395 protein-coding genes, 1 tRNA gene, 1 other RNA gene, 3 pseudogenes and 4 riboswitches (1 of these 404 running past the window's edge) are annotated in these 461373 nt (G+C 56.2%); of the genes and pseudogenes, 211 read left to right on the forward strand and 189 right to left on the reverse strand.

What is annotated here, in order from left to right:
* Positions 1-313 precede the first annotated feature (313 nt).
* The 12 genes from ACHZBS_RS13170 to ACHZBS_RS13225 form a co-directional block, all read right to left on the reverse strand.
* A complete protein-coding gene (locus tag ACHZBS_RS13170; RefSeq protein WP_319406978.1) occupies positions 314-655 on the reverse strand; it encodes a YnfA family protein in 342 nt (113 codons plus the stop codon).
* Between the two features lie 34 nt (positions 656-689).
* On the reverse strand, positions 690-1190 hold the full coding sequence (locus ACHZBS_RS13175; protein WP_319406979.1) for a hypothetical protein: 501 nt from the start codon (positions 1188-1190) through the stop codon (positions 690-692).
* A gap of 48 nt (positions 1191-1238) precedes the next feature.
* The gene (locus ACHZBS_RS13180) at positions 1239-1976 is read right to left on the reverse strand and encodes an ABC transporter permease (protein WP_319406980.1); all 738 of its coding nucleotides are present in this window, start codon (positions 1974-1976) and stop codon (positions 1239-1241) included.
* Entirely contained in the window at positions 1973-2947 is a 975-nt protein-coding gene (locus tag ACHZBS_RS13185) for an ABC transporter ATP-binding protein (RefSeq protein ID WP_319406981.1), read from the reverse strand. The genes ACHZBS_RS13180 and ACHZBS_RS13185 overlap by 4 nt, the downstream gene beginning before the upstream one ends.
* Positions 2948-3227: 280 nt before the next feature.
* Positions 3228-3572: a hypothetical protein gene (locus ACHZBS_RS13190; protein WP_319406982.1), complete on the reverse strand. Its 345-nt coding sequence runs from the start codon at positions 3570-3572 to the stop codon at positions 3228-3230.
* A gap of 14 nt (positions 3573-3586) precedes the next feature.
* Positions 3587-4885, reverse strand: a complete 1299-nt coding sequence (locus ACHZBS_RS13195) for a hypothetical protein (protein ID WP_319406983.1) — start codon at positions 4883-4885, stop codon at positions 3587-3589.
* A 3-nt stretch (positions 4886-4888) separates the two neighbouring features.
* A complete protein-coding gene (locus ACHZBS_RS13200; protein WP_319406984.1) occupies positions 4889-5632 on the reverse strand; it encodes an outer membrane lipoprotein-sorting protein in 744 nt (247 codons plus the stop codon).
* Between the two features lie 22 nt (positions 5633-5654).
* Positions 5655-6905 carry an ABC transporter permease gene (locus ACHZBS_RS13205; protein ID WP_319406985.1) on the reverse strand — a complete coding sequence of 417 codons (1251 nt, stop codon included), beginning with the start codon at positions 6903-6905 and terminating at the stop codon, positions 5655-5657.
* Positions 6898-7605 carry an ABC transporter ATP-binding protein gene (locus ACHZBS_RS13210; RefSeq protein WP_319406986.1) on the reverse strand — a complete coding sequence of 236 codons (708 nt, stop codon included), beginning with the start codon at positions 7603-7605 and terminating at the stop codon, positions 6898-6900. The genes ACHZBS_RS13205 and ACHZBS_RS13210 overlap by 8 nt, the downstream gene beginning before the upstream one ends.
* Positions 7606-7622: 17 nt before the next feature.
* Positions 7623-8384, reverse strand: coding sequence for a sulfite exporter TauE/SafE family protein (locus ACHZBS_RS13215; RefSeq protein ID WP_319406987.1), 762 nt, complete (start codon positions 8382-8384; stop codon positions 7623-7625).
* Positions 8385-8559: 175 nt separating this feature from the next.
* The gene (locus tag ACHZBS_RS13220; RefSeq protein WP_394707987.1) at positions 8560-8880 is read right to left on the reverse strand and encodes an ArsR/SmtB family transcription factor; all 321 of its coding nucleotides are present in this window, start codon (positions 8878-8880) and stop codon (positions 8560-8562) included.
* Positions 8881-8987: 107 nt separating this feature from the next.
* Positions 8988-10223 carry a putative sulfate/molybdate transporter gene (locus tag ACHZBS_RS13225; RefSeq protein ID WP_319406989.1) on the reverse strand — a complete coding sequence of 412 codons (1236 nt, stop codon included), beginning with the start codon at positions 10221-10223 and terminating at the stop codon, positions 8988-8990.
* Positions 10224-10401: 178 nt separating this feature from the next.
* Here ACHZBS_RS13225 and ACHZBS_RS13230 point away from each other — a divergent pair, with 178 nt between their 5' ends.
* The 7 genes and pseudogenes from ACHZBS_RS13230 to ACHZBS_RS13260 form a co-directional block, all read left to right on the forward strand.
* On the forward strand, positions 10402-11511 hold the full coding sequence (locus tag ACHZBS_RS13230) for a TOBE domain-containing protein (protein WP_319406990.1): 1110 nt from the start codon (positions 10402-10404) through the stop codon (positions 11509-11511).
* A gap of 591 nt (positions 11512-12102) precedes the next feature.
* Positions 12103-12489, forward strand: a complete 387-nt coding sequence (locus tag ACHZBS_RS13235) for a hypothetical protein (RefSeq protein ID WP_319406991.1) — start codon at positions 12103-12105, stop codon at positions 12487-12489.
* Positions 12490-12559: 70 nt separating this feature from the next.
* Complete coding sequence (locus ACHZBS_RS13240) at positions 12560-13144, forward strand: TetR family transcriptional regulator C-terminal domain-containing protein (RefSeq protein WP_319406992.1); 585 nt, start codon at positions 12560-12562, stop codon at positions 13142-13144.
* A gap of 254 nt (positions 13145-13398) precedes the next feature.
* Positions 13399-13926 carry a YeeE/YedE thiosulfate transporter family protein gene (locus ACHZBS_RS13245; RefSeq protein ID WP_319406993.1) on the forward strand — a complete coding sequence of 176 codons (528 nt, stop codon included), beginning with the start codon at positions 13399-13401 and terminating at the stop codon, positions 13924-13926.
* A 2-nt stretch (positions 13927-13928) separates the two neighbouring features.
* Positions 13929-14453, forward strand: a complete 525-nt coding sequence (locus ACHZBS_RS13250) for a DUF6691 family protein (protein ID WP_319406994.1) — start codon at positions 13929-13931, stop codon at positions 14451-14453.
* Positions 14454-14536: 83 nt separating this feature from the next.
* A complete protein-coding gene (prxU, locus tag ACHZBS_RS13255) occupies positions 14537-15256 on the forward strand; it encodes a thioredoxin-dependent peroxiredoxin (protein ID WP_319406995.1) in 720 nt (239 codons plus the stop codon).
* Positions 15257-15363: 107 nt separating this feature from the next.
* Positions 15364-15582 (forward strand): annotated as a pseudogene (locus ACHZBS_RS13260) (rhodanese-like domain-containing protein); the annotation flags it as partial.
* Between the two features lie 111 nt (positions 15583-15693).
* Here the strand turns inward: ACHZBS_RS13260 and ACHZBS_RS13265 are convergent.
* A complete protein-coding gene (locus tag ACHZBS_RS13265; RefSeq protein ID WP_319406996.1) occupies positions 15694-16692 on the reverse strand; it encodes a metal ABC transporter solute-binding protein, Zn/Mn family in 999 nt (332 codons plus the stop codon).
* Between the two features lie 209 nt (positions 16693-16901).
* On the opposite strand from ACHZBS_RS13265, the gene ACHZBS_RS13270 reads away from it, so the two are divergent.
* From ACHZBS_RS13270 to ACHZBS_RS13325, 12 genes and pseudogenes are all read left to right on the forward strand, one after another.
* Entirely contained in the window at positions 16902-17738 is an 837-nt protein-coding gene (locus tag ACHZBS_RS13270) for a hydantoinase/oxoprolinase N-terminal domain-containing protein (protein WP_324292404.1), read from the forward strand.
* A gap of 12 nt (positions 17739-17750) precedes the next feature.
* The gene (locus tag ACHZBS_RS13275) at positions 17751-18563 is read left to right on the forward strand and encodes a hypothetical protein (RefSeq protein WP_324292405.1); all 813 of its coding nucleotides are present in this window, start codon (positions 17751-17753) and stop codon (positions 18561-18563) included.
* Positions 18560-18919 carry a hypothetical protein gene (locus ACHZBS_RS13280; protein ID WP_319406997.1) on the forward strand — a complete coding sequence of 120 codons (360 nt, stop codon included), beginning with the start codon at positions 18560-18562 and terminating at the stop codon, positions 18917-18919. The genes ACHZBS_RS13275 and ACHZBS_RS13280 overlap by 4 nt, the downstream gene beginning before the upstream one ends.
* Before the next feature lie 719 nt (positions 18920-19638).
* Entirely contained in the window at positions 19639-21030 is a 1392-nt protein-coding gene (gene tnpC, locus ACHZBS_RS13285; protein WP_319406998.1) for an IS66 family transposase, read from the forward strand.
* A gap of 18 nt (positions 21031-21048) precedes the next feature.
* Positions 21049-21456 carry a hypothetical protein gene (locus tag ACHZBS_RS13290; RefSeq protein WP_319406999.1) on the forward strand — a complete coding sequence of 136 codons (408 nt, stop codon included), beginning with the start codon at positions 21049-21051 and terminating at the stop codon, positions 21454-21456.
* A 71-nt stretch (positions 21457-21527) separates the two neighbouring features.
* Positions 21528-22502: pseudogene (locus tag ACHZBS_RS13295) on the forward strand (IS1595 family transposase).
* A 394-nt stretch (positions 22503-22896) separates the two neighbouring features.
* On the forward strand, positions 22897-24114 hold the full coding sequence (locus tag ACHZBS_RS13300; protein WP_319405756.1) for an ISL3 family transposase: 1218 nt from the start codon (positions 22897-22899) through the stop codon (positions 24112-24114).
* Positions 24115-24129: 15 nt separating this feature from the next.
* Positions 24130-24465, forward strand: a complete 336-nt coding sequence (locus tag ACHZBS_RS13305) for a Rid family hydrolase (protein WP_319409083.1) — start codon at positions 24130-24132, stop codon at positions 24463-24465.
* 9 nt (positions 24466-24474) lie between these two features.
* Positions 24475-25314, forward strand: coding sequence for a PhzF family phenazine biosynthesis protein (locus ACHZBS_RS13310; protein ID WP_319407000.1), 840 nt, complete (start codon positions 24475-24477; stop codon positions 25312-25314).
* A 150-nt stretch (positions 25315-25464) separates the two neighbouring features.
* On the forward strand, positions 25465-25866 hold the full coding sequence (locus tag ACHZBS_RS13315) for a YbhB/YbcL family Raf kinase inhibitor-like protein (RefSeq protein ID WP_319407001.1): 402 nt from the start codon (positions 25465-25467) through the stop codon (positions 25864-25866).
* A gap of 279 nt (positions 25867-26145) precedes the next feature.
* The gene (locus ACHZBS_RS13320; RefSeq protein WP_319409084.1) at positions 26146-26613 is read left to right on the forward strand and encodes an isoprenylcysteine carboxylmethyltransferase family protein; all 468 of its coding nucleotides are present in this window, start codon (positions 26146-26148) and stop codon (positions 26611-26613) included.
* A 76-nt stretch (positions 26614-26689) separates the two neighbouring features.
* Entirely contained in the window at positions 26690-27058 is a 369-nt protein-coding gene (locus ACHZBS_RS13325; protein ID WP_319407002.1) for a PAS domain-containing protein, read from the forward strand.
* 320 nt (positions 27059-27378) lie between these two features.
* On the opposite strand, the gene ssrA is transcribed toward ACHZBS_RS13325, so the two are convergent.
* From ssrA to ACHZBS_RS13390, 13 genes are all read right to left on the reverse strand, one after another.
* Positions 27379-27731: a transfer-messenger RNA gene (gene ssrA, locus ACHZBS_RS13330) on the reverse strand.
* A 136-nt stretch (positions 27732-27867) separates the two neighbouring features.
* Positions 27868-28590 (reverse strand): ABC transporter ATP-binding protein, encoded by a 723-nt coding sequence (locus ACHZBS_RS13335; RefSeq protein WP_319407003.1) that lies wholly within the window; start codon positions 28588-28590, stop codon positions 27868-27870.
* Complete coding sequence (gene livM / locus ACHZBS_RS13340; protein WP_319407004.1) at positions 28591-29817, reverse strand: high-affinity branched-chain amino acid ABC transporter permease LivM; 1227 nt, start codon at positions 29815-29817, stop codon at positions 28591-28593.
* The gene (locus ACHZBS_RS13345; protein WP_319407005.1) at positions 29801-30712 is read right to left on the reverse strand and encodes a branched-chain amino acid ABC transporter permease; all 912 of its coding nucleotides are present in this window, start codon (positions 30710-30712) and stop codon (positions 29801-29803) included. The genes livM and ACHZBS_RS13345 overlap by 17 nt, the downstream gene beginning before the upstream one ends.
* Before the next feature lie 92 nt (positions 30713-30804).
* Positions 30805-31941: a branched-chain amino acid ABC transporter substrate-binding protein gene (locus ACHZBS_RS13350; protein WP_319407006.1), complete on the reverse strand. Its 1137-nt coding sequence runs from the start codon at positions 31939-31941 to the stop codon at positions 30805-30807.
* Between the two features lie 19 nt (positions 31942-31960).
* Positions 31961-32734 (reverse strand): ABC transporter ATP-binding protein, encoded by a 774-nt coding sequence (locus tag ACHZBS_RS13355; protein WP_319407007.1) that lies wholly within the window; start codon positions 32732-32734, stop codon positions 31961-31963.
* A 58-nt stretch (positions 32735-32792) separates the two neighbouring features.
* A complete protein-coding gene (locus tag ACHZBS_RS13360; RefSeq protein WP_319407008.1) occupies positions 32793-33527 on the reverse strand; it encodes an FCD domain-containing protein in 735 nt (244 codons plus the stop codon).
* 709 nt (positions 33528-34236) lie between these two features.
* Positions 34237-35355 (reverse strand): alanine dehydrogenase, encoded by a 1119-nt coding sequence (ald, locus tag ACHZBS_RS13365; RefSeq protein WP_319407009.1) that lies wholly within the window; start codon positions 35353-35355, stop codon positions 34237-34239.
* Between the two features lie 461 nt (positions 35356-35816).
* The gene (locus ACHZBS_RS13370; protein WP_319407010.1) at positions 35817-36758 is read right to left on the reverse strand and encodes an NAD-dependent epimerase/dehydratase family protein; all 942 of its coding nucleotides are present in this window, start codon (positions 36756-36758) and stop codon (positions 35817-35819) included.
* A gap of 100 nt (positions 36759-36858) precedes the next feature.
* The gene (locus ACHZBS_RS13375; protein WP_319407011.1) at positions 36859-37422 is read right to left on the reverse strand and encodes an SDR family NAD(P)-dependent oxidoreductase; all 564 of its coding nucleotides are present in this window, start codon (positions 37420-37422) and stop codon (positions 36859-36861) included.
* Positions 37374-37547: an SDR family NAD(P)-dependent oxidoreductase gene (locus ACHZBS_RS13380; RefSeq protein WP_319407012.1), complete on the reverse strand. Its 174-nt coding sequence runs from the start codon at positions 37545-37547 to the stop codon at positions 37374-37376. Before ACHZBS_RS13380 ends, ACHZBS_RS13375 begins: the two co-directional genes overlap by 49 nt.
* A 1-nt stretch (position 37548) precedes the next feature.
* Positions 37549-38199 (reverse strand): thiolase family protein, encoded by a 651-nt coding sequence (locus tag ACHZBS_RS13385; protein ID WP_319407013.1) that lies wholly within the window; start codon positions 38197-38199, stop codon positions 37549-37551.
* Positions 38190-38543, reverse strand: coding sequence for a substrate-binding domain-containing protein (locus tag ACHZBS_RS13390; RefSeq protein WP_324292406.1), 354 nt, complete (start codon positions 38541-38543; stop codon positions 38190-38192). The genes ACHZBS_RS13385 and ACHZBS_RS13390 overlap by 10 nt, the downstream gene beginning before the upstream one ends.
* A 133-nt stretch (positions 38544-38676) precedes the next feature.
* Here ACHZBS_RS13390 and ACHZBS_RS13395 point away from each other — a divergent pair, with 133 nt between their 5' ends.
* Positions 38677-39801 carry a DUF362 domain-containing protein gene (locus ACHZBS_RS13395; protein WP_319407015.1) on the forward strand — a complete coding sequence of 375 codons (1125 nt, stop codon included), beginning with the start codon at positions 38677-38679 and terminating at the stop codon, positions 39799-39801.
* 157 nt (positions 39802-39958) lie between these two features.
* Positions 39959-40285, forward strand: coding sequence for a DUF6122 family protein (locus ACHZBS_RS13400; protein WP_319407016.1), 327 nt, complete (start codon positions 39959-39961; stop codon positions 40283-40285).
* 58 nt (positions 40286-40343) lie between these two features.
* On the opposite strand, the gene ACHZBS_RS13405 is transcribed toward ACHZBS_RS13400, so the two are convergent.
* The 5 genes from ACHZBS_RS13405 to ACHZBS_RS13425 all read right to left on the reverse strand — a co-directional run bounded on the left by ACHZBS_RS13405 (position 40344) and on the right by ACHZBS_RS13425 (position 45166).
* The gene (locus ACHZBS_RS13405) at positions 40344-40832 is read right to left on the reverse strand and encodes a cyclic nucleotide-binding domain-containing protein (RefSeq protein WP_319407017.1); all 489 of its coding nucleotides are present in this window, start codon (positions 40830-40832) and stop codon (positions 40344-40346) included.
* A 172-nt stretch (positions 40833-41004) separates the two neighbouring features.
* A complete protein-coding gene (locus ACHZBS_RS13410) occupies positions 41005-42075 on the reverse strand; it encodes an AI-2E family transporter (protein WP_319407018.1) in 1071 nt (356 codons plus the stop codon).
* Positions 42076-42141: 66 nt separating this feature from the next.
* A complete protein-coding gene (locus tag ACHZBS_RS13415; protein WP_319407019.1) occupies positions 42142-42729 on the reverse strand; it encodes an acyloxyacyl hydrolase in 588 nt (195 codons plus the stop codon).
* Positions 42726-43703: a thioredoxin-disulfide reductase gene (gene trxB, locus ACHZBS_RS13420; RefSeq protein WP_319407020.1), complete on the reverse strand. Its 978-nt coding sequence runs from the start codon at positions 43701-43703 to the stop codon at positions 42726-42728. Before trxB ends, ACHZBS_RS13415 begins: the two co-directional genes overlap by 4 nt.
* Positions 43704-43705: 2 nt before the next feature.
* Positions 43706-45166, reverse strand: coding sequence for a 30S ribosomal protein S1 (locus ACHZBS_RS13425; RefSeq protein ID WP_319407021.1), 1461 nt, complete (start codon positions 45164-45166; stop codon positions 43706-43708).
* A gap of 323 nt (positions 45167-45489) precedes the next feature.
* On the opposite strand from ACHZBS_RS13425, the gene ACHZBS_RS13430 reads away from it, so the two are divergent.
* On the forward strand, positions 45490-45939 hold the full coding sequence (locus ACHZBS_RS13430) for an Hsp20/alpha crystallin family protein (RefSeq protein WP_319407022.1): 450 nt from the start codon (positions 45490-45492) through the stop codon (positions 45937-45939).
* Positions 45940-45944: 5 nt separating this feature from the next.
* Here the strand turns inward: ACHZBS_RS13430 and ACHZBS_RS13435 are convergent, their stop codons facing one another.
* Positions 45945-46268 carry a hypothetical protein gene (locus ACHZBS_RS13435; RefSeq protein ID WP_319407023.1) on the reverse strand — a complete coding sequence of 108 codons (324 nt, stop codon included), beginning with the start codon at positions 46266-46268 and terminating at the stop codon, positions 45945-45947.
* Positions 46269-46631: 363 nt separating this feature from the next.
* Entirely contained in the window at positions 46632-46832 is a 201-nt protein-coding gene (locus ACHZBS_RS13440; protein WP_319407024.1) for a hypothetical protein, read from the reverse strand.
* Positions 46833-47029: 197 nt separating this feature from the next.
* Here ACHZBS_RS13440 and ACHZBS_RS13445 point away from each other — a divergent pair, with 197 nt between their 5' ends.
* A complete protein-coding gene (locus tag ACHZBS_RS13445) occupies positions 47030-48019 on the forward strand; it encodes a class I SAM-dependent methyltransferase (protein WP_319407025.1) in 990 nt (329 codons plus the stop codon).
* 139 nt (positions 48020-48158) lie between these two features.
* On the opposite strand, the gene ACHZBS_RS13450 is transcribed toward ACHZBS_RS13445, so the two are convergent.
* Positions 48159-49457: an MFS transporter gene (locus ACHZBS_RS13450; protein ID WP_319407026.1), complete on the reverse strand. Its 1299-nt coding sequence runs from the start codon at positions 49455-49457 to the stop codon at positions 48159-48161.
* A complete protein-coding gene (locus ACHZBS_RS13455) occupies positions 49450-50532 on the reverse strand; it encodes a uroporphyrinogen decarboxylase family protein (RefSeq protein ID WP_319407027.1) in 1083 nt (360 codons plus the stop codon). The genes ACHZBS_RS13450 and ACHZBS_RS13455 overlap by 8 nt, the downstream gene beginning before the upstream one ends.
* A 516-nt stretch (positions 50533-51048) precedes the next feature.
* On the opposite strand from ACHZBS_RS13455, the gene ACHZBS_RS13460 reads away from it, so the two are divergent.
* From ACHZBS_RS13460 to ACHZBS_RS13480, 5 genes are all read left to right on the forward strand, one after another.
* The gene (locus ACHZBS_RS13460; protein ID WP_319407028.1) at positions 51049-52074 is read left to right on the forward strand and encodes a radical SAM protein; all 1026 of its coding nucleotides are present in this window, start codon (positions 51049-51051) and stop codon (positions 52072-52074) included.
* A gap of 2 nt (positions 52075-52076) precedes the next feature.
* Positions 52077-53030, forward strand: a complete 954-nt coding sequence (locus ACHZBS_RS13465; protein ID WP_319407029.1) for an ABC transporter substrate-binding protein — start codon at positions 52077-52079, stop codon at positions 53028-53030.
* Positions 53027-53830 carry an ABC transporter permease gene (locus tag ACHZBS_RS13470; protein ID WP_319407030.1) on the forward strand — a complete coding sequence of 268 codons (804 nt, stop codon included), beginning with the start codon at positions 53027-53029 and terminating at the stop codon, positions 53828-53830. Before ACHZBS_RS13465 ends, ACHZBS_RS13470 begins: the two co-directional genes overlap by 4 nt.
* Complete coding sequence (locus ACHZBS_RS13475; RefSeq protein WP_319407031.1) at positions 53827-54621, forward strand: ABC transporter ATP-binding protein; 795 nt, start codon at positions 53827-53829, stop codon at positions 54619-54621. The genes ACHZBS_RS13470 and ACHZBS_RS13475 overlap by 4 nt, the downstream gene beginning before the upstream one ends.
* 217 nt (positions 54622-54838) lie before the next feature.
* Positions 54839-55945, forward strand: a complete 1107-nt coding sequence (locus ACHZBS_RS13480) for a hypothetical protein (RefSeq protein ID WP_319407032.1) — start codon at positions 54839-54841, stop codon at positions 55943-55945.
* Here ACHZBS_RS13480 and ACHZBS_RS13485 read toward each other — a convergent pair.
* Genes ACHZBS_RS13485 through ACHZBS_RS13505 form a run of 5 tightly spaced genes read right to left on the reverse strand, consistent with a single transcriptional unit; the run spans position 55847 to position 59644 of the window.
* The gene (locus ACHZBS_RS13485; RefSeq protein ID WP_319407033.1) at positions 55847-56167 is read right to left on the reverse strand and encodes a rhodanese-like domain-containing protein; all 321 of its coding nucleotides are present in this window, start codon (positions 56165-56167) and stop codon (positions 55847-55849) included. The two genes, ACHZBS_RS13480 and ACHZBS_RS13485, sit on opposite strands and share 99 nt — an antisense overlap.
* 26 nt (positions 56168-56193) lie before the next feature.
* Positions 56194-57510 carry a chromate efflux transporter gene (gene chrA, locus ACHZBS_RS13490; RefSeq protein WP_319407034.1) on the reverse strand — a complete coding sequence of 439 codons (1317 nt, stop codon included), beginning with the start codon at positions 57508-57510 and terminating at the stop codon, positions 56194-56196.
* Between the two features lie 42 nt (positions 57511-57552).
* Positions 57553-58161 carry a hypothetical protein gene (locus ACHZBS_RS13495; RefSeq protein WP_319407035.1) on the reverse strand — a complete coding sequence of 203 codons (609 nt, stop codon included), beginning with the start codon at positions 58159-58161 and terminating at the stop codon, positions 57553-57555.
* Positions 58148-58612 (reverse strand): chromate resistance protein ChrB domain-containing protein, encoded by a 465-nt coding sequence (locus ACHZBS_RS13500; RefSeq protein ID WP_319407036.1) that lies wholly within the window; start codon positions 58610-58612, stop codon positions 58148-58150. The genes ACHZBS_RS13495 and ACHZBS_RS13500 overlap by 14 nt, the downstream gene beginning before the upstream one ends.
* Before the next feature lie 48 nt (positions 58613-58660).
* On the reverse strand, positions 58661-59644 hold the full coding sequence (locus tag ACHZBS_RS13505; protein ID WP_319407037.1) for a chromate resistance protein ChrB domain-containing protein: 984 nt from the start codon (positions 59642-59644) through the stop codon (positions 58661-58663).
* 205 nt (positions 59645-59849) lie between these two features.
* On the opposite strand from ACHZBS_RS13505, the gene ACHZBS_RS13510 reads away from it, so the two are divergent.
* The 11 genes from ACHZBS_RS13510 (at position 59850) to hgcB (ending at position 72328) form a co-directional block, all read left to right on the forward strand.
* The gene (locus tag ACHZBS_RS13510) at positions 59850-60497 is read left to right on the forward strand and encodes a TetR/AcrR family transcriptional regulator (RefSeq protein WP_319407038.1); all 648 of its coding nucleotides are present in this window, start codon (positions 59850-59852) and stop codon (positions 60495-60497) included.
* A gap of 160 nt (positions 60498-60657) precedes the next feature.
* A complete protein-coding gene (locus ACHZBS_RS13515; RefSeq protein WP_319407039.1) occupies positions 60658-61812 on the forward strand; it encodes an acyl-CoA dehydrogenase family protein in 1155 nt (384 codons plus the stop codon).
* A 371-nt stretch (positions 61813-62183) separates the two neighbouring features.
* Positions 62184-65471 (forward strand): fused isobutyryl-CoA mutase/GTPase IcmF, encoded by a 3288-nt coding sequence (gene icmF / locus ACHZBS_RS13520; RefSeq protein ID WP_319407040.1) that lies wholly within the window; start codon positions 62184-62186, stop codon positions 65469-65471.
* Between the two features lie 122 nt (positions 65472-65593).
* Entirely contained in the window at positions 65594-66769 is a 1176-nt protein-coding gene (locus ACHZBS_RS13525; protein WP_319407041.1) for an acetyl-CoA C-acetyltransferase, read from the forward strand.
* A 149-nt stretch (positions 66770-66918) separates the two neighbouring features.
* Positions 66919-67767: a 3-hydroxybutyryl-CoA dehydrogenase gene (locus ACHZBS_RS13530; RefSeq protein ID WP_319407042.1), complete on the forward strand. Its 849-nt coding sequence runs from the start codon at positions 66919-66921 to the stop codon at positions 67765-67767.
* A gap of 141 nt (positions 67768-67908) precedes the next feature.
* Positions 67909-68460 carry a cupin domain-containing protein gene (locus ACHZBS_RS13535; protein WP_319407043.1) on the forward strand — a complete coding sequence of 184 codons (552 nt, stop codon included), beginning with the start codon at positions 67909-67911 and terminating at the stop codon, positions 68458-68460.
* A 142-nt stretch (positions 68461-68602) separates the two neighbouring features.
* Positions 68603-69757 (forward strand): acyl-CoA dehydrogenase family protein, encoded by a 1155-nt coding sequence (locus ACHZBS_RS13540; protein WP_319409085.1) that lies wholly within the window; start codon positions 68603-68605, stop codon positions 69755-69757.
* A 74-nt stretch (positions 69758-69831) separates the two neighbouring features.
* Positions 69832-70335 carry an amino acid-binding protein gene (locus ACHZBS_RS13545; RefSeq protein ID WP_319407044.1) on the forward strand — a complete coding sequence of 168 codons (504 nt, stop codon included), beginning with the start codon at positions 69832-69834 and terminating at the stop codon, positions 70333-70335.
* Between the two features lie 134 nt (positions 70336-70469).
* Positions 70470-70682, forward strand: a complete 213-nt coding sequence (locus ACHZBS_RS13550) for a hypothetical protein (protein ID WP_319407045.1) — start codon at positions 70470-70472, stop codon at positions 70680-70682.
* Positions 70683-70755: 73 nt separating this feature from the next.
* Positions 70756-71967: a mercury methylation corrinoid protein HgcA gene (gene hgcA / locus ACHZBS_RS13555; RefSeq protein WP_319407046.1), complete on the forward strand. Its 1212-nt coding sequence runs from the start codon at positions 70756-70758 to the stop codon at positions 71965-71967.
* A gap of 67 nt (positions 71968-72034) precedes the next feature.
* Positions 72035-72328 carry a mercury methylation ferredoxin HgcB gene (gene hgcB, locus ACHZBS_RS13560; RefSeq protein ID WP_319407047.1) on the forward strand — a complete coding sequence of 98 codons (294 nt, stop codon included), beginning with the start codon at positions 72035-72037 and terminating at the stop codon, positions 72326-72328.
* Here the strand turns inward: hgcB and ACHZBS_RS13565 are convergent.
* Together ACHZBS_RS13565 and ACHZBS_RS13570 are read right to left on the reverse strand one after the other, a co-directional pair.
* Positions 72325-72528, reverse strand: a complete 204-nt coding sequence (locus ACHZBS_RS13565; protein ID WP_319407048.1) for a DUF6485 family protein — start codon at positions 72526-72528, stop codon at positions 72325-72327. The genes hgcB and ACHZBS_RS13565 overlap by 4 nt on opposite strands.
* A 1-nt stretch (position 72529) precedes the next feature.
* Complete coding sequence (locus ACHZBS_RS13570; RefSeq protein WP_319407049.1) at positions 72530-73108, reverse strand: HD domain-containing protein; 579 nt, start codon at positions 73106-73108, stop codon at positions 72530-72532.
* Positions 73109-73315: 207 nt separating this feature from the next.
* Between ACHZBS_RS13570 and ACHZBS_RS13575 the strand changes: the two genes are divergently transcribed.
* The 4 genes from ACHZBS_RS13575 to ACHZBS_RS13590 all read left to right on the forward strand — a co-directional run bounded on the left by ACHZBS_RS13575 (position 73316) and on the right by ACHZBS_RS13590 (position 77575).
* Entirely contained in the window at positions 73316-74821 is a 1506-nt protein-coding gene (locus ACHZBS_RS13575; protein ID WP_319407050.1) for a hypothetical protein, read from the forward strand.
* A gap of 160 nt (positions 74822-74981) precedes the next feature.
* Positions 74982-75665, forward strand: a complete 684-nt coding sequence (gene surE / locus ACHZBS_RS13580; RefSeq protein WP_319407051.1) for a 5'/3'-nucleotidase SurE — start codon at positions 74982-74984, stop codon at positions 75663-75665.
* Positions 75666-75669: 4 nt separating this feature from the next.
* The gene (locus ACHZBS_RS13585) at positions 75670-76218 is read left to right on the forward strand and encodes an NUDIX hydrolase (protein ID WP_319407052.1); all 549 of its coding nucleotides are present in this window, start codon (positions 75670-75672) and stop codon (positions 76216-76218) included.
* A 259-nt stretch (positions 76219-76477) separates the two neighbouring features.
* Entirely contained in the window at positions 76478-77575 is a 1098-nt protein-coding gene (locus tag ACHZBS_RS13590; protein WP_319407053.1) for an alkene reductase, read from the forward strand.
* A gap of 133 nt (positions 77576-77708) precedes the next feature.
* On the opposite strand, the gene ACHZBS_RS13595 is transcribed toward ACHZBS_RS13590, so the two are convergent.
* The 3 genes from ACHZBS_RS13595 to ACHZBS_RS13605 form a co-directional block, all read right to left on the reverse strand.
* Entirely contained in the window at positions 77709-80150 is a 2442-nt protein-coding gene (locus ACHZBS_RS13595) for an SLC13 family permease (RefSeq protein WP_319407054.1), read from the reverse strand.
* Positions 80151-80219: 69 nt separating this feature from the next.
* Positions 80220-81077 (reverse strand): ribonuclease H-like domain-containing protein, encoded by an 858-nt coding sequence (locus ACHZBS_RS13600; protein WP_319407055.1) that lies wholly within the window; start codon positions 81075-81077, stop codon positions 80220-80222.
* Positions 81078-81215: 138 nt separating this feature from the next.
* On the reverse strand, positions 81216-81329 hold the full coding sequence (locus ACHZBS_RS13605) for a type IV pilin protein (protein WP_394707988.1): 114 nt from the start codon (positions 81327-81329) through the stop codon (positions 81216-81218).
* Between the two features lie 564 nt (positions 81330-81893).
* On the opposite strand from ACHZBS_RS13605, the gene ACHZBS_RS13610 reads away from it, so the two are divergent.
* The 5 genes from ACHZBS_RS13610 to ACHZBS_RS13630 all read left to right on the forward strand — a co-directional run bounded on the left by ACHZBS_RS13610 (position 81894) and on the right by ACHZBS_RS13630 (position 86201).
* Complete coding sequence (locus ACHZBS_RS13610) at positions 81894-82160, forward strand: DksA/TraR family C4-type zinc finger protein (protein ID WP_319407057.1); 267 nt, start codon at positions 81894-81896, stop codon at positions 82158-82160.
* Positions 82161-82512: 352 nt separating this feature from the next.
* Positions 82513-82752 carry a hypothetical protein gene (locus ACHZBS_RS13615; protein ID WP_319407058.1) on the forward strand — a complete coding sequence of 80 codons (240 nt, stop codon included), beginning with the start codon at positions 82513-82515 and terminating at the stop codon, positions 82750-82752.
* 108 nt (positions 82753-82860) lie between these two features.
* Complete coding sequence (locus ACHZBS_RS13620) at positions 82861-83697, forward strand: sulfide/dihydroorotate dehydrogenase-like FAD/NAD-binding protein (protein WP_319407059.1); 837 nt, start codon at positions 82861-82863, stop codon at positions 83695-83697.
* 110 nt (positions 83698-83807) lie between these two features.
* Positions 83808-85220 carry an NADPH-dependent glutamate synthase gene (gene gltA / locus ACHZBS_RS13625; RefSeq protein ID WP_319407060.1) on the forward strand — a complete coding sequence of 471 codons (1413 nt, stop codon included), beginning with the start codon at positions 83808-83810 and terminating at the stop codon, positions 85218-85220.
* A 90-nt stretch (positions 85221-85310) separates the two neighbouring features.
* Positions 85311-86201, forward strand: coding sequence for a phosphatase PAP2 family protein (locus ACHZBS_RS13630; protein ID WP_319407061.1), 891 nt, complete (start codon positions 85311-85313; stop codon positions 86199-86201).
* Between the two features lie 53 nt (positions 86202-86254).
* On the opposite strand, the gene ACHZBS_RS13635 is transcribed toward ACHZBS_RS13630, so the two are convergent.
* Together ACHZBS_RS13635 and ACHZBS_RS13640 are read right to left on the reverse strand one after the other, a co-directional pair.
* The gene (locus ACHZBS_RS13635; RefSeq protein WP_319407062.1) at positions 86255-86581 is read right to left on the reverse strand and encodes a hypothetical protein; all 327 of its coding nucleotides are present in this window, start codon (positions 86579-86581) and stop codon (positions 86255-86257) included.
* Between the two features lie 162 nt (positions 86582-86743).
* Positions 86744-87511, reverse strand: a complete 768-nt coding sequence (locus tag ACHZBS_RS13640; protein ID WP_319407063.1) for a hypothetical protein — start codon at positions 87509-87511, stop codon at positions 86744-86746.
* 248 nt (positions 87512-87759) lie between these two features.
* Between ACHZBS_RS13640 and ACHZBS_RS13645 the strand changes: the two genes are divergently transcribed.
* Positions 87760-88437 (forward strand): zinc ribbon domain-containing protein, encoded by a 678-nt coding sequence (locus ACHZBS_RS13645; protein ID WP_319407064.1) that lies wholly within the window; start codon positions 87760-87762, stop codon positions 88435-88437.
* Between the two features lie 139 nt (positions 88438-88576).
* Positions 88577-89137 (forward strand): hypothetical protein, encoded by a 561-nt coding sequence (locus ACHZBS_RS13650; protein WP_319407065.1) that lies wholly within the window; start codon positions 88577-88579, stop codon positions 89135-89137.
* 14 nt (positions 89138-89151) lie between these two features.
* Here ACHZBS_RS13650 and ACHZBS_RS13655 read toward each other — a convergent pair whose 3' ends face one another.
* The gene (locus ACHZBS_RS13655) at positions 89152-89691 is read right to left on the reverse strand and encodes a type I restriction enzyme HsdR N-terminal domain-containing protein (protein WP_319407066.1); all 540 of its coding nucleotides are present in this window, start codon (positions 89689-89691) and stop codon (positions 89152-89154) included.
* Between the two features lie 64 nt (positions 89692-89755).
* A complete protein-coding gene (locus ACHZBS_RS13660; protein ID WP_319407067.1) occupies positions 89756-90616 on the reverse strand; it encodes an EamA family transporter in 861 nt (286 codons plus the stop codon).
* On the opposite strand from ACHZBS_RS13660, the gene ACHZBS_RS13665 reads away from it, so the two are divergent.
* From ACHZBS_RS13665 to ahcY, 10 genes are all read left to right on the forward strand, one after another.
* On the forward strand, positions 90578-90967 hold the full coding sequence (locus ACHZBS_RS13665) for a hypothetical protein (protein WP_319407068.1): 390 nt from the start codon (positions 90578-90580) through the stop codon (positions 90965-90967). The two genes, ACHZBS_RS13660 and ACHZBS_RS13665, sit on opposite strands and share 39 nt — an antisense overlap.
* 494 nt (positions 90968-91461) lie before the next feature.
* Complete coding sequence (locus tag ACHZBS_RS13670; protein ID WP_319407069.1) at positions 91462-93027, forward strand: sodium:proton antiporter; 1566 nt, start codon at positions 91462-91464, stop codon at positions 93025-93027.
* A gap of 16 nt (positions 93028-93043) precedes the next feature.
* Positions 93044-93931, forward strand: a complete 888-nt coding sequence (locus ACHZBS_RS13675) for a universal stress protein (RefSeq protein WP_319407070.1) — start codon at positions 93044-93046, stop codon at positions 93929-93931.
* A 34-nt stretch (positions 93932-93965) separates the two neighbouring features.
* Positions 93966-98750, forward strand: coding sequence for a PAS domain S-box protein (locus tag ACHZBS_RS13680; RefSeq protein WP_319407071.1), 4785 nt, complete (start codon positions 93966-93968; stop codon positions 98748-98750).
* Positions 98751-98908: 158 nt separating this feature from the next.
* A complete protein-coding gene (locus ACHZBS_RS13685; RefSeq protein ID WP_319407072.1) occupies positions 98909-99301 on the forward strand; it encodes a response regulator in 393 nt (130 codons plus the stop codon).
* 55 nt (positions 99302-99356) lie between these two features.
* Positions 99357-100235, forward strand: a complete 879-nt coding sequence (locus ACHZBS_RS13690) for a universal stress protein (RefSeq protein WP_319407073.1) — start codon at positions 99357-99359, stop codon at positions 100233-100235.
* A gap of 58 nt (positions 100236-100293) precedes the next feature.
* Positions 100294-100926, forward strand: coding sequence for a cytidylate kinase-like family protein (locus tag ACHZBS_RS13695; protein ID WP_319407074.1), 633 nt, complete (start codon positions 100294-100296; stop codon positions 100924-100926).
* A 267-nt stretch (positions 100927-101193) separates the two neighbouring features.
* Positions 101194-102033 (forward strand): pantoate--beta-alanine ligase, encoded by an 840-nt coding sequence (panC, locus tag ACHZBS_RS13700; RefSeq protein WP_319409086.1) that lies wholly within the window; start codon positions 101194-101196, stop codon positions 102031-102033.
* Positions 102034-102073: 40 nt separating this feature from the next.
* A complete protein-coding gene (gene metK, locus ACHZBS_RS13705; RefSeq protein WP_319407075.1) occupies positions 102074-103240 on the forward strand; it encodes a methionine adenosyltransferase in 1167 nt (388 codons plus the stop codon).
* Between the two features lie 77 nt (positions 103241-103317).
* Positions 103318-104772: an adenosylhomocysteinase gene (gene ahcY, locus ACHZBS_RS13710; protein WP_319407076.1), complete on the forward strand. Its 1455-nt coding sequence runs from the start codon at positions 103318-103320 to the stop codon at positions 104770-104772.
* A 69-nt stretch (positions 104773-104841) separates the two neighbouring features.
* Here ahcY and ACHZBS_RS13715 read toward each other — a convergent pair whose 3' ends face one another.
* Entirely contained in the window at positions 104842-105213 is a 372-nt protein-coding gene (locus ACHZBS_RS13715) for a hypothetical protein (protein ID WP_319407077.1), read from the reverse strand.
* 52 nt (positions 105214-105265) lie between these two features.
* Positions 105266-106087 (reverse strand): hypothetical protein, encoded by an 822-nt coding sequence (locus ACHZBS_RS13720; protein ID WP_319407078.1) that lies wholly within the window; start codon positions 106085-106087, stop codon positions 105266-105268.
* A 196-nt stretch (positions 106088-106283) separates the two neighbouring features.
* Here ACHZBS_RS13720 and ACHZBS_RS13725 point away from each other — a divergent pair, with 196 nt between their 5' ends.
* Genes ACHZBS_RS13725 through ACHZBS_RS13735 form a run of 3 tightly spaced genes read left to right on the forward strand, consistent with a single transcriptional unit; the run spans position 106284 to position 108824 of the window.
* On the forward strand, positions 106284-107060 hold the full coding sequence (locus ACHZBS_RS13725) for an ABC transporter permease (RefSeq protein ID WP_319407079.1): 777 nt from the start codon (positions 106284-106286) through the stop codon (positions 107058-107060).
* Positions 107061-107744, forward strand: coding sequence for an ATP-binding cassette domain-containing protein (locus tag ACHZBS_RS13730; RefSeq protein WP_319407080.1), 684 nt, complete (start codon positions 107061-107063; stop codon positions 107742-107744).
* Positions 107745-107783: 39 nt separating this feature from the next.
* A complete protein-coding gene (locus ACHZBS_RS13735; RefSeq protein WP_319407081.1) occupies positions 107784-108824 on the forward strand; it encodes an MlaD family protein in 1041 nt (346 codons plus the stop codon).
* A 163-nt stretch (positions 108825-108987) separates the two neighbouring features.
* Here ACHZBS_RS13735 and ACHZBS_RS13740 read toward each other — a convergent pair whose 3' ends face one another.
* On the reverse strand, positions 108988-109890 hold the full coding sequence (locus tag ACHZBS_RS13740; RefSeq protein WP_319407082.1) for an ADP-ribosylglycohydrolase family protein: 903 nt from the start codon (positions 109888-109890) through the stop codon (positions 108988-108990).
* Positions 109891-110118: 228 nt separating this feature from the next.
* On the opposite strand from ACHZBS_RS13740, the gene ACHZBS_RS13745 reads away from it, so the two are divergent.
* Genes ACHZBS_RS13745 through ACHZBS_RS13755 form a run of 3 tightly spaced genes read left to right on the forward strand, consistent with a single transcriptional unit; the run spans position 110119 to position 114410 of the window.
* Entirely contained in the window at positions 110119-111348 is a 1230-nt protein-coding gene (locus tag ACHZBS_RS13745; protein ID WP_319407083.1) for an HDOD domain-containing protein, read from the forward strand.
* A gap of 1 nt (position 111349) precedes the next feature.
* The gene (locus ACHZBS_RS13750) at positions 111350-114034 is read left to right on the forward strand and encodes a response regulator (protein WP_319407084.1); all 2685 of its coding nucleotides are present in this window, start codon (positions 111350-111352) and stop codon (positions 114032-114034) included.
* Positions 114012-114410: a response regulator gene (locus ACHZBS_RS13755; RefSeq protein ID WP_319407085.1), complete on the forward strand. Its 399-nt coding sequence runs from the start codon at positions 114012-114014 to the stop codon at positions 114408-114410. The genes ACHZBS_RS13750 and ACHZBS_RS13755 overlap by 23 nt, the downstream gene beginning before the upstream one ends.
* A gap of 23 nt (positions 114411-114433) precedes the next feature.
* On the opposite strand, the gene ACHZBS_RS13760 is transcribed toward ACHZBS_RS13755, so the two are convergent.
* The 6 genes from ACHZBS_RS13760 to ACHZBS_RS13785 all read right to left on the reverse strand — a co-directional run bounded on the left by ACHZBS_RS13760 (position 114434) and on the right by ACHZBS_RS13785 (position 122819).
* Complete coding sequence (locus ACHZBS_RS13760; RefSeq protein ID WP_319407086.1) at positions 114434-115327, reverse strand: TIM barrel protein; 894 nt, start codon at positions 115325-115327, stop codon at positions 114434-114436.
* Positions 115328-115359: 32 nt separating this feature from the next.
* Positions 115360-117489, reverse strand: a complete 2130-nt coding sequence (locus ACHZBS_RS13765; protein WP_319407087.1) for an ABC transporter ATP-binding protein — start codon at positions 117487-117489, stop codon at positions 115360-115362.
* 121 nt (positions 117490-117610) lie between these two features.
* Positions 117611-118543: an ABC transporter permease gene (locus ACHZBS_RS13770; protein WP_319407088.1), complete on the reverse strand. Its 933-nt coding sequence runs from the start codon at positions 118541-118543 to the stop codon at positions 117611-117613.
* A 10-nt stretch (positions 118544-118553) separates the two neighbouring features.
* The gene (locus ACHZBS_RS13775; protein WP_319407089.1) at positions 118554-119987 is read right to left on the reverse strand and encodes an ABC transporter permease; all 1434 of its coding nucleotides are present in this window, start codon (positions 119985-119987) and stop codon (positions 118554-118556) included.
* A 168-nt stretch (positions 119988-120155) separates the two neighbouring features.
* On the reverse strand, positions 120156-121796 hold the full coding sequence (locus ACHZBS_RS13780) for an ABC transporter substrate-binding protein (RefSeq protein WP_319407090.1): 1641 nt from the start codon (positions 121794-121796) through the stop codon (positions 120156-120158).
* Between the two features lie 321 nt (positions 121797-122117).
* Positions 122118-122819: a GntR family transcriptional regulator gene (locus ACHZBS_RS13785; protein ID WP_319407091.1), complete on the reverse strand. Its 702-nt coding sequence runs from the start codon at positions 122817-122819 to the stop codon at positions 122118-122120.
* 239 nt (positions 122820-123058) lie between these two features.
* Between ACHZBS_RS13785 and ACHZBS_RS13790 the strand changes: the two genes are divergently transcribed.
* The 9 genes from ACHZBS_RS13790 (at position 123059) to ACHZBS_RS13830 (ending at position 135223) form a co-directional block, all read left to right on the forward strand.
* Positions 123059-124930: an aldehyde ferredoxin oxidoreductase family protein gene (locus ACHZBS_RS13790; RefSeq protein WP_319407092.1), complete on the forward strand. Its 1872-nt coding sequence runs from the start codon at positions 123059-123061 to the stop codon at positions 124928-124930.
* 50 nt (positions 124931-124980) lie between these two features.
* A complete protein-coding gene (locus ACHZBS_RS13795; RefSeq protein WP_319407093.1) occupies positions 124981-126417 on the forward strand; it encodes a trimethylamine methyltransferase family protein in 1437 nt (478 codons plus the stop codon).
* A gap of 68 nt (positions 126418-126485) precedes the next feature.
* Positions 126486-127955, forward strand: coding sequence for a trimethylamine methyltransferase family protein (locus ACHZBS_RS13800; RefSeq protein WP_319407094.1), 1470 nt, complete (start codon positions 126486-126488; stop codon positions 127953-127955).
* 476 nt (positions 127956-128431) lie between these two features.
* The gene (locus tag ACHZBS_RS13805; RefSeq protein ID WP_319407095.1) at positions 128432-129553 is read left to right on the forward strand and encodes a glycoside hydrolase family 5 protein; all 1122 of its coding nucleotides are present in this window, start codon (positions 128432-128434) and stop codon (positions 129551-129553) included.
* Between the two features lie 88 nt (positions 129554-129641).
* Positions 129642-131057: an extracellular solute-binding protein gene (locus ACHZBS_RS13810; protein WP_319407096.1), complete on the forward strand. Its 1416-nt coding sequence runs from the start codon at positions 129642-129644 to the stop codon at positions 131055-131057.
* A gap of 2 nt (positions 131058-131059) precedes the next feature.
* Positions 131060-131947, forward strand: coding sequence for a sugar ABC transporter permease (locus ACHZBS_RS13815; protein ID WP_319407097.1), 888 nt, complete (start codon positions 131060-131062; stop codon positions 131945-131947).
* A 1-nt stretch (position 131948) separates the two neighbouring features.
* Positions 131949-132758, forward strand: a complete 810-nt coding sequence (locus ACHZBS_RS13820) for a carbohydrate ABC transporter permease (RefSeq protein WP_319407098.1) — start codon at positions 131949-131951, stop codon at positions 132756-132758.
* 3 nt (positions 132759-132761) lie between these two features.
* Positions 132762-133871, forward strand: coding sequence for a sn-glycerol-3-phosphate ABC transporter ATP-binding protein UgpC (locus ACHZBS_RS13825; protein ID WP_319407099.1), 1110 nt, complete (start codon positions 132762-132764; stop codon positions 133869-133871).
* A 17-nt stretch (positions 133872-133888) separates the two neighbouring features.
* Entirely contained in the window at positions 133889-135223 is a 1335-nt protein-coding gene (locus ACHZBS_RS13830) for a glycoside hydrolase family 30 protein (RefSeq protein WP_319407100.1), read from the forward strand.
* 231 nt (positions 135224-135454) lie between these two features.
* Here the strand turns inward: ACHZBS_RS13830 and ACHZBS_RS13835 are convergent, their stop codons facing one another.
* Together ACHZBS_RS13835 and ACHZBS_RS13840 are read right to left on the reverse strand one after the other, a co-directional pair.
* Complete coding sequence (locus tag ACHZBS_RS13835; protein ID WP_319407101.1) at positions 135455-136243, reverse strand: hypothetical protein; 789 nt, start codon at positions 136241-136243, stop codon at positions 135455-135457.
* Positions 136240-136932 (reverse strand): GntR family transcriptional regulator, encoded by a 693-nt coding sequence (locus ACHZBS_RS13840; RefSeq protein WP_319407102.1) that lies wholly within the window; start codon positions 136930-136932, stop codon positions 136240-136242. The genes ACHZBS_RS13835 and ACHZBS_RS13840 overlap by 4 nt, the downstream gene beginning before the upstream one ends.
* A 159-nt stretch (positions 136933-137091) precedes the next feature.
* Here ACHZBS_RS13840 and ACHZBS_RS13845 point away from each other — a divergent pair, with 159 nt between their 5' ends.
* The 11 genes from ACHZBS_RS13845 (at position 137092) to ACHZBS_RS13895 (ending at position 148477) form a co-directional block, all read left to right on the forward strand.
* A complete protein-coding gene (locus ACHZBS_RS13845; RefSeq protein ID WP_319407103.1) occupies positions 137092-138543 on the forward strand; it encodes a trimethylamine methyltransferase family protein in 1452 nt (483 codons plus the stop codon).
* A gap of 171 nt (positions 138544-138714) precedes the next feature.
* On the forward strand, positions 138715-139959 hold the full coding sequence (locus tag ACHZBS_RS13850; RefSeq protein WP_319407104.1) for an aminotransferase class I/II-fold pyridoxal phosphate-dependent enzyme: 1245 nt from the start codon (positions 138715-138717) through the stop codon (positions 139957-139959).
* 232 nt (positions 139960-140191) lie between these two features.
* Positions 140192-141415, forward strand: coding sequence for an ABC transporter substrate-binding protein (locus ACHZBS_RS13855; protein WP_319407105.1), 1224 nt, complete (start codon positions 140192-140194; stop codon positions 141413-141415).
* Between the two features lie 87 nt (positions 141416-141502).
* Positions 141503-142393: a branched-chain amino acid ABC transporter permease gene (locus ACHZBS_RS13860; RefSeq protein WP_319407106.1), complete on the forward strand. Its 891-nt coding sequence runs from the start codon at positions 141503-141505 to the stop codon at positions 142391-142393.
* A 12-nt stretch (positions 142394-142405) separates the two neighbouring features.
* Entirely contained in the window at positions 142406-143353 is a 948-nt protein-coding gene (locus ACHZBS_RS13865; protein ID WP_319407107.1) for a branched-chain amino acid ABC transporter permease, read from the forward strand.
* A complete protein-coding gene (locus ACHZBS_RS13870) occupies positions 143354-144103 on the forward strand; it encodes an ABC transporter ATP-binding protein (protein WP_319407108.1) in 750 nt (249 codons plus the stop codon).
* The gene (locus ACHZBS_RS13875; protein WP_319407109.1) at positions 144091-144786 is read left to right on the forward strand and encodes an ABC transporter ATP-binding protein; all 696 of its coding nucleotides are present in this window, start codon (positions 144091-144093) and stop codon (positions 144784-144786) included. Before ACHZBS_RS13870 ends, ACHZBS_RS13875 begins: the two co-directional genes overlap by 13 nt.
* A 12-nt stretch (positions 144787-144798) precedes the next feature.
* Entirely contained in the window at positions 144799-145515 is a 717-nt protein-coding gene (locus tag ACHZBS_RS13880; protein ID WP_319407110.1) for a (Fe-S)-binding protein, read from the forward strand.
* Between the two features lie 83 nt (positions 145516-145598).
* Positions 145599-147035 carry a LutB/LldF family L-lactate oxidation iron-sulfur protein gene (locus ACHZBS_RS13885; protein ID WP_319407111.1) on the forward strand — a complete coding sequence of 479 codons (1437 nt, stop codon included), beginning with the start codon at positions 145599-145601 and terminating at the stop codon, positions 147033-147035.
* The gene (locus tag ACHZBS_RS13890; RefSeq protein ID WP_319407112.1) at positions 147032-147793 is read left to right on the forward strand and encodes a lactate utilization protein; all 762 of its coding nucleotides are present in this window, start codon (positions 147032-147034) and stop codon (positions 147791-147793) included. The genes ACHZBS_RS13885 and ACHZBS_RS13890 overlap by 4 nt, the downstream gene beginning before the upstream one ends.
* A gap of 342 nt (positions 147794-148135) precedes the next feature.
* Entirely contained in the window at positions 148136-148477 is a 342-nt protein-coding gene (locus ACHZBS_RS13895) for a YkgJ family cysteine cluster protein (RefSeq protein WP_319407113.1), read from the forward strand.
* A 28-nt stretch (positions 148478-148505) separates the two neighbouring features.
* On the opposite strand, the gene ACHZBS_RS13900 is transcribed toward ACHZBS_RS13895, so the two are convergent.
* Complete coding sequence (locus ACHZBS_RS13900; RefSeq protein ID WP_319407114.1) at positions 148506-149399, reverse strand: MurR/RpiR family transcriptional regulator; 894 nt, start codon at positions 149397-149399, stop codon at positions 148506-148508.
* 419 nt (positions 149400-149818) lie between these two features.
* Between ACHZBS_RS13900 and ACHZBS_RS13905 the strand changes: the two genes are divergently transcribed.
* From ACHZBS_RS13905 to ACHZBS_RS13940, 8 genes are all read left to right on the forward strand, one after another.
* Complete coding sequence (locus ACHZBS_RS13905; protein WP_394707989.1) at positions 149819-150043, forward strand: hypothetical protein; 225 nt, start codon at positions 149819-149821, stop codon at positions 150041-150043.
* Complete coding sequence (locus ACHZBS_RS13910; RefSeq protein ID WP_319407116.1) at positions 150040-151491, forward strand: trimethylamine methyltransferase family protein; 1452 nt, start codon at positions 150040-150042, stop codon at positions 151489-151491. The genes ACHZBS_RS13905 and ACHZBS_RS13910 overlap by 4 nt, the downstream gene beginning before the upstream one ends.
* A 133-nt stretch (positions 151492-151624) precedes the next feature.
* On the forward strand, positions 151625-152959 hold the full coding sequence (locus ACHZBS_RS13915) for an MmgE/PrpD family protein (RefSeq protein ID WP_319407117.1): 1335 nt from the start codon (positions 151625-151627) through the stop codon (positions 152957-152959).
* Between the two features lie 54 nt (positions 152960-153013).
* On the forward strand, positions 153014-153928 hold the full coding sequence (locus tag ACHZBS_RS13920) for a nitrilase-related carbon-nitrogen hydrolase (RefSeq protein WP_319407118.1): 915 nt from the start codon (positions 153014-153016) through the stop codon (positions 153926-153928).
* A 161-nt stretch (positions 153929-154089) separates the two neighbouring features.
* On the forward strand, positions 154090-155157 hold the full coding sequence (locus ACHZBS_RS13925; RefSeq protein ID WP_319407119.1) for a DUF362 domain-containing protein: 1068 nt from the start codon (positions 154090-154092) through the stop codon (positions 155155-155157).
* A 24-nt stretch (positions 155158-155181) separates the two neighbouring features.
* Entirely contained in the window at positions 155182-156021 is an 840-nt protein-coding gene (locus ACHZBS_RS13930) for an EFR1 family ferrodoxin (protein WP_319407120.1), read from the forward strand.
* Positions 156022-156569: 548 nt separating this feature from the next.
* Positions 156570-157007, forward strand: a complete 438-nt coding sequence (locus tag ACHZBS_RS13935) for an Rrf2 family transcriptional regulator (protein WP_319407121.1) — start codon at positions 156570-156572, stop codon at positions 157005-157007.
* Positions 157008-157724: 717 nt separating this feature from the next.
* Positions 157725-159632 carry a propionyl-CoA synthetase gene (locus ACHZBS_RS13940; protein WP_319407122.1) on the forward strand — a complete coding sequence of 636 codons (1908 nt, stop codon included), beginning with the start codon at positions 157725-157727 and terminating at the stop codon, positions 159630-159632.
* Positions 159633-159787: 155 nt separating this feature from the next.
* Here ACHZBS_RS13940 and ACHZBS_RS13945 read toward each other — a convergent pair whose 3' ends face one another.
* The 3 genes from ACHZBS_RS13945 to glnE form a co-directional block, all read right to left on the reverse strand.
* Entirely contained in the window at positions 159788-161440 is a 1653-nt protein-coding gene (locus ACHZBS_RS13945) for a diguanylate cyclase (RefSeq protein WP_319407123.1), read from the reverse strand.
* Positions 161441-161473: 33 nt separating this feature from the next.
* A complete protein-coding gene (locus ACHZBS_RS13950; RefSeq protein WP_319407124.1) occupies positions 161474-165187 on the reverse strand; it encodes a response regulator in 3714 nt (1237 codons plus the stop codon).
* 135 nt (positions 165188-165322) lie between these two features.
* Positions 165323-168232 carry a bifunctional [glutamate--ammonia ligase]-adenylyl-L-tyrosine phosphorylase/[glutamate--ammonia-ligase] adenylyltransferase gene (gene glnE / locus ACHZBS_RS13955; protein WP_319407125.1) on the reverse strand — a complete coding sequence of 970 codons (2910 nt, stop codon included), beginning with the start codon at positions 168230-168232 and terminating at the stop codon, positions 165323-165325.
* A gap of 394 nt (positions 168233-168626) precedes the next feature.
* On the opposite strand from glnE, the gene ACHZBS_RS13960 reads away from it, so the two are divergent.
* From ACHZBS_RS13960 to ACHZBS_RS13995, 8 genes are all read left to right on the forward strand, one after another.
* A complete protein-coding gene (locus ACHZBS_RS13960) occupies positions 168627-169757 on the forward strand; it encodes a glutamate synthase (protein ID WP_319407126.1) in 1131 nt (376 codons plus the stop codon).
* On the forward strand, positions 169721-171355 hold the full coding sequence (locus tag ACHZBS_RS13965) for a glutamate synthase-related protein (protein ID WP_319407127.1): 1635 nt from the start codon (positions 169721-169723) through the stop codon (positions 171353-171355). The genes ACHZBS_RS13960 and ACHZBS_RS13965 overlap by 37 nt, the downstream gene beginning before the upstream one ends.
* A gap of 127 nt (positions 171356-171482) precedes the next feature.
* A complete protein-coding gene (locus tag ACHZBS_RS13970; RefSeq protein WP_319407128.1) occupies positions 171483-173816 on the forward strand; it encodes an FAD-dependent oxidoreductase in 2334 nt (777 codons plus the stop codon).
* Between the two features lie 145 nt (positions 173817-173961).
* Positions 173962-175098 carry a glutamine-hydrolyzing carbamoyl-phosphate synthase small subunit gene (gene carA, locus ACHZBS_RS13975; protein WP_319407129.1) on the forward strand — a complete coding sequence of 379 codons (1137 nt, stop codon included), beginning with the start codon at positions 173962-173964 and terminating at the stop codon, positions 175096-175098.
* Between the two features lie 54 nt (positions 175099-175152).
* Positions 175153-178419, forward strand: coding sequence for a carbamoyl-phosphate synthase large subunit (gene carB / locus ACHZBS_RS13980; RefSeq protein ID WP_319407130.1), 3267 nt, complete (start codon positions 175153-175155; stop codon positions 178417-178419).
* 52 nt (positions 178420-178471) lie between these two features.
* Positions 178472-179911, forward strand: a complete 1440-nt coding sequence (gene purF, locus ACHZBS_RS13985) for an amidophosphoribosyltransferase (protein WP_319407131.1) — start codon at positions 178472-178474, stop codon at positions 179909-179911.
* A 164-nt stretch (positions 179912-180075) separates the two neighbouring features.
* Positions 180076-180642 carry a cyclic nucleotide-binding domain-containing protein gene (locus ACHZBS_RS13990; RefSeq protein ID WP_319407132.1) on the forward strand — a complete coding sequence of 189 codons (567 nt, stop codon included), beginning with the start codon at positions 180076-180078 and terminating at the stop codon, positions 180640-180642.
* Between the two features lie 15 nt (positions 180643-180657).
* On the forward strand, positions 180658-181662 hold the full coding sequence (locus ACHZBS_RS13995) for a radical SAM protein (RefSeq protein ID WP_319407133.1): 1005 nt from the start codon (positions 180658-180660) through the stop codon (positions 181660-181662).
* Between the two features lie 144 nt (positions 181663-181806).
* On the opposite strand, the gene ACHZBS_RS14000 is transcribed toward ACHZBS_RS13995, so the two are convergent.
* Positions 181807-182319: a hypothetical protein gene (locus ACHZBS_RS14000; RefSeq protein WP_319407134.1), complete on the reverse strand. Its 513-nt coding sequence runs from the start codon at positions 182317-182319 to the stop codon at positions 181807-181809.
* 129 nt (positions 182320-182448) lie between these two features.
* On the opposite strand from ACHZBS_RS14000, the gene ACHZBS_RS14005 reads away from it, so the two are divergent.
* From ACHZBS_RS14005 to acd, 6 genes are all read left to right on the forward strand, one after another.
* On the forward strand, positions 182449-183483 hold the full coding sequence (locus ACHZBS_RS14005) for a DUF933 domain-containing protein (protein ID WP_319407135.1): 1035 nt from the start codon (positions 182449-182451) through the stop codon (positions 183481-183483).
* A 120-nt stretch (positions 183484-183603) separates the two neighbouring features.
* Positions 183604-183738, forward strand: a complete 135-nt coding sequence (locus tag ACHZBS_RS14010) for a hypothetical protein (protein ID WP_319407136.1) — start codon at positions 183604-183606, stop codon at positions 183736-183738.
* Between the two features lie 3 nt (positions 183739-183741).
* The gene (locus ACHZBS_RS14015) at positions 183742-184965 is read left to right on the forward strand and encodes an NAD(P)/FAD-dependent oxidoreductase (protein ID WP_394707990.1); all 1224 of its coding nucleotides are present in this window, start codon (positions 183742-183744) and stop codon (positions 184963-184965) included.
* Positions 184966-185380: 415 nt separating this feature from the next.
* Positions 185381-186493, forward strand: coding sequence for a pyruvate flavodoxin/ferredoxin oxidoreductase (locus tag ACHZBS_RS14020; protein ID WP_319407138.1), 1113 nt, complete (start codon positions 185381-185383; stop codon positions 186491-186493).
* Entirely contained in the window at positions 186494-187786 is a 1293-nt protein-coding gene (locus ACHZBS_RS14025; protein ID WP_319407139.1) for a thiamine pyrophosphate-dependent enzyme, read from the forward strand.
* A 182-nt stretch (positions 187787-187968) separates the two neighbouring features.
* Positions 187969-189132 (forward strand): glutaryl-CoA dehydrogenase Acd, encoded by a 1164-nt coding sequence (gene acd / locus ACHZBS_RS14030; protein ID WP_319407140.1) that lies wholly within the window; start codon positions 187969-187971, stop codon positions 189130-189132.
* Between the two features lie 126 nt (positions 189133-189258).
* Here the strand turns inward: acd and ACHZBS_RS14035 are convergent, their stop codons facing one another.
* Together ACHZBS_RS14035 and ACHZBS_RS14040 are read right to left on the reverse strand one after the other, a co-directional pair.
* Complete coding sequence (locus ACHZBS_RS14035; protein WP_319407141.1) at positions 189259-189459, reverse strand: cold shock domain-containing protein; 201 nt, start codon at positions 189457-189459, stop codon at positions 189259-189261.
* A gap of 45 nt (positions 189460-189504) precedes the next feature.
* Positions 189505-189840, reverse strand: a complete 336-nt coding sequence (locus tag ACHZBS_RS14040; RefSeq protein ID WP_319407142.1) for a hypothetical protein — start codon at positions 189838-189840, stop codon at positions 189505-189507.
* Between the two features lie 334 nt (positions 189841-190174).
* On the opposite strand from ACHZBS_RS14040, the gene ACHZBS_RS14045 reads away from it, so the two are divergent.
* Together ACHZBS_RS14045 and ACHZBS_RS14050 are read left to right on the forward strand one after the other, a co-directional pair.
* Entirely contained in the window at positions 190175-192058 is a 1884-nt protein-coding gene (locus tag ACHZBS_RS14045) for a GNAT family N-acetyltransferase (protein ID WP_319407143.1), read from the forward strand.
* Positions 192037-192708, forward strand: a complete 672-nt coding sequence (locus ACHZBS_RS14050; protein WP_319407144.1) for a CBS domain-containing protein — start codon at positions 192037-192039, stop codon at positions 192706-192708. Before ACHZBS_RS14045 ends, ACHZBS_RS14050 begins: the two co-directional genes overlap by 22 nt.
* A gap of 223 nt (positions 192709-192931) precedes the next feature.
* On the opposite strand, the gene ACHZBS_RS14055 is transcribed toward ACHZBS_RS14050, so the two are convergent.
* The 8 genes from ACHZBS_RS14055 to ACHZBS_RS14090 all read right to left on the reverse strand — a co-directional run bounded on the left by ACHZBS_RS14055 (position 192932) and on the right by ACHZBS_RS14090 (position 201027).
* The gene (locus tag ACHZBS_RS14055) at positions 192932-193132 is read right to left on the reverse strand and encodes a hypothetical protein (RefSeq protein ID WP_319407145.1); all 201 of its coding nucleotides are present in this window, start codon (positions 193130-193132) and stop codon (positions 192932-192934) included.
* Between the two features lie 77 nt (positions 193133-193209).
* Positions 193210-195384, reverse strand: coding sequence for a catalase/peroxidase HPI (katG, locus tag ACHZBS_RS14060; protein WP_319407146.1), 2175 nt, complete (start codon positions 195382-195384; stop codon positions 193210-193212).
* 846 nt (positions 195385-196230) lie between these two features.
* Positions 196231-196971, reverse strand: a complete 741-nt coding sequence (locus ACHZBS_RS14065) for an SDR family oxidoreductase (RefSeq protein ID WP_319407147.1) — start codon at positions 196969-196971, stop codon at positions 196231-196233.
* An 82-nt stretch (positions 196972-197053) separates the two neighbouring features.
* Entirely contained in the window at positions 197054-197206 is a 153-nt protein-coding gene (locus tag ACHZBS_RS14070; protein ID WP_319407148.1) for a hypothetical protein, read from the reverse strand.
* Between the two features lie 176 nt (positions 197207-197382).
* Positions 197383-198333, reverse strand: coding sequence for a DUF523 and DUF1722 domain-containing protein (locus ACHZBS_RS14075; RefSeq protein WP_319407149.1), 951 nt, complete (start codon positions 198331-198333; stop codon positions 197383-197385).
* 82 nt (positions 198334-198415) lie between these two features.
* The gene (locus tag ACHZBS_RS14080; protein ID WP_319407150.1) at positions 198416-198802 is read right to left on the reverse strand and encodes a pyridoxamine 5'-phosphate oxidase family protein; all 387 of its coding nucleotides are present in this window, start codon (positions 198800-198802) and stop codon (positions 198416-198418) included.
* Entirely contained in the window at positions 198799-199992 is a 1194-nt protein-coding gene (locus ACHZBS_RS14085; protein ID WP_319407151.1) for a methyltransferase domain-containing protein, read from the reverse strand. Before ACHZBS_RS14085 ends, ACHZBS_RS14080 begins: the two co-directional genes overlap by 4 nt.
* Positions 199993-200121: 129 nt before the next feature.
* A complete protein-coding gene (locus ACHZBS_RS14090) occupies positions 200122-201027 on the reverse strand; it encodes a LuxR C-terminal-related transcriptional regulator (protein ID WP_319407152.1) in 906 nt (301 codons plus the stop codon).
* A 305-nt stretch (positions 201028-201332) separates the two neighbouring features.
* On the opposite strand from ACHZBS_RS14090, the gene ACHZBS_RS14095 reads away from it, so the two are divergent.
* Entirely contained in the window at positions 201333-202208 is an 876-nt protein-coding gene (locus ACHZBS_RS14095; RefSeq protein WP_319407153.1) for an FmdE family protein, read from the forward strand.
* Between the two features lie 5 nt (positions 202209-202213).
* Here the strand turns inward: ACHZBS_RS14095 and ACHZBS_RS14100 are convergent, their stop codons facing one another.
* Positions 202214-203044, reverse strand: a complete 831-nt coding sequence (locus ACHZBS_RS14100; protein WP_319407154.1) for a uridine kinase — start codon at positions 203042-203044, stop codon at positions 202214-202216.
* 10 nt (positions 203045-203054) lie between these two features.
* Positions 203055-203267 (reverse strand): hypothetical protein, encoded by a 213-nt coding sequence (locus ACHZBS_RS14105; RefSeq protein ID WP_319407155.1) that lies wholly within the window; start codon positions 203265-203267, stop codon positions 203055-203057.
* 481 nt (positions 203268-203748) lie between these two features.
* On the opposite strand from ACHZBS_RS14105, the gene ACHZBS_RS14110 reads away from it, so the two are divergent.
* From ACHZBS_RS14110 to cooS, 3 genes are read left to right on the forward strand one after another with little or no spacing between them, the layout of a single operon-like run.
* Positions 203749-204978: an FAD-dependent oxidoreductase gene (locus tag ACHZBS_RS14110; RefSeq protein WP_319407156.1), complete on the forward strand. Its 1230-nt coding sequence runs from the start codon at positions 203749-203751 to the stop codon at positions 204976-204978.
* Between the two features lie 14 nt (positions 204979-204992).
* The gene (locus ACHZBS_RS14115; protein WP_319407157.1) at positions 204993-205592 is read left to right on the forward strand and encodes a 4Fe-4S dicluster domain-containing protein; all 600 of its coding nucleotides are present in this window, start codon (positions 204993-204995) and stop codon (positions 205590-205592) included.
* Positions 205593-205613: 21 nt separating this feature from the next.
* The gene (gene cooS, locus ACHZBS_RS14120) at positions 205614-207497 is read left to right on the forward strand and encodes an anaerobic carbon-monoxide dehydrogenase catalytic subunit (RefSeq protein ID WP_319407158.1); all 1884 of its coding nucleotides are present in this window, start codon (positions 205614-205616) and stop codon (positions 207495-207497) included.
* Positions 207498-207632: 135 nt separating this feature from the next.
* Here cooS and ACHZBS_RS14125 read toward each other — a convergent pair whose 3' ends face one another.
* Positions 207633-208874 (reverse strand): hypothetical protein, encoded by a 1242-nt coding sequence (locus ACHZBS_RS14125; RefSeq protein ID WP_319407159.1) that lies wholly within the window; start codon positions 208872-208874, stop codon positions 207633-207635.
* Positions 208868-209038 carry a phage integrase N-terminal SAM-like domain-containing protein gene (locus ACHZBS_RS14130; RefSeq protein ID WP_394707991.1) on the reverse strand — a complete coding sequence of 57 codons (171 nt, stop codon included), beginning with the start codon at positions 209036-209038 and terminating at the stop codon, positions 208868-208870. The genes ACHZBS_RS14125 and ACHZBS_RS14130 overlap by 7 nt, the downstream gene beginning before the upstream one ends.
* A 414-nt stretch (positions 209039-209452) precedes the next feature.
* Here ACHZBS_RS14130 and ACHZBS_RS14135 point away from each other — a divergent pair, with 414 nt between their 5' ends.
* Positions 209453-209869: a hypothetical protein gene (locus ACHZBS_RS14135; protein ID WP_319407160.1), complete on the forward strand. Its 417-nt coding sequence runs from the start codon at positions 209453-209455 to the stop codon at positions 209867-209869.
* Positions 209870-209973: 104 nt separating this feature from the next.
* Entirely contained in the window at positions 209974-210786 is an 813-nt protein-coding gene (locus tag ACHZBS_RS14140) for a class III extradiol ring-cleavage dioxygenase (RefSeq protein ID WP_319407161.1), read from the forward strand.
* A 39-nt stretch (positions 210787-210825) separates the two neighbouring features.
* Here ACHZBS_RS14140 and ACHZBS_RS14145 read toward each other — a convergent pair whose 3' ends face one another.
* On the reverse strand, positions 210826-211971 hold the full coding sequence (locus ACHZBS_RS14145; protein ID WP_319407162.1) for a hypothetical protein: 1146 nt from the start codon (positions 211969-211971) through the stop codon (positions 210826-210828).
* 155 nt (positions 211972-212126) lie between these two features.
* Between ACHZBS_RS14145 and ACHZBS_RS14150 the strand changes: the two genes are divergently transcribed.
* The 7 genes from ACHZBS_RS14150 to ACHZBS_RS14180 all read left to right on the forward strand — a co-directional run bounded on the left by ACHZBS_RS14150 (position 212127) and on the right by ACHZBS_RS14180 (position 218113).
* Positions 212127-212561 carry a hypothetical protein gene (locus ACHZBS_RS14150; protein WP_319407163.1) on the forward strand — a complete coding sequence of 145 codons (435 nt, stop codon included), beginning with the start codon at positions 212127-212129 and terminating at the stop codon, positions 212559-212561.
* Between the two features lie 26 nt (positions 212562-212587).
* On the forward strand, positions 212588-213286 hold the full coding sequence (locus tag ACHZBS_RS14155; RefSeq protein ID WP_319407164.1) for an aspartate/glutamate racemase family protein: 699 nt from the start codon (positions 212588-212590) through the stop codon (positions 213284-213286).
* Positions 213287-213313: 27 nt separating this feature from the next.
* Positions 213314-214165 (forward strand): thymidylate synthase, encoded by an 852-nt coding sequence (locus ACHZBS_RS14160; protein WP_319409087.1) that lies wholly within the window; start codon positions 213314-213316, stop codon positions 214163-214165.
* A gap of 180 nt (positions 214166-214345) precedes the next feature.
* Positions 214346-214951, forward strand: coding sequence for a flavin reductase family protein (locus ACHZBS_RS14165; protein WP_319407165.1), 606 nt, complete (start codon positions 214346-214348; stop codon positions 214949-214951).
* Between the two features lie 93 nt (positions 214952-215044).
* Complete coding sequence (locus ACHZBS_RS14170) at positions 215045-215410, forward strand: carboxymuconolactone decarboxylase family protein (protein ID WP_319407166.1); 366 nt, start codon at positions 215045-215047, stop codon at positions 215408-215410.
* A gap of 98 nt (positions 215411-215508) precedes the next feature.
* Positions 215509-216441, forward strand: coding sequence for a glutaminase (locus ACHZBS_RS14175; RefSeq protein WP_319407167.1), 933 nt, complete (start codon positions 215509-215511; stop codon positions 216439-216441).
* Positions 216442-216526: 85 nt separating this feature from the next.
* A complete protein-coding gene (locus tag ACHZBS_RS14180) occupies positions 216527-218113 on the forward strand; it encodes a GMC family oxidoreductase (protein WP_319407168.1) in 1587 nt (528 codons plus the stop codon).
* A gap of 329 nt (positions 218114-218442) precedes the next feature.
* Here ACHZBS_RS14180 and pbpC read toward each other — a convergent pair whose 3' ends face one another.
* Together pbpC and ACHZBS_RS14190 are read right to left on the reverse strand one after the other, a co-directional pair.
* On the reverse strand, positions 218443-220773 hold the full coding sequence (pbpC, locus tag ACHZBS_RS14185; RefSeq protein WP_319407169.1) for a penicillin-binding protein 1C: 2331 nt from the start codon (positions 220771-220773) through the stop codon (positions 218443-218445).
* The gene (locus tag ACHZBS_RS14190) at positions 220770-226499 is read right to left on the reverse strand and encodes an alpha-2-macroglobulin (RefSeq protein WP_319407170.1); all 5730 of its coding nucleotides are present in this window, start codon (positions 226497-226499) and stop codon (positions 220770-220772) included. Before ACHZBS_RS14190 ends, pbpC begins: the two co-directional genes overlap by 4 nt.
* Before the next feature lie 187 nt (positions 226500-226686).
* Here ACHZBS_RS14190 and ACHZBS_RS14195 point away from each other — a divergent pair, with 187 nt between their 5' ends.
* The 4 genes from ACHZBS_RS14195 (at position 226687) to ACHZBS_RS14210 (ending at position 230784) form a co-directional block, all read left to right on the forward strand.
* Positions 226687-227241 carry a LemA family protein gene (locus tag ACHZBS_RS14195; RefSeq protein ID WP_319407171.1) on the forward strand — a complete coding sequence of 185 codons (555 nt, stop codon included), beginning with the start codon at positions 226687-226689 and terminating at the stop codon, positions 227239-227241.
* A gap of 127 nt (positions 227242-227368) precedes the next feature.
* Positions 227369-227704 (forward strand): endonuclease domain-containing protein, encoded by a 336-nt coding sequence (locus tag ACHZBS_RS14200; protein WP_319407172.1) that lies wholly within the window; start codon positions 227369-227371, stop codon positions 227702-227704.
* Positions 227705-227824: 120 nt separating this feature from the next.
* Complete coding sequence (locus tag ACHZBS_RS14205; RefSeq protein WP_319407173.1) at positions 227825-229717, forward strand: DUF2207 domain-containing protein; 1893 nt, start codon at positions 227825-227827, stop codon at positions 229715-229717.
* 134 nt (positions 229718-229851) lie between these two features.
* Positions 229852-230784: a universal stress protein gene (locus tag ACHZBS_RS14210; RefSeq protein ID WP_319407174.1), complete on the forward strand. Its 933-nt coding sequence runs from the start codon at positions 229852-229854 to the stop codon at positions 230782-230784.
* A 99-nt stretch (positions 230785-230883) separates the two neighbouring features.
* Here ACHZBS_RS14210 and ACHZBS_RS14215 read toward each other — a convergent pair whose 3' ends face one another.
* The 19 genes from ACHZBS_RS14215 to ACHZBS_RS14305 all read right to left on the reverse strand — a co-directional run bounded on the left by ACHZBS_RS14215 (position 230884) and on the right by ACHZBS_RS14305 (position 251822).
* The gene (locus tag ACHZBS_RS14215) at positions 230884-231414 is read right to left on the reverse strand and encodes a YeeE/YedE thiosulfate transporter family protein (protein WP_319407175.1); all 531 of its coding nucleotides are present in this window, start codon (positions 231412-231414) and stop codon (positions 230884-230886) included.
* Complete coding sequence (locus ACHZBS_RS14220) at positions 231411-231953, reverse strand: YeeE/YedE thiosulfate transporter family protein (RefSeq protein WP_319407176.1); 543 nt, start codon at positions 231951-231953, stop codon at positions 231411-231413. Before ACHZBS_RS14220 ends, ACHZBS_RS14215 begins: the two co-directional genes overlap by 4 nt.
* A 62-nt stretch (positions 231954-232015) precedes the next feature.
* Entirely contained in the window at positions 232016-232384 is a 369-nt protein-coding gene (gene mnhG / locus ACHZBS_RS14225; RefSeq protein ID WP_319407177.1) for a monovalent cation/H(+) antiporter subunit G, read from the reverse strand.
* Positions 232378-232701, reverse strand: coding sequence for a cation:proton antiporter (locus tag ACHZBS_RS14230; protein WP_319407178.1), 324 nt, complete (start codon positions 232699-232701; stop codon positions 232378-232380). The genes mnhG and ACHZBS_RS14230 overlap by 7 nt, the downstream gene beginning before the upstream one ends.
* A complete protein-coding gene (locus tag ACHZBS_RS14235; protein WP_319407179.1) occupies positions 232698-233171 on the reverse strand; it encodes a Na+/H+ antiporter subunit E in 474 nt (157 codons plus the stop codon). Before ACHZBS_RS14235 ends, ACHZBS_RS14230 begins: the two co-directional genes overlap by 4 nt.
* Positions 233168-234658, reverse strand: coding sequence for a Na+/H+ antiporter subunit D (locus tag ACHZBS_RS14240; RefSeq protein WP_319407180.1), 1491 nt, complete (start codon positions 234656-234658; stop codon positions 233168-233170). Before ACHZBS_RS14240 ends, ACHZBS_RS14235 begins: the two co-directional genes overlap by 4 nt.
* On the reverse strand, positions 234655-235041 hold the full coding sequence (locus ACHZBS_RS14245) for an NADH-quinone oxidoreductase subunit K (RefSeq protein WP_319407181.1): 387 nt from the start codon (positions 235039-235041) through the stop codon (positions 234655-234657). Before ACHZBS_RS14245 ends, ACHZBS_RS14240 begins: the two co-directional genes overlap by 4 nt.
* Position 235042: 1 nt before the next feature.
* The gene (locus tag ACHZBS_RS14250; protein ID WP_319407182.1) at positions 235043-235453 is read right to left on the reverse strand and encodes a Na+/H+ antiporter subunit B; all 411 of its coding nucleotides are present in this window, start codon (positions 235451-235453) and stop codon (positions 235043-235045) included.
* Positions 235454-235461: 8 nt separating this feature from the next.
* A complete protein-coding gene (gene mbhE, locus ACHZBS_RS14255; protein WP_319407183.1) occupies positions 235462-237708 on the reverse strand; it encodes a hydrogen gas-evolving membrane-bound hydrogenase subunit E in 2247 nt (748 codons plus the stop codon).
* A gap of 82 nt (positions 237709-237790) precedes the next feature.
* Positions 237791-238618 (reverse strand): universal stress protein, encoded by an 828-nt coding sequence (locus ACHZBS_RS14260; protein ID WP_319407184.1) that lies wholly within the window; start codon positions 238616-238618, stop codon positions 237791-237793.
* A 14-nt stretch (positions 238619-238632) separates the two neighbouring features.
* Positions 238633-241353, reverse strand: a complete 2721-nt coding sequence (locus ACHZBS_RS14265; RefSeq protein WP_319407185.1) for a UPF0182 family protein — start codon at positions 241351-241353, stop codon at positions 238633-238635.
* Between the two features lie 57 nt (positions 241354-241410).
* Positions 241411-241845 (reverse strand): phosphate-starvation-inducible PsiE family protein, encoded by a 435-nt coding sequence (locus ACHZBS_RS14270; protein ID WP_319407186.1) that lies wholly within the window; start codon positions 241843-241845, stop codon positions 241411-241413.
* A gap of 325 nt (positions 241846-242170) precedes the next feature.
* On the reverse strand, positions 242171-243964 hold the full coding sequence (locus ACHZBS_RS14275; RefSeq protein ID WP_319407187.1) for a long-chain fatty acid--CoA ligase: 1794 nt from the start codon (positions 243962-243964) through the stop codon (positions 242171-242173).
* 147 nt (positions 243965-244111) lie between these two features.
* A complete protein-coding gene (locus ACHZBS_RS14280) occupies positions 244112-244540 on the reverse strand; it encodes a cell envelope biogenesis protein OmpA (RefSeq protein WP_319407188.1) in 429 nt (142 codons plus the stop codon).
* A gap of 15 nt (positions 244541-244555) precedes the next feature.
* A complete protein-coding gene (locus ACHZBS_RS14285; RefSeq protein WP_319407189.1) occupies positions 244556-246355 on the reverse strand; it encodes a putative Na+/H+ antiporter in 1800 nt (599 codons plus the stop codon).
* A gap of 6 nt (positions 246356-246361) precedes the next feature.
* Positions 246362-248920, reverse strand: coding sequence for a hypothetical protein (locus tag ACHZBS_RS14290; protein ID WP_319407190.1), 2559 nt, complete (start codon positions 248918-248920; stop codon positions 246362-246364).
* Positions 248921-248927: 7 nt separating this feature from the next.
* A complete protein-coding gene (locus ACHZBS_RS14295) occupies positions 248928-249836 on the reverse strand; it encodes a serine/threonine-protein kinase (protein ID WP_319407191.1) in 909 nt (302 codons plus the stop codon).
* Between the two features lie 8 nt (positions 249837-249844).
* Complete coding sequence (amrS, locus tag ACHZBS_RS14300; protein WP_319407192.1) at positions 249845-250858, reverse strand: AmmeMemoRadiSam system radical SAM enzyme; 1014 nt, start codon at positions 250856-250858, stop codon at positions 249845-249847.
* 163 nt (positions 250859-251021) lie between these two features.
* On the reverse strand, positions 251022-251822 hold the full coding sequence (locus ACHZBS_RS14305; RefSeq protein WP_319407193.1) for a methyltransferase domain-containing protein: 801 nt from the start codon (positions 251820-251822) through the stop codon (positions 251022-251024).
* Between the two features lie 186 nt (positions 251823-252008).
* On the opposite strand from ACHZBS_RS14305, the gene tsaA (ACHZBS_RS14310) reads away from it, so the two are divergent.
* The 4 genes from tsaA (ACHZBS_RS14310) (at position 252009) to ACHZBS_RS14325 (ending at position 257732) form a co-directional block, all read left to right on the forward strand.
* Complete coding sequence (tsaA, locus tag ACHZBS_RS14310; protein ID WP_319407194.1) at positions 252009-252431, forward strand: tRNA (N6-threonylcarbamoyladenosine(37)-N6)-methyltransferase TrmO; 423 nt, start codon at positions 252009-252011, stop codon at positions 252429-252431.
* Positions 252432-252642: 211 nt separating this feature from the next.
* Positions 252643-255144: an AAA family ATPase gene (locus ACHZBS_RS14315; protein ID WP_319407195.1), complete on the forward strand. Its 2502-nt coding sequence runs from the start codon at positions 252643-252645 to the stop codon at positions 255142-255144.
* Between the two features lie 222 nt (positions 255145-255366).
* Positions 255367-256719 carry an adenylosuccinate lyase gene (purB, locus tag ACHZBS_RS14320; protein WP_319407196.1) on the forward strand — a complete coding sequence of 451 codons (1353 nt, stop codon included), beginning with the start codon at positions 255367-255369 and terminating at the stop codon, positions 256717-256719.
* Between the two features lie 2 nt (positions 256720-256721).
* Positions 256722-257732: a GNAT family N-acetyltransferase gene (locus tag ACHZBS_RS14325; RefSeq protein WP_319407197.1), complete on the forward strand. Its 1011-nt coding sequence runs from the start codon at positions 256722-256724 to the stop codon at positions 257730-257732.
* 69 nt (positions 257733-257801) lie between these two features.
* On the opposite strand, the gene ACHZBS_RS14330 is transcribed toward ACHZBS_RS14325, so the two are convergent.
* Together ACHZBS_RS14330 and ACHZBS_RS14335 are read right to left on the reverse strand one after the other, a co-directional pair.
* The gene (locus tag ACHZBS_RS14330) at positions 257802-258098 is read right to left on the reverse strand and encodes a hypothetical protein (RefSeq protein WP_319407198.1); all 297 of its coding nucleotides are present in this window, start codon (positions 258096-258098) and stop codon (positions 257802-257804) included.
* 404 nt (positions 258099-258502) lie between these two features.
* Positions 258503-258973: a hypothetical protein gene (locus ACHZBS_RS14335; protein WP_319407199.1), complete on the reverse strand. Its 471-nt coding sequence runs from the start codon at positions 258971-258973 to the stop codon at positions 258503-258505.
* Positions 258974-259254: 281 nt separating this feature from the next.
* Here ACHZBS_RS14335 and yeiP point away from each other — a divergent pair, with 281 nt between their 5' ends.
* Positions 259255-259827 carry an elongation factor P-like protein YeiP gene (yeiP, locus tag ACHZBS_RS14340; protein ID WP_319407200.1) on the forward strand — a complete coding sequence of 191 codons (573 nt, stop codon included), beginning with the start codon at positions 259255-259257 and terminating at the stop codon, positions 259825-259827.
* A gap of 13 nt (positions 259828-259840) precedes the next feature.
* Positions 259841-260746 (forward strand): HD domain-containing phosphohydrolase, encoded by a 906-nt coding sequence (locus ACHZBS_RS14345; protein ID WP_319407201.1) that lies wholly within the window; start codon positions 259841-259843, stop codon positions 260744-260746.
* 78 nt (positions 260747-260824) lie between these two features.
* On the opposite strand, the gene ACHZBS_RS14350 is transcribed toward ACHZBS_RS14345, so the two are convergent.
* Complete coding sequence (locus ACHZBS_RS14350; protein ID WP_319407202.1) at positions 260825-262009, reverse strand: NAD(P)/FAD-dependent oxidoreductase; 1185 nt, start codon at positions 262007-262009, stop codon at positions 260825-260827.
* A gap of 279 nt (positions 262010-262288) precedes the next feature.
* Between ACHZBS_RS14350 and ACHZBS_RS14355 the strand changes: the two genes are divergently transcribed.
* A complete protein-coding gene (locus ACHZBS_RS14355) occupies positions 262289-263623 on the forward strand; it encodes an IS5 family transposase (RefSeq protein ID WP_319407203.1) in 1335 nt (444 codons plus the stop codon).
* A gap of 15 nt (positions 263624-263638) precedes the next feature.
* Here ACHZBS_RS14355 and ACHZBS_RS14360 read toward each other — a convergent pair whose 3' ends face one another.
* Positions 263639-264859: a beta-ketoacyl-[acyl-carrier-protein] synthase family protein gene (locus ACHZBS_RS14360; protein WP_319407204.1), complete on the reverse strand. Its 1221-nt coding sequence runs from the start codon at positions 264857-264859 to the stop codon at positions 263639-263641.
* Positions 264856-266100 carry a beta-ketoacyl-[acyl-carrier-protein] synthase family protein gene (locus tag ACHZBS_RS14365; RefSeq protein ID WP_319407205.1) on the reverse strand — a complete coding sequence of 415 codons (1245 nt, stop codon included), beginning with the start codon at positions 266098-266100 and terminating at the stop codon, positions 264856-264858. The genes ACHZBS_RS14360 and ACHZBS_RS14365 overlap by 4 nt, the downstream gene beginning before the upstream one ends.
* Before the next feature lie 216 nt (positions 266101-266316).
* Between ACHZBS_RS14365 and ACHZBS_RS14370 the strand changes: the two genes are divergently transcribed.
* Entirely contained in the window at positions 266317-267084 is a 768-nt protein-coding gene (locus ACHZBS_RS14370; RefSeq protein ID WP_319407206.1) for a TSUP family transporter, read from the forward strand.
* A gap of 7 nt (positions 267085-267091) precedes the next feature.
* Here the strand turns inward: ACHZBS_RS14370 and ACHZBS_RS14375 are convergent, their stop codons facing one another.
* Entirely contained in the window at positions 267092-268114 is a 1023-nt protein-coding gene (locus ACHZBS_RS14375; RefSeq protein WP_319407207.1) for a tRNA-dihydrouridine synthase family protein, read from the reverse strand.
* 15 nt (positions 268115-268129) lie between these two features.
* Positions 268130-268933, reverse strand: coding sequence for a formate dehydrogenase accessory sulfurtransferase FdhD (gene fdhD, locus ACHZBS_RS14380; protein WP_319407208.1), 804 nt, complete (start codon positions 268931-268933; stop codon positions 268130-268132).
* Between the two features lie 220 nt (positions 268934-269153).
* On the opposite strand from fdhD, the gene rplU reads away from it, so the two are divergent.
* The 9 genes from rplU to ACHZBS_RS14425 all read left to right on the forward strand — a co-directional run bounded on the left by rplU (position 269154) and on the right by ACHZBS_RS14425 (position 276451).
* Positions 269154-269465, forward strand: a complete 312-nt coding sequence (gene rplU, locus ACHZBS_RS14385) for a 50S ribosomal protein L21 (RefSeq protein WP_319407209.1) — start codon at positions 269154-269156, stop codon at positions 269463-269465.
* Positions 269466-269546: 81 nt separating this feature from the next.
* A complete protein-coding gene (rpmA, locus tag ACHZBS_RS14390; protein ID WP_319407210.1) occupies positions 269547-269801 on the forward strand; it encodes a 50S ribosomal protein L27 in 255 nt (84 codons plus the stop codon).
* A complete protein-coding gene (gene obgE / locus ACHZBS_RS14395) occupies positions 269798-270820 on the forward strand; it encodes a GTPase ObgE (RefSeq protein WP_319407211.1) in 1023 nt (340 codons plus the stop codon). Before rpmA ends, obgE begins: the two co-directional genes overlap by 4 nt.
* On the forward strand, positions 270792-271937 hold the full coding sequence (gene proB, locus ACHZBS_RS14400) for a glutamate 5-kinase (RefSeq protein WP_319407212.1): 1146 nt from the start codon (positions 270792-270794) through the stop codon (positions 271935-271937). Before obgE ends, proB begins: the two co-directional genes overlap by 29 nt.
* 10 nt (positions 271938-271947) lie before the next feature.
* Positions 271948-273222, forward strand: coding sequence for a glutamate-5-semialdehyde dehydrogenase (locus ACHZBS_RS14405; protein WP_319409088.1), 1275 nt, complete (start codon positions 271948-271950; stop codon positions 273220-273222).
* Positions 273223-273263: 41 nt separating this feature from the next.
* Complete coding sequence (gene nadD, locus ACHZBS_RS14410) at positions 273264-273929, forward strand: nicotinate (nicotinamide) nucleotide adenylyltransferase (protein ID WP_319407213.1); 666 nt, start codon at positions 273264-273266, stop codon at positions 273927-273929.
* Positions 273926-274339, forward strand: a complete 414-nt coding sequence (rsfS, locus tag ACHZBS_RS14415; RefSeq protein ID WP_319407214.1) for a ribosome silencing factor — start codon at positions 273926-273928, stop codon at positions 274337-274339. Before nadD ends, rsfS begins: the two co-directional genes overlap by 4 nt.
* A gap of 52 nt (positions 274340-274391) precedes the next feature.
* Positions 274392-275933 carry a 2,3-bisphosphoglycerate-independent phosphoglycerate mutase gene (gpmI, locus tag ACHZBS_RS14420; protein WP_319407215.1) on the forward strand — a complete coding sequence of 514 codons (1542 nt, stop codon included), beginning with the start codon at positions 274392-274394 and terminating at the stop codon, positions 275931-275933.
* A gap of 23 nt (positions 275934-275956) precedes the next feature.
* Positions 275957-276451, forward strand: a complete 495-nt coding sequence (locus ACHZBS_RS14425) for a regulatory protein RecX (RefSeq protein ID WP_319407216.1) — start codon at positions 275957-275959, stop codon at positions 276449-276451.
* A 10-nt stretch (positions 276452-276461) separates the two neighbouring features.
* Here ACHZBS_RS14425 and ACHZBS_RS14430 read toward each other — a convergent pair whose 3' ends face one another.
* From ACHZBS_RS14430 to ACHZBS_RS14450, 5 genes are all read right to left on the reverse strand, one after another.
* Positions 276462-277313 (reverse strand): hypothetical protein, encoded by an 852-nt coding sequence (locus tag ACHZBS_RS14430; protein ID WP_319407217.1) that lies wholly within the window; start codon positions 277311-277313, stop codon positions 276462-276464.
* An 85-nt stretch (positions 277314-277398) separates the two neighbouring features.
* Positions 277399-278031 (reverse strand): DsbA family oxidoreductase, encoded by a 633-nt coding sequence (locus tag ACHZBS_RS14435; protein WP_319407218.1) that lies wholly within the window; start codon positions 278029-278031, stop codon positions 277399-277401.
* 61 nt (positions 278032-278092) lie between these two features.
* The gene (locus ACHZBS_RS14440; RefSeq protein WP_319407219.1) at positions 278093-278527 is read right to left on the reverse strand and encodes a methylglyoxal synthase; all 435 of its coding nucleotides are present in this window, start codon (positions 278525-278527) and stop codon (positions 278093-278095) included.
* Between the two features lie 105 nt (positions 278528-278632).
* Positions 278633-279544: a proline dehydrogenase family protein gene (locus ACHZBS_RS14445; protein ID WP_319407220.1), complete on the reverse strand. Its 912-nt coding sequence runs from the start codon at positions 279542-279544 to the stop codon at positions 278633-278635.
* A complete protein-coding gene (locus ACHZBS_RS14450; protein ID WP_319407221.1) occupies positions 279541-280818 on the reverse strand; it encodes an HD domain-containing phosphohydrolase in 1278 nt (425 codons plus the stop codon). The genes ACHZBS_RS14445 and ACHZBS_RS14450 overlap by 4 nt, the downstream gene beginning before the upstream one ends.
* 272 nt (positions 280819-281090) lie before the next feature.
* Between ACHZBS_RS14450 and ACHZBS_RS14455 the strand changes: the two genes are divergently transcribed.
* From ACHZBS_RS14455 to ACHZBS_RS14480, 6 genes are all read left to right on the forward strand, one after another.
* A complete protein-coding gene (locus ACHZBS_RS14455) occupies positions 281091-282029 on the forward strand; it encodes a helix-turn-helix transcriptional regulator (RefSeq protein WP_319407222.1) in 939 nt (312 codons plus the stop codon).
* A gap of 162 nt (positions 282030-282191) precedes the next feature.
* Positions 282192-283028 carry a substrate-binding domain-containing protein gene (locus tag ACHZBS_RS14460; RefSeq protein ID WP_319407223.1) on the forward strand — a complete coding sequence of 279 codons (837 nt, stop codon included), beginning with the start codon at positions 282192-282194 and terminating at the stop codon, positions 283026-283028.
* A 204-nt stretch (positions 283029-283232) separates the two neighbouring features.
* Positions 283233-283919, forward strand: a complete 687-nt coding sequence (locus ACHZBS_RS14465; protein ID WP_319407224.1) for an ABC transporter permease — start codon at positions 283233-283235, stop codon at positions 283917-283919.
* A gap of 16 nt (positions 283920-283935) precedes the next feature.
* Positions 283936-284961 (forward strand): ABC transporter ATP-binding protein, encoded by a 1026-nt coding sequence (locus ACHZBS_RS14470; RefSeq protein ID WP_319407225.1) that lies wholly within the window; start codon positions 283936-283938, stop codon positions 284959-284961.
* Between the two features lies 1 nt (position 284962).
* Positions 284963-285880, forward strand: a complete 918-nt coding sequence (locus ACHZBS_RS14475; RefSeq protein ID WP_319407226.1) for a DMT family transporter — start codon at positions 284963-284965, stop codon at positions 285878-285880.
* A 92-nt stretch (positions 285881-285972) separates the two neighbouring features.
* Positions 285973-286812, forward strand: a complete 840-nt coding sequence (locus ACHZBS_RS14480; protein WP_319407227.1) for an SH3 domain-containing protein — start codon at positions 285973-285975, stop codon at positions 286810-286812.
* Here ACHZBS_RS14480 and ACHZBS_RS14485 read toward each other — a convergent pair.
* Positions 286799-288481 (reverse strand): diguanylate cyclase, encoded by a 1683-nt coding sequence (locus ACHZBS_RS14485; RefSeq protein ID WP_319407228.1) that lies wholly within the window; start codon positions 288479-288481, stop codon positions 286799-286801. The genes ACHZBS_RS14480 and ACHZBS_RS14485 overlap by 14 nt on opposite strands.
* 404 nt (positions 288482-288885) lie before the next feature.
* On the opposite strand from ACHZBS_RS14485, the gene ACHZBS_RS14490 reads away from it, so the two are divergent.
* On the forward strand, positions 288886-289329 hold the full coding sequence (locus tag ACHZBS_RS14490) for a MerR family transcriptional regulator (RefSeq protein ID WP_319407229.1): 444 nt from the start codon (positions 288886-288888) through the stop codon (positions 289327-289329).
* A gap of 49 nt (positions 289330-289378) precedes the next feature.
* Here the strand turns inward: ACHZBS_RS14490 and bamA are convergent, their stop codons facing one another.
* From bamA to gdhA, 4 genes are all read right to left on the reverse strand, one after another.
* On the reverse strand, positions 289379-292198 hold the full coding sequence (bamA, locus tag ACHZBS_RS14495; protein WP_319407230.1) for an outer membrane protein assembly factor BamA: 2820 nt from the start codon (positions 292196-292198) through the stop codon (positions 289379-289381).
* Positions 292199-292206: 8 nt separating this feature from the next.
* Positions 292207-296424, reverse strand: a complete 4218-nt coding sequence (locus ACHZBS_RS14500) for a translocation/assembly module TamB domain-containing protein (protein ID WP_319407231.1) — start codon at positions 296422-296424, stop codon at positions 292207-292209.
* A gap of 154 nt (positions 296425-296578) precedes the next feature.
* Positions 296579-297127: a ferritin gene (locus ACHZBS_RS14505; RefSeq protein ID WP_319407232.1), complete on the reverse strand. Its 549-nt coding sequence runs from the start codon at positions 297125-297127 to the stop codon at positions 296579-296581.
* 373 nt (positions 297128-297500) lie between these two features.
* The gene (gene gdhA, locus ACHZBS_RS14510) at positions 297501-298850 is read right to left on the reverse strand and encodes an NADP-specific glutamate dehydrogenase (RefSeq protein ID WP_319407233.1); all 1350 of its coding nucleotides are present in this window, start codon (positions 298848-298850) and stop codon (positions 297501-297503) included.
* A 254-nt stretch (positions 298851-299104) separates the two neighbouring features.
* Here gdhA and flgM point away from each other — a divergent pair, with 254 nt between their 5' ends.
* Positions 299105-299422, forward strand: coding sequence for a flagellar biosynthesis anti-sigma factor FlgM (flgM, locus tag ACHZBS_RS14515; RefSeq protein WP_319407234.1), 318 nt, complete (start codon positions 299105-299107; stop codon positions 299420-299422).
* A 127-nt stretch (positions 299423-299549) separates the two neighbouring features.
* Here flgM and ACHZBS_RS14520 read toward each other — a convergent pair whose 3' ends face one another.
* The 5 genes from ACHZBS_RS14520 to ACHZBS_RS14540 form a co-directional block, all read right to left on the reverse strand.
* On the reverse strand, positions 299550-300107 hold the full coding sequence (locus ACHZBS_RS14520; protein ID WP_319407235.1) for a DUF4124 domain-containing protein: 558 nt from the start codon (positions 300105-300107) through the stop codon (positions 299550-299552).
* Positions 300104-300583 carry a DUF1499 domain-containing protein gene (locus ACHZBS_RS14525; RefSeq protein ID WP_319407236.1) on the reverse strand — a complete coding sequence of 160 codons (480 nt, stop codon included), beginning with the start codon at positions 300581-300583 and terminating at the stop codon, positions 300104-300106. Before ACHZBS_RS14525 ends, ACHZBS_RS14520 begins: the two co-directional genes overlap by 4 nt.
* A 133-nt stretch (positions 300584-300716) precedes the next feature.
* Positions 300717-303677, reverse strand: coding sequence for a response regulator (locus tag ACHZBS_RS14530; protein ID WP_319407237.1), 2961 nt, complete (start codon positions 303675-303677; stop codon positions 300717-300719).
* A 166-nt stretch (positions 303678-303843) separates the two neighbouring features.
* A complete protein-coding gene (locus ACHZBS_RS14535) occupies positions 303844-306819 on the reverse strand; it encodes an insulinase family protein (protein WP_319407238.1) in 2976 nt (991 codons plus the stop codon).
* Between the two features lie 52 nt (positions 306820-306871).
* On the reverse strand, positions 306872-307240 hold the full coding sequence (locus ACHZBS_RS14540) for a hypothetical protein (protein WP_319407239.1): 369 nt from the start codon (positions 307238-307240) through the stop codon (positions 306872-306874).
* Between the two features lie 478 nt (positions 307241-307718).
* Here ACHZBS_RS14540 and ACHZBS_RS14545 point away from each other — a divergent pair, with 478 nt between their 5' ends.
* The 6 genes from ACHZBS_RS14545 to ACHZBS_RS14570 all read left to right on the forward strand — a co-directional run bounded on the left by ACHZBS_RS14545 (position 307719) and on the right by ACHZBS_RS14570 (position 317001).
* On the forward strand, positions 307719-308504 hold the full coding sequence (locus tag ACHZBS_RS14545; RefSeq protein ID WP_319407240.1) for a glycyl-radical enzyme activating protein: 786 nt from the start codon (positions 307719-307721) through the stop codon (positions 308502-308504).
* A gap of 2 nt (positions 308505-308506) precedes the next feature.
* A complete protein-coding gene (hypD, locus tag ACHZBS_RS14550; protein WP_319407241.1) occupies positions 308507-310870 on the forward strand; it encodes a trans-4-hydroxy-L-proline dehydratase in 2364 nt (787 codons plus the stop codon).
* Between the two features lie 40 nt (positions 310871-310910).
* Entirely contained in the window at positions 310911-311615 is a 705-nt protein-coding gene (locus ACHZBS_RS14555; protein ID WP_319407242.1) for a FadR/GntR family transcriptional regulator, read from the forward strand.
* 15 nt (positions 311616-311630) lie between these two features.
* Positions 311631-312593 carry a hypothetical protein gene (locus tag ACHZBS_RS14560; protein WP_319407243.1) on the forward strand — a complete coding sequence of 321 codons (963 nt, stop codon included), beginning with the start codon at positions 311631-311633 and terminating at the stop codon, positions 312591-312593.
* Between the two features lie 215 nt (positions 312594-312808).
* Complete coding sequence (locus ACHZBS_RS14565; protein ID WP_319407244.1) at positions 312809-313846, forward strand: proline racemase family protein; 1038 nt, start codon at positions 312809-312811, stop codon at positions 313844-313846.
* Between the two features lie 71 nt (positions 313847-313917).
* Positions 313918-317001 carry an aminotransferase class III-fold pyridoxal phosphate-dependent enzyme gene (locus tag ACHZBS_RS14570; RefSeq protein ID WP_319407245.1) on the forward strand — a complete coding sequence of 1028 codons (3084 nt, stop codon included), beginning with the start codon at positions 313918-313920 and terminating at the stop codon, positions 316999-317001.
* Between the two features lie 6 nt (positions 317002-317007).
* Here ACHZBS_RS14570 and ACHZBS_RS14575 read toward each other — a convergent pair whose 3' ends face one another.
* From ACHZBS_RS14575 to ACHZBS_RS14585, 3 genes are all read right to left on the reverse strand, one after another.
* Positions 317008-319140, reverse strand: coding sequence for an ATP-binding protein (locus ACHZBS_RS14575; RefSeq protein ID WP_319407246.1), 2133 nt, complete (start codon positions 319138-319140; stop codon positions 317008-317010).
* Positions 319141-319288: 148 nt separating this feature from the next.
* Complete coding sequence (locus tag ACHZBS_RS14580; RefSeq protein WP_319407247.1) at positions 319289-319855, reverse strand: class I SAM-dependent methyltransferase; 567 nt, start codon at positions 319853-319855, stop codon at positions 319289-319291.
* Positions 319856-319977: 122 nt separating this feature from the next.
* Entirely contained in the window at positions 319978-320391 is a 414-nt protein-coding gene (locus ACHZBS_RS14585; protein WP_319407248.1) for a DUF6951 family protein, read from the reverse strand.
* A gap of 450 nt (positions 320392-320841) precedes the next feature.
* Between ACHZBS_RS14585 and wtpA the strand changes: the two genes are divergently transcribed.
* Genes wtpA through ACHZBS_RS14600 form a run of 3 tightly spaced genes read left to right on the forward strand, consistent with a single transcriptional unit; the run spans position 320842 to position 323688 of the window.
* Positions 320842-321828, forward strand: a complete 987-nt coding sequence (wtpA, locus tag ACHZBS_RS14590; RefSeq protein WP_319407249.1) for a tungstate ABC transporter substrate-binding protein WtpA — start codon at positions 320842-320844, stop codon at positions 321826-321828.
* Positions 321821-322657 carry an ABC transporter permease gene (locus ACHZBS_RS14595; RefSeq protein WP_319407250.1) on the forward strand — a complete coding sequence of 279 codons (837 nt, stop codon included), beginning with the start codon at positions 321821-321823 and terminating at the stop codon, positions 322655-322657. Before wtpA ends, ACHZBS_RS14595 begins: the two co-directional genes overlap by 8 nt.
* On the forward strand, positions 322654-323688 hold the full coding sequence (locus ACHZBS_RS14600) for an ABC transporter ATP-binding protein (RefSeq protein WP_319407251.1): 1035 nt from the start codon (positions 322654-322656) through the stop codon (positions 323686-323688). Before ACHZBS_RS14595 ends, ACHZBS_RS14600 begins: the two co-directional genes overlap by 4 nt.
* A 167-nt stretch (positions 323689-323855) precedes the next feature.
* On the opposite strand, the gene ACHZBS_RS14605 is transcribed toward ACHZBS_RS14600, so the two are convergent.
* Positions 323856-324320, reverse strand: coding sequence for a hypothetical protein (locus ACHZBS_RS14605; protein ID WP_319407252.1), 465 nt, complete (start codon positions 324318-324320; stop codon positions 323856-323858).
* 62 nt (positions 324321-324382) lie between these two features.
* Here ACHZBS_RS14605 and ACHZBS_RS14610 point away from each other — a divergent pair, with 62 nt between their 5' ends.
* From ACHZBS_RS14610 to ACHZBS_RS14640, 7 genes are all read left to right on the forward strand, one after another.
* Positions 324383-324961, forward strand: coding sequence for a GNAT family N-acetyltransferase (locus ACHZBS_RS14610; protein WP_319407253.1), 579 nt, complete (start codon positions 324383-324385; stop codon positions 324959-324961).
* 74 nt (positions 324962-325035) lie between these two features.
* Positions 325036-325377 (forward strand): cupin domain-containing protein, encoded by a 342-nt coding sequence (locus ACHZBS_RS14615; protein ID WP_319407254.1) that lies wholly within the window; start codon positions 325036-325038, stop codon positions 325375-325377.
* Between the two features lie 27 nt (positions 325378-325404).
* A complete protein-coding gene (locus ACHZBS_RS14620) occupies positions 325405-325893 on the forward strand; it encodes a YbaK/EbsC family protein (protein ID WP_319407255.1) in 489 nt (162 codons plus the stop codon).
* Positions 325894-325967: 74 nt separating this feature from the next.
* A complete protein-coding gene (locus ACHZBS_RS14625) occupies positions 325968-327284 on the forward strand; it encodes a hypothetical protein (protein ID WP_319407256.1) in 1317 nt (438 codons plus the stop codon).
* 156 nt (positions 327285-327440) lie between these two features.
* Entirely contained in the window at positions 327441-327896 is a 456-nt protein-coding gene (locus ACHZBS_RS14630; RefSeq protein ID WP_319407257.1) for a hypothetical protein, read from the forward strand.
* Between the two features lie 186 nt (positions 327897-328082).
* Positions 328083-328544: a DUF3465 domain-containing protein gene (locus ACHZBS_RS14635; RefSeq protein ID WP_319407258.1), complete on the forward strand. Its 462-nt coding sequence runs from the start codon at positions 328083-328085 to the stop codon at positions 328542-328544.
* 85 nt (positions 328545-328629) lie between these two features.
* A complete protein-coding gene (locus ACHZBS_RS14640) occupies positions 328630-329118 on the forward strand; it encodes an N-acetyltransferase (protein ID WP_319409089.1) in 489 nt (162 codons plus the stop codon).
* A 56-nt stretch (positions 329119-329174) separates the two neighbouring features.
* Here ACHZBS_RS14640 and ACHZBS_RS14645 read toward each other — a convergent pair whose 3' ends face one another.
* From ACHZBS_RS14645 to ACHZBS_RS14680, 8 genes are all read right to left on the reverse strand, one after another.
* A complete protein-coding gene (locus ACHZBS_RS14645) occupies positions 329175-330356 on the reverse strand; it encodes an amidohydrolase (protein WP_319407259.1) in 1182 nt (393 codons plus the stop codon).
* Between the two features lie 28 nt (positions 330357-330384).
* Positions 330385-331692: a nucleoside recognition domain-containing protein gene (locus tag ACHZBS_RS14650; protein ID WP_319407260.1), complete on the reverse strand. Its 1308-nt coding sequence runs from the start codon at positions 331690-331692 to the stop codon at positions 330385-330387.
* Positions 331689-333857: an acetate--CoA ligase family protein gene (locus ACHZBS_RS14655; RefSeq protein WP_319407261.1), complete on the reverse strand. Its 2169-nt coding sequence runs from the start codon at positions 333855-333857 to the stop codon at positions 331689-331691. The genes ACHZBS_RS14650 and ACHZBS_RS14655 overlap by 4 nt, the downstream gene beginning before the upstream one ends.
* Before the next feature lie 14 nt (positions 333858-333871).
* Positions 333872-334636, reverse strand: a complete 765-nt coding sequence (locus ACHZBS_RS14660) for an enoyl-CoA hydratase/isomerase family protein (protein WP_319407262.1) — start codon at positions 334634-334636, stop codon at positions 333872-333874.
* Between the two features lie 94 nt (positions 334637-334730).
* Entirely contained in the window at positions 334731-335957 is a 1227-nt protein-coding gene (locus ACHZBS_RS14665) for an aldo/keto reductase (protein ID WP_319407263.1), read from the reverse strand.
* 244 nt (positions 335958-336201) lie between these two features.
* Complete coding sequence (locus ACHZBS_RS14670; RefSeq protein WP_319407264.1) at positions 336202-338139, reverse strand: 4Fe-4S binding protein; 1938 nt, start codon at positions 338137-338139, stop codon at positions 336202-336204.
* A complete protein-coding gene (locus ACHZBS_RS14675) occupies positions 338136-339131 on the reverse strand; it encodes a DUF362 domain-containing protein (RefSeq protein WP_319407265.1) in 996 nt (331 codons plus the stop codon). Before ACHZBS_RS14675 ends, ACHZBS_RS14670 begins: the two co-directional genes overlap by 4 nt.
* 123 nt (positions 339132-339254) lie before the next feature.
* A complete protein-coding gene (locus ACHZBS_RS14680) occupies positions 339255-340262 on the reverse strand; it encodes a DUF6599 family protein (RefSeq protein ID WP_319407266.1) in 1008 nt (335 codons plus the stop codon).
* A gap of 587 nt (positions 340263-340849) precedes the next feature.
* Here ACHZBS_RS14680 and ACHZBS_RS14685 point away from each other — a divergent pair.
* From ACHZBS_RS14685 to ACHZBS_RS14695, 3 genes are all read left to right on the forward strand, one after another.
* On the forward strand, positions 340850-341431 hold the full coding sequence (locus tag ACHZBS_RS14685) for an ankyrin repeat domain-containing protein (protein WP_319407267.1): 582 nt from the start codon (positions 340850-340852) through the stop codon (positions 341429-341431).
* A gap of 13 nt (positions 341432-341444) precedes the next feature.
* Positions 341445-342266: a fumarylacetoacetate hydrolase family protein gene (locus ACHZBS_RS14690; RefSeq protein ID WP_319407268.1), complete on the forward strand. Its 822-nt coding sequence runs from the start codon at positions 341445-341447 to the stop codon at positions 342264-342266.
* Positions 342267-342906: 640 nt separating this feature from the next.
* Positions 342907-345666 (forward strand): PAS domain S-box protein, encoded by a 2760-nt coding sequence (locus tag ACHZBS_RS14695; protein WP_319407269.1) that lies wholly within the window; start codon positions 342907-342909, stop codon positions 345664-345666.
* 246 nt (positions 345667-345912) lie between these two features.
* Here ACHZBS_RS14695 and ACHZBS_RS14700 read toward each other — a convergent pair whose 3' ends face one another.
* Positions 345913-347784 carry a GNAT family N-acetyltransferase gene (locus ACHZBS_RS14700; protein WP_319407270.1) on the reverse strand — a complete coding sequence of 624 codons (1872 nt, stop codon included), beginning with the start codon at positions 347782-347784 and terminating at the stop codon, positions 345913-345915.
* 152 nt (positions 347785-347936) lie between these two features.
* On the opposite strand from ACHZBS_RS14700, the gene ACHZBS_RS14705 reads away from it, so the two are divergent.
* On the forward strand, positions 347937-349148 hold the full coding sequence (locus ACHZBS_RS14705; RefSeq protein WP_319407271.1) for a MalY/PatB family protein: 1212 nt from the start codon (positions 347937-347939) through the stop codon (positions 349146-349148).
* On the opposite strand, the gene ACHZBS_RS14710 is transcribed toward ACHZBS_RS14705, so the two are convergent.
* Positions 349138-350025, reverse strand: coding sequence for a DMT family transporter (locus ACHZBS_RS14710; protein WP_319407272.1), 888 nt, complete (start codon positions 350023-350025; stop codon positions 349138-349140). The two genes, ACHZBS_RS14705 and ACHZBS_RS14710, sit on opposite strands and share 11 nt — an antisense overlap.
* 305 nt (positions 350026-350330) lie before the next feature.
* Between ACHZBS_RS14710 and ACHZBS_RS14715 the strand changes: the two genes are divergently transcribed.
* From ACHZBS_RS14715 to ACHZBS_RS14725, 3 genes are all read left to right on the forward strand, one after another.
* On the forward strand, positions 350331-350576 hold the full coding sequence (locus ACHZBS_RS14715) for a hypothetical protein (RefSeq protein ID WP_319407273.1): 246 nt from the start codon (positions 350331-350333) through the stop codon (positions 350574-350576).
* A 55-nt stretch (positions 350577-350631) separates the two neighbouring features.
* The gene (locus ACHZBS_RS14720; RefSeq protein WP_319407274.1) at positions 350632-352317 is read left to right on the forward strand and encodes an AarF/ABC1/UbiB kinase family protein; all 1686 of its coding nucleotides are present in this window, start codon (positions 350632-350634) and stop codon (positions 352315-352317) included.
* Between the two features lie 118 nt (positions 352318-352435).
* Positions 352436-352819, forward strand: a complete 384-nt coding sequence (locus ACHZBS_RS14725) for a response regulator transcription factor (protein WP_319407275.1) — start codon at positions 352436-352438, stop codon at positions 352817-352819.
* A 66-nt stretch (positions 352820-352885) separates the two neighbouring features.
* Here the strand turns inward: ACHZBS_RS14725 and ACHZBS_RS14730 are convergent, their stop codons facing one another.
* From ACHZBS_RS14730 to uvrA, 9 genes are all read right to left on the reverse strand, one after another.
* On the reverse strand, positions 352886-353050 hold the full coding sequence (locus ACHZBS_RS14730) for a hypothetical protein (RefSeq protein WP_319407276.1): 165 nt from the start codon (positions 353048-353050) through the stop codon (positions 352886-352888).
* A 57-nt stretch (positions 353051-353107) separates the two neighbouring features.
* Positions 353108-354112 (reverse strand): PilZ domain-containing protein, encoded by a 1005-nt coding sequence (locus tag ACHZBS_RS14735; RefSeq protein WP_319407277.1) that lies wholly within the window; start codon positions 354110-354112, stop codon positions 353108-353110.
* 80 nt (positions 354113-354192) lie between these two features.
* Positions 354193-354903, reverse strand: a complete 711-nt coding sequence (locus ACHZBS_RS14740) for a hypothetical protein (protein WP_319407278.1) — start codon at positions 354901-354903, stop codon at positions 354193-354195.
* A gap of 401 nt (positions 354904-355304) precedes the next feature.
* The gene (locus tag ACHZBS_RS14745; protein WP_319407279.1) at positions 355305-355841 is read right to left on the reverse strand and encodes a bacterioferritin; all 537 of its coding nucleotides are present in this window, start codon (positions 355839-355841) and stop codon (positions 355305-355307) included.
* A gap of 45 nt (positions 355842-355886) precedes the next feature.
* The gene (locus tag ACHZBS_RS14750) at positions 355887-356690 is read right to left on the reverse strand and encodes a methylenetetrahydrofolate reductase (RefSeq protein WP_319407280.1); all 804 of its coding nucleotides are present in this window, start codon (positions 356688-356690) and stop codon (positions 355887-355889) included.
* Between the two features lie 68 nt (positions 356691-356758).
* The gene (locus ACHZBS_RS14755) at positions 356759-357238 is read right to left on the reverse strand and encodes an LEA type 2 family protein (protein WP_319407281.1); all 480 of its coding nucleotides are present in this window, start codon (positions 357236-357238) and stop codon (positions 356759-356761) included.
* Positions 357239-357276: 38 nt separating this feature from the next.
* Positions 357277-357540, reverse strand: coding sequence for a hypothetical protein (locus tag ACHZBS_RS14760; protein WP_319407282.1), 264 nt, complete (start codon positions 357538-357540; stop codon positions 357277-357279).
* 138 nt (positions 357541-357678) lie between these two features.
* A complete protein-coding gene (hrpB, locus tag ACHZBS_RS14765; RefSeq protein ID WP_319407283.1) occupies positions 357679-360225 on the reverse strand; it encodes an ATP-dependent helicase HrpB in 2547 nt (848 codons plus the stop codon).
* Positions 360226-360841: 616 nt separating this feature from the next.
* The gene (uvrA, locus tag ACHZBS_RS14770; RefSeq protein ID WP_319407284.1) at positions 360842-363754 is read right to left on the reverse strand and encodes an excinuclease ABC subunit UvrA; all 2913 of its coding nucleotides are present in this window, start codon (positions 363752-363754) and stop codon (positions 360842-360844) included.
* 205 nt (positions 363755-363959) lie between these two features.
* On the opposite strand from uvrA, the gene ACHZBS_RS14775 reads away from it, so the two are divergent.
* The 3 genes from ACHZBS_RS14775 (at position 363960) to ACHZBS_RS14785 (ending at position 366931) form a co-directional block, all read left to right on the forward strand.
* On the forward strand, positions 363960-364583 hold the full coding sequence (locus ACHZBS_RS14775) for a DUF3786 domain-containing protein (protein ID WP_319407285.1): 624 nt from the start codon (positions 363960-363962) through the stop codon (positions 364581-364583).
* Positions 364584-364724: 141 nt separating this feature from the next.
* Positions 364725-366149, forward strand: a complete 1425-nt coding sequence (gene pyk / locus ACHZBS_RS14780; protein ID WP_319407286.1) for a pyruvate kinase — start codon at positions 364725-364727, stop codon at positions 366147-366149.
* Positions 366150-366265: 116 nt separating this feature from the next.
* Positions 366266-366931 carry a hypothetical protein gene (locus tag ACHZBS_RS14785; RefSeq protein ID WP_319407287.1) on the forward strand — a complete coding sequence of 222 codons (666 nt, stop codon included), beginning with the start codon at positions 366266-366268 and terminating at the stop codon, positions 366929-366931.
* Between the two features lie 35 nt (positions 366932-366966).
* On the opposite strand, the gene ACHZBS_RS14790 is transcribed toward ACHZBS_RS14785, so the two are convergent.
* A complete protein-coding gene (locus ACHZBS_RS14790) occupies positions 366967-367467 on the reverse strand; it encodes a hypothetical protein (RefSeq protein ID WP_319407288.1) in 501 nt (166 codons plus the stop codon).
* A 267-nt stretch (positions 367468-367734) separates the two neighbouring features.
* On the opposite strand from ACHZBS_RS14790, the gene ACHZBS_RS14795 reads away from it, so the two are divergent.
* Entirely contained in the window at positions 367735-369459 is a 1725-nt protein-coding gene (locus tag ACHZBS_RS14795) for an FAD-binding oxidoreductase (protein ID WP_319407289.1), read from the forward strand.
* A gap of 78 nt (positions 369460-369537) precedes the next feature.
* Here the strand turns inward: ACHZBS_RS14795 and rbr are convergent, their stop codons facing one another.
* The 3 genes from rbr to ACHZBS_RS14810 all read right to left on the reverse strand — a co-directional run bounded on the left by rbr (position 369538) and on the right by ACHZBS_RS14810 (position 371642).
* The gene (rbr, locus tag ACHZBS_RS14800) at positions 369538-370113 is read right to left on the reverse strand and encodes a rubrerythrin (RefSeq protein WP_319407290.1); all 576 of its coding nucleotides are present in this window, start codon (positions 370111-370113) and stop codon (positions 369538-369540) included.
* A gap of 143 nt (positions 370114-370256) precedes the next feature.
* A complete protein-coding gene (locus ACHZBS_RS14805; RefSeq protein ID WP_319407291.1) occupies positions 370257-370451 on the reverse strand; it encodes a ferredoxin in 195 nt (64 codons plus the stop codon).
* A gap of 174 nt (positions 370452-370625) precedes the next feature.
* Complete coding sequence (locus ACHZBS_RS14810) at positions 370626-371642, reverse strand: adenylate/guanylate cyclase domain-containing protein (RefSeq protein ID WP_319407292.1); 1017 nt, start codon at positions 371640-371642, stop codon at positions 370626-370628.
* Between the two features lie 263 nt (positions 371643-371905).
* Positions 371906-371999: riboswitch (cyclic di-GMP riboswitch) on the forward strand.
* A gap of 244 nt (positions 372000-372243) precedes the next feature.
* Here ACHZBS_RS14810 and ACHZBS_RS14815 point away from each other — a divergent pair.
* Positions 372244-372615: a hypothetical protein gene (locus tag ACHZBS_RS14815; protein ID WP_319407293.1), complete on the forward strand. Its 372-nt coding sequence runs from the start codon at positions 372244-372246 to the stop codon at positions 372613-372615.
* A gap of 94 nt (positions 372616-372709) precedes the next feature.
* On the opposite strand, the gene ACHZBS_RS14820 is transcribed toward ACHZBS_RS14815, so the two are convergent.
* The 4 genes from ACHZBS_RS14820 to ACHZBS_RS14835 all read right to left on the reverse strand — a co-directional run bounded on the left by ACHZBS_RS14820 (position 372710) and on the right by ACHZBS_RS14835 (position 378169).
* Positions 372710-373960, reverse strand: coding sequence for an acetyl-CoA C-acyltransferase (locus ACHZBS_RS14820; RefSeq protein WP_319407294.1), 1251 nt, complete (start codon positions 373958-373960; stop codon positions 372710-372712).
* Positions 373961-374046: 86 nt separating this feature from the next.
* Entirely contained in the window at positions 374047-375903 is a 1857-nt protein-coding gene (locus ACHZBS_RS14825) for an acyl-CoA dehydrogenase (protein WP_319407295.1), read from the reverse strand.
* Between the two features lie 306 nt (positions 375904-376209).
* Positions 376210-377709 (reverse strand): SDR family oxidoreductase, encoded by a 1500-nt coding sequence (locus ACHZBS_RS14830; protein WP_319407296.1) that lies wholly within the window; start codon positions 377707-377709, stop codon positions 376210-376212.
* 1 nt (position 377710) lies between these two features.
* Positions 377711-378169, reverse strand: a complete 459-nt coding sequence (locus ACHZBS_RS14835; protein ID WP_319407297.1) for a MarR family transcriptional regulator — start codon at positions 378167-378169, stop codon at positions 377711-377713.
* 430 nt (positions 378170-378599) lie between these two features.
* Between ACHZBS_RS14835 and ACHZBS_RS14840 the strand changes: the two genes are divergently transcribed.
* The 10 genes from ACHZBS_RS14840 (at position 378600) to ACHZBS_RS14885 (ending at position 392121) form a co-directional block, all read left to right on the forward strand.
* Positions 378600-379742 carry an acyl-CoA dehydrogenase family protein gene (locus ACHZBS_RS14840; RefSeq protein ID WP_319407298.1) on the forward strand — a complete coding sequence of 381 codons (1143 nt, stop codon included), beginning with the start codon at positions 378600-378602 and terminating at the stop codon, positions 379740-379742.
* 67 nt (positions 379743-379809) lie between these two features.
* Positions 379810-380946, forward strand: coding sequence for an acyl-CoA dehydrogenase (locus ACHZBS_RS14845; RefSeq protein WP_319407299.1), 1137 nt, complete (start codon positions 379810-379812; stop codon positions 380944-380946).
* 130 nt (positions 380947-381076) lie between these two features.
* Complete coding sequence (locus ACHZBS_RS14850; RefSeq protein WP_319407300.1) at positions 381077-381742, forward strand: TetR/AcrR family transcriptional regulator; 666 nt, start codon at positions 381077-381079, stop codon at positions 381740-381742.
* 5 nt (positions 381743-381747) lie between these two features.
* Positions 381748-382299 carry a hypothetical protein gene (locus tag ACHZBS_RS14855; RefSeq protein ID WP_319407301.1) on the forward strand — a complete coding sequence of 184 codons (552 nt, stop codon included), beginning with the start codon at positions 381748-381750 and terminating at the stop codon, positions 382297-382299.
* 225 nt (positions 382300-382524) lie between these two features.
* Positions 382525-383673, forward strand: coding sequence for a hypothetical protein (locus ACHZBS_RS14860; RefSeq protein ID WP_319407302.1), 1149 nt, complete (start codon positions 382525-382527; stop codon positions 383671-383673).
* A gap of 12 nt (positions 383674-383685) precedes the next feature.
* Positions 383686-384867: a thiolase family protein gene (locus tag ACHZBS_RS14865; RefSeq protein WP_319407303.1), complete on the forward strand. Its 1182-nt coding sequence runs from the start codon at positions 383686-383688 to the stop codon at positions 384865-384867.
* Positions 384868-384962: 95 nt separating this feature from the next.
* Positions 384963-387647 carry a long-chain-fatty-acid--CoA ligase gene (locus ACHZBS_RS14870; RefSeq protein WP_319407304.1) on the forward strand — a complete coding sequence of 895 codons (2685 nt, stop codon included), beginning with the start codon at positions 384963-384965 and terminating at the stop codon, positions 387645-387647.
* 179 nt (positions 387648-387826) lie between these two features.
* Positions 387827-388714, forward strand: a complete 888-nt coding sequence (locus ACHZBS_RS14875; protein WP_319407305.1) for a MaoC/PaaZ C-terminal domain-containing protein — start codon at positions 387827-387829, stop codon at positions 388712-388714.
* A 163-nt stretch (positions 388715-388877) separates the two neighbouring features.
* Positions 388878-390038, forward strand: coding sequence for an acyl-CoA dehydrogenase family protein (locus ACHZBS_RS14880; RefSeq protein ID WP_319407306.1), 1161 nt, complete (start codon positions 388878-388880; stop codon positions 390036-390038).
* A 229-nt stretch (positions 390039-390267) separates the two neighbouring features.
* Complete coding sequence (locus tag ACHZBS_RS14885) at positions 390268-392121, forward strand: acyl-CoA dehydrogenase (protein WP_319407307.1); 1854 nt, start codon at positions 390268-390270, stop codon at positions 392119-392121.
* 152 nt (positions 392122-392273) lie between these two features.
* Here the strand turns inward: ACHZBS_RS14885 and ACHZBS_RS14890 are convergent, their stop codons facing one another.
* The 6 genes from ACHZBS_RS14890 to ACHZBS_RS14915 form a co-directional block, all read right to left on the reverse strand.
* A complete protein-coding gene (locus tag ACHZBS_RS14890) occupies positions 392274-393806 on the reverse strand; it encodes an AMP-binding protein (protein WP_319407308.1) in 1533 nt (510 codons plus the stop codon).
* Positions 393807-393934: 128 nt separating this feature from the next.
* Complete coding sequence (locus tag ACHZBS_RS14895) at positions 393935-394129, reverse strand: hypothetical protein (RefSeq protein WP_319407309.1); 195 nt, start codon at positions 394127-394129, stop codon at positions 393935-393937.
* Positions 394130-394296: 167 nt separating this feature from the next.
* Positions 394297-394797: a shikimate kinase gene (locus ACHZBS_RS14900; RefSeq protein ID WP_319407310.1), complete on the reverse strand. Its 501-nt coding sequence runs from the start codon at positions 394795-394797 to the stop codon at positions 394297-394299.
* 81 nt (positions 394798-394878) lie between these two features.
* Positions 394879-397050 carry a penicillin acylase family protein gene (locus ACHZBS_RS14905; RefSeq protein ID WP_319407311.1) on the reverse strand — a complete coding sequence of 724 codons (2172 nt, stop codon included), beginning with the start codon at positions 397048-397050 and terminating at the stop codon, positions 394879-394881.
* Positions 397051-397262: 212 nt separating this feature from the next.
* Positions 397263-399059, reverse strand: a complete 1797-nt coding sequence (locus ACHZBS_RS14910; protein ID WP_319407312.1) for a type II CAAX prenyl endopeptidase Rce1 family protein — start codon at positions 399057-399059, stop codon at positions 397263-397265.
* Positions 399060-399350: 291 nt separating this feature from the next.
* Positions 399351-401423, reverse strand: a complete 2073-nt coding sequence (locus ACHZBS_RS14915) for an FHA domain-containing protein (protein WP_319407313.1) — start codon at positions 401421-401423, stop codon at positions 399351-399353.
* A gap of 645 nt (positions 401424-402068) precedes the next feature.
* Here ACHZBS_RS14915 and ACHZBS_RS14920 point away from each other — a divergent pair.
* From ACHZBS_RS14920 to ACHZBS_RS14930, 3 genes are all read left to right on the forward strand, one after another.
* Positions 402069-403025 (forward strand): serine protease, encoded by a 957-nt coding sequence (locus ACHZBS_RS14920; RefSeq protein ID WP_319407314.1) that lies wholly within the window; start codon positions 402069-402071, stop codon positions 403023-403025.
* 120 nt (positions 403026-403145) lie between these two features.
* Positions 403146-405089 (forward strand): redoxin domain-containing protein, encoded by a 1944-nt coding sequence (locus ACHZBS_RS14925; RefSeq protein ID WP_319407315.1) that lies wholly within the window; start codon positions 403146-403148, stop codon positions 405087-405089.
* Positions 405090-405156: 67 nt separating this feature from the next.
* Positions 405157-405612 carry a CsgG/HfaB family protein gene (locus tag ACHZBS_RS14930; protein ID WP_394707992.1) on the forward strand — a complete coding sequence of 152 codons (456 nt, stop codon included), beginning with the start codon at positions 405157-405159 and terminating at the stop codon, positions 405610-405612.
* Positions 405613-405657: 45 nt separating this feature from the next.
* Here ACHZBS_RS14930 and ACHZBS_RS14935 read toward each other — a convergent pair whose 3' ends face one another.
* The 5 genes from ACHZBS_RS14935 to ACHZBS_RS14955 form a co-directional block, all read right to left on the reverse strand.
* A complete protein-coding gene (locus tag ACHZBS_RS14935; RefSeq protein WP_319407317.1) occupies positions 405658-406779 on the reverse strand; it encodes a hypothetical protein in 1122 nt (373 codons plus the stop codon).
* A 90-nt stretch (positions 406780-406869) separates the two neighbouring features.
* Entirely contained in the window at positions 406870-407979 is a 1110-nt protein-coding gene (locus ACHZBS_RS14940; protein ID WP_319407318.1) for a CsgG/HfaB family protein, read from the reverse strand.
* A 227-nt stretch (positions 407980-408206) separates the two neighbouring features.
* Complete coding sequence (locus ACHZBS_RS14945) at positions 408207-408617, reverse strand: DUF2177 family protein (protein WP_319407319.1); 411 nt, start codon at positions 408615-408617, stop codon at positions 408207-408209.
* Positions 408618-408700: 83 nt separating this feature from the next.
* The gene (gene hutH / locus ACHZBS_RS14950; protein WP_319407320.1) at positions 408701-410254 is read right to left on the reverse strand and encodes a histidine ammonia-lyase; all 1554 of its coding nucleotides are present in this window, start codon (positions 410252-410254) and stop codon (positions 408701-408703) included.
* On the reverse strand, positions 410251-412293 hold the full coding sequence (locus ACHZBS_RS14955; RefSeq protein WP_319407321.1) for a urocanate hydratase: 2043 nt from the start codon (positions 412291-412293) through the stop codon (positions 410251-410253). Before ACHZBS_RS14955 ends, hutH begins: the two co-directional genes overlap by 4 nt.
* A 216-nt stretch (positions 412294-412509) precedes the next feature.
* On the opposite strand from ACHZBS_RS14955, the gene ACHZBS_RS14960 reads away from it, so the two are divergent.
* Together ACHZBS_RS14960 and ACHZBS_RS14965 are read left to right on the forward strand one after the other, a co-directional pair.
* Positions 412510-413253, forward strand: coding sequence for a GntR family transcriptional regulator (locus ACHZBS_RS14960; RefSeq protein WP_319407322.1), 744 nt, complete (start codon positions 412510-412512; stop codon positions 413251-413253).
* An 82-nt stretch (positions 413254-413335) separates the two neighbouring features.
* Complete coding sequence (locus tag ACHZBS_RS14965; RefSeq protein WP_319407323.1) at positions 413336-413635, forward strand: hypothetical protein; 300 nt, start codon at positions 413336-413338, stop codon at positions 413633-413635.
* Here ACHZBS_RS14965 and ACHZBS_RS14970 read toward each other — a convergent pair.
* The 3 genes from ACHZBS_RS14970 to ACHZBS_RS14980 all read right to left on the reverse strand — a co-directional run bounded on the left by ACHZBS_RS14970 (position 413610) and on the right by ACHZBS_RS14980 (position 416112).
* A complete protein-coding gene (locus tag ACHZBS_RS14970; protein ID WP_319407324.1) occupies positions 413610-414074 on the reverse strand; it encodes a GNAT family N-acetyltransferase in 465 nt (154 codons plus the stop codon). The two genes, ACHZBS_RS14965 and ACHZBS_RS14970, sit on opposite strands and share 26 nt — an antisense overlap.
* 167 nt (positions 414075-414241) lie before the next feature.
* Positions 414242-415180, reverse strand: coding sequence for a DMT family transporter (locus ACHZBS_RS14975; RefSeq protein WP_319407325.1), 939 nt, complete (start codon positions 415178-415180; stop codon positions 414242-414244).
* Between the two features lie 98 nt (positions 415181-415278).
* Entirely contained in the window at positions 415279-416112 is an 834-nt protein-coding gene (locus tag ACHZBS_RS14980) for an AraC family transcriptional regulator (RefSeq protein ID WP_319407326.1), read from the reverse strand.
* Between the two features lie 498 nt (positions 416113-416610).
* Between ACHZBS_RS14980 and cysQ the strand changes: the two genes are divergently transcribed.
* The 3 genes from cysQ to ACHZBS_RS14995 all read left to right on the forward strand — a co-directional run bounded on the left by cysQ (position 416611) and on the right by ACHZBS_RS14995 (position 420230).
* Complete coding sequence (gene cysQ / locus ACHZBS_RS14985; RefSeq protein WP_319407327.1) at positions 416611-417450, forward strand: 3'(2'),5'-bisphosphate nucleotidase CysQ; 840 nt, start codon at positions 416611-416613, stop codon at positions 417448-417450.
* 93 nt (positions 417451-417543) lie between these two features.
* Positions 417544-417618: transfer RNA gene (locus ACHZBS_RS14990), tRNA-Val, on the forward strand.
* A 797-nt stretch (positions 417619-418415) separates the two neighbouring features.
* Positions 418416-420230, forward strand: coding sequence for an alpha-amylase family glycosyl hydrolase (locus tag ACHZBS_RS14995; RefSeq protein WP_319407328.1), 1815 nt, complete (start codon positions 418416-418418; stop codon positions 420228-420230).
* A 446-nt stretch (positions 420231-420676) separates the two neighbouring features.
* Here ACHZBS_RS14995 and ACHZBS_RS15000 read toward each other — a convergent pair whose 3' ends face one another.
* Entirely contained in the window at positions 420677-421108 is a 432-nt protein-coding gene (locus ACHZBS_RS15000) for a hypothetical protein (protein ID WP_319407329.1), read from the reverse strand.
* Between the two features lie 717 nt (positions 421109-421825).
* Between ACHZBS_RS15000 and ACHZBS_RS15005 the strand changes: the two genes are divergently transcribed.
* From ACHZBS_RS15005 to ACHZBS_RS15015, 3 genes and pseudogenes are all read left to right on the forward strand, one after another.
* Positions 421826-424183, forward strand: coding sequence for a PAS domain S-box protein (locus ACHZBS_RS15005; protein WP_319407330.1), 2358 nt, complete (start codon positions 421826-421828; stop codon positions 424181-424183).
* 33 nt (positions 424184-424216) lie between these two features.
* Positions 424217-424585 carry a response regulator gene (locus ACHZBS_RS15010; protein WP_319407331.1) on the forward strand — a complete coding sequence of 123 codons (369 nt, stop codon included), beginning with the start codon at positions 424217-424219 and terminating at the stop codon, positions 424583-424585.
* Between the two features lie 33 nt (positions 424586-424618).
* Positions 424619-424732, forward strand: a pseudogene (locus ACHZBS_RS15015) (winged helix-turn-helix domain-containing protein); the annotation flags it as partial.
* A gap of 151 nt (positions 424733-424883) precedes the next feature.
* Here ACHZBS_RS15015 and ACHZBS_RS15020 read toward each other — a convergent pair.
* The 6 genes from ACHZBS_RS15020 to ACHZBS_RS15045 all read right to left on the reverse strand — a co-directional run bounded on the left by ACHZBS_RS15020 (position 424884) and on the right by ACHZBS_RS15045 (position 434440).
* The gene (locus ACHZBS_RS15020) at positions 424884-425954 is read right to left on the reverse strand and encodes a molybdopterin-binding protein (RefSeq protein WP_319407332.1); all 1071 of its coding nucleotides are present in this window, start codon (positions 425952-425954) and stop codon (positions 424884-424886) included.
* 30 nt (positions 425955-425984) lie between these two features.
* Positions 425985-426596, reverse strand: coding sequence for an FmdE family protein (locus tag ACHZBS_RS15025; RefSeq protein ID WP_319407333.1), 612 nt, complete (start codon positions 426594-426596; stop codon positions 425985-425987).
* 160 nt (positions 426597-426756) lie between these two features.
* Entirely contained in the window at positions 426757-427695 is a 939-nt protein-coding gene (locus tag ACHZBS_RS15030; protein ID WP_319407334.1) for a formate dehydrogenase accessory protein FdhE, read from the reverse strand.
* A 117-nt stretch (positions 427696-427812) separates the two neighbouring features.
* A complete protein-coding gene (locus ACHZBS_RS15035; protein WP_319407335.1) occupies positions 427813-428553 on the reverse strand; it encodes a 4Fe-4S dicluster domain-containing protein in 741 nt (246 codons plus the stop codon).
* Positions 428554-428604: 51 nt separating this feature from the next.
* A complete protein-coding gene (gene fdnG / locus ACHZBS_RS15040; RefSeq protein ID WP_319407336.1) occupies positions 428605-431646 on the reverse strand; it encodes a formate dehydrogenase-N subunit alpha in 3042 nt (1013 codons plus the stop codon).
* A gap of 499 nt (positions 431647-432145) precedes the next feature.
* Positions 432146-434440 carry a PAS domain S-box protein gene (locus ACHZBS_RS15045; RefSeq protein ID WP_319407337.1) on the reverse strand — a complete coding sequence of 765 codons (2295 nt, stop codon included), beginning with the start codon at positions 434438-434440 and terminating at the stop codon, positions 432146-432148.
* 295 nt (positions 434441-434735) lie between these two features.
* Positions 434736-434922: riboswitch (cobalamin riboswitch) on the forward strand.
* Positions 434923-435092: 170 nt separating this feature from the next.
* Between ACHZBS_RS15045 and ACHZBS_RS15050 the strand changes: the two genes are divergently transcribed.
* The 8 genes from ACHZBS_RS15050 to ACHZBS_RS15085 all read left to right on the forward strand — a co-directional run bounded on the left by ACHZBS_RS15050 (position 435093) and on the right by ACHZBS_RS15085 (position 441373).
* Positions 435093-436010 (forward strand): cobalamin-binding protein, encoded by a 918-nt coding sequence (locus ACHZBS_RS15050; protein ID WP_319407338.1) that lies wholly within the window; start codon positions 435093-435095, stop codon positions 436008-436010.
* Complete coding sequence (locus ACHZBS_RS15055) at positions 436007-437017, forward strand: iron ABC transporter permease (RefSeq protein WP_319407339.1); 1011 nt, start codon at positions 436007-436009, stop codon at positions 437015-437017. Before ACHZBS_RS15050 ends, ACHZBS_RS15055 begins: the two co-directional genes overlap by 4 nt.
* Positions 437014-437820 (forward strand): ABC transporter ATP-binding protein, encoded by an 807-nt coding sequence (locus ACHZBS_RS15060; RefSeq protein ID WP_319407340.1) that lies wholly within the window; start codon positions 437014-437016, stop codon positions 437818-437820. Before ACHZBS_RS15055 ends, ACHZBS_RS15060 begins: the two co-directional genes overlap by 4 nt.
* Before the next feature lie 15 nt (positions 437821-437835).
* Positions 437836-438471 carry a MotA/TolQ/ExbB proton channel family protein gene (locus ACHZBS_RS15065; RefSeq protein WP_319407341.1) on the forward strand — a complete coding sequence of 212 codons (636 nt, stop codon included), beginning with the start codon at positions 437836-437838 and terminating at the stop codon, positions 438469-438471.
* Positions 438461-438865, forward strand: coding sequence for a biopolymer transporter ExbD (locus ACHZBS_RS15070; protein ID WP_319407342.1), 405 nt, complete (start codon positions 438461-438463; stop codon positions 438863-438865). Before ACHZBS_RS15065 ends, ACHZBS_RS15070 begins: the two co-directional genes overlap by 11 nt.
* Before the next feature lie 173 nt (positions 438866-439038).
* Complete coding sequence (locus ACHZBS_RS15075) at positions 439039-439791, forward strand: TonB family protein (protein ID WP_319407343.1); 753 nt, start codon at positions 439039-439041, stop codon at positions 439789-439791.
* Positions 439792-439853: 62 nt separating this feature from the next.
* Positions 439854-440036: riboswitch (cobalamin riboswitch) on the forward strand.
* A gap of 334 nt (positions 440037-440370) precedes the next feature.
* On the forward strand, positions 440371-440937 hold the full coding sequence (locus tag ACHZBS_RS15080; protein ID WP_319407344.1) for a cob(I)yrinic acid a,c-diamide adenosyltransferase: 567 nt from the start codon (positions 440371-440373) through the stop codon (positions 440935-440937).
* A gap of 175 nt (positions 440938-441112) precedes the next feature.
* Positions 441113-441373 (forward strand): hypothetical protein, encoded by a 261-nt coding sequence (locus tag ACHZBS_RS15085; protein ID WP_319407345.1) that lies wholly within the window; start codon positions 441113-441115, stop codon positions 441371-441373.
* Positions 441374-441509: 136 nt separating this feature from the next.
* On the opposite strand, the gene ACHZBS_RS15090 is transcribed toward ACHZBS_RS15085, so the two are convergent.
* The 11 genes from ACHZBS_RS15090 to ACHZBS_RS15140 all read right to left on the reverse strand — a co-directional run bounded on the left by ACHZBS_RS15090 (position 441510) and on the right by ACHZBS_RS15140 (position 456156).
* Positions 441510-442283, reverse strand: a complete 774-nt coding sequence (locus tag ACHZBS_RS15090) for a sirohydrochlorin cobaltochelatase (protein ID WP_319407346.1) — start codon at positions 442281-442283, stop codon at positions 441510-441512.
* 136 nt (positions 442284-442419) lie between these two features.
* Positions 442420-444288, reverse strand: a complete 1869-nt coding sequence (locus ACHZBS_RS15095) for a TonB-dependent receptor (protein ID WP_319407347.1) — start codon at positions 444286-444288, stop codon at positions 442420-442422.
* Positions 444289-444445: 157 nt separating this feature from the next.
* On the reverse strand, positions 444446-446476 hold the full coding sequence (locus ACHZBS_RS15100) for an adenosylcobinamide amidohydrolase (RefSeq protein WP_319407348.1): 2031 nt from the start codon (positions 446474-446476) through the stop codon (positions 444446-444448).
* 29 nt (positions 446477-446505) lie between these two features.
* Entirely contained in the window at positions 446506-446880 is a 375-nt protein-coding gene (locus tag ACHZBS_RS15105) for a DUF2149 domain-containing protein (protein WP_319407349.1), read from the reverse strand.
* Positions 446849-447490, reverse strand: coding sequence for a MotA/TolQ/ExbB proton channel family protein (locus ACHZBS_RS15110; RefSeq protein WP_319407350.1), 642 nt, complete (start codon positions 447488-447490; stop codon positions 446849-446851). Before ACHZBS_RS15110 ends, ACHZBS_RS15105 begins: the two co-directional genes overlap by 32 nt.
* The gene (locus tag ACHZBS_RS15115; RefSeq protein WP_319407351.1) at positions 447487-448233 is read right to left on the reverse strand and encodes a DUF2162 domain-containing protein; all 747 of its coding nucleotides are present in this window, start codon (positions 448231-448233) and stop codon (positions 447487-447489) included. The genes ACHZBS_RS15110 and ACHZBS_RS15115 overlap by 4 nt, the downstream gene beginning before the upstream one ends.
* A gap of 2 nt (positions 448234-448235) precedes the next feature.
* Positions 448236-452168: a cobaltochelatase subunit CobN gene (locus ACHZBS_RS15120; protein WP_319407352.1), complete on the reverse strand. Its 3933-nt coding sequence runs from the start codon at positions 452166-452168 to the stop codon at positions 448236-448238.
* Between the two features lie 189 nt (positions 452169-452357).
* Positions 452358-454328 carry a TonB-dependent receptor gene (locus ACHZBS_RS15125; protein ID WP_319407353.1) on the reverse strand — a complete coding sequence of 657 codons (1971 nt, stop codon included), beginning with the start codon at positions 454326-454328 and terminating at the stop codon, positions 452358-452360.
* A 139-nt stretch (positions 454329-454467) separates the two neighbouring features.
* Positions 454468-454658: riboswitch (cobalamin riboswitch) on the reverse strand.
* A 45-nt stretch (positions 454659-454703) separates the two neighbouring features.
* Positions 454704-455306: an FmdE family protein gene (locus ACHZBS_RS15130; RefSeq protein ID WP_319407354.1), complete on the reverse strand. Its 603-nt coding sequence runs from the start codon at positions 455304-455306 to the stop codon at positions 454704-454706.
* A 99-nt stretch (positions 455307-455405) separates the two neighbouring features.
* Positions 455406-455939, reverse strand: coding sequence for a tRNA (N6-threonylcarbamoyladenosine(37)-N6)-methyltransferase TrmO (gene tsaA, locus ACHZBS_RS15135; protein ID WP_319407355.1), 534 nt, complete (start codon positions 455937-455939; stop codon positions 455406-455408).
* A 16-nt stretch (positions 455940-455955) separates the two neighbouring features.
* Positions 455956-456156: a hypothetical protein gene (locus tag ACHZBS_RS15140; RefSeq protein WP_319407356.1), complete on the reverse strand. Its 201-nt coding sequence runs from the start codon at positions 456154-456156 to the stop codon at positions 455956-455958.
* 306 nt (positions 456157-456462) lie between these two features.
* Here ACHZBS_RS15140 and ACHZBS_RS15145 point away from each other — a divergent pair, with 306 nt between their 5' ends.
* Complete coding sequence (locus ACHZBS_RS15145) at positions 456463-456786, forward strand: DUF2845 domain-containing protein (protein WP_319407357.1); 324 nt, start codon at positions 456463-456465, stop codon at positions 456784-456786.
* A 209-nt stretch (positions 456787-456995) separates the two neighbouring features.
* Positions 456996-458459 (forward strand): HDOD domain-containing protein, encoded by a 1464-nt coding sequence (locus tag ACHZBS_RS15150; protein ID WP_319407358.1) that lies wholly within the window; start codon positions 456996-456998, stop codon positions 458457-458459.
* Positions 458460-458552: 93 nt separating this feature from the next.
* Here the strand turns inward: ACHZBS_RS15150 and ACHZBS_RS15155 are convergent, their stop codons facing one another.
* From ACHZBS_RS15155 to ACHZBS_RS15165, 3 genes are all read right to left on the reverse strand, one after another.
* Entirely contained in the window at positions 458553-458990 is a 438-nt protein-coding gene (locus tag ACHZBS_RS15155) for a heterodisulfide reductase-related iron-sulfur binding cluster (protein ID WP_319407359.1), read from the reverse strand.
* Between the two features lie 78 nt (positions 458991-459068).
* Complete coding sequence (locus ACHZBS_RS15160) at positions 459069-459773, reverse strand: 4Fe-4S dicluster domain-containing protein (protein ID WP_319407360.1); 705 nt, start codon at positions 459771-459773, stop codon at positions 459069-459071.
* An 88-nt stretch (positions 459774-459861) separates the two neighbouring features.
* Positions 459862-461373: the 3' portion of a hydrogenase iron-sulfur subunit gene (locus tag ACHZBS_RS15165; protein ID WP_319407361.1), read on the reverse strand. It continues 96 nt past the right edge of the window; the window shows 1512 of its 1608 coding nt (coding positions 97-1608); the start codon falls outside the window, past its right edge; its stop codon occupies positions 459862-459864.

Below are 461373 nucleotides of genomic sequence, written 5' to 3' on the forward strand. Positions count from 1 at the left end.
ATTTGGAGGCCAGCCAGAATAAAACTATGCTATGTAATCACAGCTTTTACTTGCTCTGGGCCGACCACAATATCTTGGGGTTCCTCAAGATTTCCAATTGATATAGACATCGCAACATAATGGCAAGAAAGCACAAGGAACGGTAGGGTTCCTTTTTGTGAGATAGCCATAGCGTACTGTCTGGTTAATAAAAATAGTTGGTTCAACTTGTCGCAAAGCCAGTTTTTCCTGCGGCCCATCGAACAGAATCGCGTCCTGAATCCTTTTTCAGCATATTGTGAAAGCAGGCCAGCTATTGCATGATGGACTCACATCAATTCGGTCTGGGCCAGTACATGATGATTCCAACGCCGGCCAGAGCCACAATGCCACCTATGATGTCAAAGGCGTCCGGTGCGATGTTGTCGATTTTCCATCCCCATAAAATCGAGATAACGATGAAGACCCCGCCATAAGCGGCATAGACCCTGCCAAAATGGGCGGGCTGCAAAGTAGGAACGATGCCGTAAAGTACGAGCACGACCCCGCCGATAACGGCATACCACAACGGTTTGCCCTCGCGCAGCCACAGCCAGACAAGGTAGCCGCCCCCGATTTCAAACAGGCCGGCGAGAAGGAAATAAAAGATCGATTTGGTGGTGGTGATTAAATCCATTCATCTGCTCAAATGTGCTGGCTCGCTAAAAGTCTCACTCTGAAACGGCGTCGGCACCGTGCTCGGAAAGCTGCGCACCGAACCATCGATGCACCGCTGTGATGAGGTGGATGTCTGACGTTTCGAATCGGATCGCGCCACCGGCGGGCACATCCGTATAGAAAATGCTGATACGGTGCGCTCCGCCTTGAAGCTCGCGAAGACCAGGCATACCGGCCCCATGAAGTTTTGCTGGATCTGAAAAGTCGCCGCGTTGGAAATTCTCCGCTTCCTGCTTAAGATGCCGTCGAATAAGACTTATCTGATCGTTTTCACTGGGGTCCTTCGCCACCACACGCTGTATGCCGCCCGACGCCGTCATTTTAAAGATGTGTACGGCCTTGGAAATATCGAAGGGCATCACCATATGCGCGTTGTGATGCACATGCTCCTGCCGGGTCTGTGAAAACCCTGTGCCGCAGAAGATGCATGCCGCGAAAGCGAGGATCGCAGCACCTCCTATAGATTTGGTGAGTACGCGAAGATATGGTTTCATGGGTAGTCCTTTCAGTTTTCTGAATATTTGCATCCACATCGGATACGGTCACAAGATCCACCGGCGCTTGATGTTCCAGAGGCTGGCGGCGAACAGAAAAACGCAGAAAGCGCCAAGCAGGGTCAGGTCCAGGACAAACGGCATGGTATGTCCGCCGTGCACGGCCCCGTGGAGGACGTCGGCTCCGTAAGTCAAGGGGAAGACATAAGACAAGGGTTTGAGAAAAACAGGCAGCTTCTCGATGGGGAAGAAGAGCCCGCAGAGAAAGATCATGGGGAAGCGGAAAAAGTTGGAAAAGGTTTGTGCCTCGAACACCTCGCTCACCGCCACGGCGATGAACAGGCCCAGAAAGGTGGAGGCTATTGCGATCATTACAACGGCAGGCACGAAAACGCGCCAGGCCACCGCAGACAGATCGGCCAGAAATGCCGCCATGACTACCGGCACGAAGGCGTTGGCAACGCCAAACAGGATGGCCCCGCTGGTCTTGGCCAGCATCAGCAGCTCAAAGGGTATGGGCGCAAGCAACAGGCGTTCGAAGGAGCGGTTCTTTTTTTCGAAGGTTACCGTCACCGCCAACATCGATGTGGTTCCAAACAGAATGGAGATGGCCACAACGCCCGGCAGAAGCCCCATGATGCTGTCCAGTCCGCTGCCGGACTTGATGAAGAACATGCCCGTCCACGCCAGGGGGAAAATCAGCCCCCAACTGACGTTCGGCGGCTTCAGGTAATAGGTCCGCATGTCCTTGACCAGAATGTTCCAGAAGGCGATCCAGCGTTTCATCGGCCGCCCCCTTTCTTCTCCTTTTCCTTGCACATGGCGCCCGCCTCGATGCCGGTGATGGATACAAAGATGTCCTCGAGGGACGGTCGCACGCGCCGTGCTTCGCTGACCTCGGCGCCGTTGTCTTCGAGAAAGCGGACCAGAGGGCCGACCTGGACGGGATCTCCAGATTCCACCTTTATGAAGCCGCCGTTCGATACCGTAAATGTAAGTACCGGAAACGCCTCGGCGAGTTTGTTGTGAATGCCGCTGGGTATGTTGACGCAGGCAATCCGCATCACATGTTTTTCCCTGATCGGTTGAACCAGTTGCGCCACCGTGTCGATTTGAACGATGCGCCCTGACACGATGAACGCGATGCGATCGCAGAGGCGCTCGGCTTCTTCGATGTAATGGGTGGTAAGAAAAATGGTGGTCCCTTCCTGGTGCAGATTTGCGATCATCTGCCGCAATTGCCGGGCGCTGGCCACGTCGATACCCGTGGTCGGCTCGTCTAAAAACAGGATCGACGGCCTGTGGATGATGCCGGCGGCGATGGTGAGCTTGCGCTTCATGCCTTTTGAATAGCCGGCGAACTTCCGGTCCGCTGCCTTGGCCAGATCGAAAATATCCAGCAGCTCACGGGCCCTGGTTTGTCTTTCAGTTTTTCCAATTCCGTAAAGCGCCGCGCAGAAACACAGATTGTCGTAGCCGGTGAGTTCCGGGTACAAGTTGCTTTCGTCCGGCACCACGCCGACCAGATGCTGGGCCGCCTTGGGGTTGACCTTGCAGTCGAGTCCGCCGATTCGGATCGCTCCCGAATCCGGGCGCGCCAAACCTGTCAGCATGTTGATAGTGGTCGTCTTGCCGGCGCCGTTCGGACCGAGAAAACCGAACAGTTCGCCTTGTTGCACGCTGAAGGAAATGCCATTAACCGCTTCGACATTTTCGAAACGCTTGGTCAAATTCTGGACATAAATCGACTCGCTCATGTTGGACGATACCCTTGGCCTTCGTAGTGCCGACACTCCATTTACCTGTGAATGGACCTGATGATGTTCTTAATTTCTATTCGGAAACGCTCGCGACAACTGCAATCATGTACATTGTCGTCTTCGGTTTCTCTTGATTCGGGGCACTCATTGCATGGAACGGCTTCCTTTAAAAGCAACCGCATCTGTTGGGTGTCCCCGCAATGTCGAAGTTGCTTGAGAACAGTATCGATGTCGTCTCTTGTACACATAGCACCTCCAGGCTTGATACGGCTTTAAATTACGCAGTAACGATATACGTCTCCAGATCCGACCGCCACTTGCGCTGAATCAACCCCTTTGATTCCATGGCTTGCATGACTCTGGCGATATCTTCGAGATCCCCAGGCAACGAATCGATGACCTCGCGTTGCGTCATCGGCCCTCCATGTTGACGCAGCATCGCGAGAATTTCGCGATTCGGATATTCCAGTTCTTTTCTCTCTATCGGTGTCAAACCGTCTGATGCCACCCTTTTTCTATGGATCAGCCAAATGACGCCGGCGATCACGATAACGAAAACAAGGATAATCACGCCCGTCATCCAGGCATCGCCGGCTATCAACGCAATATGGCCGTGTCCCATGATTTCCTTCTCTCCTAAAAGTAATATCGTACCCAAACCTCCGGGCGCAGGACGTCCGGCTTTTCGCCAAACTCGGTTTGCGGCGGACCCACGGGAATACCTACCCGCAAATTGAGTTCCAGGTTGGTCACGGGTGTCCAGGTCATACCGGGCTGAAGATTGAAGCTGAAATCCTGAAGGTTGACGACTGACGCCACCCAGGGGTTGAAATACAGGATATCGAAAGGTTCCTTCTGCGAAATTTTGAGATAAAAATAATCCTCACCGTAATTGCGCTGCTGATAATAGGGCCGCGTGCTTTGATTGGCACGCTGCATCACTGAAGCATTGCCGGTGGCCTGCCATTGATCGCTGACCGATTCCTGGTAGGTGTAAAAGTCATCCAGTTCGTTTTGGCTGTATCCCGCGCCATTGTGGTAGTATTCGGCGATAAAGGTGGTATCGAACGCATTCAGGTAGCGTATCCCCAAAAGGTAGCTGAGCTGATCCTCCCGCGTTTGCTCGACGGTGCCGTCTTCATCGATAACGAGGTGCAGTGCGTCCAGCCGATAAGCCAGTTCCCCGTGCACCTCGAAATTTTCGACCAGGTTTTTTGCAAAGTCGAACCCGACGCTGCGGGGCTGATCCGGCCCGTCAAAATAGATGAAATCGAAATCGGTGTCATACCAGAGCAGGTAGAGCTTGAGGGCGGCGTACAGATCGCCTTCTTCCCCCAAATCTTGGTTACCCCAGTCGTCAATGACCGGCAGCAAAAGAGCCGTCAATCCGATGTTGGCCAGGTGACCGGCGGTATAGCTTCGGATCAGATCCAGCCCCAGCAGGGGGCGTCCCTCCAGGTTCAGGGCAGGGTCGTCCGGGTCCTTGGGCCGGTTTATAAAGCCGGCTGGGTTCCAGGCGTAGCCCTTTCCCCACAAGACCAACTTCTTGCCTGCATCCAAGGTGAGCTGAGGAGATGGCGCCAACGAAACATAGCCCTCATAGATCTTGTTGTCCCACGCTTCCTCTAAGTAACCATCGACATACTCAAAGTGGGCCAGTAGATTAACCTGAAAAATGCCCTGCCGGTAACTGCCGGAAAGCTCCGCCAGCGTGCGCCATTCATGGGTGTCCGCGCCGGGATCGTCCTGGTAATAAATAAGCCTGTATCGGTCCGAATCCTCATCCAGCCAGTGATAGATATAGCGAAATTCCATTCGGCCGCCCAGCTCATAGGGCTTTTTATCCGCCTCGGGGATGGTGAAGTCATACTCTCCCGCACCAACGGTGGTGCAGAAAAATATCAGGATTGTCCCAAGACAAGCCCCCAGGCGCATGGTTTACCGCAAGTCCTTTACCCTGGGCAGATAGTTCAGCGTGAAGACTTCATCCGTCAGGCTGCGTTTTTTGAGGTTGGCTGAAATCATGACCGATCGATAGCCTTTGTAAAGGGGGCTGTCGGTTTCCATCACCGCCGGACGCACGACACCGTCACCGATATCCTTGATCTCCTTGAAATGGAGCGTCTTGATAAGCATTCCCGTGGCGGCGAAACAATCGATCCGGGTGGGCACGAGTTCTTTTTTAAGCACCCACATCTTGAGCAGGTCATAGGCCACGGCCCCGCTTTTGGCCTTGAGCTCTAAAAGATACTGGCCCTGGTCTTCCAACAGGGCGGTCACATCGTATTCTACGCTGTAATCCAGGCGCATGATGTCGGCATTGTTGAAAACGCCGCCGACCACCGATTGCATGCTGGTGATACGGATCGGCTTGCCCACGTTGGGAATATAGAGCCACATGTTGTCGCCCAGCCGCAGGGTCGCACGTCCCGCCTCGCTGGCCGGTGACACGAACAGGGTAACGATTTTGTCCAGGTCTTTTTTAAGGAACCAGAGCACGAATTCCTTGCGGCTGCCGTCCGGTTCAATGTTGATGATTTTACGGTACATCTCCAGATCGTTGGGCTGTAGGTTGCGGTCCACCTGGGAAAGAATTTGGGTACCGCTCAACGCCTCCCCCCAAACGTTCGGGGGTAGCATGCAGAGTATCAGGACGACGGCTGTTAAAGCGAAGTGCTTCATCTTCGACTCCGATTGATAAGGATCAGACATGGCGCAGGGCGTCCACCGGGGCCAGTCTGGAGGCCTTGGCGGCCGGTTGCAGACTGGCCAGGATCGATACGGCCAGGACAATCAGGCAGGCCGAGACCAGTTCTCCGGGAGAAACGCTGGGCGCCAGGGTGAAGACCTGGTTGGCGCCGCCGAAGGTGACGCTCACCCCCTTCAGGTTCAGACTCCACAGGATGGCAAGACCGATGCTCGCGCCGGCCAGGGCACTGAAGAGGCCCAGGCAGAAGCCCTCGGCCACGAACAGGCCCAGAATCCGCCTCGGCGGAGTGCCCATGGCGGCCAGGGTGCCGATCTCACGCACCCGCTCGTAGACGCTCATCATCATCACGTTGAGCACGCTGATCAGCACCACGGCGATCAGGATCACCCGCACGCCCATGGTCATCATGTCGATCATGCGCACCACATTGTAAAACGGCGTCAGCTGGGACCACGTGTGCAGTTCGAACATCGGTTTGTTCTGCTGGTTGGTCATGGGGTCCAAGATGCCGTGCAAGGACGTGGCGACGTCATCGATCCGGTCAAAATCGCTCACCCGTACGGCGATCTCGCTGACTTCACGCGTTTCCATACGCAGCAGGGCCGCGGCATCGTCAATGTGCAGGTACCCGTCCCGGCCGCCCGGCCCCATGAGATTTTCGACCAGGCCGGCCACCTTGAAGGTCATCCCGTTGACCGAGCCGTCCTTGTTGTTGGCCACCAGCACCACGGTATCGCCGGTGCCGACACCCATGCCTCTGGCCAGCGCCTCGGGCAACAGCACCTCGCTGGGGGCCACCAGAAGGTCCTTATGGGCCGCGTCGCGGATTCGCGAAATCAGCAGCGGCGCGGTGGCCTGCTCTTTTTGCGGATCGATGCCGTTGAGCCGGACATTGGTGGTCTGGGCGTAATTACTCAGCATGGCGCCGAACTTGATCCGCGGAGAGAACGCCTCTACCCCTGGCGTCTCCGTCAGGATATCGGAGAGTCTGGCATAGGCCTTGGCCGGAAGCATGCGGTCCAGCGGGAGATTGTCGACACTGGACATGTATCCCTTGCGGTGCACCTGTAGATGGCTCAGCATGGAATCGGTAATCTGGCCCACGATGGCCTTCTTGAAGGAACCGCTCAGTCCGGCGAACACGATCACGGCCACGATACCCACGACGATCAGCATGCCGGTGAGCAGGGTTCGGCGCTTGTGACGCAGCAGGTTTTTGAGTGCCAGGCGTAGGATTTTATGCATGGCGATCCTCTCCGTAAGCCGTCGGTGCGTCCAGAAGCCGCCCGTCTTCCAGATAAAATGTTGCCTCCGCCTGATCCATGATTCTTGGGTCGTGAGTCGAAAAGACGAACGTGGTGCCGAAAACGTCGCGCATGCGTTTCATGAGGGACATCACCCGCTGCGCCGTAGCACCGTCCAGGTTGGCTGTGGGTTCGTCCGCCAGTACCAACTCCGGGTTGCCCACCAGCGCTCGGGCGATGGCCGCCCGCTGCTTCTGGCCGCCGGAAAGCTGTGCCGGATATTTACCCGCCTGATCGGTCATGCCGACTGCCTCCAACACCCGTTCGACTGCCGGTCGGCGTTCGCCCCTGGGCATATCGCGTATCATCAACAGGGGATACTCTACATTCTCGAATACCGTGAGCACCGGCAGGAGATTGAAGTCCTGAAACACGAATCCCAATTTCTCTCCCCGAAATTGCGCTCCGCGACGACGGTCCAGTCGGCTGACCGGTTGGCCGGCAACGATCACCTCGCCGGCGGTTGGGCTGTCCAGACAGCCGATCAGGTTCAACGCGGTGGTTTTGCCGCTGCCCGAAGGCCCTACCAGCGCCGCAAAGCCGCCTTTGGAAATCCCGAAACTAACCTGGCTCAGGGCGGTCACGTCCACTTCGCCTATGCGATAAGTTTTGGAAACGTTTTCAAAGGATACGATGTTCATTGGGTCAGATTGTCTCCTTACTGGATTAGCCATGCCTGGTGGAACAGTTTGATGCACAAGGCGAAGAGAATCAAACTGAATATCATCCGAATGGTTTTGCCTTTCAATCGTGCGCTCATGATCCGGGCACCGGCCTGGCCACCGGCAAATGACGCCACGGCAGCGGGAAGGATGAATCCCCAGTTGATCGCTTCCATGGATGCATATCCCAGAAAACCGGTCAGGGATGAAAAACAGACGATGAAGGTCGATGAGGCGGCGGCGATCTTGGTGGGGGTTTTAAGGATGTAAATCAAAAGGGGCACGACGAACACACCGCCGCCGATGCCCAGCATCCCGCCCAGGAAGCCGATACACGCGCCGATGCCTATGCCGCCGGCGATCTTCCGGGAAGGCGTCATACCGACACCGGCAACTTCATCCGGTGTCGACATTAGCATGCGAACACCTGCCAGGGCCAGCACGATGGCCATTAGGATCAGGAAAGGCTCCAGGTCGAGGCGTCGGTTGACCATTGCACCAGCGGGAGCGCCCAGGCTCGACGAGACGATCAGGGGGACGGCGAGGGTAAAATCCACCATCTTCTTGCGTGAATAGGCGTAGGCCGCCGACGCTGCAGCGACGAGGTTCAGAAACAGCGACGTCGAGGCTGCCACAGCCTTGGAGTATCCGAGAAGCACGAACAGGGGAGAAAAGATCAGACCCCCGCCGAGACCGACCATGGTCAGCACTAGGGAGATGAGAAAAATCCCGGCAATCAGGAACGCAGAGATGGGCATGGCCTGGAAAATGCCTTTTTCTATTTGGGTTCAGGATCGTTTTTTTCCTTCATGCAAGGATGGCCTTGAACATCACCGTGGCATTTACGGATCTGTTCAGGGGTGCAGTTTTCCGGCTTGTCCTGCAACTTGGTGGGTTGCTGGCAACAGGTTTGACACATATCGACCTCCTCAGTTATTTTTTAGTTTTGAAGGTATCGTCAATCCGCCAACATATGGCGTTGTTGCTTTTCTTTGTCGCAGCCAGTTCGCTGATTTGCGAAGCCACCTGGTTCAAGGCCTCGCGTTCGACGATATAGTGGGTCCAGTAGCCGCGTTTTTCTCCTTTGACCAAACCTGCCTTGCGCAATATTTGAAGATGTTGGGATACGGCTGGCTTGGATATGCTGAGATGCTTGGCCAATGCACCGACACACAAATCGTTGGTAGTGAGCAATTGTAGGATTTTCAATCGGCGCTCATCCGCCAGAGCTTTTATGACCTTGATTAAAAGCATTCGCTTTTCCAATTAAGTGAATGATGAAATAATTAAAATAATAGTTTATTAGATTTGTCAATCAAAAATAATAGCACCGTCCGTTATCTCAATAGTCCGCATATTCTTCACACGTTGAGTTTTTCCGATTTCAACACATAAGCGACGACGATGCCCACCAGGAAACCGGCCGCCAGGTTCGAGGCCAGAGTGATGCCGACGATCAGAATTGATACGAATAAATCTTTGCGGGTATTGATATCCAACAGGGTAAGGCTCAGCTGCGCCCCGGCGAATATCAGCAGAATGCCCAGGGCGGACATGGGAAGCAAATAAATTATGCCCATGAGATGGTCGCCCAGAAGCAAGGCCAAGAGAATGAATAGGCCGCCGATCATCAGGTTGGACCCTCCGGTACGGGCACCAAAGCGATAGCGTGAGGCAAGCCCGCCGGCACCGGTGCACATGGGCATGCCTCCCAGGAAGAAACTCCCCAGGTTGGCCAGCGCCATGCTGATGCAAAGCGCCCGGTAGGTAACGCGCCGGCCGTCTTCCGGAAAATACTGGATCGACAGGTCGGCATTGGAAATGACGGCATTGCCCAGTGTCATTGGTACCTGCGGAATCACCAGCACCAGCAGGGCGAAAGTGAAATCAGCGGCCGAAGGAAGTCCATAAGGCAACCAATCAGGCGGGTATAACCCCAGTTGAATCTGCTGAAAGCCTTCGCGCGTTCCCCAAAAAAGGCCGATCAGTATGCCCACGCCAACGACGACAATGGCTGCCGGCAGTCGTTTGTTGTCCAACAGGACAAGCGTCAGTAGCCCCAAAACGCCGCCGATGACCAACCCCAGAGGAATAGGCCCAAGGGCCTGAACACTGAGGTAGGGCTCCGCCGCCTGTTTCAGTGCCTGGAATTTGGATGTGCCCAGCATCAATTTTACCCCCTGGGACACCAGCAGCACCCCAGTGGACAACTGCACGCCCCGGATTACGGGCTTAGGAATGTAACGGCCAATGACCGTAATAATGCCGGTCCCGCCGATGATGATCAGAAAGAGAAACAGCCAGAGGCTCGAGGCCTGGATCTGGCTGGCGCTGATGCCGGTGGCGATGGCATAGGCGCTGATGACCTTCATTGGCTCTACCGGACTGGTTACCTTGAAATAGAGACCGGAAAGGACATAATACAGCCCCACCATGAGAAACAAACCCATTGGGCTCAATCCGTTGATCAGGATCATACCGATGGCCAGGGGCAATATGGTTCCCAAATCGCCCAGGCTGCCTGCCAATTCCATACGATTGAACCGTAGCGCCAAATTCATGCCGGTTCGATGATGGGCCATACGGGTGTCATCCATGCCGTTCTCCTCAGTCTTTCGCTGGATCTATATCAAGAAGATCACTTGACATATAATCACGTTTTTTATTATATTCGTGATATTAACTGCCTGCTGAATTGATGTCAAGCATGATGTTAAATGTCAGGGTCACGCATTCCATATGTAGTTGAATTTACAAGCATTGAGGACAACGATAATGAAACTGAAAACCCGAAGAACGGGCAGTCAAGCATCTCAATCGGTTGCACTTACGGGAGAGGGGCGTCAAAGACCCATTTTTGCCACCCCGGCAAAAGGAAAATACCTCGATGCGACCCAACTCCACCGGTTGGAACAATCCTATCGCGAATGGGTCGGGGCGACACCGCGATCTGATGTGCGCATCGCTCGTCAGCGTATTTTACTCATTTTCTTGATCATTCGGCACACGGGTGTGAAGCTGAATGAAGTGTTAACCCTCGATCCAATCCAGGATATTGATTTTGATCTTAAAATTCTAAAGATCGTCGACTCACAGGATGACACGGACCATCCTCGACGCACGGTCCAGTTATCGGAAGAATTGTGCAAGGAAATGCACGCGATGATTTCCGGTACATTGAAAGGTGATGCTGCGAAAAGTCTGTTTCGTGTGGATCCTGGATTTGTCAGGAAAAAGTTCTACGAACGTGCGGAAGCCTGCGGGTTTGCCAAACAACTTGGTGCACCCGAAAGCTTACGCAAGTCACGCGGCGTCGAATTGATTCAAAACAATATGCCCCTTCCAGCCGTTCAGATGATGCTGGGGCATTCCACGCCGAACCTGACCTCCTCCTACGTATCATTTTCCCAAGATGATATTCAGCAGACGATCAGGCTGTTCATTGAAAAAGAATCGGATCGTAAAACCAGTGCACGGAATACTTTCTTCGGCAAAGTCGAAGCCATCAAACAAGGCGATATTCAGACCCAAGTTACTTTGATGACTTTGGGAGGCTATCGACTGACGACAGTGATCACCAATGATAGCTTGCACCGCCTTGGTTTGAGCGTAGGCAAGGTAGTCACTGCCGAAATCAAAGCACCTTGGGTCATATTGCAGCAATCTGGAAAGGACGTATCAACCAGTTCGGAGAATATTTTAAGCGGTGTGGTTGAAAGGATCCACCAAGGGAAAATAAATACCGAATATCAAGTCCGATTACCAGATGGAACAGCGGTTTGTTCCATCGTATCAACTGAAAGCGCTAAACGACTCGCACTCGTAAAGGGGGATCAAATTTATGCGATGTTTAACGCATATTCAGTGGTACTGCTGTCTGGCTGAAAACAATTAATAGCCATCACAAAGCCCTATAGTACGAGTTGTTCAGATACCTGCTATGTAGGAAATAAAAATACATTTCAGCATGATAGGCCACCTCATACAAGATCTTGTGGCCTGCTTTTTCCGAAAAAATCAACGCTTCGTTCCGCGTATCTTTATTGGCAAGTAAGAAGGGGGTGAAACCGAAACCGGCATCACCCCCTTTCATTTTCACTCAATAGCCTCAGCCCTGTCAGCATGGATCCCGAATTCACCCATGATATCCAATTGATAAATGAAAATTATTTGTTTTCTTTGATACTTATGGAGGCTGGCAATTAATGCCAAGTTCTGGTGGTGTCCATTTTTATGGGATAGCCAGAACGTATTTGCGTGGCCATGGAGATTCTTGCGACTAATATGAAGCATATCTATCCTAACATTTGGCAATGATGCGATTCGAAAGCTTATCTCAAAATTTGGAATCAAGCCAAGCCTGATAGCTACCAGATCGCCCGAATCCTGGACTTGACATACCCAGGATTCATTACCACCTTGAAAAACAGACCGACCGGTCTATTCATAGTCACCAACTCAAACAGGAGACGAAAAATGAAGATATCCAAAGACGCAGTTACAGTTCAATTGGAGATCCCGGGCGCCGTGATCCGTCAGCAGAAGGGCTTCGGCCAGGCCGGCGACTTCGGTACCATCAGCGGCGAGTACTTCACGCTCGCGTCGGGGGTCGATACCACTCCTCTATTCAAGGGGTTGGATGGTGATAGCTGCCAGTGCCCCCACTGGGGCTTCGTGCTGAGCGGCCACATCACCACCACCGATGCGTCTGGCCAGCAGGAGTCGGTCGCCGCGAACGATTTGTTCTACTGGCCGCCCGGGCACAACGTGAAGGTCGAAGCCGACGCGGAGATCATCATGTTCAGCCCCCAGCGGGAGCACAGCCACGTCATTGAGCACATGGCCGAGAAGCTGAACGGATAGCCGAGGCCCAGGGGGCGGCGCGGACGGCCAATGCCGCCCCCTCCCTTCCTTACCGGCCGAAGGAGGTGTAATGAGTTCAGAGTCGTCAACGCGCGAGCGCCTGATCGCCACCGGCCTGCCCATGCTCTTGGAACGAGGATACAACGGCCTCGGCCTGCAGGCCCTGTTGTCGGCGGCAGGCGTCCCGAAAGGGTCCTTTTACCACCATTTCCGTGACAAGGAGGACTTCGCGCTCCAGGTCGTCGACGCCTATATGCGAGAGGTGCATGCAGGCCTCGACGCCTGCCTCGGCGACCCTTCAGTCATCCCGCTCGACCGGGTGCGCCGTTTCTTCACGGCGACGCAGCAGATCTACCGCCAGCAGGGATACATGGGCTGCCTGCTGGGAGGGCTCGGCCAGGAGCTTTCGGGGGTAAGCGATGCCTTCCGGCGGAAGATCGAAGAGTGTTTCACTGAGATCTCCACCCGCCTGGCCATCTGCCTTGAGGAGGCACGGGAGCGTGGCGACCTCCCGGCCACCTCCGATCCGCAGCGGTTGGCAACCCTGCTGGTCGACTGCTGGGAGGGCGCGGCGCTGCGAAGCCGACTGCAGCGTGATCATGCCCCCCTGGAGGCGATGCTCGAATTCTATTTCCGGTCAGCGGGCAAATCCTGACACAGGAAGGAGAGTCCGAGTTCTCGCACAGGGCCGAAGTCGGCGAAGTGGGCTACCCGATTCAATGGTCGTGAAATTAACTCCTGCCTTTTATCCGCCATTATAGAAAAATATAATCATTTTCGATGATCATATTAAAATTTCAAATTTCCGAATTGACTTTATGAGCAAATGCTTTTAAACTTTTAGAATCATTTTTAAAAATCAACCCCTTAAAAGATATTGATTATTCACGATTTAAGAAAGGAGAGCTGATGTTAAGACAACCTTGGAGCCCGTATGTTGCTGGCGGCTTGACGGGTGTGCTGCTCATATTATCGGTGTGGGTCGGCGGCAATTTTTTCGGAGCTTCAACCACCTTTTCCCGTAGCGCGTCGGCTATCGAGGAAGCCGTCGGCATCGATACCTCGAATATTGAGTATTTTACAACCAGCAAGGGGAAATACGGTCCAGGCTCGTTGCCGAATTGGCAATTGATGTTTCTGGTCGGCATTATTATCGGCGGATTCGTAGCATCAAAATTGTCTGGGGACTTTCGCATTCAAGCGATTCCTGACATGTGGCAGGAACGCTTCGGACCCAACCCGGTGAAGCGGGCCGTGGTTGCCATTATCGGTGGTACAATTGCGTTGTTCGGCGCCAGGCTTGCCGGTGGCTGACCCAGCGGTCACGGACTGAGCGGTCTGGCTCAGCTTTCGGTCAGTGGATTTGTCGCATTGGCAGCCTTTTTTATCGGAGGCCTGATTTCTGCCAACCTGATGTACGGTACACAAAGGAAATAAACATGAGTCTGATTTATGGCATTGTGACAGGCATTCTCTTTGGCTTTTTACTGCAGAAAGGACATGTTCTGAGGTACGATAAACAGGTTGGGGCTTTACGATTGATGGATATGACAATTTTCAAATTCATGCTGAGCGCTATCATGGTGGCGGCAATCGGCATCTATCTTCTTAAAGATCTTGGCCTGATTCAACTGAGTATGAAATCAACGTCCATCGGAGCCCAAGTCATCGGAGGGATGCTTTTTGGCATCGGATGGGGCCTGTTGGGTTACTGTCCGGGAACAGCTGCTGGAGCTCTCGGCGAAGGCCGCATCGATGGCTTGTGCGGCATACTTGGTATGTTATTGGGAGGGGCGATATATGCGTCGGCTTTTCCATTTATGAAAGCATACATTATTCCCATGGGAAATTTTGGAAAAATCAGCCTTCCACAAATCATCGGTATCAATCATTGGATCGTGATTCTTATTTTCGCGGCACTTTTGGTCTTGTTGTTCCGTTTTTTCGAAAAGAAAAACCTATAAGCGGTCTTTCGTAACAATCCTGTAAATTGATTTCCAACGAGTTCTTGTGGATCAATTGCGGGAACAACAGAAAGGAGGCATTGATGCCTGAAGAGATGGAGGTCGGCTGCGCAAGACCGACCGGAGGGCCTGTTGGAGAACCGGTCGAAGAGACTGTGGTTGAAGAAAACAAACCCATTCAAAAGGAGATATCAATGATTCACGTGGGAGAAAAAGTGCCCGATTTTGTTGCCCCAGGATATCAGAAGGGCAAATTCATTAATGTCAAACTGTCCGATTATCTAGGCAAATGGACCCTGCTATGTTTTTATCCGGGCGATTTCACTTTCGTCTGAGCCACTGAAATTTCGGCGGTCGCCGAAAAATATCAGGATTTCCAGAAGCTGGGCGTCGAAGTGCTTTCCATGAGCATTGACAGCATGTTTGTTCACAAGATGTGGGATGACCACGAATTGTCCAAGATGGTCGACGGGGGCGTGTCTTTCCCCATGCTCTCAGATGCTGGTGGAAAAATCGGCCGTTTATACGGTATTTACAATGAAGCTGCCGGTGTGGAAAACCGCGGTCGTTTCATCATCGATCCGGATGGCGTGTGCCAAGGGTTTGAAGTCCTGACACCACCAGTGGGCCGTAACATTCAGGAGACCTTCCGCCAGGTACAAGCTTTCCAGCTCATTCGTGAAACCAAGGGCGCGGAAGCCACGCCATCCGGGTGGCGTCCGGGCAAAAAGACACTCAAACCCGGGCCTAATCTGGTCGGCAACGTCTGGAAGGAATGGAAAACCAGTATGGCATTTGACTGATCGAAAATTCGTTTCCCTGACCCAGAAAAAAAATGAATCCAGGCTGGAATGTCATTTCATGTTTCCGATATTCCAGCCTTTTTTAAATACACTGAAAGGAGGATACGATGCGCTGGAAACAATTCTTCACTCCGACAAAATCGATTTCTGCCGAGGAAGCCAAAACGTTAATGGCAGAAAAATCTCAGGATGAATTCAATTTGATCGATGTCCGCCAGCCCAAGGAGTATGAAGCCAGCCATATTCCAGGTTCCAAACTGATCCCCATTGCCGATCTGGATAAACGGCTTGACGAGATCGACCCGTCAAAGCCAACCCTGGTCTACTGAGCCGTCGGCGGGAGGAGCCGTGTAGCGGCTCAAATGCTGTTAGGCAAACGAAATTCCAGTATACTCCCAATCCCTATTGCATAGGATACTATAAGTTCATTCATAGAACTATTTCAATGCACTTTGAAACTTATTTGCAACCTCGCGCAAATTGGCCATCCAGTCTCCAGCTAAAGGATCGGCAAAAACTACCTGGCCGCCAATCTCCTGGGAAATGAGTTGGGCGCTTTTGGTTGAGAACTGAGGCTGGACGAAAACCACCTTGATACCGTTTTCCCTCGCATGCTCGATCAGCTCTTTTAGCTGAGCTGGTTTGGGATCCTTGCCTTCAATCTCGATGGGCACCTGTTTCAACCCATAGGCATGCGCAAAATAGCCCCAGGCCGGGTGGAATACCAGGAATTGAAGACCTTTTTTCCCTGCGAAGGTCGTTTTCAAATCGGCGTCCAGTTGGTCGATCTGCGCTGTAAATTCATGGAAGTTGACTTCATAGTCCTTCTGATGCGCCGGGTCTGCCTCCTGCAGCGCGGCCTGGATGGTGCGGGCCTGGATTTTTACAAGCGGCGGCGACAGCCAGGTATGCGGGTCAAGGCCGGTATGTTCGTGATGGCCTTCATCATGCTCCGTCTCCCCATGATGTTCACCTTTTTCATGGGCATGCTCCGCTTCAGCATGGTGCTCATCCTTCCCTTCCTCATGGTGTTCACCTTTATCATGATGTTCCTTTTCATGGCCGTCATGATGATCGTGGTGAGCCGCCATGGCAATCTTTTCGATACCATTGTCCGTATGGATTACCTTAAGATTAGGATTGGTTGCCGTTATTTTGCCTAAGTTCGCCTCTTCAAACTCGATCCCCACAGCGAAGTATATTTTGGCTTTGGAAATGGCAACCATCTGCTGCGGTTTGGGTTCATACGTATGTGGATCGGCGCCAGGTTCAACCATAACCTGGACATCAACCAAATCCCTGCCAATTTGTTGCACAAAAAATTTTTGGGGTGCGATAGTGACAAATACGGGGAGCCTACCAGCTGCGAAACAATTTCCCAGCAAAACAAATAGAATAGAGATAGCAAGAATTAACATTGTAAACTTTCGGTTCATTTTGACCCCCTTCCATACGGACATGGTTTTGGTGATAAATTCATCATATGCAAATATGTTTCGCACAATTTTACTCTTTTTTTTGTTAATAATTATAATATCACTTTGTTTATATTGATAAAAACAATATACAAGAAAAATATTGTCTATGCAACAATATTGCATTAGTTTTTGAAATGAAATATTGACCTCGTCCATGAGGTGAAAAAATGGTAACAAAATCCAGTAAGCCGATCTACGGTATCGGTATCGACACCGGCGGCACCTATACAGACGCGGTTCTCTTTGATCTGCGAGAACGTCAAGTCATCTGCGTCAGCAAGCGACCGACCATTCACCACCGCCTTGAACGGAGCATTGTTCAGGCACTTGACGATATTTTTCCTGTCGGTAACGCCAAATCCTTGCGGAAGATCGCCTTTTCCACGACATTGGCCACCAATGCCATTACCGAGGGTCGCATGAGCAGGGTCGGCCTGATCGTCATCGGCCAGGTAAAACCGTTCGATGCCCCGGTGGTGCTGGTCCGGTATGTGGAGGGCGGCCACGACCACCTTGGCAAAGAGGTCTTGCCCTTAAATGTTGAACAGATTGTCGATGCGGTGAACAGCTTCAAGGGGTATGTGGACGCTTATGCCATCGCGGCATCGGGCAGCATCGAAAACCCGACGCATGAGCAAGTGGCGGCCAAGGCAATCGAACTGGTGGATCGCAAACCGGTTGTCTGTTCCTGTGATGTCAGCTCCAAATCAGGCATCCGTAAAAGGGCGACCACCGCCGTCCTCCATGCCAGCTTGATGCCCGTCATCCAAAGATTTGTTTCGCAAGTAAACCAATTACAAAAGGATCGGCTCCTTACCGCTGATATGCGGATCATTCGAGGCGACGCCACGGCTGACGATCTGACGAAGGCAGTCGCGCTTGCAGCCAGTACCGTGGCCAGCGGTCCGGCCGCCACGGCCTATTTCGGGGCCAAGTCCACTGCTGCCAAGCTGGCAATGGTTGTTGACATCGGCGGAACGACTACGGATATCACGTTCATTTAAAATGGAAAGCCGGTGATTTCGAATGAAGGCAGCCTGATCGACCGCAGGCAGACACAAATTGATGCCGTCGATATGCACACCGTCGGCATTGGTGGCGACAGCCTTGTTCGGTTAAGCCGTTCAGGTCAACTGAGCGTCGGCCCTTTGCGGATTCAGCCTCTGGCGATGGCCCAAGGCATTCCCGATCCGGCAAGTTGGATCGGAGAAGAAAATCGCAGCCGATGGATCATCAACGTCAATTCGAATGAACGAGACCAATCTGCTGCTTTGGATCCTGTAGTTGCTCACCTTCTGCGCGAGAAAGGGGCAACCCCGGCTGACATGATCGCACGATTAGGCATGTCCGACTTTGGCCTGGATCGTCGATTGGAAGAACTGGCTTTCAACAATAAAATTTCCGCTGTGGGTTTTACGCCCACCGATGCCCTTCATGTGCTCGGCAAGTCTCAACTGGGGGATGCGGCGGCATCCATTGCAGGCGCTCGAATACTGGCAGATTTACGGGGCGAAACGATTGAGGCTTTTTGCAGCGCGGTTCTTGAAGCAACGCATCGAAAGATCGCCGACGCCATTTTGGCATATACATTTTCCAAACAGACCGGCAAATCGATAAAAGCCTTCTCAACTGATGACCAAGGTATTCTGCTTTTTTCATGCAACTTCAAGCTCGACGTCCCCATCGTCGGCGTCGGCGCAGCAGCCCGGCATCTGCTGCCTAAAGTGGCCAACAGGCTGCACACGGAGGCGATTTTTCCATCCCACTTCGAGGTCGGCAATGCACTGGGCGCCATTATGATTGCATTGAACGATGAAAGGCAAAAATGAAAACACTCTCTCCCAGACAGATGCATGCCGGCAGCTGTTTTGAAGCCACATTGGAGGTTGCCAGCGAAACCAGGGATGCCGTTGTCATTCATGGCTGGCTTCACAACCAGGAAGGCTGGATCCTGCATGCCTGGTGCGAAGTCGATGAATGGGTCATCGACCTTACCGAAACCCGGGAACCCATAGATAAATCCACCTACTATCGGATCATGGACGTCACGACCGAAAGATCCATCCGCTATAATCGACAGGAGTTTTTTGTCTTGGCGGCAGAGCATGGGCATTTTGGACCCTTCGACAAGGTCTTTTTCTTTGCTGAGCAATCCGCTGTCGATCCCATCAAAAAAATTCCCTGAGGATAATTATCAATAGAACCTGACTTATTCGGAGAGAATCTTGCAATGCTACAAATGCTGATAATCGGTGGCGGGATGGTGTTCAAGGAGTTCCGGATTAAACCGGTTAGTTTGAAATATACGGTGTCCAAGGGAAAGCAGACGACAGGCAGGGAGCTGTTGATTACAAATTATTAATTGCCGATAAATTGAATGCACTTGTGGGACGCCAAATAGCCCATGAATCTCTGAATGATCTTTACCATGACGCTGTATTGAAAAATTATCCGTAAATACGGATAAGCACCAAAATCGGCATAATATCCGTCTGTTTTAAATTTAATGGTCATTGTCAAAAAAAAGTCAGCAAAAAAGAGAAGGACTCAATTTTCTTGATTTATCAAATGGCTATGGTAGGGAAAAGAGGTCTGTGTTCCAAAAACCAGCGTTTTTCAAACCGACATGCGCAAACTTGATTTTAACCAAACCGTTTATTCATCGTATTGCGATGAATAAACTATGTTATAGCTATTAGGAATAACCCTTATTGAAGTTTTTATATTTTTTGCTCTCTTCATACTATTTTCTATTCAATTCTTGTAAGCATTCACGGGGTACTTTGAGGATCCAACTGGTCTCGCAACCCCCCGAAATCAAAGCACAAAAAATAGATCATAACTAACCGAAATAATACAAAATAAATCTAGATTTTTCTTTTTGACTATGGTAGAGTGCTTTTCATGGCACTCAAAAGACCCTTTTCGGAACTCGATTGGCAACTGACACCAGAGCCGGTGCGACAGTATATCATGGCTCTGGAACGGATGCTTTTCGATATGGAACAGCGGATTGTAGCCCACGAAAAGCGGCTGGAGAAGCTTGAGGTTCGGTCCAGCAAAAATTCTCATAACTCCAGTAAGCCGCCGTCATCCGATCCGCCCTTTAGCAGGCAAAAGAGAAAACAGAAAAAGAGTACACGTGCAAAAGGCGGTCAGAAAGGCCACAAGCCGCATCAGCGGCAGATGCTGGATCCGACCGAGAGCCATTGGTTGATGCCGACGCGCTGCGCATGCGGGCATGCGCAGTTCGATCCGCAAAAGATGCAGCCGTTTTATGCGCATCAGCATATCGAGCTACCCGAAATCGAAATGCAAATCAGCCACTATATTCTCCAGCAATGTGACTGTCCCAACTGCGGCAGGACGGTCAAGGCCGCGCTACCTTCTGACGTATCCACCGGTTATGGGCCGCGCTTTACCGCGCTTATCGGAGAATTGAGTGGGATCAAGGCCATGAGCCGCAACGACGTCAAGCAGTTGTGTGAGTCGGTTCTGGGCATCGGGATTGCCACCGGAACCATCCAGAAGCTTGTCGACCGCACGTCAAATGCGCTATTGCCGGCCTACGAACGCATCGGCCGGGTCGCCCGACGCTTTTGGTGCAACTACATCGACGAAACTTCCTGGTTTAAGGAAAACGACCTGCACTGGTTGTGGGCCATGGCCAACGAACGGGTGGCGTTTTATCGCATCGACCCGCATCGCTCCAAGGAAGCTTTCGAAAAACTGGTCCGGGATTGGGACGGGATTCTGGCCAGCGATGGTTACGGCCTATATCGAAAATGGGTTAACCGCCAAACCTGCCTGGCCCATCTGATCCGCAAAGCCGATGCCCTGGCGGAACGAAAGAAAACCGATCTTTGCCGCTTCGGAGAAATCGTCGCCGCCTGGCTGAGGCAACTGGTATCGTTTGCCAAAGAACCTCCCGACCCGGAAATGTGGTCGGATTTTTATACGTTCTTTTTGTTTACCGTCTCCGTTTGGGAGAAGGACAAGACCGACGCCGGAAAACTCGCCCGGCAGATTGTTCGCGAAATGGACAGTCTGTGGACCTTTCTCGATCACCATGGCATTGAACCGACCAACAACCGTGCCGAACGGGCACTGCGCTTTGGGGTGCTATGGCGAAAGCGCAGCCTGGGCACCCAAAGCGAAAAGGGAAACCGGTGGGTCGAAAGGATATTATCCCTGAAAGAAACCTGCCGTCTAAATGCAAAACCGACGTTCCCGTTCCTCGTGGAATGTATTACTTCCTATTTTCGAAGGTCGACGCCCAATCTCTCCTGGATTTAATTCAAACTGGAATATCCCGTGAACGCGTACCAATTCTTTATTAAGATTCGATTGAGAGAATTGGAAACAAAATATGGTGGAAAGGTTCGCTGGCATCCCGTAGGACCAGATTTTACATCAGATGAAATTGAACTTAGTCTCTATTTTGGACGATCTGGAAGCAGCACAACTGTAAATGTAAAACAACAACCAAAAAAACACGTCTGGTTGGAATTAAAACCCTTAAATTCTTTATATTTAAATCAGAAATCAAACCACAATAGCTTTGATGAACTTTATTCTTGTATAGTTCATGTCCCCAAAGATTTTGAAATTTTAACTCAGGAAATAAAAGCTTTTATAGCAGAAACTTCTATGGGCTATCTGTCTTTACACATTAATCAATATGAATTCTTTTTTACGGTTCTCTATGAAGCTCCAGTTTGATTGGTTGTGACCGTATCTGTCACAGCCCCGCGGTAATGTGGCCTCATAACCCAAAACAGGAGGCCGCCACCATGACCGATTTTACCATTGCCGAGGATTTCCCGAAATCCGAAATCGAATTCGATCAACGTTTTTCACAACCGGATGCCTGTTTCGATTATCTGTTCCAACAAAAATGGCCCGATGGCTTTGTGTGCAAAAAATGTGGCCACACACGGTACTGGTTGAGTTCAAGAAACCTGTATATTTGCACCCAATGCGAACATCAACATTCGTTGACGGCCGGAACGATCATGGACAGTTCCAAAAAACCGATCACCTACTGGTTTAAAGCCATGTGGTGGTTCACGACTCGCAAATCCGGCATCAATGCGGTGAACCTGAAGGAACTGCTGGGCTTTGGCAGTTATCAAACCGCCTGGACCTGGCTTCAAAAGCTTCGTCGCTGTACCATTCGCCACGAGCGCGAAAAGCTTTCCGGCCGCGTCGAGGTCGATGAGTTTTTCATCGGGGGGCAAAGCCCAGGCAAACGGGGCCGGGGGGCTGAAGGCAAATCCATTGTTGCGATTGCCGTGGAACGGTGAGACATCGAAAAACGAATGGGTCGCATTCGTTTGCATGTCGCCCTGGATTGCTCAGGATATTCATTGGAAACCTTCATCCTCGACAATATCGAGCCCGGTTCGACCATCGCTACGGACGATTGGCAAAGCTATAATATCATTGATAAAGATCAGTATCGACGCGAGATAACGAACCAAAGCAAAAGCAAGGATTACGAAAAACTATATGGTGTCCATTTGGTAACGACCTTGATCAAACGACTGATCAGAGGAACCTACCAGGGACGATTCGAACCGAAATACCTCCAAAACTATCTTGACGAGTATGTGTTTCGCTTCAATCGCCGCAAATCGAAGAGCATTGGCAAAAAGTTCATGCGTATCGTTCAACAGGTGCTGAAGACGCCCCGGATATCCTGGCCAGAGATTCCGTGGGATGTGGACCCCATCTCTGAGTATTTCCTGACAACTGGAGCTTCATAGAGAACCGTATTCTTTTTAAGAACGACAAGCATTAGAATAAGAGATATAGAAAACTGCCTTCAGCTGCTTATAATGGTAAAAAATAGAATCAAAGAATACGAGTCTAACACTTAAAAGTGTTATAACAATCTGCTGCTCCAGACGCTCGTTCCTCGCGCCGGAGAGCAGCACGTTGGGCTCATCTATTAGCTCGAAATCTATGATAAAAGATGCGGGAGCATCTTTTCAGGAGATCTAAAAATGAAGACAAAAAAAGTAAACGTATCTGGTCTTGGTCGGCTCCCTGCATTTTGTCATGCAGCGATTGCTGGGGATTTCATTTATGGGTTCCTCGCTGTTTCGTATGGGTAGATAGTTGATTGACTTACCGCACTAGTGATAATCGCTAAGCACTATGAAAGATACAGAACTCCTTCAAATGGCTCTTGGTCTGAAACCGCCCTGGCAGGTTTCGACAGCGGATTTCAACCCCGATGAAAAGCGTCTGGATATCCGCCTTGATTTTCCCAAAGGGAGCACCTTCACTTGCCCGAAATGTGGGCTATCGGGAGTCAAGGCCCACGATACCGTCGAGAAAACATGGCGGCATCTGAACTTCTTCCAGCACGAAGCGTATCTGACCGCCAGGGTTGCCAGAATCGACTGCAAAAAATGCGGCATCCGTCTGGTTGATGTGCCCTGGGCCAGACCCGGCAGCGGCTTCACGCTGTTGTTTGAAGCGATGATTATGATACTGGCCAAGGCTATGCCGGTGAAAACCGTCGCCGAGTTTGTCCGTGAGCACGATACCCGGTTATGGCGTATCTTGCATCACTATGTGGGCGAAGCGCGTAAGGCCGCCGACCACAGTCAGGTCAAGCATGTCGGCATGGACGAAACCTCAAGACGCCGCGGCCACAACTATGTCAGCCTGTTTGTCGATCTTGACGAAACCCGGGTTCTGTTCGCCACCGGCGGCAAGGATGCATCAACCGTTGATCGATTCAAAAGAGATCTCACCGACCATGGCGGCAATCCCGGCGCTATCGAGGAGATGTGCTGCGACATGTCTCCGGCGTTCATCAGCGGTGTCGAAAAACATTTTCCCGAAGCCCATATCACCTTCGATAAGTTCCATGTGCTGAAAGTCCTCAACGAAGCGGTGGACCAGGTTCGCCGGGAAGAATCCAAAGGCCGGCCGGTGCTAAAGGGCAGCCGCTATCTTTGGCTGAAGAACCCATCCAACCTCAAGGCGTCCCAGGCCGAACAGCTTGAACAATTGACGATCAAAAAGCTCAACCTCAAAACCAGCCGGGCGTACCACATCAAACTCAACTTTCAGGAATTCTACAATCAGACCGCCCGGACCGCCGAAACCTTTTTGAAGAAATGGTATTTCTGGGCAACCCACAGCCGCCTGGAGCCCATGAAAAAAGCCGCATACACCATCAAGAACCACTGGGACGGCGTCCTGCGTTGGTTTACCTCCAGGATCAATAACGGAATCCTAGAAGGGATAAACAGTCTGATTCAAGCTGCCAAAGCCAGAGCCCGAGGGTATCGAACTGAGCGAACACTTATCACCATGATTTATCTTATTGCAGGCAAACTGAAGTTCGATTTACCCACATGAAACAGCGAGGAACCCATTTATGTTTCAGGTACATTGGGGACAAAATCAGACTCAATGGAGCTTGTAGAGGGAGGAACCGGAGCGGAAACCGCTCAGGCTCTTCAGAATATTGGCCTCATTCTAAAGGCATGCGGTGCCTCTTTTTCCGATCTTGTAAAAGTTAGTGTTTTTCTTGCTGATATAAAGACTTTCCCGGAAATGAATGATGCCTACCTTGAAGTGATGGGCAGTGATCCTCCCGCACGTATCACGGTCGGTGGCGCTGAACTAGCACGTGGAGCTGCAGTCGAGATTGATGCGGTTGCATACAAGCCACACGCGATATCGGACGGGATTAGCGAAACTCGATAAGGAAACATAATGAATGCGGGAACACTTTATCGGAGGTCAGCTTTTACGGACAACCCCAAAGGTGGTAATCCCGCCGGAGTTTGGGTTGGTGAGACATTGCCATCTGTAGATGTTATGCAGCGAATTGCGGCCGAAGTCGGTTACTCCGAAACTGCGTTTGTGGCGCCGACTATCGGACAGAACCGAACGATTCGTTATTACAGTCCTGAGATGGAGGTGCCGTTTTGTGGTCACGCTACCATTGCGACAGGTGTAGTGCTCGGCGAGACTGAAGGTGACGGTACATATCGATTAGCAACTGCTGTGGGAGAGGTCTCTATCACGGTTCATTCCCAAGGTGGAATACGAGAAGCCTCGCTGACTTCAGTGGAGCCCAAGAACAAAGGTGCTTCCGATTTACTTGTCAATGAAGCTCTCTCAGCGCTTGGCTGGCAATTCAGTGATATAGATGGCTCAATTCCTCCAGCCAGAGTTTATGCTGGGGCATGGCATTTGTTATTGGCCATCAATGATCCGCATAGACTGGCCCAGTTAAATTATGACTTTGAGAGACTGAAGGCTCTTATGCTTCAAGAAGGACTTACTACGCTACAATTGGTATGGCGAGAGAGTACCAATGTATTTCACTCCCGCAATCCATTTCCAGTAGGTGGGGTTGTAGAAGACCCCGCCACGGGTGCGGCAGCAGCAGCGCTTGGGGGGTATCTCCGGGAAGCTGAACTCATTGCTGTGCCCGCCACCATTTTCATCCGTCAAGGGGAGGCGATGGGCCGTCCGAGTCGACTGACAGTCGAAATACCTGCTACAGGGGGAATCGTGGTAAGAGGTACTGCGGTTCCGATTGAGTGAGGCTGAGTAATGTCGAATGAGGGTTGTGTAATCGAGTGCGGTTTCAATCCGTCACACCCGCCCAACAAATCGCTTCACTGGATTTTCACTCCGCTGGGCTTCGTGAAAACCAGTGAGTTCAACCGTTATATGGGCTGAAAGGGGAAAAATATGAGGTTAAATAGTATTATTTGGATTCTATTTATCATCCTTTTTGGCTGCTCTGATGATTATTCGAATTTGCCGCAAATGTCTGTTGATTTTAATTGGCCGAAAGACCAGAAGTGTTTTGATGAAAGATCGCCAAGAATTACTCTTGAAAATGTCCCCAATTCTACCAAATCATTTCAGATTAATTTGTATGACTTGGACAGTAGGTATGATCACGGTGGTGGAACCGTCACCTTTGAGGGTTTAGAGATTTTGGCAGAGGGATCGCTAAAAGAGTATAAAGGACCTTGCCCAGGCTATGGCTCGCCACGATATCAATTGACTGTTAAAGCAATAGATGGGAATGGAAAAGTAATCGCCATTGGAAAACAGACTAAAAAATTTCCTCCTGAGCCTGAATGATAGAAATCATATAACAACACCATGCACTGGATTCGCAGGGACGGTCTACTGTGGCACAAGCACAGTTTGGTATTAACGTGCTACTATCGAAGTCCTCATTCCCTGCTCCCCAGTGATGGTGAACGTTAGCACGCTCATCTCGGCACCAACGTCGGGCAGTGTCCTACGGTAACCAGGCTTGAAAATACTTTGCATGACTATCCAAAGATCCATTCGGAGCCCAAGAGGTAGCCAATGCCTTCCGGAGAAAAAATCGGAAACCGGTTTAAAACACTGGCAATGGTTGTAGTTTTCGGGATTTTTGTCTTCTATGTACCCCTGCGGTTGGCTGCTTCGGATAATCACACCAGGTTGTCGATGCTTAAACCGTTCCGGCTCCTCGGCCCCATACTGATTGTCCTGGGGGTCATCGGCTACATCATGAGCATCTGGAGGTTCATTGCGGAGGCAGCAGCATCGCCAATGATGGGCGATTCCGGCAAGATTATCACCACGGGGATCTATCGCTACACGAGAAACCCCATCTACATCTTCGTCTGGATGGTCCTCTTTGGGGAATCCCTATTTTTCACCTCACTGGACCTGCTGTACTACCTGATTTTCTGGATCGTCATTTTCAACCTGTTGGTACGTTTCGCAGAGGAACCCTACATGCGCGCCCAATTCGGCGAGGAATACGACCAATACTGCCGCAAAGTACCCCGGTGGTTTCCGGCGCTGCCGAGGCGAAGGAGAAGAAACGGCTAACAATTTTTTGCACCCGGCAGGCGTTCCGCTGCCGCTCCACACCTGCCGGTGAAAAACACGTTCTACGAGGAAAGAAATGAAGAGGGAAATATACGAAGCTTTGCTCGATACTGTTCGCAGCCCGATTGTGTTTGTAGACAACGACCACATTATCCGGTTTCTGAACAAGCCGGCTAAAGACCGATACTATGGGAAGCTAAGGTATTCTGACCTTATTGGGAAATCCTTGTTCGACTGCCACAATAAAGAGTCCGAAAAGCTGACCAAGCATATCCACGCCAGGCTTATGGCCGGTGAGGACGAGGTGTTCTTGAAGTTGAGCGACGATAATTACAGGATCACTGTTGTTGCTGTTCGAGAGCGTAGCGGGAATCTGATAGGTTACTATGAGCACTTTGAGGAACTCGCAGAACCAGTAAATTCAACGGAACCAAAGGGCCGCTGATTAATCCGTTTTTTCCAAAGGCAAATAGACGACTGGAAGAGAGTTGCTGATCAGCAAATTTTAAGGAGGCGATGAGCTAAAAAAATCAACCTGCCGATTCTGTCGAATTGCTATATGCGATTCGGACAAGTTTTTTGCGTTCTCATGATCCCGCCCGAAACTTTTCTGAGATAGTGTGCAAACTTTTCTGAGATAGTGTGCAAGTTTATAACGAGATGGCGCTTCTGGTTAAGAATCGGGGGAAGGTTTTACCCAAAACGTTCCCAAAACAAACAAAGGCCCATGAAAAATCATAAGCCATTGAAAATACTCCTAAAAATTGGTGGAGGCGGCGGGAGTCGAACCCGCGTCCGAAAACATTCCACACTGATATCTACATGCTTGTCCTGATCTCTAAGTTTCGCCTTTGGCAGTCTCCATCAGGCAGGGTACTTCAAAGGCTATCCTGCTAAAATTTCGCCGTTACTGTAACAGGCATTCAGATTCGGCTATCCCACTAGTCGACGTTCTATCCAGGTCCGCGGGAGAAACCCGGTAGAACGGTAGCATTAAGCTGCTACGGCGTAGTTATAATCGTCTGCGATTATGTTTATTTCCCACCGGTTTTACGAGATGGTAGGAACTCGGCATGCAATCGGTGCTTCTTTATCCCCGTCGAAGCCGTTTCGCCCCCAATTTGTTAAAGAACAGTCTTGACGGTATACTAACGCTCGGGTCTGCCGATGTCAAGCAGCTGCGGAAATATTAAACGCCCCGGAAACCCTTTTCAATCAAGGGATCAGGGGCGTCAGGTGTTGGGCATATTCAGGCTATTCGCCCAGATAGGCCTTGCGTATATCCGGGTTGTCGAGCAATTTTTTGGCATTATCCTCCAGGGTGATGTTGCCGGTTTCCAGCACGTAGCCCCGGGAGGCAGCCTGGAGGGCCAGATTGGCATTCTGCTCCACCAGTAAAATGGTGGTGCCTTCCCTTTTGTTGACATCTTTGATGATATCGAAAATCTGTTGGACGATCAGCGGAGCCAGTCCCAGGGAGGGTTCGTCCAGCAAAAGGACCTTGGGCCGGCCCATCAGTGCCCGGGCGATGGCCAGCATCTGCTGCTCTCCGCCGGACAGGGTACCGCCATGCTGTTTATGGCGATCCTTGAGGATGGGAAACAGCTTGTAGACATGCTGCCGGTCTGATTCGATGGCTGCATTATCCTTGCGAAAGAAAGCGCCCAGAGTCAGGTTCTCGTCCACGGTCAGGCGGGGAAAGATCCGCCTTCCTTCCGGGACCTGACACAGGCCGGCTTCGGGCAGGATCTCCGCCGCTTTCCCGTGGATGGGATTTCCGTCGTACCAGATCTCTCCCTTGTCGATGGGGATCACGCAGCAGGTGGTCATCAGCGTCGTTGACTTGCCGGCACCGTTGGCGCCGATGATGGCCACAATTTCCCCCGGGTATACTTTGAGGGAAATTCCCTTGAGGGCCTTGATGCTGCCGTAGCTGGAATAGACGTCTTTCAGTTCGAGAATCGGTTGATCAGCCATCTATCCCTCCTTCTCTTCGCCCCGGGAGCCCATGCGTTTGGCCGGGATGAGGCCGGCAGGCCGGAACAGCATCATTACCACCATGGACATACCGAATACCAGCATACGGTAGGTTTCAAATTCGCGGAAGACCTCCGGCAGCACGATCAGGGCGGCTGCGCCCAGGATGATGCCGGGGATGGAGGCCATGCCGCCTAAAACGACCATGCTCAGCACCATGGCCGATTCGAGGAAGGTGAAACTTTCCGGACTGACAAAGCGCATGCGGGCACAGAAAAACGCCCCGGCCAGCCCGGCGAAGAGCGCACCCATGGCGTAGGCCAGCAGTTTAAGTTTGAAGGTATTGACCCCCATCAGTTCGGCGGCTGTTTCATCTTCACGGATGGATTCCCAGGCCCTGCCGATCCTGGAATAGTTCAGATGCCTGACCGAGATGATGGTGACGATGGCCAGGAACAGGGCAACATAATAGAGGTAGTGCAGCTTCTTCAGGTACAGAACCTCCAGGCTGAACCCGTTTTCGAAACTGGGGATATAAATGCTGGGCGGGTTGATGCCGAGAATGCCGTTGGGGCCGTTGGTCAGCGACATCCAGTTGTTGAGCAGGATGCGTACAATCTCTCCGAAACCCAGGGTCACGATGGCCAGGTAGTCGCCACGCATGCGCAGGGTAGGATAACCGATGAGGCATCCGGCAGTTAACGCCAGTGTTGCCGCAATGGGCAGGCAGATCCAGAACGACATGCCGAAATGGATGTTTAAAAGGGCGTAGGTGTATGCACCGACGCCGTAAAAGGCAATGTAGCCCAGATCCAGCATCCCTGCCAGCCCCACGACTATGTTGAGCCCCAGCCCCAGACAGACATAGATCAGCACGTTGGTGGCCACGTCCTGGGCATAGCGTCCGGTGAAGAAGGGATAGCAAAAGGCGGCCGCCAGCAGTATGATGATCCAGACCCAGGTGGGCACCTTGCCCGAGGCCCGCCCGACGGTGTCCCGCAGCCCGGCGAGTGGCCGGCTGACGGCATTCAGAATGCCGCTTTTGTTCATGACATAAAGCAGCAGGCAGATTGTGGTACCGATGGTGATATAGCCCCAGGCGGTAAAGGTCTTATCGAAGGATAGGGTGCCGTCCGGGTGAATGCCCAGCATGGGCCACAGCAGCCCCAGCAGCCATAGAAGGCCGATGGTGTAAGGTTTCCAGATTTTTTTAAACTCTTGTATCATCGATATTCTCGCCCATGATTCCAGTCGGTTTGAAGTAAAGCACGGAGATCAGGATAATGAAGGCAAACACGTCCTTGTATTGCCCGGATATGTATCCCGCACCGAAAATTTCCACCATGCCGATGATCAATCCGCCCAGCATGGCGCCGGTGATGTTGCCGATACCGCCCAGCACGGCGGCGGCAAAGGCCTTGATGCCGGGCAAAAAGCCCATGTCATAGCGCACCGAGCCGTAGTAAAGGCCCACCATGATGCCGGCGGCGGCGGCCAGCCCGGCCCCGATGGCGAAGGTCAGGGAGATGATCCGGTTGCTGCTGATGGAGACCAGACTGCTCATGACCTTGTCCTGGGCCGTGGCCCGCATGGCCATGCCGATCTTGGTCTTAAACACCAGGAGATTGAGTCCGAACAGCAGGAAGATAGTCATCCCCACGATCGTCATTTGCAGATAGCCGATAGTGATATTTCCCAAATTGACACCGCCCTGGAACAGCTCGCCGGGATAGGCTTTGTCATAGACGCCCTGGGTCAGCATCATTCCGTTGGACAGGAAGATGGACATACCCAGGGCGGAGAGCAGGGCAGCCAGGCGCGACTGGCGTCGCAGGGGCTTGTAGGCCACTTTTTCGACGCCTACGGCCAGAAAGGCGCAATAGCCCATGGATAGGACAAAGGCGGCTGCCAGACAGAGTATGGGGTGGGTGTCCATGTATCCCAGTCCGGTAAAAAAACTGAGCAGGATAACACCCATATAGCCTCCGGCCGCAAAAAATTCACCGTGGGCGAAGTTGATCAGCTGAATTACACCATAGACCATGGTGTAGCCCAGCGCGATCAGGGCGTACAGGCCGCCCAAAGTAATGCCGTTTATCAACTGCTGAATAAAAAATTCCATAGCAATCGCTTTTCAGATGTTGTGCTTGCAGTGAACCCGATAAGGGTGACCGCCCTGTCAACTTGCCAAGGCGGTCACGTCACATTACCGACTTATTTGAGTAGTCCCTTCTCGGGAGACCAGTAGGGCACGAACTCGCCTTTAACAACCTTGAAGGCGATGTAGGACGATCCGGAGTCTCCGTTGGCCTTGAACTTGATCCGTTTGGCCACGCCGTCGAAATCCATCTTCATGATTTCGGCCTTGATTTTGGCCGGGTCGGTGGAGCCGGCCGTCTTGATGGCCTGGAGCAGGACGGTGGCTGCATCATAGGCGTAGGTGGCATAAGCGGCGATGGCGCCGTATTTGGGCACGTAGATTTTTTCGAAGGCTTTGTACTCGGGGGTGGTGGTATCGGTGAATCCGTAGGTCAGGTAAACACCTTCGGCCGCATCCTTGGCCACTTCCATGAACTTGGGCTGGAACATGGCGTCCTGGGTGACAATCTGGGACGTCATACCCAAACGTTTGGCCTGCAGCGCCATCAGTGCGCCGGGAGAGTATCCCTGCAGCGACATGTAGAAAATATCGGCATTGGCGGCTTTGGCCTTGGTCAGCACGGCGGCGAAGTCCTTGTCACCCTGGTTGACGTGATCATGCTCGACGACCTCGATGCCGAGTTCCTTGCAGGCTTTGCTGACGCCGTCGGCCAACCCCTGGGAGTAGGTGGTCTTGTCGTCGACGATGAAGACGGTTTTGGCCTTCAGGGACTCTTTCAGGAATTTGGCGGCGGCCGGCGCCTGGTCATCGTCACGGCCGCACAGGCGGAACATGTAGGGCAGACCGCGGTCGGTGACTTTTTCGTTGGTGGAGGCCGGGGTCAGCATGGGGATGTCTTCTTCGGCCAGGGTCTCGGAGGCCGGGATGGTGGAAGACGAGCAGTAAGCGCCGACAACACCGACCACTTCCAGGTTGATAAGCTTGTTGGCGGCGGCCACGGCCTGTTTCGGATCACAGGCGGTGTCCTGGGCAAACAGCTCGATCTTGTCATAACCGGGAATCCCGCCGGCTTCTTCGAAAACCTGAATTGCGGTCAGCACACCGTTTTTAATGTCGGTTCCATCTGAGGCGTAGGGGCCGGTCAGCGGACTCATGGAGCCGATATTCAGGGTTTTTGCGGTCGCCGTTCCCATGATGAAGGGGACGACCATCAGGCCAAGTACCAGTGCGACGAACAGTTTTTTCCTCATTTGAAGCTCCTCCTGTTGATTAATGATTTTTACTTGCCGGTTGACCCAGGTATGCCTCGATTACCTGGGGACTGGACTGAATCTCTTCCGGCGTCCCTTCGGCGATCTTCACCCCGTGATCAACACATACAATACGATGACACACGCCCATGACCACTTTCATATCGTGCTCTACCAGGAGCACGTCGATCCCGAGTTCACAAATCCGGGAGATATCCTTCATCAGCGCCGAACTTTCCGACGGGTTCATGCCGGCGGCCGGTTCGTCCAGTAAAATCACCTTGGGCTGGGACGCCATTGCACGGGCGATCTCGAGCCGCCGCTGCAGACCGTAAGGCAGGTTCGAGGCTACCGTGTCCGCATACTTGTCTACACCCATGAATTTGAGAGCTTCAAGTGCTTTGCCGCGAATCTGCCGCTCTTCCCTTCGCTGGGAAAGGGTGCGGAAAATAGCGCCCACCACCCCTTTTCTGGACCGGCAGTGCCGGGCCACCATGGCGTTTTCAACCGCCGTCATGGCCGAAAAGAGTCTGATGTTCTGAAAGGTCCGGGCCACCCCCTTTGCAAAAATCTCATGGGGGCGTTTGCCCAGAATATTTTTACCCTCGAAGCGCACCTTACCGGAGCTGGCCTTGTAAACGCCGGTGAGCACATTGAACACCGTGGTTTTGCCTGCGCCGTTGGGACCGATGAGGCCCACGATCTCACCTGAATTGATCGAAAAGCTCAGTTGTGACAGGGCCACCAGCCCGCCGAATCTTACCGTGATGTTGTCCAATTCTAAATGTGCCATAACACCCAACCGTTAATTCTGTTGACGTATTGAGCCGCACCCACGGGCGGCTTCCAAATCATGTTCTACGCTGCCGCTCCCGCATTTCCATGTAGCCGTTGAATCGCCTCACGTGGGTTCGAACGATCTCGCCGGCTTTTTCCGCATTCCCGCTTTCCATGGCCGCCACCACATCCTCGAGATCCTGAAGGTTTTCATTCATTTCCGGTTCCTCCATCACCAGAAATTCGTCATAATAACGGCGAAGGTTCTCATGAATGGTCTTGAGGATCGATATATAGATGGGATTGCCCGTAATTTTGGCAAAATACAGGTGAATTTTTTTGTCTGCGGCGAGAAAATCGGAAACGGCTTCAACACCTCGATCCGCATATTTTCGGGCTTCATTCAACAGCGTCTTGAGAATACGCCGATGCGATGCTTTCATTCTCGATGTGGCCAGGACTACTACATCGCCTTCCACCCGTTCACGGAATTCGGCAATGTGCCGCAGGGATACCTGATGGGAGCGAATCAACAGATCCAGACTCTCGGTTACGAGATCCGAGGAGACCGTTTTGACGACGGCACCGCCGCCCATTCCCAGCTTGATCTCGATGAGCCCCTTTTGTTCCAGTACGCGCAGGGCTTCGCGAAGGGTGCTCCGGCTGGTCTGAAGCATCTCTTTGAGGTCGCGCTCGGCGGGAAGCCGATCCCCCACTTTCAGTTGGCCGTCGATAATGGCTTCCTGGATCTGTTCGACCACATCCTGGAAAATCCGGTTTTGTCTGGCAGCGCGAAACAAATGGGTCATCGATCAGCAGCTCGATCCTGGGTGAACATGAAAACCTAAAGGCGTAAAAGATAACGTGAAACAGCCACTCCGGGGGAGCGATGAATTTATTTTCAGAATGGTCTGACCATTTATAATATTTGCTTTAAACTGTCAAGATGATTTTTTTTCAAAATGCCATTTATTTTATGCATCCCGATAAGTTGGGAAAAAAAGTCTGACCGATGCCATATGCCGTTTCAAAGCCGTCGGTAAGCCCTATTGTATGGCCGGCGTCCAATTCCATGCTTTCGACATACTGACGCATTCCTGCGGGTTGAAACGCAGACCCACCGAGATTTGGTGTCGCGAAAACGGGTGCGTTTCCTGCGGCTTGCCACGGAGAGGTTTTAACCCTCATGCTCATTAATGAGAATGCATATAAATCAAATGCCGTGCCAGGGATGAGAAGAAACTGTATAGGTTGTGGAGTCAACAGGTTAATGCGAAGCGTGGCAGGATTAGAGGGGGTTTTTGTATTTCATTTTTGTTACTATGCCAGCATAAATATGCCGTTATTGTCAGTATCCGGGCAGATACGAAAAAAGGCCTTTCCATTATGGCGGAAAGGCCTTTTTTCAGTTGCAGGATAATTTGCCGATTATTTTTCCGGTTTTAAGCGGCCGGATGCTATGGATCACGCCTTGTTGGTATACCGTTCGAATCAAAAAAAATAACGCCGTGATGTCGCTTAATCGTTGATCAGCGACTCCACGGGCGCATATTCCAGTGCGAAGGCCTCGGCGACGGCCTGGTAGGTCACCTTGCCGTCGATCACGTTGGCCCCCCGCTTGATCTCTTCGTTTTCCTGCATGGCTTTTTTCCAGCCCTTGTTGGCGATCTGCAGCGCATAGGGCAAGGTGGCGTTGGTCAGCGCCAGGGTCGACGTCTTGGCCACCGCACCGGGCATGTTGGCCACGCAGTAGTGCACCACTCCGTCCACCACGTAGGTGGGCTTGCCGTGGGTGGTGGCTTTGGAGGTCTCGAAACATCCCCCCTGGTCGATGGCCACGTCCACCAGCACCGAGCCCTTCTTCATGGTCCCCAGCATGTCCCGGGTCACCAACCGCGGCGCCCTGGCCCCGGGGATCAACACGGCGCCCACCACCACGTCGGCCTCTTTGACCAGCTTGCGGATCGTTGCCGGGCTGGACATCAAGGTAAAGCAGTTGGCCGGCATCACATCGCTCAGGTAGCGCAGCCGGTCCAGGTTCATGTCCAGCAGGTACACCTTGGCCCCCAAGCCGCAGGCCATTTTGGCCGCGTTGACGCCCACTACCCCTCCGCCGATCACCACCACCGTCCCCGGGTCTACCCCTGGGACGCCGCCCAGCAGCACCCCATGTCCGCCCTGGGCCATCTCCAAATACTTGGCTCCCTGCTGGATGGCCATGCGTCCGGCTACTTCGCTCATGGGCGTCAGCAGCGGCAGGCTGCCGTCGGCCTTCTGGATCGTTTCGTAGGCAATGCTCACCGACCGGCTCTTGATCAGGGCTCGGGTCTGGGTCTCGTCGGCGGCCAGGTGCAGGTAGGTGAAGACGATCTGCCCTTCCCGGATCAAATCATACTCCGGCGGCAAGGGTTCTTTCACATGCATGACCATGTCGGCCGCCGCGAAGATCTCTTTGGGGGCATCGATTATCTTCGCCCCTGCCTTGGCGTAGGATTCGTCCGCAAAGCCGCTGCCGGCACCGGCGTTTTTCTCCACCAGCACCGTGTGGCCGCTGTGGATCATCACTTCGACACCCGCTGGGGTCATGCACACGCGGTTCTCTTCCGTCTTGATCTCTTTTAAAATGCCGACGATCATGGTTCCTCCTTATCAGGTTCAAAGAATTGAGTGGCGATGGAATAATAACTATGGAAAAAAGTAATTTGGTTCCACGCAAAATGTTTGCCAAAAGAATACGGTGGACCAAGGATCTGGGTGAAAATTAAAGGATAGATTAAACTCAGAACCGCAAACTACAAAATTAATTTTTTATTTAAACAGGTTAGGGTTATTTTAAAATCGGCTGATCCCTGTTGCCAATCGCGGGGAGCGGGTATTAAAAAGGTGAGCGATGTTTATTCAGTGGAAATATAAATTGCCAATAATTTGATTAAATCACGGTTAACTTATTTGTATATTGTCGTTTATTAAAAAATGGCAAATAATATTGCCAGTGGACATTTTTCATTCCATGGGAGGCGCTAGGGTTGGATCACCGGAAGAATTTTTTTCAGGTGCCGCTTCGGAATTTGTGGATCTGTCGCCGGTATTGGATGCAATCAACGCCCGGCAAACCGGGCGAAATCCTCAAAGGCCGTGCGGCTGTCGAATTCATAAGAAAATCCGGTTTTTTCGATAAACCATTTCGGGGACACCACCCACAAATAGCGAAATAACCCCAAAGCGGCACTGGGAAACCGGGTGAAAAAATGCAGCCGCAGGGCCCAGGCGATCCGATTCAACGGATAGAGGAACCGGCTGGGCACCCATACCGGACGATTGCCCATCAGGCGGACCATATCGGCCACGGTGATGGTTCCTGCTCCGGCAATGTTGAACGTCCCCGATATATCGTTTTTCAGGCAGTGCAGGATGGCCCGCATCAGATCCGTTTCATGGACCAACTGGAGGGGAGAAGTCTCTTTGGGAAGCACCACCAGACATTTTTTCAGGTGGTTGGAGAGCGGGTTGTCCATTGTGGGTCCCACGACGAAGCAGGGCCCCAGCACGCTGACCGCAATGTCCGGATGCCTTTTGGCAAACGGTGCGATGATGGCTTTGATCTCCCGCTTGTTCTTGGCATAGGTAAAATCTTTATTTCCCCGCAGCGAATCGGTTTCGGTCAGGGGTACGGGGTTATCCGGATGAAACCCATAGGCGGTGGCGGAACTGGTGACCAGCAGGCGCCGGACGGCGGCCCGGGCGGACGATTCCAGGACATTGCGGGTACCCTCCACATTGATGCTCTCCATCAGGTCGGTATCGTGAAGGGGCGGCAGGACATAGGCGGCGTGGACCACCGTGTCGACGCCGTGCCGTGTCATCAGATCGGTCATCGGTTGACGTACGTCGTGTTCGAAGAACTTTATTTTTTCAGGAGCGGCAGCCGGTCTGCGGATGTCGATACCCAACACGGTTTCGATGGTTTCATCGGCACAGAGCGCCCCGGCAAGAGTGCTTCCGATATACCCGGAAACCCCGGTGATAAGCACATTTTTCATTCACCGTCCCCTATCGTTGCGGCTTTGGAAAACGCCAGCATCTTGACCAGCGGCCGCTGGAAAAACGGAAAAGCCAGGGTTGAAAAGCGCAGCAGACGCATCATCTAGCCCACCTGCCAGTGGCGCCACCGGCCGTGGGCGGCCCGCCAGACCACCCCGGCCACCTGCCGGGGGTGATGTGTACACCCAGCCGCGACACGCTGGCCGCTGCTACCGGCGAGGAGGTGATCATGGGGGTGCGCACGTAGAGTGCCATGACATCACACACGTGGATGCCCAGGGGCTCGAACTCGATGTTGAGCGCGTCAGTCAGGGCGCCCACGGCCGCCTTTTTGGCGGAATATACAGCCAGTTCCGGGGTTCCATAAAGGGCCGACGCCGAAGATATGTTGATGATGGTTGCGCCGGGGGTGGCCTTCAACAGATCGAAACAGGCATCGATACCGTTGAGGATCCCGATGAGATTGACGTCCACCGTTCGTTTTTTCAGTTCCAGAGAGATGGTCTCGTGGTGGCCCATGTAAAGCACGCCGGCATTGTTGAATAGTACATCAAGTTGTCCGCCTGTCCAGCGGGCCAGATGGTCGGCAGCCGCCCGGACACTGTCCGGCCGGGTCACATCCACGATTCGAAAGCAGCCGTTTTCAGGCCGATCCGGTTCCACAATTCCTCCAGGGCCGGTTCGTTTACATCAAAAAGCCCCACGAACCAGCCCTTTTCGGCGAAGACCAGGGCGGTTTCCCGGCCGATGCCCGACGCGGCACCGGTGATGGAAATGCTCTTTTTCACGCTACCCCTTTTCCAGAATATGGATGCACATGGCCGTCTCTTCGACTCCGATGTTACCGCCGCCGTTTTCCGCCAAACCCAATCGGGCTCCGTCTACCTGGCGGTTGCCGGCGTCGCCCCGAAGCTGGATGCCGATCTCATAGATCTGGGCCAGCCCCGAGGCCCCGATGGGATGGCCGCGGCACTCCAGCCCGCCGCTGGTATTCACCGGCTGCTTGCCCCCCAGTCTGGTGGCGCCGGTTTCCGCCCAGGGCCCCCCTTCGCCCATAGGACAGAACCCCATGGCCTCGGTTTGGTGCAGTTCTCCGTATGCCGTGGCGTCGTGAAGCTCGGCCAGGCTGATGTCGGCAGGCCCGACGCCGGCCATCTCATAGGCCTGCTTGGCCAGTCGTTCGCCAATGTCCTGCCCATCCAGGTCGCGGTCCGTGCCTGTTCCCAGCACCGAAGCACGAATTTTCAAGGGGCGGGCATTGGACAGTTTTTTCAGATAGGCTTCGGAGCAGACGATGGCATTGGCAACCACCAGATCGAGGATGCCCAATCCGAAAAAACCGATTTCGATAATGGCTGGCAATACGCCATGGAGCTTTTTGCGGCTCACCGTTTCTCGGGAGACCATTTCCCGGCACATGGGCGTCTGGGTTAGCCGCAACCTCCTGGTTCCCGGGATTTAAAGGCGTCGAACCGAAGATCCGTGGTGCCGCTCAGGCGCTTTTCGCCTTCCACGATGACGGTCTGGCGAGGGCTGGCCGAGGTCAATGAACTGGCGCATCCGGCAGCCAGCAGGGCCAGGCGCTGAAAATTTTCAAAGGCTGCCGTATCTTTTCCCGGCACGATCACCGTTATGGGCATGTCCGTTCCACAGATCGGTTTCCAGTTTTCAACTTCGCCGTTGAATATTTGGCGCACCTGATCGCTGGTGAGTGAGCTGGCCGGGCTAAGATCTTGACAATGTCTGGAGGGGCCGGTAGATGTAGGCGTCTGTTGCCTTTGCACCGGCCGAAATGCCCATCAGCCATTTGAAAAACGATTGTGCCGGGTTAATCCGCGTTAACCCCTTCCGCTCCGTATGCGAATTGCAGGCAAAAGCGATCGGCTTGACTTTTAATCGTTACCCATGGAGGACGCCATGACCAGCCCAGTCTATTTCATCGATATGCGGGCCACCATCAAAGAGAATTTTATCGTAAAAATCGGACGGCTCATGGAAACTGCCGGTATATCGACAGTTCTCGAAAAGCGCGATCTGACTGCGGTCAAAATCCATTTTGGAGAGATGGGCAATGCGGCGTTCATCCGCCCGGTGTACATCCGCAAGGTGGTGGAAATGGTCAAGCAGGCCGGTGGAACGCCTTTTCTCACCGATGCCAATACCCTATACGCCGGAACCCGCAGCGACGCTCCCCATCACCTGACCACTGCCATCGCCAACGGATTCGCCTACGCCGTGGTTGAAGCGCCGCTGATAATCGCCGACGGCCTGCGGGGCAAAAATGAAACGAGGATTACGATCAATCAGAAACGCTTCGAGTCGGTGTACATCGGTACGGATATTGTGGAAGCCGATGCCCTGGTCTCCGTGGCTCATTTCAAAGGCCACGAATTGGCCGGCTTCGGCGGCACCATCAAGAACCTGGGTATGGGCTGTGCTTCCCGAAAAGGCAAGCTGGCCCAGCACTCGGGCTTGTCTCCCAAAATCTCGGCCGAACAATGCATCGGCTGCGGCGAGTGCCAGGAACACTGCTCCCAGCATGCCATCTCAATGACGGGGGAGGCGGACCCAAAGGCTCAGATCGACACTGAGGCCTGCATCGGCTGCGGCGAGTGTATCCTTATCTGCCCCAACGAAGCCATTGCTGTCCAATGGAGCCAGTCCATCCCGGTCTTCCTGGAAAACATGGTGGAATATACCCTGGGGGTTCTTAAGGGGAAGGAGAACAAAGCCCTTTTTATCAATTTCATCACTGATGTATCCCCCGCATGCGACTGCTACCCGTCCAACGATGCCCCCATTGTGAAAAATATCGGCGTCGTGGCGTCCACCGACCCTGTAGCCATCGACCAGGCCTCGGTGGATCTGGTGAATGCGGAACCGGCCCTGGCCGGCACCCGGCTGTCCACGAACACCGCTGCCGGTGAAGACAAGTTCAAGGGCATCTATCCCAAGGTGGACTGGGAGATTCAGCTGGACTACGCTGAACGACTGGGCCTGGGTACGCGGGCGTATGAGCTGGTAAAATTGACGGATTCGTAAAAACCCCGAGATCTGCGTTACGCTTCACCCTTCGTCACTGCGGCGTACGCTCAGTACGCCTCACTCCTCAGGATTCGCAAGCCTTGATCTCGGGGTTTTTACGAATCCGTCGGGGCGTGAATATTTTCGAGTTCATCAAGATAGTAGAAAGACAACCATGCTGCGCACCGCTGTTCACATGGCCCTGCACGTTGTGGTGCCGGCCGTCGTTGCCCGACTGGCATTCCCCGATCGCTGGAAAGGGGCCTGGATCGTAATGGTCTCCACCATGGCTGTTGATCTGGACCATCTGGTGGCCACACCGGTCTTTGATCCCAACCGCTGCAGTATCGGCTTTCATCCCTTGCACACCTGGCCTGCCATGGTGGTGGTTCTGGGGCTGACCGCTGTCCCCAAAACCCGTCTGGTGGGATTGGGCCTGGCCATTCACATGGCTCTGGATGGACTCGATTGCCTGTGGATGGGGTGGGCTGGAGGGGTGTGAACAGGAGCAACCGAAAGAGGATGACAACCGAGGCATTGAATTTTTTTTACCCGTGGTGTTACCAGATCTTGATGCTCCGGCCCTTCAACTCCAAGAGTTCTTCCGTGGTAACTCTGAGCCGGTTGGCCAACACCCCTGAAAAGACACGATAGATTACGTATCCGAATGCCAGTTTGTCCGTTCCGGTCAGTTGTTCGATGTAGTAGATGTCCGTGGCCAGGCAGACCGTTTCCCCGACGGCTACAGCCGAAGCGCTGCGGGGGGCACACTCGATTGCCCCCATTTCACCGAAAACATCGCCCCTGCGCTGAAGCAGGGCCACCGGCTTGTTATCCTTCATCAACCGGACTTTTCCATAGACCAGAAAATAGAGCCATGTATCGGAACTGCCCTGCTCGAGAATAGTTTCGCCCGGGTTGTACTTTCTGATTTTGCTCATGGACATTAGATGGTGGAGTTCTTCGTCCTGAAAGGGTTCGAAGATTTCGAATTTCTTGATGTCGTTCAGGACTCTCTGGTTTCCTTTTAAGAAATCGGTCTCCTGCATGGCGCTCCCCTTTGGCCCGGCCGTCCTGCGATACCTATGAAACGGCGGATCCTGTTAAAAAGACAGATGGGTTTTTCTAATCATAGTATACGTGCGCCTGGAGGCAAGACGTTTTTTCAGTTTGCCGGCTAAACAGGCAAAAGAAAAATAAACGTCAGGGTCAGGGCAGCCGCTATGGATTGTCAGGCCGTTGTTCCACCCTCATGAACCAAGCTTTGATGACGGCGTTGGCCAGAGTGGCCAGGGGAATGGCGAAGAAAAGCCCCCAGAGCCCCCACAATCCGCCGAAAAGGAGTACAGCCACGACAATGGCCACCGGGTGAAGGTTCACCACCCCGGAGAGCAGCAGCGGCGCTAGTAGATTGCCGTCCAGTATCTGGATGACCGCATAGGCGACCATGGCCGAGGCAAATTCGCTGCTCCACCCCCACTGGACGTAAGCAGCCAGCGCCATGACAAATCCCATGACGGTCACGCCGATATAGGGAATGATGACGGACAGCCCGACGAAAAGGGAGATCAATAGGGAAAACTGCAGTCCCAGAGCCTTGAACACGGCATAGCTGACCCCCCAGATAATCAACAGTTCCCATCCTTTACCCCTGATGTAGTTGGTCACCTGGATGTTGGCCTCCTGCCACACGGACTCGGTAAGGTCCATGTTGTCGGGAAGAAAACGCCGGCTCCAGCCCAGGATCTTCTCCTTGTCTTTCAACAGAAAGAAGACCATGAAAGGTACCAGCACCAGATATACCACCAGGTGAAGCAGCCCCACGACCGAGGCCAATGACAGGGTCAGGACCCGTTTGCCCAGGGTGGATATGCCAGCGTTGAGAAAATCGATGATCTGCCTGACCTGGACTTCGGAGATCACTTCCGGGTAGCTGGTGGGCAGTTGAAGCAGGCGGTATTGAACCGTGGTCAACATGCCTGGCAGTTGCTGGACCAGCTGGCTGATCTGCTTGACGGTCAGGGGGATCAGCCACAGGATGATGACGATCATGCCGACCATAAAAAACGTAAAGACAATGGATACGGCGGCCAGGCGGGGAATACGGGAACGGTGAAGCAAGCCGATCATGCCCTCGAGCAGATAGGCGATGATGATGCTGATAAAGACAGGCGTCAGTAGACTGCCCAGAAAATAGACCATGCCCGCGCCGGCCAGCAGCATGACGCCGAGAATCACCCGCTGGGGATCGGAAAAATGCCGTTCTTTCCACGTTCTGAACAGCTCAAACATGGGTCGATGATCCTGTTTCCTTTTTAAAAAAAACCGTCCGGTGGCTTACATTGTCCATCCACTCCGTTAGAAACGGTATCCGTATACCAACCCCAGGGTATCCATGCCTTCGTTGGGCGATGCCAGATAGGCATTGGACATGTGGTCGAAAACAAGGATTATCCGGTGACGCCGGTTGAGGGCATAGCCGATTTCGATGGGGATCCTGAACAGCACCCGCGATCCCAGTGATTTCCGGTCGGCCGAATCCGTATCCAGCCTGCCATCGTGCAGGGCCAGACCTAAACCCGTCGAAAAAAAGAATGCCGACGCCGGTTCCCACTGAAGCAGAAAGCCTCCATATACCTTGCTGGTATCGTTACGGGTGTTAAGACTGGCTCCCACGTTGGGGTATGCCGCGGCGGAAAGCAGGTGAAACAGCGGCCGGCTGAAGATTACCTCCGCGCATAGGTCAGGCCCCTTCTCCCTGGATTCTCCGCTCCACAGCCCGTCAACATCGTGGGCCGCCAGCCCGACACGGAACGCTCTGACGGGACCGGCCGGTGAAGATGGGTCAACGGCGTATCCGGCATGGGCCATCGTCAAAACAAGTGCCAGTGTCCAAAATCCTGAACGAAGGAGGGACCACCGGTGGGCCGTATCCGGAACTATCATTCAGGGGCTTCCGGAGGAAGCTCACAGGTGTCCGCCCGCATCGGTTTTTTTGCCTCCACAAAATGAGCGGCGGCCAGGGCGGCCGTGCAGCCGTCGGCTGCCGAGAGGACGATCTGACGGGCGAATTTTTCCCGCAGATCCCCGATTACGAAGATACCGGGAGAATTGGTCTCACACTTTTCGTCGGTCATCACCATGCCATCGGCGTTCATCCGGGTGCCGGCGGGAACCAGCTCGTTATTGGGGTTGAAGCCGATGAAGATGAACACCCCGTCCACTTCCAGTTCCCGGGTGCCCGCCGTGATGGTGTCTTTCAGGCCCACGCGGTTCACGCCACCGCTGCCGGCCCTGATATCCGTGACCACGGTGTTCCAGAGCACCTCGATGTTGCAGTCATCGAAAATTCGCTGCTGGAGGATTTTGCTGGCCCGCAATTCATCCCGGCGATGGGCGATGTATACTTTCTTGCATAACTTGGCCAGATAAAGGGCCTCTTCTGCGGCACTGTCGCCCCCGCCGATGACCACCACGGTTTTTCCCCTGAAAAAAAATCCGTCACAGGTGGCACAGTAGGAAACGCCTTTGCCATAAAATTCCCGTTCTCCAGGTACATCAAGCTTTTTGGGGCTGCCACCGGTGGCCAGTATCACCGCATGGGCTTTCAGCGATTCGCCATTGGCCAGCTTCACCGTATGGTAGTTCAACCCCGGGTCCAGCGCCGTCACTTCCTGAGAGATCATTTCCAAGTCATAGGACTGGGCGTGCTGGGTGAACTTCATGGAAAGCTCGGCCCCGCTGATGTGGATGAAGCCTGGGTAATTCTCCACCTCGTCACTCATGGTTACCTGGCCACCGGTGACACCCTTTTCTACTATTACCGTTTTCATTGCCGCGCGCATGGCATATATGGCGGCGGACAACCCGCCGGGACCGCCGCCGATGATTATAAGGTCATAAAAATTGCAATGTGCCATCGTCAACCTCCCTTTTTCTTTTGAGACAGGGCTTTCTTCAGTTGGTCTCCAAGTGAACCCAGTGTGTCAGCGGTGCCGCCGGCAAATTCCTGCCATCCCTGGTCATCGGCGGCATCACCGGTGCCTAAAGAGATTTTCCGTTCCCTGGCATTGACTCCGTCGATGGTCACGGTGATGGCGGCCCCTGGCTTGAGGGCATCAATCTGGGCCGCTTTTTCAGAGGCGGCCATCTTGGATTTGGGAAGCAGGCCGTTGATGCCCGGTGCCAGGTTGACGAAGATACCGAAGCCCTCCTTTTTTTCCACCCGCCCCTGTACGGTTTTACCCGGCTTGAATTTCTCTTCGATGTCCGCCCAGGGATCGCCTTCGGCATCCTTGATGCTCAGTGAAATTCGTTTGCGGTCAAGGTTGAACTCCTTGACCATCACCATGATCTCGTCACCGGGAACGACTACCTCTTCCGGGCGCATCACCCGGCGCGTATAGCTCATTTCGCTGATGTGAACCAGCCCCTCGATGCCTGGAAAAAGCTCGACGAAAGCACCGAAGTTGGCGCATCGGGTCACCTTGCCCATCAATTTATCACCTACGCGGACCCGGTTGGTGGCATCGACCCAGGGATCACCCATGGCCTGCTTGACGGAAAGAGCGATCTTTTTGGTTCCCGGCTTGTCGCCGTCTTTGATGCTCAGGACTTTTACCTGGAGTCGATCCCCCACCTTGACGGCCTGTTCGGGGGTGTCCAGCCGGGACCAGCTCAGCTCACTGATATGCACCAGCCCTTCCACCCCGGGCGCCAGGGCCACAAAGGCACCGAAGGGCATGATGCGGACCACCGTCCCCTCGAAGACTGCATCCGCGTTCACCCGTTCCATGAACGCGTTGCGGCTCGCTTCCATCTCCTTTTGAAGAATCTCACGCCGCGAGATGACAATGTTGCGGCCTCGTTCTTCGAACCGCTTGATAACAAAGGGAAATGTTTGCCCTACGTAGACTTCCGGATCTTCCACATAGGTCAGGTCCATCTGGCTGATGGGACAGAAGGCACGCTGCTTGATCACCTCCACCTGGAACCCGCCTTTGATGGCGGCCACCACCTTTCCCTCCACCGGAATACGCTGCTCCCAGGCATCCCTGAGCATATTCACTCCGCCCATACCGGAAATAGCCTTGGACAGGCGGATTTCACTTTCGTCGGCAGAGACGACGTAGAGGTCCAGTTCGTCTCCTTCAACCAGCTGCAGCTGGCCATCCTCATCCAGCAATTCGGACTTTTCCACCACACCATCCGCTTTGGTACCCGTGTCCACAAACACGCTGCTGGTGCCGATGGAGATGATTCTTCCCCGGATCTTGTCGCCCACCTGGAGATTGTCATTCATGCCGGCGCTATACGATTCAAACAGGTCGGCAAAGCTCTCTTCCCCTTCAGGGGGGGGCTCATTTTCAAAATCGTCGTTCATGGTTGTTCTCCCGGTCGATTAAAAGGTGCGGCAACTTCACCAGAAAATGATGCCTTTTGCAAGCCAATTGTCGGTTTCGGGCCAATTGAACCTCCCCGCGGCAAGCCGCGGGAAATCTTTACCGTAAGGATAAAAAAATCGATTTTCAGTTCGCTCGCCAACCCCGCGGCAAGCGGCGGGGGATGCGCTCGCTGTCGCGGTTCATGGATCGCGGGCCAGTGCTTGTTTCACCGGCAGGGGCACCGGCTTGAAAAAGCCGCGGCCGGGGTTGACAACGATCCGGAGATGGATAAGCTTAGTCCAACCCATAAGGAGGACATGCCATGGCTATGATCAAGTGGGATCCGCTGGGAAACATTGCCACCCTGCAGGACCGCATCAACAAACTCTTCGATGACTCGTTTCCCCATCAGGCGCATGACAACGAAGAGGTTCCCCTGTGTGCCTGGACGCCTAGTGTAGACATCTATGAGACCGACAGAGGCGTCATCCTTGCCGCCGATCTGCCCGGCGTAAACAAGGAAGATGTGGTGGTGGAGGTCAAGGACAACGTGATGACCATCAGCGGCGAGCGATCCGCCGACCCTGACCTCCAGGCGACAAACTATTATCGCCGGGAACGCATCTGCGGAAAATTCCACCGATCCTTTACCCTTCATGCGATGGTTTTGCCGGAACAGATCAAGGCAAAATTCAAAAATGGCGTGTTGACGGTGGAAATTCCCAAACCCGAGGAGGATAAACCCAGACAGATCTCCGTGGAAATTGACTGATCCCGTCAGCCGTTGTTGAGGTGTTTGTCGAAATTGGAGATGTGGTAGAAAAGCATATCCCTGAAGGTGCTCAAAAAATCATCTTTTTCCAAATCGGCCCGGTCTACCTGCTTTTCGATGCGGGCAAGCCTGGCTTTGAGTTGAATGTGCTCTTCGAGATGGTCGGGAGTCATATTCAGGCCGTCTTCCCTGCATATCTTTTCCTCGCTGTCCAGATGATTGGCAAGGGCCGAAATCAAGATCCGGGCCGTAGGCATCCATTCATTTTCTTGGTTCCGGCACAGATAAATCATACAGTCGATATTGGCATGTTCGCTGTCAATTCTCACACTCCCGGTCGAAAAGTAAGAATAATACATCAGCGGCCCGATTGGTTGAAGACGGTTGTATTGACGCATAGAAGCGGTTGACGATAGCAAACCCCATGACCGATCGTCAATTCGTATTTTTTCTCCGCTGAGAGTCAAGATAGAACCGGAACCAATTGCATGGGCTTCCCGTGTGGCTGCCAGTCGTTATTTTCCAACCATTAGGAAATTCTTTTTTTGCGGTATGCACAGGCGGTCAATCCTGATTATTTTCTTTGCCTGCCTGCCTGCCTGCCTGCCTGCCTGCCTGCCTGCCTGTCAGATGCCGGCAACACCATGGATTTCATAACGGTTTCAAAATGGACCCGGTTTTTTTCAGTTAGTTTATTCGTCGAAACCGGCATCGGATCCGCCTGCCTTGTAAGAGCGTATCTGCTGAATCAGGGTTTCGTATTCATCTTCCAGAGCCAACAGGTCCATCATCACCGGCGGCTTGACCGAGTGGGCGGGAAGGCGCGCCTCGGTCTCATTGATGGCCGCTTCCAGTTCCTTCAGCCGGGCTTCCATTTGGGTCAGCGATTTCATGGTGTTTCCTCAACGTGATCAATATTGACACGAATATCAATATCCGATTCCTGCCGCCATGGCAAGGTCCGCAGGGGTGCAGTGAAAGGGGGGCACCGCGTATACCATGAGGAGGGAGGAGCACCGGCATCGCTGCCATTGCCGATTGACATTTCCGGCAGATCGGCCATACTGCCGAGCAAACCCATTTAATACCCATGAAAAAGATGGAACGTGACTCCATGAACGATGTCGATATTCCCAGACACTTCCAAAAACAGGGAGAGATGCTCGCCAACCGGGTAAAAAAACGATATAAGCACCTGCGCCATCGCTTCAATCGAGAGAATATCGAGGTCTTCCGGCTCTATGACTGGGACATCCCTGAGATCCGCGCCGTGGTGGACTGGTACGGTGGCCATCTGGTGATCGGCGAGTACATGCGACGCCAGTCGGAACCCGAATGGCTGGCCCTGATGGGCCAGGCCGTGGCCAAAGCCCTGGACGTGCCAGCGGACAAGGTCCACCTGAAACAGCGCTGGGCCGGCAAGCAGGATGGCAAGCGCTACGAACGCATCGACCAGACCGATAAAAAAATCGTCCTCTCCGAACGGGATTTAAGATTCCTGGTCAACCCCTACGATTATGTGGATACGGGCCTGTTTGCCGACCATCGGGATACCCGGCAGATGGTCCGGGGGCTGGCGGCCGGAAAAGATTTTCTCAACCTGTACTGCTACACGGCCTCTTTTTCCTGTTACGTCGCCAAAGGCGGGGCCCGCTCCACCGTTTCCGTGGACCGCTCGGAAAACGTGATCCAATGGGCCAGGGAGAACATGGTTCTCAACGGCATCGATCCGGCGGCCAACCGGCTGGTCCAGGCCCACACTTTCGATTTCCTGAAAAAGGCCGCCAGAGAAAAACAGCGCTTCGATCTGGCCGTGGTCGATCCGCCCTCCTTTTCCACCACCAAGACCCGCAACGTGGCCTTCGACATCACCAGGGACCATCCCCGGCTTCTGGCAGCGGTGATTGAACTGCTTCGACCGGGTGCCACGCTGTTTTTCTCCACCAACCATCAGAATTTCGATCCCTGTATGGACAGGCTCAAGGCGGCCGAAGTGACGGAGATTACGGCCAGCACCATTCCCGAAGATTACGTGAACAAGCGCAAAACCATCCATCGCTGCTGGCGCATCACCACCTAGCGGATCAATCATCAGGCCGGCCAATGAACCCCACGCCTTGAAGGCGGTCACCTCATTCAAGATGGTGCTGACCATGATCCGGCCTTAATCCGGTCCCCGCGAGCGGCGGGAATGATTTGCCCGGATTCGACTCCTTGCATCAGGCGGTTGATGAAAAAAGGCTCTGGATTTCTTCGGCGCGCTGACTGTCCCTTGCATGAAAAAATGAACCGATAAAGAAAAGAATCCCCGCCAGCAGGGCCGCCAGGGGCAGGAACGCCATGGCGGTCGCCAGACCGAACCGGTCGGAAAGGGCCCCGATGACAGGCGGGCCCAGTGCGCTGCCCAGAATGTGCTGAACGATGACGCACAGGCTCAGCGACACGGCCCGCAGGCCCGGATGAACCACGTCCTGGGTCACCGCCGCGGCGGCGGGTACGAAAGCTACCGCGCTGATCCCGGCACCCATCAGCAGAGCATACTGGACCGGTCCGGCGAAGCAATTAAAGGCCGCCAGCAGGATCACGGCGGTGGTCGTCGAAGAGATGGCGGGAAACAAAAGCCTGGCGTTTTGCCGGCGTTTCATCCAGCGGTCCGTCAGATATCCTCCCAGCGGCGCCCCGACGATGGCCAGCATCATCACCACGCCCCCCTTGGCGGCGGCCCGGCTCATGGAGAGGTCCTCCATCCGCTGAAAATAGCTGGGCAGCCAGGTCATCAGGGCCGTGGTCACGAAGGTATTGGCGGCAAAGGCCAGATTGTTGAATACCAAGGTCCGGTTCTTCAAGAAGTGCCCGGCGATATCACCCCACCTCATCCGGATGCTTGCATGCCCCGGGCTGCCTCCTGGCTTCACCAGGGCAATCGTGCGGTAGTCGCGAACAAAAAAGAACAGCACGGCCACGATGACGCCGGGTAAAGCCACGATGCCGAATGCGTGGCGCCAGCCAACATGCTCGGCGATAATGCCGCCGAGTATGATTCCCATGGCACTGCCCAAGGGGATGGAGGCATTCCAGACGCCCAGGACCCGTGCCCGCATTGCTTTGGGAAACATGGCGGCAATCAAGGCGGTCCCGCCGGGGGCGTATCCCGCCTCTCCCAGCCCGATGGCGGTTCTGGCGCTAAAGAGCTGCGTGAAATTCTGCGTAAAGGCGCAGGCCAATGTCGCCGCGCTCCACAAAAGGGCCATCAGGCCGATGCTTTTCTTGCGGCTCCAGCGGTCGATAAGCACCGATACGGGAAGGGTGAAGATGAGGATGGACCAGTAAACGGCGGAAACCAGCAGGCCGCACTGGGTGTCCGAAATGCCCCAGTCTTGTTTCAAAAAGGGGAACAGGGAGACGACCACCAGCCGGTCGATGTAATCGAACATGTAGAGCAAAAACAGCAGTGAGAAGACAACGCGTGGAGAAGATAACCGGGCGCCTATACCGGGATCGACTGAGTTGTTATTCATAACGGCCGTATGTTTTCGCCGCCTGGAACATGGCGATGCAATTTTCGGGATTCACGCCGGGATGCAGGGAATTGGACGAGCATAGGATGTATCCGCCCCCCGCCGCCGCTGCATCGATGGCCTGCCGGACCGCCGCATCCACCTCGGCCGGCGTCCCTTCAGGAAGCAGGTGCATGCAATCAATGTTGCCCAGCAGGCAGATTCTGTCTCCGCAGGCATCTTTGACTTTCCCCAGGTCCATGCCGGCCTGGGGTTCCAGAGGATTGAGGCCGTCGTAACCCGAAGCGATGAGGGTGTCCAGGATGGGCCACAGGTTGCCGTCGCTGTGGCGGACGACCCTTACCCCCAGGGCGTGGGCCCGGTCAACCAGCCTGCGGTTGTATGGATTGACGTAACGCCTGAAATGCGCGGGCGAGATCAGCAGGGCCTTGGTGTTGGCGATGTCGTCTTCCACCACCAGGACATCCAGCCCGGCATCGGCCAGCATGTCCAGCTGCTTGAGGTTGTACCGGGTGACCATCTCCGCCACCCGCTCGACCAGCAGCGGATCCTGGTAGAGCTTGATCATGTAGTTTTCCATGCCCATGAGCCGCCAGCTCCTTACAAACACCCCCCGCATCAGCCAGAACAGCGCCGCGTTGCCTTTGAACCGGTCTCTGGCCAGATCCAGCAGCAGCAGGTGGGCGCGGTCGGGTTCCGGTGCCGCGTAGCGATCCAGGTCGGCGGCGTCCTTTACCGGATGGCCCTTGGCCACCGGCAGTCCGTGGGGGCTGCGCCGGTAGGTGATACCCCAGTCGTCCATGACATGTTTGTCATCCAGTTCGCTTTCGTGACCGATCTCAAACGTCGTGATGCCGTCCACACCGAAGGCTTCGTGGATCAGGAACAGGGTGTCCACCAGCTTCATCTTTTCCCCATCGGTCATTTCATGAAACTGCCGGGGTGCCGGCAGGCCGTCGGTGAGGTGCCGGCCGATGCCGATGATGGGTGCCTCATTGATGCCGTGAATATAAAGCGGCACCCGGTCGGGCTGCTGGATGGCCAGCGCCTTGAGAATTCGCTCTTTTCCATTCATATGGCCGCTGTCCTAATTAAAATTGCCCTTTCAGAGTCATACCGATAAACGGGGCCGTATCCTAGTCGGTGCCGCCCTGTTCATTGCCGTTTTCATCCTTTTCTGGTGAAAAATGACAGCGGGTGGCAAAACCTGAGATATTTCTCTCTACACCGATACCTTGACGTTCGTCGAGGACTTTCAAATAAACCAAAACGCGGCGTTGGGCCGCAAGATGATTTTGATGGATGGGCTCGAGCTAAAAAGGGTATGGAATTTTCCGCGCAAAGCGCATTCGAACCGCCTGCCTGCCACCTGTACCGTTGGCCGGTTAAGTTCACCCGATAGCGCGCAACAAGAGATCAAGCGCGGATGGCCCGCAAAACGAATGCGGCCAGCAGGGAGGGGCAACATGCTGAATACGTACTATTTGAAGCTAGACTGAAAAATGGGCATTCATCAATATGAATTGACATTTTGTGATCGTTTGGCGAATTTGTAGAACATCTAACCCCGCAGTGATTGAAACGGAAGAAAATGAACTCGAAAATTGATAGACGAATTACTGAAATCCTGAATAAAGCCGAGGATAGGGTGCCTGTCAGCCGGGAAGAAGCAATGACCCTGATGGGGGTGCAATTGCACACGCGGGCGTGCTACGCCATCATGGAGGCGGCCAACCGGTTGTCTCGTGCCCAGTTCGGCAATAAAGGCGAGAACCATTACCACATCGGGCTGAATGTCGAGCCGTGTCCGATGGACTGCCTTTTCTGCAGCCTTACGCGCAAGGCCGGAATTTTCAAAGAGAAGATCGAATTTCCCTTGGATCAGGTTGTCGCCTGGGCCAAGCAGGCGGAACAGCATGGTGCCGACGGCCTGAACCTGATGACCACAGGAACCTATCCGTTCGCACGGCTGCTGGAAGTCGGCCGTTTGCTCAAAACGGAGACCGCGGTCCCCCTTGTGGCCAACACCAGGGATATCAATCACCGCGAAGGAGAAGCGCTGCTCGAGGCCGGTTTCGTGGGGGCCTACCACGCGGTCCGTCTGGGTGAGGGCCGCGATACGCCCTTTGACCGTGAAAAACGCATTCGGACCATACAGGTGTTCCGTGACGTCGGATTGCTCTGGATGAACTGCGTCGAGCCGGTTGGACCGGAGCACGCGGACGATGAGATTGTGGATTTGATGCTGCTGGCCCGCGATTTTGGTGCGGTTTACAGCGGAGTCATGCGGCGAATCAATTTTCCAGGATCGCCCATGGAACGATTCGGCATGATCAGCGAGCTTGAAATGGCCCGTCTGGTCGCCATCAGCCGTCTGGTCATGGGTGATGTGCCCAAGGCCCACTGCACCCATGAACCCCATACGGCTTCCCTTATGGCCGGCGCCAACCTGTTTTTCCCCGAGGTGGGCTCCAGTCCCCGGGACGGCCATGCCGATACCGAAAAGGGCCGGGGCACCGGCATAGAGACCTGCCAGCACATGCAGCGGGAAATGGAATGGGAACCATCGCTGCCGTCAAACTGCTTTGGTGATTCTGCGCCAAGGAAAACGGAGTAAGCATGTTTTCAAAACAAAGCTGGATTCTTACGATTATGGTCTTTCTCATGTCGCTGCTGCCCTTGTCGGCTTCGGCTGTCGATCCGCTTCGTATCGGCACATGGAAAACACCGCAGACCATCCAACCGTTTTTCTATGACCGTTTTCTGCCTCCATCGATAAAGAGCCAAATCCTGCCGTTTACCAATCCGGCCGATCAGAAGACGGCGCTTCTGGCCGGCAGCCTCGACATGTGCGGAACGACGCTGGCGCATGCCATTTATTCCGCGTCCGTTGATCAGCCGGTGGTCGTCGTGGCGGCGCTGTGCAACAAATGCTCAGCTCTGGTGGTTAAAAAAGACGGACCGATTCATTCCGAGAAGGATCTCGCCGGCAAGACCATCGGCTATGTTCCGGGGACCATGCATGAAATCCTGCTGCGGGAAACGCTGACCCGGAACCATCTTTCACCGGCAACCGATGTGACCTTGATTCGGGTTGACTTTTTCGATATGGGGACGGCCCTTGCCGGGGGCAGCATCGATGCCTTTCTTTCCGGAGAACCGTTTCCTACCTTGGCTGCCAAACAGGGATACGGTCGAATCCTTGCCTACCCTTACTTCCCGGATTCGATCGGGACGATCAACGCCGGGATGCTGGTCCGGCGATCCAGCATTGAAAACGAACCGCAAAAGGTGTTCCAGTTGGTTCTGGCCCACGCCCGGGCCACCCGATTTTTGGAGACCCACCATGATACGTGGCTGGGCAGGGCATCCGGTTTCGGGACCCCGATGGCGGTGTTGACGGCCGCTGAACCCAATATGGAACTCGCCTGGGAGATGGACGACGCTTTTGTGCAGCGTGCCAGGGCTTTGGGGGATCGTATGCAGGCCCTGGGCATCATCCACCGTCAACCGGATTACGATCGGCTGTTTGACCTGTCATTTGTCAAACGGGCCAAGGAAAACCTTCCATGAAGCGCAGCGTTTCCCATACCGGCTTCCCGGCTCAGCTGCTTCCCTGGCTGCTGCCAGCCATCCTGCTTCTGTTATGGATTGCCGCCTGCGAAACGGGAAGGGTGCCCGCGTATCTGCTGCCCCACCCCAGGGAGATTTTCGCCACTGCAACGGCGTACATCTTCGGTGCTGCCGGCCAGGAAACCTATGCGGGTCGCTTCTGGGGCGACCTCATCGCCAGCAGCGTGCGGGTCATGTGGGGTTTCGGCCTGGCGGCAGTGGCGGGCATCCCCCTTGGCATCCTTTCCGGCAGAATCGTCTCCGTCAACCGGTTGCTATCCATGACCGTCAATGCCCTGCGCGCCGTTCCCGGGATCAGCTGGCTGCCACTGGCGATGGTCTGGTTCGGCATCGGTCTGAAAACCACCGTTTTTTTAGTGGCCCTGGCTGCCTTTTTCCCCATTTACCTCAACGCCGAGGCCGGTGCCCGTCAGGTCAACCCGATCCTGCTGCAGGCCGGGGCAATGATGGGCGTTCATCGCCTGCGGGGGACGTTTGCGATTCTCATACCGGCGGCCATGCCGCAGATCATCACCGGACTGCGCCTGGGGATGGGCATCTCCTGGGCTTATCTGGTGCTGGGTGAGCTTACCGGCGTGCCCAACGGGTTGGGTGCCGTCATCATGGATGCACGCATGCTTGGACGCATCGACGTCATTATCGTTGGCATCCTGATGATCGCCTTGATTGGCCGGATATGTGACCTGGGCCTTAACCAACTGCTGCGGCTGAGTTTTAAAAGCGCGAGGAGACTGCCGTGACGGCGCGTTTGCACCTTGTCGATCAACGAACGGAAGCGATGCCGGTTATCCTTGAGGTTTCCGCCCTGAGCAAGCGGTTCAGCACCAACGGGATCGCTCCCGTTGGCGTTTTGCAGGATATCTGTTTTTCTGTCCGGCGGGGGGAGATGATCTGCTTCCTGGGAAGAAGCGGGTGCGGCAAGTCTACCCTGCTGAAAATCCTGGCCGGCTTTATACGGTCCAGCAGTGGTGCGGTTCAATTGAACGGCCGGCCGGTCGGGCGGCCCGGTCCGGATCGGTGCGTGGTGTTTCAGGAAGACGCACTGTTCCCCTGGCTGACAGTCAAAGAGAACATCGCCTTCGGATTGAAAGGCCGTAAGCTGAGCCGCAGAGTGCGGGACCGGGAAGTGGATCGGTTTATCGGCCTGGTCGGCCTGGATGGCTTTGCCGACTATTTGCCCCAGGCGATCTCCGGCGGGATGAAGCAGCGCGTCTCCCTGGCCCGTGTGCTGATTCTGCAACCGGAAGTCCTGCTTATGGATGAACCGTTTGCGGCACTGGATGCACAAACGCGCGAGGAGATGCAGAATTTGCTGCTGGATCTGTGGAAGAAGTTTTCGTACACTGTTTTATTTGTGACCCACGACGTCAATGAAGCCGTATTGCTGGCCGACCGGATCATTCTCATGGACAAGAATCCCGGCCGCATCCGCGAAGATATTTCTATCGACCTGCCCCGGCCGAGGCACAAGGGCTCAGAGCGCTATTTCGAGCGCTGCCGGGCGATGATGACCAAAGTCAACCAGGTTTGATCGCACCAGGTCAGCTTGCTGCAGGAGCATCACGCGTTCGGAAAAACCATGGCGACCGGGTGTCTGTTGCATCTCAAATTGACCGCGGAACGAACCCGTGTGTTTGCTTTCCGGCGTTTAGCCCGGTGGATCGGAAAATGCGCCGGCGTAACAGGAGCAGCCAGGCAAACAATTGCTTTGGGTCAATGCTGGCGTCCTGGAGCTGTGGAACAGTTAAATGAATAACAAAATGCCAGGCAACCTGCTGACGACCGCCATGGCAGTAATGCCCCATACGGATGTGAAATGTGCCCTTGAAACAGCCCTGTCCATGGACGTGCCTTTCTGGCCCCAGCTGCCCAACTTCAGCTACACCGAAGACATGTATGTGCAGGCCGCCGAACATTTCCCGGGAATTGTGCTGGACATGGAGAAGCGAACGCTAAGCTTTTCCATGAATAAGTTCGCCGAGGAGTTGGAAGAGACGCTGCTGCGTTTTGACGATCCAACCTATTTTGACGTCAGCGAGACCTATTCGGCGGTGTATCACCGTTTTCTATCGTTGGACCTGGCGGACCGGCCCGCCATCCGGGGGCAACTGGAAGGGCCCATCAGTTTCGGGTTCAATATCATCGATCAGGACGACCGGCCCATTATCTTCGACGACACCGTTCGGCCGTTCATGCTGGACTTTATGGCCAAACGGATCAATGTGCAATTGGCGCAACTTAAACGACGCAACGGCAATGCCTTCATGTTTGTGGATGAACCCGGTCTGCAATTCCTGTTTTCCGCCATGGCCGGATACAGCGACCTGAAAGCCAAGGGCGACCTGGATCAATTCTTCGCCCAGGTTGACCGGCCTCGGGGCATCCACTTGTGCGGCAACCCAGATTGGGATTTTCTGCTCAATCTTGATCTCGACGTACTTTCCTTAGACGTTTACACCAATGCGGAAATCTTCTCATCCTATGCCGCTTCGGTTCGAAAATTTTTAGACCGCGGCGGCGTGATGGTTTGGGGTATTGTGCCGACAGGGTTCGAGGCTTTTGCGCAGGAGGAGATTCCCTCACTGATCCAACGGCTCGAAAACGTCTGGAAGATCCTGTGGTCCAAGGGCGTCGACCGGGATCAGATGATCGCCCGCAGCATGCTGCCTGGTCAACCCGGACAGGGAGCGCACCGTGGAGCGCGCCTTTGCAGCCGTCAACCGGATGGCCGACCGGTTGAAGGACAAATATATACCCTAATTGATGATGGGTTGACCGCTTTCAATCCAGGCCTTGAGCCCGCCTTCCACCCACACTGCATCATGACCCTCTTTGTGCAGCCGGTTAACCACTGACTGACTGACCGAGCCGCCCTTGACGCAATACACCACGATGGGGCGGCCCGCAGGAAGGGCTTTGGACCAGGTGTCGATGCTTTCGGGATCCCACCACCGGGCGCCTTCAATTATTTGCGGCATTGCCGCGTAGTCCGCCTTGCGGCGCACATCCAGCAGTAAAGGCGCATCGCCGGCAGCGAGCAATTGATTCAATGTATTGATGTCGATGGAATTCGGCATGGATTTTTCTCCTGTTGGTCAGATGGTTAAACAACCATTTTCCAGACAACACCTGCCGCCGCTCCGATGGGCACCAGGTACTGGATGGGGAAATGAAATTTCTGCAGCAGCACCAGCGAGACCCCTGCTGCAATCAGGGCAAACCTGTCGACCCCGGCATCGGGCAGGATCACCTTGGTGCCGAACCAGACCGCCAGGTTCAGGATCACGCCCACCACGGCGGCGGTGACGCCGGTGAGTGCCGCCTGGATGCGCTGGTTGCCGGCCATGGCCTCGATGAAGGGGGCGCCGGCAAAGATGAAGAAAAAACAGGGCAGAAAGGTGACATAGGTGGTGATCAGGGCGCCGAGAATGCCGGCGGTCAAAGGGGCAAGATCCCCGGGCAGGTTCCAGGCTCCCACGAACCCCACGTACTGGGTCACCATGATCAGCGGGCCGGGGGTTGATTCGGCCAGGCCGAGGCCGATCAACATCTGCCCGGTAGTGAGCCAGCCGTTGCCCACGGCGAAATCGGTGATATAGGCCAGTACGGCATAGGCACCACCGAAGGTGACAAAGGCGGCTTTGGTGAAAAAAAAGGCGATGCGGGTCAAGGTGTCCTCAAGTCCGCGCAATCCCCACAAGCTGCCTACTACCAGCGCCCACAGTGCAAAGCAGATGCAAAACACCCGCACGACATATACGAAAGAGGGTGCGACAATCTTCCGCCCGTTAACGGTTTCATCTTCGATACGGCATTCCCGGGTCCGGGCATCAAAGACACCTTTGCAGAAGATCTGCGGCAAAACGCGATGCATGAGCAGTCCGCCTGCGGCCGCACCGGCCACAATCAGGGGAAAAGGGACTTTTAAGAAAAAAATGGCGATGAAGGCCAAGGCGGCAAAGACATAGAGTACGCGATGCATGAGCGCCTTTTTGCCGATGCGCAGCACCGCCTCGATCACCACCGCCACCACCACCGGCTGGATGCCGTAGAATGCGGCGGCCACCGCCGGTATGTCGATGTGGGCCACGGCTAGGTAGCTTAACAGCAGCATGACGAAAATCGAAGGAATCACGAAAAGCGATCCGGCCGCAATGCCGCCCCATGTGCCATGCAGCCGCCAGCCGATATAGGTTGCCAGCTGCTGGGCCTCGGGTCCGGGCAGCAGCATGCAGAAATTGAGCGCCCGCAGAAACTGGTTCTCGCCGATCCATATGCGCCGCTCCACCACTTCCTGGTGCATGATAGCAATCTGGCCGGCCGGTCCGCCGAAGCTGATAAAGCCCAGCTTGGTCCAGAATTTCAAAGCTTCCCTGAAAGAAGCCGTCCGGGAAGGTTCGGAAATCGATTGCGTTGTCATGCATTCTCCTTGGTGTCGGCCGATTTTGGATATTTATTCATTTCAGGACGCCTTCCAATCTTCAGGCACCCGGTTATCACGGTCGAAAATCGCAAATCCCACGGTGCCGACGATCCCGAAAACGAATGCGGTAACCCGGTTCGTCTGCGGGCTGATTTGCCATAAAAACGCCCCGCCCAGAGCGGCCAAGGCGACGAAAACATCCCGGATCAGATAGTAGAGCTCGAACATGCCGGCCTTGCAGCTGTCCGGGAAAAGATCGATGATCAGGGACTTGCGTGTGGGTTCGACGAATTCCTTGAGTCCGCGCAGGATAAACGCCGCGAGGGGCCATTCGAAAGAGCGGCTGAGAATAAGCACCAGGGGAAACAGGGTGAAAAAGACGAACGTGATGAGCAAAAAGGGCTTTTTGGTGCTGAGGTCGACCAGGTAGGCTATCGGGATGTACACCAGAACCGCCGTAGCCATTTCGATGGTCGTCAGCACGCCGCTTTCCATGCCCAGCATGTAAATGGGCAGAAAGCGTTCGGCCATACACTCGCCCATGGCCAGCAATACCACCATGGCCAGCACGGCGACGGTGCTGCGTTGCAGGTCCAGAAAACCGGAGATCCGGTTAGTGCCGCTATTTATGCGTTCACGAATAGCCATGCCGGGTTGCCTCTACGAATCGTTTTTCGCCACATCCAGCCGGCACCAGGCATACAGCGCATCGTAGACCTCGAACTGCCCTTCGATTCTTCTGCAGGTCATCGGGAAAGCGCAGGCTTGTAGCCCACGGCGATGGCTTTAAGACCGGCATCCAGCGGGTCGGCATCCAGACGGTTGGTGTTGGCGGCATTGATGGCCGGGCCATGCGTAACGGCGCCTTGTCAGTCAATTCGTAATTCTCGATGATGGCATCGAAGGTACACAACGCATCGCGATGATGCAGTTCGGCGCCGGGCGTCTCGAAGGGAATCGCCCCGGTTTTTTCGGCGATTTCCATCACCTTGTGCTTGGGTACGAACAGAAACTCGGCATCCGAATCGACAAACCGGGTGATCAGCCAGGGACAGGCCACGTGATCGACGTGGACATGGGAGCGGGTTATCCATTTCAATGGAATATCTCCTTTGCGTATACAGTGATAGCTTGCTGCGTCTTCGCTTCAGGATGCCAGTTTCCCCTTTTGTCTCTGGAAATAGGCATACAAGTTGTCGATGAGCTGCATTCCTTCGTCCATGCGCTGGTCATCGTCCGGCCGGGACGCCACCAGGCCGCTTAGCAAGGCGTTCAAACCATTCGTTTCGGCATGATCGTACTTGCCGTCTTTCAAGTCGATGTCGTGGATTACTTCGGCCAGGAGGACAAGTCCGCGGTGCCGGAGCCCGAAGCGCTGGACCATCACCTCAAAGGTGCATCGATCTCCCTCGTGGGTGTACTCGCCGTCGAACATGTCGAAGCGGATCTGGTCGGGTTCGGGGGTATGCGTATCTGCATCAACGAATTTGAAAACAGCCGACTTGTCTACAAAACGCCGGATCAGCCAACCGCAGGCGATGCGGTCCACAAAAAGGTTTTTACGGGTCACCCAGATCTTACCGTTGAGGCCGTCGAGCGTGTGCATGCCGGCATTTTCACTGGACGACTGCCCGGACAGGCGTGCAGCCAGGTCCTGGATTAATATTTCAGCAGTGCCCCGCTCCGGGGCCTGGAAAAAATCGATGGTGGCAACCTCCTCAAAGCGACGTTGCAGCTTCGATACTTGAGCCGCTCCTTTGACCGCCGGGTCCTGGGGATCGAGCGTTCCGGCCGACCAGTCGGTGAGCAGGGTGTTCGCCTCCTGGATGATCTTTTGATAATCCGACTTGCGGGCCGTTTGAAAAAGGGCAATGACCTGTTCGTCGGTCAGCCCTTCCACAAAGCGCACAACGCCGATGGATCCGTCTCCCCCGCCGGAAACGATTTGTTTGAGCGTCCAGCTTAAATCCTCCTGAGATTGCTCGGAAAGGGGCATGACGTATACCGACTGTTTGATGGCCACTGCCCCGACCTGCTGCAACCGCCGCCAGATTTTGACCCTTAGGGCGTTGGGTTGGGGGGGCAGCTGGTGAATCAGGAGCAACCACTTTCGACCTTCCGGAGATGTCATCCTTGCCTCCATATCAACTGTTACAAAAACAATGTATCAGCTGTTACAACTTGTCAAGTACGCCGGCTCCTTTTTCAGCTAAACACCTGCGAATATTTTGTTGACAAAGCCGACCGGCCTGATTTAAAAACACAAATATGACTGAGCGTTCGCTCGGAAATTTATCGAAAAACTCAATATTGGCTGATTTTCCAGAATGTTGAACATGGTTCATAAAAAAACCGAGAATAGGGGAATTCCCACCCAGGTTAAAAACCAGGCATTGGTCACACAACGCCGGCGGCAGATCGTGGATGCGGCGGTGAACCTGTTTATCGATAACGGATTCCACAAGACCACCACCCGCCAGATTGCCCAGGCGGCGGGCATCTCCATCGGTTCGCTCTATGAATACATTGCTACCAAAGAGGATGTGCTTTACCTGGTGTGCGATGCCATTCATGCGGAGATCGAGCGCGGGGTTGCTGAAGCGCTCAACCGGGCCAAAAATGGTAAAAATCCCCTGGCCGAAGTGATCCGCGAATACTTTATGGTCTGCCACCGTATGAACGACCATATTTTGCTGATTTATCAGGAAACCCAATCCCTGCCTGACAAATGGCGACGGGTGGTGCTGGAAAACGAAATCAGGATTACCGGCATTTTTACCGGTGTGCTGGCCCGGCTTATGGCGTCGGGGGATCTGCCCCGCATTTCCGCCCGGCAACTGGACCTGGTGGCCCATAATATTTCAGTGCTGGGACACATGTGGACCTTCCGGCGCTGGTTTCTGGCCAACCATTACGGCATCGACGAGTACATCGATTTTCAGACTCGCAGCATCCTGGGTATGTGCCGCGAAAATGCGGCTTGATGAAAAGGATTCAAGGGGTCGAGGAGTCAAGGATTCAAGGGGAAAAAAAGAGCGGCATGATACTGCGTCGCGGTAAGGGATGAATTCGAATCCTTGAGTCCTTTCAATTACGGATACAGAATGGACGGATACCATTACTTACAAATGCAGGAGGGATAGAATGGAATTTGAGCTAAACAAAACCCAGAAGGACATTCAAAAAGCGGTCAGAGACTTCGTCAAAGGCGAATTTGACAAGGAGTTGGCCCTGGAGCTGGAAAAAAAGCATGAATTTCCCCGCAAAATCTGGAAAAAGGCCTGTGACCTGGGGCTTATCGGCGTTCACTTTCCTGAAAAATATTCGGGCCAGGGGCTCGGCTCTCTGGAAGATATTCTCGTTGTCGAAGAACTGTGCCGCGGTGATTCCACCATCGGCAGCGCCATTGCCCTGGCTGCGTTCGCTTCGGAAATCATCATGCACTACGGCTCCGATGAACAGAAGGAAAAATATCTGCCTGCCGTGGCCGAAGGCGAGATGCTCTCCGCCGGGGCTTTCACCGAACCGGACCACGGCTCGGACATCACTTACATGAATACCACCGCTGTGAAGGACGGCGATGAATGGGTGATCAACGGCGGCAAGACCTTCATTACCAATGGTGGATTGGCCGGCTTTTACAATGTGCTCTGCCAGACCGATCCGGACGCCAAACCGGGATACCGCGGCCAGAGCCTGATCCTGGTGGAAGCGGACCGGCAAGGGCTCTCCACCGCCGACGTGGGCGCCAAGATGGGCATCCGCATGATGGCCACCGCCGAAGTGACCTTCAAGGATGTGCGCGTTCCCCTGAATAACCTTATCGGCGAGGAAAACAAGGGCTTTTACCATGTGCTGCACTTTTTCGATGAAAGCCGCATCCAGATTGCCGCCCAGGCGCTGGGTACCGCCCAGGGCGCCTTTGACCGCGCCCTGGCATACGTGAAGCAGCGTGAGCAGTTCGGCAAGAAAATCGCCCAGTTTCAGGTCACCCAGCACAAATTGGCTGACATGGCTACCAAGATCGAGCTGGCCCGACTGATCACCTACAAGGCCGCATGGAACTTCGACCAGGGCCGTATCGATCCCAAGCTCACCTCCATGGCCAAAATGTATGCGGCCCGCACTGCCGTGGAAGTGGCCGACGAGGCCATCCAGCTGCTGGGCGGCTACGGTTACATGACCGAATACGAGGTGGAGCGCTTCTACCGCGATGCCAAGATTACCGAAATCTACGAGGGCACCAAGGAAATCCAGAAGAACACCATCGCCAGTGCATTGATCGGCAAGCTGAAATAGCAGGTGACTCTGGCCGTCGAAGAACACAGAGACGGCTAAATGGCGGCTTGACCCATCCATGGATAAGAATGTCAAAGGCCAAATGAAAAATGTCAAATGAAGGTATCCTATCGATTCTATCGTAAGACAGGTCAACCTCCTTCATTTGACATTTGGATTTTGATATTTGGCATTCCTTCCTAAAATTCCGTCAGGCCTTGAAAGAAAAATTCAGTCTCCATCATTTGTTCGATGCTGCAACCTGAACCTATCGACCGCCACCACAGCATCTTTCCATGGATGTCCGACAGGCACCAATCGGTCTGTTCCGGACAGGGGAAAGCCACCCGCTCGGCGGTGCGTGACGATCAGGACCAGCCACAGGAGGACGCATGAACGATGACATCCAGGTGTACCGGCCCAGGAACAACGTCCGGGTCGTCACGGCAACATCTCTTTTCGACGGCCACGACGCTTCCATCAATATTTTCAGGCGCATTTTGCAGAGCACCGGGGTTGAAGTGATCCATCTGGGCCATAACCGGTCGGTGAAGGAGATCGTGGATGCCGCCATCGAAGAGGACGTCCAGGGAATCGCCATTTCAAGCTATCAGGGAGGGCATCTGGAGTTTTTTAAATACATGGTGGATCTGCTTAAAGCGGGCGGAGCCGATCACATCAAGGTGTTCGGCGGCGGTGGCGGGGTCATCGTTCCCGAAGAGATCAAGGAACTGGAAGCCTACGGTGTGGCTAAAATTTACACGCCGGAGGACGGTACTCGGATGGGACTTCAGGGGATCATCAACCACATGGTTCAACTGATGGATTACTCCCGCTCGGATGCCGCAGACCTGGATCTGTCCGGCCTGACTCCGGACAACAAACTGCTCACGGCCAACCTGATCACCGCGCTGGAGCAGGCCAAAGCCAAAGAGAACGGTCACCTGGCCAAATTCCGGCAGGAACTCAAATCCAGGATCGGCGACCACAAAATCCCGGTGATCGGCATTACCGGCACCGGCGGCGCCGGAAAGTCCTCCCTCACCGACGAGCTGGTCCTGCGGATGCTTCACGACCTGAAAGCGATCCGCATCGCCATTATCAGTGCCGACCCGTCCCGTCGAAAGACCGGCGGCGCCCTTTTGGGCGATCGCATCCGCATGAATGCCATCAACAGCCCCCGGATCTATATGCGCTCCATCGCCACGCGGCGTTCCCATACGGAGATCCCCGATGCCCTGGAAGAGGTGCTGGATGTGGTCAAGGCCGCCGGATATGATCTGATCATCGCCGAAACCGCCGGCATCGGCCAGGGAGATTCCCACATCATCGATCTGGTTGACCTGTCCATGTACGTCATGACCAGCGATTTTGGCGCCGCTTCCCAGCTGGAGAAGATCGACATGCTGGATTTTGCGGATATCGTCGTGGTCAACAAGTTTGAAAAGCGCGGCGGTGAGGATGCGGTGCGCGACGTGCGCAAGCAGGTTCAGCGCAACCGCATGATCTTCGATCGCCCCCCGGAAGACATGCCGGTGTTCGGCACGATTGCCTCCAAATTCAATGATGACGGCGTCACCGCCCTTTACCATGCCCTGCTGGACGGCATCAAAGAGAAGACTGGCGTCGCCTTCGAATCCAGCCTGCCGCGGCCGGACACCAAGCAATCCACCTCCAAGACTATCATCATCCCGCCGGAACGTACCCGCTACCTGGCGGAAATTGCCGAAACGATCCGGAACTACCACCGGGAGACCGACCGTCAGGCCGACGCCATGCGGCGGGTGTGGCACCTGGAAGAGACGGCTGCATCACTGACCAGTGAAGGCATGGAGGGAGACTCCGCTATCCTGCTGGAAAGGCTTAAGGGAGAAATCGTCAAGGCCCGTGACGCCCTGGATGACGAAACGGAAAAGCTGGTCAGGGGGTGGGAAAAGATCCGCGCCGACTATTCCGGCGACGAACTGGTATACACGGTGCGTGGCCGGGAGATCTGCGTGCCCCTTCACAGCGAATCCCTCTCCCACCAGAAAATTCCCAAGATATCCCTGCCGCGCTTCAAGGATCCCGGTGAAATCTTCACTTGGCTGAGGCGGGAGAACCTGCCCGGCTACTTTCCTTTCACCGCCGGCGTGTTCCCCATGAAGCGGATGGGCGAGGATCCCACGCGCATGTTCGCGGGGGAAGGCGACCCGGCCCGCACCAACCGAAGGTTTAAACTGTTGTCGTCCAACAGCGAGGCCAAACGCCTGTCCACCGCCTTCGACTCGGTGACCCTTTACGGCTACGACCCGGACCGCCGTCCCGACATCTACGGCAAAGTGGGCAATGCCGGGGTGAGCGTCTGCACGCTGGATGACGTCAAGGTGCTCTACGGCGGGTTTGAACTGTGCGCTCCCACCACCTCGGTCTCCATGACCATCAACGGTCCGGCGCCGATCATGCTGGCCATGTTCCTCAATACGGCCATCGACCAGCAACTGGACAAATATGCTGCTGAAAAAGGCTGCCAACCGTCTGCCCAAGAGACCAATAAGATTAAGGCTATGGTGCTGGAGAACGTACGCGGCACTGTGCAGGCGGACATCCTCAAGGAGGACCAGGGGCAGAACACCTGCATCTTCTCCATCGATTTCGCCCTGAAGATGATGGGAGACATCCAGCAGTATTTTATCGACAATAACGTGCGCAATTTTTACTCGGTCTCCATTTCCGGATACCACATCGCCGAGGCTGGGGCCAACCCCATCAGCCAGCTGGCCTTCACCCTGGCCAACGGATTCACCTACCTGGAGTATTACCTGTCCCGCGGCATGCCCCTGGACAGCTTCGCACCCAACCTCTCATTCTTCTTTTCCAACGGCATGGATCCCGAGTATACGGTCATCGGCCGGGTGGCCCGCCGCATCTGGGCCGTGGCCCTGCGGGAGAAGTACGGGGCATCGGTGCGCAGCCAGATGCTCAAGTACCACATCCAGACTTCCGGTCGGAGCCTGCACAGCCAGGACATTCAACTCAATGACATCCGTACCACCCTGCAGGCTCTGTGCGCCATTTACGACAACTGCCAGAGCCTGCATACCAACGCCTTCGACGAGGCCATTACCACTCCCACGGAAGAGTCGGTGCGTCGCGCCCTGGCTATCCAGCTGATCATCAACCGGGAGTGGGGGCTGGCCAAAAACGAGAATCCCTATCAGGGCAGCTTTATCGTAGACGACCTGACCGATCTGGTCGAAGAGGCGGTGCTCATGGAGTACGACAAGATCACCGCTCGCGGCGGGGTGCTGGGGGCCATGGAAACCGGATACCAACGCAGCAAGATCCAGGATGAGTCCATGTACTACGAGATGCTCAAACACACCGGCGAATATCCCATTGTGGGCGTCAACACCTTCAGGGACCCCCATGCCGACGGCGCCGATCTGCTCGAAGGGGCCTCCTGCATCGATCTGGCCCGGGCCACCACCGAGGAGAAGGAATCCCAGCTCAACCGGCTGAAAGACTTCCAGACCCGCAACGCCGACCAGGCCTCCGACGCCCTGGCGCGGCTTCAACAGGTGGCCCTTTCCGGTGACAACATCTTTGCCGAACTGATGGAAACGGTGAAATGCTGCAGTCTGGGTCAGATCACCGGCGCATTGTATGACGTGGGGGGGCAGTACCGGAGAAATATGTAAACGAAGGATCCAGGGGGTCGAAGGGTCAAGGGCTCAAGACGGCAGGCCTATTGCGAACCATTTTTTCACTTGAACCCTCGACCCCTTGACTCCTTGAACCCTTAATCTGTTGGAGAATTGATATGAACGAACCTGTAATTGTCAGCGCCGTACGAACCCCATTGGGCAGTTTCAACGGATCCCTGGCCGGCATGGGCGCCACAGATCTGGGTGCCATCGTGATCCAGGAAGCCATCAAACGGGCCGGCATCGAGAAAACCGAGGTGAATGAGGTTCTCATGGGCCTGGTGCTGCCCTGCGGCTACGGTCAGAATCCGGCCAAGCAGGCGGCGGTCAAGGCCGGCCTCCCCTGGGAAGTCGAGGCGATAACCGTCAACAAGGTCTGCGGTTCCGCCCTGAAAACCGTCATGCTGGCGGCCCAAGCCATTCAGGCCGGTGATGCCGAGGTGGTGGTGGCCGGCGGCATGGAGAATATGAGCATGGCCCCCTATTACCTGGAAAAGGCGCGCTTCGGCTACCGCATGGGACCGGGCCAACTCCAGGACTCCATGATCCACGACGGCCTGTGGGACATCGTCAACGATTTTCACATGGGCATGTCCAACGAGCTTTGCTCCCAGCGATACCAGGTCAGCCGGGAAGCCCAGGACCGCTATGCTGCCGAATCCTATCGCCGGGCCATAGAAGCCATCAACAGCGGTCGTTTCGATGCCGAAATCGTGCCCGTCTCCATCCCCCAGCGCAAGGGGGAACCCAAAATCTTCGCAAGGGATGAATGCGCCCGGGATACCTCCTACGACGCCCTGTCCAGAATGAAGCCGGCCTTTAAGAAAGACGGATTCGGCACGGCGGGCAATGCGTCCATCATCAGCGACGGCGCCGCGGCCGTGGTGGTCATGTCCCGGGAAAAGGCCGATGCGTTGGGGTGCACGATCATGGCTACCATCGGTGCCCAGGCCTCCTACGGCATCGACATGAAATACGTGCTGGTGGCGCCTATCTGGGCCATTCCCAAATGCCTGAAGAAGGAGGGCCTCGGCATCGATGATGTGGACCTGTTCGAGGTCAACGAGGCCTTTTCCGGATCCACTGTTTCGGTCATGAACGAACTGGGGCTGTCCGTTGAAACAACTAATGTCAACGGCGGCGCTGTGGCCCTGGGCCACCCCATCGGTGCCAGCGGCTGTCGGGTATTGGTGACCCTGCTGTACGAGATGATCCGTCGGGACAAAAAGACCGGCTTGGCTTCGCTTTGCCTGGGGGGCGGGGAGGCGGTGGCGATGGTGGTAAATAGATGATCGCCGTTAGCGATTATTGCTGATCGCTCATGGCTGATAGCTGATAGCGAGATGGATTTACCTTCGGCTCAGCCGTTTGAACTAAAGCGCTCATATTTATTTCAGGGCTAATAGCCTTAAGTATAGACATCCAAGAGAGGAGTGAGAAAATGGAAATCAACACCTTCGGCGTCATTGGCGCCGGTCAGATGGGCAACGGCATCGCCCAGGTGGCGGCCACCGCCGGTCTCAATGTCATCATGAGCGACATCAAGATTGACTATGCGGAAAAAGGTCTGGCCAACATTACCAAGATCCTTGGCAAGAACGTGGACAAAGGTAAAATCTCGGCTGACGACAAGGATGCGATCCTGGGCCGCATTAAGATCACCGCCGACCTCAAGCATATGGCCGACGCGGATTTCGTGGTGGAGGCGGCCACGGAAAACGAGACCCTCAAGTTCAAGATTTTCAAGGATCTGGACGCGATCTGCAGGCCTGGGGTGATTCTTTCCACCAATACTTCCTCCATTCCCATCGGCCGGATCGCCGCCCAGACTGGACGCCCGGACAAGGTCATCGGCATGCATTTCATGAACCCGGTGCCGGTGATGAAACTGGTAGAGGTGATCCGCGGCCTGGCCACCTCCGATGAAACCTACCAGACCACCTGGGACCTGTCGCTGCAATTCGGCAAGACCCCGGCCCTGGCCAACGACTTTCCCGGCTTCATCGCCAACCGCATCCTGCTGCCCATGATCAACGAGGCGGTATTTGCCCTGTATCACTCGGTGGGCACCCGCGAAGACATCGATACGGTCATGCGCCTGGGTATGAACCATCCCATGGGGCCGCTGGCCCTGGCGGATCTCATCGGTCTGGACACCTGCCTGGCCATCATGGAGACCCTGTACAACGGATTCAAGGACTCCAAATACCGGCCCTGCCCGCTGCTGAGAAAATACGTGGAAGCCGGCTGGCTCGGCAGAAAGACCGGCCGAGGGTTTTACGAGTATTAACAGCAGGGTTCAAGGGGCCAAGGATTCAAGGATTCGAGTGAACCCATTGGATTAAACAGCAGCATAATGAGACGCGGGTGCGCTATAAAAAAACGGCTGTATTCACTTGACCCCTCGAACCCTTTTTTACAAGGAGGTACCATGCCCCCCAGAAAAACCACCCGTCTGACCCCCGTGGGCAAGAAGATCAAGAAGGCCCGGATCGACAAGAAAATGTCCTACGACACCCTGGCCAACGAGACCGGCTTTTCCATCGAGTTTCTCAAGAAGGTGGAAGCCGGCAAGGTCACGCCGCCGGTGGGCTCCCTGCTGCAGATTTCCCGGGCCCTTGAAATCGACTCCGGGGACCTGCTCAAGGAGGATGAAGACCGCATGCAGGACCGCATCAAGGCCTACACCAAGCGGACCTCGAGCTATGCTTACACCACCCTGACGCCGGGTGCCGAGAACAAACATCTCAAGGCGTTCCGGGTGAAGATCGATGCCATGAAAACGCACGAAGGCGTCAGTTACAACCACGAGGGGGAAGAGTTCGTATATGTGCTCGACGGGTCTATCGAGGTGGTGGTCGGTGAACACGTGAACGCTCTCGGTGCCGGCGACTCCCTGCATTTCAATTCCGGCATTCAGCACCGCTTGAAAAACACCGGAGATACCGATGCCGAACTGATTGTCGTGATTTACAACCCCTAACGACCGCTTTCAACAAGGCGGCTCCGCTGGGGCTGTGGACGCAGAGTCCATGCCGCAACGGTTGGCCGGTGCATGTCGGTTTTGCCGCAACCATGCCGCTGTCGTTGCCGCCCGTCCGAACCATCAGGAAAGGGACCACACCATGTCATTCAAGCTGACCGATGAACAACTGATGATTCAGTCCATGGTTCGCGAATTCTCCCGCAAAGTGGTGGCTGAAACTGCAGCGGAGAGGGACAAGACCAAGGCGTTCCCCGCTAAAAACCTCAAGAAAATGGCCGAACTGGGGCTTTTGGGGATGATGGTCCCCTTCGACTACGAAGGGTCAGATTCGGATACAGTGGGATACGTCCTGGCCCTTTCCGAAATAGCTTACTCCTGTGCCTCAACGGCGGTGGTCATGTCGGTGCACAACTCCATTGTTTGTGAAAGCATCCTGAATTTCGGTACCGAAGAGCAGAAGCAGCATTATCTCAAAGACCTGGCCATGGGCAAGTATATCGGCGCTTTCGCGCTTACCGAACCCGAAGCCGGCTCCGATCCGGTGAGCCAGCAGACCACCGCCGTCCGGGACGGTGGCCACTACATCATCAACGGCACCAAGCGGTTCATCACCACCGGCAAAAACTGCGGTCTGGTCATCGTCACCGCCAAGACCGATCCGGATGCCCGCCACAAGGGCATCAGCACGTTCATCGTCACCAAGGACAACCCCGGACTCGTCGTGGGCAACGTGGAAGACAAGATGGGGCTGCGCGCCTCGGACACCACCGACCTGCATTTCGAGGAGTGCCGGGTGCCGGTGTCGGACCGGCTGGGAAAAGCGGGGGAAGGGTTCAAGATCGTCATGAAGGGGCTCGACGGCGGGCGCATCGGCATTGCCGCCCAGAGTCTGGGCGTGGCCCAGGCGGCCTTCGACGCGGCCGTGAAGTACGCCAAGCAGCGGGACCAGTTCGGCCAGAAAATATCTAAATTCCAGGGGCTGCGGTTTATCATCGCCGACATGGCCACCGAAATCGAAGCCGCCCGGCAGCTCACCCTTTCCGCCGCAGCCATGAAGGACCGCAAGGAACGCTTTACCATCCAGGCCTCCATGGCCAAGCTGTACGCCTCCGAGATGGTCAACCGGGTCACGGCCAGGGCCCTGCAGATGCACGGCGGATACGGGTTTACCACCGATTATCCCGTAGAACGGTTTTACCGGGATGCCCGGGTGTTCACCATCTACGAAGGCACCTCGGAAATCCAGCGGGTGGTGATCTCCAACAATATACTAAAGGACAAACGAACGCCCTGATAATATCCAGAAACGGCATCTTTCCCTTTCTGAATACAATCCGTACCTAAACAATGGCTTAAAGGAGGACCATCATGGTCAGAACGGAAATCTCCCTGTTCCTGAAAAACGAGCCCGGAGAACTGGGCCGGTTGGCTACGCTCATGGGCGAAGCCGGCATCAATATCGATGCGCTGACCATCCAGGATGCGTCGGCCTATGTACTGGAACTTTTCAAGGCTAGGGGTAAATCACTCAAACGGATCGCTTCGGCTGCCAGCTACAACTCCATGCGCAAGGATTCCGCCCAGTTTGCCCTGATTCGCCTGCTGGCCGAAGACGGCAAAACCAACGCCGCCATCGACCTGCTTTCGCAGCACGATTACACCTTCGACATCATGCCGGTCATCGCCGTCCAGTTGGACAACAAACCCGGCGAACTGGCCCGGCTATCCTCCCAATTCGGAAAAGAGGGCATCAATATCAACTATGTCTACGGTTCCGTGGCCGGCCCGGATGCCAAATGCCTGTTTGTCTTCTGCCCCGAGGACATCGATCTGGCATCCAAGATTTTTACCCAAGGAAAAACAGAAAAATAGATGAAGGTCCTGCCGGCCCGAAAACATCTGCAACCCGGCCATTGATATTTCCGCTATCGTTGTAATCTTTTGTCTGTGAAAAATCTGAATCGAATCAGATACCGCCATAAAAACAAACCTGTTGGAGGTTCGATATGAACAGACAAGATTGTGTAAGTGAAAAATGGTCGAGCCGGACTATTGGGCTGATCGTTCTGCCCCTGGCGCTGGCGCTGGGTTTTCTGGGATTTCTGATCCTTCCGGTGGTGGGGCTTTTCTTTGCGGTTCCGCTGTTTATCCTTTCATTTTTCTTTATCGCGGCGCCGGAAAGCAGGGTGTGCCGTATGATTTTGCGCAAAGAAACCTGACCAGCCGCAAAATGAGCACCGGGTGCGGCCAAGGCTGTCGGCTTTGCCGCACCACCGGTTTGCGAGGCAAACGATGGCATCATGCTGCCCGGAAGCAAAAGATTCCCGCCATTCATCCCCATATTCCTGCCAGGAATCGTCCGCCGCCGGCCTGACACCGGACTTTCCTGTGGTCAGCGGTAACGCGGCATCCTGCTGCGGCATCCAGCCGTCGGAGCCCCATGCGTCGGTTGAAAACCCCGGTTTCCGCCGGTGGGGCTTTGTGGAAGACTTTATGGAGACGCCGGCAGGTCCGGTTCCCCGGGTGCGCACCCGCCTGATCCGTGAGGATCGTCTGGGAACCGTTTCCGCTCGCCTGGGCATCGGTCGGGACAGGTACAGCATTGCTCCCGGGATTTACGGCGTGGGATCGCCGGACAAAGAATCACCGGTGATGGTTACCGCCAACTACAAACTCTCCTTCGATGCCCTGCGCTGCTCGCTTGCGGGCATCAGCGCCTGGATTCTGGTGTTGGACACCCGAAGCATCAATGTCTGGTGTGCAGCCGGAAAGGGGACTTTCTCCACCCGGGAGGTGGCCGAACGCGTCAAGGCGACAGGACTCGATAAAATCGTCACCCACCGGTGCCTGATTCTCCCCCAGCTTTCAGCCACCGGGGTCGCTGCACGCCAGGTGAAAACCCTGTGCGGGTTTGAGGTGATCTGGGGGCCGGTGCACACCAGGCATATCAACACCTTTCTGGAGAATGGAATGAAGGCCACCCCGGCTATGCGCAAGGTCACCTTTTCCTTCTGGGAGCGGGTGGAATTGATACCCGTGGAACTCAACCACTTGGGCAGACCGACGCTTTACCTGATACCGGCGCTGTTCCTGCTTTCCGGGTTGGGGCAGGGCTTCTTTTCGGTCAGCGCCGCTTTTTCCCGGGGCCTGTGGGCCACCCTGGCATACCTTCTGGCCGTGGCTGCCGGCGCCGTTCTGGCACCGGTCGTACTGCCCTGGCTGCCCGGCCGGGCCTTTGCCCTCAAGGGCGCCGGACTGGGCGCCTCCGCCGGCGCCATGATGTCGGCTGCCTTTGCCCGCCAGCTGGTCTGGTCCGAAATGCTGGCTCTGACGCTCTTCATTATGGTCGTCAGTTCTTATCTGGCTATGAATTTTACCGGGTCGACACCGTTCACTTCCCCCACCGGTGTAGAAAAGGAGATGCGCCGGGCCATCCCTGCCCAGGCAGCCGGTGCCCTTGCGGCTGTGATCTTTTGGGTGGGGGCTGGATTCATGGGGGGATAGTGCATGGCACTGACGATGCTGCAAATGATCAGCAAACAAGGAGCACGGATTCATTAAGGAGAACGCCATGGAAAAATTCAGATACCTGCCCGGCGTGTCCACGCTCAAGTACGAGGAGGATCTGTGTGTGGGCTGCGGGTCCTGCGAGATCGTTTGCCCCCACGGGGTGTTTGCCATGAACGGGAAAAAGGTGCGGCTGGTGGATAAGGATGGTTGCATGGAATGCGGCGCCTGCGCCCTGAACTGCCCCACGGCGGCCATCCGGGTCACCCCGGGGGTGGGTTGCGCAGCCTACATCATTTCCGGCTGGATCCATGGCAAGGAGAATGCCAGCTGTGGGGGGGAGGTTGGATGCTGCTAAACCCGCCCATCTTTTACCAGTTTTGCAAAATTCTCGAAGCTGCGGTCGTAGGTGCGTTCGGCATCGTTGGGGAAGACGCAGGCCGGCAGCTGGCGCATGGGCAGGTGGTATTTGAGGCACTCGCAGCAGACAGCCTTGCGCGAACAGGGTTCGTATGAACAGTTGCAGCGTTCCAGGTTCCGGTCTTTGTTGCATTCCAATTTATGCTTCTCCCTTCAGTCCGATCGCATCGGCCACGTCCCGCATGCCCATGATGGTGTCGGTGATCAGGTCGCCCAACTCCACTCCCAGCATATCAGCTCCCTTTTGAATGATGGACCGGTCCACACCGGCGGCAAATCGTTTGTCCTTCCATTTTTTTTTAACCGATTTGGCCTTCATGTCCATGACGCTTTTGGTCGGCCGAACCAGGGCGGAGGTGGCCACCAGGCCGGTCAGTTCGTCGATGGCGAAAAGGACTTTTTCCATGTTGGTTACCGGTTCCACATCACTGCAGATACCCCAACCGTGGCTGACCACGGCACGGATCAGGTCCTCAGGCCAGTTGTTTTCTTTGAGGATCGCTTCTGTTTTTTTGCAGTGCTGATCCGGGAACTGTTCGAAATCCAGGTCGTGAATCAGCCCGACGACGCCCCAGACGTCCTCGTCCTCCCCATATTTTCTGGCCATATGGCGCATCACGCCCTCGACGGCAAAGGCATGCTTGATGAGGCTTTCACTCTGGTTGTAGGTTCTGAGAAGGGCTAGGGCGTCTTCCCGGGTGGGTGTCGGACAGCTCATAATCGTCTCCAAAAAAAGGATAAGCGTTGTCGGTGAACATTGCGTGTCTTATTTTTAACAAATATATAATTTAGCACATGCCTGGGCGGGCAACAAGTCTATTGGCTGAAAATGCAAGGGCAGTCACATCGGTCAACGGTTGCTGAGAAGAGCCTTCGTGAAGTGATTTCATTTTATCTTGACTATCGCCCTGATGGAGATATTTCGATGACCCGCAAGCGATCCCGAAATGAAGTGAACCGGCTGACATCGGCCCTTCAGACGCTCAATACCCGCTTGGCCAGACAGGCCCTGTCCCTTTGGCAGGGCCGAGCGCCCGCTGGTTCACCGGACCAGATATACGACGGATTCGAAGACATCCTGACCCCGGAAACCATTGCCGGAGTATCGGGTGTCCCGGACAAACAGGCCCGGATCCGCATCCGCCACGGACTGATCGATCACTACCTCCAGCGCAGGCTGATGCCCCACGAAACCGAAATGCAGGCCTGGAGCCGCGGCGCAGCCGCCCATGTGGACGGCGAAAAGATTTACTTTCCGGAAGTCATTCCCTGGTGCCAGAAATCCAGCACTCTGCTCAAGCGCCAGCGACTCCAGCAGGAGACCGGACCGCTGTGTAAACTGCTCAAACCCTTTGCCGTCAACTACTGGAACATCGTGCTGGAGACCCTGACCGATGAATTGGGGTTTGACAGCTACATCGACTACTGCAGCCGCAAAAAGGGCCTTGACTACCACCGGCTTTACCGCGAAATGAAAGCCCTGGTTGCGCGGACGGACGATCATTATTTTGCCGCCATGGAAGCGTGGAGCCGCCGGCGCTTCAATCGCCCCCTTAAGGAACTATCCCGGTTCGACGCCATTTACCTGCTCAGCCTCGGCCAATGGGATCGGCTGTGTCCGGTGGACAATCCCGAACCCACCTTGAGCTTTTTCAGCCGTTGGGGACTGGACCCGGCCCACCATCCCGGCCTTTACCTGGAAATCCAGCCGGCGGCGGGCAAAAGCGCCCAGGCCATCTCCGTCATGGTCCGGATACCCCAGGAGGTCCACATTCTCATGCGGCCCGAAGGCGGGTGGATCGATTTGGAAACACTCTGGCACGAGCTGGGGCACGGGCTGTCGGCCGTTACCACCGACCCGGCGCTGCCGGTGGTGGATCGCGAACTGGCCACGGCTTTCAACCTCTCCGAAGTTTACGCCTTCCTGTTGCAGCGAATAGCCCTGTCCCGACCGGTGCTGGAATCGGTGATGGGCCTGCCCGAGAAAACCGTCTCTACGATGATCTTCTATAAAGACCTGAAGGATCTTTCCGTCTTTCGCCGCTACGCTGCCAAGTTCATCAGCGAATATGAGATGTTCTCCGGGAGTGACCTGTCCGACGGAAGGCTCTATGCCGACACCATGGCCCGGATTACCGGTTTTTACCATCAGCCGGAAAGCCACCTCTTCGACCTCGTGCCCGAGCTGTACTGCGCGGACTACCTGCTGGGATGGATGGGAGAGGCCGTTCTGCACAACCATCTGCAATGCAATCTGGGCTGCAATTGGAGTCAGTCTCCCGAAGCCGGAAAAATGCTCAAGGGGTTGTGGCGTCAGGGAAACAGCCTGGACATTTTCTCTTTTTTCGAAGCGAACGGCATCGGAGAGCTCTCCCCCGCTCCCTTGCTGGAGCGTTGGGGCCGACTTGCTGATCGCCCCTGCCCGGATTGATCGCAGCCCAGGTTTCCGACCCTCCTGCCGGGGTAAGCGAAAGACTTATCAATAAAAAAGGGAATATTGCGGAAAAGACCGCATGGGGTTGCATTCTGATCGTTGGCTGGTATGATCCTGCCGTTGTTTTACCCAATCAGAAAAACCTGCGGAGCACCAATTGAAAATCGTCGTTACCAATGATGATGGCTTCGACCAGCCTGGACTGGCAGCCCTTGTCGAAGCTCTGAAACCGCTGGGAAAGGTAACGGTTGTCGCACCGGCGACGCCCCAGTCCAACGTGGGTCACCGGGTGACCATGAAGGCGTCTATCCGGGTGGACCGGCTGGACGAAGATACCTATGTGGTTCACGCGACACCGGCCGACTGCACCCGCCTGGCCGTCAAAGCGTTGGTGCCTGATGTCGATTGGATCATCGCCGGCATCAACCCCGGGGCCAACCTGGGCAGCGATGTTTACCAGTCGGGCACCGTTGCGGCTTCACGGGAAGCCGCCATTCTGGGCGTTCGGGCCGTGGCCGTGTCCCAATACATTGCGCCGGACTGGTCCGTGGACTGGACGGCTGCACGGGTGCAGGCCTCCCGTTTTCTGCCGGGAGTTTTAAACGAACCGCTGGCAGCGGGACAATTCTGGAACATTAACCTGCCCAGTCCCATCGATGCCGATTCGGACCTGTGCCGTCAGCACTGCCCCCTGGACAAACATCCCCACCGTTATCGATATGTCGAAGATGTAAAGGGGTTCCGTTATCATGGCATCATTCACGACCGTCCCCGGTCAACGGGAAGCGATGTGGACGTCTGCTTCGGCGGGATGATATCCATCACCCTAATGGAGATATGAGCGGATGAATTTCTGTTCCCAGTGCGGCGGACCGGTCGCACTCAAAGTTCCCGTCGATGATGACCGGCCTCGCCACGTTTGCGCCTCCTGCGGTGCGATCCATTACCAGAACCCCAAGCTCGTGGTGGGATGCATCCCCGTCTGGAAGGATCGTATCCTCATGTGCCGCAGGAACATCGACCCGCGCAAAGGCTGCTGGACCCTTCCTGCCGGTTTTCTGGAAAACGACGAAACCGCAGCAGCCGGTGCCCGGCGGGAGACTCTCGAGGAGACCGGTGCAACGGTTGCCGACCTGAGGCCTTATCTGATGGTCGATATCGTCCACATTCACCAGATATACCTGATGTTCTGCTGCCGCCTCGCGGCACCGGACTTTCACCCCACCCGGGAAAGTTCCGAGGTGAAGTTGTTCCGGGAAGCGGACATTCCCTGGGATGACATCGCCTTCAAGGTGATTGAGAAAACCTTGCACAGCTACCTGCAGGACCGGCCATCGGGCCGCTTTCCTTTCCGGACCGACAAAATCGAAAAACGGGATTTGATCGGACACTGAACCCGGTATGGATTTGAAAATTAGGTGCGGAGGCCTGATGGCCGCGGTCGGAATTCCGAATTGAGGCATTGGGGACCCAATGTATTGCGGGAAGGCCTTTCAGCCGTGCCCGGCTTCGTCTAATTCCGGATATATTTGCGCACAGGTCGGCTCCAGTTTCACGGTCCACTGCAAAACCTGCGAGCAAGCGTATGGGCCGGCTTGACATCAAGATGACCGGTCATAATTTGAACCATCGCCGAAATGAAAGGAAAAAAGCATGACGAATACACTGTTTACTGCATATACCCTGGGCTCCCTGAACCTGCCCAACCGCATGGTCATGGCGCCCATGACCCGCAACCGGGCCGATGAAAACGGGGTTCCCAAGCCCATGACTGCCACCCATTATGTCCAGCGCGCCACGGCTGGTCTGCTGATCACCGAGGCCACCCAGGTTTCCGAAAAAGCCAACGGATATATGTATACTCCAGGCATCTACACCGAAGACCAGGTCCGCGGATGGCAGGCCGTCACCGACGCGGTTCACCACAAAGGCGGCCGTATTTTCAGCCAGCTGTGGCACACCGGCCGGGTATCCCACACCCTGCTTCAACCGGACGGCGGGGACCCGGTCGCACCATCGGCCGTTAAGGCGGAGACCATGGTGTTCACACCCAACGGTTTCGAACCGCCCACCATGCCTCGGGCGCTGGCCATCGAAGAGATCCCGGCCCTTGTGGACCAGTTTGCGAAGGCGGCAGGGTTGGCAAAAAAGGCCGGTTTCGATGGCGTGGAAGTGCACGGCGCCAACGGCTATCTGATCGAGCAGTTTCTGAAAGACGGATCAAACCGACGCAACGATGCCTACGGCGGCGATATAACCAATCGGATACGCTTTGCCCTGGAGGTTGTGGGGGCAGCGGTGGAGGTGTGGGGGCCGCCGGGCCGGGTCGGGTTGCGCATCTCGCCGCGCGGGGTCTTCAACGGCATGCACGACTCCGATCCTCAGGCCCTTTACAGCCAACTGGCGGCGGCGCTGAACGACATTCCCCTGGCCTACCTGCATGTTATCGAACCGCTTCCCGGCCACCCCTCGTTCAAGAGCCAGGAGGAGTTCCCGCCGGTGGCGCCTGAGCTTCGAAAGATCTATAAGGGCACGATGATTATTAACGGTGGCTACGGGAGGGAAACCGGCGAAAAGGCCCTGTCCGAAAACGCAGCGGACCTGGTGGCCTTCGGTGTTCCCTTCCTGGCTAATCCGGATCTGGTGGAGCGATTTCGACGCAACGCCCCGCTGAACGAACCGGATCAGGACACCTTCTACGGCGGAGATGAAAAGGGGTACAACGACTACCCGTTTCTGGACAGACAGTAGCAAATCCGGGCATCCGCCCCCCAATCAACCCACGCCGAGCCCATGGTTCGGCGTTTTTTTTCGATCCGGATCTGCGGCCTGATAAATTTGTGCCGGATCATCCTGTATGAGTGCACACCTTCGGGGTGTTGAACTACATGTAAAAGGCATAAGTCATCGCCACCAGAATGGAAATATAGATGATCGCCAGCAGACTCCCGACTTTTATATAGTCCCTGGTCCGGTATGCCCCGGGGCCCATGTACAGCGCATTAACCTGGTGAGTCGGGAGGATAAAGGAGTTGGAAACTCCCAGGCCCACGACAATGGCCGCCACGCGCGGGTCCACGCCGATCTGGGTGGCTATGGAAATGCCCAGGGGAACGAGCAGCGTGCAGGCGCCTACATTCGAAATGACCATGGTAAACCCACAACTCAGCGTGGCCAGGACAATCAAGAACAGCAACGGAGACATGAGCGAACCGAGCCCGAGGACGATGCCTCTGGCGATCCATGCCGCCGTGCCTGTCTGATCCATGGCCATCCCCAGGGGTATAAGCCCTCCCAGCAAAAAGACGGTGCGCCAATCTACCGCTCGGTAGGCTTCATTGATGGTTACGACCCGGGTCATGATCATGCCGACGGCACCCAGCATGAGACAGACCGACAGCGGAATCGGATTATACGGTCGGTTTTGAAAATAGAAACTCGACAGAATCATCAAAAAAAGCGCCGCCAAAAAACAGGTCAGCGCCCAGCCTGATTTTTCAGGCTTGTGGAACTCTTTTTCAAAGGGCGTAATAATGATCAGGTTATGGTGAAGGTCTTCCAGGGCGTGCAATTGCTCCCAGGTTCCGTGTACGAGGACTGCATCGCCGGCCTGCAGGGGGCGATCCGCCAAGAGCCGGTAGTAGGTTTTGCCGGATTGATGGATAGCCAGGGGTGTCAGTCCGAATGTCTCACGGAAGCGAATTTCCCTGATCGTTCGGCCGATGAGGCTGGAGCGGGGGGAAACCACCCCCTCGACCATCCCTGCCAGTGACGGGTTGAACATATTATCTTTGAATATTTCAGGTTCCGCTTTCAGGACCAGGCCGAAATCCCTTACGAATCGTGCGACGGCTTTCACCGGACCGTAAACACACAGGATGTGGCCCGGTTCGATCGCACTCTCTGGAATCGGGGCGATGTCGGTTGTACCGTCGGATTTGGCCGAGGCTACGATGTTCACCAGAAAACGCCGGCGAATCTGCCTTACCGACTGCGGCCGAAAGGCCGGTTGGAAATTTTCCGGCACCGCGATCTCGAACGGTCCCTTGATCAACGGGTAGGAGCCGAGGATCCCCGTTTCATCACAGCCGGTTTCGTTGGGGCGGCATCCGGACGCGTGCTCGGAATGTCCCGCCAGCACACGCATGCCAACCGTGGACAGATAGGCAATGCCTCCCACAACCAAGGCGAGACCGATGGGCGTCAATTCCAGAAAACTGAATTTGGGCATTCCCGGCGGCAGGATATCGTTGAGCAGGATCAGGGGGCTTGTACCGATCATCGTCAGGGTGCCGCCTAATATCGCAGCCATGCCAATGGGCATGAGCACGCGGGAAATAGGAATTTTAAGCCTATAGGAGGCGACCAACCGGATGGCGGGTAAAAAGAGCACGGCCGCACCGGTATTTTGCATCACACTCGATATGACCGCGATCAAACTTGAAAAAATCACGGTGAGTCGACGAGAACTCGTGCCGACGGTTTTCAGCAGCGGTTGGATCATTCGATTGACCAGGCCGGCCCGGTTTAAGCCGTAGCTGATGATCATCACCCCGATGATGGCGACCACGGCGTTGCTGCTGAGGCCTTTAAATGTATCCTTGGCATTCAGCAACCCCAGTTCGGGAAGCAAGACCATCATGGCCATGGCGACGACGTCCACACGCACCCATTCCACGATAAAGAAAAAGATGGCGGCTGCGATGACCGCCAGCATCAACAGTTTCGTTCTGAGATGGGTATCGACTTCAAACGGTAAACGGGTATTGCCCATGTCCTGGACCTTGTTTCCGTCCGGGGTAGTCAGTTCCGCGTAAATGTCCATCCAAAACGTGTGCTTGCCTGAAATGGTTCTCGGGTTGACGCGATATTCAACCACCGCTGTCAGGGGCTGCGAATCGGGGTCGGCGGGCAGCGCAAATTTCACCAAAATATGCTGATGGGGTCTGTCCGGGTGCTGCCTGTCGATAAATGCAATGCCACTGTTGTCCGGAGAAGCGATCCAGATGGCCAGCGGCGTGGTAACGCTGCGGTCCCAAAGGGGAACGTTTCCAAAGGAACCTTCCGGTGCATTTAGGCGGGCCTCGAGTTCAAAACTGCCCGTTTCACCGGCAATCAATGTCTTCAGCTTTTTTTTCATCTGAACGGAAACAAAACGAGGCGAACGCGAAGGGGCGTGCGAGCCGGAAGTGTCCAGCTGCTGTGCAAATGACAGCGGAAGTGCAAACGCTTCATCAAAAGGGTGGTTGGCAATGAAAGGATTGACGACAATAACCGTAGGAACGGCCAGACAGACAACAACAATGAGCCATCTTAAGGTTCGCATGTTTAATTTCCTATCACGAACACGATGGAATTTCAAAAAAAATAGACGGCCTTTAAAGCTATAAATGGTCTACCATTGCGGTTGCAGGGAGCGGATAAAGGCCACCTCGTTGCGGTAGCGTGCGATGGTGCGCCGGTGGGCGGGAATTGGATTCGGGGGTATTTGCGGCACGGGCAGCCGGGATCGTAGATCAAAGGGGGTTTGGCGAACTTTCAGGTTATAGGCGGTGACCATCAGCGACTCCAGGTTGATGGCATCTTGCAGGTTGTAGGCGAGCAGGGTCTCCAGGGCCTGCTCGTCGCGGTTGCGCAGATAGGCCTTCCAAAGCACCACCGCGAACAGCCCGTCAATGTCCTCGAGATCGCCGCGGTGCATGTCCAGTTGCGCCTCGCAGCGCTTGAGCCCGCCTTTTAACCCCAGGCTGGCCAACACGTAGCGCAGGTCGATGTGGGCGTGATCCAGCGGTTGGCCAAAAAACCTTTCGATTACCGGGACATCGAAGCATTTGCCGTTGTAGGTCACCAGAAGTTTATAGCGGCGGATGTCCTCGATGAAGTCGTCCAGGTTTTGCCCATTTACGTAGGTGACCATCGCCGATCCGTCATACACGGCGATGGTGGAAATGGTGCAGTCTTCCTCCAGCCCCGTGGTTTCAATGTCCAAGTAGGCCGTCTGGTCGCGGAATTCGCTGAACAGCCGCCATTGATGGCTGGCGGGGATACGCCGGGCGAAGTACCCCGGATTCCGTCTATCCAGTTGATGCCGGGATTCGGTCAGTGCCTCGGCGATGGTTTTTCTTTTCGACGCTGGCAGCTTCAGCGCAGCATCGTCGAAAAAGGCATCCCACCCATCCACACCCGCTGCCCAGAAGCGCTGTTCGGTTTTCGGTCCGATGCCCGGAATATGGATAAAGGTCTGTCGAAGCATGGGGTGTCTCTTACCTGATTTAACCGACAATTGAAATGGTTATCGGTAGGATGGCAATCCCGGCACCTGCAGTTGATACCGGCGAAAAACAATGGCCGGTTAATGGGTTGCACCCGTTTCCACAACAGGGGAGAAGGTCTAATTGCAAAAGGCGATGAAGCTGGGGATGGCGATGGCCGCTAGGATACCGATGACAGCGATAACGATCATCAATCCGGTAAGTGTAAAACCTGTATTATCCATCTTTCTCATTTTCCCGGCATCTAAAGCTTCTTCGGATCACACACAATCTACTTTTTCAGTGGCTGATTTTGCCTTTCAGTGCGCTAAAGTCTTTGGATTTTATTGCGGCCTTGTTTTGTATCACCATCGCCCCCGCAAAATTTGGGTTGAATAAACAATGGCTGAACTGAAAACACCTTTTAATAGTTTTAAGCTAATCGGAATGAGTTTTTGAGAATTATTTGCAATTTCATTGCCATAACAATATATTTAAATATTTCTATAAGTTGGGGAACATGTCGGAGAATTAGGCGCGTGGAAAGGAAAAAAAGATGCAGGTTTTTGACAATTATTGTGAAATTGATTTCGCAGTTTGTCATGAAGCAGCCCTTGACGCGGCATGGGCTGCACGGCTTCTTTTTGGGTTGACTGCCAGATCCAATTTAGCGAAAATCTGAGGCGGATATAGAAAACGGCGGAGGAATCTTAGCATTTAATCTTGCCTGAAGCCTGGTGAGAAGTGTTGGCAGTGTTCGCATGCGCCCAAAATTATTTCAATTCAATAAGCGGAATCATTTCGAGTAGGAGCAAATTATGGCTGGTGGTTGGTCCCGGGATGGGGCGGTGCAGGATCAGATAGACGCCAGTGTGGAAGACGCAGTCAAACTGGCCAGGAGCCGGTTGCCTGATGGCGAGGGCCTGTCTCATTGTGAGGAATGCGAGACGGCTATCCCAGACGCTCGTCGCAGAGCAATCCCTGGTGTCCGTCTATGCGTCAGCTGCCAGTCAGCACTCGAAAAACAACAGGCGCCGCTCACGGACTTCAACCGACGCGGCAGCAAAGATAGTCAATTGAAGTAACCCGTTGATTTTGAATTATTAATTTCTATATCCATACTCCAAAAACAGATGAATTGGCTACAATGGGGATATGTCCCCCATTTTAAAAAAATGGGCGGTGGGGGCGTCTATATAAAGAAGAATCAGAATGCCTTGTAACCAATCTCGCATAACGGGATCTGTAATATCAGTGGAAATGCCATCAACCTCCGTTCCACTCTCACTCCTCAGAAGCCCCGGCAGATCATACCTCTGCTGGGGCTTTCTTCATGACAAGCGACCTTAACGACCCTGGCAATAATTCTCTTAACCCGCTGTCGATGCCATGGAAAATATGACAGAACTTGAATCCAAAGGAAATCGTTAACTGAAAATGTCTTTCGAGGAGCATCTTCAGGCATTTTCAGGAGTAACTATCCATCCGGCGGGTGAAACAGTTACGCATCCAGATCAAAAACGAGTTGCGCTGCTGGCCAATGGGTGCCTAGAACCAAAAAATGGGAAAAGAATAAAACTTGTAAAATGTAACTGCAAAAACTTAACTGGAATTATTTTAATATATATAGATGGTTATATAAATACCGGACAAATATTTGTTAGTCACGTGTTTTGAGCTTGATTTCAAAACCCGGGCATGTATATTAGCCAAGTTCAGCTTATTAATATAGGTAGGTTTTGCGGCAAGATGGCTGCAACGAAAACAAAGACGTGGAGGACGCACATGTTCAAAATCGTAAAACGGGAGGAGATGGCCGAAGGGACCGTGATTTTAAATGAGATCGAGGCCCCTTTGATTGCACGGAAAGCAAAGCCAGGACAATTTGTGATTTTGAAGGCCAATGAAGACGGGGAGCGGATCCCGTTGACCATGGCCGATACGGATCCGGACAAAGGCACCCTTACCATCATCTATATGGTCGTGGGTAAATCGACAGCCCTGTTCAAGACCCTCCAGGTGGGAGATGCCTTTCAGGACGTCATCGGACCGCTGGGCAAGCCCACCCATCTGGAAAAACTGGGCAAGGTGGTATGCGTGGGCGGCGGTACCGGCGTGGCCGTGCTGCACCCCATCACCCGCGCCCTGAAACAGATCGGCAACGACGTCACCTGCATTATCGGTGCGCGGACCAAAGATCTGCTGATTCTCGAATCGCAGATGAAGTCGGCGTCCCACGACCTGCGGGTCTGCACCGACGACGGGACATACGGGCACCACGGTTTTGTGACCGACGTCCTCAAGGAACAACTGGAGGGCGGAGACGTTAAACTGGTGGTAGGCATTGGGCCGGTTCCCATGATGCGGGCCGTGGCCAACCTCACTCGACCTTTTGATGTTAAAACCATGGTGAGCCTGAATCCCATCATGATCGACGGTACCGGCATGTGTGGGGGCTGCCGCGTATCCGTGGGTGGTGAAACCAAATTTGCCTGCGTAGATGGCCCGGAATTCGATGGCCACCTGGTCAATTTCGATGAGTTGATGCTGCGCCTGCAGGCTTATTGCGAGGAAGAGAAGGCCTGCTACGAGGATTTCTGCAACCTTCGGGATGCTACCTGAGCTGCGATCCGAATAAAATGGGATATTAATCCATATTGAGAAAGTTAACCTTGGGGTGAAAGACCGGTGAGCCGAGCAGCGCCCGGCAATTGTTGAGACGGAGGAAAAAAATGAAGGAAACAGCGGGTAAGAAAGAGAAGGCATCCCGTGTGGCGATGCCCGAGCAAAAACCAGAAATCAGAAGGCGGAATTTCGAAGAGGTTCCTTTAGGATATACCGTGGCCATGGCCCAGGAAGAGGCGGCCCGATGCCTCCAGTGCAAAAAGCCGGGTTGTGTGGAAGGATGTCCGGTGAGTGTAGACATCCCCGGATTTATCAACCTGATCACCCAGGGCGATTTCACCGGTGCCATCCGGCACGTCTGGACCAAAAATGCGCTTCCCGCCGTATGCGGCCGGGTGTGTCCCCAGGAGATCCAGTGTGAGGGAAAGTGCATCGTGGGCAAAAAGGGCGAACCCGTGGCCATCGGCAACCTGGAGCGGTTCGTGGCCGACTGGGAGCGGGAAAACGGCACCGGCGCCCTGCCTCCCCAAGCGCCCTCCACCGGTAAAAAAGTGGCCGTGGTGGGGTCCGGTCCCTCCGGCCTGACCGTGGCCGGCGACCTGATTCAAAAAGGATACGACGTTACCGTTTTAGAGGCCTTTCACAAACCTGGGGGCGTGCTGGTCTACGGTATTCCCGAATTCCGTTTGCCCAAAGCCATTGTCGCCCAGGAGATCAATTTCCTGGAACGTCAGGGCGCCAAGGTGGAAGTGAATTCCGTGGTGGGTCGTACCGTCAGCCTGGATGAACTGTTTGAAGATGGCTTCGAGGCTGTTTATTTGGGCGTGGGGGCGGGCCTTCCCCGCTTCATGAACCTTCCCGGTGAGAATCTGATTGGCATCCTGTCGGCCAACGAATACCTCACCCGGGCCAATCTCATGAAAGCCTACCGTTATCCGGACGTGGACACCCCGATTCCAAAGGGCAAGAATGTGGTGGTCCTGGGAGCCGGCAATGTCGCTATGGACTCGGCCCGCACCGCCATGCGTCTGGGAGCGGACAGCGTTAAGATCGTCTATCGCCGGTCCCGGGATGAAATGCCGGCCAGAGCCGCCGAGATCCACCATGCCGAGGAAGAGGGCATTGAATTCTTCCTGCTCACCAACCCAACCCAGTTCAAGGGGGACGAAAAGGGTCGGCTAACCGGCATGGAATGCCTGAAAATGGAACTTGGTGAGCCCGACGATTCCGGCCGCCGTCGCCCCATTGCCATCCCGGGTTCGGAATTTCACATGGACACCGACCTGGTCATCGTGGCCGTGGGATCCGGGGCCAACCCCCTGCTGACCCAGTCCACACCAGACATGCAATTGAACAAGTGGGGCTACATTATTGCCGATCCGGAAACGGGAAAAACCACCAAGAAGGGTGTCTGGGCGGGCGGCGACATCGTTACCGGCGCAGCTACGGTGATTCTGGCCATGGGAGCCGGCCGTAAAGCCGCCGACTCCATCCACCAGTACCTGACCTGGGGGTGGTAACCCCTTGATCCTTGATTGACCTTAAAGCCGGGCGGGGATTTGAATCCCGTCCGGCTTTCTTCTATGACGGCATAAAACAGGTCAGATAAAATGGCGGCCTTTTTATTTGACACCTCGTTGATCGTGTGGCTGCAGCAGTTCAGCCCGACGCTCGACCTGCCGTTTAAATTCATCACCTCCCTCGGCAACGAGCCATTTTTTTTCCTGTTCCTTCCTCTCGTCTACTGGTGCATCCATCGGCGTATCGGTGCCGGACTGGCCATTCTTTTTCTCATTTCCGCATCGGTAAACGCCATTGCCAAAGCCGCATTCGGCATGCCGCGACCCTTTATGGTTGACTCGTCGGTATTGCAGCTGGCAGCGGCCGGCGGCAACGGATTTCCCAGTGGCCATACCCAAGGGGCCATGGTGGTCTGGAGCTACCTGGCCGTCCGATTCCAGAAAATCTGGCTGTGGTGGCTGGCCGGTGCATTGATCCTTCTAATCCCGCTTTCGCGGCTCTACCTCGGCGTTCATTTTCCTGCGGACCTGGCCGGCGGGTACGTTATTGGCGGTCTGCTGGTACTATGCTTTTACAAAACCGAGCGACCGGTCGCCGAGATGATCGGAAGGTATTCACCGGGGATATGGATCTTGGTTCATTCTGCAGCCACCGTTGTGGCCGTTTTTGGGGTGAAGGATCAAGGGCCGTACGTGATCAGTCCGGTTGCCGCCTTGATGGGAACCAGCCTGGGTATTTTCCTGGAGCACCGCTGGATCGGGTTTCAAATCAATGCCGGCCTGGCAAGACGTTCAGCCCGCTACCTGGCGGGCGTCGGCGGCCTGTTGGTGTTCTATATCGGTTTGAAGACCGTCTTTTCCGGGATGGAACCTGCATGGCTGTTTCGATTTGTCCGCTATTACCTGGTGGGATTGTGGATTGCTGCCGGTGCCCCGCTGGTATTTAATCGGTTCATTACACAGCAAAAGCCGATTCAATGATTTGAATCGGCTTTTTGTCAGCATCGGTGTCCGCTGAGTTTGTGCGGCTGTTATCAGGAAAACAGGTCAACCGCCTTCTGCATCGCCTGATTGGAAATGGAGGCCTGGGTCTGCGACAGCTTCTCGGAAGCTTGCCGGGCCACCTGGACGGCTTCTTCCTCGGAAAGATCCGTTTTTTCCGAATCCTGGCCGGATGCCTGAGCGCTGGTCAGTTCGGCGACGGCTTTTTTAGACGCATCGGACAGGCTGATCCGATAATCCGGGCTTTCTTCGGTCTGGGACGCCTGCCGGCCCGGCGCTTCTTCTTTCTCCCGCTTGACTTCGCTGACTTTTTGCGCGGCTCCCAGTCCCTGGACCTGATTGTTGGTGTTGATTTCCATGATGCCTCTCCTTTTTGCTCATGCCCGATGATATTTCATGCGTTTATTTTTCGGGCGGTTCTTTTTGGTTGACGAACGTCTGCCAGCACAGCCGGAAGGTTCGTAAAAGACCCGTCATGTGTATCGGCACCTGGAAGAGATAACTTTAGCTTTTTTTCTTAATTATTTTTCCCGGAGCAGGCGTCCAATGGTTTTCGGCTGGACCGGAATGGGTATGCTTTTCCCCCCGGGTGTTGCGGCTGCCAGCGCAGCGTCCAATGCTTCCCGGTATAAAAAGGCATCCATCAGCGCATAACCGTCCGCTGGATGCATCGGAACATCCGCTTTTTCAAACCGGCTGACCCATTCCTTCAGCCGATGATCCATTTCGGCGATCAGGGGCCTCAATTGGTTCACGCAGGCGTGCCGGTCCAACACCGCCAACGCATAAAAGGTGGCCGCTGGTGTCTCCTCTATGAAAACATCAGCAACCCGCCCATGGGAAATCGCTTCCTGGAGTGCATGGTTTCCGCATTTCGCAGCAAGTTTGTGCGTTTTCCGATCCAGCGATGCGGGAAACGTCCCCATGGCTTCAATCTGCATCTTTGTGCGACCGGAAATACTAAAAGCCAAGGGCTTTTCGAGTTCGGTCAGCGATCGCTGCTCTGCTGTATTCCGATCCGACGCCATCCCAAGGCCGGTGAGAAACCGATTCGGCGGGTAGGTTATTAAGGCATTTTCCACCCATCCCAGCCGATCACCGGTTTTCACGGAGATCGGTATTCGCTTTTTCATACCGATGCCCTTTGATGGCACCGCCGGTATGGCTTCAGGCGACGTCTGTGTGGGCGGTTTTCGGTCGGGAGTGATGACTGCCTGCCGGGTGCATCCCTGGCCCCCGACCATCAAAAGCAGAAGGATTATTACCATCTGAACGAAACGGTTTCGCACATTTTTTCCAATGCTGTTATAAACATAATCGGAAGTTTTACCGGCACTCCCCTTAATATCTATATCTCCAGTTGATTCGACATGCAATTTAAAACCCAATGGGATCGTGGTCAGCATGGCTTAACAGATGACATTCGTTTCAGTTGACAATACCCAACCAGGCCTTAATTTAGTCGCTAATGTTTGGTGCAAGGCATTTAATGAATCCTCAGATTGAATCGGCCAACCCACATCATGGAGGCGTGCAGATGGCTTTTGAAACCAAAGAAGAAGTTTTTGAAAAAATTTTGGGTATGGAAAAGCCTGCCTGCCCTCACTGCAATGCGAAGATGAGCATCTGGGAGGTGCCGTCCATCAACGTCGGCGACGGTCTGGGCTGGGGAACACCTTACCTGTTCATGTGCTTTAACGACGAGTGTCCCCTTTACACCCAGGGATGGGATAACATGATGGAAAACTACGCTCATCACGCCTCTTACCGCTGCATGAACTATCCCGGGACCGACCAGTTCGAACTGATGCCCGTTTTCAGCCCGGTTGGGGCAACCGGTCAGGTAATCGATGATCAGGCGCGTGCCGAGGAAGAGGTCCTGAAACAAAACATCAAAAAAGGATTTTCGATTCTGGCTGACTGCTATGTGAACCATGACGGTGTAACGATCCTGAGGCTGCTCATGGATTCGGCTGAGCCGGTGCGGGTTCGCCTGAAGGCGGCGGAAATGATCGGCGATATCGGCGAACTGGAGGCTATCGAACCCGTCCGCAATCTCAAATTCGGCAACCAGCGCCTTCAGGAACAGGTAGATGCCGCCGTGAAAAAAATACATGAACGGTTTTACAGTCGCGAATGCCCTTTCTGCGCAGAAATAATCAAAAAGCGCGCCAAGGTCTGCAAACATTGTGGCAAAGAGGTGGCCGGCCTGTAACGTTTAATCCGATGCGCCGTTTCCAATGCCTTTGCCTTTCTGGTAAACGGCGCAGTCTTGCCTTTCCCAGTTTTCCCCGCTACACTCATCCCATTCGGTCATTTGAAAGTCTCAAACGTCTTCCCTACTGCGAGGCACGGTGGAAAACGAACATCATCTGACACCAATGCTGTCCGCCATTGAGCGGATTAAAGCGGATTTGATAGATTACCACCCCAAGGCGCTGCTGTTGTTCGGTTCGCTGGCCCGATGCCTGGCCGGTAATCCGGGAGACCATCTTCCCAACGACGTGGACCTGCTGGTGGTCACGAACAACACTCCTTTTCTGGTCATGAAAACGGACTACGGGTGCGCGGTGGAGCTTCACAGCTTTCCGGTGAACCGGATCGTAGGTATTGCCAGGAGCCTGCGTTATGACAGTCGTCCGGTTGCCCTTTCCAAGCTTTACAGCCGGGTGCTGGTTAAGGAGCATGCCATTGATGTGATCGCCGCCGCCATGATGCTGGGCTCCGCTTACGGGGATTTCGGCATCGAGCAGATTGAGATCAACGGTATCACCGACACCCGTGATTATTCAATAAAAAGGGTGTTGATGGGTGAAGCATGGTGGCAGCGTCTTTGCCACTATGCGTCCGAGCGACGCGGACCACTGATGCGGTTTACCGACAAGATCGTGCGCAATTATGATTTTGAGGGATGAACCGAGAACTTATCTCAATTGCCCCGTCTTCTTACATTCACGTTCATGGAATCATAAGACCGAAATACCAGCTTTTCTCTATCCAGCCGGTCGGGCGCTACCGGGGGTAATGGATCCGCCTCGGCAAGGTTGACGGCCTCGTTTCTGGTCGGGATAGCTGCAAGCCCGTTGCCTATTTTCTTTCCGGTTGCCACATCCAGTACTATGGCGCCGGATCCGTCGGACACCACCGCCAGGGGAAGCGGAGAGGCGCCATAAAGCCGTGCCGCCGATACGATTTCCCTCTCTCTCGACCCCAGTGAACCGGCCGCACATTTTACGGCGATTAACGGTCTGCTCCCGATTTGAACCACCAGATCCACCACCGACCGATATACCTCATCATTGATCTTTACATCAATCGGGGCATCCACCATCACCTCTTCACGACGGAAACCGTTGATTTCTATCAGGTATCGTTCCACCCGCTGACGGTTGGCTTCGGCCCCTATATTGGGCACCGGTTTTCCGGAAATAAAATCGACGATGACATCCGGATTGGGTTCTTCTTTCATAATTCGCTCCCAAAGGCTTTGAATCGTTAAATGGGTTGGTGCATGCCACAATTACTTGCCGATATCAAACGGCCACCCTCCGGACCATGGCCACGAGGGTGGTCATTAAAATTACAGCGCCTCCGACAAGGGTGTGGAGGGACGGTATTTCATGAAGCAGAAAATAGGCAAAGACAATCCCATATACGGGTTCGAGGCAGGTGATCACGGAGGCCAGCTGGGCGCGGACAAAAGTAAGCCCGCGAATGAACAAGGCGTGGGACAGGGCCGTGCAGACAACTCCCAAAAAGGCCAGCATTCCCCATTGACCGGCATCGATGTGTACATTGACCCCTGCCATCATCGGCAGCAGCAGCAGGGTCACCCCGGCATTCTGGTAGAAGGCGATGACCACCGGCGGGTATTGCCTTACCCATTTCCGGTTTAACAGGGAAAGAACAGCAAATGTAAACCCAGAGATCATTCCCCAAAAAACACCGGAAAAAAGATGTCCACCAAAAGATGACGGATAGACCATGATGCACAGCCCCAAAACGACCAGCAGTGCTGTGACCATATCCATCGGGCGACGTTTTTCCTTAAACCACCAAGGTTCGATGCATGTAATGAACACCGGGAAGGTGGAAAAGGCCAGCAAGCCCACAGCCACGCTGGAAACCTGGATGGCATGAAAAAAAGTGATCCAATGAACGGCCAAGATCAGCCCCAGCAGGCCAAACAACCCCATGGTCTTAGCATCTTTGGGCGGGCTGTTTCTTTTGGTGAGCCAGAGAATTACCCCTAAAACGATCGTGGCGAAACCAGTCCGGCCCAGTACAATGCACCATGCGGGCAGCGCCAGAAATTTCCCGAACAATCCCGCAAGACCAAAAAGCAATACGGCCACATGGATATCAACCAGCCCGGAAGTTTGAATCTTGTTCAATTTCAGCCTTTTCTGGAAAGCAAGGGTAGCTTTGTTCTGTACACTGAACCGCGCGAGTTGATCAACGCTTTAATGGTTTTTTCAAATTGTCCCCGCCGTCGTGGGATCCCCGCATGGGATGAACAAAATAACCGCTCCCTTGATGAAAAAAACATGCAAAGCAGCCTCAAAGCGACGATTTTCAACAGTCTGACCACTATCTATTTTCTTTTCCTCAGCCGCCCGGGTCATCGACCGTATCTATCAAGATGGCATTGGGTGCATTCGATGCCATACGACCCCCTTGTTTACAACTTTCGCCAGCGGCTCGAACGGCCCTTCGTGCCGCGACGGTCCGGCCAAACCAGTTGACAATAAAATGAAAACCGTAGTATGCAAGACTTACATTCCATTTCATATCTAATGGTTAGACGATATCCTGAAAGCGTGGCAAACCTGATTTTCCATTGGATTTAGACGCTGAGCGGAGCGATAGGGATAGAAAAAATTACAAGACAGACATCGGAATGAACATTAGGGAAAGCCTTTTCCACCTGAGGATGGCACTCCCTGAAGATAACTGGCAGATCTGAGCAGTGGTTTTACTAGTGCCCATCCATAAATGGTTATTTTTCCAGATCTTTGCGTTGCGCGAAAAATTTTATCCTCGGAATATCATCTATATGCCTCCGGTAAAATTGTTCGCTCGCCTTGATCTCGACCAAAATCCCTCATTTCTGGACGGACACTAACTGACTGACCATGCCGGGGGATACCCTATCGGTTCAGTCGGCGATCTCCTTTTTCATCGACATGGGTCAATCGTTGAATTGGCCCTGTTTCTCAACAGGGAGGCCAGACAGCCCATGAGCATAGCCCGCAGACCTTTGATGATCATGCGTGCCCTGTGGTCCGTCGCCTTTTTGCTTGCTCTGGCCGTCTATGCGCCGATGTTATCAGCGTCCGAACCGCAGGACACACTTGCCGAACATCACGAAGGCAATACTTCAACGGCGGGAACCTCGCCGACTGAACGAAACACGCAAGAGGGACTCAGCGCGACAGACCCGGGGCTTCATCAGAGTCATGAAGACCTGGGCCCTGTCCTGCCGCTGTGGAGCTGCATACCCTTCGCCTGCATGCTGCTTTCCATCGCCTTGTTTCCGCTTCTGGCACCGGAGTTCTGGCACCACCATTTCGGGAAGGTGTCAGCCTTCTGGGCAGCGGCCATGGCCGCTCCGTTCCTTTTCGTCTACAAAGGCACCGCTTTTTATGAAATTGTTCATATTATCCTGGCGGACTATGTGCCCTTCATTATTCTGCTGTGGTCCCTGTATACCGTTTCCGGCGGCATTCTTTTAAAGGGGTCGCTTCGGGGAACGCCGGTGGTCAACGTGATCATTCTGACATTGGGCACCCTGTTGGCTTCCTGGATGGGTACCACCGGAGCCGCCATGCTCCTGATCCGGCCCTTTTTGCGGGCCAACAACTACCGTAAAAACCGCACCTTCATGGTGGTTTTTTTCATCTTTCTGGTGGCCAACATCGGCGGGTCATTGACACCGCTGGGAGATCCGCCGCTATTTCTGGGTTTTTTGCATGGGGTCTCCTTTTTCTGGACGTTCAAAATTATACCCCAGATGGCAACCGTTTCCGGATTGCTGCTGGTGATCTATTTTTTTCTGGATTTATACTACTTCCGAAAGGAAACCGGTCGCGTCCCGGCGGACGAAGCCGAAAAGACGCCGCTGAAGCTGGTTGGGATCCACAATTTCATCTTCCTGGCCGGCATCATCGGCGCCGTGCTGATGAGCGGCATGGTCGACTGGGGCCACGTTAATGTGCTGGGCGTCCACCGGGGGATCCAGGACTGGGCTAGGGACAGCTTCCTGATTGTCATGGGCCTTCTCTCCATGGCTACTACCGCCCTGGAAATCCGGGAAGACAACGACTTTACCTGGTTTCCCATCATCGAGGTGGCCTACCTGTTCGTGGGCATCTTTATTACCATGATCCCCTGCCTGCTGATTTTAAAGGCCGGCGCGCATGGCCAACTGGCCTTTCTGATCAATGCCGTGAATGAGCCGGTACACTACTTCTGGGTCACCGGGGCCCTGTCCGGTTTTCTGGACAATGCTCCTACTTATCTGACCTTTTTCAACACGGCGCTGGGCAGTCACTACCCGGGAATGGCCGAGGCCCAGGCGGTCCCGCTGCTGATGACGGACAAGGCCCTGTACCTGAAGGCCATCTCCGCCGGGGCCGTTTTTTTCGGCGCCTGCAGCTATATCGGCAACGCCCCCAACTTCATGGTCCGTTCCATATCCGAGGAAGCCGGTACGCCCATGCCCAGTTTTTTCGGGTATATTCTGAAATATACGGTGGTATTTTTACTGCCGTCATTTGCGGTGGTGAGCCTTATATTCTTTTAGGAACGGGAGACCGACAATGACTTTCAAAACCATGCTTTTTCATACGCGTTTCCGGGAATTGGCCTTTAACTCGTTAAAGAGCCTCCTCGAATTGAAGGCGGCCGGACTCAAAAAAGTGGTTCTGGCTAATGTGATTCTGCGGGAAGATGTGGCATTTGTCCCCTATGGCGGCACGTTAAAAGAAGACGAGAAACGCATGCGCGAGGAAGCCCGCATAAAATTCGATGACTGGATACAGACCATCGGCGACCCGCAACTGGAATTTCACCAGCGGGTCGAAGTGGGGGCGACCAATGCCGCAATCCTGGAAATGGCAAAAGAGGAAGACGCCGACCTGATTGTCGTAGGCCGCAAGAAACGTACCACGCTGGAAAAGGTGTACGTCGGAACCCACATCCTTGACATTCTGCGCCGGAGCACCATTCCGGTGCTCATGAGCAAATACATGGTACAATATGAATGGCAGGGAGAGTCACTGATGCGAACCAACGAACAGATCTGGAAGCGGCCGCTGCTGGCGTCGGACTGGTCGGAACCCTCCCGGCGTGCCCTCGACGCAACGCTGGCATTGAAAGGACTGGTGGAAAAACTCATCGTCACCCATGTACTGGGTGCCCGGCGAATCAAGAATCTAGAGCCGCCGGCGGTCAAACGCCTCGAAGACGAAAGTGTAAAACGGCTCCAGTCCTATTGCCGGGAGGTTGATGATGCCGGCATACCGAGCGAATATCATCTGACAATGGGTCGTACGGTGGAAGAAATCATCAAGATGTCCAGAGATTTCGGCGCCACCATGATCGTTATGGGGCGAACCGGAAAAGATTGGTTCCAAGAGTACTGGCTGGGGGGCGTATCCCACCAGATCGCCGAACTGAGTGAACTGCCGGTGCTGCTGATTCCATAACCTAAAAAATAAAAGTGGTAAGACAACAGGTTCCATGATCCGTCAAATCGAAAATGCCAAAATTGCCATTGTCGGGGGAGGCAGGTTTTGCGATAAACTGCTCAGACACCTGTTAGGCGACCATTTCAAGGATAGGCATCCGGAAGTTCTGGGCGTCGCCGATCTCGACGACAAGGCAGTGGGTATCACTTACGCCCGCTCGCTGGGGATTTATACCTGCGGGGACTACCGCGAGATTTGTAGTCTGGAAGGGTTGGAAACCATCATCGAGGTCACCTGGGACCTTGACCTGGCCCGTACCATCTCGCGCATAAAGCCGGCCGAGGTGGAACTGATCGACCATCAGGATTCGCGGTTTCTCTGGGACTTGCTGCAGTTGGAGACCATTCGCAGAGAAGCCCTGGATTCACTGACCACCGAGACACTCACCCTTGAAACGGTCCAAGACCGGATTCATCAATGCTTTCGTAAAACCGCTGACATCCTGATGCAGCGCAACCGCCGGTTCAAGCAGATCGAAACCGAACTTTACGAAAATGAAAAATCACTTTCCCAGATCATCCAGGGTAGTACCATCCCTACCTTCGTCATCAATCGTGACCACGTGGTCACCCACTGGAACCATGCGCTGGAAGTCCTCACCGGCCACGGTGCTGACAGGATGGTGGGCACCCGGAATCACTGGAAGCCCTTCCGCAGGCAAGAACGGCCGATTATGGCCGACGTGATTCTCGATCAGTTGGAAACGGGTGAGATCGACCATTACTACGGATCCAAATGGCAACCCTCCACGCTGGTGGAAGGCGGCTTCGAGGCGGAAGAATACTTCGACCACCTGGGTGACGGCGGCTGCTGGCTCTTTTTTACCGCCGCTCCGATCAAGGCATCAGACGGCACGATCATCGGCGCGATCGAAACCCTCTGGGACAATACCGAAAACCGGCGGGCCGAGGTCGAACGCCGCAAATACACCCGCCGCATCGAAGAGAGCGAGCGAACCCTTTCCCAGATCATTCAAGGCAGCACCATCCCCACATTCGTGCTGAACCGCGACCATGTGATTACCCATTGGAATCAGGCCCTCGAAAAACTGACCGGTTATCCAGCCGCCAGGATGGTCGGTACCCGGCACCAGTGGGAGCCATTCTGGGAAAGTGAACGGCCCTGTATGGCCGATGTGCTCATGGAACAGCAAAGTGAAGCGGAACTTAGCATGCTTTACGGAGAGCATTGGCGAAAATCCACCCTCATTGAAGACGGATATGAGGCCGAGGTCTTTTTCCCCAGGCTGGGCAAACGGGGACGATGGTGCTGGTTTACCGCCACGCCCTTGAAAACATCCGATGGCACCGTCGTCGGAGCCATGGAGACATTTTGGGATACCACGGAAAACAAACGGGCGGAAACGGAAAGCCGCCGGTACGTCAAGGAACTGGAGGAAACCGAGCAGGCCCTGTCCCAGATCATTCAGGGTAGCACTGCGCCCACCTTCGTGATCAACCGGAACCACATTGTGACCCATTGGAATCAGGCCCTGGAAGAGCTCACCGGTTTTGCCGCCAACGAAATCGTGGGGACCAACCATCACTGGAAGCCGTTTCGTAAAAAAGCCCGTCCCATCATGGCTGACGTGATTCTCGATCAGCTGGAGTCCGGTGAAATCAGCCAATACTACGGGGCCAAATGGCGACCCTCTGCATTGGTAGAAGATGCCTATGAAGCCGAAGAGTTTTTCGAGCATTTGGGGGAAAAAGGGCGGTGGCTCCTATTTACCGCTGCTCCCATAAAAGCTTCGGACGGCACCCTGATGGGGGCCATCGAAACCTTGTGGGACACCACGGAGAAAAAGCGGATCGAAGGCGAACACCGCCGGGATATCATCCGCATTGAAGAGAGTGAGAACCGGCTTACCCAGATCATCCAGGGCAGCACCATCCCCACATTTATCTTGAATGGGGACCATGTCATCACAAACTGGAACCATGCTCTGGAACGGTTAAGCGGCTTCTCATCCATGAAGATGGTGGGCACCCGCCACCAGTGGGTTCCCTTCTGGGACAAAGAACGGCCCACCATGGCCGACGTCATTCTGGATCAACGCAGCGAACAGGAAATTTGGGACTTATACGGCGGCAAGTGGAAAAAATCGGAGTTGATCGAAGGGGCTTACGAAGCGGAGGTCTTTTTTCACAAGCTGGGCAAAGGGGGCAAGTGGCTTTTTTTTACCGCCGCTCCCATCCGGGCCACGGACGGCAGTGTCATCGGTGCCATTGAAACCTTCTGGGACACCACGGAGAAAAAAGAGGCCGAGACCCAGCGCGCACGATACACCCGTGAGGTGGAAGAGAGCCGCCGGTCGCTGTCCCAGATCATTCAGGGCAGCACCATCCCCACCTTCGTTCTCAACCAGGAACATGTGATTACCCATTGGAACCGGGCTTTGGAACAGCTGACCGGTTATCCGGCGTCTCAGATGGTTGGCACCAACAATCAATGGGTGCCCTTCTGGGACAGCGAGCGTTCGACCATGGCCGATGTCATCCTGGACCAGAAGAGCGATCAGGACGTTTGGGACCTATACGGCGGCAAATGGAAAAAATCAGAATTGATCGACGGTGCATACGAAGCCGAGGTCTTCTTTCCCAAGTTGGGTAATGACGGCAAGTGGTGCTGGTTCACCGCCGCTCCGATCAAGGCTGCCGACGGCAGCGTTATCGGCGCTATTGAAACCCTGTGGGACAATACGCCCAAAAAACGTGCCGATGCCGACCGTAGGCAATACACCCGCAAGCTGGAGGAGAACCAGCGTGCCCTGTCTCAGATCATTCAGGGCAGCACCATCCCCACCTTCGTTTTAAACCGGGATCACACCATTACCCATTGGAACCAGGCCATGGAAAAGCTTACCGGCCACCCTTCATCGGAGATGGTGGGAACCAACCGCCAGTGGGCTCCCTTCTGGAGCCGCGAGCGCCCGGCCATGGCCGACCTCATTTTGGACCAGAAGAGCGACCAGGAGATCTGGGACCTTTACGGCGCTAAGTGGAAAAAATCCGCCCTGATCGACGGCGGATACGAGGCCGAGGTCTTTTTCCCCCGGTTGGGCGTCAGCGGCAGGTGGTGCTGGTTCACCGCCGCCCCGATCAAGGCTGCCGACGGTACCGTGGTGGGAGCCATCGAAACCCTCTGGGACACCACTGCGGCCAAACAGGCCGAAGAGGAACAGCGGCGGCGCAACCGGGAACTGAGCACCTTGTGCTCCATATACACAGCCCTCAACGCGCCGCTGACCCTGCAGAAGCGCATCGAAGGTGCGGTGTTGGAGATCCGCGATTTCATGAAGGCGGAGAGCGTTTGTTTATACATGGCAGAAGACGGGGGGCGGTTCGACCTTCGTTATTTCAATACGTGCTATGCGGATCCGGGATACGGTCAGGCCGGCCCCGACTCGCAAGCGGAGATTATCCGCAAGGTGTTTCGCACCGACAAACCGATCATTTACAACGAGGGGGATCACCGGGGGCGGTTTTTAAATGACGAAGAGACCGCGGGTCCGACCTTCGCCTACGTTCCCATCAGCGCCAAAGAGACCAAGGGCCTCGGTGTCATGCGCATCGAAAGGGAGACCGAGCGGTTTTCATCCGAAGAATTGAACCTGTTGGATCTGATCGGCAACCGCATCGGCGCCACTATTGAAAATGCCCTGTTGCATGAAGAACTTATGCGCAAGTCCAACTTCCAGGCCAAGTTGATCAAAAGCGCCAATGACGGCATCATTGCCACAGATGATCAATGGAAAACCGTCATTTTCAACCCGGCCGCCGAGCGGATTTTTGGCTATTCGGCTGCCGATGTCGTCTCCACCAAAGATGCCAGGGCTTTTCTGCCCCAATGGGTTCAGGAGACCCTCACCCGAACGGGTTTGGGGGAGGATGCCAACGAAACCTCGCCTTGGGTGGAAAACGATATCCGTGCCAGCACCGGCGAACCCATTCCAGTTCGATTTTCCGGCACCGTCCTGCGGGAAAAGAAAAAAATGATGGGAACCGTGGCCTTCTTCCAGGATCTGCGTGAAATCAAGCGGCTGGAACGGGATCTGGTCAACAGCGAACGGCTGGCTGCCGTGGGCCAGACCGTTGCCGGAATGGCCCATTGCATCAAAAACATCCTCCACGGGTTCAAAGGCGGCAGCTATCTGATGGACGTGGGGCTGGAGCGGGACAACACCGAAAAATTGAGAAGCGGCTGGGAGATGATCCAGCGCAACATCACCCGCACCTCAGACCTGGTGATGGACCTGCTCTCTTATTCCAAGGAACGGGAGCCTGAGTATGAAACCTGCAATCCCAACGATATTGCCGGAGATGTTTGTGAACTGCTCGATGGGGTGGCCAGGGATCACGAGGTGACAATGGTCAAACAACTGTCCGACCGGATGACACCGGTGATCATGGATCCGCGCACCGTACACCGCTGTTTGATGAATCTGGTGACAAATGCCATCGATGCATGTATCTTTGATCCAGATGTCGAAAAGGACCATCAGGTGACGGTCACCACCGAAAAGGAGGAGACCGGGACCATTCGCTTTGACGTGAGCGACAACGGCTGCGGCATGTCAGAAGAAGTCAGATCAAAGCTCTTCTCCTCCTTTTTCAGCACCAAAGGGGTGAAGGGGACCGGACTCGGCTTGCTGGTGACGGCCAAGCTGGTGGAAGAACACAAGGGAACCATCGACGTTGCATCCACCGAGGGGGAGGGAACCACCTTCAGCATACGATTTCCGGCCCAGGTGCCGGATGCCGTCAGCCTGAACTGAAAATGGCTTTATGATAATTAATTTGGATTGCGTTATCGGCCGTCGATATATTGCCATGCGGCTTCCTCTCTCTGGGATTGTCAAAATAGTTATCTTAACGTCTATCGATGCGCATTTTAATTTCAGCTATCGGCGTTAACCTTTAAGGAGGTCTCGAGATGAGTAAAAAAGTATTGATCGTGGACGACGATCCGGATGTAAGGTTGTTCAATACCACTGTTGTGGAAGAGAGCGGCTATACGCCCATCGAAGCAGCCAACGGAGAAGAGGGGCTGGAGATTATCAAAAAGGATCGGCCGGACCTGGTGGTTCTGGATGTGCTGATGCCCAAACAAAGCGGCATCCGCCTCTATCGTGAATTGAAGACGGACAAGTCGCTGGTCGGTATTCCCGTGATCATCCTTTCCGGGGTGGCCAAACGTACCTTTCTGCGCTCCCAGAAGGCGCTCACGGAATTCGGGGACAAACCGGTGCCCGAACCGGAAAACTATCTGGAAAAGCCCGTTGAACCCGATGAGCTTGCCCGGGAGATTAAAAAATTTTTGGGATAGCGGTCCGGAAGTTGGGATACGGTATGGTCGGCAAGGCTGGCAAGGATGAGATAAAATGGAGATAAAAAAGCTGTTATTTGTCACCCGTTTTGACAACCTCCGGTTCGATGCGTTGCAGTCCCTGATGGACCTGAAGAAAGCCGCCCTCAGCCATGTGGTGTTCCTGAATGTCATCGAGCGTGACAAGGTAGCCATGCGACGGGGCAAGGGTTACGAAAAAGGAGCTGAAATCCGGCTTCGGGAAAAGGCCAACATCCGGTTTATCGACTGGGCGGAAACGCTTTTCGAACAGGGCATGGAAGTGGGGGTTTATATCGTCGTCGGCAGTTTTGCCGGCCAGGTGATCCAGGCGGCCGAGAAGGAATCGGTGGACCTGATCGTCCTGAGTCCTGAGCGAAAGGGGCGCCTTGAGCAGCTCTATTCCGGGTCTGACATCACCGAAATTATTCACCGTTCCGCAACCCCCGTGCTGGTTTATAAATATCTTGCCCAGAAGGGACCGTTGGCGGAAAATCCCTTTGAAAAGCCGTTGTTGGCCACTAATTGGTCTGCGGCCAGCCACCGGGCCATCGACTATCTGAAATCCCTCAAAGCGGTGATCCGCGAAGTAGATGTGGTCCATGTAGCCAGCGAAAAAGACCTGAAGGAAACAACTGCCATGGGCATCCAGAAAACCCGCAAGGAAAACCGCAAAAAACTGGATGCCCTGTGCGATGATCTGGAAGATTACGGTATCACGGCAAAACCCCATGTCTATATCGGCGATCCGGTTTCGGAAATCGACAAAGGTGCCAGGGAGTGCCAGTCTTCCATGATTATTGCCGGTTCCCCGCATAAAAGCCTGTGGAAGGACCGATGGGGAACAAGCATCAGCAAAGGACTTGCGGAGCAGTCCATTTTTCCGGTCCTGCTAATTCCTCCTAAAGAGGGGTAGCGGCCGGCAAGCACCGTGGAAATCGATCCTAACCCGCAACGAGAGTGAGGAGGCACCAATGGCGGTCATCACCATTTCGAGGCAGTTCGGCGCAGGCGGCATTACTCTCGGCAAAATGATTGCCGATTCTTTGGGCTACACCTTTGCCGACCGCGACATTCTTGAGCGTGTGGCCAAGGAGGCCAATGTCTCCACCCACTGGGTTGAATCCTTTGAAAAAGAGGCCGGCAGCAAGTTGTCCCGCATGATTTCCCGCATGGTTTCAAAGCGCTGGATGGATCGGGTGCTGTCAGATGAACGTGGCTATCTGGATGAGCAGATCTATCTGGATTACCTGGTGCTCATTATTGCCCAGTTCGCCGATGAAGGAAATGTGGTGATCCTGGGCCGGGGAAGCCAATATATTCTCAACGACCACCCCGATGCTTTCCACATTCTGCTGGTGAATGAATTTGAAAGCCGGGTCCAATTTATTATGAAACGCTATGAAATGGCACGCAATAAAGCCGAACGGCTGGTGGGCAACGAAGATCGTCGACGGTTGAGCCTCTATAAACGGCTGGGCAAGAGTGATTATGAAAATCCGCACTTATACCATCTGGTGCTGAACATGGGGCGACTGGATCTTGAGACGGCCCGGGACATGGTCTGTACCCTGATGGAACACAAGGTGCCATTGAACCCCGCATGATGGATTTTGACGGCTGACGTGAAGGCGCCACCGCACGGTGTAACTATCTGTCGGCGTTCAGGATCATATTCATCACCGAGCAAAGTCGGCATCCGGCTTTGTTCTTGTTTTATAAGACGATGTCATTATTGACATTTCCAGACTATTGCTCTATTGCTGACCTGCTCCATGGCACATATCCGCTTTTTCTCGGAATGCCGGGCGCGAAAAAGAAGCCGACTTTAACGACAGCGGTTGGTTAACCGGAAAAAGGAGTGAGCCATCCATATTTTTCGCACTATCAGCCAGATGCGGCGCTTTTCATCCGATCTGCGCCGATCGGGAAAGACCATCGCCTTTGTACCAACCATGGGGTTCCTGCACCCGGGCCACCTGTCCCTCATGGAAAAAGGCAAATCCCTGGCAGATCATGTGGTGGTGAGCATTTTTATTAACCCCACCCAGTTCGGCCCCAACGAGGACCTGGCCACCTATCCCAAAGACGAAACGCGGGATCTGGATATGACCCGAAAAGCTGGGGTTGACGCGGTTTTCCTTCCCGATGCGCATCAGATATATCCAGAAGGATTTCAGACGTTTGTATCCTTGAAATTTCTTCCTGGACACCTCTGCGGCCTCTCCCGCCCAGGCCACTTCGACGGCGTAGCCACGGTAGTCACCAAATTGCTGGGCATTGTCCGACCCCACATGGCCATCTTTGGTGAAAAGGACTTTCAGCAGCTGGCGATCATCCGGCAGATGGTCAACGACCTGGAGATGGGCGTCGACATCGTCGGTGCACCTATCGTCAGGGAAGCTGACGGCCTGGCTATGAGTTCCAGAAATATGCACCTTACGCGCAGCCAACGGCAATCCGCCGCCTGCCTCTACCAGGCCCTGGTGGCATCCCGACAGTTGGTGGAGGATGGAGAGACCATCGCCGCCGCCATCACCCGGTCCGCTGCTGCAAGAATCACCACGGTTCCAGATACAACGATCGATTACATTGCCATCTGTGATCCTCAGACTTTGGACGATGTGCCGGTTGTCAACGGCCCGGTGCTTATGGCCATGGCGGTGAAGGTGGGGAAAACGCGGCTTATCGACAACATGATGCTTACCCCGTGATCCATAGCGGGTTCCTCATTTTGAAAAAAGGAGACTTTGCATGACCAACAAATTTCTATTCACCTCCGAATCGGTTACCGAAGGCCATCCGGACAAAGTGGCTGATGCCATTTCTGACTCCATATTGGATGCCATCATGGCCCAGGACAAAGGATGCCGCGTGGCCTGCGAAACCCTGGTCACCACCGGCCTGGCTTTCATTGCCGGCGAAATTACCACCGAGTGCTACGTGGATATGCCCCAGATCGTCCGGGACACCATCAAGGATATCGGGTACCATTCCTCCCAGATGGGGTTTGACTGGCGCACCTGCTCGGTGATCACCAGCATTGACCACCAGAGCCCGGACATCGCCCAAGGTGTTAACCGGGGTCAAGGGATGCACCTGGACCAGGGGGCCGGCGATCAGGGACTGATGTTCGGCTTCGCCTCGGACGAGACGCCGGAACTGATGCCCATGCCGATCATGTATGCCCACAAGCTGACCCGGCGCCTGACCCAGGTGCGGAAAAACGGGGCTCTTGATTTTCTGCGACCGGACGGCAAATCCCAGGTCACTATCGAGTATCACGACGGCCAACCCAAGCGGGTGGATACCATCGTGGTTTCCAGCCAGCACAAACCGGACGTTACCCATGAAGACCTGCGCGAGGCCATTATCGAAGAGGTGATCAAAAAGGTCATCCCGGCCGGGATGATCGACGGTGACACGCGCTATTTCATCAACCCTACCGGGCGGTTTGTGGTGGGCGGCCCCATGGGCGACTGCGGGCTCACGGGCCGCAAGATTATTGTTGACACTTACGGCGGCCAAGGCAGCCATGGCGGCGGCTGCTTTTCCGGCAAGGACCCGTCCAAGGTGGACCGCAGCGCCTCTTATATGGGACGTCACGTGGCCAAAAATGTCGTGGCCGCCGGCCTGGCTAAAAAATGCGAAGTCCAGATTGCCTACGCCATCGGCGTGGCCGAACCGGTATCGGTGATGATCGACCTCATGCACACGGGAAAGGTGCCCAAGGAAAGGGTGGAGGAGATCGTCAAAGCGGTTTTCGACCTGCGACCCGCGGCCATCATCGAGTACCTGGACCTGCTGCGGCCCATCTATCGAAAAACCGCTGCCTACGGCCACTTCGGCAGGACCGAACCGGAATTTTCCTGGGAGCAGACCAACAAAGCCGACATTATCCGTGAAAAGGCCGGGTTGTAATCGGCGTCAGGACGATTATTATAGTATTATAAAAACAAAGGGGGCCAATGGCCCCCATCATTTATGGAGGAACACGCATGACACTTGCCCAAAACGTGGTGGCAATTGATAGCCTACCCATCTACGACCCGTCACTGCCCTATAAAATTGCCGACCTGGCCCAGGCCGACTTCGGTGACAAGGAGATGCAGCTGGCGGAAAACGAAATGCCCGGACTCATGGCCGTCCGGGAAAAATACGGCCCGCAGCAGCCGCTCAAGGGCCTGAAGGTCACCGGCAGCCTGCACATGACCATTCAGACCGCTATGCTCATCGATACCCTGAAGACTCTCGGCGCCGACATCCGCTGGGCGTCCTGCAATATCTTTTCCACCCAGGATCATGCGGCTGCGGCCATCGCCCGCAAGGGGTCGGCCGCCGTTTTCGCTTGGAAAGGGGAAAACCTGGAGGAGTACTGGTGGTGCACGGAGCAGGCGCTGGTTTGGCCGAACGGCAGTGGGCCGGACCTGATCGTGGACGACGGCGGAGACGCCACCCTGTTTGTTCACCAGGGGGTGGCGGTGGAAAAGAACCCGTCCCTGCTGGAAAAAAAATACGATTCCGATGATATGCGGTTGTTGATGGCCCGTCTGAAAACCAGCGCCGAGAAGGATCCCGGATTCTGGACCCGGATCGCCGCATCGGTCAAGGGGGTTTCCGAAGAGACCACCACCGGTGTCCATCGCCTGTACCAGCTGGCCCAGAAGGGAGAGCTTCTGTTTCCTGCCTTCAACGTCAATGATTCGGTCACCAAATCCAAATTCGACAACTTATACGGTTGCCGCGAATCCCTGGCCGACGGTATCAAGCGGGCCACGGACATCATGATGGCCGGTAAGGTGGTGGTGGTCTGCGGATACGGAGACGTGGGCAAGGGCTGCGCCCATTCCATGCGCGGATACGGGGCCCGCGTGCTGGTGACGGAGGTCGATCCCATCTGCGCCCTGCAGGCGGCCATGGAAGGCTTCGAAGTGATCACCATTGAGGACGCCGCGCCCCTGGGCGACATCTTCGTGACCGCCACCGGCTGCTACCAGGTGATCACCGGGGCCCATATGGAGCAGATGAAAAATGAGGCCATCGTCTGCAATATCGGCCACTTCGACAACGAGATCGAAATGGGTTATCTGGAAAAGAGCGCCGATTGTAAAAAAACATCCATCAAGCCCCAGGTGGACAAGTGGACCCTCAAGTCCGGCCGGTCCATCATCATCCTGGCCGAAGGGCGGCTGGTGAACCTGGGATGCGCAACCGGCCACCCCAGCTTCGTCATGAGCAACAGTTTCACCAACCAGTGTCTCGCCCAGATCGAGCTGGCCTCGGGGGGATACGATAAAAAGGTATACACACTGCCGAAGAAGCTGGACGAAGAGGTAGCCCGGCTCCACCTGGCCCGGTTGGGGGTCAAACTGACCACGCTTACCCCGGTTCAGGCCGATTATCTGGGAGTCTCCGTAGAGGGTCCCTTCAAACCGGATCATTATCGCTACTGAAAATCAATGGGGCAGGGGAAGAAAACCCCTGCCCCGTCAGTCATGCCCATTCGATTCTCAAGCCTTCGGTTAATACTGAACGGTCGATCGCATCCCTTCCAGCAGATTAAACCCACGATCCACGGCTTTGGCTTCATCCGGTGTGGCCACGATCCCTCTGGCTTTTTCCAGCGTCTCAAATCCACCATCGAGATTCCCCCGATGTCCCTGAACCAAGGCAAGACCCACATAGGCCGGGGCATAGTCATCATCCAGACTTTTTGCCCGAATGAATTCAGCATCGGCTGCATCGATCTTGCCGCGTGTTAACAGGCTGTTCCCATTTTTCACGTGCTGTTCCGGTGTATCCAACGCCGGCCGGAGGAAAATGGTGTCCGGCCCGCAGGCCACGAGAAGAACCCAAAAAAGAACCAACCATGCAAGATTGTTGCGTCGAGCCATGATATCTCCTCATTTGCCAATCAACGGCATTTGATAGATAGGGTATCCCTGATCACGGATTGGCCACCGGATCCATCACAATGCTCACCCGGCAGGCTTTCAGGAAATTCAGGTGGACCACCGAGCTTCGCAAACGTGCCCCATCGGCGTTTGAGACGACAAGGTCTGTTGCTCCCGTGGATCGTGTTCTGATGGCCTTGACAACCAGGGGCTGGTCTCCCACTCGTTTGTCACGGCGGGCCGCAGCCAATGTTGTGGCAAAGCCGCTCATGCCTCGGGATACGGCAAATTCGCGGCTTACAAAGGCCGGCCCATACACCACTTCTCCCGATTCATCGACGACGACCGGTACCAGGGAAGGCTTGGCACCAATGCCGGTGGCATCAAGGATCAGCCCCGTGTTTGGACTTCCGTTGGTCCCAATTACCGGTATAGACGGTTTGTCCGCATTCGGTTCAGCGGCAGTCATGGTAACCACCGAGTCTACCTGTCGAATTTCTTCGGGCAGCACGAACTGGCTGAATCCGCCGGTCAGATTCATGGTCAATTCAATTTCTACGGTGCCGTCGGATAAATATTCCTGGTGGGAGAGGGATGCATTTCGGGCAAGCGTGCTCAATCCATCACGAAAGTCGGTGCTTTGTGTCATTCGGTCCGCCACCTGTGAAACGGAATCGATGGGAATGGCGCTTGCGGTTTCCATCAGGTTGGCTTGAGCCATCCGCCGGGCGGCATCGAGGATGTCCGATGGTGAATCCGGTGATTCGTCATCATCGATGGTGGCGGGGGCAGCGACACCGCGCGCCCGGACGGTTCCGGCGCTCCAGTCGATGCAGCCCGTATCCAGCACCTGAATCAGTGTGTCGTCGGCCACACTGGGCCCGGCTAAGGGTAACACGAGCAGCAAGGAGAGCAACAGAATATGAAGAAAAGTAAATTTTGCTTTCAATTCTTGATAGTTAACCCTATGCTATTGACCCACACGGATTATATATTGTAAGAATTCGGATAAGTCAACTAATGACACCTCTTCCGGGATTTCCATTCGGGGAAAGAGGAGTTGAGGCCAAATGGAAAATTTTGTCGGTGCCTTGGGCAGAAAAACTATTCGCTCCGTCAACCGACTGATGGACCTGTTCGCGCTGACCTACCGGCTGACGGCCATCGCTGTGCCGCTGCCCCGCACCGGTCGCGCCCTGATCAAACGGGTGGTCGTGGAACAGGTTTACTTTACGGCCGTTCAGGCCCTTCCCGTGATCATTCCCGTAGCCCTGATCACCGGCAGCATGCTGATCGTTCAGTTTTCCCAGTTGTCAGGTCAAGTGGATTTGGGGAAATTGGTGGTGTTGCTGGTGCTGCGGGAAATTGGCCCGCTGGCTACCGCCATCATCGTGATTCTGCGTTCCGCAACTGCAGTCACCATCGAAATGTCCTACATGCGTGTCCTCCATGAGATCGACGCATTGGAGATGGCGGGTATCGATCCCCTTCACACCGTCTGCCTGCCCCGCCTGGTGGGAATTACTACCGCCATCGTCAGTCTGATTCTGGTTTTCGATCTCATGGCGATCATCGGCGGCTATGCCATCGTCAAGGGCACCACCATGCTGCCTGTGGAAGGATTTTTCCAGCAGATTGCCAAAGGGGTTGTGGGGGCCGACATTGCCGTTGGAATATTAAAGGGCATCTTTTTCGGGATCACCATCACGGTGACCTGCCTTTACCACGGACTGGCCCGAAAAAGCCAGATTACCCAGGTGCCGGTGGCTACCTCCCGAGCTGCCGTGGATTGTTTTTTCTATTGTTTGGTAATTAATATTTTTATTTCGTTTCTTTTTTACGTGTAAATGGAATCGACAGCGACACCGATCATTGACATTGCCGACCTGGCGCTGGGCCCGCCAGGCATGCCCGGGCCGTGTGGCTCACTCCGGTTGGCCGTTGCCCCTGGTGACGTGATCGCCGTTATCGTCGACCCGCCTGTAGACGGTAGATACCTGCTGCGTATCCTGGCAACATTGGATCAGCCGGAACGGGGAGAATATCGTTTCAATGGGAAAAAAGTTGACCTGAAGGATTATCGACAGTGTCTTGCGATCAAACGACAGATTGGGTATGTGGCCCCGGACGCAGGCATGATCAGCAACCGGACCCTTCGGGAAAACCTTCTTTTAACGAGGTTTTACTCCGAAAACGATCTGACCATCGACATCGATGAAACGCTGGATTCCTTATGCAGAGGGGCGGGTTTATTTCCGATGCTCAACCGGCGGCCATCCGTATTGAGCGACAGTGAGTTGCTTAAGGCCATCACCATTCGGGAAATGGGCAAAGCGCCGCCGGTGATGCTGATTGACCGACCGGAAAATTTCATCAAAATTGATGAAAATGACGGGATTTATAGCCATCTTAAAAATATGGCAGGATCCGGAACTGCGGTGGTTTTTGTTTCCCACAACCGCAAAATGACCGGCCTTGCGAACCGGCAGCTGATACTGACTGACGGAGAGATCCGGACAATATCCGTCTAACGATCCGGTAATATCCAACGGCTGACAGGTGACGATCCGATGGAAACCAGCTATTCAAAGGCAGAAAAGAGCGTCGGTCTCTTTGTCGTCGGCATCACGGTATTATTGCTGACCACCGTGGTGATTCTTGGCCGGGGAAAGGACTGGTTTGCCGAGGAGGTGACCTTCTACACCAGCTTCAAAGAGAGCTATAATCTCCAGGTCAATGCGGCAGTGAAGCTTTTCAAAGCCGATATCGGCAAGGTGAAGCGGATTTCGCTGGGAGAAGACAATGTGAATGTCCAGTTGGGCATTCTATCCAAGTACGCATCGCGCATCCGGCAGGACTCGGTGGCCGTGGTGGACAGCCCCACGCTCATCGGCTCGGAATACATCTCCATCGTCCCCGGTGCCCCTGACGCCCCGAAAATCCCCGTTGGCGGAATGATTCCGTCCATTGAAAAGAAATCCATTTCGGATATTCTCAAGGAGTTCGAAGTGGAAAAGACGGCGATGCTGGCCGTGCGGACGATTCAGGAACTGGCTGACCTGATGGTCCTCATGAAAGACCCGCAGGGGCCTTTGCTGACCACGTTGGCCAACATCGAAAAAACCTCCACGCATCTGGAACAGATCACCGGCGGTATCCGGCAGGGACAGGGCTCGCTGGGGTCTGTCGTGGCTTCCCGGGAACTGGTCGATGGGGTTCTGTTAAACCTGGAAAAGGTAAACAATCTGCTGGATGATATACGGGCCACCTCCACTAGGGGGCCGGTCATTTTGGATCGGGTCAGTGACAATCTGGCTACGATTCAGACGGCCGGGGCCGGGGTGGTGGAAAATGTTCAGGCTCTGAAAGGCATCCTTGAAGAATCCCGGGGATCATTAAAAACCATCCGGCTCATATTGGAAAACCTGAAACAAGGCAGCCAAGACATCCCCCGGGTAACGGCAACTGCCAGGGAAGGCATCAGCGAAATTCGCAAAGGCGTGGAGAATATCGACCGGGTGGTGCAGAGTCTGCAGCGCAATATTATCATTCGCTCCAATATGCCCGACGAGCCCCTGTCGATGGACACCGACGCCGGAATCCGGCCTTGAGTCGCCGTTCCGAAATCCCTTTTAAATGGTCTATCAGGCTGTTGAAAAAATAGTGCGCTTGGCTATACGGCGTTGAAATCCGGCTCAAAATGCTCATTTATCACCCATAAGCTGCGCTTTTTCGTCGAATTTTGCCTTGTCTTGCCTGCGCTCATGACGTTTTTCAACACCCTGCTAAGAGAGCGTTGATTCGTTGGCTCGCGGTCATTCCGGCTCGCCATGCCTCGGGGATGGCCGCCATGCCGTGGGCGGCGCCCAGTACCATGCCCGCCATCATTCCCCGTGCCGACGAATCTCCACCGGCCATCACATTTTCCACCATGGCTGTCTTGAAATCGTCGGCATAGCGAGAAATCAGGTGAACCGCTCCGGGCAGACCGGCCTCCACGCTGCACATTTGACCAAATTCAGCGATGGTTTCCCGGGTTTCCCGGTCGCGGCTCTCTATACCCATGGTAACCAACGATGCGATGGAACTGTTGGCAAAGTGGGCTTTCACGGTGGCCTCCATGGCTGCTCCGGGAGGGTTCCCGTCGAGTACGGCCAAAACGGATCGGGCAAAAAAATCAGCACTTAAAATCACCCGGTCATTGTTGTGGGTGATGGCGGTCTGTTCCCGGGCAGTGCGGACCAATTGTTCCCGATTGTCATGATAGACGGGCACCAGCGCCGCCAAGCGCGAGGCCCCTGCCAGGTCGTCCGAATGGGAAGCACTCTCGGTCAGGCTTTTGCCGGCATCCATATTTTCCAAGGTGGCTTTGGTGGCCTGGTCGAAATAGCCGCCGTAGTCGGCAAAAAAGGAGCGCCACGTTTCAGCAAACCGATGGGCATCGAATCCGCCGCCGCTGATCACCGATTCCAGCAGCACCAGCATCTGATCGCCATAATGGGTGAAATCGCCGGCTTTCTTGCCTTTGTGGTAGGAGGTCAGCGGATCGTAGAATTGTTCCACCCGACCGAATTTTTTTTCGATTACACCGGTGTTGTACACCCAGTGTACGCCCAGGGACAGCGCATCGGCCACAAACGCCCCGATGACCGCCGCTTTTATCCGATTTTCAGTCATTCGTTCCTCCTTCAGTCGATTGGCCTTCGTTTCTTTAATGCCATATCATAACCCACGCCTCGCTGGTTTTCAAATCACAAGTTCCGGAATACCGTCGGCCGCCGTCAGGGCAAGGCACACCGGTAAGGGGGAACCGGCTAAAGTTTTGCGACTGTCGCACGATATATAAGGGGCAGGCCGATTGACTGCAAATCATCGATATATTCGTAAAAACGAATTGGACTAGCGATGCCTTATGTTTCCATTGATCAGCTTAAACCGGGAATGGTCCTGGCGACCGACGTGACGGATACCAGCGGCCGCCTGTTGCTCTCCGAGGGACAATCCATCGCTCATAAGCACGTCGGTATTTTTAAAATGTGGGGTGTCCCGGAAGTGCAGGTGCAAGACGCCGGGAAGGGGGGAGCTGAAGAAAACCATGCCGTAGATCCGGAGGCCACACGGCGGGTGGCGGAGATGCTTAAACCCGCCTTTTCAGACAACGACCTCACTCATCCGGCCGTCGCCGAGATCTTCCGCCAGGCGGTGATATACCGCAGCAGGCATGCCGCCAGCCATCACCGGCAGGGGAGAATCGAACCGGTCAAAAGACCGTCTTCGCCCATAACCGGCATAGACATGCGCAAGAAAATACGAAGCCGTGACATCAAGCTGCCGGAAATCCCTTCCCTGATATTCAAACTTAACGACACGATCGCCGATCCATTCTCATCGGCCGATGACATTGCCCAGGTGATCAGTAAAAGCCCCGGCCTGTCCGCTCTGCTCCTGCGGATCGTCAACAGTGCCTTCTACGGCTTTCCCTCCCGGATCGACAGTGTCACCCGGGCTGTAACCATCATCGGATCGAAGGAGATCTCGGCCCTGGCCGTGGGCATTACCACCATGGAAATATTCAGGGATATACCCAAAGAGGTATTCGACATGCAAGCGTTCACCCACCACAGCCTGGCCTGCGGGGTGCTGGCCCGAATCCTGGCGGCGGGAGGCAATATTCGAAATACCGAGCAGCTTTTCGTTTCCGGGCTGCTCCACGACATCGGCAGAATGGTGATTTTTAAATATTTCCCCCAAGAGGCCGGATTGATGCTGTCAGGTGTGCATGATGACAAGGCCTCTCTCTATGACATGGAAAAGATCGTCATGGGGTTTCGACACACCGACATTGCCGGCGATCTTTTCGAACAATGGAAGTTCCCCGTGGCCTTGAGCCAGAACGTGGTTTATCATCACCGGCCGATGGCGGCACAGGACCCGGCTAAAGCCGCAATCATCCATCTCTCGGACATCATTGCCCACAGCCTGGGTGAAGGAAAAAGCGGCGAATGGCGGGTGCCGGGTCTGGATGTGGCGGCCTGGGACAAGCTCAGGCTTTCCTCCCAGACCCTCTCCACGGTCATCCCCCAGGCGATTCACCACCTGGGTTTTCTCATGACGGTTTTCCAGAGCGGTGCATAAAATGGCATTGGAAAGCAACATCGACCTCTTGAAAGCACGGATTGTCCATCTTGAGGACAGCCGGCGCTATATCCAGAATTCCCTGGAGATGGTTCTCTCTCTTGAAGATTTCTACACGGAGATTGGCGGAGACCAATACTGCCTCGATACCTTGTTGCCGGAAGCCAAGCGTCGCATCGATGCGATCTTCCCTTTCGAGGTGCTGGCTTTTTATATGGTCGACGAATCCGATTTTTCATTTCAGCCGGCCTTTCGGCATCCGGACCATCTGGCCGACATGATCCAGCAGGAAGTGGCCTTCATGATCGATAAGGGCTATTTTGCCTGGGCCATCCGTGAGCGCCGAGGCGTGGTCATTTCTTCGAAAGACCACGACCGTCAGTATCTGCTCCACGTGATTGCCAATCACAATCAGGTTAAGGGTATGTTCGGCGGCCTTTTGCCAAGCGGCCACACTTCCCTTCCGGATACCGCCATGACCCTGTTGTCCATCATCATGCTGCATGTGGCCAATGCAACAGAAAGCATGGCCTATACCAGTCTGCTGAAAAATCAGAGCCTGTTGCTGGAGAGGCAGGTGGCTGAGCGGACCAAAGCCCTGACCCGGTCCCAACGAGAGTTGGAGCAGGCCATGACGCGAGCCAACATCCTGGCCGAGGAGGCCCAGGCCGCCAGTCTGGCCAAAGGCGATTTTCTGGCCAAAATGAGCCACGAGTTGAGAACCCCGCTCAACGGCATCCTCGGCATGACCGAGGTGGCCCTGTCTACCCGTTTGGACGAGAATCAGCGCCGGATCATCGAAATCATCGGCCGCGAATCCTTTTCACTGCTTCGACAAATCAACGATGTACTGGATTTTTCTAAAATCGAATCCGGCAAGCTGGAGTTGGAACAGATTGACTTTGATCTTCGCACACTGATGGAAGAGATCGGGGAAAGTTTTGTTTTTCAGACCTCCGAAAAAGGGGTCGAGCTTAACATTTTTGTCGATCCATCGGTTCCCACCGAACTGGTAGGAGACCCGGTACGGCTGCGCCAGATTCTGCTCAACCTTGCGGGAAATGCAGTAAAATTCACCCACGAGGGAGAAATCCTCATCGAGGCCAAACTGGATCAGCCGCCTGGGGAACGGGTGCTTCTCCGTTTTTCCATTATTGACACCGGGATCGGCATCGACCCGGAAAAAGTGGATCGGGTTTTTTCCAGCTTTACCCAGGTCGACGACTCCACCACACGACAATATGGCGGTACCGGGCTGGGCACCACCATCAGCAAGCAGTTGGTCGAACTGATGGGGGGGCATATCGGTGTTGACAGCCGGCCCGGCAAAGGCAGCACCTTCTGGTTTACGGCGGAATTCGGCATGCGATCGGCCCGAATGCCGTTGCCGGCAGACGATAGTCCCCGGCAAAGCAAGAGAAGTCTTCTGGTGGTAGACAACAGCACCACCACGTGCCGGATTTTGTCTGCCTATCTGGGTCAACTGGGCATGCACGCAGTGACGGCTAACGATGGTGAAACGGCGGTTGCCCTGCTGGGCGAACGGACCGATCAGACACCAATGATCGATGTCATTATTACCGATGCCCGCATGCCGGGTATGAATGGCGTTGCGCTGAAAGACCATATCCGGCGAATGCCCTCTTATGCAAGGACCCCCATCATCGTCGCCACGAGCCTGAAAGAGATGGTTGAGGGCAGGGATTATGTCGCTCTCGGCTTCGACGGTTCTTTTTCCAAACCGGTCAAGATCGGGGAGTTACAGGCGGTCCTTGATCGGGTGACAAGAGGCGGAACCGCAGACAAAGAGAATACAACGGTGCCGTTGACGCAGGCCGCCATCATCGATCGCACAAGCCGCCGCGCAACCGCACGATCCGGCCACATCCTGGTTGCTGACGACTATCTGACCAATCAGCAGGTCGCCTTCATGCACCTGACGGCGGCAGGCTATACCGTGGATGTGGCGGATAACGGACAGCAGGCCATGGATGCCTTCGACCGCACCCGATACGATCTGATTCTGATGGACATTCAGATGCCGATCCTTAACGGTTTTGACGCCACCGGGAAGATCCGGGCGCTCGAGGCCGCCCAGGGTCGCAAACGGCGAACCCCTATCATTGCCCTGACCGCCAATGCCATGAAAGGGGATGAGAAAAAATGTCTGGACGCCGGCATGGATGGCTACCTGATCAAACCGGTTCACCGCCACCAACTGATCAAGACGGCTGACCATTGGATCAGCCTGCGGAAAGATTCATCCAGAAGTCAGCCGATGGGCAATCCGGTCCCACCGACGGTCGCTGGTGAAAATGATGATGTCCGCATCATGGATGTCGCCACCGCCGTGGAAGAGTTTGGCGACGCGGAAACGGTGAAAACCGTGGCCGATCAGCTGATCGAACTGGTAGCGGGCCAACTCGAGGTCATTCGAAAATTCATTTCAACTGAAAACCGGGAGGGAATTCGCAAGGAGGCCCACGCCATCAAAGGCGGAGCCGCCACGATGGAGGCCGCAGCCCTTTCTGCGGCAGCTGCCCGCCTGGAAGCGCGGGCGCGTGATGCTGAAATGGTGGATATCCGCGCCGACTTCGATGAATTAAAAAAACAATATTACTATTTCCGGGAGTTTATTGCCCAATGGAAAGGAGCGCCTGACCATGCGAATTTTATTGATCGATGACGAGCCTGTGGCTTTGACCAAACTGGAGCTGATGCTGAAGAAAAACATTGGGGATTGCGATACTGCGGTCAGCGGAATAGAAGCGACCGAACAGTTCGTCAAGGCCATCAGTGAAAATCGCCCCTATGATCTGGTCACCATCGACATCGATCTGCCGGATGTCACCGGCCTGGACCTGCTCAAGCGATTCAGTGCCCTGGAAGCAAAAAACCGGATCACCCCGTCAAAAAAGATTATGGTGACCGCTCACAGCAAGGCAGACTATGTCGTTAAGGCCCGCAGCTATTGTGATGCCTACCTGGTCAAACCGGTTCGAAAGGCCGCCCTGCTTGAAAAAATAAGCAATCTGTTTCCCCCGGAAAACACGGAGGCCTAACCGAGCCGGTTGTCTGCCCGGGGCTAATTGTCATGACGCCGGATGCCCAGAACTTCCCGGCAGTAGCGGACGCTGCGCCGAATGGCGTCGATCTCCATGTCGAGCGCCGTCTGCATGTCGTCCAACGGTGTTTCCAACTCCGTTTCGATGTTGATCCGCTCCATGAAAGATCGATCCCGGATGAGTTCGTAGGCCCGGCGCATGTCGATGTCCCCCTCTCCCACGGCAGTGCCCACCAGCTTGAATCCCCAGCGCTGGAACTGGATGCGGTCGTCTCGAAAATGGTTGGTAAACGCACGGGGCGCCAGACGTTCGATGGCGGCCATGGGATCTTCGGTGACGTGCAGGCCGTTGACGGTGTCGATGCAGGCGCCCACCACCGGGCTGTCCACCCGATCCAACAGCCAGATAATTTCTTCGGAAAAGCTGTCGCAATGGTTTTCTACGGCCAGGCGGATGCCATAGTCGGCAGCCAGCGGCGCCGCTGCCGACAGCAGTTCCGCCACTTTTTCCATTTGCTCAATGACCTTTGGATGAAACCGGCTGCCGGCCACGGGCCGGGGTCGGCGCAGGTCCATGCCCACCTTGACGATGTCTGCGCCAAGGTCCCGGGCGGTGTGGATGGCTGCGTTCAGGTCGTGCTGGATGCCGATGCCGAACCCGCCCCGGTCCATGGAAAAATTGTATTCCAGATAGAGCGCCGCCTCCCTGGCGGCTGCTCCCACTTCATGCAGGTATTCCGAATCCAGACGCTCCAGGACCCCGTCATCCAGGTGAACCCCCTCAAGATCCAGTTCCACCAGCAGGTCGAACAGCTGAAAGGTCGAGAGTTGACGGTCCCAGGGGCAGGTGAAATCCGCCCAGGCCTGGCCGATGCCGTGCAGGTTCAGGCTGTAGGTGTGGAGGCCAAGCTTCATGGTCGGTACTCTCCGTATAGTCGTTTCGGAAATCAGGCGGCGTTTTTGCTCTGGGGAACCACCGGTTCCATTGCCGCCAGCTGCTTGATGGGAATGTGGCAGAAGATACGGTGTTCTCCTTCACCTTTTTGCCACGGTGGCGGTTCAAGGGCACAGATGGCACCTTTTCCCGGGGCCATCTCCCGGCGCGGGCAGCGGGTATGGAACCGGCATCCCGACGGAGGATTCAAGGCACTGGGCACATCGCCGGAGAGACGGATCTGGCGCCGCTTGGCATTGGGATCTGGCACGGGCACGGATGACAGCAGGGCTTCGGTATACGGGTGGTATGGCGGGGGGTAAATCCGGTCCACCGGCCCAAACTCCACGATCTGGCCCAGGTACATGACGGCAATGTAGTCCGAGATGAACCGGACCACGGAAAGGTCGTGGGCGATGAAGATCAGGGTGGTGCCGAATTCGCCCTTGATCTCGTTGAGCAGGTTGAGCACCGCCGCCTGGACGGAAACATCCAGGGCGGACACGGGCTCGTCGCAGATGACCATGTTTGGATTGCTGGCCAGGGCGCGGGCGATGCCCACGCGCTGCTTCTCGCCGCCGGACAACTGTCGGGGATAGCGGTCATAATAATAGGCGGCCAGCTTTACGGCTCGGAGCAGCCGCTCCACCTCCTGGCGTACTGCCTTTCCCTTCCCCGTCTTGAACCGACGGATGGGCCGGCCGATCTGCTTGCCGATAGAAAATGAAGGATTTAAGGTGGAGTCGGGATTCTGGAACACCATCTGTAGCTCCTTAATGAGCTTGAGACTCCGTCGGGATACCGGATCGGAGATGTCGAGTCCCATCAGCTGGGCCTGGCCATCGGTCAGCCGCTCCAGGCCGATCAACCCTTTGACCAGGGTGCTCTTGCCGCAGCCCGACTCGCCGACAATGCCCACGGTGCTGCCCTTGCGTATGCGCAGTGAGATGTCATCCACCGCCTTGACGTAGCGCTTTTCCCCCATGCCGAACAGGCTCTTCAGGGAGCTGCTTTGCTGCTCGTAGTATATCCGTATGTTCTCTAACTTGCTGAGCGTTTCCTCCGGCCGTTCAACGGCACCGTTTTCAGATACCGCCAAGATCCGCCTTTTTCCTCTGGTGTATTCGTCATAGGGATAATTCAGGGTTTCTTTGCCTAAAAAACAGCGGGATTGATGCTCCGGCGTGATGCCTTCCAGCTCGGGATGGGCAGTGCTGCATCGGTCGAACGCCCAATCGCAACGGGGCTGGAAGATGCAGCGGTCAGCCGACCGCTCGGCCGGCGGTGGCACGCGTCCGCGAATGGACCACAGTTGGGAATAAGACAGATTGTCGGTCAAGCGCGGGATACAGCAGAGCAACCCCCGGGTATAGGGGTGCGCCGGTTGGGCGAACAAATCGTTGATGGGGCCTTTTTCAACCAGCTCCCCGGCGTACATGACGCAGAGGTGGTTGCTGACCCGGGCCACCACGCCCAAGTTGTGGGTGATGAAAATGATACCGGTGTTGAAATCCTTTTTCAGGTCTTCGATCAGGTCCAGTACCGCGGCCTCAACGGTGACGTCCAGGGCGGTGGTCGGTTCGTCCATGATCAGCAGGGCCGGGTTGTTGAGCATGGCCATGGCAATGACCACCCGCTGCTGCTGGCCGCCCGAAATCATGTGCGGGTAGCGGTTCATGACGTTGGCGGCATCAGGCATATATACCCGGTCGAGCATTTGAATGCTCTTTTTCCAAGCATCTTCCCGGGACATATCCTGGTGGGTGGTGAGCACTTCAGACAGTTGTCGGCCGATGCTCAAGGATGGGTTGAGGGCCTGCATGGGGTCTTGATAGACCATGGAGATTTGGTTGCCGCGGATGCGGCGAAGCTCCTCTTTGGGGCGGCCTACCAATTCTTCTCCCTTGAAGCGAATGCTTCCGGCTACCACCTTGCCGTTGGTCCCGAGAAAATCGAGAATGCCGAAGGCGATGGTGCTCTTGCCGCAACCCGATTCACCGACGACCCCGACTGTCTCCTGTTCGCTAACGGTAAAGCTCACGCCGCGAACCGCCGGGACGTCCCGTTTGCGGGTCTGGTAGGAGATGGCCAGGTCTTTGACTTCCAGAATCGGTGGTGCACTGGACGGTCCGCTTGCGGTCATGGTTCAGGCTTCCTTTTTGGGGCGGTTGATAAGTTTTTTCAGTGTTGTGATGAGACTTTATTAAACAGGCTGCCGACTCCCCCGGTGCCGGCAGCTATGAATGGGACTGACGGTCACCGTGCTACTGGTAGCGCATGGACTCCTCACGCAGGCCGTCGGCCAGCAGATTCAGCCCGACAACGAGGGAGGCGATGGCCAGCGAAGGCCACAGGGCGGCCCAGGGGCTGCCGATGAGAATGAACTCTCGACCCTTGGCCACCATGGAGCCCCAGTCCGGCGATGGCGGCGGCAGGCCCAGTCCCAGAAAGCCCAGGGTTCCCATGGCGAAGATGGCATAGCCCACCCGCAGCATGGCATCGATGATGATGGGGCCCTTGGCATTGGGCAGAATTTCGGTGAACATAATATACGCGTCGCTCTCGCCGCGGGTTTCCGCCGCCCGGACATAATCGCGCGTGCGGATATCGAGAGCCAGGCTTCGTACCAGCCGGGCCACGCCGGGAGTGCCCACAATGGCGATGGCCAGGACCACGTTCACGGCCGATGCGCCGATGGCCGCGACGATGATCAGGTAGAGCAGGATGATGGGCACCGACATCATGGCGTCCAGAAACCGCATGATGATCTCATCGATCCATCCTCCCCGGTACCCACCCAAAAGCCCCAGGGTGGCGCCGAAGAGCAGGGAGGCAAATACCCCCCACAGGGCGGTCCCCCCGGGAATCCAGAAACTGTCGGTCACCGGCAGGATCACCAGTACGATACGGGCGCCGTAGGCCAGCCGGGACCACAGGTCCCGACCCAGTTCGTCCGTGCCCAGCGGATGGCTCCAGGATGGGCCCTGGTTGGGCGCCTTCCAGTCCTGGTCGTTGGGCCCATAGCCGGTGATATAGGGGGCGAAGAGGGCGGTCGACACCCAGAACAGCACTATGAAAAGCCCTACGATGGCGGTCTTCGAAGCAAAGAGAACGGTGGCTGCGTTGGTCAATTTTTCGAAACGGCCCCCGCCTGACGGGGGTAGTGTTTCATCGCCTGTCGCACGGTTGTTTTCCATACTCGCTTCACTATGCATATCGAATTCTCGGATTGAGGAAGGTGTAAATGATATCGGCGACCAGTTGGGTGGAGACGGCCAGGAGGACCATGATCATGGTGCCGGCCTCTAAGGCATTGATGTCCTTGTAAAGGGCTGAATCCAAGAGGTATTGGCCCAGCCCCGGATAGCCAAAGACTACCTCGACGATCACGATGCCGCCCAACAGCCAGTTGACGTGGAGCATGATGACGGTGATGGGAGCGATCAGCGCATTTCTCACCGCGTGGCCGGTCACCACCTTCCAATAGGGCAGGCCCTTTAGGAAGGCGGTGCGGATGTATGGCGAGCGCATGACTTCGGACATGCTGGCTCGGGTGATGCGCAGCACGTAGCCCAACTCGATGAGCGTGAGGGTGAGCACGGGCAGAACGAGCATGTCCGGCCGCTGCCAGGGGGCTTTTTCACCGAAGACGGTGGCGCCGGGCACCAGCTGAAGCCAGTGGGAAACGATGAGGATCAGAAAAATACCGGTGGCGAATTCGGGAATCACCGAGAACATCATGCCGCTGATGGACAAAAATCGGTCCTTGACGGAGCCTTCCTTGAGACCGGCGATGATGCCCAGCACCAGGGCCAGGGGCATGACGATCACGAAGGCGATGCCGGCCAGCACCAGCGAGTTTCTCAGGCGCACGAACATGCTTTTGCCCACCGGACGACCGGTCCGCAGGCTGACGCCCGGATCGCCGCGGAGAAAGCCTTTTTTCAAAGGGATGTACTGAACGGGTCCGCCGGTGGTCTTCATCCAGCCTTTGCCCACCACGAAACTCCAGACCTCGCGGTCGGCGCCCTTTTCCCACAGTACGGCGTGGTTTTGCCTGTCTACCCCCCAGAAGGTGCTTTTTCCGTTTTTATCGGTGGTCCAGCGGCCGTTGTCGACTGATTCGGTGACGCCACCGTCCGGTTCACGCACCATAGCCATCAGATTTTCTCCCTGAAGGGTCCAGCGGATCAGGTGTCCGGATTCGTCCACCGCCCACCACTCCTCGAAGCCTTTGGGCGTGGTGATCTTCTCCAGAGCAAGGCCCACCTTTTTGGATGCGTGCCAGTCGCTGCCCGCCAGCCAATAGAGATAGCGCTGCCAGGCCGGCTTGTCCAACCCCATCTGGGCCAGAAACGAGGCCTCCTGTTCCGGGGTGATAAATGCACCCAGAATGTTTTTGGCTACATTGCCCGGTGATGACTCAGCGATGAGAAAGACAGCCATGGAGACCAGGAACATGGTCAGCAGGAGCAGCAAAAATCGCCTTAAAATGAATTTGGCCATAGCGTCAGGTTCCTGTCGTGTTGGTAGAAAAGCGATGCCCACGGCGTCGTTGGAAAGGTCCCGGCGCGCGGATGCATGGCAAGTGATGGATGATTCCGGCTGAAACGGGGGGAGGTTGTCGAGAATAAATGGCACCGCACCCCACCGTTCAACCAACCGGTCGTTCTGTCGATTTGGATTTCAGTCGGTTTCAGTGCGTTGAATTGTACCATCAACAGTGGGGGCGCTTTTCCTTTATCCGGGCAAAGAGGACTGCGTTCGGCCCTCTTTGCCCGATTTTCATAATATCACTGCGTTACGGCATCAGCTCATCCAGACATCGTCCAGTTTCAGGTAGAGGCTGGGATGGGCCTTGACCCCCTGGACCGGCTTCCTGGATATGGTCCAGACGTTGATCCAGAAGGCGTTGCCGATGGAGCCGCGCTCCTGCTGGATCTTCTCCAGCTTGCAGAAGATCTTGCGGCGGGCTTCCACATCCAGGGTGCCGTTGGCCTGGGTCAGCAGGTCGGAAAACTCCTTGTCCACCCAGCGGGTTTCGTTCCAGGCCACCGGTTTGCCATTCTCGTCACCTACGTATGCCAGATTGAGGACCATGGTGCCGACCGGGCGGTGGGCCCAGGTGGTGATCCCCAAATCGACTTCGGTCCATTTTTCCCAGTACTGGCTGTTGGGCATGGTCTGGATGTTGATCCGGAAACCGGCCGGTGCCGCGTCTTGTTTGAGGATTTCGGCGTAACGAACGATCTCGCTCCAGCCGCTGCCTACGGCCAGGTTGACGTCAAGACCGTTGGGGTATCCGGCTTCCGTGAGCAGTTGCTTGGCTTGCATGGGATCGTATTTGGGGGTGCCGATGGGGCAGTACTCCGGATGTTTGGGGCTCACGTGCTGATCTTGACCTTCCAGGCCCTGCCCGAAATAGGCCAGGGCGAGAATTTTCTCACGGTGCTGGCAAAGCTTCAGCGCCGAGCGCACCCGGTTGTCGGACCATGGCTTCATGTCCACGCGCATTCTCAGGATGCGGGTCTGGTTGGTGGTGACCGGTTGAACATTGACCTTGGGGTTGTCTTTAAGGGCCTGGTAGGCTTCGGTGCCGCCGATATCGCTGAAATCCAGCAGGTCGATCTCGCCGGCCTGGATGGCGGCGATCATGGGGCCCATTTCCGTGCCCATGTCGATGAATTCGATCTTGTCCAGGTAGGGCAGCGGGTTGCCGTCGACTCCCTTCTTCCAGTAATCGTTGCGCCGTTTCAGCACGCAGCGTTCGCCTTCGAGGTAGGTTTCGATGGTGTAGGGACCGGTGCCGTGGGGCGCCTTGATGAAATCCCCTTCGAAGGTGCGGTGGTTAAGAACCATGGCCGGATAGTGAAACAGGTGCTCGGGCACCGCGATCTCCGGATTTTTCAAGTGGAGTTTGACCTGGTGGTCATTCACTTTTTCGATGCCGCCGGCATCCAGGTAGCTGAGCATGCCTTTCATGGAAGAACCCACGTCCTTGTCCAGCCACTGGTTGAAGGTAAACACCACGTCATCGGCATTGAAGGTGTCGCCGTTATTGTGTTTGATGCCTTTGCGCAGGTTCAGGGTCCAGGTTTTCAGGTCGTCGCTGGCCTGCCAGTTTTCCAGCAGGTAGGGATGGGTGACGTTGTTCTCGTCGGTATAGGTCAGATACTCGGCGACCTGACGCATCTGATTGGTGGGCGAGATCCAGGAAAACTGGGCCGGATGGGTCACTTTGTGAACCGGTGCGGCCACTTTCAGGGTCCCGCCCCGTTTGACCGAGCCGGCGAGCACCTTGGCCGGAAAGGCCAGTCCCGCCATCTGGGTGGCGGCCGCAGCGGATACCCCCAGGAGAGTGGTGAAACGGATAAATTCCCGTCGGGTCATTTTGCCTTTCTGGAAATCGCTGTTAAGTGCTTTGACTGCCGAATGCATCTTTTCTTTCATGTCTCCTCCTTGGATGGTTGGGGTACACGGATCGACTATTCAGTTGCCACCTGCAACCGTTGCGCGAACATGGGGGGATGGTGCCGGCAAAGTGTAGTTGGCAAACGTCTCAATTGAAAAGGACCGTCATGGCAGTGGCGGTATCAATGAAACAGTTTAACTTCATAGACTATAAGAATCAGTGAAAAACCCATAGCATTTATTGCCTTTAATATCAATAAAATTGATTCAGGGTTTTAATTTTATGAATTGATATATCAATATTGCTGAATAAGTTTCTTCCCACTGGGTTCGAATGGGTCTTCTTTCGGGTTGCCTTCCTCATTGCGGTGAGAAGGTGTCTTCAAAGGCATACAGATCACTGCGCATATGGTAAATCACATAAGAAATGGGGCGGTCGTCGGCAATCAATAACTGATGCATGCAAAATGCAGGGACACCGGGCGGGACACCCAGTTCCACGGCAACAGCGGTGTTCAGGCTGACGGCTTCCAACCGTTGCCACACCCGGGTGATGACCAGTCCAAAGCGCCGGGTGAGCAGGTCATGGACGGATTCCACCGCCAGGTCTTCACTGAGAATGGCGCCGCAACAATCGGCCCGCAGATAGCGTATTTCATAGCATGCCGGCTGTTCGTCCAGATAGTGGACCCGCTGTATGCCCACCGCCTTTTTCCCGGGCAGCCGCGTGTCCAATTCCTGAGGAAGGGTCACCATTCCAGAACGGATCAGCCGCGATCGGGTGCCCACATGAAAGATTCTGGCGTTTTCCGAAAATGGATGAATGTGGAAATATGCCTGCGTAAAGCCCTGTTTTTTAAGAAAGGTTCCCTTGCCCGGTACCCGTCTGGCAACCCCGTCGCGCACCAATTCATCCAGGGCTTTGCGTGCGGTCATCCGGCTGACTTTGTGGAAACGCGCCAGTTCATTTTCCGAGGGAAGGCGATCATGAAACCGGCACGATGCAACACCTTGGACTAAATGATCCTTGATCAGTGCATATTTGGGAGCCGATGTTTTCATGAGAATAGGAGTCACCCATCAGATGAACAGTGGGCCGACCGGCCGGAAACTTATTCTAACCCATCGCACATCTCATACCAATTGTCGAGGTGAAATTTTCTTGACTTTATCATTGCCCGCGAATAATAGGGCTGTATGCTGTATATACAGGCGACAGGGCTTATAAATAAAGGGCCTGTCTCGTGCAGCAAAATGAAAAATGCTGATAGAACAACGGTTTCAAAAGTGGTGGAAAAAAGGTGGACAGCAACCCGTCAAATCCGTTCGGTGATCTGCTCGAAGTAAACCTGGATGAAGGCGTCTGCAGCCGTCGGCCGATCTCCGATGCGCTCATCGCCCGATTCCTGGGCGGTCGGGGATTCAATGTGGGGTACCTGTTCGAGCATTTGCCGACCGGCACCGACCCTATGGGGCCCGACAACATGTTGCTGTTTTCCTGCGGCCTGCTCACCGGTTCCCGGGCGCCCGCGGCTTCGCGGCTGCATCTCAATGCCCTGTCACCCCTCACCGGTTTGATCGGGAGTTCCAATGTGGGTGGCTATGCCGGCGCCTGGCTGCGTTCCACCGGCCTCCTGAGTATAGTGATCCGGGGCCGGTCATCGACGCCGATTTACCTGTACATTTCCGATGCAGGTGCTGAAATCAGGGATGCCGGAGCCTATTGGGGGCTGGATGCCGTCGATACCCAGGACCGCATCGCCGGTGACCTGGCCCGGGAGAACCTTCAGATTCTGGCCATCGGCACGGCCGGTGAGTCCGGGGCCCGCTTTGCCTGCATCGTCACCGGAAAAGACCATGCGGCCGGGCGGACGGGCCTCGGTGCCGTCATGGGTGCCAAGCACCTGAAGGCGGTGGTCATCGAAAAAGGCACCTTGAAGCCTTTCGAGGACCGGCGCCACCTCATCGGCAGTGTGGTCAAGGCCTATGTCAGGCAGATCAAAGCATCACCGGATTACGAAACCTTCTCCCGCTTCGGTGGTGCCGGATACATCAAGTGGGCCGACGATATGGGCGTCATGGGTACCCGCAATTACCGGCAAAAGCGTTTCGAGATGGTGGACCAGGTGGATGGCCGTCAGCTTATCAAAGACAAGCTGCGTTCTTCCGGCTGCTACCGCTGCCCGGTCCAGTGCAAGGCCGATCTCAAATTCAAGAGCGGGCCCATGAAGGGCCAAACAGCCACCCGTCCGGAATTTGAGCCCATGATCAACCTGGGATCAAAGTGCGGTCTGGGAGATCTGCAGGCCCTTGTGCGGCTGGATAACCTGTGCACCCGCCTGGGACTGGATTCCACCTCGGCGGCTACGGCCATCGCTTTTGCCATGGATCTGTTCGAGCGAGGCATCCTCACCGTCGCCGATACGGACGGCATGACGCTGGGCTGGGGCGACGGCGCGGCCATGGAAACCCTCATCCGCCAGATGGCTGCCGGCACGGGCGTGGGCGGCATCCTGGCCCAGGGGGTCAAGCGGGCAGCGGCCATCATCGGCAAGGATGCCGAAAAATTTGCCGCCCATGTCAAAGGGTTGGAGTTGACCGCCTACCATCCGGCGGCCATCCTGGGCAGCGCGCTGGGCTACGCCGTGTCCAGCCGCGGCGGCGATTACAACAATGTATATGCATCCCTGGAGCACCGCTGGCCGGCAGAAAAGGGTGCCGAGGCATTCGGGTCTGCAGATTCGGTGGACCGGCGAAAGCCAACCGGCAAGGGCCGGCTGGTGCGCCGAGCTGTGCTGGTGAACATCATTGTGGATAGCCTGGGGTTGTGCAAAGTTCCCACCCTGTCTCTGCTGGGTGCTTTCGATCTGGAAAATGAAGCGGTGCTCGCATCGGCGATTACCGGACTGTCCCTATACGCCGAGGATCTATTTCACATCGGGGACCGGATCGCGGCCATGGAGCGCCTGTTCAATCTCAAGCATGCCCCGGAGATGGATGAGGACCGTCTTCCCGACATGTTTTTCCTCGACGGAGACACGGTGCTGTCGCAAACGGTCATGACCCAGATGCTTCGCGAATTTTACATGGCCATGGGCTGGGACGAAAACGGACGTCCCCTGAATGAAAAACTGGGAGCACTGGACATCGAACCCGTTGCTTCCATATCCTGAATCCTTCAACCTGCACGATCACGGGAACCAACCCAAAAGGAAAATCGACCATGAACCTGGAACCTAATGCCTTCTCTCCCACCTTGTCCTTCCTGTCGGAAACGGACAAGAAAAAAATTTATCACGCGGCCCTTCACGTGCTGGAACGCACCGGCATGACCCTGCAGCACGATGGGGCCGTGCAGTTGCTCAAGGACGCGGGATGCCGTCAGGATAAGGACGGGTTGGTCACCATTCCCGCCGTGCTGGTGGAAAAAGCGGTCGACAGCGTACCGGCCAACATCCCCATGTTTAACCGGGAAGGCGAGCATGTGATGGATCTGGGGGGCCGACGGGCATATTTCGGTACCGGCTCGGATCTCATGTACCACGTGGACGGCAAGACGCTGGAGCGGACCCGTACCCGCCTGGAACACATTGAACGGTCGGCACGGGTTTGCGATGCCCTGACCAACATCGATTTTATCATGTCCTTTGCCCACCCCCACGACATCGATGCGCATCGGGCCTACTTGGAAAGCTTTGCCGCCATGGCAGCAAACTCCGTTAAGCCCATCGTCAACACGGCGGACAGCCGGGTCGATCTGTCGGCCATGTGGGAAATATCCAAAATTCTCAGGGGCGGCGAACTTCAGCTGCGTGAAAAGCCCTACTGGGTTCAGTATGATGAGCCGATCAGCCCGCTCAAACATCCCTTCAAGAGTATCGACAAGCTGATTTTCTGCGCGGAAACGGGAATGCCGGTGATTTACTCCCCGGCTCCCATCGCCGGTTCCACCGCGCCCATGACCGTCGCCGGACACGTGGTTCAGGGGCTGGCGGAATGCTTGTTCGGCCTGGTGGTCCACCAGCTCACCGCACCTGGGGCGCCCTTTCTCATGGGTATGGGGGCCGCCGTGCTGGATATGGCCACCAGCCAATGCTCCTACAACGCACCCGAATATCTCATGGCATACATGGGAATGGTGGAGATGAGCCATTTCTTCGATATCCCCAACTGGGGCTATGCGGGCACCAGTGATGCTCAGATTCCTGACGGGCAGGCTACCTACGAGGCCGGTCTGCTCACCTATATGTCCGCCGCCGCCGGCTCCAACCTGAACCACGATGTAGGCTACCTGGACTTCGGCCTGACGGGCAGCCTGGAGATGATCGTGATCATGGATGAGGTGATCGATCAGATCCGCCGGATCCAAAAAGGCATCCAGGTAGACGACGATCATCTGGCAGTGGAGGTCATCGTCCAGGGCGGGAGACAGGGGCAATTTCTCACTCACCCCCATACCCTCAAGCACCTTCGCAGCACGCAGTGGCGGCCGCGGTTGATTTGCCGGAACGGTTATGAGCGATGGTCTGCGGAAGGGCGCACCAGTCTCCTGGATCGTGCCCATGAGCGGTTGAATCAGATTCTGAAAACCCACACGGCGACACCCGTGGATGAGAAGATGGCCGGCGCCATCGACGCACTGGTCACCCATTTCAAATAACGCGGATGCCTATCGATCGCGTGTCCGCTTTTTTAATAAAAACCAGAATGGATTAATGGAGGCGAACGGTGATTCAACCCTCACGAACCGAAACCCGAAGTGTTGAGATGAGCGTCCTGACCGATGATCAGATCTGGGAAATCCGCCAGGCGGCCTTTGAAGTAATTGAAAAATCGGGCTTCAAATGCCTGCATGCAGGGGCCCGGCGGATGCTGGCCGGCGCAGGCGCCATCGTCAAGGGCGAACGGGTGAAGATTCCCCGCTACATTGTCGAAGGCTGCCTGACGACAGTCCCCAAGGGGTGGACCATCTATGATCGCTGCGGCCGACGGGCCATGGAAGTGGAGGGACGAAAAAGCCATTATAGCACCTCGACGGCCAGCCCCAATACCAAAGATGCCCTCACCGGAGAGTACCACGAAACGCGGGTCCAGGATATCGCCATCGGCGCCAAGGTGGCCGACGCCCTGCCCCACATCGACTTCGTCATGCCCATGGGTTCGGCACAGGATGTCAACGGAACGGTGGCTGACCTGTACGAGTTTGAAGCGGTGGTTACCAACACCTGCAAACCCATGGTTTTCATCGGATACACCCCCACGGGCTGCGAATATGTTTTTGAAATGGCGGCAGTCGTCGCCGGTGGGGCCGACCAACTGAGAGAACGTCCCTTCGTGCTGCTTTATCCGGAGGCGATCTCCCCCTTTGTATTCCCCCAGGATGTGGTGGATCGCATCTTCATCGCGGCCGACCGCTACATGCCCCAGGTGCCCGGTGCCACGGCCCAGCCCGGGGCCACGTCGCCCATGACCCTGGCCGGCACCGTGGTTCAGATCACCGCCGAATCCCTGATCCATATCAGCCTGGCCCAGCTGCGCAACCCCGGTTGCCCCGTATCCATGAGCGGAAACGTCGGCATCCTGGACATGGCCACCGCCCTGATGGCATTCGGTGCACCCGAGGGCAGCCTGGGCCTGGCGGCCCAGGCCCAGGTGGCCCAGTCCTTCGGCCTGCCCACATGGGGCCTGGCCGGTGCCACCGACGCCAAGCGCCTGGATGCCCAGGCCGGCATCGAGAGCACTTTCGCCATTTTCAGCCAGGCTTTGGCTGGCCTGAACCTGATTCATGACGTGGGGTATATGGCCAGCGGCATGGCCTGCTCCTGCGAGCAGCTGGTCATGGGCAACGAGATCATCGGCATGACCAAGCGGTTCGTCGGGGGGATTACCGTGAATGCGGACACCCTGGCCCGAGACGTCATCGACGCTGTGGGGCCCGGCGGCAATTTCCTGGCCCAGCGGCACACGGTCACCCATCTGCGCAAAGAGCTGTGGCAGGCCAGATTGCTGAACCGGCAACCCATCGCCACTTGGCAGGAGGCCGGACAGCCCACCATGGAGGATCGGGTCCGTGAGGAGGTGCGCAAGATCGTGGAGACTCACCAACCCGACCCCCTGGACGGCAACATCCGTGAAGAAATACAGCGGCTGAAACGGGAAGGGGAAAAGGAGATATTGGCCAGGATGGAAAAAGGCTGATTGCGAAGCATTGCCTGCCCGGCTGACGGCCAGGCCGGAGGAGATTTGTGCTTGGCCTGGGCGGAAGGGCATGAATGATCGCAGCGGGTGCTTTATTTGTCCGTTGCAGGCGGTGGATGGAGGTTCGCCGAATTATCAGACCTGGAACCAGGCGAACTTAAAATTCTTGATTTATCAGTAGGATATGATAAAAAACGGGCGGAGATGCGAACCATTGGGATTTGTTGCACCAATTCTCCAAAGAACGTACTCAGCTGCTCGTCGTTGCGCAATGGGTGACTAAAGTTCGTATTTCCAAGCCATATCAGCTGCCGGCCTGACCGTAGCGGGGGAAAAGCAGCCTTCCTCTATTTTTTGAAGCGGCCGGACCACCATCCTGCCTTCGGGCCGGCTCTGCCATCCATAGCGGGTTTTGTCCATCGGCAAGACCCGAACCGGGCTCAACATTAGCACCGATGGGACTGCGAGCGGCATCGATGCCGGATCATGTTACTGCAATCCCACCCACCCGCCTGCGCGGTGTCAACCTTGGCGGCTGGCTGGTTCTTGAAAAATGGATGACGCCGAGCCTCTTCGAGGGGCTCGCCGCCACCGACGAGACCACCTGGTGCGCGGAGTTGGGAGGTGACGCGCCGACGCGGCTGCGCAGCCACTGGGAGCGCTTCATCACGCGCGAGGATTTTGCGTGGCTGGCCGGCGTCGGCATCAACGCCGTGCGCATCCCGCTGGGGCATTGGATCTTCGGACCTCCCTATCCGTATCACCCAAAGTACGGCGCCGACCCCCATCCCTTCGTGGATGGCGGCATCGACGTGCTGGACCGCGCGCTTGGCTGGGCCGAGGCGTTCGGCCTTTGCGTCACGCTCGACCTTCATGCGGCGCCCGGCTGCCAAAACGGTTTCGACAACGGTGGAATCATGGGCGTCTGCGAATGGCATACGCGCGAGGAATACCTGGCGCATTCGGTCTCGCTGCTGGGCCGGCTCGCCGAACGCTACCGCAGCTCTCCCGCCCTTTATGCGATCCAGTTGCTCAACGAACCGCGTTGGGATGTGCCCACGGCGCTGCTCAAGGATTACTACCGGCGTGCTTACGAGGCGGTCCGCGCCCACTGCCCGCCGGAACGCGTGGCGGTCGTCTTCCACGACGGCTTCCGGCCGCACCGCGAGTACCTGGACTTCATGCTGCCGCCGGCGTTCAAGAACGTGATCTTCGACGTGCACCGCTACCAGTGCTTCGAACGTGAGGACCTCGACATGGACATCCACGGCCACCTGCACAAGGCGGGGGACCTGCGGCGTCAGGAGGCCGACGAGATCCAGCGCGGACTGGGGCTGCCCGCCATCGTCGGCGAATGGAGTTTGGGGCTCGACCTCAAGGTGGTTTCGCTCTGGGCCGAGGGGCCGTTCGACCACGCCCTCCAGCACATGGATGCGTTCCAGAAGAACGTTGCCTATCGTGCCTACGGCGCCGCGCAGCTGCTTTCCTTCGAGCGCTACCGCGGCTGGTTTTTCTGGAGCTACCGCACCGAGACCACGCCGGCGTGGTGCTTTCGCGAGTGCGTCGAGCGAGGATGGCTACCGCCGCGGTTTCAGTGAGCGCTGCCGTTTGCCAGACCGCGGCGGGTGATGTTTTCCGCCAGTCGGACGCTGGCTTTCCCACGACCCCGTCGGACAAGGAGGGGGCATGCAGGCGGAAAAGGACGATAATACGGCGCGGGGCCCCCTTCGGCGTTGGCTGGATGACATGCCCCTGGGCCTGGCGCCCCTGCTCATTGCGTGCATGGGCCTGCTCGCCGGCCTCTATCTGCTAGTCAATCCGGTGCGCGGCGGGCATGCGAACCTGTCCATGTGGGTATTCGGCCCGCTGCACGCCGATGCCTACAAAACGGCCGCCGACGGTTTTGCGAAAATGACCGGCCGCACGGTCGACGTCCAGCTGATCAACTACAACGCTGTCAACCAGAAGCTGCGCTCGGCGCTGTGGGCGGCGGTGAACATTCCCGACCTGGTGGAGATCGAAAAAAGCGCGGCCGGCGGGTTTTTCCGCGGGCCGCTGGACAAGGTCGGCTTTCTCGACCTGAAACCCTTTCTGGAGCGCGACGGCATCCTCGACCGGATTCCGGCCAACGCACTGGCTGCCTACACCGACCGCGGGGCCATTTTCGGGGTGCCCCACGACATCCATCCGGTGATGCTGGCCTACCGCGCCGATATTGTCGATCCCTACCTGGCCCGGCGCGGCCTGCGCATGGAAGACCTGGCGACCTGGGACGACTACTTCCGCGAACTGCACGGGCTGCTCGTCCCCGACCAGCGCTACCTGCTGCAAGTCGAGTACGGCGACGCCTGGGCATTCCAGATCTTTTTAATGCAGCGCGGCGGCGGCATCTTTGGCCCCCGCGGCGAGCTGCGCATGGACGACCAGGTCGCCGTGGGGACCATGACCTGGATGATCCCGCTGGTCGCCGAGGCGGAAGGCCGAAAGGTGGCCGAATCCCTGGGCAACTGGGACCCGTCTTTCTATCGCGGCTTCATCGAGGGGTTCTACATCGCCGCGCTCTGTCCGGACTGGCGCACATCGCAGCTGGAGGCCTTTGCCGGGGAGCTGTCCGGCAAACTGCGCCTCGTGCCCCTGCCGGCACCTGCGCCAGGCGGACTGCGCACCAGCCAGATGGGCGGCACCATGCTGGGGATCGCGCGCTCGGCGAAGGACCCCGGGCTGGCCTGGCAGTTCGCCCGGCAGATCTACTATGGCTCGCCGGCCCAGCACGGCCGGCTGTTCCGGATTACCAACATCCTTACCCCGGACCGCGAGGCCTGGAGCGACCCGGCCTACCACGAAGCGCGGCCGTACTGGGGCAACCAGGTGCTGGGCGAGCAGTTCATCGCCCTGGCCGACGAGGTGCCGCCCTTCTACTCAAGCGGTTTCCTGCCGGTGGCCCAGGCCAAGCTCAACGAGGCCATTGTCGCCTGCTACGGCCAGTACCGTTCCCACGGGGCGGCGGGATTCGAGGCCTTCGTCCGCCAGCGTCTGAAATCGGCCGCCGACCACGTGCGCCGGCAGATGCAGCGCGAACCCGACTGGGATGCGGGGAGGTGACCATGCAGATGCGCAATGCCCGCACCGCGCCGTACCTTTTTCTGGCACCCTTCGTGATCAGCTTCCTGATCTTCGGTGCCTATCCGATTGTGCGCAGCATGATCCTGTCGCTCTACATCACCTCGGGGCCGGAGGCCCAGCATTTCGTCGGACTGGACAACTACCTGTACCTGCTGCGGGACCCCGATTTCTGGACCGCCTTCCGCAACACCGCCACCTTCGCCGCCGGCAGCGTCGCCCTCCAGCTGCCGCTCAGCCTCGGCTTGGCGATCCTGCTCAACCGCCCCGACGTCCGCGGCCGCGACGTCTTCCGCTTCATCTTCTTCTCGCCCAACCTAATGGGGCTGGTCTTTTCCGCCCTGCTGTTCATGCTGATCCTGGCGCCCCGCTTCGGCCTGCTCAACGCCAGCCTGCACGCCCTGTTCGGCCTGCCGCTGACTACGCGCTGGCTGTCGACGCCCGAACTGGTCATGCCGGCGCTCATCATGGTGGCCCTGTGGCTCTGCACCGGCTTCAACATGGTTTACTTCCTGGCCGCCCTGCAGTCCGTCGACGGCGAGCTGTACGAAGCTGCCACCATCGACGGGGCCGGCCGCTGGTCGCAGTTCTGGCATGTCACCCTTCCGGGTATCAAGCCGGTGCTGATCTTCGTCGTGGTGCTCTCGACCATCGGATCGTTCCAGCTGTTCGAACTGGCCTTTCTCCTGCTGGGCAACAGCTCCGGGCCCGATCAGGCGGGCCTGACCATTGTCATGTACCTTTACCAGAACGGATTTCTGGGTGGCGACCTGGGTTACGCGGCCGCCATCGGCTGGACCCTGGCGGGCATGGTGCTGATCCTGTCGCTGATCCAGCTGCGTATCACCGGCACCGGCAAGGAGGGCCGCTGACATGCGACGGGTCATCGTTTACAGCCTTCTCGTGGTGTTCTCCATTGGGTGCCTGGTGCCCATCGCCTGGCTCGTGGTCTCGGCGTTCAAGGCCAACGCCGATTTCCAGGCCTATGCCTTCGTGCCGCCCGTCGACCGTCTGACGATCGTGAACTTTCCCAGTCTGTTCGAGCAGATGCCCTTCCTGCGCTTCATGATGAACAGCTTCTTCGTTGCCGGCGCAACGGTCATCGTCCAGCTGTTCTTCTCCTCCCTGGGCGGGTTCGCCCTGGCCAAGTACGAGTTTGCCGGCAAGAAGGCGATCATGGGCGTCATGCTTGCCACCATGATGATTCCGGGCCCCGTGCTGCTCGCGCCGATGTACGAGCTGATCTACCACCTGCGGCTGATCGACAGTCATCTCGGACTGATCGTTCCGGGCATGGTCAACGTTTTCGGCATGTTCCTGTTCCGCCAGTCGATGCTGTCGGTTCCCGACGAGATGCTGCAGGCCGCCCGCATGGACGGCTGCAACGAATTTCAGATTTTCTGGCACGTGGTGATGCCGGTCAGCCGGCCCATCGTGGGCGCGTTCTGTCTCATCGCCTTCATGGGGACCTGGAACAGTTTCCTCTGGCCGCAGATCATTCTGCAGAGCAGCGACCGCTTCACCCTGCCGATCGGCCTGAACCAGATGGTCGGCGTCTACGAGGCCGATTATGGCGCAATGATGGCCGGCACCCTGCTGGCGGTGCTGCCGGTCGTCATGCTGTTTTTCCTCCTGCAGAAGGAGTTCATCGCCGGGCTGACCAAGGGCGCAGTGAAGGGATAACCAATGGCGGACATCGCATTCCGTGGCGTGAACAAGATCTATCCCAACGGCTTTCAGGCCGTGTACAACCTCGACCTTGAGATCCAGGACGGTGAATTCCTGGTCATGGTCGGTCCCTCGGGTTGCGGCAAGTCGACGACCCTGCGCATGCTCGCCGGCCTGGAAGCCATCAGCAGCGGCGATCTGCTCATCGACGGGGAAATGGTCAACGACCTGCATCCGCGGACGCGCAACATCGCCATGGTCTTCCAGAGCTACGCCCTCTATCCGCACAAGACGGTGCAGGGCAATATCGAATTTCCCCTGCGCATGGCCAAGGTCCCGGCGGCCGAGGTCAAGGCGCGGGCGCTCAAGGTGGCCCGCATGCTCGAACTGGAGCCGCTGCTGCAGCGCAAGCCCGGTCTCCTGTCGGGCGGGCAGCGGCAGCGGGTGGCCATGGCGCGCGCCCTGGTGCGCGACCCGGTGGCCTTTCTCATGGATGAGCCGCTGTCCAACCTGGACGCCAAGCTGCGGGTGCAGATGCGTGCCGAAATCGCCGCGCTGCAGCGGCGCACCGGCACTACCACGGTCTATGTCACCCATGATCAGGTCGAGGCCATGACCATGGGGGATCGCGTGGCGGTATTCAAGGATGGTCATCTGCAGCAGGTCGACACCCCGCAGCAGTTGTTCGAGCGACCGGTCAACACCTTCGTCGGCAGCTTCATCGGCTCGCCGAGCATGAATCTGATCGCGTCGCAGATCGCGCCCGCCGGTGATGGCCTGGTACTGACCCTGGCCGGAGAGCGCCTCGCGCTGGGTCAGGGTCTCGAGGCGCGCTTCGACGACCCTGCCGGTGCCGCCGGTCTGGTGGCCCAGGTCGGCCTGCGTCCCGAGGACGTGGTCGACCCGCATCTGGCCGGAGAAGGCCAGCAGCTGCATGGCCGGGTCGTGCTGACCGAGCTGCTCGGCCGCGAACAGATGGTGTATCTCGATTTGCGCGATGGTACGCGGGTGGTCGCCCGCCTGCACGCCGACCATCGCCTGCATGCCGGCGAAGAGGTCACCGTTGGCATCGATCCGACCCGTCTGTATCTGTTCCAGGCCGATGGTCGGGCCCTGAGCTATCGGTGACAATCAACGGAGATCCTATGACGCACCTGCGCCGCATCCAGACTGCCCGCGACAGCGGGCATCGCCTGAGCGATATCGACCCCCTGGTAATCGATCGAAGCGATTGGCCCCGATTGCCGCTGATCGACGTCGACAGCGCAGGACAGTGCCAAGAGATCCTCGGATTCGGCGGAGCGTTCACCGAGAGTGCCTGCACCGTTCTGGCCTCCCTGCCGGAGGACGAGCGCGAAGCGATTCTGCAGGCTTATTTCCATCCCGGCGACGGCATCGGCTACCGCATGGCGCGCACGCACGTCAATTCCTGTGATTTCAGCCTGGGCAACTGGGCCTGCTGGGAGGGGCCGGAATCAACGCTCGATATCAGCCGGTATGAGCAGAGCATCTTTCCTGCGATCCGCCATGCCCAGCGCATCGCCGGCGACCCGATTCGTCTGCTGGTGTCTCCGTGGAGTCCGCCCGCCTGGATGAAAACCAGTGGGCAGATGAATCATGGCGGCAGCCTGCTGCCGAGCCGGCGCGATACCTGGGCCCAGGCGCTGTGCGACTGGATCCAGGGCAGCCAGCAGGCGGGGATTACGGTATGGGGCCTGACCGTGCAGAATGAGCCGGCGGCTAAACAGGTGTGGGAGTCGTGCCTCTATTCCGCCCGGGAGGAACGTGATTTCGTGTGTGACCACCTCGGTCCGGCGCTGCAGGAGGCAGGTCTGGACCGCCAGCGGCTGCTCGTCTGGGACCACAACCGCGACGCGGTCTACCAGCGGGCACAGGTCGTGTTGTCCGATCCGGATGCCGCGCGGTACGTCTGGGGCACGGGGTTTCACTGGTACAGCGGCGACCAGTTCGAAAATCTCGACCGGCTGCATCACGCCTTTCCCGACAAACACCTGTTGTTCACCGAGGGGTGCTGGGAGGGCGGTGTCAGGCTCGGCCGCTGGGACCGGGGTGAGCGCTATGCCCACCATATCATCGGCGATCTTAACCACTGGACCGAAGGCTGGCTGGACTGGAACCTGGCGCTCGATCGGCACGGCGGCCCGAATCACGTCGGCAACTGGTGCGATGCGCCGATCATCGTCGACACCGACCGGGGCACCTGGACCCGGCAGAGTTCCTATTGGTACATCGGCCATTTCAGCCGTTACATCCTGCCCGGCGCTCGCCGGTTGTACAGCACCCAGGCGGGCAACGGCCTGGAAAGCGTCGCCGCCCGGAACCCGGACGGCAGCCTGGTGCTGGTCGTCTGCAATCGCTGGGATCGGCCCCTCTCCGCGGCCCTGCGCATCGATGGCGTGTGGGCGGAGCTCACCGTCCCGGGCCATGCCATTCAGACCCTGATTGGCGATCCTCGGTGAGGGAACCCTGACCCTCTATCCCGAAGGTTAAGGTTTTGCATCCAACGTCACCATTTCCTTTGGGGCGGCCGGTGGTCCGGTGGCCGACTCCTGTCGCCGGCAGTGCCGGGGGCAGATCTCCACGCCCACCCCGCAACAGACACAAATAGGCGAAGCAAAGGGCCACCATTTCCGCTTTGTTCGCTGCGGCATGTAGTCGGATAGACCGCTTGCCCTGCATTTTCAGCGTTCTTAAGTTTTTTTTCGGGAAACCGATCCTACCGGATCGGTGAACGAGCAGGGCACGATGGCGGCGCACTTGCCGCAGACATCGGCCAGACCGTGACGTTCGTGCAGGCGGGCGTTTTCCAACAAACGGTCATAGCAGGCGTGGCGGCGGAAGGGATCCCCCCCAAGGGCTTTGGCCGGGCAGCGTTTTTCGCATTGGCGGCAGGTCCCGTCGTATTTGAACAGGCAGCGTTCCCGGCCGGTTCTCGGGGTTGGTGAGACGACGGCATCGGTGACCACGCTTCCCAGCCGTCCGCAGCACCCCTTATCCGTGATAAGCATATGGTGGTGTCCGAAACTGCCAATGCCGGCAATAAAGGCCACATGCTTGTGGGACCAATCGCTCATGAGCTGCTCTTCATCGAAATTGTGAGTGGCCGGCAGGCGGGTACCCCGGAATCCTTTTTCCTCTAAAAGTCCGGTAATCTGATCATTGATGCCGGCGATCAGCCGGTTGGTCTCGATATAGGCGACGGCCCATACCTCGGAACTGAAATCCCCCCGGTGATTGGATCGGGGGATCGCCGGATCGAAGGGCAGAAAATAAGCGATTACCGTGCGGGCGCCCGGCAAAAGGTCACTGGGCAGTCCATGGGAAGGGCGGACGGCTGTTTTCAGTTCGGCGAAGAGCGGATCTCCGGCATCGGCAAAGCCTGCCAGCGGCTTTTTCCAGGCGGATACGATGTCCCCTTGTGCGCTGGCTTTCTCAACCGCCGATTCAATGATTTCGATGATTCGATTCCGTAGCATCATTTCCCGTTTTCCCTGTCTCCTCCCGTCCCCACATGCCAATAAGCCGCTTCTTCCTGCATGATACGGTCCATAATGGCCCGCCGGCTCTCCTCCACCTCCTCCAGAATTGCCTTCCTGGCGCCGGTGACGTCATGGGCATGCAGCCGTTCGACCAGTCGGGCATGGATTTCTTCGAGGCTTTTTCCCGCATGACGGATCACCATGAATCGGGCCAACCGATCATGGAGGCTCCTCAGGGCCAGGGCCAACTCCTGGTTCCCGGATGCCTGGGCCAGCAGATAGTGGAATCGCCGATTTTCATCGGTGTAACGGGTGTAAGCCTGGTCGTCGTCTCCGGTGTAACCGGCGTGTACGTTCCTGAGTGCGGCCAGCTGGACATCGGTGATGGCCAGCGCGGCCCGCTCCACCGCGGCCACTTCCAGGATTTCCCGAAGTTCCAGCATGTCACTCAGCGTTTTTAAGGTGATCTGGGTGATAAAATATCCGGAGCGGGGCTTGATGGTGATCAACCCTTCTTGGTTGAGCATCTGCAACGCATCGCGAACCGGGGTCACGCTGGTACCGAACCGGGTTTTCAGGTCGTCGATGGCCATCCGTTCGCCGGGTTTGCGGTGCCCCAAAATAATTTCAGTTCTCAAGGTGGCGTAAATATCGGTTTTGGATGTCCGCGCTTTGGTTTTTTGAGGCATCAAGGACTCCTTGTTCAATTTTTTTCATTCTTATTCGAAAGGTTCTTTTTAATATCAATAACCGGTAAAGGTGCAACAATAAAATTGACATTTAAATTCCCATAAAATAGTAATTGATACAACTTAAACATTAATTGATATATCAAAATGAGGTGACGCATGATACCAACCCATGAAAACCGTATGACCAGTGCCCGCTATTCCCGCATGGGTCATCAGGAATGCGACCGCATCCACATTGGAACGCTGGAGATCCTGGAGCGAACCGGCGTGGATGTCCACGATGAAAAGGCCCGCCAGATTCTGGTGGCCGGCGGTGCGATTGCCGACGGCATCCGCATCCGCATCCCCGAACACATGGTGACCCGGGCGCTTGCCCTGGCGCCCAGACGCCTGACCCTGTACAATCGCCATAAGAAACCAGCCATCCGGGCCTGGGGATACAACACCTATTATGGCGGCGGTTCGGATTGCCTGACGGTTCTGGACCACCGCACGGGTAAACGTCGGCCGCCGGTGCTCGAAGATGTCGAGGCCGCGGCCAAGGTGATGGATTTCCTGCCCGAAATCGACTTCGTCATGTCGCTGTTCCTGCCCAAGGACGTGGACCAGCGTATCTACGATCGTTACCAGATGGAGGTGATGCTCAACCACACCACCAAACCCATTGTGTTTGTCTCGCCGGATTTCGAGGGGTGTGTGGCGGCCGTGGAGATGTGTGAAGCCGTGGCCGGCGGAGCCGAGGCCTTCCGGCGATATCCGTTCGCCACCTGCTACATTAACGTGACCTCCGGGCTGGTGGCCAACGAGGAAGCCCTGCAAAAGTGCATATACCTGGCGGAAAAGGGGCTGCCCCAGTTGTGGATTCCCCTGAATGCGGGCGGAGTCAACTCACCGGCCACCACCGCCGGATGCATGGCATCCATGAACGCCGGTATTTTGCTCGGCGTCGTTCTCTCGCAACTGGTTCGGGAAGGATCGCCCATTGCCGTGCCGGGCTGGAATGGCGGCCCCTATAACTTGAAAACCATGGTGGGTAACTACGTGCTGGCCGACGAGCAAGGTGTGCCTACCAGCATGGGTAAATATTACGACCTGCCCGTTTTCGGCCTGGGCGGATCCACCGATGCCAAGGTACTGGACCACCAGGCCGGTATGGAATGCACCATCAGCCTCATGACCGCCCTGCTTCACGGGGCCAACATCGTTCACGACGTGGGTTTTATGGACTCGGGCCTTCAGGGATCCCTTCAGCTTCAGGTGATGGCCAACGAGACCATCGGATTTCTGCGCGCTGCCACCCGGGGTGTCGTCGTGGATGACGAGACCCTGGCCCTGGATGCCATCGACGAAGTGGGACCCACGGGCAGCTTCCTGCAGCATCCCCATACCATGCGTCATTACAAGGAGCCGTTTTACTCTAAGCTGTTCGACAAGGGACCCTATTCCCAATGGGAGAAAAAGGGCTGTCTGACCCTGGAAGACAAGGCTGCCGCTGAAGTGGACCGGATTCTGGAGACACACACCGTCCAACCGCTGCCCGAAGAGCTCCAAGAGAAGATCAAAGCTATCGTGAAGCGGGAACAGGATTGGATCGACGGAAAAAAGTAAAGATGGCTTAAAAATGTCTATTGGGCCAATAACTTTGTCGGATTCATGTTTCACATCCTCGGCATACCAAAGCATGCCTCCTATGTGAAACATGATTCTGCCGTGATCGTGCATCAAAATACTATTTTTAGATTAATCCAGCGCCATTGATACATACAGGAGATGTAAACCATGTCCGACGACAAGCATTTTTTTCTCAGGGAACCCTGGATCTACGACAAAAAGGTGTCCCGGCCGATCCGCGACGATGCCGCCGGCGGTTTCGAAACCCGATCCCTGCACGCCGGATTCAACCCCATGCAGAACCAGAACGACTTCAGGTCCTTCGTGCCGCCGCTGGTGCAGTCGATAACCTTTCCCTACGAAACCTTCGACAAGATTCCCTGCCCGGTATACGGCCGCACCCGCACCCCTACCAACACGGTGCTGGAGGAGCGCATCGCCTCTCTGGAAGGGGGCGAATCCTGTCTGACGGCTGCTTCCGGGTCCCAGGCCCTGTTCAACCTGATCTTTACGATCGCCCGACCCGGCGACAACGTGGTCACCTCCCTCAATGTCTTCGGTGAAGGATACAAGCAGGCGGTGACCATCTTTCCGGAACGCTGCAACGTTCAATTCAGATTTGTGAAAGACCCGGCCGATGCGGCCAGCTGGGATGAGCGGATCGACGAGAAAACCAAGCTGGTGTGGGTGGAAACCCCCAGCAATCCCTGCCTCTTCGTCACCGACATTCAGGCCGTGGCCGACGTGGCCCATGCCAAGGGCGTACCGTTGATGGTGGACAACACCACGGCTACCGCCGCGCTTCAGCGGCCCATGGATCTGGGTGCGGATATGGTGATGCTCTCCATTTCCAAATTCATGGCAGGCAACGCCACCATTCTCGGCGGCGCCCTGGTGGGGCCGGAGCCGCTGGTGGAGGACATCCGCTGGAACACCACCGAGTTCATCGGCGCCATCATGCAGCCCATGGAAGCCTGGATGACCCTCCAGTACGTGGAGACGCTCTCCATGCGCATGCAGCGGCACAGTGCCAATGCCCTGGCCGTGGCCCGCTACCTGAAGGCTCATCCCAAGGTGGAGCGGGTCAACTATTCGGGCCTGGAAGATCACCCTCAACACGCGCTGGCCTGCCGGCAGATGTCCGGCCACGGCGGACTGCTCTCCTTCGTGGCGCCCGGGGGCATGCAGGGGGCGGCCACGGTGATGAACAGTTTTAAACGGGTTGTTCACGCGGTCACCTTCGGCACCAGCCGATCCATCTGCATGCACCCGCCCACCATCACCCACGAGCACCTGACCCCCGACGAACGCAAGGCCGCCGGCATCGACGACGGGCTGATCCGTTTTTCCGTGGGCCTGGAAAACCCGGAAGACATCATCACCGACCTGGAACAGGCCCTGGCCAAGGTGTAAACCGGTTTATTCTTGACACCTTGAAGCGGTTTTAGTAGCCGTGGTTCCAATAGGCAATCAACCCCGGTGCTGACTGGACATTTTTCTCAGATATGCCATCTGGATGAATTTGAGAGGCATTTCAGCCGCTGCCCTTTTAGTCAGTTCGTTTGCTTTCGTCCCATCGTAAAGAAACACACATCAATACCGCATGAAGAGATCAGGTGACCGTTAACCCAACGAGGAGGGGATTATGAAAAAGCGTTCTGTTTTCAACGTCTGTCTTTCGATCATGATCATTGCATGTTTTCTTGTGTTTGCACCTGCATCTCACGCGGCGAATACGCTCAAGATCGGAATCGTTGACTGCTATTCGGGCCCGGCCAGCACCTACACCAATGATGTGCGCGACGCTTTTAACTTGGAGGCTGAAAAAATCAATGCCGGCGGGGGGATATTGGGACGTAAGATCGAAGTCCTCACCCGGGACAGCAAATTCAAGGTCGATATCGGCCTGGCTGCCGCCAAGGAATTGATTTACCGGGAGAATGTCGATGTCCTCATGGGCACGATTAACAGCGCCCTGGCCCTGGCTATCTCCGACATGTGCAAGAAAGAGAAGGTACCTTTTTTTGCTACCTTTTCTAAAAGCGCAAAAATAACCGGGGAAAAGGGGCATCGGTATGTTTTCTCGATTACGGAAAATACCGCCCTGGCCGGTAAAGCTGCGGCCGTCGGCTTGGCCCAAAAGCCCTACAAGAAATACTGGATTGCCGGGGATGACTATGAATACGGGCACGCCATTGCAGACGGGGTGTGGGACAACCTGCAAAAAATGAAACCCGACGTCGAGCTCCTTGGTCAGTCGTGGTGGAAGGTCGGAGAACCCGATTTTACCCCCTATATCACCGCGATTCTATCCGCAAAGCCCGATGCCGTTATCATCGCCACCGGCGGACGTGACTGCGTCCCCTTCCTCAAAGCCGCCAAAGCCACCGGATTCAACGAGCGGGTTCCATTTTATATGCATACCGCCACGGAACTTTCCACCCTGAAGCCGCTTGGCCTCGAGGCTCCTGAAGGTGTCATCGGAACCTCCAATTACTTTTTTTATTATCCGGAAACACCTGAAAACAAGGAATTTGTGAGCGATTTCGAAAAAGCGTACAATCGCAAACCCGCAGTCGGGGCCGTCTACGGTCTGCTTACTGCGAAGTACATCTTTGGCGCCTATGAAAAAACCGGGGCGTTCGACACGGAAAAATTTATCGACAATGTGGAGGGCATGACCGTCGACAGCCCGATCGGCAAGGTCACCATGCGTGCCTACGATCATCAGGCCATGTTGCCGATGTTTATGGGCGTGACCAAAAAAGTGGCAGGGTACGATTTCCTGATCGCGACCGATATCATGATCATACCGGGTAAAGACGTCATGCCCTCGATTGAAGAGATCAAAAAGGCCAGAAATCAATAGCGGCATCTATTTGTTGAACACTGACTTTCGGGCGGGGGGGCCTCTCCCGGTCCCTGAGTTTCTGCGTGGTATGGGTGGGCTATGACCTTGGCCGCGAATATAACCCTGGCCGCACTGGTACAGCAGGTACTGGTCGGTCTGAGCCGAACCACCATCCTCTTCATCGTGGCCTCCGGCCTGAGTCTTGTGCTCGGTGTCCTGCGGATCCCCAATGTCGCCCACGGATCTCTTTATATGACCGGCGCTTTTCTCACCTACAGCGTTGCCACGGTTTTCGGCCAAAGCACTCTGGGTTTTTGGGTAGCCTTGATCGTCGCGCCGTTGGTGGTCGCCCTGTTAAGTTTCCTCGTGGAGCGGGGGTTGTTTTGTCACCTTTATGAACGCGAACACATGATGCTCCTGCTGTTCACGTTCGCCTTTTCGCTCGTGATCGGGGATATGGTCAAGTTGGTGTGGGGCTCGGATTACCGAAGCCTGATCGCGCCGTTGTTTCTGCAGGGATCGTTTTCCATCTCCGGTTTTCCTTTTCCGCGTTACAATCTGTTTCTGTTGATCATAGGCCCCCTGGTGGCAGCCGGCCTGTGGTTTCTGACCAACAAAACCAAGATCGGAAAAATTGCGCGAGCCGCCGCCGTTGACAGGGAGATGGTCGGTGCCATCGGCATCAATGTCAGCTGGGTGTTCGCCGCCGTATTCGTTATCGGCTGCTATCTGGCGGGCCTGGGCGGCGCGCTGGTGGCCCCCACCCAGAACATCACCCAGGGAATGGATCACGCCATCATCATCGAGGCCTTTCTGATTGTCATCATCGGTGGTCTAGGTAATATCTGGGGCGCCCTTCTCGGCGCACTGATTTTCGGCCTGACCGATTCGATCGGGATCCTGATCTGGCCCCAGTTTGCCATCGTCTTTCCGTATGTGGCGGTGGTTACCGTACTGCTTTTTCGCCCGAAAGGCCTTCTCAAATCAACCTGGTAGGCAGCGTGAATCGTGTTTAAAGCCCTGTTCGGCGTAAAGACAACCATCACCGGTATGCTCATGCTGGCGCTCTTCCTTCTGTTGCCCCAGTTCCTGCCGCGGTTTTACGTCTACCTTTTCGCGATGATCTTCGCGATCGTGCTTCTGGCTACCAGTCTCAATATGGTGCTTGGGTACGGGGGCATGTACCAGTTTCATCATGCGGTTTTTTACGGGGTGGGCGCATATGCCTTTGCACTTTTTGTCATTAAATCCGGTCTTCCCCTGTGGCTGGGCTATGTGATCGCCCCTATCTGTTCCGCTGCGCTCGGATTGATGATGGGGCTGATCACCGTGCGTTTGAACCAGCTTTACTTTGGCATGCTGCAAATTTCGCTTGGATCTCTGGTTTGGGCCATCACCTATCGCTGGTATGCTTTTACGGGCGGCGATGATGGTATCCATGGGATCCCCCTGCCGGATCTGCTCGGGTCATCCACCGGGGCGTACTATTTTAATTTGATCGTGGTGGTCACTTGCCTGCTGTTGATGTATATGATCGTCAATTCACCCTTCGGACGGATATTTCAAGGAATCCGCGACAATCCTGAACGATGCCGGGCCGTCGGTGTCAATGTCCAGAAACAGCAACTCGCCGGCCAGACGATCGCCGCTTTTTTCGCAGGGGTGGCCGGTACGCTCTTTGTGACCGTTGAAGGCTCCGTTTTCCCGGATCTGATGTTCTGGACCCTCTCTCTGGAGATTCTGATCATGTGCCTGCTGGGCGGCTGGTTTATTTTTCTTGGCCCTGCGCTGGGCGCCGCGATTATCATCAGCCTGAGAACATTTGCCGGGATTTACACGGAATACTGGACCCTGATTCTGGGCATCGTTTTAATGCTGCTCATCTTTTTTCTGCCGGAAGGTGTTCTCGGCCTGTTTCTCAAAAAGGCCGGTTCTGCCGGAAAAAGGGAGGGGTAAATGCTCCGTGTGGAGTCCCTGAAGAAATCCTTCGATCGATTCATGGCGGTAGACGGCGCCACCCTCAAGGTCGCAGCGGGAGAGGTGGTCGCCGTGATCGGACCCAACGGCGCCGGCAAGACCACCTTGTTCAACTTGATTTGCGGCCAGTTGGCACCGACTTCAGGGGCCATCTGGTTCAAGGAGGAGAATATTGCCGGTCTGCCGCCCCATCAGGTTTGCCGCAGAGGCATCAGTCGATCCTACCAGGTGGTGAATATCTTCCACCGCTTGACCGTATTTGAGAACGTCCAGGTCGCCGTTCTTTCCTACCAAAAGAAAACCTACAATATTTTCAAGCCGGCCAAACTCATGGCAGTCGAAGAGACCCGGCAGATACTCGGCAGTGTCGGCCTGCTCGACAAGGCTGACATGACCAGCGGAGCACTGTCCCACGGAGATCAGAAAGTCCTCGAGATCGGGATTGCCCTTGGCAACCGTCCCGAACTGCTCATCCTCGACGAGCCCACCGCCGGCATGTCACCCGAAGAAACGGCGGTGACGCTCCGGTTGATGAAACGGCTGTCCGGGGAACTGGGCCTGACGATCCTTTTTTGCGAACACGACATGGGCATGGTGTTCTCCATTGCCAACCAGATCATGGTGATGCAGCATGGGGGAACGATCATCCAGGGCCCACCTGATGAGGTCCGCAACAACCAGCTGGTGCGCGAAGCCTATCTTGGAGGAGCAGACGAATGCTCCGTGTAGATAAAATTCACACCTACTATCAGCTAAGCCACATTCTTTTTGGCGTTTCCCTTGAAGTGGCTCAGGGAGAAATCGTCTGCCTGCTCGGGCGAAACGGCGCCGGAAAAAGCACTACCATGAAAAGTATTATGGGGTTAACGCCTCCGAAACAGGGGACCATTGAATTTAAAGGCATGATCTGCACCGGCCAGAAACCGTATCGGATGGCCCGCATGGGCATCGGCTTTGTTCCCGATGACCGCCGGGTTTTCGCCGATCTTACCGTCGGCGAGAACCTTGAAATCTCCGAGCGGAATGTGCACGAAGGCGGATGGAACAAAGACCGGGTCTATAATTTTTTTCCCGCTTTAAGGAGGATTGATGCCCGGCGGGCCGGATTTCTCAGTGGCGGTGAGCAGCAGATGCTAACCATTGCGAGGGCACTCATGACCAACCCGGATTTTATTCTGCTCGACGAACCCACGGAAGGACTGGCTCCCTTGGTTGTGAATATGCTTGAAGAGCAGATTGCCCGCCTTAAGGAAAGCGGGCTTACTGTTCTTCTTGCGGAGCAGAACCTTGAGGTCGCCCTGCGGCTCAGCGACCGTGGCTATGTCATCGACAACGGGGCCATCCAGTGTCACGGCACCCGTGATGATTTGCGTTGCAATGAAGCGGTCCGTAATAAATATCTCTGTGTCTGAAAGTTTTTTGCCATGCGCGTAACTCTTTTTGTGCAATGTCTGGTGGACGGCCTCTATCCGGAAGTGGGTGAGGCGGTGGTTGCTCTGTTTAACCGACTCGGCCTGTCGGTGATCTGTCCCGTAGATCAGACCTGCTGCGGGCAGCCGGCCTTCAATGCCGGTTATCGCAAGGCGGCCAGAGCTGCGGCGAAGCGATTCATTGAAATCTTCGAGGATGCCGAAGTGATCGTGTGTCCTTCCGGATCGTGCGTCAGTATGGTCAGGCACCACTATCCGGAACTTTTTGACAACGGGGGAAAGTGGTTTGACCGGGCCGTGAGTGTCGGTCAAAAAACATTTGAGCTCAGTCAATACCTGGTTGATGTCCTCGGGGTCGACGATGTCGGCGCTTCTTACAACGGCAAGGTGACCTACCATGACTCCTGCCACCTGTTAAGAGGGCTCGGTGTCGCCGAGCAACCGCGGCGTCTGATTCGAAAGATCAAAGGCGCAGAACTGATTGAGATGAGAGATGCAGACAAATGCTGCGGTTTCGGGGGTACGTTTTCTGTTAAATACCCGGAAATATCCGTTGCCATGGTTGACGACAAAATAAGCAACATTATTGCCTCCGGCGCCGATACCGTTGCCGGCTGCGATATCAGCTGCCTGATGAACATCCAGGGGCGACTGAGCCGGACCGGGTCGCCGGTGAAAACGATGCACCTAGCGCAACTGCTGGCCGGTTGACCGTGGTCCAATCCCACCGTTTTCCATGGACGGACGCCCTCGTCAGCTTTTGTGTGCTTTGTATCGATGAATGAAAGAGCCAATTGAAGCCTTCAACCTATCAAATTAGAGCGGAAGCGGCAATCAAAGATCCGGTGCTGCAAGCGGCCCTGGCCAACCTTCAGCAGCGTCTCGGCCGGGGGGCGGCCGACGGCTATCGCCGATTCCCGGAAGGTCCGGAACTCAGGCTCAAGGGCCATGATATCCGGATGAAGGCCATTGACAACCTTGATATCCTCCTGGAAGCCCTTGCCGATAGAATAGAGAAGAACGGGGGCCATGTCCATTTTGCCCCCGATGCTCGGACTGCCGTCAGTCGTTGCATCGAGATTGCCCGGCTGCATGGCGCGTCTATGGCGGTCAAAGGCAAATCGATGCTCACCGAGGAGATCGGGCTCAACCCGGCGCTGGAGGCCGCCGGTATTGAAACGGTGGAGACCGACTTGGGTGAATACATCGTTCAGCTTGCCGGTGAAGCACCATCTCATATTATCGCCCCGGCCATCCATAAGAGCCGGGAAGCGGTCGGTCGCCTTTTCAGGGATAAACTGGGTATACCGTTTACGGATGACCCGCCCACGTTGACGCTTGCCGCCAGACAAGCCCTGCGTAAAAAGTTTCTTCAAGCGGATATGGGGATCTCGGGATGCAATCTTGCCTGCGCCGAGACCGGGCATATCACCACCCTTTCCAACGAAGGCAACATCCGGATGGCCACCACCCTGCCACGGGTTCACGTGGCATTCATGGGCATGGAGAGAATCGTTGCCGACCTCAAAGACCACGCAATTCTCTTCAGGCTTCTTTCCATGGGAGCGGCGGCACAGGACATGGCGGGCTACGTGAGTTACATCGGAGGCCCCGGAGAAAAAGGGCGCATCGACGGCCCCGAGGCGTTTCATCTGATTATCGTCGATAACGGCCGCAGTCGCATCCTGGCGGATACGGATTTCAGGGAGATGCTCTGCTGTATCCGTTGCGGGGCCTGTCTCAACGTGTGCCCGGTATACGGCAAAATTGGCGGACATGCCTATGGGTCCGCCTATTCGGGACCGGTTGGGGCGGTGGTCACCCCACTACTCAAGGGCATCAACCCGGCTTGTGATCTTTGCCTGGGAGAATCTTTGTGCGGTGCCTGCATGCCAGCCTGTCCGGTCAATATCAATATCCCCCGAATGCTTCTTCTGCTTCGTGCGAAACTGGCCGAAGGGGATGCCTCCTGGGATGTGAAAATTAAAAGCAGGGCGGAACAGGCTGCATTCACCATGTGGTCCTACCTGATCCGCAGCCGGACGCTTTACGAGATTTTCCTTAAATGCGCCTATATCGGTCAAAAAATTCTGCCCGGAAAACAGAATATGCTCAGCTGCCTTCCCTTTGCCGGCAAGGGCTGGACCCTGAGCCGCGACCTGAGACAGGTGGCATCCCAAAGTTTCATCCAACGATTTAACAACGACGGTGCACGCAGGAAAAGGAAATGAAGTCATCCGGACGGGTTGAATTCTTAGAAAATGTCAGAAAGGCGCTGAACCGGAAAGACCCTGGTGAACGGTCACTGGACGATATCATCCAGATGGAGCCGGATGCTGACGATTCAAGGGTTCTGGAAAAAATTGCGGTCCGGGACACCAACGCTCATATAGCGTTGTTGGCGAGGCTCATTGAAGCCGGCAAGCGTGTAAATGTAGACGTCCTTGTAAAAAAAGACGCGGTTTCGGCCGCCGCCTCGATTTCCGAAATAGCCGCCGAGAAAAGCGCCGAATGGGGTGACCGGAAGGCGGCGGTCGCCTGGGAGCATCCGATAGTAAGACAACTGGCGATCGCCGCCTGTCTTCGACCTTTAGACATACCTGTTTATTTTCCGGATATCGAGCCCGGGACGGCCGACCGGCAGAAGGCGTTTCGTAAACACGCTGAAGGCGCCTTTATCGGCATCACCTCTGCCGACTACTGTATTGCCGAAACGGCGACGCTCACTATGAAAACCCGCCCCGGCCAGCCTCGCAGTGTCTCCCTGCTGCCGTCCATCCATATCGCTGTGATTCGGCTGGAACAGATTCTCTCGAATCTCAATGAGCTTTACGCGCTGCTGAAATGGAACCCCAACGAGCAGACCGAAGGCATTACCCCTTGCATGACCTTTATTACCGGTCCCAGTAAAACGGCGGATATAGAGGCCACCCTCGTTCATGGAGCCCACGGCCCACGGGAGTTGACCATTATGGTTCTGACCGGTTGAGCCCATCCTTGTACCCTATCATTACGGTCCCTGCGGATCAAATTGGTGACGGACTTATCCGATCCGGCCAAAAGCAGAGGGATGGAGTCATCGGCAGGTGCTTCGGTGATTCGGGGTAAACGGGGCTGTCGGAGGAAAGCTTTGGCCTGATTGACCTTGACGCCCGTGAAACCGGTTGCTTTAATCTATCTATTGTCCTATTCTACAACCTGCTTATCAGCAGCTATCTTTCCGAATCGGCTGGCCCCCCATACGCTTGATTCCAGCGCCGGGTCACCATCTGATTTCGGCGGCAGTTGTCACGACTGCGAGCCATATCACCCTCTCATCAGATGGTAGCCCATGTCCAAACAGAATCCCTGCATGCGGTGTGGTGCCTGTTGCGCCTTATTCCGGGTATCTTTCGACAGCCACGAGACGGACAATTTTCCGGACGGCGTGATTCCCTCCCATCTGGCCTTTTCATTGGATGAAACGAGATCGGCCATGAAGGGTACCGAGAAGCGGCCGATCCGCTGCCAGGCCTTAATCGGAGAAATCGACCGGTCTGTCCACTGCACCATTTATGACCGGCGACCGACGAACTGCAGGAAGTTTTTGGCTGTAGGGGAAAACAACGCGGTCAATGCGCTTTGCGATCAGGCGAGAGCCACCTATGGATTGATGCCGTTGAGCAGTTTCTGAACGCTTTTATCCGTCCTCAACCCGAAGTTTACTCCGGCGTTCTGCCATCAAGATCCTTCATGTTGAACAGCACATCATTTTCCCAGTAGGACTGCTCCAGTTTGGCCTGATGGTCTTTCAGGACATCGCCTTGCCGGCTGGCCAGTTCGTGGACCAGGTAGTTGATCAGGCAGGACATGGGGGTCGGACTGCCCAGGTAGGGGATATGCTTGGAGGCGGCGATCAGGTGATGGTCGGCGAATTGGAGGACCGGGCAGGAGGCGCTGTCGGTGATCACCACCAGGGTCTGCCCCAGGCGCTTGACCAATTTGCCCAGGCGAATCAACTCATTGGGGTAACGGGAAGTAGCCACGATCACGACCACGCTGTCTGCCGGGGCGATGGTCAGCCAGTCGATGGTGGTGCGGTCGCTGCCTTTCATGATCTGTATGTTTTCGCGGACCTTGGTCATGGCCCAGCCCATATAATAGGCCAGGGTATAGGAGAGTCGCGAGCCGATGACGTAAATCGGCACCCGCCGGTCCAGAACGTTCACCACCGCTTCCATAATCTCGACGTCTAGGGAGTTGTAAAGCTGTTGGAGATTGTCGATTTCCTCGGCAACCGTTCTCCGGAATCGGACGGCGCCGGGCGCCTTCATGTCCGCGATGTCCAACCGATCCAGCAGGGTCAGTTCCGTGTCCACGAAATCCCGCAGGGCCTGTTGAAAATCGCTGTAGCGGTCGTAGCCGATGCCGGAAACGAATCGTACCACCGTGGCCTCGCTCACCTCGCAGGTTTCGGCCAGTTCCTTGGTGGTCATGAATACCGCTTTGCGCGGCTGGGATGTGATGTACTCCCCAAGAATACGCCCTTTGGGCGTGAGCCCCCCAATGCTTTCCGAAATTTTCTCGATCAGGGGGTGCAGCTTCGGCCTTGTCACAGGGAACCTCCACTCTTTGAAGAATGAAAAACATTCAAAGTAATAAAACCATTCATTGGCTTTTAGCCGATATTTCTTTCATATGACTATTTTTGATACCAAATCACAGGCAACCGCGAAAGCGCAATAATAAAATTACAAATACCCCTGATATCAATTTTTATATTGTTTTCATTCGATTTTTTTTAATCTAAAATCGATCTTTGTTTTTATCTTGGCAAGCAGACCGAAAAATTGGAATGAATGGAATTTTTTTAATTGACTTTGATTATTTCATATGAAAGATAACCAATCATTTGAATTCTGCAGACAACAGTCATTTATTTGATACATTGATGGCTCCAAAGCCATAAGGCTGAAGCCTGAAATCGGAAAACCAGAAAACCACGGTCGGAAAAAAGAAGTATCACACCATGATCATGGCGGCTGCCAAAGGAATTGACGGGGTGATCGGCAAAGGGATGGGCAGGCGTATGATGGCCATTATCATCGCGGCGGAACCGCTGGCCGGCCGGGACCACTTCTGCATAAACGATCTCAAGGCCTTTCGGGCTGGCATGTTTGCGGGGCGACCCCCTTTTGCGGATTGCCGATGGAAAAATTCCACCGATCTATTAATAAAATCAATAGGAGACGAGAAATGAACTCGAAGGGTCTCAGCGGCGGCATTTACAAACCCTTGTCGCCCGAAGGCATCGAAACCATCCACGACGCATCACTGACCATCCTCGAAAAGACCGGTATCGCCTATGAATCCGGTTTGGGCGAAACGGTAGGTATGCTTGCCAACGCGGGCGCCACGGTTGACCGGGAGATCAAACGGATTCGATTTCCCCGTGAACTGATCCTCAAAGAGATCGCCAAAGCACCTTCGCAGGTGATCCTTTACGCCCGCGACGGGAAAAATGACCTGGACCTGACCGAAGACAAGGTGCATCTGGGCACCGGCGGAGCCGCTGTCAAAATCCTCGATATGGAAACCGGGCTGCCGCGGTCGTCAACCCTCAAGGACCTGTACGACCTCGGGCGGCTGGTGGACAGGCTCGATCACATTCATTTTTTCCTGCGCCCCTGCATCCCCACGGACATTCCCGAGGCCGACTACGATGTGAACATGTTCTACGCCTGCCTCAAGGCCACAGGCAAGCATGTCATGAGCGGCGTCAACGACGAGGCGGGGCTGAACCGCATCATCGACATGGCGGCCATGCTGGCCGGAGGGAATGAAGAGTTGCGGGCCCACCCCTTTATCTCGATTATCACGTCATTTGCCATCTCACCGCTGAAGCTGTGCACCCAGTCCACACGCATCATGCAGGCATGCAACCGGCAGGGTATCCCTGTGGCGCTGTCCGCCGCACCGATGTCCGGTTCCACCGGCCCCATGACCATGGCCGGTACCCTGGCCCAACTGCACGCCGAACAGCTGGCGGGCATCACCATCTGCCAGCTGACCCAACCCGGTGCGCCGCTGCTCTACGGAGGCATTCCGGGCATGGCCAACATGACCACCATGGGCTACCTCGGCGGCGGTGTGGAGTGTGGCATGATGAATGCGGCGATCCACCAGATGGCCGCCCACATTAATATCCCCAACTATAACTCCGCCGGGCTGACCGATGCCAAACTGCCCGATGCCCAGGCCGGCTGGGAGAAGGCCATGACCATCCTGCTGGGTGCCATGGGCGGTTCCAATTACATGCACCACAGTGCCGGTATGCTGGAATCCATGCTCACGGTGGCTCCCGAGCAGTTCGTTATCGACGACGAGATCATCGGCATGGCCTGCAAGGTGCTCAAGGGGATCGAGGTGGACGCCGACCACCTGGCCCTGGAGGTCATCGACGCGGTGGGCCCGGCGGGCAACTTCATGATGTCACCCCATACCATGAAATATATGCGCAGTGAGTACTTTCAGGGAAATGGCGTGACCGATAGCAAAAGCCGCCACCAGTGGGAACAAGGCGGCTCCATGGACACCCGTGAGCGGGCGAAAAAAATCGCCCGCAAGATTCTTGCAGCTGAAGAAAAATCCTACATCCCAGCCGATATCGATCGTACCCTGAGGGAACAATTCAACATCCTGCTGTAACGATGAAAGGAGGGACATGTGACAACTTGGCAGTTTTTCACCGGCAACTGGCATGAAACCCTGTTGCTGACCCGGCATGCCGGGTCAGCCTTCCCCTGTTTTTCCCTTTCAAGCGGATGCGGAAAGCGAAACCATGGGTGAATTGACCTCACATGCCATCGACTTCACGCTGGGCGTCCGATGGGATGACTTGCCTGCCGGTGTCCGGCACCAGGCCAAGCGCTGCCTGATGGACGCCCTGGGGGCGATGATCGCCGGATCGCAGACCCCCGTAGCCGATATTATGCGTAAGACGGCCATGGAACAGTTCGGTGGCGATCAGGCCACGATCATGGTGACCGGCCAGCGGGCATCCGCCGCCGGCGCCGCTCTGGCCAACGGTTTTTTCGGCAATGCGCTGGACATCGACGACGGCTACCGCAACGTCAAGGGACATCCGGGTGCATGTGCGCTGCCACCGGTGCTGGCTGCCGCCCAACTGGCCGGCGAGTGTACCGGTCCAGAATTTCTCACCGCCCTGGTGGTGGGATATGAACTGGGCATCCGCGCCGGTGTGATCCGCCACGCCACCTACGAGGCCTACCACTCGTCCGGAAGCTGGGGGGCCATCGGTGGTGCGGCTGCCGCCGGAAAGCTGTTGGGGCTAACTGCGGTGCAGCTGTTCAACGCCATGGGCGCGGCCGAATACCACGCCCCCATCGCCCCCATGATGAAGGGTATCGATACCCCATCCATGGGAAAGGACAGCATCGGCTGGGGATGCATGGTGGCGGTGCTGTCGGCTGTCATGGCCCGGGACGGGTTTACCGGCATCTGCCCGCTGTTCGACGACGTACTGGACGATTCGTGGGTGAAAAACCTCGGGCACCGGTGGGAGATCCTCAACCTATACTTCAAGCCTTATTCTGCCTGCCGATGGGGGCAGCCGGCGGTGGCCGGCGCCCTCAACATCGTAAGGGATCACCACTTGAAACCGGCCCAGATCAAGCGTATCCGCGTACGCACCTTCGAGGCGGCCACCCGGCTGCCCAGTGGCCATCCCCGCAACACGGAGGAGGCCCAGTACAGCCTGGCCTTTCCAGTGGCTGCCGCCCTGCTGGACGGTGAAGTGGGGGCTCGCCAGGTCCTGCCGCCGCGCCTGACCGATCCCGACTTGCTGAATCTGCTGGACCGGGTCTCCACAGAAGTGGCCGACGAGTTTGACGCCGAGTTTCCAGCCAAGGCGCCTGCTGAAGTCATTGTCGAAACCGCAGCCGGTGAGGTTTTTCGATCCGGCCGTATCGAGGCCTTGTGGGAGCCGCCGGATACCCTGCCCTCGGACGCGGACCTGCAAGGAAAATTTCTCTGGCTGACCGGTCCGATCATTGGTAAAGGTAAAGCCAGCGATTTGATCGAAAAAATCTGGTCGGCCGACCAATGGGCATCCATCGATCCTATTTTCGACGGATGCCGGGCAAGGGTTGCCTGAACGGTCAGGCGGCCGGCAGGGTTCAATTATCAACATCAAAATAGGAAAACATCAATGAAAGTGGGTGTCTATCAGACCGATCCGGTCCTGCTGGATGTCAAAACCAACCTTGAGGCCACCATAGACAAGATTGAAGCGGCCAAGGCGCAGGGGGTCGACCTGGTGGTCTTCCCCGAGCTTTCCCTGACCGGCTATTTTGTCCGGGAAAGATATCACGAAGCGGCGCTGCGCATCGACTCTCCGGAGATCAGGCGACTGGCCGGGGCGACCAAAGGCACCGCGGCTGTCGTCGGATTCATCGAAGAGTCCCAGGCCATGAATTTTTACAATTCGGCACTGGTGGCCGTGGACGGAGAAATCCTGTTCGCCTACCGCAAACTCAACCTGCCCAATTACGGCGTCTTCGAAGAGCGCAAGATTTTCTCCGGCGGCAAGCATGTCCGGGTCTTCAAGCTCAAGGGCCTGACCGTCGCCCCTTTTATCTGCAACGACCTGTGGCACCCCTCCCTGCCGTATTTAGGCGTCACCCAGAAGGCGGATATCTTCATCACCATGTTCAACTCCTCCAGGGGATCCATGGGAAATGAGTTTTCCAATATTGAAAGCTGGAACATCATCAACCGATTCTACTCCCGGGTCTTCGGGGTCTACAACCTGTGCGCCAACCGGGTCGGCTGTGAGGTCTTTGAAGATTTGCGGTCCGACGACGGCGAGCAGAAGGACTCGGCCCCCCCGGCGGTCGATGAAAACCCTTTCCGTTTCTGGGGCGGCAGCGAGATCATCAATCCTTTCGGCCAGGCCATCATCACGGCGGCCCTGTTCGATCCCGATGCCATCTTCGCGGATATTTCCCGGGACATTGTCCGCAAGAAACGGATTCTGCTGCCTTATCTGCGCAACGACGACCCCTATTTCACCCACCGGGAACTGGGCCGGATCCTTTATGGAAAAAATGTCCCCAAGGGCTAAACAGATCGAACAGCGCACCCGGAGCCGGACAAAATCCCGGTGGCGCTGTTCAATCACGCTTATTGCATCGACCCCCCCCACACCTGCTTGAGAATCCGGGCCAGCCGTGATAAAAATCATTATTGATTTCAAATTTTCATGCCAGAATGAGGAGGCTCCCCATGCATCAAGTCATGATCCACCCGGCAACCTATGATACCGTTCGTGCCTCCATAGACAAGGCGTTTGATCTGTTCCCACAGGATCTGAGGGGCAAAAAGGTATTGATCAAACCCAACGTACTGCGCGGATCGGAAGCCGCGGAAGGCATCGTTACCCACCCGGCCGTACTGGCTGCCGTGGTAGATAAGGCGGAAACCCTGGGATCGGCTTCGATTATCGTGGGCGACAACCCCGGCCTTTTCAGTTACGGCGCCAATGAAGCGGCCTTCGAGCAGACCGGCCTCATGGCCGCTGCCCGGGGCACATACCGCAACATCGGCCTCGATGCCGTTTCCCGCCCCTTTAACCCGGATTTCATGGAGACGGTGAACGTTTCCCGGGCCATCCTCGAGGCGGACGTCGTCATCAGCCTGCCCAAGTTCAAAACCCACGGCCTCACGGTCATGACCGGTGCCATCAAGAACAGCTACGGGTTTCTGCCCGGTGCCCAGAAGGCCCGTCTGCACAAAATCGCCGGCAATCCGGACCGATTTCACGATTTGGTGGTGGAGGTGTTCAAGCTGAGGGTCCCGGATCTGTTCATCGTGGATGCCGTGGTGGGAATGGAGGGCAACGGACCGGCATCACCGGAACTGCGCGAGATTGGCCTGATCCTGGCTGCGGACAACGCCGTGGCTCTGGACGCGGTCATGGCCACCATGATGGGCCTGGAGCCGGGTCGCCTGCGGTTTCTCAGGAAAGCCGCAGAGGCCGGTCTGGGCACCTGGAGGATGGACGAGATTCACATCGATGGCCATCTGGTGACCCTGGAAAACTTTAAGCTTCCCCCCCTGGGCGGCGAGGCCATCCAGGACAACCCGGCAGTCCAGGAAATGCTGGAAAGCAAAACCCGGCTCACGCCCCAGGCGGATCCGGATGGCTGCACGGCCTGCGGCACCTGCGTGGAGCAGTGCCCGGCCCAGGCCCTGTCCATGCTGGACGATTTGCCCCAGGTGGACATGGACCTTTGTGTCACCTGCTTCTGCTGCCAGGAGATCTGCCCGGAAAAGGCCATGGTTTTGCAATAAACTTCACGAAAGGTTCGCGGAATAATGAAAACAGCATTTATTGCCTTCTGTTCGCCGGCCGGATCCACCGGCCATGTGGCCCGGGTCATCGTCGATGCTCTGGAAGAGAGATCCATCATCACTCACCTGCTGGATTTAGGCGCCGGTCAGGATCCCTCCCCCTTCATCGCTTTGCTGAAAACAGCCGAGGCAGACGATTGTCTCTTTGTCGGGTCTCCGGTTTACCGAGATGTTGCCATTCCGCCGGTGATGAAATTTCTGAGCGAATTGCCGGTGGTTAACAATTGCCCGGCTGTGCCATTCGTCACCTGGGGCGGTGCCATTAGCGGGATTGCCCTCTGGCAGATGGGAAAAGCGCTGCAGGAAAAAGGGTTTTTTCTGGCCGGTGCGGCCAAGGTAATGGCTGTCCATTGCATGATGTGGCAATCCGATCATCCGGTTGGCCAGGGCCATCCGGATGCCGATGATAACAGGCAGGTGCGCAGCCTGGTTTCCACGGTCATTGACCGCAGGTTAACTGCAACAGCCAAACCCATGCCCTTGAGTGCCCTTGATTACCAGCCGGACTCGATTGCCGCCGATTTTAAGGCAAAGATGGACCAGCCATGGATGATCATTCCCAAGGCCATTGATCAAGCGAGGTGCACCCAGTGCGGGACCTGCGAGACAGTGTGCCCGGTCGGGGCTGTGACCCTGGACCCCGACCCGGTATTCAACGCACGTTGTTTCGATTGCTTCAAGTGTGTCCGCGAATGCCCGGAAGATGCAATTATCTCCTCTGTCCCCCTTGAGAAGATTGAATCCAATATCCGCCAACGGGCGGAGACCTATAAAGAAAAGCCATTTACGCAGATTTTTTTCTGATCGCAGAAAAGGGTTCGAGGGGTTGTGGGTTCAAGATGTTTTTGGGGAATCCTAACGGAGAAGCAGAACTCCGTGTCCGGCACTGATTGAAGCAGATGTAAACGGCATCCCGGGTGACTTCAAACCGGATCTCGTGGGGCCGGCCCGATCGGTCCGACCGGCAGGCTTCCACGGCGTTTTCGATGATGTTGGTCAGGGCGCTGCGAATGATTCCGCATCCACCTCGAAGCGTCCGATGGCGGGTTCGAAGCGGTGGTTCAGCGTGATTTCAGGTCATTTTCCTTGGCAGAGCCGTGGATGTCCAGCACTACGTCCCGGATTCGTCTACTCCATGGAGCGTACGATACCCCACCCTTCATGGATCTGCCATATTTGGGGTAAATACCCAAAATAGTTTTCCGGCAGCATTGCTATTTGTCCGCGAAGCGACTATCTTTTATATTTATATGGATTTTGTCGTGGTCAATGGGGAAAATTCACAGGTAAATACTAACCCATTGCTGAACTGTCTGTGATGGGAGGTCAATAGTTAAGGAACCGAATCAGATATGCTGGTAACCCAAAAAAAACAATATGCCCTGCGCGCCATCTTCGAACTGGCCAGACAGCAGGGTGGAGAACCGGTAAAAACTTACACGATCGCTGAGGCCCAGTCCATACCGCTGCGTTTCCTGGAGGTGATCATGGGGCAATTGAGGCGTGCGGGCATTGTGGACTCCAAGCGGGGTTTTTGGGGCGGCTATACGCTGACACAGCCTCCGGATCATATTCGCGTGGGTGACATCTTTCGGGTGCTGGACAAAGAGGATCATGCGAAAGCGTGTATGGCCTGTACATCCAAAGGCAACTGCCCCTTTCTGGGAGATTGCGTGTTCATGAAATTATGGGACCATGCCCAGGGTGCCATGGATGCCGTGTACGATCAGACCACCATCCAGGACCTGATTTATCAGGAGAACAAAAAGACCGGCACGAATGATGGATGATGTCAGGGAGAAGGGCGGCTCCACCGCCTAAATGTGCCCTCCATGGCATTGGTGAATGTTGATCGGATCCATGTGAACCCCGAGCCAGTCCGGCAGTTACTCCCCAGATCAGGCCTATCCCGTGATCCCGGGTCCGGGATTGCATCAAATCGAAGGCTTCACGGACGGGTTGCGCGTGATTGACCTGCCGATACTTCAGACGTTCGGTTTTGGCAACGTTCAACCGGTCCAGGGAAGGGTTTTAATCCGATCCCCATTTCCACGAACCCGTTTTCATCCGGCACGCCGACCCCGGTGTCACCAACCGATAGGGTGACGGTCTTGGCGTCACTGATCGTGACCGGTTTGAGACGGCTTGCCTCTGTGATCCGGGACGACCGGCTAATGGTGATTCTCCCCTGGTTACCGATTTCGAAAATCTTCCAATATCCGTACCGACCGGCATCCCGGTGGAACCGAAGTCCGGTAAAAATAATTCGATCATTCACATACTGTATGAAATTCATCTTTTATTCTTGACATAAATCATTGTTTTTCTCTATTGTTCCTTGACGATTTTGTCTGTTCCCACCGAGGCGGCTGCCGGACGATCACAGTCGGTTATCCCCGAAACCACGATATCCAGGAAGACCTCGGAATATATGGAACCGGAATATCGCAGTCACCATGCAACGATGTTTCCCTTTCATTTTTTAACCAACGGCAAAAGGAGGCCACATGACCAATCCCTACCAAGCTGCATTTGAACAGTCGATCAACGATCCGGACGGATTCTGGGCGAAGGCGGCGGAAGACTGCCACTGGTACAAGCGCTGGGACAAGGTGCTGGATGACAGCAACAAGCCCTTTTACCGCTGGTTCACCGGCGGGCAGATCAACACCTGCTACAATGCGCTGGACTATCACATCGAGCAGGGCCGGGGGGACCAGCTGGCGCTGATCTACGACAGTCCGGTCACCGACACGATCCGGAAATACACCTACCGTCAGCTTCGGGACGAAGTGGCCGGTTTTGCCGGTGTGCTCAAGGCGCAGGGTGTCGAAAAGGGAGACCGGGTATTGATCTATATGCCCATGATCGCGGAAGCGGCCATGGCGATGCTGGCGTGTGCGCGCATCGGTGCGGTGCACTCGGTGGTATTCGGGGGTTTTGCGGCCAAGGAACTGGCCACGCGGATCAACGATGCCAAGCCCAAGGTGATCGTGACGGCGTCGTGCGGGATTGAAGTGAAAAAGGTGATTGCGTACAAGCCGCTGCTGGACAAGGCCATCGACATGAGCGCGAGCAAGCCGAAAAAGTGTATCATCTTTCAGCGGCCCATGGAGAAAGCGGCGATGATCGCGGGCCGGGATGTGGACTGGGTGGAGGCGATGGGTTCGGCAAAGCCGGCCGACTGCGTGCCGGTGGCGGCGACGGACCCGCTGTACATTCTGTACACGTCGGGCACCACGGGCCAGCCCAAGGGCGTGGTGCGGGACAACGGCGGCCATGTGGTCGCGCTCAAGTGGACCATGAAGAATATCTACAATGTGGACGCCGGAGATGTCTACTGGGCGGCTTCGGACGTGGGCTGGGTGGTGGGCCACAGCTACATCGTCTACGCCCCGCTGTTCAAGGGCTGCACCACGATCCTGTTCGAGGGCAAGCCGGTGGGCACGCCGGACGCCGGTGTGTTCTGGCGGGTGATATCCGAGCACAAGGTCAAGGCCATGTTCACCGCCCCCACGGCATTTCGGGCGATCAAGCGTGAGGATCCCAAGGCCGAGTTGATGAAGAAGTACGACCTGTCCAACTTCAAGGCGCTGTATCTGGCCGGAGAGCGCCTCGACCCCAATACCCTGCACTGGGCCGAGGACGCCCTGAAGGTGCCGGTGGTGGACCACTGGTGGCAGACGGAGACGGGCTGGGCCATCTGCGCCAACTGCCTGGGCCTGCACGCGTTCCCGGTCAAGGAGGGATCGCCCACCAAGCCGGCGCCGGGTTGGAATCTGCAGGTGGTGGATGCCAACAACAAGCAGGTGGCTCCAGGCGAGATCGGTGCCCTGGTGGTGAAGCTGCCGCTGCCCCCGGGCGCGCTGCCGACATTGTGGCAGAACGACGACCGCTACGTGGAGTCCTACCTGGAAGAGTTTCCCGGCTACTACAAGACGGCCGATGCGGGCTTCATCGATGCGGACGGCTACGCCTACATCATGAGCCGGACCGACGACATCATCAACGTGGCCGGTCACCGGCTATCCACGGGGGCCATGGAAGAGGTGCTTTCGGACCATCCGGACGTGGCCGAGTGTGCGGTGCTGGGGGTGGATGACGACCTCAAGGGCCAGGTGCCGGTGGGCTTTGTGGTGCTCAAGGCCGGCGTATCCAAGGCCGAAGGCGAGATCGTCAAGGAGGTGATCCAGATGGTGCGCGACCGGATCGGCCCGGTGGCGGCCTTCAAGACGGCCACGGTGGTCAAGCGACTGCCCAAGACCCGCTCGGGCAAGATCCTGCGGGGCACGATCCAGAAGATCGCCGACAACAAGGCATACAATGTGCCGGCCACCATCGACGACCCGACCATCCTGGGCGAAATGGAGGAAGCCCTCAAGGGCATCGGCTACGCCGGGGCCAGAAAGTCCTAACGGCCAACCGGACCCGAAAAATTGAACCAAGATGTACAAAAAACGCCGGGTGCTTCTGCCAAAGAAGGCCCGGCGTTTTCCTTTGTTTCAGGGTGAGTTGCCATATATGGTGGACTCCGATATGTAACGTTCGCAAATGTTTTTCGACCGGATAGCTAAATGGCGACGACCTTATTTCTCCCCCGGTTTTTGGCCTGGTACAATGCCTTGTCAGCCAAGTCTACCAGATGGCTGCCGGTGATAAAACCATCGGTGGGCAGAACCGCAACACCGACGCTGGTGGTGATGTGAAGGCTCAGATCTTCATAGGTGAATCGGTGCTCGTTCACCCGTTCCCGAAACCGTTCGCACAGGGTCCGGGCCTCGTCCATCGACGTGTCGGGAAGAATCACCGCGAACTCCTCGCCGCCGTAGCGACACCCCACATCATATTTACGGATACTGTCATCCAGCAGTTGCCCGAACTCCTGTAGCACCCGATCTCCGCACAGATGGCCGTGAGTGTCATTGACCCGCTTGAAATGGTCCAGGTCGATCATGCAAAGGGCCAGAACGTGACCGTAGCGCTGCGCCCCTGAGACCTCCCGTTCCAGCGCCTCACGAAAATGGCGCCGGTTGTACATGCCGGTGAGTTCATCGCGCACGGACATCTCTGCCAGTTTCTCCTGGGCCATGCGCATTTCCCGCTTCAAACCGGCCTTTTCCAGGGCATTGGAAATGATGCGCAGCAGGGCCTTGCCGCTTACCTTGGCCTTGGGCAGGTAGTCGTAGGCGCCGGCCTGGATGATCCGGGAGGCGATAAGTTCGTCTCCCTGGCCGGTAATGACCACCACCGGCGTCTCCACCCCTTTGCGGTTGATGGCTTCAAGAAATTCCAGGCCCGTGCCGTCGGGGAGCAGATAATCCAGAAAAACGAGATCGAAGTGCCCCTTTTCGAGGCGATTGAACGCATCTTGGATGGATTTCACCCGGGTCAGCGCAATCTCATGGTGATTCCGAAGGATCTGCTCGACGTTGGTGAAATCCTCATCTTTGTCTTCAATGGCGAGGATAGAGACATGCTGGTCCAGATTGAGGATGGTTTTCCCGCCGGCGTAGGTTTTGGGTTCGTCGTGGCGAAGGGTCTGGATCTTTTTGACCGTGTCGGAAATCCGATTGGCGGCCTCGGTGATTTTACTCACCCGGCCGGCCAGGTGGGCCGGGATGTTGCCATCCATTTCCATCAGTTGAACGTTTCCCATCAGAATCATCAACGGTTGGTTCAGTTCATGGGCCGTGGCGCCGGCCATCTGAAGCAGAACTTTCAGGCGCTCCTCCTCGATCACCGATTTCTGCTGCTCCTGGATCTGCCGGTTGACGGCTTCCAGCTCCGCGACCGCAGCGCTCAACTCCCCATTGCGCTGTTGAAGAATTTTGCGCTGCCGAAACAGTTCGACGAAGACATTGACCTTGCTTCTGAGGATAAGCGGGTCCAGCGGTTTGAACAGGTAATCCACCGCTCCTTTTTCATAGCCGGCAAAGACATGGGTTTCCTCTTTGCTGATGGCCGTGAGGAAAATGATGGGGATATGGCGTGTTTTCTCGCTGCCGCGCATGAGCTCGGCCACTTCGAAGCCGTCCATGCCCGGCATCTGAACATCCAGGAGTATCAGGGCGAAGGTGTGCTCCAGAACCAGCCCCAGGGCCTCGTTGCCGGATGTGGCGGTGACGATGGACAGTTCCGGCCGCTCGAGGACGGCTTCGATGGCCAAGAGATTCTCAGGCCTGTCGTCCACTACCAGGATTTTTATCTTTTCCTCTGTCGGCATGGGTTGCGTCCTGTGGGTTCGCTGAATGAAAGGCTACCTGCCGAACGGTCCCGGGACGGCCAGCTGCGGGTCCATCCAGATTTTTAACATGGATGTCAGTTTGTCCAGGTTGACCGGTTTGGCGAGGTAGTCGTCGGCCCCTGCTTCGATGCACCTGGCCCGATCTCCCTGCATGGCTTTGGCCGTCAGGGCGATAATGGGAATCGTCCGATAGCGGTTCCGGTTTCGAATCTCCCGTATGGCCTGGTAGCCGTCCACTTCCGATATCATGACATCCATAAGAACAAGATCAATGTCCGGAAAGCCGTCCAGTTTGTCAAGACTTTCCTTGCCGGACTTTCCGGCGAGCACTTCTGCCCCCTGGTCCTCCAGAACATTGGAAACGGCAAATACCGTTCGCATGTCGTCATCCACGAGGAGTACTTTGCGCCCCTTCAAACCCGACCGGGGGTTATCCATGGCCATCAACCGATCGCGATGGGCCTTTTCCAGTGCGTCGGCAGGCAGGTGGAGGCTCAAAACCAGTCCCTGCAACAGTTGATCCGGTGTGTCGGCCACGTTGATATTCACCGCCTGCGCATATGGGCTGATTTCCGACCGGGAAAGGGCCTTCAGGGGGCCTCCAGGGTATAGGTAAATCGGCATCGGATCATGTTGCAGGCCGGTTAGAAGGCTGCGCTGTTCGGTAAAAGGGGTGGCCGGATGCATGATCACGGCATTTACGGTGTTTGCTTCCAGGACCGTCTTCGCCTCGGCGGCGGTGGCCGCCGTCATGATGCGGAACGTCTTTCCGCCGACAGCGTCGTTGACCTGCGCAATGGCGTCCGAATCCGGGGCGACCACGAGAACCGTTCGATCGTCGATCGACTGCAGATGGTCGATCAGGCGAAACGCTGACTCCAGATGGCGGGCGGTGATCGGTTCGATCACATGGCCTGCTGCTCCATGAACCGCCGCCGCGAAATCATCGGCGAGGGGGGACAGGGTAAAAACCGGTATGTGCCGGCTTCTGGGATTGGCTTTGAACGGCTGAATCATCTCCCAGCCGTCCACGCCAGGAAGGTTCAGGTTGGCGAAAATGGCAGTGGGGAGATAGTAATCGGCAAAGTGAAGTCCGGTCCGGTACTGCTCGGCCACCAGCACCTTGTACCCCATCCGGTAGGCATAATCCTTGATGGGTTCAGTAGAGACGGCGTTGGCGTCAATGATGAGAATGCATGGGTCCCCGGGTGTCAGCCGATGCCGATCATCCGGAACGGGTTCCATACCCTGGGGAGCCCCCCCGTCCTTTTCCGGCGGAGGCGGTTCGGCCGTTTCCATAGATGCAGCCTTGAAAAGGCTGGCCTGAATCGCTGCGGGCTCCTTATCCGGCAGGGGGATAATGGGAAGGTGAAGGGTAAACCGACTGCCTTTTCCCTCTTCGCTTTCTATCGTTATCTCACCGCCCAGCAGGCGAGCCAGCTCCCGCGAAATGGAAAGGCCTAACCCCGTGCCGCCATATTTGCGCCGGGTCGACCCGTCAACCTGCTGGAAGGCATCAAACACCATCTGATGTTTGGCCGCCGGGATCCCGATTCCCGTATCCATGACACTGATGGCCAGACAGCCGTTGTCATGGCTTTCGCCGGCGCCGCGGCAGATGACCAGCTCCCGGGATACCGTGATCTCGAGGCGGATGCTTCCTCTGGCAGTGAACTTGAAAGCATTGGAGAGAAAATTCTTGACGATCTGTTCGATGCGCTTGCGGTCGGTGATCAGTCGTTCCGGTACATCCGGTGCCACATGGCTGGTAAACGTGACCCCGCTTTGCTCGGCCAGGGGAGCAAAACTTCCCTGCATGGCATCGGCAATGGATTGAACCTGCACCGCCTGAAGTTCGACCTCCATTTTTCCCGATTCCACCTTGGCTAGGTCCAGAATTTCGTTGATCAGGTTGAGCAAGTCTTCTCCGGCCGAATGGATCGTCCGGGCAAACTCGGACTGCCTGTCGGTCAAGGTTTTCTCCCTGTTTTCCAGAAGGAGCCGGGAGAGCAGCAGAATACTGTTGAGCGGCGTTCGGAGTTCATGGGACATGTTAGCCATGAACTCCGTTTTGTAACGGCTGGATATCTCAAGCTGCCGTGCTTTTTCTGCCAGCTCCCGGTGCGCTTTTTCCAGCTCGGTGTTTTGTTTCTCCATATCCAGTTTCTGCTTTTCCAGGATGGCCATGTGGGCTTCAAGATCGGCAGCGTTCTTTACCATCTGTGCGTTGGCGGCCTTCAGTTCCATCTGTTTGAGCTGCAGCTTTTCCTCGGATGCCAGAAAGGCCAGATGCTTGGACTTCAGTTCCCGGGTGCTGGTCTCCAGCGACGCTTCGCGGATCTTCAATTGCTGATCCTGCCGCCGGGTTTTTTCCAGCAGGGCCTCTTCCTGCCGCCGGGTTGATGCAGAATTGACGGCCACGGCAATGACCGGCGCCGCTGATTCCAGGAACCGACTGTCAAAACGATTGAATCCGTTTGTTTTTTCAAGCTCCAGAACCCCTTTGACGGTTTGCCGCAGCATCAGCGGAACAACGATCAGATTGGCCCGCTCAGCGGTGGGAAGGGACGTCACCACCCCGCTGAGCACCTCCTTTTGGAAAAAGGCCGTGGTCTTTTCCAGAGCGGCCTGGCCCACCTGCCCGTCTCCCGGGTACAAGACCTGTTGACACTCACTATCGGGATGGCCGGGGAATCGGCTGGCGCATTTCAGCCTCCCGTCGGCAGCCATGATAAAAAAATCAGCCTGACACAGACCGAGAAATCCGGAAAGGAATTCGAGCGTGCTGAGGCACAGTTCCCCGAGTTCCTGCTGGCCGGCGATTAACCGGTGCAGGCGGGTCAGGCCGGACATGAACCGTGACTGGGAATCGTTTTCGGCGTTGGTCGCTCTGAGGTGCTCAATCATGCTGCCAAATGCCACTGCCAGTTCGCCGATCTCATGGTTGGCGGTTACATGAACACCTTGGTCAAGTCGATCTTCCGACACCATCAACATGTTTCGGGAAATATCGCGGACCGGCACAACGATGGTTCGCGCCAAGGCCATAGAGACAACCAACACCCCCATGCCGGTCAGGATTACGAGGGTGACGATTATCGCCCGGAGCGAATTGAGGGTGTCGAACGCTTTCGCCGTATCCATTTCCACAATCAGGGCACATGGGCTATCGCCTATTTGAACCTCTGCGTAGGTGCCGATTACCTGCCGGCCATACGGTCCTGCATAGGTAAAAGGCTCAGGCAGGGGCGCCGTGGAATGGTCGCCCGTCTGGTTTTCCCGCCACAATCGTGTTTGCGCGGTGTCTACCGTGCTGCCGCTGTCGAGAGGCGGTTTCCCGATCGTGCCGGCCAGCAGCGTCAGGTCAGAATCCACCAGATAAATCCGGAAGCCGGTCCCTTTTTCCATGGGGGCCTCCAGCACCTGGCCGGCGGCGTTGAGCAAAGTCCCTGCATGGGGTTCATGGCCCTGCCTGTCGGCGTCAGCCAGGTAGTTGTCGACAAAGCGCTGCAGCTGGCTGCTTTTCAGCTCGGCGGCGATGCGGATGTGCTGGCGGGTTTCCTGCTCCAGGCGGTGGTAAGCGGTTTGGTAGCCGATGAATCCCACGACAGCCATGGGTATCATGGAAAGGCCAAAAAAACAGAGAAGCAGCGTCCGGCCCAGGCCCCGGCGAAACACCATCTCCAGGTCGAAAGGAAACTGCCTGTCAGGGGACTGGTCTACCATGTTAAAGGCCTTTCATTAAACCGCTCAATCGCGTCGTTGCGCCGCTGTCGGTGGAAATTTGGGTATTACCATCGCCAGGTGCTATCGACCGGCTGCCGGTAAAGTTGAGTGAATTTGTAAGCGGGCATACGGCGTTCAGCTTAACGTTTGCTGCCAGAAACGCTTCACCAGAGTCCTCAGGTGGTCGAACCGATGACAATCGACCAGGGCGGATCGCTCCTGCAAATTGAGCCGGTGAACCACGGACCTGAAAATCAGGTAGGCCTGCCGGAGCCGGTAGGCGGTTACGCCGTCAACGACACCGGTTTCGGCCAGTGCCTGCAGCAGGCGAACATTGTCAGTCCAGCGGGTGATTTCGGGATGGTCGGCTGCGTATTGCAATACCAGGTATTGGACCAGGAACTCGATATCCACCATCGCACCGATGTCCTCCTTGACATCGAACTGGTCTGCGGGAGCCGAAAGTCGGCTTTCGCGCATGCGTTCCCGCATTTCCCTTACGGATGCCTTCAGTGTTTCCGGTTCCCGGCGCAGGCAGAGCACCTGACGCCGGATGGTGGAAAACGCATCTTTCAGCACGGCATCGCCGGTGATGGGACGGGCCCGGATCAGGGCCTGGTGTTCCCAGGTCCAGGCATCTTCCATTTGGTAGGTTTTGAATCCTTTCACATGGCTGACCAGCAAGCCCGAAGTGCCGTTAGGCCGCAGTCGCATATCGGTCTCATAAAGGGTGCCGGCAGCCGTGTGAGCTGAAAGCATATGAACCACCCGTTGACCCAGCCGGGCAAAAAAGTGGGCGTTGTCGATGGGTCGCCTGCCACCGACGGTTTCACCGGTGTCGGCCGCATGGAGAAAGACCAGATCCAGGTCCGATCCATATCCCAGCTCGATCCCACCCAGTTTGCCGTAGCCGATGACGGCAAAACCCCTTTCGCAGGTTTGCCCCTCAAGGGTACATGACGGACGGCCGTGTTTTTCTACCAGATGGTTCCAGGAGATCTCCACCACCTTGTCAATAATCGCCTCGGCAATCCAGGTCAGATGATCGCTGACCTTCATCAACGGCAGCACGCTGGTGATATCCGACGCCGCCACCCTCAGGGTGTTGATCTGTCGGAAGATACACAAGGCTTCGATCTGGTACTCCGGATCGTCATCGGTCACCCTGGCCAGCTGACGGGTTATGCCGGCTTCCAAGGCCTCGGGGCCGGGTGGGGTATATAGCGTCCGCGAATCCAGCAGTTCGTCCAGTACCACCGGGTGGCGGCTCAAGAAGGCGGCGATCCAGGGGCTCGCGCCGACCAGCCGGATCAGATGGGTCAGGGCGGAGGGGTATTCGATGAGCAGAGACAGATAGCTGATCCGCTGCTGAATGCTCTTGAGAAGCTGCAAAACCCGATCCAGAACGGTCTCGGGGTCGTCACATCTGCCGGCTGCCTTCAATACCCGCGGAATCAGCCGGCCCAGACGACGTTTTCCCGCACTGCTCAAGGATCGGGTGGCCGGTTCGGATTTAAAGGCTTCCAGAAGGGCGGCGGCGGCATCTCCATCTTGAAACCCGGTTCTTTCAAGGAGTCGCTGGCGTTCAGCGGTTGTCATGGAAAAGGACCACGCATCGGCCAGATCCTCTGCCTCCGGACTGCCACTGCCGTCGGCGGTGGTTTTGACCTCGGGTTCCAGCAGGCCGTCGAAATGCGACCGCACCCGTTCGCGATGGCCATCGAGGACCGTCCGGTAGTCATCCCATGTGTCGAATTCCATGGATCGGGCCAGCTGCAGACAGGCGAGGGGATCCGATGGAAGCGCGTGGGTCTGCTGGTCGTTGGCTTCTTGGAGCCGGTGTTCGGTTTTTCTTAAAAAGCGATACGCATCGGTGAGTTCCCGACAAACCGGTTGTGGAACAAATCCTTCCTTGCCCAGTATGTCCAGAATGGTCTGGATGGCCGGCTGCTGGAGCGTCGGAAGGACACCTCCCCGGATCAACTGGAACATCTGCCCGAAAAACTCGATTTCCCGAATTCCGCCGCTGCCCAGCTTGATGTTGTCGTGAAGTTTCTTTCTCCGGACCTCGGCAGTGATCTTCTGCTTCATCTCCCGCAGCGATTCAAACACGCCGAAATCCAAATATCGACGATAGACGAATGGCCGCAGGCGACGGAGCAGCCGCCGTCCTGCATCCCGGTCTCCGGCTACCACGTCGGCCTTGATCAGTGCGTAGCGCTCCCATTCGCGGCCCTGGGACTGGTAATAGTCTTCCATGTGGTCGAAATTCATGACCAGGGGGCCGCCGTCGCCGTACGGCCGCAGCCGCGTATCCACGCGAAAAACAAATCCGTCGGCGGTGTTTTCAGCGATGGCCTGGATCAGGTGCCGGCACAGCCGGGTAAAAAAGGTCTCGTTGGAAAGGGGGCGTTGGCCGCCACGGGTTTCACCGCTGGCAGGGAAAGTGAAAATCAGGTCCACGTCGGAGGAAAAATTGAGTTCACCGGCACCCAGCTTTCCCATGCCGATTACCACCAGTCGCTGGCAGTTGCCGGCGTCGTCCTCGGGAACGCCGTCGGTCGCACACATACGGTCAAACAGCAGACCCAGGGCACCATCAGTAGCCGCTGCAGCCAGGGAGGAAAGATCGGCCATGGTGTCGTCCAGATCGCAGATGCCGGCCAGGTCCCGCACGGCGATGCGCACCATTTCCTGGCGACGGAACCTGCGCAGGGCGGTTTTCAGCGGTGCCAGCAGGTCGTCCGGAGAGGTATCCGGATCTGCAGCTATCACCGACCGGAGCAGGGGCGCCAGGCGGCGGGCCATGCGGCCGTCAGCGTAAGGGCTAAACAGAACGTTGCTGTTAATCAGATCCACGGCCATGCGCGGGTGACGTATGCAGCTGGCGGAAACGAATTCACTGAAGCCAAAGGCTGTTTCCAGTGCCTTGGCACCGGTCGAGATGGGGGAAAAGGTCATGCCGGTGTTCCGGGCTTCGCGACAGAAAGTGGTCCATCGTTCCTGTCGATGTTGGTCCAGGAATTCGGTCGGAGCGCCAGTCATGGTAATGGAGCTTTCGTTTTCAGGGTATTAATGCCGTCTCGTCAGTTGCCGATGCCGGCCGAAAAACGCTGCTAAATGGGTTGCAGCAGGCATAATCCAACAATATCAGATTTCCCAAAAATTGCCAAGATCAGTATTTTTTCGATAGGTTACGACTATATCTGGACAACGGTCCATTATTTTACAATATTGTCATTCAAGGCAAAATTATATTGCAGTTATGTAAAAACTTGCTCTATAAATTGATGTGGCCAAATCGCCAGGCTACAATACAATTGGATTTCAGTGAGTTCTATATTATGGTATACAACTTGCTTTTTTGTTCCATTCCGGTCCGTCATTGACAGGTCAATGACGGACCTTTTACCACGGCAGCCAAAGGAGTGTATCAACCATGTGCCGACTGTTTGCCATGACCAGTGAGACCCCCGTCTCTCCCATGATTGCCCTGGAAGCCATGGACGTCATGCGGGAAGGCCACGACGGATCCGGTGTCGGTCTATTTCTGCGGGACCTCGGTGGACCCTTCGAGGAGATCAAGGACGCGCCTATCCTGTCCGGCATCTTCAGTGAAGCAGGATTGCGGCGGCTGGACGCCTTCATGATGGATATCGGGTTCATGACCAAATACAAGATCACCATCAAGGTACCCAAAACCCCGCCCCCCGGTGTTCCCAAGCGGGACATTTACCTGATCCGGGCCTACGAGTATCCAGAGGAGTGGGATGACTATCCCAAAGAAGCCCTCTACGAGAAGCTGCTGGAGATTCGCCTCCGACTGCGGGTCATGGGTGAGGAGAAGCATGACATGATCGTTTTCTCCTTCTGGCCGGACGTGATCATGCTCAAGGAAATCGGCGATCCTCTGCAGGTGGCCCACTACCTGAAGCTGGACCGCAAGGAGCTGCAGGCCCGGGTCATCATGGCCCAGGGACGGCAGAACACCAACTACGCCATCAACCTGTATGCCTGCCACCCGTTTTTCATCCAGGGCTATGCCTCCATGACCAACGGGGAATGCACGGCATTCACTCCCGTCCGGGAGTTTCTGCTGTCCCGCAACTTTCCCGGTTACTCGGGCTACCAGAGCGACTCGGAGGTCTTCACCCATATCCTGCACTACTCCCAAACCCGGCTGGGTCTTGGTATTTCGGCATACAAGCATATCATTACTCCGCTGCAGGATGCCGCAATTGCGGACCATCCCAACAAAGACCTTCTTAAACAGCTCAAGCATTCGTGCCGTCGCCTGATTATCGACGGGCCCAACTGTGTCATTGGATGTTTGCCGGACCACAGTCTCTTCATGGTCCAGGACCGTAAGAAACTGCGCCCCGGGGTAGTGGGCGGACGACCCGGACGCTACGCCTTCTCTTCTGAAATCTGCGGTCTGGACTTTGCGGTTCCCGATCGAGACAAGAGCAAAGACTTTCAACCCATGCATCTGGACACGGTCATTGTCGGGCCGGAGCGCCAGGAGGTTTCCATATGCAGCCAAACGCAGCCATTACCCCTTCTACATTAAGCGTGAAAGATCTGCCCTGGCAGATCCTCTGGCACAAGGACAAGTGCACCCTGTGTGGCCGTTGTACGGCCGTATGCCCGGTGAATGCCATCGAACTGGGTGTGTTCCGCAAGCGGCAAATCAAGGTCTCCCTGGAGCCCCAGGGCAACCCCTCCAGCAATTTCGATGTTTACCATGGCATCCGCCAGAAGACCGATCCGGCCTATGCCTGTGTGGGTTGCGCGACCTGCAGTCTGGTGTGCCCCAACGACGCCATTTTCCCCATGCGGTCCGATGAAGCGGACAAGCTCCGGTTCCACATCAACCGCGGCGGTCAGCCCCGCAGCCGCGGCGGCCGGCGCAACGTACCCGGGGGCATCTTGGACCAGATCAAGTTCATCCGCATTTCCATGCTAACAGACCCCGCCTTGGATGCCGGACGGCATGAATTCGAACTGCGGACGTTGTTGGGCCGTGTTCTGCCGCCGGAGCAGAGTCTGAAGTTCTTGAATGAAAACGGGTGGATTCCGCCGGTTCGGGAGATCTATCCCCTGATCATCGGTGGAATGAGCTTCGGCGCCCTTTCTCCCAACATGTGGGAGGGGCTGCAGATGGGGGTGGCATATCTCAACGAGGAATTAGGCATGCCGGTGCGCATGTGCACCGGCGAAGGCGGCTGCCCGCCGCGCCTGTTGCGAAGCCCCTTTCTGAAATACGTGATTCTGCAGATCGCCAGCGGTTATTTCGGGTGGGATGAAATCATTCACGCCATTCCCGAGATGGTGGAAGATCCCTGCGCCATCGAGATCAAGTACGGCCAGGGGGCCAAACCCGGCGACGGGGGCCTGCTCATGTGGCATAAAGTCAACAAATTAATTGCCGCTATCCGCGGGGTTCCGCCGGGAGTCAGCCTGCCCAGCCCGCCCACCCACCAGACCCAATACTCCATCGAGGAGTCGGTGGCCAAGATGATCCAGTCCATGTACATGGCCTGGGGCTTCAGGGTGCCGGTATATCCAAAAATTTCAGCCACCTCAACGGCTATGGCGGTTCTCAACAACCTCACCCGCAACCCCTATGCCGGTGGCTTGGCCATCGACGGAGAGGACGGGGGCACCGGAGCCGCCTACAACGTCTCCATGGACCACATGGGTCACCCCATCGCCACCAACATCCGGGACGGCTATCTGAACCTGGTGAAGGTGGGCATGCAGAACGAGATCCCCCTGTTCGCGGGCGGCGGCGTGGGCAAAGGCGGGAACCTGGCTGCCAACGCCGCCGCCCTGATCATGCTGGGAGCCAGCGGCGTCCAGACCGGAAAATACATCATGCAGGCGGCGGCCGGCTGCCTGGGTTCGGAGACGGACCGCTGCAACATCTGTAACATCGGCCGCTGCCCCCGCGGCATCACCTCCCAGGACCCGCGCCTCTACCGTCGCCTGGATGTGGAAAAGGTGGCCGAGCGGGTGGTGGATCTTTTCCTGGCTTTCGATACGGAACTGAAAAAAATTGTGGCCCCTCTGGGCCGGTCCACGGCGCTGCCCATCGGCATGTCGGACGCCCTGGGCATCAGCGATTACTATGCCGCCCAGCGGCTCAGCATCAAGTATGTGGTGTAAACAGGGTGGCAGGCTGTAGTGGTTTAGGCTGAAGAAAAAACCGGCAGCAAAGTTAATTGTTACCACAGCCTACAGCCTATGGGTTAACAACCTAAGCACCTTTTTGCATTGACCCGGAGAATATGTGATGACGGAAAACAGACAACCTTTGAATATAATGGGAAAGTGTGACGGAGAACGCCTGGCCTCACGGGTTGTAGAAGAACGGATTCAACAGGCCGTGGAAGCGGGCCATCGTCAGTTGATCGTTCATGCCTTTGGTCAGCACGGCATCGGCGGTCGCATCTGGAAAACCAATGGTGAGCCGGTGCATATAACGATCGACGGTCATGCAGGCCAGCGCCTGGGATCCATGGGTTATCCGGGCACCTTCATCGATGTGCTGGGACCGGCATCGGACGACGTGGGCTGGCTCAATGCCGGTGCGACGATCACGGTTCATGGCCACGCCTCCAACGGGGTGGCCAACGGCATGGCCCAGGGAAAGGTGTACATTGCCGGCAATATCGGCGCCCGGGGCATGACGATGACCAAGTACAACCCCCGCTTCGAACCGCCCCAGCTCTGGGTGCTGGGTTCCGCCGGGGACTATTTTGCCGAATTCATGGCCGGCGGTGTCGCCGTGATCTGCGGTCACGCCCCCCAGAATCTGGAAAATGTCCTGGGTTACCGCCCCATGGTGGGCATGGTGGGGGGGCGGGTGCTGTTTCGCGGCGCCCATCAGGGCTTCAGCCAGGCCGATGCCAAGATGGTTCCCATCGATGAGGACACCTGGGCATGGCTGACCGACGGGCTTGAAACGTTTCTGACGGCCATCGACCGGTTGGAACTGCTGGAGACCCTGACGGTCCGCGACGAATGGCAGCTCGTCGCCGCCCGGTCGCCTCAGGAAAAAAAGGGCGTCGAACGGCGTTCCATGGCCGATTTCAGGAAAACCGTCTGGGATGAAAAACTGGGCAAAGGCGGTATCGTCGGCGATCTCACCGACCTTGACCGCAGCGCCATCCCGTTGATTACCCACGGCGATCTGCGGCGCTTCGTCCCGGTATGGGAAAACCGTAAATTCAAGGCCCCCTGTGAAGCCACCTGCCCGTCGGGGATCCCGGTTCAGGAACGCTGGCGGCTGGTGCGTGAGGGACGGGTGGATGAGGCTGTGGACCTGGCCCTGGCCTTCACCCCCTTTCCTGCCTCCGTGTGCGGTTACTTGTGCCCCCATCCCTGCATGACCGCCTGTACCAAAGGATCGGCCTTCATGACGCCGGTAGATGTGTCTCAACTGGGCCGGGCCAGCATCAATGCCAGACTGCCGGAGCTGCCGCCTCTTTCCGGCAAGCGTATCGCCGTGGTCGGTGGCGGGCCTGCCGGTATTTCCACGGCCTGGCAACTGCGGCGCATGGGCCATGAGGCGGTGGTGTTCGACAACGCGCCCACCCTGGGAGGCAAGATCGCGTCGGTGATTCCCAGCAGCCGAATTCCCGCCGATGTGGTGGAGAAGGAACTGGCACGGGCCGCTGAGGCGATTCCCCACGTTCATCTCCAGCAGCGGCTGAACCGGTCCGATACCGCCCAACTGATCGCCGATTATGATTTCGTGATCATTGCCGCCGGCGCCCAGAAGCCGAGGACGCTGCCTGTCCCGGGCAAGGAACGATTAATCACGGCCATGGACTTTCTGTCCGAAGCCAAAAAAAACCGGGTCAAACCGGGCAATCGGGTGGCAATCATCGGTGCGGGCAACGTGGGCTGCGACGTAGCCACCGAGGCGGCCCGACTGGGCGCCGCTCAGATCACCCTGCTGGACGTCCAGGAGCCGGCCAGTTTCGGCAAGGAGCGTGAAGACGCCGAGGCGGCGGGCGCCGTTTTCCGTTGGCCGGTTTTCACCCGCCGGATTACCGACAAGGGCGTGGAACTGGAAACCGGAGAACTAATCCCCGCCGACACGGTGGTCGTATCCATCGGCGACGCTCCGGATCTGGAGTTTCTGCCCGACGATGTGGCTACCGCACGCGGTTTCGTGGCGGTCAATGAGGATTACCAGACTTCCAACCCCAAAGTTTACGCCATCGGCGACGCGGTGCGGCCCGGCCTGCTTACCGACGCCATCGGCGCCGGCAGGCGGGCGGCTGAAACCATCTCGGAAATTCTGGCCGGTAAGCGGCCCGGCGCGGATCGGAAGATGGTTATCGACCTCAACCGCATTTCCCTGGAATACCTGGACCCCCGGATTATTCAGTATGAGGATATCGACCAGTGCGGTTCCCAGTGTTCCTCCTGCGGCACCTGCCGGGATTGCGGTATCTGCGTGGCCATGTGCCCGGAGGCGGCCATCAGCCGGAAGGCCTTGGAGGGTGCCGACTTCGAATATGTGGTCAACCCGGACCGCTGCATCGGTTGCGGGTTTTGCGCCGGTGCATGTCCCTGCGGCATCTGGGACCTGGTGGAAAATACCCCAATGGGCTGATGCCGTTTCCCAACCCGCTGACAAAAGAGGCAGGCCCGTGTGCCTGCCTTTTTTAGGGGGTTGATTTGCCGGTCAGATGTGGTAATTGACCACAGAACTTTATAGGTGCGCGGCAAACCAGAACCGTGCAGCAAGACGGATACCAATGGAAGCACGATTGACACTCGAAGACGGCCGCACCTTTGCCTGCCGGTCCTTTACCGGTTCGGGAGAAGCCTGCGGTGAGCTGGTGTTCAACACCAGCATGACCGGCTACCAGGAGGTGCTTACCGACCCGTCCTACAGTGGCCAGATGGTCACCATGACCTATCCGCTGGTGGGCAACTACGGCGTCAACGACGAAGATGTGGAGTCCGCCAAGATCCAGGTGGCCGCTTTTCTGGTCAAGGAGTATCAGCCGTTTCCCAGCAACTTCAGATCTACCCGGTCCCTTGCCGACTACCTGGCCGGTCAAGACGTGCTGGGTGTCGAAGGACTGGATACCCGGGCACTGACCCGCCACATCCGAAACGGCGGCGCCATGCGCGCCGTCATCTCCACCACGGATCTGGATCCCGAATCCCTGAAACGGCGGGCCAATGCCATTCCCCGCATGGAGGGCATGGACCTTGCCCGGGACGTCACCACCGCCAGGCCTTACCGCTGGAACGGCGGCAAGCCCGAATCGCTGGCGGATGAGTTGAAGCTGGATGCCGGTATATGGCGGCACCGGGGGGATCGTCCCTCGGTGGTGGCCATTGATTTCGGCCTCAAGTACAACATTGCCCGCTGTCTGGAACGCGTGGGGTGCGAAGTCGTTATCGTGCCGGCGGCAACCGATGCCTCGGCCATTATGGACATGGCGCCCGACGGCCTCTTTCTCTCCAATGGTCCCGGCGATCCGGAGCCGGTCGTCTACGGTGTCCGGACCGTTAAAGAGCTGCTGGGTCGGCTGCCTATCTTCGGCATCTGTCTGGGCAACCAGATCCTGGGCCTGGCTCTGGGCGGGCGTACCTACAAATTGAAATTCGGACACCGTGGCGCCAACCAGCCCGTCAAGAATCTGGTTACCGGCAAGGTGGAGATCACCTCCCAGAATCACGGATTCGCCGTGGATATGGATAGCCTGGGTGCAGATGCCGTCGAAGTCACCCATATCAATCTCAACGACAACACCGTGGAGGGTATCCGGCACCGCCGGTTGCCGGCCTTTTCAGTCCAATACCATCCGGAGGCATCTCCGGGGCCCCACGATGCGGCCTACCTGTTCGATCAGTTCAGGGCCATGATGAAAACCGCCTGAAAAAGGTAGACGGATACGTAACCAACCCAACTTCTGGATTCTACCCTGATATAAATGCCCAAACGCACGGACATCCATAAAATCCTTATTATCGGCGCCGGCCCCATCATCATCGGCCAGGCTTGCGAATTCGACTACTCCGGCACCCAGGCGTGCAAGGCCCTCAAAGAAGAAGGCTACGAGGTGGTGCTGGTGAATTCTAATCCGGCCACCATCATGACCGACCCTGAAACGGCGGATCGCACATACATCGAACCGGTTACCCCCGAAGCCGTGGCCAAGATCATCGAAAAGGAACGTCCCGACGCCCTGCTGCCCACCCTGGGCGGACAGACCGGGTTGAACACCGCCGTTGAAGTGGCCCGACAGGGAACGTTGGAAAAATTCGGCGTGGAACTGATCGGTGCCTCGCTGGATGCCATCGAAAAGGCCGAATCCCGGGACCGCTTCCGTGAGGCCATGCATCGTATCGGCCTTCGCATTCCCCACAGCGGTATCGCCAACTCCATGGAAGAGGCCCGCGTCATTGCCGAAGAGATCGGTTTTCCGCTGATCATCCGGCCCAGCTATACCTTGGGCGGTACCGGCGGAGGGGTAGCTTACAACCCCGAGGACCTGGAAAACATTGCCAAATCGGGCCTGGACGCCAGTCTCACCCATCAGGTGATGCTGGAAGAATCGGTGCTGGGGTGGAAGGAATACGAGCTGGAAGTGATGCGGGACCACGCCGACAATGTGGTTATCATCTGCTCCATCGAGAACCTGGACCCCATGGGGGTGCACACCGGCGATTCCATCACCGTTGCCCCGGCCCAGACCCTTACGGACCGGGAGTATCAGACGATGCGGGATGCCTCCCTGGCCATCATGCGTGAGATCGGCGTGGATACCGGCGGCTCCAATGTCCAGTTTGCCGTCAATCCGCAAAACGGGGACATGATCGTCGTGGAGATGAACCCCCGGGTGTCGCGGAGCAGCGCGCTGGCCTCCAAGGCCACGGGTTTTCCCATCGCCAAGATTGCCGCCAAGCTGGCCGTCGGCTACACCCTGGACGAAATTCCCAATGATATTACCGGCGAAACCCTGGCTTCCTTCGAGCCCACCCTGGATTACTGCGTGGTTAAAATTCCCCGGTGGACGTTTGAAAAATTTCCGGAAACCCAGGACCTGCTGACTACCGCCATGAAGTCGGTGGGTGAAACCATGGCCATCGGCCGGACCTTCAAAGAGGCTTTTCAAAAGGGCCTGCGGTCCCTGGAAATCGGCCGCTTCGGTTTCGGTGCCGACGGCAGGGACCGCCCGGAGGCGGATGGCGCGCCACCCAGCCTGGACGAGATCGAACAGAAGCTGGTCATTCCCAACTCCCAGCGGCTATTTTACTTGCGTCATGCCCTTCAAGCGGGCATGTCCATCGAGACGATTTACCAGATGACCGCCATCGATCCCTGGTTTCTTTACCAGCTGGAGCAGATCTTCCGCATGGAGCTGGATTTGATTCAGGCCGTGAAGACGGCCGGCCGGCCTGGGAACCCGGCAGATGACCGCCTGTCCACCCTCACCGGCGACCAGTTGACCCGCGCCAAAGCTTTCGGCTTTTCCGACTTTCAGATCGCCCATCTCACCGGCAGCACGGAAAAAGTGATGGAACGGAGACGCAAGGACCTGGGTATCCGGCCGGTATATAAGCTCGTGGATACCTGCGCGGCTGAATTCCGAGCCGCCACCCCCTACTACTATTCCACCTATGAAACCGAATGCGAGGCCCGGGTGTCCGACCGCAAGAAAGTGATGATCCTGGGCGGCGGCCCCAACCGCATCGGCCAGGGCATCGAGTTCGACTACTGCTGCGTGCATGCCTCTTTTGCCCTGCGGGAAATGGGTGTGGAGAGCATCATGGTCAACAGCAATCCGGAAACGGTGAGCACGGACTACGATACATCGGACAAGCTCTACTTCGAGCCGCTGACCCGCGAGGATGTGCTGCACATCGTGGAGAAGGAAAAGCCTGACGGCGTCATCGTCCAGTTCGGCGGCCAGACCCCGCTGAATCTCTCCACCCCGCTGCACGCAGAGGGCGTCCCCATCTTGGGCACCCAGCCGGAAAGCATCGACCGGGCCGAAGACCGGGAGCTGTTCCAGGCCATGCTCAAAAAGCTGAGCCTTATGCAGCCGGCCAACGGAACGGCCCTGTCCATCCCCGAGGCCCTGACGATCGCCGACGCCATTGGCTATCCGGTGATTGTCCGCCCCTCCTTCGTCCTCGGCGGCCGGGCCATGAAAATCGTCTACGATCCCAAAGACATGGAGAATTTTACCCGTCTGGCCATTCTGGCCTCCCCGGATCATCCGGTGCTCATCGACAAATTTCTGGAAGCGGCCATGGAAGTGGATGTGGACGCCATTTGTGACGGTACCGCCACTATCATCGGCGGCATCATGGAACACATCGAGGCGGCCGGGGTCCACAGCGGGGACTCCGCCTGCGTGCTGCCCCCCTACAGTATCGGCAGTGACATGATGGCTCAGATCACCACCGCCACCAAGGCCATGGCCGCCGAGCTGAAGGTGGTGGGGCTGATGAACGTCCAGTACGCCGTCAAAGACAACCAGCTTTATGTGATCGAGGTCAACCCCCGGGCTTCCCGAACCATACCCTTCGTCAGCAAGGCCACCGGTGTTCCCCTGGCCAAGCTGGCCACAAAAGTCATGCTGGGGAAAACTTTGGCCGAACTGGGGCTCACCCGGGAGGTGGTTCCCCGCCACATGTCGGTCAAGGAGGCGGTGCTTCCCTTCGACCGGTTTCCGGATGTGGACACCCTGCTGGGGCCGGAGATGAAATCCACCGGGGAGGTGATGGGCATCGGGACCGATTTCGGCCTGGCCTATGCCAAGGCTCAGTTGGGAGCTGGTCAGCGCCTGCCCCTGTCCGGAACGGTTTTCATCAGTGTGGGCGATGAAGACAAGGCGGACGTCCTGCCCGTGGCCAAGCAATTTGCCGACATGGAATTCGATATTCTGGCCACCGACGGTACATGGTCCCATCTTTCTGCCAACGGCATTCCGGCTGAACGGATCAACAAAGTATCCCAGGGCCAACCCCATGCCGCCGACGCCATTAAAAATGGCCGGATACAGCTGATCATCAACACCGGCACCGGTGACGAACCCCGCCGGGACGGCTATACCATTCGTCGTTCGGCCCTCAAGTTCAAGGTGCCCTACGCCACCACCACCGCCGGAGCGCTGGCGGTGTGCCGGGCGGTCTCTGCATTGAGAGAAAAATCTTTTGAAGTGAAGGCCATTCAGGATTACCATGGGTAGCGGGCCACACCGGCCCCCCTGTTCAACCTCCAGCCCTGCAAGGCAAAAGACCATGAAACCATCACCGACCATAAGCCGGGAATTTATTGGCGATGACAAACCCCGCGAAGCCTGCGGCCTTTTCGGGGCGTTCAACCACCCGGATGCCTCAAAAATGTGTTATTTCGGACTCTACGCCCTCCAGCACCGCGGACAGGAGAGCGCCGGCATTGCCGTCGCCGATGCTGGCGCCATCGACGAGTACAAGGGGATGGGGCTGGTTCCCGACGTCTTCGATATGGACATTCTGGATGAGCTGAACGGCTCCAGCGCCATCGGCCACGTGCGCTATTCCACCACCGGCAGCTCGGTGGTGGCCAACGCCCAGCCTCTCGTGGCGCGACACCGCCAGCGGGCCTATGCCGTGGCCCACAACGGCAACCTGGTCAATGCCCACCATTTGAAAGCGGAACTGGAAGATACCGGCTCCATTTTCCAGACCACCATGGACAGCGAGGTGTTTCTGCACCTATTCGTGCGCAATCTCAATCTGGGCTTCGAGGAGGCGCTGAAAGCATCGGTGGCCCGGCTGAAAGGGGCCTTTTCCATGGTGGTGCTCACCAGCCGGGGAGAACTCATCGGCATCAAAGACCCCCATGGCTTCCGTCCCCTGTGCCTGGGAAAACTCAATGGCACGTGGGTGCTGGCATCGGAAACCTGCGCCCTGGATCTGGTTCAGGCGGAATTTGTCCGCGAACTGGATCCGGGTGAGATTGTTATCATCAACAGCGAGGGGGTCAAAAGCATCCACACCAAAACCCCCAAGCGCCGGTCGTTCTGTATTTTCGAGTTCATCTACTTCGCCCGACCGGACAGCACCTTTTTCGGCCACAACGTCTACCTCACGAGAAAAGCCCACGGCCGACGGCTGGCCGAAGAGTCTCCGGTGGAAGCGGACCTGGTCATGCCCTTTCCCGATTCGGGGACGTATTCGGCCCTGGGGTATTCGGAAGCCTCGGGCATCCCCTTCGAGGCCGGCATGATCCGCAATCACTACGTGGGACGAACTTTTATCCAGCCCACCCAGAGCATGCGGGATTTTGGGGTCCGGGTAAAACTCAATCCCATCAAAGAACTGCTCAAAGGCAAGGACATTATTATCATCGAAGATTCGATTATCCGGGGCACAACGGTAAAGACGCGCGTCAAGGCCCTTCGGGAATTGGGGGTCAAACGGGTCCATCTGCGGGTAAGCGGACCGGCCCATCGGTTTCCCTGCCATTACGGCATCGATTTTTCCACCAAGGGGGAACTGATCGCCGCCAGAATGACCGTCGAGGAGCTCCGCGACCACCTGGGCCTGGACTCCCTGTACTATCTCAGCCTGGAAGGGCTGCTCTCCTCCACCGGCATCGACAACCCGGAGAACCAATTCTGCAAAGCCTGCTTCGACGGGTGCTACCCGGTCCAGTTCGATGAAAATCTGTCCAAGCACTGCATGGAAATGAAATAAAGGTTTTTATCCGGTAAAAAACATAACCGTCATTTGAGATCTGGATATTGACAGGCGGTCTCTGTTAAATAGATGATGACCATGAAGCTTGCCTTTCTTGCACCGTCACATTAGAATACATTGCTTCGGACCATCAACGATTCATTATCGCCTAGGGGGATTTCATGATCGAGTCCAAATACCTGAAGGAAAATATCGAGAATATCCAGCGGCTCATGTCCATCTCGGCGCTGAAGCATTTTGAAACCCGCAATCTGGGCAAGCTGCTTCGCCTCAGCAAGATCCGCCAATACGAAGACGGTGAGACCATAATCCAGGAAGGCGACATGGATCCCTGGCTCTACTTTCTGCTGTCCGGCAAAATCAGAATCACCAAAGAAGGCGAAGAGATCAGCACCATCAGTAAAAAAGGTGAAATTTTCGGAGAAATGCGCATCATCGACGACCAGACGCGCAGCGCCACGGTGCTGTCCGATGGGAATACCATCTGCCTGGCCGTGGACACCTCGGCCGGCAACCGGCTCTCCACTTCCGAGCAAAAGGACGAGCGTTTGGATTTTTTGCTTCTGCTCTACCGTATTTTCGCCGAATATATGACCTATCGCCTGCGTCTCACCAACGAAGAACTGATCCGGGCCAAAAAAGAGGTGCGGCGCCTGGGCGGCGCAGCCAGTCCAAACGTGGATGCGGACGACGATGCGGACCTGGAAAATTTCATGAAATCGATGTAGGGCGGGCATGACCCTATGCGAAAAACCGTTTCATTCACCCGTCGGTCGGCCAACATCTTTTTCCATCTCCTTACCCGCTGCAATCTTCGTTGCCGCCATTGCTACATCAACCCCGATCAGCACGGCCGGAATACGCTTGACATCGATACCATCGACCGGTGGCTGACCCTTTTTGCCCATCGGCATCCATCGCCCAACGTGATTTTTTTGGGCGGCGAACCCACCCTGCACCCGGATCTGCCCACTGCCGTGAAACAGTCCCGACGGCTGGGCTACGCATCGGTGACCATCGACACCAACGGCTACCTTTTTCACGACATCCTGAACCGGGTGACGCCCGACGAAGTGGATTACTTCAGCTTCAGCCTGGACGGTCCCGACCCGTCGGTCAACGACCCCCTGCGCGGCGACGGCAGTTACAGGCAGTGCACCCAGGGCATTGCGGCAGCCAAGACGCGTGGTTTTGCCGTCAGCCTCATCTATACGGTGAGCCGGGCCAACATCGACCATCTGCAGCGGATGCCTCCCCTGCTGGCGGAACTGGGTGTGGACCGCTTCTTCATCCAGGTCATCGGGGTGCGGGGGCAGTGGGCTGGCGATGCCCAGCAGGTGGAGACCCTTTCCCAGGTGGACCGGGACACTTGGCTGGCGGTGATTCCGCCGGTGGCCGAAGCCGCCGCCCGCCGGGGCATCACCGTTACCTTCCCCAAGGTGTTCCTGGATCCGGACGAGCCATTTGAATGCGCGGGGCTGGTGGCGGACAACTACTTCATTTTCCCCAACGGCCGGGTCTATCGGTGCCCGCTGTGCGAGGATTACCCGCTGCACAGCCTGGAAATCCGCGACGACCGCCTGGTGGAGAGCGCCAAAGTCAACGAGTCGGATCTGTTTCCCCTGCTCATCCCCGAGGGATGCGTCATGAACCACATCATTCAGCCGCGCAACCTCCCCCCTGCCGCGGGCGGCAAGCAGCCTTATAAAATTGCCTGCTGTATGCTCAAGGAAGAGATTACCCCATAGTTGCAGAAGCCGGAGGACTCCAGATCCTGTGTTGCCAAGGGCGCGCAGTAGAATTACTATGGCTTTTCCCTTGGCGCCTTGACTCTGAAGCCCTTCGGCTTCTGCAACGGCGTCGATTACGCCAATGAATCGGTGCCTCCCGGTTCAGGTCACTGCCCGGATAAATGACCTTTCCATCTTTTGCCGCAATCCTTTAATTTGCCTGAGGGTTTCCTGGATGGTCTGCAATTCCGCCGGCTCTTTTCGCAGGCGTTGGGTCTGAGCCGGGCACAGGTACCAGGTGCAGACAAAGGGGCGCCGGATCCGTTCCAGCCGGCAGCCGGCAGGGCCTCCGTAACGGCAGTGGTCTTCCTGCCGGCCCAGCAGCTGCCGATCGGGCACCGGGATGCCGGCCAGGTGGCAGAAGAGAAGGTCCTTGAAATCGGCCCATATCCACGCCCGCTGGCAGCAGATGTCCGTGCAATCGGGACAGGACGTCCGGCACAAGCGGTCCATGTGGGGAAAGGTCAATTCAAGAAGGCACTTGATCTGGTGGGCCTGCCGGCGGGATTCCGCGATTACCGACCGGTTTTGCCGCACAGTGGTCGCCAGGGAGGCATTGGCCTCCTGCCAGAGGGCACGCGTATTCCAGGGAACCGATGAACGATGGTAATCCATTGCCGATTCATATCCTTTTTACAATGGTTTTTCAAATCGCCGGCCTTTTTTGTTTGCCTTGACGGATGTACCCGGATATGAGAAGGCCAAACCGATTTGCTAATTGAATGAAACCGCAGGAGCAAGCAAATGAGACTCGGCATCATCGGCCTCCCCCAGTCGGGCAAAACGACTGTTTTCGAAGCCTTGACCCGCAGCGTCGCCGCCGACGGCAACCGCCAGGAAAGTCGTATCGGCACGATCACCGTCCCGGACAAGCGGGTGGAGATTCTCAGCGACATGTACCATCCCCGCAAAACCATATTTACCCAGGTGGAGTATTTTCTGCCCGGTAAAGGGGATCACGGCGGAGCCGCCAAGAAGGATCAGAGCATATGGACCCAGGTGAGGGATTGCGACGCCCTGATACACGCGGTGCGCCATTTCAGCGGCTACGGCTTCGGTGCGCCCACGCCCAGGGAAGATATGGCCGCCATCGATCAGGAATTGATTATATCCGATTTGGTCGTGGTCGAAAAGCGCTTGGAACGCCTGGCCCTGGACGAGCGCAGGGGTAAAAAACCCAGCCCCGAGGAGGTCGCCCTGCTGGAGCGCTGCAAGGAACATCTGGACAACGAAACACCCCTTCGCCGGTTTCCCGATATCGTCACGGCCAAACTGCTGCGCGGATTCGCCTTTCTCTCCGCCAAACCCATGCTGATCCTCTTCAACAACGAGGATGAGGATGATGCCCTGCCCGATGCCGCATCACTGCCCGACGGGGAGGAATGCATGGTGATCCGGGCCAAGCTGGAGCAGGAACTGGCCCAGATGTCCGACGAGGATGCACAGGAGTTTCTGACCGAGTTCAACATCACCGCGTCGGCCACGGACCGGGTCATTCAGCGTTCCTACGACCTGATGGGCCTGATCTCATTTTTTACCGTGGGGGAAGACGAAGTGCGGGCCTGGACCATCGGCCGGGATACCGAGGCCGTGGATGCGGCCGAGGTGATTCACTCGGACATCAAAAAAGGATTCATCCGGGCCGAGGTGCTGGCTTACGACGACCTCATGGTGGCAGGGACTTATGCCGAGGCCCGTAAAAAAGGCACGGTGCGGTTGGAGGGCAAGACCTACAACGTTTGCGACGGCGATATCATCAACTTCCGCTTCAATGTCTGACCCTGATTTTGAGGATATGCTTGCAATTCAGGTTGTTTTCGTGTTCATTAAGATCCGTTCATTCTGGCCATATCGGCTCAATGGGGATTTTAACCGATCCAGACAGTGAAGGGAGAAAACATGAAGAAAGGTGAACATCTGGTAATTGTCGGCTGCAGCGGTGCCGGCGGCCCGGCGGCCATGATGGCCAAGAAGCTGATGCCGGACGTGGATGTAACGATAATCCGAAAGGAGACCTGTTTTATTGTCCGATGAGCATTGCCTCATGTCGTGGCCGGTCTGGCCACCCCGGAGTCCATTGTGGTTCCTGACAAGATGCTCGAAGGCGCCGGTCTTCATGTGGTCGTTGACGAAGTCTCCCACGTGGATGCCGCCAAAAAACGGGTTCGCTTGTCGGATGGCCGCGAGCTGGGCTATGACAAACTTTTTCTCGCTATGGGCGCCAGCTCTTTCATTCCCCCCATCGAAGGCCGCGAACTCGATGGTGTCCTCTCCCTTCGTAGTGCTGCCGATGCCGAAAAAATAAGGGCATACATCGCTGAGAAAAACCCCAAACACCTGCTGTTTGTGGGAGCGGGATTCATCAGCCTTGAAATTGCGTCCCTGCTCGCAGCGGATCCCAACCATCCACGGGAAATCACCATCGTGGAATTGATGGACCGTCCGCTTCCCCTAATGCTGGACCCCGATATGGCCGTACCTGTGGCTGAATATCTGAGCCAAAAAGGCTTTACCATTTTGACCGGCGAGAAGGTCAGTAAAATCCTTGGCAGCGATGGCAAGGTCTCCGGGGTGGAACTCGATTCGGGAAAAACCCTTGATGCGGATATGGTGTTCATCAACGTGGGGGTCCGACCGAACACCCAACTGGCCGAGGCCGTCGGCCTGGAGATGGGCCAGTTTGGCATCAAGGTCAACTCCTATCAGGAAACCTCCGATCCGGATATTCTTGCCGGCGGGGACTGTGTCGAAAAAATCAATTTCATTACCGGTAAACCCGAAGGCGGACGGCTTAGGGGCCCGGCGGTGATGCAGGGCCGTCTGGCCGCCAAACGGCTGGCCGGTTACGATATCCAGTTCCCCGGCGTGCTCAATGCCGGCGGGTGCCAGATGTTCGACCTGGTCGTCACGGCCACCGGTCTCACCGAAACGGATGCCAAACGGCACGGGTTCGACACCGTCTGCGCCGTGGTCGATTCCCGCAGCAAGCACGCCATGATACCGGGTATGCTGCCCTGGAAGATCAAGCTGGTGTTTGAAAAAAAGAGCCAGCGACTGATCGGCGGCCAGATCGTCAGCCACACCATCGGACCATCCAGGGAGATCGATGCGATCAGCGCCTTCATCCTTGGCAGGCGGACTATCGGCGAACTGACCACCTTTACTTCCGCTTGCAACCCGGATATTTCATCAGAACCCAGTGCCGAGCCGATCACCATTGCGGCGGAACAGGCATTGCAAAAATTAAGGGTGGCCCAATAAACAACGGGGCAACTGGTGATCCAATCATGCAGGTGCCGTCTCGGACGGCGTACTCGGTTTTTCGGCAGATGAAGCCGCCGAAACGGCAAGGTTGGCGGATGTTGCCTTCAGCGGTCCGTTTCTAGAGGCGGGGTTCTCATTTTAGAGCATCCGCGTCGGTCGGAGAGGCCATTTTTAAAGAGCGACGTTTGCCACGATTCCCCTTTTTCCGGGCTGTTGCGTTTTTCGTTCGACACGTGAAGCTGCGACAGCCTTTTTTCTATTCTCATTTTGAGCGCATGCAAGTCCCTTCAGATTTTTGGCCCAACAATGATTCTAAAAATCGTTGACACCGCCCATGCGGGTTCGCTATGGGTGAATCTGTTTGATCCTATATTTGATCAGATTTGTGATTTTATATTTTCGGAGGATTGAAATGGCACTGAATTTCATCGAGGGCAACGAGGCGGTGGCGCTGGGCGCAATGGCTGCCGGTTGCCGGTTTTTTGCCGGTTATCCCATTACCCCGGCTACCACGGTCTATAACGCCATGCTCAAATACCTGCCCCCGGAAGGCGGCGTCTGCCTTCAGGGTGAGGATGAGATCGCCTCTATCGGTTACTGCCTGGGAGGGTCCATGGCGGGCCACAAGGTGCTCACCGCCACATCGGGACCGGGAATCAGCCTGTACAGCGAACAGATTTCCTTTGCCATCGGCAGCGAGATCCCCCTGGTCATCGTCAACGTCCAGCGGCTGGGGCCCTCAACCGGATCCGCCACCAAAGGGGCGGATGGGGATATCCAGTTCATGCGCTGGGGCTCCAGCTCCGGGCTGCCGGTGATCGTGCTGGTGCCGGTGGACGTGACCGACTGCTACCGGCTCACCGTTCACGCCTTCAACCTGGCCGAACAATTTCGCTGCCCGGTTTTTCTGGCTTCCAATAAAGAGATCGCCATGACCCGCGAGAGTGTCGATCTCGATGACGTCGAACTGCCGGTTACGGTCACCCGCAAACCGGCGGACCGGGATAAACCGTTTCTTCCCTTTGCCACCCCCCGCGACGACATCGCTCCCGATTTCTTGCCCATCGGCGATCAAACCCCGGTGCGCCAAACCTCTTCCACTCACGGTGTCAACGGTTACATTACCGTGGACCCTGAGGAGATCGATGCCTTTCAGCATCGGTTGGAGAAGAAGCTGACTGCCCATGTGGATGAGTTCACCTTTTTCGACCAGGATCTGGATCCGCAGGCCAGGACCCTGGTGGTGGCATACGGCGTCACCGCGCGTGCCGCCCGGGTGGCCGTAGCCGCGTCCAGGGCGGCCGGCAAACCGGTTTCCCTGTTGATCCCCAAGACCTTGTGGCCGGTGCCGGAGCGGTTGATTGTCGATACGGCCGCCCCCTATGACCGGGTCGTGGTGGTGGAGATGAACATGGGGCAGTACGTGCGGGAGGTTCAACGGCTGCTGCCGGGTAAAACGGTGGACTTTTTCGGTCAGATGAACGGCAATCTGATCAAGCCGGAACAGATCCGGGAGGTGATATAAATGAGCAGTCTGATCAATACCAGCCGCCCCCCGGTCTTCTGTCCGGGATGCAGTCATGAACGGATCGTCCACACCCTGGACAAGGCCTTTGAGCAGATGGGCCTGGACGGCAGCCAGGTGGTCATCGTCAGCGATATCGGGTGCTCGGGACTTTTCGATACCTTTTTCAATACCCATGCTTTCCACGGCCTGCACGGCCGTGCCCTGACCTATGCCACCGGCCTGAAAATGGCCCGTCCGGACCTGAAAGTGATCGTTACCATGGGCGACGGAGGATTGGGCATCGGCGGCGCTCACGTGCTTTCCACCTGCCGCCGCAACATCGACCTGACCCTGCTGATTCTCAACAACTTCAACTATGGCATGACCGGCGGGCAGTGCTCTTCCACGACCCCCCGGGAGGCCGTGGTGGGGTCCGGCTTTCTCAACCAGCTGGAAAAGCCTGTGGACATCTGCCAGGTCACCGCAGCGGCCGGTGCCGCATTTGTGACCCGAACCTCGTCCTATGCGCCGGACCTGGTGGACCAAATGGTCGCCGCCATCCGCTTTGATGGATTTTCCGTTATCGACATGTGGGGCATGTGCCCCGGTCGATACACCAAGCGCAATAAAATCACTCCCAAGAGTATTGAGGCTGACCTGGCCGGGCTTCCCCCTTTCCGGGGCCCGGTGATGGATAACCAGCGCAGGGAATACGGCAGCGCCTACCGGGAAGTGGCCGCCCAATTGCCCACACCGCCCAGGCCGGCCAACATTGAGGCGCAGTTCCAGCCGCCGGCCAGCGGCCGCCAGGAAGTCCTCATATTGGGCAGTGCCGGGCAGCGCATCGTCACCGCCGGAGAGATTTTCTGCCTGGCGGGCATGACCGGCGGCTGGTATGCCACCTTGAAAAATGATTACCCCATAACGGTCCTGCGCGGCCATTCCGTCAGCGAGATGGTGCTGTCCCCTCAGCCGGTGGACTATACCGGTATCGAGCGGCCCAAGGTCGTTGTAGCACTGGCCGACGAGGGGGTGGGGCGGCGGAAAAAAATGTTGGCCCGGCTGGACAGCGACACCCTGATCATCAAGGCTGCCGGGGTCACCCTACCGGAAAGCGCGGCCACGGTGCAGGAAGTGGATTTCAAGGCGCAGAAGATCAAATCACAGGACTGGGCGTTAGCCAGCCTGGCCCTGCTGGCCAAAAAAAACCGGGTAATCTCAATGGAGATGTTCAAGGCAGCGCTGGCCATACGGTTTAAAAAAGCCATTCTGGAGGCGGCCATGGTATTGGTCGACCATGTCAGCGAATAAATAGTGTCTATCCAGAAACGGTCTTTTTACTCGATATCTGCGTTATGCTCAAAATTTTATCCTCGGAATATCAGCTATATGCCTGCGGTAAAATTTTTCGCATGCCTTGATCTCGACCAAAAATCCTCGTTTCTGGATGGACACTAAATAAAATCAACAAGCGAAATAGAAAAGGAGCCCCCATGGATTTTCAGTTGACCAAGGAACTGGAGATGCTGCGCAAAGCGGTGCGTGAGTTTGCCGGCAAGCGGATTGCCCCCAACGCGGATCAGTGGGACAAGGATCACTACTTTCCCTACGAGGAGGCCATCAAGCCCATGGGTCAGCTGGGATTTTTCGGCACGGTGATACCCGAGGAGTACGAGGGGGAGGACATGGGCTGGCTGGCGGCGATGATTGTGACCGAGGAGATCGCGCGGGCGGCCAGTTCGTTGCGGGTGCAGGTGAACATGCAGGTGCTGGGCTGCGCCTTCACCATTTTCACTTACGGCACGGAAGCGCTGAAGAAAAAGTACATTCCGGGGTTGTGCACGGCCGACTTGATCGGGGGGTTTGGCATCACCGAGCCGGACGCGGGTTCGGACGTCATGGCCATGACCTCCACGGCGGTGGACAAGGGGGATCACTGGCTGATCAACGGTTCCAAGACCTGGATTTCCAACGCGGACGTGGCCGACGTGCTGATCTACTATGCCTACACCGATCCGGAAGCCGGATCCCGTGGGCTGTCGGCCTTTGTGATCGAGCCGAAGCATTACAACGGCATCAAGACCACGCGTCTGGACAAGATGGGGTCGTTTTCGTCGCCCACCGGGGAAGTGTTTCTGGACAACACGAAGGTCCCCAAGGAAAACATTCTGGGCAAGCCGGGCGACGGGGCGAAGATCGTTTTCGGGTCGTTGAACCAGACGCGGCTGAGTGCGGCAGCCGGCGCCGTGGGGGTGGCCCAGGCGTGCCTGGACGTGGTCGTCAAGTACTGCAACGATCGCAAGCAGTTCGGCAAGCCGATCGGGCAGTACCAGATGAACCAGGACATGATCGCCCAGATGGCCACGGAGATCGAGGCGTCGCGGCTGTTGGTATACAAGGCGGCCTGGGCCAAGGACCAGGGTCGGTTGAACAACGGCCTGGACGTGGCCATGGCCAAGTACTTTGCCGGGGAGACGGTGAACAAGGCCTCCAACTATGCCATGCGCATCCTGGGGGCGTACGGCTACTCGACCGAGTACCCGGTGGCGCGGTTTTACCGGGACACGCCGACGTATTACATGGTGGAGGGATCGGCCAACATCTGCAAGTGGATCATCGCCCTGGACCAGCTGGGGTATCGCAAGGCCAACCGATAGCATCATCTGGCAAGCCAGCCTTTATGAAATTTTGTGAGGGATCGGGAAACAGCCGGCATCGGTTGCGGTGAGAAAAAAAAGAGGGCACCCCGGAGAATGGGGTGCCCTTTCAATCTGGAGCAAACCCTATTTGGCGGGTCTTAGATTGACAGCCTGTTTCCCTTTGGCCGTTTCCCTGATTTCGAATTCCACCCGGTCATCGCGCTGCAGGCCGAAATGGCCGAACTCTTTGATGCCTGACACATGCAGGAAAATATCTTCGTTTTCCTGGGTAGTGACAAATCCGAAACGTTTTTTTTCATCGTACCATTTAATGTGACCTTCCATCAGAAGCCTCTCTTTGGTTTGTGTCCTTGTGCAGTGACTTTGCGCTTATACCGGGGAGTTCACAAATCCGAGGATTAACGCTTTTGGGGCGTTCACCGGTCCTTCGGCGGCAAACCCACCGTTTTTTTCTCCGCCATGCCCGGCTGCCGGCCGATGCACTGTTTCACGCCGCCGCGCATAATTTAAGTTAAGCCCATCATAGGGCATTTTCCAGTGGATTGCACGCGGTTTTCCTGACAGACTCCCCGTGGTGGTGCCATTTCGTTCAAAAGAAGGTAGGGCTTCCATTAACCTGCCAAAAAGTATACCGCATTCAATGAAACTCAACAATATCCGGAAAGCCGCCTTGGTTGATTCGTTAAATCGTTTAACCCTATCCATACAATCTCCTTGACGTAACAACGGCCTGTGCTATTCTTTTCACAAGCATCTGACACGTTGATGGCTCCCCGATTTTTATTTCTGCCGCGTGAGACGTAAGGCGATTCCCGTCCATTTTTTGAACCGCGACAGCGAGTGTATTTCCCGCCGCTGGCGGCGGGGTTAGTGAGCGAGCTGAATTTCGGTTTTTTATCCATACGGTCCACTGTTTGCCAGTCGCCTGAATGACCTGCTTCCTCTATTTTCGAGCGCAGGGTTCCCGCATACGAACGAAAAAGGTGATTCACGTGAACATGAGGCTTTCATTATTTCGATGACGCAATGGGGGTGACCCATGGGATGGAGAGAAATGCTGGTCCCCGCGGACGCCGTTTTCGAATGGATACGCCCCGGCATGAGCGTCTTTCTTTCCACCGGGGCGGCGGAACCCCGCACGCTGGTGAAGCACCTGATGAAGGCCCACAGCGCCAAGCTCCAGGATCTCGAATTGATCCAGATTGTCAGCTTTGCCGATGCCATATCGCTGAAAAACCTCCAGAGTCAGAAATTCCGATTGAAGACCTTTTTCTCCGGTTGGGTGGCCGACGAATCGATCACCGCCGGACATGTGGACCTGATCCCCTGCTACCTGTCACGGATCTCCGAACTCCTGGAAAAGCGCAAGGTCCGGGTGGACATTGTTTTTGTGCAGATCACGCCGCCGGACAAGGATGGTTACTGCAGCCTGGGTGTCTCCGTGGACGTCGCCCGGCTGGCCATGGAACAGGCCAACCTCGTGGTGGGAGAGATAAACACCCGGGTGCCGCGAACATTGGGTGACACCTTTGTTCAGATTTCCGCTTTCGACATGCTGGTGCAATCGGACGAGCCGCCGGTGTATTTTGAAAGGTGGCCTGACGAGCCGGTTTACGATCTGATCGCCGCCAACATCGAACCGCTGATCGAAGATCAAAGCTGCATTGCTTTCTCCATGGGGCCGTTGTTTGAATCTCTCGGTCGCGCACTGACCGGCAAACGGCATCTGGGCGTCCACTCCCCGTTTTTTAGTGACGCATTGATGGATCTAGTGAAAAGCGGTGCGGTCACCAACCGCTACAAAGAGCTGTTCAGAAGAAAATCGATCACTTCCTATGCCTGCGGTACAGCGGAACTGTTTCAATGGCTGGACCAGAACCCGGCGGTTGAATTTCAGCCGGTGGACAAGGTTTTCGACCCGCTGAGCATCGGCCGGAATCCTCGTTTTGTGGCCATCATTTCCGCCAGGAGTGCGGACATCACCGGAAGAATCGCCCTGCATACGGGCCTTGGCAATGTGGCCTCCGGACCGGCCGAGGTGCTCGCCTTTCTGAACGGCGCCCAGATTTCGGAAGGGGGGTACACAGTATTCGGGCTGCCCAGCCGCAGCCGTCAGGGTATGGCCAACATCACCACATCCATCGAGGGGTTGAAAAACCGGGTCGATTTCAGAGAGGCCGTGGATTATGTGGTGACTGAATTCGGCGTGGCCAGCCTCAAGGGACTCACGCTCCGGGAACGGGCACAGGCCTTGATTGAAATCGCCCATCCCGATGACCGCGTCGGCTTGATCGCCGCCGCCAAGAGAGAAGCCATCCTCTATCGGGATCAGATCTACCTGGCGGAAAGCATTCGTTATTTTCCATCACAGATCAATGAATGCCACCAGTTCAAGGGTGGTGTGGAGATCCGGTTCCGTCCCATCAGGCCTTCGGACGAAGAAGAGATGCGGCGGCTTTTTTACCGGTTTTCCGACGAATCGGTCTACTATCGCTATTTTTCGTCTCTCAAGGCCATGCCGCATACCCGGATGCAGACCTACGTCAACGTGGACTGGAGCGATGTGATGTCCATTGTCGGTGTCGCCGGCAAACCCGGGCTGGGGATTATCGTCGCCGAAGCCCGATACCTCGTGAATCCGGACGGTCGGCAGGCCGAAATTGCCTTTGTCGTGGACGAGGCCTATCAGAGCCTGGGCATTTCCACCTATCTTTTCAAACTTCTCGTCAGGCTGGCCAGGGAGAGGGGCATCAAGGGCTTCTGGGCTGACGTCCTTGCTTCTAATGCCGCCATGATGAAGGTTTTTCATAAGGGCGGCCTGCCGGTTTTAACGGACATGGAAGACGGTGTCTACCATGTCACCATTCCGTTTGATCCAGTTAACGATAAGGGAGGTGCCCCATGTTTATCAGTAAATTCATGACGAAAGATGTAATCACCCTGGGCAGTGACTCGGACATCGCCGAGGCGAAACAACTGATGATCCGCTATCGGATCCGCCACCTTCCGGTGACGCGACCGGACCGCACCCTCATCGGCATCGTCAGCGACCGTGATGTCCGCAGCGCCATGCCGTCGAAGTTCTTTAACGACCACGGGATCGAGGAGACGGAAACCGACAGGCTCACCGGTGTCCTGGTTCAGGAAATCATGACCAAGGATCCCGTTTCCGTCTCTTTGTCCTCAACCATTCAGGATGCGCTTCTGCTGATCGAAAAAACGAGGGTGGGCGCCTTCCCGGTGGTGGATGAGAATCTCAAGGTGGTGGGCATCGTTTCAGACCGGGATCTGTTGAATGCGTTTATCCATGTGATGGGCATCAAAAAGCCGGGCGCCCTGCTGGGCATCGTGGTCGATGAGAAAAACGAAGAGATAGAGCATATCATCCACGCCCTGGTTTCAGAGAACATCTCCTTCGGCTCCATCCTCGTCTACAGAAACTGGAGCCCCGGCAAGCGAGCCGTTTTCCCTTATCTGTTGGCCAAGAACGTGGTCAACCTGAAGCAGAAACTGCGCAATATGGGCTACGACATTCTGGATCCCATCGAATGGTACATCCATCAGCGGCGTTGAGTGCCATGATTGCAGATGCCGTGCGGCAAACCAGAGGGCCCTTCAGCGCTAGGCGATGGATTGAATGGCGGTCGGATGGTCCACATGGTAAAGGCGGGACGGACTATGGATCGGGGATTCAAGTAAGTGAAAGGGCTGCCCGTTTTGGCAGGCAGCCCTTTCTAAAAAAAACCGATTGGAATGGTTCGATAACCTGAAACGTTTTGTTGCGGTCGCGCCGCCGTCAAACATCCAGCCAGATATCCGCCTCGCCGCCGCAATGGCTGCAGACGGCATGCCCTTCGGTTTTGCCTTCACTTTTGGCCACGACGCGAGGCGTCGCTTTGGCTGTTTTCTCTTCCTCCAGGGAACAGGTAATGACCATTTCGGCCTCGTTCCCGCAGTTTTTACATTTACACACCTGCTTGAATTTTTTTTCTGGCATTGATGATCCTCCTTAAAGTCAGGGAAAAGGGGCCTTTCGACCTGATGCTTGTTTATCCTCAGCCCCTTCTGCTGCGATCAGGCGAGGTCGAAGCGGTCAAGGTTCATTACCTTGTTCCACGCCGCCACGAAGTCATGGACAAACTTCTCCTGTGCGTCTGCACTTCCGTAGACTTCGGCCAGGGCGCGAAGTTCGGAGTTTGAGCCGAAGATGAGGTCGACACGGGTGCCGGTCCACTTGGGTTCACCCGTTACGCGATCGCTGCCTTCAAACAGGTCTTTGTCTTCAGAACTCGGCTTCCACTTTGTGCGCATGTCGAGCAGGTTCACAAAAAAATCATTGGTGAGCGTTTCGGGCCGCTTGGTGAAGATACCGTGATGAGACTGCCCGAAATTGGCATTCAAGACACGCATACCGCCAACGAGAACCGTCATTTCAGGCGGGGTCAGCGTCAGCAATTGTGCCTTGTCGACCAGCATTTCCTCAGCCGATACGGTGTATTTGGTCTTAAGGTAGTTGCGGAAACCATCTGCTTCCGGCTCCAGGGCGGAAAAGGACATAACATCGGTTTGCTCCTGCGAGGCGTCCATTCGTCCCGGCGTGAAGGGAACCGTCACCTCATGACCGGCATTCTTCGCCGCTTGCTCAACACCCGCACATCCTGCCAACACGATCAGGTCAGCCATGGAAACCGTCTTGCCGAACCCGCTTTGGATGCTCTCCAGTGTTTTTAACACTTTCGCCAATTGATCCGGCTGGTTGACTTCCCAATCCTTCTGGGGCGCCAGACGAATGCGGGCACCGTTCGCGCCGCCGCGCATGTCGGAACCGCGGAAGGTCGAAGCCGAGGCCCAGGCGGTTGAAACCAGCTCGGAGATAGACAGACCGGAAGCAAGGATTTTGCCCTTCAGTGCCTTGATATCACTCTCATTGATCAGTTCATGATCGACTGCAGGGATCGGATCCTGCCAAATCAGTTCTTCATCAGGTACTTCCGGGCCGAGATAGCGTGAGCGGGGACCCATGTCGCGATGGGTCAGTTTGAACCACGCGCGGGCGAACGCGTCTGCCAACTCTTCCGGGTGTTTATGAAAGTGCCGCGCAATCGGTTCGTAGATCGGGTCCATCCGCATCGCCATGTCGGCGGTGGTCATCATGATCGGAACCCGCTTCGATGAATCGTGAGCGGCTGGAGCAAGATTTTTCTTAGTCGCCTCCTTCGGCGTCCATTGCTTTGCGCCCGCCGGGCTTTTTGTCAGTACCCACTCGTTGCCGAACAGCATGTTCAGATAGTTGTTGTCCCACCTCGTCGGGGTCGGGTTCCATGCGCCTTCCAAACCGCTGCCGATCTGATCGCCGCCTTTGCCGCTGCCATAACTGCTCTTCCAGCCGAGGCCCTGCTCTTCGATGCCGGCAGCCTCGGGCTCGGGTCCCACATGGGACGCGGGGCCGGCGCCGTGGCATTTGCCAAAGGTGTGTCCGCCAACGGTGAGCGCGACTGTCTCGTAGTCGTTCATTGCCATCCGTGCAAACGTCTCTCGAACATCCTTGCCGGAGGCAATCGGATCCGGGTTGCCGTTCGGCCCTTCCGGGTTTACGTAAATCAGACCCATCTGAACGGCGGCCAGTGGATCTTCCAACTCCCGCTCCCCGGAATACCGCTTGTCGCCAAGCCAGGTATCCTCCGCTCCCCAATAGATGTCTTTCTCCGGCTCCCAAATATCCTCACGTCCGCCGGCGAAACCGAAGGTCTTGAATCCCATCGATTCCAGGGCGACATTGCCTGTGAGAATCATCAGGTCGGCCCAGGAGATTTTCCGGCCATACTTCTGCTTGATCGGCCATAGCAGACGGCGCGCCTTATCGAGGTTTACGTTGTCAGGCCAACTGTTGACGGGCGCAAAGCGTTGGTTGCCGGTCCCTGCACCGCCGCGACCGTCGCCGGTGCGGTAGGTGCCGGCACTGTGCCATGCCATCCGAATGAAAAAAGGACCGTAGTGACCGTAATCCGCCGGCCACCAGTCCTGCGAATCGGTCATCAGATCGTGTAAATCCTTTTTCACGGCGTTAAGGTCCAGGCTCTTGAATTCTTCAGCATAGTTAAACCCCTCGCCCATCGGATTGGACTTGGAGGAATGCTGGCGCAGAATATCCAGACTCAACTGGTTCGGCCACCATTCGCGATTCGCCCTGCCGCCCACAACGTGTCTGTCAGTTTTTCCCGTTACCGGGCATTTCTTTTCATCACTCATAAATTCCTCCTTTATAGCGTGTTTCTTGAGATAAGGTCCGGGTCAGATAACCCATGTTGATTATGTCCGGCAGACATGATGGGGCCCGGTAGCGGCAAAACCGGATAAATTACCGTCACAGGGTTCTCTGCCATTGCGGAGGCGCTTCAGCAGGATTGGAAAGAAGGATTCAATGTTGATGCGGCAGCTTCAGCCAATTGACGGGCTTCCCATCGATCAGCATGCAGGTTCCTTCTACCAGATCCGCATTGCATCCTCAAGGCATATCTGTCGGCTTAACTAATCGGTTTGGATGTCTAAAGAAATTTGTTATCGTTTAAATAAAGAGAATCCATATATCCGCCTCTCTGTGGTCGATCTGAAAAGTTAAAGATTGATGGATTCGTAAAAAGTCGAAATACCCTCTTTATTGTCATCCCCGCGTAGGCGGGGGTCCAGTGTTATCAAATACTTATAGATTCCCGCCTGCGCGGTAAGGACACATCTTGATACTTTTTACGAATCCATCAAGATTGATAATGCCCCAAAACACGATTGACCTTGATTCAAACAGCTGGATCCATAACTGCCGGCCATGTAAAGGGATCGTGGACGACCTGCAGATCCCTTTCGGGTGTGGCTGACCGGCAAAAGGCCGTCCCCAGGGCCAACCGAAGGCTTGGCGACGATTACAGGAATAAGACCTAAAGGATAATAATTATCAAATAGAATATTTTCAATATAAGGTCAACTGCAAATTTTCAAGGGAGGAAAACCGATTGGCGTCTTTGAGGATAACGGTTGCATGCCCGATAAGCCGATCGACAACTGGAGTTGATTCAATCGTCCTGCAGTCAGGTACCGCCCTTACCAGGGTATCTCTTCATCGAGGTGAAAAAATTTGCCTGTGGGGCCATCCGGGCCGATGATCGCCAGGCGAACGGCGGTTTTTGCGCCGTCCTCCACTTCCATGGGTGCCCGCTGGGAGCCCAGATCCGTTTTCACCCAGCCGGGATGTGCGGCGTTGACCTTGATGGGCGTCTGTTTCAGCGATGCGGCCAGATGCACCGTAAATTGGTTCAGCGCCGTCTTGGAGGCATCATAGGCCAGGGGTTTTACCTGGGTTGCCGCGGAAGATTCGTCGCTGTGGAGGGTCAGCGACCCCAGGATGCTGGAGACGTTGACGATGCGGCCGGCCGGACTTTTTCGGATCAGCGGTAAAAGCGCCTGGGTCAGCGCCACCTGGCCGAAAAAATTGACCTCGAAAGTTTCCCTCAGGGCTTGAAGGGAGACATGCTCCGCGCTGTTGGCAAACATCGGTTCATCCGGATGAATTATGCCCGCATTGTTCACCAGGATGTCCAATCGGCCGAAGCGATTTTCGATGAGGGCCTTCACCTGGGCGATATGGTCAGCCCGGGTTACGTCCAGTTGAACCGGCTCGACCGCCAGGTCTTCGGACTTCAGGCCGTCGGCGGCCTGCCCCCCCTTTTTCATGTCCCTTGCCCCCATCAGCACGGTTATCCCCCAACGGGCCAACTGCCGGCAGGTTTCCCGTCCAAGACCTTTGTTGCCGCCGGTCACCAAGGCAATTTTCTGTTTGGTCATCCTGTGCCTCCCTCTTCCAATCGAGAAAAAAGGCAGAGCCTCGCTGAGGCTCTGCCTGATTCAACTTCAACATAGGATAAATCTACCCGGCGACATCGATTCCCGGATCACAACCCAGATTTTTATCAGGTTTTGCACACTCGAAGTTCTGCTTGCGGGTATCTACGTGCCCCCGCTCTCTCTCTTTTTCACTTTCAATATAGCTCTGTTCTTGCTGTTTATTTTTATTATCCATGATACACCTCGAATGACGGTTAAATGACTGATTCGCTTACCACGCTCAAAAAATAAGACCGGTTGTCAATAGAACAATGTGAAAGGAGTCAGGGTATAGTAGCAGGAAAACACTACCACCACGCCAGCGGCCGGAAACCTTTTTTTGGGGCCCACCGGGTGCTTTTCGACACTCGCTCAAACATGATTACGCAGCTGAAGATCCAGCGGGTGGGGATTCAGGTAGGTCTGATCAGACAGGTAGGGTTGGCGGTATTTGCGCACGAAATGGTTCAGCAGGGTGACGGGAACGATCAGGGGCAGGTATCCGCTTCGGTAATTTCCGATCAATTCTAATAGCTCCTGTTTTTCATCGCCGGAAAGCTGCTTTTTAAAGTACCCCATGACGTGCGTAAGAACGTTGGTGTGTTTGGCTGCCGTTGCCCGAAGAGCCAGCGCTTCAATCAGCAGGCCTTCATACTGGTCGTAAAGGTCTGACGGCTTAATTTTCTTTCCTTCGGCCACCAGCCGCCCCATCTCGCGGTAATGCTTAGGACTGTGGGCCATGAACAGCAGTTTCTCGCGGGTGTGAAAAGCTACCAGATTTCCCACGGACTTTTTCTTCTCCAAAGCCTCCCGCCAGCGCTTTAAGGCGAACACCTGCTCGATGAAATTTTCTCTTAACACCGGATCCTGGAGACGGCCCTCCTCCTCAACCGGAATGCGCGGAAACCGTGCGGTGAAAGCGGCGGCAAACAAGCCCCTGCCACTTTTCACGGCCTGTCCATTGTCATTGTAGACCTTGACGCGGTGAAGGCCGCTGCTGGGCGAATCCTTTTTGAAAATGAAACCGCACAGGTTATCCTTCTCCAGGGCATCCAGCCGGCCGGCGGCCCAGGATAGCATTCGATCGGTGTGATCGGTGCGGGTCTTATGGGTCACCAGCCGCGGATGATCGACATCACCCTCCAGGCGCATGGCTTCTCGGGGGATTCCCAGACCGCACTCAGTCTCCGGGCAGACGGGAACAAACTCGAAAAACAACCCCAGCGTCTGGGTAATGTAGCGGCTGTGTTTGTGACCGCCGTCATAACGAACCTTTTCTCCCAGCAGGCAGGTACTGACTCCGATCTTTATTGCAGATGTCATTGCAAAACCTTGGGTTATGGGTGTTCCGTCTCATCCGATCGAACTTCACCCGGGGCGACGGAACGTAAAAAAGAACATCACCTTATTCGGGCGACTCACCGGCACCGATCAGCGGGAGTTCCTTGACCGTTTTAAAAACCACCAGATAACGAACCGCATCCGGCTTGTCGTTTATCCGGCATCGGCGGCAGAGCTCTTTGACCAGCGGCGTGCCGCTCTCTTCGTGGGTTTTGGTTAGGTGCAGGCGAACACCTTTAAACCCGGGACCGTCTTCTCTGAACAGGTAGGCCGCGTGGGGATTGGACTGAAGATTGCTGTGGGAAAGGCGGTCGCGCATGATAAACGCCATCGATCCGTCCTCCATCACATGGGGGCGTGCATACACGGCAGCATTGACCCGGCCTTCGCCATCTGCAGTCGACAGCACTCCCATACCCCTGGTCTCTTCAAAATAGGTTTTCAGGTTCATTGATATCTCCTTGCTGTTTTTGTTCCCCATACCGCATAGACCGGGTCCGACAGGGCCAGATCTCCGGCGTATTTATCTTTCCGCGGACGGGGCAGTCCGCGCATGGAATAGGTGCCCAGATTGTCGAAGGAACCACTTTTCAGAAAATACTCCATGACCAGGCCCACCCGTTCGAATTCGTGAATCTGCTCCCAGATGCGAACGACCTTGGGGGGAAACCAGCGGTTGGTAAAAGTGACCACAAAGGTTCCGCCGGGTTTGAGTACACGACCCACATCGGCGAATACCTCGAAAGGCCGGGTCAAGTATTCCACAGAAACACTGCAGATGGCAATATCGAATGATTCGTTATCGTAGGGCAGCACCGGGGAAACATTCAGGTCGTGGACATGAACATCGGTCAATCTTGGATTCTGTTCCAGTTCGGTACGGTTCATGCCCAGGCCGCTGACTCCCGCCGGCTCGACCCCCTCGGGAAGGTGAGAAACCCAGCTGCTCATGAGGTCCAGCACCTTCATACCGTCCTTGACGAAGCGCTTGTACAGGTCGGCCACCATGTACCGGGCAGTTTCATCGAGGTGATGTACCAGACGGGGGTTGCCGTAGAAGCGGTTGTCGGGCTGTTCGTCTCGCCGGGCAAAGGGCATGTCACTGAAAAAATCAGTAGGTTTTCCCTGCCAACGGGCCTGCATGCCGGGACCTTCAGTGAGCAGGCCCACCCAGTCCACGCTGCTGCCGCCACGCTCGCTCTCTTTGGCGGAGACCTGTCCCACCGTCATCGAAAGAGAAAGGGGATGATCTGATAAGGGGTGGGCGATATTTACCACCATGTGGCCGTTGTTAACTCCCACACAGCGAAATGGCTGCATGTTCTGGGGAAACACGCCGGGAAGGTCGCTCAGGCAGCCCTTGGGATAAAACCGGCCCGCCTTTGGATCTCTGGAAAATTGCCTGCGGTCGATGGTAAGCTGACCGCCATCGTTTCCGAAAAGCTCCCCTGGAGAAAAGCCCACAGCCGCCTGCTCAAAGGGCCGCTTGCCGATCAGCGACTGTCGAACAGTGTCCGGAAGCCAGTCCCGCCACAAATTTACCCCCCGTGCCGCATAGCACTCATTGTGAGCGGCGTGTTTGCTGTCCCACTTAAGCTGAAAAACGATATCGGCCACACTGTTTAAATCGATGACGTCCATGTCTCCCTCCACGACGGTTAATGTCCGAGCCGGTGCTCATAGAGAGGATTATAACCACCAGTCCGGCCGGGAGCCATGTGAATCGGTTAGCAGGTGAGTGGGAGGCAATACCTGCCAGTGGTGTTTTTTTCAAGAGATGGAAATCAGGTAACTTCTCAGATTGGTCTGACTGTTGCTCAAACCAAATTTCCTGCGCAGGTTTTTGCGGTGAAAATGGACCGTGGTTTCCGAAACGTTCAAAATGTCGGCAATCTCCTTGCTGGCCTTGCCGTCCTTGACCAGGGACGCCACCTGGATCTCCTGGGGGGTGAGGATGATGCTGGCATTGGCCAGCTTCTGCATCATCGGCGAGATGATGTCGCGCAGGTGGGAATCGATGATGTCGACCACGGTCTTGTCTTTGGGTTTCAGGTTGACCCGTTTGAGCTTTTCCAGGTAGGGAAGCACCATCTCTTTGACGTTGGTGATGACTTTCTGTTCCAGTTCGGATTTGTCTCCCTCGCGCTGCTTCAGCAGCACTTTCAGAGCGATGTTCGATTCTTCCAGCTCGATCTTCTGCTGCGTCAGCTGTGCCTCGCTTTTGCGCAGGGCCTCCTCGGAGAGTTTCAGGGCCGTGATCTCTTCATGGCTGACCACCACCCGCAGCGGCCCTTCCCCGGACATTCTTATGGCGCGCATGTAGTACCAGTGGGGGCCGTCGGCGCTGTGGCAGGGATAATCGTAGATAAACTCGTCCACCCGGCCAGCGATTACCTCGCGGATACCGTCGGCCACCGTCCGGGCATCGGCGCCATTTTCTCCATCGGCTGCATCGCAGATGGCGAGATAGTTGTCTCCGATGGAGTCGTAGTCTTCAGGCATGCCGCTTTTCACCGCAAAGTCTCGCCAGGCATGGTTGGTGTCCAGGATCACGCCATGATTATCCATGATGGCAATATGTGCGGAAAGCGAGTCCAGCACCGTACGGGCCTCCTCGCTGGAATAACACAAGGGCATAGGGGTGTGGTTCGGTTGAACCTCTGAATTTTCGTGCATGGGTTACCTCTTAATGGATAGAAAGAGGGAGGAGACACCTGCATTCGATTGAAATGTAGCATATGAAAACGATTATCACAACAAGCCGCGACCGTCGTGCGCAACGGGTGAAAAAAGGGTCTCCCGGTGTCAGAATTGAACAGCCTTATGACAACAGATGGTAATTTTTGGTCACTAATGGTCGGCTTTGGCAATTTTGCATGAATCTAATTGATTTAGCAGAATATTGTAACTTATGCTGTCATTCATCGGCTGTTATCGTCCCATATCACTATTTTTTCTTTTCATGTAACCGGAGGAACCCCATGAAGTGTACGGCATCAGTTTTATTGCTGCTCATGGTCTGCTTGACCACTATCGCTTTTGCCGGAGAGCCGACCTACCACCAGGGACAGGATATTTTCATCGAGACGGGTGTCACCCCACCCGATCAAGTCCCAACTTGGTTTGCTCCCATGGTTGCACAACCCTATGCGCCGGTGTTTGAGATTCTGGCCACTCGGGGTACCCAGGGGCGCTACTATCCCTATACCTACGCGGTTACCCTCAAAGACATGGTCAAGTTCCACGGGCATGACTGCGAGGGGTTGAGCCATGTGGCCTGCTGCTGCAAGGTGGCCTTCGCTGTGCTCTTTCCCGACGGCATTATCGATCGCAGTGTTTTATGGGGCATCACCGGAAATTCCCCCTGCTGGTCCGATGGTGTGGCCTTTCTCACGGGGGCAAGGATCCAATATGGCAATCTGGCATACTTCAAAGAGAAGAAATACGGCCACGCCATAATTCTCTATCGGGAGGACACGGACATGGCGGTCATGGCAACCTGGAAACACGGCATCGACAACATTCCCGGTGAACCGGTGGTGCTTCCGGAGAAAATTGCCTGGAAACCGGTGGTGGATATGCAGGAGGTTCTGGAGTTGAAAAAAGTGGTCAAAAAGGCCGGTGAACATCCGGATCCGTATCAGGTGGACCTTATGCGCTACTTTCAGTACCGGCACATTAACGATATTCTTTCTCGCCCGCTGGAGGAGAGCTATCAGGTCCAGAAGATGGAAAACTTCGCTTGGGCGGAGTGGGTCGACAGCGAAAAAATCATGCCAAAACCCCATAAACGAGGCGATATCCGTCTGAAGAACTATCCTTTTCGGGAAAGGCCGATAGCCGGCCCACGTAAATAAATACGCTACTGCCGGTAAATGACCGTGCCCACATGTTCGCCGTTCATGGCCCGGGTGATGTTGCCGGGAACCATGCCGTTGACGATTTGAACCCGATCGATCACCTCGCTGTTCTGGATAATTTCCAGGCATGGCCGCTCGATCACCAGGTCATCCATATCCCGTTCCATTAAATCCCGGGCGCCGATTTCGGGTATAAACTCCGCATCGGGATGTTTTTTGGGATCAGCCGTGAAAAGCCCGTCTTCATCCTTGATGAAAATAATGGTTCTGGAGCCGATGAGGTCGGCCAGAATGATCAGGCCCACATCGGTGCGATGGATGGGAATGCGGCCGGTTTTGGGTTTGATGGCAAAATAGTCGTACGGCGGCATGCCGTGCATTACCGGGATGATGCCTTCGGCAAAATAAGTCGGGAGCTTGACGATGTCCGAGTGGGCCATCTTGATGCCGCCCCAGGGGGAGAGCAGGGTGGCCACCATGAGGGCATTCTGCTCGGAAATCATGCTGCCGAATTTGGCGATGATGCCCGTGGGCATGCCCATCTCCAGGCCAATGGTGTAGATATGACGGCTGCGGGTGCCGCCGCCGGTGGTGAGCACCATCTTGTACTGCCTGCGGATGGCGACGATCTCCTTCAAGATGGCGGGCAGCGCCTTGACTCCCCGGTCGCAGATGGACTGGCCGCCTATTTTCAACACCGCCACATCCGGATAAAGCCGTTCCTGGGGAGCGATGTCCAGGTTGTCGATAAATTCCCTGCTCACCAGGCTCTCGCCCATGAGTCGGCTTTTTACATGCAGGCGTTTGCCGTCCTTATCCCTGACCAGTGACATGGTTTCTCCTTTATGCCTTGTCCGGTTTGTTCTTGCCGCCACCGCCCTTCAGTTCCACCAAGTCCGCACCGGTGGCGTCGGCAAGCTGTTTAAGCTCACCCAAGCGAAAATGGTCCGCATAGACCTTAAGATCCACGCCGGCCACCGCCGCAATCCTAAATCGCGGTGTTTTGGAACCGTCTTTGACCTTTTGCCGTTCCCGATAGAAAATTTGTCCGCTCATGATCGTCTCCTGTAACAATGGGATGGATGATAACAGATGAGGTATGTGGCAATGGTAAGACAACAAACAGGCTGTGTAAAGAATCGGATAAAAACGATATTTTGGCTTTATAGGGAGAATTTCCAGGCATCGGGAAGCACTGGTCGTTATCGGTTATCCCCCGTCATCACGATTCGTGGACGTCGTTCAACCCAAAAAAAACCGGGCAATCATGACACCGCAGAACGTCATTATATCAACTCGATTTATTTCTTGACGATGGTGCCTTCTACCCGATAAAGTTTTTAACAGCTGTTCCTTTCATATCATTCTTCCATCTTTTTTTCTTCAATGGTTACCCCTGGGAACTGAATAGGGGGCAATTTTATGGCGTTTTGCATGCGTTTTCCCGTTGTCATTCGCAGGTACCCATAATGGGAAATAGCAACCCGTCAACCTTTCCGGCCCCATCGATCCGGGGGCGTCAACCGGGAGGCGTTATATGAAACACGTGATCATCGGAAACGGTATTGCCGGCGTATGTGCGGCCGAGGCCATTCGCCTGCTGGATGCGACGGCCGACATTACCATCATCGGCGACGAAACCTTCCCACCTTACAGCCGCCCCATGATCAGCTATGTGTTGGCCGGCTCCCAGCCCCATGGCAAGCTTCCCATCCGCTCCGCGCATTTCTACGAGGAGCAGAAGATTACCCCGCTGCTCGGCCGACGGGCCGGCAGCATCGATGTGGACAGCCGGCAGGTCCTGCTGGCCGACGACACCCGCATCGATTTCGACCGCCTGCTGATCGCCGCCGGTGCCGACCCACGGCCGCTGAAGGCCGAGGGGCTGGAGCTTAAAAACATCTTTTACATGCGCACCCAGGAGCATGCGAAACAACAGGTGGCCGCGCTGGACGGCGCCCGCCGGGCGGTCGTCCTCGGCGGCGGCCTGGTGGGGTTCAAAGCCGCTTACGGCCTGCTCAAGCGGGGCCTTGCGGTCACCATGCTGATCACCTCGGGGTATCCCCTGTCCATGCAGGTGGACGAGACCGCCGGGCGCATGATTCTGGACGAACTGATCCGCCACGGCCTGACGGTCCAGGTCGGCGTCACTGTCCGTGGCTTCGAGGGCAGCGGGTCGATTCAGGCGGCCGTCACCGATGCCGGTACCCGTTTGCCCTGCGACATGGTGATCATCGGCAAAGGGGTGCTTCCGTGCCGGACGTTTATCCCCAAAGGGCAAATCGAGGTGGATCTGGGCGTGGTGGTAGACGAACACCTGCAGACCCGTGTGCCGGGCATATATGCCGCCGGTGACGTGGCAGAAATGGTGGACATCGCCAGGGGCTGCCGATGGGTCAATGCCCTGTGGCCGGAAGCGGCCGGTCAGGGGCGCGTGGCCGGCCTGAACATGGCCGGTCGGCCGGTGGCCTATCCCGGCAGCCTGAGTCGCAATGTCATGCGCGTCTTCGATCTGGATGTGTTCACCGTGGGCATCGCCGACCCGCGGGAAGATGCGGGATACCGGGTTGTGCAGACCGGCGGTGCCGCCCGGAAATACTACCGGCGCCTGGTGCTCAAGGATGACCTGCTGGTGGGGGCGGTGATGATCAACCGCATCGAACAGGGGGGTGTGCTGCGGTCGTTGATCGAGAACCGAATCCCCATCCGCCTGCCGCCCGAGGCATTGATTGCTCCCGGTTTCAATTTCGGGAGGCTGCTTTTCTAAAAAAAGGAGGAACCATGAAACAAGTCGTTGTTCACCCTGAACGATGCGTGGGCTGCATGCAGTGCATGCTGGCATGCGCGACGGCCCACTCGCGCAGCCTGACGCTCTTTGCCGCGGTGCAGGAGACCCCGCAGCCCAAATCGAGGATCCACGTGGGGGCCGGCCGCTTCAACGAAGGCTTTCCCAACCGCTGCCGCCACTGCGACCCGGCTCCCTGCCAGATGGCCTGCCTGGCCGGCGCTATTTATCGACGTGACAGCGCGGGCACCGTGATGATCAACCCGGACCGCTGTATCAACTGCGCCTCCTGTGCCATGGCATGCCCCTACGGGGTCATTCGCTTCCATGAAGACCCGCTGGGTCCGGCCGGGCACGCCATCGCCGTGAAGTGCGACAACTGCAGCGCCCGGGTGGCCAAGGGCCAGATCCCCGCCTGTGTGGAGGTTTGCAAGGCCGGTGCGCTGACCTACGAGGAGATGGATGCCGCCATGCGGCGAAAAACCAGGGATGTGGCCCGCAGCATGTCTACGGACGTCGACCGGCCGGCCATTCCTGCCGGTCTGACCCTGCTCAAGTCCATCAAACAATCTGAGCTGCAGCTCGGCGGCAGCTGAAGCCACCGCAAGGAGGAAAACATGTTTGATTCCAAACCCAGTTTATCAGTCACCCAGGATGGAGACCTGCTTTATGCCAAGGCCCGGTTGGACAATATCGAAACGGTGTGGGAGCGGCACGATGCCCAGCAGCCACAGTGCGGTTTCTGCGATATGGGGCTTTCCTGTCGGATCTGCATCATGGGGCCGTGTCGGGTAGATCCGTTCGGCGAAGGGCCGCAGACCGGAGTCTGCGGGGCCGATGCCGACATCATCGTGGCCCGCAACCTGTGCCGCATGGTTGCTGCCGGCGCATCCGCCCATTCCGATCACGGGCGGGATCTGGTGGAGGTGCTGGCCGGTGTGGCCGACGGTTCTGCCATCGGCTACAAGATCCGCGACGAAGCCAAGCTTAATCGTCTGGCAAAAGAGTATGGTGTAGCTATTGAAGATAAAGCGTCGTTGACCATCGCCGGAGAATTGGCCCAGGCTATGATGGAAGACTACGGCATGCGCCAAAAGGCGGTGAAAATGGTGGGCCGTGCACCCAAAAAGCGGCGGGAGATATGGGAGAAGTTCGGCCTGACCCCCCGGGGGATTGACCGCGAAACCTCGGAAATGATGCATCGCACCCACATGGGGGTGGACAATAACTGGCAGAGCTTGTTGCTTCAGGCCCTGCGCAATGCGCTGTCCGACGGCTGGGGCGGTTCCATGATCGCCACCGAAGTGTCCGATATCCTTTTCGGTGTGCCGACCCCACGACCCACCACGGTTAATTCCGGCGTATTGATGGAGGACCAGGTCAACGTCGTGGTTCACGGGCACAACCCGGTGGTATCGGAAATGGTTTCAAAGGCATGCCAGTCTAAGGAATTATTGGATCTGGCCAAAGCCAGGGGCGCCTCCGGCATCAACCTGGTGGGGGTCTGCTGCACGGGCAACGAATTGCTCATGCGCCGGGGCATCGCCATGGCGGGAAACCACCTGATGAGCGAATTGATACTTTCCACCGGCGCCGTGGAAATGATGATCGTGGACTACCAGTGCATCATGCCCTCGTTGGGCAAGGTGGCCGGCAGTTACCACACCCGCATGATCAGCACCAGCGACAAGGCCAAATTCCCCCACATGGAGCACCACGAATTTCACCCGCACAATGCCGAGAAAAAGGCCGTGGAATTGGTTCGTTCGGCGGTTGAGAACTTTGTCAACCGGGGCAAGGTATATCTTCCGGTGGCGCCCCAGGCAGCTGTGGGCGGTTTCTCCGTGGAGACCATCCTGGGCGCTCTGGGCGGTACGCCGGAGCCGCTCATCGATGCCATCAAGGCGGGTAAGATTCGCGGGGCCGTGGGCATCGTGGGATGCAACAACCCCAAGATCAAACACGACTACGGCCATGTAACCCTGACCCGGCGGCTCATCGAAAACGACATCCTGGTGGTGGATACCGGTTGTGTGGCCGTGGCCACCGCCAAGGCCGGCTTCAAGGTGCCGGCGGCAGCCGATATGGCCGGCCCGGGACTCAAAGAGATTTGCACTGCGCTGGGCATCCCGCCGGTACTGCATATGGGAAGCTGCGTGGACAACGTGCGCATCCTGGTGCTGGTGTCGGCCCTGGCCGATGCCTTGGGTGTGGACATCGCCGACCTGCCCGTGGCCGGTTCGGCACCGGAGTGGTATTCGGAAAAAGCGGTAACCATCGGCACCTACTTCGTCGCTTCGGGCGTCACCACCCATCTGGGCCCCATGCCGCCCATTACCGGCAGCATGAACGTGGTCAGCCTGCTTACCTCCGGTCTCAAGGACGTGGTTGGCGCCACCTTTGCCGTGGAGCCCGATCCGGAGAAAGCGGCCGTCTTCCTACGCCGGACCATCGAAGGCAAGCGCAAGGCATTGGGTCTGGATGCGCGCAGCGTGGAATAAACAAATTCAGTTAACCTTCTGGCCGCGGATGCCTTGCGGTATTCGCGGCCGCATATGTTTTCGACGACCCTGCCGGATGCCGTTTCCCAATGGAACCGGTCGAAACCGATTAGAAAATTAAATGCCACCCCCTTGTCAGGGTGTCTCGAAACGGTAGGTATTACCCAGAGGGGGTATCAAGCGCCTGTCAAATTTCGGAAACATGCCCAGCGCCAATCCGCTCCATTCCGTCACCCGTTCGCGGCCATCGAATTCAAACCGTGCCCGCACCGACCATAGGTAATCCGTTTTGGATCGCAGTGATATGTCAAGGGTGTGTTCGGGATTGGGTATTCGTTGACGCTGGTAGATTATTTCGAGATCATTTCCATGTCGCTCGGCGACGAAGAGATCATAGCTTACCTTTTTCACCCGGCCCATATCCTTCGGTGAAACCTTGATGTCGCTGTCTCGTGGAAATCTTTGCCAGCGCAGCGTGGGGCGTAAATTTTTTACCTTCCCCAAGGAAAAGCCCAGTGGCGGGTCAACGGGCGCAAGGCCAAGGGTGCCCCGTGGGAAGCAGGAATGCCATTGCTGATCAGGGAATGGGTACAATACAAACACATTCTCATAAATGTGTCGACCCAATGCCCCACACCCCTCGGACAAGGCATCCAAAAGCAGTTTGCTCTTGTTTGCCGCCCATTCTGAACGCGTATGCCTGTCTCCTTTATATTCGGCATCGGTTGAAAATAGTTCCGCATTATCCACTGTGCGCAGCAGCCGCGCATGCGCGAGCATTTTCAGGGCAAGCGGTGCATCCAGCGAATCTCCCTCGGCGCTGATCCGGGTAATCGCCAATTCAAGCACATTCTCCACGCCTGCATCCGCAAGCAAGGTGTAATCGGGCGGTTGGCCCGCATGTGCGTTGAGATTGGTTGAAACGGGCTGCCATGTGGTGCCATCGTGCTTCGCGGCAGCCATCACCAGATCAGGCAGACAATACATCAGGGGCCGATTTTCAAAATCCTTTGACCACGCTTCCTCAGCATGATTTACCGTGTCCGCACTCGGTGCCAATGCCGCGCCGATAGCGGCACCAAAAGGGAGGGTGATTGGCAGCAACAGGACCCCTAATTCGCCGCCCTGAAGGGATTCACCAAAAATCATGCCTATCGTGTCCATCGCGCCTTGGCCCTTGCTGCCGCTAAACCCTTCGAACTGGATTTTTGGGGCCTGATCCACTGCGACGATAGCCAATTGGGACATGTTGGCTTGAAGTTGGAATTTTTGCGGCGCAGCCGTGCAACCGACCTGCAACATTACCAGGGATGCAACGATCAGGCTGGTTGTGCAGCCCTTTATGATTGCAGTAGGCGGGGTTGTTTGCATCAGCACGGGAAGATTCTCCGCGGCTCGCCGCGGGAAGGGTTCAATTTATGGAAATGCACGAACTTGCGGATCCATTCGCAGTGTGTCCGTTCCGTATGGATGGAATAGTGCAGCAATCGTATGACATCCCGCACCTCATCCAGTCGTTTCCGGTTATTAGTCGTTGACATATGGAAAGGAATAAGATTTTAAATCATTAACGGGATCAATACCTTGTATCAGTTATTCTATCTGAAAAAATTGGAAACGCTCAGTTTGGGTTTCAGAGCGGAATGAATGGATAAGTCGTAGCAAGTGAAAGTCGATTAATCAAGCTTGATAGTGGCTCAGGGCAATTGTGCCCCTTTAACCAGTCACGCCGTGCCCGTTATCACGTTAGAATTGCCGGGTACCCCGGCGGTTACCGGCCAAAACACGAAAAACAATAAGTTGATATTTTTTTGAACCAAATAACAGGGGCATAAATGAACAGGAAAGCGTTGATAAACGATATAAGCAAACCAGCCTATGGGAATTTATCAAAAAGTTAAAAAGTGAAGGGCCCCTCTATTACCTCATAAAATAAATAAGATAAGGTGTCGAACATGGGAAAAGAAACAGATTCGGAGCTTAATGCATTTATTGAAGAGTGGAAAGAAACATCGGAAAAAAACAGAAAGGTGTTTCTGCATTTCAGGGAATACCTTGGTAAAAAAGAAGGTGTCACACTTGAATTCATCCCCCGGCCCGGCCTCACATATTCTCTCCGGGCTGTTACAGCCGCTCAGGAAAAAAGAGGACTTTTCGTCATGGTTGATGTCATCGAAGATACTCCACGATGGCTTTCCGTATGTTTTTACGGTGAAATGATAACAGACCCCGAAGAAAGGGGCGACTTTGTTCCCGAAGGTCTGCTCGGCGAGGATGCTGTATGTTTTGATATCGAAGAATGGGATGAAGAACTTATCCGGTACGTTGAAATCCGTCTTGATGAAGCCTGTCGGTTCGCTTCTGAGAAATAATTTTTTGTTAATACGGTTGTATCCGACAGAACTTCTTTTGCGCGTCCGTTACTCGATCTTGGGTTGACCGTAAATATCAGAAAGGATTCACCGGAAGGATTTTTATGTGGAATCGAAGCAATTCTCAAAATAAAGCTCAAGTTGTCTATTTCTCTCATGGCGGAGGCCCCTTGCCAATTCTTGGAGACGTCAGCCACATGGCGATGGTGGAATTCATGCGCCAGCTCCCATCCCGGTTAAAAAGACCCGAAGCTATTCTGGTCATCAGTGCTCATTGGGAAGAGGAAAATGCTACGTTGTTGGGCGCAGAAACGCCTGCGATGGTCTATGACTATTATGGATTTCCTGATGAAGCCTATCAAATAACGTATTCAGCTCCTGGAAGTCCGGATCTGGCAAAAAGGATCTCCGGATTATTGAATCAAAATAATATACCGGCGCGTATCGATCCTCAGCGGGGGTTTGACCACGGCTTATTCATCCCTCTGAAACTGATGTACCCTCAAGCCGATATTCCAGCGATTCAACTTTCGTTGTTGCGTGGTCTGGATCCGCGTACGCATCTATCCCTTGGTGCGGGATTGCGCGAATTAATGCATGAGAAGATCCTGGTGATTGGCTCGGGTTTTTCGTTTCATAACATGCAGGCATTTTCGTGGCATGGCGCCAATACGCCCGATGCAGCCAATGATGAATTTCAAAACTGGCTGATCGAGGTATGTGCGGGTCCACTATCCCCGTCCGAGCGGGAACAACGCCTGGTCGATTGGCAGGAAGCACCTTCCGCGCGCTATTGTCATCCCCGCGAAGAGCATCTGCTGCCACTCCATGTGTGCCTTGGAATGGCGAATAAAGCCGCCACAATGATATTTGATGACTATATCCTGGGTAAACGTGGACTTGCGTTTTTATGGTGAGCACACCGGCCGGTTATGGATGGGCTCCACCTGAGCCTCTCAGGACATGAACAAGTTTCTGTCGCGAGCACCCGCCTGGATCAAATTACCGCCAACGATGGAATATTCGGGAATGATTCGTCTGTCACCGGTCACGGTGCTGCCGCCGGTATCGACGTAGGCGAACTCGCCGTCAACAACAGAAAATATCGTCAGATCGATCGCACTGTCGATGGATATTTCGGATTCGATATTTAAAAGCTGCCTTGGCCTACATGAAATTTTCTCGGTCACGTCCTCGATGCTCAACCCTATCGCGAGGAATTTTGAGGCGACATTGGCAAAAGTTCGGCATTTGAACCAGGAAGGCAACAGCCACAAATCCGAACTGATCGTGAAATCCGTAAAATTTTGATCAAGTGCTTTTCTGGCGGAGTCAAATTCAAAACTCACGACACCATGGCCCACATCAAAGTGAATGCCTTCGGATTTTGAATGGATGGCTTCAGGCCTCACTTTTCCGTAAACATCGATAATGGCATTGGTTTTTTTCCTGAGACAATGGGTGATGATGTCTCCAGGCTTCGCTCTTTCCAAAAAATCGATTATCGACGGTGCCGGATTCCCAAGATGGTACATTACCGGCACCTGCAGTTCCTTGCCCAGTTTTGCCGTTACATCCGCTAAATAGGTCGGATTGTCATCGGGTGTATTCATTGAATCCAGGCGAACCTTGAATCCCTTGATAATTTGTGGGTGCTGATCGATCAGGCGACGCGCACCATCGGCATCTTCGATGCCGGGCTTGCTTTTGAAAAGGACATTGGAAAATTGGATGCCATTTTTCCGGACATTGAGGAAAACATAGATCGGGATATGGGAACGCTCAAAATACCGGTTTATCAATTCGTCAAAGGTCTCCGGGCCATACGTTCCCGCCTCCACAATAGCGGTAATCCCCATTTCGGGTCCCAGGAGGTTGAGATCAACGCCGATGCCTCCCAGGTGACAATGAAAATCCACCCACCCCGGCGATATGAAAAAATTTGAACAATCAATCACCGTGGTGCCCGTATCTGCGGCGCTGCCGATGTCACGGCTTATTTTTGTAATGGTGCCATTTTCAACGATCAGGTCCGTTTTTTTAAATTTTCCATTCAGAAAAATCGATCCGTTTTTAAGGATATATGTGTTGTATCTGATCATGTTATTAGTCGTTGACATAACCAAAGGAATAAGATTTTAAATCATTAACGTGATCAATACCTTGTGTCGGTTCATGCGGCTTGCGCAGGGGCAGCCACCTTGCGTTGGGCACCTCAGCAAGGGAAGGTTAAACAGGATCATTATTTCGAAGCAGCGTGCTGGATGTTGACAAAGGGTTGGTGACAATGTTTCTCAAGATATTCCCAAAGGAACGCTTAAAAGCCAATGATAACACCGCAAGTACTATTCAGGAATTAAGAGATGCCTGCAAGCAAAAAAAATGGCTGCTTGCCCCGGACCTGAACGCAATCCGTGAGGGACTGACAAACGCTGACGTTAAATTTATCATGGTCGGGGGGCTTGCAGCGGTTGTACCGGGTGCACCCGTAACTACTATGGATGTCGACATTGTCCATCATCGATCTCCTGAAAATATTGTCAAGTTACTTTCATTTCTCAAGTCAATTGAGGCCATTCATCGTTTCCCGAACGCAATCGAATTTATGAATAGGGGCACTGCGTTGCCGCTCCGCAAAGGCCTCTCAAGCAGGCATTATTATAACAAGAAAAGGGAGATCCTGTTATCGTAAAGACAGATGTTTTACAGAAAACGCCATTGATCGGTATTCTATGCTGGGAAGAAGGATGCAGTCCACGTGGCTTAGCGCAGCTGGAAAAGCTTCCGGGAAACAGTACCAACCCGGTAACTTTTGCGTTTCCAGTGAAATATAGCAGAATCAAGGGTGCCAATATCCATACGATTCTTGAAAATCCCTGTCAAAAGGTTCTGTGCTCCATGATTGGTGAAGCCCGAAAAATGGAAGCCCAAGGCATTCGTGCTATTACTACCAGCTGTGGTTTTAACGCTGTTTTTCAGAGAGAACTGGCCGATTCTGTGAGTGTGCCGATATTCACTTCCAGCCTGATGCAGATTCCTCTGGCGCAAAACATGCTGGGAAAACAGCAGACGGTGGGCGTTATCACTGCTAAAAAATCAGCGCTTACCGAAAAGCATCTGCAAAGTGTTGGCGTAAAAAACCATATTTCAATTCATATCGAGGGGTTGGAAGCCTGCACGGAGTGGAACAAGATATTTTCTTCGCCCAATGAAGAGATAGATATCCCCACGGTAGAAAATGACGTTGTCCATATTGCACGTTCAATGATGAAAATGGTCGATATCGGTGCGTTCGTATTGGAATGCACCGATCTTCCACCTTTTGCCGATGCTATTCGGAAAGCGACCGGCCGCCCGGTATTTGATTTCGTTACGCTGACAAATTTTATTTATCAGGCCATTAAAAGCGTTGTGTAGTTCCTCGTGCCGTTTTTGAGGATTGTCATGAAAGCATATTTAGAACTTTGCCGGCGGGTCATCGATGAAGGCGTTTGGGTGGAAAATGCCCGAACCGGAAAGCGATGCCTGACCGTGATCAATGCAGACTTTGAATACGACGTCAGTGACGGCAGCTTGCCGGTCCTGACCACTAAAAAGCTATTCTGGAAACCGGCGATTGCCGAGATGCTGGGTTATTTGCGTGGTTACCAGAGCGCTGCCCAGTTTCGAGCCCTCGGGTGTAATACATGGAATGCCAATGCCAATGATAACGCCGCCTGGCTGGCAAATCATTATCGCGATGGCGAGGATGATATGGGCCGTTGTTATGGGGTTCAAGGGCGACGCTGGCTCAATCCGGAAGGGAAAGAGATTGATCAGTTGCGTAAAATTGTCGACAACCTGTCCAGGGGAATTGACGATCGACGGGAAGTTATGACTTTCCACAATCCAGGCGAACTGGATCGTGCCTGTCTGGCAGCCTGCATGCACACCCACACGTTCAGCCTGCTGGGCGATAAGTTGTATCTGACCAGCTACCAGCGTTCTGACGATTTGCCCTTGGGCCATGGATTTAATCAAGTACAAGTAGGCTGGCTATTGATGATCATTGCCCAAATCACCGGTAATAAACCGGCCACGGCGTTTCATAAAATTGTGAATGTGCACATTTATGAAGATCAACTGGAGCAGGTAAAAGCCATTCAGCTGAAACGCGATCCTTATCCGTTGCCCAAACTGAAAATCAATCCCGATATCAAGTCGTTGGCGGATTTGGAGACATGGGTAACCCTTAATGATTTTGAATTGGAGGGATATCGGTACCATCCGGCCATCCAGTATGCCTTCTCTGTGTAAGCGATTTTGATCGCAGCAAGGCAGTTCGATGTCAATGGAAGAAACTTGAAACCCCCGCATGCCGGATTATGCGGGTTGATATCTGCCAACGAAGAACGTCTTGTGAATAACGACGCATTAAAGTGGAAAAGCCGCTGACTGCCGCATTGTCTCAACCCATTGTTTACGGAATGTTGGCCCATGGAAATAAACCTGTCTGACCTGGAACCACGACATGCCCATGATTTTCTGACAAGTTCCATTGTGCCAAGACCCATTGCCTGGGTATCGTCTATCAATAAAGATGGACAAGTTAATCTCGCCCCGTTCAGTTTTTTCACCGGCGTATCCTGGTCGCCTCCCGTCCTTGCTTTTTCTGTCGTTAACCGTTCGGATGGTTCCATCAAGGATACGATCAAAAATATTCGAGAAGTTCCGGAGTTTGTGGTAAATATGGTGTCGGTGGATCTCCTTCCCATCATGGAGTTTTCCGCCAGATCATTGCCTTATGGAACCGATCGGCATTCCATCAAGGGAATCACCTGGATCCCCGCAACCCGGATAAAACCCTACCGGATTCAGGAGTCCAGGGTTTCATTTGAATGTACTTTGGAACGCATCGTTACGGTTAGCGAAGGCCCCGATGCAGGCAATTTGATTCTCGGTCGAATAGAAATCGCCCATGTACACGATGAGTTGTTGAGAAATGGGAGGGAAGTTGATTGGCTGGGGGTGGATGTTCTCGGTCGGCTCAGCGGCAACCGGTATTGTGCCGTCCGCTCGGTTATTGAGAGCGGGAAAAAGTAGAAAAGCGATGCTCCCATGCGCTGTTTGAATGGTCGTTTCGCTTCTGCTGCGTGCCATCCCGCAAGCACTCAAAGATAGGAAATGGAGGATCCGGTGTCTGATCTGAGCTTCAAAAAAATCGAACAGAGCATCAAGGAACGGAAAAAGTTTCATTTATCATTTCTCAATCATGTCAAAACATACAAGCCGTTTCTCGAATTAGAAGAGAAGGCGTTCAGTGACGGGGCCCTGACCAAAAAGACAAAAGAACTGATGGCCCTGTCGATTTCCATCGTTACGAAGTGCGAGCCATGTATGGAGTGGCATCTGGATCAGGCCATGCAAGCCGGTGCTGAAGACGAGGAAATTTATGAAACCATTGATGTCGCTATCGAAATGGGCGGGGGACAGGCTGGCGCATACGGCCGCTTCGTTTTAAAAGCCATGGAATATTTCAAGGAAAAGGCAAACCGCGTTTAGCGGGGTGGTGGCAAGACGCTTTGCCAGGCAGGGGGGTATTATGCCGGGCGCACGGGGGTTGCGCGATTGAGTCCAGAACACGATGGTGAGTCGTCAAAATGATGTCGGAACCGGTTATAGACTATCAAAAGCTGTTTTCGGAAATGGCTGTTGAACTGCGGGAAATGGAAGACATCGGAACCGTTGCGTCATATATACCGGAATTGCGCAATGTCGATCCAACTAAATTCGGTATTCATCTCACCACCATCGATAGCCGGAACTATTGTCTGGGCGATTCCAACGACAAGTTTTCCATTCAAAGCATCTCAAAAGTGCTGTCCCTGTCCCTGGCCTTTGATTTAGAGGCGGAGAAATTGTGGGATCGAGTGGGCGTCGAACCCTCGGGGACGCCTTTTAATTCCTTGATCCAATTGGAATATGAAAAGGGGATCCCCCGCAATCCATTAATCAATGCGGGTGCCCTGGTCATTTGTGACGTGCTTGTCAGCCGACTGAAAAACCCCAAACAGGAGTTTATTGAATTCACCCGAAACGTTTCCGGAAATCAGACGATCGACTACTGCCCCCGCGTCGCCGAGTCGGAAAAAATGACGGGATTTAAAAATGCCGCCCTCATCAATCTGATGAAATCATATGGAAACATCAAGAATGATATCGAAATCGTCTTAGACTTCTATTTCAACCTGTGCTCCATCGAGATGTCCTGCAAGGAATTGGCCGAAGAATTTTTATTTCTTGCCTCAAATGGCGTCAACCCACTGACCCGCTTCAGGGTTGTCGATGCCAGCAAAACCAAGCGTATTAATGCCATCATGCAACTATGCGGGTTTTATGATGAAGCCGGAGAGTTTTCCTTCAAGGTCGGACTGCCGGGAAAAAGCGGCGTCGGGGGCGGCATAATAGCAATTCACCCCGGGAAATACAGCATTGCCGTCTGGGGCCCGAAGTTAAACAGCAAAGGAAACTCCTATAAAGGAATGAGAATTCTTGAATTTTTAACGACCCGGACCCAGTCGTCTATCTTTTAATGGATACTGTTGAAACGCCAATCGACGATGATGAATTGTGACAACGGTCGACGCATTGGCAGGCCGTTTAAGGGGAGAAAGCGTCATGAATAAGCAAGGTTTTGATTATGATTTCATCGTCATCGGTTCTGGGTTTGGTGGAAGCGTGTCGGCGCTGCGTCTTTCCGAGAAAGGGTACAGGGTTGCCGTATTGGAAAAAGGCAAGCGATGGACCCAGGACGATTTTCCCGAGACAAACTGGAATTTCAGAAAATTCATGTGGCTGCCCCAACTGGGGTGCTATGGCTACCAAATGCTCACCCAGCTGAAACACGTGCTCATTTTGCATGGCGGCGGCGTGGGCGGCGGCAGCCTGGTCTATGCCAATCAACTGCTGGTTCCGCCCGACGAGGTGTTCGCGCGGCCGGAATGGGGCCGCGCCGATTGCAAGGCCCAAATGATGCCCCATTATGAAACGGCCAAAAAGATGCTCGGCGCCAATCCGAGTCCGCAGATCGGCATCGCCGACAAACACCTGCGGGCGGTGGGAATCGAGTTGCGCGGCGAGGACACGTTTCATCGCAACGATGTGGGTGTGTTCTTCGGCACGCCCGAGAAAACGGTCCCCGATCCTTACTTCGGAGGCAGGGGGCCGGATCGAACCGGCTGCAAGTTTTGCGGGTCATGCATGGTCGGCTGCCCCGTGGGCGCCAAGAACACCCTGGATAAAAATTATCTGTACCTGGCAGAGGGGCTGGGGTCGCAAATTATTCCCGAAACCGAAGTCACCGGCGTGAAGCCCTGCACGGGTGGCTACGAGATATTCACCCGACGATCAACCGGGCTGACGCATCCGGAGAAAACCTATCGCGCCAAAGGCGTGATGTTCAGCGGTGGGGTCATGGGTTCGGTGAAGCTGTTGATGAAATGCAGGCAAAAGGGGTTGCTGCCCAATTTATCGGACCAGCTGGGCAGTTACGTCCGCACCAATTCCGAGGCCTTGCTTGGCGTAACCTCCAAAGACACGGCTACCGATTGGAACGATCAGATCGCCATCACATCCGGCATCTATGCCGACGAGACCACCCATATCGAAATGGTTCGCTACAACAAAGGGTCCGACGCCCTGCTCAACCTGCTCACCCTGATGACCGATGGCGGTGGAAACATCCCGCGCCCCTTAAGGTTTTTGGGAAACGTGATCAAGCATCCGATTCAGTTCGTAAAACTGTTATGGCCCCTGGGAAGAGCGGCCACCACCACCGTCGTTTTGGTCATGCAGACGGACAAAAATCACCTGAGACTCGAATACAAGCCCCGCTGGTGGAGGCTTGGCGGGCAAAGCATGAACTCGTGCGTGCCTTCAGGAATGCGCAGATCACCTGTATATATTCCGATTGCCAATGAAGTCACCCGACGCCTGGCCCGTAAAATGAACGGCACGCCATTGAGCAACTTTCCTGAAATCCTTCTTAATACATCCTGCACCGCCCACATTCTTGGGGGGTGCTGCATGGGCGAGTCGCCCGCAAAAGGAGTTGTCGGGTTCAACGGCGAAATCTTCGGCTATCCCAATCTGTTCGTGGCCGATGGCTCTGTTGTACCGGCCAATCTGGGAGTCAACCCTAGTCTGACCATTACGGCTTTGTCCGAATATATTATGTCTCAAATACCGCCCAAGATGGATTCGTAGCCCACCGAATCTCCAGGATCGGGATGTTCGCGTTTTGATAGGATCGTGAATTGGCTGTTGGAAGGATAGGTGGATTATCTATTCTGGTACCTGGGCTATATTCTGTCCTAACGTCCATACCTGAACATTCTTTCCTTTACCCTCTGTTAATGGTAATTATGGACATCGGTACGATTTCTTTTTATTGTTTCTAACTATATAGATTTACTATATTTTAAACATTTTCTTTCAGGGCGCACATCATTGGCAATATTTCAGGATATTAAAGGTATTAATGAATCTTCAACCCATTAAAATGCAACATGACCGATGGCGTCGGGATGAATTTACTATTGAACCATTTCCACCCTTAACGAAGTAAGAGCCGCCCGCCCGTGGTCGTCCACCACGCGGATGTCGAATGCTCCGCTTTGCGGGGTCCACATCAGCGGCCGACTGGGCTCTGAAGCGCCGACATACCGGTTGCCCACAAACCAGTAGAGCCGCCGCACATCGCCATCGGCAACGGCGCTAAAGGGGATTCGATGATTCAGTGGCTGTTCGCTTCTCATGGCATAGACCAGATCGGATTGGGGAGAAGTGACCGCCGGTGCCTGACCGGCGGTGGCGCGCTGATCGAGGCTGCACGCTTCGGCAAACGGCGGCGGTTCCTTGAGCGAGATGCCGGCCGTACGGAAGATGGCCAGCAGGTCCGACGGCCAGAATTCGAACACGGCCATCCGCGTCTGGTGGGAAGTGGGCCGGCAGGGGCGCATTCCCGTGGCGACGTCCACGGCCGCCGCCCGGTGAACCGTGCAGACCCGGATGGGTGATACCCCCGGAATGAACCAACTCGTCCGGGTGTGCGGGCAGTAGCGGCCGGGAAGTTCCCCGGTGGCGGCGCACACGTCGATCATTTTCAGGTTCAGACGGGAGAAGTTTACCTTATCCGCGACGGTCCATCCCCGCTGGGGTACCAGGGCGGCCAGCAGATCGAAGAGCAGGGGACCGGCTGCGGACCGGCCGACGAAGGCGCGGTTGCCCTCGCCGTCGAAATTGCCCACCCACACGGCAACGACGGTATCGGCACACACACCGACGGCCCATGCGTCCCTGAACCCGTGGGAGGTTCCGGTCTTCCAGGCCACCTGGTTGCCTGCCGCTGCCGACAACGGCACCCGGTGGCTTTCCGGGGGGGGATTGTCCTTGAGGATGTCCAGCACCAGGAAGCTGGCCTCCGGGCTGAGGATTTGCTTCGGGGATTCCTCCAGAGCCTGTTCTTGCAGCATCCGGATCGGCCGCAGCCGGCCGCCGTTGGCCAGGGCCGCATAGAGTCCCGCCACCTCCAGCATGCTGACTTCCACTCCGCCCAGGGAGAGGGCCAGTCCGTAAAATGAAGCGGGCTGGAGGTTGGCGATGCCTGCCTGCCGGAAAAACTCATGCAAACCGGGATTATGGAGCTGGGCCTGAAGATTGGCGGCCGGCAGGTTGCGGCTCAGGATCAGGGCGTCGTGGGCTGACAACGGCCCCAGGAAGCGCTGGTCGAAATTCTCCGGGGTGAACCCGCCGTAGCGTCGGGGCGAATCCTTCATCAGACTCGCGGGGTGGATCAGCCCCTGGTCCATGGCCAGGGCATAGACAAAGGGTTTGAGGACCGATCCCGGCGACCGTCTGGCCGAGACGCCGTTGACCTGCCCCTGGATCTGCGTGTTGAAAAAATCGGCCGATCCCGCCATGGCCGTCACCGCCATGGTTCGGGTATCCAGCGCCAGGGCCGCCGCATTGGTGATTCCTTCGGCCGACCGCCGGGAGATGTAATCGCGGATCAGCGATTGCATGGTCTGCTGCCTGACCAGGTCCAGCGTGGTGTGGACGGTGTCGCCGCCGGGCCTGAACCCGCCTGCATCGATACAATTCACGAAGTGGGGGGCTTCGAAAGGCAATTGATCGGCCGGGCGCACCGCCAGGGGCAGTTCAAAGAAAGCCCTTGACTGCCGGTCTTGCGGGTGATCTTCCAGCCAGCGTTGGAAGAGGCTTTGCCGGGCGGCCAGCAGATGGTTAAACCCTTTTGGGGTGGCCGGATTTCGGCGAACGGGATTCTGGGGCACCACGGCCAGGGTGAGGGCTTCGGGCAGTGACAACTGGTCAGCGGATTTGTTGAAATAGACCAGGCTGGCGGCCTGGACACCCTCGATATTGCCCCCGTATGGGGCCAGATTGAGATAGGCTTCGAGAATCCGGTCTTTTTGATAGTGGCGGGTCAGTTGAATGGCCCGCAGGATCTGCTCCAATTTGCCGGCCAGTGTGTCGGTGCGGATGCGCCAGCGCAGGCGGGCCACCTGCATGGTGATGGTGGAGGCGCCCACCCGGCGCGTCCGGGCGATGTAGGTGGTCCAGAAGGCCCGGGCCAGGGCGGGAAAATCCACCCCCGGATGGCGGTAAAAATCCTTGTCTTCGTAAAGGATGGTGGCCGCCACCAAACGCGGTGAGATGCGGTCCAGGGGGCGGTGCAGACGGTAGCGGTCATCCGGGGCCAGGCCCAGGCGCAGCAGGCGGCCATGGGCGTCGAAAAATGCCCTGGAGCGGGGGTAGTAATCGTCGAGATCCGGTTTCGGGCACATCAGGTAGCCGGCGGCAACCACCCCCAGGAGCCCTATCGCGATGATCAATCCGCGTTTCATGGGGCGCTTTTCACCGTCAACCGGCCTGCCGCCGTGGATGTCCTCAAGGAGCGATCGTACATGGACCCGGCAACGGCAGGCGGAACGGTGAAGACTCCCGGCGCCGTCACCTTGACCCGGTAGACCAGGTCACGCACCGTGGTTTCCACGCTGCCGTAAAAAATCACGCGGTCCTCGCGAACGTCCACATAGTCCGCCTGCCATCCCTGCACGGTTCTCGGCACCGAACTGCGGATCACCTCGAACCCGCCGGGCAGAAGATCGATGATGGCTACGTTGGTCACCATGGGCGCATTGAGCGAACGGATCCGCAGCCGCACCGTCACCTCCTGGCCGCGGGTGAAGGTGTCTTGCACCTCGCCGGCGTCGTCCAGAAAGTCACGATAAATCTCCAATCCGCTGCGATCCGCCTGGGTGGGCAGTGTCCGGTCGAAGCCGGACTGGACGTTGATGTAGAACAGGGGGCCGATCCCGTCAATGGAAACTTTCTTCGCATCCGCACCGTAGGCCGCCGTGGGGAAGGGCGCCAACCGGCTGTCCAGCGGTATCCGATCCCCGCCCGCGGTTTCCATGCTGAAACGGACGGTTTCCGCACCATCGGCCGGGAGGTTTATCCGGCTGTAGGCACCCAAGGCCAGGATGCTGTAGCTGGCCCCGATGGTGTTGACGTTTCCTTTGAAAATGGGATCGATGAGCCGCATCACGTCCTCGCTGCCGATATCCCCGGCGCGCTGTTCGAAATGCCGGCACAGCAGGTAAAGTACCTGGGCATCCCGGGTCAGGGGCCAGTTGAAGTCATCGAGCCCATTGTTACGGACGAGTCCCATCCGGTAGTGGCCCACCAGCCGATCGGCATCCGCATCCATTTTCAGCAGGTGGTAGGTGGCGGCCATGTATACGGCGGCAAGGTCCTGTCTCCATTGATCCTTATAATCGGCCTCCAGGGCTTCCTGGAGACGAACCAGAAGGTTGGTTGTGGTTCGGCCCATGCGGGTGAGCAGGTAGATCGCCTGGGCGATGACGCCTGCATCCGTCAGGCTGTCGATCTCCCTTCCGGCCACATCGCCCAGGTAATCGGTTCCCCGTCGCAGCATGTCCGACGGCACCGTGTAACCCAATTCATGGGACTCCAGCAGAAAATGCATGACGTAGACGCTGGGGAAATCGGCCGCGGCCGGACCGCCGGGCCAGAAGCTGAACCCGCCGTCGGCCAGCTGCCGTTCCCGCAGACGGTCCATGAGCACGCTGAAGCGGCCGTCGATATCCGTCCGGTTGGACCGGTAGGCCGGGTGACTCAACAGGCCCACCAGGGGAAATACCTGGCTGACCACCTGCTCGGTGCAGCCGTGGGGAAAATGGTCCAGGTAGGCCGTGAGCGCATCCACGAGGACCAGCGGATTTGCCGATGCCGATGCCCGCTGCTCGGCCAGTTCCGGGAAAAGCATCCGGGGCAGGCTCAGTTCGACGGAGCCTCCCTTTTCGTGCCCGCTGGCAAAGGTGGTGCGGTAGGGCATGGCCGGCCTGATACTGAGGCCGGCCGACCGGCTCCCCTCCTCCTGACCCAGCCGGGCAAGGAAGGCGAGGCTGGCCGCACCGGGATTCCGGCCGGCCCTGACCCTGAATTCGGTCCTGGCTTCGCCGCCCTCGTCCACGATCAGGCGGGTAGTGTCCGCTCCGATGATCTCCAGATTGTCCGACGGTACGACCGAGACGTCGATGCCTGCCTTCCCGCCGGAACCTTCCACCAGATTGGCCACACCCACCGTGGCGGTAAATTCGTCGCCCGGAGCAGCCTGGAGCAGCACGCCGGGCGAGATCACGAAGGGGCCGCGCACCAGGGTGTTTTCGGTGGCCGTGCCCACGGCGTCATCGCCCACGGCTACGGCCATGACCCTGAGATTCCCGGAAAACGTGTCGGGCACCGCAAAGGAGACGGTTTTCTCCTGAGGCCCGCCGTCCACAATGCCAGACCAGAACACCGCCGGGGTGTCGGTCTGACGGGCAAAGGGGTTGAGGTTGCTGGCCAGCGCCTTGCGCATGGCTCCGCCGCCGCTGGCCATGATCTCGCGGATCAGTTCGTACTCGGGCAGGATCAGGTCCAGCATCTGAAGGGTGGTCACCTCCAGGGCTCTTTTTTTCAGAAAATGGTCCAGGGGCTGGGGTGTCTGAAAACCGGCCACCTGGAGGATGCCCTCATCCACGGCAAAGATAGCCACCCGCGATGTCCGGGAGGTGGTATAGCCGATGGTCATGGTTTTGCCGGGCCGCACCCGGTTGTCCACCTGCAGGGTCACGTCCAGCTGACGACGACGGCGGTCGATGGTGATGGGGGCTACGGCCGTACTCAAAGGGCTGGTAAAAATCTCCGGCGATCCGGCATCGCGCACGAACGAGACATTGACATAGGCGTTGCCTTCCAGGCCCTCGGGCAGGCGAATGGTTTCAAGGGTGCTTTCGGTTGCCGTTTTAAACCACTTGAAGGCGTGCACCCGATCGCTTTCGACGGTGATCAGTCCGGCACCCACGTAAGGCGCCGTAATGCTCACCTGGATGTTTTCGCCGCCCTGGTAATCGGTTTTGTCCAGCTTGAGCTGGAGCACCGCTTCTTTTTCCAGGCGGCCGGTGAGGTTGCCGTGGCCGACCACCGTATAGGTCAGCCTGGCCAGGCGGGTGCCGGCCGCTCCATGGATCTCTATGGCGTAGTCACCGGGGGCCTCCGTGGCCAGGGTATAGCGGGTGCCTGCTTCGGAGATGGCAAAGTCCCGGCTGTCGATCGCTCTTTCCCGGTCCACGGTCTGATATTTGAAGGTTCCGTTGGGCTGTTTCACCAGGGTGGAGAGGTGCTGGATCTCCAGGCGCGTGAGCGTCAGGTCGGCAAGGGCCAGGGTGTCGAGGGTGGGCGTAATGGCGATCCATTCCACCCGGTAGTCGCTGCCGGCATGGATGAAGGTCAGGTCGCCGTCGCTCTTGAATCCCACCAGGTGGGGCAGCGGCGAAATCATGGTTCGATTCTGTGCCGATACGCTGCGGCCGCCGCCGGGATCGAACCCTTCCACAAAAAAATCCAGCTGGTAGGTCCCTTCACGAAACCGGTTCAACGGGATATCGAAACCGGCCAGGCCGTCGGCGTCGGTGACCGCCGGCGCCAGGGCTTCGTCAAGCTGCAGGGGCTTTCGGTCGGCATCCGTGAACGGATCGATGAAACGGTAATCGGCGAATTCCTTGAACCGGAAATGGGCGGGCTGGACGCTGATGCGCGCCTGCACCCGGCGCTCCCGGGCCGGGGAGCCGAACAGGTTTTTCAGTCCCACCCGGGCCGTGAGCGTTTCCGCCGTGGTCCATCCGCGGAGCGGTGCGTCGACCAGGGCGCTGGTAATTTTCATGGTGTCGGGTATGAACGCTTCCACCGTGAAGCTGGCCGAGCCCAGCAGGCGGTCGCGGGTGCGGTTGTCCCGCACCAGGTAGAGGGAGACCTGGTAGCGTCCGGTGTTGGATGTGGCCCCGGTCGTGTAGGCCACATCGAAAAAGCCTTTTTCCGGCAGGATGATCTTCTCGGTTTTTACCGTGTTGTGGCGCGGCCCTTGAACGACCACCTCCAGGGGGATGCCGGTCACGTTGTCCAGCGGGGCGTTTTTGACGATCATCCCCAAATTTACCGTCTCGCCCGGACGGTAGATGCCCCGGTCGGAAAAAATGAAGGCGTTCAGTTCGCCTTTCCGGCCCTGGCGTCCCCCCACGCCGCCCACGTCGAAACGGGAGGTCTCGATCTGTCGGGAGTGGCCGGCATAGGGAATAAAGGCGGTATCCGCTGCTGTTTTCACCAGGTACACGCTGGGCTGCTGTTCATCGGCAAAATCGCGGGTAACGGGAATGCCGGCATGGCCTTTGTCCGAGGTGGTACGCCGGAACAGGGGGACGCCGTTTTTGCCCAGCAATTGAACGTCGGCACCGGATACCGGCCGGCCGGTCTTGATGGACTGGACGAAGATCTCATGGGAGTCGTCGGCGTTGTTCTTGACCATCAGGCCGAGGTCCGATATCAGGATCAGCCGCTGATCCGAGGCGTTGTAGACCGGTTGGTTGCGTTTTTTGTCCCACCCTTCCACGGAGATGAAAAACAGGCCATACCCCTGTTTTTCATCGGACAGGTAACCGGACAGATCCAGCGAGGTGTAGTTGGCCTTGGCGGGATGCAGGGGTTTGAGGTCCAGGATTTTCCGGGAAAAAGCGGCAATGTCCGCCTTGGTAAAATTGGGATTGGAGAAGTAGGGGTCCCGGATATCACCGCCGGTCTGGGTGACCAGATGGGTGATCTGCCCGGGCAGCAGCCGGCCCACGGTAATTTTCAGGGCCGTCAGCCCCCGGGCCATTATCCCCAGGTGTTGTTTGCCGGACAAGGCCAGCACCGATCCTTCACCGGCCAGTTGAACCTGTCGGGGATATGCCGGGGTGGCCATCACAGCATCGTAGAATGAGCTGTGAACGAACCCGTTGACCGAGGTGAGGTTCTCGTCGATGCGCAGGTAAAGATACCGGTTCTCCGGGGCGTCGATCACAAAATGATAGGTCGTCGATGCCGATCGCTCGTTGGGGACGGATGTCAGCATCATTCGTTCGGAGGCGGCCAGCTCCTGTTCGGTCACCTCCCGGGGGCTTTCCCAGTAGCGCCCCTTGCGTTTGCTGTTGAATTCCGGCAGCAGATAGACGCTGAGTTTTTTAGAGAGCATCCCGGCGTCGATGGCATCGGTAAACGTGAGGCTCAGCACCTGCTGGGGTTCCTGCCGGTCGTTGACGACGATCAGGGCATTGGCCTCGCTCACTTTGAGAAAACTGAATAGATCGGGGATGAGCACGGTATCGGACAGGGAGGCCGTGGTCGGGCTGCCGCCGGTAAGCGGCATTACCCCCTTATTCACGCTAAGGCGCATGGTGTTGGGCCTGGGGGGAAGGGTCAACGGGTCGGAAGAGACATAGGCCCGACGCTGGCACTTGTCGTAGGTTATCGTCACGCCTACCGGCGTGGGAGGTGTCTGCACGCCCTCATCCGACGGCCGCCTGGCCATGGAAAGGCGTTGCTCCAGGCTTTGCCGATCCACCGGGTGAGAGAAAAACAGAGTGGCCACCACCCGGCGGATTGCCCTGTCAGTGGGGTCCTGGTAGAATTCGAGGGATTCGATGGCGGCTTCGAATGCCGGCGTCTCGAATTGATTGTCCGCTTTCTTCAGCCGGGTTTCGGGAGAGAAGATCGCAGGTGCGAACTCCACGGAGAACCGGGTGCCTGCGGGCCAGGCCTTTTCGGGCGAAAACTCCAGGGTGCGGTCGTCCACCCACTGCCAGCGGCCCGCAACGGCCGGGGTCATGCGGATGCCGTCGACCGGTTTGCCGATCAGGTCGATCCGCGCCACGCTGGGGTCCCCTTCGGGCTCCGGCTGGTCGGGCCTGATATCGTCCCGTGCGTACTCGAATTGAACCACCAGACGGTCGGGAACCGGGACGTCCGTGTCGGCTGGCGGGCCTGGTGGCGTAATTACCGCCATTACCTGGATCGGGCCCGGTATCGTAAAGCGGTAAGCAGCCCCAAGGGCAACGCTGGCAAGGACCAACACCAGGGTCCAGAAGATCGCCGGCCTGTTTTTCCTGAAGCTATTAATGGCGGTCATCCATGGCGGTGGGGTATAGACCAAGCGACCCAGGACGGCGCCCGGAAATCTGGCAATTCTCTTCATATTTTTTATCCACATGGTGAAAGCAGGTAATCGCGGCGTTCGCTTCGCGTTTTGGCAGCGTTAAATATGACACAAGGTCAGCTTGGGAAACAAGCGTTTTGGTTTTTCGAATACGTTTTCATTGTCCGGGTTGATATTTCCTTAAAAGCGACGATAAAATGAAAATCAACCCAGAAAGGGGACCCACATGTCCATCCTGTTTTTTTTGATGGGGAGTGCCGGATTGGCTGCGGTTGTTCTGGTTGTTCTATACAACCGGCTCGTTCGTCTGCGCAACATGGTCCGCGAGGGCTGGAGCGGCATCGATGTGCAGCTCAAGCGGCGAACCAACCTGATTCCCAACCTTGTTGAAACGGTAAAAGGGTATATGGGGCATGAGCGCGACCTGCTGGAGAAAGTGACCGAACTGCGTTCACGGAGCCTGAAAACCGGCAACCTTTCGGAAAAACAGCAGGTGGAGAGCCGGCTGACCGGCGGATTGGCCCGCCTGTTTGCCGTGGCCGAAGGCTACCCTGAACTCAAGGCCAACCGGAATTTCCAGGATCTTCAACAGCAGCTGGCCGAAATTGAAGACCAGATTCAGCTGGCCCGGCGCTACTACAACGGCACCGTGCGCAACCTCAACATTGCCATCGAGTCTTTTCCCGGCAACCTGGTGGCCGGGTGGTTTGCCTTTCAGACCGGCGATTTCTTCGAAATTGAGGCGCCGGCCGACCGGGCGGTGCCGACGGTGGGGTTTTGATATCGGAGTCATTTCTTAACAAGCGCTTGAGTTGAAAAGGGGTCGAGGACCAGGAAATAGGTGCATCGGGACGACTCCCTCGCCCCATGAGGGGAGAGGGTCGGGGTGAGGGGTGATTGAACAGGCAATGAATCCACTGCAAGAAAATGCCAGACAGCTTCGCAAACACCAGACAGACGCAGAGCGCCGCCTGTGGCAGCTGCTGCGCAATCGATCAATCGCCGGGTGCAAGTTCCGGCGGCAACACCCTGTCGGCCCTTATATCTGTGACTTTGCCTGTATTGAACGTCAACTTGTGATTGAAGTGGACGGCGGACATCACGCGGCCTTTTCTGAAAAAGACGAGGACCGCAGCGCTTATCTTGAATCACTGGGTTTCAGGGTAATACGCTTCTGGAACCACGAGGTGCTGACGGAAAGCGAGGCGGTGTTGCAACGGATACTTGAAAGGGTCGCGTCTTAGTCCCCTCACCCTGTCCCTCTCCCCGCGGGGGCGAGGGGACGTTTTCTACTGTCAAGGATTTGTGGGATGGACATTCGCGAAGTGCATTGTTTTCGAGAAACGTCGACATAGGGTCAAGAAATGAACTTACGCAAAACCCTGTTCCTGCTTGCCTGCCTGAGCATTTTCCTCACTCCCGCCATCCTTTTCGCCCAACAGGAGCGGATCCTCTCCTTTGACAGCCATATCGAGGTCCTGGTCAACAGCGACGTGGTGGTTTCCGAAACCATCCGTGTCCTCGCTGCCGGTCAAAAAATACGTCGGGGCATCTACCGGGACTTTCCGACCCGATACCGCAACAACCACGGCGGTGAGGTAACCGTTCGCTTCGAGGTGTTGGAGGTGCTGCGCGACAACCGGCCCGAAGCCTATCACACCGAACCGCAGTCCAACGGCGTCCGGGTGTACATGGGCAGCAAGGATGTGTTTCTGCAGCCCGGCGAGTATACTTACACCCTGACCTATCGGTCCAACCGGCAGATCGGCTTTTTCGATGAATACGACGAGCTGTACTGGAACGTCACCGGCAACGGATGGGACTTTGTCATCGATAAGGCCCAAGCGGCGGTTCAACTGCCGCCGGGGGCCGAGGTGGTCCGATATGCGGGGTACACCGGCCCGGTCGGGGCCAGCGGCCGGGATTACACGATCGACGAGACCATGGGTGATTTTGGTTTCACCACAACCCGGGCACTGGCCCCCCATGAGGGCCTCACGATCGCGGTGGCCTGGCCCAAAGGCGTCGTGACCGAGCCGGACACGGCCGAGAAGATCAGGTACCTGCTCGGCGACAACCGCGGAATAGTTGTGGCTTTATGCGGTCTGATCGTGCTTCTCGTTTATTACACCGCGGCCTGGTGGAAGGTGGGGCGGGATCCGACCGGAGGCGCCATCATTCCCCGCTACGCCCCGCCCAAAGGCATCTCCCCTGCCGGCATGCGTTTTGTCCGGAATCAGGGTTTTGACAAGAAGGCGCTGGCCGTGGCCGTGGTCAGCATGGCGGTAAAAGGCTTCCTGACCATTACCGAGGACAGCGACGGTGACTACTCGCTTGAGATCACCGGCGGCCAGTCGTCTTCTCTGTCTCCGGGAGAAGCCAGGGTGGCCCGACACCTGTTCCCGTCGGGAAGTCGATCGATCACCTTGAAAAAGGCCTCGCACCAACGGGTGGGGGCTGCCGTAAAAGCTCTTCGCACCAGCCTGAGCGGCGAATACGAAAAGGCATACTTTCTGCGCAACACCCGGTATTTCATTCCGGGCGTCGCCATCTCGGTACTGACGCTGGGAGGGATTATCCTAACCGCTTCCCTGGCTCCCGTCGCCATGTTCATGATGGTCTGGCTGTCCGGCTGGAGCGCCGGCGTTTATGTATTGAGTTCCACGGTGATTGCCGCCTGGCGCAGCCGCAAGGTGGCTGGGGCGATGGCCATCACCCTGTTTGCCCTGCCTTTTATCGGCGGAGAAATCGTCGGCATCGGAGTGCTCGCCTCGGCCATCGGCTTTACGAGCCTGGTCCTTTTTCTGGGTATCGTGGCCGCCAATATCGTGTTCTACCACCTGCTCAAGGCGCCGACCCTGGCCGGCAGACGGTTGATGGACGACATCGAGGGCCTGAAGCTGTACATGCGCGTGGCGGAAAAGGAACGCCTGAACCTGCTCAACCCGCCGGACCGGACGCTGGAACACTTCGAAGCCCTGCTGCCCTGTGCGATGGCCCTGGACGTGGAGAACGACTGGAACGAACAGTTTGCCGATGTCCTGGCCAACGCAGCGGCCGATCCGGCGTCGGGGCGCCATCATACGCCGTCCTGGTACAGCGGCCGTACCCCCTTCTCCGGCCTGGCAGCCAGCCTGGGCGGATCCTTCGCCGGTGCAGTATCCGCGTCGTCCAGCGCACCGGGGTCGTCGTCGGGAAGCGGCGGGGGCGGATCTTCCGGCGGTGGTGGGGGTGGCGGTGGCGGCGGGGGGTGGTAAAAGCAGGTCCCCAGGGCAATACCGTTCTTTTCTGCTTTACCCCTTTACTCCTAAACTGGCAGGCGTTACGATTACTATTAATTGTGAAATCGTTGTTATAGACCCCTTGGAAGGGACACTCGGGAGGAACGCTCATGGAAAAAAAAGTGTTGATCGCCGTGGATGATTCACGCCATTCGGAAAATGCTGTTCGTTATGCGGCCGGGGTTTACGAAACAGTGAAGGAGATGAAGATCGTCCTGTTTCATGTTGAACCCACGATCTCTCAATACCTGGTGGACGAAGCCAAAACAAAACCCGGCGCTTATGCCGAGCTGCAAAAACTGATGCGTAAAAGCCACCAGGCGGCCCAGGCGATGCTCGAAAAGGACAAAGCGCTGATGGTCTCGTCGGGAGTGGCGGAAAAGGATATTCAGGTTATGTCGCTGCCCCGAAAATTCGGCGCGGCCAAGGATATCCTGGAGTACGGCACGGCACTGCTCTATGACGCCATTATCGTCGGCCGACGAGGCCTCTCCGGCCTGGCGGAAGTCTTTATCGGCAGCGTCAGCGCCAATATCGTGGACAACTCCCAACTGGTTCCCGTCTGGCTGGTGGATGAGAAAAGCCCGTCCCAGGAGGTCATGGTGGCCGTGGATGGATCCGAAAGCTCCCTGCGGGCGGTGGATCATCTCGCATTCATCCTCGGGGGCAATACCGAAATGACCATTACGTTCTTTCATGTGGCGCCCCGGCTATCGGACGTCTGCCCGATTGATTTTTCGGAAACGGACACATCGCAGCTCGAAGCGGTCATTCAGCAGGGCGACAAAGCCTGTATCGATCGGTTTTATGCCCACGCCCTGAAAAAACTCGAGGAAGCCGGGATTGAGGAACGTCAGATCAAGGTCGATGTCAGGAAGGGGGGGCTCCGGGTCGGAAAATCCGTTTTGGAAGCTTACCGAAAGGGGAAATTCGGCACGCTGATCGTCGGCCGGCGGGGAATGAACAAACAGTTTTTTACCGGCAGTGTCAGCCGCAGCCTAGTCAATCAGTTCTCCAAAGGTGCTCTCTGGGTGGTTCCCTGACGCATTTTCAGCAGGCCGAATCTACCCGACCAGACGGAAGCCTTTGGCAGCAATGGCTCACGACGAAATTGACGCACGATACCATCCCCTGATCGTGATTCACAGGTTTTTCTTTTCAAACCAAAAGAACAACCCAATTGTTCCCACCCAAAACAAAGGAATGATGATCCACTGCGAAATATTTATCGCTTCCGGAAGTCCGATTCTTCCGAAGTCCTTCCAGGCAAGAACGGTTGACTTAAAAAAAGGATAGAGTTCTGCATAGAGTGCCGCCCCTGCCACCATGCCAAGTATGGCAAACACGGCGTGCCAGCGCCCTTCCCCCAACGCGCCAAGGGAGGTGCCGGGGCAAAAGCCCATGATTGCCCATCCGGCACCGAACAGAGCGCCTCCGATCACCACGGCACCGACATTCATCGGTTTATGGCTCAACGTTATGATTTCCATGTTCGAGAGCCAAAGGATCCCGACCATTCCAACCAGAATTGCCGAAAGCATGAATTTAAATATGGTCATGTCCGTCAACAGCATTGCGCCGACCTGCTTGTCGAAGCGGAGAACACGACCTTTCTGAAGTAGAAATCCAAACAACACGCCCGTGAGAAGACCCAGCCATTGTGCGGTATTCATGATTTCCCCCTTCCATAAACGATATGCGCCACCCAGACGCCTGCACCAAAGAACATGGCCAAGGCTACGAACGAACTGAGGGACAATTGCATCATTCCGCTGAGCCCGTGTCCGCTGGGACATCCATCGGCCAAACGAGCGCCCACCATCGCGATAACCCCTCCCACGAATGCCCCGGCTGCCCGCTTCCCGATGGATGGGCCAAATCGCTTCTCCCATGTCGGCGGAACACTTTCCAGCCGAAAGCTCTTGTCCGTGGCAGACGAAATGAGGGCACCCAGGACGATGCCGACAACCAGCATGAACTGCCAGTCGATGCGAACCTTTGTCTTGGTGAAATACTCGTTTGCCATAACATGATCCGCGGCGACCGTTTTTTCAAAGAGACCGGCTGCCCGAACGAACGTCGTCGAGGCGCCGAGGTAGCTGGTCTTGCCAAGCCATTGTGTCGTTGCCAGGACTGAAGCGATGGCCAGGAGACCGACCAGGGCTCCGGCGAGGTAAGGGCTCCAGCCCCCATCCTCTGTTTTCCATTTCATTGGTTTCTCCTTTCTCCTGATTATAGGGCAAAAAATGCAATTTCCGGGAATTTGTCGTGATGTTACGAATGCGGGCGCTCGTCGTCCGGAACGGCCTGCTTGTTTTTCATGGTGTGGTCGAGCTCGTCGATCCAGGTTTTCTCGAACAGGCGGATGCCCCGGTGGTAGGCGGCGCGGCCGATCAGGTGGGCGGCCACCGGTGCGGTCAACAGCAGAAACACGATGACGGCCACGGCCTTGATGGTCGTGCCCAGGTCGTCGGCCGCCACGGCTTCCGCCGCCAGGATGAACCCCGTACCCAGGGTTCCTGCCTTGGTGGCGGCGTGCATGCGAATGAGGGTGTCCGGTAGCCGCAGCATGCCCACGGCGGCAACCAGGCAAAAAAGACTGCCGACGATCAACAGGGTGGCCGCGATGATGGCGCTCAGCATTCGTCCCCCTTTCGGTTGGGCGTTTCGCCGGGTGCACGGCGGGAACGCAGCAGAAATCGGGCCAGGGCAACGGTTCCCAAAAAAGCGACTAGGGCGTAAGCAATGGCCACATCCAGAAAGGATGTATCCCCGGCATGCACCGCATAGGCCGCCAGAAAGGCGACGATCAAAACCGAAATCAGATCCAGCGCCACCACGCGGTCGGCTGCCTGCGGCCCCCGAACCAGCCGGAAGAATGCCAGCGCCATGCTGATAACCAGGAGCACCAGCGCCAGTCGACTGACGATCTGAAGCAGTGTCTGGCTGTCGGCGATCATCGCATCACCTCAAGCACCCGCCGCTCCACCCCGTCCGTGATGCTTTTCCGGAAGCGGTCCGGGTCGTCCAGAAACATGACATGAACGTAAAGGGTGCGGCGGTCTTCGGAAAGGTCGATGCTGAGCGTGCCTGGTGTCAGGGAGATCAGGTTGGCTACCAGCAGAATCTCCATTTCGGTGTTGGCACGCAAAGGGATACCGACAATACCCGGGCGGCTGATGTGCCTGGGGGTGACCACGTCCCACAACACCCGCAGGTTGGACAGGATCAACTCCATCAAAAAATAGCCCAGGAGGCGGGCGGATTTAGGGGCACGTTGAAAATAGCGGGACCGGCCATACAGAGGCTGGGTGATCCACAATGCCGCATACCCCAGCGCAAACCCCACCAATAACCCGGTAAGGCTAAACTGCCCCTGTACACCCATATAGCCGAATGCCAGAAAGCTGTTGATAAAGAACAGGTTCATCGCATCTCCCCCACAACGGTGTAAACATAAGCCATCGGGTCGAGCAATTCTTCGGCCGCCGTCCGGGCCAACTGAACAAACGGCTCCGGCCAGAAACCGATGCACACGGTCAGCAGGACCAGGGCCACGACCGGGGCCGTCATCCAGATGGAAACGCGGTTTTGGACGATGGCGGTTTCCGTGGTGGGCATTGGCTTCCAGAAGGCTTCGTTCCAAATCTTGGTCATGGAATAGACGGTCAGTAGACCCACTGCCGCAGCAACACCCGCCAGGGCGAATTGTCCGGAATCCAGGCTGGCTCGGATCAGGATCATTTTGGCCCAGAATCCGGACAGGGGGGGAAATCCGGCCAGGGAAAACGCGGGTATGAAGAACAGCAGCGCCACCAGACCGCGGGCGTACATGCCTCCGATGCGATTCAACGCAAATGATCCGCCGCGCTGTCGGATCAGGCCGCTGATCAAAAACAGATTGGCTTTTACCACGATGTGATGCAGCAGATAAAACACGGCACCGGCCAGGGCGAGGGGGGTGAACAATCCCAGACCCAGAATCATGTAACCCACCTGGCTGATGATGTGAAACGACAAAATACGTCGGATGTCGCTTTGCGCGGCGGCACCCAGCACACCGGTGATCATCGTCAGCGCCGCTGCCGCCAGGACCAACTCCCGGACACCATTGTCATCGAACGGAAACAGGAGGGTGAAGGTCCGGATCAGCGCATAGACGCCCACCTTGGTCAACAGGCCGGAAAAGATCGCCGATACGGCCACCGGCGGGGTGTGATAGGATGCGGGCAGCCAGAAAAATAGCGGAAAGAGCCCTGATTTGATGCCGAAGGCCGTCAGGAACAACACGGATACGGCCGCCACCTGTCCCGGATTGGCAACCGCGCGGAGCTTGAGATGCAGGTGGGCCATGTTGAGCGTTCCGGTCATGCCATAGACCAGCCCCAGGCCGGTTAGAAAAAGCAGGGTGGCAAAGAGATTGATCACCACATACGTGACGCCGCCTTTAATTTGGGCGCGGGTTCTTCCAAGCACCAGCAGGGCAAACGAGGCCATCAGCATGACCTCGAACCACACGTAGAGGTTGAACAGGTCGCCGGTCAGAAATGCCCCGCTGATACCGCCCACCAGAATGTGCACCAGCGGATAGTAGCCCCGCCGTATGTCGTCCGCACTGATTTCAGCCCGTGAATAGACGACCACGGCCCCGTAGACGACCCCGGTAATCAGAACCATCAGGGCGCTGAGATGGTCGGCGACCAGGGCGATGCCGAAGGGCGCCGGCCAGCCGCCCAATTGCAGGACGGCAATACCCTGATGGTGGACTTGGTAGAGCAACCACCCGCCGGCGACCAGATGAATGGCGGCAACGGTCAGTGCCGAGACATGCTGAAAAAGCGGCCGGCGGCGTCCCAGCAACGCAAGGGCCGCAGCGGCGAACGGGACAATTATCGGCGCAACCAGCAACCCGTTCATGGCCGCGGCCTTTCTGCCGGCGTAAGGTCCTGGTTGTCCGATTCGGAATCGGTCATCGCCTCGGTGTCCACCGTACCCAATTGCTGGAAAGCAGTTAAAAACAGGATGAAGATGAATGCCAGCAAGGCAAATCCGATGACGATGGCTGTCAGAATCAGCGCCTGGGGCAGACTGTTGGCCACGGCTGCGACCGGCTGCAGCGACCCTTGTGGAATCAACGGCGGCCGGGAGGTGTCCGGACGGCCGGCGGCAAAGATCAACAGGTTGACGGCGTTGCTGGCCAGCACCAGCCCAAAAATAAAACGGACCAGATTTTTGCCCAGCATCAGGAACACACTGCCGGCCACCATTGTTCCGGTCAACAAGGCCAGGACGGTTTCCATGTCAACTTTCCTCCAGGTGGAGCACGAGGGTCAAAATCGTCCCCAGCACGGCCAGAAAGACACCCACATCGAAGAGCAGGGGCGTGCCCACCGCCGGCGCACCGACCGTCGCATCCGCCGGCCACCACAGACCGGTCAGATAGGGTTGTCCGGTAACCACGGCCATCAGACCCGAACCGATGGCCAGCAGCAGCCCCCAGGCGACCAGGACGAGGGGGTCAATGCGCAGGGCCTGACGGACCGGCTGAGGTCCTTCGGCAATGGCAAACAATGCAAAACCCGTTGCGGCCACCAGGGCTGCGGAAAAACCGCCGCCGGGTGCGTTGTGACCGCGCAGCAGCAAATAGACGGAAAAAACCAGGATTAATCCGACCAGGATGCGATTGGCAGCACGCAGGATGAATGACGGCATGGTTGGGTTTACCTCCTCCGTCTGGCCAGCAGCGAAAAACCGGCCAGACCCGCCGTAGCCACCACGACGATTTCGCCCAGGGTATCCAGGCTGCGAAAATCGACGAGGATGACGTTGACGATGTTGCGTCCATGGGCTGCGATCGCGCTGTTTTGTTCGAAAAAATCGGTCAGCTGCCGATCGAGCGGTCCACCGGTGACCGCCAGGGTCAGCGCGGCGACCAGCGTGCCGGCGCCCACGGCCACCAGGGCATCGAACCAGCGCCCGGGTAAATGGAGTCCGGCTGTTTTGTCAAGCGATGGCAGTCGCAGCAGGACGATGGCAACGATGATCAGGGTCAGGGTCTCCACCAGCAGTTGGGTGAGGGCCAGATCCGGAGCACCGTAGACCAGAAAGATCAGTGCCGCGCCGGAACCGATCACTCCCAAGGCGCAAACGGCCAGGACGCGGGAGCGGGCGACCACCACCACACCAAGGGCCGCTGCCATCAGGGTAACCAGCAGCCACTGTGCCAACGGCAGGGACGGCAGGTGCAGCAGACCGGGACGTGCTGTGGCATTCAAGGCCCAGATGCCGGCGGTGGCCAGCGTGAACACGCCGATGATCGTCAGCAGATAGCGATGCAGCGAGCCGTTTTGGATGAAGCGGGTCAGCCCGGCAGCGGTTCGGGCCGTGGCGGCCATTCCCATTTCGTAAAACCGGTCACCGGTGACGGGCAGTCTTGCCATCCGGTCGGCCAGCCAGCCTCTTATCGGCCGCCTGACCAGATAGAGCCCCAACCCCAACCCCATGGTCAGAAAACTTAAGAGCAGCGGTTCATTGAATCCGTGGAACAGCTTTAACTGAACCGGTTCCACGGTCGGATGAAACGCGGAAACGGCCGGCTGTATCAGCCATCGCCCGACCCAGTCGGGGAAAATGCCGAAGATCAAACCCAGTGTGCCGATGGTCGCCGGGCCCAGCCACATGCCAATGGGTGCTTCGTGGGGTGCTCTGGGCGTCTGTCGCGGGGGTCCCAGAAATGGCCGGATCGCAATGATACCGGCAACGGCGGCCATCAGGGCATTGGACAGCACTGCTGCTGTGGTGGCAAAAGCCGGGAACATATCTTCGGTCAGGGCGCCTGCGTACATGATTTCCTTGCCGATGAATCCTAAAAAGAGGGGAAACCCCGCCATGGACATGGCAGCAGTGGCGGCGCCGAACGTCGTCATGGGCATGGTGCGAATCAATCCGCCGATATGCTCGACCTGTCGGGTTCCGGTCTCGTGGTCGATGATGCCGACCACCAGAAAGAGGGCGGATTTGTAAAGGGAGTGAACCAGCAGAAAGGTGACCGTAGCCGTCAGTGCCGGTGTGGTCTTGCCGCCCAGAAACATGACCAGGATGCCCAGGGCCATGATGGTGGTATAGGCCAGCATGCGTTTGAGATCTGATTGGCCGACGGCCAGAACGGCTCCCAGCAGGGCCGTTACGCCGCCGACCACGACCAGGGTGCCCATCCATGCCTCCGTGCCGCCCAGAACCGGATGAAACCGGGCCAGCAGGTAAATGCCTGCCTTGACCATGGTGGCCGAATGCAAAAATGCGCTGATTGGCGTCGGCGCGGCCATGGCGTTGGGAAGCCAGAAATGAAACGGAAACTGGGCGGATTTGGTGAAGGCGCCGATTAACACCATTGCCATGATGAAAAGGTAATTCGTTTGTCGCTGCAGCAGCCGGGCCTGCTCGGCAAGGGCGGAGATCCGGTAGGTGTCGACGATTCCGCCGATCATCAAGAACCCGATCAGCAGGACAAGACCGCCGGCGCCGGTGACCAGCAGCGCCTGACGTGCATGGCTGCGGGCACTTTCGTTCTTGTTGTCGAAGCCGATGAGCAGGTACGACAATACCGTGGTCAGTTCCCAGAAGACGAACAGGGTGATCAGGTTGTCGGCCAGCACCAGTCCTAGCATGGAGAGCAGAAACAGATGCAGAAAAGCAAAAAACCGGACGTAATACCGGTGGCCGGCCATGTAGTCGGCTGAAAAAAGAACCACGAAGACACCGGTTCCGGTGATGATCAGGCCGAACAGCACACTCAATCCATCGACGGCGACGTCGAGGTTGACACCGATTCCAGGAATCCAGTCCCAAGAGAAGAAAATGGCGCCGCCGCCTACCGCCGCCGGCACCCGTGAGCACAACCCGGTAAATATCGCCAGCGGCAGCAGCGCCGTCAACCTGGCTATAATTATGGAATCCGTGCGATTCATGCTTGGTTCACCTTTTCAAGCAGGATGCCCTCTTTTGCGCGGTGCAAGGATTTACCGGCTCCCTGTGACGTTTCTTTCCGCGTTATTGTGCCAGGAATAAAGGCCGATCGGCATTCTGGATCGTTGCCAGGGCCGTACTGCCCATGATCTGGCGAAACATCAGGCTGCGGACGCTGTTGCCCATGACGATGATATCCGCCTGGGTTTGCTGGGCGTGGTCCAGAATGCCTGCATCGGCGTCTTCATCCACTATCCGCATCTTGGTTTCGTAGCCGTGAGCTCGGCAATATTCGGTGGCGGCAGCCAACAGTTCCTTACCCTTGGAAGTGTCCGTGGAAAAATGAACGATGTCGATGCGGACATCCGGCCACAAACGCATTTGCACGAAACGTCGCATGGCCTTGGCCGACTCCATGGAACCACTGTACGCCACGAGGGCCTTGCGGATGTTGCGATACTGGGGCGATACCGCCAGAATCGGGCGAACCCCCTGGGACACCAACCGGATCAGGGCGTCTTTGGGTTCTTCCGTCAGGCCGTAATCGAAGAGGCTTTTCAACCCGAAAATAGTCAGGTCGTGGTAGCGCGCATGGGATATCATCAGGTCGAAGGCGTTGCCGGTCTCCCGTTCGACGGAGCAATTCACACCCGCTTCCTGGCAGGCCTTCTCGAATTCGGAAACGGCTGCTTCCACGCGCTCCCGGGTTACGTCGATGCGACGCTGGGCCATGCGCTGGGCATAGGCTGCGCCGCCAAGGGGCACGGGGCCGACCCTTTGCAATCGATCCAGTTCGACGATGGTGACCCCGGTCACGTGCGCATGGTGGGTCCGGGCCAGTTCGACGGCCCGTTTCACGGCCACCGTGGTAAACGGGGTTCCTCCCAGTCCGACGAGAATACGTTTGGTCATGGGCTGTCCCTCCATTAGTCGTCAGAAGCCGATGGAGTCTGGTTTTCGCCACTATTTAACGTCTCCGCCGGCTGGGTTGAGGACGTTTTCAAACCGTTCTCCGGCGTAGGTGGGTTTATGTTGTTTTCAACCGGGGAACCGCTGCTCATTTCGCGAGATTGCCGTGTCTGGGCATTGCGATCCCTGCGGACCGATTTTCGCGCCAACTCCGCTTCCAGCATAACCGCAGCCTCCTCCAGGCTGGGCGCCATGACAACGGCATCATCCAATGCCATGATCAAGCGTTTCAGCTGCGGGATTTTCAAGGCGCCCTCTTCCTGGAGGTAGACCGGCTGGATATAAAGCAGCGAACCGCCCGAGGGTTCGATGATCATTTTGCCTAAAAGTACCTCGGACCCTTCCTGATCCCAAAGGGTAAACTGTTCGGAAATGACAATGTCCTGGTTGACCAGGGAGTGGACCTGGGCGGGACCATACACCTGCTGGTCCCTCGAAAAGCGGTAAGCGAATATTTTGCCGTAGTTGTCGCCGTCGCTGCCGGCAATGACCAAGGCCCTAAGGTTATCGCGGCCAAAGGGCGCCATGGGCATGAACAGCAGAAAGTCATCCCTGCCCGGTTCAATCAGGTCCAGGGTCAGGTAGTACGGGTTGGCCGGAACCAGATCCCGGCCCTGGGGCACTTTCGAAAATTCCCAGATATCCTCCTGCCGATAGAATCGTTCCGGGTCCTGCTGGTGGTACTTGGCATAAACGGCGACCTGGGTCAAAAAAATATCCCGGGGATAGCGGATGTGTTTTTGAAGGTCCTCGGGCATCTCTGCCAACGGCCGGAAAACGCCGGGGTACATGCGGCGATAGGCGTTGATGATGGGATCCGTCCGGTCGGATACGTAGTAGGAGACTTTTCCGTGGTAGGCGTCCACGACAATTTTTACCGCGTTGCGGATGTAGTTGAACCCTCCCTCCACTGCCGGGGCCAGGGGGTAATTAGCGGATGTCGTATAGGCGTCCTGAATCCAGAACAGACCATCTGCCGTCGAAACGATATACGGATCCTGGTCGAGCTTCAAAAACGGGGTGATGTGCGTGATCCGGTCCAGGATGTTACGGCGGAACAATATCCGGCTGCGATCGTTGGTCTTGGCGGTAAAAAATATATTGCGGTCCTTGAAGTACATGGAGAAGAGCAACTTGCGCCACAGAGAATTGACCGGGACCCCGCCGTTGCCGTCGTAATGGACGATGGCTTCATCGTCGCCCACCGGGGAGCCGATTTCTCCGGCATCATTGGGGACGATCGCGTAAGGTTTGTCCTCGAGCCCGTAATAGATGGATGTCCGGTTAATGGACAACCCGAATTCGGAGCGGGGCGGGATATCCTTGATGAACCAGGTCATGAATTCGTCACCGGCCTGGGCGGCCGGAATCATCACCACCCCCTGGCCGTGGGTGTATTGCAGGTGGAGATTGATCCAGTTCTGTGCGGATTTGGGTAATTTGGAAAACTGGATCTCCCTGGCGCCCAGATATACCTGGCGGTAGCTGCCCTCGACGATGTAGCGATCCACGTCGATGGTCGGAAACGAATAATAGGTACGAATGCCCTGGAGCTCCTCGTAGACGCCGCCCAGCATCTCGCGGTCCCAGACGGGAATGTTCTGCAGGCGCCGCACCAGTGCCGGGTCTTCGGCATCGAAAGCGGGCTTCGATTGGGTTTTGAAATCCTGGGTCTGGACGGCATCGAGTCCATAGGCGGCCAGTGTCGATCGGATGTTGGCATCAATATACGGCCGTTCACGGGCAATCTGGTTGGGCGCGACGATATATTTGCGCACCATGTCGTTGAAGAAATCGGCGTTTTTTCCCATTACGCTGAGCGCAAACAGCACACCCACAATCACCGGCAGCTTCCAACCCGACTTGCGGTTAACGCTGACTACCAGTGAAATACCAGTCGCCGCCAGGAAAATCACGGAGAGCCAGATCATCGGTAGGATGATCTTCATCTCCACATATCCGGGGCCGAAAAAAATGGGCAGATTGACCGTTTCGTTGAGCAGGTGGAATCGTTCGAGCAGGAATCCCCAGCAGACGATGGCGACGGTTGCCAGGGCCAGTGCGCTGATGTGCACCCGTGCTCTGCGCGGCAGCGCCTGATCCTGAATGGCCAACAGGCGACTTTCGTACCAGTAGAGGAACATTACACCCAACAGCAAAATGATGAATGCCACCAGTACCTCTTTCTGGATCAGGGTGTAAATGGGCAGGGAAAGCAGATAAAAACTGATATCTTTGCCTATCAACGGGTCAGTGACCCCGCTGGCGCCGCCGAAAAGAAACAGCAGCGCCTCTTTCCAGTGGGCATACATGGGCGCGGCGATGGGCAACGCCATCAAAACGGAGAGGGGCAGGTACATGCGCCGCAATCCATTGTGCAGGGTCGTGATCAGGTTTCTTTCATTCTTGTCGGGGGACGTTTCGGCGACACCGACAACGCGCGATGCTAACCAGAAATTAACGGTAAAGAAGCCGAAGAATATCGCGGCAAAAAGGGCAAATACAAGGTAGCGGTAAATCAACCGCATGAGGAAGTAAACCGTCAATCCCTGCGACTGGAACCACCAGAAATCGACCACAAAATCGACAAAAATAAGTTTGAGCAGGATAACTGCCAGTCCAATCGCAGCAATTGCTGACGCGGCGATGAGCATTCTCTTTTTCAAAACTTTTTTCAAATCCTGCGCCTTTCTCCCAGACCCTCGATGGGTTTAACATGGAAAATCATGGGGTGTTCACGGTTTCTGATCGAGACTATCTGACATATCAATTCTCAGCTTGCGCCTCACGATATAGTAGGACACGGAAATCGTTATGATCAACGCGGCAATGCCAAGGATGACGACGCTGTCATATTCCTTAAGGTCCAATATTATCACTTTGCGTGCGATGGCAATAAGCGCCACTTCCAATACGATCTCGGAGTGAACGACTTTGTCCTGCAGGTAGGCCTTGATCGTTTCCAGCAATTCGATTCCGATGATGATCAGGAGGAAAAATCCAAAGAGTTCAAGCAACTCATCGATTTCAAGAAAAAAAACCGGCGGACTGATAATGTCCTTGACAAGCAGATAGCCCAGTTCGATCGTTGAAATCAGAATAATGAGGGCCATCATGTATATGAGAGACCGGATGATCATGTGTTCGAATGTTCGCAGCCATTTGGTCATTGTCTTCTCCATAAACGGTTGAAATCCAATCGGCAGGCACCCGGCATCGTAAAAGCGATGGCTCACGCCAACAACGACGGGTTTAGTGGTTAAGGTTCGGGATGCCGCCTAATGCGGAACCGATGATTCGATAGATAACCCGTGGAACATAAGAAAGCAGGGCGCCTGCGGATGACTGCGCGGCTGCCCTAGAGGATTCACTCCAATGCCGCCGGCAGACAGGTAAACTCCATTTTTCCCGCCAAATTTAGAGCATCGGCGGATAGGGTGTCAAGGGTGTGTTATGTCAAAAACAGACACCGGACGATTGCATCTCCCTATTATTTCACGTGTAGAGGGCATCCAATTGATCCTGGTATTGTTCAAGCACGCTGCGGCGTTTCAGTTTCATGGTCTGGGTGAGGGTGCCGGCCTCCAGTGAGAAGTCCTCCTGGAGCAGCACAACCTTTTTGGGGATTTCGTATCCGCCGAATTTGCCCTTCAGGAAGGCGGCGATTTCGTTGCCGATCATTTCCTGGATGCCTCTGTCGGCGACCAGTTGGTCCGGGTCTTCGGGGAACTGGTTTTCCCGGGCGTATTTTTGGAGCACCACGAAATCGGGTACGATCATGCAGACATTGTAGGGTTTCCCTTCGCCGTAAATCATGGCGTTTTCCACCCAGGGGAGCAGCCGGATCTCCTCTTCGAGAGCTGTCGGAAATACGTATTTGCCATTTTCCAGTTTGTACTGCTCCTTGATGCGGCCGGTGATGTACAGATACCCGTCTTTGTCCAGGCGGCCCCGGTCGCCGGTGCGAAATCCACCGTCTGTGGTCATCACTTCGCGGGTGGCATCGGGCTTGTTGTTGTACCCTTTCATTACGTTGGGGCCATAGACGATTATCTCGCCATCGTCGGAGTCCTCTTCGAGAAACAGCCGGTCAATTTCCACGAGGACTTGATCGATGGGGCGACCCACACTTCCCGGACGGTGGGCTGCCGGACAGTTCATGGTTACGGCCGGCGTGGTTTCGGTCAGGCCGTAGCAGTCGTACACGGGGATGCCCATGTCGCTGAAGAAGTAGCCGATCTCGACGTTCATGGTGGCGCTGCCGGTGATGGCAGTCGTCAGCCGGCCGCCGAAACGGTCCCGGATTTTTTGGAAGACAATTTTGTCGGCCAACCCGAACTTCAGGTTGACCATGAAACTGGATTGCATCTTTTCGGCCAGTTCGCGTCGCTGGCGGGCGCTCTCGACGCCCATGACGAACAGTTTCTTGACCAGGCCGCCGGTCTCGTTCATTTTAGCCCACAGGCCATCGTAGATTTTGTTGAAGACCCGGGGAACCGCAACCAACAGCGTCGGCTGCACTTTCGCCATGTCTTCGGCAAGGGTGGTGATGTCTCCCATGAAACCCATGGATCCGCCGAATTGAATTAAATTGTAAAGCTCCGCCGTCTGGCCGAAAGAGTGGGCCCAGGGCAGGATGCACAGGCTGCGGCTGTCGGAGCCCAGTTCCGGGAAAAGGGCGCCACCGGCCTGAAAATTGGTGGTGAAATTGCCGTGGGACAGCAGAACGCCTTTGGGATCCCCCGTGGTTCCGGAGGTGTAAATCAGCACGGCGATATCATGGGGATCGGGGTGGATCGCGGCAGCCGGGTGGGCCCGGCCCATCAGTTCCAGCGCTGCCATGGTGTTCTCGCCATGGCCATCGATGAGCAGCACCTTCTCCAGCCCCGGCGTTTGATCCTTGAAACCGGTTACCTGGCCGAGGATGTCGGGATTGGCGACGAAAAGCAGCCTGACCCGGCCGTCATTGATGATGTATTGCCATATCTTCGGCAGTTCTTTTTCGTACATGGGGATATATCTGGCACCCAGGCCGTAGGCGGCGAAGGCACAGATCGCCCATTCGGTGCGGTTGTTGGCGATGATGCCCACCGCGTCACCCTGTTTGATACCCATGCGGGCCAGGCCGCCTCGAAGATTGTCTATCCGGCGGCCTACCTCCCCGTAGGTCACCCATTCGTAGTCACCGGCGGCATTCTTGGTCCCGAACAGGGGGTCGTCCGAAAACGCCGCAACACTGTCTTCAATCAGGGAAACCAGGTTGTCCGGGGGATCGTAACGATAGGCCATGGGTTCTCCTTCATCAGCGGGTCCTGCCGCATATCATCTGCGGGTCGAAAAGTTGAAACGGGTCATCGACTATTTTTTATTTTGGTGAAATCCGGCCGAAAATACACGTTTCAGATCCAGTTGTCACCCGGTTTTTGAAACTGCCTGCTACTGCCAACCGATCACTTCATATCCCCTTTCCCTGAGGCACCGGTTTACGTAATTTCTGAAGACCGCATCCGGCTCGTCAGCATCGATCGCGCCGCTCACGGCGCCGGCCGTGGCACCTCCGGCGGCCCCTGCCCCGGCAGCCCGGCCTACATTGCCGCCCAGGACGGCTGAAACCACAGCGCTGATGGCCGCCCCGAGAGTCGCCCCTTTTACGGCTCTGCCGCCCACGGTTTTGCCGGCGTCATTTTTGACCCCGTATTCTTTGGCCTCGGCCATGCATTGGTCCGCATCCGCCCGGGCTTGGGTCTTTCCGACCGTCTGGAGATGATCGTTGGGATAAAACACCGGGCGCTTGGCACTGCAGGCCGATACCATCAGCAGGCTGCAGAAAAGCATCCCCCATTGACCTGTCCTGGAAACCTTCATGATGCGCCTCTCTACTTAAAAAATGAGAAAAGTCAGCCACAAAATGGCAGTGGGCAGGGCGGCTGCCAGCAAGATGTTAACGGGTGACACTTCTTCATCGAAAAAGGATTTGAGGATGCTCAGACCGGCGGGGTTGGGGGCATTGGCGATGATGGTCAATCCGCCGCCGGCCACGGCCCCGGCCACGATCGAATATTTCATTGCGTCTGAAAAATCGGGGACCAGGGTGCTCAGGAAGGTGATGGCCGCATTGTCGTTGAATGCCGTCAGAACGGTTGCTCCCACCATCAGGGGGATTTCGGTCAAGTTGCCCAGCACCGGTTCGATCCACCAGCCCTGGAGGCCGCCGTGGATCACCAGGCCGCCGAGAAAAAACCCCACCAGCAGGGCCGGTTTCAGGTTGAGTTGGTTTTGATAGGGGGAGGTGACTTGGGCGAACCCCAGGAAGAAAAGCAGCCCCGGGATAAAAAACGGTGGATAGTGGGCATTGATGATGGTCCACCCCATGAAGGCGATATGCGCCAGGGTCACCCACAGCGGCACCGGGTCGTCCCGGTGATCCCAATCCGGGTCTAAAAACGGCGGGCGATCCTCCGGCGGCAGGAGTCCGGGCAGGGCCCGGCGCATGCGTCGAAGCTGGATCTCCTTGTTGCGCTCTTCAAACGCCCGGCGGGCCAGATCCTGATCGATGCCTTTGCCTTGCAGTTCGGCCAAGGCCCTGACCTCTAAACGCTGGGTGAGTTCCCGGCCGACATCCTTCATCTGCTCGGAAAAAGTGCTCATAATATGGAAACGATTATCGAGCCGTTCGATGCACTGGTCCAGCATGTCTTCAACATCTGCACGTTTGAGATAGCGCTGTTGGATTTCATCCTTGAGGTTGTTTATGGCAAAAGACGCCTGAAGGGTCTTCAACTCACTGCGAAAAATGAGAAAATAGCTCAGGTTGGCCGCAAGCATACCCAATACAGCCTTCCATCCGAAATGGGTCAGCATGAACATCGTGTCCCAATTCCAGGGCGTTGCCACCATGAGCACCGGTGGCGCCGCATAACTGGTCAGGGTGCCGCCCACGGAAATGTTTACGAACAGCAGGCCCAAGGTGGCGTATTTGAATTTAGCGGAGGGCGACAGGGCATAGAATTTGTCGGCCAGCAGCATGGCGGCAATAGTCATGGCGGCCGGTTCGGTAATGAACGATCCCAGGATAGGGCCGATGGTCAAAATGGCCCACCACCAGGCGGTGAGGGTCCCGCCCAAAAGGTTGGCGATTTTCCACATGAACCGTTCCGTGACTTTCAGGATCGGGCGGGTGGCCGCCAGGGTCATGATCACCACGACGAACATCGGTTCGGTGAAATTCACCTTGTACAGAATATAGCTTTTGGCCGTGGGCCAATCGAAAAACAACACGATGACGCCCACCAGGGCAGCCGCCCAGATGCCGAACACCGCCTCCACCTCGCCCAGAAAATGGAACGCTTCCGCACCCAGGTGCACAGAATCCCGCGGCGCCAACCCCTGCTTGATTTTCTCTTCGTGATCATGGGACCACCGGTGGGCGATCGCCATAAACCGGCCGGTAAGGAAAGTGTGGATGATGGCGCACAGGAAGATGAGCGAGGCCACCAGATTGAAAGGCGTCTGACGGATGCGGTGGTCCAGGATGCCGATGATGCTGCCCAGATCACCGTCCCCATAGCTTTCCAGGCTGGGAGGAAAAACCGGTGCATCGGCCGGCGGTCCGCCGGCGGCCAGGACAATTCCGGAAACGGTAAGGGCCATTAAAAAAAAGAAAAGGACACGGGAGCGCATGTTTATTTACATGAAGGATTGAATATTTTTCAAACGGTTGGCCATGTCCTGCAGCCGGCCCGACATCACCCGGATAAAGCTTTTGCCGTCCGGTGTGTGTTCACCGTCGAAGCTGATGGCAATGCCGGCAAATTTGAAATCCACAGGGACACCGTTCACATCGATAGGTTCGTCCTGGAGGGCTTTCATCACCCGGTTCAGGGCTTTTTTGGAATCCTCGCGGTTGATCAGCGGCAGCACCGCCACGATGGTATTCTTGCCCAGCTGACCGACGATGTCCACCTCGCGGAACGTCTGGGACAACAGGGCCAGCACGGTTTCCATGAGGATTTCGTTGTTGATGGCACCGGTCGGCACCTTTGACCGGGGTCTGATCTTTACCATGGAGAAGGCCAGGGCGGAAAAGGAGTAGTCATAGCGGTTGGCCCGGGCGATCTCCTTTTCCAGAATAAAGGCCATGGCGCTGGCTTTGATCACGCCGGTGGGCATGATCCGGTTGGCCTCTTTTTCCTTGATCAGCTGCTTCTGATGGGCAATCTCATCCTGGATTTTTTTATAGTTGTTCTCATCGATCTCACCGGCCTCGACTTTTCTTCGGACGATCTTGAGGATTTCCCCCAGCTCGTCGTGCTCGCTGACGCTCTGCTCCAGGGTCTGGAGAACACTGAGAACTTTGTGGGGTTTTCCGTTCCCTCCGCCTTCACCGGGCTGGCCCTTGGATTTGATCCATTCAGCGCGCATCTGGTCCAGGACGGTTTCCATCCGGGCGTTGAGGCGGTCTTCCAGCTTGGCGATCACAACGCCTCCCACATCCATCTTGCCCAGCTGGCTGACAATAGTCGACTCGATGCTTCCCACCACCTTTTTCAGATGCTCGGGATCGTCCTTTTCCTGCGTCTGGTCCATGGCCATCTGGCCGCCCATCTGCTCCACGTAGCCGGCCAGAATATCGGCGAGCACATCTTCGTCCCCGCTGCCTTTGCGGATCTCGGCGGCCAGGTAAATCAACTGGGCCGCCTGCTCGGGATTATTCTTGAATTCCGCGATCAACTGATCCCCGTCCACACCGATCTCTTCGCCGCTCTCTTGGAGAATATTGGCCAGGCCCTCGCTCTGCAGTTCCTTGCCCAACGCCTGGATCAGCTCCAGATACTGGGTGTGGGACATGCCCTCCTCCAACAGGGTCGTTTTAATTTTGGGCAGCAGCCGTTTCAGTTCGCCGGCCTCGGGTACGAGCCGCCTGAGGATATGGGCCATGCGCGCAGGTGTGATCTTGCCTTGCTGGTACTCGTCTCTCACCAGTTGGATGAGCACCCGATCAGTGAGCTCATTGGCATTTTCCAGGATGGCCGCCTCGTTTTCATAGGCGACGCCCAGGGCTTTCTGGGCTTCGATGCCTTCCAACAGCTGCTTTTTCATATCGAAGACGGCACCGGCCAGATCGGCAATGGCCACATCGCCTTTGCCTTCCAGGTGCTTTTCCACTTCGAATCGCATCACTTCCAACTGCTGAAACAGCAGGTTGCCGTGGCCGCCCGTCCCCGATCCGCCGGGCCCTCCCGCACCGCTGCCTGTGCCGCCACCGCCGCTGCCTGGGCCCGTTCCCGTGCCGGCGCCATCTCCGGTTCCAGGGCCAGATCCTGTCCCGCCGGCTCCCCCCGGTCCGCTGCCCGTACCGGCGCCGCCCCTGCCTAAACCCGTTTCCGTCCCGCCACCATCTTCGGTGCCGGTTCCTGCCTTGCCAGGTCCGTCCCCGGTTCCACCCGGTCCCCAACCGCCACCCGACCCGTCTCCGGATCCGGTTCCCGGGCCGCCGCTACCGTCTCCAGCCCCGGTTCCCCCACCTGAGCCGCCGGTACCGTCCCCGATGGCGCTGCCGCCAACCGATCCCGCCCCCCTGCCTTCAGCTGAAACCTGCTCCAGGTCTGCCTGAATCATATTCTTGGATACGGCCCCGGGATTGGCCATGAGGGATTCGATGTTCAGGGTTTTGGCGAACTCCTCGGTGAGTACGCTCTCCAGAAGCGTGTCCATGAACATCTTGCGGGTTTTGGCCTCGTCTTCGGCGGCCAGCATCTGGGGGGTCAGGTCTTTCAGTGCGTCCCGGGCGATCACCTCATCATCGTCGGTCACTTTTTTGTAACGCACGTGGTTAACCTTGATATTGACGACCCCCCGGGCAAAGATTGCCTTTTTGAATCCTTCGGCCCCGGAATATTTGCTTAAGTTGCCAAACACCTCCAGAAAGACCTTGATCTCCCGCCGTTCAAGACCGGGTTCAATGGAAATGGATTGAATGCCGTTGGTCTTGAACAGCAGCGCCAGGCGTCCCACATTGAGGCGGGAATCCAGCGGCTCTTCATCCACGAAAAATTCCTCGCGGTTGAGAATGAACACCACCGGCGAGATGATCTTCAGCAGGTTTACGGCGCCTTCGTAGAACATGTCGATGGATTGTTCCACAAACGGATGGTTGGGCTGATACATCATGGAGCGATTGAACAGGAGGGCGATGGTCCGACCGAATTGGGAGAGCTGATTTTTCGTTGCGGCATCAAGTGGCATGGTGTCCTCATCTGGCTGAAGATGGTGTCGGCAATTTTTGCGAAAAGCGTTCCAGTTGCGATGCGAACTCCCGACAGGAGTCGTATCGCTGATCCCGGTCAAAGGCCAATGCCCTGAACAGGATCTCATCCAGGGTTCGGTTGGCCACGGGATGGACCTCAGATGGCCGCTGCCGGAAAATCCGGTCTTTCAACGCCAGCTTCATCTTGAGCAGATCCATGGCCGTCCGGTAGGGCGGGTAGGGCAGCTTGGACATGAGCATTTCGAGCATCATCACTCCGGCGCTGTACATGTCCGCGCGCCCGTCAACGGTTCCCGATAGAATCTGTTCCGGCGCGATATACATGGGGGTGCCCAACAGCAACCGGTCGCTCTTGCTCGTGGTTCGCGAAACCCGGGCCACACCGAAATCAGTGATCAACGGCCGCTTGGAATGCGTTTCGATCATGACGTTGTCCGGTTTGATATCACGATGCACGATGTCGTTGTCATGGGCATATGCCAATGCATCGAGGATTTTCAGCATCAGGGAAAGAATGGTCGGAAGCGGCATAAACCGTTTGGAAGGGACGATATTTTTCTGGGTTCTCCGAATGTAGTAGGACAATTCGTTGCCCTTGACCAGCTGCATGGTAAAGAAGAGGAATTCCTCCGTTTCGCCCACCTCATAAACGGGAATGATGTGGGGGTGCATCAAAATGGCTGCCGACTCGGCCTCCTGCTGGAAAAAAGCGGCGGTTTTTTCCGTCAGCAGGGATTTGGGAAGGATCTTGACGGCAATCTGCCGTTTAAGGGTTTTCTGGAAGGCCACGAAAACGGCGGACATGGCGCCATGCCCGATCTTTTTCAGCAATACGGAGGTGCCCACCTGCTGGCCGACCAGATGATCCAGATTGAGCTTTCCGATGGTTGACATAATTTCCCTTACATACCGATGCCCGCTATGACCGTCTGGCAGCCGCTGCACCGGCCATTTCGCACCCGGTTGTCCATAATCTGAAACCCACGGCGGGCGATCACGGTTTTCCCGCAACCGGGACAGAGGGTGTCTTCGCCGCCCTGTCCGGGGATGTTGCCTGTATAGACATACTTCAACCCGGCGGCAATTCCGATTTTTCTGGCCTGCATGAGGGTTTCCACCGGAGTCGCGCCTCGATCCGTCAGCTGGTAAGTGGGGTGAAAACGGCTCACGTGCCAGGGGGTTTCGGGACCCAAATCCGTGGCGATAAAGGCAGCCAGCTGGGAAAGCTCCCTGGGGTTGTCGTTAAGCCCGGGAATGATCAGGGTGGTGACTTCCACCCAGACCTTCAGGGTTTTCAACCGCCGCAGGGTTTCCTTCACCGGTTCCAGCCTGGCGCCGCACTGCCGTTTGTAAAAATCGTCGGTAAAGGCTTTCAGGTCCACGTTGGCGGCATCCAGCCAGGGGCTGATCCGCTCCAGCGCCTCGGCGCTCATGAACCCATTGGTTACGAATACATTTTTGATGCCCTGGCTGTGGGCCAATTGTGCCGTGTCGCAGGCGAACTCAAAAAAAACAGTCGGTTCGGTATAGGTGTAGGCGATGCTGGCACAGTTCCGTCCCTGGGCGGCCGCTACCACCTGCTGCGGGGTCGCCGCATCTCCCGCCACCATGCCGTCCCGGTCCGCAGGCATCTGGGCGATGTCCGCATTCTGGCAGAACCGGCATTTGAAATTACAGCCCACCGTGGCGATGGAAAAGGACCGGCTGCCGGGCATCAGGTGGAAAAGCGGTTTTTTCTCGATGGGGTCGTCGCCGGCAGCGATCAGGCGCCCGTATACCCGTGTCTCCAGAACACCATCCCGGTTTTCCCGCACCCCACAGATTCCCCGTTTGCCGTTGCCGATTACGCACATGTGGCTGCACAGCCGGCATCGGACACGTTGGTTTTGCAGGGTTTCGTAGAGCCAGGCTTCCATCGGGGGCGGCTCCTTTCCTTTCGGGGTCTGTTCCTGGCCATGGGGTCTGCGGGTCCAAAACAGAATTTTTTAATTTAGACAGTTATTTGAATCTTTTGTCAAATGATTCTCACCAAATTCGGTCAATTATTAAACCGAAAAGGGGATTGCCATTTCCAGCCGGCTATTGCCGGGAATCGTCGAAACCATTGGATGGGGCCATGCCGGAACAGCCGGCCGCACCGGCTACTATGCGGCCGACTTTTTTGGGCTTGTATTGGATGGCCAGGGGACGCGTGCGGAACCGGGGCACCAGGGTGACGACCATACCGGCGAAGGTCCCGAAGGGGAAGCGCTGGACCAGGCCTGATCCTTCGATATGCTTCATCCAAGCTCCCCAAGGGCCGGGAAACTGGCAGACGGTCCGCCAGCACACCGGGACCGGCCCCATCAACTCCCGGACCATGCTTTTGATTTCCCAGACGCTGAAAAAGTTGGCTCGGTTGTAAATGGTCGGGGTGAATATCCCTTGCACCCGCCGGCCAATGCCCGTTAGGGCGTAGCGGTTCAAAAATCCGATAAACACCCGGTCCTTGGCCACCCGAAAGGCTTCTGCCAGGGCCTTTTTCGGATGGTCTACAAATTCCAGGCAGGTAAACAGGCAGGCATGGTTGAACGAATTGTCATCAAAGGGAAGATCTTCGGCAATTCCGCGATACAGGGAGACGCGATTGCCCAGCGTTTCGGACAAGATATCCAGCATGTAGGGAGAAGGGTCGATGCCTGTCACGTCGAGGCCCTTCTCCAAGAGCGGTTCGATCGAGGCTCCGGTACCGCAACCGATGTCCAGCACCGATTCCCCGGCGACCGGATCCAGCATCCCCAGCATGAGGCGGCTCTCAAGGTCAGCGGCAAAGCGGTTTTTCCGCTTTACAATCCACTGGTCGTATCGTTTGGCATCATGAAAGTCGAAAATATATCCCATGAAAATAAGTGTATTTAATTACAACAGGTTAATCAAGTGAAACCTTTTAAACGGCTGTGGTAGCCAGGTCATTCAATGCCCGGTTGATCCGGTGTCCGGTTTGATTAGTCTATAATATATTTCTTGATCATCGGGTTGCAAGTTGATTGTATGAAACCTTCCTTCACTATTCACGAGGAGACCGCCATGAGCGACTCGTTTCAGGTGCATCCCATCGGCTGGGTTGGCAAGGAAGGCAATGAGGTGCGCATCGACCTCGAAACCGATTTCCAGGACGGCCTTCTGGGGCTGGAGGGTTTTTCGCATATCATCGTGTGCTACTGGTTTCACGAAAACGATAATCCGGAAGACCGCCGCCGGCTACGGGTACACCCGCGGAAAAACCCTGCAAACCCGCTTACCGGCGTTTTTGCCACCCATGCCCCGGTCCGCCCCAACCTGATCGGCATGTCGACCTGCCGGGTGATCTCCGTTACCGGGACCACGATCCGCATCGATGCGATCGACGCCCGCAACGGCACGCCGGTGATCGATATCAAGGGTTACCTTCCCGATCCCTTGAAACCATCGGAGATCCGCGTGCCGGATTGGGCTACGGGGCCACGGTAAATATTCAATCGGAAGAGCCAATTTCAAAACACCCCATTTCGGCCAATATCGGCGTTGGGCTCACATTTCAATCCTCAACGTAGCGCGGCTGCGCCTGGGGTGAAATGATCGCCCGCCTTGATCTTGACCGAACTAAGTCGTTTTGAAACAGGTTCGGAAGAAAATCACTTTCCCATTAACTGTCCGGATAGACGCGACGGCCACTTTTCTCATGCAACCGCCAACAATCCTTCAAACCGGCACCATTACCGAACGACTGCGCGGGATCGTGGATCGCGTCACCTATCATAATGCCGATAACGGCTGGTCTGTCCTTCGCGTCTTGCCGTTCGACAACCCCCACCAGCAGGAAACCGTAATTGTTCACCAGACCCGGGTATTTGCCGGTGCGACCATGGAATTTACCGGCGCCTGGACCGTCAACCCCAGATATGGCCGTCAATTCAACGCCACCCGTGCCATGGAACTCAAGCCGGCCACCAGCGCGGCGCTGGAAAAATACCTCGGATCGGGGCTCATCAAGGGCGTCGGCCCCAAGACGGCAAAAAAAATTGTCGGGTACTTTGACAAGGAGACGCTGGACATTTTCGAAGGGGATATCGAAAGGCTTACCGAGGTTCCGGGGATTGCAGAAAAAAAGCTGGAGACCATCAGCGCGGCGTGGATCGAGCACCGAGCCGTCCGCGAGGTCATGATGTTTCTCCAGTCCCATGGGATCAGCACGCTGTATGCCGTCCGGATTTATAAAACATACGGGGACCAGGCCATCGCCACGGTCACCGAAGACCCTTATCGGCTGGCCAGGGATTTTTACGGGATTGGTTTTTTTTCAGCGGACAAGGTCGCCCTGAGCATCGGTTTGGCCGCCGACAGCCGGCAACGAATCATGGCGGGAATCAGCCACGTGTTGGCCGCCAGCAGAGATTTCGGCCACTGCTACCTGACGGAAGCGCAGATCCGGGTGCAGACCCATGACCTGCTGGCCTTGGACGTGGTCGACCGTTTGCCCGCACTGCTCAAGGATATGGAGACCGGCGGCCTGCTGATGGTGCGTGGGCGAGAAGATCCCGAAGCGGGCACCGAGCGATGCTATTACTCAAAAACGCTGTATTTCGATGAGTTGGTTGTGGCCCGTAAGATTGCCCGCATGGATAGCCCGGTCCCCATCGACATGGATTGGGTGCGGCGCTGGATCGGCCGTTACTGCCGGATCAGCCGCATCCGTTTGAGCGATGAGCAGGCGGCGGCCGTTCAGGGCATCGTAGGCAGACAGTTCTCCGTGATGACCGGAGGTCCCGGGGTGGGCAAGACCACCACGACCCTTGTTCTGGTGAAGCTGCTCGAAGCGCTTCACGCGCGCGTGTTGCTGGCCGCCCCTACCGGCCGGGCCGCACAGCGGATGACCGATGTCATCGGCCGGGAATCCAAGACGATCCACCGGCTGCTGGAATGGCAGTTGGGGCGGTTCAAGAAAAACGAAGAGAACCCCCTCGATGCGGATTTTCTCATCGTGGATGAATGTTCCATGCTGGATATCAGCCTGACGGCGTCATTGCTCAAGGCGGTTCCGGAACGCGGACAGGTCCTTTTTATCGGCGATGCCGACCAGCTGCCTTCGGTGGGCGCCGGCAATGTCCTGCGGGATATCATCGCTTCCGGCAGGGTCCCTTCCTTTCGATTGACCCGGATTTTCAGGCAGGCGGAGCAGTCCCTGATCATCAAATACGCCCATGAGATCAATCGCGGAGGTATGCCGTATATCGACTCTCCGTTTAAAAAGCCGGAGATCTGGACCAGCGGTGCCGATTGTTTCTTCATGGATTCGGATGAAGCCACCCAGGATCAGCTGCGTTTCGTGTCCAGGGTGAAACGATTTTATGATGCGCGCCCGTCCTCCCCGGAAGCGGGTGGTGAGGATAATCTTTATGAATTCCGCATCAGCGAGACGGTCGTCCCTTACGAGACCGAACTGACGATTCCCAAAAAATTTGAACATGTCAATCCGGACCAGGTGGCCCGGGCCGGCAATCGAATCGAAGAACTGGTTTCCGTCCTGAAAAAAATCCACCCCTGGTCTTCACTGCACTATGGGCTTTCTGCGTCTGACGTCATCAAGAAATTATACCTGGAATGGATCCCGAAATATCGCGGCCGGGACTGTGAAATCCAGATCCTTTCCCCCATGACTCGGGGCAGTCTCGGCACCCTGAGTTTGAATGCGATGATTCAGGAGGCGGCCAATCCCCCAGCAGCAGGAAAACAACAGCTTAAGGTGGGTGAACGGGTCTTCAGAACCGGAGACCGGGTCATCCATCGCAGGAACAACTACGATCTGGGTGTGTTCAACGGTGACATCGGCGAGATCGTTCAGATCGACAACGCGGCGCTGACCTGCACGGTCTCTTTTTTTCCGGACAGCCGCACCGTCGACTATCAACGGGACGATATTGTCGAACTGGACCTGGCATACGCCATTACGATCCACAAATCCCAGGGCAGTGAATTTGAAGTGGTCATCCTTCCGGTGCTCACCCAGCATTTTAAGATGCTCTTCAGGAACCTCCTGTACACTGGCCTGACGCGCGCCCGGCGGCTGGCGGTGCTGGTGGGCACCCGCAAAGCCATGGCCATGGCGGTGAGAAACCAGGACACCAGCCAGCGGCAAACCGCCTTGAGGGATCTGTTGGCCTGGAGACAGAGGACTGAATCCTGAGGTGGGTGGTCAATGGTTCGGATGGTGGGGTTGCAGGCTATCTCCGGTTTGACAATGTCGGGCCATTTTTCTATAAGCGGCCTGGACGATATGCCATCCGGCCACCGATGATCACCGGTTTATCCAAGATCGATAACAGGCATTCAATGGACCGTGATGCGCATCAATGAATCGAGAGAGATTTTTTTCGCTTATTTTTCCGCCTATAATTGAGGAGGCCCCATGACACTTTCTCCCCTGACTGCCGTTTCCCCGGTGGACGGCCGCTACCGGAGGGCCACCGCCGCCCTGTCCGACTATTTCAGCGAAGGCGCCCTGATCCGCTACCGGGTCCGGGTGGAGATCGAATACTTCATCGCCCTGTGCCGGCTGCCCCTGCCCCAACTGGCGAATATCGAACCCGCGGCATTCGAACGCCTGCGGGAAACCTGTCAAACCTTCACCATGGACGATGCGGCCGAGATCAAGGAGATCGAAAAGACCACCAACCACGATGTCAAGGCGGTAGAGTATTTCGTCAAAGCGACCTTTGACCGGTTGGGCCTGTCCGCCTACAAGGAATTCATCCACTTCGGCCTCACTTCGCAGGACATTAACAATACGGCCGTGCCGCTCTCCCTGAAGGAGGCCTGGCACGCCGTGATGCTGCCGGCGCTGGAATCGACCGTGGCCGAGCTGACGACCATGGCCAGACAATGGAAGCCGGTGCCCATGCTGGCCCGGACCCACGGCCAGCCCGCCTCCCCCACCCGGCTGGGGAAGGAAATTTACGTGTTCGTGGATCGGCTGACCCAACAGATGAAGCTGCTGGCGGCCGTCCCTTTCGCCGCCAAGTTCGGCGGCGCCACGGGCAATTTCAATGCCCACCACGTGGCCTATCCGGACATCGACTGGATCGCCTTCGGCAACCGGCTGGTCAACGACGGGTTGGGGCTGCACCGCTCCCGGGTAACCACCCAGATCGAACACTACGACCATCTGGCTGCGTTCTGCGACGGCGTGAAGCGGATCAACACCATTTTTCTGGATCTTTGCCGGGACTTGTGGACTTACATCTCCATGGACTATTTCAAACAGACAATCAAAAAGGGCGAGATCGGTTCCTCGGCCATGCCCCACAAGGTCAACCCCATCGATTTCGAGAATGCCGAGGGCAACCTGGGCATTGCCAATGCCCTGTTGGAACACCTTTCTGCCAAGCTGCCCATCTCCAGGCTTCAGCGTGACCTGACCGACTCCACGGTGATCCGCAATATCGGGGTGCCGCTGGGTCACACCCTTATCGCCCTCAAATCGCTCAAGCGGGGGCTGGACAAACTGATTCTCAACGAAGACGCGTTGAAAAAAGACCTCGACAACAACTGGGCCGTGGTGGCCGAAGGCATTCAGACCGTATTGAGGCGGGAAGGCTACCCTGAACCCTACGAGACCCTGCTGGCGCTGACCCGCACCCACGCGGTTATCGACCGGGCCGCCATCATTGCGTTCGTCGGCACGCTGGATGTGTCCGAGCCTGTTAAAAAGGAACTGCTGGCGATTACGCCGGAGAGCTATACCGGCATTCACGATTTTTGACCATGCCCAAACTTTATCTGAAAGAGTACGCACGCGCCCTTGCCGGCAGGGAGGTTTTCATTGCCTGTCGGGAGGGCATTCTGCGCGATCACTTTCAGGATATCATCACCGACATCAAATTCCTGGTTCGCCACGGCGCCCGGACCGCCCTGCTCCACAACATGCCCAACCGTTTTGCCAACCAGAAGCTGGTCGTTCAGCTGGAGCGCCGGCTGCCGGCTACCGGCATTGTCCGGATTTCCCCGGAGATTGATTTTTACGAAGCGGTGCTCGATCATCGGGAATCCATGTTCAAGGTCATTTTTCTGGAGCGCCGGTATCTCATCGACCGCCAGGCAAACAAAATCAACGCCATCACCACCGCCCGGGTCCGCGAATCGATGGAGGATTTCGGTGATCTGATCGCCAACGTCAACTTCAAAGGCGCCATGGCGTGCATCTGCAGGAAGATCGAGGCCGGGCAGTGTGACCGTGTGCACATCCTGGCGGCGGGCAAAAATTCCATTAAGCACGAGCTCTTCACCGTGGAAGGGGCGGGCACGCTCATCGCCAACAACTTCCAGGAAGATTTCCGTCAGGTGCGGACCGATGAAGAGGTGGCCCTCGTTCACCGTATTCTTGAGATGTACAAGCGTTCGGGTTTTTTGAAACCGCGTACCAAAAGCTACCTGAACAAAAATCGGCAACGGTTTTACGTCACCGCCATCGACGGCATCGTGGTGGGCTGCGTCGAGCAGAAAATCATCGACGCCCGGACCGTGGAAATGGGCGCGTTGGCCATCTCCACCCGCTTTCGCAACCAGCGGGTGGGGGTGCATACGGTAAAATCCTTCATGGCCTTGATGAAGTCGCAGGGATACACGCGCTTTATCTCCCTGACCAACAACCCCCGCCTGGAAGCGTTGTATACCCAGCTGGGTTTCATCCAGGAGAGCCGTCCGGAATACCGGCAGAGGCAGGAACAGAGCCCGGATGTGAAGATGTTCTGTAAAATCGATGACCCGGTGGGTTGAACAACGCAGGTGATCCGGCAGCATCCGGTATGCGTTTTCCGAACACCGCCGGACCCGAATGCAACGGGGTTAGGCCAGACCAACCATTTTTAGCGCTTCCTGGGCACTGTAGTGAATCTCGGCCGTGAAGTTAAAATCCGGTATGCCGTAGAAGGATATATATCGGTTGGACACATATTCCATTGCCAAGGCCAATTTGGACTCCTCCACTTCAAAAATTTCCAGCCCATGGGTTCCTTCCATTTTTGCTTTGACAAAAGGACCGATCAGCTTCATGTAACCCGGCACCGGCGGCAGTTCTATAAAACGCTTGCCGATGTCCTTGGCCGTTTCCGGCTTGAATTTGATGGTTCCCACAATTACCATTTTAAACCTCCTTTTTCTCTGGACGGCAAAAGCCCTACTCCTGCCGCCATTAGGCCATTCGTCAGCCTTGCAATGGGCCTTCAGGTGGACCGTTCCGCCTGAAGGCCGGACATCGGCAATTTTATGGGACCACTATTCATCATTGTCACTCCTGAACGATATCATGCTTCATCAAACGTGCAATCGAAGCGGCGGGTGCGACTTGCATGGGGGGCGGAAACGGATCGAGATATGCGACAACGGCCAGTCCGGACACCTAATCAACAACACCGACTATAGGTTTGGTGCGGATGGCCTGTAAACCCTATAAAACCACCTAACCCTCCATGAGGGTATATACGGGGGGCTTCCGGCCTGCGATCATCCGCTTGACGATCAGGTCCAATGCAATACTCAACCGGTTGTTAATCACGGGTCTGCGTCTGGCCTGTAATTTGATCCAGCGCGCTTTTGACCCCCGCCAGGATCTCCGAGCGAAGTTCGGGGATATCCTTAAGTTGTCGCATGATGTCAATCAGGGGGTCCCAATTGTAGGAAGGGGCATCCGGATTCGATTTGTCACGGGTGTTGACTTTATCATGAAGGTTTCCCTCCAGGTACAGCAGGCGGTAGTATCCTTTTTCGGCCCGGAGTCCCGCTTTGCCCGGGGGGCGATTTTTGGGTGCTCGGACGTCGATGGCGTTTTTAAAGGTGGCGGCGATCAGTTCAAAAAGGCGCGTTTGCTGTTCAGGGGTTAACGCGGCCTGCTGCAGTTTTTCGAAAATGGGGTGATCGTTCAATGTTGTCCTCAACAACTCCTGATGATTGGCATCCAGATCCTTTTTATGTTCACGGGCAAGGTCTTGCGCCGTATTGCTAACATGGTGCTTCACCATTTAAACGTCAACTGTATTGCCCTGGACTTGGATAAGCGATATAAGGGAACCAATTTCAAAACGCCCCATTTCAGCCAATATCGGGGTTGGGCTCATATTTCAATCCTCGACGCAGCGCGGCTGCACCGGCGGGTGAAATGATCGCCCGCCTTGATCTTGACCGAACTGAAACGTTTTGAAACAGGCTCAAGGGGCTTGTTTTTTAATTCGGAGCAACCAACGGCCCGGATTCGACCCGCTGCCCCTACCCTCAGCAATGACGATGTCACAGGAGAACGACGATGCCCAAAGCCAGCAATCTTCAAAAAGGCCATATCATCAATATCGACAACCACCCTTACCAGGTCAAACAGATCGATGTCCACACCCCGTCGGCAAGGGGGGCCAACACCCTGTACAAGGTCCGGTACGCCTCGCTGATCACGGGGCAGAAACTGGACCAGACATACAAGGGCAACGATACGCTGGAAGAGATGGCGGTGGACAAACGCCGGGTGAGTTTTCTCTTCCGGGACCAGAGCATGTATACCTTCATGGACAGTGAAAACTACGAGCAGCATACCCTGTCCGAGGAAACCCTTGAAGGGCAGACCCAGTGGCTGATTGACGGCCTGGAAGGCATCACGGCGCTGCTCAGGGACGGTCACCCCCTGTGCATCGAACTGCCCCAGACCATCGATCTGGAAATCGTGGACACCACTCCGGTGATCAAGGGTGCCACAGCCACCAACCGGAACAAGCCCGCCACGCTGTCCAACGGGATATCCGTGATGGTGCCCGAATATATGACTGCAGGAGAGGTTGTGCGGGTGAACACGGAGACCGGTCAATACATGGCGCGGGTAAAAAGCTAAAAAGGAGCAACCCATGCCGGACTGCCGACTCACTCACTCGGTAACCGATCGAAAGGGCAACCTTTTGATCGCCGCCGGGACCTGCCTGTCCCCCCAGGTCATGGAAACGGTTGTCAGCGGGCGGGCGACTGCCATGGAAAGCTGCCGTCTGCTGGACTACCGGCAGGTCAGGGCCGATCTGCTGGGTTTTTTTGCCGCTTCCCCCTACGACCTGATTTTCTTAGAGACCCATAGGCAGGAAAGACTGCTTGAAATCGCCGGGGATGTCGTTCTTCCCGAACCGGTGTTGGAATCGCTCTATCATTTTCGCGAGCTGGATTTTTATACGTATCGCCACACCTTGCTCGTCTTCGCCCTTTCCATTCTCATCGCCCGGGAACTGATCGACGACCGGGACGCCCTGCTCCAGGAAGTCATGGCCGGGCCTACCCACGATATCGGCAAGCTATGCGTCCCGCTGGAGATTCTTACCAAGGAGACGCCGCTTACCACGGCGGAGCATGCGCACCTCCGACACCACGCGCTGGCCGGCTACGTGCTGCTGAGCTACTACTTCCAGGATCCTGGGACTTTTGCCGCCGAGGTGGCCCGGGACCACCATGAACGTAAGGACGGCAGCGGATACCCGTTGGGCATTTCCATCGACAACCAGATGATCGACATCATCATGGTCAGCGATGTATATGACGCCTTGATCTCACCGCGGCCTTACCGTCCGGTTTCCTATGATAATCGCACCGCTCTGGAAGAACTCACCCGCCAGGCCGATGCCGGCATCATCAGCGAAACCGTGGCCCGCGTCCTCGTGGCCCTGAACCGGCGATCCCAACCCCATTTCAGCCGGTGTGTGGTCTCCACTGAGCGCCGAGGAAGTCCACCGTCGAAGAATGTGTATGGGATCATCGAAACAAAAGAGTAAAATCGATGGGCAGGGTGCCGCGGTCTATGCGGCAACGGGTTGTCCATATCATTGATTCAGCGGCGAAATGCACCGGTGTTATACCGCCTGGCCGGCGCACCACCCCGATGACCAGGCCCATTGCAGGTTGTATCCTCCCAGACAGCCGGTGACATCCAGCACCTCACCGGTAAAAAACAGTCCCGGCACTTGACGTGCCTGCATGGTTTTCGAAGAGATGGCATCACAGTCCACACCGCCCACGGTTACTTCTGCGGTCCGGTATCCTTCGGTGCCGCCCGGTTTGAGGGTCCACTGCTGCAACTGGGCGGCAATTTCCCTGAACTGTTGATGGGAAAGGTGCTGAAGCGGTTGTTCGGCAACGGCAGGTGTGAGCCGCGCCGCCACCAGCCGTTTGGGCAGGAACGTCACCAGCACCGTCTTGGCCTTGCGCTGCGGGTGCCGCTCTTGCTGTGCTTTCAGCACCGCCACCAGATCCATGTCCGGCAGCAGGTCGATGGTGATCGGCTCGCCGGGCTGCCAGCTGGATGAGAGCTGCAGGATGGCCGGGCCGCTGAGTCCCCGGTGGGTGAACAGGATGTTTTCGCGGAACCGACGCCTCCGGCTGCTGACGGCGGCATCCAGTGAGATGCCGGACAACCCGGCCAGGACTTTTTTGTCCGACGGCTGGAGCGTGAAAGGAACCAGACCGGCACGCAGCGGCCGAACGGGGATGCCGAATTGCCGGGCAATTTCATAGCCCAACGGGCTGGCGCCCGTCTCCGGCATGGACAACCCGCCCGTGGCCACTACCAGAGAACGGCAGGCGTACTCTCCCCGGCTGGTATGAATCGCAAATCGGTGATCCGATAGCCCTTCGATGGTTTCAATTTTAATATCGAGGCTGAAAGAGACCCCTGTTTTTACGCACGCGGAACACAGCATGTCCAGGATCTGGCGGGCACTGCCCGTGCAGAACAATTGCCCGTGGCTTCTTTCCGCATAGGCGATGCCGTGTTTGTCCACCAGTTCGATAAAATCCCATTGGGTGTAGCGGCTAAGCGCCGATTTGCAGAAATGGGGATTGTGGGACAGGTAGCAGCCGGGGTCGATGTTCCGGTTGGTAAAATTACAGCGTCCACCGCCGGACATCATGATTTTTCGTCCCGGTGTTTTGCTATGATCCAGAACCACCACCCGGCGGCCGCGTTTGCCGGCTTCCATGGCGCACATCAATCCCGATGCGCCGGCACCGATAATGACAACATCCGTATTCGCGTTCAACAGTGACTTCCTTTTATTCGCCGCCGAGGTCTTCCGCGATATTTTTCCATAAGGCGGCAGCCGATATACGTCAAGCCAGGGGGGAACACCACGTGATTCTCACCGGGGGCAATATCCGTTGCCGTATCCGGCAGGCAAGTCATGAAAGCATGCTGCCTAAATAGTCGGTCCTGAAAAAGCATTTATCCACCAGAAAACATTAGAAAAATTACCTATTTTGTGCTATGTTATTTGCAAGATTACAATCCTTTATCCACTCTTTTCTTGCAAATTTCTGCCATGAAACCCAAGCAATCTGCACACAAAAACAGGCAAAGGGATCTGTTCCGACCTGAGCTCACGAAAATCATCGATCCCGGACATGGGCTAGTAAAACTAGCAAAAGTGGTCAATTGGGATCGCATGGACGAGGTGTTCGGACAAACCTACTGCCCGGACAACGGTCGGCCAGGTGTCAGCACCCGGTTGATGGTATCGTTGCACTACCTGAAGTTCTCATACAACCTCAGTGACGACGATGTCGTTTCCGGATGGGTAGAAAACCCCTACTGGCAGTATCTGAGCGGCATGCAGTTTTTCGAGCACGATCCGCCGATCGATCCGTCCAGCATGTCCCGATGGCGCAAACGCATCGGCGAAGCAGGAGCCGAAGAACTGCTCAAAGAGACCATTGCCGCCGGGTTAAAGATCAAAGCGGTCAAGCCCCACCAGCTCAAACGGGTCAACGTGGACACGACCGTGCAGGAAAAAGATATTCGTTTTCCCACCGACGCCCGCCTGTATGATCGCGCCAGACAAAAATTGGTTGATGCCGCCAAGCAGCGTGGCATTGCGCTTCGCCAAAACTACAATCGCAACGCCAAGCAGTTTTTAGCCCAGCAAAGCCGCTATGCGCATGCCCGCCAGATGAAACGGGCCAGACGGTGTACCCGGAAACTAAAAACCTATCTGGGCCGGGTGATCAGAGACATTGAAAGAAAATCCCAGCATCCGGATGAAGCGTTAAAATCACTGCTTACCATCGGCACCCGCATTTTCCACCAGCAGCGCAAAGACAAGAATAAGATCTACAGTGTTCATGAGCCGGCGGTAGAATGCATTAGCAAAGGTAAAGCGCACAAGCGCTACGAGTTCGGCTGCAAAATCAGTGTAGCGGCCACCAGCCGTGGCGGTTGGTTCGTCGGTGCCAAGGCGGTTCACGGCAATCCTTATGACGGCCACACGTTAAAAGATGCCCTCAAGCAGGTCGAACAGATTGCCCACCCCCCCGAGCATGTGTTCGTGGACATGGGCTACCGCGGTCACGGATACTCAGGCAAGGTTGATGTGCATGTCGACAAACGACGACGAGGAAGAACAGCCAAGAGCCTGTGGCGCTGGATGAAGCGTCGGGCGGCCGTTGAGCCTGGCATTGGACACCTGAAACAAGAACATCGAATGGATCGATGTCGCCTGAAAGGAACCCTTGGCGACTGCATCAATGCGATCTTAAGCGCAGCCGGAATGAACTTTAGGAAACTGCTGCGCTGGGCAGCAGATTTTTTGTACCAGTTTTACTTCCGACTTCTATTTTATCAAAGATCAGATACCTTAACCGGTATAGTCATAAAATGACTTTTTCAAGATCGACTAAATATGCTTGCTGAACAGCAGTGTGGCAAAGGTGCCGCCGGATGCGCAGGCGTTGACCAATCCATGGTTCACGGTCATCTCTCGAGCAGCCGTTTTCACCACATCCAAGGCAATCATGGGGGACGCAAGACCTAAGGTCGGCGGTACGATTCCGCCATGGATGGACAGCGCCATGGCCGCCGCCCGGATGCCGCCGGAAGCAAAGTTTTCTCCTGTGGCTCCTTTGACGGCTGTCACCGCCGGCGGCTGGACGCCTTTGAAGCACTGTTCCAGCGCCCGGGCTTCCAGCCGATCGGACCTGACGCCGCCGCTGGCCGCCGCGGATACCGTGTCGATGTCGGCGGGACCCACGCCGGCCATGGCCATGGCTTTTTGCAGGCTCAGCACCTGGCCGGCCGGGTCGTCGGGCCAGTCGTTGGCCGGCGCCGGTGCGCCGCTCAGGCCCCAACCGGTGATTTCACAATAAATGGCCGCCCGGCGTGATCGGGCCGATTCAAGCGACTCGAGGCAGAGCAGGCCTGCCCCTTCTCCCGCCACCGGGCCGTTGCGATTCCGGTCGAAGGGGCGTGCCTGCTCGTCGGCGTCATTTTGGGGAGACAGGGCCATGAATCGTTCCAGCATGGTGAAAAAAAAAGGCGAGAGAATATCTCCGCCGCCGGCCAGCACCACGTCGGCGCGTCCCTGCCGGATCTGGCTGGCCGCGTAAGCGATGGCCGTTTCCGCCGAGGCTTCCCTGTGGTTCACAGTGGTGTTGATCCCCCGCAGCCCCAGTTCGATGGCCGCATGGCCCGCCGGGGCGTTCATCACCGTGTTGGGTACTAAAATGGGATTGACCCGACGGGGGCCTTCGGTAAACAAGGTGCCGGCATACTGGGTGGCCACATCCGTGGCACCAAAGGCCGTACCCATGGCGATGCCGATGCGGTTGCGTTTTGACCCGTCGGGATCAATTCCGGCATCATCTAAAGCCATGCATGCCGACGCGGTGACCATCTGGGAGAGACGGTCCATTCGCCGCAGGGTCCGGGAGGAGATGAAATCCATGGGTGAGAAATGGCGAACTTCCCCGGCCAAATGAGATTTAAAGGGCGTGGTATCGAATCCCTCAATGGGGCGAATGCCGCCAATGCCGCCGAAAAGAGTGTTGGCGAAATCCGTCCGACCGATGCCCAATGGCGTCACCAGTCCCATCCCGGTAACCACCACCCGCCGGCTCACCTCCCACCGCCGTTTTCCGAAAATCTTCCGAAGACCAGGGCGGTGTTATTCCCGCCGAAGGCAAAGGAGTTGGAAAGCACCCGGTCAACTACCACGTCCCGTGCAACGCCGGGTACGAGGTCTATGTTGCATCCGTCTTCAGGGGTTTCATGGTGAATGGTCGGTGGGACGAAGCAGTGCTCTATCGCCAGCAGGCAGGCCACGGCTTCGATGGCTCCGGCAGCTCCCAAGGTGTGGCCGATCATGGATTTGGTGGAACTGACCGGGATCCTTTGTGCCCTTCTGCCGAACACGGTTTTGATCCCCAGGACCTCCATCCGGTCGTTGGCCGGTGTGGCCGTGCCATGGGCGTTGATATAGTCCACATCCTCCGGGGAGATGCCGGCATCGTCCAGGGCGGCGGTCATGGCATCCACGGCCCCGGCTGCATTCGGGGCCGGGGCGGTCATGTGGCTGGCATCGCAGCTGATGCCGCAACCGAGCACTTCCCCGTAGATCGTGGCTCCCCGTTTCAGGGCATGACCCAGGGACTCCAGGATCAATATTCCTGCCCCTTCGCCCAGGGTCAGTCCCTGCCGATGGCGGTCGAAGGGTTTGCAGTAATCCGGATCCACGGCCTGAAGGGCGTTGAATGCCGAATAGGTAATGCGGCACAAGGGTTCGGTGCCGCCGCAGATCACCACATCGGCAGCCCCCTGCAGGATTAGATCCCGGGCGTATCCAATGGCCGTGGCACCGGATGAGCAGGCGGTCATGAATGTGGTTTTAGGACCCATGAGTTTCAGATGGGTGGCAATGTGGTCCGCCGACGAGGCGCAGGAAAAGGCGGCAAAAGGGGAACCGGGCAGCCGGTCGGCGCCGGTTTCCAGGTAGGCGGCAAAAACCGGTTCGCACTCCAGCATGCCGCCGGCCCCGCCTCCGAGGACCACGCCGGTATGGGCGGCAAGCTCTATAGGAAAAGGTGTCAACCCCGCGTCTGACAGCGCTTCCAGTGTCGCCGCCATGGCCATGCAGTCCGACCGGGACATGCGCTTTAACGCGTAGTTTTCCGGAATATGCCGCCGGGGATCGAAATCCCTGACCTGGGCCCCGGTGTGGGTGCGGTAATCGGCGGTATCGAACAGGGACACCGGGCCGATGCCGCAGAGACCTGCCTTCAAGGCGGTGGAAAACTCCTTAACATTTTTGGCGATGGCATTGACGGTTCCCCGTCCGGTGACAACTGCACGGTCTGATTTCATATGCCTCGGTTGGGAGGGAGGAGCGCTTTTTCAAAATTTGGATGCCGCCTTGATATGCGGGCAGGACTTTAACCAGATGAATCAGGGAAAGTCAAGGTGATGGAAAGCGCTTCGCGTCAATAGCGTTGACCGTGGTCGACTTTCCCGGTATGAACACCATCCACGTTTTGTGGGCACACACAAAATAAAATCCCAAACGGAACTTGCGTGTAAAATATGGAACCGTTGACTTCTTCCACCCTGTTTCTTCTGTGGCTGGCCGGCCTGTTCTCCGGATTCGTGGACGCCATTGCCGGCGGCGGAGGGATCATCTCGCTGCCGGCACTGCTTGCCACCGGCATGCCGCCCCACCTGGCCCTGGGCACCAACAAACTCCAGGGGACCTTCGGCAGCCTGACGGCCGCCGTAAACTATTCCCGTAAGGGGCTGGTCAACCTGCGGGAAATTCCCACCGGTGTCGTCTTCACCGCCATAGGGGCGTTGATCGGAACCGTGACGGTGCAGGTGCTTTCCCCGGATTTCCTTCGGCACATTATCCTGATTCTTTTAGCAGGCGTTTTCCTCTACACCCTGTTTTCTCCGGAACTGGGCAAACTGGACCGCCTGCCGTCGATGGCCGCCCCCGCCTTTTTTGGCTGTGCCGGACTCGTATTGGGATTCTATGACGGATTCTTCGGTCCGGGAACAGGCTCTTTCTGGGCCATTGCACTGGTGATGGTGCTGGGACTCAACCTCAAAAAAGCCACCGCCCACACAAAAATATTCAATTTTACCAGCAATGTGGTGGCCTTAGGGGCTTTTTTTTTCGGACACAATGTGGTGGTTTCTGCAGGCCTCCTGATGGGGGCGGGGCAGATGCTGGGGGCCTTTCTCGGGTCCCGGCTTGTGATTCAAAAAGGCACGGGATTTGTGCGCGTGTTTTTCCTGGTGGTCGTGGCGGCCACCATCGTCCGGCTTGCATACACCACCTATGCCGCCCAATAAAATCTGATTACAGGAAAAAATTCATGTTTGGCCGTGCCATCGTCTCCGGGTCACGGCTGAAAAACGCCTCCAACTCCCCCCTCAGGGCTTTCAGGTCCGGAGCATGGCCAATCCGCTTGAAAAAACTGTGGGCGAATTTGAAATTGGCGCTGAAATAGAGGGCGAATTTCTTGTATCGCCGCAGGGCCCGCCGGTTATCGAAATGCCGCTCCATCAGGTCCAGCAGGGCAAAGGCCGTGCGCCGGTAGATACCGGTATCGGGGGACAGCATGCCGGCCATCTGGGCCATCAGCCAGGGGCGTGCAATGGCCATCCTGCCGATGGCCACGCCGTCGCAACCGGTGGTCTCCATCATTCGCAGGCAATCGGTTTCATCGAACACGTCTCCATTGCCGAACACCGGAATGGTTACCGCGTTTTTGACTCGTTTGATATAATCCCAGCGGGGCGGGCGGGAACGTCGATCCGGGGCCACCCGGGGGTGAAAGGTCAGGGCGTCTGCGCCAGCCGAGGCGAAACGCCGGGCCAGATCCACCGGAATGGCCGGGTCGTCTGTCCACCCCGTGCGAAACTTGACAAACAGCGGGATGGATATGGCCCGGCGCACCGCCTCGACGATGCGAGCGGCCTGGTCCGGTGTCTTGAGCAGGGCCGCTCCGCACCGTTGTTTGCAGATTGTGGCCACCGAGCAGCCGAAGTTCAGGTCCACCCCAAACAGGCCCTTCTCCTCGATGACGCGGGCCGCCGTTGACATGGCGCTTGGGTCGGCGCCGAAGATCTGCATGACCAGATGTTGTCGCTCCGCCTCCCGCCAGCCGAAATAGGCGGAGCCGGTACGGACTTCCTGGGGAATCCGCCGGGCGCTGCACATTTCGCCGAAGAGCAGGCCATACCCGCCGAAACCGGCCAGCAGCTCTCGAAAGGCGATATGGCCCAGCAATGTCATGGGGGCCAGGACCAGCCGGCGATCGATCGTGGTCCGTCCGATGGTCAGGGGACGATTGAGCCGTGAAGACAGGTCTGATTTCATCTTTGAAAGCAATTTTCAGCGCGGCCAGACGAGACGGTGGGCGTTGCAGTAGACCATGAGGCTGTCGCCCTTTCCCAGGGACGCCAGGGTGATGTTCAATGCCGTGGCCAGCTCTACGGCCAGGGCGGTGGGCCGGGAAATGGCCAGGATGACGGGAATCCTCGCCCGTGCGGCTTTCTGGACCAGTTCGTAGCTGATGCGTGAAGAGAGGGTCAGCAGCCGCGCCTGCGGCAGCCGTCCGTCGAGGAAGAGAGACCCGATGGCCTTGTCCAGGGCATTGTGACGGCCCACGTCTTCGGCAACGGATAACTGATTGAACGCGTGGTCATAGATGGCGGCGCCATGGGCGGCGCGGGTTTTGTCCCGGAGCGGCTGGTAGTCATCCAGGCGGAGCAGGCGATCCAAAGCCCCTTTCCCGCTTAGCGGCTTCCCGTCAGCCACCGGTGAAAGGGCCTGGACCAGATCGGCGACGATGGATTTACCGCAGATGCCGCAGGAAGTCTGGCTGATATAGGTCCGTCGATCCAGATGCTTGGCAACCTGTGTCCGCCGCGCAGGGGTGAGCGTGACGGTGACGACATTGGTGTCTTCCCCGTCGCAGAAGGCAATATTGGTGATGTCCGGGGGATGGTCAACGATGCCCTCTCCGAGGCAAAAACCGGCCACGTGGGCTTTTTCGCTGCCCGGGGTACGCATGACAACGGCATAGGGAGCCCCCTGGACCCGGATGGAGAGGGGTTCCTCTCCGATTAAAACCAAGGACTCGGGTCTTTTCCGCCCGTTTTCTACGATAGTAATGTTTCGACGTTGACCGTTCACACCTTTTCCTGTCAGCAGAAAATCGAAAAATCCATTCGGATCCTTGGCAACGGCAATAGGATAATGGGCAGACACTATAAGGATTTAACTGCCATTGTCCATAACTTTTCCCATTCCGATGGTCGAGCAGTTTTTTCTTGACAACGGTGTGGGAAAGTTTAATATTTCTTATTTTTTGAATTCATGACGAAGGAATCGGTTTTTACAGGAGGGCGGAAACATGTACGCAGTGGTTGCCACAGGCGGTAAACAATATAAGGTCGAGGAAGGTGATGTCCTCAGGGTTGAGAAGCTCGCCGGTGACATCGGGTCACCGATCGCTTTCGACAATATCCTTATATTTTCCGATGGCGAAAATGTCAAGATCGGCCAACCCGATGTTGACGGGGTAACGGTCCACGGCCAGATTGTGGCCCAGGGCAAGAGCAAGAAAATCCTTGTTTTCAAATTCAAGCGCAGAAAACGGTATCGCCGCAAACAGGGTCATCGTCAGCCGTTCACGGCCGTTCGTATCGATCGTATCGAGGCGTAATTCTTTTTCCGAAACACCTGCAAGGGTTGCCGAATAATTGGTAGGTCCGCTCGGCGCCCTTTTGTTATTGAGGAGGAAACCATGGCACACAAAAAAGCAGCCGGCAGTTCGAAAAACGGTCGAGACAGTAATTCCCAGCGTCGGGGGATCAAACGCTTTGGCGGCCAGGAGGTTCTTGCCGGCAACATCCTGGTTCGCCAGGTCGGCACCCGAATCCATCCCGGCGTCAATGTGGGAATCGGCAAGGACTTTACCCTTTTTGCCCTGATCGACGGTGTGGTCACCTATGAAAGAAAAGGCCGAGACCGTAAACAGGTCAGCGTTTATGCGGCGTGAAATTCATTGATGAAGCGCGCATTACCGTCCAGTCGGGCAAGGGCGGTGCCGGATGCGTAAGCTTACGGCGGGAAAAATATATCCCCAAGGGCGGTCCGGACGGGGGTGACGGAGGACGCGGCGGAGATGTTATTTTCAAAGCGACCACCAAAAAACGGACCCTGTACCACCTTCAGTTTCAAAAGCTTTACAAGGCCAAAAACGGGTCCGGCGGTCAGGGAAACAATCGGGCCGGCAAAGGCGGCGACGATCTGATCATCGAACTGCCGCCCGGCACCCTGGTGATCGACGCTGATACCGGAGACCTTCTAAAAGACCTCGTCGACCTCGACGAGGTCTTTGTTGTTGCAGCAGGAGGCCGGGGGGGGTTGGGAAATGCACGGTTCAAATCATCGACCAACCGGACGCCCCGCTTTGCGCAACCGGGAGAACCGGGACAGACCCTGAACCTGCGGCTGGAATTGAAATTGCTGGCCGATGTGGGGATCGTGGGTCTACCCAACGCCGGCAAATCGACGCTGGTTTCGGCCCTGTCTTCGGCCCGGCCCAAGATCGCCGATTACCCCTTTACCACCCTGACACCGAATTTAGGCGTGGTTCGAACGAACCGGCGGGAGCCCTTCATCATTGCCGATATCCCCGGACTGATCGAGGGCGCCCACACCGGTACCGGCCTTGGTATCCGTTTTCTGCGCCATGTGGAGCGGACACGAATCCTCCTGCACCTGGTGGATGCCGCAGCCATCGATCCGGACCACCCACTCAAAGACCTCGATACGGTCAACCGGGAGTTGCGCCAGTACAGCCCGGCCCTCGCCGAAAAACCGCAGCTGGTGGTGTTGAATAAAATGGATGTGGACTGGGCGGAAGATGCGGCCACATTTTTCAAGGAAGCGTTCGGCAAGGGAGACCTGATGCAGATGTCCGCCGCCACCGGCAAGGGCCTCGATCTGTTGACCGCAACCTTGTGTAACATGCTGGATCAACTCGATGAAACCGAATCGGAAGAAAAAGACTGACCCTATTCAGCGGGCCGTGGTGAAAGTGGGCAGCAATGTGCTGACCGCCCGATCCGGACTGAATATCGATGTTATTTCGTCCATCAGCAGCCAGATTTGCCGGCTTCTGGACCAGGGCCTTCAGATCATTCTCGTTTCTTCGGGGGCCATGGCCTCGGGAATGAAAAAAATGGGTTTTTCCAAGCGGCCCGAAGCCATCCCCAAGCGTCAGGCCATTTCCGCCATCGGTCAGGCGGGCCTCATCCGGGAGTGGGAGAAAGCCTTTGCCCGATTTGAACGCAAGGTGGCCCAGATCCTTCTCACCAGCGACGATCTTACCAGCCGGAAGCGATACCTGAATGCCAGAAATACCATGAACACCCTGCTCGAATGGCAGGTCGTGCCGATCATCAATGAGAACGACACCATCATGGTGGAAGAGATCAAACTGGGTGACAACGACAATCTGGCTGCCATGATTGCCCTGCTGCTGGACGCAGACATTTTTATCAACCTCACCGATATCGACGGCCTGTACGACAAGGATCCCCGGGTCTGCCCGGATGCCCGGCTCATCCCCCGGGTGGCCACCTACAGCAGGAGCATCGAGAAGTACGCCGGGGATATTCCCGGCGCTCTGGGAACGGGGGGGATGCTGAGTAAAATCAAAGCAGCCCGCAAAGTCACCGCATCGGGAATACCTATGGTGATTGCCAAAGGCTACCGGCCGGATATCCTGATTCGCCTGGCGGCCGGAGAGGCACATGGCACGTTCTTCGTGCCACGGCAGCAAAAGCTGAACCGCAAGAAATGCTGGATCGGTTACACGGTCAACCCCCAGGGCACCCTCACGGTGGATGCCGGGGCCGCCAGGGCGCTGCTGAACAACGGGAAAAGTCTGTTGCCCAGCGGCATTGTCGATGTGCAGGGGCAGTTCCCTGTAGGTGCAGCGGTGGCCGTGGTCACTGTAGAACGACAAACGATCGGCAATGGGCTGGTGAATTACAATGCCGAAGAGATCCGAACCATCATGGGGCTCAGGACCAGTCAGATCAAAGCCCGTCTGGGCCAGAAAACTTATGATGAAGTGATTCATCGGGACAATCTGGTCATCACCGGGGACCCGGAAGCCGCCTGATCTCCAACCCATTCCCGGAGGAAATGCCATGGATATCGATCGAATAATCCGGCAAATGGCCCGCGACGCCAAGCAGGCTGCCGGCGTGATCAGCCGCTGCGCAACGGCCCAAAAGAACCAGGCCCTGACGAACATGGCCGACCTTTTGGAACAGCAGGCGGAGACTATTTTTCAGGAAAACCGCAAAGACCTTGAGCGGGCTGGGGATGCGGGCCTTTCCGGTGCCATGGTGGACCGGCTCACCGTCACGGGGGAAACCATTGCCGCCATGGCCGGTGGTATCCGGGAAGTGGCCGCATACGCCGATCCGGTGGGCACCATGGGGGAGACCCGTGTGCGGCCCAACGGACTCCGGGTGTCGAAAATGCGTATCCCGCTGGGAGTAATCGGCATCATCTATGAGTCGCGGCCCAACGTCACCATCGATGCCGCCGGGTTATGTCTGAAGTCCGGCAACGCCGTCATATTGAGGGGCGGTTCCGAGGCGCTGCATTCCAACAGGGCCCTCGCCGGCATTATCGGCCAGGCCCTGGAATCGGTCGGATTGCCGGCACAGGCCGCCCAGGTGGTTCCCATGGAAGACCGCACGGCGATCAACGTTCTGCTGGCCCAGGAGGATTTTGTTGACCTGATCATTCCCCGGGGCGGTGAGGGGCTGATCCGGTTTGTGGTGGAGAACTCCAGAATCCCCGTGCTCAAGCACTACAAAGGTGTCTGCCATGTTTTTGTGGACCACACGGCCGACCTTCAGATGGCCGAAGGGATCAGTTTTAACGCCAAGGTGCAGCGACCCGGTGTGTGCAACGCCATGGAAACGCTGCTGGTCCATGAACAGGTGGCCCGTGATTTCCTCCCGGCCATGGCCCGCCGATTCGAATCGGCGGGCGTGGAGCTTCGGGGATGTCCGAAGACCTGCGCCATCCTTCCCGGCATCACTCCCGCCACCGACGCGGACTGGCCCGCAGAGTACCTGGATTTGATCCTGGCAGTTAAAGTGGTCGCGAACATGGAAGATGCCATGGCCCACATCGCCCGATACGGATCGAATCACACGGAGGCCATTATCACGAGCGATTACCGCCGGGCCCACCGGTTTGTCCGGGATGTGGATGCCTCGGTGGTTCTGGTCAACGCTTCAACCCGGTTCAATGACGGCGGCCAGCTGGGCCTGGGCGCCGAAATGGGCATCAGCACATCCAAACTGCACGCCTTCGGTCCCATGGGGCTCGAGGAATTGACCACCCGGAAATTCGTGGTTCTGGGCGACGGCCAGATTCGGGAGTAGCCTCAGGACCCATCGGGAAAAGCCAGGCACTGGAAAAATCCATGCGAGCAGGACTTTTCGGCGGTACCTTCAATCCGATCCACAAGGGGCACCTCATGGCAGCCGATCGGGTTCTCCAGCTATTTTCTCTGGATCGCCTTTACATCGTTCCCTGCCGGGTACCTCCCCATAAATTTCCTGCATACCTGGCACCGGCGTCCCTGAGGGTACGGATGATCCAACTGGCCCTGCCCACAGATGCCCGCTACTGCCTGTCCGATGTCGAAATCCAGCGCAGCGGACCATCCTACACCATCGACACGGTGGACCATTTCTGCACACGGATCATTCCCGGTGCCACCCTGTTTCAGATCATGGGCATGGATGCCTTTCTGGAGATCCATACCTGGAAAAGCTGGCGGAGGCTGTTGGAAACGGTCCAGCCGGTTGTGGTGACCCGGTCGATGGACGATCGGATGCAATCCGGCGGAGAGGTCGACCGACTGGCCGACTATATCCGTTCCCGGTTGTCGGACGATTACCGGTATATTGAAGCACAGAGCTGCTGGCGGCATCCCGACGGAAAGTGCATCCATCTGCTGCCGACAACACCGGTCAACATCTCATCCAGCCAGGTAAGGGAACTCATCCGGGCAGGAAAAGCCGTTGGCCACCTTGTTCCAGCGGCGGTAAACGATTATATTGAACAAAAGGAACTTTATCGATGACAGATACCACTGACGCTGAACTGGATATTTTCGTCAAATCGGCTTTGGGGAAAAAAGCCAGGGCTCCGGTCCTCCTGGACGTTCGTCACCTCACCAGCCTGGCGGACGCCTTTCTCATCTGCCACGGAACCTCCAACCGTCAGGTAAGCGCCATCGCCGAGCACATCCAGCGGGATCTGAAAAAACAGGGAATCAAGCCCCTCAGTGTCGACGGCCTCAAAGAGGGCCATTGGGTGCTTATGGACTACGGGCACGTAGTGATCCACGTTTTTTACGAAAGCACGCGCAGTTTTTACAATCTGGAGGGGTTGTGGTCGGATGCCCGGCGTATCCAGACGGAAAGCATGAACCAAGTGGTCGATTATCCGGATGACGATACGGATGTGGATGAGTCGGTATTCATCGAATAGCCAATGTTACGCCATACGGACATTAATTGACTGAATCATTGGGGGAAAGAAAATGAATAAAAAAACACACATGCTGATCATCCTCGACGGGTGGGGAATCGGCGCCGACGAACCCACCAATGCCGTCCTGATGGCCGACACGCCTTTCCTGGACCGGCTTCAATCCAGGTACCCATCGACACAACTGCGCTGCTCAGGTCAGGATGTGGGGCTGCCCACCGGCATCATGGGCAACAGCGAGGTGGGACACATGAACATCGGGGCCGGACGTGTCGTCTACCAGGACCTGGTTCGTATCGACAAGTCAATCGAAGACGGCTCCTTCTTTAAAAATGAATCGCTGGGTGCCATCATGGATAAGGTGGCTGACCGTGGTAAGGCACTGCACCTGATGGGCCTGTTGTCCGATGGCGGTGTGCACAGCCAGCTCACCCATCTTTTGGCTCTGCTGGATATGGCCCTGCGGAAGGGGCTGTCCACGGTCTTCGTCCATGCCATCCTCGACGGCCGGGATACACCGCCGGACGGCGGCGTGAACTATCTGAATCAGCTGCAGGATCACATCCAGGCCATCGGCAACGGCGCGGTGGCATCCGTCTGCGGCCGCTACTATGCCATGGACCGGGATAAACGATGGGATCGGGTGGAAAAAGCCTACCGGCTCTATTCCGAAGGCTTTGGCCGATCGGAAACCGATCCGGTGGCCGCCGTAAAAACCGCCTACCGTCGTGGTGAGACCGATGAATTCGTCCAGCCGGTGGTAATGGTCGACGAAAGCGGCCAACCGGTGGGAACGGTGAAGGACGGCGACGGCATCATCTTCTTTAACTTCCGTGCGGACCGCGCCCGGGAGATCACGCGGGCATTTACCGAAAAACGGTTTGATGGATTCGAGCGCCGGGTGGTTCCGGAGCTTTCCGGATACACGACCATGACCCTTTACGACGAGGGATTCGACCTGCCCGTGGCCTTTGGCCCCGTTCACCTGGAGATGATTCTCGGAGAAGTCCTGAGCCGCCGGGGGCTTTGCCAGCTGCGCATCGCCGAAACCGAAAAGTACGCCCATGTTACCTACTTTTTCAATGGCGGTGAAGAAACGCCGTTTGAAAACGAGGAGCGTTGCCTGATTCCTTCTCCCCGGGATGTGGCCACCTATGACCAGAAACCGGAAATGAGCGCCCCCCAGGTGGCCGACGAAGTGGTCGCCCGGCTGGATTCGGGAAGATACGACTTCATTGTGCTCAATTTCGCCAACATGGACATGGTCGGGCATAGCGGCGTGATGACCGCCGCCGTCAAGGCCTGCGAAACCGTGGACCGCTGCCTGGAAAAAGTAATAAACAAGCTTCAGGAGCAGGATGGCGTGGCTCTGGTAACTGCCGATCACGGCAACTCTGAAAAGATGGCCGATTCCGACGGCAAACCGTTTACGGCCCACACAACCAATCCGGTTCGCCTGCTGCTGGTGGACGACAGCCGAAAGGCAGCCCGGCTCCGGGAAGGCCGATTGGGTGATGTCGCTCCCACCCTCCTGGAGCTGATGGGCCTGGATCAACCGGTGCAGATGACCGGCCAGAGTCTGCTGCAGACCTGATCCGGGCGGGATTCGTCGATTCCATGAAAGAACATGATTCCCGACAACATGATAGCCGCCGAGTCAAGGCGAGTGCCAGTGCTCTGGACAGCGCTTTTCGGATCCTGGCCCGACGGGACCATACCTGCAAGGAGTTGGCGGTCAAGCTTCGGCAAAAGGGGTTTGACGGTGTCGCCATTGACGGTGCCCTGGCACGATGCCGGGAGCTGGGGTATCTGGACGATGCCAAAACCGCTGCGATCATTGCCGGGCATCTGGTCGAAAGCGGATATGGTCCCCTGCGGGTTCGCCAGACCCTCAGGCAGAAAGGGCTGGACGATGCATTGATCGAACAGGCGTTGGTTCGCTGCGGTGACGAGGAGACCCAGGTGATCAGCGCCCGGCGCATGTTGGAAAAAAGGACGTCCCACCTGGGTCGGGAAGGCGATCCATGGAAACGCCGCCAGAAGGCCTGCCGTTTTTTAGCCGGCCGGGGGTTCGCCGCAACCGTCATCAACCGCGCCGTCGCCGACCGCTGAAGCCTGCCGCTCAGCGGCGCAGGTAAGTAAAATCGGCGTCGGGCCGCCCCACGAAACAGGATTGGCTGAACCCGTATCGCCGGATAGCGGCAAGGGCCCGCCGTGCTTCGGGTTGGCTTTGGCCGAAATCGAACAACCATCGGCGGCCGGACACGATCTTCCAGCTTCCCTGAATTCTGCTTACATTGACTGTCTTCGGGTCGAACGCCACGCAATCTTCACCGGCCATGGCGCCCGATGGACTTCCACCTTTTGCGAGCAGATAGGAAAATAACGGATCCGGCCGGCCGATAAAGCAGAGGCGGTCCATGCGGTAATGACGAATCACGTTCAGCGATTGATGGGCCGCGGCCTGATTGGATCCGAAATCGAACAGCCAGTGGTCGCCGTCAACGATCTTCCAGTTCCCTTTGACCTGGTGAATGCTGACGGTCGCCGGGTCGAAGCGCACACAATCCCCGGTTCCAGATGCTCTCAGCGGCTTCAACGGCTGGGTGACCGAGGCGGCTGCCACTTTACGGGTCCATCGGGATCCGGCAAATCCGCCGGTTTTTTTCACGATCCGCAGTTCGTTTCCATCCTTTTCAAGCGCCAGTTCCAATTCCCCGGCTCCCTTTGTCCGCCCCTTGGGAACATCGGCCCAATTGCCCGTGATGCGGGCTCCCTGAATGCGGCCGGAGAAGACATTTGACCATGCCGGCTGAGCGTCGGCGGCTTCGCCGTACCAAAAAACCCGGCTGCCGGTCTGGCGAAGGTAGTAGGTGCCCCCGTCATTGCAGGACCATCGGCCGGTCAGATTTCCCCAGGCAGGCGAGGTGAGCAAGATTATCAGAATGAAACCTGCTGAAATAATCGTTTTCACAAGGCCTCCATCAGACAGCCATGACGCCTGAAAGATGAGTCGAGAATCGGGTTTACAGCTTTTATCAACTTTCTTGTGGGAGTGTTTAGTTCCGACGCATGACGCCGGCAGACGAGACCATCTCCTCCAAAGCTGCGTAAGGTTGTGCACCCACCAGCCGCTGGCCATCAAGGACGAAGGTGGGCACAGCGGTAATTCCCATCCGGCGGGACCGCTGCCAATCGCGGTCCACGGCTTCACGGTAGGATCGTTGATCCAGCACGACCTTTGCCGCTGCCGGGTCCAGGCCGACAGCCGAGCATACCTGGAGCAGCACCTCAGGGAGGGCGATGTTTTCGCCGCGCTGAAAATAATCAAGGAATACGGCGTGGTGAAAGGCGTCGCCACGGCCCTGATCCTCAGCCCATTTTCCCAGTTCCTGGGCCAGCCGGCTGTTGAAGGTCATTTTCCGCTCACCGAAGGGCAGGTTCAACTCCCGGGCCACCTGGCGCAGACGGGCCAGCATGCCGGGGATGTCCACCGGCTGACCGGCAAACAGCGCTTCCAAGGTCTGCCCGGCCGGCGGGGTTTCCGGATGCAGGGGGAATGCCTTCCATTCTACCTCGATATGAAATGCCGCTTTGAGTCGTTCAATACGCCCGGTACTGAAGTAGCACCATGGTCAGATATAATCGGAAAAGATTTCCAGCGTGGCGGTCGTCCCGGTTTCATCTTTCATCCTTTTCCTCCAACATATGGACTTTAATTATTGATCGTGGCCGCCGACAGGCCGGTGGGTTTTACATCGGCCGGCGGATATAAGCGCTGTAGTCTTTTAACTCCGGCTCATAGGCCGTGTTGAAGCTGGGGCTGGAGATCAAAAAATCGGCCGTGGACCGGTTGCAGGCGGTCAGGATATTATAAAGAACGGACATCCGCAGTAGCGCCTTTACATCCACGTCGTGGGGCTGGGCCGACATGGGATCCCAGAAAAAGATGAGCACATCCAGTTCCCCTTTGGCGATCATGGCGCCGAGCATCTGGTCACCACCCAACGGGCCGCTTTTCATACGGGTGATGGCAAGGCCGCATTGGTCGGCCAGCAGCCTGCCGGTGGTGCCGGTGGCGTAAAGCTGATGCCTGGCTAAGGTGGCGGTGTTTCGGCGGACCCACACCAGAAGATCTTCCTTGCGTTCGTCGTGGGCCACCAGAGCGATTCGTTTGGTTGCCTTCATGTTTTCTTTCCACATGGTGGGACAGCGGATTGGGTATCCCCCGTTTGGGCTGCTTTTACAAAGGGACCAACGGTGTTGACGATCCTCGGACCGGTCAAGGCCGGTCTACCGGCTCAGCAAGAGGGATTTGACAATGCTGTTGACAATTTTCGGATTTTCCTTGAGACGCCGGGTGGAATATCCAAACCAATGGCGGCCGTAAGGGACATACACCCGCAGGGTGTGCCCAGCCTCTATTAGGGAACGCCGGAGCTCCGGCGCGACACCATACAACATCTGAAATTCGTACCTGTCCCGGGGTATCTTATATTTGTCGATAAGGGCCAGGGCGCCGTCCACCAGGGACCTGTCATGGGTGGCGATGCCAGGATAGACGCCGTTTCGAAACATGAATTCGAGATCTTCCAGAAAATGGGCGTTGATTTCATCGTGCCGTTGGAAGGCGATATGGCCCGGTTCCGCGTAGATGCCTTTACAAAGCCGATAATTCAAGGGGATCGTCGGCGTATGCAGATCCATGAGGTCCTTCAGGTCTTTCAGGGTGCGACGCAGGTAAGCCTGAACGACCAGCCCCACGTTTTCCGGCAATTCGGTCTTTAACCGGCGGAACAGGTTCATTTCCAGATCCACACATTTGGAGTCTTCCATATCTATACGGATGAAATTGCCATAGCTGGCGGCCTTGGCCACGATTCTGCGGATATGGCTGTAGCAGGCCTCGGCATTGATGAGCAGACCGAACATGGTGGGCTTCACCGAATAGTTGCCGTCAATACCGGTGCGTTGGGCGATGTCGATAAGGGATAGGTACTCGTCACGGTTTTTTTCCGCCTCATCCAGGTTATGGATAAACTCACCCAGAATGTCGATGGTGGTTTTGATGCCGTCTGCGTTCAGGGTCTGACATGCGCTCATGGCATCTTCCACCGTTTCCCCGGCAATGTAGGAACGGGAAAAAAGCCAGACAAAACGTTTGGGAAGCAGGGGCAGGGTGCTGGCGATTAGTCGGTTAATCATTTCGACACATCATGCTCGGCGGTTGTCAGCGGCTCGACCTGGGATTCTGAATATCGCTCTTGAATGAGGCGGATAAGGGCTATCCGTTCCAGAAAAATTTCAACCAGTTCGGGATCGAAATGGGTGCCGGCGCCCTTACTGATGATTTCGATGCTCCGCGATTCATCCCACGGCTCCTTGTAGCTTCGCTTGGAGGAGAGCGCATCGTAGACATCGGCGATGGCAACGATTCTGCCGAGAATGGGGATCTCTTCTTGCTTTTTACCGGGCAGAGGGCCGCCATTCCGGCTCTCGTGGCCGGGTATGGGCTTGCCTGTTATTGGATCCACGTGGCCGGGGTAGCCCGTACCGTCCCACTTCTCATGGTGGTTCAAGGCGATAATGGCCGCCGCTTCATCGTAATCCGACTGCGGATTGGAAAAAAGCCGGGCACCGTGGATGGTGTGCTGTTTCATAATTTCAAATTCTTCGAAGCTCAGCTGCGCCGGTTTTTTTAAAATCAGGTCGGATGTCGCCACTTTGCCCACGTCGTGGAGCATCGCCCCCATGCGCAATACGTCCCGGGTCTTGTCGATCTCCTTCTGGTCGATATGTCGCCGCTTGGCCCAGTGTTCGTAGAGCTCCAATGAAAACCCGGCCACCCGGTTGACGTGGGCGCCGGTTTCCTTGGGGTCCCGCATCTCCGCCATACGAATCATCCGCAGGATCATGGATCGGGTCATCTGGGCCCGTTCCAGTGCCACGGCAGCAATGCCGGCGAAGTGCAGCATGACCTTCTCGTCGGTCTGACTGAAAATCCGGATCCGTTTTTCCTGATCCTGGGCGTTGATGATCTGGAGAATGCCCAGGACATCCTTTTTGGAACTCATTAACGGGATGGTGAGCATGGAACGGGTGACGTACCCGGATGCCCTGTCGAATTTCTTGCTGAAGTGATAGCTTTTGGTAGGAGACAGTTTGTAGACATCGGGGATACTGAGCATTTTCCCCGTGGCCGCCGCATACCCCGCGATGCTCGTCGGGTCGATGGGCACGGAAAAGGTGCTGTAGATCAGCTTTTCTCCCGCGGGGAGGCGTTTTTGCAAGGTGTCGTTCTGGGAATAGGTGAAATCCAGGCGGTTGCCTTCGCGAATATAGATGGACCCGGCATCGGCGTTGACAAACTGGCGCGCCCGCGTAAGCACCCGCTCCAGGAGGATGTCGAGGTCGTGGATCCGGTTCAGCTCGATCCCCAGCGTCATCAACGTATCCAGTTTCTGCTTTTCGTTGAGCATAATTCCAACGCTCCCGGGAAATAGGTTCCCTGCTAATCTATACGGCCGGCACCGTACCCGTCAACTTAAAAAGGGGCATCGGCTGCATCAATGGGTGGACCATCAAAAAACAGAAAGAAAGTGTTGGTTTTGGTTGGTTATGGTATGTATTAATTCTATTTTTCCTATAATTTATGGAAAACATTGACATCCATCTTCACGATTCCTACTAGATTATCAGTTTATGACCGTATATTCCTGCCAGTGACAATGCCGTTGAGAAAGAGGATCCCATGACACAGATGCTATCCACCAAAGAGGTGGCCAAATTTCTTGGAATCAATGAGAAAATGGTCTATACGTTGATTTCGGATAAGGGTTTGCCCGCTTCCAAGGTTACCGGAAAATGGATTTTTCCCCGACACCTGGTAGAGCAGTGGGTCGAGTCCAGCACGGTCAACTATCCCCAGAACCACAACGTTCTGCCTCCCTACGAAGGACTGCTGGTCATTGCCGGGAGCAATGACATTCTTCTGGAAAAGGCACTTTCCATATTCAACAGCCGCTATCCCACGCATTTGGCCGTATTCGGAAACTTGGGTTCCGTGGGCGGCATCAATGCCCTGCGTCGAAATCTCTGCCATATGGCGACCAGCCACCTGCTTCAGGAGAACGGCAACGAGTACAATTTCGATTTTCTGCAGCGCCAGTTCGACCGCATGCCCGTGGTGGTGAACTTTTGCAAGCGAGATCAGGGGATCCTTCTCCAAAAAGGCAACCCTCTGAACATCGCCGCCGTGAAGGACCTGGGAAAACCCGGCGTGCGGATCGTCAATCGATCTCTGGCTACGGGCACCCGCCTGCTTTTCGACCGGGAACTGAAGCAGGCAGGTATTGCCGGCGAACGGGTTGCCGGGTACGACCGCGAGGTGAACCGGCACATGGATGTGGGGCTCGAGATTTTGGGCGGTCGCGCCGATGCCGGACCGGGTATCCGACCGGTGGCCTCCCTGTTGGGTCTGGCGTTTCTGCCCTTGCGCCAGGAGCGCTACGACCTGCTGGTGACCCGGGAACGGTTCTTCGACCAGGGGATCCAGTTTTTTCTCAGCCTGCTCCACGAAAAAGCATTCATCCAGGCTGCGGAACAACTGGAAGGCTACGATGTGTCCAAAAGCGGTAAAATGATTTTTCCCCACGAGTTGGAGGCAGCTGAAGCCGAACAGAAATCCTGACCCACGGTTCAGCATCCCTATAACCTGAAACCCAAAAACGAGCGCATTTCCCGCTGCAGGCAACGGTAAATGCGTGCGGCCCTGAACGATTATTATTCTTACGGTGAAGATTCTCCGCTGCCTGTAGCGGAGAGGCTTCAAATCAATGAGCGAGGTAAAGCCATGCAAAGAAAAAAACAAATAGTAGTAAAGGCTACTGTAATAATGGTATTGACCCTGATGATAGCCGTGCCCGCCATGGCCGCCGACAAGGTGCTGATGATGGCCACCACAACCAGTACCGATAACACCGGCCTGCTGGACTACCTGGCCCCCCATTTCACCAAAGCTACGGGCATCGAACTTAAATGGACGTCGGTAGGGACCGGAAAGGCCCTCAAGATGGGTGAAAACTGCGATGTGGACGTCCTGCTGGTCCATGCCCCGCCAGCCGAAAAAGTGTTTGTGGAAAAGGGATTCGGCGTTAACCGCCGGGAGATCATGTACAACGACTTCGTAATCATCGGCCCGGAGAGTGATCCGGCCGGCATCAAAGGCAAGAATGTTGTGGACGCACTGGGCGCTGTGCGTGCCAGGGGGGCGGTGTTTGCCAGCCGCGGTGACAATTCGGGCACCCATAAAAAGGAGCTTTCCCTGTGGAAAGCCACCGGCGCGGCCGTCCCGGAAAAGGAAAGCTGGTATGTGCAAACCGGGCAGGGAATGCTGGCTACCATTAACATTGCCGCCGAACGCAACGGTTACACCATGACCGATCGCGGTACCTATATCAAGTACGCCGATACCATGAAAGGCAATCCGCCGCTGAAAGTACTCGTTGAGCAGGACGATATTTTGCTGAACCAGTACAGCGTGCTGGCCATCAACCCCCAGCGCTGCACAAAGGCCAAATTCGATCTGGCCACCGCCTTTTCGGACTGGATGGCCGGTGCCGAGGCCCAGGGATTGATCCGGGATTTCAAATTGCTGGGGAAACCCCTATTCGTGCCCAATGCAAAATGATATTGATGGGCTAAAATCAAAATGCCGCATTTCGGCCAATATCGGCCTTGGGCTCACATTTAAATCTTCGACATACTTGATGTATGCCTCCGGTTGAAATGGTCGCCCGCCTTGATTTTGAACAAGTGCCGCGATTTCATATTTAACGGATCGGATTGACAAGAAGGGGGCATTTGCCCCCTTTTTCGATCATTGGAACATCAAATGGATTTTATCTTTGCCGGATTCATTGAGGCGATACACCTGCTTTTCGGTGGTGACGGCCAGACCTGGTCTGCGGTGGCCGCCACGTTGAAGGCTTCCTCCGGTTCAATGGCCGCCAGCCTGACACTGGGCATCCCCCTCGGATTCGTTCTGGGTTATTTTGATTTTCCGGCCAAGCGTCAGGTACGGCTGTTGGTGGATACGGCGCTGGCCCTGCCCACGGTGTTCATCGGTCTGGTGGTCTATGCCTTTATCTCCAACCGGGGCCCGCTGGGAGAGATGGGCCTGCTTTTCACCCTGACCGGCATTGCCATCGGCCAGACCATTCTGGCCCTGCCTGTGGTGGTGGCCCTGAGCGCCACGGCTGTGGAAAGTATGGACCGGCACCTGCGAACGCTCCTGATCTCTCTGGGTGCCAATCGGCGGCAACTGTTGCTCAGCAGTCTGTGGGAGGTGCGTTATGGGGTGCTGGCGGCCGGTTTGACCGCCTATGGGCGGGTGATGACCGAGGTGGGCATCTCCATGATGGTCGGTGGCAACATCAAGTGGCATACCCGCACCATCACCACCGCTATCGCTTTGGAGACGGGCAAGGGAATGTTCGCCACCGGCATCGCCCTGGGTCTTGTGCTGATCGCTATCGCTTTTGGCGTTAATGTGTGCCTCTCTTTTTTAAGGAAAAAATGAACGGGAGGTGTTTACTGTGTCCCAACCCAGCTACCGGATTGAAAATCTTGTCCACCGTTACCACAGCGACCCGGTACTGGCCGTCGATCGGCTTGACGTTGAACCGGCCTCCATCACGGGACTGGTGGGGCCCAACGGCAGCGGCAAAAGCACCCTGCTCAAGCTCATGGCCTTCATCCTTCGGCCCACCGAAGGACGTATCCTGTTCGACGGGGTGCCGGCGGTCCCGTTCGACGAATGGGTCCGTTTTCAGGTGACCCTGCTGACCCAGGATCCTTACCTCATGAAGCGCACGGTCTATAAAAATATCGCCTACGGATTGAAGGTTCGCGGGGATCGTGACAATTTGACCCAAGCCGTACACGATTCCCTGACCATGGTTGGTTTGGACCCCGATGCCTTTGCCCAGCGCCAGTGGGACGAACTGTCCGGCGGAGAGGCCCAGCGGGTGGCCCTGGCTGCCCGGTTGGTGCTGAAACCCCGGGTGCTGCTCCTGGACGAGCCGACTGCCAGTGTGGATGCCGCCTCCAGCGAACTGATCCGCGTCGCCTCCCTGCGTGCCCGCAGCGAATGGGGGACCACCCTGGTGATTGCCAGCCATGATCGGGAATGGCTCTACGATGTGTGTGACGAGGTGATCCACCTGTTCAAGGGAATGCCCGTCGGTACCGGCAGGAGCAATATGATTTTTGGCCCGTGGATCCGCCAGGACGATGGCCTCTATGTCAAAGTACTCGGCGACGGCAAATGCTTTATGGTGTCACCACCGCCGAATGAAGGTGCCACCGCCTTCATCGACCCTGCCGCCATCCGTATCTTCGGTAAAGGGGAGGGGCCAACAACCGCTCATATGGCAACCGTTGACGGTACGATCACCCGCCTTTCTCTGGAAAGGCAGGGCGGCGATCTGTTTGCCGATGTGCGTGCCGGTTCCCTCACGCTGGTCGTACGTGTCGCCGAATCCCACCTGGCGGCCATGACTCTTCACCGGGGGTGGCCTGTTACGCTTGGCTACCGGCCGGACAGCATCCGCTGGCGATAAGATGATCAATCGCGAAAATTTGTTCACCTGGCCGCCGATTGTATTTTTCTGGGCACTGATATGCGCCTTGCTGTGGGGCAGCGCCTTTCCCATGGTCAAGGCCGGCTTCGTGATGCTGGATATCCAGCACAGTACCGGTGGCAAACTCTACTTTGCCGCCTACCGGTTTCTATTGGCCGGCATGATGATTTTTGCCGGGGTTCTGGTTTCGGGAAAAACCATCGGGTTGTCTCACAGACGCGATTACGTCGCCATGGTCCTGACAGGGCTGCTTCAAACCACCTTGCAGTACACCTTCTTCTATATTGGTCTGTCCAATACCACAGGGGTGAAGGCCTCCATCATCATCGCTTCAGGCTCCTTCTTCCTGGCCCTTTTTTCTCACCTGTGGTTCAAAGACGACCCCATCACCGTTCGGAAAAGCACAGGGCTGATTTTCGGTTTTGTGGGCATCGTCCTGGTCAACCTGCAGGGAGACGGCTTGGACTTTCATATGACCTTGACCGGTGAGGGCTTCATCCTTCTCACCGCCCTGTCTTCCACCCTGGCACTGGTGGTTGTAAAAAAAACCGCCGTTCGTGTTTACCCGCCGCTCATGTGTGCCTATCAGCTGGTTGCCGGCGCCGTGGCCTTGTTCCTTTTTGCCCTTTTTTTCGAATCACCGGCGGTATTAACCTTTTCAGGGCCGTCTTTGTTTTTGTTGTTTTATCTGAGTTTTCTCTCCGCCGCCGCCTTTTCCTTGTGGTACCTGCTGATCCAGGCCAACCGGCTTTCCAGCATGGCTGTCTACCGGTTTCTTATTCCGGTTTGCGCCGTCCTGCTTTCCGTTGCCCTCATCGATACCGAACGCCTGCACTGGCAGGCCATGGTTGCCCTTATTCTGGTTTGCCTGGGCATGGTACTTACCGCCCGGGAATAAAGGTCCGGGTGGATCCGAAAGGGTTGACCCGCCGGCCTAATTCGATTAGTTTCCAATAGCTTCAATGCGGGTGTTATGGAGGGTGACTTTGCATGTCAAAATCGAAGAAAGGGCCAGAATCCAAGACTTATAGAATTGCTGCCGGGATATTGCTGATCGGGTTGCTATGCGCCTGTGTGCAGCGGCAGACACAGCCGCTAACCGTGCCATTGCCCCTTGACTGCCCACCGTACCCTACGGAAAAGATCGCCGGGTTGGTTGCGCAGAACCAGAGCCTTCAAAAGGGTTTGGCTTCCAGCCATGCCAAGATTGACGAGCTGGAAAGCAAGGCGGCTGACCTGGAAATCCGGATGCTCCAGAAAGAGGCAATGGTCAACGAACTGAATCGGCGTGTCAGCCTGCAGCAAAGACAGCTGGACGATGCGATCATCGAGGTTGTCCGGACCAAATCCAAACTTCGCAGTATCGAAAGCAAAGCCGAGACGGCATCTACCATTGCCGAAACCGAAATCGCCGTGAAATCGATGAGGGGCCGGATTGCCGACACCGACCCGGAGGGGATGGAGGCGCTGTTAAAGGCCGAGCAGCTGTTGAAGCTCAGCACCCGGGAATTCAAAGCCCAGAATTACGGCGGCGCCCTTTATCTTGCCGTTCAGTCGAAGAATCAGGTTAGTGCCGGCGACCGCAGCCTTCAGGGCCGCGACGAAAGCGCCCCGGTGGCCGGTGAAGTCCCTTTTGACCAGCCCCTGCCGCTGAAGCTTATCAAGAACACCAACCTCCGGGAAGGTCCGGATTTCAAGCACAAAGTGCTTGCGACATTGACGGCCGGCGCATCGATCATTGGCTATTCCTACAAGGAAAGCTGGATCCGTGTGGATACGGAAGACGGCATGACCGGCTGGGTTCATCAGACGTTGGTCATGGCCCGATAACCTGGTTCCGACCGTTGGCCTTGGCCTGGTAAAGCGCGGTATCGGCACGACTGAGGATGGCTTCCACGCTGTCATCGCCGTCGATGCATTGGGCCACCCCCACACTGATCGTCATCGATATTTCGTTTCCGTCATTGTAGAAGCGTACCTGGCAGATCTGTTCGCGAATCCGTTGGGCCATTTGCATCGCGCCGGCGGCATCGCTGCTGGGAAGAATGATCAGGAACTCCTCTCCTCCGTAGCGTCCGACGTGGTCGCATTCACGGACCACCTGGCCAAGGGTATCGGCAATTCGACGAAGCACCGCATCGCCGGCCAAGTGCCCATAGGTGTCGTTGATTTTTTTGAAATGATCGATGTCGGCGATCAATACCGAAAAGGGAATCCGGTACCGTCGCGTTCGGGCCATTTCCATGTCGAAGAGGTCCATGAGGTGCTTGCGGTTGAACAGACAAGTCAGGCCGTCAGTGATGGACAGCAGATGCAATTCGCGGTTTTTCTCCATCAAGGCTTCGTGAGCCTGTGAGATCTCCGCCTGTCCGCGCCGCAGGTTGGACACCATGTGGTTGAATACCTGGGTAAGATAGCTTACTTCGTTATTTCCGTGAACGGGGATGTCCACATTCAGATCGCCTGACGCCACCTTGCCCGCATCGCCGCTGAGACGCTTCAGTGGCCGCACAATGGTGTGCCCCAGAAAATAGGCCAGCGCACCCATGGCCAGCAGCAGGATGCCAATGATTATAAATGTGATCGTTCGAAGCTGCATGATATCGGCATAGGCGCCGGCCTTCTCCATCTCGGCAAATACCGCCCAGCCCATTTCCGGAATCCTTGTGCCGAGTCCCACCACCGGCTGATCCCGGTAATTTGTATATTCGACCGGCGCTTGGGGGAAATCGGACCCGGTGGCCAAGAGATTCCTGGCAACAATTGACTGCGGCGGATTGCCGAAAATGGATGTCGAACTGACGATGAGCCGGCCCTTTGGGTCCGTCAGATAAATTTCGTCCACACCTTCTGCCGCTTTGCGCTCGAGAATCGCCATGATGGACGCCAAGTCGATTTTTACCGCCAGGATGCCCAGACGGCGGTTGTCGGATGATTTAATCACCTCGGCAAGGGTCAGCACCCGCATGTTGAGGGTGGCGTCCCAGTATGGATCGCCGACAATCGGCTTTCCTCCTTCCAGTTGTTTGAACCATTGGGCCGGCAGGTTGACTACCGGCGTTTCGGAACTGCTGGTGGCCAGCGGGTCGCCGATCATGGAGACCAGCACCAATTCCCGGTAATCTGAAAATTTTTCGCGTACCGATCGCAGGTACTCCTTAACACGATTGGCAGCGACGAGGCGCTCGATATTATCCCGGTCCTTTCCGAGCATGCGCTGGAGATTTTCGGAAACGACATAGGAGCTGCAAAAGACCTTCAAATCGTAAAATCGCGCCTTGAGCCACAGGTCGAATTCGGCGCTGGTCTGGATCGTCGCATTGCGCAGTTCATTGGCGATCTTTTCCTGGAGAAATTTTCGGTTCTGGATATATGAGAGGGTGCCCAGGGACATACAAGGAATAATTGTGGCCAGCAGCGCAAAAACGATTATTTTTGTTTTAATGCTGCGAAGCCGCGAAACTTGAATGAAACGGGTTTTATGGTCTTCGTTTTCCAAAAACCACCTCAGCCGGGGTTATAATAAAACTGTATCCGGACGCATATTCGTGCACACGGGTGACTCCTGGGCCACCTGTTTGGGAAGCCAGCCACCCTGGCAAGACGGTAACGGGTCGTCATCCGCTTACCGGGAAAAGCCTTATCCGCTCCTGCATCGGGATTGCCATGGCACTGACTCGCATTATCGCAGGCTGCACCCGATGCAATAACATAAATTATTTTCTTTCATAATTATTGTTTTTTGTAAATTTGAATTCCCGTGCGGTGATGCTGGTCGGACAAAAAACGGGCCAAACCCCGCTGAAAATAAAAAGATCCCCAGATTAAAAAAATATCGACAATAATCACAAAAATATATATAAAACAATAATCTGACAACTGATCCATTATGGGGGCATGTATATGGCAAGAGAATTTTCCCCGAAAGACCTTGAAGAAATAACCGGAATCGCGGCCAGAAGAATAAAATTTTATTCCGACTGCAGACTGTTGAGCCTGAGAGAACAAAATCCCGGAAGGGGGCGGGGGCGGAAATATTCGAGGCAGAATGTTTTTGAGCTTCTCTTGATAAAGACGCTTGATTCGTTAGGGGTAATGTTATCGAGGATTGAAGCGATCTTTGCCAGCGCCGGTACAAGTTACTCCATTTTACTGGACCTTGCCACCTATGAAAAAGACGATCCGCCAGGATTGTTCGTTCAGATATCCGAAAATGGTGTTCAGTTCGCCGGGGTAAGAGATAGAGGAAGCCTGAAGGGTACGGAAACAATTACGCTGGACATGTCCGGCATGGCGAGCACGATTATAATTAATATGATAAGTCTGGCGCGAAAGGTGCCCGGCTGATATTAATTGTCAATTAACTGACAACTGTATTAAGACTTGAAAACACGGGTTAGAAACTGTATCCAATGGAAAGATGAAACCGGCCTGCCGACTCGCCGTCATCCGGGTCCAGTTTGTGGCCGTAGAGCAGGCCCATGGGACCGATGGGGGTAATATAACGCAGACCGATGCCTATGGACGAACGGAACCGGTCCGAGCCGCCTTCCACCAGCGTATGCTGTACGCTGCCGATGTCGAAGAAGGTCGTCAGCTCCAGATTCATCCCCAGATCGATGCGGGCCTCCAGGCTTCCGACTACTGCCGTCTTCCCGCCCACGGGGTTTCCTGCATTGTCAACGCGCAGCAGATTCTCATCAAAGCCCCGGACGCTTTGAATGCCGCCCAGAAAAAACAGCTGGTCGTCCGGGACCAGTTCACTGTCCGCATAGGGAATCACCTGCCCGATTCTGGCCAGCCCGGCAAGGGTCACTTTTTCCAGGGGGGTCCAGTAGTAGCGGGTATCGAACTGGTAGCGGAAAAAGTCGTCCAACTGGTTCTGGACTCCCTTGGAGATGTCCACACCGACGGATGAGAGCAGTCCCCGTGTAGGACGCACAAAAGAGTCCCGGCTGTCGTAGCGCACATAGGGGGTGGTCACGAAAATGGTACGGGTTTCATCATCCACTTCTTCCGGGGGGCGATCTTCGACACTGAACTGATCCCTTTTTTCCAGTCGGAAGCTCAGCGCGGTGTTCACATGCTTGCCCCAGTCGCGGCCAAATCCTATCGATCCGCCGGTGGTTCTTGTGCCGAATGGCTGGTTGAATTCAGTCAGCTCTTCATTGAACGCACCGATGCTGGCCGTGGTGCGGGTGCTCAGAAACCGGGGTTCGGTCAGTCGGGTCTCCACCCGGTAGCCGGTCTGGCTGATTTCAGCTTCGGCCCACAGATCCTTGTTCAGGCCGAACAGGTTGTGATCGCCGGCTTTGGTGCGACCGAAAAAGCCGCTGTCCGACTGATAACCGGCGCTGGTTTGGGCGTAGTAGGGTTTGTTCTCTTCGATCTCCACAAAGAGGTCGACCGTTTTCTCTTTTTCCTTCAAACCGAAGGTGCGGTAGCTCACCCCGTGAAAAATCTCAAGATCTCTCAACCTGCGCTGGCCGTTATAAAGCGACTGCAACGACAGGGGCGTCCGGGGCTGGACTTCCAGTTCACGGCGAATGACCTTTTCAGCGGTTCTCAGGTTGCCGGACACGAAAATGTCTCCCATGGTCACCTGCGGACCCGCATCGACCTCGAAAACGATGTCCGCCCGGGTGCGGTCTTGGCTGTAGGTGACACTGGCCTGCACCGTGGCATGGGGGTAACCTTTCTCGGAAACCAGGCTGGCGATGGCTTCCTTTTCCGCATCCAATGCAGCGGTGCGAAAAGGGTCACCGATTTTGTGGACCAACACCTTCCTGGCCTTTGCTTCCGGCAAAACCGTCAACCCCTTGATCGCAATGGAACCGACCGTTGTCCGGGGGCCTTCCTTGATATTCAGAGAGATGTCGGCGCCGGTTTTGTCTTCATTGAAAGTCACCTCGGAATCCACCGTGCGCTCGCGGAATCCCTGTTTCAGGTAAAGGGTAGTGACGGCATAGGTGTCCGTTTCCAAGGTTTCGGGAACAAAGGCACCCTCGTGGAAAATCGTTGGTGGGCGGGTGAGAATCTGTTTCCTGATTTCCTTTTCAGGGAGGGCGTGGTTGCCGGCAATGGTGACCCTGTCCACGATGGTTTGCGGCCCTTCGTGGATGACGAAGCGCAGCTGGAGGGTTTCCACCGGGGTGCCGGGCACAAGGATCGTCTCCGCCTTGATCCGGACATCGAGAAACCCGTCCTCATGATACCGTTTTTTAATATTCCGGACGCTTTTTCTCACGCCGACATTGCTCCGGTTTCCGTCCTTGAAGATGGCTACATCCTTTTTCAGGGTCAGGTCCCAGAAACGCCGGTTTCCCTCGAAAGCCACCGTATAACGCCTCCCCTCGCGGACCAGGACGGTTACGTTTACCTGGTGGGAGCCACCGGTGTCATCGATGCGATAGGATAGTTGGGCATCCGCAAATCCTTTCCGACGGTAGTAAGTTAACAGGGATTCCATGTCTTTTTTGAGCCGGTATTCGCTGAACCGGCCAATGCCGGGAAACAGCGAACTTCTCCAGACACTCATGTGCCAGGCGAGGGAATTTGACGAAATAACCCGGTTGCCCTCGAAGACAAGCGTACCGAGCGCGAAATGGGAGCCCTTGTCGATGTCTACGCGGATAACGGCGTAGTCGTTTCCATTGTCCCGCTGCGCTGTTATCGACACTTTCGGGTCAATGTAGCCTTCTCGCTGATACCGTTTGATGATGGCCCCGGCTTGGGCAGAAAGGTCCTCCCGGGTGAATGGGTCACCCGGATAGAGGGTCATCTGGTTTAATATATCCCGCTCGAAAAGGGGATATTTTCCCCGGATGCGGATGTCCGCAATGGTCCGGTAGGGAGTCAGGGTGAAGGTCAGCGTTTCACCGCCGGGGTCGGAGCTGGAATCCACATGGATGGCTGAAAAGCGACGACTAAATTTGAGTGCATCGATAGATGCCTGTAAAGCAGCTTTATCTAAATGATCCGCCGGGTGCAACCGGATAAGGCGCTTGGCCATGGCGGCGTGACGCTCCCGTTGGTCCGGCGGGCCAACGATGACTACCTGGATGTCGCTGATTACCGTCTCCGACCCATTTTTTAAAATGGCATCGCTGCCCACGGTGTCGATGTCTGCGGCCAGACTTCGGACGAACGAGACTAAAAGCATGCCGAGAATCAAGGCCCACTGGCGCGCCTGTTTTTTTCCGCGTCGTCGCTTCACCGGGTCATTCACCTGAATTCTACCCGGAACACCAGTTCGGTTCCGAATATGCCCTGGTTGTCCTGGAACCCGCTGACCAAGATGTTCTCCAGCAGTTTGTACTCCGTGATCGCCCGCTGGATGATTTCACCATCCTTGGACTCCACTGCATATTTGACGGTCATGCGATCGGAAAGATGTTTGCCCACGGTCACCTTGACTTCGCCGGCATCCTGACTACTGCCGCTGCCGTTGGTTTCCAGTTTCAGAATATCGACTCCCGTGGTTTTTTTGATGTCGGCCCCAAAGGTGTCGGCAAGCATTTCAGCCATGATCTGGCCGGTGCTGCGTTTTGCAGCCCCCTCGCCGGCGGTTAATTCCTGGGCGGTTTGACCGAAAAGGATCAGGGACAGGATGTCCGAATCGGTTTCCGTCGGCACCGAGGAAAGCTTCAGATCCAGATTGTCGGGGGTGCCTTTGATGGCCAGCTTGATTGTCCAGGTTCGGATTGACGTCTCGCTTTCGATGTCGATTTCAGCTTCGGTCTTGTAGGGATTGATAAAGTCGATGATGCCCTTTTTAACATCGAAAGTCTTTTTTTGGAAGGTGACGGTGCCTTCCTTGACCTGGGCACGGCCGCTGATCACGGGATGGTCCAGACGTCCACCGATTTTCAGGTCCGGGCTGATCTCAAGCTGGGCAAGGTTGTTCTGGACCAGAAAAGGCTGCCGATGGTTGAGACTGATATCCAGGTTGACCGTATCAAAATAAGGGATCGATAAGGGACGGGTCGCCGGGGTGACGGCCCGCTGCCGGCCGGTCGTCATCTGCAGCAGGTTAATCTTCACATCTTTGTAGTAAAGCCCTTCTAAGAGAACAATCTCTCCCCTGGCAGCAGCGTTGCGCTGGTCGCCAGTGATTTTAATGTCGCCATTGAGCAGAACGGTCAGTGTGTCGGGAATTTCAAGCGGAAGGGATTTCGCTTCCAGAGAAATATTCACCCGGGTCGGGGTGAATTTTTCATGAGCGATGGTGCCGCCGAGGTTGAACGATCCCGTATCCAGGAATCCACTTAAGGTGTCGATGCGGATATTGTCGCGGGTCAGGTGAATGCGCCCGTTGAGATCGTGCACCTTTTGAACCAGACCGGGCAAGGTCATGCCGATGTTTTCAAGCTCGATGCGGGCATCGATTTGCGGGTCGTCGGTGTCGCCGGCAATTTTACCCGTCAAGGTCAGGATGCCGGTGGCATCGGCCAGTTCGTCGTTGAAAATTCCCGCAACTGCCAGGGGAATCCGGCCGTCGAGTGCCATATTGAGGCGTCCGCCGATCCGGGCATCTCCCTTCAGATGAAGGCTGCCCGAAGAGAGCACTGCCGCCTCGAATTCCGGAATGGTCAGTTCCTGGTCGGCCAGTTGGGCAACCATGCGGCCAGACTGAATCAACGAGATATCTTTGAACAGCAGATGAAATGCCTTCAGATCCACGTTTACCGAGGCGTTGGCGGCATCCCGGATATTTCCGGCTGCCTGGACCCGGCCGGTCAGCGTACCATGAAAATCCGGTTTTCCCACGGCCTTGAAGTAACTGTGGGTTTCGGTGTGGTCAAATATCAGGCGGGCATCGAAATCTCCCTTTTTCAGGTCACAGGTGGCGTCCATGTCAAAATTCAGGTTTCCCGTGATCCTGGCCAGCATGTCATGGAGGCTGAAATCGAGATTGACATCTTCGATGACTTCCTCATTGAAGATCATGTCGGAGATGGTCAGATGACCGTCGATGTCCGGGTTTTCCAGGCTGCCTTTTCCGGTGGCATCGAGGTGCAGCATGCCTTCTCCGGGAAAAAAGTCATGCAGCCGCTGGATGCGGGAGATGGAGATGCCGGCCGATTTAATGTGCAGGTCAATGGTCTTATCCAAACCCACCGATCCGCCACCCTCGACCTGTTCGCCGGGGGCAACCGCAGCCATGAACCGGTCCAGCCACAGGCGCCTGTCCGCCAGGCGGACGTCGAGTGAAAGCGTCTCTAAGGGCTGACCGGCCAGATTGGCCTGCCTGCCGTCAAGGGAGATCTGACCGGCGGGATTTTCAAGACTGCCCCCCAGCATGCCTGTGAGGGAAAAATGGCCGCTTGCCGCACCGATAAAATCCCCGGGGTCAAAGTGCTTTGAATCAATGGTGAAGTCCAGGGGTGGGTCTTCGACCCGGCGAAGCGTGCCGGGATCCAGCACGCGGATGCTGCCCGCCGCGTTGAATGCGGACTCGTGATTGCGCAGCTGGAGCCGATCCACAAAGACGGTGCCGGCCTTCAACCGCACGCGGGCATCAACGTCACCGATGGTGGCGTCATGAGTGGCCAGCGCCGTGGCGTTGAGGGAGAGCTCGCCTGTTAGCGATCCAAGCGGGCCGCCCACCTGCAGCCGGCCGTCGAGGGTTCCGTTGATAGGCGGGGAGTCCATAAAGGCTGCAGGGGTCAGCGTGTCCAGGGTGAGGGTAAGCGCGTTGACAAATTCGGGGTCGATGCCGCCGCTGTCCGGCAGCAGCCGCAGGCGGCCATTGCCCTGGATCCGGGTCCCCCGGTTATGCAGGCTCAGAGTGGTCAGGTCCAGCCGGCCGTCATGGTCCAGGTGGGCTTTGAGGGTCAGATCTCCGAGGGTATAGGTATCGACTTTCAGGTTCTTCGAGGTCAGGTCCACCGAGAATTGAGGTCGGTTCAAATTGCCGCCTACGGTCAGCACCGCCTTGCAGGCGCCCTGGACGGACGGTAGCCCCACGACGGCCAGGGCCCGGGAGAGGTTATCTGCCGTCAATGACAGTTTGCCGGCAAGAGCTCCGTCATCCATCTGAAAACGGCCCTCCCCGGCCAGTTCGACACCGTCGGCAGCGGCGTTGAAGCGGGATAGGGAAATTGTGCCGCGGTCCAACTGGGCCACCAGATTAGCGTCGGCGTCGACCGGCCTGTCCATGCCGGGGACGAGCAGGCGCCGTCCCGACGCCTTGATTGCCAGCCGGGTCGACATGCCCGAAGGGATGACTCCATTTCCGGTTAATGAGACCCGACCGGCCGATGCGCCGCTGATATCGATAAACGGTTTCAGCCACTGGTTGAGGTTTGGGATGTCCTGCACCAGGTTGAGCGTATAGGTGATGGCGTTGACATCTGCCGGCGGAGCGAGAAAGCCTGTTGGAAATGCACCGCGCAGGTTTACCGTTCCATTGAGAATGGCCGAACCCTCTGCCAGCCGGAGCGCGGCCTTATCGATTGTTATTTGCCGATCTTTAAGGTCAATGGAAAGATCGCCACGGTCCACCGGCTGACCGGCAATCACACCCTTGCCAACGGTCATGTCGAGCCTGGCATCAGGCTTGGCCACGGTTCCCTTGATGGCGAGTTTGGCGTTTACCGGACCGGCATAATCTCCGGCAAGATTGAAAATTGACTTCAATTCGGCCAGCTGGCTGTCGACGGACAAACCAGCGTCGATCAGTGGCGTCGTAAATAGACTGTCGGCCGAACCGGAGAGCCTCGATTCAGTGTGGCCGGAGGTGACATCCAGGGCGGACACGCTCAGTTTGTCGCCATCCAGATGTGCCTTTAAAACGATGCGGGCCGGTTCAGGACGGATGCCGGCGCTGTTGAACCGGAAACGGTCCACCGCCAGTTCCAGGCTGCCGGAGCGGGCCATTAGATTTCCCTCGGCGGAAAGGGTGAGTCCGGTGGCTTCCAGGTGCATGGTGGCATCTGACGGGGTAAACGTGAATCGGCCGTCGGTCAGCTGCACCGATTCAAAAACGATATTGAAGGGCAGTCCGGTGCTGTCGGTCGCCGGTGCGTCCGCCTCCTTTTGCCGGGCCACCGGCGTCAGGGCGGTCATCAGGTTGAGGCCTGTCGCCGCATCCATGGCGAGGTCTGCCCATGGACCCTGAAGCAGTATGCGATTCAGTCGGATCTCCCGTTTCCACAAGCTCTTCCAGTCAAGCCCCACGGAAAGATGCGTAAAACCCGCCAGGGAAAGCCCCCGGGGGTCGTGGAGCACAACGCCATAGAAGTCAAGGCCTGGGCAAACGAGAGACAGACCGAGCTTCTCGGCGGTTACATGGCCGGGGATCGCCGTGTTGATCCGGGACTGTACCCATTGAAGACCCTGGTTGGATTTAATCCAGAAGAGGGCACCGCAGAAAACAATGCCCACTGCGGCCACCAGGGTGGCGGCGACCAGCAGTGTGGATTTGAGGACGGGTTTCATGGGAACAAAAAATACCGCCTTCTGAGTAAAAGGACAATCTCAAAAAGGCGGTATTTTAAAGGTTTTATAGAAAAAGGCACCATTTTCGAGCCGGTGACCGCGTCACCCCCTGCGCCCTTTTCCACACGGTAAATGCGGTTTTTCAATTAAAGGGTTATGCGCCCGCAGCAGCCATGGCCGCCGCCACGCCCTTGCTGAAGTCGGTCGGTACGGTGGTCATCCGACCGGCCAGTTCCCGGTCCAGCATCATCAAACCCTGGGGGTTGTCCCTGATGAGTTTGAGCTGGGCGATGATGTCGTTGTCGTTTTCCTCCTCCTCCACCTGCTCGGTCACATACCACTCCAGAAAGATCTGGGACGCGTGATCCTTTTCGGCAATGGCAATCTCCATGAGGTCGTTGATGGATCGGGTGATGAACTGTTCGTGGGCCAGGGTCTGGGTAAACATGTCCAGGGGAGACTTAAACTCCGCCGGCGGCGCCTGGATGGCGGCCAGCTTTACCTGCGCTCCCTGCCGTTGGATATACTCGAAGATCTTCATGGCATGCAGCATCTCTTCATGGTACTGCACCATGAACCAGTTGGCAAAGCCTTTGAGGCCCACCTGGTTGCAGTGGGCCGACATGGACATGTAAAGGATGGCCGAATACATTTCCCGGTTGACCTGCTCGTTCAACGCCTGGGTCATTTTATCACTGATCATGTATCTCTCCTTCCCGTTTGGTGGCGATTATTGGTAACGCATGTATGGCCGGCACTTGCCGCCATTGGCAGGCTGCTGAAAAACGATTGCGTTTGGCCATACGGTGTTAAAATCCGGCTCAAAATGCTCATTGATCACCCACAAACTCCGCTTTTCGGCCGGATTTTGCCTTGTCGGGCCTGCACTCATGACGTTTTTCAACACCCTGTTGGTGGAGCGGGGCCGGGTGGTTCTGTTTTGCGGACATCGTGGAAAGCAGAATCATCCCGACTGATCGACTGCCCAACAGTAATCACCGACAACCCGGTCTTCAAGGGGCGGGCAATAAAGCGGATACCATTGTTTAGGAATGAAAGGAGCGCCGCGTTTCCGGCTAAATGATCCCCTGGTCCAGCATCGTGTCGGCCACTTTGATGAAACCGGCGATATTGGCGCCCATGAGATAATTGCCCGGACTGCCGTAGGCGTCGGCGGCGGCCAGGCAGGTGTCGTGAATGCCTTTCATGATGATCTTCAGCCGGCTGTCCACCTCCTCGCCGAGCCAGGCCAGGCGGATGCTGTTCTGGGTCAGTTCAAGGCCGGAGACGGCCACGCCACCGGCATTGGCAGCTTTGCTGGGTGCGTAGAGAATTCCCTTGTCCGCGAAAATGTCCCTGGCGTCGAGGGTACAGGGCATGCTGGCGCCTTCGCACACCAGTTTGACGTTGTTGTTGATCAGATGGTAGGCGTCCTGTTTGCTGATTTCATTCTGGGTGGCGCAGGGAAAGACGCACTGGGCACGGTGTCGCCACAGGGGATTCGACTCCTGGTCCGGGGTCGCCGGTGTGTAGACGGCGTGGGCATATCGGTCGGCATATTCGCTGAGCCTGCCCCGCCGGATGTTTTTCAGGTGGCAGACGAATGCCAGCTTGTCCGCATCGATTCCCTCTTCATCGTAGATGTGACCCGATGAATCGGACAGGGTGACCACCTTGGCCCCCATCTCGATCAATTTGCGGGTGGTGGCCTGGGCCACATTGCCGGATCCGGAGACCAGGCAGGTTTTCCCAGAGAGGGCGTCATTGCGGGTGGCCAGCATCTGGGCGGCGAAATAGACGCATCCGAACCCGGCCGCTTCAGGCCGGATCAAACTGCCGCCCCAGCCCAGCCCTTTCCCGGTCAACACGCCGGTGAATTTATTTTTCAATTTGCGGTACATGCCGAACAAATAGCCGATTTCACGGGACCCCACACCGATATCCCCTTCGGGCACATCCGTGTTTGCTCCGATATGCCGGAACAGCTCGGCCATAAAGCTCTGGCAGAAGCGCATTACTTCACCGTCCGATTTGCCCTTGGGTTCAAAGTCTGTTCCACCCGCGCCGCCGCCTAAGGGCAGGGTGGTCAGGGCATTTTTGAAGACGTGTTCGAATGCTAAAAATTTTAAAATGCTCTGGTTTACCGACGGGTGAAACCTGAGTCCGCCTTTGTACGGGCCGATAGCACTGCTCATCTCCACCCGAAACCCCCGGTTGACCTTGATCTGGCCCATGTCGTCCATCCAGGGCACACGAAAAGTGATGATGCGTTCTGGCTCCACGATCCGTTCTGCGATACTGTGGTGGCGGTATTCGGGGGTTTTATCCAATACGGGTCTGACGCTGTTCATCACGTCGCTGACGGCCTGGATGAATTCCTTTTCATGGGGATCTCGGGCCAGTGTGCTTTGCGGAATATCGGTCATGTCAATCACCTTCGAGTTGAAGCGGTTTTCATTTTATGAGCAGTGAACCGGGCTCTGTTTTAGGTCATCGGCGATGATTCTGCAAATCCTTTTTGGGAGGGTACGGTTTTGAAACTTAATTCCCAAAGACAATCAGGCGGGGTTCCAATCGCAAATATATCAAATTGTTGTGCCCTTTTTAGTAAAAAAAGCTATTGTTTTTTGGTAATGTGGCCGATAATATAGTCAAAACAGTACAACAAGGAGTCGCGAACATGGAAATTAAGGGCAGTGATATTCAATCCAAACTCAATGTCTACCAGAGCGCGCAAGTACAGGGGAAAAAGTTGGATACAGCCAAGTCCGAAAAACCTGAAGCACCCACCCCCCAACAGGACCGGGTGGCACTGAGCGGGCGGGGACGGTCAATCGCCGATGCCCAGCGGGCCATGGCTTCTGTCCCGGACGTGCGTGAATCCCTGGTTTCCCAGATCCGGAACGACCTTCAAAATGGGACCTACATCGTTGATAATCAAAAGGCGGCTGAAGGCATCCTGAGAGAATCCTTGGTCAACCAGGCCGCCATGATGTAATCCACCGACAGCATTAACGATGCGCAAATAAAGGGAGATGGCAGACCAGCCGTCTCCCTTTTTTGTGTGCCACCCACAACTGGGTTTGGATCTTCCAGTGTAACAGGCATCCGTTTCGGCGCAACGATCAGTTTGCCGGCGCGGGAGGGCCCGATTCGCCACCCGGTCGTTTCATATTCAGCTCGATGGTTTCCAGACGCTTTTCGGTTTCCGAAATATCCTCGTCAACGTAGCGCTGATCGCTTTGGTAGGTGGTCAGATTGTTATTCAGCACTACCAATTGCCGCTCGATTGATTTTTCATTTCTGCGGGCATAGGATCCGCTGCGCTTACGGTAGTATTCGGCATCCTTTTCCGCCGCGGCAATGCTGGCCCGGTTTTCCACGATGATTTTTTCAAGCTGTGTTTTGCGCTCCTTGAGCCGCTTCAGCTGTTTGTTCAGCTGTTCAGCCTGCTGCATCTCGGCGCTATTGGGCTGCGGCGGCGGATCGGGCGATGCGTTCGTCTCAGTCGGGGCGGAATAACGGATTACGCTTTCGACCGGCGAGCGGTCATTCGGTGGTTGGTCGGTAATGTGGATGTTGCCCTCTGCATCCGTCCATGTGTAGACTTCACCGGCGACAGCCGGGTTGATGAGCATCAGGAGGATAAACAGCGCATGAATCGTCGGCCATACCCTTTTCATGTGCCGCCCTCCTGCGAGAGCCGGGTGTGAAACAATTGCCGTATTTTCTCGATCCGTTTGCGATTGACGCCAAAATCAGAGTGTCCCACCCGCGAGGCGGATCGCACATGGATAACGGCCGTGTCCGGGAAAAAGAACTCCACATCGTCGACAAACCCCATTATTCTGGATTTGAATTCCACGTGAAGATATTGGTTGGTTTGGGTCACGATGCGGGTGCCCGGCATCCCCTGAACCACCTGCTGGATCATCTCCACGGCGGTGGTTTTTTGTCCTGCATAGGCAATGGGATCGATATGGTGCCGCTCATCCCCATCCTGGCTGATGACGCAGTTGGGTGTGCCGGGGCAGGGGGCCAGACGGCCTTCCCTGAGGCCGATATCCGAGGGCGGCTTGCCGGCGCATCCGAACAGGAGGACTCCGGTCAACAGGATAAATGCATTCAATGACCTTGTGTCAGGTTTCATTTTTTTCATGATTAGGAATTTTTCATCCATGCGTCAAGGTCTGACTGTATAAATTGAGGATAGAGATGGATGGCGGATGAGAAAACGACGCTGACCCGGCCTAATCCACTATATAACCGGTGAACCGCAATCCGGCGCTATCTCAGGTCAATTTATTGTTTTCCGTGGTCCTTGAGATGACTTCACAGAGTTTTTCCTGCAGTGCCTTCATTTCGAAGGGCTTCTGGATAAAATCATCCGGCGGGCCGATGCCGGAAAACTGGTCTTCGATTTGCTGCCGCGTATACCCGCTGGTGATGATAATTTTTGCATCCGACCGGATTTTCTTGATCTGTTGCATGGTTTCCAGGCCATCCATGCCGGGCATGGTGAAATCCAGCAGCAGGCAGTCGATGCTATCCGATTCCTGTCTGAATATATCCAGTGCCTGCCGGCCGTCCGAGGCCATCCGAACGGAGTAGCCCAATCGCTTGAGAAACTGGCTGCCGATATCCATCACCATGGCTTCATCATCTACCAGCAGAACGGTTCTTCCTTCTGCAACGGCCTTGTCGTCTTTCTTGTCGATCGTCATCGGCCGCAGGGAAATTCCCTGTATGGGAAAAAGCGCCGTGAACACTGAACCCTCGTTTTTGACGCTGCTGACCTTTACGGCACCGTTATGGGAACGGATGATTCCCATGACCGCCGCCATGCCCAGTCCACGGCCGGTGAACTTGGTAGAGAAAAAGGGGTCGAAGACTTTGCCCAGGGTTTCCGCATCCATGCCCTGGCCGGTGTCAGCGACTTCAACATAGGCATAAATGCCTTCGGACAGTTCTCCCTTCAGGTAGGTGGTGGACAGATAGTCCTTGTCACAGTGCATGGACCCGGTGGAGATTCGAACCCGGCCTTTTTCATTTCCCAGCGCTTCGATGGCGTTGGTAATGAACCCGGCTATCATCTGGCGCATCTGGTCGGCGTCTGCGGCCACCAGCGGCATGGGGTCCGCCAGATCCATATCCAGGGTCACATTGGCCATTTTGGATTCATCCAGGTTTTTCAGGACGGTATTCACCATTTGGGACAGGTCCACGGGAATGCTTTCCTTTTTCAACTGGCCCACATAGGTCAACATCATACCGCTCAGGTCCGCTGCCCGCTGCGATGCATGGGCTGCCCGCTGGATGTTGCGGGCTGCGGCTGACGCCTCAGGCAGATCCTCTTGGGCGAGCTCGAGATTGCCCAGAACGACCATCAGCAGGTTGTTGAAATTATGGGCAATGGACCCGGCCATGGTCCCTAAACTTTCCATTTTTTTAGCCTGCTGAAGCTTTTCCTTGACGGCCGCTCGTTCGTTCTCCGACCTTTTTCGTTCCGACAGGTCCCGGGAAATACCGAGAACGGCGTTGGGTTGGTGGTTTTCATCCATGATGAAGCCGGCGGTGATCTCTATGGGAAGGAGAGTTCCGTTTTTATGATACTCGTCCAGTTCCAGTGTCATGGAATAGCTTTGGGCGTCCAATTTTCTTGTTGCCGACCGATCCATGGCTTTGCCCAATGCATCGGCAGCCCGCTGAAAGGACTCCGGCGTCAGGTATTGGTCCATGGACAGGCTGATCATTTCATCCGGTGTATAGCCTAACGCTTTTTCTACGGAAGGACTGACATACTTCAATTTTAATGTCTTCAAATCGAGTATCCAGATCACGTCCATCACGTTTTCCGCCAACAGGCGGTAGCGCTGCTCACTCTCCTGCAACCGCGAGAAGGACCGGGCATTGACAATGCCGGTGGCAACTTGTGCGGCGATGCCCATAAGCAGGTTGACATCGCTGGTGGTGTGGTTTTTTTTGGACCCTTGGGTGTCCACAATAAGAAGGCCCAGGGGTTCTTTTTTATGAATCAAGGGAACGCTGATCAGGGCGTCGACATTGAGCGTTTCAATCAAATTGATGCTGTTCGGCGTCATGCCATCGATATTCCTATGGATATCATTTAAAAATACCGGCCGGCCGGTTTGCAGCGACTGAACGAACACGTCGGAAGCGTTTTTCAGATCGATGGGAAAATCCATCCCCTCGAGGAACTTCTGCTCTGCCCGGGAAAATCCAAAGTTTGCTGCGTGATGCAGTCTGCTGCATCCGTCGTCGCACAGGGAGATCATTCCCCGGGGAAAATCGAGGTTCCGCGACATGGATTCCAAAACGGTGTTCAGGAAGGTGCCCACCTCCAGGATGTCTGCCCCGGCCAGGCCGATTTCCTGAACCAGCCGGGCATTGTGGTATCGGGCTTCGATCTCCTCCAGCAGATTTCCAGCAGTGTCGCCTTGCTCTTTGAGCAGCTCAATGTACTCCTTTTTTTCCAGCCAATAGCCAAACAGCAAGATCGAGAGGCAGGTCACCCCCATGGCCAGCATCCACACTATCCAGGACCTCGCAGGCATGAAAAAAGGCATTCCGGAGGCAACGGCGATAGCAAGTATGCCGGCATAGGCGCCCATCCGTTTCCAGATGGCGGAGGATTTTTCCCGCCAGGAGATCAGGTAGCGGCAGGCGTCATCCCCGCGATGCATGCATGTCGGGTGGCTGACCTGAGCCGGTTGTCTGGTCAGAATATTGCCGATGGCTTCGAAAATGCCCTGACGATTTTCACACTGAAAGCGCTTTTCCCGGACGCCCGGCCGGACGGAAACCACCACGTCTGCCCGCCCCTTGCCGGTGACGGTGGTTTTAATCACATGTCCCCTGGACCATTTGGGGTAGAGCCGGTCAACGGCCCTGTACATGGCCCCGGGTGTGAGAAATTGGAGTCCATATCTTTTTATTGTTCCCGTCGATTTCATATACAGGGCGTGCCGACCGACCTTGTAGGAAATCTTCGGGTCTGTCAGCACCGCGTCCAGGCAGCGGTGGAAACGATTGATTTGCTCCTGATTTAAAAAATGCCCCTCATCGTTGATGTCAAACCGGGTCAGCCCGCTTCGGTGCAGCAGGTCGTCGGTATCGAGATCCACGTGGTGGGATTCCAGATAGTTGATGTAATTGCCTATGATACCGCTGTTGTAGAGCGGTGTCTGATCGTTGAAGGCAAACTGATCGGTTGACGTGGTGGAACTTGTCAAAAAAAATGCTCCCTGAAACATAGGTTGAATAGCGATATCGCCCCCGAATCGTGCGATTCAATTTGATTATCGGCACGTTGCCGGTCTGCATGAGGGGAAATCGGGGTGGATTGCCCAGTGAACCCCTAAAGCCCGGCCGCCTGCAGGTGCCGGCGGCCCCCCATCGCTATACCGTTTGAAGAGAAAGCGCGTGACCCGCCAATTTCCCGTTAGCCGTTTCAAGCCGATCGCGGCTGGAAATGACCGCAACCGCCTTGTTGGCCGGGCTATTGTCAAAGTAGCGATCGGCAGCTTCCACCACTGCCTTGCGATTCAGTTTCAGCAGGTTTTCCTTGTTGTGCAGGCGTGTTTCGTCGGACAGTCCGATAATCCGGCGGTAGAAGGCTTTGCGGGCGGCCGGACCCGGCGGGTCGGGCTTGTCGATTTCCGAGCAGACCTGCAGAATGGCCTCTTTCACATCCTCCTCGGAAAATTTTCCCGAGCGGATTAAATCGGCCGCCCCGTTGTAGACCTTCAGGGTGCCCACGATATGGGGATCCCGGTAGGAGCCGAAACTGAACAGCCCGTCTTCGGCATTGTACAGGGCGAAGCCGCCATAGGCGCCGCCTTTTTCCCGGATTTCCCGGTGTAGGTACATGGAGCGCAGCATTTTGGCAATCACCGACAGGGCGGGGCTGTCCGCATGGTCGAGGCGTACGGTTTGAAACGTCTGGGCCACGAAGGAAACGGCCGTGGAGGTACTCCACCCTTCCATGGGAAACCCTGGCGCTACGTCCAGCCGGGGCGGCACAAACCCATCGGTTCCGCCGTCTGCCAGTGCGCGGGTCAGGATATTCATGGGTTCCGCTGCCTGGACCAGTATCGCCTTCTCTCCGATTAGGGCCAGCTTGGCATTTTTCCGATAAAAAAGCGTATGTCCGATTGCCTGCAGGTCGGCAGTCAGACGCTGCATGCCGTCATCGTCCGTTTCCGTTTCCACCTGCTTGATGGTGTGAAGCTGGTGGATGCCTCCCCATATTTCCTGAAGGTGATTGGCGGGGGTGAAGTTGCGCGAGGCCAGTGAAATAGCGAGACGATGGCCGTTGTGGACCACAGCCGCCTCGAGGCCCGCCCGGTATTCCAGGATCAGCTGGTGCAGCCGCGTGTGGTTGGAAAAATCGACTTGGGTCGTCAATTCGTGAAGGATTTCGAACATCCGGTCCTGGTTGCGGTTCAGGCATTTGCCGGAAAACGAGATAAAAGGCAGACAGTCGCCGCTGTCGTCAAAACGGGTGCGGGCGTTTGCGGAAAAACCGATGCCGCCGGTATACAGGTCCATGCGGCGGGCCATTTGCGTGTAGTCGCAGTCGGTTGTGCCCATTTTGGACGCGGCATAGCAGAAAAAGGGTACCAGCGGCAGCAGCCGGCCGTCTATATTGCCGGCCCCCAGACCTCCTGAAAAATAGAAAATACCTGATGTGGGCTGGTCGTAGGTCCACACCGGCGGCTGAAAGGGGCCTGGCGTGGGGGCTATGCGGACCACGTCAGGGGGAATGTCTTCACGCTGCAGGGTGGGCAGGCATGCAAGGTTCTCCGGGTTTTCCTGAAGTTTTTCCAGAGCTGTCGCATCGACCCGGATGCGTTCCAGTTCGGCTTCGTCCATGGCGGCCCGAATAGTGGCCAATTCACCTTTAACACGCTCGTTTTCCCGTTCGGCCATCTCCTGGTCCGGGATCAGAGTAAAACGGACGCGGTGGGGGTTGTCCAGAAAATCGTGCCGGATTTTGTCTTCCAGAAATCGGCCTTTAGCCAGCGACTGTCTGAGACGGTTGAAGTCCGCATCCAGTTGAAGCATGCGTTCGGGATCGCCGCCGTGCAGCCAGCTGGCCGAGATACCGACCAGCAGTTTGATGCCATAGGGGTAGGGGGTATTGGTGATCTCTTTGCGGTGAAACTCGATCTGATGGATGGCCGACTCTACCAGTTCCGGATCGATGCCGTCGTTGGCTAGGTTTTTCAGAACCTCGAAGACAATGGCTTCGATCTTTTCTGCGTCGGATTCGGAAACATCTTTCAGGCCCACCGAAAACATGGTGTCCCGGTTTTCCGCATCGAATCCGGTGCCATCCGAAAGGGCTGTACCCAACTGGCTGTCCATCAATGCCTTTCGCAGCGGTGATGCCGCATTGCCGATGAGAACCTGTTCAATGACCGCGGTGACCAGCACCTCGAAGGTGTCCTTGATATCCGCCAGCAGCCATGCCACGCAGGCCTGGTATTTTTTTGCAGGGTTCTCGCTGCGGTCCAGCGGGTAGTGATACGCTACGATCTTCGGTGCGTTCCATCGGGGCTGCTCGGGAACGTCCGTTCCCGGATCGATGCGTGAAAACCGGTTCAGCACCCGCTCTTCGATAAAGGTAAGGTGGTCTTTCAGCGACAGATTGCCGTAAGTGTAGAAAAAGGCGTTGCTCGGATGGTAGTGGCGGGCATGAAACGCCTTGAGTTGCTGGTGGGTGAGCGACGGAATGACAGCGGGATCCCCGCCGGAATTGTTGCTGTATGTGGTGTCCGGATAAAGAGCGTTGAGCATGGAGCGGACCATGACCTGGTCCGGCGACGACATGGCGCCTTTCATCTCGTTATACACCACGCCTTTGTAAACCAGGCGGGCCTCTGTCCCCTCGCCCTCCAAGTCAAGCCGGTGCCCCTCCTGTTTGAAGCTCAGTTCATCGATAGCGGGGAAAAAGGCCGCGTCCAGGTAGACATCCATGAGATTAAAGAAGTCTTTGCGATTCTGGGTGGCGAAGGGATACATGGTCCAATCCGAGGCGGTGAAGGCGTTCATGAAGGTGGACAGGCTGCGCTTGAGCATGGAAAAGAAGGGATCGCGCACCGGAAACCGTTCGGAGCCGCACAGGACCGTATGCTCCAGGATATGGGCCACGCCGGTGGAATCCGACGGGACGGTTTTAAAGGCCACACCAAAGGTGTTTTCCCGGTCCGAATTGCTGATATGGATATGCCGCGCGCCGGTGCCTTCATGTTCCAGCTGGTAGAGCCAGGACTGGATATCCGTGAGGTAGGATAACTTGTTGACCGTATACCCGCCCAGTCGGTCTTTGGGGGCGATGCCGGGATTGTTTACATCTTTTTTCATATTCATGAAGGCCTCCAGTGCCTATTGATTGGTTTTTGGGTCGTCGGAGCAGGAAAGACTATTCAACGGCTTTGTAGCTGCCGCGGCTGACCCGCATTATTTTTTCCATTTTGTTCAACCGGAAAATAATATTGCGGAGCTTCTTGTCATCGAAGCCGGTCTGCTCCCTGATTTCCGCGATGCCGATACCGTTTTTGCTTCGTTTGATGAGATCCAGAACAATTTCCGTGGCACTCGCCGGAGACCCACCATTGTTTTTTGCCGCTGACCGCTGGTTTCGTGAAGGTATTGCTTTGATTAGCTTCTCCAGCCGATCCAGGCGATCATTGAGACGGTCGATGTCCCGCTTCGTGGGGATATTGTAATTGTGCATGAAAAATTTGACCATCGCATCGAAGCTTACCGGTTTTCCTTTTCGTTTGGTCATTTCCACCTCCATGGGCGCTTACCGGAAAATATTAAAAATCGCGGCTGAAAGCCGCCGGGCACGCTGGGATCATTCGAAGTCCCACGTTCGTTGCTTTACGGTTATAACCAAGCAGGCCACCCTGAGGGGTAAATGACTGCATTGCCGGTCAGATAAGCAATCAAGCTAAGGGATAACTCTTGCAAAGTCAATGGGAAGACCATTTGGAGGATGGTTAAAAATTTGAAATAGTTATATTTTTCAGGCTATTTACCGATGTCGGCAAAAACCGGCGGGTAGGGTTTGATGTCATTCATGCAAGTGGTCCTGATCAACCACTCAACGCCCACGATCCAAACCTGAAGCAGGGATAACCGAACAGGAAGTGTCAGATGGTCTGAAGACCTGAAAATATGTTGCCTTTGGGGTGATATCTGCTATCATTGTCGTGAATCGAGGAAAAAGGGGCTTTGGCGGTCCCCTGCGGCAGCGAGGCGGCATGACGGAAGGCACTATCTTTAAAATCAAGAAATATGCGCTGCACGACGGCCCCGGTATCCGAACCACGGTATTTTTAAAAGGATGCCCGTTGTCGTGCCGGTGGTGCCATAATCCTGAAGGGATCGACCCACGACCCCAGACGATATGGCGCCGCACATCGTCCGGGCGGATCGATGAGACGGTGGGCACCGTCATGGGTGTGGATGCCTTGATCAATGCCATCGAAAAGGATGTGCTGTTTTACGATGAATCCGGCGGCGGAGTCACCTTCTCAGGCGGAGAGCCGCTTTCCCAGCCCGGGTTCCTGGAAGCGGTGCTGACCGTTTGCAACCACCGGGAAATCCATGCCGCTTTAGATACCAGCGGGTTCGCTCCGGCGGCTGTGCTCGATCGGATCATTCCCCGGCTGCAGCTGGTACTCTTCGACCTCAAGATTATGGATGCTGTGCAGCATCAGCGTTATACCGGGGTGTCCAACCGGATCATTCTCGAGAACCTGCAGCGGATCGCCGGCAGCCGGACGCCCGTGCGCATCCGGATTCCCCTGGTTCCCGGTATTACCGACGGCGACGACAACATCGGAAAGATTCTCCGGTTCACGGGCACACTCGAAACGATACAAGGGGTGGACCTGCTGCCGTTCCACCGGATCGGGAGTGAGAAGTACCGGCGACTGGGTATGACCGACCTCACGGCTGAAACCCTTCCCCCCGGGCCTGAACGGGTGGCGGCCATCCAAACCCGATTCGAATCCGCAGGATTTGCTGTTTCCATTGGAGGATAAGCATGAATGAACGCATCAATCGCCTGAGAACCCGGAGCCTTGCGGCCGTGCCCAGCCTGTCGGACGAGCGGGCCCGGCTGCTCACCCGCTTTTTCAAAAGCGGCGTCGCCCGGACCGCCGCTATACCCGTACAACGGGCCATGGCCTTTGCCGCCATCATGGAGAATAAAACGATCTATATCGGTTCCGACGAACTGATCGTGGGTGAACGCGGACCGGTGCCCAAAGCCACACCCACCTATCCGGAAGTGTGCATCCATTCCCAGCGGGATCTGGACATGATCAGCGGCCGCGAGAAGGTGGCCTTTGCGGTGGGCGATTCCGTTCGTGACGTTTACCGCGAAGAAATCATCCCTTTCTGGCAGGGCCACTCCATCCGGGAGAAGCTTTTCTCCCATCTTCCTGAAGCGTGGAAAGATGCCTATGCCGCCGGTATTTTTACCGAGTTCCAGGAGCAGCGCTCCCCGGGCCACACCGCCTGCGGAGACAAGATTTACCGGAAAGGCTTTCTGGATCTGAAGGCCGAGATCCGGGAAGCCGTGGATCGGCTCGATTTTTTCGGCGACCGCGATGCCCTGGATAAAAAAAACCAGCTGGAGGCCATGGCCATTGCCGCCGACGGGATTATCGCTTTTGCCGGCCGCCATGCCGATGCATTGGCGCAACTGGCCGGATCGGAATCGGATCCGGATCGCAAAGCCGAATTGATGCAGATGGCCGCCATCTGCCGGCGGGTGCCGGCTCACACCCCGCAAACCTTCTGGGAAGCCCTCCAGGCCTACTGGTTTGTCCACGTGGGGGTCATCACCGAACTCAACCCATGGGATGCTTTCAACCCCGGGAGGCTGGACCAGCATCTCTATCCCTTTTACCGGAAAGATCTCGCCGAAGGCCGGTTGACCCGTGAGCGGGCCAAGGAACTGTTGTGCGCCTTCTGGATCAAGTTCAACAACCACCCGTCACCGCCGAAAACCGGCGTCACCGCCAAAGAGAGCAACACCTACGTGGATTTTGCCCTGATCAACATCGGCGGGGTAACGGCCAGCGGCAGCGACGCGGTCAACGACCTGAGCTACCTGATCCTGGACGTGATCGAGGAGATGCGCCTGCTCCAGCCTTCATCGATGGTGCAGTTGAGCAAGAAAAACCCGGATCGGTTTATCAAGCGAGCCCTGAAGATCGTTAAAACCGGGTTCGGGCAGCCTTCCATCTTCAACACCGACGCCATTGTCCAGGAACTGGTGCGCCAGGGCAAAACCGTGGAGGACGCCCGGGAGGGCGGCGCCAGCGGATGCGTCGAAGCCGGGGCATTCGGCCGGGAGGCCTATTTCCTGACCGGCTACTTCAATATGCCCAAGGTGCTGGAGCTCGCCTTGAACAACGGGGTTGATCCGATGACCGGCAAACAGCTGGGACCGGCCACCGGCAACCCGTCCCGTTTCCAACGGTTCGAGGATCTGTTCGACGCCTGGACCCGGCAGCTCAATCACTTTATCGACATCAAGATTCACGGCAACAACATCATCGAACAGATCAACGCCCGCCACATGCCGGTGCCTTTTCTCTCCCTGCTCATCGATGACTGCATCGCAACCGGGCGGGACTACAATGCCGGCGGCGCCCGTTACAACACCTCCTACATCCAGGGGGTGGGCCTGGGGTCGATCACCGATGCCTTGACGGCCCTCAAGGAACATGTGTTCGAGAGGAAAACGATCACCATGGACGGTTTTCTGACGATATTGAAGGAGAATTTCACCGGGTACGACGACTTCCGGCGGCAGCTGCTGGATGATACGCCCAAGTACGGCAACGACGACGACGCGGCCGACGACATCATGCAGATGGTCTTCGAAGCCTACTACCACGCGGTGAATGACCGGCCCAATACCCGGGGCGGCGTCCACCGGGTCAATCTGCTGCCCACCACCTGCCACGTCTATTTCGGCAGCGTCATCGGCGCCCTGCCCGATGGCCGCCGGGCAGGCATCGCCCTTTCCGAAGGCATCTCCCCGGTACAGGGAGCGGACCGCACCGGCCCTACTGCAGTGATCCGCTCAGCCTCAAAAATCGACCACATCCGCACCGGCGGCACCCTGCTCAACCAGAAGTTCCTGCCCCAGGTCCTGGCCGACGACACGGGCATCACCAAGCTGGCCCAGCTGGTGCGCACCTATTTTCGCATGGACGGCCATCACATTCAGTTCAACGTGGTGGACGGGGAGACGCTCAAGCAGGCCAAACGGAATCCGGACGACTACCGGGACCTGATTGTCCGGGTGGCCGGATACAGCGACTATTTTGTGGATTTGACAGAAGACCTGCAGGATGAGATTATCCGGCGCACCGAGCACGAGGCGTTCTGAGGCCATTGTTTCCCTTAACCCATCAGCATCGAGATAAAAAATGGCTTTTGAGACCATTCGCAAAAGTTCCGCGCCGGACATGGTGGCCGAACAGATTATTGCAAAGATTACCGACGGTGAACTATCACCCGGTTCCCAACTGCCCTCCCAGCGTGATCTGGCCCTGATGCTGGGAGTGGGGCGCTCATCGGTTCGCGAGGCTATCAACGCCCTGGTGGTGATGGGTTACCTGGAGCCGCTGCAGGGCCGGGGGACCTTCATCAAAGATGTGCTTCCCGCTGTGGATCCGGGTATCGAGAAACTCAAGGCAGCCTTTTCCGCCGGCTCGATTTTTGACCTGATGGAGGCGCGGGCGTTGCTGGAATGCCGTTCAGCGGCCCTGGCGGCGGAACGGGCCGATGCCGAGCAGATCCGGAATCTGAAGGCGGCCATAAAAAAGGTGAAAGGAACGGAAACGGAATACGCCATCTTCCTGGATGCGGATATCCAGTTTCATGCCGCAGTGGCCGAAGCTGCCGGCAATAGGGTGTTGTGCGAGCTGACCAAACTGGTGCTCGAGAAAGTCGTGGCCCATCACCATGACTTGAAAACGGCCTTGCTGCCGCCGGCCTACCGTGATGTTTCCATCCGGACGGCCGCCCGGGTGGTGGAAGCCATCGAGGCCGGTGACGGCGAAGACGCAGCTCGCTGGATGGCCCAGCACCTGGATGCCATTCGGAATGAATTGAAAAATATCATAGGGTAAGGAGGCAACCGAAACATGCACATTCGTATTTTGACGGCAGCAGACGTCCGCGCGGCGATTTCCATGACCGAGGCCATTGATGCGGTGGCACGGGCATACTCCCAGCTTTCCGCCGGAAAAGCCACCATGCCGCTGCGGTCCCGTTTTCACACGGAAAAAGGGGTGACCCTGCTCATGCCCGCCCATCTCCACGAAAGCGGCGATTTTGCAGTGAAGATCGTTTCCGTGTATGCCGACAACCCCAAGCTGGGACTGCCCACGGTGGCGGCCACGGTGCTGGCCCTGGACCCGCAGACCGGTATGCCCCTGGCCCTGATGGAAGGGGACAGCTTGACGGCCCTTCGTACCGGTGCGGCGGGCGGTGTGGCGGCGCGCTATCTGGCTCGGGCGGATGCCGGGACCGTGGCTCTGTTCGGCGCCGGTGTCCAGGCCCGTTCCCAACTCCGGGCGGTCATGGCCGTTCGCAACATTGAGCGTGTCTGGATTGTCGATCCCTTCGCAAGCGCCGCCCAACGGCTGGCCGACGACATTGCCGGATGGCCCGATGCGCCGGCAGTCACCCTGGCCGATTTACCGCAGACCGCCGTGGCGCAGGCGGATATCGTGCTGGCCGCCACGACGGCAACTACCCCCCTGTTTGACGGCAACGACCTGAAACCGGGCACTCATGTGACCGGTGTGGGCTCCTTCACCCCCCAGATGCAGGAGATCGACGCCGCTACCATTCGCCGTGCCCGGGTGGTGGTGGATCAACGCGACGCGGCCATGGCCGAGGCCGGGGACATCATCATCGGCAAGGCGGTCATCGACGCCGAGATCGGTGAGATCATCAATGGAGACAAACCCGGCCGGCAGAGCGATGAGGAGATCACTTTCTTCAAATCCGTGGGGCTGGCCGTGCAGGACGCGGTGACGGCGGCGGCGGTACTCAAGGCGGCGGAGAAGAAGGGTCTGGGGACGGTCATCGATATGTCGTGAGAGCCAATTTCAAAACGTCCCATTGCGGCCAATATCCGCGTTGGGTCCACATTTCAATTCTCGACGCAGCGCGGCTACGCCTCCGGTTGAAATGATCGCCCGCCTTGATCTTGGCCGCACCGCAACGTTTCAAACAGGCTCTGGAAGTAAATGGCTAATGATACAAAGAACCTGATTTCCATGTTTGAATGACCTTCTCGATAGGGGCGCCGACCATGCTTGAAAAGATGAGAAACTGGACGCCGCCGGAGGGCTGGCAACGGATTACCACCATCGATGCCCACACCGGCGGTGAGCCCTTCCGCATCATCACCGGCGGCCTGCCGGAACTGGAAGGGGAGACCATCCTGGCGCGACGCCGGTTTATGACCGACCACCTGGATCTCCTGCGCACAGCCCTCATGTGGGAGCCCCGGGGCCATGCCGACATGTATGGCTGCATCATCACGCCGCCGGTGACGCCCGGGGCGGACTTCGGCGTCCTGTTTCTTCACAACGCGGGATACAGTTCCATGTGCGGCCACGGCATCATCGGGGTTACCACCGTGGCCGTCGAAACGGGCCTGATCGAGGCCGTGGAACCGGAAACCACCGTTCGCATCGACGCCCCCGCCGGTTTGGTGACCGCCCACGCCCGTTTGGAGAAGGGGCGGGTCACCAGCGTTTATTTTCATAATGTGCCCTCTTTCGCCCTGACGCTGGATCAGACCGTCGTTGTTCCCGGACTGGGGGCCGTGCGTTATGATATCGCCTACGGCGGGGCGTTTTATGCCTTCGTCAAGGCCGAGGATCTGGGGGTGACTACCACCGGCCGGGACTTCAACGCCCTGATCGACAAGGGCATGGCGGTCAAACGGGCCGTCATGGCCGCCGGTCCGGTCCCGCATCCTTTTGAGGCCGACCTGAGTTTTCTCTATGGAACGATCATCATCGGCCCGCCCCACAGCCCGGGGGCCCACTCCAGCAACGTGTGCATTTTCGCCGACGGGGAGGTGGATCGCAGCCCCACCGGCACCGGCGTGAGTGCCCGGCTGGCGCTTCATTTCACCCGCAGGGAAATCGGCATGAACGATCCCATCGTCATCGAGAGCATCCTGGGTTCCCGTTTTACCGGTCAGGTGGTTGAAACCACCCCGTTCGGCCCGCATGACGCCGTTATCCCGGAAGTGGAAGGAAGCGCCTGGATCACCGGACGCAATGAATTTCTCATCGATCCGGCGGACCCGCTGAAAGATGGGTTCATCTTCCGATAGACGGCCTTCCTGTTCCTTATCAACTTCATGAAACCCCCATCGGTAAGTTCGTGAAAGGAGTGTTACGCATCATGTCGAATCTGGTGAGACAGGCCCCCCGGTTCAGTGAACGCCAGGCGGCCGCACTGGCTGAAAATTTGTTCAATCTCTCAGCATCGGCCGAAGGGCTGCCCAGCGAGCGGGACCAGAACTTCCGGTTGCAGGATGGAACGGGCGGCCAGTTCGTACTCAAGATCGCCAATGCCGCGGAGACCCGTGAAGTGCTGGAACTCCAGAACCGGGCCATGACCCATGTGGCGGAGCAGGGTGCCGCCCTGTTTGATGAATCCGCTCCCTGCCCCCGGGTCTTAAGCGCTCCCGGCGGCGAGGAGATCCTCTCGATCCCCGGGCAGGACGGGGCCAGCCATTTCGTGCGCCTGCTCACCTATCTGCCGGGGAAGCCTTTGGCCACGGTCAATCCCCACGACAGGGACCTGCTCTTCAGCCTCGGATTCTTTCTGGGCAACATCGACCGGGCATTCATGAATTTCGATCACCCGGCCACCCATCGGGCGTTTCACTGGGACCTGGCCCGCTGCGGCGAGGTGGTGGGGTCAATGTTGGACAATATCGATGACGCTGAAAAGCGGGATTTGGTTCGGCACCTGTTTGACCGCTACTGCGCCGACACTGCTCCGAAACTGGCGGGCCTTCGCACCAGCGTGATCCACAGCGACGGCAACGACTACAATGTGCTGGCGTCGCCTTATGGCCGGTGGGGCAACCGGGTCACCGGGCTCATCGATTTCGGAGATATGGTTCATTCGCACACCATCAACGAACTGGCCATTGCCTGCGCTTATGCCCTCATGGGCAAGAGGGACCCCCTGACCGCCGCCGTCCAGGTGGTGGCCGGGTACCACCGCGCTTTTGCGCTCGGCGAGACGGAACTGGCCGTGCTCTTCGACCTGATCTGTATGCGCCTGTGCACCAGTGTCTGCCACAGCGCCCACCAGATCCGCCTGGCGCCCCAAAACACCTATCTGCTGATTTCCCAGCAGCCCGCCTGGGAACTCCTTTTTCGGCTGCGGGAGATCAGCCCGGCTTTTGCCGAGGCCCTTTTCAGGGATGCCTGCGGTTTCGACCCGGTGCCCCGAAGCCGCTTCCTCGCCGCCTGGCTGAAGGAAAACCAATCGTCGTTCACCCCGGTGGTGGATGTCTCGCTGCCGGGCGACCATCCGCCGGTCATCGACCTGAGCGTGAGCACGCCCCTGCTGGGGGCCGGTCCGGAAAAAGGGGATGCGGAAGCCATGACCCGTCTGATATTCCGGGAGATGGAAGATGCCGGCAGTGCCCTCGGCATCGGCCGCTACAACGAAGCCCGGTTGATCTACACGGCCGATGCCTTCAAGGTGGAGACGGACACCGCTCCCGAATACCGCACCGTTCACCTGGGCCTGGATCTGTTCGCCCGGCCGGGTCAACCGGTTTATGCCTTCATGGACGGCCGGATCCACAGCGTTCAGAACAACGATGCCCACCAGGACTACGGGCCGACTCTCATTTTGTCCCACGAGACGGACACGGGGATTCCTTTTTACTCGCTTTACGGCCATCTGGCAGCCACATCGCTGGATGCCCTGGAACCGGGAATGGCCATCAGGGCGGGACAGACGCTCGGCGCCATCGGAACCTCAAAGGAAAACGGCGGCTGGGCGCCCCACTTGCACTTTCAACTGATCACCGACCTGCTGGGATTTGAAGGCAGCTTCCCCGGCGTGGCCCGGCCCAGCCAGCGACGGGTGTGGACCGCCCTGTGCCCGGATCCGGGTGTGGTCCTGGGGCTTGCCTTTGAGCCTCCGGCCACGGAAGTCCGCCAGGCAGATGAAATCATGGCCATCCGGCAACGGCACCTGGGAAAAAACCTAAGCGTCTCGTATCGCACCCCGCTGAAGATCGTCCGGGGCATGGGCGGCTTCCTCTACACCGAAACCGGACAGCCCTACATGGACGGGGTGAACAACGTCTGCCACGTGGGCCACTGCCACCCTGCCGTGGTGGCCGCCGGGCAGCGCCAGATGGCGGTACTCAACACCAACACCCGCTACCTTCACGACAACATTGTGGACTACGCCCGGCGGCTGCTGGCCACCTTCCCGGATCCGCTGAGTGTCTGTTTTTTCGTATGCAGCGGCAGCGAGGCCAACGAACTGGCCCTGCGTCTGGCGCGCACCCATACGGGGCAAGGCGACATCATCACCGTTGACGGGGCCTACCACGGCAACACCCAGGGACTGGTGGACATCAGCCCTTACAAGCACGACGGGCCCGGGGGGAAGGGGGCGCCGGACTGGGTCCAGACGGTCGTCATGCCTTGCGGCTACCGCGGCCCCCACAAGGGCACCGGACCCGAATCCGGCATTGCCTATGCCCGCTATGTGAAGACAGCCGTCGACTGCATCCAGGCCGCGGGCCGGCGGCCGGCGGCCTTTATCTGTGAGAGCATGCTGGGCTGCGGCGGCCAGGTGCTGCTGCCCGACGGCTATCTCCGGGCGGCCTTTGCGCACGTGAGGGCCGCCGGCGGGGTGTGCATCGCCGACGAGGTCCAGGTGGGTTTCGGCCGGGCCGGTACCCACTTCTGGGCCTTCGAGACCCAGGGGGTGGTGCCGGACATCGTCACCCTGGGCAAACCCATGGGCAACGGCCACCCCGTCGCGGCGGTGGTGACCACCCCTGAAATCGCCGGAACATTTAACAACGGCATGGAGTACTTCAATACTTACGGCGGCAACCCCGTTTCCTGTGCCGTGGGCATGGCTGTAATGGATGTGATCCAGACCGAAGACCTGCAGGAAAATGCCAGGCAGGTGGGCGCCTACCTGCTCGAGCGGCTGTCGACCCTGAAGGAGAATTCTCCATTGATCGGCGATGTGCGGGGCCTGGGACTCTACCTGGGGGTGGAACTGGTGACGGATCACGACACTCTGGCGCCGGCTGCGGACCACGCCGCCTACATCTGCAATCGCATGAAGGATTACGGATTTCTGATCAGCACCGATGGCCCCCTGCACAACGTGCTCAAGATCAAGCCGCCGATCGTCTTCTCCATGCAGGATGCCGACGCCCTGGTCGATGCGCTGGAGAATGTGTTTGAGGAAGATTGCCTGTGGCGCTGATTGGGGTTATTCGGAAGGTTCTTTCAAGGCGTCTCCGACAGCTTTGGCCAGTTCGAAGAGTGTGTAGGGCTTTTTCAGGTAGCCGGAGGCCCCCAGATCCAGCACGGCCGATACGCGTTGCGTCTCTGAATAGCCGCTGGCGACAATGGCCTTTTGCCCGGGATGGTCTTTAAGAACCTGCCGGTAGGTCTCCAACCCATCGATGCCCGGATCCATGATCATGTCCAGCATCAGCAGGTCGCTGCGGTGGCTGCGCATCCAGGCCAGCGCCGTTTTACCGCTGTCGACCGCATCGGCCCGGTAGCCCAGTTTCTTCAGCATGCCGGTGGCGATGATGCGCTGTTCTTCAACGTCATCCACGACCAGTACGTGCTCTCCATTGCCCGGGTGGTTCTCCAGGGAATCCGCATCCTTTTCCAATGCCACCTGGTCGGTGCGCGGAAAGTAGAGGTCAAACCGGGTACCCCGGCCCGGAACGCTGCTTACATCCACATACCCGCCATTGTCTTTCACCGTTCCCCATACCACGGCCAGTCCCAGACCGGTCCCGCTTCTGCCCATGACTTTCTTGGTGTAAAAGGGCTCGAAAATTCGATCCAGACTCTCTGCCGGAATTCCCTGGCCGTCGTCTGACACGGACAGCACGGCATATTCGCCGGGCTCGATAATTTCATACCCGGAATAGGCGATGATGATCCGGCGGTTTTCCGTCTCGATAGTCACCGTCCCGCCTCCGGAAATAGCCTCGGAGGCATTGGAGATAAGGTTCATCACGGTTTTGGCCAAGTGAACGGGAGAGCCGGAGACCTTGAACAGGCCGGGGATCAGGCGGGTATCGAAACGGACGGTGGGGTGGTAGTGAGCCAGCTTGGCCTGCTCGGGACTGGCCAGATACTCCTGGACAATGGCGTTCATGTCGGTCACCTGCTGGGCCGGTACTCCCCGCCTGGCCAGGGTGAGCAGATCCTGAACGATGGCCGCCGCTTTTTCTCCGGATTGCCTGATCGTTTCCAGGGGCTTTCTCATGGGGTTTTCCGGGGTTAAGTCCATGAGTAACAGCTCCGGGTAGCTGAGGATGCCTGACAGGATGTTGTTGAGGTCGTGGGCCACCCCGCCTGCCAGGGTGCCAACCATCTCCATCTTTTCGGCCCGCTGGAACCTGGCTCGAAGCGCCGCCTTTTCCCGCTCGGCTGCCTTCTGTTCGGTCATGTCCATGACGACGACGATGGAACCCCTGGTGGTGTCTCCGGGTGCGATGGGGCGGATCTTGATGTGGCAGGGAAATGTGGTTTTGTCCCTTCTGATAAGACGGGTATCGGGAACGTCGATGGACGGCTGGCCGACTTCATGGGCCAGGTGTTCAAACTGCTCCAGGTCGCCGACATTGGGGAGGAAGCGGCGGGCATCCCGTTCTATGGGTTCGTTTTTCCCGTAACCCATCATCTGTGACAGGGTTTCATTGGTCCAGAAGATTTCGCGGTTTTTAATCAGGGCGATGCCCACCGGTGAGGCGGCCAGGGTGGTTTTCAGGGTCTTTTCATTCTCCTCCAGGGCGTTCTGGGTTTTTTCGGCCGCCAGCGTGTAGTAGTTGGCCAGGTAGCCCAGGACAATGAAGTTCACCACGATATTGATCACATTGGCGGCGGTTTTCAGGGTTGGGGTCAGCATGATGTCCGGTGGCGACATGCGGCCGTGGGTGTTCAGCCAGATATAGATGCCCATGAGGATGCACAGCAGAAGGATGTTGACGAGCTTTCGCCACGGGGCGATGAACACGAAGACGGTAAGGCTCAGGATGTAGTAGTGAAACCCCGACTCCCACCCATAGGCCAGGGAACTGATGGATGCATGATAGGTGACCCCGGTCACCCAGATGCCGAAGGCCGCTGTATAGTGCCGCCGATGATTCAAAAAGAGGCACAGGGCGTCCATGGGTACGCACAGCAGGTTGACGGTGAACAGGAGCGGGGCGCCGAGAATCCAGTGGACGGGAATAAAGGCACTGTGACCCACTAGGGCGAAGACGAACATGAAGTTGCTGGCGATGACGTACCGGCGGTGGCGGGTGGGAACTTTTTCAGGGATGCTGAACAGCTTTTCCCGCAACTGGTTTCGGTAGGCGGTGATTGCTTTGTACAACGGACCGTACTCCCGGAATAAGGTGGAAATCTTTCCTACGGGGGTGATATCGGTCTTTTTTCCGAGAAATCAAGGATGGAATTGGACGCCCGGGGAAGGTTGCCGGGCACGTAAGGTTCGACTCCATTTTTCGGGCAATGAACTGGAATTATCGGGAGAACGTCGTCAGGTAAGTGACAGCTCCGAGTTCGCGTGTCCGGCTGGGATGAAAACCGAAGGGAAGAAGCACCGCGTTCAGTTCCCCGGGCGACAGCCGCACCTTTTCCGGCGGCCCGGGCGGCCCGGGCATTTTCTTGAACTCCACCACGGCCAGCTGTCCGGCTGGCTTCAGCACACGGGCGATCTCCTTGACCGTCCCCTGGTGGGTGCCGTCTTCGATCAGGTCGTGGAGCACCGTGGCCATGAGGCAGATGTCCACGGCGTGATCGCCAAGGGGAATTTTTTTGCTGACGTCACAAACCGTGGCTTCGATATTCTCCAGCCTCAGAGAGCCGGCCTTGAGCCTTAGCTTGGTAATCCCTTCCTCCCACAGGTCAAAGGCATGCACCGTTCCCTTATCCCGGATTTGCCGGGCGATCTCGATGGCATAGTTTCCGATCCCGCAGGCCACGTCCATGAAGACGATATCACCGCCTAAATCCACGGCGGACAAAAAGGTGGCGAAATCGATGAGGTCGAAACTGCTCTTGCCGGCGGCGATGGGTTTTTGTGGCATGGTTACTCCTTTGACGGATTCGTAAAAAAGCCGATATCTGCGTTACGCTTCATCACTCGTCACTGCGGAGTACCTTAAGTACGCCTCATTCCTCGGGATTCGCAAGCCTTGATCTCGGTTTTTTACGAATCCGTAGGAAAAGCGACTTTACGAGGGCAACATCCTTTAGCTATTTCCACAACCACATCCCTGGGAAGCGCCAGATTGGCAGTGACCTGCATCGCCTTGCAAATGGCCACAGGCACCACGCATGCCTCGCAGCATCCCTTTTTCCGCAAGACCGAGCGGCAGACTGCCAGTATTACGCTCTCGGCAATCGGGGTGAGTTCCTGGAACGCGTTGATCGGGTTCCGGGCCTTAATCAGATTGGCCAGTTCCCTGATGGTTTCGCAATCGCTGCCCATGCGCAGTTCGACGTTCATCCCGTCTTGGGTCTCGGCCGTAACCTTTGTTTTAAAGCCGCAGACGTCGGCATTGATTTTAGCGGTTGCTTTTATATAGGTCTTCCCTGATGTTTGATTGTCAGTGGGTGGCACCGTCAATCCTGGCCTGGATGTACCTCATCGGACCGGCTGTCAAAGACTTATTAAAAATAGGGGGCAAACCGGTCAAGTCAACTCAATTGATAAGTGCCCAATTGATAAGTGCTGCGCCGCCTCGGAAGACTGCTGTCCGCAGCCCAATAAATCAAGGGCCTTGCGGCCGAAGGTTACCATGCCGATAAACAGCAGGTCCCGCCGGCAAGTTGCTCTATTCTGACGGACCTTTTTTGACGATAACGGTACGTCCGACATCAACAATGGGAAACGGATACTGCGATTCACCCGAAAGCCTGTTTGTTACGGTCGGTAATCGTTGTCTTTTGAAAATTTAACGAAACATTGCCCAAAACAATTTGACTCGATGCCCGGTCCCCCCTAATGATAATAAGTTGAATGTTATGCCGTTGACCGTTACTTTTCGACTTGTCAGGAGGAGGATAAACGATGAACCCGTCTAATTTAAAACGTGCATTTTTATCAATTCTCATCGCCATCTTTTTAGTTATTTCAGTCCATGCCGTACCGGCTGCGGCCATGCAAAAGGTTATCATTTTTCATGCCGGCAGCCTGACGGTTCCCCTGGCCCGGATCGAAAAGGACTTCGAAGCGGCCAATCCAGATATTGATATTCTTAGGGAAGCCGGTGGCAGCACCAAAATGGCCCGCATGATTTCCGAACTGGGCAAGCCCGCCGACATCATGGCTTCGGCCGACTACAAGGTGATCGACAAGACCCTGATTCCGGGCAAGGCCGACTGGAACATCCGCTTTGCCACCAATCAGCTGGTGCTTTGCTATACGCCCAACAGCCGCTATGCCGACCAGATCAACGCCGACAACTGGTTCGAAATCCTTCAGAAAAAAGAGGTGGTATGGGGCCATTCGGATCCCAACCTGGATCCGTGCGGATACCGCAGTTTGATGGTCCTCCAGCTCGCTGAAAAATTTTACAACCAGCCCGGGCTTTACGACCGGCTGATCGCCAACCGACCGGAGAAGAATGTGCGCCCCAAATCCGTCGAGCTGGTGTCCCTTCTCAAAACCGGCAACATGGACTATGCTTGGGAGTATCTGTCCGTGGCCATTCAGCACGAACTCAAATTCCTGACCTTGGACGACCATATTAATCTGGGCAACTATCAGTTCGATGATTTCTACAAGCAGGCCCAGGTTAAAGTCACCGACAAAAAGCCCGGGGAGTGGATCACCCGTACCGGGCAGTCTGTCACCTACGGCATCACCCTGGTCAAAGACGCCCCCAACCCTGCCGGAGCCGTCCGATTCCTGGAGTATATGTTGTCGGACGACGGGGGCTTGAAGGTGCTCAAAGAGATGGGTCAGCCGCCCTTCATTCCCTGCCGAGTGCCCACCCAGGCCATGAAGGATGCCCTGCCCGGCAATCTGCCGACGCTGGTGGAGGTCCGTGAGTAGCACCGCCGGCAATAGTGCCGTGATTGCAGCGGGGCAGCGGCGGTATCAACACCGGGATCCCCTTTTCTGGCTGGCGGTGGCCAGCAGCGCCGTCATCGTGGCGTTCATCCTGGTGCCGCTCGTGGAGATGATGACGCAACCCACGCTGGCCGCATTGAAGGAAACCCTGGTGGATCGGGACGTGATCCGGTCCATCAGGCTCAGCATGGTCACCGCCGGTGCGGCCGCCGTCATCTCACTGGCGTTCGGAACACCCTTGGCATACCTGCTGGCCCGGCATAGCTTCCCGGGCAAAAAAATTCTGGAAAGCGTTATCGACCTGCCCATCATGATTCCCCATCCGGTGGTGGGCATCGCCCTGCTCAGCATTGCCGGTAGAAACCACCCGATCGGGCGGCTGATTCAGGCGGCGGGCATCGAGATCATGGGAACGGTTACCGGCCTGATCGCCGTGCTGACCTTCGTGGGCCTGCCCTTCTACATCAATACAGTTAAAACCGGTTTTGCGGAGATCTCCCCGCGCCTGGAGCATGTGTCCCGGAGCCTGGGCGCGTCGGCCGGCGCCACCTTTTTCCGAGTCACCCTGCCGCTGGCCTGGCGGCACATGGTCGTGGGCGGCATCATGTGTATGGCCCGGGCGGTGAGCGAATTCGGTGCCGTGGTTATCGTGGCCTACCATCCCATGGTGGCCCCTGTGATGATATACGAACGCTTCACCGCCTACGGCCTGAAGTATTCCCAGCCGGTGGCCGTGTGGCTCATCCTCGTCTGCCTGGTGCTTTTTCTGCTGCTGAGGGTCTTCTCGCTGGACCGCAAGGCGGCGGCATGATCCGCATCGACCAGCTCAGCGTGCGCCTGCCCGGGTTTTCCCTCAAATCGGTGGATCTTTGCGTCGAACAGGGCGAGTTTTTCTGCCTGCTGGGCCCCACCGGCGCGGGCAAGACCCTCATCCTGGAGTCGGTGGCCGGCGTCGTCACGATTGCCGGCGGGCGGATCGTTGTTTCCGGCCGCGACGTCACGGGGCTTCCTCCTGAACGCCGCGGCGTGGGCATCGTCTACCAGGACTGCGCCCTGTTTCCTCACCTGAGTGTGATCAAAAACATCAATTTCGGCCTTCGCTATCACCACCGGTCGACCCCGTCCGGACGGACCAGGTGCCGCGACCTCATCAATCGATTGGGCCTGGCATCGCTGCTGGACCGCTCGGTGACCACCCTGAGCGGCGGTGAAAAGCAGCGCGTGGCCCTGGCCCGGGCCCTTGCCACGGAACCGACGGTGCTTTTGCTGGACGAACCCCTTTCTTCCCTCGATCCCTGTTTCCGGGAAGAGATCCGCGATCTCTTCCGCAGCCTGCATCGGGAAACCGGGCTGACCGTGCTGATGGTGACCCACGATTTTACCGATGCCCACAGCCTGGCCCAGCGCGTGGCCATACTCAACGACGGCCATGTCGAGCAGGCCGGAACGGTGGAAGATGTTTTCAGAAGGCCGCTCACGGCCTTCGTGGCCGATTTCGTGGGCATGAAAAATGTGCTGCCGGTGCGGGTGGAAAATGGGACCCCTTTCATCGGCGATCTGGCGCTGGCGGTTCCGGGAAAAAACGGCCATTTCCGCCATGCGGCCATACGCCCGGAGCACATTCACTTGCAACCTGCCGGCTCCGATACAATGTCGGCTGGCAGCTTTTCGGGGCGGATCACCACCATCTCCAACCAGGGTTTCTTTGCCGAACTGACCGTGGACGCCGCCGGCGTCATCTTCAAAACCGTCATGCTCACCAGCAGTCTTCTGGCGATGAACCTCCGGCAGGGTGCGGAGGTATTCCTGAACATCGATCCGGCCGACATTCACCTGATCTGATCCCTCCGTTTCAATGTCCGGAGTATAGCAAACACGGCGTGATCATCGATTGCAAAGGCCGTCCGTTTAATTGGGATTGTGGGCATATGTAGGAGCGGCTTCCAGCCGCGATAACTAATCTCCGATTGACTGACCCTATCGGAAAGACACCGCTATTATTGATGATTTCAAACCGATTCCATTGCACGTCCAAAATGAGAATTGCCTTGATTTTCAGGAAAGAATTGTGTTGGTTGGACCTGTTCCTCGCTTCCTGCTCCATCGATCAAATCTGATGAAGCCATAAAAAGTCGAAAATGACTCTTTGTTGTCATCCCCGCACAGGCGGGGATCCACAAATTGCAGATAGCTTTAGCAGGCTGTTGAAATACTATTGTGCTTGCCAATACAGCGTTAAAATTGGGTTCAACATGCTCATTTATCACACATAAACTACGCTTTTTCACCAAATTTTGCCTTGTCTTGCCTGCGCTTATGACGTTTTTCAACAACCCTGTTAAACATTCGCTGCCGATGGAGGGATACTGTTTGATACTTTTTACGGTACCATCAGGTCTGGAATTCAATTTTTTTTTCTGTCTTGTGCGTATCGCAAAATCAAATAGTGTAAATAATTCCGGTATATTTTCCACCTTTTCCACGTATTGCCAAAGTTTGGCATCAATTATTACCTCAAATGACTGACGGATTAAATATGAGCAACTTTCAAATTTCCCTAATGGAACAGAATGACATCCAACAATCTGCGAAAGTACTAAGCATCGCCATGCTTAACAATCCACACCATATTGGTGTATTTCTGGGTAATGGCGAAAAGGTACGCCTGGAGATCGAAAAGATGTTTTTTGAACTCTTTAATTACCTGCCCGGAGTTGTCTTTCTGGCAAAGGAAAATGGAAAAATCATCGGAGTCATGAGAATGAAGTCGTGCATTGGCAAAGTAATTGATGATCCAGATGTATTTGGAGATGAAAATGATATCGATTGGAGAAAATCTGTCTGGTTTAAGGAATGGGCAAAGTATGATCCGGTCGAACAACATTGGCATCTTGGTCCGATTGGTGTGATGCCGACTCATCAAGGATTAGGTATTGGCTCTCTGCTTATGGAACGTTTTTGTAAGGAAGTGGATGCTTGCAGGGTGAAAGCATACTTAGAAACAGATTTGGATAAAAATGTACGCTTTTATGAGAAATTCGGGTTCAAGGTTATTTCTGAGTCCGAAATTTTCGGGGTCAAAAATCGATATATGTTAAGAGATACACAAATATGACTCGATGGAATCCATAGCAAGCGGCTCCATCGGGCGGAGCCGCTGAGCCACATCGTTATGCACAGGAAGCATCGATGTCTATTGCATCAATACAAACAAGCAAGCATTACCTTTGGGGTGGCAATTGCGACGGCTGGCACCTTGCTGCATCTCCAACTCTCAGCGTGATCCAAGAGCGCGTACCGAGTGGCTCTTCTGAAGTTCGCCATCTGCACAACAGAGCCGAGCAGTTCTTTTACGTCCTAAGTGGCATTGCTACGCTCGAAGTCGCTGGCAATATTCACGTGCTAAGGCCGAATGAGGGTTTCCATGTGCCTGCCGGCGTGCTTCATACGTTAAGCAATCGGCATGAACAAATTCTTGAGTTCTTGGTAGTTTCAACGCCGCCTAGTCACGGAGACCGAAAAAATGCATAACCAGGCGTTTCAAAGGAACAATTTTATATGAAGTCAGAATTAAGTAATAGCGCAAAACGTGTTCAGGATTTTCTAGCATCCAATGGTTTCTACTTTGAGGTCAAGGAACTACCCGGTTCAACAAGGACTGCACAAGAAGCTGCTGACAGCATTGGATGTACAGTATCGCAAATTGCTAAGTCGATCGTTTTTAAGGATAAGAAAACAGATTGCCCGGTTCTTGTCATTGCATCTGGCTCTAATCGTGTTGATGTAAAAAAGATCCAAAAAACGACGGGGTTAAAACTGGGAAAAGCAGATGGTAAATTTGTAAAAGATAGAGTCGGCTACGCAATCGGTGGCGTGCCGCCTGCAGGCCATAATGAATCTTTGGAAACCTTATTGGATGAGGATTTGAAAAAATATGAAATCATCTGGGCGGCGGCAGGCACTCCTTTTGCCGTTTTTCAGCTAAAACCTTCCGATTTGGAGCTCCTTACGAAAGGTAAATGGATTAATTTATCGGAAGAAATATAACGAGACTAATTCATCCGACGCACAAAAACAGCAGCTGATTAGCAACGTTCGGCGATGACTAAAAGAAGGAATAAATGGATTCAGCAGAGGCAATATCTTTTAACTCCCTTTTAGAACATTACCTTGGTACACGGCTGCCACGCAGGTTATCCAGAAATATTTCTTTTTCAGAATTATCGACCGAAGCCAAAGGTGTTATTGTACGCCTGCTAACCCTTATGAAACGGTCATCAGTTCCGGCAACAGAGATCAACAGTCAAATGATCTGGCTGCTGGCATCTGTAACGCCAGGCATGCTTCCATCGGCCTGGGGTGGGCGTATCCCACCTGTCACCTCCCCCGATCGGCACAGGAAACTTGACGACTATGTAGTTAAACAGACCCACACTTCTATCAATGGGAAGCCTGTATATATCGATTTGGGGTGCGGATTCCCGCCGGTAACAACGATCGATACCGCCCGACGCTTGCCGGACTGGACCGTTTTCGGCGTAGATCGGTCGTTTTCACGCTACGCCCTTTATGATGTCGATGGCAACTACGCCTGTTTCGACCGCTTGGGAAAACTTCAATACTTCCAGGCGCCGACGAAACCGCTGAACGAGCGTTCCAATGCGACCAGTGATCGATTCAAATCGCTTTTTACCGATCTACGCCCTCATATAAAGACTTCCGATGAAAACTCCAGCGCGACGGTCGAGAAAAACGGCAACCGGTTAATATGCAACCCTATCCGGACCTTCGAAGCGAAAAACCTTAAATTCCTGAAATCGAATATCGAGGATCTCAAGCTTCCTCCTGCCAGTACTGTCCGTTGCATGAACGTTCTCCTTTACTTTGAAAAAGAGATCAGGGAATTAATGCTGTCAAAGATTTGTACCCTGATCGATGATAACGGGATAGTTATTACCGGATTTAACCATCCTTTCGGCATTTACGCCCGATATTCCGTTTATACGAAGGATAAAACAGGAGTCGTTCCTTCCGAATTTTCGTTCAGTCTGGATAATCTTCGACCGTTGGGTGTCGGACCCTGGTTAACGCTTGCGGAAGAAGACCGGGAGGCCGAACTGCTAGCCGATTTGACCGGCGCCATTCGCGCGGATCGAAGCTTCTGGGCGGAATTCAACCCTTATGTAGACATGCTGCGATCAAGATATGGTATCTGTGATCGGGATGATTCCGGATTTATACATTTTACGAAAGATTCGCGCAACGCGCCTCCCGGTGCGGTCATGGAAAAGGCCTCGGCATTGTGGACCCAACTGGAGGCGGAAGGCTATACAGACGGCGCAATAGAAGCCTTGGGTCGCGCCGGCTATCAAGCATGGAAAAATCAAGTGGGCAATATTACGGTTATTCCCCCGGACGGATCTCTTCCAAAACCATGAGGAGCAAAACTGATCAAAATAGAAGCCCGGTAATCAATATTTCTCTGCAATCCGGATATTTCGTTTAACATCTAAACAATAAAACAAGCGGTTTCACAAAGAGCCGCTCGTACCTCGCGGCCAGTGAACCGGGGCGTTATCATCCCGAGGCAAAAAATGATCAATCTAAGCAATAAAGCAGCTAAACGATTTCGTATTAACTGGAAAGATCTTGAAGAGCGTTCAGGAGACTTCTGGAAGGTGGACGCCGTGATGGTCGAGCGTGTCCCGATGTTATTCATCGTGCACGAATATACATTGTTTACTCTGGTTCGACGCAAATCACAGTTTCGAGATACCTTGGCAATAGCATCGGAAATAAATAATGCTTGCCCATGGTATCGTGGCACAAAGGTCACATCCCTTGGAAAAAACGGAAACCGAAAACTTACGGGCAGCATTAATGAGATGAAACGGATGACTTTGGGCCTGTATGCTCCAGAACAAATCAATGCCATGGAGATGACTATCAATCAATGCCTCTTTTCGTATCTTTCCACAGATCGGAACGGTTACTCGACGCCGTTCGAAGCTGTTGAAAGCTACATCCAGGGTCAGACGCCTTGGCTTTAACCCACTGCTCAAGAGGGGCTGGGAGGAACCGTTCATTTTTTGGTTTCGTCATTTGTCTAAATCGAGGGGCGTTGGGGACAATCTGAGGAATTTTAACCTGCTGTAAAAAGATACGGGCCAAAAGAACGGCCCTCACCTATGAGCAAAAATGTTACCCTTTAGCACCCATTAGAAAAGATATGACGCATGAAGAAATTTCTTGTTATAATTCTAATTTGCATCGGCGCATACGCTTTGATTACCCATGCTCCAGACCGCTTTTCCATAAATTCTTTAAAGTCACTTCTTCAATTTACAAAATCTGGTCTTTCAACAAGCGATCAAGCGATACAAAACGCTTTCGATAACAAACTCAGTGACATTCAGATGGGTGGGTCGGGAAAGGTCATCAAAATTCTACCCGATGACAATGATGGCAGCAGACATCAACGGTTCATTATAAAACTGGACTCAAGCCAAACCCTGCTGATCGCACACAACATTGACCTCGCCCCAGAAATAAAGAACCTTAGGGTCGGTGATCACATCAATTTTTATGGGGAATATGAATGGAACGCCAAGGGGGGCGTTGTCCACTGGACACACCATGATCCCAAAAATCGTCATGAGGGTGGCTGGTTGAATCACGGGGGGAAGCTTTACCAATAAGCGGTAAAATCGCTGATCCCCTGCTTCCGGAGAAGAAGTTGATTATCAAAAAAGCACCGATTCAGATTTAGACGATGTCCTGCGCATAGAAGCCGAAGCGTTTGGGCATAGCAAGGAGTCGAACCTCGTCAACGATTTGCTGAATGACGATAGCGCCAAACCCCGGCTCTCCCTGCTTGCCATGGATGATGATGGGGCGGTTGGACATATTCTTTTTACCCGGGTTCGAATAACCCGAAATGAAGATGCACTGTCCGCCATGATCCTTGCGCCGCTTGCAATCCTGCCAATTGCTCAAGGAAAAGGCGTTGGCGGCGAACTCATACGGGAAGGGTTAAGGCAACTGTCTGAATCGAAGGTCCATCTTGTTTTTGTCCTGGGCCATCCGGGTTATTATCCGCGATTCGGGTTCAGGCCGGCTGGTGTTCATGGGTTTGACGCGCCTTACCCTATCCCGGTTAAAGACGCCGCTGCCTGGATGGTTCAGGAACTGAGACCGGTAACTATTGGAAGCTTCAGCGGCAGGATCGTTTGTGTGGATACGTTGAACAGACCTGAGCACTGGCGGGAATAAATGCTGAAAAGTTCCATAATTGCTCGATTTACACCCCTCACCCTGCCGCGACGGGCTTAACTGCCTGCCGTTGATGGCCTGCCGAGAAGATCGATAGCGGCCCGGCAATAGGTTTCAACACCGCTGAGCAGGATCTCTTCATTGAAGCCGAACCGCGGGTTGTGGATGCCGGCATAGCTGTCATTGCCCGCACCCAGGCAGAAAAAACATCCCGGGACTCGTTCCAGGAAAAAGGCCATGTCCTCGCCGCCCATTGTTTTTACCGGTTCGACCACCCGGTCAACGCCGACGACTTCACCGGCGATGCGCTTCATCCGGTCGGCCATGTCCGGATCGTTGATCGTGGGCGGATACCCCTGCTCATAGCTCATTTCATACCCGGCACCCATGGAACTGCAGACGCCCTTGACGATGGTTTCGATGATTTCGGGCCAGCGTTTCCAGATCGTCTTGTCGAAAGTCCTGGCGGTGCCGCACAAATTTGCGTTTTCCGGGATGACGTTGAAGGCGGTGCCGGCCTGGAATTTCCCGACAGTCACCACCGCGGGTTGCAGCGGATCCATCTGGCGGCTGACGATGCGCTGAAGGGCAGCCACTACCTGGCAGCCGGTGTCCAGGGCGTCCACGCACAAATGGGGCATGGCCCCGTGGCCGCCCTTGCCTGTGATGGTGATGTCGAAACTGAACATGGCGGCCATCAGGACGCCGGACCGGATGCCGATGGTTCCTTCGGGAATGGTGGGCCAGATGTGGCAGCCCAGGGCGTAGTCCACGTGGGGATTGTCCATCACCCCGGCCTCGATCATGGGCAGGGCGCCGCCCGGCCCCTCTTCAGCCGGCTGGAAGACAAACTTGATGGTCCCGTTGATCCGGTCCTTGAGCGCATTCATTGCCGTGGCGGTGACCAGGGCCATGGCCGTGTGGCCGTCGTGGCCGCAGGCGTGCATGACGCCGGGATGTTGGGACGCGAAGGGCAGCCCGGTGGCTTCCGTGATGGGCAGCGCATCCATGTCCGCCCGGATGAGCAGGGTCGGGCCGGGGCGACCGGTTTCCAGCAGGCCCACGACACCGGTGCGGGCGATGCCCGTGACCACGGACAGGCCTTCCCGTTTCAGGTAGTCGGCCACATAGGCGCTGGTCTTCTCTTCGGTGTAGGCCACTTCCGGTATGCGGTGAAGGTCCCGGCGAACGCCGATGAGATGGTTCTTGCAGGATGCGATTTGGTCTTTGAGTATCATGGGGATACCTCTGTCGGTTTTCAGTTGATTAATTCAGGAAGAGCCAGCAGGCTACAATGGCGAAGATCACTCCGGCGGCGTCGGCGGTCAGGGCGGCTGCCATGGCGTGGCGGATGCGCCGCACCTGGACGGCGCCGAAGTAGACGGCCATGACGTAGAAGGTGGTTTCCGTGGAGCCCTGCAGGGTGGAGACCAGCACGCCGGTATAGCTGTCCGGTCCGATGGCCGGGTCGTTGATGATCGAGGCCAGGATGCCGTAGGCGCCGGAACCACTTAACGGGCGCATCAACGCCATGGGCAGGGCCTCGGCGGGCAGGCCGAACCGCCCAGTGACCGGGGAAAGGGTCCCCACCAGCAGATCGAGGGCCCCGCTGGCCCGCAGCATGCCCACGGCCACCAGGATGGCCACCAGGTAGGGAATGATGCGCAGGGCCACCTGGAATCCCTCCTTGGCACCCTCGATAAACACCTCGTAGACCTTCACCCGCCGGACCGCCCCGAAGACGAGAAATCCCGCCATCAGGCCCGGCAGGATCCATGGGGAGAGGGCCTTGCCAAAAAGGACGGCGGTGGGGATCAGGGCCGCCAGGGCGGCGAGGGCCATGACGCTGACCCAGATCGGGTATGCCCCTTGGGCCGCTTCCAGGGTGGACATCTCACCCCGGCTCCCGGTATCGGCCTTTTCGCCGCCGTTTGTTTCCTTTTCATTGGCACGATGCTTCTTTCCCATGGGCGACAGGCGCTGGTAGAGTTTGGCCGCCAGGATGGCCACGCTGGTGGAGCCGATGGTCGCAAACAGGGTCGTGGGCAGGATGATGGCCGGGTCGGCACTGCCTGCCGCCGCCCGCAGGGCGATGACCCCGGTGGGCAGCAAAGTCACGCTGGAAGTGTTGATGGCCAGAAACAGGGCCATGGCGTTGGTGGCGGTTCCCGGTTGCGCGTTGAGGCTTTCCAGTTCCTGCATGGCCCGGATGCCGAAGGGCGTGGCGGCGTTGCCCAGTCCCAGGGCGTTGGCGGACAGGTTGAGGATCATGGCCCCCATGGCCGGATGGTCGGCCGGGACTTCGGGGAAGAGCCGCACCATCAGCGGCCGGATCAAACGGGCCAGGATGACCAGCATTCCCCCGGCTTCGGCCACCTTCATCAGGCCCAGAAACAGGGTCATCACCCCTACCAGCCCGATGGCCAGTTCGACCGCGCCGCCGGCTGATTCCACCATGGCCGTGGAGAGGGCCTCCATGGGTGACGGCAGATCCGCCGCCGGCTGGAAGCCGAATTGCTTCCAGCCGGCAAAGAGAACTGCGGCGAGAACGATGATCAGGAAGATGCGGTTCACGCGGCTGTGCCCGCTTTTTCTTTCTCGGGAGCCGGTTTGAGCAGGATCCGCGCGTCTACGATGCTCAGGCCTTCGTGGTGAACGATGACCGGGTTGAGATCCATCTCCTGAATCTGGGGATAGGCTTCGATAATCTCCGAGCAGACCAGCAGCAGGTTGATCAGGGCCTTTTTGTCGTAGGGCTTGTCGCCACGTACACCGTCGAGGATGGGGTGGGATTTGGTTTCCGCGATCATATGCTGGGCGGACCGTCGGGAGATGGGCAGTACGCGGAAGGAGACATCCTTTAAAATCTCCACCATCACCCCGCCCAACCCATACATGATCACGGGACCGAACTGGTCGTCGATCTTGGTGCCGATGATGACCTCGATGCCTTTATCCACCATGGGTGAGATCAGCACCCCTTCGATGCGGGCATTGGCCTTATACGCCTTGGCGTTCTTGATGATTTCCCGGAAGGCTTTTTTCACCTGGTCCCTGCCGGACAGGTTGAGCTGGACGCCCTTGGCGTCGCTTTTGTGGAGGATGTCCGGCGAGGCAATTTTCAGGACCACCTTGCCGCCCATGGCCTCCGCCGCCTCCGCGGCCTTTTCCGCCGTGGCGGCCATGGCATCGCTGGTCACCGCCGCGCCGTGAAACCTGAGCAGCTGTTTGGCTTCGGCCTCCAGCAACGCCGTTCGACCCTGCCGGTAAACATTGTCGATGATCTGCCGCCCTTCGGGTTTGGCTTTGGCCTCCCAGTCGAGGATAAAGTCGGACTTGGCGTGGTAGCGTTTCAGATATCTGCCGTATTGGGCCAGCACGCCGATGCACTTACAGGCAATATCCAGGCTGCCGTAAACCGGGACGCCATAGTAGCGCAGCAGGTCCAGGCTGTGGGGCTTTTCCGAATTGTAGAGGCTGTGCACGATGATGGCTTTTTTGCGGCGCTTGACCATCTTGCCCATCTGGTGGGCCGCGTCTTCTTCCATCAGTGCCAGACTCTCGGCAAAGCGGATACCATAGCCGCCGAACAGTCCCACAATCAGCAGGCCGCCCACATTGGGGTCGCTCAGGATGATGTTGGCGCAGTCGGCAAAGACGGCCGGGTTGTCATCGGTGCCGCCTGCTACGTCAATGGGGTTTCTCACCGAGGCCCCGCCGGGGAGGATGGCGCGCAGTTTGGACTGGGTCTTTTCTTCCAGTTCCGGAATCTGTACGCCCAGGTCGGTGAGGGTGTCGGCGGCAATCGTGGCGTGCCCGCCGCCGTCGGCCAGGATGGCAATCTGGTTGTTCTTGATCGGCGGCAGACTGGAGAGGCTTTCGGCGGCCGGGAAGAGCTCATCGGAATTTTCGATGACGATGATGCCGGCCCGCTCGAAGGCGCCTTTGGCCACTTCGGACATGCCGGCCAGGGCGCCGGTGTGGGAACCGGCGCTTTGTTTGCCGGTGGATGAGCGCCCGCTCTTGAGCAGGATTATCGGTTTGGTCTCAGTCGTCTTGTAGGCCTGCTGGAGGAATTTCCGGCCCTCCCGCATGCCTTCCACATACATGAGAATGGCGTGGGTGTCCGGATCCTGCCGGAAGAATTCCAGGTACTCATGAAAGCGGATGTCCGCCTCGTTGCCAACACCCACATAGTAGGTGAATCCCTTGCGGCTCTGCAGTTTGGCTTCGGTGATCAGGGTCAGGGCCATATTTCCGCTCTGGGTCAGCAGGGCGATGTCGCCTTTGGGAGAATTCTTCAGGCCCACCAGGTTGAGATTGTCCTTGAGGTTGATCATCCCGGAGGTGTTGGGGCCGATCAGGCGGATGTTATGGCGGCCGGCCATGTTGAGCACCTCGCCCTCCAGGGCTTTACCTTTTGCGCCGGTTTCACCGAAGCCCGTAGCCAGGATGATGGCGCCTTTAACCCCTTTCTTGCCGCAGTCTTCAAGAACGGCCGGAACCGTTTTCGCCGGGGTGGCAATCAGGGCCACGTCCACCTCACCCGGAATCTGAGAGACGGCGGTGTAGCACTTCAGGCCCATGATGCTCTTCTCTTTGGGATTTACCGGATAGATGGCTCCTTCATAGCGTTCATCCAGAAGGGTTCGAATGGTCTGGTAGCCCCGTTTGGTGGGCACCTTGGATGCACCTACGACGGCGACGGATCGAGCGTTAAGGACATGTTCGAGTCCCATGATAATCTCCTTTTTTACTTTTTACGATCTTCGAACGCTGTCAGGGAAGCCTGCCGTTCCTTGGTGGAGACGCAGGCCAGGCATGCCTCGACTTCGAAGTCCATGAGGGCTTCCAGGCTGACTTCTCCTAATGCCATGTTCAGTCCCTTCTTGATCATCTTCAGGGAGAATGATGAGTTGGCGGCGATCTTGGCAGCCATCTCCATGACCGTCTCCATCAGTTTCTCCGCCGGAACGGCCCGGTTGACCAGCCCGATGCGCTGGGCCTCCCCACCGTCGATATATTCACCGGTGAAGAGCAACTCCCGGGCCTTGCCCGGGCCGATAAGATCCTGGACCAGCCGGAACGCGCCGCCGGTGACCGACGAGGTGACCTTGGCCTCGGGGCTGCCGATTTTGGCCTCCTCGGCGGCGATGCGGATGTCGCAGGCCAGGGCCAGTTCGTATCCGGACCCGATGGCGAAGCCGTTGACGGCGGCGATGGTGGGCTTTTCGAAGCGGATGATGGTCCGGGAGACCTCCTGGAGCGATACCAGATAGTCCCGGTAGTCTTCGATGGAGCGGGTCTTGGACTCCTTGAGGTCGGCACCGGTGGAGAAGGCACGCCCTTCACCGGTGATCACCACCACCTTGATGCGCCCGTCCGCACGGGCATCGTCCAGGGCGGTCTGCATATCCAGCCAGAGCCGTTTGTTCATGGCGTTGAGCACCTGGGGCCGGTTGAGCCGGATGATGGCCACTCCGTCCCGTTTGTCGTAAATGACGCATTCCAATTCCATGGCTTCTCCTGTTGCGAGTGGTTCATAAAATGAGTAGAAAGATGCAGCTTGCCTTGGCCTAAAAAATCGGGCGGGTCAAGACAATTTTATCCAATCAGGCCAAATCTTCAAGGGCCTCGCCCATCAGGCGAGCAATGGGCAGCCGTCGCGGGCACCTGGCCTCGGCAGCCGAGTAGTCCGCCTGCCGCATCTGCCGCCGGACAGCATCGGGAAGGGCGGCGAAGCGCCGCCGGGCATCGTTAGAATCCCCGTAGTTTCTGGCATACATGAGATAGCGCATGACGTCGCCCACGGGGACATTGCCCGCGATGGCGTTCTGGCAGATCTGCGTGCAGCCGGCACAATAGTGGGAGAATGTCTCAGTGGCATAGTGCTCCAGATGCTGCCGCTCGTTGTCGGTCAGCGACGTGCGGTCCACGGCAGCGGCGATGTTGGCCATGAGGATCGACATGGTGGGCATCTGTGAACAGATGGCAGAAATCTGCGGGTTCTCCCAAACCGCCTTGAGCTTGGCCTGCTTGTCGGTAAATCCTTTTTGCACGAATCGACCGGCCAGTTCCAGCTCCCGGGAGGTGGTGGCGTCCACGGCCCCGCCGCCCTGGGTCTTCATGGCGGTGAGCCCGATGCCGGCGTCCACACAGGCCTTGACTGCCTCCTTCATCCGGTTCTCATGCATCAGCCTGAAATTATAGGTCATCATGATGCCGTCAACCCAGTTCAACCGGGCGGCCTCCAGCAGGCATCGCTCCATGTTGGAATGGGTCGAAAAGCCGAAGAGGCGGATTTTGCCTTCCGCTTTCTGTTCGGCGGCCCACTCGCGCATGCCGCTGTCCATGATTTCGGCATCGCTGATCCCGTGGACGAAAAAGAGGTCGATATGATCGGTGTTCATCCGTTCCAGGGAGGTCGCCAGATCCTGGCTCATGCCGCGGCCGTTTCGGGCGGTGGATTTGGTGACCAGGAAAATTTTCTCCCGGTGTTCGGTGTAGCTTTTGAAGTACTGGCCGATGCCCGCTTCGCTGCGTCCGCCGCTGTAAACATGGGCCGTGTCCCAGTAAGTCACTCCCCAGCGCATAGCCTGCTTGAGCAAGGTCTGGTTGGAAGGGATGTCGAACATGCCCCCCAGGGATAAAATGGGGACCTGAATGCCGGACCTGCCGAAGGGACGCGTGGGCACGGCGGTGATGCCGGCTGCTTCGGCCGGCGTGGCTGCATGTGCCTCGGACAGTTCCGCCAGGGGGGCCAGTGCGGAGCCCAGGCCAACGGCGGCGGCGGATTTGATAAATGATCGGCGGGAGATATGGGTGTTTTTTTCTTGCATGGTTGCACCTCGTTGGTTGTATGGCGCCTACCAAATATGAATCCAGGTCTTCGCCAAAAAGGTTTAATTCGAAAGGGTTCAAGGATTCGAGGATCCAAGGGGTCAAGGGGTTGAATCCAGGTGAAGGTCATTTTTTATACCATTCCCTCGAACCCTTGAATCCTGGACCCCTCGAATCGATCCACTATTTGAATGCAAAAGTTGGCTCTAACGGCAATTATTATCCTAACGGCTGACCAGACGGTTACAGCAGCAGCCGATGCCGCCGCTCCCGCGTTTCGTTTTCGGCCGTCACGCGGATGGCCCGGCGACCCTTGACCGGGCATTCGTGTTCACAGACCCCGCAGCCGATGCAGCGGGACGGATCCACATAGGGTAGCTGCAGTCTCACCAGCAGGGTGACCCGGTCCCCCTTTTCGGCCGCCCCTGAAAACGGATTGTCCGCCAAGGTAACGCCGCTGGAACCGATGTCGGCAATTCTGGCGGGCGGTATGTTGCGGTGGCCGTCAATGGCAACGAAATAGTCCCCGGTTGCCAATTGGTCGGAAGGCAGCACCGGGCCTTCGATGAGCAGCCGATTGCCCGTTATGCCCTGAAGGCGGATGTCTCCACCTAAGCGAATCGGCCGATACTCCTCGCGGGTGAAAATCGCCTTGGGGCTCACCGGACAGTTTTCCTGGCAGACGATGCAGGGGCGGTCCATGGCCCAGGGCAGGCAGCGACCCCGGTCGACAAAGGCCGTGCCGGTGCGGATCGGTCCTCTGGATTCGAATGCACCCTTTCCAAACCGTTCCTCCAGGGCAATCGGCCGGATGGCCGCGGTGGGGCACAGGTTGCCGCAGGCGATACAGCCTTGCTGGCACCCGCTGGTGCCCATGCGAAAGTTCAGGACCGGCGTCCATATCCCTTCGATTCCGGCTTGAAGGCCAGCCGGGTGGATTACGTTGGTGGGACAGATCCGCATGCACTGGCCGCACTTGATGCAGCGCTGGAGAAATTCCCCCTCCGGCAGGGATCCCGGGGGACGGATCACCGCCGGGTTCCAGGCCTCGCCGGTCATGCCGGCCAGTCGCGCCAGGGGAACGGCTGCCGCCCCCGCGGCCAGGGTGGCCACAAATTCCCTTCTGGAGATATCCGGAACGGAAATTTCTCCGGCGGCCGATGCATGCTGGTGAAAACCCATCACGTCATGACGGCAGGCCGCCAGGCAGTTCATGCACAAGACGCACTCGGGAGACCGGAGAACGGTCGCCGGTTCGCACCCGCCCTCGCAATACCGGTCGCAGGCACCGCAGGCGGTGCAGCCGTCGGCTTTCTGGCCTACCCGCCACAGGGCGTTTTTCCCCAGGAAGCCGAACAATGCTCCCAGCGGACAGACAAACCGGCAGTAAAAGCGCGGGACGGCCAGGTTAAGAAAAACCGCCGCCCAGAAGAGAGCACCCATGGCAAAAACGCCCGGATAAAGACGGCTGGCGGCGGAAATGGAGATCAGGCGGCCGTCAACCAGCGGCAGCAGGGTCAGGTTTACCGTCCGGTAAAAGAGCGGGATCGGATCCAGCAGGCCGGTCTGCAGGGATGCGGCCAGCAGCCGGGAACCGTCCGTTAAGAGACTCAGGGCGGCAACGCCGATGGCCGCCATGACAATGCCCGCCGTCCAGCGTTTTACCGATCTTTTGGTGGCCCGGGCGACCCCGGCAATCAGAACCAGCATTACAGCGACGATCCCTGCCGCCCTGGCGGGCGAGCCGATGGAAACGTGCAGCAGGCGGCCGATCAGGTCACCGGCGGCGGCGGCGAGCAGGAAGACCAGCAGGGCATATTTGACCCCCTGGCCCCGGTGGTAGCGGTTGGCAGCGATCATCACCGATGCCTTGCGGCCCCGGTTGGCCAGCCACCCCACGGCCTGGTGCAGGGCACCGAAGGGGCAGAGCCAGCCGCAGAAAAAACGGCCCAGCAGAATGGTCACGATTACGGTAAAAAGTCCCCACAACAGGCCGGTGTAAAGCGTGCCGGTAGCCAGGAGGGTACCCAGGCCCACCAGCGGATCCAGTTGGATCAGCCAGTTGACCGGCCACCCGCGCAGCTGCCACCACTGTTCTCCCAGGGTGGCAACGATGCAGAACCACAGGAAGAGCAGGAAGAAAAAAATCTGGCTGATGCGTCTGGCGGTGACAATGCTCATGAAACCTGTATTTCCTTTGGGTTCAACGACCGGTAGTCGGCCGTACCGGCCCCGGCCCTTTCCGACTTGGCGATATAGGGCAGGTCGGCGGCCGTCCGGCCCAGCAGTTCGGCCCCCACGGCATCGGCGGCTACCGGATCGGTGCTGACGATCAGGGTGCCGGTGGGTTTGAGGTCGGACAGGGAACCCCCGGTGGGTCCGTTGGTCAGCATGGACTGGGTGCCGTCCAGCACCACCACCGTGGGCCGGATCATCATGGCCAGTTCCTGGATGATGGTGTGGATATCCTGGTGAAAGATGTTGCGCCGGCCGCCCAGCAGGCCGTACCAGTTTTTCAGGGTCATGGAGGCGCCGCTGCGGTGGTGATCTTTCACCGGGGCCAAGCCGATGATGCGGTCCGACCGGGCCAGGGGGGCATAGAGAACCGGCCAGTCCCGGATCAGGCGTCCGCCCTCCACCGTGAATCGCTCGAACAATGCTTCGCGGGGCACCACCACCTCGGCGCCGGCCAGGCGGGCCGCCGCATCGATGCCGGTAAGGGCAAAGCAGGAGGCCGGGTCATTGATGGGGTTGTCGGTTATGGTTACGCGCGAAGCACCGGCGTCCAGGCACAATCGCACCACGGCAGCCACCAGGTCCGGGTGGGAGGTGGCGCCTAGGGTCGGCGGCGAGGCAAAGGCGGCGTTGACCTTGAGCAGAACGCGTTCGCCGGGTTTGACGAAGGCTTTCATGCCGCCTAATGCTTCGAAGGCTGCCCGGACAGTGGCCGCCCTATCCATACCTTGGGCCGTTCCCCGGGCGATACAGAGCTCGCCCTTCATATCGGGGATGGAGAAATCGGGGATCTTCACCGATGCGCCGGCATCGGACAATCCATCCGGGCCCCTGCTATCGTAAAAACCAAAACCCAGGGCTCCCGCTGCGGCCACCGAAAGCCCTGCGCGGGTGCATCGGCCCAGAAATTCCCGTCGATCGATGGGTGTTTCAGTCAAGATAGTGTCTTTTGGATGCAAACATGTATTCCTTTGGTTTTTATCGGGGTTGCTATCGAAATCGCTGTCGGATGTTGTGTTTGCTCCAAGGATATATGCTTTCTTTTCAATCCCATTCCCGATTTATTCCCCCAACCGTTCCAGATGACCGGCCAATTGGCCGGCCAGACTGCCGGCCGCCTCCAGACTGCCGGCTTCGTGAATGCCTGCCAGGTATTTCCCTCTGCTGAAGATGATTTCATAGGTGTCGAAAAACCGTATGACGGCCGCGCCTTCAACGGGCAGGGGCGCATCAGCGGTGGCGGCACCATAGGATACCAAGGTTTGCCGGTATTGTGCGGCCAGTGCGGATGCGGCAGCGGTGGTCTGCCGGTCGGACACAAATGCGGTCAACCGGGTGCCGTCGATCAGGTATTCAGCCGTATAGATCCGGTCCAGTTGTTCATATCCGAAAGCGTTGGCGGTAACCAGTTGAAGGCTTTCAGCCTGAAGGCCGCTCGCGGGAAACAGATCGGCTCCGGGTGCGCTGGCCACCGTGGCGCCGCCGTGCGCCTGCACAAAGGCGCGGGCCAGCTGGCCGATGGCCTGTTGCAGCGCTTCGGAGGCGTCCGTGCCGATGATTTCCAGGTAGAATTTTTCGTGGGCCATGAACAGGGCGTTTTCCGTGCGGTAGGCATTGGGGACCGTTTCGTCGCCTTGGGCCCCCTCCCTGCGCTGCATGCTATAGACGGAAAAAGCGTTTTCCGGCGTGGCCATGTCGTAGATGAACACCTCCACCCAGTTGCCAGCGGTGTTGTCAATGCTGAAGCGCTGGGTGCTCAGGGAGACGAACCCGGAAGAGAGGTAGAGGTCCGCCCGGCCATCGATTTTCTCGTAGAGCGTGTCCGGGTTGAACCGTTCCGGGGGAGAGAAGGGAGCCATTTTTAACCCCGAAATGTCAACTACCGCCGATTGATCCGCTTCGGACGGCAGCGCCTGCTGACGGGATTCCGGCCGCATGGCGACCACCCCCGGATTGATCCGGAACTGGCGCATGAATACGCCGGTTCCCGCGATCAATAATATGGCCATGAAAGCCATTGACAGGCGGGTTTCGGTTTTTCCCGGTTTTTTATGCGCGGTTGTTTTCATCGTCGTCACCGCAATGGTTCAAGTAGGGGGCTAACGTGGGCGCCTGTCCAATAATAGGAAGATTTCAGGATGGTTTGTCAACCGTTAACCGGTAAAGGCGATGGCTTGCCTGGACCGAATAGATGGAAACGCTGTCATCGGTACCCGCAGCAACCTTTCTATGTGTTGAGGATGCATGGCGGGTTTCGGTTGAAGCGTATCTGAAGAATATTCTCCTGATTCGCAGTTGGGGCAACTTTTAAATTTCCATCATACCGAAAATTGGTGCTTGCGAAGTTGGGTAGATAGTATTAAAATTCAGCTTATTTTGGGGTAGACGGCTCCTATATAGCCACGATAATTTTTGTCCGTTCAGCGTGATTTATTGACAAGCTCTTGCGGACATCCTGGTTTTCTGTTCTTGCCGATATTTTATTCATCCTTTCGCAATTTAAACGTCCTTTAGGTTTGTTGAATCTTTCGCTCCTGTAGATGAGATAGTCTCTTTGATCCGCATGGTTCAGGATCGACGATTTGCTGTCTGCCTCTGTTCGCATTTTGTCAATTGATTCCGAATTGACAGCAACCCACAACCGAAGGAGGCTACCATGTCCAGAAAAAAGAGACGTTGGGTGATGAGGATAGGCAATTGTGTCGTAATCCCTTTGATTTGTCTTATGGCTGCATTTATTGCTTTTGCAGCCAACATGGATGAAGACCTTATTCAGGCAGCCAAAAATAATGACATCAAAACAGTAAACGACCTGATCGGAAAAGGGGCGGACGTGAATGCAGCGAACGCTTTTCTGGCCACGCCGTTAATCGTTGCCGCCAAATCGGGCAATACCGAATGCGTTAAGACCCTGCTGAAAGCGGGAGCGAACATCAATGCAAAATGTATCCGGGAATGCACGCCATTGATTTGGTCAGCCGATTTGGGCCATGTTGATGTGGTTAAAGCACTGATCGACAATGGTGCCGATTTAGAGGCTTCCGATTTTTACGGATGGACACCCTTAATGAAGGCAACTTACCGTAACAATATTGAAATTGTAAAATTGTTAGTTGAAAAAGGAGCCAATGTTAATGCAAAGAATTTTGTGGGAAACAGCGTTTTGTATATTGCGGAAGAACTCAACATAAAGCCCGATATTCTTCACCTGTTGGTGAGCGCAGGCGCTATAAGATAGTGGAGGAGAAAACATGAGCCACCCGATGGACCTCCAGGCAATTGCTGAAGAGATTAAGGCAGCGCAGGATCATTGCAGGACAATAGTGCCGTTAACCTCACGGTTCAGAGACTTTAGTACTGCTGAAGCATATGCTGTGGCGCAGATGATTCATGAGAAGCGATTAACAGAAGGGGCAATCCCGGTGGGTCGAAAGATTGGGTTCACCAACCCGGAAATGTGGTCAATATACGGCGTACGCGAGCCGATTTGGGGCTACCTCTATGATACCACTGTTGTAAAACTGACCGATTCAAGGTTCCGATGTCGTATCGGACAATTCGCCGAACCAAAAATCGAGCCGGAGATTGTTGTCCATTTCGGGTTATCGCCACCGGAGAGAGCCGACATAGCTGATGTTTTAGCCTCAATTGACTGGATTGCCCATGGGATCGAAATCGTCCAGTCTCACTTTCCCGGTTGGAAATTCCAAGCCGCGGATACTATCGCCGACTGGGGACTGCATGCAACCCTGATTGTAGGTAAACCAATGGATATCAATCTGCTTGGAGTAGCAGTGGCAGGGGATCTTGAAAACTTCACCGTCACCCTTTCATGTGACGGTGAGGTGCGAGAGAAAGGAAAGGGTTCCAACGCGCTTGGTAACCCTTTAAAGGCCATCGTCCATTTGATTGATGTGATTGCGAAACAGCCTTATGCTTCAAGACTTCAGTATGGCGAGTTGGTTACGACGGGTACGCTGACAGCGGCACTCCCGATTCTTCCCGGGCAGACGTGGGCTACGAACCTGGATGGTATTCCGATGCCGGGTATTTCCGTATTATTCGAAAAGTAAGGCAACCATAAAAAAATAACCACGCCTTATGCCAACTGTCAAGGATATGATGGGCTCGCAAAAAGTCGAAATGCCCTCTTTATCGTCATCCCCGCGTAGGATTGAAACCAATGTTATCAAATGCTTATAGAGTTCCGCCTACGCAGGGATGACACATCTTGATACTTTTTACGAATCCATCAAAGAAAGCTTCAAAATAAATGCCCTTTGAATGATCGTTTGCTTTCTGCCATGCAACGCTGTTGCAGTGAGGCACGCCTTTCTGAGCACCCACTAAAAAAGGCTGGCACGATTTTACCGATGCCGGTTACAGGATTTTTCCCCAGTTTTCTGGAAAAGGTTTATAACTTTAATAAGTTACAAGTACCGGGGACTTTTTTAGGTTTGGCAGCCATGTTCGATCCCCTCTAATGTGTTTTTCATTTCATGTCCTGTGTATCCGGACCATCTCCCTGCGTCTTCTCGACAAGTATTTTGGAGATCAAAAGCTTTGACATGGGTCACTGTCGCGGTTTATTCTCAATGTATCTGGAACTTTCGTCCCACGCGTTAACCACAATCTAACGATTTCCACGCTGATGAATTGTCGTTTAAACAAAAAATGAATAGTCCTAATTTTTAGAAATTGGAGGCATTTCCAGTGGCCGAAAAACCGACCTATGCGGAATTGGAAAAAAGGGTTGAGGGGTTATCCAAAGCACTTGAATCCGCTATTCAAAGAGAGAAGGCGTTTAAGGAATCAGAAAGGTATTATCGTGCCTTTTTCTTGCACGGGGTGAATGGCGTCGTTGTCCTGGATCCTGAAACCGTCCAACCGATCGATTTCAATGATCAGGTGTGTCGGCAGTTAGGCTATACGCGAGATGAGTTTGCCCAGTTACGGTTGTCGGATATCGAAGCGAAAGAAACAGCTGAAGAATCAAAGGCTCACATTCAGCAAATAATAAGAAATGGGTTCGATAATTTTGAAACCCTTCAACTTACCAAGCATGGCGAAAAAAGGCATGTTCATGTATCGGCGCAGGTGATTGATATTGACGGGCGTCAAGTTTACCATTGCATCTGGCGCGACATCACCGAGCGCAAGCGGGCGGAAGAGGAATTATTGCGGGAACAGCTGCTCATGAAAACATTGCTGGACAGTTTGCCGGGTATTTTTTATTTGTACGCTTTTCCCGCGTTGCGTCTCGTCCGCTGGAATAAAAATCATGAAACGCTTTTGGGTTTTGGCCCTGAAGAGCTCCAAGACCGGTCAATCCTGGAATGGCACCTGCCCGAAGCGAAAGAGGCGGTTTTAGAGGCTATCGGCGTGGTCATGGAAAAAGGCCAGAATATGATCGAATCGACTCTGTTGACGAAAGATGGGGAAAGGATCCCCTTTCTGATGACAGGCGTCAAAGTAGAGCTTCAGGGGCAGCTATATATGGTGGGTGTGGGGATTGATATCTCTGAGCGAAATCGAGCGCTGGAGGCGCTTCGGGAAAGCGAAAAGAAATATCGTTTGATCGCGGAAAACACCGCCGACCTGATATCGGTCATGGATATGAATCTGCACTTTACCTATGTCAGTCCGGCCAGCATGCGTCTTCGCGGATTTACCGCTGAAGAGGCCATGGCGCAGACCCTTGAACAGGTCTTAACCCCTGAATCCTTGCAGGCAGTGGAGGCCGTCTTTGAAAAAGAGATGCTGCTCGAGGCCAGTGGAACGGCGGATCCCGATAGAACGCGCATCCTGGAGTTGGAGCAATACAAGAAGGATGGCTCCACTGCCTGGATGGAGGTCGGTATCTCTTTTCTACGCGAAAAGGACGGCCAACCTGTTGAAATTCTGGCCGTGACCCGTGACATCACCGACCGCAAGCGAACTGAACTGGCGCTGCGGGAAAGCGAGGAAAAGTTCCGCCTGACGTATAGTTCCAGTCCGGATGCAGTGACCATCAGTCGTCTTGACGACGGCCTGTATGTAGAAATAAACGAAAGCTTCACTCGGGGTCTTGGCCATACCCGTGAAGAGGTTATCGGCAAGACATCCCTGGAAATAAATATATGGCATGATCTCGCCGACCGGCAAAAACTGGTTCGGGGTCTTAAGGAAAAGGGTTATTGCGAGAACCTGGAAGCTCAATTCCGAAGGAAAGATGGCAGCCTGATTACCGCATTGATGTCAGCCAGAGTGATTTCTTTGAAAGGGGTACCGCACATCATATCAATCACACGCGACATTACTGAAAGCAAACTGATGGCAACAAAACTTCAGCAGATACAGAAATTTGAGGCGATCGGTACGCTTGCAGGCGGGATTGCACACGATTTTAACAATCTGCTTATGGGCATTCAGGGTCGCGCATCCCTGATATCATTGGATCTGGATGAGTCCCACCCCCATCAGGAGCAAATTCGTGCAATAGAGGAATACATCCGCAGCGCGACAAACCTCACCCAGCAACTGCTTGGCCTTGCCAGGGGCGGCAAATACGAAGTCAAACCCGTCGATATCAATGAATTGGTGAGTGGCAGTTCCGCCATGTTCGGCCGGACTAAAAAAGAAATCCGTATCCATACCAAATACCAGGCATCGCCCCTGGTGGTGGAGGCGGACCGGAGGCAGATCGAACAGGTTCTCCTGAACATGTATATCAATGCATGGCAGGCCATGCCCCCCCATGGCGGTGAACTGTATCTGGAGACAAAGATCGTCACGATGGATGAGGCATCCTGCAAAATTTATCAGACAAAACCGGGGCGTCATGTCAAGGTTTCAATTACGGATACCGGCTCTGGCATGAGCGAAGCCATCCGTCAGCAAATTTTCGACCCGTTTTTCACAACCAAGGAAAAGGGCCGCGGGACCGGTTTGGGGCTGGCCTCAGCCTACGGAATCATCAAGAATCACGGCGGCGTGATTACGGTATACAGTGAAGTGGGTCACGGAACCACATTTAACATCTATCTACCGGTGTCAGACAAAAAAGCGCATCGAGAAGCCCCTATTGACGAAAAGCTCATCAAGGGATCGTCAACCATCCTTCTGGTTGACGATGAAAAGTTGATCATTGATGTCGCCCAGGCCATGCTGGAGCGGCTGGGCTACCGAGTTGTGGTTTGCATGGGAGGTCAGGAAGCCGTGAAAATGATCACGGACATGGGGCACGAAATCGATCTGGTGATCCTTGATATGATCATCCCGGGAATGGACGGCGGAACGACATTCGATTGCATTCGCCAGATTCAGCCGGACATGCCGGTTATTCTTTCCAGCGGATATGCTATCAACGGTCAAGCAGACAAAATTATGCACAAAGGCTGCAATGGGTTCATTCAAAAACCATATAATATTTCTGAGCTTTCACAAAAAGTTAGAAAAGTATTGGATGAGTCAAAAGGCTCGATCCAACACTAATTATCCTTTACACAACCTTGATGGTTTCGTAAGAAGTCCCCAATGTGTCATTCCCGCGGGAATTTATAACTATTTGAATCTTATGGATCCCCGCCGCGGGGATGACGATAAATCTGAGATTTCGACTTTTTGTGATTCCATCAACCTTTGAAGCTGTTAAAAAATTTCAATAATACCCAATGTGAACGGCTTCAGCAGGAAAAACAATATACAGCAATAATCGACCGGACTATTTCCATTCTGACTTCAGTCCTCCGCATCCTTGTCAAAGGATATGGTCAACGCGTAGGCACCGTCCTCGAAGCGGCTGCGCACCGGGTATCCGCCCTTTTCGAATACCTTGATCATGGCCTGGTTGGTGGCCAGCACGTCGGCGGTCATGCCTCGGGCGCCGCGCTGGCGGGCCAGGCGGGCCAGCATCTGATAAAGATAGGTGGCGATACCCAGCCCCTGATAATCCTCGTCCACGACAAAGGCCACATCCACGTAAGGTTTATCCTTGTGCCTGGCAAAGCGGGCTTCGGCGATGATCTGCCCCTGGCCCGGCGGCCCCACCAGGCCGACCACGGAGAGCACATCGCGGTAGTCCACATTGACATAGGCCTGCATCTTGGCGTGGGGCATGGTTTTGATGGGGGTGAAATAACGGTAGTAGATGGCCTTGTCCGAAAACCGGTAAAAGAGGCGCCGCATCTCTTCTTCATCGGAGGGTTTGAGGGCGCGGAAGCGAATGTTGATGTCATTCTTGAACGTGTGCCGCTCGGCGATTTCAGACGGGTAGAGGTGGGCGCTTTCCGCCAGAAAAATCTGATCCGGGTAGATGATGTTTTCCGTCTTGGCTTTTTCCACCAGCTTCGGCCGGTCGTCGGGGTGAGCAATTTCGATGAGGGCCTGGGCCCGTTCCCGCAGGGTTCTTCCGGACAGGGAGGCAATGCCGTATTCGGTGGCGATCATGTTGACCGAGTCGGGCAGGTTCAACTGGTTGGGCATCTCTTCGATGGAGATGCGGATGTTATTTTCCCCTTTGAGGTTGCGGCTGGGCAGGGCGAAGATGGTGAACCCGCCCGGCGATATTTCGGCGCCGTTGAAAAAATCCATTGCCTGGCCCGGTCCGGAGGTGACCTGACCCTTGCCGGCATGCATGGCAATGCGCCCCGACAGGTCCACCTTGCGGGCCGGGAAGATCGCCACGAATCGCGAGTTCCGACCGATCTCGATGGGATTGAAGACCTTGTCGATGCTCTGAAATTCCACCAGGGGGTTGCGGTCCAGCCAGTGCATCAGTGCTGCCGAACCCATGGCGTAGCAGGTGAGCGATTTGCCACGGAAGGTTTTTTTACGCCGGTTGGTGACCGCCCCGCTTTTGACCAGGGCCATGACGGCGTCGGTCATGAAGGGGGTGTGGATGCCCAGATCCTTCTTGCCGGCCAGGTGCCGGGGAAGGGCTTCGAAAAGCGGTCCGAAGGTAAACCCCAGGCAGCTGCCGTCTTCGATCACCGAGGCCACGTTGGCTGCCACCCGGTCGAAAATGTCGTCTACCGGCCAGCAGGGGAACACCGGTGCCGGCTCGGTGCTTTCCACCAGCAGATCGAAATCATTCACCGATACGAAGGTGTCCCCATAGGTGCGGGGAATGTGGGGGTTGATTTCACCGATGACCACGGATGCCTGGGCCATGACCTGCCGCCCCACATCCACGGCGATGCCTAATGAGCAGAGACCCTCGTCGTCCGGGGGGGTCACCTGGATGAGGGCCACGTCCATGGGCAGCTGCCGGCCTTTGATCAGCCACGGAATGGCGGAGAACCGGCTGGGGATCAGGTCCACCCGTCCGGCGGTGATGGCCTCGCTGGCCACCCAGCCGGAGAAGAACGTTTTCAGCCGGTATTTATTGGAACGGAGTTCTTCCAGGGAGATGGCATCCCCGAAGCTCAGGATCTGGATCAGGGTGAGATCCTGAAGATTCAGGGCATCAGATGCCATGAGGCGTTTGACCAGGGTGCGGGGTTCGGCGGCGCCGGTGCCCAGGAAAATGTTCATTCCGGGCTCGATGCGGGCCAGGGCCTGGTCCGGGGTCGCCCGTTTCTTGTGCCAGTCGGTGCCAGTTGATGCGGTCATGATCGCTCCACACGTTGTGGGTGAAAGGGTTTGATTTTCAAATGTAACCATCATGGTTGAGAAAACAATCGACGTCAGAGGGATCGGGTGGTATGAGACCTCCTGTCAGCTGTTTGCCATCACATGATCAGGAATAAGAGGGAAGCATCGTCATGAAATATGATTTTGACCGGGAGATCAACCGCAAAGACACCCAGTCCGCCAAATGGGGCGTGATTCAGGATCCCGACGACCCGTCGCGCTGGCTTGCCACCGAAGACTATTTTGGCCAGGACCGGGTCCTGCCCTTGTGGGTGGCGGACATGGATTTTCCCGCTCCCCAGCCGGTGGTGGATGCCCTGGTCCGGCGGGCACAGCACGGCATTTACGGGTATACGGTTCGAACGGAGGGCTACGACCGGGCCGTGGTTGACTGGATGAAACGGCGCCACGGCTGGCAGATCGAACCGGGATGGATCGTGTCTACGCCCGGGGTGGTGCCGGCTGTCAACTTCCTCGTGCGCACCTTTGTGGGGCCGGGAGAAAAGGTGCTGGTCCAGCGGCCCGTATACTATCCTTTTTTCAATGCCATCGAAAACAACAACGCCGAGATTGTTTCCAGCAGCCTGTTCCTTGACGACGGCCGCTACCGGATGGATTTTAACGATTTTGAGAAGAAGGCGGCGGACCCCGCGACCACCCTTTATATCTTGTGCAGCCCGCACAACCCCGTGGGCCGGGTGTGGAGCCGGGAGGAATTGACGCGCGTCGGGGAGATCTGCCTGAAGCACCGGGTGTTGGTCGTTGCCGATGAGATCCACGCCGACCTGATCTTCAAAGGGGTAACCTTTACGCCCTTTGCCGCCATCAGCGAAGCGATGGCCAACAACGCGGTGGTCTGCACCGCCCCCAGTAAAACCTTCAACCTGGCCGGCCTGCACACCTCCAACATCATTATCCCCAACGATCGATTGAAACACCGGTTCCAGCAGACCCTAAACAGTTGCGGCATGGGAAAGTGGGCTACTCCTTTCGGGGTGCTGGCCTGCGAGACGGCCTACCGGGAAGGGGAACCGTGGCTGGAACAGGTGATGACCTATATCGAGGACAACCTGGACTATCTTCAGGAATTCATCGACAGCCACATTCCGGGCATCCGGGTCATCCGCCCCGAAGGCACTTACCTGGTTTGGCTGGACTGCCGGGGGCTGGGGCTGGATAAATGGGCGCTCAAGCGCCTGATGCTGGGCAAAGCGCGGATTTTTCCGGATGAAGGATTTATCTTCGGGCCCGAAGGCGACGGGTTCGAGCGAATCAACATCGCCTGCCCGCGGTCGATTCTGCAAGACGCCTTGCAGCGTATTCGACGGGCGGTCAGCGGTTGAACATGACAAATCCCAGCAGAATCAGCGCCATGCCCGCCAGGTGGAAGGTTTTCAGGGATTCTCCCAGAAAGACGATGGCCAGGATGGCCGCAAAGACGGGGATCAGATTGATGAACAGGCCGGTGCGGTTGGCGCCGATGACGGCCACCCCCCGGTTCCAGCAAAAATAGGCCACAATCGAGGGGAAGATGGCCACGTAGCCGATGCTGCCGGCCACGCCGGGGGTAAGCGTGAACGTGCCCACCACCGACACTTCCCACAGATAGAGGGGCAGCAGGCCCAGGCATCCGAGACCGAAGGAGTAGGTCAGAAAGCTCATGGGGTGTATGTTCGGCCGTTTGGGCAAAAGGGCCGAATAGAGGGCATAAAGGATCACCGCCACAAGCATCAGCAGGTCTCCCTGCACCAGGGACATGTCGATCAGGGACTGCCAGCGGCCCTTGAGGACCACCACACCGGCGCCCACGACGCAGAGACTCACCCCGGCAGCCTGAATCCAGGAAACTCGTTCCCCGTATAGAATCAGGGAAATCACAATGATGACCGCCGGCATGGTGGTCTGGATCAGGGCTCCGTTGATGGCCGTGGTGGTGTGCATGGCCATGTAGAGCAGGGTGTTGAAGCTGGTGACGCCGAACAGGGCGAGCAGCCCCAATATCTTCCATCCGGCCAGAGCCGTTTTCCAGTCCCGTTTGACGTAGGGCCAGGTCAATGGCAGGAGAACCAGAAAGGCGACGGCCCACCGCCAGAAGGACAGTGCCGTCGGTGGAATCAATGTGGCCACTCCCTTGGCCAACACGATATTGCCGGCCCAGCACAGGGGCGCCACGGCCACCATGAGGAAGGCGGGAAGGGTGGATTTAGGGGTTGCGCTCATGGCCGCCGCCGGTTTCTGGTTGAAAACGGGGTGCGGGGGTGTCGCCTGCCGACACCCGATAAAGGTCCCGCCGTTGTACCGGAACCCACCGGTTTTTGCAAGGCGTCCGGAATCTACGGACTGTATCGTGACCGGTAGTGTACTCTCATGCCCTCATTTACTGTTATTTGCATCCCCCCGCTCACCCATTGGCGTCGCTTTGCCTGTCCGGTGAAGTGCGTTGACACCGACTCCGGTTTGCGTCATAACACGGTGAACAACCATCCACGGAAGAACCAGCCACGAAAAACAAGGGAGGAACCACCATGAAGCAGGGTAAATGCCCCAAATGCGGGTCAGCGAAGATCTATTCGGCCGAAGACCTTCCCCTGAAAAGCGGTCCGTTCGGCAGCAATTCCATTCCTATCAGCCTGACGGCCATGGCCGCGCTGGACAACTATGTCTGCGGAGACTGCGGCCTGGTGGAGAGTTACGTGGCCGATGAGTACATGCTGAAGAAAATTTCAAAAAAATGGAAGGCGGTGAACGACACGGCAGATGATGAGGATTGATTTTCGACATCGCCGCTTAAAAACCTTCCAGGAATGATATCAAAAAGGTAATCTAATGCCGTTTCCCTTTTCCAGCCGCCGCCTCAGCGGTATTCGCCATTTCGGCCTGATCTCGCGCGTGCTCATCAAGCACGGCATGGGTGAAATCGCCGATCGACTGAAGGGGCGAACCGGCACCAAAATCAAATCCGGCCTTCCCGATCCGGCCCGCATCCGGCGCACCCTGGAGGAGCTGGGCCCCAGTTTTATCAAACTGGGGCAGCTCATGAGCACCCGTGCCGACCTTTTTCCCCCGGAATACATCGATGAATTTTCCAAACTGCAGGACCAGGTGCCGCCCGTACCCTTCGACGGGATCCGCCGGCTGATCGAAACCAACCTGGACCAGCCCCTGGAACAGCTTTTCGAAAGCATAGAAGAGAGGGCTATGGCCGCCGCATCCGTGGCCCAAGTGCATTCCGCCCGATTGAAAACCGGTGAGAAGGTGGCCGTCAAGGTGGTCCGACCGGGGATCGAAAAACGCATCCGCAAAGACATTCAGGTCATGTACTACTTTGCCGCCCGGTTCGAACGCACCTTCGACCTGGGCCGTATCCTCGGTGCGGTCAACCTGGTCAAAGAGTTCGAACGCACCATTTTCCGGGAACTGGATATGCTGATCGAGGCCGGCAACATCGAGCGCTTCACCCGCAGTTTCGAGGACGTCAACGAAATCTATATCCCCAAGGTTTTCTGGGATCTCACGGCCAAGTCGGTGCTGGTGATGGAGCACATCGAAGGGATCAAGATGGATCGCGTGGACGAGATCCGGCGCCACGGCATCGACCCCCAGGAAGTGGCCATGATCGGTCTGCGATCTTTTTCCCGCCAGCTGATGGCCGCCGGCATCTTCCACGCCGATCCCCACCCGGGCAACACTCTCGTCATGCACAACGGACGGGTGGGCCTGGTGGATTTCGGCATTGTGGGATACCTGGACGAAGAGACCATGATGCAGATCGCCCACCTGTTTCTAGGCTTTGCCGAACACGACTACGACATGGTGATGGAGGCCTTCGAGGCCGCCGGCCTGGTGGATCCGCGGACCATGGATCTGAAAAGCTTCCGGGTGGACCTCAAAGACATGGCCGAGCCCTTTTACGGTCGCTCCCTGAAAACCATTTCGGTAAAGGACGTTTACTACCAGACCATGCGGCTGGTTTACAAGTACCGCATCCGAATGCCCCGCAACCTGCTTTTGCTCTTCAAGACCTTTATCCAGACCGAGGCCCTAGGCAAGATCCTGGGGTCGGATGCCAGTCTGCTGGAGGTGACCCGGCCTTACGCCAAGAAGTTGCTGCAGCAGGGCTATGAGGCCCACAAAGTGCTCAAGAACATGGGCCGGGACATGAAGCTGTTCGGCGGCTACCTGCGCCAGATGCCCCATCTGGCCCACGGCCTCTTCAAACGCCTGGCCACGGAAACCCCTAAAATCGAGGTGAACCACACCGGCCTGGATGAGACCTCCAGAAAATTCGAACACGGCATCAACCGCCTCACCTTGGGATTGGTAACCGCCGCCTCGCTGATCGCCGCCTCGCTGATTCTCAACTCCACCCGCAAAATGCTTCTCTTCGAAGTCGATTTTTTCGGCGTTCAGACGCTCTCCGTAACCGACGTACTAGGCTTCTCGGGCTACGTCATCGCCACCTTCCTGGGGCTGTGGCTGGTTTTTTCCATCGTGCGGTCGGGAAAACTTTAATCCAAGCCGGCAGGATTTCAGGAATGGCCGCGTAGACAGCAGCATCCATACCGTTGCCAAAAGGCTGCCGGGTGGGATAGGCTTATTGACGATTCGGGATTAAACAACGGGAATACCTATGATTCTGAACCGGAAAAAGGTGATGCTGGTCGATCCGTCCCCGATCTTCCGGCGCCAGCTGAAAGCGGCTATCCAGACGAATGAAACCCTGGTGGACGTTACCGAAGCGAGTACTATCAATGCGGCGGAAGACATTCTGAGAAATCAACTGCTGGATGTTGTTTTTCTCGATATGGGGTTTCCGCAGGCCGACGGCCTCCGGTTGATCGAAACCATCAAGGGGGTGGCTCGGGATATCCGAATCGTTGTGCTGACCAGTCATGATTCAGCGGCGAATCAAGCGGATGCCATTGAAAAAGGGGCCGACTATTTCCTTTCAAAAGAACACGCCGTCGGGTTGCGCCTGATCGATGTGATTCATGAAACCATTCGGCGACAATAAGTGGTCAGATCGCAGACATCACTGCGTGGTCGATCGTTCTTTCTGTGCAAAAAGGGCAGATAGTCATCAAGTTGCCAGCAGCAGGGTCTCCAGCGCACGAAAACTCACCAACTTGCGCTGCGCTTCATCCCGGTTGTCATGGCGCACCCCATACACTCCCCCGAACTGATGCTGGACATAAAAAAGCCACATGCCAACGGGACTGGCAACGAGTTTATAAAAATGGATCAATCACCCCGGCGCCATAACCAGGCAGAGAATAGGCCATACCGCACAAAATCGGAGTGCTTATTGCGAGGAACCGGCGATCGGCGAGCAGCGGGTTTCCGTCAGGGACCGGATCACCTGCTTTTGCTGCAGGGTCATATTATCGAAGCGGACACCGATGCCTTTGGGATCCCGGCGTACCACCGTTCCGTTGATGGCGCAGGTGCGCTCCAGTACCGGAGACGCAAGGGACATGGTGAGCCGCTGGCCCACCTTGATGGGCTGTTCGGTTTCGATGTAGGCGCCGCCTTCGCTGATGTCCCGCATGTAGCACTGGTAGGTCCAGTCGCTGATGTCGTAATCCACGCCCACCAGGCAGTCGTATCGGCTGTGCTTGCGCTGGTTGGGCCGCTGGCTCTGCTTTTCGTCTACGATTCGACCGCTTTCCAGCAGCAGGTTCATCAGGGGGGTGGCGATCTCCCGTTGCACTTCGCGGGGGGCATAGTCGATGTCGATTAATACGTTTTCCCAGGTGAGAATGTGCAGCGCAGCAGACTTGCCCGTCAGCAATCCCATCCTGGCCGCAGCGGGTTTGCCGTCTAAAATAAAGATCGTTCCGGTTTTTCCTTTGGCCGTGACCTGCAGGGTGCAGGAACGGCGTTCCAGTTCCAGCATCTGGAGAAATGAGGAGAGCGTGATCCCCCGTACCTGTCCGCCGTAGTCGATCTGCAGCTCGGTGAAGATCCGCTTGGTGAGCATGCTGATGTCCAGGGCCTGATCAAAGTGAATGACCGACGCCATCTGTTTGATCTTGGTGCGGAGCATGGAAGAGGCGTTGTTGGTCATGACGATGACGCGGGTTTGCGGATATTTTGCCCCCAGCAGAGACAATAGTTCGAAGGCGTCCATCTCCGACATGTGCATGCCGGTGATCAGGATGTGGACGTCTTCTCCGGAAAGGACTTCCAGGGCCGTCTGGACGTTCGCGGCGGAGAGAATCTGCAAAAAGCTGCCCTGGCTTTTCAGCAGCCCAACAAAGGTATGGAGCATGATGGGATCGTTGTCGACAACTAGGACGTTCTTCATTCGGATGACAGCCTCTGGGGGTTCAATCAGTCGTTGGTGGTGATTCATGATGCGCTGTTTGTCGTCATCTGCCGTTATCCCTATCTTTTCGGTGTCAGGGTGAAGGAAATGGTTCCCGGGTAGGGGAACCGGTCCATCCGGCGAATGCCGAGATCTTCCAGCTCCGGGTAAAAAGAACATTTTTTCGCCGGAAAAACAAACAGTTTCTCAAAGCCGGAGAAAGTCGCATCATAGCCCAGCGGGGCAAATGCCTGGGTGATCGCCGAAAAAACACCGGTCTCCTTCCAGCGGTCCTGAACGATGGCATAAATCTTAAGCTGGCTGAAGGCGCGGGGATTTTTGAGATACTGTTCCCAGGGGGAATAGCCGTTGAAGGCCAGGATACCTTTTTTTTCGACCTCTTTTATGCCCATGTAGCTGGCGGCTCCCAGGCTTTCCAGTCTGAGGTCGGTGCCGAAGCGACCGTAAAGCGCGTTCATCATGTCGGCCAGCAGGGACTCGAAAAGGGGCACCGTCAGCAGCGGCGTGCCCGGTTCGATACCGGGGTAGAAGGTCAGGTGGGCGCTGCCGATACGCACCGATCCTTCGGCTTCACGCCTCTGGCTCAAGCGCAGCGAAACCCGGTGGATGCCTTTTTGGATCGACACGGTGTGTTCGATCAGCGTCCCGTAATCAAACGTTTTTTCAATTTCTGCCGGCATGTCGGTGGCGGCATGGGCCACGTGGCCGCTCGCATCCGTCAGAAAAACAAACGCAAGTGCGAACAGGGAGACGAAAAAGCTGACGTTCATGGCAGCCCTCGATCCATAGCTGTCGATTCAGCGTTCATGAGAGAAAATTATGGACGTTGCATCATCACCCCGTTAAGCAGGGGGTAACAAGCTTCGATAGATCAACTCCGGGTATTGGGAAAACAATAACAAAAGCAATTTTTGAAGGCAAGGACAACCTGAACCGGTCAGTCATCGGTCGATGACCGTTCAACCGGCCAGAAAGAAAAAGGGAAATGAATTCGGGAGAAATCGTCGGCAAGACTTATACGATTTTCCTGCACGGGGAAAAGGCAGGGTGGCAAAGGCATCCATATCTTAGGAAGCGTCAAGGCCACGGGGCGATTTTTTTCCCTCCCGTGGCCTTGGATTTATTAGATTGCCTTTAGGCAATAGAGATCCGTCACTGCTTCCTCAGCGGATCAGGCACCGCCGCCGACAACAAAGCCGCTGGGTCCGATGCCGGTGGCTGAAGAGGTGCCGGCTATTTTTGCCAGGTACGTATTTCCCAGCGTGCTGATATGATCGCTGATATTATCGAAATAGTTGAAATGAAGCTGCTCTTCATCGATCGTCTGCTCGAACAGTTTCATGCTGGTGCTGTCCCCGTTTTCGCGGCAGACCAGCAGAAACTGGTTGTAGATATCGATGGTATCGTCTTCGAGGCCGGCATCAAAGGGGAAAATCTGTTCAACCGACTGTCCCTTGGTTACCTTCTGGTCCGGTTCGGTGGTGGGCTCGCCACCCAGTTCCTTGATCCGTTCGGCAAAGCCTTCTGCATGGCGCATCTCGTCGATGGCGACCAGCTTGACCTTTGCGGCCAGTTCCCCATAGTCCTTGTCATCCAGGTTGTAATGCTGGTTCATGTACTGGGTAATGGCCGAAAGCTCCATGGACCGGGCCTTGTTAAGCACCTCGATAACCTTTGCCTTTTTCTTTTCCCTTGCCGTCTGAGCCATTTTCATCCTCCTTGGTTTCCATGTGTTCAGGGATTGTTGAGGTTTCTACAGGATATCTGCCATTATTTCGTAATGATCGAATGGGGGCATGATGCAGGCGCCGGCAAAGCGATTCCGGGCGGCATCGATCATTTCCCGGGCGTTGGCGGCACCTTCAGCCACCGAATCTGCCGCGCTGTTCATGCGCTGCCGCAACATGTCGGGGACCGTGATACCGGCCACCCTGGTGTGCAGGAATTCCGCGTGCCGGGGGGTTCGCAGGGGAAGGATGCCCATGATGACGGGGATGCCGATACCCCTGGTGGCTTCGGCGATCGTATCGGCCCCCGGTTCATCGTAAACCGGCTGGGTGACGGCAAACTGGGCGCCCGCAGCCACCTTTCTCCGCAGGTGATCCAACGCCCTGGCCAGACCGTTTTTTTCGGGATGGGTGTCAAAGACCACCCCGGTCCGCAGACCTGCCTCCCGGGCCATGCGGACCAGGCGGTATACATCGGCATCCCGGACGGTCGTCGTATTTCCCCTGTCTTTCAAGGCTACAAAATCACCGGTGGCCACCATTACGGTGGTTACCCCTAACGCCCTGGCTCCCCACAACTCGCCTTGCAGGCTTAATCGGTTGTGGTCCCGGGTGGTCAGATGCAGGATGGCCGGTTTCTTTGTGCGCTGCTGGATCATGGTGCACAGGGCCATGGCACTCATGCGCGGCTTGGCCACGGGGTTGGTGGCGACGCTGAAACCATAAAACGGCAGCGTTGCCAGAGAGTCCAGGGCGGAAAGGACTTTTTCCGGGTCCGGTCCATCCGGGGGAACCACCTCGACGGTGACGACGAACGATTCTTTAAACATATAAACACCACAATTATTTTTTACCGTCAAAGTTGCTTGGGCGATAATGCCTGGTGATGGGGCAGCAGCTAACGGGTTTGTCCGGAAAGGTCGGTAAGGCGGATCTCCCCTTTTTCCCCGACATGGACATTGGGCCGTAAGCCGCCCAGATCCAGTTTGGCGTTCAGCTCATAAGCGATGCGGTCTCGCTGGACGTTCATCAGATCGGCAAAAAAACGCATGCTGCTCAACAGGCTGGTGCTGGCAACCAGAATCACATCGCCTTCTGCGTAGCCGTCGATGGTTGGCAGATCGTTGGCGACGCCCGTCAGTATTTTATACCCGTCAAGTTTCAGGCTGTAGGCGATCCCGTGAAGCTTCAGGGGGCTGCGGTTGGGGTTGACGATATGGAGACCGATTTCGAATCGTGGCGCGATACTGTCGGAGGGCAGTGCCCGGATGGTGCTGACGGTTACGCTGGGCGTTTCGTAATCGGTGTACAGGGTGGCGCAGCCCGCGATCATCATCACCATCGACGCAAGAATCAAGGTTCTGTTGCATCGGGCCATCGGTATTTTCCTTTCGCGTAAACCCCTTCGTTTACCGTCTATTTTCCCATTATCATCAGCAGGGGTATGAAAACCAGACCGGCTAGGGCCAGGTACAGGCCGTTGAGCACTCGCTGATACTTGTATCGGGTCGTTTCGTCCGGCTCAGTCAGGGTCAATTGTTTGAACCGGCGGTAATCGTCGAGCCACCCGGTCATCAAATCCACGTGATGCCCCTTGTCTTTAAGCGTCATCTTGATCTGCTGAAATGAGTGCAGCGTGAACACGATGGAGCCGATCAATCCAATACTCAGCCAGTTCATGGGGGTTGCCTCCTGCGGGCCCTTATTCCGCGCATTGATGGGTTGCCTGACCTCAGCCTGCCGATCCGGGCAGGACGGGAAAATAAAAATTGAGTCTACCACAGATTTACTGCCCGGGCTACCGTTCAGTTTGACTTTTCAGTTTGCTTTTCTGGGTTTGACTCGCGCCGTGGGAGCGGCACTCAGCGGATCATCCGGCCATGGGTGCTTGGGATAGCGGCCTTTGAGTTCTTTTTTTACCTCGGGATAGCTGGTTTGCCAGAAGCCGGCGAGGTCCCGGGTGATCTGGGCGGGTCGCCCGGCCGGTGAAAGCAGATGCAGCATTAGGGGCATTCGACCGCCGGCGATGGACGGGGTGGCCGTGGTGCCGAACATCTCCTGTATCCGCACGGCCAGCACCGGAACCGGTACGCTGTAGTCGACGGGCAGGCGGGAGCCGCTGGGCACCGTGATGTGGGTGGGAGCCAGTTCATCGATTTGGCGCTGTTGCCGCCAGCTGAGAAGATTGCGTAGCGCGGTGGAGAAATCCTTCGCTCCCAGATCTTTCAATCGTGTCATGCCGGAAAGATAGGGGGTCAGCCAGTCCTCCAGGGTGCCCGAAAGCACAATATCGCAGATGTCCGGCCAGGGACCGCCATCCGCATCGATCCGTGCCAGCAGCATGACCCGAGCCTGCCAGGACCGCAGCGCCCGCGTCCAGGGAAGCATGTCGATGCCGGTGTCGCGGATACCACTGATCATGGCGGCCGTCACGGCTCCTGGAGATGGATTGCTCAGCGTTTCGGTTTCCAGGGTGAGTGCTCCCAGGACCTGCTTGCAAACCGCCGATACGGTCTGCCGCTGGGGGTCCCATGTCACCGTTTCCTGCCATCGGATCCGGTGCGCGAACTGGTCCTGCAGTCTTTCTTTATCGGTGGCGGCCGCCGTGAAAATGCGGGCTTCCCGCCGGTCGCCGTCCAGGTGCGCCGCGACTATGTATTCACTGGCACCCAAGGGTTCGGGCGGGTCGAAAAAGGCGCCGCGGCCGCCGGAGAGCAAAAAACGGCCCGGGGTACCGGGGCGTTGCCGGCCAATGCGGTCGGGGTACGCCCAGGCCAGCAGTCGGCCCGGTTCGGATGCCCCATTGGTTTTTTTGTTAATGCCCAGCCGTTGTTGAAGCACTGCCGACACTTTCAGAATGTGCCTCATGGCAGATGAATCGACGGTGCAGCCACGAATTGGAAAAGGTCTCTTCGCCTTATACGCGTTAAGTGCGTCCAATCTTAATCTCAGGTCGGCATCGCGCTCCCGGCCAATAAAATGGAGGGGGTCACGTTCACTTAAAATGGCGGCAATGTCGCAGGCGGTAAGACCCATCTTCTCTTGGCGGGCCGATAGAATCATGTGGGCCAGGCGGGGATGAACGGGCAGAGCGGCCATGTGCCTGCCGTGTGGGGTAATCTTTCCATCATGATCCAGGGCGCTCAGTTCGGCGAGCAAGCGTCGGGCCTGGAGGAATGCGGCCGCCGGCGGCGGATCCAGCCAACGCAGAGAATCGGGATCGTTCAGCCCCCAGGCTGCCAGCTCAAGGGCCAATGCCGCCAGATCGGTGTCAAGAATTTCCGGCCGGTTGTAAGGTGCCAGGCTGGGGTGCGCCGTTTCGCTCCAGATCCGGTAGCAAATGCCCGGTCCCAGGCGCCCGGCACGTCCCCGGCGCTGGTCGGCCGATGCCTGGGATACGGGCAGGGTCACCAGTCGAGTCATGCCGCTGCCGGGATCGAATCGCGGTGCCCGCTGCAGGCCACTGTCAACGACTACGCCGATCCCTTCGATGGTCAGGCTGGTCTCGGCAATGGATGTGGCCAGCACGACCTTGTGCTGGTCGGCGGGCGGTGGGGATATGGATGCATCCTGCCGTTCCCGGGACAGATTGCCGTATAGGGGGGCAATGATCCACCCGCGCGGCAGGTTTCCTTCTTCGAGCAACCGGGCCACCCGTCTGATCTCCGGTGCGCCGGGCAGAAAGACGAGAAGGTTCCCTTCGCTGCGGGCTGCCGACTGTCGAACGACCCGGGCCACGGTCCGTTCCACCGGCTGGGTCGCCGGCCGGTCCACATAACGGGTCTCAACGGGAAAGATCCGGCCGTCGCAACGGATCAGCGGCGCATCATCCAGCAGGGCGGCCACCGGTGCCGGATCTAGGGTAGCGGACATCACCAGCAGACGAAGATTTTCATTGAGAACCCCCTGGATGTCGCAACACAGGGCCAGCCCCAGGTCGCCATCGAGGCTGCGCTCGTGGAACTCATCGAAGATTACCAGACCGACCCCGGGCAGCGACGGATCGCCTTGCAGCATGCGGGTGAGCACGCCCTCGGTGACCACTTCGATGTGGGTGTGCGGCCCCACCCGGCTTTCCATGCGCACCCGGTATCCCACGGTTTCACCAACCGGCTCGTCCAGCAGGGATGCCATGCGATGGGCGGCAGTCCTTGCCGCCAGGCGGCGGGGGGCCAGAAGCAGCAGACGCCGGCCTGACAGCCAATTTTCGTCAAGCAGAGCCAACGGCACGGCCGTCGTTTTCCCGGCACCCGGCGGCGCTACCAGGACCGCCGCGGGGTTGTCACGCAAGGCGGATTTGAGTGCTCCCAGGATCGATGACACCGGGAGGCGGGCGATTGTGCCGGTGAGGTCTCTGTTTTCCATGATGTCTGGCATACCACGTTTTAGGATGAAATTCATCACATGGCCAGCGGCAGAAGGATAAAACCGCTGCCGGATTGGCAATGCCGGGTGAAGGGACGCTCACTGTTTACGCTGGTGTCGTATGCAGAGGGGCTACCAATCATCTACCATCGTGTTTGTTTGTCTTTGCCGATATCGTTGTGTTAAACAAATATATTATCAACATTGAAAGATGGCCTAACCATCCTGGAAATGGCGGCAACCAAAAACTCTTCAATCCGCGATTCCCCCCTATCGCACAGGAGAACCCCCATGTCGTCGAAAACCTTTCAGAAAAGAATGATCAAGAAGAGAAAACAGCACGCCCACAAAGCCAATAACAAAACGGATCAAAAGCGCATTGCCCGGAACCACGAGGTTATTTATCCAAAGGTCGGATAGAATTGTCGGTTCTCCACGGCAAACCGCTGAAAATTATCGCTTCGCATTAATTAGATATCGGTTATGCAACTGATGGGGTTGTCGCGAAGGTATCTCTTAAGCATGCCCACCGATTCATGGGTTTCGGTCGTGCATTTCTCCAACCGGACGTCCATATCTCCCCCAGTCGCTCGCATGGCATGGTAGGTGTTGGGGATCAGGAAATCATCTCTCTGAGAAACCGGCCCGTATAGCTTTTCTCTGAATGCGCCACTTGCTCCGGCGGCCCCTGAGCTACAACCTGCCCGCCACCTTTACCCCCTTCAGGACCCAAATCGATGATCCAGTCGGCGGTCTTGATCACATCCAGGTTGTGCTCGATGACCACCACGGTGTTGCCGCCGTCCACCAGCCGCTGAAGTACGGCCAGCAGCATCTTGATGTCCTGGAAATGCAGGCCGGTGGTGGGTTCGTCGAGGATGTATAGGGTGCGGCCCGTGGCTCGTTTGGCCAGTTCTCGGGCCAGCTTGATGCGCTGGGCCTCCCCGCCGGACAGGGTCGTGGCGGCCTGACCCAGCTTGATGTAGGAGAGCCCGACATCCATGAGGGTGTCCAGGATAAGCCGGATGCGCGGATGGTTTTTAAAAAGCTCCCGTGCCTGGATGACCGACAGGTCCAGCACATCGGCGATGGAGTGGTCCTTGTATTTGATCTCCAGGGTAGCGTTGTTGAAACGTTTTCCCCGACAGGTTTCGCAGGGGACGTAAACATCCGCAAGAAAGTGCATCTCCACCTTGATATAACCGTCCCCATTGCAGGCTTCGCACCGTCCTCCCTTGACGTTGAACGAGTAGCGACCCTTCTTGTAACCGCGCATGTTGGATTCGGGCAGCTGGGCGAAAAAATCACGGATAAAGTCGAAGACTTTGGTATACGTGGCCGGGTTGCTGCGGGGAGTGCGACCGATGGCCTTCTGGTCGATGTTGATCACCTTGTCCAGATGTTCCAACCCGTGGATGGCCTTGTGCCGGCCGGTTTCCAGCATGGCGTTGTGCAGCTCGCCCGCCATGGCCGGGTAGAGAATCTGGTTGATCAGTGTGGACTTGCCGGCACCGGAAACGCCAGTGACCGCCACCATGAGTCCCAGCGGGATGTCCACGGTGAGGTGGTCCAGGTTGTTCTCGGTGGCGTCGGCAATCGTGATCCGCCGATTGCCGGCGGCTTCGATGCTTCGCCGGTTGGATGGTGTTTCGATCGCTTCCCGGCCGCTCAGATACCGGCCGGTGAGGGAGGTTTTCAGACGCATGATCTGCTTGGGCGTGCCCTGGGCCACGATTTCGCCCCCCAGATGGCCGGCGCCGGGACCGAAGTCCACGATCCAGTCTGAGGAGGCCATGGTTTCCCGGTCATGTTCGACCACGATCAGGGTGTTGCCGATGTCGCGCAGATGGCACAGGGTTCCCAGCAGCTTGATGTTGTCTCGTTGGTGCAGTCCGATGGAGGGTTCGTCCAGGATGTAGAGGACGCCGGTGAGTTCCGATCCCACCTGGGAGGCCAGGCGGATGCGCTGGGATTCGCCGCCGGACAAAGTGGGGCCTTTACGGCTGAGTGACAGGTAATCCAGTCCCACGTTGACCAGAAAACCCAGCCGGCCGGTAATCTCCTTGAGCAGTTCACCGGCGATGATCCTGCGGTTGCCGGCCAGCTTCAATCCGGTGAGAAACGCCTGCGCTTCCCGGATGGTCATTTCGGTGACGTCGATGATGGAGCGGTCGCCGATCTTTACTGCCAGGACTTCAGGCTTCAAGCGCCGTCCGCCGCAGGTGTCGCAGGGCCGGGTGGAGAGGAATCGTCCGTAGTATTTTTTGGCGTTTTCCGATTCGGTCTGGGTATAGCGGCGCATGAGGGTGTTGAGCAGTCCTTCGTAGGTCGTCGTGAAAGACCCCTGGATTTTTTCCGCATTCCAGCTCACCGTCAGTTCGCGGCCGCCGGAACCATAAAGAATCAGGTCTTTCTGCCTCTCGGGCAGCTGATCCCACGGCGTGTCGAAGTCCACGCCCCACTGTTCTTCCATGGCCTTCAATTGTTCGGCCGTCCAGGAACCGTTCAGCTTTCCTTTGCCGGAAAAATGGCCTTGCCAGGGAATAATGGCCCCCTGCCGGATGGTCAGCTGGCCGCCGGCAATTACTTTGTCTGCGTCCATGGCCAGTTTGGCGCCGATGCCGTTGCAGTCGGGGCACATGCCCAGGGGTGAGTTGAAGGAGAACAGGGGCGGGTCCAGCTCCGGGTAGGCGATGCCGCAGCATGAACGGGCCTCGCTCATGGGGATGTCGCCGCTGTCCATACGATGGGCGATGATACGGCCCTCACCCAGCCGCAGGGCGGTTTCCACCGAGTCGGTCAATCGTTTCACGAAGCTGCCGGCGGTGGAGATCGTCAGACGATCCACCACCGCTTCGATGGTGTGTTTCTTGTAACGGGCCAGGGTCTGGACGGCCTCGATTTCCTGCACGACGCCGTTGACCCGAATTCGGGCGTATCCCTGCCGTTGAAGCTGGGCCATCACCTCTTTGTGCTCCCCTTTGCGGTTGTCGATAACCGGCGCCAGGATGAGGATTTTTGTGCCTTCGGGCATCTCCAGAATGCGGTCAACCATGCCCTGGGCGTCGCCCTTGCCCACGGGATGGTGGCATTTAATGCAGGTTTGCTGGCCGATGCGGGCATAGAGCACACGAAGGTAGTCGTAGATTTCGGTAATAGTGCCGACCGTGGAGCGGGGGTTCTTGCTGGCCGACTTCTGCTCGATGGAGATGGTCGGGGACAGGCCGCGGATGGTGTCGTAGCGGGGCTTTTCCATCTGGCCGATAAACTGGCGGGCATAGGCGGACAGGGATTCCACGTAGCGGCGCTGGCCCTCGGCGAAAATGGTGTCGAAGGCCAGACTGGACTTGCCCGAACCGGAGACCCCCGTGAAAACGATGAGCTTTTTTTTGGGCAGGCTGATATCGATCTGCTTCAGGTTGTGTTCTCGGGCGCCCTTGACTTCGATGGTGTCCAGTTCCACGGTTTTTCTTTTCTTCCGGGACCGGCTGACGGCCACCGGGGCGATTCCGTTGGGTCGGTTTTTCATATTGGTTTTCCGTATCGGCTTCATCGGTTGACACGAGGGCCATCCGGCTACCGCGTGATTCCAATTCGCAAACTCAAACAACACCAGAAACCGGTTGCCAAAAGGTCACCGGCTGTCATAGTATTTGAAAAAAATAAGTATCGATGCCCCCCTTGTCCACGCCAGCGACCACGATATGAAACAACAGACGCCAAAGGAACCGACGATGAGTCAACAGTCCACCGGTTCGGTCTACAACGAGACGTATTATTATTACCTGGAACAGTTGAAAACCATGCGGTTCGACGGAAAGGAGGATGTGCTGGGAATCACATTGGAGGGTGATACGGTGGTGGTTCCCTATTTCGGCCAGCCTATCCGGTTGACCGCTGACGGACTGAAGGACACTGCGGGGCGTCGTCCCGATTTTTCCGATTGCGTGGTGGTGTGCCGTTACCTGATCATGTGTCCGCTTTTTGAGCCCACGCAAAAGCAATGGGTGGCCTACCGGGATTTCCCCGATGCCGGACCGTTGACGGTCTTCTGGGCCGATACGGTGCAGGGGCCTCTGGCCAAGACTTTTTCAGGACGCGTCAGCACGCTTGAAAACGCCTGCGACGGGGTAGGCGGCAGCGTGCCGGACATGGACATCGCCTGCGATCTGTGCCGGTGTTTCATTCCGCTGCCCAAGATGCCCCTGCTGCTGGTTTTCAACGATGCCGACGAGGAATTCCCGGCATTGGCCTCTCTGCTGTTCGAAAAGCGGGCGTCGACATACCTGGATGCCGAGAGCCAGGCTATTCTGGGCCACGCCTTATCGAACCGGCTGCTGGCCGCTGCCCGGGATTGAACCGCGTAAACTGAGCTGTTTGAGGCGGACTCGCCACATTCCCCGCTTTGTGGGGGGCACTTTCCTCTCCATCGCTATTGGCCCACGTGTATCATAGACATGCCGTTTGCCGAATCTGCGGCAGGCAGGAAAGGGTTGTACATGACTATCCGAACCAAAATTGTGGCCACCATCGGCCCGTCCTCGAATGCTCCTGAAATACTCAAAAAGCTGGTTGAGGCCGGCATGAATGTGGCCCGTTTGAATTTTTCTCACGGGAACTACCAAACCCATACCGAGGGGATCCGCAATATCCGGTCCATCGCGCGCTCGCTTAACCGGTCTGTAGGGATCCTGCTGGATCTTCAGGGGCCTAAAATCCGTGTGGGCAAGCTGGAAAATGGTGAGCCGGTGAGGCTGAAGCGCAACGCCTCCTTTGCCATTACTTCAACACCCATGGCGGGCACGGCGCAGATGGTCTCCACCACCTACCAGAATCTGTATGCCGATGTGCAACCCGGGGACACCATTTTACTGGATGACGGCCTGATCCGGCTCCAGGTGGAATCCAAGACCCGCGACACGGTTAACTGCAAGGTAATCCACGGCGGCTGGCTGAAAGAGAACAAGGGAATCAACCTGCCGGGCGTGAATGTATCCGCCCCGTCACTGACGGACAAGGATGTCCGGGATGTGAATTTCGGCATCAAGAACGGCGTGGATTATTTTGCCCTCTCCTTTGTGCGAAGGGCGGAGGATCTCGAGGCGATCAAATCGATAATGAAAATGCAGGGGGTGTCTATTCCGGTGATTGCCAAAATTGAGAAGCCGGAAGCCGTCGAAAATCTGGAGGAGATCCTCGACGTGGCCGATGGAATCATGGTGGCCCGGGGGGACCTGGGGGTGGAGATGCAGCTTGAACTGGTGCCCATTATCCAGAAAAAAATAATCGCTGCGACTGTCCGTAAAAACAAGCCGGTGATCACCGCCACCCAGATGCTCGAGACCATGATCGTCAACCCCATACCCACCCGGGCCGAAGTGTCGGATGTGGCCAATGCCATTTTTGACGGTACCGATGCCGTGATGCTATCGGGTGAGACCGCCTCCGGAAAATACCCGGTCAAGGCAGTCCAGATGATGGCCAAAATTGCCGAGCAGTCGGAAAGTTCTCCATTTTTAAAGGTAAATCTGCACTACGATTCGGATCCGATGGATCCGGTGACGCACGCGGTGGCCCAGAGCGCCGTGAACATTCTCCAGGAGGTCAACGCGCGGTGCATCATTGCCTTTTCCGTTTCCGGCAGCACCTCCAAACAGATTTCCAAGCAGCGTCCGTCCAAACCGGTGTACGCCTTCACTTCGCGAATGGATACCTATCATCGCCTGTCACTGCTGTGGGGTATCACCCCCATGTTTATCGCCGACATCGAAGATGCCGCCCGCCTGGTGAAATCCAGCGAGAGCCTGCTCATCGGAAAGGACTGCGTCCAGGAGGGGGATCTGGTGGTACTGGTGATCGGCATGGGACTCAAGGCCGGTTCAACCAATATCATCAAACTCCACCGCGTGGGGCATGAGGACTGATTCCAATATAAAAGAACTGCTCAAACAAAAGCCACTGAACTGCGACTATACGGCCGAACCGGCCATCCATCGCAGCAACTGCCCGATGAACCTTCTCATGAAAGGAGGAAGGGCACATGACTTTGGAAAGAATGGAATACAGCGAGGCGCGATCATTGATGAAACCCGGAGATGTGATCGCCTTCGGCGGCAAGGGACATTTTTCGGAACTGATTAAGTTTGCCAGCCGTGCCGACGTTTCCCACGTGGGGGTGATCCTCCAGACCCGGGTCGTCGATGACGATACCGGGCGGTTTTTCAACCAGGTCATCGAATCCACCTCCATTCACGGCTTCAACGGCGTTGTGATTTCCCGGCTCAGCGACCGCATGGAAACCTACGAGGGGGAAATCTGGTGGCTGCCGTTGAACGACGGACTTCGCCAAGAGAAGTTCGATTCGGTCATCTTCTATAATTTTCTATTTAACCAGGCGAAAGAGCGCAAAGGGTACGACGTGCCCCAAGCCCTCAAATCGGCCGTCGACGCCCTGGATGAACTGCCCTTCGGCCTCCACGGCCCCGGATACAACCGTGAAGATTTCAACCGGTTTTTCTGCTCCGAGTTGGTGGCGGCAGGGCTGGAAAAAGCCGGTACCGTCGGGACGGTAAACGCCTCGGAAGTGACACCGATCGACCTGTGCCGCTGGAATATCTATGCTGCCACCTATTTTCAGCTCAAGGGGCAGGCCGATAAGCAGATTTCACGTTACAACACGCTGGATCCGGCCGATTGGAACGTATAGCAGGCCCACAAGAGAAAAGACAGGCTGTGTGGTGGTCAGCTTGCGGCGAAGCGGGAATAGATTTTCTTTTTGAGTCGCTTAAACCAGCTATCTTTCTCGGGCGTTCCGTTTTCGGTAACAATGCAGGCACGTTTGAGGAATTGGCCGAAATCCGGGTTGATTTTCCCGAAGTGGACGATTCTGTCGATGGAGAGCAGGTTTTCCAGGGTCGGGGGGGGGATCTCCAGGTCCGCTTCCCTGCGGATGGTTTCCATGGTAATGGACAGGGCGTAAATGGTGATATCTTCGGCCAGTTTTTCGGCCGATATTTCGGGACCGGCGCCCCGCTGCTTGTTACTGAGTACCTCGTGGACGCAGGCCACCAGAACCGGGTCTCCCATGTTCATGGTTTCGGTGCATTGATCCACTGCAAAATTACTGTCGAGAAAATCATCGCAGAGCTTCTGGAGTGTCTTAAGCCAAAAATCACTCAGATTATGGGGGAGGACGGCGCTGGGACCGTGAGAGAGTACTTCATTTGAAAACCTGGACAGCATGTGCGAAACTCCTTCCGGTTGAGGGTCGGCCCGTTTTTACCATAATTCGCTATCTCTGCCCACCCCAATTTTATCGGTGACCGCCGCTGATCCGATCCTTGATCTGATCAGCGTCCTTCATCCATCCCGATCAGCCGTTGACTTTGACAGGGTCAACTGGTAAGACCTCTTACCAGATGGGTGGCGTCAACCAGTCAACGCGCAGTCACCCCATCCCCACCTGCAACCCAGAGTTTATGACAGGTTGTCTTCAGCAGGGAGATCATTATGGCGGCCAATACAGGCTTTCAGCCAAACTGGATCGAAGCGGCGCCGGAAAAGAGGTCTTTCCGTTCCATTTTTAAATGGGGCGATCCGCATCGCTACAAACATCCCAACGCAAAACTGTTCCAACTGCTTAAGGAGACCTTCGGGCTGATCGACAGCCATTTCACGGTTCCGGTGAACGACGGCAACCGGCCGGTTGCATACCTCCACCCCCCCCGGGTGATCACTCCGGATCATGTCGTGGCCATCATCCGCATCGTGGGTGACGAGAACGTTTCCGCCGATGACTACGACCGCCTGAAATTTTCTACGGGCAAGACCCTGGAGGAATCCCTGCGCCTGCGGCAGGGAGAGGTCCAACGGGTCTCCGATCTGGTGGTCCATCCCCGCCACAAAGAGGATGTCCGGCAATTGGTGGCTTACTGCCACCAGAAGAAAATACCGGTGTATGTTTACGGGGGGGGCAGTTCGGTGAATTTTGGCCTGCGGCCGTCCAAGGGGGGGATTACCCTGGTGATGGGCACCCACATGAACCGGGTGTTGCGGCTCAACGAAACCAACCAGACGGTGACGGTTCAGGCGGGAATCATGGGGCCGGACTACGAAGCGGCATTGAACCAGGCTCCGCAACGCTACCGGACCCGGCACCGCTATACCGGCGGCCATTTCCCTCAGTCCTTCGAGTTTTCATCGGTGGGTGGATGGGTGGTAACGCTGGGCTCCGGTCAGATGTCCTCCTATTACGGTGACGCCTGCGACCTGGTGATCAGCCAAGAGGTCGTTACGCCGATCGGAGACATTAAAACGCTGGATTTTCCGGCAACCGCCAACGGTCCATCCGTGAACCGCATGATGATCGGCAGCGAGGGATGTTTCGGCGTGCTTGTGGAAGTGACCCTGAAGATCTTCCGATACATGCCCGAAAATAGACGCTATTTCAGCTTTGTTTTTCCGTCATGGGCGAAAGCGGTGGACGCGGGGCGCGAGATCGCCCAGGCTCAGTTCGGCATGCCGGCCGTGTTCCGCATTTCAGACGAGGAAGAAACCCACATCGGGTTGAAACTCTATGGCATCGACGGCACCCTGTTGGACCGGTTCATGCGGCTGCGGGGCTTCCAGCCCATGCAGCGCTGCCTGATGATTGCCTCGTCGGAAGGGGAAAAGCGATTTGCCGGCAATGTGAAACGGGGCGTCAAACATATCTGCCGTCAATCCGGCGGTATGTTCCTGACCGGCTACCCTACCCGGCAGTGGGAACCGGGGCGATTTAAGGATCCGTACCTGCGGGAGGATCTCAATGACTATGGCATTCTCATCGAGACCCTGGACACAGCCGTCACCTGGGACCGCATCCATCGACTGCACCAAGGGGTGAGGAGGGTGGTCAAGTCACGACCGGATACCCTGTGCATGACCCACGCTTCCCATTTTTATGCTCAAGGAACCAATCTTTACTTTATATTCATCACCCGGGCGGAGGATGCCGACGATTTCGTGGCCTTCCAGGAAAAAATTATGCATGCCATTCTGCAATTCGGCGGCTCGCCGACCCACCACCACGGCATCGGCAAACTTTTCAGTCCCTGGATGCAGTCTCATCTGGGAGCGGCTCAAATGGCGGCACTAAAAGCGCTCAAGCACCACTTTGATCCCAACACCATCATGAATCCCGGCGGCCAACTGGGCCTGGACCTGGACGGTCATCACTGGCGGGAGATTCGTTGATATCCCCAACCTTTTTCGTTTGGGGATAAATCGTCAATTCCGGGATCAGCTGGCGGCAGGGTAAACAGGCGGAATTTTTTACCAGTTAGCAACAAATATCTCGAAGTAGTTTGATGGGCGAACACAGGCCGGGCATTTTTCCGGCGCCCGCGGCCCCTCGTGGATGTATCCGCAGTTCATGCAGCGCCAGACCCGGTTGGATTCCCGACTGAAACTTTTACCTGTCGCCACATTTTCGGCCAGCGCGCGAAATGTCTTTTCATGCTGGACTTCGGCAACAGAGATGGCATCCCAGACTTCAGCCGCGCGATTGAATCCATCCTCGCGGCCAATTTCTGCAAACCCCGAGTACAATTCGCTGTGCACATATTTTTCCAAATCCGCCGCGGCCACCAGGTTGTCCAGGGTGGTTCTGACCACACCGGTGAGAAAACTGGCGGTTACTTCCAGTTCTCCACCATTGAAGAACTTGAAAAACCGCAGGGCATGCTCGCACTCCTGATCGGCGGTTTCCTTGAAGATGGAAGCGATTTGGATGTACCCATCCTGCCGGGCCTGATTGGCGAAAAACGAGTAGCGGGTAGTTGCCTGGGATTCGAAGGCATAGGAAATCAGCAGATTCTTTGCGGTCCGGCTCTCCCTGAATGTGCCCATACACAAACCTCCTGCAGATTGCAGCCGTTCATTAAAGCGGCCCACCTGCGAACGCGGTGGATTTCTTTTAAAATAACGGAGCGGCCTTTCGCCCTGTTGCCCATGTGGCGGGTGCCGCTCCTACAGAATCGTTCGATGGCTTATCAGTCTTCAATAATTCGTATGGCATCCGCGCCGCACTCGCTGGCCGCCTGACGAACCACCTCTTCATACTTCTCAGGGATGACGTCGAATTTGACGATGGATTGCAGCTGATCTTCGTCATATTCAAAGACTTCGGGGCAAAGGTTGTTGCAGTTTCTATCTCCCATGCACTGGCTGTCGATTTTCACTTTCATGCAGATTCCTCCTTGTCGAATAGAATGTGGGTGCCTTGTCAAGGCGGGTTAGGTGGCAAAAGGGTTAAACATGCGGCCTGCAGGGCCGGAAGCGTATGGCAAGGGACATTAACTCAAAAACGATGAGAATTCAATGCCGATAAGGCTCTCCGGTTCCGGGCCGCGGCGTTATGCTTACAAAACCCGATAGCGCACCGCCAACGGATCGTCTTCGCTGACCTTCTGCCCCAGGCCGATCAAGCCCTCTCCTTCCAATTGGATGACATCCCTTCTCAGCAATATGGGTTCTTCGTCCTGCGGTTTCAGAAAGGTGCCGTTGGTGCTCTGATCAATGAGCATGAACCGGTTCCGCTGCAGTTCAATGCGGGCATGCATGCGGGAAACCAGCGGATCGTTGATGATCAGATGATTGGCAACACCCCGGCCCATGGTCAGAATGGGCCGTTCGTGATCCACCAGAATGCGGTTCTGCAGATGCCGAATTTGAAGAAAGTCCTTTTCCGATGTCAGCGATGCAATCATTTCCTCGGTAAAGGAAGTGGACATGGTCATCTGTTCGGGCTTTCCCCAGATCAACTCGTGGATTTCCATGACATCGTCTTTTCCCCGAACCCGCGTCCGATCCACGATCCGTGCCCGACGTTTCAGGGGCAACTTCATTAAGGTGAGTGTGTCTTTATTGGTGATAATCTGATCGCTTTTGGCCAATTCCACCATGCGGGCAGCCACATTCACGGCGTCGCCGAAAACATCGCCGGGTTCACAGATTACCTCTCCGTGATGGAACCCGATTCTCAGATGGATGTTGGCCTGGATCATCTCGGGATCAAAAGAGATCTCTTCATGCATCTGCCTGGCGGTTTCAGCGGCATGATTGGGTGTCGAAAAGGTGCACAGTACTTCGTCGCCAATGGTTTTGATGACGGTTCCATCGTTTTCTCTGACCAGTTCTTTCAGATGGGACAGGCACTTGGAAATCAGTTCTCGGGCCTTGAAATCGCCAAACGTGTCGTACAGACGGGTGCTGCCTGCGATATCGGCAAAAAGAATCGTTTTCTGGTTGGTGGGGAGGGGGGGCATCTCAGGAATCCGCCATACGGATAAAGGTTGATTGGGACCCTGCAGGGTCACCCTTGCATGGCTGTGGCGGGTTGTCAAGGTATTGATCTCCATGACGATTGGGTACGCCAAGTGTCAATGCTTTCCTGCACGACAAGAAATCGATATCATCGATTTGGTAATTTGCGTGCAATAATTGGACTTTGAGTTACTGCTGATGTCACTTTTTTTGTACGGACCGGTTGGCCGTTTTACTTCCTACGTGTGTTCAATCCAAAAAATAATATACGAAAAACAGTTAAAAATTTAATGGGTTGAAGAAAACCTGACATGTTTGTCAGGGCTTCTTGCGCTATATTTGCTGAAGTCTTATTTGCCGAGAGTTTTACCGAACTGCTCGATAACGGCAAGCCCTTCGAAAGAAGGTGACGCAAAGCCACTGGCCTAAATTTTCTATTGTCAGGAAGACAGGGTAGCAGGGCTGCCGAAGGCAAGCGGTTGCATCCTCCGCGGATTCAACAGTTGTCTTAATAAAGAATCTTGGAGGATTGCAGCACGTCAAATCGGTTTTATACTCAGTTTCACGCCCTTGTTTTATTGGCGCTTATCTTAGGTCTGGTTCTTTTCGCTCCCGGTATCAGTTTCTCCGCTGACATCTACACCGTACCCCAGACGGCCGAGGTCAAACGGCACGGGCTATAATCTGGACTGGGATGTCACCTATTACTTTTTTGTGCGGGCATACGCCGGAACCCAGCAAAGCGCCGATTCAGAGGAAGTTTCATACTTTCCCCAATCTCCCGAAACGACGACGTATTCCCTTGTCGCCACAGCAGACCAGCATGGTTCCATTTCACCCGGAAGCACGATAACCGTTGCCGAAGGATCTGAAACCGCAGGGGCTTCTCTTATCTTTCAACTCACGGTCATCGATGCCGGAGGTTTTCAGGTTTCCGGTACCTGCCTGGTTACCGTTGCATGGGTCAACACGCCTCCGTTGGCAGACGCCGGCTCGGATCAGCAGGTCAACATCGGTGATGAGGTTATTCTGGATGGCTCACTGTCGACCGATGCCGATAGCGATCCGTTCATCACTTTTATTTAGAATAACTGCGGTTGGCATGTCGACGGCCAGGGGAAATATCCCTGGCCGTCGTCTTTTTTCAAGAGGTTTTACAGGTGAGGTTTTTCCCGGCTGACTACACCATCTCCATCGCACAGGCCATCGATACCCCCCCACCGCCGCACAACGTGGCCAATCCCAGAGATTTTCCTCTGTTTTTCATGGCGTAGAGCAGGGTCACCATGATCCGGCACCCGGTGGCGCCCACCGGGTGGCCCAGGCCGATGCCCGAGCCGTTGACATTCGTAATTTCCCGGTTCAGGCTCAGGTCACGTTCACAACCGATGTACTGGGCGGCGAAGGCCTCGTTCAGTTCCACGAGGTCGAAGTCGCCGATTTTCATACCATGGCGGTCCATGAGATTTCTAACGGCCGGCACCGGGGAGAGGCCCATTACCGAGGGATGGCAGGCACCGCGGCCCGTGGCGACAATTTTAGCCAAGGGCTGAAGGCCCAGTTCTCTGGCCTTGTCCGCAGACATGATCACCATGGCGGCCGAGCCGTCGTTGATGCCCGAGGAATTGCCGGCGGTAACCTTGCCGATTTTGGGTACGAAGGCCGGGGGCAGTTTTTCCAGCTGTTCCATGGTCAGACCGGGACGGAAATGCTCGTCTCGGGCAAAGATCAGGGGAGCCTTTTTGCGCCGGGGGATTTCCATGGGAACGATCTCGTCTTTAAATGAACCGTCGTCGTTGGCCCGCTCGGCATTGTTCTGGCTTTTCAGCGCCACCTCATCCATTTCTTTGCGGGAAATGTTCATGTGCTGGGCGATGAATTCGGCGGTCTGGCCCATGATGTAAGGCTTGCCCACACACATGCTCAACGGCGGCTGCGTGGCATCCACCGGGCCATCTTCGGGGTGGGGGATGATGTGGGAACCGCAGTGGAGGGCATGAATCATGGCATCCACGAAGACGGTATCCTGTAACCGGCAGCCCCAGCGGGCGTTGGGTACCTGATACGCCACGCCGCTCATGTGCTCGACACCGCCGGCCAGGATCACGTCGGCCATCCCCGCCTGGATCATGGCCATCCCCGAGAGCACCGCCTCCATGCCCGAGATGCATACCCGGTTGATGGTGACGGCGGTCACGGTTTCGGGAATGCCGGCAAGCATCGCCGAAACGCGGGTCACGTTGAGTGCGTCGGCCGGTTCCATGCAGCAGCCGTAGCGCACATCATCGATAATGGCCGGGTCGATGCCGGCTCGTTTAACGGCTTCCTTCATGGTGATGCTGGCGATGGTCGCTGCATTGGAATCTTTGAGGGTCCCACCGAAGGCTCCGATCGCGGTCCGGCAGGCTGATACGATGACGACATCTTTCATGTTCTTCTCCTGGTTAGTCGAGTGGTCTTTTAGGCATCCAGATCCGTTGACGGTCGCTATTCGATAAAACCGTATTTTTCTTTCTTCTATACGCCTCCAAAACCGCGTTCTGTGATTTTCAGTACGGCATCGTCGCCGGCGCGAACGGCAGCCAGTCGTCCGAGCGCGACCGGCAGCACCGCATTGATGAAGTAGCGGGCGCTTTGGATTTGACCGTCGTAGAAGGCGGCGTTTTTATCCTTATCCAGTTTTTCGGCTTTTTTCTCGTCGTCCAGCCCACCCATGATTTTCTCTAATTGGGGTGACGATACCGCCGCTCGCCAAAGCAGCATCCATCCCATGATCACATCCCCCATGGCCATCATGAATGGATGGGCCGATGCGAATGCCGTTTTAAACGATGGGCTCATGGCTTGCTTGCCGATCGCCATGGCCGTTTCTCCCAGCTGGTCGGCGGCCGTTTCCATTGCAACTGACAGCGGTTCGAGAGACCCGATGCCTTTTGCCTTCTGGATGGTCTTCTTCATTTCGCCCATAAAATCCATGAATACCGATCCCTTTTTCATGCCCAGCTTGCGTCCCAGCAAATCCATGGCCTGGATGCCGTCGGTGCCCTCGAAAATGGAGGCAATTTTGCAATCCCGGGCCAGTTGTTCCACCGGGTAGTCCATGGTATAACCGCAGCCGCCGTGCACCTGCATGGCCTCGGTGCACACCTCGAATCCGCGGCTGGCGCAGTAGGCCTTGATCAAGGGGGTGAGCAGGGCGATAAGATCCTCATTGCGCTCCCGCTCCTTCTCATCGGCTGCGCATTCGGCCAGGTCGAAGCAGCGGGCCACATAATAAATGAAGCTCCGCATGCCTTCCACGTGAGCTTTCATCCACAGCAGCATGCGGCGCACGTCGGGATGCCGGATGATGGGTACGGAGGGAGCCTCGGCATTTTTGCCTTCGGCGAGGTCTTTCCCCTGGATGCGCTCCCGGGCAAAGTTCACCGCATACAGGAAAGCGGCTGTAGCATTGCAGAACCCCATGAAACCGACATCCAGCCGTGCCTCGTTCATCATGTGGAACATGATCTTCATGCCTGAATTTTCTTCTCCTAGCAACAGGCCCCGGCAGACCCCTTTACTGCCCATGGACATGGCGCAGGTGGCGCTGCCGTGCAGGCCCATCTTCTCTTCCGTGCCGGTACAGACGATGTCGTTGGTCTCACCCAAACTGCCGTCATCGTTGACCCAGACCTTGGGAACGATGAAGATGGAGATGCCCCGGGTCCCCGCCGGCGCTCCTTCGATACGCGCCAGCACCGGGTGGATGATATTTTCGGTGAGGTCGTGTTCACCGTTGGTGATGTAGATCTTATTGCCGGTGATGGCAAATGTGTCGTCGTCGAGCCGTCTGGCCGAGGTGATCAGGGCACCCACATCCGATCCGGCCTCGGGTTCGGTAAGGTCCATGGTTCCGCCCCACTGGGCGGTGTAGAGTTTCTTCAAAAAGAGGTTTTTCTGTTTGTCGGTGCCGAAAAGTTCGATCATTTTGCCGGTGCCGTGGCCCTCCATGGCATAAATTACCATGGCATAATTGGCCCCGATGAAATATTCGTAGGCGGCACGCATGACCATGTGGGGTAGCCCCTGGCCGCCCACTGCGGGATCTTCTGTGAGGGACGTCCATTCATTGTCGACCATCAACTGGTAGGGGCGGCGAAAGCACTCGGGAACGACGACCTTTCCGTTTTCAAAGATGACGCCGGCCTTGTCCCCCTCCGCGTGTGTGGGCAGAACCTCTTTGATGCCGAAGGCCCGGGCTTCGGTGACCACCATGTCAACCATTTTCTTGTTCAGGTCCCGGTGCTTTTCGGTTTTGAACAACTGCTGGAGATCCAATTGTTCGTAGAGGACAAAATCGATGTCCCGGCGGTCTGCAATCTGCTGTGCCATGTTTCTTTTCTCCTGTTGCTGGATGGGGTTCCCATCGTTTCCCCGCCGGTGGTTTGACGACCTGGCGATGACTTGACGGGTGTAAACGCATGGTTTTTCCCGTCATGGCCCCGTCATTGCCGGCAAACCGGCCCGGAACAACCGGGCCGAGGTTTTCCGCGTTCGTGGAAAAGGGCGAGATGACGGTTGGTTGACGGAAAGGATGTGGCGAACGCCATTTTTGTTAGTATAGGGATGGGGCCTTGTCAAGCAGCGCAGGGCGTGAATTGCAAGTAGTTGTTGAACACGATTCAATGCGGCGGCGATCTATTTTCCCGGGCTCACCCAGGGCGCCGGTGATCCAAAAACCACAAACGGACCCGGGTTGATGGCGCCGCCGCCAATGGGCATATAGCCCATACCGATGAACAGGGCCGGGTTGATCATTCGGAGTTCATCGCGCATCCCGTGGACGATTCCGCCATTGAATGGACTATAGTCAAGATGGAAACTGTCTTTTTCATCGTAAACCGATGTGTCGACACGGGTCTTCATTCTGCGTGCGCGGATGACGGTCCCTTCGCTGCCTTTGTCCATGAACAGATTGTATCCATTGCCGGTCCGGCCATCTTCAGACATGAATCCTTTGCCCATCCACCGTCCCGGTCCGAAGAAATGGTGGGTATAAAAGTTGGCGGCCGGCGCCATGATGCCCACCGAAAGGTTCTTTGCCTTGAATTCACCCTTAAGGTCGGACATGGATGGCGTCGACGCGGCATGGTAGAGTTGTTTCACTTCGGATTTTGACAAGCGTTCAACATCCGCAAGCGTGGCGAGGTGAGGCGCAACGCCGAGAATCTGCTGCATGCTTCGGCCATTCCAGCCACCGATGCCGTTTTGTAAAATATTGATGCCGGTGATCAGGATGTTCAGGAGGACGAGCACCGCGAAGAGGCCAACGGCACGTTTGAGCAGCCAGTGCCTTTTGGGCGCCGGAACGGATAATGAGGCCGGTCGGTTGTCTTTCCTGCCGGTCCATGTGTCGTTGGCACCCCACATCCCCAGGATCTGGTTGAGGTGATCCATGAGGCTGATCGGCAGGAGTGCTTTGGCCAGGGGGGTGAAGATTTTTACGGGTAACGACGGCACCGCCACCATGGCTTTGTTTTTGCGGATGCCTGCAAGGATTTTTGCAGCAACATCCTCAGGGTCGAGCAGTCGGGTGCCGGCTACCATTTTTGAGCCTTCGAACATGCCGGTTCCCACGGTGTTGGGGCAGACCAAGGTAAAATTGATGTTAATTTTCTGTTTTTTCATCTCCTGACGAAGGGCATCGGTGAATCCCACGACACCGAATTTGCTGGCACAATAGGCTGTCAGGTTGGGCAGGGCGAGAATGCCGCCAGCGGAAGCCATATTGACCACGTGACCCTTGTTCCGGGCGATCATGGCCGGCAAAAAGGCTTTGCAGGTCCAGAACTGCGCGGTGAGGTTTACCTGCAGAATTTTCTCAATGGTTTCGTCCGCCAATTGGTTAAGGGGCGCCGGTTTAACGATACCGGCGTTGTTCACCAGGATGGTGACGGACCCCATCTGGGCTTGGATGGTTTTTGCCAGGGAATAGACGGCGTGGCGGTCGGCGATATCGCAGACGTATGGGCGGCAGGTCCCGATTGAAGACAATTCGTCGGCCGTGGATGAAAGGGCTTTTTCATTTACATCCACCAGCGCTACGTCGCATCCGGCCTCCAGCAGTCGACGGCTGACGATTTTCCCCATGCCCATGGCCCCACCGGTCACCACCGCCAACGCTCCGTCCAGTTGCATGTCATTCCCCTTTTTGTTCCATGGTTGGGTCGTCGCTGAGTATCCCCTTCAAGCTCATGGCGGTCCGGATGACGCCGCCGAGGTCCACATCCACCAGATTGTCGAGATTGGATGAGATCGTGGAAAAGGTGTGTTCTTCGACCGCCTGCACCAGATTTTCTCCTTCTGTTGTTATTTCCACGATTCGGCTTCGTTTGTCGCCGTGGCTTTGGCGCCGATTCAACAGGTGGCGTTTTTCCATGCGGTCGATGAGTCGGGTGGCAGTGCTGAGTGGAATTTTCATTTCAACAGCGATAGGGCTCATGGCGGCCGGCCCTTTTCTCCTCAAAAACTGCAACAGATAGATCTGCTCATACGTCAGACCGAATCGCTGCACCTTGACGCGCTCGAAACGGTAGATGGCCTGCAGTGCGCCGAAAAGAATTTCATCCAGATCCTGCCGGGAGATGCCGGTTAACATGATTTTGTCCACGCGTCGGATTGAAGGGAACGATCAAGCTGCAGTCGATTCAGGAACTACCTTGGGTTATTTAATTGCAGATTGCAAGTAAATATTGATTCATTCTATTTAGAAACGTCCGGAAGATAGTGAATCGGGTTTATCACCGGCGCAAAAAATTTGGCATTAAACTATAACTAATTGATAATTTACAAAATTTACAATGGGCACCAATCCGCTAAAGAAGTGAGGGGGGTGGGTGATTCGCAATATGAATTTAATTCGAATTTATAATCAACTTCATATTGCGCTTGACAAGGGCTGATGGATCGTCTACTTGATTGATTCAAGGATTGAACTGAATTCGAATTTATAATCAACTTCAATCAATTCGCAGCTTGTAGCAGGCGCCGCACAAACGCATGCCAGGTGAGGGAGGGACATAGAGAAAATGGATTTCGCATTCACCAGAGAACAGCTCATGTTCAAAAAAGAGGTGCTCCGATTTGCCAAAAAGGAAATCGTTCCCCGGGTTCAGGAGCACGATCTGAAAGAGGCCTTCGATTTCGAATCCTTCCGCAAGATGGGGGATTTCGGTCTGCTGGGGCTTCACTTCCCCACGGAATACGGTGGAGAAGGCGCCGATGTGGTTACCACCGTCCTGGCCGGAGAAGCCTTGGGTGAAGCGGGGGTGGACGGCGGACTGACCCTTGCCTACGGTGCCCACACCTTTTTGTGTGCCGATACGCTGTTTCGTAATGGCACCGAAGCCCAACGCAAATGCTATATCCCCAAACTCGCCTCGGGCGAGTGGATCGGTTGCATGGGCCTGTCCGAGCCGGATGCCGGGTCTGACGTGGCGTCGATGACGACCACGGCTGAAAAACGAGGCGATTCCTATGTGCTCAACGGCACCAAAATGTGGATTACCAACGGCCCCATCGCCGATGTGGCCGTGGTCTATGCCAAGACGAACCTCGAATTGGCTCATGCCGGCATCAGCGCCTTCATCGTCGAAAAGGGCACCCCTGGATTCTCTCCCGGCCCACCCCTGATTAAGATGGGTGTGCGTACCTCCCAGACCAGCGAACTGGTATTCACGGATTGTGAGATCCCTGCTGAAAACCTGCTCGGGAAAGAGGGCGAAGGATTTCTATACGCCATGCAGACCGTGGAATGGGACCGCAGTGCCCTGCTGGCGCCGTTTGTGGGTGTTACCACGTACATGCTGAAAAAGTGTGCCGACTACGCCAAGGGACGGGTTCAGTTCGGCCGGCCCATCGGCGCGTTCCAGGCCATCAAGCACAAGCTGGCCGATATGCGGATTTTCGGGGAGGCCGCACGCACCCTCGTATATCGCATCGCCTGGTGCAAGGACCAGGGGCGCCCCCTCAACCACCTGGAGGCGGCCATTGCCAAGCTGTTTATCGGCGACTGGAGCCTGGCCGTCACCAATGATGCGGTCACCCTGCACGGCGGCTATGGATACACTCATGAATTCGATGTGGAGCGAATTTTCCGGGATACCCGGCTGGCACCCATCGGCGGCGGAACATCTGAGATTCAAAAAATGATCATTTCAAAACTGATTTGAATCGTAAATACGGGATGGCGCTATTTTTCGATTCAGGACGTGGTTTGCCGCATGCGAGGAGAAAATTATGAATTTTGATTTTTCCGAAAAAGAGAAAACGTTTCTCGCCCAGGTCAGCAATACGATGGCGGCCTTTTCAAAAGCGCAAGATCTGGAATCCGGTGATCCGTCGATGATCCGAAACCACCTGACGGATTCCCTGGCCGTGCTCGCTCCCCTGGATTACCTTAAAATCGGACTCTTAAAAGAAGGTGCGCCGCTGTCCGGGACCCTGGCGCTGATGGCCGCCATGGAACAATTGTCCGGGATTGCGCCTTCCATTTTTCTGTCCGTGGAAATGAGCACACGGTTGTTCGGGCGTATCCTGCGCCTGCAGGAACCCGCGGATGACAGGCCTAAAATAGTTGAGAAACTGGCATTGGGAGAAGTCATCGGTGCCGTGGCCCTTTCCGAATCGGCCATGAATGTGGAAAACGACCCGCTGGCCACCATCGGGATCCGTGAGGGCGGTCGAATTGCGGTCAGCGGCGCCAAAAGCTATGTGGTCAACGGACCGATTGCCGACTGGTTCGCCGTGGTTGGGCGTCTCGATGACCAGACAGCCGTTTATCTGATTGAGAAGGAGACACCCGGCCTGACCCTGACCGAACGCATTGAAACCATGGGATACGACGGACTGGCAATCTGCGGCCTGGAACTGGATAGCGTCATGGTACCGGAAAGCCATATCATCGGGCCGATCGAAACCAACCGATGCCTGGACCTGCTGAAGCTGTGGGAGAACCAGATCCTCATCGCCGCCGCCTTGGGCATGATGAAGAGCAGTTTCGAGGCGGCGAGGGACTACGCCAAGAGCCACCGGTCAGGTGGCAAGCCGGTCATCGCCTACCAGGAGGTGGGGTTCAAACTGTCGGAAATGCTCACTCTCTATCAAACGTCTCAGCTTTATGCTTACCGGGCAGCCTGGATGGCCGATGAAGACCCCAAGGAGGCCGGCGTGCTGACTCTGTGTGCCAAGGTGTTCTGCACCGAAGCGGCGGAAAGCGTTGCGGGAAAGGCGCTGCAGATTCTGTCCGGGGAAGGTTACCGGTCGGGCGGTGCGGCCGAACGCGCCTACCGTTGTGCCAAATTCGGACAAATTGCCGGCATCTCGACGGAAATCGCCCGGGTGCGGATCGGCGATGCGGCATTGGGAAGACGTTGACCAGGACTCGAAGAAAAGCGTTTGTGCCGGTTCATTTTTTCGGCTACACAGGTGGTGCGGCACTGGCAGTTCCGGGCAATCATTGCTTCGGTTCATGGTTACTGAACTTCCCTGAAATTTCGGAGAGGAGATGAACAAAAAGAGCAACAAGAAGGAAACGGCGGCGCCTTTATCCAAAAGCGCTCTTCGGCGGCAGCGGGAGCGCGAACAGCGCCTGGAAACCATTTTGAGCGCGGCCCAGAGGCTGTTTGCCATCGACGGCTACCATAAGGCCAGTATGGAGAAGATCGCCGATGCGGCAGAGGTGTCGGTGGGGACGCTTTATTTTTACTTCAAGAATAAAGAAGACCTGCTGGTCAAGCTGCTCAGCCAGATCGGCTTCGATCTTCGCAACATGCTGGGATCGGCCTTTGTCGGCACGGATATCTCCCTGGCCGGGATCCGCGAGGCCGGCAGGATCTTTTTCGACGATTTCTGTCCCAATCATCCGGAGAGCCTCACTATTTTTTTCAGAGAATCGGTAGGGCAGAGCGAGGTGGTGGAAGCCCACCGCAAGAAGATCTTCGACAAGCTAATCGATGACGTCTGCCAGGCCCTGATCCGGGTTAGCGAGAACCAGGGCGCCCGGTTCCAGAGCAACCTGTCGGCGGAGGTTATGGCTACCAGCATCATGGGCATGTTCGAGCGCCTCGCCTACCAATACCTGATCTGGCAGGATCGATCCGCGGATTTGAAGGTTATCGGGCAGGATGCGATAGACTTCATCATCGGTGGCATCGAAAACCTCTTTCGGTAGCGGGCATGCATCTTAAAGGCGCACTGCATGTGCACACCACCTGCTCCGACGGTACCCTGTCCATCGGCCAGACCGTATCCGTGTACGCCGGGCTAGGCTTCGACTTTATAGCCCTGACCGACCACGACTACCTGCTGCGCGGCGGATGCTATGACGAGGTAAAAACGCTCAATACGGAGATGATTGTGTTCACCGGACTGGAACTGACCATTTTTGAGAAGGGCTATCTGCATGTCAACCGCATCGACGGAGACCGTGAAATTCTGCATGTCTTCAACCACCCTGCGGAGCTGGATCTTCCCTTGGCCAAGGCGATTGCGCGCATCAAGGCGGTGGCCGAGCGGTTGCCCATCGATGCGGTGGAAGTCACCACCAAGGGTTTCCGGACCCCTGAATATGAAATCGATGATATTCCGTTTCCCAAAATCGCCACGGACGACGCCCACACCATTCAGGGATGCGGGCGGGCCTGGGTGGAAATGGATTGTGCCCGGGACAAGGACAGCATCATCCGGGCCATAAAAAACAATGCATTCTGGAACTGTTACGCCGGCTGACAACCGGCGGCATAAACCGGGAGGCCGCGTGAGCCGAAGCAGGCTGGATGCCGGTGTCGCAACCCATCCACCCCTTCTTTGAAACGGATCATACCCTTCTCCCGAAAAAAGTTATCTATCCGGGAATATCGGAGCAAGGAGCCGTTTGCCAATTGAGCGCCTAAGGTTCCTTAACTCCACCATTTTTCACTTCCACGAATCTATCTTTCAAGGAGGATCGCGGTTATGGCAAGACGAGTGGGCATTTGTGCGGTGGGTCAAACCACCTATGAACCGGACAAATGGAACGAGCGGTTCCAGGGCATGGCCCTGGAGGTGCTCGAATCGATCCAGGCGCAAACCGGCGTCGATTTTTCCGAAAACAGGGGCATCGGCATGTCCATCAACGTGTCGGACGACATCTTCGATGCCCGCACTATTTCGGACAACGCGATGACCGATGTCCTCGGTGCTCATTTCGGGTGTGAGGAGAAGGTTGCCCAGGAGGGCATTCAGGCCATTTACTACGGCCTTGCCGCCATCCAGTCGGGCCACGTGGATGTGGTCCTGATTGTGGGGCATTGCAAGGAGTCCCAATGCCAAAGCCGCAACATGGTGACCCATGTCGCCTTCGACCCCTTCTACACCCGGCCGGTGGGGCTTGATTTTTGTGCGGCTGCCGGGCTCCAGGCCCAGGCTTACATGGACCAGTCGGGCATCACTGAGGAACAGTTGGCAGCCGTGGTGGTCCGATCCCGCGAGAATGCGCTGAAAAACGATCGGCTGCCTGCGGTTGAGGCGGTTACGGCCGAAGAAGTCATGAATTCTCCCATGTTGGCCGATCCGATCCGCCAGCTTCACGCCTACCCGGTTTCCGACGGTGCCGTGGGTATGTTGCTGGTGGCTGAGGATCGCGTCAAGGAGTTTACCGATACACCGGTGTGGATCACCGGTGTGGGCAACTGCATGGATTCTTTTTTCCTGGGAGACCGGGACCTGGCATCCAATTTCGCCCTTAAGGAAGCGGCCAGGCGGGCCTACCGGCGGGCCGGCATCGCCGACCCGAAAACCGCTTTTGATGTGGTGGAAGTATCGGATTTTTACGCCTACCAGCAGCCCATGTGGATCGAAGGCTTGGGGCTCTGCGATGCCGGCACCGGCGGTCTTGCCGCCAGTGTCGGGAGCGCGGGCAGGACGGTGATCAATCCTTCCGGAGGCACACTGGCCGGCAATCCCTTGATTCTGGGAGGATTGGTGCGGGCGGCGGAAGCCTCTTTGCAGCTTATGGGAAAGGCCAATGGCCATCAGGTGGACAATGTTGCTACGGCCCTGGCCCACGGCATGATGGGGCCGGCGGGACAGTTCCATTCAGTCGTCACCCTGGCACGGGATTAAAGGAGGAAACCCATGCAAAAAAATAGAAATGTCGGCATTATCGGCGTCGGACAATCGGTTTACTCCAGTCATCGCGAAGAGGTCAACCAGCCGGAAATGATTCAGGAAGCGGTGGTCGAAGCACTGGAAAGTGCCGGTATCACATTGGATGATGTGGATTGTATCGTTCACGGTAATATGGAGTTGTTTGAAATGGTCCACCAGCCGGATCTGTGGCACACGCTGGGCACCGGTGCCTACGGTAAGGAGAGCCTGCGGGTGACCACCGGCGGCACTACCGGTGCGACCCTGGTGTGCGCGGCGGATCATCTGGTGGCGTCCGGCATGCATGATGTGGTGATGGCCATCGGCTTTGAAAAGCTTCAGGAGGGGCATACCACCGGCGGGATCACCAACATGGCCGATCCCCTGTGGGGCCGACAGCTTCAGACCGGTGCCCTCACCGGGATGACTGCCGCCCAGATGATCGATGAATTCGGTGAGGAGCGGGCCAAAAAGGTGGCCATGAAATATCGCATAATCATGGACAAGCATGCCATGAAAAACGATAAAGCCCACCGGCGACTGGGCCTGGAGTTCGACCAGGCGGACGATTTGGCGGCCAATTCGCCGGCTCTGGTAGGCGAACTTCGCATGATTCACATGTGTTCCCAGAGCGACGGCGCCTGCGTCATGATTTTCGCCTCGGAGGAGAAAGCGAAACAGTTATGCGATCAGCCCGCCTGGATCAAGGACCACGTCACCGCCCACCGGGAGGAGATGTTCTGCATCTTCGGCGACGCGCCGGTGCTGAGCACCCACCGTTATGCGGCCCGGAAATTGTTCGAACGCTGTGGTATCGGCAATCCCCGTGAGGAGATCGACCTGTTCGAGATGTACGACCCGTCCAGCTGGTGGGGCTCGGATTGGCTGAGGGAATTTCTCCTGCTGGAGGGCGACGAACACCTGAAGATGATCGAAAACGACGAAATCGCCATGGACGGTGCCTTTCCGGTGAACCCGTCCGGCGGCGTGACCGCGTCCAATCCCATCGGCGCCACCGCCATGGTGCGCGTGGCCGAGGCGGCCCTGCAGATCATGGGAAAAGCGGGCACGCACCAGGTTCCCAAGACGGTGAACCAGGCCCTGGCCTCGGGATTTGGCGGCACCATGTGGACGGTGCTGACGCTGCTGACGCGGCATGTTCCCTGGTAGCGCTGATGACAGCAAACTGAGGTCGGAAGACCGAAGACGGAAGTCGGAATTTAAATGATTGATCAACCATTAGTGCAACCCATGTGGAGGATACCATGAACCTGGGTACATATCTGGACACGGCCGTGCAGCGATACACGGACCACCCTTATCTCCAGTTTTATGATCAGACGGTAACCTATGCCGAGTTTGGCAGACAGGTGAACATCCTGGCCAATGCCTTGAAACGCCAGGGGTTTGAAAAGGGGGACTTCATTCACGTGCTCGTGCAAAACAGCCCCCAGACGCTGGTGGCCTATTTCGCCATCCAGAAGATCGGCGCCGTGGCCGGGCCGGTGAACGGCTGGTGGAAAGCACCGGAGGTGCAGTATCTGCTTAATGACTCCAAAGGACGGGGACTGATTGTCGAGGACCAGTACCTGCCCATTCTGGATGAGATCAAGGCCAATTGCCCCCACCTGGAGAAAGTCATCGAGGTGGGCGACAATCCGCGATCCGAGCACATCGATTTCGCTGCGCTTCTGGCTGAAGGTGACGAATCGCCCGTGACCTGTGACGGTGACGCCGATGACACGGCCTACATTTTCTACACCTCCGGTACCACCGGTAATCCAAAGGGCGTTTTGCTGTCCCATAAAAACGTCCTGGCCGACGTGGACGGGGTGACCCGGGCGCTCAGCCTGGAAGAGAACATGACCGCCCTGATTTTTTTGCCCCTGTTTCACGTCAACGCCATGCTTTCGTGCACCTTTGCATTGGGCATCGGGTTGCAGATCGTTCTGCGGCGGCAGTTTTCCGCCAGCGAATTCTGGGAGGTGGTGGACCGCTACAAGGTCAACTTCTGGTCGGCCGTACCGGCGGTTTACCAGATCCTGCTTTCCGACCCGACCCGTCAGAAGTACGACCTGAGCAGTTTGCAGTTCGGCATCTGCGGGGCGGCGCCGCTGACCGAAGAGACCATGAAGAATTTTCAGAAGACGTTCGGCATTCCCATTGTGGAAGGTTACGGACTCACCGAGGCCACCTGCGTGAGCACCCTCAACCCCCGGGACGGGGAGAGAAAGACCGGCTCCATCGGCCTGCCGCTTCCCGGACAGAATATTAAGATTCTGGACGAGAATGGCAGTGAATGCCCACGAGGAAATGCAGGAGAAATATGCATCGGCGGTGATGCGGTCATGAAGGGGTATTTCAACCGTCCTGAAGAGACGGCCGACACCATCGTCGACGGATACCTGCATACCGGTGACGTTGGTGTAATGGACGACGACGGCTACATATTCATTGTCGACCGCATCAAGGACATGATTATCCGTGGTGGGGAGAATATCTACCCCAAGGAGATCGACAACCTGCTGGCCACCCATCCCATGATCCAGGAGGCGGCTACGGTGGGAGTCCCGGACGACACCATGGGTGAAGAAGTTAAAGTGTTTATCATCTCCCTGGACGATGATCTGACCGAGGCGGAGGTGATCGAATTCTGCGAGAAAAACCTGGCCCGGTTCAAGGTGCCCAAATATGTGGAGATTATCGAAGACGATTTTCCGCGCAGCCCCATCGGCAAAGTGCTGAAAAAAGAGTTGCGCGAATGGGGCCTGACACCAAGGCCGACAAAGGACAAAGGTCCGCAGGTCACCGTGGCAGATATTTTCGGAACCATGGAATCGCGGGTCAACCCCGACGGGGTGGCCGGCGTCACTGCCAACTACGGCTATATCATCACCGGCAGCGGCGGTGGGGAGTGGACCGTATGCGTGGCCGACGGCAAGGTAGCGGTCAAGGCGGGGCTGCACGACCCGCAGGTGACCACCACCTGCAGCGCCAAGGACTGGATTGCCATCACGCTGGGCAAGCTGGACGGCATGACCGCCTTCTCCTCGGGTAAGCTCAAAGTCGAAGGAGAGATGGGCCTGCTGGTCAAGGCAGCCCAGTTTTTTAAAAAATATCAGCCTCCAGCACCGGCACCACAGGTCACGGTAGCGGATATTTTCGGAACCATGGAATCGCGGGTCAACCCCGACGGGGTGGCCGGCGTCACTGCCAACTACGGCTATATCATCACCGGCAGCGGCGGTGGGGAGTGGACCGTATGCGTGGCCGACGGCAAGGTAGCGGTCAAGGCGGGGCTGCACGACCCGCAGGTGACCACCACCTGCAGCGCCAAGGACTGGATTGCCATCACGCTGGGCAAGCTGGACGGCATGACCGCCTTCTCCTCGGGTAAGCTCAAAGTCGAAGGAGAGATGGGCCTGCTGGTCAAGGCAGCCCAGTTCTTCAAAAAATACACCCCGCCCGGTCCCGCCGGTCAGGAAGAGAAGAAGGAAGAGCTGCTCCGGCTTAACCAGGTCCTTTCCATCCCTCAGCGCTTTGCCACCGGTCCGGTAATGGGAAAATTTCTTAGGGCCTTCAAAAAGAAGAAAATCCTGGCCAACAAATGCCCCAGTTGCGGGCGGCTTCAGCTTCCCCCCAGAGAAGTCTGCGCCGAGTGCAAGGTTCGCGCGGAAGAATGGGTGGAGGTGGGGCCGGGAGGCGTCATCGCCACCCCGGACATCACCTATTATGCCAGCCCGGACCCCTTGACCGGCGAAAGTCGGGAAACGCCCTATATCTCGGCTCATTTTCTCCTGGATGGGTGCAAGGGCCATGAAACCCTGTGGCACGAGCTGGTAACCGACGATTTCTCCAAGGTTAAACGCGGCGTCCGGGTGCGTCCGGTATGGAACGAAAAGCGTATCGGTGCCATCACGGACATCAAGTATTTCGAGATTGTGGAGTGACGGGGGAGGATTGATCCTTCGGGAAAAAAATTAAAAATACTAAAAAATTCAAAGAATGCAAGGGGTCGAGGGGTCTAGGATTCAAGGGTATCGAAGAGATGTTAGGTGAACATTCAAAAGATATCACTTGACCTTTTGCATCCTCGAACCCTGGAACCCTTCTTTAAAAAGGAGACAACATGGATGCTAAACACGCAGACAGCTTCGTGGTGGATGGGAAGCTGGCCCTTCCCTACCAGTATTTTGCCGGCAGGACAGGCAGCCGGTTTATCACGACCATCAGGGATAAAAAGAAAATCATGGGGCTCAAATGCGACCGCTGCGGCAAAGTATTCGTGCCGCCTCGTTCCACCTGCGAGCGCTGTTTCGTCGATATTTCCGATAACTGGGTGGAGGTGAAAAATACGGGAACGGTGACCGGCTTTACGGTTATTCGCTACGAGGAACCTCACCAGCCCTTCGACCCGCCGTATGTCCAGGCCCTGATCCTGTTGGACGGCGCCGACACGCCGCTGGTCCACATCGTCAAAGGAATTCCCGTCAGCCAGATGCAAAAGGGCCTGCGAGTCAAGGCGGTGTTTGCCAAAAAGACCACGGCTACCATCATGGACATCGACCATTTCCGGCCCGATATGAAAGATGACGTCAAACTGGGATACACCTACGAGGAGTTGGAGATCGGCATGACCGCCTCATTTACCAAGACCATCACCGAGACGGACGTTTACCTGTTTGCAGGTATCTCAGGTGATTTCAACCCTATGCATATGAACGAGGAATTTGCCAAAAAGACGCCCTTCGGTACCCGCATCGCCCACGGGGCGCTGCCTCAATGCCTCTGCGCACCGGTGCTGGGCATGAAGCTGCCGGGTCTGGGTACGGTGGCCTTGGAGATCACCACCCGCTTCAAGGCGCCCACCTACTTCGGTGACACCATCACCTGTACCGGCGAGATCATCGAAAAACTGGAAGATCGCAAATGGGTGCGCATGTCCCTAACCTGGACCAACCAGGAGGACAAGCTGGTGGCCGAGGGGAAGGCGCTGGTGATGCCACCTCGTCCTTAACAAAAATGCCTTTTGGCCCAATATCTTTGTTGGATCCGGAATCCAAATCCTCGACATACTCCAGTATGCCTGCGGTTTGAATCCCGAATCTGCCTCGATCTTGAACCAAAATTCTATATTTTGAATTGTTTAGTCGGATAAAATAGCTAATTGGAGAAAATCCATGGGCATAAAATATTCAACCCGGGCCGACTGTCAGCAGTATTTCACCAAAGCCCACGACATGGTGCGCCGCTCGGTCAAGGAATTCGTCGACAAAGAGGTCAAACCCTTTATCGACGAGTGGGAAGAGGCGGGCACTTTTCCTAGGGAGATTTACAAGAAGGCCGGGGATGTCGGCATTCTGGGCATCGGCTATCCTGACGAGTGCGGCGGCACCCCTGGTGACATTTTTTTCACCATCGCCGCCAGCGAGGAATTGATGCGTTCGGGCTCCGGAGGGTTCGTGGCCGGCCTGGGATCGTTGAACATCGCCCTGCCGCCCATCCTCCGCCGCGGGAGCGAGGAGCAGAAAAAAAAATTCGTCAATCCGGTGGTTGCCGGCGACCGCATTGCGGCCTTGGCCATCACCGAGCCCGGTGGCGGGTCGGATGTTTCCAACCTGGCCACCACGGCGGTTCGCGACGGTGACCATTATATCGTCAACGGCAGCAAGACCTTTATCACCAGCGGTACCCGGGCCGACCAGATCACCTGTGCCGTGCGCACCGGAGATCCCGGCGCCCAAGGCATCAGCATGCTGGTGATTGAGTCCGACACTCCGGGTTATTCCGTCTCCACTCCGCTCAAGAAAACCGGTTGGTGGGCATCGGACACCGCGGAAATCTTCTTTGATGACTGCCGGGTGCCGGTAAGCAATCTGATCGGTGAAGAGAACCAGGGGTTCTATGCCATCATGGAGAACTTTCAGGGAGAGCGGTTATCATTGGCCATAATGGCATACATGACCGCCCAGATGGCGTTCGAAGAGGCCCAGGCCTACGCCAAGGAACGCAAGGCCTTCGGCAAAACACTGACCGGTTTCCAGATTACCCGCCACAAGCTGGTGGATATGGCCACCCTGGTGGAGGTCGCCAAAGAGTACACCTGGCGGGTGGCTGCCAGGATCGATGCCGGCATCGACCAGATCAAAGCGGTCTCCATGGCCAAAAATTTCGCCTGCAGCGTCAGCGACCGGGTGACCTACGATGCGGTCCAGCTGTTCGGCGGCTACGGATACATGCGCGGACAGCTGGTGGAGCGGCTCTATCGGGACAACCGTATCCTGTCTATCGGCGGGGGGACGACGGAGATAATGAAGGAGATTATCTCAAAGTTGATGTAATAGGGGATCTGGGTATTCAGGAATTCGGCGAATGGGAATTGAGAAGATTAAAAATAACAATGCCCAAAAAGTAAATGCAAAATAAATCCCAATAATCCAAATTCCAAACCTTGGCGCTTCGTTTTTGTTTGGCATTTAGATATTATTATTTGGAATTTATTTGAGATTTGTTGCTTGGAATTTGGAACTTCCGGTTTATCCGGAAGGGGAAACAGGAGAATAGACCGACATGGCACTGGAACTGGCTGAACGCAGGGACGTGGATTTTGTTCTTTACGAGCAATTGGGACTGGATAAATTGATCAAACATGATCGCTTCCGGGAGTTCAACAAAAAGGCCCTGGACCTGATCATCACCGAGGCCCGCACACTGGCCGTCAAGGAACTGCTTCCCGCCAACGTTCCCGGGGATCGTGAAGGCTGCGCCTTCGAAGGCGGTTCGGTAAAAGTGCCCGAGGCCTATCGACGGATTTACGATCTTTATCGCGCGGGCGACTGGATCGCCCTGGCGGATGATCCGGAATCGGGCGGTCAGGGACTGCCGGTTACCGCGGCATCCGCCGTTCACGAGTATTTTAATGGCGCAAACACCTCCTTTTGCATGTATCCGGGGCTGTGCCACGGGGCCGGCAAGCTGGTGGAACTGTTCGGCACCGACGAACAGAAGAAATTGTACCTCGGGAAGATGTACTCCGGTCAGTGGGGCGGCTCCATGCTGCTCACCGAACCCGAGGCCGGCAGCGACGTGGGCAGCCTGACCACCTCGGCGCAAAAGAACGGCGACGGCACCTGGTCGATTAATGGCAGCAAGATCTTCATCACTGGCGGCGAACAGGATCTGACGGAGAACATCATTCATCCGGTGCTGGCGCGCATCGAGGGGGCGCCGGCCGGAACCAAGGGGATCTCGCTGTTTCTGGTTCCCAAGATCCGGGTCAATGCCGACGGCAGCCTGGGCGAAACCAACGATGTGGTCTGCACCGGTATCGAGGAGAAGTTGGGCATCCACGGCAGCGCCACCTGTTCGCTCACCTTGGGCGGCAGAGGCCAGTGCATCGGTATCCTGCTGGGTGAGGAGAACAAGGGCATGCGGGTCATGTTTCACATGATGAACGAGGCCCGGTTGGGGGTGGGCATCCAGGGATTTGCCATGGCCAGCGCGGCATTCTCCTTTGCCCTCAATTACGCCCGGGAGCGCAAACAGGGCAAAAACCTGCTGCAGATGATGAATCCCGACGCGCAATCGGTTCCCATCATCCAGCACCCGGATGTGCGACGCATGCTTATGTGGATGAAGTCATACGTAGAAGGCATGCGCAGCTTCGTCTACTACCTAGGCAGCTGCTTCGACCGGGTGGCCATCGCCGGGGACGACGCCGAACGGGACCGCTGGCAGGGGTTGATTGAAATGCTCACCCCCGTGGTCAAGGCCTATTGCACGGACAAGGCTTTCGAGGTGTGCAACCAGGCGGTTCAGATCTACGGCGGGTATGGCTACACGATGGAGTACCCGGTGGAGCAGTACCTGCGGGACTGCAAAATCACGAGCATCTACGAAGGCACCAACGGGATCCAGGCCATGGATCTGCTGGGGCGCAAACTGGGGATGAAGCAGGGTAAATATTTCCTGGCCTTGCTGGGTGAGATGCAGAAAACGGTCGCAGCGGCCAAAGGGATCGAATCGCTGGCAACGATGGCCCAGAAGGTGGAAAAGGCTGTGAACCGACTGGGCGAAACCGCCATGACGCTGGGTACCACGGCCATGAGTCCCAAGGTGATGACGGCGTTTGCCTTTGCCCAACCGCTGCTGGAAGTCACCGGCGATGTCATCATGGGATGGATGCATCTGTGGCGAGCAGTTGCCGCCGTGCCCGGCCTGGAAAAGCATGCCGGCAGCCTCGACCCGGCCGTCAGGAAAGAGAAGGTGGAGAAGAACAAACACGCCGCCTTTTACGAGGGTAAGCTCCGGGTGGCTGAATTTTATATCTACACCCTGCTCCCCACGGCCATGGGAAAAATGGACGCCATCAGCGGCACCTGCGACGCGGCCATGGAAATGCCGGAAAAATCTTTCGGGAACTAGATACCGAAAGATTTAATTCCGAATTGGGGGATTAAGGGACTAAGTGGTTACTGGGTGTGGCGTCAAGCTGGGGCCCCATTCCTCAATTTCTTAATTCCGAAATCCCTGAATCCGGAATGCAGTTTTTTTTCTCAGACTTCTTATTTCCGACCTCAGTCTTCCGATTTTTTATACGCGTCGCGCATTTCTCGTTTGAGCATTTTTCCGGCCACATTGCGCGGAAACGACTCCATGACGACCACATCGCGGATGCGCTGAAATTTGGCGTCCACCCGGCTGTTGGTCCATTCGATCAGGGCTTGCGGCGTTATCGTGGCCCCGGGCATGGGCACCACCGTGGCAACCGGCACCTCGCCCCATTTGTCGTCGGGAACGCCGATCACGGCCACCTCGCTGACGTCAGGATGGCGGATGACGATCTCTTCGATGTCCTTGGGGTAAACGTTCACGCCGCCGGAAATGATCATGTCCTTGATCCGGTCGACGAGAAACAGGAATCCGTCTTCATCCACGTAGCCGGCATCTCCGGTGTGCAGCCATCCGTCGATGATCGCTTTCTCGGTCAGGTCCGGCCGCTTGTAGTAGCCGGGCATCATCATCGGGCTTTTCCCGCAGATTTCGCCGATATCGCCGGGTTTACATTCCCTGCCATCGGCGTCGAGGATGCGCATTTCCATAAACGGTGCCGGGACGCCCACGGAGCCCACCTTGCGTATGGCGTCATGCTTGTCAAGCACGGTCATGAATCCTTCGGTAAGTCCATACAGTTCGTAGAAACGCCCGGGCAGAGTTTCGTTGAGGCGATGCTTGTACTCAAGGAGCAGCGGTGCGCCCACGTTATGGATCATTTCCAGGGAGGCCAACCTGGCCGGGTTATAGGCCGGGCTGTTGAGGATGGCGACGATTTGGGCCGGCACCATTACCACGTGGGTTACTTTCTCTTTCTCGATGGCGGTGATGAATGCTTCCGGATCGAATTTCTCGTGGAGAATGTAGGTGGCGCCTAAAAACATCCAGGGCATCAGGTCCAGCATGGCGCCGTTGAAAACGATGGCGCCGGCGTGGAGGCACACGCTTTCGGGGGTCATGCGCCAAGAGGCGGCGAAGATGGTGCAGTACATGGCGCGGACATAGTGAGTGTGAACGATGCCCTTGGGTGCGCCGGTGGTGCCGCTGGAGTACATGATGTTGTACATGTCGTGGTCATGGATGGGAACCTCGGGCGGGTTTTCCTCGCTCGCAGAATCCACGAATTCGTCGTAGCTGATGAATCCGTCGCGGCGGTCGTCCGGCTCCACCAGCACGTATCGATCCTTTTCAATGGCCGGCAGGTCCGGGCGGATGCGGTCCAGGACATCGGCAAAGGAGCCATCGGCAACCACCAGGGCGGTGTCGGAGTTTTTCAGCAGGGTGGTGAGCCCGCCCTCGTTGAGCATGGTGCTGCTCGGCACGATGATCATTCCGGTCTTGGCGGCGGCCCAATAGGCGGCCATGAGCTGGGTACAGTTGGGCAGGACCGTGGCGAACTTGTCCCCCTTGACCAGTCCGCAGGCCAAGAGGGCATTGGCCAGCTTGTTCACGTAGGCGTTAAAAGCCTTGTAGGTGAACCGGTTGCCTCCGCAGACAAAGGCGAGATGCCCGGGGCGATAGCGCGCATGGTGGGGTAATAGGCTGCCGATGTTCATCGAGACTTCCCTTTCGTTGCCAGAAGGTAAAAAAGAGAAACAAGCACAGCCTGGTTTTCGCCCATATCCTGGAAAAAATCAACAGCAGGGAGGATCAATTTATAACCCGACCCATTGGATAGTCCATGCTACCGGCCTTTGATCAACTCAAATGGCTTGCCTTCATCATTACCGATCCACTTCACTGCGCCGGTCGCCGTATCGATCACGAAGAGGTCCGGGAAATTGCCCCTGACTATCGCGGTTAGCCGATATCTGCCGATCTGGGCGGTCCTGTAGATAAACGGCGTGGCCCCGGTCAACAGCAGGAGTGCGAGGACCATTGAAATACCAAACAAGGTGAAAATAAGTTTTTGGCTGGCGTCTTTGCTTTTTATGTCAAGTCCTTTGTCGGTATCGGTTGTTGGCGAAAAACGTTAACGCAGGTTTTTATTCACGGAGGAAAATTCATCGGCTACTTTTCCAGCTCATCCCTGATCGCTATTGCCTTCTAAAGCTGCTGCAGGACACTCGCCACTACCTGGTCCGGTGTCACACCGGCGGTGGAGACGGTGATATCGGCGAAGTGTTCATAGAGGGCACGACGCTCCACATATAGCCTGTCGAGGGTCTGCCCGGGCATTCTCAGCACGCCCCGCTCGTCCAGGTTGCCCAGTCTTTCTTTAAGCGCCTCCAGGCCGATCTTGAGATAGACTGCCGGCCCCAATGAACGGAGGTGGGCCATGGCCTTCTCACTGTAAACGGCGCTGCCGCCGGTGGCTACAACCCCGCAGTCCGACACTACGGAGAGCAGATAGCTTTCCTCGATGCGGCGGAATCCGTTTATCCCGTGTTTGGCAATGGTCTCTTGAAGAAAGCAACCCTCGCCCGTCTGCATCAGGATATCCGTATCTAAAAAGGATACGCCCAGACGCTTGGCCAGGAGTACGCCGATGGTGCTTTTGCCCGCCCCGGGCATGCCGATGAGGATCAGGTTCTGTTTTTTCTCCATTGACCGCCCATCATTCAAGGATTTTCCAGTCGGATCCGTTGAAACTTCTCGCCTGCCGGCCGCGGAGAGGTTCCGATGAACTCATCGCAATACTTTGTAATTTCCTTCATACCAGTTTTTCAGATCACTGATATACCATTTGGAAAAGCGTCTATCCGAGGGACCACCGGCCAGATTGGTATGGATCTCATCGGTGGCGAGATCGGCGATAAAGCGGTAGCCGGGGCTGAAAGTCGTCAGTCGCCCGGCATTCTTAAAAATTTGTCCCTGAGGGATGGTGGCCCGACACCCGGGAAGGGTCAGCGGGCCGTAATCGAATCCCAGAAATTTCGGCAACTGGCCGCCGAACATCAGGTGGGCCAGGGTGATCGATCGGGTTTTTCCGTATGCAGCCGGTTCGACACCCAAGCCAGCGTCGATACCCTGCTTAAACAGCTGTTCTCTGGTTTGTCCGTCGAACCATGCCGATGATTGTTTTTCCAGAATCCGGTCCAGGTTGGCGTAATAATCGTTGAAGAGGCTGGTTTCCGAGAAAATATGGTTCACCACATCGGTTCCGAACCCGTGGTCGCCAAACACCACGTCAATAATGGCCCGGTAAACGGACTCGAAGAGCATGGCTCCTGTTGAGTCGGCGTTATACCGCAAATCCCACGCTTTCAGAATGCGGCCGTTGTCCGTATCCGGCAGCAGCGGGCCGATGACTTCCATCAGCCTTTCCGCCTGCAGGGAATAAAGGTCGTAGTGCATGTCCTTCATGTATGCCGCATCGAGTTCACTGCCGGTTTCCAGCAATTGAACGATGCGGTCCGCCCGGTAAGGACCCATGGCCAGGTTAATGGGATTGGAACGTCCCAGATAATTTAGGTCCTGGTTGGCCGTGGCGATGATGCCTTCGGGGGGATTGAGTACATTGGGCAAGTCCCCGGGACCGTTAAACCCACTGGGATCAAATTGTTCATTCCATCCCGCGTGGGGAAGCAATCCACTGATTCCTTCAGGCCGTTTGAAATGGCGGCCGCTCATCTGATAGCCGATGTTTCCCCGGACATCGGCAAAGACCCAGTTCATGGCCACGGCCTCCACCTGACGATACAGTGCCATGGCCATTTCCACCGTCTGCGTGTCCATCATCTTAATCAGGGTGTCAAAAACCTCTGCCCCGCATCCTTGGGCACCCGACCATCCCAGCACCAGATAGTGGCCTTCCGTATGGGGGTCACCTTCCAGCAGTCCGTATTCATTCTCATGGATCTGGATTCGGATGGAAGGCTTGTTTTTCACCTTGATCTCTTCCTCACGAACCGTAAAAGGCTTCCACCCGTCTTTTCGAAAATAGTTGCCGCTCCGGCAGCGTTCGATGCGGTAATCCAGCATGTCCATATAGGCGTAAGTGGCGCTCCATGCCAGGTGGTTGCTTCGGCCGATGATCAGTCCGGGGACACCGGGAATAGTGACACCCATCAGGGTGGTTCGGGGCCGCCGCAGGATGACCTCCTGCCAGACATTGGGCAGGCGGTTGACCTCCAGGTGGGGATCCCCGCACAGGATTGGAAAGCCGGAACGGGTGTGGCGGCCGGCAACGGCCCAGTTGTTGGAGGCGTTGAAGCGCGGGAGACGGTTGAGCCACTCGACCGCCGCCGGCACCAGGGAGGGCGAGAGCGTAACCTGGTCGATCAAGGCCGTGTCAATGGGGTCGGTGAGATAGGGGAACAGTTCCCTCAATTTCTCTTCCGGCAGCCCTTTCTGGATCATCTCCACCAGAAATTTTTCCATATTGGCCTGGATGTCGGCCAAGCCTAAAAATCCGAATACCTTGGCCAGTCGCAGACAATCGGTCACCGCGTAGGGTTCCGGGTGCCGATATCCCATCAGTTTGAATTCAAATACCGCCCCGTTATCTTCCATCCAGTCGTTGAATCCACTCACATAGGCATCCAGGGGCTTGCGGGTGTCTGGTCCCATCCGGGCGATCTGCTCTTCCGGGTCCGGGAGAAAATTCATTCGTCTCATATAGGTGTCTATCGCGATGAGACCGTCATCGGCCTTGAGCAGTTCGGCGGCACGACCCTGGAGGAGAATGCGCGTGAGCAGAGTCTGCAGCTGGCGGTCGTTGGCGTGGATCCACCCTAATCCCCGCATCAGATCGGCGGATGTTCTCGCGGTGATTTCCGGGATGCCGTGGTCGTTTCTCAGAATATGGATTTTCCCGTCATCGCCTTCAAGGTCAACGGGCGCCTTTTTCAATTTCATCGTGTCGACTCCTGTTAAAAACACGGTATAACGGCTTGCCGGCAGAATCTTTCAGATCGGTCATGCATGTGCAGATCGGACACGGACTGTCAAATCGCCTGAAGCCATTGCTGATGGGTAAACATTTGGAAAGGACATTTGTTGAGGTGCGCAAACCGGAAAAAACCGCATCCGCCCCTGATTGCGGAAGGGTGGCGTCCAGTCTTCAGTTACTATCCACCCGGTCCAAAGGCAATAATCGACGTTGCCACGGCAGCTGCGTTAAACAGCCATGCCGGCAGGATGCTGTGCGACCGCTCCCTGATCATGCCGGCAGCCATGCCGAATATGGCAGCGACAGCTATATGTTTAATCAGGATGCCGTTGGTCAGAATTGCCATGGGAGTGTCTGACATCATGGTCATTTGAAAACCGATGGTGACTGCATACAACAAGGCCGATCCAATGGTGGGTCCGGAGAAGAACCACCGGCTTTCACAGTCCTGAATGCTGGCCAGCTGAGCCATCATGCCGTGTATTAGGCCTCTGAACAACAGTTCCAGGGAAAGGGGAATCAGGACCAGGGCAATCGTCCAGGCTGCCACGGGGTCGGCGGCAAAAAACATTTGGCCGGGAACCCACACGTCTCCGGTAAATCCGCAGATGACGGCCACGGGAAGAAGGCGCCACCAGTCTCTTCCGGCGGGCAGCATAATGCCAAACTGCCACGGCCGACGCAGCGCCACGACGCCGAGCATGATGAGGGTAAAAACCAGGAGTGCGGTGTGGAACCCGAGAATCGGACTCCGAGCGACCTCGCCGAGTGCTTTCCGACCCAGCCACCGGGCCGGCTCCCAGTTCTGACCGGTGGCAATGGCGGCGATAACGATGAGCATTGAAAATGCGGCGCTGGTTAAAAACCGTTTCACATGGCGGATGTCGCTGCGTTTTTCAATGACATCGCGGCAGGCCGAAACAATCTCTCCGGGTAAAAGCCGGGTGCCGCGATCCCTGGGTGAGCCGCCGATATCTCCGGATCCACCCCAGCGGCTGACATTCATTCGACCCTTGACTGCCGGGTCCATGAAGTTTAAGCGCTGATATACATCCTCCAGATTGACCGGCATGAACAGGTCCATCTGCCTCAGGGTGTAGTCGTTTTCGCCCCTGCGGAGGGCCACCCATCCCAATCGGTTGCCGTAGAGCTTGGCCAGGTGGGGTTCCAACTCGTAGATGCCGAGATCCGATGCCACCACGACGGCAATGCGATTGTTGGTCAGCTCGATTCGAGCCAGTTCCTCGACCCCCTTGAAATCATCCAGTTCCCCCAATTTGATCAGAAACTGATCTAACTTTCGCAGCACGCGGACGGTATACTCGAGGAAATCGGTCTTGGTCCACTCGCCGGCTTTCTTCAGTTCCAGCTCTTCAGTACGCAGTCGATCGATGACCCGCATCAGTTTCTGGAGCAGATCCATCGGCAGGCCGCTGAGTTCTCGCAGTTCCAGACCCAGGGCATCGATAATCCCCTCCAGCCTGACCAGTGCGAAAAGGGAGCGTCGGTGGATCGCCTCCCGGTTGTTGATCCGCTGATGATTGAGAATCAGCCAGATGGACAGAATAGTGTCGAGGTCCGGCTCGTTGGCGAAAATCTTCCATTCCCGGTCCCGCAGGTCCAGCCCTTTCACGCACATGATCAGGGCCTGCTCGCAGGTCGCCAGGGTGAATGTCCGGACACACCCTTCGTGGTGGTCTAAATTGTAGACTTTTTTTTCGTGATCCAAAAAGGGTTCTGCCTGGGCGACACCGTCCAGAAATATGGTTCCCGGAGGGGCTTTGCGTGCAGCGGAGGCGGTGACGGTCAGGCCGGCTTTGATGAAGACCTGAAGGTTGGGGGTTTCGAGGCAGGTCAAAGCTCGATCCGTTCCCACCTCTTTAATCGCATAGCGATCAGGAAAACCGTTTCCGGTGACATCCTGCTTGAGGGGCGCGTTTTCCAGCACAAAGGGCGAGTGATCGATATCTTCCATGTCCGGAAATTATCCTGAGCTAAGTAGGAAGCCAACTGATACAAATGAAGCTCATGCTATCTATCCATAACAATCACCGCGGGGAGGGTCAACAGGTTAATGGTTTGCCGCCACGGCGACCATTCCTTTTCGAAAGGATCTATCTTTTTGTAATATTGAATTAATTTAAGTTGTTCAACCGGTTGGTGGATACCAACGGGTTGAAGGATCCGAGGCTTTAAGAGGCCAAGGGGCTTTTCTCCAATAATTTTATCGGGGATTTAAGCATCATTGCCTTGAACGCGATCGGTTTTAAAGCACCCGTCCATGATCGTCGAATTCCAATCCCAACTCAATTTTTTCCGCATCTGAAAGGAAATTGACGGACATGATCTCCACCGGATCCGGTTCGTCATGGGTGGGCACCACGGTCATGCTGACCCATGCCTGCTGATCCATTCCGAAGGTGATCACACAGAACTGATCACAGGCCGTTACATCGTAGCCGTCCGATTTAATCCATTTGAAGATAAACTGGGTGAACCCTCCGTGCTGATTGCCGAACCAGTCAACGGCCCCTGAGGCGGCCACCGGCAGGGTGCAGATCACATAAAAGGCGTTGCTTTTGATCAGTGGAGAGCAGTGCTGGTTCTGGTCGGTCCGGGTCTGTTCCATGTTTTCGCGAGCTTGAATGGCGATGGCGCCGCACATCTCGTCGGGGAAAAAGGTGTCGGCAAAGGCTTTATATTTTTCTCCCAACAATCGAATCTGGTCCACATGCCTGTCCAGGCATCGGCGCATGCTTTTCTCAGATTCTCCGGAATCGAAAAGTCCCTCGCCCGATTGCTCCGGTGCCGCACCGAAGGCGGTGATTTCAAGCATCACCGTATCTCCGCTGATAATCTGGTCCAGGCGCACGAACTTGAATGCCAGGTTGGCAAAACTGATCCGGTCGCCGCTCTTCAGGCGGACGGGCTTGTTGGCCGGCACCTGGTGGTCGTTGAGACGTGTACCGTTGGTGCTGCGCTGGTCTTCAAGGAAAAAGGCCCCCTCCCGGTATTCGATGATGGCATGCAGGTTGGATACCGTGGCCGAGGGAAACATCAGGTCATTCTTTTCATCCCGACCGACCGTTACCCGTGCCTTGTCAAACCGGCGGAAGCCTCCGCTGCTGCCGTTGATGTCCTGCAGTTCCCACTCCGGAGGTTGTGGCATATTCGCACCCGGAATGGTAAATGGAATGCTCTTACGGCCTCCCAGCCAAGCGGGCAGGTTGAAGAGCTTAGACACCAGCATGGCCACCAGGCCCATGAGAACAAAAATGATGAAAATCAGAGGTAAGTAGAATCGCCAGAAGCTTCGCGACGCATCCTGGGCCGGAATAGGTTCTTTTAGCGAAGCAGCGATGGGTCCCTTGGATGTTGGGAGCTCGGTTGTTGCCTGGCCGTCATTCATTTCAGGCGGAAGGGTTTCAACCTTTACCACTGCCGTCGTTTCAGGCAGCGGTGGGGACAGCAGAGCCCGAATCCGGTCCAGCACGTCGGCGATGTCCGCGGCATGTGTGGCCCGGAAATAAGAGCCTCCGGTACGTGATGCCAGCGCCTGGATGAGAGGAAAATCGGCGTTTTCGGTAAAGGCGATACCCAGAATGCGAATGCCGGAAATACTGCATTCGGCGGCGAGATCAGTCTTCAGCCACTGGGTCAACTCGATGTCTTTTTGACGGTCACCCGTATCGACGATGCCGTCGGTCAGAAAGATGATGCTTTTACGGGTTTCGGTTCTTCCTCCGGTTTTGAGTTCATAGACGGCCCGCTCGATACCGGCGGCACTGTTGGTGAATTTCCCCCGATAATCCACCTTGTCCAGGCTGTTGATAAGCCGTTCCCTTGAAGCCGGATCAGACAGGTCCGTCAGGGGCTGGAGCAAGCGGGCCCGCTCATCGAAAAGCACCATCGCCGCGCGGGTGGTATCCGGCAGCTGGCCCAGAAACGTACGAACGGTCTTCGGCGTTAACAATCGGGGATCGTTTTTGCGCATGCTGCCGGAGTTGTCGATGACAAACACCACCTCCACCGTGCTATCGCCTGCTGGTGCAGCGTAGGCATCATCCCCCAGGGGCCTGCCTGAAACCGCGATGACCGCTGTCAGCAGGACTATCAAACAACGAAGAATTGAAAGCTGAACCTTGTTGAAAGACCCCATAATTGCCCTTCCTGGGTGCCGGTCCATGAGAAACCGGTCCGCCGGTTTATACTGTCGTTGGGTTGATTCGGTATCGATGATCGCGGCCACGTGGGAAGGGCTGGATGCCTCGCCAGCCGAACGGCTGACCGGCAGCGGTTCGACGGCATGGGCATCCGGGAAATGACCGCCGGATATCACCTACCTCAGATAGCCAAAAGGAGAGAGAATGTCAATTCCGTACCGATTAATCTCCCGGGGTATGAACATCGCTAGATCCGGCAATGTTGTGATTCAATCATATAGACGGTCCGGCGGTCGTATACTCGGGGGAAAAGTTAAAGAGGAGAGAATAGGGTAAAGGGCGGGTAGATGAGCAGTTACCGCACCGGAATCTCCTGGAAACGTTGAATGACTCCTGTTGGTTTCACACTACTTGAGAAGAACCGTTTGAAGGTGGCTACGCCAACCGTTGTTGGCAATCGTCCAGGCCAATGGCCACTTGTTTTCTCAAAAACATCTCTTTTTATTTGATTATTTCAATAATTGCGGATAGGAATGGGTCTGTCGGTCTTTACCGGGCTGGTCTATGGTTAATCTGTTCGCCCCGATGCGCGCTTAGCCGGCTGTTTTGAATAACTGTTGCGCTTGGCCATACGGCGCTAAAATTCGGTTCAAAATGCTCATTTATCACCCATAAACTGCGCTTTTTCACCGAATTTTGACTTGTCTGGCCTGCGCTCGTGACTTTTTTCAACACCTTGTTAGATCCTGCCCGAAACAACCGATACCCGCAACACCTGAAAGCGTACCGGAGACCGGGAACATGGCAACCACTGGAAAATTATGAGCCGTCTGATCATTGCATGGCACCTGGCAGTTCTGCTGGCAGGGGTCAATGGTGCATATGGTAGCGCCTTGTGCCCGGATCCGGAAAGTCAGTTCCCAGCCCCGGCCAGTGAAGTGGTGGAAATCATCTCCGGCTGGTTCAGTGATCAGGGATATTCGGTACGGAGGGATTTTCCGAGTCCCGGCACCGTTCATCTGACGGCGTGGAACTGGCAGGATGAATGGGATATCACCGTCAGGCCCCACTCGGCTCTGGCGTCGGTGGCTACGGTGATCCATGAAGGCGCTGCCCCTTCAAGCCAAGCCTGCCGACGGCTGTTGGAGCATGTAAACGGAGAGTTGCTTGGAACCGTAACGCGTCGCCCACCGCCGGCAGAACGTCTCCAACAGACCGTTCCCACGGTGGTGCTTGATCGAATCGAAACGGTAGTCTGCATCCGTGCCCGGTCTAAAAAGAGGGAGGTGCAGTTTTCGGGATTCGTGGTCGATCCGGATGGTCTGGTGCTATGCACCGCCCACGATCTGGCCGATCATCAGCGGGTCACGGTGACCTTTTACGATGGGGTCAGCGTTCCCGGAACCATCGTCCGGTTGGATCTTCGCAAGGATCTGGCGTTGGTTGAATATTCGGCAGGCACCCGGGCGTTCGTGTCCCTTTCCTCCGGCCGGAACCTTCTGGGCATGGGAGAAAGCGTGTTTTCCATTGGATGCCCCAACAACCTGCGGGGTACGCTGGCGCCCGGCACCATCAACGGGCCGCCCCGGCTGGTCAACGATCAACCCTTGTGGCAGGTGGAAATGGACATCTATCCCGGAAGCAGCGGCAGCCCGGTGTTCGATGCCCGGGGTCAGTTGGTGGCCATGGTCAAAGGACGTTACCGGGGAACCTCAACGGTGGGTTTTTTAACGCCGCTGGAAACCATCATTGCTTTTTTGCTCAGTGGAAACGAATGACACATCGGAGTTATGACATTGGAATCCAAACCGGGGGTTGAAAATCGTTTGTTAACGCCGTACATCCAGTTGCAATAGGACTTCAACACCCTGCTTAACCCCACGAATGGGAGGAAACTTATGCGGTATACGACCACCCTGTTGCGGGTGACCGGACTGATCATCGCCATTTTCTGGTCAACGATCACCTTGGCCGGCGATCTGCCGGCCGTCGGCAAGCCGGGACCCGATTTTACGCTGAACGATGCCAACGGCGTCCCCCATGTGCTTTCCGCCTTAGCGGACCATCAGATGGCGGTGCTCTACTTTTTCGATGCGGCATCTCGGCCGAGCCAGGAGGGGCTTGCCTACCTGGACAGTCTCAAAAAACGCTTTTCCGATAACAACCTGGTGGTGTGGGCTATTACCATGAGTCCCACCGATGCCGTGGCCCGTTATATCAAGCAGGCGGCGCCGGCCTTTCCCGTGCTGCTTGATCCCGGTGCCGTGAGCGATCAATATGGCGCCCGGGCGATTCTGCCCACCGTTTGTGTTACGGGCCCGGACCACAAGGTGCTGGATGTGTTCCAGGGGGGGGGGAAAACTACGGAAATCCTTCTGGTCCGATTGGCCGAGCGGACCCTGAGCCGCAAAGAACCCCTCATGGCCAAAGCGATCAGCGATGCGGTAATCGCCAAAAACCCGGACAACATGGAAGCAAGGGCGGTTAAAGGTTACGCGGAGATGAAATCGGGAAATTTGAAGGCGGCCGAAACTATTTTTGAGGAGGTGGCCACCGGCCCCGGAACAGAAGCGGTGCTGGGCCAGGAAGGATTGAGCGCGGTGTACGCCGAGAAGGGGGAGGACGATAAAGCCCTGGCCATGGCCGACCAGGTGACCCGCAAAGCCCCAAAACGGGGATTCGCCCATGTGGTAAAGGCCAATGTGCTCTATCGCCAGAACAAGAAAGAGGCGGCCGAAACCGAACTGAAAACGGCCGTCGACCAACCGGAATCCTCACCCTACCAGCAGGCCGTCGCCCTGAACAAGTATGGTCGGTTTTACGCCAGCGTGGGCAAGCACGAAAAGGCCCGTGAGTTGTACGACCAGGCGGTGACGGTGGATCCCTATTTCGTTGAAGCCACTTCCAACAAAGGCATGTCCTACCAGCGTGAAGGGAAGTGGGACCAGGCCCTGGCCGCCTACCGCCAAGCATCCGGCATTGACACGACGGATGCCTTTGCGGCCTTGCTGGCTAAAAAGGCCCAGGAGATGATCGAGCTGCAAAAAGACGCCGCTAAACGCAAACAGATCGATGGACTGATCAAGGATCTGGCCGAACGCTACCGGAACCAGCAGAAAAACAAGCCCGCTGACGCGGACCCGTGGACCTCCCGCCCCCTCGTGTTTGCTTTTATCGATTTTCAGGAGAAGGGCGGACTGGGTGACCGGGACGGCATGTCCACCATTCTTACCACCCAGTTGGCTGATCACCTGAACGCCTCTGGCCGGGTGAAGGTGGTGGATCGGGTGGTCCTGGACCGCCTGTTGTCGGAACTCAACTTAGGATCTTCGGATCTGGCCGATCCGGAGACCGCACTTCGGCTGGGCCGTGTCATGGCTGCACGGATTATGGGTACCGGAACCCTGTTTACCCTGCCCGCAGACACCTTGGTGAACCTACGGTTGGTCGACACGGAAACCTCGGCCATCGCCAAGACCCTCACCCGCCAGCTGGGTCCTGAATCCGGATGGAACAAAGAATTGCTTCGTCTGAACCGTGAGATACTGGCCGCCATCGTCGCGGGTTATCCCCTTCAGGGATATGTGGTTCAGGTTTCCGGGGATCAGGCTCTGATCAATTTAGGCGCCGGCCAGGGCATGATTCAAGGTACCCGGCTGGATGTGGTCGAAGAGACCCCACCCATCGCGTACAAGGGGCGTAAGCTGCAAGGGCTGCCCAAGGTCGTGGGCCAGTTGGAAGTGATCAGCGTGGAGACCGATCTGTGCCATGCCCGAATCCTCAAAGAAGAGCGGGAATTGAAAGCGGATGACAAGGTCAGGGAAAATGTTTCTCCGATGTAAGGGAACAAGGAAGTCTTTCGGCAGGATGGTTTGGAGATGGAATCTTGTTTTTCTGCTGGGGGTGACAATGGCCGGATGCGCTACCGTGCCGGTTTCCGGTCCGACCGGTCCGCCGGCGCTGGCGGTTTGGACGCTGGAGGATCTCAGCTTGCCGGGAACCGCCCCGGCGGATCTGGCGGAAATGCTCACAGCCCGTGTAATGGATACTGTCGAGGCGACGGGCACCTATTCCCTGGTGGAGCGGGAGCGGCTCCTGGCCATCCTGCAGGAACTCAACCTGGGGTCCAGTAGTCTGGCCGATGAGGCTACCGGCCTGCGCATCGGGCGGTTGGTGGGTGCCCGGCTGATGGTGTTTGGCGCCTATCAGGTGGCGGCATCCCAAATGCGGCTGGATCTGCGGCTGGTGGAAGTGGAATCGGGACGGGTGCGCAAGGCCTCCAGCAGGACCGTTTCCGCCGGGAACCTTTCCGCATGGTTCCAGGGTGCCGAAGCGGCGGCACGGGACCTGTTGTCAAAAGAGTGACCGGTGAGGGTTTGGAATTTCCCCTGGGCCTTTCTACTTTTTTTGTCAGAAGGCCTTGGTCACCGACACATCCACCACCATACCGCGGTAGGTCCGGTCGTCGTCATGGTACCAGTTGCGTCCCTGGTCCAGCAGGTAGCCTTCCAGGCCGATGCGTCCGGAGAACTGGGGGGAAAACTGGCGCAGCAGCGATAGACCCAGTGATATTTTCTGTTTTTCGTCGATAAAGGACGGATCGTTCTCGTCGTAGTCGTTTTTCAACACCATCAGGTAGTACAGTCGAGAGCTGAGGGTGGTTTCCGGGTTCATCAGGAATCGTACCGTCAGATCGGCCAGGTACTCGTCGCCGTACCCGGCTCGGTCTTCGGTGGCCAACTGCAGGTTGTCCGCCGGGAACTCGCTTTTTCCACGGAAAATGCTCTGGGTGCTGAGCGCGGCTTCCCACCGCGTTTGAGAATAATCCACGCCGATGCCCGCTAAAATGAAATCCCCCTCCCGATAGTAGTCCTGAACGCCCAGTTCATCGGTGCCATACCAGGCCATTTCTCCAAAAATTCGTCCCTGCCAGGCATCGGTAAACGCGTAAAGGCCTTCCGCGGTAATGTTGAAGATCTCCCCCGGATCGAAATCCATGGCAGTTTCACTGAAGTCGTATTCTCCCCGCCACAGATAGCCGACTCCGACCCCGACACCCCATCGGTCACCCTGTTTGGCCATGGTGATGGTGGGGTTGACGTTGAACCCCTCCCCGTATCGGGAGATGGTCACCAGATCGGGATCCAGCAGCATGCGCTGTTCTTCGCTGTCCAAATGGGTCCGGCCGGTGGGCAGGTTGAAGTCGAGGCCGAACAGGATGTCCACCGGCCATTTCCCCACCACGGCGTAGGAGGCATTCAGCTTGGTGTCGACGGCCGTGGTCATGCTGTTTTTCGACGCATCCGAGGGGTCGATGCGGGTGCTGACAAAGGCGGAGAGCACGCGCACGGAAAAATCCCCCTGGGCGGCATCGATGGTCACCGGCACATAGGTCTGGCTGCCCCGGTCATTGGTGTCGCTGTCCCACCAGTTGGTGTTGACGCCGGTCTGCACGCTGATTTCCATGGCCGGGGCCACGCCGCCAGCAATCAAAATCAGCACCGTTAACAATAGCCATCTGAAGGGTTTCATGAAAGCTGTCCTTTCACCATTGATTTTTTCCATTTGCTGTCTTTTGCAGGTAAAACTACTGCAAGGCATCGAAAGCATACAATATGGATTTCAACACCCATCAGGAGCGTCGTAGGGGTCACCGTTACAGTTTCTATCCACGGGAGTGCAGTCCTCAATTGCACCTGGGTTAATGGTGGGATCGTTGTCGTTGCAGTCTAGAGAGACGGGCCAACCATCGCCGTCGTTATCGATTAAATTGCGCTGTTGTCTTTGTTGGACATCCGCGGGTGTCCTTACTCGTTTGACCGCATCGGCCGGAGCCAGGCTGTTGCTCAGCGACGTCCGGTCGCGCACGGACTTTAGCAGGGACATGGGCTTTTTAGGCGCTCCATACAGGCCCAGTTGCCGAAGCTCCTTCAGGGCGTCCGATGCCGGTTTCAGGCCCGGATCGGCCTGGCTGGCTTTGTCGTAATAACTGCCGGCCCGGTCATACATCCCCCGGTCACTGTAATCCAGCCCGATGAAAAAATAGAAGAGGGCCCGGCCGTTGGTGGTCAGGGGAACACGCAGGGCCGATTTTTCTTTCTCGCTCAGGGAAATTTTCAGTTGTTCGACGATGGAATAAAGAAGATCCTTTTCGATCTGGAAAAGCACGCTGACCAGTCCCTCTGCGGCTGGCAGGTCTAAACCTTGTGCGGCCGGCACATCCAGCAGGCCCGGATCGATGCGGATCCGGGTTTCCAGGGCGCGGGAGATGGCGCCTTCATCCAACGCACCGCCCGAATACCCATTCCCGGCAGCACCGGACAGGTTGCCGCTCACCAGAAACCGGGCCCCCAGTAGACGGCCCACCCGGGGAGCCGATCCCGGGTCGACCAGACCGGATGCACCCAGACCCATCTCCTCGACCAAGGCCTGCAATTTCACCCGTTCCACCAGCGTCAGGCCTTTGATTGTCGACAGGTCGGTCATGAGCATGAAGGCCAGTCCCTTGCTCAGGGTGTCCAGTGCGGGCTGTCCCGTGGAGTTGGAAAAATAGAGCACGGAGAGGGTGTTGTCCGGCATTTGGGCGGCATCCAGCGCCGCCTCCTGCGCCAGTGCCTGCCGAGCCCAGGTTTTTTCCCTTTCGGTAACCACTTGGCCTGCCCATGCCGAAGGAACCGCCAGAAAGAACACCAGCAACCCGCCCATGAGCATGCGCAACCGTTGATTTCTCATCTCAACTACTCCTATATGGTTTTTGAAAACCGGATCTTAGCCACGGACCCGGATGATATCGCCTGGGATTTCTATCCGCATGACCATGGGTGTTGTTACGATACGAAGGGTGGGACAAAGACAATTCGCATTCATATAGCCTGTCGGCACAGAGGCTGTCAACGGAATTGCCGATTGGAGAAAAACAGGAAGGGGTTTGACGCAAGTTTCAGGTAGATTCAGTGCGTTCATCCTATAAGCCAGCGCCCCGCATAAAAACTGCCGGCGGCCACGAGGGTGCATAAAAGGGTGCCCCACAAGATATCCACGGTCACCATGGCCAGAGGCCATCCCTTAATGGTGGCCATGTTGGTCAGGTCATAGGTGGCATAAGTGAAAAAGCCGAACAAGGCACCCCACACGATGGCTCGCCGCATGGATCCGTGGGCCAGGGCCGGCACCACCGCCACCACCAGAATGCCGACAATGTATATCAGATAAAACGCGATGGCCGCCGTCCAGTTGACCTGGTCGCTAAGTATGAAACCGATTTGTTTTTGGTAGAATCCACGGCCCAGCCAGCCCAGCCATAGCATATCGATAAGAAAAAAGACGGGGATGGTGAGGAGATAGAGCTTGATGTAAAAGATTGCATTCATGAATACCTCCGGGGGGATGGCCGGCATGCCGCTCGAGGTCATGTTCCGTTTGCGTATGGTTGATCAATGCTGACGCCTATTTCTTATCCAACCACCTTGATCCGTCCCACCGCCGCTTCCACCGCATCGAGAATTTCGCCGGATCGCAGTACGTTTAACATGGTTTCCATATCCTTATACAGCTCGCGATCTTCAGCCATGTAGGGCACATGCCGCCGGATCACCCGGTAGGCCTCACGGGTGCCTTTTCCGGCTATCAACTTTTGTTTTTCGGTAAGCAGATCATAGGCCTGGGCTGCACAGAGCAGTTCGATGGCGATGACGCTTTCCACGTTGGTGAGAATTTCACGGCTCTGGCGGATGGCGATGGTGCCCATACTTACATGGTCTTCTTTATTGGCGGAGGTAGGTATGGAGTCTACGCAGGCCGGGTGGGCCAGCACCTTGTTTTCCGACACCAGGGCGGCGGCGGCATACTGGCCGATCATGAAGCCCGAGTTGATCCCTCCCTGTTTGATCAGAAAGGCGGGCAGTTCGCTGAGCTGCGGGTTGACCAGCCGTTCGATGCGACGTTCGGAAACGCTGCCCAGTTCCGCCAGTCCCATGGAGAGATAGTCGGCGGCCATCGCTACGGGCTGTCCGTGGAAATTTCCGCCCAGCCGCACCTCTTCGGTGTCCGGGAAAATCAGAGGGTTGGTGGTGGTGGAATTGATTTCAATGTCGATAACCCGGCGGGCGTGGGCCACGGCATCCTTGCTGGCTCCGTGGATCTGGGGTGCGCAGCGCAGGGTGTAGGCGTCCTGGACCCGGGCACAGCCTTCGTGAGAAGTGATGATCTCGCTGGCCTCGGTCAGGCGGAGCATGTTCTCCGCGGTAACCAGCTGTCCCGGATGCGGGCGAACCTGGTGGATGCGCGGGTCAAACTCGCTGTTGGACCCCATGAGCACTTCCAGGGTCATGGCGCAGGCGATGTCCGCCATCTTGGACAGGCGCACCGCGTCGTTGACCACCAGGGCGCCGATGGCGGTCATCACCTGGGTGCCGTTGATCAGGGCCAGCCCCTCCCCAGCGGCAAGAGCCAGCGGGGCCAGTCCGATATGGTCCAGTGCCGCTGTGCCGGAAATGCGGTTCCCCTGATAAAAGGCCTCGCCTTTGCCGATGAGCACCAGGCCCAGGTGGGCCGTGGGCGCCAGATCACCGCTGGCCCCCACCGAGCCCTTTTCCGGAACCACCGGCGTCACGCCATGATTGAGAAAAGCGAGCAGATATCGAATGGTCTCCATGCGGCAGCCGGAATAGCCCAGACACAGGTCATGAACCCGAAGGGCCATGATGGCCCGGACCACGGCCTCGGGCAGCGGGTTGCCTACGCCGGCGGCATGACTCATGAGAATATTTTCTTGAAGCCGCCGTGTGTCGTTCTCGGAAATAATGACATTGCACAAAGCCCCGAACCCGGTGGTGATGCCGTAGATGACGCGTTTTTCCTTCACCCATCGCTCAATCAGGGCGCTGGTCCTGGCCACCCGACCTTCTCCCGCAGCGGACACACCCACTTTGCGGGCTGATCGGGCCACCGTCACCAGGTCGTCAATCGTTATTCTATCTTTATCCAGAAGCAAGGTTTTCAGGGTCATTGATGTTTTCCACTTGTTTTTGAAAACAACCTATTCACTGCTGTCTCCACCGCATCGTCGTCGGCCAGAAAGGGGAGCGTGATTTGATCCCCATTGTCATTTTGCAGGTTGTAGGCAGCGGCCACACTGATAGCGTTGGGGTTTCTAGCCCAGTTGCGCCGGGCCACCCCGCCCATGACATCCCAGTTCATGGCCGACCGGATAATCCCGTCCACCCCCCGGCTGCCATCGAGAACCAGGCCGAAGCCGCCGTTGATGGCTTTGCCGATGCCGGTGCCCCCGCCGTTGTGCAGCGCCACCAGGGACATGCCCCGGGCGGCGTTTCCGGCAAAGCAGTGGGTGGCCATGTCTGCGGTCACGTTGCTGCCGTCGGTGATGTTGGCGGTCTCCCGAAACGGCGAATCGGTACCGCCAGGGTCGTGGTGGTCCCGGCCCAACATGATGGGGCCTACTTCCTTATTTCTCACCATGGCGTTGAAGGCCAGGGCGATGCGCATACGTCCCTGTGCATCCTGGTAAAGGATCCTCGCCTGGCTGCCCACCACCAACCGGTTCCTGCCGGCATCGCGGATCCACATGTAGTTGTCGCGATCCTCGGGGCGACGGTCGGGATCGATGCAGGCCATGGCCGCCCGATCGGTTTTCTCCAGGTCCCGCGGATCGCCGCTGAGGCACACCCAGCGGAAGGGTCCGTAGCCGTAGTCGAAGATAGGCCCCATGATATCCTCGAAATAGGAAGGGAAGACGAAACCATTCTTCGCGTCATGGCCGTTGCGGGCCACATCCGTGACCCCGGCGTCGAAGACGGCTTTCAAAAAGGCGTTGCCGTAGTCGAAGAAATATGCGCCTTTTTGGACAAGTGTCCGGATCAGGGCGATGTGCGTTTTCAGGCTGGCATCCACCTGCCGGCGGAACGTTTGGCGATCTTCGGAGAGAAGTCGGGTGCGCTCCTCGAAGCTGATACCCTGGGGGCAATAGCCGCCGTCGTAAACCACATGGCAGGAGGTTTGATCCGAAAGCAGGTCCACAGGAATATTTTTTTCAACCATATATTGCAGCAGATCCACCACGTTGCCATGGTAGGCAATGGAGAGGGGGCGTTTTTCGTCCCTGGCCGCAAGGGCCGCTTTAAAAATTTCGGCAAGGTCGTCTGATACCATGTTCACCCACCCCTGGCGGTGGCGGGTGTCTATGCGTGAACCGTCTACTTCGGCGATGACGGATACGGTTCCGGCAATCTCGGCGGCCTTGGGCTGGGCGCCGCTCATGCCTCCCAGTCCCGAGGAAACGAAAAGCAGGCCGGCCAGGTTTCCGTCGGCCGGGACGCCGCATATTTTGCGGCCGGCTCCCAGCAAGGTGTTGTAAGTCCCGTGGACGATACCCTGGGGGCCGATGTACATCCAACCGCCGGCGGTCATCTGACCATAAGAGGAAACCCCCATCTGGGCGGCGATCTCCCAATCGTCCGGGTTGTCAAAAAGACCCACCATCAGGCCGTTGGTGATGATGGTGCGGGGGGTGTTCTGGCCGGAGCGAAACAGTCCCAGGGGGTGGCCGGACTGGACCACGAGGGTCTGGTCGTCGGTGAGCGCCTGAAGATATTTTTTTATGAGCCGGAACTGCATCCAGTTCTGACAGACGCTGCCGGTTTCGCCGTAGGTGACCAATTCGTATGGGTAAAGGGCCACGTCGACATCCAGGTTGTTGTCCATCATCAGCTGAAAGGCCCGGCCGGCCAGGCAGTTTCCCTGATATTGGTCGATGGGCAGGGCCCGGATCTCCCCATGGGGACGAAAGCGGTAGCCATAGATGCGCCCCCGGGTTTTCAACTCTTCAAGAAATTCGGGAATCAAGGCGGCGTGATACTTTTCGGGCACATAGCGCAGGGCGTTTTTCAATGCCACCGCGGTCTGGCTGGGGCTTAGCCGGAAACCCCGATCCGGGGCACGGCGGACATCGGGATGGAAAGCCGGCATCCGGGGCAATGGACCGTCCAGATGAATTTTCATCGCTCGGGAGACATCGATATTGGTCAGCATGGCATCATCCTCATTTATTATAGCCAGTCAACTTGTATATACATTTATGCTATGAGCCATAAAAGGAAGGGACGCTCCTGTCAAGAAAAAATGTGGACAATCCACTTCAATAATGGGATAAACGGTTAAAATCAGAGGTATTGAATTGAACTGATTCACCCCAAAGATTGAAATATTTAACAAGTTCACTATACAACAATGAGACACCAAGGGCCATTGCGTACGTTACCCACCTCCAAATGCCTGTACATCAAGCAGCAACTGATCCAGGGCATGCGTGCCAAACGCTTTACCGATAGGCTTCCTTCGGAAAACCAGCTGGCGGCGACGTTCGGGGTGAGCCGGATGACCGCCCGCAAGGCGCTGGTGGAACTGGAAACCGAAGGACTCGTGGAGCGGATCCGGGGCAGAGGCACCTATGTGAAGAAATCGGATCCGGCCATGGGCTACTTTATCGTCCAGCCCTCCCGCCGCCATGCGGAAACCCTCGAGGTGACTTACACCACCCGGGTTCTCGAATTAAGGTCACTGGAGAAGCCGCCACCGATGGTTGCCAAACGCATGGCCTACAACGGGATGACCATTCTGGCCCGGCGGCTCCATTGCTTCGACGGCCAGCCGGTGAGGTACGAGATCCGCCACCTGCGCGGAGACCTGTGCGGGAGCATCCTTTTCGAAGACCTGGAGACGGTTTCCATCCACGAGCTGCTGGTGGACCGTCTCGACCTGCCGTTGACCCGCGTGTGGCAGCGCATCACCGCCGAAACCCTTGACGCCCAGACTGCAGCTGTATTGGCGGTACCGGTCGGCCGTCCGGCTTTTCATATCCTGCGCACCACTTATACCCACGACACCCCCGTTACCTGCGTGGAGTACTTTATCCGCGGCGAACTGGCTTTTGAAGACACCTTCGCTCCGGGCCGCACCGGGCCGCCTCCCGGTCTTGGCTTCGGTCACTGAGGTCTGTCATTTTTCGAACCCAATTGTTGAAATGGCTGGAATTCATGGGACGGCTCCTGCCAGCAGAGCAGGCCCGGCAGCGTTGTGGTCCGAAGCGGTCCGTCGTCAAAGTCTGGATACCGTGGGCCGGGCGTTGGCGGAATTTTATAGTTATTCTGCCTATGGGGGCAACGGGATTCTGGTTGTGCTGCCTTTTAAAAAGGCGGCCACCCGGGCACTGGAATCATTTTTGGCTCGGGATTTTTACGGCTGGGCACTTTACCGCAACCAGGACATTCAGGCGGCCCGTGAGGCTGGTGGCCGAAGGTATAAAAAGATCAATAAACAGGTAGATCGTGCCCGTTTCACAACCTTCATCATAGCCGCCGATGCATGTAGATGACACCGGAAAGCGGATTCTCATAATACGGGGAGCACTTTTGAAAACCTAAGGCGGTATATAGGGAGAGCGCCGGCCCCAGCTTTTCCAGCGTATCCAGACGCATTCGTGCATAGCCGGCCTCTCTGGCCCGTTCGATAACGCTCAGCGCCAGTTTTTTACCGATGCCTTTCCCCAGATAGGTCGGCCGGACATAAAGCCGTTTCATCTCGCACACACCCGCGTCCAGCGGCCGCATGGCCACGCATCCTGCCGCCTGCCCTGATGCCGTTGCCAGCAGCAAGGCACCTTGCGGGGGTGTATACCTACCAGGCAGGCTCGCCAGTTCCTCCTCAAAGCCTTGAAAGCAAAGATCCACCTGGAGAAAAGCTTCGTATTCGCGAAACAGACCTTGAAGGGTCTGCATCTGGGATGGGGTTGTCGCCTGGACAATTTCGATCATGGCGGATATCCGTCGGTGGCTGTTTAAGTGACATTTTTTTACCGATCCGGTTAAATGGGAAGCCTGTCGATAGCGCCCTGTGCAGCTGTTGCAATCACTGCTGCTTTCTCCGTCGGTTGCCCAGATCTTCAGGTGCATAAAATCAAAGAATCGGTGTTCGAACCCTATTACACCTGACGGACTCCTTTCTGGCTGATCCCGACACCGATAATGACGGCGGCTGCCGCCAGACATTGTAGCCCGCTCAACGACTCACCCATGACCATCCAGCCGATGGCCACGGCCGTCACCGGTACGAGGTTGATGAAAACCGATGCCCTGGATGCCGGAATGTGGCTCATCCCCCAGTTGTATAAACCAAACGCTCCCAGCGTCACCAGTGCCCCCAGGAAAACAATGGCGGAAATCAGCGGGATGGTCCATTCAACACGGGGCTCCCGAAGCAGCAACACCAGCCCGGGTGAGAAAAACAAGGTTCCGGCAAACACCTGAAGCGCCGTTAGCAGCCAGGGATTGTAGCGGTCACACAGGCGCTTGACCATGATCATGTTTACCGCCGCGCAGGCCATGGCACCCAGTTCCAGCAAATTGCCCAGCAGCGGATTGGTCGCCGTGTCATCCGAACTGCCGGAAACGCTGAGGATCGCCACGCCGGTCACCGACAGGAAAAGGCCCACGAGGGTTCTTCTTCCCAGCGGTTCGCCAAGCATCATCCAGGCACCGACGCCTACCATTATCGGCACCGACGCACTGATGACCCCGGCCTGGGAAGAGGTGGTAAAGCACAGGGCATTGGATTCAAGCAGAAAATAGAGGCAAGGCTGAAAAAGAACCATGGGTATCAGTAGCTTCCAATCTCCTTGGCGATAAGCGTCGGTCTTCAGGCGGCCGGCGAAGGGCAGGATTACGACCAAGGCGATGGCCATGCGCAGCCACATGACCGACCAGGGGCTCATGGCTTGCACCGCCAGCCGCATGGAGGCGAATGATCCGCCCCATAAAATTACCGCCGTAAAAAGGGCCGCAACCGGTAGAAGCCTTCCGGGTTCAATTACTATCCGTCCGCCGGGTTGGTTGAGAGCTCGGGTCATTTGGGAATTTTTCATATCTTCATCGTTTTAATCATGAGAAGTTGATTCGATTTATTGTCCGACAAAGACATAGCAGGTCGAACAAGGAGTGGATTGCAGAAAATTGCGCACGCCTAATTGGACGATTCGGACAGGTACTGACCCGGAGTTGCACCGGTGTACTTCCGAAAGGTATTGGTGAAATGGCTTTGATCAGAAAACCCTAAGGTCAATGCGGTCTGTGCCAGCGGTTGACCGTCGCGCAGCAGCTGTCTGGCCTGGTCGATTCGCCGCAGGGTGCGAAACAGGTGCGGCGGCAGGCCGGTTTCCCGTTTGAACACCCTTAAAAAATGATACCGGCTTAATCCTGCCGCCCTGGCGACATCCTCGAGGGATACCTTGCGGTCGAGGTGTTCCGACAGAAACGCTTTGGCATGACGAATGGATCTGGCGGCGCTCCGAAGAGGCATGCTTTCCGCTTTCCCGTTTGCGCAAAAGGGGACCAGGTGCGACATTACGTCCATGATGGCCGACTCCTTTTCCAGTCGGTCGCCCGGGCCCTGAACCACCCGGCAAAACCGCTGCAGGCAGCACCACAATAGCGGGTCCCCCACGACCATGTATGGAAATTCGGGGATGGCTGTGGGTTGACGGGAAATATCACCAGCGGCTGCCGCCATCAGACGCATGTCAAAATAGATCATGCGGTAAGAAATCTGCTTGTCGGAAACCGGAACCCCGGAGTGCACCTGGTTCGGATTGATCAGGGCGATCTGCCCCGCAGATACCAGCGAGTAGGACTTTTCAGGCCCGAGACAATAGCTGCCCCCGGACTCCATCATGCCGATGGCATAGATGCCGTCATGGGAATGGTCCGGGAAAATATGCCGGCTTCCGTCAACCCGGCAGATCTCTACACCCTCGAGTTCCGGGTCCCGCCAGTAGGTGACATTTTCTATGGGTTTCATTGGCTGGGTCCTGCTACGCTTTTATAATTTTTCAAAAAATAGATAATTGAATTCAAAAGCTACCACAAGTCAGGTATGTTTTCTTGTAAAAAATTGCTGCCCATCTAAATCCTGCTTCGAAAATGGGAATTATCGTTTGACCTGTCCCCGCCCCATGGATAAAATGCGTCATCCAAGGAACTCTGGTCTATGCGCCCCTATCATTTATGGTTTACAGCACTTATAAAATCGAAACCCGTTGGGATTGCCGATCTCACCGTATAACCGGTGTCAGCCGGCATCCCGCATAGGCACTCGAAGCCGGGTGGCAGGGGGCGGCCATTCTCATGGCCGACATTCGGGGGGCACACCCATGACCGGACATCTGTCTCCGGAAGACACCATGGACATGCTCAACCGATATTTTTCAGCCACACTCAAAGGGGTATCGGCACCATGAAGCTATCCGCGATCAATCCGTGCGAAGGCTTTTCATAAAAGCCGGAAAGGCAAAAAATAGTGATCGAAAAACGAGCAATTTGGCTGCAAACGGCAATAACCAGTGCTGTTGAGGCAGGCGGGGCTATCCTCGAGGTTTATAATTCAGCGGACATGGGCGTGGAAAAGAAAGCGGACAACTCACCGCTTACCCTGGCTGATCGCCGTTCCCACGATATCATCATGGCAGACCTCGCTGGCTTTGGGATCCCCATACTCAGCGAGGAGGGGCGTAATATCCCTTTTGCAGAGCGAAAACAATGGCCGCGGATGTGGATCGTCGATCCACTGGACGGGACCAAGGAATTCATCAAACGCAACGGGGAATTCACGGTGAACATCGCGCTTGCTGAAGCGGGTAGATCCACCATGGGTGTCATTTACGTTCCAGCGTCCGACACCCTTTATTTTGCCGACCTTGACCTGGGCGCTTTCAAGATCGATGCCTATCAAAAGATTGGGATCGGTGAGAAGAAATCCATAGAGATGGACAATCTAAAATCGCTGGTAAAAAAAGCTGTTCGGATGCCTCTGCGACAGAAGAAGGACCGTTCCTTCACAATTATGGGGAGCCGCTCCCATGCCACACCGGAACTGGAAGCCTACGTGGAAACCATGCGGAACCAATATGGAGAAGTGGAATTCATTTCGTCGGGAAGTTCGCTGAAAATCTGTCTGGTGGCCGAAGGCCGGGCGGATATTTACCCCCGGTTGGGTCCCACCATGGAGTGGGATACGGCAGCCGGCCAGGCCATCGCCGTGGCCAGCGGCGCCCAGGTGGTCCGCCATGATGACGGCCGTGTTCTGGCATACAACAAAGAGAATCTGCTAAACCCCTGGTTCGTTGTCAAAAGGCCGTGAATCAACTTCTTAAAGGCTTCTGCAGGATGTTGGCAGCAAGAAAAAACGCTTGACTTAACAATACCGTCCCTTCTATATGTAGGATCACTTTTTGGGCGATTAACTCAGCGGGAGAGTGCCACCTTCACACGGTGGAAGTCACTGGTTCAAACCCAGTATCGCCCACCAAAAACCATAAGGATTTACAGGCATCAGGCTTGTAAATCCTTTTTTTATGGGCGTTTGTAAGGCAGGTTGGTGTGAATGAGTGTTGTCGTCGGTCGTGTCGTCTCATGAGTGGTAATTTGGCTTTTACCAATGCTGATTTGAAATACCGATTTACAGTATGGGGAGGATATCCGGCACATAACCATCGGCAGGAGTGAAGAGCAAATTGCCCAAATGCAGCAGCTGAAGAATGAATTGACACTCCATAAGCTTGGGGTCAACCCAACCATTTGTTTTTATTGAGAAGCACTATATTCTAACACCTCGTCGCTTGCGGCGGGGAGATTCATTTCCACTTGACTACCAAGATCAAATTATCCTATTCACAAGCAATACCCCTATTTATGCCCATCTTCCTTTTCAAAATCATAGCCGCAATTGTGAATACCTGCACCTGACAACTCCTGATGATTAGGGTTCCACCTCTGAGAGCATGATGGGTGCATTTCGCATAGTTTTTGAACCAGGTTTTGCAAAACCACTGGTTAATGGATGCTCGGAAACGAAAAGCCTTTCTTTGATTATTTCAGCATGGACCATCTAAGGTGGACCAATGTTTCAAACCACCCAGATTCGGTGGGGAAAATGGACATAGAGCTGCATCCGCCAGACAAAGCGCTCAGGCAGCCGGTAAAAATGTAGGTGCTTGCCACTTGGGAAAAAGAGATTTTTTAAAATTTCGACAAGATGGCTATGTGGATTAGCGAGTCCAAGCTGGCAGCGATGGTGTTCCAACCAATGATAGATTGGAGGACAGAATGAGTCCTGCGAAGGCATTGCAAACCGGGATGGGGGCGTTGCCGCATGCTGGCGGCACCACGTTTCGTGTCTGGGCGCCATTTGCGTCCAGTGTTTCGGTAGCCGGGGAATTCAACCAGTGGTCCACTGAGATGCATACCCTTAAGGTTGAGCCCGGTGGTTACTGGAGTTGTGATATCCCGGAGGCAACTCCCGGACAGATGTACAAAATAGTAATCGATACTCCGGATCATGTTGGTTTACTTTGGCGTGTGGATCCATATGCACGAAAGGTGATTCGGCGGGTTGTGGATGGGGTAGTAAACGGTGTCATCCATGACCCGGCATTCAACTGGGGGACCGACCAATTCCACATGCCTCCTCGGCATGAACTGGTAATCTATGAACTGCATGTGGGGACTTATAATGATGTCCCCGGCGGCCTTCCGGGCCACTTGTCCAATGTGATCGAGGAGTTGCCCTATCTGAGCGACCTCGGTATCAATGCCATTGAATTGATGCCCTTGGTGGAATTCAACGACATCTGGTCCTGGGGGTATAACCCCTCAAATCCTTTTGCAGTCGAGGATGTGTATGGCGATCCAAACGACTTGAAACGGCTGGTGAAACGGGCTCACGAGTTGGGGATGGGTGTCATACTGGATGTGGTCTACAATCATTTCGGTCCCGACCAGTTGGATATGTGGCAGTTCGACGGCTGGAGCAAAGATGGCAAGGGCGGCATTTATTTTTACAACGACTGGCGGAGCAAGACGAGTTGGGGAGAAACCCGTCCCGATTACGGCCGTGGTGAGGTTCGGCAGTTTATTCGGGATAACGCCCTTTATTGGCTCAATGAGTTTCATATGGATGGACTTCGGTTTGACTCCGTTGTGAATATCCGCAACGCAAACGGTAAAGGGCAAGAATATGGTACGGACATCCCAGAGGGGTGGAGTTTGTTGCAGTGGATCAACAATGAAGGATCCAGCAAGTTACGCATTGCAGAGGATCTGCAGCGCAACGACTGGGTCACGAAGCCCACGGACCAGAGAGGCGCAGGGTTCAACAGTCAGTGGGATTCTCTTTTTGTCCATACCTTCCGCAATACGGCCATCGCCACTTGGGACAGTGACCGACGCATGGACGATATTCGTGACGCCATCTATCATCGGCACAATGGCGACGCCTTTCAGCGTGTGATCTACACCGAGTCACATGACGAAGCCGCCGAAGGAAACCATGGCAAGCGTCTGACAGATGCAATCAAACCTGGTGATGCAGAAGGCTATTATGCGCAGAAGCGATCCACGTTAGTGGCAGCAATACTGTTTACAACGCCCGGTATTCCGATGATCTTCCAAGGGCAGGAGGTGCTTGACTATCAAGCATTTCACGACCAGCGGCCGATACGATGGTACGAACGCATGCAGGCCCACAGCGGAATTCATTTAATGTACCGGGATCTGATCAGGCTGCGCCGGAACTGGTTCAACAACACGGCGGGCCTGCGAGGTCAACATGTGAACGTATTTCACGTCAACCATTCGGATAAAGTGATTGCGTACCATCGTTGGGGAAACGGTGGCTTGGGCGATGACGTGGTCATTGTGGCGAACTTTGCGGACCGCTCTTATGATAGTTACACTATCGGTTTCCCAAGAGGTGGTGAGTGGAGGACGCGCTTCAACAGCGACTGGAACGGATACAGCACTGTATTCGGAAACCAGCCCGGGTACAATACAACTGCCTCCTATGGGGGTTGCGACAACATGCCGTTTCATGGGGATGTCGGAATCGGATGCTACGCCTGCCTGATTCTCTCGCAAGGATGATCGATAGCGTTGCGATGGAACTGTTGTCCCGAAGCTGAAAGTTGCTGCCGGTTGCTTATGTTGTTGGTCTAACAATAGTTACGGCAACTGTAAGCTGATATCACAGGGTTCTGAAAACTTGTGACATGAGAATAAATAATTTACCCTGATCGTGCTCACATGCTTCTGAACCGGTCACGATAGCGGCGGCTAACATTGAACGCGCAAATGTCTTTAAGTGTAAGAACTTAGCTGCCGGTGATGGATGTCCAAGTCTGCCCCATCCACGGCGCGGACGTAGGCCTCGCCCATGTCGCACGTTTTGGTGACTTGAGACATTTGTATCAACATCGATTCCTGTTCCTTAACCTGATTTTTCTATTTATCAAAGGGTTTTTCCCAGACCCTCAATAGATCTTGGATCATATAACCCAGAAACGTTTCCGGCAATTTTTTCTCTTTCACTTTTAACCAATAGCATCAGCATTTATATAATCGAGAGAAAATCCGCTTATTTCAGATACCCGGCCACGCCACCAAATACCTTCACTGCCGGAAACCAGGGTGCCGTTTGAATCGAAAATTCTGGCATTTTGCAGGTGGATATAACATGGAAGAATTTCTTGCCTATCCAATCTATCTTTGATGTGAATCTTTTCACATGCCTTTATTGATGTCCGGAGACGTTCTCCATTTATATTTTCATTACGACCCTCCACAAACTGATTAATAAAACCCTTAAAATACTTATGACCACCAACGAGGTCTCCGAAAACCAATAATCCGTTAACACATAGAATTATACCGACCCTAAGGTTGCTGTCATTTACCAGATTGATAATTGATTGCAAAAACCAATCCCCATTATCTACTCTCATCGCAGATGTTCCAGAACTCATTCGACTATCTCCTTCGCCTACTTAGCAAGCATGTTATGACCAATCCGTTATAAGGATGGCTGCACGATTTTATATCCTTTGCGCTGGATCCGCATAAAAAAATGGGCAAGGTTCTGGATAGGAGTCTTGCCCGAGCAGGAGAAGCGGAACCGAGCGCGCGCTGTCAGTGTCCAGAGGGGATCAGTCCACTTGAGTAGGATGTATTTCTCTTCGTTGGCAATCGATCAAGCACATCTCATACCATTTTTACCGAATCCAATTAAGCATATGATATCATGGAGTTAGGCATATCATGTCACGGATGAGCCATGCTTGTTTGACAATATTTGTGAGAGGGAGCTTACAATAATTGTCAAAGGAAGCACCTTACTGATAGTCTCTGAGAGTTCGTTGTATATTAAACACTTTTCTATGATAAATCCGTGTAATCGAAGGTTTTGACAAACCCAGAATTTGTGGGACAATCTCAATATATTCCAACCTCAACATCTCTTTTAACTACCCCAACATCTTGCATTTTCCTATTAGACTGATATGCTGCGCGAATTAACACCGAACCAATTTTTCTGATTCCTTCCCAATCGGAATGCTGGCGATTTGTAATTTCATTTTCAGGATCGACTGTAGGATCCCAATCCTATTGTAAACGGTTGCCAGATTTTGGGATAATGCAAGAATTTGTAAATCGACCAGATCGTAAAATCACAGGGAATTACGATGCCAAACAAACCGACATATGAAGAACTTGAACGACGAGTACGGGAATTGGAGAAATCGAATTTCGAGTTCAAGGGGGCCGAGAAGGAACTGCGGGAGCGCGAGGCACTTTTTAGGAACCTGTTCGAACATCACTCCGCGGTCCAGCTGATCATTGATGCCGATAGCGGCAACCTCATAGACGCCAATGATGCGGCAGTAGAATTCTACGGATGGACGAAGGAAGAGCTCCAACAAATGAAGATTCATGACATCAACACGCTTCCACCCGAAGAAATAAAGCAGACGATTGAAAACGTCAGGACTAAAAAACAAATCTATTTTGAATTCCATCATAGGCTGATGGATGGAACCATCCGGGATGTGGAAGTGTTCAGCAGCAAAATACAAGCAAAAGGAAAAGATCTCCTTCACTCTGTTATTCACGATATCACCGCACGCAAGCAGGCGGAAAAGGCCCTCAGGAAGAGTGAGGAGAGTTTTAGCCAACTCTTCGAGTCGGCACCGGTCCCGATGGGCTATGCCATCAATATTGGAGGATATAAAGGCACAACCTGGAACGATGCCTGGTATCGTACCTTCGGCTATTCCCGTGAACAGGTGGATGGTCGAAGTGGGAACGACATCGGACTGTGGTTCAATCCTGAGGATCGCAGCCGTTTTATCGAGATGGCCAATCGGCAGAATTACGTTTCCGATTTCGAGGCCCTCCTGCGATGTCGAGACGGCGCCATCCGCAACTGTTCGTTATTCGGTCGTTTCATCGATAAGGCCGACCACCGGCTTCTAATGGTGGTCTATCTTGATATTACCGACCGCAAAAGGGCGGAGGAAACACTGCGGTTTACCCAATTCGCAATCGACCATATGGCGGACGCCGCCTTCTGGATGACACCCGAGGCGCGCTTCTTTTATGTGAACCAAGCGGCTTGCCGAGCCCTTGGGTACTCCCGAGAAGAGTTGATGCGGATGTCGGTGGCAGACATCGACCCGGAGTTTCCAATGGAGGCCTGGCCGCAAATTTGGAATGAAATGCGGGAAAAAAAACATCTCGTTTTACAAACTTCCCACCGGGCGAAGGATGGCCACGTCTATCCGGTCGAAATCCAGGCGAACTTCGTGGAGGTCGATGGATGCGAATACAATTGTACCTTCGCCCGCGACATCACCGTGCGCAAACGGGTAGATGAAGATCGGGAGAAGCTACAGTCACAATTGAATCAGGCCCAGAAAATGGAGTCGGTCGGACGCTTGGCCGGCGGGGTGGCCCACGACTTTAACAATATGCTGGGAGCGATCCTTGGCTATACGGAATTGGGCATGATGAAGGTCAGACCGACTGATTCGATCCATGGGACGCTAAGAGAGATCCAAAAAGCAGCCCAAAGGTCCGTCGACCTCACCCGGCAACTCCTGGCCTTTGCCCGCAAACAGACCGTGGCGCCCAAGGTGTTCGATCTGAATGATGCTCTGGAAAGCATGCTCAAGATGCTGCGCCGGCTCATCGGCGAAGACATCGATTTGGTCTGGCTGCCGGGAAAGAAGCTTGGCCGGGTCAGGATAGACCCCTCCCAGATCGAACAGTTGCTGGCCAATCTGTGCGTCAACGCCCGGGATGCCATCCGCGATACGGGCAAGATCATCGTCGAGACGGGTGTGGTCACCTTTGACGAAACTTTCTGTGAAGCGCATGCTGGATTTGTTCCCGGAGAGTATATTCTGCTGGCTGTGAGCGACAATGGCTGCGGCATGGACGTCGAGACGGTTTCGCACGTATTCGAACCGTTTTTCACCACCAAGGAAGTGGGCAAGGGCACCGGCCTGGGGCTGGCCACCGTTTACGGCATGGTCAAGCAGAACAACGGCTTCATCAATGTTTACAGCGAGCCGGGCCAGGGCACGACCTTCAAGATTTACCTCCCCCGGCACGCGACCGAGGCTGGCCGGAGAACGAAAACGGATGCGGCACAACCGGCAGAACGCGGTCACGAAACCATCCTTTTGGTGGAAGACGAGTCCATGATCATGGATATCACCAAGACGATGCTCGAACTCCAGGGATACACGGTGCATGCCGCCGCCACGCCGGGTGAGGCGATCCGTCTGGCGCAGGAGCATACCGGCGAGATCCACCTGCTCATAACCGACGTGGTCATGCCTGAGTTGAACGGCAGGGACTTGGCCAAAAGACTGCAGTCGCTTTATCCGAATCTCAAGCGCCTATTCATGTCCGGATACACGGCCAACGTCATCGCTCATCACGGCGTGCTGGACGAGGGTGTTCATTTTATACAGAAACCCTTTTCCATGAGGACCCTGGCTGTCAAGGTTCGAGAAGTGCTGGACGAGACGAAATAGGCGACTCAAGGATAAAGTATTGCACCCGCTTTGATGCTGCTGGACCTTATGTTGCCCGGTGGGGATGGTATAGCGGTTTGCAGGGAGGTTCGAAAGCTTTCAGATATTCCTATCATCATGGTTACCGCCAAAGTCGATGAAGTGGATCGCCTGGTAGGCTTGGAGATCGGAGCCGATGATTATATCTGCAAGCCCTTCAGACCACGTGAAGTGGTGGCACGGGTCAAAGCGGTATTACGACGCGCACGTCCTGAAAAGGTCCCACTGCGCCTAATCGCCGGGCCGATCATTCTGGACGAAAACACCCGCCAGGTGACAATAGACGGTAAAACACTCAGCCTGACCCCCAGTGAATTTGGCCTGCTTAGCGTGTTGATCGCCTTTCCGGAGCGCGTATTCTAACGCGCGGAACTGCTGGATTAAGTTCAAGGATACCAGTTAGAAGGATATGACCGCACCATCGACAGTCATGTCAAGAATCTGCGTAAAAAAATCGCAGAACGATTGGCGAGAAAAGAGGTCATTCTGACTATCTATGGTGTGGGGTAAAAATTAAACGTATGATGAGAAATAGGTGGCAAACAGTCAATGTGTGGGAGCCGATTGAGTTGTTTCTGATATACATCCTCACTCGTTGCGGCGCACGACCCCATCGGCATGGGTATATCAACACATCGGAAATGACGTTCCGATGGAGTGCTCAACTGCCGGTTTTTCCCATCGGGCATGCCGGATAACGGCATACGGTGCAGTTCAGGCACAACCCGCCGACGGCGAAGCGGGCCAGGTCCCGTTCATCGAGCCTTTCACCGGCCAGCAGCCGGGGCAGCACCAGATCGAAAATGGTGATCTGGTGGTACAGCCCGCAGGCCGGGATGCCCACGATGGGCATCTCCTTTTTGTAGGCCAGCTGGAACATGGCGCCGGGCAGCACCGCCGCCCCGTAGTGAAGCGTGTCCACCCCGGCCAGGCGGATGCCGTGGCGGGTGACGTCGTCCGGGTCCACCGACATGCCGCCGGTGGTGATGATCATGTCCGTATCGGCCGCGGCAAAGCGGCGAATCGTGTCGGCGATCCGTTCGGGGTCGTCGGGCAGGATCGCGGTTTCCTGCAGGGTTGCCCCGAAGGCGGAAAGCTTTTTTTCGACGATGGCCTCGAAGCGGTCTTCGATCAGCCCGTCATAGACTTCGCTGCCGGTGACCACCAGGCGGACGATTTTACGATGGTAAGCCTTGACGCTGAAAAGGGGGCCCCGCGCTGTGGCCAGGGCCACCGCCCGGTCCAGGACCTGCCGTTCGATCACCAGGGGAATGGCCCGGGTACCGGCCACGATCTGGCCTTGGGATACGGGCACGTTGTCGTGCATGGCGGCGCACATGACGTCGGGGATCAGATTGAAATCCACCAGGGCACCGGTGTCGATTTTCAGCAATCCGGTGTAGGCGGCCTTCAGCTGAAGCTTGCCTTCGCTGGGCTGCCGGCCGAAGGTAATGCCGGGGCCGGCCAGGGCCGTGGCCAGCTCCACCACGGCATCGTCCTCGTGGACCTGGTCCCCATTCAGGTCGAGGACGTACAGGTGCCGCTTGCCCAGCCGCATGAGCCGGCAGACGTCCTGCTCCCGGACCTTGTGTCCGCGCCGAAAAGACGGGCCTTTGAACTCGCCCGGGCGAATCTCCGTGATGTCATGCGCCAGGCGTGTGCCGACGGCTTCTTCAACGTTGATCTTGGTCATGCCGCCATTGGACTGGCGGGCGTGGTGGGACTGGCACATGGTCGATGTCCTTTGCGATAGCGGTCGATGTTAAGCGATTTTCAGATGGGTATGGCCTTCCAGCGGCCGATAATAGGTTCCGTAAGCGCAGGGGCGGCAGAGTATCCGGTCTCCCACCAGCACCTCCTTTTTGTCCCGGACCATGGCCCCGCACGACGCGCAGCGGATCTTGAAGCGGGAGGGGCCGGGCATATCGTGGATGGGCACATCCACCCAGACCGGCATGACGGTGAACAGGACGTCATCGGCCATGTTTATATAGGCATCGAGTTGCTGCCGCCGGACATCGTCGATGCCCGGCGCGTAAACATGGGCCAGGTCCCGGGAGGACTCGGTGGAGACGATGCGGAAAGCCTTGCCGGTTTCCAGGTTGACGAAGGTGGCGGCCATGATGCCGTTGTCCACGAATTTGAGCGAGCGGCGGCCCAGCCTGGCGCCGGTGACGTAGGCGATGGCATCGGCGGCGCAGCGGTCGATCTCCACATAAACGATGAGTTTTTTAATCTGGGGCAGCTGGCTGGGATCGTCCAGACCGATAAGACTGCACCCCAGCATGGCCATGCGCACCCCCACCACCTGGCCGGGACACAGGTGGCCGTGAGACCGGGCCGAACCTTCCAGCAGGGTGTTGAAATCGTCCATGATTTCCTCTTCGAATCTATGTTAAACCGAACATAACTGGGTGCCAAAAAAATGCCCTTGCGGTGCAAAGCGGGCATTTCTTTTTTGACTACGGTATAAAACGAATCCGAACGATTACTTCCACATAGTAAGTTCTCATATCAACACAACAGCAAACAAACTAACCTTCATCGATCCGGTTCCAGGGCGTCCAGGTCATGGGGCTGAACCCTTTTCCCCGGGCTAATATATCGAGGTGGACCATGCCGACAGCGGCCATATCAAGGGATGCCGAGACATTATTTTCCCGCAAGTCGATACCCAGCAGATAATGACCACAATGACGGCACGCATCGAAGCGTTCACTGGTTTCCCCGACCTCTCGATAGTAAATCCGATTGTCCTTATCATCGGTATCGCACGCCGGGCATCGATTTCGCTTGAAGCGCCAATTTTGACCACACAGTGCGCAGTGCAGGAATTTTTGTCCCCCGCCGCCACGCAGAAATTCAGAAGTCGGGCCGTTGGGTTTGGAAAGGTAGCTGATGGCGGGCAGAGACCCGCAAACGGGGCAATAACCTTTAGACCAGGAGGAAAGATCCACCGCGTTTTCCCATTGGATCCGGGCTGCATTGAGCACAGCGGAAAGGGTCCAATTGACGACAAACCCCAAGGCACCCGCAGCCCCGACAATATTTTGCACCGACGACTGAAAAACGCGGCAATTGCCTTCCAGATAAGCTTTGGCCAGAATGCTCAGATCGGATTCACCATTTTTGATAGCGGCTTCGATGGCGGAAAAATCGGCTTTCAGGTTCGGAAACGATCGATTCAGGACTGGCATCAGGTTGGCCAATGTCTTTTCCAGGGCCATTTTCCAATCCGCAAGGGAAATGTCCGTAACCATGGGAACACCGGAAGCGAGTCGGTCGGCGGTTCGATCCATATCCATCGGCTGCATGAATGCGCTGATCTCGGCGACGATAGACGCCCTTTTAACGAGTACGGCGGCAAAGGGTTTGATAACAGTCTCCAGGGCCGGTCGTTTTTCCAACGACCGCTCAACCGCCTGGTAAAATTGTTGCTCGACCTTAGCGCTGGAACTTTCAAGATGCATCATTTAAAGAACTTTCTATGGGTGGTCCGACGTCACCCCGGCTATCCACCGCGGCAAATATCCAGGGCGACGTTAATTGGAAAAAACACCGTCGACCAGGCTGATGAAACGCCGGGCCGGTCAGGACGTCAATATGGATTGCATGCCTCTTCGCAGCGGGGCACCCAATTTTGCAAAAAAGGCCTTGCGATCCATGCCCGGTTTATACTGGGCCACACTAAACTCGTAATACTTCATAGGGTCGTCCATGAGCAGATAAATCACGTTCACATCGTCCACGTCGGCCAGTATGGCCTTGGGATGCTCCTTTTTTACCCTTGCCAGGCGCTGTTCGGCCAGATCGAGCATCTCCCGCCGCTCGCCGAAATTCATGGCACCGGTGGGACAGACCGCAACGCAGACCGGCAACAAGCCACGGATCACCCGTTCGTAGCACATGTCGCATTTGCTGATCTGTCCCGTGGCCCCATTCCTGCGGGGAATGTTGTACGGGCAGGCCTCGCGGATCTCCTCGAATTCCGCTTCGGGTATCTGTCGCGTTTTGTCGGTGTAGATCACGGCACCGGTTTTGGCATCGTGAATCATTGCACCGTCCACCAGATCGCCACCCACTGCCACACACGGCGGTTCCAGGCAGTGGCGGCATTGATCGGGGAAAAAATACCAGCGGATGGTGCTGCCTTCCAGATGTTCGCTGAAACGCACTAGTTTGTAGTTGTTGGGATTGAGATCTGGCGGGTTTTGATGGGTCCCCGTCTGTTTGGTTTTATTGGCCGGCAGTTCTTTCCACTCCTTGCAGGCTATCTGGCAACCCCGGCATGCCGTGCACCGGGACGTATCGATGAGAAAGGATTTGGCCATGATGATGTCTCCTTATGGGTGTTGAGCGGAATGGTTCCGCCCATATGTCCGTCAGGCTATTTCGGTCAGTCGATCCGCCTTGTGAATGTTGACGCAGCAAGCCTTGAATTCCGGGATGGTGGTGTTCGGATCCCCCACCCCCGGGGTCAGACGGTTGACGCCGTCCCCACAGCCCGGCGTTGTCCAGCCGAAACAGAAAGGCATGCCGATCTCATGCACAATACGGCCTTGAACCTTCAGCGGACGCATGCGTACGGTGACCATGGCAATGGCCTCGACTCTCCCGCGAGCGCTTTCCACGACGACACCGTCCCCATTTTCGATCCCCTTTTCATCGGCCAGTTCAGGACTCATTTCCACGTACAGTTGAGGTTCGGCTTCCAGCAGGTTGGGAACGTTGCGGGTCTCGCCGCCCCCGCACCAGTGCTCGGTCACACTGTAAGTGGTCAGCACGATGGGGTAGTTCGGATCGGCCGGCTTGGCCAGCAGATCCATGTCGCTGGACAGCGATTTATAACAGGGGCTGCTGAGCTGGGCCGAAAACGGATGACTGCTCACCGGCGTCTCCACCGGCTCGTAGTGTTCCGAAAAGGGCCCGTCCGCGCGGCCGGGGCCGAAAAGCTGGCCGTAGCCGTGTTTGTGCATGATAAATGGATAGCGTCCCTTGCCGGTGGCCATCGGCGGCCATCCACCATCGGGCACGTCTCCGATCCATTTATCGTTTTCCCAGGCGATCACCGTTTTCTCGGGACTCCATGGCCTGCCGTTTAAATCCACCGATGCCCGGTTGTAGAGAATCCGGCGGTTCACCGGCCAGCACCAGGCGAAGTTGGGATATAGACCAATCTTGGCCTGCATGGGGGTCTGGGTCGGATCGCGGCGCTTGGCCTTGTTGCCCTCCTCTTCGGTAATGCTGCCGGCGTAGAGCCAGTTCAGCGAAAGGGTCGAGCCGTCATCTGCCAAGGCCGTAAAGCTGGGCACCTGCTGACCCTTGAGGTAGCGTTTGCCCTTAACCTCCACATCCCGGGTGAAGACCCCGTTGATACGGCGGGCCACGGCTTCGGGGTCGTAGGATTCAGGCCAGGCCAGTTTGAGGATGGGATCGGGGTAGGCCCCGCCCTTGCGATCGTACGCTTTGCGCACCCGGTTTATCAGGTCCACGAACATGTCGCCGAAGGTGCGTGCCTGACCCGGGGGCTTGACCGCCTCGTAATGCCAGAGCATCCAGCGGCCACTGTTGGTCACCGAGCCCTCTTTTTCCAGCCGGTGGGCCGATGGCAGCAGAAAGACTTCGGTCTTGACCGTTTTTGGATCCACACCGGGGCGATGCCAGTTGTCACTGGTTTCACTGTTGTGAACATCCACGGCCACCATCCAGTCGAGGTTGTCGAAAGCCTTGCGCACTTTGTTGGCGTTGGCCACGCTGTTGGCCGGATTGAGACCGAGAATGAACCCGCCTTCGATCTCCCCCCGGTACATGCGATCGAACAGGAACAGATAGGAGTAATCCACTCCTTTGTCCAGCTTGGGCAGCATGCCGTAGCCGAAGTCGTTTTCCGGGGTGGCGTTGTCGCCGAACCATGCCTTGAGCAGGCTGTTGAAATACTTGGGCTTGTGCTGCCACCAGTTGGCGCTTTCAGGATCAAAGCTCACCGGCGTATTGACCTTGTGGTAGTCGGCCAGGGTCGGCCAATCTGCCCGGGGGGTGGCCATGTAGCCGGGGATGATGTGGTAGAGCAGGGTGTGGTCAGTGGACCCCTGAACGTTGGGCTCGCCGCGCAGGGCATTGATGCCACCCCCGGCCACGCCGATATTGCCCAGCAGCAGCTGAAGGATCCCAGCCGAACGAATGTTCTGCACCCCTACAGTATGCTGGGTCCAGCCCAGGGCATAGAGAATGGTACCCGACTTTTCCGGTGTACCGGTGGCCGAATAGGCCTGATACACCTTGAGCAGATTTTCTTTGGAAACACCCGTGATGTCAGACACCTTATCGAGCGTATAGCGGGAATAGTGGCTGCGCAGCAACTGGAACACGCAGCGTTCATTTTTCAGGGTGGTGTCTTTCAGGGGCACCTGATTGGCATCCATATCAAAGGCCCATGTGCTGGGGTCGTAGGTTCGGGTTTTCGGGTCGTAGCCGGAGAAGAGGCCGTCTTGGAAACCGAAATCCCGGCTCACAATCAGTGCCGCATTGGTGTAGTTGGCTACGTAATCATGAAAATACTTTTTGTTTTCGAGGATGTAGTGGATCATGCCCCCCAGAAAGGCGATATCGGTGCCGGATCGCAAGGGAACGTGGAAATCGCTGCGTGCAGACGTTCGCGAGAACTTGGGGTCCACATGCATGACCACGGCCCCGCGATTGTATTTGGCATCCAGCACCCACTTGAAGGAGATGGGGTGGTGTTCGGCAGCATTGCTGCCCATGATTAAGATGGCATCGGCATTTTTGATGTCGATCCAGTGGTTGGTCATCGCACCGCGTCCGAACGACTCTCCCAGAGCCGCGACTGTGGCGCTGTGTCAGATGCGCGCCTGGTGGTCGAGATGGACGACCCCCAGCGCCCGGACGGCCTGGTGCACCAATGCACACTCCTCGTTGTCCATGTGGGACGTCCCGAGGGTGAACAGATTCTCCAGACGATTGACCCGTTGCCCCTTTTTATTGGTGGCAATATACCCTTTGTCGCGGGTCTCCTTGACCCGCTGGGCGATTCGATCCAAGACCCAATCCCAGCTTTTCTGTTCCCACTTGTCGCTATACGGCGCCCGGTACAGTGGCGTCGTGACGCGATGGGGATTGCGTGTCAACGACAGCATGGCCGCGCCCTTGGCGCACAGGGCCCCTTCGTTGATCGGATAATCGGGATCGCCTTCGGTACTGACCAGCCGGCCATCTTTGACATGTGCAATGATATGGCAGCTGACCGAGCAGAAGGGACAGATGCTGATTACCTCCTGGGTACCCTCGGTTTTGATCCCGGCTGCGTATCCCTTCACCTGCTTCATGCTGCAGCCCAACTGCATTAGCGAGAGGCCGGCAATGCCAGCTCCGCTAACCTTTAAAAAATCCCGCCGGTTGTATTCCATACCCATCTCCTTTCCATGCCGATTTTTGTTATGTCGATTCTGATACAACGGGCAGGGTTACAAATGGGTTACAACAATCTATGGAAGGCTGATTTCCATCCGCATGATAAGCGATCAATGATTTTTTTTATCTATAATATAAGCTTATTAAAGAATTTTTAAATTTTTGCGGGTTTTTGGGAAGGCATCGCTTTTTTGCTTTGAAGGAAACTTTTTCGTGGTTGAATGGATTCTTCGTGACCCTCATCGTTTCCGCAACATTACGGCAAAAGAGAAACAATAGGGTCGATAAAAATTTTGCTTCCGTCTGTGGGGTCTATTGTGGTCGTTGTGGTGTTTCATAATTCACTGACATTCAGGCAGGTTGTTATATGCCATATACCGTGCCACCGGGCTTCTGAATCATGATGAGTTGCATCAGGCTGAAGCCAGAACTCTTAAGATTACAAATCTGGGACCCGCACATACACTCGCTCGCCGGCGCCATGAAGCCCGGCACCTATTCCGGAGAGAGGATGGCCATCATTTTTGCAGACAGTTGATTGATATTGTATGGCTTTTGAATAAAGCCGCGGCATCCGCTTTTAAGCAATTCTTCGGTGTGTCCGGACACCCCAAAACCGCTGGATATCAATACCTTTACCTCCGGGTTTATTTCTTTGAGGTTGTAGTATAGATCCCTGCCGCTCATATTCGGCAACACTAGGTCCAGGATCACAAGGTCGATCCTTTTCCAGTCTTTTTTAAATATCTCCAGGGCTGCTTCTCCATCGGCAGCTTTGATAACTTCGAAGTTCATGATTCCCAACAGTTTTGAACTGGTGTCAATGACCTCCGGTTCATCATCAATCAACAAAATTGTCCCTTGTCCGGCAACGACTTCCGATACAATATCTGGAACGGATTCCTTAGAACCGTCCGGTAATGACGGCAAATATACGAAAAAGCTGGATCCTTTGTTAACTTCAGATTCAACGTAAATTTCGCCGTGGTGATTTTTCACGATGCTATATGCTGTTGATAGACCCAAACCGGTTCCTCGTTCGTACCCTTTGGTGGTAAAAAAGGGTTCGAAGATGCGATCGAGAATATTTTTGGGTATGCCTGCTCCAAGATCGGATACCTTCAATAAAACATAGGCTTTGGTACTGGATAGCGAGTTTCCCACTTGGGCTTGGCAGCCTTTTATGTATGATGTTTCTACCGACACGTCTCCCCCGTTCGGCATGGCATCGGCGGCATTCAGCAAAAGATTCAACAGAACTTGTTCAAGTTGTCCTTTATCGGCTTTTATGCAGGGGATGTCTTTAGATAAATTTTGATTTATCCGGATTTGTTTTTTCGTCGCCAACAGGGTTTCCGACGCTTCTTTAACCAAACGATTTAAATCCACCGTGCCCACTTTGCAGCTTTCCCCCCGGGCATAATCCAATAGCTGATGGGTCAGCTTGGAACCGCTTTCGACCAGCTTGCTAATTTTATTCAGATATTTATAAGTACGCGCAGAGGGGTCCATACCATTTAGAGAAAGCGTTGCATTGCCATGAATCCCCATGAGCAAATTATTAAAGTTGTGGGCAATCCCCCCTGCCAGAGTCCCTATTGCCTCCATTTTTTGGGCTTTTCGCAGTTGGGCCTCCATCATATTCTGAAGGGTGATATCCCTTAAAAAATTCAGAACCGCTGGTTTTTCTTCCCAGATTATCAAAACGGCATTCACCTCTACATCTCTTACATGGCCGTCCTTGTTAAGAATCCTGAAGAAAACCTGATCGGACAGGATCTCTCCCCGCAGGCGCTTGAAATAGCGATCCATAATAACTGCCCGGTCATCGGGATGAACGAATTCAATAAATGGTTTGTCAGCGATACAGTCGCAGGTGTAGCCCAAGACTTCTGATGCACTGGGATTCATGAATCTGATATGATCGTCCTGTAGAACAAATATTGCATCCTTGGCATGTTGGACCAGGATGCGGTATTTCTCCTCGGAACGTTTGAGCGCTTCTTCTATCTCTTTACGATCCGTTATATCTACAAGGATACCCTGGACACCCACGACCTGTCCATTTTTTCGGATAGGTCTCGCACTTGTCCGCGCCCATTTTATTTCGCCTGTTTTTGTAAAAAGTCTATATTCAGTCGCTTGGTTTTCACCGCCAAGAATTTTAAGAAACTGCTCTATCCTGCCTCGCAGGTCATCGGGATGAACGAATTCGACAAAATTTCTTCCGATCACTTCCGACGGCCGGTACCCTGCCAACTGGATGATATTGGGGCTGACATAGGTCACCACCGCATTTTCATCGGTAGTGTAAACAATATCGTTGAGGTTTTCCACCAGGGAGCGATAACGCTTTTGTTCCTTGAGCTTGCCTTCACCAGAAGGATTCTGCCCAGTGGCGGCCGTAGTCGTCACCAGCCAGCAATCCTGGTCGCCATACCGACAAGGCAGCACGTCAGCTCTAGCTCGAGGTTGGCTGCCGTCCGGCATTTTAAACTGGATGACGCCATCCTCAATTTTGTCGATGTGGAGTCGGTCGTTTATTTCCCGTTTATCGCCCAGCCTTGACGGAAAATCATAAAATCCGGAGTCACCGCCTTTCGGGAACTCTCCCACGGACAATCTGAAGGCGATACAAAAGTGGTGATTGGCCGCTACGATGCATCTGTCCGCTTCACGGAACACGGCCAGGGGATGAGGAAGCGCATGGAGAAGATTGAGATAATTTTCGGCACGTTGTTTGTCTTGATTTGAGGCATGAATATCAGAATCAGCGGTTACCTTTTTCATTGTCAGCCCTCCGTTGCCACCATTTTTTGACTTTCTATCATCAATGATCTCATCATTTCAATCAATTATGTTTGAGCTGTTCCATGAAAACCTTCAATACGGCAGGCGGAATTGCTGCGAGGTGTGGCGAGGCTGTTGGCGGTTTCTGTTTTCTTGAAGGAGCATCGGGAGTGGTAAAAAAATTAAGGGTGGGTTCGGATGGCATCTGTAGATTCCTAATCCATTTATTGAATCACGAGCCATTGGGAAAACCATTGACATTAGCTCTGCTTTTGAGTTTATTTACCAACACAATAAGCTACATTTTCATCCAGGTGCCCGATGGGCATAACAGGGAAAGCGGTGCAAATCCGCTGCGGACCCGCCACTGTAAGTGGGGACGAAAGCCGCAACAACTCACTGCCTGATTGGAACAGGTGGGAAGAGGCGGTCAGTAGACAGATCCACGAGCCAGGAGACCTGCCCGGATGATGAAATCAAGAGCGCCTTCGCGGTCAAGGCTGATGGTATAATCCGGTATTTGATGCCCCGCCTTGAGCCCTTCACGGCGGGGCTTTTTTTCCGGGAACAATCAATGGGGACGCAATCGATAAACGCACATCCGAAAATAATTGCTGTCCCTGTTTGTTCAGCGGTGGAGATTGGTGGAAAAATGATGCGCGTCAAACGCTTTCGCGCTATTTTGTTAGGCTGTCTGCTGATCCTCGTTAACACGCCCGTGTCCGCGAAAACCTCGATTGATCAGTTGGGCCGGCAGGTGATGGTGCCTGACCGTCCACAACGCATCGTCGCCTTGGCACCCAGCATTACCGAAATTATTTTTTTCCTGGGGTTGGCCGACCGTCTGGTAGGCGCCACCCAGTTCAGCGATTTCCCTCCGGCCGCAGAAAAATTGCCCAAGGTGGGATCATACGTTCATCTGGATGTTGAGAAGATCGTCGCGCTGGAACCTGATTTATGCATTGCCGTCAAGGACGGCAATCCGATTTCTGTCGTGCATAAGCTTGAATCGATGAATATCCCGGTGTATGCCGTGGATCCACGCAATTTGGGCGCGGTTATGGACACCTTGGTGGAGCTGGGGCAATTGCTGGATGTCGGCGTTCGGGCCGATGCCGTCGTTGCCGATATGGCCGATCGAATCCGGAGGGTACGGCAGCGTGTGGCCTGTGGCGACCACCCCCCGGATGTGTTTTTCCAAATCGGCATCTCCCCGATCGTTTCCGTGGGAACACCCACGTTTATTCACGAGCTGATTGTCATGGGCGGGGGGACGAACCTGGCCCAGGGGCTGACGCCCTACCCGCGCTTTTCCAAGGAGCAGGTGATCGGTTTGCGGCCGGAAGTGATCATTATTACCTCTATGGCTCGCGAGGCCGTGTTCGATCAGGTGAAAGCCGAATGGCAGCAATGGAAGGAGTTGCCGGCGGTTAAAAACGACCGGATCTATCTGGTGGACTCCAATGTGCTCGACCGTGCCTCCCCACGCCTGGTGGAGGGATTGGAACTTTTGGCCCGGCTGATCCATCCGGAATGCTATCGCACTGACTCACCGGAGGCGCAGCCATGACCCCACGGGCGTCATCCCTATTTGTTAAAATGACTGCGGTCTCCCTGGTTCTTTTACTTTTGCTTGTGGCGGTAATGGCCGCCGGCCTGGCCATGGGTTCATCCGGGACCCGCCTCGATTCCATCTGGACTTCGCTGTTTGCAAACGGAACGGGCCACGCCATGGAAGATGCCATTATCTGGCGCATTCGCTTTCCCCGGGTGCTGCTGGCCGCGCTTGTGGGAGCGGCCTTGTCCCTGGGCGGCCTGGTCTTCCAGGCACTGCTTAAAAACCCTTTGGCCGAGCCCTATATTCTTGGCATTTCCGGTGGTGCAGCCATCGGCGCCATTATTGGTATTATTTTGGGGCTGTCCCGTATTCCCGGGGTAAGCTTAACAGCCTTTGCGGGCAGTCTAGTTACACTGGTTTTGATCATTTTCATTTCTTCCGGCAGGGCCGTGGTGGTCAAGGATGCGTTGCTGCTTTCCGGCGTAATGGTCAACGCCTTCTGCACCGCAGTGATCATGTTTCTGCTCTCTATCACCCAGGATAACCGGCTGCACAACATTATCTTCTGGCTGATGGGTGATCTTTCCGCTTCGCAGATTCAACATGTGGGTATGCTCGCCGTTATCCTGCTGCCTTGCTTCATTGCCATATTCATTTACTCCAACCGGATGAATCTGCTTTTGCTGGGCAGTGATATGGCCACCTCCATGGGGGTTCCTGTGCGGCGAGTGACCCTTGTGCTGCTGGTAATCACTTCGCTGATGATCAGTGTCACGGTAAGTCAATGTGGACTGATCGGATTTGTCGGACTGGTCATCCCTCACCTGCTGCGCCTGCTTTGCGGCCCCGATCACCGGATCTTGGTGCCGGGATGTGTCCTTGGCGGTGGGGCTTATATGGTGGTTTGCGATCTTCTGGCTCGCGTGTTGCCACCCCAGGGAGAGATGCCCGGAGGCGTCATCACCGCTATGATCGGTGCGCCGTTGTTCATCTTTTTATTGAGGCGGTCAAAGGGATGAACCCAGCCATTCGCATACACCGACTACACTGCGCCTATCCCCAAACACCTGTATTGCGGGATCTGACCTTTCAGGTGGACCGGGGGGAATTGTTTATCATCATCGGTCCCAATGGATCGGGAAAGACCACCTTGATCAAAGCCCTGGCCGGCTTGTTATCCATTTCCAGTGGAGAGATATTTTTCAAGGAACGGTCGTTGAAACACTATAAGCAAAAGGATTTGGCACGAAACATAGCCTATGTGGCCCAAGCCGACATTGCCGACAGTCCGTTTACCGTCCAGGAGATGGTCCTGATGGGGCGGACTCCCTACCTGGGCATATTGGGGCTGGACAGCAGGGCCGACCTGGAGATCGCCCGGCAGGCTATTGCCTTCACCGGTTTAAGCCACCTGGCCGGCCGTCGTCTCAGCAGTCTCAGTGGTGGCGAGCGTCAGCGGGCCTATATTGCCAGGGCCATCTGCCAACATCCGGAACTGATCCTGCTGGACGAACCGACTGCCGCACTGGATCTGTCTCACCAAATACGCATCATGGACCTTATGGAGAGAATGAAGACAGCCCAAGGCACCTCGGTGGTGATGGTATCCCACGATATCAATCTGGCCGCCATGTATGCCGATCGATTGCTGCTGCTGGTCGACGGCCGCATGGCCGCCTGCGGCCCGCCATCGCAGGTAATCGATGAACGCATTCTTTCCCAAGCCTACGATTGCGGCCTTCTGGTGGACTCCAGCCCTGCAGGTCCCTGGCTGCGGGTGAACTTGATGCGGAACGATCCAGAACAGAATGCCGAAACCTGAGATTGAGGTTAAACTATGATTGCAATTTTTAACAGCGGTGGACCGGTGATGGTTCCGCTGCTCGTTTGCTCCCTGCTTTCGCTGACGGTGATTTTTGAACGGGTAATCTTCTGGACCACGGTAAGCATGCGTGCCAATCAGCGATTGGTCAACGGGGTGATGGAACTATGCCAGGCGGGTGACTGGGAAGGCGTGCGCAAGACAGCCGCGGGTTCAAAAAGTTATGTGATCCGTATTCTCATATCGGGGATTCTGCACCGCGAGTACTCTCTGGTCAAGGCCATGGAAGCAGCGGCAGCGGATGAAATTTCCCGTATGCGGCGTTATATGGGGGTGCTGGACACCATCATTACCGTGGCCCCCCTGTTGGGCATCTTCGGCACCGTTTTAGGCATCATCAGTTCTTTCGATATGCTCGGCAGCGGCATCGACCATCCCGAAGCGGTTACCAAAGGCATTGCCCAGGCCCTGATTACCACGGCTTCCGGTCTGGGTATCGCCATTTTCACGGTGTTTCCCTTCAACTATTTCAACGCCCGCATCGAGCGGGCTGCCCGGTTCATCGAAAAGTACGCGACCAGTCTGGAGATTGTATACGAAAAACTTGCCGACAAAAATGGGTCGGGCCGGGAGAGCAGGCATGAAAGTTGATTTAGGCAGTCAACGCAAAGCACGCATCGACATGCTCCCGCTGATCGATATTGTCTTTCTGCTGCTGGTATTTTTCATCTACGCCATGCTGTCCATGGCCGTCCACCACGCACTGCCGGTGGCCCTCCCTTTATCCACTACCGCACCGCTTGAAAAGCAGGTCAACCTCTCCGTAACCGTCGATCGAAGCGGTACCGTATTCGTCGAGAAAACTCCCGTCGCGCTGGAACAACTGGCCGACACCCTGCGAACCCAAACCGCATCCGCCAAGGAGCCGAGCGTACTGCTGTTTGCCGACAACCAGATTACCTACCAAACCCTTTACCACGTGATCGACCAGATCAAAATGGCGGGGATTGACCGCCTTTCTCTGGAATGTGAGAGGCAGCCGTAGTGGTCATGTTCATAAATACGGTGACGCATCGAGGTGGCCGAGGCGCCTGGACCGCAAGGCGTGAGGAGCGAGAATACCCGTCGTATTTAAGCAACGAGCAACGCAGACGGACCGGGATGCGTCGGTCAGCGAATGCCATCGCATTAAGGAACAAGGCCACTTAGATGCATCGCATGGTGCCAGCTTTTATTTTGGCGGTTTTCATTCACACCCTGCTGTTGACGGCGGACGCGAGCCGGCTCATTCGTCAGGAACCCGTTGTTTCCCATGCCCGATCGCTCACCATGCGGTTGGTTGATCGGGCACCGTATTCCCCACCGCTCATTCGCCCCCTGCCTGCGCCGCCACCGCAGATTCCGGCGGCACCCCCGAAACCGGCCTTGGAAAGGCCAGCCATCAAACCGATACCGGTCGTGAAACCATCCAAACCCCTTGCCAAAAAACCACCGGAAAAACGTTTTCCGCCATTACCACCGGCTCCTATGCCTGCCGTCCCTGAACCCGAACCGGAATCGGCACCCCCGCCGTCCGTTGCCGACCCTGTCCGCACAGCAGCTGACCTGCCTCCGTCGCCCCCGTATTCGGCTAACGCAGTCACCTCCGTGGATCCGGATGCGACACCCGGAGAAAGTTCGTCCGCTGCTTCGGCGGTGGTCATGGCAACGCCGCGATACAGCGACAACCCGCCGCCCGTATACCCTTCGATTGCCCGCAGGCGTGGATACGAAGGTACCGTGGTGCTGGAGGTGTTCGTGGGTGAAGATGGACGGGTAGGGGAGTTGCATATCGCGGAATCCAGCAGTTACCGGCTATTGGACCGATCGGCGGTCAAGGCGGTCGAAGGCTGGCAGTTCGAACCGGGCCGCGAGGATGACAAGGCTGTTGCCATGTGGGTGCGGGTGCCCGTTGATTTCCGCCTGCGATAGGTGGCGAATCAGTTCAATTCCGATAGAAACTGAGAATTTAATTGACTTTGCATGGTGGTCTGTTAAAAGAGAACTCGTAAGGTGCCGCAAGGCTTAATAGGGAACCCTGTGAAAATCGGGGACGGTCCCGCCGCTGTATCCGAGGACGAAATCCGCAGATGCCACTGGCTTGAAACAAGACGGGAAGGCGCGGAGAGTAGGGTGATTCGGAAGTCAGAAGACCTGCCTTGAAATAAGAGCCATGCCCACGGTGATCTGGGTAGATGGCAACCGTCAAGGGTCAAGTAAGCTGGGTGCAGCCCTTCATGCGAGCAGAGGCATGAAGGGCTTTTTTTATACCGGTTAATGCCGCACCCTGGTCCAGAAAGCAAGGGGGATTTCAGGCAGGAATCCTCTTTCGCTTTCGGTGCTTGTTTAGCCCTGAAATAAAAGACTCTAAGATTCCGTTTCAGGACGGACGCAGTTTATTCCTCCGACTGTGTGCAGCGCCGGGTGTCCGGCACCCGCAAGGCCCGGAAGACATCGGATGGTCTTGACAGCACCCGGCGCTTTAATTTCTCATTTCAAAATGGAGTTTCGATGCCTATGCCTGAAATCCACCGGAAAATTGACGACCATTCCCACCCGTTGGATCGGGGCTATGTGCACGTGTATACCGGTAACGGCAAGGGCAAGACGACCGCTGCCCTGGGATTGGCCCTGCGTGCCGCAGGTTCTGGCCTGCAGGTGGCCATTGCCACCTTCATGAAAAACGGTACCGGCGGCGAATTTGGAATGCTGGAACAACTCAAGGCCCGCATCCAGGTACACGATTATGGCAGCGGATGCTTCATCCACGGCAGACCGGCCGGCAGGGAAACCATTCTGGCCCAACGGGGATGCCGCTCCATCGAATGGCTGATGAAAAGCCGACAGTTCGACCTCATGATTCTGGACGAGGCCAACATGGCCGTAGCCTGCGGGCTGCTGAACGTGGAAACTCTGTTGGACTTGATTCGTTCAAAGCCGGCCGAACTGGAGTTAGTCATTACCGGACGCTGCGCCCACCCCGACGTGATCGCCGCCGCCGATCTGGTTACGGAGATGAAGGAAGTCAAGCACTACTATCGAAAAGGTATCCAGGCCAGGCCGGGAATCGATCTGTGAAGGTCTGAAACTGATCCGAGAGCATGAAGACCCGCCTTAACATGAGCCATACCCACGGATGTTGGGAGAAATAGAAGTGCCAAGTAAACAGGGCGCATCCCTTTATGCGAGCAGAGGCATGATGGGTTTTTAATACCGGCGGGAATGGCGATTAAATCGAAAGGAGAAAGTGGGTATGAAATCGGGAACAATTATTTACGTTGCTGGAAATGCACCGGAAGGCTGGACAGAGGATGATGAAGCGCATATCAGAAGCTTTGAATCCAAAGCCGATTTGATTGAGATAATAACCACAGAAACGGGTCACTTCGATATCCCCGATGCCTGGCGGGATCTAATTTCAAGGGGTATGGCACAGATAATATGTAAAATGGCGGTTTTTGGTGAATCTGGCGGAATTGAATTTACGGGGAAACATTTAAAGCTGTGCGGTTAAGCTTTCTCCGAGACGGAATCGGCAACATGGCCTGGGTTGGAGCACCGATTCCAAAAATCTCTGAATCCTTGAACCGAAAATCGATAGTCAGCCTTACGGTTACCCCTCCCAACGACTTGCAGCGGGGAGGGGGCAATCATCGATCGGGAATCGTCTCCAGCGCTTCACGGATGTGCCGGATGAAGATATCGATGATGGACGGGTGTTTGCCCATCCCCTGGGTATCGAATGTGACGGTCAACCCGGCATTCTCGCAGGCATACCTCCATGAATCCTCATCCCCAACAATATCTTCCTGAAGATGGACACCAGCCACCAGCATCAGCGGTACCAAGCGTACCGACCGGGCGCCCGACCGGAGAACATCGTCGATGGTCTCTTTCATCGTCGATGTTCCTTCGATGGTAGCCACATGGACATTGGCACCCGCTGCTTCCAGAATGCGCGCCAGGGTCGGGTAGGCTGTCCAGGCCGGATGGTCCGTACCATGTCCGATCAGTAAGGCAGCCGTCTCGTTTACTGGAACACCGTTTTGAAGAATGGCTGCGGCCGTATCCTCATAATCCTCGGGCGAGGCCAGCAGTGGAAGCCCTATGCTGGTTCGCACGGCGCCATCCCTGACCTCATCCACCAACCGATAGAACTCGTGACCGCAGATCAGATGCATGGACTGCACCACCGCCCATTGATGACCCCCTTTACCCAGTTCGTCCAGGACCAGGCGGGGATTTCTCATGTTGGTGTTGCTGTGTTTTTTCATATGGGCTCGAACCATCCGGGAGGTATAGGCCCACTTCACCGGATGTCCGGGGAACGCCGCTTTAACGGCTGCATCGATATGGCTGTAGGTGTCCATGGCCCGCGAGGTGGTGCCGAATGCGGCCAGTACGATGGGTGTTTTTTCGCTCATGAAAACATTCCGAGAACCGTTGGATCGTTGGCAATGAATGGTTTTGTCGCTTGAATGGGGTGTGTGGTTGAAATAGCTTTAAGAGGAAGCATTCCTTTACTCCTGACAGCTATCAGCCGGCAGCCCATCAGCTATCCTAAAACGTCAGATTCAAACCCGAAATAAACCGGACCCCTTCGTCGGGATAACCGAAATGAGTCTCATAGTCGGTATCCAGCAGATTTTCGATGGTCACGAACCATTCGGTGGCCACGGTCTTAATCGTAAAAGGATAAATGGCCTTGAGGTCTACGGTGACATAGTCGTCGATCCGCTGTTGTTCATTGTTTTGCGCCTCGCTGTACTGCTCGGAGACATAGCGCACCGTCGTCTCCAGACGGGTGGACGAGGGCCTCAGGGTATAGAGCAGGGAGAGCTTCAGTTTGACCCGGGGTGTGTAAGGCAGTTCATTCCCGGTTTCTGAAACCTGGGAGTCCTGCGCGATGGCATTGACATCCAACGTCAGTCCGCTTTCCGTCAGGTATTTGAACGTGGCCTCCGCACCGTGGCGCCAGGAGCGATCCGCGTTGGCCGGCCGGTAGATCAGGTCGGTGCCGCGCAGATAGACGATGGGGTCCCGGGTGTCGGACCGAAACAGGGAGACCTGGATCAGGTGGTCCTTGTCCTGGCGGTATTCTATTCCGGCGTCATAGGACCAGATCTTCTCCTCATCGAGGTCCGGGTTGCCCCGCGCCTGATCGATACTGCCATGACTCGGCTGGTAGAGCTGCCCGAAGGTGGGAATGGTCACCGTGTATCCTGCGTTGACCTTGGCCTGCCAATGCGTGGCCAGCCCATAACTCAGGCCGGCGTTGACGCCGGGACTGAAGTCAAAATCACTGGTGTGGTCCTCGCGTAGGCCGACCGTAGCGGTGAAGGCGTTCCAGCGTCGGTCCGCCTGGGCGCCGAATCCCGCCGTGGCTCGGTGGTGAACGCCTGACAGGGTGTGGTCGACATCGTCGCGTTCAAAAATGCCGTTGAGACGAAGTGCCCAGAGATCGTTTTCATCACACCAGTTATGTTCACCTTTGATCCCCCATTTTACATCATCCAGGGTGGAGGTGAGTCCGGACTGGGATTCATCCGTCAGGTCGATCATGTCGCCATACAGGTTCAATGCATAGTCGCCCCCATCGCCCAACAAACCGCTTAGCCGGCTGTCCACGGAGGCTTTGCGGTAGGCTTGGCGGGCATCGGGTGTGGGGTTGTCCACCGGACCCGCGGAGCCGTATTCCGATGCATAGTAGCGGCCGTCGAGTTCCACCCGTCGCTCGCCGGCCAGTTGCCTGTCCCAGTGAAGGGAAAAATTTCCGCTGTCCCTGTCGCTGTTGGTGCGTTTCCCGTCGCGGTGGTTGCCGGACGCCGTAGCCATGACAGCCCCTGAGTCAAGGTTCGCCCGGTGGCTGACACTTCCTTCGGCAAGCCCATAGGAACCGCCGGCGGCACGCACCCGGGTCACATGCGCTTTATCTTCCTGGTTTTTACCGGTTTCATCCCGGGTGACGATGCTGATGGCCCCGTCGCTGGCCCCGGGTCCCAACCATACGGGCACCGGCGGTTTAAATACGGTGATGGATTTGACAATATCGACGGGAATAGTGGACAGATCCGCACCACCGTACTGGCTGCTGTTCAGGGGCCGGCCATTGAGCAGCACCAGGACGTTGCCGGACTTCCCCGATCCGCGAATGGAGATGCGCGAACCGACCCCCGCACTTTGCTTCACGTCCACTCCGGCCATGGTGCCCAAGGCTTCTTCCACGCTGAGCATGTTGCGCTGCCGGATCTCCTCCTGCCCCAGGACAACCACCTGTCCGGGATGGTTTTGTACGTACGCGTCGATTCGTTCGGCGGTCACCACGACGGCATCCAGAACAACCGGTGACGCGGTTCCATGTCCTTGCCCGTGGTCCGACTGCCCGTATACGGCGCAATGGCCTAACAACAGCAGGGTTATCCCCAACATCCGGGCCACCCTCATTGCATACCGCCTGTTCCACACGTCTGTTTCAAATCGAGAAGTATTCTTTTCGCCAATGCGTTGCCGGTAAATTCCAGTCATTTTCACCCGAAATCGTTGTGAGTGTTAATAATGCCTTATTCGCCATTCAATGGTGGACGTTCTATTGTTTTTTATGCTTCCCCTTATCACTCTTCATCGATACACCCGTAAAAATGGCATCCAGCGCCTTGGCCAGGGGTACGGGCATATCCGTATCGGTAAAATAACGGTTCAACGCCGCCACCGGCCGGCCGGCAATCCGCTCGGCCACATCCCTGCACCAGGCTTCATACAATTCGAGGTCGTTGACTGTTCCCCGGCCGCTGCCGTCAGCGATGGCCATGGCAGATTCGAGGAAACCGGCATAGGCCGGGTCCAGCAGAACCGACTCGACGGCACCGGCAAACCTGTTTTTTTCTCTCCTGCAATCGCAATTGGCCTCGTCAACCAGTTGAAAGGGACTCAGATGGCGATCGATCAGCCGCTGAAAGACGTTGCGTCGGGGGGCGATGCCGTTCTGTTTGAGAATCGCCTCACAAACCCCCGCATAGGCCGTGCGGGCGATCAACTCCCCCATTTTGCAGTGCCCCCCGGCGTTGTCGACAATCGGTCCGTCGCCCTGGACGACGATGATGTTATCGGTTCCCGTACCCGTGGCCGCCGAACTTAGCGGTTGATACGAGCTGCGGATGTCCAGATCCTGCAGGGCTGCGCTTTTGCCTTCGGTGGCCGAGATGATCGCCCGGGTCATGGCTCGGGGCGTCAGGTGCATGTTGGTGAGAAAAATCATGTTGATGGTTCCCGGCTCGTAGTAGTTGCCCACGTCCCGGGACATTCGAACGGCATTTCCCCTTACCCCTGCCGTTACGAGACCATAGACGGTCATGGCTTTGAAGGTTTCCTTTTTTACGGCCAGATTGTCCATATCAGCTCCGGTGAAGAGAAACGCCGTGCTGGCTTTCTCCTTGCCGATTACCGGGTAAATCTCTTTGAAAAGAGCGTCCAATCCCGCCATGGGGGTCAGTGCCCAGCATGGCGGGGGCGAGTAGTGGTTGCCCACCGTCAGCACCCCATTGCGCCCGCCCTCAAGGGTGGAGACGATGCTGCGCGGCGATGTAAAATCGACGATCAGGCTTTTGTTGGCGAAATCGTGAATGGTGCTGGTGGCGACAGCTGCCGCGCGTACATAGTCCAGGTCAATGGAAACCGGCCGGCGGTCGATTATCTGGCGAGGCAGCACATCCCCTTCGGCATTGGAGAACGATTCCGTATAGATTAACGAAGCCAGCCAGCTGACGAAATCACCCAGGTGGGCACCGGCCCGGCAGGTCAATTCGCAGGGCAAGGTGTAAAATCGATGATTCTTGACGGCATCGACGCAGTCCCATCCGTCCTGCTCCGCAATACCTTCGGACGCCTGGCGATCCCCGCCGCAGCCATAGAGAACCTGGGGATTGAATTGATTCCACTCCTGTCGGGTCACTGGCACCACGCTGCCGGTCTTGCCGAAGTCGGGAGGAATGCCCCCGGCGGCTCGGATCATCTCGTTCTGGAAGGAATCGCTTCCCGGGGTCATGATCGCACTACGCCCCATCAGGCGCATGACCCGTTTACGCTGCGCCGGTGGAATGGTGGCCACTTTGCGGGCGATCAGATCGAGCTGGCGCCGGTTTTTCTCCACCAGTTCCCCGGCCGCTGCCTGACGTCCGAAAAGAGCACCCAACAGCTGTATATGCCGAAAGGCATCGTCCATCCGACGGGTATTGAGCACCAGCACCGGAACGCCGACACTGATCGCTGCGATCCGCTCCGAATGAAAGGATGAGGTGATCACCAGATCCGGATCAAGGGCCATGATCCGATCGACAGACGGTGAAAAGAATCCGCCAACCAGGGGTTTTTCGGCGGCACCGCAAAGGTCGCTGCTATGATGGGTGATACCGGCCAAGGCATCGCCGGCATCGATGGCGAAAATTATTTCCGCGGCTGACGGTACCAGACAGACCACCTTTCGAGGCACCGCCTCGAAATGGAGGGTGTTGCCGGCATCGTCGGTCACATGGATGCTTTGCGCCCACGCAAGCGGGTACAGAAAAAGCCAGCAGACCATTGTCAATAGCAACAATCGTTTACCGCACCATCCGTTTTTCATCCAAATATTCTCCACAGTCGCTTGATCGTTCATCGCTCATGCCCGTTTTCGTCCGGCACATACACCATCGACCCATTCTCCAGCCGGTAGGCCACCCCTAAGCGGTTGCCCATGCCCTTGGCCGTTTCCCGGGTCACTCGGGTGGCTTCTATTTTCTTGCCTTTCTTGGTGATGATCTCCATCTCTCCCGAAGCCTTTTGCTTCATGATGGTCATCTCCGATGTCTGGTCGAACAGGTCTTGGAGGCGGTAGGCGCTGAACAGCGTCATCAGCAGTCCTACGATAAAAACCAGGCCGATGTCGAACAGGTTGGCCACTCCGGTCATGGGATCGTCGTCCCGAAACGCCGGATCGCCGAACGCCCTGGCGGCACTACTGGTTCGCCGCTGCTTTAAGTATTTCATACCCGCTCCGTTTTTCGTCGCTCATCAGCATTTCAGTGGCCAGTTCCATGTTTTTGATGTCTTCTTCGATCCAGCGCCGGCGAACCGTGTAAAGAAAAAAGGCCATGGTTCCAATGGCCAGTCCAACCACGGTGGTTGTGAAGGCAATCACCAGATCCGTTGTCAGCCGGGTCATGTCTCCCTGCCCAAGCGCGGCCAGTCCGGTACCCATGGGAATCAGGGTGCCGATCAAGCCCAATGAAGGTGCCGCGCGCACCAGAATTCTCAGCCGATCCATGGATTTCCAAAGCTTCAGTGTGGTCTCCTGCAACAGATTCTCGATATTTATTTCAGCGGACGCTTCCGACCGTCGGGCGTGTTGCAGCGTCCGGACATAATGGTTCACCCGGTGGGTAACCGATGCCGACGGCTGGCCGTTTTTAAGCAGCACCGGAAGCTCCTGTGGGGAGCAAGGCTTCAGCCGCACCCGCTCCAGCCACTCGGCAAAAAACGATCCTGCGTAGACGATGACCACCAGGGTCAACGCCACCAACAGCAACAATACCGGATAGAGCAAGGAAGAGGAGATGAGATAGATAACGGTTTTGAGCAGTGCACCCAGGTCAATCATGTGAGGCTCCTTATTTTCCTGGTGGTAAAAACGTAGCCAGCTGTAAAAACAGCGGCGGTGAAGATGACCAACAGAACCGTCTGGATGCCAGCCCGGGGCGGTTCCCCCGCATCGTAGCAGGCCAGGCGATACACCTTGTCCAGACCGGCAAACTGGGGCATGACGTTCACCGAAACAATAAAATAGGCCGCCATCAGCAACATGACGCAGCCCAGAAACATGTCGGGTGCCATGCCCGACAGGTTGCCATATCGGTAAACCACGCCTGACGCGGTCAGGCTGATCAGCACGAAGACAAGGTACAGCATGGCTGTCACCCGCAACGGATGCTCCGGGAAACAGGTGATCAAAAAGCCGGTCGACAGCAGGATCACCGTAATGCACACCGGGCAGGGCAGCACCAGCATCAACCAGCCACGGCTTGATGACCGGGAAGTGGTTTTCTGTTTGAGCAGCACGATCCCCCAGCCCATCATCAGGCCGGCCATGATCAGGTGCACGAGCATGCCGGACTGAATAAAGGTCTGGACGGCAGTCAGGTGACGCACCGGATCCACGCGGGGCAGGATTACGGCGGCAACGGCGAAGACCAGCGCATAGACGATGGCAAAAAGGGTGAATCCGAGGGCGACGGCTCGTTTACTCCGCTGCCGCCACACCACATAGGCGATTCCCACGCCGCTTTTGACGGCGAAAATGCCGATGCCGAACAACACGCCCAGAATGAGACTTTTGTACAGCATGTCTATTTTCTCCGTTTCAGGCCCCAGAAAAACAACCCCAGCACCAACAGGACGAACAACGAAGCCATCCATTGAACGCCCGATGAATTCAGGTCGGTGGTCTGGTCAGGGGTATCCATATCCTGCATCTTATACCCCTCGACCGGCTCGGCCTCCGCCGGGCTGTCTGTCTGAGCCGCAACGGCTTTATCTTCAGGGGCATTTGGTTCAGCCGTCGATTTTCTGTTGCCCGGACTTTCCTTCAATTTCTCCAGTAGATCGTTTCTCTCAAGGGTTTGCGTTTCCAGGGATGCTGCGGCCATCTTTTCGATGGCCAGCTTGAATTGTTCAACCATTTCCGGCGACAGAACGCCCGGCAGGGAAATGATGCTGACCACCATCTGGTTAAGCATCGGGTTGTTGCAGGTGTGGTCGCAGCAGGCCACGCCCTTCTCCACCACATTGACGGCGTATTCGGCGGCCAGTTTTTGTTTGACCGTTTCGTCGGCCGACCAGTACCCTTTTCTCACCGCTTCCAGCATGCGCGCGGTCATGGACTGGTAAGCCCAGGGGTTGTGGGTATTGAAAAAGCGCTCGAGGTCCTGACCGTACTTATCTTCCACATACACTTCATAGACTTGCTGCCACTTAGCTGCATCCACCGCGTCGCGTACGGTTACCTGCCAGCCCCACAGGTTCTCGGCAAAATCAGCCATCTGGCGGGCACCCCCGTAGTTTTCCCTTTTCATCCCCTCGATCCACTGGGGGTTGAGATAACGGGTACGCAGCTCCCGGCCGATGGTCTTGGCCACATCTTCGACCATGACTTCGTCTTTTCGGCGATGCAGGGTCACCAAGGTGTCCGGGGCTTCGCCCCGGACATTTTTGACGGCCAGAGACATGCCACCCAGGTACATGAAAAAATCATCGGTATCGATGATGCCGATGACATTGCTGGAGCGAGAGTGCACCGCAATGTCCACCCCCCGCAAGTTTTCCGCAAATGCCGCTTTGACGGGAACGGCCCATTGACCCTGCCCCACGGCAAACTGGGTACGATTCAGGTAGACGTTGCTGACGGCGTCGTCGGCGTCCCACAACCCCGACGCGCCGACCATCTCTTCCACGCCGTTGCCATAGGAACCGGGCGTTTCGGTAAAAATCCGGAAACGCGACTGCACCTCGGCCTCCCTTTCGGCCATGCCCGAAGCCATCAGCGTATCCTTGATGGTCGCCTGGTTGCCGGCGAGGAAATTTTCTATATCGGTTTGGGCCATGGCTTTCTGGACCGCCTCGTCCAGGAAGATCAGCTTGTCGGGGAACATGTCCCGGTAGAGCCCGGACGGATTGATCAGCACATCGATGCGCGGCCGGCCCAATTGCGTCCCGGGAATCGCCCGGCTGCCGATCACCCGTTCGGTGGCATCCCAGACCGGTTCGACGCCGATAAGGGTGAGAATCGTGCTCTCGTTCACTCCCTCGTTGCGGGTGGTCTCCGTGGCCCAGAGCACCACGCCGACCTTCTGCGGATAGGTCCCCTCTTTTTTCAGTTTCTCCCGGATCATCTTTTCGGCGGCGCGCTTGCCCACCTCCCAGGCCGCCTTGGAGGGCACCTTGGCCGGCGAGAAGCCGTAAAAATTCCTGCCCGTGGGTATTGCCGCCAGGTTGCGCAGGGGATCGTTCCCCTCCCCGGCCGGCACGTATGCCCCGTTCAAGGCGCTAATCAGGTTATCCATCTCCTGAACAGGCGAGCGATTCAGCGCCTTGGTCACCCGGGTTTTGTCCACGGTGGGGTTCTGGTTCATGATCAACCGAACGGTCTCTTCCGCCGCCTCCGTTTCGTAGGGTCTGCCGAAAGTGTGCAGGCCATAGGGCAGGGAGTTGGTGTCGATCTCGTGCAGGTAGAGATGGATCTTTTCCATGGCCTCCAGGTTCATTTCGGTGATCGCCAAATCCTTGGCAATACCGGTCTCCTTTATGATCTCGCTGATCTGCCGCATATATTCGGGCGCCGTTTCGCTGCCGCCGGCGGCGGTGATTTCATACTTGTGAAACAACTCGTGGAGCCGGGCGTACTCGTGGTAGAGGTCGGCTTCCTTCATGGGCGGAGTGAGGTGGTCGATGATCACCCCCCGGCCCCGGCGCTTGGCCTGGATGCCCTCGCCCACGTCGTCGACGATATAGGGATAGATGTTGGGGATGTCGCCGGTCATGACTTCCGGCGGATCGGAAGGATGCAGGCCAGCCTGCTTGCCGGGCAGCCACTCGTAGGTGGCGTGGGTCCCCAGGTGGATCATGGCGTCAGCCTTGAAATTTTCGGAAAGCCAGAGATAGGCAGCGATGTACTGATGATGGGGATAAAGGGTCGTGTCATGGTAGAGCTTCATGGGGTCGTCGGTCCATCCCCTGGCTGGCTCGGGGAGCAGCACCACATTGCCCAGCTTGACCATGGGAAACACCAGCCGACCGTCCCTGGTCATGATCGTGCAGGCCTCCGGTGGGCCCCACTGATCGAGAACGGGCTTTTTGAATTTCTCGGGCAGGCGCTCGAACCACGTTTGGTATTCCGCCAGGGAAACCGTCTCGGCTTCGCCGGCGGCCAGCAGGGCATCCAGTTCTCCGGGCGCCCACGAACCGATGTTTCTGCCGCCGCTGAGAATCAGGTCCTGCAGTTTCTGCTCGGTCAGCTTCTCCGGCCCCTGGACGGAATACCCTTCTTTTTTCATGCGTGCCAAAATGAATTGCAGACTGCGGAAAACGTTCAGGTAGGCGGCGGCGATGTTCTGTTTCCCCTGGCTGTGGTTGTAGTAGATGATGGCGACTTTCTTTTCCGAGTTGGCCATTCGTTGTAATGCGACCCATTTTTTCAGCCGCGGGATGAGAAAATCGATGGCTTCCTGGATGGTTTCGTACACAAACAGATGCCGTCCGGTTTCCCCGTCGACGATCTCCTGCTTGCCTGCCAGCACCGTCGGCTCGATGGCGCCGGAAAACTCGGGGGTGGCCACAGCCCAGACCGTTTCCATGGGACCCAGTCCCACTTCGCTTTGTCGCCACTTTGCAATGGTTTCGCCGTAGGGCCGGATGACATTGAAAACGGGCACATCCAACGCCATCAGCGTCGATCGGATTTCATCGTTGATGCCCGAGGAGAATTTCATGCTGAAGGTTAGCAGCAGATCCACCGGCGATCTGCCGGAAATCGGTTTCAGATACCGGTCGAAAATCAGTCCCACCGGACCGAAACAGGGAAGCACATTGAAGCCGGCCGCCTCCAGTTGCCGGATCAGGGTATCGGCCGCCTCCACCTGCCCCTCCTTTAAGGTGGTGCCGTAGAACATAATGCCCACGCGCGGATTTTTTGGATCATGGCCTGTGCGACCGGCATCCCAGGTATCGAAGGCGTGTAGGTCCTGAAAATTGATCTGTGCGGCCGGATGGTGAATACAAACATCGGGAACCTTTTCCAGTGCATTAAAGGAGACCGAGGCATCCATGTGCCGCTGCACGGCCATGCGGACCATGCTGATCAGGTTGGCGACGCTGCGATGATGATAGTAATCGATAACCGCATCATCGAACAGGTACTCCTTTTGGGCCAGGGCTTCGGGGTCCCCGGCCCGGTTGAGGGCGTATACGTGGCGACCGCTCATGAGACCTTTATCGACCATGTAGTTGGCCAGCTCCGGCATCATCACATTGACGAAGACCACCGTCGAACCGGCAATGAAGTCCCTGGCCCCTGGGTCGGTGCCAAGATCGGCAAAGGTGAAGAAGCGGGTTTCAATGGATACGGGGAGGTCCAGTTGCTTGACGGCCTGGTGAACCTGGTAGCTGTTGATATCGACTTCAAGGATCGCCACCCTATCGGCCTTGGCCGATAACGGCAGCAGGATGAGAATGCCGGAAGCCACGATGAGAAAAACAGTCTGCATTCCTGGTCGAAAACATCTCATTGCATTATTCCCATATTTATTGTCATACGGTCCTCACGCCCTACTTTGAGGAAGAGGGTGTTATCCGAACAGGTTCCCTTTGCTCCAAAGGGTGAGGACCGGGGTGAGAGAGAATCATCAGACTCCGATCGGTCCATTTGCAGCGGCGTCTCCCTCATCGCTCAGCCCTCAACCCTCAGCCTTCAGCTCTCAATACGTGTATTTCAGCCCCAGATAAAAACTTCGACCCGGCATGGGATAGCCTTGGATGGTTGCATAGTCTTCGTCGAAAAGATTGCGGATATCCGCCTTGATGGAAACATCACCGTGTTTTTCAAACGCGAAGAGGGTCTTGGAAATCGTCAGGTCGGCAACCGTGTAGCTGCCAAGGGTCGTTTCACCGGTGCCTTCATAGTCGGTGATGTCCTGTTTGGAGGTGTGCGTGATGTTCAGGCGGGATACGAATCCGATGTCACGGTTGGCCAGCCGCAGACCACAGGATGTCGTCCATTCGGGCGTATACTGAAGGTCTTCGTCGGCCTCCTCATTCCAGTATTTCATAAGCTGGGTAAAGGTAGCGTATGGCGCCAGCTCATAGGTCCAGTCGAACAATGCCCCGATATCGAAGTCCAGTGTGCCCTCGATGCCGGCGATGGTCGCACCCTCAACATTCTTGTATCGGGTCAGGTTATCGGCAGCGTCATAGGTATACGCGATTTTATCCGTGAAGTCGGTATAAAAATAGGTCACGCCGGCGGAGAAACTGCGCCTGGAAAATTCCATTCCGATTTCATAGGTCTGGCTGGTCTCCGGAGCCAGGTCGGGGTTTCCCGTCCAGATGCCCCATATGGGACCGTAGTCATTGTACATGAACAGTTGATCGGGGGTCGGCATTTTGAAGGCTTCGGCGTAGTTGGCACGGACCCGCCACGCCGGCGTGATCTTATAGACTACCCCCAGGCTGGTGGACCAGTTGGTCTCATCGATCCTCCGGTTCTGATCGCTTTCGATGGAATACCAGTCATGACGCCCGCCCAAGGACAGGATCAGCTTCTCGTCAAGCAATTTTGCCTTGACCAGGAGAAATGCCGCCGGGCTGTCATAGGTGTTTTCCCCGGTCGAATAGGTATTCGTGATCTCATAATTGAGCCAATCGAATCCGGCGGTCACATCGACATGGGTCCACTTGCCCGTCAATTGGGCCTGTGCCCCCCGTTGATCCGTTTCCCGAAAGTAGGACGGCGTGTCCCCGTAAAATTCGGGATCATAGGTTTCGTACTCTTCCTTGCCGTCAAAATAGCGCAGTTTCCAGAGGAATGCCCCATCGTCTGTCTGGCCGTCATAAACGGCATCGACAGAGTGCAGGTCATGGTTCCCATAATCATCCAGATCGTTCTGGCTCAGATAGCCAGGATTGCCGATGCCGTCCCCCTGATAGTCGGTGTAGGTCAGCCCGACACGCTGGTTGGTCATAAACGTCCAACCCGCGTTCATGCTGACCCTATCTTTGGCATCAAAGCCGGTATTATGGTAGGTGTCTCCCTGGGCGGTGTCGTAATCGTCTTGGGACTCCGTCGAGGCACTGAGTGAAAAATCCAACGCCTTGAATTGCCCCGAAGCGCCGGCACCGGTTTTATGGTAGCCCCAGCTGCCCAGCGTCCCCTCCGCGAACAGGGTGGGTTTCCCACTGCCTTTTTTGGTGATGACATTGACGACGCCTCCCGCCGCCGAGGCGCCGTACTGGACGGATCCCGGCCCGTGGATGATTTCCACGCGCTCGATGTTGTCGACATTGATTTTGGTGAGGTCTCCGGTTCCGGATCGGCGTCCATCGATCAGGATCAACACATAACCGTTCAGTTCTTCGCCGTAGGTGTCGGTGCTGAAGCCGCGAATCTTCGTCGTTCCCAACGAATTGATATATTCCCGGATCATAAATCCCTGCTGGGCGAGCACGTCCCCCAGATCATGGGCCGACGATTCCTTAATCTGCTCTTCGGTTACCACGGTGATGTTCGTGGCCACATCGGTTTTCTTTTCCTCCACCCTTCCCGCGGTGACCACCACCGTCTCAAGCAACGGTACATTTTCTCCGCTATTTTCGACGACCTCGCCTGCCCATGCCGCAACTGACAGCAACATCCATCCCATGACAATCCAACGAACGCCCCATTGTTTCATCACCCAGCTCCTTCCTGAAGTATAAAGATGGCGGTTCGTCCGGAGAAAAAAAATCCCCGGACCGATAAACGCTTCGATCCGGGGATGTCCCATTTTTATCCGCGGCAATCTGTTACGAGCCGGACACGGTCCACGCGTTCGCGACTCATTCATCTCAGGCAGGTCTTCTGACTCACGGATCATCCTACCGGCCGTAACCTTCCCGACAGTCAACGACCGTCAGTGGTGTTTTTACGGCTTTCGTCCCCGATTACAGCGGCGGGCCCGTCCCCGATTTGCACGGGGTTCCCTTAAAAGCTCATTTTGAGCACCTGAGCGAATCGGCCTATTCATATCGGACTTGTATTTTTTGTCAAGGCATTTTGGAAAAAACTGCTAAATCAGACACCCGCGGCATACCATTGTCCCCTGCATCATCTCCAGCTTGGATGCCATGGTGGGTTCACCGCAGCGGCTACAGGGTGTGGACGGCTCGATGCGGGCCTTGTCCGGCATGCCGGCGGTCACCGGCGTCATGCTGAACAGGTCTTCGGCGCGGGTGCCCAGCACCTCGACGGTCCGCTGCATACCCAATGCTTTCAGTTCGGCCTTTTCCGCATCCGTAATGCTGCCATCGCGTGTTTTCCTGAACAGGTCGATCTGCCGTTCGTTGACCCGGAAAGTGTCAGGCTTCATAGCCAGGCGCACCCCCTGGCCGGTGCGTCGGTTGAAAAAGGTAAAGCCCATCTTACCGTAGTCCCGATAAATGAGGTTGCCTTTGCCGAAAGTGCAGCCGGTGAGAACCTGGACGGCATCCACGCAGCAGGCGTCGGTTTCCACGATGGCCACCAATTCCTCGTCCAGGGCACGCTTTTCCCGCAGCCATGCCAGCCCGGCCGTGGCCGCGACGTAACCGATGGCCAGACCGCCGCACACGTGGCCGTGAAAGGCCTCGCAGCGTTTGAAGTTATCGCTTTCCATGATCTGTTGCGCATTCATTTGAATCCTCCTTGATTGGCGTGTGCAACCGGTTTCGTTCGAGGCGCAGAGGCCATCGAGGAACCTTTTTTGTTCACTTCCGAAAGGGTGTGAATGGTATCAGTCGGATTCCATCTCCCGGTGAATCTGCTCCATCCAGGCAGGCATGCTGAGATTTTCCACCTGAAGGTAGCTTTTGGAATAGGGCTTCACATCGATGATGGGGCTGCCGTCCATCGCTTCGAAGCCTCTGACCTGGAGTACATTATTGATTCTGGCCACCAGCGGCACCGCGGATACCAGCACCGGATTGGGCCGGGCCGGGCTGCAGGTGGCAAAAATTCCCTGCCTGGGAAGGTCTTTGCGTCCCATGGGATGGACTTTTCTCAACTTGCGCCGCTCTGGATCGATCAGGTGGGGCCAGTAGAGAACCAGGATGTGCGAAAAACCTTCTATCCCGTCAAGAAGTTCTTCCCATTGGGAGTCGATGACCAACTCGCACACGGATGCTTTCACCTGGCGGTGGTATGCCTTGATTCTATCTATGCGTTCGGCAAGTGACAGGTCCGATTCGTCGGCGGTCAGCATGGGGGTTTTGATGTCGCTCCGAACCACGCCGACGGGATTGAGCTGCATGGGTGAAATTTTTGTCATTTCGTTTTCCTTTTCATTAAATTTCAAGTGGGACGGTCAACAGGGTCGTAAAGGGTTCGCCAACATAGTCGCTCGTTTTTCCCGCCCGACTGTCATCTATGGCATTGATCGGCGAAACATGCGCTTCGTCAAATAGATTGCTGAATTCCAGCGAAATTTTCAAGGTATCAATGAAGGGAAGATTCTTCTCCGAGAAGCCGATTTTCAGATCAGCCACCCAATAATCATTCATTGTATCCGTATTTTTCTTTTTTATTACAGGCGTATATCGAAGAAAAAGGAGGTGCGGCTTCAAACAGGCTGCATTTTTCTTGCGGACATGTGTAACCTTGATTCCAAATCAACCGACTTTTTTCATATCATGATGAATGACTAATTCTTGGGGCAAAGGACGAAATTGACCGGGTTCCAGGGGACCGGCCGCTCATGTCTACCCATTTCGCCGAAAGCGGAAACCCAAAGGCTTTTTACACAGACAGGGGGGCTGTCCCCGGAAGCCTTAACGCTGAATAAGGAGAATATTATGAAACATCGCGCCCCGCTGTTCCTAATTTCATTGTTTTTTTTCACTGCGACCTCCCTCCACGCTGAATCCCTGCTAAATTGTGGAAATGGAGGTTCTGCATCTTTGGGGGATTTAAAACAGGAAGTGCGTTTGTCATGTGGTGAACCGGAAAGTATAGAAATTATAGGCTATATTGACAAAATTCAAGATGCAGAACGAATTAGGGTAATGAAAATCGAAGAATGGATTTATTCAGTACCGTATTACGGAAAACGATATTATTACAGTCTGGTATTCGAAGGAAACCAGTTGGCTGAAATTAAAAATGCCGGCAGTCAATAGGTAACCGTGCCATCCAACCCGTCCAGGTGACGGCCAGGGCCTGGTGGTGAGCGAGGACATTCGGGGGACGTTATCAAATATGCCGGCATGGGACTGAAGGGAACGTTGGCAAACGCCCCATTCCGTTTGCCAGACCGATCATATCTCTGCTATTTTAGAAAAATGGCAAGACAACCGTGTCCTGTTCCGATAATCCCGGAGGATCTGTTGTGGCGAATGCAGAATTAGTGTTGGACAGACTGATGGAGGAGATGCGCAACAAGGGCAGCCTGCCGGCCCTGAGCGAGACGGTCCTTGAAATATCCCGGCTGGCCAAGAAGCACGATTCCAGCGCCCTCGACCTGGCGGCTGTCATCATGCGAGACTGCGGACTGGCCAGCAACCTGATGGCCACCGTCAATTCCGCCTATTACGCCCCCCGGTTTCCCGTTAAAACCATTTCCGCCGCGGTGACCTACCTGGGGTTTGACAAGGTCTATCTGCTCTCGCTGGGGTTGGGCCTGTTCCGGCACACCATGGAAACCCTGCAAAAGCGAAAGCTGTTGAAGCTGTATGCCATTTCCTATTTTTCCGGCATACTCGCCATGTCCCTGGCCAAAGCTTGCCGCCACACCAACCCCGAGGAAATATTCATCGCCGGACTGCTCTACCGGCTGCCGGGCATGAGTCTGGCAAACACCTTTCCAGACCAGTTCCACGAAATGGAAATACGGGTCAACGAAAAGGGCATGACCGTCAACCAGGCCTGCCTCGATGTGTTTCAGGTGCGGTATGACGACATCTGTGATGCCGTGCTGGCGTTTTACCATCTGCCCGAGGATGTGGAACGCATCATCCGGAAACCAACGGCTTCGGATGACCCGCTGAGCTTATTGGTGGAAGAATCCGCCGCCATGGCGGCCATGATGTTTGGGGATCAACCTGGCGGGAAAAACGCCCTTCGGAAATCCGAAAAAAGGATCAGCAAGATTTTGGACGCCCCCAAATTCTCTATTCCCGATCTGATCCGGCAGACCTTTGAAACCGATGAAAATGTGAAATACTTTTTCAATCTGAGCGCCGAGGACGTGGAGGTGATGGTCAACATTCTGGAATGGGGTAAGGCCAATCCGATGGAGATCGTTACCCATATGGGCTTCGGTGCCGCTCTCGACTGTTCAGCGCCGGTTGATACGCCGGAGATGCTGATCGGTCACTTCCTTACCGAGCTGGCGCTGTGCCGAAGACGCGGTGGCGAGTTAAACCAACTGTTGATGCTGGCCCAGGAGGCACTTTTCCGATGCCTGCCGGACAGCGAGATCTTCATCGCTTTTTTAAGTGCGGATAAAAGGCTGTTGCAGGGCCGCTTTTATGTGGGCAGCACGATTCATATCCATGCACAGGATTTTTCCGTTCCCTTGAACAAGTCCGATTCCGCTATTGTTGAATGCCTCCAGTCCCTGTCTTCCTTTCATTGGCAGGCCGGTAAACTGGGATTGGGGTTGCCCTATACGCCCTTTGGGCAAATGCCCTTTCGTCACGCCTATATGTCTCCCCTGTTGGTTCGTAATCAGGCTATCGGACTCTGTTTTGCCGGTCGACTGAAAGGGGAGGGATTCAATGAGAGGGAATGTGTCTGGATCGACCAGATCGTGGATCATATTGCAGATGCGTTTGCTTCCATCCGGGAATGATTTTGACAGCCGGGTTTGGCCAGGTGATGCCAACCTTTTCAGCGTCGCCGAACGGTTGTCCTCGCCTGAAGAAATTCGGCGACTGAGGAAGCATTACCCAATCAGACAATCTGCCACCAGCTCCCACAGGTATTTCACGCTCAGATCTTCCATCCCGTAGGCTTTTTTGATGCTATTGATCTGGCCGTGGCAGCTGTGGCACGGCAATACCAGCATCCGGGCCCCCGTTGCCCGGATCTGTTCCATTTTGCGGCGGCCATAGAAGATCCGTTCATCGTTGTATCCCGTGGTCAGCGCGCCGCCGCCGCCGCCGCAACAGGTCTGGTGCAGACGGTTGGGATGCAGATCCACCCAATCCTCAAGGCACTGGTCCATGATCCATCGGGGCTCCTGAAAATAGCCGTGGCCGAACCGTTTTTGAGCCCGTCTTCCATAATTGCAGGGGTCGTGGTAGGTGGCCCTTACATCGAATCGCCGTTGGTCCAGACGAATGCGCCCGCTTTTGATATACTCAATCAGCAGGTCAAACACCGTAACCGTTTTAAACTCCTCCAGGGCTTCGGGATACCATTTTTGCAGACCATACCTGGTCGCCAGATAGGCGTGCCCTCATTCGGGCCACAGCAGCGTATCGACCTCCAGTCGGCGCATGTTCTCCACAATGCGGCCGGTCATGATTTTTATGGCTTCGTCATCCCCGGTAAAATAGCCCCAGCTGGTTCCTTCCCAGTTGTCCGACGCCACGGTCCAGTCTTCCCCGGCAGCATGAAAGATTTTCCACCACGGCTTGAGGTCTTCGGTGTGGGTGTTCACCAGTTTATTGTGAACCGTGGTGAGCAATCGTGCACCTTTTTTATCGATGGGCACGCTGAATCCTTCGAAGCCAGGTTCTCCGGCAACTTCTTCGGCTACATCTTCCAGGATGAAGATAAAGTCTTCCTTGGGCAGAGAGAGATTGTTGCCGGTTTCAAGGGCGGCGGTGAGGCCTTTGTACAAAATTCCCGGAATCTGCCGGCCCTGGCGCAGGGATCGGATGCGCCGGGTGATATCGGCGATGTCGATACCCATGGGGCAAATCTGCTCACACTTGCCGCACATGGTGCAGATCCAGGGCCAGCGGGATTGGACCACCTGGTCCACCATGCCCAGAGAGACCATGCGCACCATTTTGCGGGGATCATAATCATCCACCCCGGCCACCGGACAGGCGCTGGCGCACATGGCGCATGTCAGGCAGACATCCTGTTCATAGGACCAGTCTTTGCAGCAGGCTGAATTCAATGCTTCCAGACGGTCCGGTCGATCGTTGGCCATGGCGGTCTTCCTTTGATGATGGTTCAGTAGTCGATTAAAAAGTGCGCCCGGCGCTCCTGCACGTTTCGAATCGGGCGCCGGGCAGCCATTACGAGCGGTTGAGTGCGTTGATCCGATCCACAAACGCGTGGATCATGAAGGTGAACTCGTTGCCCATGTTGGCCGCCACCGAGGTGATGTTCAGCCGGTCGCTTTCCACGCCGGCGCCTTTCAGCAGGTTCCGCGCCGAATCGGCTCTCCTGCGGGCCACTTGGTTGCCGATTTCCGATTGGCAATTGTCGGTGTGGCAGGTACACAGCATCACGCCGTCTGCACCGGCGTCAAAGGCCTCCAGCAGGTGGCCGCTGGAAATGGTGCCACCGCAGGGCACCTCGATAAATTGAACCCCCTGGGGCAGGGTATAGCCCGACAAACGGCTCAATGCGCGGGCCTGGCCGGCCGAACGGGCGCAGCCGAACACCATCACCTTCGGTATGCTTTCCGGGACCTCTTTTTTTGCATCGGGTTTTCGTAATCGCCGATATATCTCCGCGCCGATTTGAAACCCTTCCATTTCAATCGCCCGGGCCGGGCAACCGGCCACGCATATGCCGCAACTCTGGCAGGCTTCAGTCACCACTGAAACGCGGGGCCCGATGGCGATGGCCACATGGGGGCACAGTCGATAGCAGGTTAAACATCGGGCGCACCGGCCGCGAACGATCTCCACCTTTGGCAGGCGGTCGGCATCCAGATCCTGCAGGAACGCGATTACTTTCAAGGTGACCTGGTCCGCGTCGGCCAGTTGTTCGTCTTCGGATAGAATGTCCCGGGAACCGCCGGCCACGAAAATGCCTCGACGATTGGTGGCGTTGCACATGCGATGGACATTGTCGCTCTGGGCAAATCCACGGTTGTCCTGTCGGGTCGCAAGTGCGTGCGCCAGGGCATCCAGGTGCCGGCCCGGTCCGACGGTTTCATCAACAACCACCCAGTCGGTCGTCAGTTGAAAGGGGGTGCGGGTCAGCTCATCCCGATAGTCGATTTCAAAACGGCCGTCCGCCAGTGTCCGGATGGTTGGGAAATCTCGGGTGAATTTCAAAAAGAGGGCTCCGGATCGCTTGGCCGCCTGAACCAGCGCTTCGGCACCGTTGGCCGCCACTTTCAGGTTGCCGGTCATAAAATAAGTGGCCGCCCGGGATCGGCTCTGCAACTGGAGGCAGCAAGACAGCATCCGCTGGGCGATCGTCGGATGGCTGTCATTTTGCCAGCCACAGAGAAACACGAACCGTGCACCGTTTTCAAACAGATCGTCGGTCGATGCCTGACGCATTTTCTCTTCCAATGAAGAGATGGATAACACCCGTGGATCGGGTGTCAGCCCATAGGGTTCGTAGTTGGGGGAACGGTCATCATCTTCTGCAAGCACGATGGCAGGCACGTTTCGATGAAGAAGCGAGCCCTTTTGCGTCAGCTTCAGTTCAAATCTTTTGGCAAATCCGTGACAGGTGCCCAGTTGGATATGGGTTAACCAATGCATTTTCTCGCCATGGCCGGCTGAAGGCGGTGAGTCTTCCCTTGCTGCCAGACAGGCGTTGATGCCCTGATCGTAAAGGTTGGC

The organism is uncultured Desulfosarcina sp., assembly GCF_963664155.2.
Taxonomy (GTDB): Bacteria; Desulfobacterota; Desulfobacteria; order Desulfobacterales; family Desulfosarcinaceae; genus Desulfosarcina.

What these genes read in the sequence shown, in the direction of transcription:
- ACHZBS_RS13170 (WP_319406978.1), bottom strand. Translation starts at nt 655, where the DNA reads ATGGATTTAATCACCACCACCAAATCGATCTTTTATTTCCTTCTCGCC.
- ACHZBS_RS13175 (WP_319406979.1), bottom strand. Translation starts at nt 1,190, where the DNA reads ATGAAACCATATCTTCGCGTACTCACCAAATCTATAGGAGGTGCTGCG.
- ACHZBS_RS13180 (WP_319406980.1), bottom strand. Translation starts at nt 1,976, where the DNA reads ATGAAACGCTGGATCGCCTTCTGGAACATTCTGGTCAAGGACATGCGG.
- ACHZBS_RS13185 (WP_319406981.1), bottom strand. Translation starts at nt 2,947, where the DNA reads ATGAGCGAGTCGATTTATGTCCAGAATTTGACCAAGCGTTTCGAAAAT.
- ACHZBS_RS13190 (WP_319406982.1), bottom strand. Translation starts at nt 3,572, where the DNA reads ATGGGACACGGCCATATTGCGTTGATAGCCGGCGATGCCTGGATGACG.
- ACHZBS_RS13195 (WP_319406983.1), bottom strand. Translation starts at nt 4,885, where the DNA reads ATGCGCCTGGGGGCTTGTCTTGGGACAATCCTGATATTTTTCTGCACC.
- ACHZBS_RS13200 (WP_319406984.1), bottom strand. Translation starts at nt 5,632, where the DNA reads ATGAAGCACTTCGCTTTAACAGCCGTCGTCCTGATACTCTGCATGCTA.
- ACHZBS_RS13205 (WP_319406985.1), bottom strand. Translation starts at nt 6,905, where the DNA reads ATGCATAAAATCCTACGCCTGGCACTCAAAAACCTGCTGCGTCACAAG.
- ACHZBS_RS13210 (WP_319406986.1), bottom strand. Translation starts at nt 7,605, where the DNA reads ATGAACATCGTATCCTTTGAAAACGTTTCCAAAACTTATCGCATAGGC.
- ACHZBS_RS13215 (WP_319406987.1), bottom strand. Translation starts at nt 8,384, where the DNA reads ATGCCCATCTCTGCGTTCCTGATTGCCGGGATTTTTCTCATCTCCCTA.
- ACHZBS_RS13220 (WP_394707987.1), bottom strand. Translation starts at nt 8,880, where the DNA reads ATGCTTTTAATCAAGGTCATAAAAGCTCTGGCGGATGAGCGCCGATTG.
- ACHZBS_RS13225 (WP_319406989.1), bottom strand. Translation starts at nt 10,223, where the DNA reads ATGGATGACACCCGTATGGCCCATCATCGAACCGGCATGAATTTGGCG.
- ACHZBS_RS13230 (WP_319406990.1), top strand. Translation starts at nt 10,402, where the DNA reads ATGAAACTGAAAACCCGAAGAACGGGCAGTCAAGCATCTCAATCGGTT.
- ACHZBS_RS13235 (WP_319406991.1), top strand. Translation starts at nt 12,103, where the DNA reads ATGAAGATATCCAAAGACGCAGTTACAGTTCAATTGGAGATCCCGGGC.
- ACHZBS_RS13240 (WP_319406992.1), top strand. Translation starts at nt 12,560, where the DNA reads ATGAGTTCAGAGTCGTCAACGCGCGAGCGCCTGATCGCCACCGGCCTG.
- ACHZBS_RS13250 (WP_319406994.1), top strand. Translation starts at nt 13,929, where the DNA reads ATGAGTCTGATTTATGGCATTGTGACAGGCATTCTCTTTGGCTTTTTA.
- ACHZBS_RS13265 (WP_319406996.1), bottom strand. Translation starts at nt 16,692, where the DNA reads ATGAACCGAAAGTTTACAATGTTAATTCTTGCTATCTCTATTCTATTT.
- ACHZBS_RS13270 (WP_324292404.1), top strand. Translation starts at nt 16,902, where the DNA reads ATGGTAACAAAATCCAGTAAGCCGATCTACGGTATCGGTATCGACACC.
- ACHZBS_RS13280 (WP_319406997.1), top strand. Translation starts at nt 18,560, where the DNA reads ATGAAAACACTCTCTCCCAGACAGATGCATGCCGGCAGCTGTTTTGAA.
- tnpC (WP_319406998.1), top strand. Translation starts at nt 19,639, where the DNA reads ATGGCACTCAAAAGACCCTTTTCGGAACTCGATTGGCAACTGACACCA.
- ACHZBS_RS13300 (WP_319405756.1), top strand. Translation starts at nt 22,897, where the DNA reads ATGAAAGATACAGAACTCCTTCAAATGGCTCTTGGTCTGAAACCGCCC.
- ACHZBS_RS13310 (WP_319407000.1), top strand. Translation starts at nt 24,475, where the DNA reads ATGAATGCGGGAACACTTTATCGGAGGTCAGCTTTTACGGACAACCCC.
- ACHZBS_RS13315 (WP_319407001.1), top strand. Translation starts at nt 25,465, where the DNA reads ATGAGGTTAAATAGTATTATTTGGATTCTATTTATCATCCTTTTTGGC.
- ACHZBS_RS13320 (WP_319409084.1), top strand. Translation starts at nt 26,146, where the DNA reads ATGGTTGTAGTTTTCGGGATTTTTGTCTTCTATGTACCCCTGCGGTTG.
- ACHZBS_RS13325 (WP_319407002.1), top strand. Translation starts at nt 26,690, where the DNA reads ATGAAGAGGGAAATATACGAAGCTTTGCTCGATACTGTTCGCAGCCCG.
- ACHZBS_RS13335 (WP_319407003.1), bottom strand. Translation starts at nt 28,590, where the DNA reads ATGGCTGATCAACCGATTCTCGAACTGAAAGACGTCTATTCCAGCTAC.
- livM (WP_319407004.1), bottom strand. Translation starts at nt 29,817, where the DNA reads ATGATACAAGAGTTTAAAAAAATCTGGAAACCTTACACCATCGGCCTT.
- ACHZBS_RS13345 (WP_319407005.1), bottom strand. Translation starts at nt 30,712, where the DNA reads ATGGAATTTTTTATTCAGCAGTTGATAAACGGCATTACTTTGGGCGGC.
- ACHZBS_RS13350 (WP_319407006.1), bottom strand. Translation starts at nt 31,941, where the DNA reads ATGAGGAAAAAACTGTTCGTCGCACTGGTACTTGGCCTGATGGTCGTC.
- ACHZBS_RS13355 (WP_319407007.1), bottom strand. Translation starts at nt 32,734, where the DNA reads ATGGCACATTTAGAATTGGACAACATCACGGTAAGATTCGGCGGGCTG.
- ACHZBS_RS13360 (WP_319407008.1), bottom strand. Translation starts at nt 33,527, where the DNA reads ATGACCCATTTGTTTCGCGCTGCCAGACAAAACCGGATTTTCCAGGAT.
- ald (WP_319407009.1), bottom strand. Translation starts at nt 35,355, where the DNA reads ATGATCGTCGGCATTTTAAAAGAGATCAAGACGGAAGAGAACCGCGTG.
- ACHZBS_RS13370 (WP_319407010.1), bottom strand. Translation starts at nt 36,758, where the DNA reads ATGAAAAATGTGCTTATCACCGGGGTTTCCGGGTATATCGGAAGCACT.
- ACHZBS_RS13395 (WP_319407015.1), top strand. Translation starts at nt 38,677, where the DNA reads ATGACCAGCCCAGTCTATTTCATCGATATGCGGGCCACCATCAAAGAG.
- ACHZBS_RS13400 (WP_319407016.1), top strand. Translation starts at nt 39,959, where the DNA reads ATGCTGCGCACCGCTGTTCACATGGCCCTGCACGTTGTGGTGCCGGCC.
- ACHZBS_RS13405 (WP_319407017.1), bottom strand. Translation starts at nt 40,832, where the DNA reads ATGCAGGAGACCGATTTCTTAAAAGGAAACCAGAGAGTCCTGAACGAC.
- ACHZBS_RS13410 (WP_319407018.1), bottom strand. Translation starts at nt 42,075, where the DNA reads ATGTTTGAGCTGTTCAGAACGTGGAAAGAACGGCATTTTTCCGATCCC.
- ACHZBS_RS13415 (WP_319407019.1), bottom strand. Translation starts at nt 42,729, where the DNA reads ATGATAGTTCCGGATACGGCCCACCGGTGGTCCCTCCTTCGTTCAGGA.
- trxB (WP_319407020.1), bottom strand. Translation starts at nt 43,703, where the DNA reads ATGGCACATTGCAATTTTTATGACCTTATAATCATCGGCGGCGGTCCC.
- ACHZBS_RS13425 (WP_319407021.1), bottom strand. Translation starts at nt 45,166, where the DNA reads ATGAACGACGATTTTGAAAATGAGCCCCCCCCTGAAGGGGAAGAGAGC.
- ACHZBS_RS13430 (WP_319407022.1), top strand. Translation starts at nt 45,490, where the DNA reads ATGGCTATGATCAAGTGGGATCCGCTGGGAAACATTGCCACCCTGCAG.
- ACHZBS_RS13440 (WP_319407024.1), bottom strand. Translation starts at nt 46,832, where the DNA reads ATGAAATCGCTGACCCAAATGGAAGCCCGGCTGAAGGAACTGGAAGCG.
- ACHZBS_RS13445 (WP_319407025.1), top strand. Translation starts at nt 47,030, where the DNA reads ATGAAAAAGATGGAACGTGACTCCATGAACGATGTCGATATTCCCAGA.
- ACHZBS_RS13450 (WP_319407026.1), bottom strand. Translation starts at nt 49,457, where the DNA reads ATGAATAACAACTCAGTCGATCCCGGTATAGGCGCCCGGTTATCTTCT.
- ACHZBS_RS13455 (WP_319407027.1), bottom strand. Translation starts at nt 50,532, where the DNA reads ATGAATGGAAAAGAGCGAATTCTCAAGGCGCTGGCCATCCAGCAGCCC.
- ACHZBS_RS13460 (WP_319407028.1), top strand. Translation starts at nt 51,049, where the DNA reads ATGAACTCGAAAATTGATAGACGAATTACTGAAATCCTGAATAAAGCC.
- ACHZBS_RS13465 (WP_319407029.1), top strand. Translation starts at nt 52,077, where the DNA reads ATGTTTTCAAAACAAAGCTGGATTCTTACGATTATGGTCTTTCTCATG.
- ACHZBS_RS13470 (WP_319407030.1), top strand. Translation starts at nt 53,027, where the DNA reads ATGAAGCGCAGCGTTTCCCATACCGGCTTCCCGGCTCAGCTGCTTCCC.
- ACHZBS_RS13480 (WP_319407032.1), top strand. Translation starts at nt 54,839, where the DNA reads ATGAATAACAAAATGCCAGGCAACCTGCTGACGACCGCCATGGCAGTA.
- ACHZBS_RS13485 (WP_319407033.1), bottom strand. Translation starts at nt 56,167, where the DNA reads ATGCCGAATTCCATCGACATCAATACATTGAATCAATTGCTCGCTGCC.
- chrA (WP_319407034.1), bottom strand. Translation starts at nt 57,510, where the DNA reads ATGACAACGCAATCGATTTCCGAACCTTCCCGGACGGCTTCTTTCAGG.
- ACHZBS_RS13495 (WP_319407035.1), bottom strand. Translation starts at nt 58,161, where the DNA reads ATGGCTATTCGTGAACGCATAAATAGCGGCACTAACCGGATCTCCGGT.
- ACHZBS_RS13505 (WP_319407037.1), bottom strand. Translation starts at nt 59,644, where the DNA reads ATGACATCTCCGGAAGGTCGAAAGTGGTTGCTCCTGATTCACCAGCTG.
- ACHZBS_RS13510 (WP_319407038.1), top strand. Translation starts at nt 59,850, where the DNA reads ATGGTTCATAAAAAAACCGAGAATAGGGGAATTCCCACCCAGGTTAAA.
- ACHZBS_RS13515 (WP_319407039.1), top strand. Translation starts at nt 60,658, where the DNA reads ATGGAATTTGAGCTAAACAAAACCCAGAAGGACATTCAAAAAGCGGTC.
- icmF (WP_319407040.1), top strand. Translation starts at nt 62,184, where the DNA reads ATGAACGATGACATCCAGGTGTACCGGCCCAGGAACAACGTCCGGGTC.
- ACHZBS_RS13525 (WP_319407041.1), top strand. Translation starts at nt 65,594, where the DNA reads ATGAACGAACCTGTAATTGTCAGCGCCGTACGAACCCCATTGGGCAGT.
- ACHZBS_RS13530 (WP_319407042.1), top strand. Translation starts at nt 66,919, where the DNA reads ATGGAAATCAACACCTTCGGCGTCATTGGCGCCGGTCAGATGGGCAAC.
- ACHZBS_RS13535 (WP_319407043.1), top strand. Translation starts at nt 67,909, where the DNA reads ATGCCCCCCAGAAAAACCACCCGTCTGACCCCCGTGGGCAAGAAGATC.
- ACHZBS_RS13540 (WP_319409085.1), top strand. Translation starts at nt 68,603, where the DNA reads ATGTCATTCAAGCTGACCGATGAACAACTGATGATTCAGTCCATGGTT.
- ACHZBS_RS13545 (WP_319407044.1), top strand. Translation starts at nt 69,832, where the DNA reads ATGGTCAGAACGGAAATCTCCCTGTTCCTGAAAAACGAGCCCGGAGAA.
- ACHZBS_RS13550 (WP_319407045.1), top strand. Translation starts at nt 70,470, where the DNA reads ATGAACAGACAAGATTGTGTAAGTGAAAAATGGTCGAGCCGGACTATT.
- hgcA (WP_319407046.1), top strand. Translation starts at nt 70,756, where the DNA reads ATGGCATCATGCTGCCCGGAAGCAAAAGATTCCCGCCATTCATCCCCA.
- hgcB (WP_319407047.1), top strand. Translation starts at nt 72,035, where the DNA reads ATGGAAAAATTCAGATACCTGCCCGGCGTGTCCACGCTCAAGTACGAG.
- ACHZBS_RS13570 (WP_319407049.1), bottom strand. Translation starts at nt 73,108, where the DNA reads ATGAGCTGTCCGACACCCACCCGGGAAGACGCCCTAGCCCTTCTCAGA.
- ACHZBS_RS13575 (WP_319407050.1), top strand. Translation starts at nt 73,316, where the DNA reads ATGACCCGCAAGCGATCCCGAAATGAAGTGAACCGGCTGACATCGGCC.
- ACHZBS_RS13585 (WP_319407052.1), top strand. Translation starts at nt 75,670, where the DNA reads ATGAATTTCTGTTCCCAGTGCGGCGGACCGGTCGCACTCAAAGTTCCC.
- ACHZBS_RS13590 (WP_319407053.1), top strand. Translation starts at nt 76,478, where the DNA reads ATGACGAATACACTGTTTACTGCATATACCCTGGGCTCCCTGAACCTG.
- ACHZBS_RS13595 (WP_319407054.1), bottom strand. Translation starts at nt 80,150, where the DNA reads ATGCGAACCTTAAGATGGCTCATTGTTGTTGTCTGTCTGGCCGTTCCT.
- ACHZBS_RS13600 (WP_319407055.1), bottom strand. Translation starts at nt 81,077, where the DNA reads ATGCTTCGACAGACCTTTATCCATATTCCGGGCATCGGACCGAAAACC.
- ACHZBS_RS13605 (WP_394707988.1), bottom strand. Translation starts at nt 81,329, where the DNA reads ATGAGAAAGATGGATAATACAGGTTTTACACTTACCGGATTGATGATC.
- ACHZBS_RS13610 (WP_319407057.1), top strand. Translation starts at nt 81,894, where the DNA reads ATGGCTGGTGGTTGGTCCCGGGATGGGGCGGTGCAGGATCAGATAGAC.
- ACHZBS_RS13615 (WP_319407058.1), top strand. Translation starts at nt 82,513, where the DNA reads ATGTCTTTCGAGGAGCATCTTCAGGCATTTTCAGGAGTAACTATCCAT.
- ACHZBS_RS13620 (WP_319407059.1), top strand. Translation starts at nt 82,861, where the DNA reads ATGTTCAAAATCGTAAAACGGGAGGAGATGGCCGAAGGGACCGTGATT.
- gltA (WP_319407060.1), top strand. Translation starts at nt 83,808, where the DNA reads ATGAAGGAAACAGCGGGTAAGAAAGAGAAGGCATCCCGTGTGGCGATG.
- ACHZBS_RS13630 (WP_319407061.1), top strand. Translation starts at nt 85,311, where the DNA reads ATGGCGGCCTTTTTATTTGACACCTCGTTGATCGTGTGGCTGCAGCAG.
- ACHZBS_RS13635 (WP_319407062.1), bottom strand. Translation starts at nt 86,581, where the DNA reads ATGGAAATCAACACCAACAATCAGGTCCAGGGACTGGGAGCCGCGCAA.
- ACHZBS_RS13645 (WP_319407064.1), top strand. Translation starts at nt 87,760, where the DNA reads ATGGCTTTTGAAACCAAAGAAGAAGTTTTTGAAAAAATTTTGGGTATG.
- ACHZBS_RS13655 (WP_319407066.1), bottom strand. Translation starts at nt 89,691, where the DNA reads ATGAAAGAAGAACCCAATCCGGATGTCATCGTCGATTTTATTTCCGGA.
- ACHZBS_RS13665 (WP_319407068.1), top strand. Translation starts at nt 90,578, where the DNA reads ATGGATATCAACCAGCCCGGAAGTTTGAATCTTGTTCAATTTCAGCCT.
- ACHZBS_RS13670 (WP_319407069.1), top strand. Translation starts at nt 91,462, where the DNA reads ATGAGCATAGCCCGCAGACCTTTGATGATCATGCGTGCCCTGTGGTCC.
- ACHZBS_RS13675 (WP_319407070.1), top strand. Translation starts at nt 93,044, where the DNA reads ATGACTTTCAAAACCATGCTTTTTCATACGCGTTTCCGGGAATTGGCC.
- ACHZBS_RS13680 (WP_319407071.1), top strand. Translation starts at nt 93,966, where the DNA reads ATGATCCGTCAAATCGAAAATGCCAAAATTGCCATTGTCGGGGGAGGC.
- ACHZBS_RS13685 (WP_319407072.1), top strand. Translation starts at nt 98,909, where the DNA reads ATGAGTAAAAAAGTATTGATCGTGGACGACGATCCGGATGTAAGGTTG.
- ACHZBS_RS13690 (WP_319407073.1), top strand. Translation starts at nt 99,357, where the DNA reads ATGGAGATAAAAAAGCTGTTATTTGTCACCCGTTTTGACAACCTCCGG.
- ACHZBS_RS13695 (WP_319407074.1), top strand. Translation starts at nt 100,294, where the DNA reads ATGGCGGTCATCACCATTTCGAGGCAGTTCGGCGCAGGCGGCATTACT.
- metK (WP_319407075.1), top strand. Translation starts at nt 102,074, where the DNA reads ATGACCAACAAATTTCTATTCACCTCCGAATCGGTTACCGAAGGCCAT.
- ahcY (WP_319407076.1), top strand. Translation starts at nt 103,318, where the DNA reads ATGACACTTGCCCAAAACGTGGTGGCAATTGATAGCCTACCCATCTAC.
- ACHZBS_RS13715 (WP_319407077.1), bottom strand. Translation starts at nt 105,213, where the DNA reads ATGGCTCGACGCAACAATCTTGCATGGTTGGTTCTTTTTTGGGTTCTT.
- ACHZBS_RS13725 (WP_319407079.1), top strand. Translation starts at nt 106,284, where the DNA reads ATGGAAAATTTTGTCGGTGCCTTGGGCAGAAAAACTATTCGCTCCGTC.
- ACHZBS_RS13730 (WP_319407080.1), top strand. Translation starts at nt 107,061, where the DNA reads ATGGAATCGACAGCGACACCGATCATTGACATTGCCGACCTGGCGCTG.
- ACHZBS_RS13735 (WP_319407081.1), top strand. Translation starts at nt 107,784, where the DNA reads ATGGAAACCAGCTATTCAAAGGCAGAAAAGAGCGTCGGTCTCTTTGTC.
- ACHZBS_RS13740 (WP_319407082.1), bottom strand. Translation starts at nt 109,890, where the DNA reads ATGACTGAAAATCGGATAAAAGCGGCGGTCATCGGGGCGTTTGTGGCC.
- ACHZBS_RS13745 (WP_319407083.1), top strand. Translation starts at nt 110,119, where the DNA reads ATGCCTTATGTTTCCATTGATCAGCTTAAACCGGGAATGGTCCTGGCG.
- ACHZBS_RS13750 (WP_319407084.1), top strand. Translation starts at nt 111,350, where the DNA reads ATGGCATTGGAAAGCAACATCGACCTCTTGAAAGCACGGATTGTCCAT.
- ACHZBS_RS13755 (WP_319407085.1), top strand. Translation starts at nt 114,012, where the DNA reads ATGCGAATTTTATTGATCGATGACGAGCCTGTGGCTTTGACCAAACTG.
- ACHZBS_RS13760 (WP_319407086.1), bottom strand. Translation starts at nt 115,327, where the DNA reads ATGAAGCTTGGCCTCCACACCTACAGCCTGAACCTGCACGGCATCGGC.
- ACHZBS_RS13765 (WP_319407087.1), bottom strand. Translation starts at nt 117,489, where the DNA reads ATGACCGCAAGCGGACCGTCCAGTGCACCACCGATTCTGGAAGTCAAA.
- ACHZBS_RS13770 (WP_319407088.1), bottom strand. Translation starts at nt 118,543, where the DNA reads ATGGAAAACAACCGTGCGACAGGCGATGAAACACTACCCCCGTCAGGC.
- ACHZBS_RS13780 (WP_319407090.1), bottom strand. Translation starts at nt 121,796, where the DNA reads ATGAAAGAAAAGATGCATTCGGCAGTCAAAGCACTTAACAGCGATTTC.
- ACHZBS_RS13785 (WP_319407091.1), bottom strand. Translation starts at nt 122,819, where the DNA reads ATGAAAACATCGGCTCCCAAATATGCACTGATCAAGGATCATTTAGTC.
- ACHZBS_RS13795 (WP_319407093.1), top strand. Translation starts at nt 124,981, where the DNA reads ATGAACCTGGAACCTAATGCCTTCTCTCCCACCTTGTCCTTCCTGTCG.
- ACHZBS_RS13805 (WP_319407095.1), top strand. Translation starts at nt 128,432, where the DNA reads ATGCCGGATCATGTTACTGCAATCCCACCCACCCGCCTGCGCGGTGTC.
- ACHZBS_RS13810 (WP_319407096.1), top strand. Translation starts at nt 129,642, where the DNA reads ATGCAGGCGGAAAAGGACGATAATACGGCGCGGGGCCCCCTTCGGCGT.
- ACHZBS_RS13815 (WP_319407097.1), top strand. Translation starts at nt 131,060, where the DNA reads ATGCAGATGCGCAATGCCCGCACCGCGCCGTACCTTTTTCTGGCACCC.
- ACHZBS_RS13820 (WP_319407098.1), top strand. Translation starts at nt 131,949, where the DNA reads ATGCGACGGGTCATCGTTTACAGCCTTCTCGTGGTGTTCTCCATTGGG.
- ACHZBS_RS13825 (WP_319407099.1), top strand. Translation starts at nt 132,762, where the DNA reads ATGGCGGACATCGCATTCCGTGGCGTGAACAAGATCTATCCCAACGGC.
- ACHZBS_RS13830 (WP_319407100.1), top strand. Translation starts at nt 133,889, where the DNA reads ATGACGCACCTGCGCCGCATCCAGACTGCCCGCGACAGCGGGCATCGC.
- ACHZBS_RS13835 (WP_319407101.1), bottom strand. Translation starts at nt 136,243, where the DNA reads ATGATGCTACGGAATCGAATCATCGAAATCATTGAATCGGCGGTTGAG.
- ACHZBS_RS13840 (WP_319407102.1), bottom strand. Translation starts at nt 136,932, where the DNA reads ATGCCTCAAAAAACCAAAGCGCGGACATCCAAAACCGATATTTACGCC.
- ACHZBS_RS13845 (WP_319407103.1), top strand. Translation starts at nt 137,092, where the DNA reads ATGATACCAACCCATGAAAACCGTATGACCAGTGCCCGCTATTCCCGC.
- ACHZBS_RS13850 (WP_319407104.1), top strand. Translation starts at nt 138,715, where the DNA reads ATGTCCGACGACAAGCATTTTTTTCTCAGGGAACCCTGGATCTACGAC.
- ACHZBS_RS13855 (WP_319407105.1), top strand. Translation starts at nt 140,192, where the DNA reads ATGAAAAAGCGTTCTGTTTTCAACGTCTGTCTTTCGATCATGATCATT.
- ACHZBS_RS13870 (WP_319407108.1), top strand. Translation starts at nt 143,354, where the DNA reads ATGCTCCGTGTGGAGTCCCTGAAGAAATCCTTCGATCGATTCATGGCG.
- ACHZBS_RS13875 (WP_319407109.1), top strand. Translation starts at nt 144,091, where the DNA reads ATGCTCCGTGTAGATAAAATTCACACCTACTATCAGCTAAGCCACATT.
- ACHZBS_RS13880 (WP_319407110.1), top strand. Translation starts at nt 144,799, where the DNA reads ATGCGCGTAACTCTTTTTGTGCAATGTCTGGTGGACGGCCTCTATCCG.
- ACHZBS_RS13890 (WP_319407112.1), top strand. Translation starts at nt 147,032, where the DNA reads ATGAAGTCATCCGGACGGGTTGAATTCTTAGAAAATGTCAGAAAGGCG.
- ACHZBS_RS13895 (WP_319407113.1), top strand. Translation starts at nt 148,136, where the DNA reads ATGTCCAAACAGAATCCCTGCATGCGGTGTGGTGCCTGTTGCGCCTTA.
- ACHZBS_RS13905 (WP_394707989.1), top strand. Translation starts at nt 149,819, where the DNA reads ATGGCGGCTGCCAAAGGAATTGACGGGGTGATCGGCAAAGGGATGGGC.
- ACHZBS_RS13910 (WP_319407116.1), top strand. Translation starts at nt 150,040, where the DNA reads ATGAACTCGAAGGGTCTCAGCGGCGGCATTTACAAACCCTTGTCGCCC.
- ACHZBS_RS13915 (WP_319407117.1), top strand. Translation starts at nt 151,625, where the DNA reads ATGGGTGAATTGACCTCACATGCCATCGACTTCACGCTGGGCGTCCGA.
- ACHZBS_RS13920 (WP_319407118.1), top strand. Translation starts at nt 153,014, where the DNA reads ATGAAAGTGGGTGTCTATCAGACCGATCCGGTCCTGCTGGATGTCAAA.
- ACHZBS_RS13925 (WP_319407119.1), top strand. Translation starts at nt 154,090, where the DNA reads ATGCATCAAGTCATGATCCACCCGGCAACCTATGATACCGTTCGTGCC.
- ACHZBS_RS13930 (WP_319407120.1), top strand. Translation starts at nt 155,182, where the DNA reads ATGAAAACAGCATTTATTGCCTTCTGTTCGCCGGCCGGATCCACCGGC.
- ACHZBS_RS13935 (WP_319407121.1), top strand. Translation starts at nt 156,570, where the DNA reads ATGCTGGTAACCCAAAAAAAACAATATGCCCTGCGCGCCATCTTCGAA.
- ACHZBS_RS13940 (WP_319407122.1), top strand. Translation starts at nt 157,725, where the DNA reads ATGACCAATCCCTACCAAGCTGCATTTGAACAGTCGATCAACGATCCG.
- ACHZBS_RS13945 (WP_319407123.1), bottom strand. Translation starts at nt 161,440, where the DNA reads ATGCCGACAGAGGAAAAGATAAAAATCCTGGTAGTGGACGACAGGCCT.
- ACHZBS_RS13950 (WP_319407124.1), bottom strand. Translation starts at nt 165,187, where the DNA reads ATGGTAGACCAGTCCCCTGACAGGCAGTTTCCTTTCGACCTGGAGATG.
- glnE (WP_319407125.1), bottom strand. Translation starts at nt 168,232, where the DNA reads ATGACTGGCGCTCCGACCGAATTCCTGGACCAACATCGACAGGAACGA.
- ACHZBS_RS13960 (WP_319407126.1), top strand. Translation starts at nt 168,627, where the DNA reads ATGTGCCGACTGTTTGCCATGACCAGTGAGACCCCCGTCTCTCCCATG.
- ACHZBS_RS13965 (WP_319407127.1), top strand. Translation starts at nt 169,721, where the DNA reads ATGCAGCCAAACGCAGCCATTACCCCTTCTACATTAAGCGTGAAAGAT.
- ACHZBS_RS13970 (WP_319407128.1), top strand. Translation starts at nt 171,483, where the DNA reads ATGACGGAAAACAGACAACCTTTGAATATAATGGGAAAGTGTGACGGA.
- carA (WP_319407129.1), top strand. Translation starts at nt 173,962, where the DNA reads ATGGAAGCACGATTGACACTCGAAGACGGCCGCACCTTTGCCTGCCGG.
- carB (WP_319407130.1), top strand. Translation starts at nt 175,153, where the DNA reads ATGCCCAAACGCACGGACATCCATAAAATCCTTATTATCGGCGCCGGC.
- purF (WP_319407131.1), top strand. Translation starts at nt 178,472, where the DNA reads ATGAAACCATCACCGACCATAAGCCGGGAATTTATTGGCGATGACAAA.
- ACHZBS_RS13990 (WP_319407132.1), top strand. Translation starts at nt 180,076, where the DNA reads ATGATCGAGTCCAAATACCTGAAGGAAAATATCGAGAATATCCAGCGG.
- ACHZBS_RS13995 (WP_319407133.1), top strand. Translation starts at nt 180,658, where the DNA reads ATGCGAAAAACCGTTTCATTCACCCGTCGGTCGGCCAACATCTTTTTC.
- ACHZBS_RS14000 (WP_319407134.1), bottom strand. Translation starts at nt 182,319, where the DNA reads ATGGATTACCATCGTTCATCGGTTCCCTGGAATACGCGTGCCCTCTGG.
- ACHZBS_RS14005 (WP_319407135.1), top strand. Translation starts at nt 182,449, where the DNA reads ATGAGACTCGGCATCATCGGCCTCCCCCAGTCGGGCAAAACGACTGTT.
- ACHZBS_RS14010 (WP_319407136.1), top strand. Translation starts at nt 183,604, where the DNA reads ATGAAGAAAGGTGAACATCTGGTAATTGTCGGCTGCAGCGGTGCCGGC.
- ACHZBS_RS14020 (WP_319407138.1), top strand. Translation starts at nt 185,381, where the DNA reads ATGGCACTGAATTTCATCGAGGGCAACGAGGCGGTGGCGCTGGGCGCA.
- ACHZBS_RS14025 (WP_319407139.1), top strand. Translation starts at nt 186,494, where the DNA reads ATGAGCAGTCTGATCAATACCAGCCGCCCCCCGGTCTTCTGTCCGGGA.
- acd (WP_319407140.1), top strand. Translation starts at nt 187,969, where the DNA reads ATGGATTTTCAGTTGACCAAGGAACTGGAGATGCTGCGCAAAGCGGTG.
- ACHZBS_RS14035 (WP_319407141.1), bottom strand. Translation starts at nt 189,459, where the DNA reads ATGGAAGGTCACATTAAATGGTACGATGAAAAAAAACGTTTCGGATTT.
- ACHZBS_RS14040 (WP_319407142.1), bottom strand. Translation starts at nt 189,840, where the DNA reads ATGGATAGGGTTAAACGATTTAACGAATCAACCAAGGCGGCTTTCCGG.
- ACHZBS_RS14045 (WP_319407143.1), top strand. Translation starts at nt 190,175, where the DNA reads ATGGGATGGAGAGAAATGCTGGTCCCCGCGGACGCCGTTTTCGAATGG.
- ACHZBS_RS14050 (WP_319407144.1), top strand. Translation starts at nt 192,037, where the DNA reads ATGTTTATCAGTAAATTCATGACGAAAGATGTAATCACCCTGGGCAGT.
- ACHZBS_RS14055 (WP_319407145.1), bottom strand. Translation starts at nt 193,132, where the DNA reads ATGCCAGAAAAAAAATTCAAGCAGGTGTGTAAATGTAAAAACTGCGGG.
- katG (WP_319407146.1), bottom strand. Translation starts at nt 195,384, where the DNA reads ATGAGTGATGAAAAGAAATGCCCGGTAACGGGAAAAACTGACAGACAC.
- ACHZBS_RS14065 (WP_319407147.1), bottom strand. Translation starts at nt 196,971, where the DNA reads ATGACCAAACAGAAAATTGCCTTGGTGACCGGCGGCAACAAAGGTCTT.
- ACHZBS_RS14070 (WP_319407148.1), bottom strand. Translation starts at nt 197,206, where the DNA reads ATGGATAATAAAAATAAACAGCAAGAACAGAGCTATATTGAAAGTGAA.
- ACHZBS_RS14075 (WP_319407149.1), bottom strand. Translation starts at nt 198,333, where the DNA reads ATGACATCTGCAATAAAGATCGGAGTCAGTACCTGCCTGCTGGGAGAA.
- ACHZBS_RS14080 (WP_319407150.1), bottom strand. Translation starts at nt 198,802, where the DNA reads ATGAACCTGAAAACCTATTTTGAAGAGACCAGGGGTATGGGAGTGCTG.
- ACHZBS_RS14085 (WP_319407151.1), bottom strand. Translation starts at nt 199,992, where the DNA reads ATGGACGTCATCGATTTAAACAGTGTGGCCGATATCGTTTTTCAGCTT.
- ACHZBS_RS14090 (WP_319407152.1), bottom strand. Translation starts at nt 201,027, where the DNA reads ATGCACGAAAATTCAGAGGTTCAACCGAACCACACCCCTATGCCCTTG.
- ACHZBS_RS14095 (WP_319407153.1), top strand. Translation starts at nt 201,333, where the DNA reads ATGAAGTGTACGGCATCAGTTTTATTGCTGCTCATGGTCTGCTTGACC.
- ACHZBS_RS14100 (WP_319407154.1), bottom strand. Translation starts at nt 203,044, where the DNA reads ATGTCACTGGTCAGGGATAAGGACGGCAAACGCCTGCATGTAAAAAGC.
- ACHZBS_RS14105 (WP_319407155.1), bottom strand. Translation starts at nt 203,267, where the DNA reads ATGAGCGGACAAATTTTCTATCGGGAACGGCAAAAGGTCAAAGACGGT.
- ACHZBS_RS14110 (WP_319407156.1), top strand. Translation starts at nt 203,749, where the DNA reads ATGAAACACGTGATCATCGGAAACGGTATTGCCGGCGTATGTGCGGCC.
- ACHZBS_RS14115 (WP_319407157.1), top strand. Translation starts at nt 204,993, where the DNA reads ATGAAACAAGTCGTTGTTCACCCTGAACGATGCGTGGGCTGCATGCAG.
- cooS (WP_319407158.1), top strand. Translation starts at nt 205,614, where the DNA reads ATGTTTGATTCCAAACCCAGTTTATCAGTCACCCAGGATGGAGACCTG.
- ACHZBS_RS14130 (WP_394707991.1), bottom strand. Translation starts at nt 209,038, where the DNA reads ATGTCAACGACTAATAACCGGAAACGACTGGATGAGGTGCGGGATGTC.
- ACHZBS_RS14135 (WP_319407160.1), top strand. Translation starts at nt 209,453, where the DNA reads ATGGGAAAAGAAACAGATTCGGAGCTTAATGCATTTATTGAAGAGTGG.
- ACHZBS_RS14140 (WP_319407161.1), top strand. Translation starts at nt 209,974, where the DNA reads ATGTGGAATCGAAGCAATTCTCAAAATAAAGCTCAAGTTGTCTATTTC.
- ACHZBS_RS14145 (WP_319407162.1), bottom strand. Translation starts at nt 211,971, where the DNA reads ATGATCAGATACAACACATATATCCTTAAAAACGGATCGATTTTTCTG.
- ACHZBS_RS14160 (WP_319409087.1), top strand. Translation starts at nt 213,314, where the DNA reads ATGAAAGCATATTTAGAACTTTGCCGGCGGGTCATCGATGAAGGCGTT.
- ACHZBS_RS14165 (WP_319407165.1), top strand. Translation starts at nt 214,346, where the DNA reads ATGGAAATAAACCTGTCTGACCTGGAACCACGACATGCCCATGATTTT.
- ACHZBS_RS14175 (WP_319407167.1), top strand. Translation starts at nt 215,509, where the DNA reads ATGATGTCGGAACCGGTTATAGACTATCAAAAGCTGTTTTCGGAAATG.
- ACHZBS_RS14180 (WP_319407168.1), top strand. Translation starts at nt 216,527, where the DNA reads ATGAATAAGCAAGGTTTTGATTATGATTTCATCGTCATCGGTTCTGGG.
- pbpC (WP_319407169.1), bottom strand. Translation starts at nt 220,773, where the DNA reads ATGAAACGCGGATTGATCATCGCGATAGGGCTCCTGGGGGTGGTTGCC.
- ACHZBS_RS14190 (WP_319407170.1), bottom strand. Translation starts at nt 226,499, where the DNA reads ATGAAGAGAATTGCCAGATTTCCGGGCGCCGTCCTGGGTCGCTTGGTC.
- ACHZBS_RS14195 (WP_319407171.1), top strand. Translation starts at nt 226,687, where the DNA reads ATGTCCATCCTGTTTTTTTTGATGGGGAGTGCCGGATTGGCTGCGGTT.
- ACHZBS_RS14200 (WP_319407172.1), top strand. Translation starts at nt 227,369, where the DNA reads ATGAATCCACTGCAAGAAAATGCCAGACAGCTTCGCAAACACCAGACA.
- ACHZBS_RS14205 (WP_319407173.1), top strand. Translation starts at nt 227,825, where the DNA reads ATGAACTTACGCAAAACCCTGTTCCTGCTTGCCTGCCTGAGCATTTTC.
- ACHZBS_RS14210 (WP_319407174.1), top strand. Translation starts at nt 229,852, where the DNA reads ATGGAAAAAAAAGTGTTGATCGCCGTGGATGATTCACGCCATTCGGAA.
- ACHZBS_RS14215 (WP_319407175.1), bottom strand. Translation starts at nt 231,414, where the DNA reads ATGAATACCGCACAATGGCTGGGTCTTCTCACGGGCGTGTTGTTTGGA.
- ACHZBS_RS14220 (WP_319407176.1), bottom strand. Translation starts at nt 231,953, where the DNA reads ATGAAATGGAAAACAGAGGATGGGGGCTGGAGCCCTTACCTCGCCGGA.
- mnhG (WP_319407177.1), bottom strand. Translation starts at nt 232,384, where the DNA reads ATGCTGAGCGCCATCATCGCGGCCACCCTGTTGATCGTCGGCAGTCTT.
- ACHZBS_RS14230 (WP_319407178.1), bottom strand. Translation starts at nt 232,701, where the DNA reads ATGATCGCCGACAGCCAGACACTGCTTCAGATCGTCAGTCGACTGGCG.
- ACHZBS_RS14235 (WP_319407179.1), bottom strand. Translation starts at nt 233,171, where the DNA reads ATGAACCTGTTCTTTATCAACAGCTTTCTGGCATTCGGCTATATGGGT.
- ACHZBS_RS14240 (WP_319407180.1), bottom strand. Translation starts at nt 234,658, where the DNA reads ATGAACGGGTTGCTGGTTGCGCCGATAATTGTCCCGTTCGCCGCTGCG.
- ACHZBS_RS14245 (WP_319407181.1), bottom strand. Translation starts at nt 235,041, where the DNA reads ATGGAAACCGTCCTGGCCTTGTTGACCGGAACAATGGTGGCCGGCAGT.
- ACHZBS_RS14250 (WP_319407182.1), bottom strand. Translation starts at nt 235,453, where the DNA reads ATGCCGTCATTCATCCTGCGTGCTGCCAATCGCATCCTGGTCGGATTA.
- mbhE (WP_319407183.1), bottom strand. Translation starts at nt 237,708, where the DNA reads ATGAATCGCACGGATTCCATAATTATAGCCAGGTTGACGGCGCTGCTG.
- ACHZBS_RS14260 (WP_319407184.1), bottom strand. Translation starts at nt 238,618, where the DNA reads ATGACCAAACGTATTCTCGTCGGACTGGGAGGAACCCCGTTTACCACG.
- ACHZBS_RS14270 (WP_319407186.1), bottom strand. Translation starts at nt 241,845, where the DNA reads ATGACCAAATGGCTGCGAACATTCGAACACATGATCATCCGGTCTCTC.
- ACHZBS_RS14275 (WP_319407187.1), bottom strand. Translation starts at nt 243,964, where the DNA reads ATGGCCTATCGTTACGATCCCCCGGACAACCTGGTTTCCCTGATTGAA.
- ACHZBS_RS14280 (WP_319407188.1), bottom strand. Translation starts at nt 244,540, where the DNA reads ATGAAGGTTTCCAGGACAGGTCAATGGGGGATGCTTTTCTGCAGCCTG.
- ACHZBS_RS14285 (WP_319407189.1), bottom strand. Translation starts at nt 246,355, where the DNA reads ATGCGCTCCCGTGTCCTTTTCTTTTTTTTAATGGCCCTTACCGTTTCC.
- ACHZBS_RS14290 (WP_319407190.1), bottom strand. Translation starts at nt 248,920, where the DNA reads ATGCCACTTGATGCCGCAACGAAAAATCAGCTCTCCCAATTCGGTCGG.
- ACHZBS_RS14295 (WP_319407191.1), bottom strand. Translation starts at nt 249,836, where the DNA reads ATGTCAACCATCGGAAAGCTCAATCTGGATCATCTGGTCGGCCAGCAG.
- amrS (WP_319407192.1), bottom strand. Translation starts at nt 250,858, where the DNA reads ATGGAAGCCTGGCTCTACGAAACCCTGCAAAACCAACGTGTCCGATGC.
- ACHZBS_RS14305 (WP_319407193.1), bottom strand. Translation starts at nt 251,822, where the DNA reads ATGGGATATATTTTCGACTTTCATGATGCCAAACGATACGACCAGTGG.
- tsaA (WP_319407194.1), top strand. Translation starts at nt 252,009, where the DNA reads ATGAGCGACTCGTTTCAGGTGCATCCCATCGGCTGGGTTGGCAAGGAA.
- ACHZBS_RS14315 (WP_319407195.1), top strand. Translation starts at nt 252,643, where the DNA reads ATGCAACCGCCAACAATCCTTCAAACCGGCACCATTACCGAACGACTG.
- purB (WP_319407196.1), top strand. Translation starts at nt 255,367, where the DNA reads ATGACACTTTCTCCCCTGACTGCCGTTTCCCCGGTGGACGGCCGCTAC.
- ACHZBS_RS14325 (WP_319407197.1), top strand. Translation starts at nt 256,722, where the DNA reads ATGCCCAAACTTTATCTGAAAGAGTACGCACGCGCCCTTGCCGGCAGG.
- ACHZBS_RS14330 (WP_319407198.1), bottom strand. Translation starts at nt 258,098, where the DNA reads ATGGTAATTGTGGGAACCATCAAATTCAAGCCGGAAACGGCCAAGGAC.
- ACHZBS_RS14335 (WP_319407199.1), bottom strand. Translation starts at nt 258,973, where the DNA reads ATGGTGAAGCACCATGTTAGCAATACGGCGCAAGACCTTGCCCGTGAA.
- yeiP (WP_319407200.1), top strand. Translation starts at nt 259,255, where the DNA reads ATGCCCAAAGCCAGCAATCTTCAAAAAGGCCATATCATCAATATCGAC.
- ACHZBS_RS14345 (WP_319407201.1), top strand. Translation starts at nt 259,841, where the DNA reads ATGCCGGACTGCCGACTCACTCACTCGGTAACCGATCGAAAGGGCAAC.
- ACHZBS_RS14355 (WP_319407203.1), top strand. Translation starts at nt 262,289, where the DNA reads ATGAAACCCAAGCAATCTGCACACAAAAACAGGCAAAGGGATCTGTTC.
- ACHZBS_RS14365 (WP_319407205.1), bottom strand. Translation starts at nt 266,100, where the DNA reads ATGAAATCAGACCGTGCAGTTGTCACCGGACGGGGAACCGTCAATGCC.
- ACHZBS_RS14370 (WP_319407206.1), top strand. Translation starts at nt 266,317, where the DNA reads ATGGAACCGTTGACTTCTTCCACCCTGTTTCTTCTGTGGCTGGCCGGC.
- ACHZBS_RS14375 (WP_319407207.1), bottom strand. Translation starts at nt 268,114, where the DNA reads ATGAAATCAGACCTGTCTTCACGGCTCAATCGTCCCCTGACCATCGGA.
- rplU (WP_319407209.1), top strand. Translation starts at nt 269,154, where the DNA reads ATGTACGCAGTGGTTGCCACAGGCGGTAAACAATATAAGGTCGAGGAA.
- rpmA (WP_319407210.1), top strand. Translation starts at nt 269,547, where the DNA reads ATGGCACACAAAAAAGCAGCCGGCAGTTCGAAAAACGGTCGAGACAGT.
- proB (WP_319407212.1), top strand. Translation starts at nt 270,792, where the DNA reads ATGAAACCGAATCGGAAGAAAAAGACTGACCCTATTCAGCGGGCCGTG.
- nadD (WP_319407213.1), top strand. Translation starts at nt 273,264, where the DNA reads ATGCGAGCAGGACTTTTCGGCGGTACCTTCAATCCGATCCACAAGGGG.
- rsfS (WP_319407214.1), top strand. Translation starts at nt 273,926, where the DNA reads ATGACAGATACCACTGACGCTGAACTGGATATTTTCGTCAAATCGGCT.
- gpmI (WP_319407215.1), top strand. Translation starts at nt 274,392, where the DNA reads ATGAATAAAAAAACACACATGCTGATCATCCTCGACGGGTGGGGAATC.
- ACHZBS_RS14425 (WP_319407216.1), top strand. Translation starts at nt 275,957, where the DNA reads ATGAAAGAACATGATTCCCGACAACATGATAGCCGCCGAGTCAAGGCG.
- ACHZBS_RS14440 (WP_319407219.1), bottom strand. Translation starts at nt 278,527, where the DNA reads ATGAAGGCAACCAAACGAATCGCTCTGGTGGCCCACGACGAACGCAAG.
- ACHZBS_RS14445 (WP_319407220.1), bottom strand. Translation starts at nt 279,544, where the DNA reads ATGATTAACCGACTAATCGCCAGCACCCTGCCCCTGCTTCCCAAACGT.
- ACHZBS_RS14450 (WP_319407221.1), bottom strand. Translation starts at nt 280,818, where the DNA reads ATGCTCAACGAAAAGCAGAAACTGGATACGTTGATGACGCTGGGGATC.
- ACHZBS_RS14455 (WP_319407222.1), top strand. Translation starts at nt 281,091, where the DNA reads ATGACACAGATGCTATCCACCAAAGAGGTGGCCAAATTTCTTGGAATC.
- ACHZBS_RS14460 (WP_319407223.1), top strand. Translation starts at nt 282,192, where the DNA reads ATGCAAAGAAAAAAACAAATAGTAGTAAAGGCTACTGTAATAATGGTA.
- ACHZBS_RS14465 (WP_319407224.1), top strand. Translation starts at nt 283,233, where the DNA reads ATGGATTTTATCTTTGCCGGATTCATTGAGGCGATACACCTGCTTTTC.
- ACHZBS_RS14475 (WP_319407226.1), top strand. Translation starts at nt 284,963, where the DNA reads ATGATCAATCGCGAAAATTTGTTCACCTGGCCGCCGATTGTATTTTTC.
- ACHZBS_RS14480 (WP_319407227.1), top strand. Translation starts at nt 285,973, where the DNA reads ATGTCAAAATCGAAGAAAGGGCCAGAATCCAAGACTTATAGAATTGCT.
- ACHZBS_RS14490 (WP_319407229.1), top strand. Translation starts at nt 288,886, where the DNA reads ATGGCAAGAGAATTTTCCCCGAAAGACCTTGAAGAAATAACCGGAATC.
- ACHZBS_RS14500 (WP_319407231.1), bottom strand. Translation starts at nt 296,424, where the DNA reads ATGAAACCCGTCCTCAAATCCACACTGCTGGTCGCCGCCACCCTGGTG.
- ACHZBS_RS14505 (WP_319407232.1), bottom strand. Translation starts at nt 297,127, where the DNA reads ATGATCAGTGATAAAATGACCCAGGCGTTGAACGAGCAGGTCAACCGG.
- gdhA (WP_319407233.1), bottom strand. Translation starts at nt 298,850, where the DNA reads ATGACCGATATTCCGCAAAGCACACTGGCCCGAGATCCCCATGAAAAG.
- flgM (WP_319407234.1), top strand. Translation starts at nt 299,105, where the DNA reads ATGGAAATTAAGGGCAGTGATATTCAATCCAAACTCAATGTCTACCAG.
- ACHZBS_RS14520 (WP_319407235.1), bottom strand. Translation starts at nt 300,107, where the DNA reads ATGAAAAGGGTATGGCCGACGATTCATGCGCTGTTTATCCTCCTGATG.
- ACHZBS_RS14525 (WP_319407236.1), bottom strand. Translation starts at nt 300,583, where the DNA reads ATGAAAAAAATGAAACCTGACACAAGGTCATTGAATGCATTTATCCTG.
- ACHZBS_RS14535 (WP_319407238.1), bottom strand. Translation starts at nt 306,819, where the DNA reads ATGAATATGAAAAAAGATGTAAACAATCCCGGCATCGCCCCCAAAGAC.
- ACHZBS_RS14540 (WP_319407239.1), bottom strand. Translation starts at nt 307,240, where the DNA reads ATGACCAAACGAAAAGGAAAACCGGTAAGCTTCGATGCGATGGTCAAA.
- ACHZBS_RS14545 (WP_319407240.1), top strand. Translation starts at nt 307,719, where the DNA reads ATGACGGAAGGCACTATCTTTAAAATCAAGAAATATGCGCTGCACGAC.
- hypD (WP_319407241.1), top strand. Translation starts at nt 308,507, where the DNA reads ATGAATGAACGCATCAATCGCCTGAGAACCCGGAGCCTTGCGGCCGTG.
- ACHZBS_RS14555 (WP_319407242.1), top strand. Translation starts at nt 310,911, where the DNA reads ATGGCTTTTGAGACCATTCGCAAAAGTTCCGCGCCGGACATGGTGGCC.
- ACHZBS_RS14560 (WP_319407243.1), top strand. Translation starts at nt 311,631, where the DNA reads ATGCACATTCGTATTTTGACGGCAGCAGACGTCCGCGCGGCGATTTCC.
- ACHZBS_RS14565 (WP_319407244.1), top strand. Translation starts at nt 312,809, where the DNA reads ATGCTTGAAAAGATGAGAAACTGGACGCCGCCGGAGGGCTGGCAACGG.
- ACHZBS_RS14570 (WP_319407245.1), top strand. Translation starts at nt 313,918, where the DNA reads ATGTCGAATCTGGTGAGACAGGCCCCCCGGTTCAGTGAACGCCAGGCG.
- ACHZBS_RS14580 (WP_319407247.1), bottom strand. Translation starts at nt 319,855, where the DNA reads ATGCCACAAAAACCCATCGCCGCCGGCAAGAGCAGTTTCGACCTCATC.
- wtpA (WP_319407249.1), top strand. Translation starts at nt 320,842, where the DNA reads ATGAACCCGTCTAATTTAAAACGTGCATTTTTATCAATTCTCATCGCC.
- ACHZBS_RS14600 (WP_319407251.1), top strand. Translation starts at nt 322,654, where the DNA reads ATGATCCGCATCGACCAGCTCAGCGTGCGCCTGCCCGGGTTTTCCCTC.
- ACHZBS_RS14610 (WP_319407253.1), top strand. Translation starts at nt 324,383, where the DNA reads ATGAGCAACTTTCAAATTTCCCTAATGGAACAGAATGACATCCAACAA.
- ACHZBS_RS14615 (WP_319407254.1), top strand. Translation starts at nt 325,036, where the DNA reads ATGTCTATTGCATCAATACAAACAAGCAAGCATTACCTTTGGGGTGGC.
- ACHZBS_RS14620 (WP_319407255.1), top strand. Translation starts at nt 325,405, where the DNA reads ATGAAGTCAGAATTAAGTAATAGCGCAAAACGTGTTCAGGATTTTCTA.
- ACHZBS_RS14625 (WP_319407256.1), top strand. Translation starts at nt 325,968, where the DNA reads ATGGATTCAGCAGAGGCAATATCTTTTAACTCCCTTTTAGAACATTAC.
- ACHZBS_RS14630 (WP_319407257.1), top strand. Translation starts at nt 327,441, where the DNA reads ATGATCAATCTAAGCAATAAAGCAGCTAAACGATTTCGTATTAACTGG.
- ACHZBS_RS14635 (WP_319407258.1), top strand. Translation starts at nt 328,083, where the DNA reads ATGAAGAAATTTCTTGTTATAATTCTAATTTGCATCGGCGCATACGCT.
- ACHZBS_RS14645 (WP_319407259.1), bottom strand. Translation starts at nt 330,356, where the DNA reads ATGATACTCAAAGACCAAATCGCATCCTGCAAGAACCATCTCATCGGC.
- ACHZBS_RS14655 (WP_319407261.1), bottom strand. Translation starts at nt 333,857, where the DNA reads ATGGGACTCGAACATGTCCTTAACGCTCGATCCGTCGCCGTCGTAGGT.
- ACHZBS_RS14660 (WP_319407262.1), bottom strand. Translation starts at nt 334,636, where the DNA reads ATGGAATTGGAATGCGTCATTTACGACAAACGGGACGGAGTGGCCATC.
- ACHZBS_RS14665 (WP_319407263.1), bottom strand. Translation starts at nt 335,957, where the DNA reads ATGCAAGAAAAAAACACCCATATCTCCCGCCGATCATTTATCAAATCC.
- ACHZBS_RS14670 (WP_319407264.1), bottom strand. Translation starts at nt 338,139, where the DNA reads ATGAGCATTGTCACCGCCAGACGCATCAGCCAGATTTTTTTCTTCCTG.
- ACHZBS_RS14680 (WP_319407266.1), bottom strand. Translation starts at nt 340,262, where the DNA reads ATGAAAACAACCGCGCATAAAAAACCGGGAAAAACCGAAACCCGCCTG.
- ACHZBS_RS14685 (WP_319407267.1), top strand. Translation starts at nt 340,850, where the DNA reads ATGTCCAGAAAAAAGAGACGTTGGGTGATGAGGATAGGCAATTGTGTC.
- ACHZBS_RS14690 (WP_319407268.1), top strand. Translation starts at nt 341,445, where the DNA reads ATGAGCCACCCGATGGACCTCCAGGCAATTGCTGAAGAGATTAAGGCA.
- ACHZBS_RS14700 (WP_319407270.1), bottom strand. Translation starts at nt 347,784, where the DNA reads ATGACCGCATCAACTGGCACCGACTGGCACAAGAAACGGGCGACCCCG.
- ACHZBS_RS14705 (WP_319407271.1), top strand. Translation starts at nt 347,937, where the DNA reads ATGAAATATGATTTTGACCGGGAGATCAACCGCAAAGACACCCAGTCC.
- ACHZBS_RS14710 (WP_319407272.1), bottom strand. Translation starts at nt 350,025, where the DNA reads ATGAGCGCAACCCCTAAATCCACCCTTCCCGCCTTCCTCATGGTGGCC.
- ACHZBS_RS14715 (WP_319407273.1), top strand. Translation starts at nt 350,331, where the DNA reads ATGAAGCAGGGTAAATGCCCCAAATGCGGGTCAGCGAAGATCTATTCG.
- ACHZBS_RS14720 (WP_319407274.1), top strand. Translation starts at nt 350,632, where the DNA reads ATGCCGTTTCCCTTTTCCAGCCGCCGCCTCAGCGGTATTCGCCATTTC.
- ACHZBS_RS14725 (WP_319407275.1), top strand. Translation starts at nt 352,436, where the DNA reads ATGATTCTGAACCGGAAAAAGGTGATGCTGGTCGATCCGTCCCCGATC.
- ACHZBS_RS14735 (WP_319407277.1), bottom strand. Translation starts at nt 354,112, where the DNA reads ATGAAGAACGTCCTAGTTGTCGACAACGATCCCATCATGCTCCATACC.
- ACHZBS_RS14740 (WP_319407278.1), bottom strand. Translation starts at nt 354,903, where the DNA reads ATGAACGTCAGCTTTTTCGTCTCCCTGTTCGCACTTGCGTTTGTTTTT.
- ACHZBS_RS14745 (WP_319407279.1), bottom strand. Translation starts at nt 355,841, where the DNA reads ATGGCTCAGACGGCAAGGGAAAAGAAAAAGGCAAAGGTTATCGAGGTG.
- ACHZBS_RS14750 (WP_319407280.1), bottom strand. Translation starts at nt 356,690, where the DNA reads ATGTTTAAAGAATCGTTCGTCGTCACCGTCGAGGTGGTTCCCCCGGAT.
- ACHZBS_RS14755 (WP_319407281.1), bottom strand. Translation starts at nt 357,238, where the DNA reads ATGGCCCGATGCAACAGAACCTTGATTCTTGCGTCGATGGTGATGATG.
- ACHZBS_RS14760 (WP_319407282.1), bottom strand. Translation starts at nt 357,540, where the DNA reads ATGAACTGGCTGAGTATTGGATTGATCGGCTCCATCGTGTTCACGCTG.
- hrpB (WP_319407283.1), bottom strand. Translation starts at nt 360,225, where the DNA reads ATGGAAAACAGAGACCTCACCGGCACAATCGCCCGCCTCCCGGTGTCA.
- uvrA (WP_319407284.1), bottom strand. Translation starts at nt 363,754, where the DNA reads ATGAAAAACCGACCCAACGGAATCGCCCCGGTGGCCGTCAGCCGGTCC.
- ACHZBS_RS14775 (WP_319407285.1), top strand. Translation starts at nt 363,960, where the DNA reads ATGAGTCAACAGTCCACCGGTTCGGTCTACAACGAGACGTATTATTAT.
- pyk (WP_319407286.1), top strand. Translation starts at nt 364,725, where the DNA reads ATGACTATCCGAACCAAAATTGTGGCCACCATCGGCCCGTCCTCGAAT.
- ACHZBS_RS14785 (WP_319407287.1), top strand. Translation starts at nt 366,266, where the DNA reads ATGACTTTGGAAAGAATGGAATACAGCGAGGCGCGATCATTGATGAAA.
- ACHZBS_RS14790 (WP_319407288.1), bottom strand. Translation starts at nt 367,467, where the DNA reads ATGCTGTCCAGGTTTTCAAATGAAGTACTCTCTCACGGTCCCAGCGCC.
- ACHZBS_RS14795 (WP_319407289.1), top strand. Translation starts at nt 367,735, where the DNA reads ATGGCGGCCAATACAGGCTTTCAGCCAAACTGGATCGAAGCGGCGCCG.
- rbr (WP_319407290.1), bottom strand. Translation starts at nt 370,113, where the DNA reads ATGGGCACATTCAGGGAGAGCCGGACCGCAAAGAATCTGCTGATTTCC.
- ACHZBS_RS14805 (WP_319407291.1), bottom strand. Translation starts at nt 370,451, where the DNA reads ATGAAAGTGAAAATCGACAGCCAGTGCATGGGAGATAGAAACTGCAAC.
- ACHZBS_RS14820 (WP_319407294.1), bottom strand. Translation starts at nt 373,960, where the DNA reads ATGAAAGATGTCGTCATCGTATCAGCCTGCCGGACCGCGATCGGAGCC.
- ACHZBS_RS14825 (WP_319407295.1), bottom strand. Translation starts at nt 375,903, where the DNA reads ATGGCACAGCAGATTGCAGACCGCCGGGACATCGATTTTGTCCTCTAC.
- ACHZBS_RS14830 (WP_319407296.1), bottom strand. Translation starts at nt 377,709, where the DNA reads ATGCAACTGGACGGAGCGTTGGCGGTGGTGACCGGTGGGGCCATGGGC.
- ACHZBS_RS14835 (WP_319407297.1), bottom strand. Translation starts at nt 378,169, where the DNA reads ATGTTAACCGGCATCTCCCGGCAGGATCTGGATGAAATTCTTTTCGGC.
- ACHZBS_RS14840 (WP_319407298.1), top strand. Translation starts at nt 378,600, where the DNA reads ATGGATTTCGCATTCACCAGAGAACAGCTCATGTTCAAAAAAGAGGTG.
- ACHZBS_RS14845 (WP_319407299.1), top strand. Translation starts at nt 379,810, where the DNA reads ATGAATTTTGATTTTTCCGAAAAAGAGAAAACGTTTCTCGCCCAGGTC.
- ACHZBS_RS14850 (WP_319407300.1), top strand. Translation starts at nt 381,077, where the DNA reads ATGAACAAAAAGAGCAACAAGAAGGAAACGGCGGCGCCTTTATCCAAA.
- ACHZBS_RS14855 (WP_319407301.1), top strand. Translation starts at nt 381,748, where the DNA reads ATGCATCTTAAAGGCGCACTGCATGTGCACACCACCTGCTCCGACGGT.
- ACHZBS_RS14860 (WP_319407302.1), top strand. Translation starts at nt 382,525, where the DNA reads ATGGCAAGACGAGTGGGCATTTGTGCGGTGGGTCAAACCACCTATGAA.
- ACHZBS_RS14865 (WP_319407303.1), top strand. Translation starts at nt 383,686, where the DNA reads ATGCAAAAAAATAGAAATGTCGGCATTATCGGCGTCGGACAATCGGTT.
- ACHZBS_RS14870 (WP_319407304.1), top strand. Translation starts at nt 384,963, where the DNA reads ATGAACCTGGGTACATATCTGGACACGGCCGTGCAGCGATACACGGAC.
- ACHZBS_RS14875 (WP_319407305.1), top strand. Translation starts at nt 387,827, where the DNA reads ATGGATGCTAAACACGCAGACAGCTTCGTGGTGGATGGGAAGCTGGCC.
- ACHZBS_RS14880 (WP_319407306.1), top strand. Translation starts at nt 388,878, where the DNA reads ATGGGCATAAAATATTCAACCCGGGCCGACTGTCAGCAGTATTTCACC.
- ACHZBS_RS14885 (WP_319407307.1), top strand. Translation starts at nt 390,268, where the DNA reads ATGGCACTGGAACTGGCTGAACGCAGGGACGTGGATTTTGTTCTTTAC.
- ACHZBS_RS14890 (WP_319407308.1), bottom strand. Translation starts at nt 393,806, where the DNA reads ATGAACATCGGCAGCCTATTACCCCACCATGCGCGCTATCGCCCCGGG.
- ACHZBS_RS14895 (WP_319407309.1), bottom strand. Translation starts at nt 394,129, where the DNA reads ATGGTCCTCGCACTCCTGCTGTTGACCGGGGCCACGCCGTTTATCTAC.
- ACHZBS_RS14900 (WP_319407310.1), bottom strand. Translation starts at nt 394,797, where the DNA reads ATGGAGAAAAAACAGAACCTGATCCTCATCGGCATGCCCGGGGCGGGC.
- ACHZBS_RS14905 (WP_319407311.1), bottom strand. Translation starts at nt 397,050, where the DNA reads ATGAAATTGAAAAAGGCGCCCGTTGACCTTGAAGGCGATGACGGGAAA.
- ACHZBS_RS14910 (WP_319407312.1), bottom strand. Translation starts at nt 399,059, where the DNA reads ATGGAAGATATCGATCACTCGCCCTTTGTGCTGGAAAACGCGCCCCTC.
- ACHZBS_RS14920 (WP_319407314.1), top strand. Translation starts at nt 402,069, where the DNA reads ATGAGCCGTCTGATCATTGCATGGCACCTGGCAGTTCTGCTGGCAGGG.
- ACHZBS_RS14925 (WP_319407315.1), top strand. Translation starts at nt 403,146, where the DNA reads ATGCGGTATACGACCACCCTGTTGCGGGTGACCGGACTGATCATCGCC.
- ACHZBS_RS14930 (WP_394707992.1), top strand. Translation starts at nt 405,157, where the DNA reads ATGGCCGGATGCGCTACCGTGCCGGTTTCCGGTCCGACCGGTCCGCCG.
- ACHZBS_RS14935 (WP_319407317.1), bottom strand. Translation starts at nt 406,779, where the DNA reads ATGAAACCCTTCAGATGGCTATTGTTAACGGTGCTGATTTTGATTGCT.
- ACHZBS_RS14940 (WP_319407318.1), bottom strand. Translation starts at nt 407,979, where the DNA reads ATGAGAAATCAACGGTTGCGCATGCTCATGGGCGGGTTGCTGGTGTTC.
- ACHZBS_RS14945 (WP_319407319.1), bottom strand. Translation starts at nt 408,617, where the DNA reads ATGAATGCAATCTTTTACATCAAGCTCTATCTCCTCACCATCCCCGTC.
- hutH (WP_319407320.1), bottom strand. Translation starts at nt 410,254, where the DNA reads ATGACCCTGAAAACCTTGCTTCTGGATAAAGATAGAATAACGATTGAC.
- ACHZBS_RS14955 (WP_319407321.1), bottom strand. Translation starts at nt 412,293, where the DNA reads ATGCTGACCAATATCGATGTCTCCCGAGCGATGAAAATTCATCTGGAC.
- ACHZBS_RS14970 (WP_319407324.1), bottom strand. Translation starts at nt 414,074, where the DNA reads ATGATCGAAATTGTCCAGGCGACAACCCCATCCCAGATGCAGACCCTT.
- ACHZBS_RS14975 (WP_319407325.1), bottom strand. Translation starts at nt 415,180, where the DNA reads ATGAAAAATTCCCAAATGACCCGAGCTCTCAACCAACCCGGCGGACGG.
- ACHZBS_RS14980 (WP_319407326.1), bottom strand. Translation starts at nt 416,112, where the DNA reads ATGAAACCCATAGAAAATGTCACCTACTGGCGGGACCCGGAACTCGAG.
- ACHZBS_RS14995 (WP_319407328.1), top strand. Translation starts at nt 418,416, where the DNA reads ATGAGTCCTGCGAAGGCATTGCAAACCGGGATGGGGGCGTTGCCGCAT.
- ACHZBS_RS15000 (WP_319407329.1), bottom strand. Translation starts at nt 421,108, where the DNA reads ATGAGTTCTGGAACATCTGCGATGAGAGTAGATAATGGGGATTGGTTT.
- ACHZBS_RS15005 (WP_319407330.1), top strand. Translation starts at nt 421,826, where the DNA reads ATGCCAAACAAACCGACATATGAAGAACTTGAACGACGAGTACGGGAA.
- ACHZBS_RS15010 (WP_319407331.1), top strand. Translation starts at nt 424,217, where the DNA reads ATGCTGCTGGACCTTATGTTGCCCGGTGGGGATGGTATAGCGGTTTGC.
- ACHZBS_RS15020 (WP_319407332.1), bottom strand. Translation starts at nt 425,954, where the DNA reads ATGTGCCAGTCCCACCACGCCCGCCAGTCCAATGGCGGCATGACCAAG.
- ACHZBS_RS15025 (WP_319407333.1), bottom strand. Translation starts at nt 426,596, where the DNA reads ATGGACGATTTCAACACCCTGCTGGAAGGTTCGGCCCGGTCTCACGGC.
- ACHZBS_RS15030 (WP_319407334.1), bottom strand. Translation starts at nt 427,695, where the DNA reads ATGATGCATCTTGAAAGTTCCAGCGCTAAGGTCGAGCAACAATTTTAC.
- ACHZBS_RS15035 (WP_319407335.1), bottom strand. Translation starts at nt 428,553, where the DNA reads ATGGCCAAATCCTTTCTCATCGATACGTCCCGGTGCACGGCATGCCGG.
- ACHZBS_RS15045 (WP_319407337.1), bottom strand. Translation starts at nt 434,440, where the DNA reads ATGAAAAAGGTAACCGCTGATTCTGATATTCATGCCTCAAATCAAGAC.
- ACHZBS_RS15050 (WP_319407338.1), top strand. Translation starts at nt 435,093, where the DNA reads ATGATGCGCGTCAAACGCTTTCGCGCTATTTTGTTAGGCTGTCTGCTG.
- ACHZBS_RS15055 (WP_319407339.1), top strand. Translation starts at nt 436,007, where the DNA reads ATGACCCCACGGGCGTCATCCCTATTTGTTAAAATGACTGCGGTCTCC.
- ACHZBS_RS15060 (WP_319407340.1), top strand. Translation starts at nt 437,014, where the DNA reads ATGAACCCAGCCATTCGCATACACCGACTACACTGCGCCTATCCCCAA.
- ACHZBS_RS15065 (WP_319407341.1), top strand. Translation starts at nt 437,836, where the DNA reads ATGATTGCAATTTTTAACAGCGGTGGACCGGTGATGGTTCCGCTGCTC.
- ACHZBS_RS15070 (WP_319407342.1), top strand. Translation starts at nt 438,461, where the DNA reads ATGAAAGTTGATTTAGGCAGTCAACGCAAAGCACGCATCGACATGCTC.
- ACHZBS_RS15075 (WP_319407343.1), top strand. Translation starts at nt 439,039, where the DNA reads ATGGTGCCAGCTTTTATTTTGGCGGTTTTCATTCACACCCTGCTGTTG.
- ACHZBS_RS15080 (WP_319407344.1), top strand. Translation starts at nt 440,371, where the DNA reads ATGCCTATGCCTGAAATCCACCGGAAAATTGACGACCATTCCCACCCG.
- ACHZBS_RS15085 (WP_319407345.1), top strand. Translation starts at nt 441,113, where the DNA reads ATGAAATCGGGAACAATTATTTACGTTGCTGGAAATGCACCGGAAGGC.
- ACHZBS_RS15090 (WP_319407346.1), bottom strand. Translation starts at nt 442,283, where the DNA reads ATGAGCGAAAAAACACCCATCGTACTGGCCGCATTCGGCACCACCTCG.
- ACHZBS_RS15095 (WP_319407347.1), bottom strand. Translation starts at nt 444,288, where the DNA reads ATGTTGGGGATAACCCTGCTGTTGTTAGGCCATTGCGCCGTATACGGG.
- ACHZBS_RS15100 (WP_319407348.1), bottom strand. Translation starts at nt 446,476, where the DNA reads ATGAAAAACGGATGGTGCGGTAAACGATTGTTGCTATTGACAATGGTC.
- ACHZBS_RS15105 (WP_319407349.1), bottom strand. Translation starts at nt 446,880, where the DNA reads ATGAAATACTTAAAGCAGCGGCGAACCAGTAGTGCCGCCAGGGCGTTC.
- ACHZBS_RS15110 (WP_319407350.1), bottom strand. Translation starts at nt 447,490, where the DNA reads ATGATTGACCTGGGTGCACTGCTCAAAACCGTTATCTATCTCATCTCC.
- ACHZBS_RS15115 (WP_319407351.1), bottom strand. Translation starts at nt 448,233, where the DNA reads ATGCTGTACAAAAGTCTCATTCTGGGCGTGTTGTTCGGCATCGGCATT.
- ACHZBS_RS15120 (WP_319407352.1), bottom strand. Translation starts at nt 452,168, where the DNA reads ATGAGATGTTTTCGACCAGGAATGCAGACTGTTTTTCTCATCGTGGCT.
- ACHZBS_RS15125 (WP_319407353.1), bottom strand. Translation starts at nt 454,328, where the DNA reads ATGAAACAATGGGGCGTTCGTTGGATTGTCATGGGATGGATGTTGCTG.
- ACHZBS_RS15130 (WP_319407354.1), bottom strand. Translation starts at nt 455,306, where the DNA reads ATGAATGCGCAACAGATCATGGAAAGCGATAACTTCAAACGCTGCGAG.
- tsaA (WP_319407355.1), bottom strand. Translation starts at nt 455,939, where the DNA reads ATGACAAAAATTTCACCCATGCAGCTCAATCCCGTCGGCGTGGTTCGG.
- ACHZBS_RS15145 (WP_319407357.1), top strand. Translation starts at nt 456,463, where the DNA reads ATGAAACATCGCGCCCCGCTGTTCCTAATTTCATTGTTTTTTTTCACT.
- ACHZBS_RS15160 (WP_319407360.1), bottom strand. Translation starts at nt 459,773, where the DNA reads ATGGCCAACGATCGACCGGACCGTCTGGAAGCATTGAATTCAGCCTGC.